At 70.7% G+C, this 387,099-nt stretch carries 333 protein-coding genes, 3 tRNA genes, 3 rRNA genes, 4 pseudogenes and 2 riboswitches (1 of these 345 only partly in view); of the genes and pseudogenes, 121 read left to right on the top strand and 222 right to left on the bottom strand.

Annotated features, from left to right (window positions below):
• The first annotated feature begins 111 nt into the window (after nt 1–111).
• Entirely contained in the window at nt 112–1,677 is a 1,566-nt protein-coding gene (locus tag BN1197_RS09800; RefSeq protein ID WP_040159086.1) for an IS1634 family transposase, read from the top strand.
• Nucleotides 1,678–1,810: 133 nt separating this feature from the next.
• Here BN1197_RS09800 and rrf read toward each other — a convergent pair.
• The 15 genes from rrf to pheS all read right to left on the bottom strand — a co-directional run bounded on the left by rrf (nt 1,811) and on the right by pheS (nt 21,017).
• A 5S ribosomal RNA gene (gene rrf, locus BN1197_RS09795) occupies nt 1,811–1,927 on the bottom strand.
• 97 nt (nt 1,928–2,024) lie between these two features.
• Nucleotides 2,025–5,136: ribosomal RNA gene (locus tag BN1197_RS09790) — 23S ribosomal RNA — on the bottom strand.
• Between the two features lie 350 nt (nt 5,137–5,486).
• Nucleotides 5,487–7,005 (bottom strand): 16S ribosomal RNA (locus BN1197_RS09785).
• Together the 16S, 23S and 5S rRNA genes form the textbook arrangement of a ribosomal RNA operon.
• 511 nt (nt 7,006–7,516) lie before the next feature.
• Nucleotides 7,517–8,776: a tyrosine--tRNA ligase gene (gene tyrS / locus BN1197_RS09780; protein ID WP_040158766.1), complete on the bottom strand. Its 1,260-nt coding sequence runs from the start codon at nt 8,774–8,776 to the stop codon at nt 7,517–7,519.
• Complete coding sequence (locus tag BN1197_RS09775; RefSeq protein ID WP_052466388.1) at nt 8,773–9,495, bottom strand: DNA-3-methyladenine glycosylase; 723 nt, start codon at nt 9,493–9,495, stop codon at nt 8,773–8,775. Before BN1197_RS09775 ends, tyrS begins: the two co-directional genes overlap by 4 nt.
• Nucleotides 9,496–9,497: 2 nt before the next feature.
• The gene (gene argH, locus BN1197_RS09770) at nt 9,498–10,934 is read right to left on the bottom strand and encodes an argininosuccinate lyase (protein WP_040158764.1); all 1,437 of its coding nucleotides are present in this window, start codon (nt 10,932–10,934) and stop codon (nt 9,498–9,500) included.
• On the bottom strand, nt 10,931–11,461 hold the full coding sequence (locus BN1197_RS09765; protein ID WP_040158762.1) for an arginine repressor: 531 nt from the start codon (nt 11,459–11,461) through the stop codon (nt 10,931–10,933). Before BN1197_RS09765 ends, argH begins: the two co-directional genes overlap by 4 nt.
• On the bottom strand, nt 11,461–12,735 hold the full coding sequence (locus BN1197_RS09760) for an acetylornithine transaminase (protein WP_082043765.1): 1,275 nt from the start codon (nt 12,733–12,735) through the stop codon (nt 11,461–11,463). The genes BN1197_RS09765 and BN1197_RS09760 overlap by 1 nt, the downstream gene beginning before the upstream one ends.
• Nucleotides 12,732–13,760: an acetylglutamate kinase gene (gene argB / locus BN1197_RS09755; RefSeq protein WP_052466386.1), complete on the bottom strand. Its 1,029-nt coding sequence runs from the start codon at nt 13,758–13,760 to the stop codon at nt 12,732–12,734. The genes BN1197_RS09760 and argB overlap by 4 nt, the downstream gene beginning before the upstream one ends.
• Nucleotides 13,757–14,911, bottom strand: coding sequence for a bifunctional glutamate N-acetyltransferase/amino-acid acetyltransferase ArgJ (argJ, locus tag BN1197_RS09750; RefSeq protein WP_040158759.1), 1,155 nt, complete (start codon nt 14,909–14,911; stop codon nt 13,757–13,759). The genes argB and argJ overlap by 4 nt, the downstream gene beginning before the upstream one ends.
• Nucleotides 14,908–15,357, bottom strand: coding sequence for an ACT domain-containing protein (locus BN1197_RS09745; protein ID WP_245851881.1), 450 nt, complete (start codon nt 15,355–15,357; stop codon nt 14,908–14,910). Before BN1197_RS09745 ends, argJ begins: the two co-directional genes overlap by 4 nt.
• A 2-nt stretch (nt 15,358–15,359) precedes the next feature.
• Complete coding sequence (argC, locus tag BN1197_RS09740) at nt 15,360–16,403, bottom strand: N-acetyl-gamma-glutamyl-phosphate reductase (protein ID WP_040159073.1); 1,044 nt, start codon at nt 16,401–16,403, stop codon at nt 15,360–15,362.
• A gap of 69 nt (nt 16,404–16,472) precedes the next feature.
• On the bottom strand, nt 16,473–17,285 hold the full coding sequence (locus BN1197_RS09735) for an SDR family oxidoreductase (RefSeq protein WP_040158756.1): 813 nt from the start codon (nt 17,283–17,285) through the stop codon (nt 16,473–16,475).
• 1 nt (nt 17,286) lies between these two features.
• Nucleotides 17,287–19,929, bottom strand: coding sequence for a phenylalanine--tRNA ligase subunit beta (pheT, locus tag BN1197_RS09730; RefSeq protein WP_040158753.1), 2,643 nt, complete (start codon nt 19,927–19,929; stop codon nt 17,287–17,289).
• On the bottom strand, nt 19,929–21,017 hold the full coding sequence (pheS, locus tag BN1197_RS09725) for a phenylalanine--tRNA ligase subunit alpha (RefSeq protein ID WP_040158750.1): 1,089 nt from the start codon (nt 21,015–21,017) through the stop codon (nt 19,929–19,931). The genes pheT and pheS overlap by 1 nt, the downstream gene beginning before the upstream one ends.
• A gap of 71 nt (nt 21,018–21,088) precedes the next feature.
• Here pheS and BN1197_RS09720 point away from each other — a divergent pair, with 71 nt between their 5' ends.
• The gene (locus tag BN1197_RS09720; protein ID WP_052466385.1) at nt 21,089–21,706 is read left to right on the top strand and encodes an ATP-binding protein; all 618 of its coding nucleotides are present in this window, start codon (nt 21,089–21,091) and stop codon (nt 21,704–21,706) included.
• A gap of 220 nt (nt 21,707–21,926) precedes the next feature.
• Here BN1197_RS09720 and BN1197_RS09715 read toward each other — a convergent pair whose 3' ends face one another.
• The 6 genes from BN1197_RS09715 to infC all read right to left on the bottom strand — a co-directional run bounded on the left by BN1197_RS09715 (nt 21,927) and on the right by infC (nt 27,453).
• Nucleotides 21,927–23,669 (bottom strand): HNH endonuclease signature motif containing protein, encoded by a 1,743-nt coding sequence (locus tag BN1197_RS09715; RefSeq protein WP_141397258.1) that lies wholly within the window; start codon nt 23,667–23,669, stop codon nt 21,927–21,929.
• A gap of 438 nt (nt 23,670–24,107) precedes the next feature.
• Nucleotides 24,108–25,211 carry a sensor histidine kinase gene (locus BN1197_RS09710; RefSeq protein ID WP_052466381.1) on the bottom strand — a complete coding sequence of 368 codons (1,104 nt, stop codon included), beginning with the start codon at nt 25,209–25,211 and terminating at the stop codon, nt 24,108–24,110.
• The gene (locus BN1197_RS09705) at nt 25,208–26,119 is read right to left on the bottom strand and encodes a TrmH family RNA methyltransferase (protein WP_052466379.1); all 912 of its coding nucleotides are present in this window, start codon (nt 26,117–26,119) and stop codon (nt 25,208–25,210) included. The genes BN1197_RS09710 and BN1197_RS09705 overlap by 4 nt, the downstream gene beginning before the upstream one ends.
• Before the next feature lie 14 nt (nt 26,120–26,133).
• On the bottom strand, nt 26,134–26,520 hold the full coding sequence (rplT, locus tag BN1197_RS09700; protein ID WP_040158748.1) for a 50S ribosomal protein L20: 387 nt from the start codon (nt 26,518–26,520) through the stop codon (nt 26,134–26,136).
• Between the two features lie 82 nt (nt 26,521–26,602).
• Nucleotides 26,603–26,797, bottom strand: coding sequence for a 50S ribosomal protein L35 (gene rpmI, locus BN1197_RS09695; protein WP_040158744.1), 195 nt, complete (start codon nt 26,795–26,797; stop codon nt 26,603–26,605).
• A gap of 92 nt (nt 26,798–26,889) precedes the next feature.
• Nucleotides 26,890–27,453, bottom strand: coding sequence for a translation initiation factor IF-3 (gene infC, locus BN1197_RS09690; RefSeq protein ID WP_245851880.1), 564 nt, complete (start codon nt 27,451–27,453; stop codon nt 26,890–26,892).
• 576 nt (nt 27,454–28,029) lie between these two features.
• On the opposite strand from infC, the gene BN1197_RS09685 reads away from it, so the two are divergent.
• On the top strand, nt 28,030–29,091 hold the full coding sequence (locus BN1197_RS09685) for a glycosyltransferase (RefSeq protein WP_040158739.1): 1,062 nt from the start codon (nt 28,030–28,032) through the stop codon (nt 29,089–29,091).
• Between the two features lie 19 nt (nt 29,092–29,110).
• Here BN1197_RS09685 and BN1197_RS09680 read toward each other — a convergent pair whose 3' ends face one another.
• The 7 genes from BN1197_RS09680 to hisD all read right to left on the bottom strand — a co-directional run bounded on the left by BN1197_RS09680 (nt 29,111) and on the right by hisD (nt 35,277).
• Nucleotides 29,111–29,950 (bottom strand): SseB family protein, encoded by an 840-nt coding sequence (locus BN1197_RS09680; protein ID WP_052466375.1) that lies wholly within the window; start codon nt 29,948–29,950, stop codon nt 29,111–29,113.
• Entirely contained in the window at nt 29,947–30,687 is a 741-nt protein-coding gene (gene priA, locus BN1197_RS09675) for a bifunctional 1-(5-phosphoribosyl)-5-((5-phosphoribosylamino)methylideneamino)imidazole-4-carboxamide isomerase/phosphoribosylanthranilate isomerase PriA (protein WP_040158736.1), read from the bottom strand. Before priA ends, BN1197_RS09680 begins: the two co-directional genes overlap by 4 nt.
• A gap of 47 nt (nt 30,688–30,734) precedes the next feature.
• On the bottom strand, nt 30,735–31,313 hold the full coding sequence (hisH, locus tag BN1197_RS09670) for an imidazole glycerol phosphate synthase subunit HisH (protein ID WP_052466435.1): 579 nt from the start codon (nt 31,311–31,313) through the stop codon (nt 30,735–30,737).
• A 128-nt stretch (nt 31,314–31,441) separates the two neighbouring features.
• Nucleotides 31,442–32,116, bottom strand: coding sequence for a hypothetical protein (locus tag BN1197_RS09665; RefSeq protein WP_040158732.1), 675 nt, complete (start codon nt 32,114–32,116; stop codon nt 31,442–31,444).
• The gene (gene hisB, locus BN1197_RS09660) at nt 32,097–32,711 is read right to left on the bottom strand and encodes an imidazoleglycerol-phosphate dehydratase HisB (protein WP_040158729.1); all 615 of its coding nucleotides are present in this window, start codon (nt 32,709–32,711) and stop codon (nt 32,097–32,099) included. Before hisB ends, BN1197_RS09665 begins: the two co-directional genes overlap by 20 nt.
• Nucleotides 32,708–33,895 (bottom strand): histidinol-phosphate transaminase, encoded by a 1,188-nt coding sequence (locus tag BN1197_RS09655; RefSeq protein ID WP_052466373.1) that lies wholly within the window; start codon nt 33,893–33,895, stop codon nt 32,708–32,710. Before BN1197_RS09655 ends, hisB begins: the two co-directional genes overlap by 4 nt.
• Complete coding sequence (hisD, locus tag BN1197_RS09650; RefSeq protein WP_052466371.1) at nt 33,892–35,277, bottom strand: histidinol dehydrogenase; 1,386 nt, start codon at nt 35,275–35,277, stop codon at nt 33,892–33,894. Before hisD ends, BN1197_RS09655 begins: the two co-directional genes overlap by 4 nt.
• A gap of 133 nt (nt 35,278–35,410) precedes the next feature.
• Between hisD and BN1197_RS09645 the strand changes: the two genes are divergently transcribed.
• Nucleotides 35,411–36,250: an ABC transporter permease gene (locus BN1197_RS09645; protein WP_245851874.1), complete on the top strand. Its 840-nt coding sequence runs from the start codon at nt 35,411–35,413 to the stop codon at nt 36,248–36,250.
• Between the two features lie 18 nt (nt 36,251–36,268).
• On the opposite strand, the gene BN1197_RS17335 is transcribed toward BN1197_RS09645, so the two are convergent.
• Both BN1197_RS17335 and BN1197_RS09640 read right to left on the bottom strand, forming a co-directional pair.
• Nucleotides 36,269–36,406 (bottom strand): hypothetical protein, encoded by a 138-nt coding sequence (locus tag BN1197_RS17335; protein ID WP_176489727.1) that lies wholly within the window; start codon nt 36,404–36,406, stop codon nt 36,269–36,271.
• Between the two features lie 15 nt (nt 36,407–36,421).
• Entirely contained in the window at nt 36,422–38,602 is a 2,181-nt protein-coding gene (locus BN1197_RS09640) for a S9 family peptidase (RefSeq protein ID WP_052466368.1), read from the bottom strand.
• Nucleotides 38,603–38,750: 148 nt separating this feature from the next.
• Here BN1197_RS09640 and BN1197_RS09635 point away from each other — a divergent pair, with 148 nt between their 5' ends.
• Entirely contained in the window at nt 38,751–40,280 is a 1,530-nt protein-coding gene (locus BN1197_RS09635; protein ID WP_052466366.1) for an SDR family oxidoreductase, read from the top strand.
• Between the two features lie 67 nt (nt 40,281–40,347).
• Here BN1197_RS09635 and dnaE read toward each other — a convergent pair whose 3' ends face one another.
• The 22 genes from dnaE to mraZ form a co-directional block, all read right to left on the bottom strand.
• Entirely contained in the window at nt 40,348–43,944 is a 3,597-nt protein-coding gene (dnaE, locus tag BN1197_RS09630) for a DNA polymerase III subunit alpha (protein WP_040158726.1), read from the bottom strand.
• Between the two features lie 292 nt (nt 43,945–44,236).
• On the bottom strand, nt 44,237–44,707 hold the full coding sequence (locus BN1197_RS09625) for a DUF309 domain-containing protein (protein WP_245851873.1): 471 nt from the start codon (nt 44,705–44,707) through the stop codon (nt 44,237–44,239).
• A 239-nt stretch (nt 44,708–44,946) separates the two neighbouring features.
• Entirely contained in the window at nt 44,947–45,879 is a 933-nt protein-coding gene (locus BN1197_RS09620) for an RluA family pseudouridine synthase (RefSeq protein WP_040158723.1), read from the bottom strand.
• Entirely contained in the window at nt 45,872–46,600 is a 729-nt protein-coding gene (lspA, locus tag BN1197_RS09615; RefSeq protein ID WP_245851872.1) for a signal peptidase II, read from the bottom strand. The genes BN1197_RS09620 and lspA overlap by 8 nt, the downstream gene beginning before the upstream one ends.
• Before the next feature lie 153 nt (nt 46,601–46,753).
• Complete coding sequence (locus BN1197_RS17965; RefSeq protein ID WP_040158721.1) at nt 46,754–47,806, bottom strand: DivIVA domain-containing protein; 1,053 nt, start codon at nt 47,804–47,806, stop codon at nt 46,754–46,756.
• 168 nt (nt 47,807–47,974) lie between these two features.
• A complete protein-coding gene (locus BN1197_RS09605; protein ID WP_040158718.1) occupies nt 47,975–48,274 on the bottom strand; it encodes a YggT family protein in 300 nt (99 codons plus the stop codon).
• A gap of 21 nt (nt 48,275–48,295) precedes the next feature.
• On the bottom strand, nt 48,296–48,976 hold the full coding sequence (locus BN1197_RS09600) for a cell division protein SepF (protein ID WP_040158716.1): 681 nt from the start codon (nt 48,974–48,976) through the stop codon (nt 48,296–48,298).
• A gap of 111 nt (nt 48,977–49,087) precedes the next feature.
• Complete coding sequence (locus tag BN1197_RS09595; RefSeq protein ID WP_040159042.1) at nt 49,088–49,789, bottom strand: YggS family pyridoxal phosphate-dependent enzyme; 702 nt, start codon at nt 49,787–49,789, stop codon at nt 49,088–49,090.
• Nucleotides 49,786–50,538 carry a purine nucleoside phosphorylase YfiH/LACC1 family protein gene (locus BN1197_RS09590; RefSeq protein ID WP_315969808.1) on the bottom strand — a complete coding sequence of 251 codons (753 nt, stop codon included), beginning with the start codon at nt 50,536–50,538 and terminating at the stop codon, nt 49,786–49,788. The genes BN1197_RS09595 and BN1197_RS09590 overlap by 4 nt, the downstream gene beginning before the upstream one ends.
• 32 nt (nt 50,539–50,570) lie before the next feature.
• Nucleotides 50,571–51,938: a cell division protein FtsZ gene (gene ftsZ, locus BN1197_RS09585; RefSeq protein ID WP_040158711.1), complete on the bottom strand. Its 1,368-nt coding sequence runs from the start codon at nt 51,936–51,938 to the stop codon at nt 50,571–50,573.
• Nucleotides 51,939–52,147: 209 nt separating this feature from the next.
• Nucleotides 52,148–53,101 (bottom strand): cell division protein FtsQ/DivIB, encoded by a 954-nt coding sequence (locus tag BN1197_RS09580; protein WP_040158709.1) that lies wholly within the window; start codon nt 53,099–53,101, stop codon nt 52,148–52,150.
• Entirely contained in the window at nt 53,098–54,534 is a 1,437-nt protein-coding gene (gene murC / locus BN1197_RS09575; RefSeq protein WP_245851879.1) for a UDP-N-acetylmuramate--L-alanine ligase, read from the bottom strand. Before murC ends, BN1197_RS09580 begins: the two co-directional genes overlap by 4 nt.
• Nucleotides 54,535–54,632: 98 nt before the next feature.
• Nucleotides 54,633–55,712, bottom strand: coding sequence for an undecaprenyldiphospho-muramoylpentapeptide beta-N-acetylglucosaminyltransferase (murG, locus tag BN1197_RS09570; protein WP_040158706.1), 1,080 nt, complete (start codon nt 55,710–55,712; stop codon nt 54,633–54,635).
• Nucleotides 55,712–57,055: a putative lipid II flippase FtsW gene (gene ftsW / locus BN1197_RS09565; RefSeq protein ID WP_082043760.1), complete on the bottom strand. Its 1,344-nt coding sequence runs from the start codon at nt 57,053–57,055 to the stop codon at nt 55,712–55,714. The genes murG and ftsW overlap by 1 nt, the downstream gene beginning before the upstream one ends.
• A gap of 115 nt (nt 57,056–57,170) precedes the next feature.
• Entirely contained in the window at nt 57,171–58,700 is a 1,530-nt protein-coding gene (murD, locus tag BN1197_RS09560) for a UDP-N-acetylmuramoyl-L-alanine--D-glutamate ligase (RefSeq protein ID WP_052466363.1), read from the bottom strand.
• The gene (mraY, locus tag BN1197_RS09555; RefSeq protein ID WP_040158703.1) at nt 58,697–59,791 is read right to left on the bottom strand and encodes a phospho-N-acetylmuramoyl-pentapeptide-transferase; all 1,095 of its coding nucleotides are present in this window, start codon (nt 59,789–59,791) and stop codon (nt 58,697–58,699) included. The genes murD and mraY overlap by 4 nt, the downstream gene beginning before the upstream one ends.
• Entirely contained in the window at nt 59,788–61,203 is a 1,416-nt protein-coding gene (locus BN1197_RS09550; RefSeq protein ID WP_040158700.1) for a UDP-N-acetylmuramoyl-tripeptide--D-alanyl-D-alanine ligase, read from the bottom strand. The genes mraY and BN1197_RS09550 overlap by 4 nt, the downstream gene beginning before the upstream one ends.
• Nucleotides 61,200–62,759 carry a UDP-N-acetylmuramoyl-L-alanyl-D-glutamate--2,6-diaminopimelate ligase gene (locus BN1197_RS09545; RefSeq protein WP_040159032.1) on the bottom strand — a complete coding sequence of 520 codons (1,560 nt, stop codon included), beginning with the start codon at nt 62,757–62,759 and terminating at the stop codon, nt 61,200–61,202. Before BN1197_RS09545 ends, BN1197_RS09550 begins: the two co-directional genes overlap by 4 nt.
• Before the next feature lie 11 nt (nt 62,760–62,770).
• Complete coding sequence (locus BN1197_RS09540; RefSeq protein WP_052466361.1) at nt 62,771–65,023, bottom strand: peptidoglycan D,D-transpeptidase FtsI family protein; 2,253 nt, start codon at nt 65,021–65,023, stop codon at nt 62,771–62,773.
• A 4-nt stretch (nt 65,024–65,027) separates the two neighbouring features.
• Nucleotides 65,028–65,510 carry a cell division protein FtsL gene (gene ftsL / locus BN1197_RS09535; protein ID WP_141397256.1) on the bottom strand — a complete coding sequence of 161 codons (483 nt, stop codon included), beginning with the start codon at nt 65,508–65,510 and terminating at the stop codon, nt 65,028–65,030.
• Nucleotides 65,507–66,511 (bottom strand): 16S rRNA (cytosine(1402)-N(4))-methyltransferase RsmH, encoded by a 1,005-nt coding sequence (gene rsmH, locus BN1197_RS09530; RefSeq protein ID WP_040158698.1) that lies wholly within the window; start codon nt 66,509–66,511, stop codon nt 65,507–65,509. Before rsmH ends, ftsL begins: the two co-directional genes overlap by 4 nt.
• Before the next feature lie 372 nt (nt 66,512–66,883).
• Nucleotides 66,884–67,315 (bottom strand): division/cell wall cluster transcriptional repressor MraZ, encoded by a 432-nt coding sequence (gene mraZ, locus BN1197_RS09525; protein ID WP_040158695.1) that lies wholly within the window; start codon nt 67,313–67,315, stop codon nt 66,884–66,886.
• A 482-nt stretch (nt 67,316–67,797) separates the two neighbouring features.
• Between mraZ and BN1197_RS09520 the strand changes: the two genes are divergently transcribed.
• The 7 genes from BN1197_RS09520 (at nt 67,798) to BN1197_RS09490 (ending at nt 75,707) form a co-directional block, all read left to right on the top strand.
• On the top strand, nt 67,798–68,739 hold the full coding sequence (locus BN1197_RS09520; RefSeq protein ID WP_040159025.1) for an AAA family ATPase: 942 nt from the start codon (nt 67,798–67,800) through the stop codon (nt 68,737–68,739).
• On the top strand, nt 68,739–69,950 hold the full coding sequence (locus BN1197_RS09515) for a DUF58 domain-containing protein (RefSeq protein WP_040158692.1): 1,212 nt from the start codon (nt 68,739–68,741) through the stop codon (nt 69,948–69,950). The genes BN1197_RS09520 and BN1197_RS09515 overlap by 1 nt, the downstream gene beginning before the upstream one ends.
• On the top strand, nt 69,947–72,223 hold the full coding sequence (locus BN1197_RS09510) for a transglutaminase TgpA family protein (RefSeq protein WP_040158691.1): 2,277 nt from the start codon (nt 69,947–69,949) through the stop codon (nt 72,221–72,223). The genes BN1197_RS09515 and BN1197_RS09510 overlap by 4 nt, the downstream gene beginning before the upstream one ends.
• 31 nt (nt 72,224–72,254) lie before the next feature.
• Entirely contained in the window at nt 72,255–73,301 is a 1,047-nt protein-coding gene (locus BN1197_RS09505; RefSeq protein WP_040158688.1) for a metal ABC transporter solute-binding protein, Zn/Mn family, read from the top strand.
• Nucleotides 73,298–74,017 (top strand): metal ABC transporter ATP-binding protein, encoded by a 720-nt coding sequence (locus tag BN1197_RS09500; protein ID WP_052466357.1) that lies wholly within the window; start codon nt 73,298–73,300, stop codon nt 74,015–74,017. Before BN1197_RS09505 ends, BN1197_RS09500 begins: the two co-directional genes overlap by 4 nt.
• A 1-nt stretch (nt 74,018) precedes the next feature.
• Complete coding sequence (locus tag BN1197_RS09495) at nt 74,019–75,110, top strand: metal ABC transporter permease (RefSeq protein WP_082043759.1); 1,092 nt, start codon at nt 74,019–74,021, stop codon at nt 75,108–75,110.
• 195 nt (nt 75,111–75,305) lie between these two features.
• Nucleotides 75,306–75,707: a Fur family transcriptional regulator gene (locus BN1197_RS09490; RefSeq protein WP_040158682.1), complete on the top strand. Its 402-nt coding sequence runs from the start codon at nt 75,306–75,308 to the stop codon at nt 75,705–75,707.
• 166 nt (nt 75,708–75,873) lie between these two features.
• Here the strand turns inward: BN1197_RS09490 and BN1197_RS09485 are convergent, their stop codons facing one another.
• Complete coding sequence (locus BN1197_RS09485) at nt 75,874–76,323, bottom strand: anthrone oxygenase family protein (protein WP_082043758.1); 450 nt, start codon at nt 76,321–76,323, stop codon at nt 75,874–75,876.
• A gap of 114 nt (nt 76,324–76,437) precedes the next feature.
• On the opposite strand from BN1197_RS09485, the gene BN1197_RS09480 reads away from it, so the two are divergent.
• A complete protein-coding gene (locus tag BN1197_RS09480) occupies nt 76,438–76,797 on the top strand; it encodes a winged helix-turn-helix transcriptional regulator (RefSeq protein WP_217991181.1) in 360 nt (119 codons plus the stop codon).
• A 205-nt stretch (nt 76,798–77,002) separates the two neighbouring features.
• Here the strand turns inward: BN1197_RS09480 and BN1197_RS09475 are convergent, their stop codons facing one another.
• The gene (locus tag BN1197_RS09475; RefSeq protein WP_040158679.1) at nt 77,003–77,965 is read right to left on the bottom strand and encodes a helix-turn-helix transcriptional regulator; all 963 of its coding nucleotides are present in this window, start codon (nt 77,963–77,965) and stop codon (nt 77,003–77,005) included.
• Between the two features lie 61 nt (nt 77,966–78,026).
• On the opposite strand from BN1197_RS09475, the gene BN1197_RS09470 reads away from it, so the two are divergent.
• The 5 genes from BN1197_RS09470 to BN1197_RS09450 all read left to right on the top strand — a co-directional run bounded on the left by BN1197_RS09470 (nt 78,027) and on the right by BN1197_RS09450 (nt 81,929).
• Entirely contained in the window at nt 78,027–79,019 is a 993-nt protein-coding gene (locus tag BN1197_RS09470) for an ATP-binding cassette domain-containing protein (RefSeq protein WP_176489731.1), read from the top strand.
• Nucleotides 79,016–79,780 carry an ABC transporter permease gene (locus BN1197_RS09465; RefSeq protein ID WP_040158673.1) on the top strand — a complete coding sequence of 255 codons (765 nt, stop codon included), beginning with the start codon at nt 79,016–79,018 and terminating at the stop codon, nt 79,778–79,780. The genes BN1197_RS09470 and BN1197_RS09465 overlap by 4 nt, the downstream gene beginning before the upstream one ends.
• Nucleotides 79,781–79,864: 84 nt before the next feature.
• The gene (locus BN1197_RS09460) at nt 79,865–80,413 is read left to right on the top strand and encodes a helix-turn-helix domain-containing protein (protein ID WP_040158670.1); all 549 of its coding nucleotides are present in this window, start codon (nt 79,865–79,867) and stop codon (nt 80,411–80,413) included.
• Nucleotides 80,410–81,120, top strand: a complete 711-nt coding sequence (locus BN1197_RS09455) for an ABC transporter ATP-binding protein (protein ID WP_052466353.1) — start codon at nt 80,410–80,412, stop codon at nt 81,118–81,120. The genes BN1197_RS09460 and BN1197_RS09455 overlap by 4 nt, the downstream gene beginning before the upstream one ends.
• Complete coding sequence (locus BN1197_RS09450) at nt 81,117–81,929, top strand: hypothetical protein (protein ID WP_040158667.1); 813 nt, start codon at nt 81,117–81,119, stop codon at nt 81,927–81,929. The genes BN1197_RS09455 and BN1197_RS09450 overlap by 4 nt, the downstream gene beginning before the upstream one ends.
• Nucleotides 81,930–82,288: 359 nt before the next feature.
• Here BN1197_RS09450 and BN1197_RS09445 read toward each other — a convergent pair.
• The 5 genes from BN1197_RS09445 to BN1197_RS09425 all read right to left on the bottom strand — a co-directional run bounded on the left by BN1197_RS09445 (nt 82,289) and on the right by BN1197_RS09425 (nt 84,418).
• Nucleotides 82,289–82,361: transfer RNA gene (locus tag BN1197_RS09445), tRNA-Ala, on the bottom strand.
• Between the two features lie 40 nt (nt 82,362–82,401).
• On the bottom strand, nt 82,402–83,067 hold the full coding sequence (locus BN1197_RS09440; protein WP_052466351.1) for a histidine phosphatase family protein: 666 nt from the start codon (nt 83,065–83,067) through the stop codon (nt 82,402–82,404).
• Nucleotides 83,064–83,483, bottom strand: a complete 420-nt coding sequence (gene rsfS / locus BN1197_RS09435) for a ribosome silencing factor (protein ID WP_040158665.1) — start codon at nt 83,481–83,483, stop codon at nt 83,064–83,066. The genes BN1197_RS09440 and rsfS overlap by 4 nt, the downstream gene beginning before the upstream one ends.
• Nucleotides 83,484–83,561: 78 nt before the next feature.
• A complete protein-coding gene (gene nadD, locus BN1197_RS09430) occupies nt 83,562–84,194 on the bottom strand; it encodes a nicotinate-nucleotide adenylyltransferase (RefSeq protein ID WP_261795915.1) in 633 nt (210 codons plus the stop codon).
• Complete coding sequence (locus tag BN1197_RS09425) at nt 84,191–84,418, bottom strand: hypothetical protein (RefSeq protein WP_040158659.1); 228 nt, start codon at nt 84,416–84,418, stop codon at nt 84,191–84,193. Before BN1197_RS09425 ends, nadD begins: the two co-directional genes overlap by 4 nt.
• A 76-nt stretch (nt 84,419–84,494) precedes the next feature.
• Between BN1197_RS09425 and BN1197_RS18025 the strand changes: the two genes are divergently transcribed.
• Complete coding sequence (locus BN1197_RS18025) at nt 84,495–85,919, top strand: glycosyltransferase family 2 protein (protein WP_082043777.1); 1,425 nt, start codon at nt 84,495–84,497, stop codon at nt 85,917–85,919.
• A 140-nt stretch (nt 85,920–86,059) separates the two neighbouring features.
• Here the strand turns inward: BN1197_RS18025 and BN1197_RS09415 are convergent, their stop codons facing one another.
• The 11 genes from BN1197_RS09415 to BN1197_RS09365 all read right to left on the bottom strand — a co-directional run bounded on the left by BN1197_RS09415 (nt 86,060) and on the right by BN1197_RS09365 (nt 100,567).
• Nucleotides 86,060–86,752, bottom strand: a complete 693-nt coding sequence (locus tag BN1197_RS09415; protein WP_040158656.1) for a class I SAM-dependent methyltransferase — start codon at nt 86,750–86,752, stop codon at nt 86,060–86,062.
• 178 nt (nt 86,753–86,930) lie between these two features.
• Nucleotides 86,931–88,244 carry a glutamate-5-semialdehyde dehydrogenase gene (locus BN1197_RS09410; RefSeq protein ID WP_040159008.1) on the bottom strand — a complete coding sequence of 438 codons (1,314 nt, stop codon included), beginning with the start codon at nt 88,242–88,244 and terminating at the stop codon, nt 86,931–86,933.
• Nucleotides 88,245–88,333: 89 nt separating this feature from the next.
• A complete protein-coding gene (locus BN1197_RS09405) occupies nt 88,334–88,852 on the bottom strand; it encodes a GNAT family N-acetyltransferase (protein WP_040158653.1) in 519 nt (172 codons plus the stop codon).
• Nucleotides 88,853–88,983: 131 nt separating this feature from the next.
• The gene (gene proB, locus BN1197_RS09400; protein WP_245851871.1) at nt 88,984–90,114 is read right to left on the bottom strand and encodes a glutamate 5-kinase; all 1,131 of its coding nucleotides are present in this window, start codon (nt 90,112–90,114) and stop codon (nt 88,984–88,986) included.
• Between the two features lie 278 nt (nt 90,115–90,392).
• Nucleotides 90,393–91,640, bottom strand: a complete 1,248-nt coding sequence (locus tag BN1197_RS09395; RefSeq protein WP_040155334.1) for an IS256 family transposase — start codon at nt 91,638–91,640, stop codon at nt 90,393–90,395.
• A gap of 638 nt (nt 91,641–92,278) precedes the next feature.
• On the bottom strand, nt 92,279–92,713 hold the full coding sequence (locus tag BN1197_RS09390; protein WP_040158651.1) for a hypothetical protein: 435 nt from the start codon (nt 92,711–92,713) through the stop codon (nt 92,279–92,281).
• 159 nt (nt 92,714–92,872) lie between these two features.
• Nucleotides 92,873–94,408 (bottom strand): GTPase ObgE, encoded by a 1,536-nt coding sequence (obgE, locus tag BN1197_RS09385; RefSeq protein WP_040158649.1) that lies wholly within the window; start codon nt 94,406–94,408, stop codon nt 92,873–92,875.
• A gap of 433 nt (nt 94,409–94,841) precedes the next feature.
• Entirely contained in the window at nt 94,842–95,096 is a 255-nt protein-coding gene (rpmA, locus tag BN1197_RS09380) for a 50S ribosomal protein L27 (protein ID WP_040158647.1), read from the bottom strand.
• Between the two features lie 34 nt (nt 95,097–95,130).
• On the bottom strand, nt 95,131–95,439 hold the full coding sequence (gene rplU / locus BN1197_RS09375) for a 50S ribosomal protein L21 (protein ID WP_040158645.1): 309 nt from the start codon (nt 95,437–95,439) through the stop codon (nt 95,131–95,133).
• 265 nt (nt 95,440–95,704) lie between these two features.
• A complete protein-coding gene (locus BN1197_RS09370) occupies nt 95,705–99,538 on the bottom strand; it encodes a ribonuclease E/G (protein ID WP_040158643.1) in 3,834 nt (1,277 codons plus the stop codon).
• Nucleotides 99,539–99,667: 129 nt separating this feature from the next.
• Nucleotides 99,668–100,567 (bottom strand): TIGR03936 family radical SAM-associated protein, encoded by a 900-nt coding sequence (locus BN1197_RS09365; protein ID WP_040158641.1) that lies wholly within the window; start codon nt 100,565–100,567, stop codon nt 99,668–99,670.
• A 543-nt stretch (nt 100,568–101,110) separates the two neighbouring features.
• Here BN1197_RS09365 and BN1197_RS09360 point away from each other — a divergent pair.
• Genes BN1197_RS09360 through BN1197_RS09350 form a run of 3 tightly spaced genes read left to right on the top strand, consistent with a single transcriptional unit; the run spans nt 101,111 to nt 102,963 of the window.
• On the top strand, nt 101,111–101,836 hold the full coding sequence (locus BN1197_RS09360; protein WP_052466350.1) for an ABC transporter ATP-binding protein: 726 nt from the start codon (nt 101,111–101,113) through the stop codon (nt 101,834–101,836).
• Entirely contained in the window at nt 101,833–102,384 is a 552-nt protein-coding gene (locus tag BN1197_RS09355; protein ID WP_040158638.1) for a hypothetical protein, read from the top strand. Before BN1197_RS09360 ends, BN1197_RS09355 begins: the two co-directional genes overlap by 4 nt.
• A 42-nt stretch (nt 102,385–102,426) precedes the next feature.
• Nucleotides 102,427–102,963: a YbaK/EbsC family protein gene (locus tag BN1197_RS09350; protein WP_040158636.1), complete on the top strand. Its 537-nt coding sequence runs from the start codon at nt 102,427–102,429 to the stop codon at nt 102,961–102,963.
• Nucleotides 102,964–103,073: 110 nt separating this feature from the next.
• Here the strand turns inward: BN1197_RS09350 and BN1197_RS09345 are convergent, their stop codons facing one another.
• Nucleotides 103,074–103,646 carry a hemerythrin domain-containing protein gene (locus BN1197_RS09345; protein ID WP_052466348.1) on the bottom strand — a complete coding sequence of 191 codons (573 nt, stop codon included), beginning with the start codon at nt 103,644–103,646 and terminating at the stop codon, nt 103,074–103,076.
• 197 nt (nt 103,647–103,843) lie between these two features.
• Between BN1197_RS09345 and BN1197_RS09340 the strand changes: the two genes are divergently transcribed.
• The 3 genes from BN1197_RS09340 (at nt 103,844) to BN1197_RS09330 (ending at nt 107,534) form a co-directional block, all read left to right on the top strand.
• Nucleotides 103,844–104,572, top strand: a complete 729-nt coding sequence (locus tag BN1197_RS09340; RefSeq protein ID WP_052466423.1) for an ABC transporter ATP-binding protein — start codon at nt 103,844–103,846, stop codon at nt 104,570–104,572.
• Complete coding sequence (locus BN1197_RS09335; protein ID WP_040158634.1) at nt 104,569–105,891, top strand: FtsX-like permease family protein; 1,323 nt, start codon at nt 104,569–104,571, stop codon at nt 105,889–105,891. The genes BN1197_RS09340 and BN1197_RS09335 overlap by 4 nt, the downstream gene beginning before the upstream one ends.
• Before the next feature lie 143 nt (nt 105,892–106,034).
• Nucleotides 106,035–107,534 carry an alanine/glycine:cation symporter family protein gene (locus BN1197_RS09330; RefSeq protein WP_082043756.1) on the top strand — a complete coding sequence of 500 codons (1,500 nt, stop codon included), beginning with the start codon at nt 106,035–106,037 and terminating at the stop codon, nt 107,532–107,534.
• A gap of 102 nt (nt 107,535–107,636) precedes the next feature.
• Here BN1197_RS09330 and BN1197_RS18020 read toward each other — a convergent pair whose 3' ends face one another.
• From BN1197_RS18020 to BN1197_RS09300, 7 genes are all read right to left on the bottom strand, one after another.
• Entirely contained in the window at nt 107,637–107,942 is a 306-nt protein-coding gene (locus tag BN1197_RS18020; protein ID WP_217991186.1) for an esterase-like activity of phytase family protein, read from the bottom strand.
• Entirely contained in the window at nt 107,932–109,989 is a 2,058-nt protein-coding gene (locus BN1197_RS18015; protein ID WP_217991180.1) for an esterase-like activity of phytase family protein, read from the bottom strand. The genes BN1197_RS18020 and BN1197_RS18015 overlap by 11 nt, the downstream gene beginning before the upstream one ends.
• 382 nt (nt 109,990–110,371) lie before the next feature.
• On the bottom strand, nt 110,372–112,372 hold the full coding sequence (locus tag BN1197_RS09320; RefSeq protein WP_040158632.1) for a TIGR03960 family B12-binding radical SAM protein: 2,001 nt from the start codon (nt 112,370–112,372) through the stop codon (nt 110,372–110,374).
• Between the two features lie 227 nt (nt 112,373–112,599).
• Entirely contained in the window at nt 112,600–113,145 is a 546-nt protein-coding gene (locus BN1197_RS09315; RefSeq protein ID WP_245851870.1) for a DUF4442 domain-containing protein, read from the bottom strand.
• Between the two features lie 72 nt (nt 113,146–113,217).
• Nucleotides 113,218–115,074 carry an AMP-dependent synthetase/ligase gene (locus tag BN1197_RS09310; RefSeq protein ID WP_040158988.1) on the bottom strand — a complete coding sequence of 619 codons (1,857 nt, stop codon included), beginning with the start codon at nt 115,072–115,074 and terminating at the stop codon, nt 113,218–113,220.
• A 219-nt stretch (nt 115,075–115,293) separates the two neighbouring features.
• Entirely contained in the window at nt 115,294–116,268 is a 975-nt protein-coding gene (locus tag BN1197_RS09305) for a bifunctional riboflavin kinase/FAD synthetase (RefSeq protein ID WP_040158630.1), read from the bottom strand.
• 46 nt (nt 116,269–116,314) lie between these two features.
• Nucleotides 116,315–116,818: an ASCH domain-containing protein gene (locus BN1197_RS09300; protein WP_052466345.1), complete on the bottom strand. Its 504-nt coding sequence runs from the start codon at nt 116,816–116,818 to the stop codon at nt 116,315–116,317.
• 119 nt (nt 116,819–116,937) lie between these two features.
• Between BN1197_RS09300 and BN1197_RS09295 the strand changes: the two genes are divergently transcribed.
• From BN1197_RS09295 to BN1197_RS09265, 7 genes are all read left to right on the top strand, one after another.
• Complete coding sequence (locus BN1197_RS09295; RefSeq protein ID WP_040158981.1) at nt 116,938–118,002, top strand: alpha/beta hydrolase; 1,065 nt, start codon at nt 116,938–116,940, stop codon at nt 118,000–118,002.
• Nucleotides 118,003–118,013: 11 nt separating this feature from the next.
• Nucleotides 118,014–118,760 (top strand): esterase family protein, encoded by a 747-nt coding sequence (locus BN1197_RS09290; RefSeq protein WP_040158628.1) that lies wholly within the window; start codon nt 118,014–118,016, stop codon nt 118,758–118,760.
• A 20-nt stretch (nt 118,761–118,780) separates the two neighbouring features.
• Entirely contained in the window at nt 118,781–120,034 is a 1,254-nt protein-coding gene (locus tag BN1197_RS09285) for an ATP-grasp domain-containing protein (RefSeq protein ID WP_040158626.1), read from the top strand.
• A gap of 206 nt (nt 120,035–120,240) precedes the next feature.
• Nucleotides 120,241–121,086: a DMT family transporter gene (locus tag BN1197_RS09280; RefSeq protein ID WP_052466340.1), complete on the top strand. Its 846-nt coding sequence runs from the start codon at nt 120,241–120,243 to the stop codon at nt 121,084–121,086.
• Between the two features lie 84 nt (nt 121,087–121,170).
• Nucleotides 121,171–121,836: a hypothetical protein gene (locus tag BN1197_RS09275; protein ID WP_040158976.1), complete on the top strand. Its 666-nt coding sequence runs from the start codon at nt 121,171–121,173 to the stop codon at nt 121,834–121,836.
• 138 nt (nt 121,837–121,974) lie between these two features.
• Nucleotides 121,975–122,391 (top strand): DUF4186 domain-containing protein, encoded by a 417-nt coding sequence (locus tag BN1197_RS09270; protein ID WP_245851869.1) that lies wholly within the window; start codon nt 121,975–121,977, stop codon nt 122,389–122,391.
• A gap of 9 nt (nt 122,392–122,400) precedes the next feature.
• Complete coding sequence (locus tag BN1197_RS09265) at nt 122,401–124,926, top strand: excinuclease ABC subunit UvrA (RefSeq protein WP_040158620.1); 2,526 nt, start codon at nt 122,401–122,403, stop codon at nt 124,924–124,926.
• A gap of 18 nt (nt 124,927–124,944) precedes the next feature.
• Here BN1197_RS09265 and BN1197_RS09260 read toward each other — a convergent pair whose 3' ends face one another.
• The 11 genes from BN1197_RS09260 to BN1197_RS09210 form a co-directional block, all read right to left on the bottom strand.
• Nucleotides 124,945–125,472 carry a PIN domain-containing protein gene (locus BN1197_RS09260; RefSeq protein ID WP_052466338.1) on the bottom strand — a complete coding sequence of 176 codons (528 nt, stop codon included), beginning with the start codon at nt 125,470–125,472 and terminating at the stop codon, nt 124,945–124,947.
• The gene (locus tag BN1197_RS09255) at nt 125,469–126,551 is read right to left on the bottom strand and encodes a helix-turn-helix domain-containing protein (protein ID WP_040158618.1); all 1,083 of its coding nucleotides are present in this window, start codon (nt 126,549–126,551) and stop codon (nt 125,469–125,471) included. The genes BN1197_RS09260 and BN1197_RS09255 overlap by 4 nt, the downstream gene beginning before the upstream one ends.
• 55 nt (nt 126,552–126,606) lie before the next feature.
• Nucleotides 126,607–127,761 (bottom strand): glycosyltransferase, encoded by a 1,155-nt coding sequence (locus BN1197_RS09250; RefSeq protein WP_040158616.1) that lies wholly within the window; start codon nt 127,759–127,761, stop codon nt 126,607–126,609.
• Between the two features lie 10 nt (nt 127,762–127,771).
• Nucleotides 127,772–129,982 carry a heavy metal translocating P-type ATPase gene (locus BN1197_RS09245; RefSeq protein WP_052466334.1) on the bottom strand — a complete coding sequence of 737 codons (2,211 nt, stop codon included), beginning with the start codon at nt 129,980–129,982 and terminating at the stop codon, nt 127,772–127,774.
• Nucleotides 129,983–130,143: 161 nt separating this feature from the next.
• Nucleotides 130,144–130,992 carry an alpha/beta fold hydrolase gene (locus BN1197_RS09240; RefSeq protein WP_040158614.1) on the bottom strand — a complete coding sequence of 283 codons (849 nt, stop codon included), beginning with the start codon at nt 130,990–130,992 and terminating at the stop codon, nt 130,144–130,146.
• A 476-nt stretch (nt 130,993–131,468) separates the two neighbouring features.
• Nucleotides 131,469–132,539, bottom strand: a complete 1,071-nt coding sequence (gene truB, locus BN1197_RS09235) for a tRNA pseudouridine(55) synthase TruB (RefSeq protein WP_040158612.1) — start codon at nt 132,537–132,539, stop codon at nt 131,469–131,471.
• Nucleotides 132,540–132,541: 2 nt separating this feature from the next.
• Complete coding sequence (gene rbfA / locus BN1197_RS09230) at nt 132,542–133,072, bottom strand: 30S ribosome-binding factor RbfA (RefSeq protein ID WP_040158969.1); 531 nt, start codon at nt 133,070–133,072, stop codon at nt 132,542–132,544.
• A 619-nt stretch (nt 133,073–133,691) separates the two neighbouring features.
• Nucleotides 133,692–136,685, bottom strand: a complete 2,994-nt coding sequence (gene infB, locus BN1197_RS09225; RefSeq protein ID WP_040158609.1) for a translation initiation factor IF-2 — start codon at nt 136,683–136,685, stop codon at nt 133,692–133,694.
• 63 nt (nt 136,686–136,748) lie between these two features.
• Complete coding sequence (locus BN1197_RS09220; protein WP_082043754.1) at nt 136,749–137,222, bottom strand: YlxR family protein; 474 nt, start codon at nt 137,220–137,222, stop codon at nt 136,749–136,751.
• 1 nt (nt 137,223) lies between these two features.
• Nucleotides 137,224–138,297 carry a transcription termination factor NusA gene (gene nusA / locus BN1197_RS09215; RefSeq protein WP_052466332.1) on the bottom strand — a complete coding sequence of 358 codons (1,074 nt, stop codon included), beginning with the start codon at nt 138,295–138,297 and terminating at the stop codon, nt 137,224–137,226.
• Nucleotides 138,297–138,899 carry a ribosome maturation factor RimP gene (locus BN1197_RS09210; RefSeq protein ID WP_040158607.1) on the bottom strand — a complete coding sequence of 201 codons (603 nt, stop codon included), beginning with the start codon at nt 138,897–138,899 and terminating at the stop codon, nt 138,297–138,299. The genes nusA and BN1197_RS09210 overlap by 1 nt, the downstream gene beginning before the upstream one ends.
• A 241-nt stretch (nt 138,900–139,140) precedes the next feature.
• Here BN1197_RS09210 and BN1197_RS09205 point away from each other — a divergent pair, with 241 nt between their 5' ends.
• From BN1197_RS09205 to BN1197_RS09180, 6 genes are all read left to right on the top strand, one after another.
• The gene (locus BN1197_RS09205; RefSeq protein WP_040158605.1) at nt 139,141–140,304 is read left to right on the top strand and encodes a hypothetical protein; all 1,164 of its coding nucleotides are present in this window, start codon (nt 139,141–139,143) and stop codon (nt 140,302–140,304) included.
• Between the two features lie 210 nt (nt 140,305–140,514).
• On the top strand, nt 140,515–141,105 hold the full coding sequence (locus BN1197_RS09200; protein WP_040158603.1) for a hypothetical protein: 591 nt from the start codon (nt 140,515–140,517) through the stop codon (nt 141,103–141,105).
• Nucleotides 141,106–141,135: 30 nt separating this feature from the next.
• Nucleotides 141,136–141,729 carry a copper chaperone PCu(A)C gene (locus tag BN1197_RS09195; protein ID WP_052466330.1) on the top strand — a complete coding sequence of 198 codons (594 nt, stop codon included), beginning with the start codon at nt 141,136–141,138 and terminating at the stop codon, nt 141,727–141,729.
• Nucleotides 141,726–143,018: a Dyp-type peroxidase gene (locus tag BN1197_RS09190; RefSeq protein WP_040158600.1), complete on the top strand. Its 1,293-nt coding sequence runs from the start codon at nt 141,726–141,728 to the stop codon at nt 143,016–143,018. The genes BN1197_RS09195 and BN1197_RS09190 overlap by 4 nt, the downstream gene beginning before the upstream one ends.
• 198 nt (nt 143,019–143,216) lie before the next feature.
• Nucleotides 143,217–144,755 carry a D-glucuronyl C5-epimerase family protein gene (locus tag BN1197_RS09185; RefSeq protein ID WP_040158598.1) on the top strand — a complete coding sequence of 513 codons (1,539 nt, stop codon included), beginning with the start codon at nt 143,217–143,219 and terminating at the stop codon, nt 144,753–144,755.
• A gap of 175 nt (nt 144,756–144,930) precedes the next feature.
• A complete protein-coding gene (locus BN1197_RS09180; protein ID WP_040158959.1) occupies nt 144,931–145,905 on the top strand; it encodes an aminoglycoside phosphotransferase family protein in 975 nt (324 codons plus the stop codon).
• 248 nt (nt 145,906–146,153) lie between these two features.
• Here BN1197_RS09180 and BN1197_RS09175 read toward each other — a convergent pair whose 3' ends face one another.
• On the bottom strand, nt 146,154–147,020 hold the full coding sequence (locus BN1197_RS09175; RefSeq protein WP_052466325.1) for an energy-coupling factor ABC transporter ATP-binding protein: 867 nt from the start codon (nt 147,018–147,020) through the stop codon (nt 146,154–146,156).
• Nucleotides 147,017–147,811 carry a cobalt ECF transporter T component CbiQ gene (cbiQ, locus tag BN1197_RS09170; protein ID WP_040158955.1) on the bottom strand — a complete coding sequence of 265 codons (795 nt, stop codon included), beginning with the start codon at nt 147,809–147,811 and terminating at the stop codon, nt 147,017–147,019. Before cbiQ ends, BN1197_RS09175 begins: the two co-directional genes overlap by 4 nt.
• 29 nt (nt 147,812–147,840) lie before the next feature.
• Here cbiQ and BN1197_RS09165 point away from each other — a divergent pair, with 29 nt between their 5' ends.
• Nucleotides 147,841–148,425: a GNAT family N-acetyltransferase gene (locus BN1197_RS09165; RefSeq protein ID WP_052466323.1), complete on the top strand. Its 585-nt coding sequence runs from the start codon at nt 147,841–147,843 to the stop codon at nt 148,423–148,425.
• A 155-nt stretch (nt 148,426–148,580) separates the two neighbouring features.
• Here the strand turns inward: BN1197_RS09165 and BN1197_RS09160 are convergent, their stop codons facing one another.
• Nucleotides 148,581–148,922 carry an energy-coupling factor ABC transporter substrate-binding protein gene (locus BN1197_RS09160; RefSeq protein WP_040158596.1) on the bottom strand — a complete coding sequence of 114 codons (342 nt, stop codon included), beginning with the start codon at nt 148,920–148,922 and terminating at the stop codon, nt 148,581–148,583.
• Nucleotides 148,919–149,632, bottom strand: coding sequence for an energy-coupling factor ABC transporter permease (locus BN1197_RS09155; protein ID WP_040158594.1), 714 nt, complete (start codon nt 149,630–149,632; stop codon nt 148,919–148,921). The genes BN1197_RS09160 and BN1197_RS09155 overlap by 4 nt, the downstream gene beginning before the upstream one ends.
• 25 nt (nt 149,633–149,657) lie before the next feature.
• Nucleotides 149,658–149,787, bottom strand: a riboswitch (cobalamin riboswitch).
• A 205-nt stretch (nt 149,788–149,992) separates the two neighbouring features.
• Here BN1197_RS09155 and tpx point away from each other — a divergent pair.
• Together tpx and BN1197_RS09145 are read left to right on the top strand one after the other, a co-directional pair.
• Nucleotides 149,993–150,490 (top strand): thiol peroxidase, encoded by a 498-nt coding sequence (tpx, locus tag BN1197_RS09150; RefSeq protein WP_040158592.1) that lies wholly within the window; start codon nt 149,993–149,995, stop codon nt 150,488–150,490.
• 269 nt (nt 150,491–150,759) lie between these two features.
• Nucleotides 150,760–151,236 carry a hypothetical protein gene (locus tag BN1197_RS09145; protein WP_052466321.1) on the top strand — a complete coding sequence of 159 codons (477 nt, stop codon included), beginning with the start codon at nt 150,760–150,762 and terminating at the stop codon, nt 151,234–151,236.
• A 2-nt stretch (nt 151,237–151,238) separates the two neighbouring features.
• On the opposite strand, the gene BN1197_RS09140 is transcribed toward BN1197_RS09145, so the two are convergent.
• From BN1197_RS09140 to BN1197_RS17090, 3 genes and pseudogenes are all read right to left on the bottom strand, one after another.
• A complete protein-coding gene (locus tag BN1197_RS09140) occupies nt 151,239–151,649 on the bottom strand; it encodes a helix-turn-helix domain-containing transcriptional regulator (RefSeq protein ID WP_040158946.1) in 411 nt (136 codons plus the stop codon).
• A 108-nt stretch (nt 151,650–151,757) separates the two neighbouring features.
• Nucleotides 151,758–152,612 (bottom strand): annotated as a pseudogene (locus tag BN1197_RS17785) (Nmad3 family putative nucleotide modification protein).
• On the bottom strand, nt 152,609–153,538 hold the full coding sequence (locus BN1197_RS17090; protein ID WP_141397255.1) for an Nmad2 family putative nucleotide modification protein: 930 nt from the start codon (nt 153,536–153,538) through the stop codon (nt 152,609–152,611). The pseudogene BN1197_RS17785 and the gene BN1197_RS17090 overlap by 4 nt, the downstream one beginning before the upstream one ends.
• 212 nt (nt 153,539–153,750) lie before the next feature.
• On the opposite strand from BN1197_RS17090, the gene BN1197_RS09125 reads away from it, so the two are divergent.
• On the top strand, nt 153,751–155,847 hold the full coding sequence (locus tag BN1197_RS09125) for a thioredoxin domain-containing protein (protein ID WP_040158590.1): 2,097 nt from the start codon (nt 153,751–153,753) through the stop codon (nt 155,845–155,847).
• An 11-nt stretch (nt 155,848–155,858) separates the two neighbouring features.
• On the opposite strand, the gene BN1197_RS09120 is transcribed toward BN1197_RS09125, so the two are convergent.
• Both BN1197_RS09120 and BN1197_RS09115 read right to left on the bottom strand, forming a co-directional pair.
• Nucleotides 155,859–156,329 (bottom strand): PaaI family thioesterase, encoded by a 471-nt coding sequence (locus BN1197_RS09120; protein WP_040158588.1) that lies wholly within the window; start codon nt 156,327–156,329, stop codon nt 155,859–155,861.
• Nucleotides 156,330–156,433: 104 nt separating this feature from the next.
• Nucleotides 156,434–157,780: a 6-phospho-beta-glucosidase gene (locus BN1197_RS09115; protein WP_040158586.1), complete on the bottom strand. Its 1,347-nt coding sequence runs from the start codon at nt 157,778–157,780 to the stop codon at nt 156,434–156,436.
• Nucleotides 157,781–158,193: 413 nt separating this feature from the next.
• Between BN1197_RS09115 and BN1197_RS09110 the strand changes: the two genes are divergently transcribed.
• The 5 genes from BN1197_RS09110 (at nt 158,194) to BN1197_RS09090 (ending at nt 165,187) form a co-directional block, all read left to right on the top strand.
• A complete protein-coding gene (locus BN1197_RS09110; protein WP_040158584.1) occupies nt 158,194–159,570 on the top strand; it encodes an ABC transporter substrate-binding protein in 1,377 nt (458 codons plus the stop codon).
• A 97-nt stretch (nt 159,571–159,667) separates the two neighbouring features.
• Complete coding sequence (locus BN1197_RS09105) at nt 159,668–160,486, top strand: carbohydrate ABC transporter permease (protein ID WP_040158940.1); 819 nt, start codon at nt 159,668–159,670, stop codon at nt 160,484–160,486.
• The gene (locus BN1197_RS09100) at nt 160,483–161,304 is read left to right on the top strand and encodes a carbohydrate ABC transporter permease (RefSeq protein WP_040158582.1); all 822 of its coding nucleotides are present in this window, start codon (nt 160,483–160,485) and stop codon (nt 161,302–161,304) included. The genes BN1197_RS09105 and BN1197_RS09100 overlap by 4 nt, the downstream gene beginning before the upstream one ends.
• A gap of 32 nt (nt 161,305–161,336) precedes the next feature.
• Nucleotides 161,337–164,132: a sugar-binding protein gene (locus tag BN1197_RS09095; RefSeq protein WP_040158580.1), complete on the top strand. Its 2,796-nt coding sequence runs from the start codon at nt 161,337–161,339 to the stop codon at nt 164,130–164,132.
• Between the two features lie 563 nt (nt 164,133–164,695).
• On the top strand, nt 164,696–165,187 hold the full coding sequence (locus tag BN1197_RS09090; protein ID WP_040158577.1) for a flavodoxin family protein: 492 nt from the start codon (nt 164,696–164,698) through the stop codon (nt 165,185–165,187).
• 27 nt (nt 165,188–165,214) lie between these two features.
• Here the strand turns inward: BN1197_RS09090 and BN1197_RS09085 are convergent, their stop codons facing one another.
• The 12 genes from BN1197_RS09085 to dxr all read right to left on the bottom strand — a co-directional run bounded on the left by BN1197_RS09085 (nt 165,215) and on the right by dxr (nt 181,059).
• The gene (locus BN1197_RS09085) at nt 165,215–165,661 is read right to left on the bottom strand and encodes a VOC family protein (protein ID WP_052466315.1); all 447 of its coding nucleotides are present in this window, start codon (nt 165,659–165,661) and stop codon (nt 165,215–165,217) included.
• A gap of 88 nt (nt 165,662–165,749) precedes the next feature.
• Complete coding sequence (locus BN1197_RS09080) at nt 165,750–166,532, bottom strand: sulfite exporter TauE/SafE family protein (RefSeq protein ID WP_040158935.1); 783 nt, start codon at nt 166,530–166,532, stop codon at nt 165,750–165,752.
• A 169-nt stretch (nt 166,533–166,701) separates the two neighbouring features.
• On the bottom strand, nt 166,702–168,480 hold the full coding sequence (locus BN1197_RS09075) for a proline--tRNA ligase (RefSeq protein WP_040158932.1): 1,779 nt from the start codon (nt 168,478–168,480) through the stop codon (nt 166,702–166,704).
• 134 nt (nt 168,481–168,614) lie between these two features.
• On the bottom strand, nt 168,615–169,460 hold the full coding sequence (locus tag BN1197_RS09070; RefSeq protein ID WP_052466313.1) for a GNAT family N-acetyltransferase: 846 nt from the start codon (nt 169,458–169,460) through the stop codon (nt 168,615–168,617).
• Nucleotides 169,461–169,562: 102 nt separating this feature from the next.
• Nucleotides 169,563–170,426, bottom strand: coding sequence for a carbohydrate ABC transporter permease (locus BN1197_RS09065; protein WP_082043752.1), 864 nt, complete (start codon nt 170,424–170,426; stop codon nt 169,563–169,565).
• On the bottom strand, nt 170,423–171,304 hold the full coding sequence (locus BN1197_RS09060; protein WP_040158575.1) for a carbohydrate ABC transporter permease: 882 nt from the start codon (nt 171,302–171,304) through the stop codon (nt 170,423–170,425). Before BN1197_RS09060 ends, BN1197_RS09065 begins: the two co-directional genes overlap by 4 nt.
• Complete coding sequence (locus tag BN1197_RS09055) at nt 171,301–172,689, bottom strand: ABC transporter substrate-binding protein (RefSeq protein ID WP_052466311.1); 1,389 nt, start codon at nt 172,687–172,689, stop codon at nt 171,301–171,303. Before BN1197_RS09055 ends, BN1197_RS09060 begins: the two co-directional genes overlap by 4 nt.
• Nucleotides 172,690–172,739: 50 nt before the next feature.
• On the bottom strand, nt 172,740–173,756 hold the full coding sequence (locus BN1197_RS09050; RefSeq protein ID WP_040158572.1) for a LacI family DNA-binding transcriptional regulator: 1,017 nt from the start codon (nt 173,754–173,756) through the stop codon (nt 172,740–172,742).
• Nucleotides 173,749–176,769, bottom strand: a complete 3,021-nt coding sequence (locus BN1197_RS09045; protein WP_052466308.1) for a glycoside hydrolase family 2 TIM barrel-domain containing protein — start codon at nt 176,767–176,769, stop codon at nt 173,749–173,751. The genes BN1197_RS09050 and BN1197_RS09045 overlap by 8 nt, the downstream gene beginning before the upstream one ends.
• 257 nt (nt 176,770–177,026) lie before the next feature.
• The gene (gene ispG / locus BN1197_RS09040; protein WP_040158570.1) at nt 177,027–178,196 is read right to left on the bottom strand and encodes a flavodoxin-dependent (E)-4-hydroxy-3-methylbut-2-enyl-diphosphate synthase; all 1,170 of its coding nucleotides are present in this window, start codon (nt 178,194–178,196) and stop codon (nt 177,027–177,029) included.
• A gap of 175 nt (nt 178,197–178,371) precedes the next feature.
• Complete coding sequence (locus BN1197_RS09035; protein WP_040158568.1) at nt 178,372–179,742, bottom strand: M50 family metallopeptidase; 1,371 nt, start codon at nt 179,740–179,742, stop codon at nt 178,372–178,374.
• Between the two features lie 60 nt (nt 179,743–179,802).
• Nucleotides 179,803–181,059, bottom strand: coding sequence for a 1-deoxy-D-xylulose-5-phosphate reductoisomerase (gene dxr, locus BN1197_RS09030; protein WP_082043751.1), 1,257 nt, complete (start codon nt 181,057–181,059; stop codon nt 179,803–179,805).
• A gap of 166 nt (nt 181,060–181,225) precedes the next feature.
• Between dxr and BN1197_RS09025 the strand changes: the two genes are divergently transcribed.
• Nucleotides 181,226–182,638, top strand: coding sequence for a DUF2252 domain-containing protein (locus BN1197_RS09025; protein WP_040158566.1), 1,413 nt, complete (start codon nt 181,226–181,228; stop codon nt 182,636–182,638).
• 150 nt (nt 182,639–182,788) lie between these two features.
• Here the strand turns inward: BN1197_RS09025 and BN1197_RS09020 are convergent, their stop codons facing one another.
• The 5 genes from BN1197_RS09020 to BN1197_RS09000 all read right to left on the bottom strand — a co-directional run bounded on the left by BN1197_RS09020 (nt 182,789) and on the right by BN1197_RS09000 (nt 189,656).
• Nucleotides 182,789–184,354: a succinic semialdehyde dehydrogenase gene (locus BN1197_RS09020; protein WP_040158916.1), complete on the bottom strand. Its 1,566-nt coding sequence runs from the start codon at nt 184,352–184,354 to the stop codon at nt 182,789–182,791.
• A gap of 233 nt (nt 184,355–184,587) precedes the next feature.
• Nucleotides 184,588–186,369: an FUSC family protein gene (locus BN1197_RS09015; protein ID WP_052466306.1), complete on the bottom strand. Its 1,782-nt coding sequence runs from the start codon at nt 186,367–186,369 to the stop codon at nt 184,588–184,590.
• A gap of 262 nt (nt 186,370–186,631) precedes the next feature.
• Nucleotides 186,632–188,119 (bottom strand): serine hydrolase domain-containing protein, encoded by a 1,488-nt coding sequence (locus tag BN1197_RS09010; RefSeq protein ID WP_052466418.1) that lies wholly within the window; start codon nt 188,117–188,119, stop codon nt 186,632–186,634.
• 172 nt (nt 188,120–188,291) lie between these two features.
• The gene (locus tag BN1197_RS09005) at nt 188,292–189,182 is read right to left on the bottom strand and encodes a fructose bisphosphate aldolase (protein WP_040158563.1); all 891 of its coding nucleotides are present in this window, start codon (nt 189,180–189,182) and stop codon (nt 188,292–188,294) included.
• Nucleotides 189,183–189,371: 189 nt separating this feature from the next.
• Entirely contained in the window at nt 189,372–189,656 is a 285-nt protein-coding gene (locus BN1197_RS09000) for a hypothetical protein (protein ID WP_040158560.1), read from the bottom strand.
• An 86-nt stretch (nt 189,657–189,742) separates the two neighbouring features.
• Here BN1197_RS09000 and BN1197_RS08995 point away from each other — a divergent pair, with 86 nt between their 5' ends.
• From BN1197_RS08995 to BN1197_RS08975, 5 genes are all read left to right on the top strand, one after another.
• Nucleotides 189,743–189,925: a hypothetical protein gene (locus BN1197_RS08995; RefSeq protein WP_040158558.1), complete on the top strand. Its 183-nt coding sequence runs from the start codon at nt 189,743–189,745 to the stop codon at nt 189,923–189,925.
• Nucleotides 189,926–190,047: 122 nt separating this feature from the next.
• Nucleotides 190,048–190,794: an amino acid ABC transporter ATP-binding protein gene (locus tag BN1197_RS08990; protein ID WP_040158555.1), complete on the top strand. Its 747-nt coding sequence runs from the start codon at nt 190,048–190,050 to the stop codon at nt 190,792–190,794.
• A 64-nt stretch (nt 190,795–190,858) separates the two neighbouring features.
• Nucleotides 190,859–191,686 carry a glutamate ABC transporter substrate-binding protein gene (locus BN1197_RS08985; RefSeq protein WP_040158551.1) on the top strand — a complete coding sequence of 276 codons (828 nt, stop codon included), beginning with the start codon at nt 190,859–190,861 and terminating at the stop codon, nt 191,684–191,686.
• Nucleotides 191,687–191,805: 119 nt separating this feature from the next.
• The gene (locus BN1197_RS08980; RefSeq protein WP_040158548.1) at nt 191,806–192,471 is read left to right on the top strand and encodes an amino acid ABC transporter permease; all 666 of its coding nucleotides are present in this window, start codon (nt 191,806–191,808) and stop codon (nt 192,469–192,471) included.
• On the top strand, nt 192,468–193,370 hold the full coding sequence (locus tag BN1197_RS08975) for an amino acid ABC transporter permease (RefSeq protein WP_040158545.1): 903 nt from the start codon (nt 192,468–192,470) through the stop codon (nt 193,368–193,370). The genes BN1197_RS08980 and BN1197_RS08975 overlap by 4 nt, the downstream gene beginning before the upstream one ends.
• Before the next feature lie 97 nt (nt 193,371–193,467).
• Here the strand turns inward: BN1197_RS08975 and BN1197_RS08970 are convergent, their stop codons facing one another.
• On the bottom strand, nt 193,468–194,913 hold the full coding sequence (locus tag BN1197_RS08970; RefSeq protein ID WP_040158542.1) for a gamma-aminobutyraldehyde dehydrogenase: 1,446 nt from the start codon (nt 194,911–194,913) through the stop codon (nt 193,468–193,470).
• Between the two features lie 240 nt (nt 194,914–195,153).
• On the opposite strand from BN1197_RS08970, the gene BN1197_RS08965 reads away from it, so the two are divergent.
• From BN1197_RS08965 to BN1197_RS08955, 3 genes are read left to right on the top strand one after another with little or no spacing between them, the layout of a single operon-like run.
• Nucleotides 195,154–196,245: an efflux RND transporter periplasmic adaptor subunit gene (locus BN1197_RS08965; RefSeq protein ID WP_040158540.1), complete on the top strand. Its 1,092-nt coding sequence runs from the start codon at nt 195,154–195,156 to the stop codon at nt 196,243–196,245.
• The gene (locus tag BN1197_RS08960; protein WP_315969807.1) at nt 196,242–197,126 is read left to right on the top strand and encodes an ABC transporter ATP-binding protein; all 885 of its coding nucleotides are present in this window, start codon (nt 196,242–196,244) and stop codon (nt 197,124–197,126) included. Before BN1197_RS08965 ends, BN1197_RS08960 begins: the two co-directional genes overlap by 4 nt.
• The gene (locus BN1197_RS08955; protein WP_040158537.1) at nt 197,123–198,394 is read left to right on the top strand and encodes an ABC transporter permease; all 1,272 of its coding nucleotides are present in this window, start codon (nt 197,123–197,125) and stop codon (nt 198,392–198,394) included. Before BN1197_RS08960 ends, BN1197_RS08955 begins: the two co-directional genes overlap by 4 nt.
• A 67-nt stretch (nt 198,395–198,461) precedes the next feature.
• On the opposite strand, the gene BN1197_RS08950 is transcribed toward BN1197_RS08955, so the two are convergent.
• Together BN1197_RS08950 and BN1197_RS08945 are read right to left on the bottom strand one after the other, a co-directional pair.
• The gene (locus BN1197_RS08950; protein ID WP_040158534.1) at nt 198,462–200,363 is read right to left on the bottom strand and encodes a propionyl-CoA synthetase; all 1,902 of its coding nucleotides are present in this window, start codon (nt 200,361–200,363) and stop codon (nt 198,462–198,464) included.
• A gap of 332 nt (nt 200,364–200,695) precedes the next feature.
• Nucleotides 200,696–201,175, bottom strand: coding sequence for a hypothetical protein (locus BN1197_RS08945; RefSeq protein ID WP_052466304.1), 480 nt, complete (start codon nt 201,173–201,175; stop codon nt 200,696–200,698).
• Nucleotides 201,176–201,531: 356 nt separating this feature from the next.
• Here BN1197_RS08945 and BN1197_RS08935 point away from each other — a divergent pair, with 356 nt between their 5' ends.
• Nucleotides 201,532–202,647, top strand: a complete 1,116-nt coding sequence (locus tag BN1197_RS08935; protein WP_040158531.1) for an LOG family protein — start codon at nt 201,532–201,534, stop codon at nt 202,645–202,647.
• Nucleotides 202,648–202,666: 19 nt separating this feature from the next.
• On the opposite strand, the gene rlmN is transcribed toward BN1197_RS08935, so the two are convergent.
• The 6 genes from rlmN to rpsB all read right to left on the bottom strand — a co-directional run bounded on the left by rlmN (nt 202,667) and on the right by rpsB (nt 208,594).
• Nucleotides 202,667–203,947 (bottom strand): 23S rRNA (adenine(2503)-C(2))-methyltransferase RlmN, encoded by a 1,281-nt coding sequence (rlmN, locus tag BN1197_RS08930; protein ID WP_040158527.1) that lies wholly within the window; start codon nt 203,945–203,947, stop codon nt 202,667–202,669.
• A gap of 62 nt (nt 203,948–204,009) precedes the next feature.
• Complete coding sequence (locus tag BN1197_RS08925) at nt 204,010–204,846, bottom strand: phosphatidate cytidylyltransferase (RefSeq protein WP_040158525.1); 837 nt, start codon at nt 204,844–204,846, stop codon at nt 204,010–204,012.
• A gap of 25 nt (nt 204,847–204,871) precedes the next feature.
• Nucleotides 204,872–205,429, bottom strand: a complete 558-nt coding sequence (gene frr, locus BN1197_RS08920) for a ribosome recycling factor (RefSeq protein WP_040158524.1) — start codon at nt 205,427–205,429, stop codon at nt 204,872–204,874.
• Between the two features lie 134 nt (nt 205,430–205,563).
• Entirely contained in the window at nt 205,564–206,322 is a 759-nt protein-coding gene (gene pyrH / locus BN1197_RS08915; RefSeq protein ID WP_040158521.1) for a UMP kinase, read from the bottom strand.
• Nucleotides 206,323–206,768: 446 nt separating this feature from the next.
• Nucleotides 206,769–207,596: a translation elongation factor Ts gene (gene tsf / locus BN1197_RS08910; RefSeq protein ID WP_040158518.1), complete on the bottom strand. Its 828-nt coding sequence runs from the start codon at nt 207,594–207,596 to the stop codon at nt 206,769–206,771.
• A gap of 56 nt (nt 207,597–207,652) precedes the next feature.
• Nucleotides 207,653–208,594 (bottom strand): 30S ribosomal protein S2, encoded by a 942-nt coding sequence (gene rpsB, locus BN1197_RS08905; RefSeq protein ID WP_040158517.1) that lies wholly within the window; start codon nt 208,592–208,594, stop codon nt 207,653–207,655.
• Nucleotides 208,595–208,896: 302 nt separating this feature from the next.
• On the opposite strand from rpsB, the gene BN1197_RS08900 reads away from it, so the two are divergent.
• Both BN1197_RS08900 and BN1197_RS08895 read left to right on the top strand, forming a co-directional pair.
• Nucleotides 208,897–210,108, top strand: coding sequence for an aminotransferase class I/II-fold pyridoxal phosphate-dependent enzyme (locus BN1197_RS08900; protein ID WP_082043748.1), 1,212 nt, complete (start codon nt 208,897–208,899; stop codon nt 210,106–210,108).
• 114 nt (nt 210,109–210,222) lie between these two features.
• Nucleotides 210,223–210,903, top strand: a complete 681-nt coding sequence (locus BN1197_RS08895) for a M23 family metallopeptidase (RefSeq protein WP_052466302.1) — start codon at nt 210,223–210,225, stop codon at nt 210,901–210,903.
• Here BN1197_RS08895 and BN1197_RS08890 read toward each other — a convergent pair.
• From BN1197_RS08890 to rpsP, 13 genes are all read right to left on the bottom strand, one after another.
• Nucleotides 210,879–211,664, bottom strand: coding sequence for a DUF3152 domain-containing protein (locus tag BN1197_RS08890; RefSeq protein WP_040158515.1), 786 nt, complete (start codon nt 211,662–211,664; stop codon nt 210,879–210,881). The two genes, BN1197_RS08895 and BN1197_RS08890, sit on opposite strands and share 25 nt — an antisense overlap.
• Nucleotides 211,665–211,721: 57 nt before the next feature.
• On the bottom strand, nt 211,722–212,810 hold the full coding sequence (locus BN1197_RS17960) for a tyrosine-type recombinase/integrase (RefSeq protein WP_040158513.1): 1,089 nt from the start codon (nt 212,808–212,810) through the stop codon (nt 211,722–211,724).
• 48 nt (nt 212,811–212,858) lie between these two features.
• Nucleotides 212,859–214,037, bottom strand: coding sequence for a DNA-processing protein DprA (gene dprA, locus BN1197_RS08880; RefSeq protein WP_095999886.1), 1,179 nt, complete (start codon nt 214,035–214,037; stop codon nt 212,859–212,861).
• Nucleotides 214,034–215,569 carry a YifB family Mg chelatase-like AAA ATPase gene (locus BN1197_RS08875; protein ID WP_040158511.1) on the bottom strand — a complete coding sequence of 512 codons (1,536 nt, stop codon included), beginning with the start codon at nt 215,567–215,569 and terminating at the stop codon, nt 214,034–214,036. Before BN1197_RS08875 ends, dprA begins: the two co-directional genes overlap by 4 nt.
• The gene (locus BN1197_RS08870; RefSeq protein ID WP_040158509.1) at nt 215,569–215,931 is read right to left on the bottom strand and encodes a YraN family protein; all 363 of its coding nucleotides are present in this window, start codon (nt 215,929–215,931) and stop codon (nt 215,569–215,571) included. Before BN1197_RS08870 ends, BN1197_RS08875 begins: the two co-directional genes overlap by 1 nt.
• Nucleotides 215,932–216,051: 120 nt before the next feature.
• Nucleotides 216,052–216,369 carry a DUF2469 domain-containing protein gene (locus BN1197_RS08865; RefSeq protein WP_040158507.1) on the bottom strand — a complete coding sequence of 106 codons (318 nt, stop codon included), beginning with the start codon at nt 216,367–216,369 and terminating at the stop codon, nt 216,052–216,054.
• A 13-nt stretch (nt 216,370–216,382) separates the two neighbouring features.
• Nucleotides 216,383–217,237: a ribonuclease HII gene (locus tag BN1197_RS08860; RefSeq protein ID WP_390622707.1), complete on the bottom strand. Its 855-nt coding sequence runs from the start codon at nt 217,235–217,237 to the stop codon at nt 216,383–216,385.
• Entirely contained in the window at nt 217,234–218,094 is an 861-nt protein-coding gene (gene lepB / locus BN1197_RS08855) for a signal peptidase I (RefSeq protein ID WP_040158505.1), read from the bottom strand. Before lepB ends, BN1197_RS08860 begins: the two co-directional genes overlap by 4 nt.
• 261 nt (nt 218,095–218,355) lie before the next feature.
• Entirely contained in the window at nt 218,356–218,697 is a 342-nt protein-coding gene (gene rplS, locus BN1197_RS08850) for a 50S ribosomal protein L19 (RefSeq protein ID WP_040158503.1), read from the bottom strand.
• Nucleotides 218,698–218,915: 218 nt separating this feature from the next.
• Nucleotides 218,916–220,178, bottom strand: a complete 1,263-nt coding sequence (gene trmD / locus BN1197_RS08845; RefSeq protein ID WP_040158501.1) for a tRNA (guanosine(37)-N1)-methyltransferase TrmD — start codon at nt 220,176–220,178, stop codon at nt 218,916–218,918.
• Nucleotides 220,179–220,187: 9 nt separating this feature from the next.
• Nucleotides 220,188–220,733, bottom strand: coding sequence for a ribosome maturation factor RimM (gene rimM, locus BN1197_RS08840; protein ID WP_040158499.1), 546 nt, complete (start codon nt 220,731–220,733; stop codon nt 220,188–220,190).
• Between the two features lie 105 nt (nt 220,734–220,838).
• Entirely contained in the window at nt 220,839–221,075 is a 237-nt protein-coding gene (locus BN1197_RS08835) for an RNA-binding protein (protein WP_040158497.1), read from the bottom strand.
• Nucleotides 221,076–221,083: 8 nt separating this feature from the next.
• Nucleotides 221,084–221,602 (bottom strand): 30S ribosomal protein S16, encoded by a 519-nt coding sequence (gene rpsP, locus BN1197_RS08830; RefSeq protein ID WP_040158891.1) that lies wholly within the window; start codon nt 221,600–221,602, stop codon nt 221,084–221,086.
• A 232-nt stretch (nt 221,603–221,834) separates the two neighbouring features.
• On the opposite strand from rpsP, the gene BN1197_RS08825 reads away from it, so the two are divergent.
• Nucleotides 221,835–223,289: an MFS transporter gene (locus BN1197_RS08825; RefSeq protein WP_245851867.1), complete on the top strand. Its 1,455-nt coding sequence runs from the start codon at nt 221,835–221,837 to the stop codon at nt 223,287–223,289.
• Between the two features lie 119 nt (nt 223,290–223,408).
• On the opposite strand, the gene BN1197_RS08820 is transcribed toward BN1197_RS08825, so the two are convergent.
• On the bottom strand, nt 223,409–224,269 hold the full coding sequence (locus tag BN1197_RS08820; RefSeq protein WP_245851866.1) for a GNAT family N-acetyltransferase: 861 nt from the start codon (nt 224,267–224,269) through the stop codon (nt 223,409–223,411).
• Between the two features lie 19 nt (nt 224,270–224,288).
• A complete protein-coding gene (locus tag BN1197_RS08815; protein ID WP_040158491.1) occupies nt 224,289–225,377 on the bottom strand; it encodes an amidohydrolase family protein in 1,089 nt (362 codons plus the stop codon).
• 216 nt (nt 225,378–225,593) lie between these two features.
• Here BN1197_RS08815 and BN1197_RS08810 point away from each other — a divergent pair, with 216 nt between their 5' ends.
• Entirely contained in the window at nt 225,594–226,079 is a 486-nt protein-coding gene (locus BN1197_RS08810; RefSeq protein ID WP_082043770.1) for an excalibur calcium-binding domain-containing protein, read from the top strand.
• A gap of 131 nt (nt 226,080–226,210) precedes the next feature.
• Here the strand turns inward: BN1197_RS08810 and ffh are convergent, their stop codons facing one another.
• Nucleotides 226,211–227,884: a signal recognition particle protein gene (gene ffh, locus BN1197_RS08805; RefSeq protein WP_040158488.1), complete on the bottom strand. Its 1,674-nt coding sequence runs from the start codon at nt 227,882–227,884 to the stop codon at nt 226,211–226,213.
• A gap of 227 nt (nt 227,885–228,111) precedes the next feature.
• Between ffh and codB the strand changes: the two genes are divergently transcribed.
• Both codB and codA read left to right on the top strand, forming a co-directional pair.
• Nucleotides 228,112–229,404 (top strand): cytosine permease, encoded by a 1,293-nt coding sequence (codB, locus tag BN1197_RS08800; RefSeq protein ID WP_052466295.1) that lies wholly within the window; start codon nt 228,112–228,114, stop codon nt 229,402–229,404.
• The gene (gene codA / locus BN1197_RS08795) at nt 229,401–230,630 is read left to right on the top strand and encodes a cytosine deaminase (protein WP_040158485.1); all 1,230 of its coding nucleotides are present in this window, start codon (nt 229,401–229,403) and stop codon (nt 230,628–230,630) included. Before codB ends, codA begins: the two co-directional genes overlap by 4 nt.
• A gap of 34 nt (nt 230,631–230,664) precedes the next feature.
• Here the strand turns inward: codA and BN1197_RS08790 are convergent, their stop codons facing one another.
• Nucleotides 230,665–231,021, bottom strand: coding sequence for a TraR/DksA family transcriptional regulator (locus tag BN1197_RS08790; RefSeq protein WP_040158483.1), 357 nt, complete (start codon nt 231,019–231,021; stop codon nt 230,665–230,667).
• Between the two features lie 105 nt (nt 231,022–231,126).
• Between BN1197_RS08790 and BN1197_RS18115 the strand changes: the two are divergent.
• Both BN1197_RS18115 and BN1197_RS17765 read left to right on the top strand, forming a co-directional pair.
• Nucleotides 231,127–231,564 (top strand): annotated as a pseudogene (locus BN1197_RS18115) (NYN domain-containing protein); the annotation flags it as partial.
• A 289-nt stretch (nt 231,565–231,853) separates the two neighbouring features.
• Nucleotides 231,854–232,348, top strand: coding sequence for a hypothetical protein (locus tag BN1197_RS17765; RefSeq protein WP_052466292.1), 495 nt, complete (start codon nt 231,854–231,856; stop codon nt 232,346–232,348).
• 33 nt (nt 232,349–232,381) lie between these two features.
• Here BN1197_RS17765 and BN1197_RS08780 read toward each other — a convergent pair whose 3' ends face one another.
• From BN1197_RS08780 to ligD, 3 genes are all read right to left on the bottom strand, one after another.
• Entirely contained in the window at nt 232,382–233,530 is a 1,149-nt protein-coding gene (locus BN1197_RS08780) for a DNA glycosylase AlkZ-like family protein (RefSeq protein WP_040158481.1), read from the bottom strand.
• Nucleotides 233,527–234,123, bottom strand: coding sequence for a HutD/Ves family protein (locus tag BN1197_RS08775; RefSeq protein WP_052466290.1), 597 nt, complete (start codon nt 234,121–234,123; stop codon nt 233,527–233,529). Before BN1197_RS08775 ends, BN1197_RS08780 begins: the two co-directional genes overlap by 4 nt.
• 104 nt (nt 234,124–234,227) lie before the next feature.
• Nucleotides 234,228–235,193 (bottom strand): non-homologous end-joining DNA ligase, encoded by a 966-nt coding sequence (gene ligD, locus BN1197_RS08770; protein ID WP_040158478.1) that lies wholly within the window; start codon nt 235,191–235,193, stop codon nt 234,228–234,230.
• 288 nt (nt 235,194–235,481) lie between these two features.
• On the opposite strand from ligD, the gene BN1197_RS08765 reads away from it, so the two are divergent.
• On the top strand, nt 235,482–236,207 hold the full coding sequence (locus BN1197_RS08765) for an AIM24 family protein (protein WP_040158477.1): 726 nt from the start codon (nt 235,482–235,484) through the stop codon (nt 236,205–236,207).
• Between the two features lie 65 nt (nt 236,208–236,272).
• On the opposite strand, the gene BN1197_RS08760 is transcribed toward BN1197_RS08765, so the two are convergent.
• Nucleotides 236,273–237,676 (bottom strand): chloride channel protein, encoded by a 1,404-nt coding sequence (locus tag BN1197_RS08760; RefSeq protein ID WP_141397253.1) that lies wholly within the window; start codon nt 237,674–237,676, stop codon nt 236,273–236,275.
• A 257-nt stretch (nt 237,677–237,933) separates the two neighbouring features.
• Between BN1197_RS08760 and BN1197_RS08755 the strand changes: the two genes are divergently transcribed.
• Complete coding sequence (locus BN1197_RS08755) at nt 237,934–239,415, top strand: purple acid phosphatase family protein (RefSeq protein ID WP_052466286.1); 1,482 nt, start codon at nt 237,934–237,936, stop codon at nt 239,413–239,415.
• 16 nt (nt 239,416–239,431) lie between these two features.
• Here BN1197_RS08755 and BN1197_RS17085 read toward each other — a convergent pair whose 3' ends face one another.
• A complete protein-coding gene (locus tag BN1197_RS17085) occupies nt 239,432–239,629 on the bottom strand; it encodes a hypothetical protein (RefSeq protein ID WP_141397252.1) in 198 nt (65 codons plus the stop codon).
• Nucleotides 239,630–239,728: 99 nt separating this feature from the next.
• Between BN1197_RS17085 and BN1197_RS08750 the strand changes: the two genes are divergently transcribed.
• Nucleotides 239,729–240,238 (top strand): DnaJ family domain-containing protein, encoded by a 510-nt coding sequence (locus tag BN1197_RS08750; protein WP_040158475.1) that lies wholly within the window; start codon nt 239,729–239,731, stop codon nt 240,236–240,238.
• 142 nt (nt 240,239–240,380) lie between these two features.
• Nucleotides 240,381–241,892 (top strand): alanine/glycine:cation symporter family protein, encoded by a 1,512-nt coding sequence (locus BN1197_RS08745; RefSeq protein WP_245851864.1) that lies wholly within the window; start codon nt 240,381–240,383, stop codon nt 241,890–241,892.
• A 176-nt stretch (nt 241,893–242,068) separates the two neighbouring features.
• Here BN1197_RS08745 and BN1197_RS08740 read toward each other — a convergent pair whose 3' ends face one another.
• A complete protein-coding gene (locus BN1197_RS08740; RefSeq protein WP_040158470.1) occupies nt 242,069–243,922 on the bottom strand; it encodes a calcineurin-like phosphoesterase C-terminal domain-containing protein in 1,854 nt (617 codons plus the stop codon).
• Nucleotides 243,923–244,182: 260 nt separating this feature from the next.
• Between BN1197_RS08740 and BN1197_RS17330 the strand changes: the two genes are divergently transcribed.
• Nucleotides 244,183–244,335 (top strand): hypothetical protein, encoded by a 153-nt coding sequence (locus BN1197_RS17330; protein ID WP_176489730.1) that lies wholly within the window; start codon nt 244,183–244,185, stop codon nt 244,333–244,335.
• A 524-nt stretch (nt 244,336–244,859) separates the two neighbouring features.
• Complete coding sequence (locus BN1197_RS08730) at nt 244,860–245,384, top strand: hypothetical protein (protein WP_040158465.1); 525 nt, start codon at nt 244,860–244,862, stop codon at nt 245,382–245,384.
• On the opposite strand, the gene BN1197_RS08725 is transcribed toward BN1197_RS08730, so the two are convergent.
• On the bottom strand, nt 245,385–245,687 hold the full coding sequence (locus BN1197_RS08725; RefSeq protein ID WP_052466283.1) for a hypothetical protein: 303 nt from the start codon (nt 245,685–245,687) through the stop codon (nt 245,385–245,387).
• Nucleotides 245,688–245,837: 150 nt separating this feature from the next.
• Here BN1197_RS08725 and BN1197_RS08720 point away from each other — a divergent pair, with 150 nt between their 5' ends.
• Complete coding sequence (locus tag BN1197_RS08720; RefSeq protein WP_040158461.1) at nt 245,838–247,085, top strand: IS256 family transposase; 1,248 nt, start codon at nt 245,838–245,840, stop codon at nt 247,083–247,085.
• Between the two features lie 4 nt (nt 247,086–247,089).
• On the opposite strand, the gene BN1197_RS08715 is transcribed toward BN1197_RS08720, so the two are convergent.
• Both BN1197_RS08715 and BN1197_RS08710 read right to left on the bottom strand, forming a co-directional pair.
• Complete coding sequence (locus tag BN1197_RS08715) at nt 247,090–247,596, bottom strand: hypothetical protein (protein ID WP_052466281.1); 507 nt, start codon at nt 247,594–247,596, stop codon at nt 247,090–247,092.
• A 216-nt stretch (nt 247,597–247,812) separates the two neighbouring features.
• Complete coding sequence (locus tag BN1197_RS08710) at nt 247,813–248,406, bottom strand: LysE/ArgO family amino acid transporter (protein ID WP_082043746.1); 594 nt, start codon at nt 248,404–248,406, stop codon at nt 247,813–247,815.
• A 69-nt stretch (nt 248,407–248,475) separates the two neighbouring features.
• On the opposite strand from BN1197_RS08710, the gene BN1197_RS08705 reads away from it, so the two are divergent.
• The 4 genes from BN1197_RS08705 (at nt 248,476) to BN1197_RS08690 (ending at nt 252,250) form a co-directional block, all read left to right on the top strand.
• On the top strand, nt 248,476–249,366 hold the full coding sequence (locus BN1197_RS08705; RefSeq protein ID WP_040158455.1) for a LysR family transcriptional regulator ArgP: 891 nt from the start codon (nt 248,476–248,478) through the stop codon (nt 249,364–249,366).
• Nucleotides 249,367–249,649: 283 nt separating this feature from the next.
• The gene (locus tag BN1197_RS08700) at nt 249,650–251,182 is read left to right on the top strand and encodes a hypothetical protein (protein ID WP_052466279.1); all 1,533 of its coding nucleotides are present in this window, start codon (nt 249,650–249,652) and stop codon (nt 251,180–251,182) included.
• A gap of 37 nt (nt 251,183–251,219) precedes the next feature.
• Complete coding sequence (locus BN1197_RS08695; protein WP_040158453.1) at nt 251,220–251,441, top strand: hypothetical protein; 222 nt, start codon at nt 251,220–251,222, stop codon at nt 251,439–251,441.
• A gap of 131 nt (nt 251,442–251,572) precedes the next feature.
• Nucleotides 251,573–252,250: a GOLPH3/VPS74 family protein gene (locus BN1197_RS08690; RefSeq protein WP_040158450.1), complete on the top strand. Its 678-nt coding sequence runs from the start codon at nt 251,573–251,575 to the stop codon at nt 252,248–252,250.
• 118 nt (nt 252,251–252,368) lie between these two features.
• Here the strand turns inward: BN1197_RS08690 and BN1197_RS08685 are convergent, their stop codons facing one another.
• The gene (locus tag BN1197_RS08685; protein ID WP_095999884.1) at nt 252,369–253,601 is read right to left on the bottom strand and encodes an MFS transporter; all 1,233 of its coding nucleotides are present in this window, start codon (nt 253,599–253,601) and stop codon (nt 252,369–252,371) included.
• A gap of 237 nt (nt 253,602–253,838) precedes the next feature.
• On the opposite strand from BN1197_RS08685, the gene BN1197_RS08680 reads away from it, so the two are divergent.
• On the top strand, nt 253,839–255,113 hold the full coding sequence (locus tag BN1197_RS08680; protein ID WP_052466410.1) for a D-serine ammonia-lyase: 1,275 nt from the start codon (nt 253,839–253,841) through the stop codon (nt 255,111–255,113).
• A 37-nt stretch (nt 255,114–255,150) separates the two neighbouring features.
• On the opposite strand, the gene erm is transcribed toward BN1197_RS08680, so the two are convergent.
• Entirely contained in the window at nt 255,151–255,966 is an 816-nt protein-coding gene (gene erm, locus BN1197_RS08675; RefSeq protein ID WP_040158446.1) for a 23S ribosomal RNA methyltransferase Erm, read from the bottom strand.
• A gap of 274 nt (nt 255,967–256,240) precedes the next feature.
• A complete protein-coding gene (locus BN1197_RS08670; protein WP_040158443.1) occupies nt 256,241–256,705 on the bottom strand; it encodes an SRPBCC family protein in 465 nt (154 codons plus the stop codon).
• Nucleotides 256,706–256,879: 174 nt separating this feature from the next.
• Here BN1197_RS08670 and BN1197_RS08665 point away from each other — a divergent pair, with 174 nt between their 5' ends.
• Nucleotides 256,880–257,440, top strand: a complete 561-nt coding sequence (locus BN1197_RS08665; RefSeq protein WP_052466277.1) for a Uma2 family endonuclease — start codon at nt 256,880–256,882, stop codon at nt 257,438–257,440.
• An 80-nt stretch (nt 257,441–257,520) separates the two neighbouring features.
• A complete protein-coding gene (locus BN1197_RS08660; RefSeq protein WP_052466275.1) occupies nt 257,521–258,093 on the top strand; it encodes a Uma2 family endonuclease in 573 nt (190 codons plus the stop codon).
• Between the two features lie 73 nt (nt 258,094–258,166).
• Here BN1197_RS08660 and BN1197_RS08655 read toward each other — a convergent pair whose 3' ends face one another.
• The 5 genes from BN1197_RS08655 to smc all read right to left on the bottom strand — a co-directional run bounded on the left by BN1197_RS08655 (nt 258,167) and on the right by smc (nt 265,194).
• On the bottom strand, nt 258,167–258,790 hold the full coding sequence (locus BN1197_RS08655; RefSeq protein WP_040158440.1) for a GyrI-like domain-containing protein: 624 nt from the start codon (nt 258,788–258,790) through the stop codon (nt 258,167–258,169).
• A gap of 81 nt (nt 258,791–258,871) precedes the next feature.
• Nucleotides 258,872–260,059 (bottom strand): signal recognition particle-docking protein FtsY, encoded by a 1,188-nt coding sequence (gene ftsY, locus BN1197_RS08650; protein WP_245851863.1) that lies wholly within the window; start codon nt 260,057–260,059, stop codon nt 258,872–258,874.
• A gap of 101 nt (nt 260,060–260,160) precedes the next feature.
• On the bottom strand, nt 260,161–260,433 hold the full coding sequence (locus tag BN1197_RS08645) for a hypothetical protein (RefSeq protein ID WP_040158437.1): 273 nt from the start codon (nt 260,431–260,433) through the stop codon (nt 260,161–260,163).
• Between the two features lie 260 nt (nt 260,434–260,693).
• Nucleotides 260,694–261,350, bottom strand: coding sequence for an isochorismatase family protein (locus BN1197_RS08640; RefSeq protein ID WP_217991175.1), 657 nt, complete (start codon nt 261,348–261,350; stop codon nt 260,694–260,696).
• Between the two features lie 10 nt (nt 261,351–261,360).
• Nucleotides 261,361–265,194, bottom strand: a complete 3,834-nt coding sequence (gene smc, locus BN1197_RS08635; protein WP_040158435.1) for a chromosome segregation protein SMC — start codon at nt 265,192–265,194, stop codon at nt 261,361–261,363.
• A 303-nt stretch (nt 265,195–265,497) separates the two neighbouring features.
• On the opposite strand from smc, the gene BN1197_RS08630 reads away from it, so the two are divergent.
• Nucleotides 265,498–266,358, top strand: coding sequence for an SCO4651 family lipoprotein (locus tag BN1197_RS08630; protein ID WP_040158433.1), 861 nt, complete (start codon nt 265,498–265,500; stop codon nt 266,356–266,358).
• Nucleotides 266,359–266,458: 100 nt separating this feature from the next.
• On the opposite strand, the gene BN1197_RS08625 is transcribed toward BN1197_RS08630, so the two are convergent.
• The 11 genes from BN1197_RS08625 to BN1197_RS08575 form a co-directional block, all read right to left on the bottom strand.
• Entirely contained in the window at nt 266,459–266,758 is a 300-nt protein-coding gene (locus BN1197_RS08625; RefSeq protein ID WP_040158431.1) for an acylphosphatase, read from the bottom strand.
• A 96-nt stretch (nt 266,759–266,854) separates the two neighbouring features.
• Nucleotides 266,855–267,463: a hypothetical protein gene (locus tag BN1197_RS08620; RefSeq protein WP_052466274.1), complete on the bottom strand. Its 609-nt coding sequence runs from the start codon at nt 267,461–267,463 to the stop codon at nt 266,855–266,857.
• Nucleotides 267,464–267,783: 320 nt separating this feature from the next.
• Entirely contained in the window at nt 267,784–268,665 is an 882-nt protein-coding gene (gene mutM / locus BN1197_RS08615; RefSeq protein WP_040158838.1) for a bifunctional DNA-formamidopyrimidine glycosylase/DNA-(apurinic or apyrimidinic site) lyase, read from the bottom strand.
• A gap of 60 nt (nt 268,666–268,725) precedes the next feature.
• Nucleotides 268,726–269,508 carry a ribonuclease III gene (gene rnc / locus BN1197_RS08610; RefSeq protein ID WP_052466271.1) on the bottom strand — a complete coding sequence of 261 codons (783 nt, stop codon included), beginning with the start codon at nt 269,506–269,508 and terminating at the stop codon, nt 268,726–268,728.
• 11 nt (nt 269,509–269,519) lie between these two features.
• Nucleotides 269,520–269,714 carry a 50S ribosomal protein L32 gene (rpmF, locus tag BN1197_RS08605; RefSeq protein WP_040158428.1) on the bottom strand — a complete coding sequence of 65 codons (195 nt, stop codon included), beginning with the start codon at nt 269,712–269,714 and terminating at the stop codon, nt 269,520–269,522.
• Nucleotide 269,715: 1 nt separating this feature from the next.
• Nucleotides 269,716–270,291, bottom strand: a complete 576-nt coding sequence (locus tag BN1197_RS08600) for a YceD family protein (protein WP_040158425.1) — start codon at nt 270,289–270,291, stop codon at nt 269,716–269,718.
• Between the two features lie 224 nt (nt 270,292–270,515).
• Nucleotides 270,516–271,001, bottom strand: a complete 486-nt coding sequence (gene coaD / locus BN1197_RS08595) for a pantetheine-phosphate adenylyltransferase (protein ID WP_040158833.1) — start codon at nt 270,999–271,001, stop codon at nt 270,516–270,518.
• Nucleotides 271,002–271,045: 44 nt separating this feature from the next.
• The gene (locus BN1197_RS17760; protein ID WP_245851862.1) at nt 271,046–271,507 is read right to left on the bottom strand and encodes a glutaredoxin domain-containing protein; all 462 of its coding nucleotides are present in this window, start codon (nt 271,505–271,507) and stop codon (nt 271,046–271,048) included.
• 139 nt (nt 271,508–271,646) lie between these two features.
• The gene (rsmD, locus tag BN1197_RS08585; RefSeq protein ID WP_052466269.1) at nt 271,647–272,342 is read right to left on the bottom strand and encodes a 16S rRNA (guanine(966)-N(2))-methyltransferase RsmD; all 696 of its coding nucleotides are present in this window, start codon (nt 272,340–272,342) and stop codon (nt 271,647–271,649) included.
• 8 nt (nt 272,343–272,350) lie between these two features.
• Nucleotides 272,351–274,726 (bottom strand): ATP-dependent DNA helicase RecG, encoded by a 2,376-nt coding sequence (locus BN1197_RS08580; protein ID WP_082043743.1) that lies wholly within the window; start codon nt 274,724–274,726, stop codon nt 272,351–272,353.
• The gene (locus tag BN1197_RS08575; protein WP_040158423.1) at nt 274,726–276,507 is read right to left on the bottom strand and encodes a DAK2 domain-containing protein; all 1,782 of its coding nucleotides are present in this window, start codon (nt 276,505–276,507) and stop codon (nt 274,726–274,728) included. Before BN1197_RS08575 ends, BN1197_RS08580 begins: the two co-directional genes overlap by 1 nt.
• A gap of 204 nt (nt 276,508–276,711) precedes the next feature.
• Between BN1197_RS08575 and rpmB the strand changes: the two genes are divergently transcribed.
• Complete coding sequence (rpmB, locus tag BN1197_RS08570) at nt 276,712–276,906, top strand: 50S ribosomal protein L28 (protein ID WP_040158419.1); 195 nt, start codon at nt 276,712–276,714, stop codon at nt 276,904–276,906.
• Nucleotides 276,907–277,042: 136 nt separating this feature from the next.
• Here rpmB and thiL read toward each other — a convergent pair whose 3' ends face one another.
• Entirely contained in the window at nt 277,043–278,029 is a 987-nt protein-coding gene (gene thiL / locus BN1197_RS08565) for a thiamine-phosphate kinase (protein WP_245851861.1), read from the bottom strand.
• Nucleotides 278,030–278,222: 193 nt separating this feature from the next.
• Between thiL and BN1197_RS08555 the strand changes: the two genes are divergently transcribed.
• Together BN1197_RS08555 and BN1197_RS08550 are read left to right on the top strand one after the other, a co-directional pair.
• On the top strand, nt 278,223–278,456 hold the full coding sequence (locus BN1197_RS08555; protein ID WP_040158414.1) for an Lrp/AsnC ligand binding domain-containing protein: 234 nt from the start codon (nt 278,223–278,225) through the stop codon (nt 278,454–278,456).
• Nucleotides 278,453–278,926 carry a DUF3515 family protein gene (locus tag BN1197_RS08550; protein WP_245851860.1) on the top strand — a complete coding sequence of 158 codons (474 nt, stop codon included), beginning with the start codon at nt 278,453–278,455 and terminating at the stop codon, nt 278,924–278,926. The genes BN1197_RS08555 and BN1197_RS08550 overlap by 4 nt, the downstream gene beginning before the upstream one ends.
• 7 nt (nt 278,927–278,933) lie before the next feature.
• Here the strand turns inward: BN1197_RS08550 and BN1197_RS08545 are convergent, their stop codons facing one another.
• Complete coding sequence (locus tag BN1197_RS08545; protein ID WP_040158409.1) at nt 278,934–280,049, bottom strand: D-alanine--D-alanine ligase family protein; 1,116 nt, start codon at nt 280,047–280,049, stop codon at nt 278,934–278,936.
• 308 nt (nt 280,050–280,357) lie between these two features.
• Between BN1197_RS08545 and BN1197_RS08540 the strand changes: the two genes are divergently transcribed.
• On the top strand, nt 280,358–281,563 hold the full coding sequence (locus BN1197_RS08540; protein WP_082043769.1) for an FUSC family protein: 1,206 nt from the start codon (nt 280,358–280,360) through the stop codon (nt 281,561–281,563).
• Here BN1197_RS08540 and BN1197_RS08535 read toward each other — a convergent pair.
• The 5 genes from BN1197_RS08535 to leuC all read right to left on the bottom strand — a co-directional run bounded on the left by BN1197_RS08535 (nt 281,560) and on the right by leuC (nt 286,418).
• Nucleotides 281,560–282,567 (bottom strand): NAD(P)H-dependent glycerol-3-phosphate dehydrogenase, encoded by a 1,008-nt coding sequence (locus tag BN1197_RS08535; protein ID WP_040158405.1) that lies wholly within the window; start codon nt 282,565–282,567, stop codon nt 281,560–281,562. The genes BN1197_RS08540 and BN1197_RS08535 overlap by 4 nt on opposite strands.
• Complete coding sequence (locus BN1197_RS08530; protein ID WP_052466402.1) at nt 282,564–283,364, bottom strand: lysophospholipid acyltransferase family protein; 801 nt, start codon at nt 283,362–283,364, stop codon at nt 282,564–282,566. Before BN1197_RS08530 ends, BN1197_RS08535 begins: the two co-directional genes overlap by 4 nt.
• 198 nt (nt 283,365–283,562) lie before the next feature.
• Entirely contained in the window at nt 283,563–283,970 is a 408-nt protein-coding gene (locus BN1197_RS08525; protein WP_040158402.1) for an HU family DNA-binding protein, read from the bottom strand.
• A 440-nt stretch (nt 283,971–284,410) separates the two neighbouring features.
• The gene (gene leuD / locus BN1197_RS08520; protein WP_040158819.1) at nt 284,411–284,998 is read right to left on the bottom strand and encodes a 3-isopropylmalate dehydratase small subunit; all 588 of its coding nucleotides are present in this window, start codon (nt 284,996–284,998) and stop codon (nt 284,411–284,413) included.
• A 28-nt stretch (nt 284,999–285,026) separates the two neighbouring features.
• Nucleotides 285,027–286,418 (bottom strand): 3-isopropylmalate dehydratase large subunit, encoded by a 1,392-nt coding sequence (gene leuC / locus BN1197_RS08515; RefSeq protein WP_040158400.1) that lies wholly within the window; start codon nt 286,416–286,418, stop codon nt 285,027–285,029.
• 112 nt (nt 286,419–286,530) lie between these two features.
• On the opposite strand from leuC, the gene BN1197_RS08510 reads away from it, so the two are divergent.
• On the top strand, nt 286,531–287,286 hold the full coding sequence (locus BN1197_RS08510) for an IclR family transcriptional regulator (RefSeq protein ID WP_040158397.1): 756 nt from the start codon (nt 286,531–286,533) through the stop codon (nt 287,284–287,286).
• Between the two features lie 146 nt (nt 287,287–287,432).
• Nucleotides 287,433–288,530: a GNAT family N-acetyltransferase gene (locus BN1197_RS08505; RefSeq protein ID WP_082043742.1), complete on the top strand. Its 1,098-nt coding sequence runs from the start codon at nt 287,433–287,435 to the stop codon at nt 288,528–288,530.
• A gap of 72 nt (nt 288,531–288,602) precedes the next feature.
• Here BN1197_RS08505 and BN1197_RS08500 read toward each other — a convergent pair.
• Together BN1197_RS08500 and BN1197_RS08495 are read right to left on the bottom strand one after the other, a co-directional pair.
• A tRNA-Glu gene (locus BN1197_RS08500) sits at nt 288,603–288,675 on the bottom strand.
• Between the two features lie 68 nt (nt 288,676–288,743).
• Nucleotides 288,744–288,815, bottom strand: a tRNA-Gln gene (locus BN1197_RS08495).
• Between the two features lie 636 nt (nt 288,816–289,451).
• Here BN1197_RS08495 and BN1197_RS08490 point away from each other — a divergent pair.
• Nucleotides 289,452–291,152, top strand: a complete 1,701-nt coding sequence (locus BN1197_RS08490; RefSeq protein WP_040158395.1) for a glutamine--tRNA ligase/YqeY domain fusion protein — start codon at nt 289,452–289,454, stop codon at nt 291,150–291,152.
• Nucleotides 291,153–291,241: 89 nt separating this feature from the next.
• Complete coding sequence (locus BN1197_RS08485; RefSeq protein WP_245851859.1) at nt 291,242–292,153, top strand: NAD-dependent protein deacetylase; 912 nt, start codon at nt 291,242–291,244, stop codon at nt 292,151–292,153.
• Between the two features lie 90 nt (nt 292,154–292,243).
• Here BN1197_RS08485 and BN1197_RS08480 read toward each other — a convergent pair whose 3' ends face one another.
• The 4 genes from BN1197_RS08480 to BN1197_RS08465 form a co-directional block, all read right to left on the bottom strand.
• The gene (locus BN1197_RS08480) at nt 292,244–292,960 is read right to left on the bottom strand and encodes an HAD family hydrolase (protein WP_040158389.1); all 717 of its coding nucleotides are present in this window, start codon (nt 292,958–292,960) and stop codon (nt 292,244–292,246) included.
• 107 nt (nt 292,961–293,067) lie between these two features.
• Nucleotides 293,068–294,618: a glutamate--tRNA ligase gene (gltX, locus tag BN1197_RS08475; protein WP_040158386.1), complete on the bottom strand. Its 1,551-nt coding sequence runs from the start codon at nt 294,616–294,618 to the stop codon at nt 293,068–293,070.
• A gap of 126 nt (nt 294,619–294,744) precedes the next feature.
• Complete coding sequence (locus BN1197_RS08470) at nt 294,745–295,521, bottom strand: fumarylacetoacetate hydrolase family protein (RefSeq protein WP_040158383.1); 777 nt, start codon at nt 295,519–295,521, stop codon at nt 294,745–294,747.
• A gap of 1 nt (nt 295,522) precedes the next feature.
• Nucleotides 295,523–296,389, bottom strand: a complete 867-nt coding sequence (locus BN1197_RS08465) for an SGNH/GDSL hydrolase family protein (protein ID WP_082043740.1) — start codon at nt 296,387–296,389, stop codon at nt 295,523–295,525.
• 301 nt (nt 296,390–296,690) lie between these two features.
• Between BN1197_RS08465 and BN1197_RS08460 the strand changes: the two genes are divergently transcribed.
• A complete protein-coding gene (locus BN1197_RS08460; RefSeq protein WP_040158378.1) occupies nt 296,691–297,551 on the top strand; it encodes a hypothetical protein in 861 nt (286 codons plus the stop codon).
• Nucleotides 297,552–297,820: 269 nt separating this feature from the next.
• Nucleotides 297,821–298,177 (top strand): hypothetical protein, encoded by a 357-nt coding sequence (locus BN1197_RS08455; RefSeq protein WP_040158376.1) that lies wholly within the window; start codon nt 297,821–297,823, stop codon nt 298,175–298,177.
• 111 nt (nt 298,178–298,288) lie between these two features.
• Here the strand turns inward: BN1197_RS08455 and BN1197_RS08450 are convergent, their stop codons facing one another.
• From BN1197_RS08450 to BN1197_RS08435, 4 genes are all read right to left on the bottom strand, one after another.
• Entirely contained in the window at nt 298,289–298,777 is a 489-nt protein-coding gene (locus BN1197_RS08450) for a DUF1707 domain-containing protein (RefSeq protein ID WP_040158374.1), read from the bottom strand.
• A 130-nt stretch (nt 298,778–298,907) separates the two neighbouring features.
• Nucleotides 298,908–299,993, bottom strand: coding sequence for a branched-chain amino acid aminotransferase (locus tag BN1197_RS08445; RefSeq protein WP_040158814.1), 1,086 nt, complete (start codon nt 299,991–299,993; stop codon nt 298,908–298,910).
• 248 nt (nt 299,994–300,241) lie between these two features.
• A complete protein-coding gene (locus tag BN1197_RS08440; protein WP_052466397.1) occupies nt 300,242–301,312 on the bottom strand; it encodes a 3-isopropylmalate dehydrogenase in 1,071 nt (356 codons plus the stop codon).
• Nucleotides 301,313–301,375: 63 nt separating this feature from the next.
• Nucleotides 301,376–302,614 carry a C40 family peptidase gene (locus BN1197_RS08435; protein ID WP_176489729.1) on the bottom strand — a complete coding sequence of 413 codons (1,239 nt, stop codon included), beginning with the start codon at nt 302,612–302,614 and terminating at the stop codon, nt 301,376–301,378.
• A gap of 291 nt (nt 302,615–302,905) precedes the next feature.
• Between BN1197_RS08435 and BN1197_RS08430 the strand changes: the two genes are divergently transcribed.
• Both BN1197_RS08430 and bfr read left to right on the top strand, forming a co-directional pair.
• Nucleotides 302,906–303,145 (top strand): (2Fe-2S)-binding protein, encoded by a 240-nt coding sequence (locus tag BN1197_RS08430; protein WP_082043738.1) that lies wholly within the window; start codon nt 302,906–302,908, stop codon nt 303,143–303,145.
• Nucleotides 303,108–303,596, top strand: coding sequence for a bacterioferritin (bfr, locus tag BN1197_RS08425; RefSeq protein WP_040158366.1), 489 nt, complete (start codon nt 303,108–303,110; stop codon nt 303,594–303,596). Before BN1197_RS08430 ends, bfr begins: the two co-directional genes overlap by 38 nt.
• Nucleotides 303,597–303,738: 142 nt before the next feature.
• On the opposite strand, the gene ilvC is transcribed toward bfr, so the two are convergent.
• From ilvC to gatC, 9 genes are all read right to left on the bottom strand, one after another.
• Nucleotides 303,739–304,767 (bottom strand): ketol-acid reductoisomerase, encoded by a 1,029-nt coding sequence (gene ilvC, locus BN1197_RS08420; RefSeq protein WP_040158364.1) that lies wholly within the window; start codon nt 304,765–304,767, stop codon nt 303,739–303,741.
• A gap of 93 nt (nt 304,768–304,860) precedes the next feature.
• On the bottom strand, nt 304,861–305,364 hold the full coding sequence (gene ilvN / locus BN1197_RS08415; protein WP_052466267.1) for an acetolactate synthase small subunit: 504 nt from the start codon (nt 305,362–305,364) through the stop codon (nt 304,861–304,863).
• Nucleotides 305,361–307,244, bottom strand: a complete 1,884-nt coding sequence (locus BN1197_RS08410; RefSeq protein WP_040158362.1) for an acetolactate synthase large subunit — start codon at nt 307,242–307,244, stop codon at nt 305,361–305,363. The genes ilvN and BN1197_RS08410 overlap by 4 nt, the downstream gene beginning before the upstream one ends.
• A 401-nt stretch (nt 307,245–307,645) precedes the next feature.
• On the bottom strand, nt 307,646–309,403 hold the full coding sequence (locus BN1197_RS08405) for a reprolysin-like metallopeptidase (RefSeq protein ID WP_217991174.1): 1,758 nt from the start codon (nt 309,401–309,403) through the stop codon (nt 307,646–307,648).
• Between the two features lie 299 nt (nt 309,404–309,702).
• Complete coding sequence (locus BN1197_RS08400; RefSeq protein ID WP_052466265.1) at nt 309,703–310,227, bottom strand: SixA phosphatase family protein; 525 nt, start codon at nt 310,225–310,227, stop codon at nt 309,703–309,705.
• A gap of 90 nt (nt 310,228–310,317) precedes the next feature.
• Nucleotides 310,318–311,175: a DMT family transporter gene (locus BN1197_RS08395; protein ID WP_040158356.1), complete on the bottom strand. Its 858-nt coding sequence runs from the start codon at nt 311,173–311,175 to the stop codon at nt 310,318–310,320.
• A 112-nt stretch (nt 311,176–311,287) separates the two neighbouring features.
• Nucleotides 311,288–312,850, bottom strand: coding sequence for an Asp-tRNA(Asn)/Glu-tRNA(Gln) amidotransferase subunit GatB (gene gatB, locus BN1197_RS08390; RefSeq protein WP_040158353.1), 1,563 nt, complete (start codon nt 312,848–312,850; stop codon nt 311,288–311,290).
• Entirely contained in the window at nt 312,847–314,376 is a 1,530-nt protein-coding gene (gatA, locus tag BN1197_RS08385; RefSeq protein ID WP_040158350.1) for an Asp-tRNA(Asn)/Glu-tRNA(Gln) amidotransferase subunit GatA, read from the bottom strand. The genes gatB and gatA overlap by 4 nt, the downstream gene beginning before the upstream one ends.
• Nucleotides 314,377–314,449: 73 nt before the next feature.
• A complete protein-coding gene (gatC, locus tag BN1197_RS08380) occupies nt 314,450–314,746 on the bottom strand; it encodes an Asp-tRNA(Asn)/Glu-tRNA(Gln) amidotransferase subunit GatC (protein ID WP_040158347.1) in 297 nt (98 codons plus the stop codon).
• On the opposite strand from gatC, the pseudogene BN1197_RS18010 reads away from it, so the two are divergent.
• Nucleotides 314,694–316,433 (top strand): annotated as a pseudogene (locus BN1197_RS18010) (glycoside hydrolase family 31 protein); the annotation flags it as partial. The gene gatC and the pseudogene BN1197_RS18010 sit on opposite strands and share 53 nt — an antisense overlap.
• Before the next feature lie 9 nt (nt 316,434–316,442).
• Nucleotides 316,443–317,321 (top strand): glycoside hydrolase family 31 protein, encoded by an 879-nt coding sequence (locus BN1197_RS18005; RefSeq protein ID WP_342743875.1) that lies wholly within the window; start codon nt 316,443–316,445, stop codon nt 317,319–317,321.
• A 128-nt stretch (nt 317,322–317,449) separates the two neighbouring features.
• Here the strand turns inward: BN1197_RS18005 and BN1197_RS08370 are convergent, their stop codons facing one another.
• Together BN1197_RS08370 and BN1197_RS17080 are read right to left on the bottom strand one after the other, a co-directional pair.
• Complete coding sequence (locus tag BN1197_RS08370) at nt 317,450–318,094, bottom strand: response regulator (protein ID WP_040158344.1); 645 nt, start codon at nt 318,092–318,094, stop codon at nt 317,450–317,452.
• Nucleotides 318,084–319,367, bottom strand: a complete 1,284-nt coding sequence (locus tag BN1197_RS17080) for a sensor histidine kinase (RefSeq protein ID WP_052466263.1) — start codon at nt 319,365–319,367, stop codon at nt 318,084–318,086. Before BN1197_RS17080 ends, BN1197_RS08370 begins: the two co-directional genes overlap by 11 nt.
• A 109-nt stretch (nt 319,368–319,476) precedes the next feature.
• On the opposite strand from BN1197_RS17080, the gene BN1197_RS08355 reads away from it, so the two are divergent.
• A complete protein-coding gene (locus BN1197_RS08355; protein ID WP_052466262.1) occupies nt 319,477–320,718 on the top strand; it encodes an acyltransferase family protein in 1,242 nt (413 codons plus the stop codon).
• Between the two features lie 102 nt (nt 320,719–320,820).
• Entirely contained in the window at nt 320,821–322,482 is a 1,662-nt protein-coding gene (locus BN1197_RS08350) for an ABC-F family ATP-binding cassette domain-containing protein (RefSeq protein WP_040158341.1), read from the top strand.
• A gap of 102 nt (nt 322,483–322,584) precedes the next feature.
• On the opposite strand, the gene BN1197_RS08345 is transcribed toward BN1197_RS08350, so the two are convergent.
• The 6 genes from BN1197_RS08345 to BN1197_RS08320 all read right to left on the bottom strand — a co-directional run bounded on the left by BN1197_RS08345 (nt 322,585) and on the right by BN1197_RS08320 (nt 329,941).
• Nucleotides 322,585–322,995, bottom strand: coding sequence for a secondary thiamine-phosphate synthase enzyme YjbQ (locus BN1197_RS08345; RefSeq protein WP_040158337.1), 411 nt, complete (start codon nt 322,993–322,995; stop codon nt 322,585–322,587).
• A gap of 23 nt (nt 322,996–323,018) precedes the next feature.
• Entirely contained in the window at nt 323,019–325,016 is a 1,998-nt protein-coding gene (locus tag BN1197_RS08340) for an alpha/beta hydrolase (protein WP_040158335.1), read from the bottom strand.
• Nucleotides 325,013–325,261: a hypothetical protein gene (locus tag BN1197_RS08335; protein WP_040158332.1), complete on the bottom strand. Its 249-nt coding sequence runs from the start codon at nt 325,259–325,261 to the stop codon at nt 325,013–325,015. Before BN1197_RS08335 ends, BN1197_RS08340 begins: the two co-directional genes overlap by 4 nt.
• Nucleotides 325,254–327,539 carry an NAD-dependent DNA ligase LigA gene (ligA, locus tag BN1197_RS08330; protein ID WP_040158804.1) on the bottom strand — a complete coding sequence of 762 codons (2,286 nt, stop codon included), beginning with the start codon at nt 327,537–327,539 and terminating at the stop codon, nt 325,254–325,256. The genes BN1197_RS08335 and ligA overlap by 8 nt, the downstream gene beginning before the upstream one ends.
• A 131-nt stretch (nt 327,540–327,670) precedes the next feature.
• Entirely contained in the window at nt 327,671–328,780 is a 1,110-nt protein-coding gene (locus BN1197_RS08325) for a carbohydrate kinase family protein (protein ID WP_040158802.1), read from the bottom strand.
• Nucleotides 328,781–328,900: 120 nt separating this feature from the next.
• The gene (locus BN1197_RS08320; protein WP_040158330.1) at nt 328,901–329,941 is read right to left on the bottom strand and encodes a uroporphyrinogen decarboxylase/cobalamine-independent methonine synthase family protein; all 1,041 of its coding nucleotides are present in this window, start codon (nt 329,939–329,941) and stop codon (nt 328,901–328,903) included.
• Between the two features lie 130 nt (nt 329,942–330,071).
• Here BN1197_RS08320 and BN1197_RS17075 point away from each other — a divergent pair, with 130 nt between their 5' ends.
• Both BN1197_RS17075 and BN1197_RS17070 read left to right on the top strand, forming a co-directional pair.
• Nucleotides 330,072–330,578: an SNARE-associated domain-containing protein gene (locus tag BN1197_RS17075; protein ID WP_052466259.1), complete on the top strand. Its 507-nt coding sequence runs from the start codon at nt 330,072–330,074 to the stop codon at nt 330,576–330,578.
• Between the two features lie 35 nt (nt 330,579–330,613).
• Nucleotides 330,614–331,549 (top strand): 1-aminocyclopropane-1-carboxylate deaminase/D-cysteine desulfhydrase, encoded by a 936-nt coding sequence (locus BN1197_RS17070; protein WP_052466257.1) that lies wholly within the window; start codon nt 330,614–330,616, stop codon nt 331,547–331,549.
• A 46-nt stretch (nt 331,550–331,595) separates the two neighbouring features.
• Here the strand turns inward: BN1197_RS17070 and BN1197_RS08310 are convergent, their stop codons facing one another.
• The 6 genes from BN1197_RS08310 to BN1197_RS08285 all read right to left on the bottom strand — a co-directional run bounded on the left by BN1197_RS08310 (nt 331,596) and on the right by BN1197_RS08285 (nt 338,447).
• Nucleotides 331,596–332,750 (bottom strand): acyl-CoA dehydrogenase family protein, encoded by a 1,155-nt coding sequence (locus BN1197_RS08310; protein WP_040158328.1) that lies wholly within the window; start codon nt 332,748–332,750, stop codon nt 331,596–331,598.
• A 160-nt stretch (nt 332,751–332,910) separates the two neighbouring features.
• A complete protein-coding gene (mnmA, locus tag BN1197_RS08305; RefSeq protein WP_040158326.1) occupies nt 332,911–334,011 on the bottom strand; it encodes a tRNA 2-thiouridine(34) synthase MnmA in 1,101 nt (366 codons plus the stop codon).
• The gene (locus BN1197_RS08300) at nt 334,011–335,228 is read right to left on the bottom strand and encodes a cysteine desulfurase family protein (protein ID WP_040158324.1); all 1,218 of its coding nucleotides are present in this window, start codon (nt 335,226–335,228) and stop codon (nt 334,011–334,013) included. The genes mnmA and BN1197_RS08300 overlap by 1 nt, the downstream gene beginning before the upstream one ends.
• Before the next feature lie 699 nt (nt 335,229–335,927).
• A complete protein-coding gene (locus BN1197_RS08295) occupies nt 335,928–336,884 on the bottom strand; it encodes an electron transfer flavoprotein subunit alpha/FixB family protein (RefSeq protein ID WP_040158322.1) in 957 nt (318 codons plus the stop codon).
• Between the two features lie 29 nt (nt 336,885–336,913).
• The gene (locus tag BN1197_RS08290; RefSeq protein WP_040158320.1) at nt 336,914–337,696 is read right to left on the bottom strand and encodes an electron transfer flavoprotein subunit beta/FixA family protein; all 783 of its coding nucleotides are present in this window, start codon (nt 337,694–337,696) and stop codon (nt 336,914–336,916) included.
• Nucleotides 337,697–337,976: 280 nt separating this feature from the next.
• Nucleotides 337,977–338,447, bottom strand: a complete 471-nt coding sequence (locus BN1197_RS08285) for a hypothetical protein (RefSeq protein ID WP_040158318.1) — start codon at nt 338,445–338,447, stop codon at nt 337,977–337,979.
• A gap of 112 nt (nt 338,448–338,559) precedes the next feature.
• Here BN1197_RS08285 and glgX point away from each other — a divergent pair, with 112 nt between their 5' ends.
• From glgX to metA (BN1197_RS08255), 6 genes are all read left to right on the top strand, one after another.
• Nucleotides 338,560–340,686 carry a glycogen debranching protein GlgX gene (gene glgX / locus BN1197_RS08280; protein ID WP_040158316.1) on the top strand — a complete coding sequence of 709 codons (2,127 nt, stop codon included), beginning with the start codon at nt 338,560–338,562 and terminating at the stop codon, nt 340,684–340,686.
• A gap of 131 nt (nt 340,687–340,817) precedes the next feature.
• Nucleotides 340,818–342,863 carry an alpha-1,4-glucan--maltose-1-phosphate maltosyltransferase gene (locus BN1197_RS08275; protein WP_052466392.1) on the top strand — a complete coding sequence of 682 codons (2,046 nt, stop codon included), beginning with the start codon at nt 340,818–340,820 and terminating at the stop codon, nt 342,861–342,863.
• Nucleotides 342,864–342,868: 5 nt separating this feature from the next.
• The gene (gene treS, locus BN1197_RS08270) at nt 342,869–344,560 is read left to right on the top strand and encodes a maltose alpha-D-glucosyltransferase (RefSeq protein WP_040158314.1); all 1,692 of its coding nucleotides are present in this window, start codon (nt 342,869–342,871) and stop codon (nt 344,558–344,560) included.
• Nucleotides 344,560–348,789, top strand: a complete 4,230-nt coding sequence (glgB, locus tag BN1197_RS08265) for a 1,4-alpha-glucan branching protein GlgB (protein ID WP_245851858.1) — start codon at nt 344,560–344,562, stop codon at nt 348,787–348,789. The genes treS and glgB overlap by 1 nt, the downstream gene beginning before the upstream one ends.
• Before the next feature lie 189 nt (nt 348,790–348,978).
• The gene (locus BN1197_RS08260; RefSeq protein WP_095999880.1) at nt 348,979–349,872 is read left to right on the top strand and encodes an SGNH/GDSL hydrolase family protein; all 894 of its coding nucleotides are present in this window, start codon (nt 348,979–348,981) and stop codon (nt 349,870–349,872) included.
• 208 nt (nt 349,873–350,080) lie between these two features.
• On the top strand, nt 350,081–351,025 hold the full coding sequence (gene metA, locus BN1197_RS08255) for a homoserine O-acetyltransferase MetA (RefSeq protein WP_040158307.1): 945 nt from the start codon (nt 350,081–350,083) through the stop codon (nt 351,023–351,025).
• A gap of 59 nt (nt 351,026–351,084) precedes the next feature.
• On the opposite strand, the pseudogene BN1197_RS08250 reads toward metA (BN1197_RS08255), so the two are convergent.
• A pseudogene (locus tag BN1197_RS08250) lies at nt 351,085–351,294 on the bottom strand (IS256 family transposase); the annotation flags it as partial.
• 481 nt (nt 351,295–351,775) lie between these two features.
• Between BN1197_RS08250 and metA (BN1197_RS08240) the strand changes: the two are divergent.
• Nucleotides 351,776–352,720, top strand: a complete 945-nt coding sequence (metA, locus tag BN1197_RS08240) for a homoserine O-acetyltransferase MetA (protein WP_040158307.1) — start codon at nt 351,776–351,778, stop codon at nt 352,718–352,720.
• A 59-nt stretch (nt 352,721–352,779) separates the two neighbouring features.
• Here the strand turns inward: metA (BN1197_RS08240) and BN1197_RS08235 are convergent, their stop codons facing one another.
• Together BN1197_RS08235 and BN1197_RS08230 are read right to left on the bottom strand one after the other, a co-directional pair.
• Nucleotides 352,780–354,057 carry an IS256 family transposase gene (locus BN1197_RS08235; RefSeq protein ID WP_040158305.1) on the bottom strand — a complete coding sequence of 426 codons (1,278 nt, stop codon included), beginning with the start codon at nt 354,055–354,057 and terminating at the stop codon, nt 352,780–352,782.
• Between the two features lie 297 nt (nt 354,058–354,354).
• Nucleotides 354,355–355,800, bottom strand: coding sequence for a hypothetical protein (locus BN1197_RS08230; protein ID WP_040158303.1), 1,446 nt, complete (start codon nt 355,798–355,800; stop codon nt 354,355–354,357).
• A gap of 78 nt (nt 355,801–355,878) precedes the next feature.
• Between BN1197_RS08230 and BN1197_RS08225 the strand changes: the two genes are divergently transcribed.
• The 5 genes from BN1197_RS08225 (at nt 355,879) to pgm (ending at nt 362,112) form a co-directional block, all read left to right on the top strand.
• Nucleotides 355,879–356,934, top strand: a complete 1,056-nt coding sequence (locus BN1197_RS08225; protein ID WP_040158301.1) for a CobW family GTP-binding protein — start codon at nt 355,879–355,881, stop codon at nt 356,932–356,934.
• Nucleotides 356,935–356,950: 16 nt separating this feature from the next.
• Nucleotides 356,951–357,062, top strand: a riboswitch (TPP riboswitch).
• 74 nt (nt 357,063–357,136) lie between these two features.
• Nucleotides 357,137–358,987 carry a phosphomethylpyrimidine synthase ThiC gene (gene thiC, locus BN1197_RS08220; protein WP_095999878.1) on the top strand — a complete coding sequence of 617 codons (1,851 nt, stop codon included), beginning with the start codon at nt 357,137–357,139 and terminating at the stop codon, nt 358,985–358,987.
• Between the two features lie 81 nt (nt 358,988–359,068).
• The gene (locus BN1197_RS08215; protein ID WP_040158299.1) at nt 359,069–360,160 is read left to right on the top strand and encodes a hypothetical protein; all 1,092 of its coding nucleotides are present in this window, start codon (nt 359,069–359,071) and stop codon (nt 360,158–360,160) included.
• Nucleotides 360,157–360,384 carry a hypothetical protein gene (locus BN1197_RS08210; RefSeq protein ID WP_040158297.1) on the top strand — a complete coding sequence of 76 codons (228 nt, stop codon included), beginning with the start codon at nt 360,157–360,159 and terminating at the stop codon, nt 360,382–360,384. The genes BN1197_RS08215 and BN1197_RS08210 overlap by 4 nt, the downstream gene beginning before the upstream one ends.
• Nucleotides 360,385–360,447: 63 nt before the next feature.
• A complete protein-coding gene (gene pgm / locus BN1197_RS08205; RefSeq protein WP_040158295.1) occupies nt 360,448–362,112 on the top strand; it encodes a phosphoglucomutase (alpha-D-glucose-1,6-bisphosphate-dependent) in 1,665 nt (554 codons plus the stop codon).
• A gap of 149 nt (nt 362,113–362,261) precedes the next feature.
• On the opposite strand, the gene BN1197_RS08200 is transcribed toward pgm, so the two are convergent.
• From BN1197_RS08200 to BN1197_RS08190, 3 genes are read right to left on the bottom strand one after another with little or no spacing between them, the layout of a single operon-like run.
• A complete protein-coding gene (locus BN1197_RS08200) occupies nt 362,262–363,092 on the bottom strand; it encodes an ABC transporter ATP-binding protein (protein ID WP_217991173.1) in 831 nt (276 codons plus the stop codon).
• The gene (locus BN1197_RS08195; protein WP_040158293.1) at nt 363,085–364,086 is read right to left on the bottom strand and encodes an ABC transporter substrate-binding protein; all 1,002 of its coding nucleotides are present in this window, start codon (nt 364,084–364,086) and stop codon (nt 363,085–363,087) included. Before BN1197_RS08195 ends, BN1197_RS08200 begins: the two co-directional genes overlap by 8 nt.
• 42 nt (nt 364,087–364,128) lie before the next feature.
• Complete coding sequence (locus tag BN1197_RS08190; protein WP_052466253.1) at nt 364,129–365,190, bottom strand: FecCD family ABC transporter permease; 1,062 nt, start codon at nt 365,188–365,190, stop codon at nt 364,129–364,131.
• A 27-nt stretch (nt 365,191–365,217) separates the two neighbouring features.
• Between BN1197_RS08190 and BN1197_RS08185 the strand changes: the two genes are divergently transcribed.
• The 5 genes from BN1197_RS08185 (at nt 365,218) to BN1197_RS08165 (ending at nt 373,342) form a co-directional block, all read left to right on the top strand.
• Nucleotides 365,218–367,008: an ATP-binding cassette domain-containing protein gene (locus tag BN1197_RS08185; protein ID WP_040158290.1), complete on the top strand. Its 1,791-nt coding sequence runs from the start codon at nt 365,218–365,220 to the stop codon at nt 367,006–367,008.
• Nucleotides 367,005–368,891: an amino acid ABC transporter ATP-binding/permease protein gene (locus tag BN1197_RS08180; RefSeq protein WP_040158288.1), complete on the top strand. Its 1,887-nt coding sequence runs from the start codon at nt 367,005–367,007 to the stop codon at nt 368,889–368,891. Before BN1197_RS08185 ends, BN1197_RS08180 begins: the two co-directional genes overlap by 4 nt.
• A gap of 166 nt (nt 368,892–369,057) precedes the next feature.
• Entirely contained in the window at nt 369,058–371,361 is a 2,304-nt protein-coding gene (locus BN1197_RS08175; RefSeq protein ID WP_052466250.1) for a YcaO-like family protein, read from the top strand.
• Nucleotides 371,354–372,757, top strand: coding sequence for a YcaO-like family protein (locus BN1197_RS08170; protein ID WP_141397246.1), 1,404 nt, complete (start codon nt 371,354–371,356; stop codon nt 372,755–372,757). The genes BN1197_RS08175 and BN1197_RS08170 overlap by 8 nt, the downstream gene beginning before the upstream one ends.
• A gap of 252 nt (nt 372,758–373,009) precedes the next feature.
• Nucleotides 373,010–373,342, top strand: coding sequence for an SH3 domain-containing protein (locus tag BN1197_RS08165; protein ID WP_040158220.1), 333 nt, complete (start codon nt 373,010–373,012; stop codon nt 373,340–373,342).
• 273 nt (nt 373,343–373,615) lie between these two features.
• Here the strand turns inward: BN1197_RS08165 and BN1197_RS08160 are convergent, their stop codons facing one another.
• Nucleotides 373,616–374,983: a D-arabinono-1,4-lactone oxidase gene (locus tag BN1197_RS08160; RefSeq protein WP_040158224.1), complete on the bottom strand. Its 1,368-nt coding sequence runs from the start codon at nt 374,981–374,983 to the stop codon at nt 373,616–373,618.
• Nucleotides 374,971–376,197, bottom strand: a complete 1,227-nt coding sequence (locus BN1197_RS08155) for an alanine racemase (RefSeq protein WP_176489728.1) — start codon at nt 376,195–376,197, stop codon at nt 374,971–374,973. The genes BN1197_RS08160 and BN1197_RS08155 overlap by 13 nt, the downstream gene beginning before the upstream one ends.
• Before the next feature lie 230 nt (nt 376,198–376,427).
• On the opposite strand from BN1197_RS08155, the gene BN1197_RS08150 reads away from it, so the two are divergent.
• The 3 genes from BN1197_RS08150 (at nt 376,428) to BN1197_RS08140 (ending at nt 378,969) form a co-directional block, all read left to right on the top strand.
• Nucleotides 376,428–377,456 carry a cation diffusion facilitator family transporter gene (locus tag BN1197_RS08150; RefSeq protein ID WP_082043767.1) on the top strand — a complete coding sequence of 343 codons (1,029 nt, stop codon included), beginning with the start codon at nt 376,428–376,430 and terminating at the stop codon, nt 377,454–377,456.
• Nucleotides 377,457–377,531: 75 nt separating this feature from the next.
• The gene (locus BN1197_RS08145) at nt 377,532–378,056 is read left to right on the top strand and encodes a hypothetical protein (protein ID WP_217991171.1); all 525 of its coding nucleotides are present in this window, start codon (nt 377,532–377,534) and stop codon (nt 378,054–378,056) included.
• Nucleotides 378,057–378,135: 79 nt separating this feature from the next.
• Nucleotides 378,136–378,969, top strand: coding sequence for a maleylpyruvate isomerase family mycothiol-dependent enzyme (locus tag BN1197_RS08140; protein WP_052466240.1), 834 nt, complete (start codon nt 378,136–378,138; stop codon nt 378,967–378,969).
• Nucleotides 378,970–379,010: 41 nt separating this feature from the next.
• Here the strand turns inward: BN1197_RS08140 and BN1197_RS08135 are convergent, their stop codons facing one another.
• Nucleotides 379,011–380,075: a YeiH family protein gene (locus tag BN1197_RS08135; protein ID WP_052466241.1), complete on the bottom strand. Its 1,065-nt coding sequence runs from the start codon at nt 380,073–380,075 to the stop codon at nt 379,011–379,013.
• 62 nt (nt 380,076–380,137) lie between these two features.
• On the opposite strand from BN1197_RS08135, the gene BN1197_RS08130 reads away from it, so the two are divergent.
• Entirely contained in the window at nt 380,138–381,028 is an 891-nt protein-coding gene (locus BN1197_RS08130) for a LysR family transcriptional regulator (RefSeq protein WP_040158229.1), read from the top strand.
• Between the two features lie 193 nt (nt 381,029–381,221).
• On the opposite strand, the gene BN1197_RS08125 is transcribed toward BN1197_RS08130, so the two are convergent.
• The 3 genes from BN1197_RS08125 to icmA all read right to left on the bottom strand — a co-directional run bounded on the left by BN1197_RS08125 (nt 381,222) and on the right by icmA (nt 384,969).
• Complete coding sequence (locus tag BN1197_RS08125; RefSeq protein WP_040158233.1) at nt 381,222–382,139, bottom strand: co-chaperone YbbN; 918 nt, start codon at nt 382,137–382,139, stop codon at nt 381,222–381,224.
• An 80-nt stretch (nt 382,140–382,219) separates the two neighbouring features.
• A complete protein-coding gene (locus BN1197_RS08120; protein WP_141397247.1) occupies nt 382,220–383,116 on the bottom strand; it encodes a M15 family metallopeptidase in 897 nt (298 codons plus the stop codon).
• 113 nt (nt 383,117–383,229) lie between these two features.
• A complete protein-coding gene (gene icmA / locus BN1197_RS08115) occupies nt 383,230–384,969 on the bottom strand; it encodes a coenzyme B12-dependent isobutyryl-CoA mutase large subunit (protein ID WP_040158235.1) in 1,740 nt (579 codons plus the stop codon).
• A gap of 231 nt (nt 384,970–385,200) precedes the next feature.
• Between icmA and BN1197_RS08110 the strand changes: the two genes are divergently transcribed.
• A complete protein-coding gene (locus BN1197_RS08110; protein ID WP_315969806.1) occupies nt 385,201–385,530 on the top strand; it encodes an ArsR/SmtB family transcription factor in 330 nt (109 codons plus the stop codon).
• A gap of 50 nt (nt 385,531–385,580) precedes the next feature.
• Nucleotides 385,581–386,522, top strand: a complete 942-nt coding sequence (locus tag BN1197_RS08105; RefSeq protein WP_040158242.1) for a cation diffusion facilitator family transporter — start codon at nt 385,581–385,583, stop codon at nt 386,520–386,522.
• 68 nt (nt 386,523–386,590) lie between these two features.
• On the opposite strand, the gene BN1197_RS08100 is transcribed toward BN1197_RS08105, so the two are convergent.
• A protein-coding gene (locus BN1197_RS08100) for a MarR family winged helix-turn-helix transcriptional regulator (RefSeq protein WP_040158245.1) crosses the window boundary here: on the bottom strand, nt 386,591–387,099 show its 3' portion. Its footprint extends 19 nt past the window's final position; the window shows 509 of its 528 coding nt (coding positions 20–528); its start codon lies off the right edge, out of view; its stop codon occupies nt 386,591–386,593.

Raw genomic sequence — 387,099 nt, 5'->3', positions numbered from 1 at the left:
CCTGACTCGTGCCACTCTTGCGGATTTTGGTGACGGGTTTGATGTTGTTGCTGGTCAGGGCGTTGCTGTGGAGTGAGGTGACGTACCCCGCTGCTGGGTAGGGTGGCGGGCGTGGTCTTCATCCGTCGTTCTGCCGGCCGTGCGGGGGCGACGAAGGTTCAGCTCGCGGAGCGGCGAGGCGGGCGCAATGTGATCGTGGAGCACATCGGGACTGCGCACGACGATGCCGAACTCGCGGTGCTGATGAAGGTCGCCCAGGAACGGCTGCACCCGGGCCAGGACACTCTCGATCTGGGGTTGGCGGGCGTTCCCGGCGCACCGGCACGGGCAGCGGGAGCGATCACGAGCAAGCGTTCGGCGTTGCTATGGGAGGTGCTGACCAGCGCGTATGCGCGCCTGGGGTTCGAGCTGCTGGGCGATGAGGCGTTCAAGCAACTCGTCCTGGCGCGGCTGGTGGAGCCGACGAGCAAGGCCGACAGCCTGCGCGTGCTGGATGAGATCGGCGTCCCACACGCCTCGTTGCGCACGATTTTCCGGGCCCTGGGCCGGGCGCAGGAGCGGGACTACCGCGGCCAGATCGCGACCGCCTGCTTCGCCCATGCGGCCGCGCACGGCGATCTGACGTTGGTGCTGTACGACGTGACGACCCTGTACTTCGAGGCCGAGCACGAGGACGACCTGCGCAAGGTCGGCTACTCCAAGGAACGCCGCGTCGACCCCCAGATCGTGGTCGGGCTCCTGGTGGACCGGGGCGGGTTCCCCCTGGAGATCACCTGCTGGGAAGGCAACAAGGCCGAGACGGCGACGATCCTGCCCACGGTGCGGGCCTTTCAGCAGCGGCACGGGGTCGCCGACATGGTCGTGGTCGCCGACGCGGGGATGCTGTCCGCGTCGAACCTGACAGCGTTGGATCAGGCCGGGCTGGGCTTCATCGTCGGGTCCCGGCAGTCCAAGGCCCCGGCCGATCTGGAGTCCCACTTCCGCTGGCACGGTGATGCGTTCACCGACGGGCAACTCATCGACACCCTCACACCCCGCCACGCGCGGGCGGCCAGCGAAAACGACCCGCGCCAGCGCAGCGAGCCGGTGTGGGACCCCCAACGGCACCCGAAATCGTGGCGGGCCGTGTGGGCCTACAGCGCGAAACGCGCCGCGCGGGACGGGCGGACCCTGACCGCGCAGGAGAACCGCGCGAAGGCCGTCGTGGCCGGTGAGAAAGCCGCCCGAACGCCACGATTCGTCAAGACCCACGCGGGCACCACCGTGCTGGACGAGGCCGCTTTGGCCCGAGCCCGACGCTTGGCCGGCTTGAAGGGCTACGTCACCAACATCCCCGGGTCGGTGATGCCCGCGGCCGAGGTCATCGGTTCGTATCACGACCTGTGGCAGGTCGAGGCATCGTTCCGGATGTCCAAGAGCGACCTACGGGCCCGGCCGATCTTCCACCACGACCACGACGCCATCGAAGCCCACCTGACCGTCGTCGTCACCGCCCTGGCCGTCGCCCGCCACCTACAGGCCGTCACCGGGCTGAGCATCAAGAAGATCGTGCGGACCCTGCGCCCCCTGCAAGAGATCACCGTGACCCTCGCCGGCCACGAACACCTCGCCGCAGACCCGATCACCCCACCCGCCCAACACATCCTCGACGCGACCAATCACCCCAGCCCGAAGTGACGTACCCCGGTGGCACGACTCGGGTCTCCCGGGATGACGCGTCTCAATCCGTCAGCGAGCTCGCGAATTGTCCCGGAAAGCAGGGAGAGCCCCCACGCGTGGTGCGTGGGGGCTCTCCCTGCTTTGAATGTTTGTCCGGCGGCGTCCTACTCTCCCACACCGTCACCAGTGCAGTACCATCGGCGCTGAAAGGCTTAGCTTCCGGGTTCGGAATGGGACCGGGCGTTTCCCTCTCGCTATGACCGCCGTAACACTATCGACTTATCACCAACCACACCCAACACACGAACAGGGGCGTGGGGGCTGGTGTGTCGAGAACCATACAGTGGACGCAGAACATCATCGTTGTAGTCAAGTCATCGGCCTATTAGTACCAGTCAGCTCCACCCATTACTGAGCTTCCACATCTGGCCTATCAACCCAGTCGTCTAGCTGGGAGCCTCTCACCCACAAGGGGCACGGAGACCTCATCTTGAAGCGTGCTTCCCGCTTAGATGCTTTCAGCGGTTATCACTCCCGAACGTAGCCAATCAGCCGTGCCCTTGGCAGAACAACTGACACACCAGAGGTTCGTCCATCCCGGTCCTCTCGTACTAGGGACAGGCCTTCTCAAGTCTCCAACGCGCACAGAGGATAGGGACCGAACTGTCTCACGACGTTCTAAACCCAGCTCGCGTACCGCTTTAATGGGCGAACAGCCCAACCCTTGGGACCAACTCCAGCCCCAGGATGCGACGAGCCGACATCGAGGTGCCAAACCATGCCGTCGATATGGACTCTTGGGCAAGATCAGCCTGTTATCCCCGGGGTACCTTTTATCCGTTGAGCGACCACGCTTCCACAAGCCATGGCCGGATCACTAGTCCCGACTTTCGTCCCTGCTCGACCCGTCGGTCTCACAGTCAAGCTCCCTTGTGCACTTACACTCAAAACCTGATTGCCAACCAGGCTGAGGGAACCTTTGGGCGCCTCCGTTACCCTTTAGGAGGCAACCGCCCCAGTTAAACTACCCACCAGGCACTGTCCCTGAACCAGATCATGGTTCGAAGTTAGACATCCAGAACGACCAGAGTGGTATTTCAACGTTGACTCCACCCATGCTGGCGCACGAGCTTCACAGTCTCCCACCTATCCTACACAAGCCGTACCGAACACCAATACCAAGCTATAGTAAAGGTCCCGGGGTCTTTCCGTCCTTCTGCGCGTAACGAGCATCTTTACTCGTAATGCAATTTCGCCGAGTTCGTGGTCGAGACAGTGGAGAAGTCGTTACGCCATTCGTGCAGGTCGGAACTTACCCGACAAGGAATTTCGCTACCTTAGGATGGTTATAGTTACCACCGCCGTTTACTGGCGCTTAAGTTCTCAGCTTCGCCCCAAAAGGAGCTAACCGGTCCCCTTAACGTTCCAGCACCGGGCAGGCGTCAGTCCGTATACATCGAATTACTTCTTCGCACGGACCTGTGTTTTTAGTAAACAGTCGCTTCTCCCTGGTCTCTGCGACCCTCACCCCTAACCCGTAAGGGTTTCAAGGCTCGGGCCCCCCTTCTCCCGAAGTTACGGGGGCATTTTGCCGAATTCCTTAACCACGATTCACTCGATCGCCTTAGTATTCTCTACCTGACCACCTGAGTCGGTTTAGGGTACGGGCGGCTCAAGCCCTCACTAGAAGTTTTTCTCGACAGCATAGGATCACCCTACTTCCCCCAAACGGGGTCACCATCACATCTCAGGATACACGCCACCCGGATTTACCTAGATGACTCCCTACGTGCTTGGACGTGGACAACCATCGCCACGCGGAGGCTACCTTCCTGCGTCACTCCATCGCTTACCTACTACAGGATCGGGTCACACGCTCCACCAACCCCCTCACACCAAAGGCGTGAGTAAAGGCCGGCTTCGGGTGCTTAGCATCCCCTGCCTCGATATGGGCGGTCTTGCGCCGGTACGGGAATATCAACCCGTTGTCCATCGACTACGCCTGTCGGCCTCGCCTTAGGTCCCGACTTACCCAGGGAAGATTAACTTGACCCTGGAACCCTTGGTCATTCGGCGGAGGAGTTTCGCACTCCTCTTTCGCTACTCATGCCTGCATTCTCACTCGCGTGGCGTCCACGACTCGATCACTCGGCCGCTTCACCCCCCACGCGACGCTCCCCTACCCAACCACACCCCTGAGGAAAACCTAGGAAAATGTGTGATTGCCACAGCTTCGGTGATGTGCTTGAGCCCCGCTACATTGTCGGCGCGGAATCACTTGACCAGTGAGCTATTACGCACTCTTTCAAGGATGGCTGCTTCTAAGCCAACCTCCTGGTTGTCATCGCAACTCCACATCCTTTTCCACTTAGCACACGCTTAGGGACCTTAGCTGATGATCTGGGCTGTTTCCCTCTCGACTACGAAGCTTATCCCCCGCAGTCTCACTGCCACGCTCTCACTTACCGGCATTCGGAGTTTGGCTGACGTCAGTAACCCGGTGGGGCCCATCAGCCATCCAGTAGCTCTACCTCCGGCAAGAAACACGCAACGCTGCACCTAAATGCATTTCGGGGAGAACCAGCTATCACGGAGTTTGATTGGCCTTTCACCCCTACCCACAGCTCATCCCCTCAGTTTTCAACCTAAGTGGGTTCGGTCCTCCACGACGTCTTACCGTCGCTTCAACCTGGCCATGGGTAGATCACTCCGCTTCGGGTCTAGACCCCGCGACTAAAACGCCCTATTCAGACTCGCTTTCGCTACGGCTACCCCACACGGGTTAACCTCGCCACGAAGCACTAACTCGCAGGCTCATTCTTCAAAAGGCACGCCGTCACCCCACAAAGGAGGCTCCGACGGATTGTAAGCACACGGTTTCAGGTTCTATTTCACTCCCCTCCCGGGGTACTTTTCACCTTTCCCTCACGGTACTTGTCCGCTATCGGTCACCAGGGAATATTTAGGCTTAGCGGGTGGTCCCGCCAGATTCACACAGGATTTCTCGGGCCCCGTGCTACTTGGGAAACATGCAAAGGAGTCCGCGACGTTTCGGCTACGGGGGTCACACCCTCTACGCCAGGCCATTCCAGACCCTTCGCCTACACCACGGATTTCTCACTCCTCGACCAGTCGGTAGCCTGATCAAGCACACTCCCACAACCCCGCACACACAACACCTACCAGCTTGACATGCATGCGGTTTAGCCTCATCCGCTTTCGCTCGCCACTACTCACGGAATCACAATTGTTTTCTCTTCCTGTGGGTACTGAGATGTTTCACTTCCCCACGTTCCCTCCACACACCCTATATATTCAGGTGCGAGTGACTGGACACAACTCCAGCCGGGTTTCCCCATTCGGAAATCCTCGGATCACAGTCCGGTTATCGACTACCCGAGGCTTATCGCAGATTCCCACGTCCTTCATCGGTTCCTGATGCCAAGGCATCCACCGTGTGCCCTTAAAAACTTGACCACAACAAAGATGCTCGCGTCCACTGTACAGTTCTCAAAACACCAACCCACCCCCTCGCCGCCCACACAAACCGCGCAGACAACAAAAGAGGAGGTCCAACCAACCAGAGAAACCACCACACCCCCACCACACAAACCGGGGGGGGTATGCAGCCGATCCCTCAGGACCCAACAACGTGCCAGACCACCCACCCGCGCCACCACACTTTCCACACCCCCAACACAGGAGGTCGTACTCGCGCCGGCAACACCAGCAGACAGCCAACTAATCGATGATCCACCCACGAGCAACACCCCAGCCCACACACTCGGTGAGCATCAGAGGTGCCTCACAAAGAGGAAGCTCCTTAGAAAGGAGGTGATCCAGCCGCACCTTCCGGTACGGCTACCTTGTTACGACTTAGTCCCAATCGCCGGTCCCACCTTCGACGGCTCCCCCCACAAGGGTTAGGCCACCGGCTTCGGGTGTTACCGACTTTCGTGACTTGACGGGCGGTGTGTACAAGGCCCGGGAACGTATTCACCGCAGCGTTGCTGATCTGCGATTACTAGCGACTCCGACTTCATGGGGTCGAGTTGCAGACCCCAATCCGAACTGAGACCGGCTTTTAGTGATTCGCTCCGCCTCACGGCATCGCAGCACTCTGTACCGGCCATTGTAGCATGCGTGAAGCCCAAGACATAAGGGGCATGATGATTTGACGTCATCCCCACCTTCCTCCGAGTTGACCCCGGCAGTCTCCCATGAGTCCCCACCATCACGTGCTGGCAACATGGAACGAGGGTTGCGCTCGTTGCGGGACTTAACCCAACATCTCACGACACGAGCTGACGACAACCATGCACCACCTGTACACCGACCTTACGGGGAGCACATCTCTGCACTTTTCCGGTGTATGTCAAGCCTTGGTAAGGTTCTTCGCGTTGCATCGAATTAATCCGCATGCTCCGCCGCTTGTGCGGGCCCCCGTCAATTCCTTTGAGTTTTAGCCTTGCGGCCGTACTCCCCAGGCGGGGCGCTTAATGCGTTAGCTGCGGCACGGAACTCGTGGAATGAGCCCCACACCTAGCGCCCAACGTTTACGGCATGGACTACCAGGGTATCTAATCCTGTTCGCTCCCCATGCTTTCGCTTCTCAGCGTCAGTTATGGCCCAGAGACCTGCCTTCGCCATCGGTGTTCCTCCTGATATCTGCGCATTTCACCGCTACACCAGGAATTCCAGTCTCCCCTACCACACTCTAGCCTGCCCGTACCCACTGCACGTCCGGAGTTAAGCCCCGAATTTTCACAGCAGACGCGACAAACCGCCTACAAGCTCTTTACGCCCAATAATTCCGGACAACGCTCGCACCCTACGTATTACCGCGGCTGCTGGCACGTAGTTAGCCGGTGCTTCTTCTCCAGGTACCGTCACTCTCGCTTCTTCCCTGGCGAAAGAGGTTTACAACCCGAAGGCCTTCATCCCTCACGCGGCGTCGCTGCATCAGGCTTTCGCCCATTGTGCAATATTCCCCACTGCTGCCTCCCGTAGGAGTCTGGGCCGTGTCTCAGTCCCAGTGTGGCCGGTCACCCTCTCAGGCCGGCTACCCGTCGTCGCCTTGGTAAGCCACTACCTCACCAACAAGCTGATAGGCCGCGAGTCCATCCCCCACCGAAAAACTTTCCACAACACCCCATGCGAGATGCTGTCATATCCAGTATTAGACCCAGTTTCCCAGGCTTATCCCAGAGTGAAGGGCAGGTTACTCACGTGTTACTCACCCGTTCGCCACTAATCCACGGTGCAAGCACCGCTTCATCGTTCGACTTGCATGTGTTAAGCACGCCGCCAGCGTTCGTCCTGAGCCAGGATCAAACTCTCCATAAAAGAAATTCAAACCCAGCTGATCAATCCATTGACGATCAACCAACAAACAATTGGCATCGATTTTTGGCACGCTGTTGAGTTCTCAAACATCGGACACACGTCATCACTTCGACCCTGATCAGGCCGTCACGATGAAGGTGGCGATTGTTACTTCGATGTTCGGCCCAGGAGCCCTGCCCGTGTGGGGCGTTCTCTCTGTGGCCGGGTGTCTACTCTACCAGACCGTTCAGCCCGGTGCAACTTCCCGTTTCAACCGAATCTCGAGTGGAACGGGGTCGTGCTTCGACTCCCTCCGGCGGGACCGGCCGCCCGGCCTCAGTGAGGCTTTCGCGTCCGTTCCTCCCTGCCGGGTGGACGTTGAGAACTCTAGGACGACATCGGCGTGAACACCAAATCGGGCGTCCAGCCGGCCGATCACGGCACGCTGACCTGCATCGACGCCGAGGGCCCCGCCGACATCCCGTCAGCGAGGCCCTCACGCGACCGCGCCGTTCGCGGCCTCGAGGCGGGGTCAGCTCGCGAGCTCGACCGCCGCCAGCGACTTGCGTCCGCGCTTGAGCAGTGCCAGACGCCCGTGAAGGAAGTCCTCCGGCGTGAGTCGTGCCTCGGGGCTCTCGACCTTGGCGTTGTTGAGCGAGACGCCGCCCTCCCCGATGGTGCGCCTGGCCGCCTTGCGCGACTCCGCGAGGCCGGTCTCGACCATCGCGTCGACGAGCTCACTGCCGGCCTCGACCCGTACCCTCGGCAACTCCGCGCACGCGTCCCGCAGGGTGTCGGCGTCGAGGGAACGCGGATCCTCCTTGCCGAACAACACCGCCGAGGCCTGCTCGACGGCCACCGTCGCCTCGGCCCCGTGCACGAGGGTGGTCACGTCCCGCGCCAGCGTGCGCTGGGCGGCGCGCTTGAACGGTTCCTCGGCCACCTGCCGTTCGAGCTCGGCGATCTCGGCCATCGTGCGGTCGGTGAAGACCTTGAGCAGCATGACGACCGAGGCGTCCTCGACGTTGAGCCAGTACTGGTAGAAGGCGTACGGGCTCGTCATCGACGGGTCGAGCCACACCGCATTGCCGGCGGACTTGCCGAACTTCTCCCCCGCCGAGTCGGTGAGCAACGGCGTCGTGAGGACGTGGGCCGGCTCGCCCTCGACCCGGCCGATGAGGTCGACACCCGCCACGAGGTTGCCCCACTGATCCGCGCCGCCCGTCTGCATCGTGCAGCCGTGCCGGCGGTAGAGCTCGAGGAAGTCGAGGGCCTGGAGGATCTGGTAGCTGAACTCGGTGTAGCTGATGCCCTGATCGGACTGCAGCCGAGCGGCGACCGCGTCCTTCTTGATCATCTGGTTGACGCGAAAGTGCTTGCCGTAGTCGCGCAGGAAGTCCAGCGCGCTGATCGGCTCCGTCCAGTCGAGGTTGTTGACGAAGATCGGCGGATTCGACTCGTCGGCGCCGAGGATGCGACGCACCTGCACGGCGATGCGCTCGACGTCCTCGGCCGTCTGCTCCTTGGTCTTGAGCGCCCGCTCGCTCGAGGGGCGCGGGTCGCCGATGAGACCCGTCGAGCCACCGACGAGGCCGATGACGCGGTGGCCCGCGCGCTGCAGATGACGGAGCACGATGAGCTGGACGAGGTTGCCGAAGTGCAGGCTCGGCGCGGTGGGGTCGAAGCCGCAATACACCGTGAGCCGCCCGTCGAGCGCGTCTCGCAGCGCGGCCTCGTCGGTGGTCTGCGCCACCAGGCCCCGCTCGCTCAGCTCGTCGAACACGTTGCTCACGCCGTCGTTCCCTTCGTCGTGCCCGCAGTCGGATCCTGCGCGGCTGTCGCGTCCAGCTTGCCAGCAGGCCGGCGCCGACGACGAACGGCTGCCCGGTAGGGCGACACGCTGGGGTGGTCGAGGTGATAACGCCACGGGTACTCCTCGCCACCGCCCGGGCCCGAGACGCCGACGCGTTTGCCGGTGAGGATGCGAGCCGGGTCCACGGCCTCCGCTCCGGCGCTGATCACCACCTCCGCGCCCGGTGCCGTCGTGTCGAGGCCGTCGTGCCTGCGGTCGAGGCCCAGCGCGACGGTGAGGCGGGCCGGTCCCCGGGCGAGGTCGCGATCGGCTGGAGCCGGTCGTCCCTCGCGGGTCCGGCGGCGCCGTGCCTCCTCGACGCCCTCCACGACCTCGCCGGCGCGCAGGAGGACCGCGCTCGCTTTGCCGTCGGGACCGCAGACGACGTTGACGCAGTGGTGCATGCCGTACGAGAAGTACACGTAGAGCCGCCCCGGCGGCCCGAACATCACCTGGGTGCGCGGGGTCGGGCCGCGGTAGGCGTGTGAGCCGGGGTCATCGGGACCGTCGTACGCCTCCACCTCGGTGAGCCGCACCGCGACGTCTCCGTGGCGGACGACGCATCCGAGCAGGTCGGCGGCCACCTCCTGCACGGGGCGGTCGTAGAACTCCTCGGGAAGGGCGGGCGCGAGGGCCTCACCGGGGGTGTTCTCCGCCACGATCAGTCGCGCGCCGTGAGGCGCTTGTCGGCCCAGCTGCGCTGCCACGCCGCGGTCTGGCGCACCTTGCCGAGTTGTTCGGCGACGCGCACCGGGGCCGTACCGCCCTTGCCGTCGCGAGAGGCGAGGGAGCCGGGCACGGTGAGGACCTCGCGCACGCCCGGCGTGAGGTGAGGGGAGATCTGCGCCAGGTCGTCGTCGGTGAGATCCCACAGCTCGATGCCGCGTTCCTCGCAGGCTCGCACGCACGCGCCGGCCACCTCGTGGGCCACGCGGAAGGGCACCCCCTCGCGGACGAGCCACTCCGCGACGTCGGTCGCGAGCGAGAAACCCTGCGGCGCGAGCTCTTCGAGCCGGTCGGGGTGGAACGTCAGGGTCGCCACCATGCCCGCGAACGCCGGCAACAGCACCTCCAGGGAGTCGATCGCGTCGAAGACCGGCTCCTTGTCCTCCTGCAGGTCGCGGTTGTACGCCAGGGGCAGCGCCTTGAGGGTCGTCATGAGCCCGGCGAGGTCGCCGACGAGGCGGCCGGCCTTGCCGCGGGCGAGCTCGGCGACGTCGGGGTTCTTCTTCTGCGGCATGATGCTCGACCCGGTCGAGTACGAGTCGTGCAGCGTGACGAACCCGAACTCCTTGGTCGCCCAGAGGATCACCTCTTCGGCCAGACGCGAGACGTCGACCGCGGTCATCGCGGCGACGAAGCAGAACTCGGCGACGAAGTCGCGGCTCGCGGTGCCGTCGATGGAGTTCTCGACCGCCCCGTCGAAGCCGAGGTCGACGGCGACGGCCTCGGGGTCGAGCCCCAGCGAGCTGCCGGCGAGCGCTCCGGAGCCGTAGGGCGAGACGGCGCACCGCTCGTCCCAGTCGCGCAGCCGTTCGACGTCGCGCAACAGCGGCCAGGCGTGGGCGAGCAGGTGGTGGGAGAGGAGGACGGGCTGAGCGTGCTGCAGGTGCGTGCGGCCGGGCATCGCGACCTCGGGATACGCATCGGCCTGGGCGACGAGGGCGTCGACGACGTCGAGGATCAGGCCCGCGACGACGCGGGCGTGATCACGCAGGTACATGCGGAACAGGGTCGCGACCTGGTCGTTGCGCGAGCGCCCCGCCCGGAGCCGGCCGCCGACGTCGGCCCCGGCGCGTTCCATGAGCCCGCGCTCGAGCGCGGTGTGCACGTCCTCGTCGTCCTCGGCGGGGGTGAACGCACCGCTCTCGACGTCGGCTCCGAGCTGCCGAAGCCCGGCGAGCATCGCCTCGAGGGTCTCGTCGTCGAGGATCCCGGCCGCGTGCAGCACTCGGGCGTGGGCGCGGGAGCCCGCGAGATCGTAGGGCGCGAGTCGCCAGTCGAAGTGCGTACTCTTGGAGAGCGCCGCCAGCGCCTCGTCGGGGCCGCCGCTGAACCGGCCTCCCCACAACGCCGAACCGGTCTTCGTCTCGCTCACGAGCGCGTGTCCTTCCTGTCGATGTCGCCCCCGGCCAGGGCGAGGAGCCGTTCTGCCACCAGCGCTCCCCCGTCGGGATCGGCTGCGATGACGAGCACCGTGTCGTCACCGGCGACGGTACCGATGATGCCGGCCCGTCGCTGCACCTCGGTCTTGTCGATGGCGCTGGCGAGGTAGTTCGCGGCGCCGGGCGGGGTGCGCAGCACTGTGAGGTTTCCCGAGGCCGTGGCCGAGACGAGCAGTTCCTCGCAGAGGCGGCGCAACCGCGCGTCGTGCTCGGCGGGGTCGACGGCCGGGCGTGGCGTCGGGTCGCCGCCCTCGGCCGGAACGGCGTAGACGAGGCTGCGTCCGAGACGCACCTTGACGGCGCCGAGTTCGACCAGATCGCGCGACAGGGTCGCCTGGGTGACGTCGTACCCGTCCTGCGCGAGCAGGTCGAGCAGCTCCGGCTGGGATTTGACGATGGTGTGTTCGAGAAGCTCGACGATGCGCTGCTGGCGGGCGGCGCGGGACTGCGCGACGACCATCACCCCTCCTTCCCGAGTGCGGCGGCGGCGTCCAACAGGCCGGGCAGGGCGCGGGCGAACCGCTGCAGCTGCGCGGAGGTGACGACGAGCGGGGGCGCGAGCCGGATCGTGTCGGGCCGCGCGGGGTTGACGATGAACCCCGCCTCGAGTGCGGCCTTCGCCACGTCGCCGGATGCGATGCCGTCGGCCAGGCCGATGCCGATGAGTAACCCCCGGCCACGGATCTCGGTGATCCGCTCGTCGCGCAGGTCCGTCACCGCGCGGCGCAGTTCGTCGCCCAGTTCGCGGGCCCGATCGACCAGCCCGTCGCGGGCGATGACGTCGAGCACCGTGAGCCCCGCCCGGCACGCGAGGGGGTTGCCGCCGAACGTTGTGCCGTGCTGCCCCGCGGTGAGCAGGGCGGTGGTCTCGGCCCCGAACGTCACGAGCGCCCCGATCGGCACCCCGCCGCCGAGGCCCTTGGCGAGGGTCATCGCGTCGGGCACGATCCCGGCCTGCTGGAACGCGAACCACGTGCCGGTGCGCGCCACCCCCGACTGGATCTCGTCGACGATGAGCAGCGCCCCGGCCTGGCGGGTGAGGTCCCGGGCGCGCCGCAGGTAGCCGACGTCGGCGGGGATGACCCCACCCTCGCCCTGGACCGGTTCGAGGATCAGCGCGCCCACCTGGGACGCCTCGCGGGAGAACGCCGCCTCGAGGGCGGCGACGTCGTTGAACGGGACCCGCCGCACTCCGGGCAGGAGCGGTTCGAAGGGAGCGCGGTAGGCCTCCTTGGCCGTGAGCGCGAGCGCGCCGGTGCTGCGGCCGTGGAAGGCGTCCTCGGCAGCGAGGAGGCCGGGCCGGCCGGTTCGGCGCGCGAGCTTGATCGCGGCCTCGACGGCCTCGGTGCCGGAGTTCGTGAAGAACGCCGCCGAGCCCGCGGGTGCCTCGGCGAGGGCGAGGATGCGCTCGGCGAGCTCGATCTGCGGAACGGAGGTGAAGAAGTTGGAGATGTGGACGAGCTCGGCCGCCTGCGCTCCGATCGCCGCGACGAGGTCGGGGTGACCGTGGCCGAGCGCGTTGACGCCGATGCCGCCGAGGAGGTCGAGGTAGACGTCGCCGTCGGCGTCCCAGACCTCGCAGCCCTCGCCACGCACGAGAACCCGCGCAGGAGAGCCGAAGACCCCGAGCAGCGACTCGTCGTACCGCTCCAGGAGACGCTTCTGCTCGCCCGCGTCGGTCGAGCGGTTCGTGGCGGCCGGGGTGGCGGTCGGGGTGGTGCTGGAAGTGGTCACGACAACCCCTCGAGGTGGGTGGGGAGGCCGTCGTCGTCGAGGTCGGTGCCGCTCTCGGGGAGGATCATCGTGCCGATGCCCTCGTCGGTGAAGACCTCGAGCAGCAGCGAGTGCGGGGTGCGTCCGTCGACGACGTGGGCCTGGCTCACGCCGCCGCGCACCGCCCGCACACAGGCCTCGAGCTTGGGGACCATGCCCGCGTCGACCCGGGTGAGAAGATCCTCGGCGTCGGCGACGCTCATCTCGGAGATCAGGGAGTCGGGGTCGGGCCAGTTCTCGTAGACGCCGGCGACGTCGGTGAGCACGACGAGCTTGTGCGCGCCCAACGCGACCGCGAGCGCCGCCGCGGCCGTGTCGGCGTTGACGTTGAGCACCTGACCGGGGGTCTCGAGGTCGGGGGCGATCGTCGAGACGACCGGGATGCGGCCGGCGTCGAGGATGTCGAGGACGGCCGACGGCGACACGGTGACGACGTCGCCGACGAGTCCGATGTCGACGTTCTCCCCGTCGACCCGCGCGTGCCGGCGGCGGGCGCCGAACAGGTGGGCGTCCTCCCCCGACAGACCGACGGCGATGGGGCCGTGCTGATTGAGCAGTCCGACGACCCCGCGGCCGACCTGCCCGACGAGCACCATGCGCACGACGTCCATGACCTCCGGCGTCGTCACCCGCAGGCCGCCCTTGAACTCGCTGGACAGACCGAGCCGGTCGAGCATCGCCGCGATCTGCGGGCCACCGCCGTGGACGACGACCGGCCGCAACCCGGCGTAGCGCAGGAACGCGACGTCCTCGGCGAAGGCGCGGGTGAGCGATTCGTCGGTCATCGCGTTGCCGCCGTACTTGACGACGACGAGGGCGCCCTTGAACTGCTCGAGCCACGGCAGCGCCTCGACGAGGGTGCGGGCCTTGGCCGTCGCGGCCGCGAGCCCCGTGCGATCGCGCAGGGTGCGCAGATGGCGGTGCGCGGCCGGGTCGAGGGGGGTGTCACGGGTGTCGCCGGACACGGGAGGGGTGATGGAGGTCATGTGCTGTAGGCCGAGTTCTCGTGGACGTAGTCGTGGGTGAGGTCGTTGGTCCAGACGGTGCCGCGCGCTCCGCTGCCCTCGTGGAGGTCGATGACGACGTGGACGTGTCGGTCGTCGAGATCGACGAGCGAGCGATCGTCGCCGACTCCGGTGGCACGGCACACCTGGACACCGTTGATCGTGACGTCGATCGCGCGGGGGTCGAAACGTGCCGTGGTCGTGCCGACCGCCGAGACGATGCGTCCCCAGTTGGGATCGCCGCCGAAGATCGCGCACTTGACGAGGTTGCTGCGGGCGACGGCGCGCGCGACCTCGACGGCGTCGGTCTCGTCGGCCGCGTCGACCACCTCGATCTCGACGTCGTGGCGCGCGCCCTCGGCGTCGGCAACGAGCCGGCGGGCGAGGTCGGCGCAGACCTCGTGGACGCGAGCGGTGAGTTCCTCGACGGTCACCTCGACGCCGGAGGCCCCCGAGGCGAGGAGCACCACGGTGTCGTTCGTCGACATGCACGCGTCGGAGTCGACCCGGTCGAACGTCGCCGCGCTCGCCGCGCGCACGGCGGCGTCGAGGTCGGCGGGGGTGGTCACCGCGTCGGTCGTGAGGACGACGAGCATCGTCGCGAGGGCCGGCGCGAGCATCCCCGCACCCTTGGCCATGCCGCCGACCGTCCAGCCGTCACCGGTGATCGCGACCTCCTTGGGGCGGGTGTCGGTCGTCATGATCGCGACCGCCGCGTCGCCGCCCCCGTCGTCCGTCAGGGCCGCCGCGGCCGAGTCCACGCCCGCGAGCAGGGTGTCCATGGGCAGGCGCTCACCGATCATGCCCGTCGAGCACACGACGACATCGCCGGGGTCGACGCCGAGCCGTGAGCCGGCGTGCTCTGCGGTGGTGCGGGTGTCGGCGAAGCCCTCGGGGCCGGTGCAGGCGTTCGCGCAGCCGGAATTGAGCACGATCACCCGTGCGCGGCCGTCGGCGACCACCTCGCGGCTCCAGGTGACCGGCGCCGCCTCGACGCGGTTCGTCGTGAAGACCGCCGCGGCGTGGGCCTCGGGGCCGTCGGCGACGACGAGCGCGACATCGGGCCGACCCGAGGGTTTGAGGCCCGCCGTCACCCCCGCCGCCCGGAATCCCGCCGCCGCGGTGACGCTCACGCGGTGCCCATCTCGGTCGCGACCTGGGGAACCGTCACCTGGTAGCCGTGGTAGCGCCACACGTTGACGGCCTGGTCGACCTGTTCGGCGGGCACGAGGATCCAGTCGGTGCGGTACGTCGAGACGGTCGTCACTGCGAGGTGGCTCGCGGCGAGCGGAGAGATGATGCCGTGAAGGACGCCGGTGAGGAGGAAGTCGACGTGCTCCTCCACCTCGAAGGCGCGCCACGGCCCGAACCGGTCGACGTCACCGGGCACGACGTCCACGGGCGCGAGGACCGAGGTCTCCGACTCGTTCCACGCGATCGACGACAGCGGTCGGGCGTCGCGCGCCCACTCGGGCAGATCACTGCCGGGCTCGAGCCGGGCGAAGACCAACTCCCCCGGATGCAGACGCAGGGTCCAGCCCTCCCGGGCCACGGCGGTCGGGATCTGGTCGTGGGTCATGCTCACGGTGCGACTCCTGTCAGAGGCAGCCCGCACGTCTCCGGCAGGCCGAGGGCGAGGTTGGCGCATTGCACGGCACCACCGGCGGTGCCCTTGGTGAGATTGTCGATCGCCGCGACGACGACGACCCGGCCGGCGGCCTCGTCGACGGCGACCTGCAGGTGGACGACATTGGAGCCGAGAACCGACCCGGTGGACGGCCACCGGCCCTCGGGGAGGAGCTGGACGAACGGCTCGTCGGCGTAGGCGCGCTCCCAGGCGCCGCGCACCTCGTCGGGCGACGCGCCTGGGCGCAGGCGCGCGGTGCACGTCGCGAGAATGCCGCGCGGCATCGGCGCGAGGGTGGGCGTGAACGAGAGCGTGATCGCCGATCCCGCTGCGGCGGTGAGATTCTGGACGATCTCGGGAACGTGCCGGTGCATCCCGCCCACGCCGTACGGGCTCATCGAACCCATGACCTCGGCGCCGAGCAGGTGCGGCTTGAGCGACCTGCCCGCCCCCGAGGTGCCGCTCGCGGCGACGACGACGAGGTCGTCCGGCTCGACGACCCTCGCGGCGAGTCCCGGTGCGAGAGCGAGGGACACGGCCGTCGGGTAGCAACCCGGGACGGCGATGCGGCGGGCGCCGGCCAGCGCCTCGCGGGACGCGAGCCCGTCGGTGCGCGGCAGTTCGGGCAGTCCGTACGGCCAACTTCCGGCGTGCGGGGTGCCGTAGAACCGCGCCCACGCCTCGGCATCGACGAGCCGGTGGTCGGCGCCGCAGTCGAGGACGACGACGGAATCCGGGAGCTGCGCGGCGATCTCGGCCGAGGCCCCGTGCGGCAACGCGAGGAAGACGACGTCGTGGCGTGCGAGGAGACCGGGCTCCGTCGGCTCGAGGACCCGGTCGGCGAGCGGCGTGAGGTTGGGGTGGTGATCGCCGAGCCGCGAGCCGGCGTTACCCGCGGCGCACACGGCGCCCACCTCGATCTCGGGGTGCGCGAGCAGCAACCGGAGGATCTCTCCCCCGGCGTACCCACTCGCACCGGCGACGGCCGCGTTCAGCATGTGCATGACTATACAGAGGCGTGCGAGGTCATGCAGTCGGCGGGTCCGTCATCTCATGCGGAGATCGACTCAGGCGAGTGGGTCGTCGTCCCCCCACGGCACGAGCATCACCCGACGGCCACGTTCGCCGAGCTGCGCGGACGCGGTGCGCAGGGTCTCCGGCGTGTCGGCCCCGGCGCGGACCATGCGCCCGGACCACGCGTCGAGTTCCCCCGCTGCCAGGGCGAGAGCGAGCTCGCACACCTCGGCCGGGGAGGTCCATTCCGTGCGGCCTTCGTGTGCCGTCATCGCGCCGGTCATGTCGGTGCGCACGACGCCCGGCGCGAGGTCGAACGCGTACACCCCGCGCCCGCGGCCGGACAGGTCGGTCGACCCCGTGATGCGACCGAGTGCGGACTTCGCGACGTTGTAGGCGCTCGCCACCTCCCCCGGACGCACGCCGGCTCCGGAGTTGAGGTTGATCACGCGGCCCGACCCGGCCGCGAGCATGCCGGGAAGGACCATCCGGGTGAGCAGGTAGGGCCCGCGCACGTCGACCTCGATCGTGCGCCACCACTGCTCGGGGTCGGACTCCTCGATCGGCACCTCGTCGTCGATGACGCCCGCGTTGTTGACGAGCACGTCGATGCGGCCGTGACGCTCGAGGACTCCGGCGATCCAGTCGTGGACGGCCTGCTCGTCGGTGACGTCGACGGCGGCGAGGTCGAGGGTGACGTCTCCCTCGTCGCTGCGCGCGGGCACCCGCGTCGGGCCTCCGGATCGGGAGCAGCCCTCGACGGCGTATCCGGCCTCGGCGAATGCCCCGGCGAGGTGGGAGCCGATGCCGCGGTTGGCTCCGGTGATCACGGCGACCCGGCGGTCGGACTGTTGCTGTTCGGACATGTCAGGCACTCCTCAGCTCCGCACCGGTGGCCTTGCGGGCCGCGGCGACGGCGTCGTCACGCAGGGCACTCACCTGCGTCGTCTTGAGCGTGCGATCGGGGGCGCGGAACGTCAGGCGGAACGCGAGCGACTTCTTGCCCTCGGCGAGCTGGTCGCCCGCGTAGACGTCGAACAGCGTGAGCGATTCGAGGGACTCCCCGGCGCCTCGACGCAGCGCGGCCTCCACGTCGCCGGCGGGTACGGCGGCGTCGACGACAAGGGCGACGTCCGTGCGTGCCACGGGGTAGGTGGAGAGCCCCGCGCTCTGCACGACGCGGCCTTCTCCGGAGCCGATGATCGCGGCGAGGTCGAGTTCGGCGGCGCAGGTGCGCTCGGGCAGTTCGAGGGCGGCGCAGACCTTGGGGCGCAGTTCCCCTGCGTAGCCGACGATCTCGTTCGACTCCCCGTTCGCGTCGACGAGGCGCAGAGCGGCGCAGCGACCGGGGTGCCACGGCGCCTGGGTCGCGGCCTCGGGACGCAGAGTGGCCCCGAGCACCCGACCGACCTCGATGGCGAGGCTGATCGCGTCGGAGGCCTGGACGGTTCGCGCGGCGCCCCACGGCCCGGCCGGTGTCGCGTGGCCGGCGAGGGCGAACGCGGCGTGACGCGGCTGGTTCGGCACTGCGGCCTCGATCTCGTCGAGCACATGCTCGGCCGGACGCGCCCCCACCGCCGGCACGGGCGCCGCGGGCGCCTCCGAGGAGGGGCGGAAGACGAGGCCGGTCTCGAACAACGCGATGTCGGTGGCGCCGCGGCCGACGTTGACGCGCAGCACGGGCAGGAGCGAGTCGAGCAGGCTCGTGCGCATGAGCGGGGATTCGTCGGAGAGCGGGTTGGCGAGGCGCAGCGCGGTGCGGCGCGTGTCGTCGGCCTCGTATCCGAGCGCGTCGAAGACCGATTCACCGACGAAGGGGTAGGACCACACCTCGGTCAGTCCGAGACCGGCGAGCGCGGTTCCGGCAAGCCGCTCGGCGCGCTGGCCGCGGGTGAGACCGCGGCCCCCGGGGGCGGTCGGCAGGATCGAGGGGATGCGGTCGTAGCCGCGCAGGCGGGCGACCTCCTCGACGAGGTCGGGGCCGGTCGTGAGGTCGGGGCGCCACGTCGGCGGGGTGACCTGCGTGGAACGGAAGCCATCGTCGTCGGGGTCTCCGTCGTCGCTGACCTCGCACCCGATCGCCTCCAGGTGCGCCACGACCGCGTCGTGATCGAGGCCGTCGGGGACGTCACCGCCGGTGTCCGCCCCCGGCTCGACGAGGCGCCACGCCTCGCGGGTGTGGAAGGCGATCGGCTCTCGCGGCACGGTGTGGTCGACGTCGGTGACGCCGTCGTCGGCCGTGCCGCCACCGAGCTCGACGAGGAGGTCGACGGCGAGCTGCGCCACGACGGGCGCGAGCTGCGGGTCGACGCCGCGCTCGAACCGGCGACTCGCCTCGGTCGACAGTCGGTGACGCCGCGAGCTGCGGGCGACGGTGACGGGGTCGAAGTGGGCCGCCTCGACGAGGATCGCCGAGGTGGTGTCGGTGACCTCCGAGGTCTCGCCGCCCATGACGCCGGCGATGGCCAGCGGAGTCGTGCCGCCGTCGGTGATGAGCAGGTCCTCGGGGTCGAGGGTGCGTTCGACATCGTCGAGGGTGGTGAGCTTCTCGCCCGGGCGGGCACGCCGCACCTCGATCGAGCCCGACAGCGTGTCGAGGTCGAACGCGTGCAGCGGTTGGCCGGTGAGCAGCATGAGGTAGTTCGTGACGTCGACCGACAGCGAGATGGGCCGCATGCCCGAGCGGGTCAGACGGTCGGCCATCCAGGCCGGGGTGGCGGCCGTGGGGTCGACATCGCGGACCACCCGGGCCACGTACCGGTCGCAGCCGGGGACTTCGTGGATGGGCGCGTCGTCGACGAGGCGCACGTCGTAGCCGGATTCGTTGGGTGCGGGCACGTCGACGGCGGCCGGCCCGGCGGGGTCGCGGAAGGTGTCGAGACGACGCGAGAGGGCGTACTCGCGGGCAATGCCGCGCATCGAGAAGCAGTATCCACGGTCGGGGGTGACGTTGACCTCGACCGTCTCGGCGTCGAGGCCGAGCAGTGGAATCGCGTCGTCGCCGGGGCGCAGCGAGTCGAGTACGTCGGGGCGATCGGCGAAGAGCTCCTCGAGCACGATGATGCCGTCGTGGTCCTCGCCGAGGCCGAGTTCGGCCTGCGAGCAGATCATGCCGTTGCTCATGTGGCCGTAGGTCTTGCGCGCCGAGATCGCGAAGTCTCCGGGCAGGACACCGCCGGGGATGATGACGACGACGTGGTCGCCGGCGGCGAAGTTGTGGGCGCCGCAGACGATCTCCTGGGTCACCGACGGGTCGCCACCGGCCTCCTTGCGTTGGCCGTGGTCACCGACGTCGACGTGGCAGAAGTGGATCGTCTTGCCGTTCTTCTGCGGCTCGTCGGTGACGTCGAGCACCTTGCCCACGACGAGGGGGCCGGTGATGTCGCCGCCGCGGATCGATTCCTCTTCCAGGCCCACGCGCACGAGGTCGGCGGCGACCTGCTCGCCGGTCGGGAGGGGGCGATCCTGCACGCCCGCCAACTCCACGAGCCATTCGACGGGTGCCAGCATCAGATCTCCATTCCGAACTGCGCGGAGAACCGCGCGTCGCCCTCGACGATGTCGTGCATGTCGGTCACGCCGTGGCGCAGCATGACGGCACGGTCGATGCCCATGCCGAACGCGAACCCGGTGATCTCGGGGTCGGTGATGCCGGCAGCGCGCAGGACGTTGCGGTTGACCATGCCGCAGCCGCCCCACTCGATCCAGCCGGCGCCGCCCTTCTTCTGCGGGAACCACAGGTCCATCTCGGCGCTGGGCTCGGTGAACGGGAAGTACGACGGACGCAGCCGCGTGGTCGCGTCGGGGCCGAACAGGGCCTTGGCGAAGTGGTCGAGGGTGCCCTTGAGGTGCGCCATCGTGAGGCCGCGGTCGACGGCGAGGCCCTCGACCTGGTGGAACACCGGCGTGTGCGTGGCGTCGAGCTCGTCGGTGCGGTAGACGCGCCCGGGCACGGCGACGTAGAGCGGCAGGTCACGCTGCAGGAGGGTCGTGTCGCGTCGCAGCAGCGTGCGCGCCTGCACCGGCGAGGTGTGGGTGCGCAACACCAGGCCGGAGGTGGGCGGGTCGACGAAGAACGTGTCCTGCATCTCGCGCGCCGGGTGGTCGGGGGCGAAGTTGAGGGCGTCGAAGTTGTACCACTCGCTCTCGACCTCGGGGCCTTCGGCGATCTCCCAACCCATGCCGACGAAGATGTCGGCGATCTTCTCGGTCATGAGGCTCACCGGGTGCCGCGCGCCGACGCGCCGGAACGGGGTGGTCACCGTGACGTCGATGGTCTCCTCGACGAGGATCGCCTCGTCGCGGGCCGCCTCGAGTTCGGCCTGGCGTTGCTTGAGCGCCGCGCCGACCCGCCCACGGGCCGCGCCGACCCGCTTGCCGGCCTCGGCCTTGGCGCTCGGCGGCAGGGCCCCGATCTCGCGATTCGCCAGCGCGAGAGGACTCTTCTCACCGGCATGGGCGAGACGAGCCTCCTTCAGCGCCGCGAGGTCCCCCGCGGCCGCGATCGCGTCGAGAGCGGCGGTGACATCGGCCTCGATCTGCTCGGGGTCGAGGGCACTGACCTCGACGGGGTCGTACGAAGTGTTGGGTCCGGACACGTCACCGATCCTAGGCGGGCGCGATGCCGAAGCGGAAAGGGGTTTCGCCCCGGCCTCTCTAGGCTGTCGCCATGGACGGGCCGAACGCGTGGGACACGACGACGCACGTCTGGGCCGAGGCCGTGGATCACGCCCACCTGACCGAGGTCCGTGCCCGGCTCGGCCGGGCGTCGGGCGGGCGTCGTCATCTCGTCCTCGAGATCCTCGCCTACGCCGCCGACGAGGCCCGGGCACAGGATCGAACGGGACGCGTCACCGTCGTCCACCACCCGGACGGACATATCAGCGTGCGTGACGACGGGCGAGGCACAGACACGCGCACCACCGGCAGCGGCCGCGTGATACGCAAGCCGGTCATGGCGACCCCGGACGTGCGGTTCAGGGATCCGTTGCGCGCTCCCCTCCTGCCCGACGGCCTACCGCGCAGCGGCATGTCCGCGGTCTCGGCGCTGAGCAGTGAGCTGGTACACGAGAACCATCGCGTCGACGGCTGTTGGACGCAGACGTACCGATACGGAGTGCCGGAGGGTGACCTCGTGGCCCTGCCCGGCTGTAAAGCGACGGGAACGGTCATCTCCTTCCGCACGGATATCGGTGGCCCGCTTCGCCTCACCACCGACGACATCCGCGCCTTCCCCGGCCTTCGGATCGAGTGCCACCCGGCGATGCCCGACGCGGGAGACACCTGATCGAGCAAGTGTTCATCCGCCCGCTCAGAAGGGCGGTGGGCCGGGGTCGCGCTCTGCCCACGGCGCCGGGCAGGCTTCGGGCTTCGGCTTTTTCGTGGGTCTAGGAGGCCGGATGAACAGTGACTGCGGGTCCTGGGCGTCCTCGATGAGCGCGGCGAGCCCGCGCTCGTAGTCGCTGTCGAGGTAGAGCCACTGCGCTGCCTCCGACCGGTCCTCGCTCTCAGAAGGGCGGGGGGCCTGGATCGGGCCTTTCCCACGGCGCCGGGCCGGCTTCGGGCTTCGGCTTCCGCGTGGGTTTCGGGCGCCGGATGAACAGCGGCTGCGGGTCCTGGGCGTCCTCGATGAGGGCGGCGAGCCCGCGCTCGTAGTCGCTGTCGAGGTAGAGCCACTGCGCTGCCTCCGACCGGTCTTCGCTCGCGGTGGCGCCGATGGCTTCACCTGCCCGACCGGCGTGCGTGTCGGCGGGTTCGGTGAGGTCGAGGTCGTGCAGCACCCACGCGTCCTCGCCCCAGTCCGCCGGGTCGATCACGTCATCGACGGGCGTCGTCGAGGGGGCCGGGTCGAGTGCGGACGAGGCCGGGTCGCCCTGGCACGAGGCCGGGTGCAGCGTGGACGGGGCCGGGTGGAGCGAGGGCGCTGCGGGCGCGCTCGTCTCGCCCCGGTCACTCTCGCCGTCGCGCGTGGCGTCGAACGACGTCGAATCGACCCGACCACCGGCAGCCGTGCCGCCCCAGGCCGAGCCGGCCCAGCCTGAGCCGGGCGGCCAGGTCTGTGAGCTGGGAGGACCGCTGCGTCTGGGGTCGCCGGCGTCTTCCTCGGCGAGCAGGTCCTCTTCGGTCCAGTAGCGCCGTCGTTCGCGTGCGAGGTCGGCCCGCATCTGCTCCACGGTCGGCGGGTCAGGGTCGCGGTAGTCCCACGGACTCGTCACATACACCCGGCCCGCGGGCGTGGTCCAGAAGATGTCCCCGCCCACCACCGGCTCGCGCCGCACCCGCCACGTACGGCGGGTCTTGTGGTTGTGCCCGCGACGATCCTTCGCCGACAGATTCGACTCACTCGATGCTCCCCCGAGGGCGTAGGCCACGTCGTGATCCAGGTCGCACGAACGCGCCGGCCGCATCGACCCCGGCACCCGCGACACCCGATCCCGCGCCAGGACACGTTCTCGCAGGTCACCGGCGACCTGATAGCCCTTCACGTGCAGATCCACCAGATGCCCGGTCACCGGATCACTCACCAAACGCCGCCACGTCGACCCGGCCGTGAACGCGACCTCCCGCACGAACCGCGCCGCCACCCACTCCTGCCGACCCCCACACGCCGCCGACCCCGGCTCCTCACTGGCCCCCATCAACGCCGCCAACGACACCACCACATCCACCCGCGCCGGCGGCAACGCACCCGAGAACGTCGCGTACGCCGCGAACGGGCCAGGGCCACGATCGCCGACCGCGCAGTCAGCGGCGCCATCTCCACCGACCTCGGCAGACATTCCTGCGGCCCCACCGCCAAGACGCCCGGCCCGCGCGCCGTTGGCATACAGCGCCATCCGGCCGGCGCCGAAAATCCCGGACTCGACAGCACCAGAAGCCAATGCCGCGCTCTGAGCCGCCAACTCGGCCCCCACGCCGGTCTTGCCCGTGTGCGGATCCCACTGCCCCGCCTGGGCCGGCAACTGCCCGAACAACATCAGATCCAAGGCGATGTCCGAGCGCAGTTGCGCCAACGTGCGCGCATCCCCCTCACGGCGCAGCCGGCGAGCGATCTCATCCACCCGCTCATGCGCCCCGATCACCCGAGCCGCATGACCGGACACCGTGAACTCACCCATACCGTTCTCGACCGTCAGCACCGCCGACGTGCACCGATTCGCCAGCCCCTGCTCCACCCGCTCGACCGGAGTGGTGACCCGCGCCATCGCATACCGCAACCGGGAAGTGAACACCTCCTGCGGCACCAACAACCCGCCCCTCCCGTCAGGGCCCCGCATCGGATACGGCGCCGTCACCCGACCCACGATCCCCGCGACCCACTCAGACCATGTGGGCTGCTCTATCCACAGCTTCTAGGAATTATGTACGGTTTTTGCCCCCGCCTGATCGGTCCACCACAGGCGGCCCCTCCCGCCACCCACAGCCGGCCTCGGGCGAGACGCCTCCCCGCCCTGGCATGCCATCGAGACTCGCGCAAGAAAGACCGGTCAGCAGGGCGGCCCTGGGGTGCCCATCTGCATCGACGCTGGTCACAGGATTGCCTCCCAGACGCAGCGTCGGACTGACCGGTCTTTCTTGCGCGGATTCGAGAGTGACCTCGGTGGTGAGCCGCCGCTAACGCCCGCTCATCGGCCAGCCGCCGTGCCGACGAGCCTCACCCGACGTCGGGGCAGACCCCTCTACCCCGCTCAGATCTCGGGCGCCATGGGCAGCGTGAAGCGGAACTCCGCGCCACCGGTCGAGGCCCGGTCGACGGTGATGACCCCGCCGTGCGCTTCGACGAGGCCGCGCACGAGGTACAGCCCGAGGCCGGTGCTGCCGCGGCGAGATCCGTGCCAGAACTTGCCGAACACGAGCGAGTGGTGCTCGGGACGGACCCCCTCCCCTTCGTCGCAGACGGCGACGGCCCAGAACGGCGCACCGGCCGGTTGCCGGCCGGCGGGATCGGGCGAGAGGTGCACGTACACCCGCCCGGCGCCGTGACGCACCGCGTTCTCGAGCAGGTTGGTGACGATCTGGTCGAGGCGGTCGGCGTCGGCCCAGGCCACGACGTCACCCTCCGGCCCGGTGGGCGTCTCGACGGTGACCTGGAAACGTTCGGCGTCCAGTCCGGAGGCGATCAGGCGATCGATGCCGTGCCGGATGGCGGCACGCAGGTCGACGCGGCGACGGTCGAGACGAAGACGGCTCGTGTCGAGACGAGACACGTCGAGCAGTTCGTGGATGAGACGAGCGAGCCGGTCGGCGTCGGCCTCGATGGTCTCGATCATGAGGTGCTTCTGGTCGTCGGTGAAGCGCTCCCACCGTCGCAACAGGGTGGTCGAGAAGCCTTTGACCGAGGCCAGCGGCGCCCGCAGTTCGTGGGCCACGAGGGAGATGAGCTCGGCGTTCTCGGCCTCGGCCCGCCGTCGGGCGTCGGTGTCGCGCAGGGAGACCAGCACGCGGGTCACCGGCCCGAGACGCTGATCGCGCACGTACCGCATCGTCACGAGCAGCTGACCGCGACCGGGTACGAGCAGCATTCGCTCCCGGTGTCCGGTGCGGGTCGCGAGCCCGCCCCACGGATCGATGCAGCGCCACCACGAGTGACCCGCGCCGTCGAGGAGGGGCAGAGCGTCGACGACGTCGCGTCCGACCAGGGCCTCGACGGGACAGTCGAGCAGGCGCGCAGCTCGCGCGTTGACGAACTCGATGCGGCCTTCGCCGTCGGCCACGACGAGGCCGTCGGGAAGAGCGTCGAGGATGCCGTCGACACGGCTCGGCAATCGAGTCACGACGTCGTCCTCGCTCACACCGGCACCGTACTCGGAGCCCCTCCGGCGTCGACCGGGCCGTGGGCACCCGAGCTCGAGCCCGGGCCACCACGACTGCTCGAGGCTCCCCGGTCACCAGGACGACGACGTGCCGACTCGTACAGGCACACCGTGGCCGCCATCGCGAGGTTGAGCGACTCGGCACGCCCGTGGATGGGCACGCGCACGACGTCGGTGCACGCGTCGCGGACCTCGGGCTCCAGCCCCCAGGCCTCGTTGCCGAACACCCACGCGTGCCGCGAGGTGAGGTCGGCCCCGCCGAGGAGGACCTCACCGGTGCCGTCGGCCGCGTGCGTGATCATCCCGGCGTCGTGAGCAGCGGAAATGACCTCGTCGACCGGTGGTCCGACGACGACCGGCACATGGAAGAGCGATCCCGCGGTGGAGCGCACCACCTTGGGGTTGTAGAGGTCGACGCTCGCCGCGGTGAGAACGACGGCGTCGGCACCCGAGGCGTCGGCGCAGCGCAGAACCGTGCCCGCGTTGCCCGGATCCCGCACGTGAGCGAGCACGGCCAGGGTGCCGGGAGACGTCGCGAGCACCTCCGACAGCGGGACGTCGAGCATCCGGCACACGGCGAGCACACCCTGTGACGTCGCGGCGTCCCCCATCGCCGCGAGCACCTGCGGTGACGCCGGGTGCACGAACAACCCGGCCGCCCGGGCGTCGTCGAGGATCTCGGGAAACCGCTCGGCGGCGTCGAGGTCGACGTACACGTCGCGCACCAGGTCGGGGCGGTGACGAACGGCCTCCCGCACCCCCTGCGGCCCCTCGACGAGGAACAACCCCTCACGGGCGCGAACAGCACGACGGGCCAGGGCCGCCACCTTGCGCACGCGCTCGGCGCGTGGGTTGGTGAGCGGGTCCCTGGCCCGATCGATCGACACTCCCGGAGAACGACTCAGGCGGCGTCGGATGCCTTGGCGTCGGTCGCCGGCACGTTGGCCTTGGCGACCTCGACGAGCGCGGCGAACGCGGCCTCGTCGTTGACGGCCATCTCGGCGAGCATGCGACGGTCGACCTCGATCTCGGCGGCCTTGAGGCCCTGGATGAAGCGGTTGTACGTCATGCCGTTGGCGCGGGCCGCAGCGTTGATGCGCTGGATCCACAGGCGACGGAAGTCACCCTTGCGGGCCTTGCGGTCGCGGTAGGCGTAGTTGAGCGAGTGGGTGACCTGCTCCTTGGCCTTGCGGTACAGGCGGGACCGCTGACCGCGGTAGCCGCTCGCGCGCTCGAGGGTAACCCGGCGCTTCTTGTGGGCGTTGACCGCCCGCTTCACGCGTGCCACGTGATGTCTCCTTGTGTGCTGTGGTTCGGGTGGGCTGCTGCGAGGGTGCGGCGGATGCGCGCGTCACCTCGCAGCGCAGGGGTCACTTGCCGAGGAGGCGCTTGATCTTCTTCGCGTCCTGCGGGGCGAGCTCGACGTCGTTCGCGATCGAACGCTTGAACTTGCTCGACTTGTGCTCGAGCAGGTGACGGCCGCCGGCCTGCTCACGCATGACCTTGCCCGTGCCCGTGATGCGGAAGCGCTTCTTGGCCCCGCTGTGCGTCTTGTTCTTCGGCATGGTGCCGTCTCTCCTTGCGAGTCTTTCGTGTGGTCGTGCCCCACCCACCCGAGGGCAGGCGTGACACGGCTGTCGGTGGCGACGGGGATCGGTCAGGATCCGGTCGGCGCCGCTTCTTCGGTGTTCTGCGCGGCGGCATCGCGTGCTCGTCGCTGCTGGGCCTTGGCGTCGGCCTTCTTCTTGGTCGGACCGAGCACCATGATCATGTTGCGGCCGTCCTGCTTGGGCGCGCTCTCGACGAAGCCGATGTCGGCGACGTCCTCGGCGAGACGCTGCAGCAGGCGGAACCCCAGCTCGGGCCGCGACTGCTCACGACCGCGGAACATGATCGTCACCTTGACCTTGTCGCCCGCGTTGAGGAACCGCTCGACGTGGCCCTTCTTGGTGCCGTAGTCGTGCGGGTCGATCTTCGGGCGGAGCTTGATCTCCTTGATGACGGTGTTGACCTGGTTCTTTCGGGCCTCACGGGCCTTCAGCGCGGCTTCGTACTTGTACTTGCCGTAGTCCATGAGCTTGCAGACCGGCGGGTTGGCCATGGGTGCCACCTCGACGAGGTCGAGGTCGACCTCACCGGCGAGCCGGAGGGCCTCTTCGATCTTGACGATCCCCACCTGCTCCCCGTTGGGGCCGACGAGGCGGACCTGCGGGACACGGATGCGGTCGTTGATACGGGCTTCGCTGATGTCGAGCTCCTTGTCTCAATGCTGTCGTTCGGGCGTGCCACCCGCGTGGGGGCCGGCCTCGCGCCGAGAAGCTCGGCAGATACGACGACGGCCCTTCGTGGGCTCCCCACGAAAGGCCGGAATCACCACCGCCGGCACCTGCACCGCGGCCGACGAGAGAGTCGGCACCTGCAGGCGGACATCCCGTGGACGGGAGCCTCGGCGACCCGGTGACCTGTTGGCGGCCAGAGGGTGGAAGCGTGGTGAGCGGCTTCACTTGGGGCGATCGTGCTGGTCGGCACAGCTCTTCGACACTCTGGCGGAGGAAGGGCGATGACGGCACGACACGACCGATCGGTAAGAGGATACCAAACTGGGTGGAGGCCGGCCAAGGCCGACCGCGATCGGACCTCGTCGCGCGGCGCGGATCCCCGGCGGCACGCCGGTGTCCCTCCCGAAGCCACGAGTCGTCCACAGGACCTTGGCCACGTGGTGGGCGGCGGCGACGCGCCTAGCCTGGCGGCACGGGCCGACGCCGAGGCCGGTTCGTAGCTCGAGGAGGCGCGCACAATGAAGGTCGCCGTCAAGTACGGATTCATCGATCACGAGACCCTCGTCGATGCCGACGGAAGGATCCTGGGCCAGGACGCGGGGGCGACGCTCGTGCGGCGCCTGCTCAAGATCTTTCCGGGCGCCGCGCTCATCGGTCACGATGCCCGGCGCTGCGACGGGTTCGACATGGTGCCGCTGGAGTTCGTCGACGCCGCCGACACGGTCGTCATCAACATGGACGTCCTCGACTCGGTGGCCGTCTGGCAGACGCTGCACTCCCGCGGCGACGAGCCGATGCTCATGAACTTCGCGTGGCGCAACCCGTCGATGTACCACCACCCCGTCAACTTCGCCGCTCTCGGGCTCTCGTTCGCCCTGTTCCCCACCTTCTGCAACTCCGAGCGCACCGCCGGTGAGGTGCGCGAGGTCGTCCAGCGTTGGGCGTTGCCGCACCTTGCCGAGCAGGCCAAGATCGCGTGGGTCAATCTCGGTGTCGCGACGTTCCGGGTGCAGGAGCGCAAGGAGCCCGAGACCCCGGTGGTGCTCTATCCCGCGATCTACCTCGACGCCCGCAAGAACCCCGGGCAGTTCATCGACGTCGTCGAACGCGTGCGCAAGCACACCCCACTGCGTGTCGAGGCGCGCCTGCACCAGCGCGATCTCGTCTCCGAAGGCGCGATGAGCCTGTCGACCCGACCCTGGGCGTGGGTGGGCCCGCTCACCGCGACCAAGGAGGGGTACTGGAAGGCCCTCTCCTCGTCGACCGCGTTCCTCGCGACGGCCGTCGAGGAGTCCTACGGGCTGGAGTACATCGAGGCCTTGCTCGCGGGCGTCATCGGCGTCTTACCCGACCGGCCGTGGGCGCGCGCACTGCTGCCCGAGCGGTACCCGTTCTTCTACACCGACGCGCACGAGGCCGAGAAGCTCCTCATGCGAGCCCTCACCGACACGGCGGCATGCCGGGCCGAGATGGAGAGCTGCGTCGAGGGCGGCCTCGACGCGTGGATCCGCCGCACGCACCACGACGACGACTTCGCCCGCGCCATCGCGCACGCCGTCGACAACTGGTTCGGGGGCTGAGCGCCCGGACCCGCGGGCCTCACCCCTCGAGGGTCTCGGGATCGGCGGAGTCGCCGCTGTGCAGGACGACGGCGAGGTCGTCGATGCGGATGCGCACCTCGGGGTCGGCGGCGAGGCGCTCGCCGACGAGGGTGACGACGGACTCGATCGTCTGCTGGTCGAGCCCCGGACGCAGCACGAGCACGAGACGCAACGCCCCCGATCCGTGCACGGCGGCGCCGTCCTCGACGCGCGCCCGCAGCAGGCCGTCGATGCCCTGCGCCGCCTCGGCGACCCCGAGCCGCACCACGGGATCCTCATGCGCCGGCTGCCAGGGACGTTCCTGCGCGAGTGCCCACAGGTGGGACAGGCGCAGGACGGCGGCGTGGGGCGAGCCGAGGTCGACGAGCAGCGTGTCGCAGCCCTCCTCGATCGCGGTGCGCGCCACCTCGGGCATGAGCTTGGGGGTGGGGCGGGCCTGCGGATCCCACGCCGCGACGGCACCGACGCCGGTGAACACCGGGAACGCGCGGCGGCCGTCGGGCGCCGTGAGCGTGACCGTCGCCATCTCCGCGGAGTCGTCGAACTCCTCACCCTCGGCCGGGGCGACCCCGTGACGGGCCGCCGCCGCAGCGGACGGGGTCGCGACGATGGGCACGAGCACGCGGGCGTGGGCGAGCCGTGCCATGGCGTCACGGACGTCGTCGGTCGTACCCGTCCGGGTCAGCGCCGCCAGCGCGGCGACGAGGCCCGGGTCGGACTCGCCGGTGTCCTGCGCGAACGCGGGGTCGCTGAGGTGGCGTCCCTCGAACGCGATGCCGCCGCTGTCGCTCGGCCGCAGATGATCCGGGTGCGGGGGCGGATCGGCGTCCCGGCTCACGGCCGCCCCGCGACGTCGAGGGCCTCGGGGAGCGTGAACGCGCCCTTGTACAGCGCGGATCCGACGATCGCTCCCTCGACGCCGACCGGCACGAGCTCGCGCAGCGCGGCGAGGTCGTCGAGCGTCGAGACGCCGCCGGAGGCGACCACGGGCCGATCGGTGCGGGCGCACACCTCGCGCAGCAGTTCGACGTTGGGCCCGGCGAGCATGCCGTCCTTGGCGACGTCGGTGACGACGTAGCGGCTGCAGCCCTCGGCGTCGAGCCGGGCCAGCGTCTCCCACAGGTCACCGCCCTCACGGGTCCAGCCGCGGGCCGCGAGCGTCGTGCCGCGCACGTCGAGGCCGATCGCGACGCGGTCGCCGTGCTCGGCGATGGCCGAGGCCGTCCACTCCGGGTTCTCCAGGGCGGCGGTGCCGATGTTGACGCGCCGGCACCCGGTGGCGAGGGCCAGCTCGAGGCTCTCGGCGTCGCGGATGCCGCCCGACATCTCGACGTCCATGTCGAGGCGACCGACGATCTCGGCGAGCAGCGCCGCGTTGCTGCCGCGGCCGAACGCGGCATCGAGATCGACGAGGTGCAGCCAGCGGGCGCCGGCCTCCTGCCAGGCGAGGGCCGCCTGCAGCGGGTCGCCGAACTCCCCACCGGTGCCGGCGACCCCTTGGACGAGTTGCACCGCGCGCCCGTCGACGACGTCGACGGCGGGCAGGAGTTCGAGGATCGGGCTGGTCTGAGTCATGGTTCTCCTTCGCCGCGGGGCGTGGCCGGCGGCATGCGGGGCGGGGGTCAGAGGGTCTCGAGCCAGTTGCGCAGGAGCCGGGCGCCGGCGTCGCCGGATTTCTCCGGGTGGAACTGGGTCGCCGAGAGCGGGCCGTTCTCGACGGCCGCGACGAACGGCCCGCCGTGATCGGCCCACGTGACCAGGGGCGCGACGACCTCGAACGGGCCGCGCGGATCGAGAGTCCACTCGCGCGCGGCGTAGGAGTGGACGAAGTAGAAGTTCTCGCGCTCGACCCCCGCGAACAGGCGGCTGCCGGCGGGCACGTCGACGGTGTTCCAGCCCATGTGCGGCACGACGTCGGCCTGGAGTCGCTCGATCACCCCGGGCCACTGGGTCAGCCCCTCCCGGCGGCGCTGCGCCGGCTCGGTCGAGGTCTCGAAGAGCACCTGCATGCCGACGCAGATGCCGAGCACGGGTCGGCCGCCCGCGAGGCGGGTGTCGACGATGCGGGATCCCTCGACGGCCTCGAGCCCGGCTATGCAGGCGTGGAAGTTGCCGACACCGGGAACGAGCAGTCCGTCGGCGCCGATGGCGGTGTCGCGATCGGCGGTGAGTTCGACCTGCGCGCCGAGGCGTTCGAGCATGCGGACCGCGGAGCGCAGGTTGCCGCTGCCGTAGTCGAGCACGGCGACGTGCGGCCGCCCCTCGACGGGGTCGACGCCGACGGCGACGTCGACGGCCGAGCGAGTCGAGTCCGGTGTCGGATCGGGGGTCATGCGTCCTCCTGGGCCGCGGCGTCCACGTCGTCCTCGTCGTCCTCGCGCCGCTCGCGGACGATGCGATCGAACGCCCGGGCGTACCGGTCGGCGGGCACGACGAGACGGGCCTCCGGTAGGTCCGCGGCCGAGGACTGCCCCGTGAGCACCTCCAGGCCGGGTAGGTCGAGCACCCCGAGCAGAGCGGCGATGATCTCGGGAGCCGTCGCGCCGGCGTCGCCGAGGATCTCCTCGACGAGACCGCAGGCCTCCGGGCGCCCGGCGGCCGCCGCGACGTCCTCCGGCCGGGCCGCGGGCAGGCCACGCGGGGCGACGACGCCGTCGCGCGGGGTCCAGATGAGCCAGCGGGTCTGGGCGAGGCGACGCCGCGGGTGCCAGGTGACGACGGCCTGACGCCCGACCCGGAAGAACCCGAGCGCGGGACGCATCCGACGCGAGACCGGACGCCCGGCCAGGGTGCGCACGGCGTCGTCGTACGGGTAACGCGCACGAGGACGGCCTCCGGGGCCCACGAGGGTCCACTCCCCCGCCGGAGCGACGACGAGCGGCCCGATGCCGCGCTTGGCCCAGGCCACGACCGCGTCGGGACGCGCCCGGGTGAGGACGATGCCCTCGCCGGTGACCGTCGTGCTCGCGGACCGGCGCGCGAGCCTAGAGCGCGCCCTTGGCACTGGGAATCCCCTCCACGCGCGGATCGCGCTCGACCGCGGCGCGCAGGGCCCGCGCGAGTGCCTTGAACTGTGCCTCGACGATGTGGTGCGGGTCGCGGCCACCGAGGACCCGCACGTGGATCGCGAGCCCGGCGTGGTGGGCGAGGGTCTCCATCACGTGGCGCGTGAGGCTGCCGACGAACTGCCCACCGATGACGACGTACTGCTGCCCCTCCGGCTCACCGGTGTGGACGCAGTACGGTCGGCCGGCGACGTCGACGACGACCTGCGCGAGCGCCTCGTCGAGCGGCACCGTCGCCTCGCCGAACCGGGAGATGCCGCGCTTGTCGCCCAGGGCCTGCGCGATCGCGTCACCCAGGCAGATCGCGACGTCCTCCACGGTGTGATGGGCGTCGACGTCGACGTCGCCGGTGGCCCGGACGTCGAGGTCGATGAGGCTGTGCTTGGCGAGGCTCGCGAGCATGTGGTCGTAGAACCGGACTCCGGTGTCGACCTCGCTGCGGCCGGTGCCGTCGAGGTCGACGGTGAGCTCGACACTGCTCTCCGAGGTCGATCGGCGGATCGTCGCCGTGCGGTGTGGGGCGGGTTGCCTCACGCGTGGTCCTCCTTGTCGCCGGGCTCGCCGCCGGCATCGGCGAGACGCGTGCCCGGGTACTGGGCGAGGGCCGACAGGAACGCGTCGACCTCGGCCGGGGTTCCGGCCGTCACCCGAAGGTACCCGGGAAGTCCCACGTCACGGACGAGGACGCCCTCCTCCAACAGCGCCCGCCAGAGGGCGGGGGCGTCGTCGATACCGCCGAAGAGAACGAAGTTGGCGTCGCTGGCCACGGGCTCGTAACCGAGAGAAGGGAGTTCGTCGACGATCCGGTCGCGCTGTGCCTTGATGGCCTCGACGGTGCCGAGCATGAGCTCCGCGAACGACAGCACGGTCGTCGCGACGGCCTGGGTCGTGCTCGACAGGTGGTAGGGCATGCGCACGAGCCGAAGGGCGTCGATGAGCGCCGGATCGGCCGCCAGATACCCCAGACGACCACCCGCGAGCGCGAACGCCTTGCTCAGGGTGCGGGTGACGACGAGCCGGGGCCGGCCGGCGAGCAGCGTGAGCGCGCTCGGCGTTCCCGGACGCGCGAACTCGGCGTAGGCCTCGTCGACGACGACGATCGCGTTCGGCGCCGCGTCGTAGACCGCGCGGACGACGTCGAGGTCGAGCGCCGTGCCCGTCGGGTTGTTCGGCGAGCAGAGGAACACGAGCGCCGGGTCGTGCTCGGCGGCCTGGGCCGCGGTGGTCTCGGCCGCGAGCTCGAAACGCGCGCCGACGTCCGGCTCGTCGCGTTCGACCCCGCGCAGCCCGTCGATCCACGTCGTGCCGGTCGTGCGGGTGATGATCGGGTGCATCGAGTACGAGGGCGTGAAGCCGAGCGCGACCCGGCCGGGGCCGCCGAACGCCTGCACGAGATGCAGCAGCACCTCGTTGCTGCCGTTGCCGGCCCACACCTCCTCGGGCGCGACCGCGATCCCCCCCGTCGCGGTGAGGTAGTCGGCCAGGGTCTCGCGCAGCGCGGTGAACTCGCGGTCGGGATAGCGGTTGAGCCGGGCCGCGTCGGCGGACACGACGTGCGTGATCGCCTCGACGACCTCCTCCGGCACCGGATACGAGTTCTCGTTGGTGTTGAGGGCCACCGGCACGTCGAGCTGCGGCGCGCCGTAGGCCGTGCGTCCGCGCAGGTCGGGGCGCAGGAGCCGATCGATCTCGTCGGTGGGGGTGATCTGCGTGCTCATCGGGGTGCTCCGGGTCGAGAAGCGCCGGCGGGGGCGCCGAGGTCGGATTCGCTTCGGGCGAGGATCGCGTCCCCGTGCCCCGGGAGGTCCTCGGCGTGGGAGAGCGCGACGACGCGCGGGCCGATCTCGGCGAGTGCGGCGGCGTCGTACTCGACAACCTGCACCGAGCGCAGGAACGCGTAGACCGACAGACCGCTGCTGAACGCGGCGCTGCCGCTCGTGGGCAGCACGTGGTTGGACCCGGCGGCGTAATCACCGAGGCTGACCGGCGAGTGGGAGCCGACGAAGATCGCTCCCGCGTTGCGGATGGTGCGGGCGCGGGTGGCGGCGTCGCGGGTCTGGATCTCCAGGTGCTCGGCACCGTAGGCGTCGACGACCCGCTGGCCGGCGTCGAGGTCGTCGACGAGGACGATGGCCGACTGGCGCCCGCCGAGAGCCGCGAGGACCCGCTCGTGGTGCTTGGTGCGAGCGACCTGGGCCTCGAGCGCCTCCTCGACCCGGGCGGCGAACTCCTCGGAGTCGGTGACGAGCACAGACGCGGCCAGGGTGTCGTGCTCGGCCTGGCTCACGAGGTCGGCGGCGACGTGCGCCGGGCCGGCCGAGTCGTCGGCGAGGATCGCGATCTCGGTGGGGCCCGCCTCGGCGTCGATGCCGATGACCCCGCGTAGCAGTCGCTTGGCCGAGGCGACGTAGACGTTGCCGGGCCCGGTGACGAGGTCGACCGGCTCGCAGACGGATTCGCCGTTCTCCTCACGGGCGCCGTAGGCGAACATCGCGACCGCCTGGGCGCCACCGACCGCGTAGACCTCGTCGACACCGAGGAGCGCGCAGGCCCCGAGGACGGTCGGGTGCGGGTAGCCGGCGAAGACACCGGTGTTGTCGCGCTGCGGCGGGCTCGCGACCGCGAGCGCGCTCACCCCGGCCTCCTGGGCGGGGACGACGTTCATGACGACGCTGCTCGGGTAGACCGCGAGACCGCCGGGAACGTAGAGCCCGACGCGCTCGACGGGGATCCACCGCTGCGCGACCGTGCCGCCTCGCGTGACCGTGGTCACGTGCTCACGCGGCATCTGGTCGGCGTGGACGAGCCGGGCGCGGCGGATCGACTCCTCCAGCGCCGCCCGCACCTCCGGATCCAGGGCCTCGAGCGCAGCGGCCAGCACCTCCGGCGGCACGCGTAGGCGGGTCGGGGCGACGCCGTCGAATCGCTCGCCGAACTCGCGCAGGGCGGTCGCACCGCGGTCGCGCACCGCCTCGCAGATGGGCCGAACGGCCTCCAGCGCGTCGGCGACGTCGTACTCGGCTCGGGGGAGAACGTCACGCAGGCCACGTGGGCCGAGATCGGACAGGGCACTGCCACGCAGGTCGAGACGGGAGATCACCGGATCAGTCTAGGTGGGACGTCCGGGTCGTTCGGCGACTGCACTCCGACCGTCGATGCTGCGGGAGGGGTCCGACGGTCTCGAGGACGACGGTCTCCTCGCACGGCGGCCGCGAGTTGGCGATACTCGCAGGGTGATCACGTCCACCCTGCTCGCCGCGATGGACGGCCTCAACGGTTCGACCGGCGCGAGCGGCCCGAACACCTCGGACGGTTCGGCCCTCATCGACGTGAGCGGCGTCGACGGCGTGGTCCGTCTCGTCGTCGTCGTGCTCGTCTTCGCGGGGTTCGCGGCCGGCCTGAGATACCTCGCGGGGCTGGGCAACGGGCGCGACGAGGTCGTGGCCATCGTGCGGGCGACGGTGCAACTCGGCGTCGTCGGGTTGCTCATCGCGGCGGTGCTCGGATCCTGGTGGCTCACGGCGGCGTTCGTCGGTCTGATGATCATCGTGGCCGCGCTCACCTCCGCGGGTCGCATGGGGTTGCGAGGACCGCATCGGGCGTGGCCGCTGCTACCCGTCGCCGCCGGTGCCCTGCCCGTGACCGTCGTCCTGCTCGTCGTCGGCCTCCTGCCGCTCGAGCCGATCTCGGTCATCCCCACCGGCGGCATCCTCATCGGCAACGCGATGACCGCGACGACGCTCGCGGGGCGACGCGCCCTCGACGCGTTGACCGAGCGCCGCGGTGAGTACGAGGCCGGCCTGTCGATCGGGCTCATGCCGCGCGACGCGGCCCTGCTCGTCACCCGGGAGGCGACCCGCCTGGCCCTCGTCCCCGCCCTCGACCAGACCCGCACCGTCGGGCTCGTCACGCTGCCAGGTGCTTTCGTCGGCACTCTGCTCGGTGGCGCGACTCCGCTGGAGGCGGCGGCGCTGCAACTCGTCGTGCTCGCCGGAATCCTCCTCGCGCAGTCGGTCGCCGTTCCGCTCACGCTCGAACTCGTCGTCCGCGACATCATCCACCGCCCTCGTTGATCAGGCGGCCCGCGACGTTCACCCAGCGCCGCGGCCGTGCTCCTCACCCTGGGCCCACCGGGCGAGTGCCTCGCGGACGGCGGGGTCGAGCCGCAGCAGCACCTGTTGACGCTCGCGCCGGGCGGCCCGTCGCCGCCCGGCCTGCTCCGCAGCCACGCGAGCCCTTCTCTCTCACTCCTCGGCCATGATCTCCGCGGCACCGATCTGATCGAGGAGGAACGCGAGCTCGAACGCCGCCTGACGCCAGGCGTCGTAGCGACCCGAGCGCCCACCGTGACCGGCCACCATCTCGGTGCGCATGACGACGGGCCGCTCACCCTGGTCGGAGGTGACCGTCTGCCGCAGCCGCGTCACCCACTTGAGCGGCTCCCCCACCTGCACGCGGGTGTCGTTGAGGCTCGAGGTCGCGAGGATCGCCGGGTACTGCGCGGCTCGGACGTTCTCGTACGGCGAGTAGGCCTTCATCACGGCGTAGATTTTGGGATCGGCGAGCGGGTTGCCCCACTCCTCCCACTCGACGACGGTGAGCGGCAGGCTCGGGTCGAGGATCGTCGTCAGCGCGTCGACGAAGGGCACGGCCGCGTGGACGGCGCGGAACAGCTCAGGGGCGAGGTTGACCGCGGCCCCCACGAGCAGCCCACCGGCCGACCCACCCTCCAGGGCGAGCCGGTCGCGCGCCACGATTCTCTCGTCGCGCAGGTATCGCGCGCACGAGACGAGGTCGGTGAACGAGTTCACCTTGTCGGCCAGTCGTCCCCGCAGCCACCATGACCGGCCCATCTCCCCGCCTCCGCGCACGTGGGCGACGGCCATGACGACACCCCGGTCGAGAGCCGAGAGCGTGGTGACGGAGAACGCCGGATCGCTGGAGATCTCGTAGGCGCCGTAGCCGCGCAGCAACCCCGGAGCCGTGCCGTCGAGTGGGACACCGGCGCGTCGCACGAGCGACATCGGCACACGGGTGCCGTCGTCGGCCGTCACCCACACCCGCTCCTCGACGTAGGCGTGCGGGTCGTAACCTCCCAGCACCTCACGCTGTTTGAGCACCTCGACGGTGCCTCCCTGCGGGTCGAACTCGCAGACCCGACGGGGCGTGAGGAACGACTCCTGGAGGATCTGCAGCCGCGAGGTGCGCCACTCCGGGTTCTCCCCCACCGACGTCGTTCCGAGTGCGGCGAAGGCCGGGATCTCGACGACACGGCCGTCGTCGACCGTGCTCTCGTCGGGACCTCCGCCGTCGCCACCACGGTGGACGACCCGCACCGTCGGCAACCCGCCGCTGCGCAGCGAGACGGCGACGAAACGCTCGAACGCGTCGACGGCGAGAACCCGCTCGTCACCCGACGGAGTCCACCAGGGCCGCCAGCGCGCGGCCTGGCCGGCCTCGAGGAACGCCGAGACCGGCACCGAGGAGACGGAGAAGTCGACCCGTTCGGCGTTGTGGACGACGAGCAGCTCGTCACCGGCGGGCTCCACGTCGTACTCGAGGCCGGGCGTGCGCGGCCGGACGCAGCGCAGCTCGCCCTCGGGATCGGTGAGATCGAGCAGGTGCACCTCGGAGGACGACCGCGACCCGGTGCTCACGACCAGCCAGCGCTCGTCGCGCGACTCGTCGATGCCCATCCAGAAGGTCTCGTCCTCCTCGAGGTAGATCCGCACGTCCTCATCGGCCGGCCGGCCCACCTCGTGCCTCCACACCTCGTGCGGGCGCCACGCGTCGTCGACCCGCGTGTAGAACAGGTAGCGGTCGTCGGCACTCCACACGAGCCCGTAACCGACCCCCCTCAGCGACTCGTCGACCACCTCACCGCCGTCGATCTCGCGCACCACGACGTCGAATCGCTCGTCGCCGCTGCGGTCGACCGAGAACGCCAACCGGGTACCCGACCTCGACACCTCCGACGCGCCGAGAGCGAAGTACTCCCCGCCCGCCGCCTCGACGTCGCCGTCGACGAGCACCTGCTCGTCCGCGGGCGCGGTCTCGGCGTCGACGATCGGACGTGTGCCCGAGGTCGCCGGCACCCGACACAGACGGCCGTACTGCTTGCCCTGCTCGGTGCGCGAGTAGTACCACCAGCCGTGGAACTCCACCGGCACCGAGAGGTCGGTCTCCTTCGTGCGCGTCCTGATCTCGGTGAAGATCTCGTCGACCAGAGGCGCGAGGTGGCCCGTGACCGCGTCGGCGTAGACGTTCTCCTCCTCCAGCAGCGACACGACCTCGGGATCGTCGGCCTGACGCAGCCACGCGTACGGATCGACCACGGTGTCACCATGGTGGGTACGCGAGAGCGGCCGCGCCTCCGGGTGGGGCGCCAGAGGCGCCGGGACAGATGACGACTTGGTCCGATCCATACCGGAACTGTAGGCGCCATCAGGGACGATGCCCTCAGGAAGCAGGTCGGTCGGCCGACAGGGAGGGCGGTGGCCGACCCCCTCGCTACCCCGCCGCATCGCGCGTGCCGGCAGTTGCCCCCGATCGAACAGGAGCCGACCTGTGTCCATGTCCGTCCACGAACTCCCCCAGCGTCCGAGAAGCGTTCTCCTCACGGGGGTGACGGGCTTCGTCGGGCAGGCCGTGCTAGAGCGGTTCGTTCGGGAGGACGTGGACGTCCACGTCGTGGTCCGCGCTCGCAAGGACGTCTCGGGTGAGGAACGCCTGGACGAGGTGCTGACCCGGAACGCGTTCGACCGTTGGCGCTCCGAGGTCGGCCCGGACGGGGTCGCCGCCGCCCGCGCTCGGCTGCACGTCATCGAGGCCGACCTCGCCGAGGGGTTGCCCCCGCTGCCTGCGGATCTCGACCTCGTCGTCCACAGCGCCTCGACGGTCTCGTTCGACGAGCCCTGGGACGCGGCCCTGCGCACGAACGTTCTCGGCCCGGCGCACCTGTACGACGCTCTCCATGCCGCCGGGGTCGACCCCCACGTCGTCCACGTCTCCACCTCCTACGTCGGCACCGACCGGGTCGACGTCGCGCTCGAGGAGCCCGTCGCCCACGACGTCGACTGGCGTGCCGAGGTCGAGGACTCGTTCGCCCTGCGTACCCGGTTGACGGAGGAGGCGGGGGGCGACCCGGCCGCCGCCCGCGACATCGAGACCGCGCTCCGCACTCACGGTCGTCGTCGGGCTCGCGAGCTCGGCTGGACCGACTCGTACACGATGAGCAAGGCGCTCGGCGAGCGCGTCGCCGAGGAGTGCTGGGCGGCGGGTGGACACCGGCTGACGATCCTGCGCCCGACGATCATCGAGAGCGCCGTCCAGCGACCGCACCCCGGATGGCTCGACGGCTTCAAGGTCGCCGACCCCCTCATCGCCGCGTACGCCCGTGACCGACTCTTCGCGTTCCCGGGGCACGCCGACGCCGTGGTCGACATCGTCCCCGTGGACGTCGTGGTCGACGCCGCCCTGGCCGCGGCCCGCATCCCCCACGACGCACCGGGCGCGCGGTACCTGCAGGTCGGCTCGAGTGTGAGCAACCCCATCACCCTGGACGAGTTCCGCGCCCACGTCGAGGAGCAGGTCGCGGCACACCCGTGGCCCGACCGTGCGGGCCGCCCGATCCGCCCGCGGCCGTGGCGCTTCCTCTCCCCCGACGAACTCGATTCGTGGGCCGAACGACGCGCCACCATGCTGGACCGTGCCGCCCGCGCCCTCGAACTCGTGCCGTTCTCGATGGGCGACGCCGGCCGCCGTCGTGTCGAGGCCGCCTCCCGCGGACTCACCCTCATGCGCGACTACGTCGCGATCTACCAGCCCTACACGTGCAGCCGAACGATCTACGACGACACCCAGACCCGTCGCCTGCTCGCCCGCGCCGAGCAGCTGGGCATCGCCGGGGCGCTCGACGTCACCCGCATCGACTGGCGCACCTACCTCGGCTCGGTGCACATGCCGAGTCTGGCGCGGCTCGCCCAAGAACGCCGGCGACGCTCGGCCTCGCGCCGACGCGCGGCCGAGGCTCGCACCGCCCCCGAACGGGTGCGACGACCTCACACGCGCCCCACGGCCGTGGCCATGGGCGCCGTCGTGTGAGGCATCGCCCGGGTGTGACGCGGGCCGCATCGGGACGCGCCGGCGCGGGTGCGTCCAGCAGAGGCCGTCAGGCCAGACAGGACGCCCCGAGCAGCGCCTTGAGGTCGCCGAACAGGGCCGGTGAGGCCGTGACCCGCAGGTTGTCGTCGAGCTTCATCACCACGCTGCGCCCAGGCTGGGTGAGTCGCAGATGCACCTCGGTGGCACCGGGGTGCTCGTGCAACACGCCCTTGAGTCGCGTCGCGAGCCCGTTGGTGGCCCGCGCGGCCGGCATCGACAGGACGACCGGGCCGCGAGGCCCCTCGGAGATGTCGGGCAGGGTGAGCTCCTGCGCGTAGATCGACACCTGGTCGTCGCGGCGGTTGATGCGTCCGCGCACGGCACAGACGACGTCGGTCGAGAGCATCGTGCTCACGGTCATGTAGGTGCTCGGGAAGAACAGGCACTCGACCGCGCCCTCGAGGTCCTCCACCGTGACGATGGCCCAGAGATCGCCCTTCTTCGTGCGCTTGAGCTGCAGTCCCGTGATGAGGCCGGCGATGGTCACCGTCGCCCCGTCGGCACGGCCCCCCTCCTCGAGGGTGGCCGAGACCGAGGCCACGGAGGTGTCGCTGTGCTGGGCGAGGATGTGCTCGATGCCGAACAGCGGGTGGTCGCTGACGTAGAGGCCGAGCATCTCGCGTTCGTAGGTGAGCAGCGTGTGCTTGTCCCACTCCTGGGTGGGGATCGGCGGCAGCCCGTCCAGCCCACCGGTGGCGTCGTCGTCGGCCTCGTCATCACCGAACCCGAAGGCCCCGAAGAGCGAGTCCTGCCCGATGGCCTCCTTGCGCTTGATGTCGACGAGCGCGTCGACGTAGCTCTCGTGGACCCGCACGAGACCACCGCGGGGGTGGCCGAGGGCGTCGAACGCACCGGCCTTGATGAGGGATTCGATCGTGCGCTTGTTGCAGACCACGGCCGGCACCTTGGAGAGGAAGTCGGAGAAGCTCGTGAACTCCCCCTTCTCCTCGCGCGCCGCGACGATGGCGTCGACGACGTTCTGACCGACGTTGCGGATCGCGGCCATACCGAACCGGATGTCCTCGCCCACCGCGGCGAAGCGACCGATCGAGGAGTTGACGTCGGGTGGCAGCACCTTGATGCGCATGTGACGGCACTCGTTGAGGTAGAGCGCCGACTTGTCCTTGTCGTCGGCCACGCTCGTGAGCAGCGCCGCCATGTACTCGGCCGGGTAGTTGGCCTTGAGATATCCCGTCCAGTACGAGACCAGGCCGTACGCGGCCGTGTGCGCCTTGTTGAACGCGTAGTCGGAGAACGGCACGAGCACGTCCCACAGCGCCTTGACGCTGGCCGGTGAGAACCCCGAGTCGAGCATGCCCTTCTCGAAGTTGACGAACTCGGCGTCGAGCACCTCGCGCTTCTTCTTGCCCATCGCGCGGCGGAGCAGGTCGGCGTTGCCCAGGCTGTAACCCGCGAGCTTCTGCGCGATCTCCATGACCTGTTCCTGGTAGATCACCAGGCCGTAGGTCGTGCCGAGGATGGGCTCGAGCGCGTCGATCATCTTCTGCTCGAGCTTGCCCGCGAGCCGCGGGTCGAGCGGGATGATCTCCTGACGGCCGTTCTTGCGCAGCGCGAAGTTGGTGTGGGCGTCGACGCCCATCGGGCCCGGGCGGTAGAGCGCGAGGGCGGCGGAGATGTCCTCGAAGTTGTCGGGGCGCATGAGCCGCAGCAGGGTGCGCATGCCGCCGCCGTCGAGCTGGAAGACGCCGAGGGTGTCGCCGCGGGCGAGCAGATCGTAGGTCTTGGCGTCGGTGAGGTCCTTGGAGAGCGCGTCGAGGTCGATCTCCTCGCCCCGGTTGAGGCGGATGTTGTCGATGGCGTCGTCGAGGATGGTGAGGTTGCGCAGCCCGAGGAAGTCCATCTTGACCAGCCCGAGCGTCTCGCACGTCGGGTAGTCGAACTGCGTGATGATCTGCCCGTCCTGCTCGCGGCGCATGATCGGGATCACGTCGATGAGCGGCTCGGAGCTCATGATGACGCCGGCGGCGTGCACTCCCCACTGCCGCTTGAGGCCCTCGAGACCGAGCGCGGTCTTGACGATCTCCTGCGCCTGCGGATCCTCGTCGTGCATGGCGCGGAACTCCGCCGCCTCGGCGTACCGCTTGTGCTCGGGGTCGAAGACGCCCGACAGCGGGATGCCCTTGCCCATGACGTCGGGCGGCATCGCCTTGGTGAGCTTCTCGCCCATGGCGAAGGGGAATCCCATGACGCGGGAGGCGTCCTTGAGGGCCTGCTTGGCCTTGATCGTGCCGTACGTGACGATCTGCGCGACGCGCTCCTCGCCGTACTTCTCGGTGACGTACTTGATGACCTCGCCGCGCCGACGCTCGTCGAAGTCGACGTCGAAGTCGGGCATCGACTTGCGCTCGGGGTTGAGGAACCGCTCGAAGATGAGGCCGTGCGGGATGGGGTCGAGGTCGGTGATGCGCATCGCGTACGCGCACATCGATCCCGCACCCGAGCCACGACCCGGCCCCACGCGGATGCCCTGGGACTTGGCCCAGTTGATGAAGTCCGCGACGACGAGGAAGTAGCCGGGGTAGCCCTTGCCGATGATGACCTCGGACTCGTACTCGGCCTGCTTGCGCGCGTAGTCGGGCACGCCGTCGGGGAACCGGTGGTGCAGGCCGGTCTCGACCTCCTTGAGGAACCAGCTCGTCTCGTCCTCCCCCGGCGGGCAGGGGAACCGCGGCATGTACCGGCCCTCGCCCTCGACGAACTCGACGTTGCACCGCTCGGCGATGAGCAGGGTGTTGTCGCAGGCCTCAGGCAGCTCACGCCAGAGGTGACGCATCTGCTGCGGGGTCTTGAGGTAGAAGTCGTCGGCGTCGAACTTGAACCGGCCCGGATCCATGAGGGTCGAGCCCGACTGCACGCACAGCAACGCGGCGTGGGCGGTCGCGTCCTCCGGCCTCGTGTAGTGGAGGTCGTTGGTGGCCACGAGCGGCAGCTTGAGCTCGCGAGCGAGACGCAGCAGGTCCTTCTGGATGCGGCGCTCGATGTCGAGGCCGTGGTCCATGAGTTCGCAGTAGAAGTTCTCGGGCCCGAAGATGTCGCGGAAGTCGCTCGCCGCCTGGATGGCCTTGTCGTACTGCCCGAGTCGGAGCCGGGTCTGGATCTCGCCCGAGGGGCAGCCCGTGGTCGCGATGATGCCCTTGCCGTAGGTCTCGAGCAGCTCGCGGTCCATACGCGGCTTGAAGTAGTAGCCCTCCAGCGAGGCGAGCGAACACAGCCGGAACAGGTTGTGCATGCCGGGGGTGTTCTCCGCCAGCAGCGTCATGTGCGTGTACGCACCCGAGCCGGAGACGTCGTCGCGGCCACCGTCGCCGTACTTGACCCGCGTCTTGTCGCTGCGGTGCGTGCCGGGCGTGAGGTAGCCCTCGATGCCGATGATGGGCTTGACCCCGTGCTTCTGCCCCTTCTTCCAGAACTCGTACGCCCCGAAGATCGACCCGTGGTCGGTGGTCGCGACCGCCGGCATGCCCATGCGCGCGGCCTCGCTGAAGAGGTCGTCGATACGCGCCGCACCGTCGAGCATCGAGTACTCGGTGTGGCAGTGAAGGTGGACGAAGCTGTCGGCTGCGGCGGGGCTGTTCTCACTCATCGTCCCGGCATCCTACGACCGCCCACCGACAAGCCTCCGGCGCCGCCTCGGAGGTCCTGGACCCCGGGCGTGGCGCGGACATGAGCGGGGTCTCAGAAGGCCGCGACGTCGGGCGAGGCGGGGGCGGTGGACTCCCGGTATCCGTGCACGTCATGCGTCAGGTGAGCACGCCTCACGTCATCCCGGCCCGGCTTGGGCGCTGTGTGCAGGCCGCATACGGCGTGTCTCGAGTACCGAGGCCCTGCACAGATGCGACGGCGTGATGAGGAGGCCGGAGCACGACGCGCGAGCGTCATGAGGACGGATGCTCGACGATGCCTCGCGCCCAGGCAGTCTCGGCCCCGAGGTCGAGACCGTAGGTGGGGCCGTCGCCCTCGGCATACCGGCCCAGGCGCCCGGAGCCGCGTTCGAGCAGCCGCAGACCTCCCCGCTGGTTGCCCCGCATCGCGTGGGTGACGGCGACGCACAGTTGCGCCATTCCCTGCCACAGCTCCCGCTCCGCGGCGGGGCAGGACTTCCATCGCGTCTCGTAGATCTCGTGCGCCGAGAACGGTCGCCCGGCCTCGATGAGCGCCTTCGCCGTGGCGATGGTCTCGGCCGGTGGTAGCGGTTCCTCCGACACCGGCTCCACGCCACGCGCACTGTACGGCAGCGGCCGTCCCAGCGCGTCCCGGGGCCGGGCCTGCCGTGCCCGGCCCTCGACGTCCCGATCGCGTGGATTCTGGGAACTCTGGCGGTCCTCTGCGCTCATGTCCTCGTTCATCGCGTCAGCCTCCTTCACCGCGATCGTCCGTGCCCCGAGTCTCTCTCAGGCACGACGTGCGCACACCTCACCAGCGCTCGGCTCATCTGTCAGGAGGCGCTCGACGTCACGGGGGGCGGGAAGGCGGGCGACCTCGCCACTCTCCTGCGCCCGCTTCTCGACCGAACGCCCTGAAATCACGCTCGGACAGGCGTTTCCACCGCCGCGAACCCGGTGGAAACGCCTGTTTGAGCGGGGGATCAGCCCTGGGAGAGGACGTCGAGGGCGTGCTGGAGGTCGTCGGGGTAGGTGCTCTCGAACGTCACGTACTCCCCCGAGCCGGGGTGGACGAGGCCGAGCCCGACCGCGTGGAGCCACTGCCGGTCGAGGCCGAGACGAGCGGCGAGCACGGGATCGCCGCCGTACTGCGGATCGCCGGCGCAGGGGTGTCGGAGCGCGGCCATGTGGACGCGGATCTGATGGGTCCGGCCGGTCTCGAGTTTGACCTCGAGCAGGCTCGCGCCTCGGAACGCCTCGATGACCTCGTAGTGCGTGATGCTCGGTTTGCCCGAGCTCATCACCGCGAACTTGAAGTCGTACCCCGGATGCCGGCCGATGGGGGCGTCGATCGTGCCCACCACCGGATCGGGCAGGCCCTGCACGAGCGTGTGGTACGTCTTGTCGACCTCACGGTTGCGAAAGGCGCGCTTGAGCATCATGTAGGCGTACTCGCTCTTGGCCACGACCATGAGCCCGCTCGTGCCGACGTCGAGCCTGCTGACGATGCCCTGCCGTTCGCTCGCCCCCGAGGTGGAGATGCGGTAGCCCGCGGCGGCGAGTCCCCCGACGACGGTCGGCCCGCTCCAGCCCACGCTCGGGTGGGCCGCGACCCCGACCGGCTTGTCGACGACCACGATGTCGTCGTCGTCGTGGACGATCCGCATGCCCGGGACGGGTTCGGCGACGACCTCGAGCCCGGTCGGCGCGTCGGGGTCGGGCAGGCTCACCTCGAGCACCGAGCCACTGCTGAGGCGGTCGGACTTGCCGACGACGCGCCCGTCGACCAGCACGTCACCTGCCGACGCGAGATCGGCCGCCTTCGTGCGCGACACCCCGAACAGCCGCGCGAGGGCCGCGTCGACGCGCTCCCCGGCCAGACCGTCGGGCACCGGCATCGTGCGCACGTCAGCCACGGGTCATCCCGTCGTCACTCACCCCGGAACGTGGCCGCTCGCGGCCGCCCTCACGCCCACCGGCGCCCACCTCGCCGACCGGCCCGGGGTCCTCCCCCGCCTCGGCGTCGTCCGCATCGACGGTGGCGCCGGCGCGGGGACCCGAGAGCGGGATGTCCCGCAGAGCCGCGACGAAGATGCAGACCGCCGCGGTGGTGATGAACGAGTCGGCGACGTTGAACACCGGAAAGTTCGGCAACATGAGGAAGTCGACGACGTGCCCGTGCGCGAAGCCCGGCGGCCGGGCGAGCCGGTCGGTGAGGTTTCCGAGCGCTCCGCCGAGGAGGAACCCGAGCGAGACGGCCCACCAGGCCGACCGGACTCGGGTTGCCGCGACGAGGATGGCGACCGCGATGCTCGCCATGATGACCGTGAGGACCGGGGTGAACGCCGTGCCCAGCGAAAACGCCGCACCCGGGTTGAAGACGAGCGTGAACTGCAACAGCCGCCCGATGAACGGCTCGGCCTCGCCCTGGACGAAACGGGCGAGCGCCCACTGCTTGGTGAGCTGGTCGGCAGCCCAGACGAGGGCCGCGATGAGGAGCAGGACGCCCGTCAGTCGCGGGGCTCGGGCGGTGGATGTGGCGGAAATCGGCGACGCTCCGTCTTCTGCTTGGACGTCACGCACGGCGTGGCGCGGGGAAGGGCCTGCGGGCGCGACGGGCAGGTGGGCTCGTCGCACCGTTCGCACACACCGTAGCTGCCGTCGGCGGGCCGGCCCAGCGCGCGCCGCGAGCGCTCGAGTGGCAGCCGTGGTGCCGGGCCGGCCAGAGGCGGGCCCGACACCCGCACGACGCAGGCGTGCTGGACCTGGACCGCGAACCCGGGCCGTGCGTCACGCGTGCGCGTGGGCCTCCCGGGACTCGCCCTCGGACTCTTCGTTCTCCGCGACGTTCTCGGCGGCGCGGTCATCGTCGTGTCCGTCGACCTCGAGCGCAGCGTCGGGCAGCTCGCCCGGCCGCACCTCGCCGTCCTCGCCGAGACGCCGCAGGTGGGTCTCGATGAACGACGTGAGCCGGGTGCGGTACTCACCTTCGTACTGCGAGAGCTCGGAGATCTTCGTGTCGTAGGCGCTGCGACGACGCTCGAGATCGGCGAGCACCTCCTTGCGGCGCGACTCGGCCTCGCCGACGAGCTGGGTCGAGGTCTGCTGCGCGGTGGTGACGAGCCGCTCGTGCTCGTCGCGCCCGGAGGTCACGAGGCGGTCGTGCTCGGCCTGGCCCGTGCGCACGAGTTCGTCATGCCGCGCCTGCCCGGTCTCGACGAGCTCGTCGTGGCGCGCCTGGCCCGTCTCGATGAGCTCGGTGTGCTTGACGCGGCCCTCCTCGAAGAGGCGGTCGCGCTCCTGGGTGCCCTCGTCGACGAGGCGGTCGTGCTCCTGGCGACCCTGGTCGACGTACTCGTCGTGCACCCGCTGCGCCAGCGCGATGACACCCGCGGCGTCCTGACCCTGCGCGGCCGCGGACGGCGCCTGCTCGGCGGTCGCCGCTGCACCTTCTGTCGACTCGGAGGATTCGGACGGCTCCGACGATTCGACCGATGCCGCCGCGGCCTTCTCCCTGGCCTCCTTCTCGGCCCGCTCGGCCTCGGCGATGCGAGCCTGCGCCTCCTGCTCGGCCTGCTGGGCGCGGGCGAGTGCGGCCTCGATGCGCTGCTGGGCCTCCTTCTCGGCCTTCTCCGCCTCGGCGACGGCCTGCGCGTCCACGACGCCGGCGGAGCCGCCCGCCGCGCCCGCCTTGCGGCGCAGGTCGCTGTTCTCACCCGCCAGACGACGCAGTTCGACGACGACCTCGTCGAGGAAGTCATCGACCTCCTGCTCGTCGTAACCACGCCTGAACTGAGTCGCGGTGAAGTGCTTGTTCAGGACGTCCTCAGGAGTGAGAGCCATGTCGAACCCTTTTGTCGCGCCGGTGTATCCGTTATCAGAGTAACGGAACCACGGCGATCCGCCGAGTCCGGTTCCACCAAGAATTCGCAGGTGGGAGGGCCATTCACGAACACGCGTCCAGGTCGGACGCCCGGCTGTGCGCCCGTCGGAACGCGGCGGGAGGCCGCCTCAGGCCATGGTGTAGGACAGCCGCGTCGCCAAGGAACCGAGGAACGACACCGCGAGGAAGAGCACGATGAACCCGAGGTCGAGGGCGATGTTGCCGAGCCGCAGCGGCGGGATGATGCGCCGCAACGCCTTCAACGGCGGGTCGGTGAGGGTGTAGATCGCCTCGACGAACACCAGGACGATGCCCCGCGGACGCCAGTCCCGGGCGAAGACCTGGATCCAGTCGATGACGAGGCGGATGATGAGCACGACGAGGTAGAAGTTGAGCAGGGTCGCCAGGAGTGAGAACAGCAGCTGCATGAGACGAGTATCGCCCGTGCGTCAGCTCTGGTTGAACAGCCCGCGGCGCGCGCGAGCGGCCTCACCGTCGCTGGAGGTGACCTCGAGGTTGACCGGCGAGAGCAGGAACACCTTGTTCGTGACCCGCTCGATGGTGCCCTGAAGCCCGAAGACGAGACCGGCGGCGAAGTCGACGAGGCGCTTGGCGTCGGCGTCGTCGAGGTCGCTGAGGTTCATGATCACCGGGGTGCCCTCACGGAAGGTCTCGCCGATCCGCTTGGCCTCGTTGTACGTCCTGGGGTGGATCGTGCAGATCCGGTGCACACCCGACACATCCACGTCCTTCACGACCTCACTGACCGGGGTTCGACGCGGGAACGGAGTGACCTCCGCCCCACGGCGCTCCTCGACCGGCGCGAGAGCCACGGTGGATCCGCGACGCTCGCGCGCCGAGGGCGCGGGGATCACGGTACCGGTCTCGGAGTCGTCGTCACGGCCTGCCGAACGGCGCTCCTCGCGCATCTCACGGACGGGCTCGTGGCGGTCGTGGTCGCGACGTTCGGAACGCTCGGCGCGCACCGGCTCCGCGTCGTACTCGTCGATGGGCTCGGAACGGCGGCGCGGGACCTCGCGCTCGTCGTACTCCTCCTCGTAGCGCACCTCGCGGTCGTCCTCGTCGGCCAGACCGAGGTAGACCCAGGCCTTGCGCAGTGCTCCCGCCATCAGTGTGCTCCCACCTACCGTGCTCTCGTGTGCTCTCGCGTTCTCGCTGTCGAGGACGCCCCACGACCGCAGTTGGACACACCGGCGAAGACGTGGACGTCTGAGGACACGCTAGCGGGCAAGTGGGCGGGCGCCCAGGATTGCCGAACCGACACGCACGTGAGTCGCGCCGTGGGCCAACGCCGTCTCGAGATCCCCACTCATGCCCGCCGAGCGCCACGACGCGTCCGGGTGGTCGCGCAGCAGGCGCTCGTGCAGGTCGGCCAAGCGCGCGAAGGCCGCTTCGGGGTCCTCCCCCAGGGGCGCGACCGCCATGACCCCGCGCAGATCGAGCACGTCACTGCCGGCGACGCGCTCGGCGAGGGCGGGCAGGTCGGCGGGCTGCACCCCACCGCGGCCGTGACTGTCGGCCTCGAGATCGATCTGCAGGAGCACGTCGAGACGACGATCGGCGGCGCGCGCCCCCTTCTCGAGCGCGGTGACGATCTTGACCCGGTCGACGGACTGGACGACGTCGGCGTACCTCGCGACCGAAGCGGCCTTGTTGCTCTGGAGCTGACCGATGAAGTGGACGCGTTCGGGGCGGTGTTCGCACTCCTCGAGCTCGGTCACCTTCGCGGCGGCCTCCTGGTCGCGGTTCTCGCCGATGTCGGTGACGCCGAGGTCGACGAGGGCGGCAGCGTCGGCGGCCGGGAAGAACTTGGTGACGACGACGAGCGTCGGGTGCGTGCCGGTGGCGGCGATGCGTTCGCGGGTTCGAGCGAGCGCCTCCGCCAGCTCGGCGCGGCGACCCTCCGATGCCGGCGCGCTCATCGCGACCACATCGAGACGACGCCCGCGAACCGCCCGGTGCGCGCCGAACGTCGGTAGCTGTAGAGCGCGGGGTCCTCGCGGGTGCATCCGGGGACCCACGTCACCGCGACATCGAGGGCGGCGAGGCGCGCGACGACCCCGGCCGCGACGTCGAGCGCGGGTGTCCCGGTCCACGAGACGGTGGCACTCACCGGGTGCGACGCGGAGACCTCGGTTCGCATCGCGTCGGGCACCTCGTAACACCGGCCGCAGACGCTCGGGCCCACGGCGGCGCGCAGCGTCCGAGCTCCGAGATCGCGGGCCGCCTCGACGGCGGCGTCGACGGCGCCCGCGGCGAGGCCGGGACGGCCGGCGTGCACCGCACCCACGACGCCGGCGTCGGGATCGGCGAGCAGCACCGGGGTGCAGTCGGCGACGAGCACTCCGAGGGCCAGCCCGGGGACGGCGGTGACGAGGGCGTCGACGCGCGGTGCGTCACCCTCCCACGGGCCGCAGGCCACGGCCACGTCGGCGCCGTGGCACTGCTCCATGAACAACAGACGAGATCGATCGACACCGACGCGCTCGGCCAACCGGACGCGGTTCGTCTCCACGGACCCCGGCGAATCACCCACGTGCCCGCCGAGATTGAGGCCCGCGAAGTCACCCGTCGACGTGCCCTCGGCACACGCACCCCGAGTGAAACCCCAGTCGACGAACGTACGAGTGGCGTGCGCAGAGGGATCGTCCGGCGAGGAGCCGGCGTCCACTTGCGCACGCCACGCGAACAATCCGGGGGGCCTTACTTGAGGAAGTCGGGCACGTCGAGGTCGTCGCCCTCGTCGAAGGTCACCGTGCGGGGCGGACGACCGCCCTGCGGCTGCTGCTGCGGCGGCCCGGCCTGCTGGGCCCGCTGGGGAGCCGGCTGCTGGCGCGGCTGTGCCTGACGCTGCGGCATGGGCTCGTGCGCGGGCGGCATGCCTGCCGGCTGCACGTGCTGCGGGGCGACGTGCTGCCGCTCCTGCTGGGGCTCGGGCTGGCGCGGCACCTGGCCCTGACGCGGCATGACCGGCTGCGAGAGCCCGCCCTCACGCTGCTGGTGTGACGGCGCCTGCTGCTGGGCGTACGCGGGCTGCTGGGCCGGCGGGGCCTGACGCGGCATCTGCGGCGGACGCTGCTGAGAGCCGGCCTGCTGGCGGCCTTCGTCGGTGCGCCGCTGGGGGCTGCCGCCGTCGAAGCCGGCCGCGATGACCGTGACGCGCACCTCGTCGCCGAGGGCGTCGTCGATGACGGCACCGAAGATGATGTTGGCCTCGGGGTGCGCGGCCTCCTGCACGAGGCGGGCCGCCTCGTTGATCTCGAAGAGACCGAGGTCGCTGCCACCCTGGATCGACAGCAGCACGCCGTGCGCACCGTCGATGCTCGCCTCGAGCAGCGGGCTGCTGATCGCGAGCTCCGCCGCCTGCACCGCGCGGTCCTCGCCGCGGGCGGAGCCGATGCCCATGAGCGCCGAGCCGGCACCCTGCATGACCGACTTGACGTCGGCGAAGTCGAGGTTGATGAGACCGGGCGTGGTGATGAGGTCGGTGATGCCCTGGACACCCGAGAGGAGCACCTGGTCGGCGCTGCGGAACGCGTCGAGCATCGAGACCGCGCGGTCGCTGATCGAGAGCAGCCGGTCGTTCGGGATGACGATGAGCGTGTCGACCTCTTCGCGCAGCGCGCCGATGCCGGACTCGGCCTGGTTGGCGCGGCGGCGACCCTCGAAGGTGAACGGACGCGTGACGACGCCGATGGTCAGTGCGCCGAGCGACTTGGCGATCTTGGCGACGACCGGCGCGCCACCGGTACCGGTGCCACCACCCTCGCCGGCGGTGACGAAGACCATGTCGGCGCCCTTGAGCGCCTCCTCGATCTCCTCCGCGTGGTCCTCGGCGGCCTTCTTGCCCACCTCGGGGTCGGCGCCGGCGCCGAGGCCGCGGGTGAGCTCGCGGCCCACGTCGAGCTTGAGGTCGGCGTCGCTCATGAGCAGCGCCTGCGCGTCGGTGTTGATGGCGATGAACTCGACGCCCTTGAGGCCCACCTCGATCATCCGATTGATGGCGTTGACACCGCCGCCGCCGATGCCGACGACCTTGATGACGGCCAAGTAGTTCTGCGGTGCTGCCACGGCGGGGCCTCTCCTGAAGACGATCTATCGGTCGCGCGGGACGGTGACACGGGCGTGCCGGGTCCACGATATGAGGTCGGACGCAGTCATCCCTTGACGCGCCGATTTGCGGCGAGTCGCAGCGGTATTACTGCGGTCCGCGCCCATCGTAATGGACGGTCGACAGAACACCCTGCCATCCCCACTCGACTTTCCCAACCCTTGACCTCTCATTGACGTCGAGCGGGGGTGACGGTCGAATCGGGCCCCTGGGTGGCAGACGCGGACGGTGTCCGACGGGCCGGCGCACCCGAGGAAGGCGACGACGTCCGATCCGGCTCCGCCGACGACGGGCTGCCGCTTCGGGCGTTCTGTCGCGGGCCCGGGGTCGGCGAATCGGCCGTGGAGGGCCCCGACGAGCCGGCCGATGCCGTCCCGCTCGGGGACGCGCTGCGCTCGGCGGACGTCACCGGTTCGGTGGGCACCGAGACGTCGATCCGGACGACGTTCGCGCGATCGACGAGATCGCGCACGACGGCGGTCTTGAGGCGGCTGTCGCTCGCATCGCCCCAGGTCACCTCCACCCCCGAGACGACCATGCGGATCGTGCCGAGGCGGTCGACGACGATGTCCCGCGCCTGCGTGCGCAGATCGGCGGGCAGGCTGGTGACGACGGTCGCGAGCGAGTGCAGGACGCTCGCGTCGGCCGGCCCCTCGCAGGAGGCGGCGACGACGTCGTCGGGGGCGGAGGGCACGCTCTCGTACGCCACCCCCTGGGCGTCGACGAGGCGGACGCCCGCGGTGCCCGGCGCCGTGACCGCGACGACGGGCGTGCGCGGCGTGGCGTCGACGACGAGGGTCGAGGGCCAGGACCGCGAGACCGAGACCGCGCTGAACAAACGGGTCGCGAGGACGTCGTCGCGGATGCCGGCCGTGTCGACCTGGACCAGAGGTTGACCCTTGGTCACCACGGCCGCGCTCTTCAGTGCGCCCAGTCGCGCCGGAGTCGTCCGGTACTCGACGTCGGTGACGCGCAGGAACGGGGCGAACCACAGGAGCGCCGCGAGGGCGACGGCGACGACGAGCACGGCCCCCACGCCGACGAGGAGGGCGCGCCTCCGCCCATGTCTCACCGTCCAGGTGAGGTCGAGGCGGCGGGCGGTGGATCCCGAACGCGTTCTCATCCGGCCGCCGACTCCTCGCGCGTCTCGGGGCGGCCCGTTCCGTGGACCCGCGCGTCCAGCATCGCGAGCAGGCGCGGACCGACCGAGGTGACCGACCCCGCCCCGACCGTGAGGACGAGGTCCCCGGGTACGGCGAGGTCGGCGAGCGTCTCGACCGCCGCGTCGAGCCCGACGACGTCGTGGACCGGCACATGCGGGGCGAGAGCGCGAAGCGCATCGGAGACGAGCAGCGAGCTCACGCCGGGGATCGGATCTTCTCGCGCGCCGTAGACGTCGAGCAGCACGACGACGTCCGCCCCGGCCAGCGCGGCGGCGAAGCGATCGGCGAAGTCGCGCGTCCGGCTGAACAGGTGGGGCTGGAAGCAGACGACGAGCCGTCCGGGCGCGCACACCTGGCGACCGGCCTCGACGACGGCCGCCACCTTGGCCGGGTTGTGGGCGTAGTCGTCGACGACGCGCACTCCCCCGGCCTCGCCCTTGGCCTCGAACCGGCGGCGGGTGCCGCGGTAGCCGGCGAGCCCGGCGAGGGCATGGTCGGGCTCGGCGCCGAGTCCGATGCACGCCGCGACGAGGGCCGCCGCGCCGTCGAGGAGGTTGTGCAGGCCGGGCAGCGAGACCTCGAGCTCCCGACCGTCGAGGGTGGCGAGCTCGGGGAACGCCTCCGTGTCGGCGACGAGCCGGGCCCGGCCGGTGAGGCCGTCACCGACGACGTCGACGAGGCGCACGTCGGCGCGCGCGTCGGTGCCGTACGTGAGCACCCGGGCGCCGGCGTCGCGTCGGGCGCAGGCCAGCCGCCAGGCACCGTCGTCGTCGGCGCAGGTGACGAGCAGCCCCTCGACCGACGAGCCCGGCTGCGAACTCGTGCCGACACTCTCGGTGAACAACGCGTAGGCCGCCTGCACGGCGTCGAACGAGCCGTAGAAGTCGAGGTGGTCGGGCTGGACGTTGGTGACGACCGCGACGTCGGGGCGATAGGCGAGGAACGTGCCGTCGCTCTCGTCCGCCTCGACGACGAACGCCTCCCCCGTGCCGAGACGCGCGTTGACTCCGAGCCCCATGAGCTCGCCGCCCACGGCGAAACCGGGGTCGAGGCTCGCCTCGAGCAGGGCCGAGGTGAGCATGGCCGTCGTCGTGGTCTTGCCGTTGGCGCCCGCCACGGCCACCCTGACGTGCCCGCTCATGAGACTGGCGAGGGCCTGGGATCGGTGGAGCACACGCAGGCCGGCCGCGCGAGCCGCTGCGAGCTCGACGTTGTCCTCCCGCACGGCCGAGGAGACGACGACCGTGTCGGCACCCGCGACGTGCGCCGGGTCGTGGCCGACGTGAATCGTCGCCCCCTGCGCGCGCAGCGACTCCAGTACGGGCACGTCGTTGGCGTCCGACCCGCTGACCTGCACCCCGGCGTCGAGCAGCAGGCGGACGATCGCCGACATCCCGGCACCGCCGGCGGCGAGGACGTGGACGCGGCCGAGCTCCGTCGCAGGCGGCACCTCCGCGGCGAGGTCGAACCGCGTGGTGAAGGGCAGGTCGCTCACGGGCGCCGACCTCCGGCGGTCTCGACGAGGTCGGCCAGCAACTCGTCGGCATCGCGTTGCCCGCACGAGGCCGATGCCGCCGCCATGGCCGAGAGGGTCTCCGGATCGGTGAGCAGCGGCACGACCTCCGAGAGGGCGCGCTCGGCGGTGAGCTCGGCGTCGTCGACGAGCTCGGCACCACCGGCGGCCACCACCTCGGCCGCGTTGACACGCTGTTCGCCGTTGCCGATCGGCAGCGGCACGAACACTGCCGGCAGTCCGACCGCCGTGAGCTCGCACACCGTGTTCGCACCCGAGCGGGCGACGACGAGGTCGGCGGCGGCGTAGGCGAGTTCCATGCGGTCGGCGTACTCGCGAACGACATAGGCGGGGCCGGGGCCCGTGGGCGCGTCGAACTCCTTGCCCCGGCCGCACAGGTGGATCGTCTGGATGCCCGCGGCGCGGATGCGTTGGGCCGCGGCTCCGAACGCGTCGTTGAGACGTTTGGCGCCGAGCGATCCGCCCGTCACGAGCAGCGTGGGCCTGTCGGCCTCGAGACCGTAGTGCGCGAGGGCCTCGGCGCGCAGCGCGGCGCGGTCGAGGTCGGCGATCTCTCGGCGCAGGGGCATGCCGACGACCGTGGCGTGCGGCAGCGGCGTGTGCGGAAAGGTCACGCCGACGTGCGAGGTGAGCCGACCGCCCAGCTTGTTGGCGAGCCCCGGGCGGGCGTTCTGCTCGTGGACGACGATCGGCACGCGGCGACGACGAGCGGCGAGGTAGGCGGGGCTCGCGACGTAGCCTCCGAACCCGACGACGACGTCGGTGTCGCGCACCACGCGGTCGGCGGCGCGCACGGCCTCCGCGAGGCGCCCGGGCAGGCGGAGCACGTCGGCTCCGGGGCGACGCGGGAAGACGACCTTGGGCAGGGTGGCCAGCGGGTATCCCCGGGCGGGAACCAGCCGGGACTCCAGGCCGGTGGCCGTTCCGAGTGCGGTGATCGCGACCTGAGGATGGCGGCGGCGCAGGCAGTCGGCGAGGGCGAGCAACGGCGAGACGTGGCCCGCCGATCCCCCTCCGGCGAGGACGACGGAACGCATCAGCGCCCCTTTCGCTTGTCGATCGAGGTGACGGCCCTGGCCGGCGAGCCCTGACGGCCGACTTTCTTCGCCTGCGGGTTCTTCGGTGCCGAGCGCCGCTTACGCAGCCCCTGCACGGCCCGACCCCACCGGCCCGGACGAGACGCGAGGGCCCGCCTGCATGCCGGCTCATGACGCGCGAACGCGATGACCATGCCGAGGGCCGCAAGGTTGGTGACGAGCGCCGACCCGCCTGCGGAGACGAGCGGCAGCGGAACGCCGATGACGGGCAGCAGTCCGATGACCGAGCCGATGTTGATCATCGCCTGGATGAGGATCCACACCATGACGCCGGTCGTCGCGAGGCGCACGAACTGGTCGTCGGCGCGCAGGACCACGCGGTAGCAGGCGACGGCCAGCAGGGCGTAGAGCACGAGGATGAGCAGGGTCCCGCCGAGCCCGAGCTCTTCGCCGATGATCGCGAAGATGAAGTCGTTGTGCGGTTCGGGCAGCCACAACCACTTCTCGACACTGGCCCCGAGGCCGCGACCGACGAGGCCGCCGTCGGCGAGGGCGAACTGGCCGTGCCGGGTCTGCCAACACTGGTGGACGTCGGTGCAGTTGAGCCACTGGTCGATGCGGTCCATGCGGTTGCCGCTGAGGAGCACCATGAGGGCGACGAGGCCGGCGCCCAGGCCACCGGCCGCGGCGAACAGCTTCCACGAGACCCCGGCCGCCCACAGCATGCCCGCGATGATCGCGAGCAGGATGAGCGAGGTGCCGAGATCGCGGCCGAGCAGCACGAGGCCGACGATGACGGCCCCGAACGGCACGAGCGCGGGCACGACGACGTGCTGCCACTGGTGCAGCCGCCGGCGTTTGGTGGCCAGGCCGAGGGCGCAGCAGAGCACGAGGGCGAACTTGCCGAGTTCGGAGGGCTGCAGGCGCACCCCTGCGAGGGAGACCCAGTTGCGGTTGCCGTTGACCGTGACGCCGAGGCCGGGCACGAAGACGAGGAGCTGGAGCAGCACGGCGATGACGAACGCGGGCAGGGCCAACCGCTTCCACAACGGCACCGGGATGCGGCTCGCGACGACGGCGCCGATCGTGCCGAGGACGGCGAACATCGCCTGCCGGCCGAACAGGCTGTACGGCGAGTCGTCCTGCACGAGCGAGGCGACCGACGACGCGGAGAGCACGACGACCAGCCCGATGAGCGTGAGACTCGAGACGACCGCGATGAGCAGGTAGTACGTGGACAGCGGGGATTCCAGCCGGGCCCAGAACGGGTGGGCCTCCGGAGGCGCTCCCCCCTCGTCGCCGGGGCGCGAGGCCGTCGACGGCCGGCGTGTGGCGGTGCTCATCGCTCGCCTCCTCTCCTCTCGTCGCGCGAGTTCGGGTCCTGGGTCGTGGGTTCCGTGTCGTGGGTTCTGGGTCGTGGTCGGCGTTCGTCGCTCGTCGTGGGGTGGGTGGTGTCGGTCAGCGTCCCAGCCGGGCGCGCACGGCCTCGGCGAATCGTTCGCCACGCACCTCGTAGTTGCGGAACATGTCCATCGAGGCCGCGGCCGGCGCGAGCAGCACGACATCACCGGGGCGGGCGAGCGTGGCGGCCGCGTCGACGACCTCGGCCATCGCCCCAGTGTCGGTGGTGGCGACGTCGATCGTCGGGACGTCCGGGGCGTGTCGGGCGAGCGCCTCGGCGATCCGCGCCCGGTCGCGCCCGAGGAGGACGACGCCGCGCAGCCGGCCGGCGTTCTCGGCGACGAGTTCGTCGACGTCGGCGCCCTTGAGCAGGCCGCCGGCGATCCAGACCACCGGATCGAACGCCCGCAGCGAGGCCGCCGCGGCGTGCGGATTGGTGGCCTTCGAATCGTCGATCCACGTGACGTCGCCCTCGACCGCCACCTCGGCGATGCGGTGGGCTTCGGGGGTGAAGGCCCGCAGTCCGTCGCGTACCGCGACGGGGCTCACTCCCGCGGCTCGGGCGAGAGCGGCCGCGGCGAGGGCGTTGGCGACGACGTGGGCCGGCGGGTCGACGGTGCCCCGCCGCAGGTCGGCGACGGTGCCGAGCTCGGCGGCCGAGGTCTGCCGGTTCTCGACGAAGGCGCGGTCGGCGAGGATGCCCTCGACCACACCCACCATCGACAGCCCCGGTGTGCCGAGTGTGAACCCGACCGCCCGGCAGCCCTCGACGACGTCGGCGTCGACGACGAGTTGCTCGGTCATCGGGTCCTGCACGTTGTAGACGCACGCGACGTGGGTGTTCTCGTAGACGCGCCCCTTGGCGGCCCGGTACTCCTCGAGGGAGCCGTGCCAGTCGACGTGGTCGGGTGCGACGTTGAGGCACGCCGAGGCCAGCGGGGAGACCGACCGCTGCCAGTGCAGTTGGAAGCTCGAGAGCTCGACGGCGAGCACGTCGTAGGGCTGCGGGTCGAGCACGGCCTCCATGATCGGGGTGCCGACGTTGCCGACGGCCCGGCTGCGCAGGCCGGCCGCGGTGAAGATGGCGTCGAGCATCTGCACGGTCGTCGTCTTGCCGTTGGTGCCGGTGATCGTCACCCACGGCGCGGCGCCCTCGGGTCGCATGCGCCACGCGAGCTCGACCTCGCCCCACACGGGGATGCCACGGGCGGCGGCGGCGACGAACACCGGCGAGCTCGGCCGCCAGCCCGGCGAGGTGACGACGAGCTCGACGCCGTCGAGCAGCCGATCCATCGCCTCGGAGGACTCCGACTCCTCGAGCGCGGCTCGGGCGTCGCCCGCGAGGACGAGCTCGGCGCCGAGGATCTCGAGGATCCGGCAGCGCTCGGTGAGCTGCTCGGACTCCCCGGAATCCACGGCCCGCACCACCGCGCCGCGCTCGAGCAGGGCGTCGGCGGCGGCGAACCCGCTCACCCCGAGACCGGTGACGAGGACGCGCAACCCCGCCCACTCGGCGCCGGCGTGGTCGAGGGGTCCGTGACCCGGCGGAGTCTCACCGCAGGCCACGTGCGTCACGTGCTCGGTCACAACGTGCCCCCGACGACGATCCACGGGGTGTAGAAGAGCGCGAGTGCGAACCCGACGCAGACTCCGGCGACGATCCAGAAGCGGATGACGATCGTCACCTCGTTCCAGCCCTTGAGCTCGAAGTGGTGCTGCAGCGGCGCCATACGGAAGACACGTTTGCCGGTCATCTTGAACGAGGCGACCTGGATGATCACCGACATCGTGATGATGACGAACAGGCCGCCGAGGATGATCATGAGCAGCTCGGTGCGGGTCGTGATCGCAAGACCCGCGAGCGCGCCGCCGAGGGCGAGTGAGCCGGTGTCACCCATGAAGATCTTGGCCGGCGAGGCGTTCCACCAGAGGAACCCGACACAGGCGCCCATGAGCGCGGCCGCGAAGATCGCGAGGTCGAGCGGGTGCGGGGTCTCGTAGCACAGGGCCGTGTTCGCCCCCAGCCGCGAGCACCGCTGGTTGAACTGCCAGATGCCGATGAGCACGTACGCGCCGCTGACCAGCACGGTCGCCCCGGTCGCGAGCCCGTCGAGGCCGTCGGTGAGGTTGACGCCGTTGCTCGTGCCCGCGATGAGCAGGTTGATCCACAGCACGAACAGGACGAACCCGACCACGGGCCCCCAGAGGAAGAGGTCGACCGGCAGGTCGTGCAGGAACGAGAGCCGGGTCGAGGCCGGGGTGATGCCCCGCTCGTTGCTCAGGGTGAGGGCGAGCACCGCGAACACCGTGCCGACGCTCACCTGCCCGACGAGCTTCTGCCACGAGCGCAGGCCGAGGCTGCGGGCCTTGCTGATCTTGATGAAGTCGTCGGCGAACCCCACGAACCCCATCCCGACCATGAGGAACATGACGAGCAGGGCGCTCGCCGACAGCGGGGTGACCGTGACGAGGTGGGCGAGGAAGTACCCGGCCATCGTGGCCCCGATGATGACCGCGCCACCCATCGTCGGCGTGCCGCGTTTGGTGTGGTGGGTCGTCGGGCCGTCGTCGCGGATGAACTGGCCGTAGCCGCGCCGCACGAGGAACTTGATGAACAGCGGCGTGCCGAACAGCGCGACGACGAGCGAGATCGCCGTGGCGGCGAGCACGGGCTTCATGAGGAGACCTCCTGGGCGGTCAGACGGTCGCCGAGGAGGCGGAGTCCCGCATCCCTGCTCGACTTGAGGAGGACGACGTCGCCGGGTCGCAGCTGGTCGTCGAGGAGTTCGTGAGCGGCGTCCAGGGTGTCGACGCGGCGCACGAGATCCACTCCGCCACGCTCGGCGCCGAGGGCGATCGCGGCCGCGTCCGGGGCGACGGCGACGACGGCGTCGAGGCCGAGTTCACCGGCGAGCCGGCCCATGCGCTCGTGCTCGGCCGCAGAATCGGGTCCGAGCTCGTACATCGCGCCGAGGACGGCGACGGCACGGCCCGTGCGGGTCATGCGCGCGAGGGTGCGCAGGGCGGCGGCCATCGAGTCGGGGTTGGCGTTGTACGCGTCGTTGACGACGACGACACCGTCGGGCCGCTCGGTGCGCTCCATGCGCCAGCGGCTGCCGGGGCGGGCGCTCTCGAGGCGTTCGACGACGGCGTCGAGGTCCATGCCGATCTCGAGCGCGGTCGCGACGACCGGCAGCGCGTTGTCGACCTGGTGCTCGCCGAGCATCGCGAGTGCGACGGGGACCGCACGATCGTCGACGTGGAGCGTGAACGAGGGGGCTCCGCTCGCATCGAGGCGCACGTCGGTCGCGCGCACGTGGGCGTCCTCGCTGCGTCCGGTGAGACAGACGCGGGCCGCCGTCTCGGTCGCCATGGCCCGCACGAGGGGGTCGTCCGCGTTGAGCACCGCGAGCCCGTCGGCGGGAAGGGCGGCGACGAGCTCGGTCTTGGCCCGCGCGATGACCTCGCGGGAGCCGAACTCCCCCAGATGCGCGGAGCCGACGTTGAGCTCGATGCCGATGCGTGGCGGGGCCATGCGCGTGAGGTAGTCGATGTGGCCCAGACCTCGGGCCCCCATCTCGACGATCAGCACCTGCGTCGTCGGGGTGACTCGGCACACGGTGAGGGGGACGCCCACCTCGGAGTTGAGCGAGCCGACATTGGCGACGGTCTCGCCGTGGCCCGAGAGCACGTGGGCGAGCAGGTCCTTGGTCGTCGTCTTGCCGGAGGACCCGGTGATGCCGACGACGACCATCCCCTGTTCGACGCGCCGCCGCACGACCTCCGCCGCGAGCGCGGCGAACGCCTCCTGCACGTCGGTGACCAGGACGTACGGCAGTTCCTCGACGGGTCGCGTCACGAGTGCCGCCACCGCGCCGGCGGACCTCGCGCCACCGGTGTAGACGTGCCCGTCGGCGTGCTCGCCGATGCGGGCGACGTACAAGGATCCCGGCCCCGCCTCGCGAGAGTCGGTGACGACCGGGCCGTCGAGGACGATGCGTCCGGTCTCGTCGGAGGCCGTGCCTCCGTTCGGACCGTGCACCGTGCCGCCGGTGATGCCGGCGACCTCGGCGAGGGTGAGGGGGATCATCGGGTCTCTCCTGCGATGCGTTGCCACGCCCGCCGCACGGCCTCGCGGTCGTCGTAGGGGTGGACGTGGTCGCCGATCTGCTGGCCGGTCTCGTGGCCCTTGCCGAGCACGGCGATCGTGCCGGCGGGACGCGCGAGCCGCAGGGCGGTCTCGATCGCGGCCTCGCGACCGTCGACCGCCTCGGCCGTGCTCGCCATCGCGGTTCCCGCCGATGCGGCGTCCTCCGCGAGCGCCTCGCGGGCGCCGGCGAGCACGGCGGCGCGGATGGCCGCCGGGTCCTCGTGCCGGGGGTTGTCGTCGGTGACGACGACGTGGTCGGCCCACGATGCGGCCGCCCGGCCCATGGCCGCGCGCTTGCCCGGGTCGCGGTCTCCGCCCGCACCGAGCACGGCGACGAGCGGCCCGTTCGTGCCGGGTCGCAGCGCCTCGAGCACGGAGGTCACGGCGTCGGGGGTGTGGGCGAAGTCGACGATCGCGCGGGGGGCGTCGGCGCCGAGGTCGACGTTCTCGGCGCGGCCCGGAACGGTCGTGTCGGTCGCCAGTGCGCGCTCGACCTCGTGCGGGTCGACGCCGAGGGTCAGCAGTGCGAGGGCGGCTACCGCGGTGTTCGTGCGGTTGAAGTCGCCGGGCAGCGGTGAGCGCAGCGCGAGGACGTCGTCGTCGTCGCGCGACGCGGCCGTGAGGGTGAACTCCTGCGCTCCGGGCTCGGCGTCGATGACCCAGTCGGCCCCTCGTTCACGCGAGTTCGACACCGTGACGACCGGGATCGTGGCTCCGTCGGCCACCGCGCGCCCCCAGTCGTCGTCGACGCACACGATCCCGCGTCGGGCCCGCTGGGGCGTGAACAGCGAGGCCTTGGCCCGCGCGTACTCGGCCATCGTGTGGTGGAAGTCGAGGTGGTCCTGGCTGAGGTTGGTGAAGCACGCGACGTCGTAGACGATCCCGTCGACCCGATGCAGCACGAGTGCGTGGCTCGAGACCTCCATCGTCAGGTCGGTGACGCCGCGCTCGACCATGACCGCGAGCAGCCCTTGCAGGTCACAGGACTCCGGCGTCGTGCGCACGCTCGCGATGTGCTCGTCGGCGATCCGGGTCTCGATCGTGCCGACCAGCCCGGTCGTACGTCCGAGCGCCCGCAGCGCACCGTCGAGGATGTAGGCCGTCGTGGTCTTGCCGTTCGTGCCGGTGATGCCGACGCTGCGCAACTCACCGGCCGGGTGGCCGTAGATCTCGGCCGACACCTCGCCCAGCACGGCACGCGGGTCGTCCGTGACGAGCGCCGGCACGACGGCGTCGAGCTCCTCGATCGTGCGCAGCCCGGCCTCGTCGGTGAGCACTGCCCGCGCCCCGGCCTCCAGTGCCGAGCCGGCGAATCGCGCGCCGTGGACGTGGGCGCCGGGCAGGGCGGCGTAGAGGTCGCCGGAGACCACGGTGCGGCTGTCGAGACCCGCGCCGGTGACGGTGACGTCGGGGTCGCCGACGAGGCGGATTCGAGGCGACGTCAGGCTGCCGACGGTGGTCGGCAGCACGTCGCGGGGGCGTCCAGGAGGTGTCATCACGGCCGAAACTACCGTCCCGTCGGGGCCGGTGCTTCATCGGTGGTGCGCCCGCTCGACGTGCTGCTCGGCCCGCGACCGGGGTCGGACGTTTCCGAGGTCGACCCGCTTGGAGTCTCGGTGCCGGAGGCCTCCGGCGTCCTCGTCGGCGTGGTCGTGGACGTGGGGGTGCGGTTGCCCTGCGGCGCGCCCGGCGGCGTGATCGACCCGGGGGTCGGGCCGTTCTCGGGCATCCCGTTCTCGAGCTCGTCCTTGTTCAGGGGGTAGTGCTGGGGCACGACCGGCCCCGGCCGCTCACCGGTCTCCTTGAGCGCGTAGGACATGATCTGTTGGAACACCGGCCCGGCCACCGTGCCGCCGTAGATCGGGTGTCCCTTGCCGGGTTTGTTGACGATGACGGCGACGACGTACTGCGGGTCCTCGGCCGGGGCGTACCCGATGAACGAGGAAACGTATCCGCCCTTGACCTGGTCGAGCGCGGTTCCGGTCTTACCGGCGATGCGCACTCCCGGGATCGCGGCGGCCTGGGCGGTGCCGCTCTCGCTGACGACGATCTCGAGCATGCGGCTCATCTCGTCGGCCGCCTTCTCGGGCAGCACGCGCACGGGGTCGGGCTGCGGGGCGGGATGGAAGCGTCCCTCGGCGTCGTACTCGCCCTCGACCAACGTGGGCGAGATGCGCTCCCCCTTGTTGGCGATGGCCTGGAACACCCCGGCGTCCTGCACCGCGGTCATCGCGACGCCCTGGCCGAACATGATCGTGTACCAACGCGTGTCGTTCCATTCCGACGACGGCGGGAAGATGCCGGCGCTCTCGCCGGGGAAGTGCACGGCCGTCTGCGAGCCCACCCCGAACTTGCGGTAATAGGACTCGAGGGTGGCCTTCGACATCTGCTCGGCGATGAGGATCGTGCCGATGTTGCTCGACTGCGCGACGATGCCCGCCGTCGTGAGGTCGAGGGTCTTGTGATCGTGGCTGTCTCGGAACGGGCGGGGGTCGGAACGCTGCAGCCGGTTGGGCACCTCGTAGAGGGTCGTCGGGGTGGTCTTGCCCTCGGCGAGCGCGGCGCCGATCGACATGACTTTGGCGGTCGAGCCCGGCTCGAAGGTGTCCTGGAACGGCAGGCTGCCGAACACCTGGCCCTTCTTGCTGCGGTCCGCCGGATCGAAGCCGGGGTACTGGGCCACGGCCCGCAGCCGGCTCTGCCGGTCGAGCACGACGGCGTAGCCCGACTCGGCCTCCATCTCCTGCACCTTGCGCGAGATGGCGTCGTAGGCGACGTACTGCAGGTCCTGGTCGATGGTGAGCCGCACGTTGCGGCCCGGCACCGCGGGCTTGATCGTCTGCTGACCGAGGGGGATGACGCGGCTGTCGCGGGAGATCTCGCGTACGGCCTCCCCCGGGGTGCCGGTGAGGGAGCCGTCGAGCAGGTGTTCCAGGCCACCGCCGGAGTGTCGGGCCGTGCCGTCCTGGCCGACCCACCCGACGAGCGGGGCCACCGGCTCGGCGCCGGGGTAGGTGCGCACGGAGTCCATCTGCGAGGCGACGCCCGGGATGCCGAGCTCGGCGATGCGGCGCCACAGCGAGGGCTCGATCTGCCGGGCGACGACCGCGCCGAGGCTCGTTCCGGTGAGGCGATCGCGCATCTCGTCCTGGGACACCCCGAGGATCGGGGCCATGGCCGCGGCTGCGCCGTCGACGCCGACGACCTCCTTTTTCTTCGTCACCGGGTTCTTGACCTCGTACTCCTTGACGAGGTTCTGGTCGACGAGCACCGTGCGACGTTCGACGCTCGAGGCGAGTGGCACGCCGTAACGGTCGAGGACCGCGCCGCGCTGGGCGGGCAGATCGGTACGCCACGAGCGCACCTCGAGCCCCTCCGCCGCGATCCGGCCGGCGTCGATGAGCTGGACGCGCACGAGCTGCGCGGCGAAGAGGGTGAAGGCGAAGAGCATCGCGACGAACAGGGCACGCACGCGCCGCCGCGCGGCAGGGTGCCGCCGGGTGCGCGACGCGCCTCGGGAGCCACGCCCGCGTCCGCCACCGCGGCGTCCGCCGCCGGAACCTCCCGATCCCCCGCCGTGGCCTCCCGAGCCGTGGCCCGAGCCGGCACTCGGAGCGTCCTCGACGAACTCGCCGCGACGGTCGCGCACGGCCTTGTCGTCGAGGGCGCGGGTGCGCTCGGGGACGCGTCGTCCCTGAGGGTCGCGGAGGCGACGGGACGACGCGTCGTGTTCGAGGGGGCGACGCGCCTGCAACGTCACGGTGTCAGTTCCCCCCGGACGTCCGGCCGCCGTCGGTGCCGGACGTGGCGCCCTTGGTGGGCCGGGCGGTCTCGGTGCTGCTCGGGGTGGGCGCCGGAGTCGGCTTGCCGGTGATCGACCGGTCGGAGACGTCGAGGAAGACCGGGACCGTGCCCGGCACCATGCCGATCTCCTCGGCGGCCTTGGACAGGTGCACCGGCGACTCGAGCGTGGCGAGCTGCTCACGCAGCTGCTGCTCGTCCTCCTGCAGGGCCACGGAGGTGACCCGCAGGTCATGCAGCCGGTACGCGCCCTGGGCGAGGGAGGTGTTGATGAACAGCAGGACCATGAGGCCGGCGGCGAGCAGGGCCGAGCAGAAGAGGACGAACGGCAGTCGGCGCGGCGGCGCCGACACGGCCGCCTGACCGGTGACCACGCGCAGCTCCGGACGGGCCGGCACCGGTCGCCGCGGCGCCCGTAGGGCGGTCGTGGCTGGCATCTGGCTCATCGTGTGCTCCCTCGTGGTCGAACTCGTGCGTCTCGCGGGAGGATTCGTTCCGCCGCCCGCAGCTTGGCCGAGGCGGCCCGCGGGTTGACGGCGATCTCCTCCGGTGAGGGTTCTTCGGCCCCCCTGGTCAGGAGTCGTAGGTACGCCCGATGCTCGGGCAGCTCGACCGGCAACCCGGGCGGGGCGGAACTACGACTTCCGGCGTTCAGAACTCTCTTGACCATCCTGTCCTCCAACGAGTGGTAAGCCAGGACAGCGACACGCCCACCGACCCCAAGAGCATCGACCGCGGCCGGGACGGCGCGCTCGAGTGCGCGCAGTTCCGCGTTGACCTCGATGCGTAGGGCCTGGAACGTGCGTTTGGCAGGGTGCCCGCCGGAGCGTTGCGACGCGGCGGGTACGACCGATCGTAGGAGATCGACGAGGCGTTCGGAACGCGCCCAGGGCTCGGTCTCGCGAGCGCGCACGACGGCTCCGGCGATCTTGCCCGCGAAGCGTTCCTCGCCGTACTCCCGCAGGACTCTGACCAGCTCGGATTTGTCATAGGTGTTGAGCACGTCGGCGGCCGTGAGCCCGTTCGACTGGTCCATCCGCATGTCGAGCGGGGCGTCGGCACGGTAGGCGAAGCCTCGATCGAGCGCGTCGAGCTGCAGCGAGGAGACGCCGAGATCCATGAGGACCGCCGCGACCTCGCGAACGCCGAGCTCGTCGAGCACGTCGGGGATCTCGTCGTAGACGGCGTGCACGCCGGTGAACCGGTCGCCGAAGGGAGCCAGTCGCCGGCCTGCGAGGTCGAGCGCCTCGGGGTCGCGGTCGATGCCGACGACCCGGGCCGTGGGGCACGCGGTGAGGATCGCCTCGGCGTGACCACCCATGCCCAGCGTCGCGTCGAGCAACACCGAGCCCTCCCGCTCGAGGGCGGGCGCGAGCAACTCGACGATGCGATCGCGCATCACGGGTACGTGCCGCTCGTGGGCGTCACCGCGCTCGAGTGCGGTCATCGCGGGCCTCCTCTCGGGTGCTGTGGGTGGTCTGGGTACTCGCCGTGCTCTGGGGCACGTGACGAACCGTGCGGATGGTCGTCGCGGTCGTGGTGGTCGGTCGTGGTGGTCGGTCGTGGTAGTCGGTCGTGTCGTGTAGTCGGTCGTGTCGTCGAGTGTGAGTGGCGGGCCCTGGGGTCGGGGCCCCACCCTGCCCGTCCACCCGAGGCCGGGGAAGTGACCTCGGGAGGTGGCCTTGCGCGACCCGGGAACGGGGAAGTGATCCCGGGGCGGGCGTGGCCCGAGTGGATGGAGACCCGGCGCCAGGGAGGCGCGCGGTGTTCTTTCGGTTCGATCTCGACTCGGCGTCCGTGTCGGCGTCGTGTTCCTGCGTCAGAGCAGTCCGGGGATCACCTCCTCGGCCTGGTCGGCGAAGGCCTGCTCGGTGGATTCGAGGTAGGCGTTCCACGCGGCGGTGTCCCAGACCTCGACGCGGGAGCCGGCACCGATGACCGTGCACTCGCGGTCGAGCCCGGCGTACTGCCGCAGCGCGGGCGGGATGGTGACGCGGCCCTGCTTGTCCGGGATCTCGTCGGAGGCGCCGGAGAGGAACACGCGCAGGTAGTCACGCACGGCCTTGCTCGTGACGGGCGCGGCGCGCAGGTCGTCGGCGACCCGCACGAATTCGTCCATGGGAAAGACGTAGAGGCACCGCTCCTGACCACGGGTGACGACGAGACCACCGGCGAGCCGCTCACGGAACTTCGCGGGCAGGATCAGCCGCCCCTTGTCGTCCAACCGTGGGGTGTGGGTGCCGAGAAACAACTGGCACCTCCCCTCCCGATCGGCCGCCAAGTCTCTCCCGTTCCCCCCACTTTACTCCACTTCGCGCCACACAGGAATGAGGTGACGCTCCGCGGCGTCCCGGATGAATACAACTACGCAGGTCAGAGGGGGTGGGTCGAAGTGGAGGACATGGGGAGGAGGCCGCACCCGGGCGTGTGCGAGGGCGAGCGAACCCGGGGTCGGCGCCACCTGACGCACTGCGCTGACCAGGGATGATGCGCTGACCCCGGCGGGAGTGGAGCGATGGGGAGCATCGTCGTGGAGGAATGTGGGGGGCCCCGGTGGAGCAGGGTGGAGGAGTCGCTCACCGCCGAGCGTCGACCTGGAATCGACCGCGTCCACCCGCGTGGGGCACCATCGAACGCAGATCGATCGACGAGGGAACGAGGGGCGGCCACGTGGACGACGCGATGGTGCAGGACGCGGGGGTGGACGCCGCGCGCGCCGACGGTGGCGAGGGGATGCAGACCGGCATCGCGGAGGTCGGCGAACTGGCGGCCCACCTCGCGGCGGCGATGCGCAGCGTCGTCGAGGGCAAGGACGACGTCGTCGACCTGGCGGTGACCGTGCTGCTCGCCGGCGGTCACCTTCTCGTCGAGGACGTACCCGGAGTCGGCAAGACCACCCTCGCCAAGACCCTCGCACGGGCGATCGGGGCACCGATGAGCCGCATCCAGTTCACCCCCGACCTCATGCCGAGCGATGTCACCGGCGTGAGCATCTTCGATCCCGAGGTGCGCGAGTTCCGGTTCCGGCCGGGCGCCGTGTTCGCCAACGTCGTCGTGTGCGACGAGATCAACCGCGCCACTCCCAAGGCCCAGTCGGCGGTGCTGGAGTGCATGGAGGAGGCCCAGGTCACGGTCGACGGGCGGACCTACGCGCTGGAGTCGCCGTTCTTCGTCGTCGCCACGCAGAACCCCATCGAGATGGAGGGCACCTATCCCCTACCCGAGGCGCAGCGTGACCGCTTCATGGCCCGGGTGTCGATGGGCTATCCGGGCGTGGAGGCCGAGGTGGCGATGCTCGATCACCACTCGGCGTCCGCTCCTCTCGCGACGCTCGAGCCGGTGACGGATCCGGCTGCGGTGACGCGCGCGGTCGAGGCGGCCGGGCGCGTGCACGCCTCGGAGCCGATTCGTCGGTACATCGTCGCCCTCCTCCAGGCGACGCGCAGCAGCCCGGACCTGCGCCTCGGCGCCTCTCCCCGGGCCGGCCTGCATCTGCTGCGGGCGGCTCGGGCCCGCGCGGCGATGTCGGGCCGCGCCCACGTGCTGCCCGACGACGTCCAGGCGCTCGCGGTCCCCATCCTCGACCATCGCCTGCTGCTCTCCTCACAAGGGCGACTCTCGCGGAACTCCACCACCGAGGCCCTGCGCACGCTGCTCGGCCGCGTGAGGCCCTGATGCGCCTCATCCTCACCGATCGCGGACGCGCCACGCTCGCCGCCGGAGCGACGCTGGTGGTGGCGGGTGCGGCGCTCGGCTTCGAGGAGCTCACGAGGGTCGGGATGGTCGCGGTCACCGTCGTCCTCCTCGCCGCTCTGCTTGTCGTCTTCTTTCGACCTCACGTAGAGGTCGAGGCCGAGGTCGGCGAAGGCGCACTGACGACGGGGCAGGTGACGACCCTCCCCCTTCGCCTGCGAGCGCGACGGCGGTGTCCGGCGGCGCGTCTTTCGCAGCCGCTGCCGAGCGGCCTGGGCGGCGGCTCGATTGAGGTTTTGACCCCCGCACTCCGGGCGGGGTCGACCTTCGAGGTCACGTTGACGGTGAGGCTGGCGGCGCGTGGCCGGCATGAGATCCCGCCCTGCACGATCACCCGTGAAGACCCGTTCGGGTTCGCCGAGCGAGTCCTCCCTGCGGGGTCGTCACGCACGATCACCGTCCTGCCCCTGGCCCACGACCTGGGGCTACCGTCCTCTCGATCCGCCGACCTGCACAGCGAAGGCGTCTCGGCCCGCACCTCTCCCCTGCCCGGGGAGGAGTACGGCTCGATCCGCAGTTACCAGGTCGGTGACGATCTGCGTCGCATCCACTGGCCCGCCACGGCCCATCGGGGCGAACTCATGACCCGGCACGACGAGCGCACGACCGCTCGACACGCGCTGCTGGTCCTCGACCCGCGGCTGGCCGACCGGAGCTTTCCGGACGTGCTCGAGTGGGGCGTCGAGATGCTCGCGTCGGCCGCCCTCACGCTCGACCGCGCGGGGATGTCGCTCGACCTGCTCACCGGTTCGGCCACGCTGCTCGGTGGCACCGATGAGCGCTCTCGGCGGGAGGAGATCATGCTCGCGCTGGCGACGACGCCGGTGGTGATGCGCCCGCCGCGGCTGCAGGTGGCGGTCGAGGATCCGTTCGTCGGGCTGGTCCGCGACGCCGCCGCGCGGGCCGGACTCGTCGTGCTCGTCACCGGCGTCCGCGATGCGGAGACGCGCGATCTCCTCCTCACGCTCCCGCCGGGGTCTCAGGGACTCGCATGCCTCGTGGCCCCGGGGCAGGTCGACCCAGCCCTCGTCGACGTCGCACGCCAGGCCGGCTGGGCCGCCACGCCCTGCACGCCCCGAACGGGGTACGTGGACGCCTGGCGCGCCATGACCGGGGACGCCGTTCCCGCATGACACCCCCCGCCCACCTCGGCCCCTCCCTGGTCGTCGCGCTGGCCGTGATGGTCTCGGCGTGGCCCCTGCGCACGCTGTTCGACGAGGCCACGTGGGCGGGTCCCCTGCTCCTGACCGTGCTCGCCGTCGCGGTCGCGGGTGCCGTCGCCCGTCGGCTCGCCCGCCCCCCGTGGTACGCCCGGGCGGTCGTGGTCCTCATCCAGATGGCCGTGTTCGTCGTCGCGCTGTGCCTCGTGTTCGCCGAAGGAACCGCGCTGCTGGGTGTCGTCCCGACCCCGGAGAGTGTCGGACTCGCCGCGGATCTCTACGCCGACGCCGTCGAGTCGATCACCGGCAATCCGCCCCCGGCCCCGGCGACACCGGGCGTCACCTTCGTCTTCACGGCCGGGTTCGGCGCCATTGCCGTCGTCGCCGATGCGGCGGGAGTGACGTTCGGCCGTCCACTGCTCGCAGCGGTACCGCTCCTCGTGCCCTACCTCGCCGCCGTCGCCAACGTCGGCGCGCCTCTGCCCTGGTACCACCTCGTCGCGTTGATCGCCGCCATCGCCCTGCTCCTGCTCCTCGATCGTCGCCGGACCCTGATGGACCGGGCCGGCGGCGCCACCCGGGGCGTCGACGACCGGGTACCCACGGCCTTCGTCCTCACGGCTGCCTCGGTCGGCCTCGCCCTCGTCACGGCGTCCTGGCTTCCTCATCTGCCCACGCGATTCGTCGCCGACGGGCTGGGGCGGTCGCACGGGGGCGCGGGCCAGGTCGGATTCTCTCCCGACCCCGACCTGCTCGCAGATCTGCGCAACGACGACCGGACTCCGGTGTTGGAGTACACGACCGACGACCCAGCTCCGCCCCCCGTTCGCGTCGGGGCGGCGGCGCGCTACGCCGACGGTCGCTGGCAGCCGACATCCCCGGCGGTGGCGCCGTCGCCGCGCCCCGTCTTCGCGGCCCCCGTCGGTCTCTCCCAGGACGTGCGCACCGAGACGCGCACGTTCTCCGTGGCCGACAGCCGCCTCCGTCCGCCGTACCTCGCCGCCCCGGCCCCGGTGATCGGCGGCAGCGTCACCGGCGCGCGCTGGAACCAGGACCCGACGACACAGATGCTCGTCACCGACGCGACCCCGAGCCGCTACACCATCACCTACCTCGCCATCGTCGATCGGCGCGGGGGTGCCAAGCCCGTACCGGCGGTGGAGGCGGTCACCTCGGGAGCGGTGAGCGCTGACGACCTCGACGTGAGCGCAGTGACCCCGGCTCTGCGCAGCGAGGTGCGTCGCGTGACGGCCGGGGCGAGCGCGCCGGCCGAACAGGCCGATGCGATCCAGCGATGGCTGCGCGAGGAGGGGCGCTTCACGTATTCCCTCGACCTGCCGCCGAGTTCAGAGCGCGATCCGGTGGACGCATTCCTGAGCACCCGCACCGGGTACTGCGTGCAGTTCGCGACGACGATGATCCTCATGGCGCGAGAGCAGGGCATTCCCGCCCGGCTCGCGACGGGGTTCCTCGCAGGCACGACCGAGGGCACGTCCAAGGTCGTCCGCGCCAATGACGCACACGCCTGGCCCGAGCTCTACCTCGACGAACTCGGGTGGGTGCGGTACGAGCCGACGCCGTCGGTCCGTTCCGGCCCGGCACCGCAGTACGGCGCGCTGCCCGAGGATGCAGACACCGGCGAGAGCGAGCCGACCGCGACCGCCCGGCCGTCCGTCGTTCCTGAGGTGACGGCGACCCCGACGGCGGCGCCACGCGACCGCGACCCGGGAGCCACGGAGCCCGGGGCTACCCGCGATGCTTCGGCGCCGGGCTCGCTACCGGGCGCGGTGGGCGCGATACTGCTCGGTCTGCTCACCCTCGGCGGACTTCTCGCGCTCTCTCCCGCCGTCGCGTGGTGGCGTCACCGACGACGGCTGCGCACGGGATCGTCCGCGCAGCGGATCGACGAACACTGGCGATGGCTGACCACGCGCCTGACCGATCTCGGCATCGATGTGCCGCCGTCGTCCACGGTGCGGGCCCGCGGCGACACGTACCGCCGGCGACTCGGCGACGACGTCGATCAGGCGACCGCTCGCATCGTGGAACAGGTCGAGACCGCGCGCTACGCCGCGGGAGGCGACGCCGAACCCTCCGACGAGGCGATTCGCCTGCTGCGCACCGACATCGGCACCCTCACCAGAGCCGCGTGGCACCAGGCCGACCTTCGATCCCGTCTACGAGCGACACTGCTCCCCTCGGACGGCCTCATTCCAGGGGCGAGGGAGCCATCGAGATTGATTTGACAATCATTCCTAATAAGACGAGGCTCATCGCATGTTCCGTCGCACTGCCACCCTCTCCCTGTCCGCCCTCCTCCTCGCCGCCTGCGGCACCGGTAACGGTGGTGCGACCGGTGGTTCGTCCGGCACCGCCGGTGGAGGCGAGGGCGAGAAGCTCTCCGTCGTCGTCGGGTTCTATCCGTTGCAGTACGCCACTTCGCGTATCGGCGGAGACCGCATCGAGGTCACCAACCTCACCAAGCCGGGCGCGGAGCCGCACGACACCGAACTCACCCCGGGCGACGTGGCGAAGATGCAGGACGCCGACCTCGCGGTCTACGAGAAGGGCATGCAGCCCGCTCTCGACGACGCCGTGGAGAGCGAGTCCCCCGAGCACGCCCTCGACGTCTCGACGTCGGCACAGCTCGACGCGGCCGTCGACCAGCCGATCATCGACCTCGGCGGCGAGGACGCGCACGACCACGGTCATGACGACCACGCGCACGAGAGCGAGGCACCCACGGCTGCGGGCTCCGCGGGCGCCGACGAACACGAAGGCCACGCCCACGAGCACGCCGAGGCCGGCTCGATCGACCCGCACTTCTGGCTCGACCCGGTGCGCTACGGCGCGGTCGCCAAGGCGATCGCCGACCAGTTGACGGCGATCGACCCCGAGGGCAAGAGCACGTACGAGGCCGGTCTCGCGGCCCTGAAGAAGGACCTCGACGCCCTCGACGCCGACTACAAGGCGGGCCTCAAGACGTGCGAGAGCAACACGCTCGTCACGAGTCACGCGGCGTTCGGCTACCTGGCGGCGCGGTACGGGTTCACGCAGGCGGCGATCAGCGGGCTCTCTCCCGAGTCGGAGCCCGACCCGCAGCGCCTCGCCAAGGTCGCCGACTACGCTAAGAAGAACCACGTGGAGACGATCTACGCGGAGACCCTCATCAGCCCTGCCGTGGCCGAGACCGTGGCCAAGGAGACCGGCGCGAACCTCGCGGTGCTCGACCCGATCGAGGGCATCACCAAGGACGGAACGGACTACCTGAGCATCATGCGCACCAACCTCGACACCCTGAAGAAGGGGCAGAGCTGCTCGTGACGACGCCGGTCATCGACCTCGTCGACGCGTCCTTCGGCTATCGGCAACGGCCGGTGGTCACCGGAGCGAGCCTGCGCATCGATCCCGGTGAACGCGTCGCCGTGGTGGGGCCCAACGGAAGCGGCAAGTCGACGCTGGTCAAGGGCATCCTCGGCCTCAACGACCACCTCGGCGGCGAGGTGCTGCTGTTCGGCACGCCGATGTCCCGTTTTCGGGAGCGCCACCTCATCGGTTACGTGCCGCAGCGGCACACGGTGTCCGCCGCGGTGCGAGCGACGGCGACCGAGATCGTCGCGAGTGGGCGGCTCCCCCGGCTGGGGCTGCTCGGACGCCCGGGCCGTGCCGACCGTGCGGTCATCGCCGAGTCACTCGCGCTCGTCGGTCTCGGTGATGTCGCCCGAAGTGGGGTCAACGATCTCTCCGGTGGCCAGCAGCGTCGGGTGCTCATCGCCCGGGCCCTCGCGTCGGAGCCGAGGGTGCTCGTCATGGACGAGCCGACCGCGGGCGTCGACGTCGGCAATCAGAAGGTGCTGGCGCAGGTGCTCGGCCGGCTCGTCGACCGCGGCGTCACGCTCGTCATCATCACTCACGACATCGAGCCCGTCGCTCCGCTGCTCACTCGGGTGGTGACGGTCGACACCGGGCGCATCACCGACGACGTTCCGATGGATCGCGCGCAGGCGGCCGGCGCGCCCCGTCCTGGCTGGGAGGCCTGAGGTGCTACACGTCCTCGAGTACGACTTCATGCAGCGGGCCCTCCTCGCGGCCCTGTTCATCGGCCTCGCCGCGCCGATGGTGGGCATCTTCCTCATGCAGCGGCGGCTCACGCTCATCGGCGACGGGATGGGGCACGTCGCGTTCGCCGGTGTGGCGCTCGGTGCGATCACCGGCACGCAGCCGGTGTGGACCGCGCTCGCCCTGGCCGTCGCGGCGGCGGTGGCGATCGAGCTCATGCGCGCCCACGGCAACACGAGCGGAGACACCGCGCTCGCGATCATCTTCTACGGCGGCATCGCGCTCGGTGTCGTGCTCATGAGTCGTGCCCCCTCGGGCGGCAAGAGCATCCCGGCGTACCTGTTCGGCGCGATCTCGACGACGCGGCAGTCCGACGTCATCGTGTTCGCGGTGCTCGCCGTGGCCGTCGCCCTCGTCACGTGGCTGCTCATGCCGCGGTTGTTCGCCGTGGCCAACGACCCGGAGTTCGCGCAGGCGTCGGGCCTGCACGTGCTCGCGCTCAACATCATGCTCGCGGTGCTCACCGCGGTGACGGTCGTCGTCTCCATGCGGGTGGTCGGTCTGCTGCTCATCGCGGCGCTGATGATCGTGCCCAACGCGGCGGCGCAGGTCGTGGCCCGCAGTTTCGCCTCGGCGATGGGCATCGCCATGGGTATCGGGCTCCTCTGCAGCACGGCCGGCGTGGTCGCGTCGTTCGAGCTCGACACGCCCTCGGGCGGCACGATCGTCGTGCTCGCCGTGCTGGTGTACCTCGTGCTCGCGCTCGGCGGCACGCTCGTCGGCGCTCTGCGGGGGCGGGCCCGACGCCACGCGAGCGGCCGCGACCGCAACGAGGTGCACCCCGATCATCCGCACGTGCATGGTGGTCACGATTGCGAGCACGAGCCCGTGGTTCACGACGACCACGTCGACTATCTCCACGACGGGCACCTGCACTCCCCCCACGACGACCATTACGACGAGCACGGGCCGGTCGATCAGACTGCGGGCCACGGTCACTGCCACGGGGCCACTGCCTCTGATGCGCAGGACCCCGCCGCGTCCCGTCCCGGCCTGCACGGCATCCGCCGCTGAACACGGCCGGTCTGCACTGATCACGACGGCACCCCGGCGGTCGGGACGGTTGCCACGATCGAGGTCGACGCCCGTGCCAGCGGACGGGTGGGCGCACGACGCGCATTATGGTGGGCTCATCCTCGGGGTGCTGCCTCGCGCGTGTGGGGCTCGTGTCCTGCGCTCCGACGGAGGTTCTCGAGAGGAGTCGTCGCCGTGACCGACACCGGACCGCGCAACACCCGCCAGCGTCGAGCGGTGGAATCCGCGTTGCGCCGGACCGACGACTTCGTCTCGGCCCAGGACCTGCACGGCAAACTGCGGGAGATCGGCGACAGCGTCGGGCTCGCCACGGTCTACCGCACGCTGGGGCTCATGGCGGAGTCGGGTGCCGTCGACATGATCCGCGCCGAGGACGGTGAGGCCCGCTACCGCCTCTGCGAGTCCGAGGACCACCACCATCACCTCGTGTGCCGCGTCTGCGGGCGCACCGTCGAGGTCGAGGAGCCACTCGCCGAGAAATGGGCCTCCGACATGGCCGCGGCCCACGGTTTCACCGACGTCTCCCACACCCTCGAGATCTTCGGCACCTGCCTCACCTGCGCCGAGTCACGCTGAGCCCGTCCCGTCGAGACAGCCGGCGTTTCCGGCCGGAATGACGCCCTCCGGCCCCCGTATCCACGCGATCTCCCCACCTCGGGCCCCACATATCCCCATCGCCCGCCTCATCTCCGGCGAGCGTCGCGGGGGTTTGGGGAGCCGAGAGCGCTGGCAGGGTGGCCCGTCACGCAGCCGCGGCCGAGATCTCGAGGGCCAGGGTGGTGACGAGCAGGACCGTCCGCGCGCCGTGCCACCGGTCCCACTGCCGGGTCACGCGTTCCCACTCCGCGGAATTCGAGGGGGCGCCTTTCGCGATCCGCGAGTTGAGGGGGACGAGGACGACCATCGTCCCGACGATCACCATCACGAGCACCGCAGCCGAGCCGATCCACCACGCCGCGACACCGCCCGGAACGGCCTTCCACACGGCGGCGGCTGCCGCACCGGCCGCGGCCAGGGCGTAGACGGGTGGCATCGCCGCCCCGAGAATCCGGGCCGTCCAGGCGCGTCCACGTCGCATCGCCTCGGGCTCCAGCCTGCGCAGACATGGGTGCAGCACGCACCCAACGGTGACCTCCACACCGACCAGTGCGGCCAGGACGGCGAGAGCCGAGGTCTCGATCAACGCTTCCATGCGCCCAGGCAAGCGCCCATAACCCCATTCTGGCCAGTACTGACTTCGACGTCAGTGCCCGTCGGGCCAGGGAATGCCCGATCCGATGTAAGCCCGTTGGGCTACCGTGCCGGCGTGACCACACGCCCCCGCACCTCGGTGGATCGAGCGTCGGCCGGTGAGTCGACGTGTCCTGTCGACACGGCCCTGGCCGTGCTCGGAGGTCGCTGGAAGGGTTCGATTCTCCAGCAGATCGCCGAGGCGGGTGAGCTGCGCCCCGGCGAACTGCGCCGGCGCATTCCGGAGGTCTCCGAAGCCGTCCTGCTGCGGCAGCTCGGCGAGCTGGTGGCCGATGGCATCCTGGAGCGAATCGCGGAGGACGGCTACCCCTTGCGAGTCACCTACCGGTTGACGCGGTACGGGGCGAGTCTCGGACCGGTCGTGGAGGCACTGTGCGCGTGGGGGCGCGAGCACCGCCGACAGCTGGCCGAGTGACCGATCGAACGACGTTGCCGGCCCTCCCCAGGCGGCCGGAGACAGCGGGAAGCCTGCATCGGCGCCGACGGCCTGGCCGAGGACGTAGAGAACACCGCCGCCGGGCTTCTGATACGTCGCCATCGCACCACCTGGGATCTCTGTGGGCTCCTCGAGAACGATCAGCGACCCACGCGCGGTGAGCCCGCAGCTCTGAACGCCGGCCTCAGTTAGACGCGGCGGCTTCGGTCAGCCGACTCCCCCATGCCGCGATATGGGCGACGGCTTCTTCGGGCCCATGAACGGCGAAGGGGGCGTGGAGGACGGCGAGGGCGAAGGCGGCCCAGTCGAGATCGCTTGCAGGAATGTGAACGGCGCATGAGTTCTCGTCCACGGGGGTGGCGGTGCCCCATTCTCCGAGGCTCCTCTGCACCTCGTCTGCGGGCGCCTCGACCGTTGCGGTCACGTCGTAGACCTTCCCCGCAGTCTTGATGTGCGTGCGGACGTACTCGGCGGGATCGGCCAGCGGTAACGCCCTCGGCGAGAAGGTCTTCCCGGTGCGTTCGGGTTTCGCGGCGCGGTCGATGCGGAAGCTGCGCCAGTCGCCTCGGACGAGGTCGTAGGCGACGAGGTACAGCCGCTGGTCGAGGGACACGACATGGCGCGGCTGCACGTGTCGGCAGGTCTCCGTACCTCGCGCGTCGGTGTAGTCGAAGGTGAGGGTCTCGTGGTCGCGGGTCGCGAGGGCGAACGTGGTGAGGACGGCCGCATCCACGGTGGCGGGCGCGCCGTAGGGGCCGGGAAGGGTCGCGAGCCGCTGCAGGGAGTCGACGCGGCGGCGGATCTTGCTCGGCAGAACCTGCACGATCTTGGCCAGTGCGGTGACCGCGGCCGCCGACTCGATGGGATGACTCCCTGTGGCCGCCTCCTTCAGAGCGACGACGACGGCCGCTGCCTCGTCTTCGTTGAGGACGAGAGGGGGCAGCGAACCGCCCGGCGCGAGTTGGTAGCCGCCACCGGTGCCGCGCGTCGAGGTGATCGGGTAGCCCAGATCCTGCAGGCTCTCGACGTCGCGGCGCAGCGTGCGCGGGCTGACCTCCAGGCGCCGCGCCAGCTCCTCGCCGCTCCAATGCCGACGGATCTGCAGGAGGGCGAGGAGCTCCAGGACGCGTGCGCTGATCGTGGACATGACTCCACGCTACGACTCCTTGCGGTCACATCCTGACCACAAGAGGACGTTTGGTGGAGTCATGGTTCCAGACACAGACACCATGATCTCGGTCGAGGCGTTACGGCGTGTCTTCCGCGGCCCCGACAGGCAGGACGTGGTCGCCGTCGACGACATCGTCATGAACGTCCCACGCGGGCAGACCCTCGCGATCCTCGGGGCGAACGGGGCGGGTAAGACCACGCTCATGCGGATGCTCACCACGCTCCTGCCGCCGACGTCCGGCACCGCGCGGGTCGCCGGGATGGACGTCACACGCGATGCCCGTCGGGTGCGGTCGTCGATCGGCTATGTCGGTCAGGGCAACAGCGCCGGACACACCCAACGCGCCCGTGACGAGGTGATCGGCCAGGCCCGCATCCACGGGGCGGATCGAGGGGCAGCGGCGCGTCGCGCCACCGAACTGTTCGCCGCCTTCGGCCTGGAGGGTCTCGAGCAGCGCCGCACCCAGCAGATGTCGGGCGGTCAGCGCCGCCGCCTCGATCTCGCCATGGGACTGATCCACCACCCGCTCGTGCTGTTCCTCGACGAGCCCACCACGGGCCTCGACCCGCAGAATCGCGCCAATCTGTGGGAGCACGTGCGTCGGATCCGCGAGAACACCGGCATGACCGTCGTCGTCACCACGCACTATCTCGACGAAGCCGACGCGATGGCCGAACGCATCCTGATCGTCGATCACGGCCGCATCCTCGCCGACGGAACGGCGCACGACCTCAAGCAGGCCCACGTGGGCAGCCATGTCACCCTCGATACCGCCGACGAAGCCGCCGCGTGTTCTCTCGCCGCGCAGCTGGGGCACGGGCGAGACGACGTCACGACCGATGCCTGCACCGTGCGGGTGCGGGTTCGCGACGCGCGATCCGCGTTGCCGACGCTCATCGATCACGCGGCACGGCACCGCATCACCATCACGGCGGCGAGCGCCCACGAACCCACCCTCGACGACGTCTTCCTCACGCTCACCGGCCGCAGCCTGCGGGACGCCGCCGACACCACTCAGGAGTCCGCATGAGCACCCCCACCCTCCGCCGCAACCTCGTCACCGACACCCTGCTGGTCACCGTGCGCGAGCTGAAACCGGTGATGACAGACCCGTTCTCACTCGTCTTCGGCCTCGTCCAACCGCTGTTCTTCCTGCTCCTGTTCGGACCCCTTCTGGAGGCGGAGGCAGGGTCGTCGTGGGCGTGGTTCGTTCCCGGCGTCCTCGTCATGATCTCCCTGTTCGGCACGGCGGCCGCAGGGTCGAACCTCCAGATGGATCTCATCAGCGGCACCCACGAACGGCTCCTCGTCACTCCCCTGGCCCGGCCGGCCCTCTTCCTGGGCAAGTCCGTGAAGGAGTTCGTCCCGCTGGTGGCCCAAGCGGCGGTGATCATCCTCGCGATGCTGCCCTTCGGGTTCCGCCCCCACCTGCTCGGCGCCCTCCTCGGCCTCGTCCTGCTCGGCGTCCTGGGTCTCGGGATCGGTTCCCTCAGCTACGCCCTCGCCCTGGCCGTCCGCAACCAGGACTGGCTGTTCTGGACCGTGCACCAGACGCTGCTGTTCCCGCTCATGATCCTGTCCGGAATGCTCCTGCCGCTCGACGCCGCACCCGCGTGGATGCGCGTCCTCTCAGCCGCGAACCCGCTCACCCACGTCGTGAACGCAGAACGTGACCTCTTCGCCGGCCGACTCGCCACGGCCGACGTCGGCTGGGGAGTCCTGGCCGCACTGATCACCGCGGCCGTCGGCATCCTCGTCGGCCTGCGCGCCCTGACCAGCAGCACCCGGTGACCACCGACCCCATGAGGACACCGGCCATGAGCGCTGTAGACAAACGGGCTTCTCTATCACTATTGATATTGATATCGTTCAGCCATGGACACCTCTTCGGCGTTGCTCCACCCCGTCCGACTCCGACTCGTCCAGATGCTGCTGGGCGAAGGCGACCTGACGACCCGTCAACTGCACGACCGGCTCCCCGACGTGCCGATCGCCACCCTGTACCGCCACGTCTCCCATCTCGCGAACCACGGCCTGATCGAGGTGGCCGACGAACAGCAGATCCGCGGGGCCAGCGAGCGGACGTATCGCCTGGCCGCCGGTTTCGCGAACCCGTCCGCCGACGAGTTGAAGGCGCTGAGCACGGAGGAGCTTCTCACCGCGTTCACCGTGTTCACCTCCGGGCTCATCCACGATTTCCGCGACTATCTGCGGGCCGGCGAGCCCGACCTGCACGCGGATCGCGTCAGCTTCGCCCAGGCGTCGTTCTGGGCGAGCGATGACGAGCTCGACGAGTTCAGCCGAGTTCTCATGGCCGCCCTGCAGGGGCTCGTGGACAACGGGCCGGGGCAGGGACGGCGTCGTCGCACGCTCACCACGGTCCTGATGCCGCGCGAGCAGGCAGAAGCGGGGGCAGCCGAATGATCGCGACCATCACGGCGACTGCCACCGACCTCGTGGCGGGCTACGGCACGAACGCAGTGCTCGGCCCGGTGAACGTCACGCTCCGGCCGGGTGTGACGGCCCTGTTGGGCCGCAACGGTTCGGGCAAGACGACGCTGATGCGGACGCTGTGCGGGATCATTCCGCCGCTTGGCGGGACGTGCGAGGTGCTCGGATCCGCCGTGGCGGACGGGGCCACCGTCCGCTCCCGCGTCGGCTACCTCGGGCACGAGTCGGCCCTCGCCACCGCGCTGACGGTCGCCCAGAACCTCCGTTTCTGGGGGGAGCTCACCAGCACCTACCCCGACGCCACCCTCATCCCCCACGACGAGCTCGTGGCGCGTTTCGATCTGTCCCCCCTTCTCGGCAAGAAGGTCTCGGCGCTCAGCCGCGGCCAACGCCAGCGCGTCGACCTGGCACGGCTGGCCATGACCGACCCCGAGTTCATCGTGCTCGACGAGCCCCTCTCCGGCCTGGATCCGGTCTACGCGGCGCAGACGCGGGCCCTGCTCAGCGAATGGGGCAGGACCCGGACCGTCCTCTACTCGACCCACAGCGTCCCGGAGGCGCTGCAGTTGGCGCGGCATCACCTCGTCGTCCGCGGCCGTGACCTCATCGAACTCGGCGACGACGACGCCGCCACCGTCACCGAATCCACCATCCTCGCGGTCCTGGAGGGCGCGTCATGACCACCACCACATCCCCCATGCAACGTCGCGTCCTCGCGTTCGCGCGCCGCGCCTGGCTGCAACAGGGCATGACCGCGGTCTGGTTGGCCGTGCTCGTCGGCGCCGCCCTCGGCGCGCTCGTCTTCCTCGGCAATGGGAGCGTCACCACCTTCGCGAACCTGCCCGAGATGGTTCTCCTGCAGACCGACGGGATCGTCACCGTGCGTGACGACGCCGGCCGACTCCTCCCGATGACCACCTACCTGCTGACCATGACGCCCGCGCTGCTCGGCACGCTGGTCGCGATCGTCGCCACGCTGACCCTCCCCGGAGTGGTCGCTGACGACATCAGCGGCGGCGGGATCGAGGTGCTGCTGGCCGGCCCGATCCCCCGGCGGCGCCTCTTCACCGCCTACCTCGGCGCCGCCCTCGCCATGACGGCCGTCGTCTGGCTGACCGCGATGGGCGTGTTCGGGGCCGTCGCTGTTGTCACGGCCGCGATCGTGCGCGCTTCGGTGACGCTGTCGCTGGGCTACGGCGTCGCGCTGGTGGTGCTGCCGCTCTCGATGGGCATCTGGTCGGGAACGGCGACGCTGTTCGGCGCGCTGCTCCACCCCCGAGGTCTCGACAGCAAGGCCGGCATGAACGGCGGGCCCATCCGCCTGGTGGCGCTCCTGCCCGCCCTCGTGGTCATTCCGTCCGTGCTGTTCCTGCGGGAATGGGTGCTGCCCGCGCTCGCCGCCGTGCTGGTCGTCACCCTGCTCGCCAGCCTTGCGCTGATGCAGTTCACCGCGCGCGGATTCCGCAGCACCCAGGTGCTCAGTAGCTGAGTGTCGGCTCAGGGGCCTCCAGCGCAGCCGTTGGTTTCTCGACCGTCTCGCGACGACCCGGTCGACCGCGCAGCTGTGTCCCGTCCTGGGAAACACCGTCCCAAGACATCGTCTGACCGACAGACACGACTACCCCGTCCTCGGACGGGCCGGATGCGTGTTCGTAGGTGGACCTGGATCGGGGATTCATCGCATGAGTAGCCCCGCAGCATCATCGACGACGAAGAGAAGAATCACCCATACACCCGACGAGCCCACCGTCAGCGTCCTCGCACACACCAGCATCGATGCCGACGCAAGTCCCCACAGAAAAAACTGCCCCGCCATCAGGCGGGGCAGTTTCGATTTCTCGACTTACGTGGAGCTGAGGGGATTCGAACCCCTGACCCCTTCCATGCCATGGAAGTGCGCTACCAACTGCGCCACAGCCCCGTTCTCGACGCGCCTTGCGGCCCGTGAGCACCCGATGAGTTTAGCCCCCGGGGGCGTCCTCACCAAATCGCGCGCGGAGGTTCCAGCCGACCAGGCGCCACCGATCCTCGTACTCCCCCAACTCCGCCCAGTGGCAGTTGCCGAGGCCGGCGAGGATGCCCCAGGACGTGGCGCGGTCGAGGCCGAGCAGGTCTCCGGTGAGCACGCGCGCGGAGACGCCGTGGGTGACGACGAGCAGGGTGCCGCCGTCGGGGATCTCTTCGAGCAACTCGCCGACCACCTCGCCCATGCGGTCGCCGAGTTCGCCGTATGTCTCGCCGTCGCCCCCACGACGGAAGTCCTCGCGCCCGGCGAGCAGGTCGCCGGCGTCGGGAAAACGCGTGAGCATGTCGGACTTCTCGAGTCCCTGCCACTGCCCGACGTGGATCTCGCGGAGCCGGCGGTCGATGCGCAACTCCTGATCCGGCAGCGCACGCAGCACGGCGAGCGCCGTATCCCGCGCTCGCTGCAGATCGCTCGAGGCGACGAGGTCGGGACGATACGAGGCGACCGCCTCGACCGCGGCCTCGGCCTGGGCGACGCCCTCCTCGGCAAGGGGGCTGTCGAGGTGGCCCTGCCACACCCCGCGGGCGTTGTGGTCGGTGAGACCGTGCCGGAGCACGACCAGTCGACGTCGGCGCCCCGGCCGGTCGATCGGCGGCGTCACGCCTCGTTCGCCTCCACACCCCCACCGGCGCCCTCGCCGGCACGCTCCTGCGGGGCCCCCAGACCCGTCAGCGGCACCGCCGGGCAGTCCTTCCACAGACGTTCGAGCTGGTAGAACACCCGGTCCTCGGCCTGCATCACGTGCACGACGATGTCACCGAAGTCGAGCAGCACCCAATGCCCTTCACGCTCGCCCTCGCGGCGCAGCACCTTGACGCCACTGTCGCGCATCGCCTTCTCGACGCCGTCGACGATGGCGTTGACCTGACGCTCGCTGGGTGCCGAGGCGATGACGAACACGTCGGTGAGCGCGAGATGTTCGCTCACGTCGATGGCGACGATGTCGGTCGCCAGCTTGTCGTCGGCCGCGGTCGCGGCGGTCTGTGCCTGGTCGAGTGCCTCGGGCGTAGCTGCCACGCGGTCTCTCCTCCTGTGGATGGGCGGGGGCTTGATCGGGCGGCGTCTGGCGTCGACCCCGGTCGTGCGCGTCCGACGCTACGTGAGAACCGAGCGCAGCGCAGGGGCCGACGACGCCGGGGTGTGGGGGCGCCGGTAGAGGCTGTACTTGTTGATGTACTGCACGACACCGTCGGGCACGAGGTACCACACGGGAGCGCCCTCGCCGACCCGGTCACGACAGTCGGTGGAGCTGATCGCCATGGCCGGCACCTCCTTGAGCGTGACGCCCTTCTTCGGCAAGCCCTCGTCGGAGAGCTCGTGCCCCGGCCGCGTCACCCCCACGAAGTGCGCGAGGTCGAACAGTTCGTCGGCGTCCTTCCACGACAGGATCTGCTCGAGAGCGTCGGCGCCGGTGATGAAGAAGAGTTCCGCATCGGGACTTTGGTCACGCAGGTCACGAAGGGTGTCGATGGTGTACGTGGGGCCGGGGCGGTCGATGTCGACCCGGCTCACGGAGAACCGCGGGTTGGAGGCGGTGGCGATCACCGTCATCAGGTAGCGATGCTCCGGCGCCGAGACCTTGCCCGCGTCCTTCTGCCACGGCCGACCGGTGGGAACGAAGATCACCTCGTCCAGCCCGAGGAGGTGCTGCACCTCGCTCGCCGCGACGAGGTGACCGTGGTGAATGGGATCGAACGTGCCGCCCATCACGCCCAAACGCCTGGTCAGTGCCGCCCCTCGTCCGCGTGCCGACCCGTGTGCTGGGAGACGCGGTGGCCGTGGCCCCGACCGTCGCCCTCGATCATGACCCGAGCCGTGTGCCGGAACATCCAGACGAAACCCAGCAGCAGCAGGAACACGACGAGCGCGGTGACTCCGTACGCCCACGCGGGCATCGGGAGATGGACTTCGACGGGCTCGGCAGCAGCCGCGAGCGTGAGGAACATCGACATGGAGGACACCCTACCGTGACCGACGCGCCCGAGACCGTGCCGGACTCGCCCGATCCCGGTCCCCTACCCTGTGCACATGCATCCTGAGCTGTCGGTCGTCGTGCCCGTCTACAACGAGGAGGAGGTCCTCCCGCTCCTCGTGCATCGCCTGCGCCCCGTGCTCGACGGGCTCGGCACGACGTACGAGGTCGTCACGGTCGACGACGGCAGCACCGACGACTCCGCGGTCATCCTCCAGCGCCTGCGTCGGGAGTGGCCCGAGATCCGGGTGATCCGGCTGCGCGCGAACGCCGGCCACCAGGCCGCGATCTCCGCCGGCCTCGCCCGCGCGCGCGGGGACTACACGGTGACGATCGACGCCGACCTGCAGGACCCGCCCGAGGTCATCGCCGAGATGCTCTCCCTCGCCAAGAGCGAGCGGGTCGACGTCGTCTACGGCGTCCGCAACGACCGCAGCACCGACACGGCCTTCAAGCGCGGCACGGCCCGCGCCTTCTACGCGACGATGCGCGCGGTCTCCGGCACCGATGCGCCCCCGGACGCGGGCGACTTCCGCCTCATGTCGCGGGCCACGGTCGACGCGGTCAACGCCCTCCCCGAGCACCACCGAGTCCTGCGCCTCGTCGTACCCGCCCTCGGATTCCCCTCGGCCCAGGTCACCTACCGCCGCGAGGAGCGCGCCGCCGGCCACAGCAAGTACCCGCTCACCAAGATGATCAAGCTGTCGATCGACTCGCTCACGAGCCACTCGATGGCGCCGCTGCGCCTCGCGACGTGGTGCGGTCTGTTCGGCGGCATCCTCGCGGTGCTCATCCTCGTGTACGCGCTGATCTCGGTGTGGAGCGGCCACGCCGTGGCGGGATGGGCCTCGACCGTGGTCACCGTCGCCGCCGTCGGCGCGATCCAGCTCCTGTGCCTCGGCCTGCTCGGCGAGTACGTCGGTCGGATGTACACGATGATGCAGGGCATCCCCACCTACTTCGTCGCGTACGACTCCGCCGAGATCCGCCGCGACTCCCGCGTGCGCCACGACCCCGCGGACTCCGGGCTCGTTCGCGTCGAACGCCGCGGAGGCACCGGCAGCAGCGCGGTCGTCGTCGAGGAGGTCGCCGACACTCCGACCGACGAACCGCATGACCAGGGCGCGAGCGCCGAGCACCAGGCCGCCGACGACACGAACACCCGAGCCACACGGGCCGACGACGCGCCCCAGGCCCCCGAGGCGGTCGTGCTGACCGCTCCCGCTGCGCCCCGGATCGCGGAGACGGCGGTGACGCTGCCTGCGGCCGACGCCGTTCCTGGAAACGGCGGTGCACACGTCGCCGGCGACACGATCCCCGAGGCGGACGGCACCGAGCCCGAGGAGCCCACGACCTCGGTGTTGCCCCAGATGGAGCCGTTCGCCCCGTCGGAGTACGACCGCCACACCGCGCCGCGCACGGAGCGCATCGTGACCCCCGCGCTCTCGGCCGAGGACCGGATGGCGCGCCGACACGGCTGACCTGCAACGCGAACCGAACGCACGAACACGGCAACGGGGCGGCCGCCCTCCGGAGATCCGGAAGGCGGCCGCCCCGTTTCGCGTGCGCCCGCTTCTCGCTCGCCCCGCTCGTCGCGTGGTTCGGCGGTCAGGCGTGCGCCTCAGACGCGGCGCAGATCGGCGAACAAGGTGACGCCGGGCAGGCTCGTGACCGGCAGGTAGCGCTCGGCGGTGATGATCGTGCGCAGACCGAGGTTGACGACGGGGTTGAGGTCGTCGAGGTCGCTGCCGCTGCTCGTCTTGCGGCGCATCGCGACGACCGGGCGCAGCAGCACGTTCCACGACGTCATGGAGCGCAGCTCGAGGCCGGGCCGGTCGAGGAGCGCGGTGAGCGTCTCGCGGGTGTAGCGGCGCAGGTGGTCGACGGCCACGTCGTGATCGCTCCACAGCTTGGGGTCGCACGGCACCGCGACGAGGAAACGCCCGTGCGGACGCAGGACGCGCATGACCTCCTCCACGCACCCCTCGTCGTCGGCGATGTGCTCGAGGACGTCGTAGGCGACGACGAGGTCGAGGGCTCCGTCGGCGATGGGCAGACGCGTCGCGTCGGCGCGGATCACCGCGAGCCCGCGCTCGGCGGCCACCTCGGCGCCCGGGGCTCCGTATTCGAGCGGGATCGCGTTCCACCCCAGGTCACGCAGCACCCGAGAGTTGCCACCACCGGCCGCGCCGATGTCGAGGGCCGTGCCCGGAGTCATCCCGCGCAGAGACCTGGCAAGAATGTGGCGCCGCTCCCGATACCACCAGTGATCGTCCTCGAGCGCCGCGAGCTTACGGACCTCGGTGGCTTCCATCGCTCAGATTTCCTGACTGCCGGTTGCGGGTGACGTCCGACTCTAACGCGTCCGACCGGGCGCCGAGACAGCCGCCGATTCCGGCTGGTGCGACCGGCGTGGCGCCCCTCGGCAGCGCAAGGCCGAAGCCGGCGATCGTCGCGGCGTCAGGGTCGCGGGGACGGGCCCGACGAGCGCGCTACCCGCGCACCTGCCCGTCACCCTCGACGATCCACGTCGTGGTGGTGAGCTCCGGCAGCGCCATCGGTCCGCGGGCGTGAAGCTTCTGGGTGCTGATGCCGATCTCGGCGCCGAACCCGAACTCGCCGCCGTCGGTGAACCGGGTCGAGGCGTTGACCATGACGACCGCCGCATCGATACCCGTCGTCCAACGCCGTGCCGCGGCACGGTCGTTCGTGACGATGGCCTCGGTGTGGCCGGTGGAGTAGCGCCGCACGTGCGCCATCGCGGCGTCGATCGAGTCGACGACGGCGACGGTCATCTCCAGGCCGTGGAACTCCGTGTCGTAGAGCTCGTCGGTGGCCTCGTCGACGGGCACGTCACCGGCGAGCGCGACCGTCGCCGTGTCGCCGTGCAGGACGACGCCCCGCTCGTGCAGGTCGGCGAGCATCGTCGGGAGCAGGACGTGGGCGACGTCACGATGCACGAGCAAGGTCTCGGCCGCGTTGCACACGCTCGGTCGGTGGGTCTTGGAGTTGACGACGATGCTCCGCGCCATCTCGTGATCGGCCGCCGCGTCGACATAGACATGGACGTTGCCGCTGCCGGTCTCGATGACCGGCACGATCGACTCCCGCACGACGGTGGCGATGAGCCCCGCCCCGCCGCGGGGGATGATGACGTCGACGAGGCCGTGCGCCCGCATGAGCGCCCGCGCGGCCTCCCGACCGCCGTCGTCGACGGAGGCGACCGCGTTCTCGTCCAACCCCTGCTCGCGCAGCACCCGCCGGATCACGGCCACGAGCGCCTCGTTGCTCCTGGCGGCCGCCGAACCCCCGCGCAGCAGAACCGCATTGCCGCTCTTGAGCGCAAGCGCGGCGGCGTCGACCGTGACGTTGGGACGGGCCTCGTAGATCATGCCGACGACGCCCATCGGCACCCGCACCTGCGTGACCTGCAGACCGTTCGGCAGCGTGGAACCGCGCACCACCTCACCGACCGGGTCGGGCAGGGAGGCCACCTGACGCACGGCGTCGGCGATGCCCGCGAGCCGGGCCTCGTCGAGCCGGAGCCGGTCGAGCAGCGACTCGGGCAGACCGTTCGCGCGACCGGCCTCGATGTCGGCCTCGTTCGCGGGCAGGACCTCGCCGGCGGCACCGTCGAGCGCGTCCGCGAGGGCGAGAAGCACGCCGTCCTTACGAGCCCGAGTGAGGCCGGCGAGCACTCGACCGGCCTCCTTGGCCAGCCGCGCGCGCCGCTCGACCTCGGAGGTCACGGCCGGGTCGACGGTCGACGAGACGTCGGCCGGTCGGGCCGCAGGGTCCGGTGTCATCGTGGTGCCCGTGCCCGCGGCCGGCATCGTCCCCACGCCGCCGCGCGTGTCGTCGCTCATCGAGGTCTCCTTCACGTCGTCGCCGATCGTCAGTCGTTGTCGATCCGGCGGATCAGGCGGGTCATGTACGGCCGAAAGCCGTTCTTCTGGATGAGGGCCATGGCCTCTTCGTTGCTCGACAGGGTCTCGATGCAGCAGAACGCGATCTCGCGCTTCTCGAGCTCCCGGCGACACTGGATGAGCAGCTGGTGACCGATGCCCTGTTCCCGGTGGTCGGGGTGGACGACGAGGGTCTCGATGACGCCCACGGCCTCACCGAGGTTCATGGCGGCGCCCGAGTCGACGAACCGCAGGGCCGCGTACCCGACCAGACCGTTACCGTCGGCCGACGCCTGCGCCGCCTCGTCGTCGATCGCGAGATAGATCACGCCCACCCCGTCGTTGATCCACCCGAGGTACTCCTGGTGACGGCGCTCCCACGCGTCCTTGGCGTCGCGCACGGGCCAGTCGTCGCCCGCGTAGTCGCGGTAGCGCGAGAGCAGGAGCTTCCACAACGGCTTGACGCGGTTCACGTCACGGACGTGGGCACGCTCGATTCGAACGGTCATGCACCGAAGGTAACCACTACCGTCCGGTCCACACGATTCGGTCCCCTTGCGTGACAGCTTGGCGAGCTCGCATGGGTGCGACGCGGCTCACCGGCGCGCAAGACGTGGCCGCAGACCTCGATCGGCCGGGATCAGACGAGGACGAGGTGATCGCGGTGGATGATCTCGCGGGCGTACTCCTCGCCGAAGACGTCGGCGATCCACGTGGTGCTGCGCCCGAGGAGGCGAGGCAACTCGTCGCTGCTGTAGGCGACGAGACCGCGCGCGACACCGGCCCCGCGCCGGTCGACGACCTCGACGGGCGCGCCCTCGTCGAACGAGCCCTCGATGCGCACGATGCCCGCCGGCAGCAGCGACGCGCCGCGGCCCAGCAGGGCACGAACCGCGCCGTCGTCGACGACGAGCCTCCCCGCGGGCTCACTCGCGTGCGCGAGCCACAACATGCGGGAGGCGGGCCGCGCCCCGGTGGGCAGGAACACCGTGCCGACGTCACGGCCGGTGAGCGCGTCGGTGAGCTGATCGGCGCTGGTGAGGATCGTCGTCACCCCCGCGCCGGTGGCGATGCGCGCGGCCTCGACCTTGGTGACCATGCCGCCGGTGCCGACCTTCGAACCGGTGCCCCCGAGCCGCACCGACACGAGGTCCTCCTGGCCGCGGACGAGCTCGAGACGGGCGGAGCCGGGCTCGCTGGGCGGGCCGTCGTAGAGCCCGTCAACGTCGGTGAGCAGCAGCAACGCGTCGGCGTGCGTGAGGTGGGCGACGAGCGCGGCGAGACGGTCGTTGTCGCCGAAACCGATCTCGTCGGTGGCGACGGCGTCGTTCTCGTTGACGACGGGCACGACGCCGAGGTGCAGCAGTCGACCGACGGCGCGGCGGGCGTTGCCGTAGTTCTGACGGCGGATGAGGTCCTCGACCGTGAGGAGAACCTGGCCGACGGTCAGACCGTGCGCGCCGAACGCCGAGGTGTACGCGGCGATGAGCGCGCCCTGACCGACGCTGGCCGCCGCCTGCTGCGTCGCCAGATCACGCGGCCGGGAGGTGTGCCCGAGCGGCACGATGCCGGCAGCGATGGCTCCGGAGGACACGAGCACGACGTTCGACCCCGCGAGGCGGCGGGTCGCGAGCGAGTCCGCGAGCGCAGCGAGTCGCCCGGTGTCGAGTACGCCCTCGGGTGTCGTCAGCGAACTCGACCCCACCTTGACGACGATCGTGCGGGCGTCGCGGATGCGCTCCCGCGCGGCGCTCAGGGCATCGGAACTCACTCGCCGAGCCTACCCACCCCACGCCCCCGCTCGAACAGGCACTTCCACCGCGCATCCTCGCCCGAACAGGCGCTTCTACCCCGCGCCCCCGCTCACACAGGCGTTTCGAACCCGCATCCGCGCTCAAACAGGCGTATCCAACCCGCATCCGCGCTCAGACAGGCGCTTTCACCGCACGGAATCCGACGAAACCGCCTGTCTCAGCGGTCAGAAGACAACGACCCCACCCGGTCAAGTCCCTGGTAGTGGTGTAGCGCTGCGTTCTCCTTCTTGATGGGTCAGGCGGTCAGGGCGGGCAGGTCATCAGCTCCGATCTCGGGTTCGGTGTTGGGGACGATGTTGACCCGGCAGCGGGCGAGGACCTCGAGTCCGAGGTAGCGGCGGCCTTCGGCCCATTCGTCGGTCTGCTCGGCCAGGACGGCTCCGACGAGCCGGACGATGGCGTCGCGGGTGGGGAAGATGCCCACGGCGTCGGTGCGGCGCCGGATCTCGCGGTTGAGGCGTTCGGCGGGATTGTTGGACCAGATCTGGGTCCACACGTCCTTGGGGAAGCCGGTGAAGGCCAGGATGTCGGCGCGGGCGCCGTCGAGGTGGTCGTGGACCTCGGGCAGCTTTCCCTCGACGTAGTCCAGGAGTCGGTCGAACTGGGCGTGGACCGCGGGACGGTCGGGCTGGTCGTACACGCTGTGCAGCATCGCCTTGACCGCGGGCCACATGCTCTTGGGTGTCACCGACATGAGGTTCGCGGCGTAGTGGGTGCGGCACCGCTGCCAGGACGCTCCGGGAAGGTTCGCCGCGATCGCCTCGACCAGACCCTGGTGCGCGTCGCTGGTGACCAGCCGGACACCGGTCAGACCGCGGGCAACCAGGTCGGCGAAGAACTCGTTCCACACCGAGCCGGTCTCAGCAGTGGCCACGCGCATACCGAGGACCTCGCGGTGCCCGTCGCCGTTCACGCCGGTGGCCAGCAGCACGACGGCGTTGACGACCCGCCCGCCTTCGCGGAGCTTCATGGTCAACGCGTCCGCGGCGACGAACGTGAACGGCCCAGCTGCGTCCACCGGCCGGTGGCGGAACTCCTCGACGTGCTCGTCGAGCTCGGCCGCCATCCTCGAGACCTGCGACTTGGACAGTGAGTCGATCCCGAGGGTCTTGACCAGCTTGTCCATCCGCCGCGTGGACACGCCGGCGAGGTAGCAGTCCGCCACGACCGTGATCAGGGCGGTTTCGGCGCGCTTGCGGCGCTCAAGCAGCCACTCGGGGAAGTAGGTGCCCTTGCGCAGCTTGGGGACTGCGATGTCGATGGTCCCGACCCGGGTGTCCAGGGGGCGGTGACGGTACCCGTTGCGCTGCGCGGTCCGGCCCGGGCTGGGGCGGCCGTACTCGGCACCGACCACCGCATCAGCATCAGCCGAGAGCAGGGCGTTGATCATCGTCTGCAACAGCGAGCGCATCAGATCGGGTGAGGCTTCGGCGAGTGCTTCGCCCAGCAGACGTGCAGGGTCGACAATGTGGGGAGCGGTCATCGTGATGACTCCATTCGAGAGATCTGTGAGAGGTGAACTCGAAGGATCACGCGGTGGCCGCGCCTGCGTCCGACGTCCACGCCGGTGACGATCTCGACGACCGCGCTACACCACTATCAGGGACTCAACTCCCCACCCCGGCCCCACTCACACAGGCGTTTCGAACCCGCGTCCGCGCTCAGACAGGCGCTTCCACCGCACGAAACCCGACGAAACCGCCTGTCTCAGCGGTCAGAGGACGACGACTTCACCCCGACCCCGCTCACACAGGCCTTTCGAACCCGCGTCCGCGCTCAAACAGGCGCCTCCACCGCACGAAACCGGACGAAACCGCCTGTCTCAGCGGTCAGAGGACGACGACTTCACCCCGACCCCGCTCACACAGGCGGTTCCAACCCGCGTCCGCGCTCAGACAGGCGCCTCCACCGCGCGAAATCCGACGAAACCGCCTGTCTCAGCGGTCAGAGGGCGACGACTTCACCCCGACCGCGCCCAGACAGGCGTTTCGAACCCGCGTCCGCGCTCAAACAGGCCTTTCCACCACGCGAAACCGGTGAAACCGCCTGTCCGAGCGTCTGAAGCTGGTGAAAGGGCCTGTCCGAGCGCGTGAGACCGGGCGAAACCGCCTGTTCGAGCGGTCAGAGGACGACGTCGACGCGGCCGCTCGCGCGGGACTGCACGAACTGGATCGCGCGGCGCAGGAGTGCGCCGGCGAAGGGGTTGTTCTCGCCGAGGCCGGAGAGCCGGCGGTGGGTGCGGGCGAGGTAGTCAAGGTCGACCTCGCGACCGGCGGGCAGGCGGCCGTTGTGGCGGTCGGTGAGGATCTGGAACGCGAACGCCGACAGGTCGCTCGGGTGGATCATCTCGGCGTCTTCGCCGGTCACGGCACGGATGAGCGCGCGGTCGAGCACGCTGAACCCGAGCCCCCCGGAGTACCCGGCGGCGCTCCCCCACGTGAGACGCGGATCCTTCTCGGCGCGATCGGTATTCGTCGTGGTCTTTCCAGGCGACGGCTGCTGCACCACGGGCACGGCCGGCGGCACCGGCATGCGGGCGTCGATGACGATCACCACGGGCCTCCCTTCGGTTCACACGAGTCACGGGCCTTCGCGAAGGGGGCGACAGCTCCGGCGTCTTCTCAGAGTAGAGAGGAGACGCCGACCTGGCCACGGGTCTTGCGCACAACCGGACGCCCGGGTCCGCGATACACGAAACCGTCGGCGAACGGACCGTCAGTCGTCGGAATCCGCCGACGTCCAGACCCCGGCCCTGCGTTCGGCGGCGAGCTCGTCGCGGGCGGCCTGTTTGGCGGCGCGGCGCAGGTCGTAGTCCTCGCGCTTCTCGGCACGGGTGGGGCGGTGCGACTCCTCGAGACGGATGTCGGTACCGCGGGGGCCGACGGTGCCGAGCAGTTCGGCGCCGGAGGAGAGAGTGGGCTCCCAGTCGAAGACGACCGCGTCGTCCTCGGCACCGATGATGACGGTGTCCCCGGCGACGGCGCCCACCTTGACGAGTTCGTCCTCGACGCCCAGGCGGTTGAGCCGGTCGGCGAGGTAGCCGACGGCCTCGTCGTTGGAGAAGTCGGTCTGCCGCACCCAACGGGTGGGCTTGTCGCCGGTCACGCGGAACGCAACGCCCTCGGGGGTGTTCTCGCGCCGGACGGCGAACGCACCGCCGTCGTCGACGGGCTGGGGCCGGATGACGACCCGACGCCGTTCCTCGACGTCGCCGAACTCCGCGCGGGCGGCTTCGACGTGCCGGGCGAGCGCGAAGGTGAGCTCCTTGAGTCCGGTGCGCGCGACGGCGGAGACGATATGCACCTCGAGACCGCGAGCCTCAAGGTCGGGTTTGACGAACTCGGCGAGCTCACGGGCCTCGGGCACGTCGGCCTTGTTGAGGACGACGACGCGGGTGCGCTCGGAGAGGGGGCGTCCGCCGAGGGACTCGTCGGGCACGTACTGACGCAGCTCGTTCTCGATGACGTCGAGGTCGGTCATGGGGTCGCGACCCGGTTCGAGGGTGGCGCAGTCGACGACGTGGACGAGCACCGAGCAACGTTCGACGTGGCGGAGGAACTCGAGGCCGAGACCGCGGCCCTCGTGGGCGCCGGGGATGAGGCCCGGGACGTCGGCGACGGTGTAGCGCACGTCGCCGGCGGTGACGACGCCGAGGTTGGGCACGAGGGTCGTGAAGGGGTAGTCGGCGATCTTGGGTTTGGCGGCGGAGATGACCGAGACGAGGCTGGATTTACCGGCGGAGGGGAAGCCGATGAGAGCGACGTCGGCGAGGGTCTTGAGTTCGAGGGTGAGGTCGGTGGTGTCACCGGGTTCGCCGAGGAGGGCGAAGCCGGGGGCCTTGCGTTTGGTGGAGGCGAGGGCCTTGTTGCCGAGGCCGCCGCGGCCGCCGTGGGCGGCGAGGTATTCGGAGCCTTCACCGACGAGGTCGGCGACGACCTCGCCTCGGGAGTTCTTGACGACGGTGCCATCGGGAACGGGCAGGATGAGCTCGTCGCCGTGACCGCCGTTGCGGTCGTCGCCTTCGCCGGGCCGCCCGTTGCCGGCGCGGCGGTGTGGGCTGCGGTGGTAGTCGAGGAGGGTGGTGACCTGGTGGTCGACGCGGAGGATGACGTCGCCGCCGTTTCCGCCGTTGCCACCGTCGGGTCCGCCGAGCGGTTTGAACTTCTCGCGTCGCACGGAGGCACACCCGTGCCCGCCGTTCCCCGCACCGATGTGCAGGGTGACGCGATCGACGAACGTCGGGGATGCCATTGGTCCTCCCGGAGGGATTTCGAAGGAAGGGGGTTACGGGTAAGAAACAACCAGTCAACCCTCGTTCACAATTCCCCACCACCGGAGAGTCGCTCAGGCAGTCAGGAACGCGTGCGTGGGCCGACGCCCGAAGAAACCAAGCACGACACGCAAAGCCATAGAAGAAGTGACGCACTTCCCACTCGCGACCAAGAAACCGCGGACAGTACTCGCCGCGCGACCACCGCTTCAACGAACGCCGCGCCGGCAATCACGGAAACCGTGGCCAGAACCCGCGCCCGAAATTCGAATCCCAGGACCACCACCAACGGTGAGCCCTGGGATTCGAATTTCGCCGATCGACCGCGAGCGAAGCGAGCCTCGTCGATCGGAACAGAAAGAACGCCGCAGCGAAGCCGCGTCCACGCCTTCCGACGTAGGCGCGAAGCGCCGGTCAGGCGCTGGCGGTCACGTTGACGGTACGCCGTCCGCGCTTGGTGCCGAAGGCGACTTCGCCGGCGGCGAGGGCGAACAGGGTGTCGTCCTTGCCGCGGCCGACGTTGTCACCGGGGTGGAAGTGGGTGCCGCGCTGACGGACGAGGATCTCGCCCGCGTTGACGAGCTGCCCGCCGAAGCGCTTGACGCCGAGGTACTGGGCGTTGGAGTCGCGTCCGTTCTTGGAGCTGGACGCACCCTTCTTGTGTGCCATGTCTGTGTCTGCCTCTCGCTTGTCGCGTGACGCCTCAGGCGTCGATCGCGGTGACCTTGATCTGCGTCGAGTGCTGACGGTGGCCCTGACGCTTCTTGTAGCCCGTCTTGTTCTTGTATCGCATGATGGTGATCTTGGGGCCCTTGGTGGGCTTGACGATCTCGGCCGAGACCTTGACCTTCGCGAGGGCGGAGGCGTCGGTCGTCACCTTGTCTCCGTCGACGAGGAGGATGGGGGCGAGTTCGAGGCTGTCGCCGGGCTCGCCTTTGACCTTGTCGACGATGAGGACGTCGCCGACGGCGACCTTTTCCTGACGGCCGCCTGCGCGGACGATCGCATACACGTGGATGACTCCTGTTTTCTCGTTCGTAGCACCTCTTGTGACCGGCCCGTCGCGACGGGTCGTGGACGCGGTGGAGCGTCTGGACTCTCGAAGCACGGATCTCGGTGGGCGCACCGACTCTCCAGGGTACGTGAGGGAGTCGGATCCGACCAAACCTGCCTGCCAGGACCGTCAAGACAGCCGTCCTTCCCGGCCCGGCTTTCGTCGGTGAGACGAGATCGGGTGGGTGAGGCAGGAAAGGACGGCTGTCTCGGCGACTCGCGGGTCAGTGCTCCCCGGCCGTGTGCGGCTCCCCGGTCGTGCGCGGCGGACCCGCAGGAGATCCGGCGGCGCGACGCGCGGCGCGGCGCCGTCTCGGGGCGGGCGTGGTGGCGTCCGAGGTGTCGTCGCCCGGGGCGGATGCGTCGTCGGACGCGGGTGCGGCGTCGGCGGCCGCCACCGTCAGGGGCGCGGCGGACATCGAGGGAGCCTCCTCGGCGGTGAACACGCCCCCCTCGGCACCGGCGGGTGCGGTCGACGGTGCGCTCGCCGCCCGTCTTCCGGCGCGGCGACGTGGTGTCCGAGGCGCCTCCGCGGGTTCATCGGGTTGAGCGGTTGCGGCGGGCACGGCCGGCTCTGCGGTCGCAGGGCCGCCGCCTCCCGTCGAATCGGCGCCGCTCGCTGCCTCCGGCGTCTCGCTCGCGACCGTCGGCGGATTCGCTCGTCCCGTGACCCTGCCGGTCACTCGCCCGCTGACCGCGGCCGGCGCCCCCGACGCCCCGTCGGTGGCCGCCGTCTCCGGCTCCACGACGGGCGCGGCCGGGGCCGACGTGGGCGAGGACGCGCGACGCGAACCACGCCGTCTGGCCGGGCGGTGCGATTCGCCATCCGAGACGTCCTCGGAGGTGGGGACGGGAACCTCGATGTCGGACAGGTGCTCCTCGACGATCGCCTCGACGGCGGCGGTCTCCATGGGCGCGTCGCCGTCGGTCGCCTTCGTCGCACCCGATTCGTGCGACTGGACCGCTGCCGCGTAGGCCGCCGCCGCGATCTGCGCAGGCGTCGGTCCCGATGGCGTGGGTGTGGTCTGCTCCGACCTCGTTCCCTCGGCGTGACCGGCCGAGCCACCCCTGCCACCGCTATGCCCTGTGTTGCCGTGTCCACTGCCGCCGTGTCCACTGCCGCCGTGCCCACTGCTGCCGTGCCCACTGCCGCCGTTGCCTCCGCGGCCACCACGACGGCTCCGGCTCCCCCGGCCGCGGTCGTCTCCGCGACCTGAGTCGTGGCCGTGATCGAGGGGCTCGCTGCTGATGTGGATGCCGCGGCCGCCACAGGCCTCGCACTCCTCGGAGAACACCTCGATGAGCCCGGCGCCCACGCGCTTGCGGGTCATCTGCACGAGGCCGAGGGAGGTGACCTCGGCGACCTGGTGCTTGGTGCGGTCGCGACCGAGGCATTCGACGAGGCGGCGCACGACCAGCTCGCGGTTGGACTCGAGCACCATGTCGATGAAGTCGATGACGATGATGCCGCCGATGTCACGCAGCCGGAGCTGACGCACGATCTCCTCGGCCGCCTCGATGTTGTTCCTGGTGACGGTCTCCTCGAGGTTGCCGCCGGAGCCGGTGAACTTGCCGGTGTTGACGTCGACGACGGTCATCGCCTCGGTGCGGTCGATGACGAGCGAGCCGCCCGAGGGCAGCCACACCTTGCGGTCCATCGCCTTGGCGATCTGTTCGTCGACGCGGTACTCGGCGAAGACGTCCTTCTCCCCCGTCCACCGCTGCAGTCGATCGGCGAGGTCCGGTGCGACCGACTCGACGTAGTCGCTGATCGACTCCCACGCACCTTCGCCGGAGACGACGAGCTTGGTGAAGTCCTCGTTGAACACGTCGCGGACCACGCGGGTGGTCAGATCGACCTCACCGTGCAGCAGCACCGGCGCGTTGCCGGTCTTGGCCTTCTTCTGGATCTTCTCCCAGGCACGCTGTAGCCGCTCGACATCGGCGGTGAGCTCGGCCTCGCTCGCCCCCTCGGCCGCGGTGCGCACGATGACACCCGCCTCATCGGGGACGATCGACTTGAGGATCTTCTTCAGCCGCGTGCGCTCGGTGTCGGGCAGCTTGCGCGAGATGCCGGTCATCGAACCGCCCGGCACGTAGACGAGGTACCGGCCCGGCAGTGAGATCTGCGAGGTGAGCCGGGCGCCCTTGTGCCCGATCGGGTCCTTGGTGACCTGCACGACCACCGACTGGCCGTTGCTCAGCGCGTTCTCGATCCGGCGCGCCTTGTGCTGCTCGAGCCCGGCCGCGTCCCAGTTGACCTCGCCGGCGTAGAGCACGGCGTTACGGCCCTTGCCGATGTCGACGAACGCCGCCTCCATGCTCGGGAGCACGTTCTGCACCCGGCCGAGGTAGACGTTGCCGGCCATCGAGGCTCCGGGAGCACCGGCCGCGCCCTGCGCGCTGCCGCCGCCGGAGATGTAGTGCTCGACGAGGATGCCGTCCTCGAGCACGCCGATCTGCGTGTGCTCACCGCGTTCACGCACGACCATGACCCGTTCGACGGCCTCACGGCGCGCGAGGAACTCCGCCTCGGTGATGATCGTGCGTCGACGCCCGGCCTCACGCCCTTCACGGCGGCGCTGACGCTTGGCCTCGAGACGCGTCGAGCCCTTGATGCCGGTCGCGGTGTCACGCGGTTCGCGCACCTTGGTGACGGTGCCGGGCGGATCGTCGGAGTCACCGGCGCTGCCGCTGCGGCGGCGACGACGGCGTCGGCGCCCGGATCCGGAGGAGTCGGCGTCGCCGTTGTCTCCGCCGTCGGTCTGACCACCCTCGCCCCGACCACCGGAGTCGCGAGACCCCTCGGAGCGGGAATCGTCCCGCCCCCCGTCACCGGTCTCGTCGTCGGAATCGTTGTCGCCGGCATCGTCGGTGTTCTCGCCGCCGCGGCCGCCCGAACGGCGGCGGCCGCGCCCCCCGCGGCGACGGCGGCGGCGACCGTTGTCGTCGCCCTCGTCACCGTCGTCGTCCGAACCGTCGTCGTCGCGGTCGCTCGGCTCGGCCTCACCGCCGGCGCGCTGGGGCTGCGCGTCGGTTCCATCCTGCTCGTCCGACCCGTCCCCGGCGTCCTGGCGACCGCCGCGGCGGCGGCCTCGACCACGACCCCGAGAGCGCCGCGAGCCCCGCTCGTCGGAGTCCTCACGGTTGTCGTGGTCACTGTCGTCGGAGACGTCGGACTCGGTATCGGTGTCCTCGCCCGTCGGCGTGGCCGGGGCGAGGAACTCGCTCGGATCGGGCGCCTGGAACAGCAGCCCGAAGCCGGGCGCGGGCGGCGGGGTCTGCGCGGCGGCCGTGCTGCGTCGGCCGCGACCGCGAGCGGCGACGACCACCGGGTCGCTCGACGGATCGGGCAGGGTGCCCGAGAGGTCGACGACCTCACCTTCGCCAGCGCCAGCGGTGGCCTGCGAAGCACTGTCGGATTCCGTCGCCTGAACGTCTTCTGCCCGCTCGCCGCCTTCGTCGGCGTCCTCGGCGGTCTCCGCGACGAGCGTGTCGCCGGGAGCGGCGGGAGCGAACGCCGCCTCACGATCCGGCAGAGGCGCCTCGAGCGTCTCGTCAGTCTCCTCCGTCTCGTCGGAGACGACAGCGGGCGCGGCGACATCGGGAGTGGGCTCCGGTGCGGGAGTCGTCGCCGCGGCAGTCGAACGGCGGCTGCGCCGGGCGGGCCGGGTGCCGGACGCCGGCTCCGCGTGGGTCGCGGGCTCGACGGGCGCGCCCTCGGCCGCGGAGGTCGAGTCGGAGGACCCCGCGGCGGTCGGGACGGCGGTCACAGACGCGTCATCGACCTGAGCAGCGGATTCCTGCGCGAGCCGGGCCGCGGCCTCGGCCTTCTTGCGGGCGCGGGTGGCAGCGGCCTTCTTGGCGGCCGCCTGCCGGGACTCGGCCGTGCGCGTCGAGCGTTTGCGCGGCGCCGGGGCCTGTTCGACGGCGATGTCGGCTCCGGGAGCCGCGGGGGTCGAGGCGGGGGTCGGCGCGTCGTCGGCCGCTCCGGTGGTCGTGCTGGGTGTGTTGGACGCGGTCGGTTCCAGCGACGCATCGTCGGTAGGGGAAGCCATGCGGCGTTCCTTCCGTCATCCGAGCGACGGTGACCACACCTCGGGCGTCCTCGCCCCCTCCGCCGCGCGGGTGCGCGGTTCGTGCGTCGTCGTGCCGGGTTCGGCACGACGGAAGTCGTGTCGTTACGTCTACCCGGCTCGCGTGTCGCGCGTCACCGGATGGACGCCGATGGCCTCCTGATGCGTGGCCAGTGGATCGGCCACCCGCGCCGGTGCATCGAGCAACGGGCCCTGTGCGAGTCGCGTCACCAGCGGGGGCGACGGCGGGCTCAAGGCGGCTGCGGTGCGCAACGCGGTCAGAACGTCATCGGGGCGTACGGCCGGTGTGGTGTGCCGTACGACCATGTGCAGTATCGCACAGGAGCCCCGATCCGCCGCCGAGACGCGGTCGACCTGCGAGCCGTCGAGCGCGTCGTCGTGCTCGTCATCCTGCTCGTCGATGCCGGCCGGAACAGCATCGACGGTCTCGGCGCCCCCGCCGGTCTCGTCGTCCCCGATCACCGCCATGTCGAGCACGGCCTCCCGCACGTCGAACGTGCGCGGCCCCTTCTTGAACGTGCGGGTGACGAGCACCTCGGGCAACGCGAGGAACGCCTCGATCGAGTCGCGCACCTGCTCCGCCGTCACCCCGCCCAGCTCGATCCGCCACAGGCTGCCCTCCAGGGCGTCGGCGAGCGCACCGGTCGTCGCCTCGGCCACGTGCAGCACGTCGTAGCCCGGTGGCAATGCCTCGTCGAGAGCAGCCCGGAGCCGCTCGGGGTCGAGCCGTTCGACGACGCCGATCTCGACGTACTCCGCCTCGCTCGCCGTTCCCGTCGGGGCCGCGTTGGCGTAACTGATCCTCGGGTGCGGGTGGAAGCCGGCCGAGTACGCCATCGGCACCCCCGCGCGGCGGACGGCCCGCTCGAGGGCGCGCTGAAAGTCTCGGGTCGAACTGAATCGCAACCGGCCACGCTTGGCGTACCGGATGCGCAGCTTCTGCACCGCCGGCACGGCGGGCGGACCTTCGGGAACACGCTGACGAGCCATCTGCCGAAGGCTACCGGCCCTCCCGACCCCGTTCGAACCCCTCGCTCGGCGGCGCACCGCGTCGGTGGCGAGCGCCGACGGACGCGTCGAGCCCCCTACTCGAACAGGCGACTCGACCACGCGAGGCCGGATTGAACCGCCTGTTCGAACGTCACACCACCGTGGATGACTCGACCGGAGGACTCGACCGGAAGGACCGCCCGATAGCCGGCCGCCGAAAACTCGCGCAAGAAAGACCGGTCAGTGCGAAGGGTGTAGGAGGGCGCAGCCCGCTGACCTGCAAAGACGCGAACGCGGTCTCACGGCAGTCCGCATCTCACCGGTCTTTGTTGCGCGAACGGTCGCACGGGTCCACGTCGCGTCCCCGTCCGGGGAGCCACACCCTGCTCCTGGTCGAGCGGTCAGGGGCTCCCGGAGCCCGAGGCTCGGGGTTCTCCCCGGTCGACCCCTACGCCCTGAGGCGGTGAGACACCTACCTCGGGATGAGTGCGAATGAGCCTCCGGGCTGATGTGCGCCGATTCCCCCACCGGGAGGATTGAGCCATGAGCATGTCGAGCCCGTCTCTCGCCCCCGCTGCCGTCGTCGCGCAGGATCTGCGTTGCATCCGCGACGGTCGTGAAGTCCTGCGCGGCGCCGATCTGACGATCGCGCCCGGTGAGAGCGTCGCGGTTCTCGGGCGCGACGACGACGCCGGAGCACCGCGCGTCCTCTGTCAGGTGCTCGCGGGCCTGGCGATGCCGACCACGGGCTGGGTGCACTGGGGCGGTCACGACCTCGTGCGTCTTTCCGACTCGGCGCGCAGTGCCCTTCGTCGTAGGGACGTCGGTGTCGTGCTCGATGACGCCGTGCTGCCGGAGCTTCCCGTCTCCGAGAACATCGCCCTTCCGCTACTGCTGGATGGTTGGTCGCACCGCGAGGCCGCGGGCCGAGCGGCCGATCTGCTCGACGTCGTCGGACTCACGGGGGCCGGAGCGCGGCGCATGTCGCAACTCTCCGAGCGCGACCGCGTGCTCGTGGCGTTCGGCCGCGCGCTGGTCACGGCGCCGCAGCTCGTCGTCGTCGACGACCCGACCGGCGCGCTCGACCCCGTCGACCGCGCCGAGGTGCTCGACATCCTTCTCACGCGCTGCACCGCGACCGGTGCCGCGCTGGTGCTCGGCACCGCCGACGAACGCGTCGCCGACCGCTGCGCGCGACGTCTCGAGATCGTGGACGGTCGCGTGCGGCGTCAGGGCGCCGTGCACTACGCGGGCCAGGCCCTGCTGTGAGGGCCGCGGTCCGGCTCTGGTGGCTGCTGCGCTCCACCTCCGAGCACCCCCGCGATCTCGCGATCGCGGCATCCTTCGGCCTCATGACCTGGGCGCTGCTCGCCGCGGGTGGGCTCATCGCCCTCGCCGCCCAGCAGGAGCGGCTCGACGGGACCCTCGTCGGTGCGGTCGTCGCCATCGTGGCCGCACTCGTTCTTACCGCGGTGCTCGCCTCCCGCAGTCTCCTGCGCCGCACGGAGAGTCGCCGGCTCGCCGTCCTGCGCACCACCGGGGCGTCACGCGCACAGACGACGGTCATCGGAGCCCTCGACGTGGCCGACTCGGCCGTGCCCGGCGTCGTCGCGGGCGTGGCCGCCGACGCTCTCCTCGTGTGGCTTCTGCGGTTCACGGGAGCCGACCTCACCCCCACCATGCCGGTCGCCCTGTTGCCCAGCGCGATTCTCGCGCTGGCCGCGGGCGTCATCGTCGTCCGGCGGGTCCGGGTGGCCTCCAGGTCGTGCGCGGACGCCCGGCCCCAGGAGGCCGGGGTCGGCACCGGCCGGGCGTGATCGCCTGCGTCGCTCGAACCGATCGCTCGGTACCGTCGGGACATGCCGAGCCCCGAAGGAACCCTCACCTGGACGTCGCTGGCCGAATCCGCGCACCTCGTCGCCCCCTCCGTCGCCGCCGCGGCCCCGCTCGTTCCCGGCGCGAGAGTCGCCGCGATCGATCCGACGCTCGCCGACACGGCGGCGTTCTGTGAGGCCTACGACGTCGCCCCGGAGGCGAGCGCCAACTGCGTCGTCGTCCACGGGCGTCGCGGTGAGCGCGAGACCCGGGCGGCGGTCGTCGTCCTCGCCACCGATCGGGCCGACATCAACAAGGTCGTGCGCAAGGAGCTCGACGTGCGCAAGGTGAGCTTCGCCGATCAGGCCGACACCGAGGAACGCACCGGGATGACCTCTGGTGGCATCACCCCCGTCGGGTTGCCCGAGGACTGGGTGGTCCTCGTCGACGAGGCCGTGGCGCATGCCGGGCCGGTCGTCATCGGCGGCGGCGTGCGCGACGCGAAGATCCTCCTCGACGGTGCCGTCCTCGCCGCCTTGCCCAACGCGCGCGTGCTGCCGCTCGCTCTCCCCCGGGGCTGAACCGGCGGGGCAGCCCCGGCCCCACGTTCACGGCCCCCGCTCACGGTGCGCGCGCGAGTGCGTGTGGTGGAAACGCCTGTTCGAGCGGGAGGAAGCGGGTGGGCGCGAGATCAGTGGGTGTGCGTGGTCCCGTCCGCGTGGGTGTGCGTGGTGGCGTGGGCGCGCTTGGCAGCGGATGACGCGTGAGTCTGCTCGCTCCACAGCGGGCGGTCGAGGCGTGCGACGGCCTCGTCGCGGAGGCGTTCGCAGCGGGCCCAGTCCTCGTCGTCGAGGGCGACCGCGGAGGCCGGGAACAGGCCGTTGTCCTCGTGGTTGATGTGCTCGAAGAGCACGACGAACTCCTTGAGCAGCGGCTCGAAGTCGATGTCGCCGATGCGCCCTGCGTCGGCGAGGGCGAGGGCGTCGTCGATGAGGGCGTCGAGAGCGTCGTGCTCGTCGTAGAGCGTGCCCGCCATGTCCTCGTACTCCTCGAACCGGGTCATGGAGAGGTACAGCCCGGCCTCCTCGACGACGTTGTGCACGCTGAAGAACCGTTTGAGTTCGCGCAGGTATTCGAGGGCCTCGGCCCGCTCACCGGCCTCGACGTGCCGGCGGATGTGACCACACAGGTTGCGGATCTCGAAATGGTCGTCCATGAGAGCACCGATCGGGCCGATCTGATCGCATCCGCAGTACTGACACATGTCGCTTCCTTCCCGTCTCTTCCAGTCTTCCACGCGATCCGTACGCGTCGTCTCTGGGGCCGAGGGTCGCCCGGCGCGGGTTGCCGAGGGTCCACGCGCAGGAGGATCCGCGCCTCGACAGAGCCACACCGTCGTCGGACCCCACGTCCGCCCGCGGCACGATGACCGACGACGGCCGGCCGCGGCAGGCTCGAGTCATGTTCACGCGCACATCGCGGCCCGCGCCGAAGCCTGTCGTCACCACGGGAGATCTCGTGGCCTCCGCTCTCGTCAAGACCTACCCCGGCGCCGGCATTCCCGCGCTCGACGGCGTCGGTCTCGCCATCGCCGGCGGGGAGACCGTCGCCATCATGGGGCCGTCCGGATCGGGCAAGACGACCCTTCTGCACCTGCTCGCGGGCGTGCTCACGCCCACCTCCGGGGCCGTTCTCTGGGGAGGTCGTGACCTCGCGACGCTCGGCGACGCCGACCGGACCCGCCTGCGGCGCACCGACTTCGGCTTCGTGTTCCAGTCCGGGCACCTGCTGCCCGAGCTCCCGGCCATCGAGAACGCCGCCCTACCCCTCATGCTCGCCGGCCTCCCCCGGGCCGAGGCGACCGCGCGGGCCGCGACGCTGTTCGCACCGCTCGGTCTCGAGACCCTGACGAACCGGCGTCCCGGCGAGCTGTCGGGAGGGCAGGCCCAGCGCGTCGCCATCGCCCGGGCCCTCGTCGGCGATCCCGGGGTCGTCTTCGCCGACGAGCCGACCGGTGCACTCGACCAGCAGACCGGCGCCGACGTCATGCACCACCTCGTCACCCGGTGTCGCGCCGCCGGCAGCTCGCTCGTCGTCGTGACCCACGACGAGAACGTCGCACGCTGGTGCGAGCGCACGGTGCGGCTGCGCGACGGTCGCGTTGTGGCCGACGAACGGCCCGTGCGATGAACGCGCTCGCCACCCCCGTCTCCCTCGCCTGGCGCCTGGCCCGGCACGAGCGGCGCGATACCGCGCTGCCGACGATGCTGTCGATCACCGCCTTCGCCGTGACCACGGCGGCGATCCTCGTCACCCTCGGCGGAGTCGGCGCGTTCGAGAGCCGCGCCGTCCACTCCTCCGCGGCCGGCCACCTGGGACAGGTCTACCTCGTTCTCGCCTACACCGCCGCCGTCCTTCTCGTCGTGCCGATCCTCACGCTCGGCTCGGTGGCGGTCAGGCTCACGGTCTCCCGCCGAGATGCGCGGCTGGCCACGTTGCGGCTCGTCGGGGCGACGAATGGCCAGGTCACGGTGATGACGCTCGCCGAACAGGCCGTGCAGGCCGCGGTGGGTGCCGTCGCCGGTGCCGCTCTGTACGGCGTGCTGCTCGTGCCTCTGTCGTCGCTGAGCTTCCAGGGTCGTCACCTCTCGGTGGCCGAACTCTGGGTGGGTCCCCTCGAGCTCCTCCTCGTGATGCTCGGGGTGATCGTGCTGGCCGTGCTCGCGGGCGTCAGCGGCCTCGCGAGAGTCGTCGTCGGTCCCCTCGGCGTCGTCGCTCGAACGACCCCGGCGCGGCTGAGCATCGTGCGCGTGCTCGTCGCCGCCGCCGTCGTGGCGGTCTGGGTGCTCGGCTTCACTGCGCTCGGCGAGCAGGGCATGGGCGTGGCGCTGGGGTTCCTCGCCCTCGTCGTCCTCATGGTCAACGTCGTCGGACCGTTCCTCGTCATGGTCGCCGGCCACATCGTCGCCTGGTTCGCCCGAACCCCGGCCACGCTTCTGGCCGCGCGCCGGATCGTCGACGATCCCAAGGCGACGTGGCGCAGCGTCAGCGCTCTCGCGCTCGGCATCCTCGTGGCGGCCCTGTCCAGCGTCGGCCCGATGATCGCGTCCGGTGACGCGTCCGAGGCGGAGATCCGTGTCCTCGGTGAGGACATCGGCACCGGATCCCTCGTCGCGCTCACCATCCTCACGGTCGTGGCGGCCACGTCGACCGGAGTCGTCCACGCCGCGCGCGTCTACGACCAGCGTCCTCAGTACCGGGCGTTGGCCTACGCGGGCGCTCCCCTGCCGTTGCTGCACCGGGCACGCCTGCGGGAGGTGACCATCCCCGTCCTCGTCACCGTGGCTCTGGGCGCGACGTTCCCCCTGCTCATCCTGCTGCCGTTGACGGCCCTCATCGGGATCGGCCTCGTCGTGCGGACCGTGGTGGCCGTCGCCGTCGCCTGCGCGCTTCTCGTCGCCGCGGTGCTCGCCTCACGGACCCTCGTCGACGCGGCCGCCCGGTTGTAGAGAGAACGTCGAGGGGGCCGGGCACCGATCGTGGTCGCGGCGCGAGAATCCGTGACGGGCCCCGGATGGCCCTATCCTGCTTTCCGGCCGCGACCGCGGTCGCATCAGCCGGCCCCTCGGCCCCGACAGGCGGGCACGTCCCCATGGTTTCTCTCACAACGTTCTCAGTCCTGGCCGCCGACAGCGTCGGCCCCGCGCAAGCCGCCATCGACTGGACCAACGACAAGCTCACGTGGGTCCTCATCGTGGCGCTGCTCCTCGCGGGCATCTACTTCTCCTTCGGCACCCGCTTCGTGCAGTTCCGCCGGTTCGGGGCGATGGTCAAGGTCATCGGATCCTCGCGGAAGACCGACGGGCAGGGCATCTCGCCGTTCCAGGCGTTCGCGATCAGCCTGGCCTCCCGTGTCGGCACCGGCAACATCGTCGGTGTGGCCATCGCGCTGACCCTCGGCGGCCCGGGCGCCATCTTCTGGATGTGGCTCATGGCGCTGCTCGGCATGGCGACCGCGTTCAGCGAGGCCACGCTCGCGCAGCTCTACAAGGTCCCCCACCACGACGGCACCTTTCGAGGCGGCCCGGCCTACTACATCCAGCGTGGCCTGGGCTCGCGCTTCTGGGGCATCGTCTTCGCGGTCTGCCTGATCTTCACGTTCGGCTTCTCGTTCAACGGCGTGCAGGCCAACACCATCGCGACGCAGCTCCACAACGCGTGGGGATGGGACCCGCTGACGATCGCCATCGGGCTCACGATCGTGACGGCGCTCATCATCTTCGGCGGCATCAGGCCCGTGGCGCGGGTGACCGAGTGGATGGCGCCGCTGATGGCGTTGGCCTACTTCCTGCTCGCCGTGTTCGTGCTGGTCACGCACATCACGCACGTGCCGGATGCCCTCATGTCGATCATCAAGGGCGCCTTCGGACTCGACCAGGCCCTCGCGGGTACCGCGGGCGGTGTCATCGCGGCCATGCTCAACGGGGTCAAGCGAGGCATGTTCTCCAACGAGGCCGGTATGGGTTCGGCACCCAACGCGGCCGCGACCGCGACGACGACCCACCCGGTCAACCAGGGCCTCATCCAGTCCGCCGGGGTGTTCGTCGACACGATCGTCGTCTGCACCGCCACCGCCGTGATGATCCTGCTCGCCGCACCAGAGATCTACACGCCGGGGGTCACGCAGAAGGCCGACGCGGGCACGCTGACGACCACGGCGATCTCCAGTGAACTCGGCGCGTGGGTCGTCCCGGTGATGACCGTGCTCATCTTCGTGTTCGCGTTCAGCTCCATCCTCGGCAACTTCACGTACGCCGAGGTCAACATGAACTTCATCGGCTTCGGCAGGGCGGGCGCCATCGCGATGCGCGTCCTCGTCGTCGTCGCGACGTTCTGGGGCGCCATGCAGGAGCTCGCCCTCGTGTGGTCGCTCGCCGACGTCGCGATGTCGGTGATGGCGATCGTCAACCTCGCGGCCCTGGCCCTGCTCGGCAAGTATGCCTTCGCGGCCCTGCGCGACTTCGACGCTCAGCCCGACCCGAACACGGCCGTGTTCGACCTCGACGGCAACTCCCACCTTCCCGGTGAGATCCCCGGGGAGGTGTGGCACTCCCGCCACGCCCGCGGCGTCTCCGGATCACCGCACGAGTGAGCGCGTCTCCTTACGCACGAACGTGATCGCTCCTACTCGCCTCGCGTCCACACCTGACCCCGCCGGCGCGGGTCGCCTCACGATCCGCGCCGGCAGTCGGTGTCAGCGGATCCGCTGCCTGAGGAAGACCGTCTCGCCGGTGGCGTCCTTGAGGGCGTCGTTGTCGGTGACGGCGTAGGCCGTCCGGCGACCGTCGAACGCCAGTCCCTCGAGTTTCTCCTGCGTCCATCCGTTGCTCGCGCGGAGCGCCGGCAACACGTCGGCCCCGAGACGCTTGCGCAGCACGGGTACCTGCTGACCGTGCGTGGCGCCCTTGGCGGGCAGGTCGACCAGGTGGACACGCTTGAGGGCGGCGGCCGGGCCCGCGAGCTTGTCCCGCTCGATGACGGCGTAGGTGTCACCCGCCACGTGGGAGATCTCCGACAGGCCGACCCAGTCGCCCCTGGGCGGACGTCTTCTCGAGCGGGTAGCCGTACCAGGTCCAGGTGCCCGAGGCCACGTGGTAACGCCCGATGCGGGCCAGGCCACCACCGGCGCCCTGCCCGTCGACGAGACCGGTGGCCTTGTCCGGGTCCGTGAACAGCGGACGCTGGAGCGCGACCGTGACGACCTCTTCGCCGCCCGCACCCCCGGATCCGGTGGCGCTCACACCCTCCAGGCCCCACTTGCCGATGTGCCGGGTCACCTCGACCGGCAGCGCGACCTCGCGCAACACCCGCCCGGAGCGATCGACGCGCACCAGTTTGTTGTCCGCACCCTTGGCCCCCTCGGAGGCCAGCCAGTAGCCACCACGAACGGCGGAGATGCCCTCGATGTCGAGACCCGCCACCGGCTTGGTCCCGTCGTTCACCTCGGTCACCGCGGTGATGCGCGCCGGGGAGCGGCGCGCGTCGACGTCGTAGATGCGCGCGGTCGCATACGCCGAGTCGCTCACTGCGGCAAGACGGCCCTTGCCCACCGAGGTGAGTCCCGACAGTGCGCCCCAGCCGATGGCCCGGCCGGAGCGGTCCGTGCCCGACACGATGCTCGGGAAGGCCGGACGGCCGCGCTCGAGGCGGTGCACGGCGACGGAGGCGCGCACCTGCGCGGAGGCGTCGTCGACCTCCGAGGACGTGACGAACAGGTTGCGCGACGGGATGGGCAGCAGCCCCTCCGGGCCGTTCGTCGTCGGCAGGAGCTGGAGGAAGCGCGGCGAGGTGGGGCGGGACAGGTCGTACACGGCGACCGCGTTGCCCCGCTCGGAGCCGACGAAGGCGTAGCGGCGCCCGTTCATCGTCGCCACGGCCAGGCCCTCCGGCTCGACCCCCTTCTTGCCCGCGCGGCCCTCGTCGTGCAGGCCGTGCGCGGTGAAGATCTCCTCCAGGCTGTTGCCCGCCTGCCAGACCGTCCTGCCGGTCCGGGAGTCGAAGATCGTCCAGCCGCGCGTGCCGCCCTTCCAGTCGCCCTCGTCGGCGGTGGCGAGGTACCGGTCGTCGACCCAGCCGATCGAGTCGGGCTCACGCGGCGCGCTGACGGTGCCGGTCGCGTCGAAGCGTCCGTCCTTCTCGACGTCGACGCCCGTGACGGTGGCCGTCCCGGCGGAGAAGACCTTGGTCAGCTTCTTCGTGCGCAGGTCGACGAGCGCGATGCCGTTGTTCTCCTGGAGGGTCACGGCGAGCTGGCCGCGAGAGTTGATCGAGACGTACTCGGGTTCGGGGTCGGCCGGGGTGTCGAGACCGGCGTCCTTCAACGCCGCGAGCGCGGATCCATCTGCCCCGGTCAGGGCCACCTTCGTCGCGCGCCAACGGCCGGGCGCCCCGGCGAGGTCGAGCACCTGGACGAATCCGGCGGGCATCTGGGGCAGGTCGCCCTTCTTGCCGCCGGCGGGAGCCGCGTCCTCGTCGCGCTCGTTCTCGATGGCGACCGCACCCAGATCGGCGTGCGCGCCGCTGCCGAGGGCGATGGAGTCGGGTTGGCCGCCGAGGTCGATGCTGCGCACCTTCCTGCGGTCGGACAGGCGGTACACGTCGAGGCGCCCGGACGGCTCCGTGAAGGACTCGCTCGTGTTCACCACGACGAGGACGTGATCGCCCTTGATGGCCACCGACGTCGGCTCGACCTCCTTCTCCCCACCCGCGCGCAGGTCGATGACGCCCGTGCCGACCGGGCGTGCCGGGTTGGAGACGTCGAGGAACCCGATCCGCCCGCCGGGCGCGTCGGTGTAGACCACGGTGCGACCGTCGGGACTCGCCGCCGAGATCTCGGCGACGGTCTCACTCGCGCGGTCGACGCCCGCGGGGAGGTTCTCGTACACCGGGTAGGTCGCGAGGCGGTGGAAGGACTCCCCCGCCCGGCCGTGGCCCCCGGGCCGGGTCTGGCCGTCGTGCCCGTTCGTGGCGTGCGCGGCGGGAACACCGGCGAGCGTCAGGGCTGCGGCGGTCAGGATGGTCAGGGGACGGCGCGGTCGCAAGGACATGAGGGGCCTTTCTCGGGTGGCAGACCCGGCAAGGTATCCCCGCCGAACGACAACCGAGTGACACGCCGGAGAACTCCGCCGCACGACGAGGTGTCGCACATCCGCTCAAACAGGCGGTTCCACCCGACCACGCGGCACCAAACCGCCTGTCCGAGCGTCCCCTCCAGACCTCCGAAGGACCCAAGGCGAGCCGGCCCGCCAGACCCACGCTCAAACAGGCGGTTTCACCGGCTTCGTAAGACCAAACCGCCTGTCCGAGCGTTCGAACCCCGGCGTTCAGAGGCGGACGTCCCGGGGAGTCAGGGGGCCAACCCGCCACCCCCAGCGCTCAGACAGGCGGTTTCACCCGACTCCGCGTGACCAAACCGCCTGTCCGAGCGGTCTACTTCTGCAGCATCGCCTCGCGGCCGGAGCCGAGGACGGTGAGTGGCAGGAGCTTCTTGCCCGTCGGACCGATCTCGATGTCGGTGCCCATCTGCGGGCAGACCCCGCAGTCGAAGCACGGATCCCACCGGCAGTCGGGCTGCTCCTCCTCGTCGAGCGAGGCCTGCCAGTCCTCCCAGAGCCACGCCTTGTCGAGTCCGGAGTCGATGTGGTCCCACGGCAGGGTCTCGAGCTCGCCGCGCTCGCGGGTGGTGAACCAGTCGACGTCGACCTGCCACCCGTGCTCGTCGTTCATCCGCGAGAAGACCTCGTCTGCGCAGCGCATCCACCGCTCGTACGAGAAGTGCTCGCTCCACCCGTCGAACCGGCCACCGTCGCGCCACACGGCCTCGATGACGTCGCCGACCCGTCGGTCACCGCGGGACAGCAGGCCCTCGACGATGCCGGGTTCGCCGTCGTGGTAACGGAATCCGATGCTCGAGCCGTAGCGCCGGTCGCTGCGGATCTCGTCGCGCAGCAGCTTGAGTCGCCGGTCGGTGTCGTCGGCCGAGAGCTGCCCGGCCCACTGGAACGGGGTGTGCGGCTTGGGCACGAACCCACCGATGGAGACCGTGCACCGGATGTCCTTGCGGCCGCTCACCTCACGGCCGGTCGCGATGACGGCCTTGGCGAGGTCGGCGATGCCGAGCACGTCCTCGTCGGTCTCGGTCGGCAGGCCGCACATGAAGTACAGCTTGACGTTGCGCCAGCCCGCCCCGAACGCGGCGGCGACGGTGTCGATGAGGTCCTGCTCGCTGACCTGCTTGTTGATGACCTTGCGCAGCCGCTCGCTGCCGCCCTCCGGCGCGAACGTGAGTCCGGACTTGCGGCCGTTGCGGGCCAGCTCGTTCGCGAGGTCGATGTTGAACGCGTCGACGCGGGTGCTCGGCAGCGAGAGACCCGTCTGGGTGCCCTCGTAGCGGTCGGCGAGTCCCTTGGTGATGTCGGCGATCTCGGAGTGGTCGGCGCTCGACAGCGACAGCAGCCCGACCTCTTCGTACCCGGTGGCCTGCAGACCGCGCTCGACCATCTCCCCGATGCCCGTGATCGACCGTTCCCGCACCGGCCGGGTGATCATGCCCGCCTGGCAGAACCGGCATCCACGCGTGCAGCCGCGGAAGATCTCGACGCTCATCCGTTCGTGGACCGACTCGGCGAGCGGCACGAGCGGCTGCTTGGGGTAGGGCCACGCGTCGAGGTCCATGACCGTGTGCTTGCTGATCTGCCACGGCACCCCCTCGATCCCGGGAACCGGCACCACGGCGTCGAGCTCACCGTCGTCGGTGTAGGTGACGTCGTAGAACGCCGGGACGTACACCCCGCCGGTGCCCGCGAGCCGGCGCAGCAACTCCTCGCGCGGGGTGAGCCCGTCGCCCGCCGGGCGGCCCTCGGCCTTCCATTCGCGGATGATCGCGGTGACCGTGAGAACGGCCTCCTCCCCGTCGCCGACGACGACGGCGTCGACGAACGGCGCGATCGGCTCGGGGTTGAAGCTCGCGTGACCGCCGATGAGCACGATCGGGTCGCCCTCACCGCGCTCGGCCGCACGGATCGGGATGCCGGCGAGGTCGAGGGCGGCCAGCATGTTCGTGTAGTTGAGCTCGGTGGGAAAGCTCAGGCCGAACACGTCGAAGTCGCGCACCGCGCGGTGACCGTCGACGGTGAGCAGCGGAACCTCGTTCTCGCGCATGAGCTCTTCGAGGTCGGGCCACACCGCGTACGTGCGCTCGGCGAGGGCCACGGGCTGCTCGTTGAGCACTTCGTAGAGGATCATGACGCCCTGATTGGGCAGCCCGACCTCGTAGGCGTCGGGGTACATCAGGGCCCAGCGAACGGTATGCTCGCCACCGCACTCCCAGTCCTTGACCTGCGAGTTCAGTTCACCGCCGACGTACTGCAGCGGCTTGCTCACCCGGGGCAGCAGGGCCTCCAGGTCGGCGAATCTCGACTCTCCGGACATGTGTTCCAGGGTAGGTGAGCCTCACCCGCAGCCCAAAGCGCCCGCCCTCGCGCCCATCGAACACGTCGCATCTCAGACACGACACCTCCGACACGTCGCGGCGCAGGCCGTCGTGGCAGATGGGGTGGCGGCGAAAGTGGGGTGCCCACCCCACCTGTGCCGCCATCCCGTCTTCCATCTCGGATCACCCGCGGCGGAACGCCCGTCCCGTCCGAGGTCCCGGGAGGTCAGTACCCGCGCGAATGATCCGTGTGGCGGACGTAGAGCTGCCGGCGCACCCTGGCGACGAGGGTGCCCGCGGTGTCGACGATGTCGTTCTCGAGCCACCGCAGCACCTTCTTGCCGCCCTCGGCCGCCGCGCGCAACTCCTCGACGAGCTCGTCGGTCACGGCGAACGTCGTGCGCACGTCGCCGCGCCCGGGGGCGACGAACTCGATCTCGGCACGCTTGTCCCACACGACGTAGTCGGGGCCGAGGCGGTGGCCGACGAGGATCATCCAGAACGGGTCGGTCATCGAGAACAGGGAGCCGCCGTACTGCGTGCCGACGTAGTTGCGCGACAACGGCGTGAGCTTGAGCTCCACCGTCGCGCCCCGGAATCCGCGTTCGATCTCCACGACGCGGATACCCGCGAACCGGAACGGCGGCCAGATGTTGAGGCCCCGACGCAGCATCACCGGGTCGTCGACGAGTTCGCGCCAGGTGGGGATGCGCGCGCCGATCGCGTCGGGGAGGTCGGCGATCACCGGTGGGATGGCGGGAAGCTTGGGCACGGGTGGCCTTTCGGTCGGCGGACGCGGGCGCGCGGCCGGCCACCGGGCACACCCGGCGGCAGGCCGCGCGGATCACCCCTCGTACAACGCGTCGACGGTGTCGGAGTACTTGCGGATCACCGAGCGGCGGCGCAGCTTGAGGCTGGGCGTGAGGTCGCCGGAGTCGACGGTGAGGTCGTGGTCGAGGATCGTGAACCGCTTGATCGTCTCCCACTGGTTGAGCCCGGCGTTGAGCTCGTCGACGTAGTGCTGGACGAGATCGCGGGCCTCCTGCGAGGTCGCGAGATCGGCATAGTCCCGTCCACCGTGACCGTGTTCGGCCGCCCACTGCTCCAGCGCCTGCGGGTCGAGGGTGACGAGCGCAGCGGCGTAGTTGCGCTCGTTGCCGACGACGACGAACTGCCCCACCACCGGGCAGATCCCCTTGAAACGCGACTCGATGGTCGCCGGCGAGATGTACTTACCGCCGGAGGTCTTGAACACGTCCTTCTTGCGGTCGGTGATGCGCACGAACCCGCGGTCGTCGACCTCGCCGACGTCGCCGGTGCGAAAGAACCCGTCGTCGGTGAAGACTTCGCTCGTCGCCTCCGGCTGCCCGTGGTAGCGCGCCATGACGCCCGGCCCCTTGACGAGCACCTCACCGTCGTCGGCGATGCGCACCTCGGTGCCCGGCAACGGCCAGCCCACGGAGCCGTGACGATGCCGACCGGCCGCGGGCCGGTTGACGCAGGTCGCCGCCGACGTCTCGGTGAGGCCGTAGCCCTCGATGATCGGCATGCCGACCGTGGCGAACCACCACGACAGTTCCGGATCGAGTCGCGCGGAGCCGGAGATGAAGAAGCGGACGCGCCCACCGAACCGCTCGCGGACCTTGGCGAGCACGAGCCGGTCGGCGAGCGCGTGCTGGGCCCGCAGCACGGGGCTCGGCATCGCGTCCTCCTCGCGGACCGCAGCCATCCGTCGTCCGACCGCGAAGGCCCACGCGGCGAGCGTCGCCTTGACCTTGCCGGAGCCGTCGAGGTTGGCCTCGACCGCGGCGTAGGCCTTCTCGAAGATGCGGGGTGCCGCGCCCATCCACGTGGGCCGGACGACGGCGAGGTTGGGCACGATCTGATCGATGCGGCCGTCGACGCAGGTCGGCGAGCCGGTGGCCACCGCGATCATCAGCAGCACGTTGCCGAAGACGTGGGCGAGCGGCAGCCACAGGTACTGCAGGTCGTCCGGTCGGATCAGGTCGACCGCCTCGACGGCGACACCCTCGTAGACCAGGGCGTCGTGGGTGAGCTCGGCGCCCTTGGGGTGACCGGTGGTGCCGGACGTGTAGATGATCGTCGAGAGTGACTCCGGCGTGAGCGCGTCGATGCGCGCGTCGATCACCCCGGCCTCCGCGGCCAGACGAGCCCGGCCCCGCGCGACGAAGTCGTCGAGGGAGATCACCCAGTCGTCGAACTCGACGCGGCGCCCGTCGGATTCGGAGTCGAAGACGACGACCGCGAGCACGTCGGGCATCTCGTGTCGGCGTACCCGCAGCTTCTCCACCTGGGCGACGTCCTCGGCGAACACGACGCGAGACCCGGAATCGGTGACGATGAACGAGACGGCCTCGGCGTTGCTCGACGCGTAGACCGTGGTCGTGGCCGCGCCGGCGAGCATGATGCCCCAGTTGGCCCACACCCACTCCTTGCGTGTGGCCGAGACGATCGCGACCCGATCTCCCATCTCGACACCGAGGTCGACCAGCCCTGCGGCCCACGCCTCGAACTCGCTCCAGGCCTCGCGCCACGTGACGTGCTCGAGCTGCTCGCCCCGAAAGTATTGATAGGCCTCGGCATTCGGGCTCGCCTCCACTCGACCGCGCAACAGGTGGGCACAGGAGGCGGGGCGGGACTCGAGAATCGCCCAGTCCACGTGCTCGTCCCTCGCGTTCATGACGGCCACGCGGCCTCCTCCCCGGCGCGGTCGGCGCCTCTCGGGTCCACGTCGTCGTGGACTGGCTCGATTGTGCCAACACTCGCGACCTGCGGGAAGACCGACGCGGCACAAACTTACCGACGAGTCACCGCGTGCTGACGGGATTCCGTCACGCGTGTCCGCTCGCGGACGAGATGCGCGGACGCGGCGGAATGCCGCGGCCATGGACACCGAACCTCAGCCGGCGGCGAGGATCTCTCGCGCGCGGGCGACGTCGTCGGCCATGCGGGCGACGAGCTCGTCGACGGAGTCGAAGCGCAGCGTGGGGCGCAGGTGCTCGACGAACTCGACGACGACCCGCTCGTCGTACAGGTCGAGATCGTCGCGGTCGAGCACGTAGGCCTCGACCGTGCGCTGAACACCGTCGAACGTGGGGTTCGTGCCCACCGAGATCGCCGCGGGGAGAACGCGATCGGGGTCGTCCTCCGCGAGCGTGGGCCGCACGAGCCGACCGGCGTAGACGCCGTCGGCGGGGACGAGCCCGTCGCTGTCCTGGGCGAGGTTGGCCGTGGGGTACCCGATCTCGCGGCCGCGGTGCTCACCGTGGACGACCACTCCGCCGACCGCGTGCGGACGCCCGAGCAGCTCGGCGGCGTGCGCCACCTCCCCCTCGGCGAGCAGCTTGCGCACCTGCGTGGACGACCACCGCGCCGTCCCCGCCTCGCGAGCGCGAGCGGCCTCGCCGACGTCCTCGACGGTGACGACGTCGAAACCGTGCTCCTTGCCCAGCTCACGCAGGGTCGTGGTGTCACCGGAGTTCTTGGCTCCGAACCGGGTGTCGGCGCCGACGACGACGCAACACGCGCGCAGCGCGTCGACGAACACCTCGGCGACGAACCGCTCAGGGCTCCACGACGCGAGCTCGGTGGTGAACTCCATGAGCAGCACGCCGTCGAGACGCGACTCCTCGAGCAGTTCGAGCCGTTGCGGCGTGGAGGTGATGAGCTCGGGCGCGGCCTCGGGCCGCAGCACGGCGAGCGGATGCGGATCGAACGTCACGGCCACCGCCCGCGCACCACGCTCGTGCGCCTGCTCGACGACCTCGTCGAGCACCGCCGCGTGACCACGGTGGACCCCGTCGAAATTGCCGAGGGTGACGACGGTGCGCCCGAAGTCGTCGGGGATCTCTTGCGGGCTTCTCCATCGCTGCACCCGGCCACTGTAACGGTGCCCCGGCCGGCCGCCGGAGCGTCTCGGATCAGGGCACGAGACGCTCGAAGTGTTCGAGAACGACCGGCATACGGGGGTCGAAACCGCCGGAGGAATGCTCGCGAAAGAAGCGTTCGTGCTCCCGCCGCCAGTAGGCGAGGGTGCGATCGCCCTCCCCCTCGGCGGCGGCATGGTCGGCGTCGACCTCGTCGAAGGGGACGACGCGCACATCGGTCGTCGCGAGGAGCGCACGGGGGTGGCCGGCGCCGTCGAGGACGATCGACAGTTCTCCGGGTTCGGGCAGTGGGTCGTCGTCCGTCTCGTAGTCGCACAACGCGCTCGCGGTCGCCGTCTTGACCCCGTCGAGCACGAGGTCGAGGAGCCGGTCGGCCTGCTGCGGGGTGGCGCCGAAGGACCAGGCGGGCGGAACGACGGAATCGGCCGGAGACGGGCCGGTCACGACGGCGATCCGGTTGACCCCGGCGCGGATTCGCGCATCGATCCAGAACGCCTCGATCTCGGCGTCCCTGCCCTGCATCGGTTCGTCGTTCATCCCTGCAGCGTAATGAGGCTTCGCAGACCGCGACCGCAGCGACGTCCCCGCGCCCGCGTCGCGATGTCCCCCGTGAGACCCGGCCCCGTGAGATGGGTCACGTGTTCTACGCTGCGCGAGTGCCCCCACGTCGACGGGCCGCGTTGCCCCACATCGAGAACGGCCGGCTCGTTCTGCGAGTCGCCGGGCTGGAGCACGCCGAGCGCGTGAGTCTGTGGACGCATCTCACGCTCCCGTTGGAGCGGGAGTTCGCGCGAGTCGACGATGGCTGGCTGCTCGAACAGCGCGTCCCCGATCTCGACCGGCTCGAGTACCTACTCGAGGTCACCGACGGTGACGGCCACACGGCGATGGGCCCGGACCCCTCGAACCCGCGCCGGGTCCCGACGGCGTTCGGCGATCACTCGTGGGTGCCGCTGCCCGGTTATCACCAGCCCTCCTGGCTGACCGTCCGCGGCGTCCCGCATCACCACGAGTGGTGGGGAATGTCGGACACACCGATCGGTGACGTCGAGGCGCAGGTGTGGTCGCCGGCGGATTCCGCCCCTGGCGACGATCTGCCGATGCTCGTCGCGCACGACGGCCCGGAGATGGCGGCACTGGCCGGGTTGACGCAGTACGCGGGGGCGCTCATCGCCCGTGGTCGTCTGCCCAGGCTGCGCGTGGTGCTCCTCGCTCCGGGTCACGAGCGGGACGGGCGGTACTCCGCGAACGACGCCTACGCCGACCAGCTCGTGCGCACGATCGAGATCCTCAGCCAGCGGTGGCACAGCAGCGCGCCCCCGATCGCGCTGGGCGCCAGCCTCGGTGGGCTCGCCGCCCTGCACGCCCAGTGGCGCCACCCCGGTCTGTTCGGCGGGATGTGGCTCGCGTCGGGGTCGTACTTCACGCCGGGCACCGACCCCCACATGCACGACTTCGCGCACTGGGACCGCATCACGGGATTCACGGCGGCCGTCACCGGCCGCCGAGACGAGACCGGCCCCGTCGGGCTCGGCGAGATCGCCGTCGTGTGCGGAACCGGTGAGGAGAACCTCGCGAACAACGCCCTCGTGCTCGAATCGCTACGGCGTCGCGGCGTGCCCGCCACGTGGGGCTGCGTGCGCGACGGTCACAACTACTCGTGCTGGCGTGACCTGCTCGACCCCCACCTCACCGAGCTCGTGCACCGCACCTGGGGCTGAAGGAGACCGCGATGGAGCGTGTCCACGTCGAGCTCGACAATCCCGGCCTCGGACGCCGCGGCGCGCTGATCCGCTACGGGCACTGGGGACGTCCTGTGCTCGTGTTCCCCAGCGAGCAGGGCCGGGCCTGGGACTACGAGAACAACGGGATGGTCGACGCGCTCGCTCCGCTCATCGACGCCGGCCGCATCAAGCTCTACTGCGTCGACTCCGCCGACGACGCGTCGTGGTCGAATCGCTCGCTGTCCCTGGAGGATCGTGCCCGCGCGCACCAGACCTATGAGGCATGGGTGCTCGGCGCGGTCGTGCCGTGGATCGGCGCCGACTCCCCCGGAGCGGCCGACATCGTCACGACCGGTTGCAGCCTCGGCGCCTACCACGCGCTGCAGTTCACGCTCCGCCGCGCCGACCTGTTCCCCCTCGCGATCTGCCTCTCCGGCAACTACGACCCCTCGACCTGGCACGCCTGGGGCGAACGCGGCGAGGCCGCCTACTTCACCAACCCGTGCGATTACGTGCCCCACCTGCACGGCGATCACCTGAACTGGCTGCGCTCGCGGATGTACGCCGTGATCAACGTCGGCCAAGGCGCGTGGGAGACCCACCCCACCCGCTCGATCGAGGCCGCGCACCGCATGGCGGGGATCCTCGCCGAACGCGGACTCCCCCACGAACTCGACGTCTGGGGCCACGACGTCGCCCACGACTGGGACTGGTGGCGGGTACAGATCGTCCACCACCTCTCCCGCTTCTGCTGACCTGCCACGAGGAGAACGCCATGCCGCTCGACCGCACCCACCTCATCGGGCTCCTACTCGGCGCCGAGACCGACTGGCCGCAGGCGTTCGAGGCGATCCTGCGCCGCGTCGGCCCGATCACCGACGCCGACGGCATCACCCACCGACTCCGGAGCGAACGACTGACGATCGAGCCGTTCGAGCTCACCGACCCCGTCGGCTCCGATCTCGTCATCGACCGGCTCGCCCACTGGTACTACCACCCGCGCGAATGGCTCAAGAAGGCCGCACTCACCGACGACACCTACCTGCTCAACAGCCCCTTCACGTTCCAGTCGATGGAGAAGCACAGCGCCTACTGCGCGATGGTGCGCCTCGGCCTCAAGGTGCCGCGCACCGTGCTCGTGCCCTACAAGAACCCCGTCGACAACGTCCGCTGGGCCTACACCTCCAAGCGGTACAACCAGCAGTTCGACCTCGGCGCCATCGCCGAGGACCTCGGCTACCCGCTGTACATGAAGCCGTTCGACGGCGGCGGCTGGCGCGGCGTCTCGCGCATCGACTCCCCCGCCGACCTGCACCGCGCCTACGACGAATCCGGGGAGATGCTCATGCATCTGCAGGCCACCGTCGACTACGAGCACTTCGCCCGCGCGCTGTCGATCGGGCCCGAGACGATGGTCATGGACTTCCATCCCGACCAGCCCATGCACAACCGGTACCAGGTCAATCACCGGTTCCTCTCCGACAAGGCGGGCTATGAGGTGGCGGCGATCAGCCGCATCGTCAACGCCTTCTTCGGGTGGGAGTTCAACTCGGCCGAGATGCTCGTCACCGGCAACGAGGTCTACCCCATCGACTACGCCAACGCCTGCCCCGACGTGGCGGTCACGAGCCTGCACTACTACTTCCCGTGGGCGATCACGGCGCTCGTGCGCTGGTCGGCGTACTGCGTCGTCACCGGCCGGCGCGGCGCCGTCGACCTCGAGACCCGTCGCTACTTCGACATCGCCGACGACCGGGAGCTCGACTACGACGCCAAGATCGCGGCCTACCTCAAGCTCGCCGACACCCACCTCGACTCGGCCCGCTACTGGGAGTGGTGCAACACGCACCTCAGCCACCTGCCCGAAGCCGTGCACGAGTGGGTCACCGGCCCCGAGTTCGCCAGACTCCTGCGCGAGACCGTCGTCGCCACCTACCCCGCCCACGAGCACGAACAGTTCCTCGCCCACTTCGGCGGGCTCGTCGACCTCTGGGCCGACGACCAGCACTCGGTGCTCGGACGGAGTTGAGTCGCTCTCGGCGGCCGGACGCGAGGGACGGCGCTCGCCACGACGGGTGACGTCCCGCCGCCCGGAGGCCGGCGAGGGGCACCGGCGGCTCCGGGCGGACGGGTGAGACGGGTGAGACGGGTCAGGGCGCCGTGGCTCCCGGCGCGTACGCTGCGGGCGCATCCGAGCGCGAGGAATCGTGAGCAGTCTGAGGAAGTGGTGAGCTCGTGGGTCCCCTGGTCCTGGCGTTGAGTTCGGCCGTCGCGTACGGCGTCAGCGACTTCTTCGGGGGCTTGGCCTCACGACGCGCGGCGGCGCTGCGGGTGCTCGTCGTCTCGTACCCGATCTCGGCTGTGCTGATGACCCTCGTCGCGCTCGGTGTGGGCGGGACGAGCCCGCTGGAACCGCTCTTGTGGGGCGCCGCGGCGGGCATCGCCATGGCCGTCGCGGCATGGACGTTCTTCCTGGCCCTGGCGGTCGGGCCGGTGAGCATCATCTCCCCGATCACGGCGTTGCTGGGCTCGGCGATTCCGCTCGTCGTGGGACTCGCCCTCGGGGAGAAGCCGCACGTGACGTCCCTCAGCGGCGTCGGGCTCGCGCTCGTCGCCGTCGTGCTCGTCAGCCTCTCGCCCCACGCCGACACGGCCGCGACCCGCCCGTTCACCCGCACCGTCGCGGCGTGGACGTTCACCGCCGGCCTCGCGTTCGCGCTGAGCTACGTGTTCACCAGCCGCATCCCGGAGAGCGCCGGGCTCATGCCGCTCGTGTCGGCCCGGTGGACGGCGACGCTGTTCATCCTCGCCATCGCCGCGTCCCGCAACGACCTGCACCTCCCCCCGCGCGGACGCGCCCTAAGCTTCGCCGTCACCGTCGGCGTCCTCGACGCCGTCGCACACTTCACGATGCTGCTCGCGCTGCAGCAGAGCCTGTTGTCGATCGGCAGCGTCGTCATCTCCCTGTTCCCGGCGGTGACCGTGCTCCTCGCCGTCCTCCTGCTCGGCGAGCGACTCACCCGGGTACAGACCCTCGGGATGGGCCTCGCGGGCGCAGCCATCGTGCTCATCGGGATGTGACGCGGCCCCACGCCGTCCTCGCCATGCCGGAACGGTTCGTCGTCGTTAGGCTCGCCGAAACGCCGATCCGTGAAGGAGGACGTCATGACCACCCGCCCGGAGAAGATCCGCGAACGCATCCTCGCCAGCCCGGCTCCTCGTGACATCGACTGGAACGAGTTCACCACCATGTGGGAGAGCTTCGCCGACGAGGTCGAGAACGAGTCGGGTGATCGGCTCGCGGTCGAGATGCACGGTCACCGCGTGGTCTTCCGTCGCCCGCGCGACGGCAGCGTCGACATCGAGGACGTCGAGCTCTCCCGGCGCCTGCTGCGTACCGGTCCCACGAAGAGCGAGGGCTCGGGTCACCTGCTCGTCGTCACCGTGACCACGGAGGACGCGCGCTTTCGCGACTTCGACCTGAACGCTCACGACGTCGAGGTCGACACCCACGAGCACGAGAAGAACCCGGATTCCCGCGGCCATCACCTGCGCACGGTCGAAAGAAAGACGGGCCGCGACGACGAGCACGACCTGAGGCGCTTCTTCGACGACCTCGCGGCGACGTTGAAGAAGGACTACTTCGAGCGACGCTTCGTCCTGCTCGGTCACGGCACCGGCAGCTCGAACGCGACCGCGCAGTTCAACCAGTACCTCCAGGAACACCACCCCGTGGTGGCCACGTACGTCATCGCCGAGGGCAAGATCGACCTGCCCTCGGCAACCGACGCCGACATCGAGAACGAGGCGAAGAAGCTCGCCGGGCAGTGATCGGAGGGCGGCGACCGCGCAGGCGTGCGCGTCGGATTCCGTTGCGGATCACGGGGGTTCGCGTCCTTTCCCTCGGGTCGCCCCGGCCTCGGGCGCGGACGCCGAGGGTTGTCGGACCCGGCGTCTAGTCTCCCGGGCATGAGCATGGAGGACGAGAGACTCGACGCCCGGCTGGCGGTGATCACGCGGCAACCGTTCCGCGCGAAGTTCCACCTGCGCCGGCCCGAACTCGAGTACGTGGCGCGCAAGGGGCTGCCGACCGTGCGCGAGCACGCGACCGGCTTCATCGACGCCCGGCTCGCCCCCGCCTCTCCGGCGAAGGACGGCAAGCAGACGCCGTGGGGCGGGCATCCGGTGTTCCGCGCGCAGCACGCCACGGGCACGTGCTGCCGCACCTGCCTGCACCGCAATCACGGCATCACCAAGGGCCACGAGCTCGGCGCGCGCGAGCGGGAGTACGTCGTCGACGTCATCTGCCGGTGGATCGAGCTCGAGTACGAACGGCGGGATTCCGCACCGATCGACGACGTGCCGCAGCCGCGGCGGTCTGGCTAGCGTGAGGCGATGACGAGGAAGAACGTGGCCGGCCCGACCGACATCGAGGTTCGTGGCGCCCGGGTTCACAACCTGGCGGACATCGACGTCGACGTGCCGCTCGGCAAGCTCGTCGCGATCGCGGGCGTCTCCGGGTCGGGCAAGTCGTCGCTCGCGCTCGGCGTGCTGTACGCGGAGGGGTCGCGCCGCTACGTCGAGGCACTCTCGACGTACACGCGGCGAAGGATGGCGCAGGCTCCGCGGGCCGACGTCGACAGCGTCACCCACGTGCCGTCGGCGCTCGCGCTGCGGCAGCGGCCCGGGGTGCCGGGCGTGCGCTCGACGTTCGGCACGTCGACCGAGCTGCTCAACGTCATCCGGTTGATGTTCTCGCGGCTCGCCTCGCACGTCTGCCCCAACGGACACCGCCTCGCCCCGACGATCGACGTCGCAGCGGAGGTGCCGATCTTCTGCCCCGAGTGCGGGGCCAGGGTGCACCCGCCCGAGGCGGAGGAGCTCGCGTTCAACTCCCAGGGGGCGTGCCCGACGTGTCAGGGCACGGGCATCGTCCGCGAGGTCGACGACGCGACGCTCGTGCCCGACCCGTCGAAGACCCTCGAGGAGGGCGCGGTCACGCCGTGGCAGATGTTCGGGTTCCGGGTGCAGCCCGACATCGCCCGCGAGTTCGGGGTGCGCACCGACGTGCCGTGGTCGGAGCTCACCGACGACGAGCGCGAGATCGTCCTCGCGGGCCCCGAGGAGAAGAAGCACATCAGCATCACGACGAGCAAGGGCGTGCACTGGATCGACTTCACGTTTCGCAACGCCCGCCTCACCGTGACCAAAGAGCTCGAGCGGGCCAAGGACGAGAAGCGGCTCGCGCGGGTGAGCCGGTTCCTCGTCGAGAAGGTCTGCCCCGACTGCGGCGGCACGCGCCTGAACGAGCGCGCGCGGACGCCGCGCATCGGGGAGCAGAATCTCGCCGACGTCACCGCGCTCACCCTCGACGAGGTCGTCGCGTGGGCGCCGACGGTGTTCGCGCACCTGCCCGACGACATGCATCCGATGGCGAAGTCGATGGTCGACCAGCTGCTCGGCATGGCGGCCCGACTCGTCGACCTGGGCCTCGGCTATCTCGCGCTCGACCGGGCAGGGTCGACGCTCTCGACCGGGGAGCGGCAGCGGGTCCAGCTCGCGCGGGCCGTCCGCAATCGGACGACGGGTGTGCTCTACGTGCTCGACGAGCCGAGCATCGGCATGCACCCGTCGAACATCGACGGACTCCTCGGGCTGCTCGACGACCTGCTCGCCGACGGCAACTCGGTCGTCGTCGTCGATCACGACGTGCAGGTGCTCCGCGAGGCCGACCACCTCATCGAGATCGGGCCCGGGTCGGGCCAGGACGGCGGGCGCATCATCGCCCAGGGCAGCGTCGAGGAGGTCGAACGCGACCCGAACTCAAGGCTGGCAGGCTTCCTCGACGGGAGCGAGGAGATCGTCGTCCGCGAGCGCGCCGAGGAGTCAGAGCTGTTCGACCACGGGCGGATTCGCCTGCGGACGACGCCGATCCACACGGTGAAGGCGCTCGACGTCGAGATCCCGCGCGAGCGGCTCACCGTCGTCACGGGCGCCTCGGGGTCGGGCAAGACGACCCTCGTGCTGGAGTCGCTGGTGCCGGCGCTGCGGGCGCGGATCGAGGGCGAGGCGCTGCCGGCTCACGTAGCGAAGCTCGAGGCGGAGGGGTTCCGCCGGGTGCACGAGATCGACGCCGCGCCGATCGGGGTCAACATCCGCTCGACGGTCGCGACGTACAGCGGGGTGATGGACGACCTGCGGCGCGCGTTCGCCGCGACGCCGCGGGCGAAGGAGCTGGGTCTCGGCATCGGCGACTTCTCGTACAACACCGGTTCTCTGCGGTGCCCGCGGTGCGACGGGACGGGGCGGGTCACGCTCGACGTCCAGTTCCTGCCCGACGTCGACATCGACTGCCCCGCGTGCGGTGGGACCCGGTTCGCGCCGCAGGCGCAGGCGATCCGACGCCCGGTGTCGTCGAACGACAAGGCCGACGTGTCGCTGCCCGACGTGCTGGCGATGACGGTGGCGGAGGCCGTCGACGTGGTCGGCGACCTGCGGCCGGTGCGCCGGCGGTTGCAGACCCTCGTCGACCTCGGCCTGGGGTATCTCACGCTCGGTGAGGACACGCCCGCTCTCTCGGGTGGGGAAGCGCAGCGGCTCAAGCTCGCCGGGCAGATGGATCGGAGTCAGAAGGACACGCTGTTCGTCTTCGACGAACCGAGCGTCGGGTTGCATCCGCTCGACGTGCGCACCCTCGTCGGGGTGCTCGACCGCCTCGTCGCCCACGGCGCGACCGTCGTCGTCATCGAGCACGACCTCGACCTCATCGCCAACGCCGACGACGTCATCGACATGGGTCCCGGCGGAGGCGACTCCGGCGGCGAGATCGTCCAGGCCGCCACGCCCGAACGCCTCGCCGCCGAACCCGCGGGATCCACCGGGCGCTACCTCGCCAGGCACCTCACGCACTCGCCTGTCTGAGACCGGAGCATCAACGCCTCACGACCCGCGATCGTCCGGCGTGAGGAGGCCGGGTTGCTCGTCGGCCCAATCCGGGAATCCGCCGCGGACGAACGGCCAGCGGATCCCGGTGTCGAGGAGCGCGTCGCAGAAATTCCCGGTGACGTGAGCGGGTGATCGGCCGGCGTTGATTCCCTGGGCCAGCGCCCAGAGAGAGCCATGTACCCGAGCGCCCCGTGTGCGCGCCGCGAACCGTGCGCTGCGGTCGTCGATGATCGCGACCGCGTCGTGCATCTCCGACCACGCAAGGACTGCCGCCTCACCGGCGTTCTTCCCTCCGGAGGTCCCGACGACTCCCTGCCACCGGACGAATGCCCGCAGTGTGTCCACGTCGTCCATGGCCACCTTTTCCAACCATTCGGGCAACGGCGTCCCGCAGAGTTCCGCGACGACGACATCACAGACGACGTGGCGAACAGCCGGCAGATACGTCCCGAGGGAATCGAGGCGCTCGGCACGTTCGGCATGGATGAGCAGCGTCGCATCCCAGCAGTAGGTCGACGTCACCAGGAGTGGTCCACCGGATCGGGGAGGTCGGCGACAGTCAGGCTGGGATCGCCGAGAAGCTCCACCGCACGATCTTTGCTGATGGCCCCGTCTCGCAGCGCCTGCATGACCGCCTTGGCCCACGCCTTGCTCGTGGAACCGGGAGTCAGGTCTTCGGGCACGATCGATCCTGTGACGGCCACGATCTCCCCCCGTACCGGGACGTCGGCCAGCAGCGATTGCGCCTCGTCGGCGTCGATGACACCGGAACGCTGCGCGGTGCGGACGACTGCACTCCACGAGACGCGATACCTGGCAGCGAGTTCGATGAGCACGGTGCGGGTGTCACCCGTGACAGTTGCGACGACCGCGGTGGGGATCAACAGCTCGTGGGCGAAGGCGTCGATGGCCGCTTCCCGCTCGTCTCGCGACGACGCGACACCGATGTCGGCGGAGTATTCGTCTCCGATGACGTGGTGGCCGATCTCATGAGCTGCCGTCATTCGGCGACGCCCGGGGTCGAGATGCGCACCGATGATCGCGACGCCCAGCCCCGGCTCGATCCGCAGGCTGGCTCCATCGACCTCCTCCGTAGTCACGGAGACGTGCAGGCCGAGATCCGCAGCGACATCGCACATGCCGGGCAACGGTTGCTTGCCCAAACCCAGGTGGGCACGGATGTCGAGTGCAGAGCGCTGCGCGTCGACGGCCTCGCGCACGTGGACCGGAGGAACGTTCCGCGCGGGGCTGAGTGCACCGGCTCGGCGGAGCAGTTCGGCGTCTCGGGCGGCCCGGTCCAGGGCGACCTCGGCGCTGAACGCCTGAGCCTCTGCCGCCGTTGCCTTCTCATCAAGAGCGGCACGATGCGACGCGACCGCCGGGGTGGGCTCTTCGACCAGCCACGCCATCGGAACAGCCAATGCCTCGGCGATCGCCAGCATCTCCAGGACGCTGATTTTGCGGCTACCCGCCTCGATGCGCACTACCGCAGAACGGTCGATCCCCAGCCGCTTGCCCAGCTCTTCCTGTGACAGCGAGCGGCCCAAGCGCGCCTGCTGGACGCGCGCGCCGAGCGGCGCCCACTCCGTCAACGTGGCCATGTGTGTGATTTTCACACAGAAGCCCCGCCAGCGTGAGACGAGTTGCGGACAACGTCTACCGGTCGGCGTCCGTGACGAGTTCCGCGGCGACGTCGTCGGGGTCGGGCATGGCGGCGATGTCGGCGGCGACCGTGCGGGCGGCGGCGCGATAGGTGTCGTCGTCGCGTAGTCGAGTGAGGGCGTCGACGACGGCGCCGGGTGGTCGTTCGCCGGGGAACGCGAGACCGATCCGGGTCGACGCGACGGCGGCCGCGTTGAGGAACTGGTCGGCCCCCTGCGGCACGACGATCTGCGGAACCCCGGCCGCGGCGGCGGCCAGCGTCGTGCCCGAACCGCCGTGGTGGACCACGAGATCGGCCTGCCGCAGCACCGTCGCCTGCGGGACCATGCGCGCCGCGTGGATGCCGCGCGACGGATCGTGCACGGTGTCTGGGTCGCCCGCGGGTCCGACGGCGACGAGGACGTCACCGACCTGCGCCGCCTCCCTGACGAGACCGACGATCGGGTTGTCCTCGGAGCCCCACCCACCGCCGGAGAACACCGTCCCGAGCGTGACGTAGATGCGCGGGCGGCGGCTGTCGCCCCACGGCGCGACGAAGTCGGGCCGGGGCTCCTCCCAGGCCACCGACCGCAGCGGCCGGCGGGTGCGAATGCTGCCGTCGTCGCCCTGCTGGAGCGCTGCCGGCATCGGGTCGAGATAGGTGTCGAGCGGCGGTGCGACGTCGAGGGGCGCCCACGGCGGGACGCTCGGGTCCTCGAGGTGGCGACGCGTCACCTCCGACAGGCTCGTCATCATCGGCAAGATGTGGCCGATCCCGCACATCACCGACGGGATACCGAGGTCGTCGGCGACGACCCGGGCGGCGGAATGGGTGGTCTCGTAGACGACGAGATCGGGCCGATCGTGGCTCCACAGGCGGCGCAGCGGCTCGAGCGACGCCTCCGCGTGGACGACGCCGAAGAACGCGGGCACCCAGCGGGTCGCCATGTCCTCCGTCGCAGCCGGGAAGCGGCTCATCGTCGCACCGACCAGATCACCGACCGACGCGGCGTCGGTGCCTCGTTCGGTCGGCACGGGCAGGCGGCCGAGCAGTTCGCCCCCGGTCGCGAACGTCACCCGTGCGCCACGCGCCTGGGTCGCGAGCGCGAGCGGCACGAGCGGGAAGACGTGGCCGTAGGCGGGCAGGGCGGCGAAGGCGACGTGCGGCACGCCCCCATCCTCACCCGACGGGCGCGCCGGCTCCAGTGGTCGCGCCCTCCCGCGGCGACGAGAGGAACGCCTCCGCGCTGTGCGCCGGCGAGAGGTCGAGGCGGCGCAGCAACTGGGCGTTGAGCGCGACGATGACGGTCGACAACGACATGAGGACGGCGCCGACGCTCATCGGCAGCACGAACCCGATCGGCGCGAGCACGCCTGCGGCGAGCGGCACGGCGATGAGGTTGTACCCCGCTGCCCACCAGAGGTTCTGGCGCATCTTGCGGTAGGTCGCGTGCGAGAGCTCGATGACCGACAGCACGGCACGCGGATCGTCGCCGGCGAGGATGACGCCCGCGGAGGCGATCGCGACGTCGGTGCCGGCGCCGATGGCGATGCCGACGTCGGCCCGCGCGAGAGCGGGCGCGTCATTGACGCCGTCGCCGACCATCGCGACCTTGCGGCCCTCCTGCTGCAGCTCGGCGACCTTGGCGGCCTTGTCCTCGGGCCGGACTCCGGCGTAGACGCGGTCGATGTCGAGCTCGGCGGCGACCGCGTCGGCGACGGCGCGGGCGTCTCCGGTGATCATGACGACCTCGACCCCGGCGGCGTGCAGCGCCGCGACGGCCTCCCGCGACTCCGGCCGCACCTCGTCGGCGAGGCGCAGGGCTCCGGCGACGCTGCCGTCGACGAGAACGTGGAGAACGATCGCCCCCTCGTCGTCCCAGCCCTGCGCGGCGTCCATCGCCTTCGCTCCGTTCTCCTGGAGCAGGTACGGACCACCGACCTCGACCGTCGCACCGTCGACCGTGGCGCGCACCCCGACCGCCGGCGAGGAGGAGAAGTCGACCGCGCGCGGCAGGGACAGGCCGCGCTCGCGGGCGGCGCCGACGATCGCGCGGGCCAGGGGGTGCTCGCTGTCGGATTCGGCCGCGGCCGCGAGCGCGAGCACGTCGTCCTCACCGCGGTCGCCGACGGGCTCGACCGCCGTGACGGTCGGCTCGCCCTTCGTCAGCGTTCCGGTCTTGTCGAAGAGGACCGACTGGACGGTGCGCATCGACTCCAGGGCGAGGCGGTCCTTGACGAGCACCCCGGCGCGGGCGGCGCGTTCGGTGGCGATGGCGACGACGAGCGGGATCGCGAGGCCGAGGGCGTGGGGGCAGGCGATGACGAGCACGGTGATGGCGCGCACGACGGCGGAGTCGGGACGGCCGAGCACGGCCCACACGACGGCCGTGACGAGCGCGGCGCCGAGGGCGTACCAGAAGAGCCAGGCGGCCGCGGTGTCGGCGAGGCGCTGCGCCCGCGATGACGAGCTCTGGGCGTCGGAGACGAGCTTCTGGATTCCCGCGAGGGTCGTGTCGTCGCCGATGGCGGTGATCTCGACGCGCAGGCCCGAGTCCGTCGCGACGGTGCCCGCGACGACCTGGTCGCCGACACCCCTTCGGACCGGCCGGGATTCGCCGGTGACCATCGACTCGTCGACGTCGGCCGACCCCTCGACGACCCGCCCGTCCGCCGGGACCGACCCGCCGGGGCGCACGACGACGACGTCGCCGACGACGAGCTCGGAGGGGGCCACGGTGACGGTGTCGTCGCCGACGACCTTCTCGGCCTCGTCGGGCAGCAGCGCCGCCAGCGAGTCGAGGGCGGAGGTCGTCTGCGCGAGCGCGCGCATCTCCAGCCAGTGGCCGAGCAGCATGATGACGACGAGGAGGGCGAGCTCCCACCAGAAGTCGAGCTGGTGGTCGAGCACGCCGAGCGACGCGCCCCACGACGCGACGAACGCGACGGTGATCGCGAGACCGATGAGGAGCATCATCCCCGGCCGGCGCGATCGGACCTCCGAGACCGCGCCCTCGAGGAACGGCCGCCCGCCCCAGACGTACATCACCGTGCCGAGCACCGGCGACACCCACGACACCCACGCCGCGGCGGGCAGGTCGTAGCCGATGAGCTCCGCGAACATCCCGTTGAACCCGACGACGGGGATCGCGAGCACGAGCATGATCCAGAACAGCCGCCGGTACTGCGCGACGTGCGAGCCGTGGTCATGGCTCGATTGGTCGTGGCCCGCGTGGTCGTGACCTGCGTCGTCGTGGTGTTCGTGGTCGTGGGCGTCGTCGTGGTGGCGCCGACCGTGATCCGCGCCGTGGCCATCGGGACGGTTGTCGAGTGGCCGGTCGGCGCCCTGTTCGCTGCTCGGAGCGGCGGCGTCGCGATGCCGGGCGTTCATCACACTCTCCCTGGGGGTCGGTTCTCCTGGGAGGCACCGGGTCTCGGAGCGTCGACGCGCAACCGCGGGGGCGCCTCTCTGGCATCAGCGTTACCCCCGGGGGGTATGTTCCGCGATTCGACCGCCTGCCGATCGAGCGGATGACCGAACTCGTAGGCCTGTCACTCGAAGTCGTCGAACACCCGGCGTCGGATCTCGTCGGCGACGAGAGCGCTCTGCTTCTCGGGGAGCCAGTGGTCGGCGTCGACCTCGACGAATCGGTAGTCGCCTCGGCAGTGCTCGACCGTACGTTCGGCCGCCGCCCGGCCGAGGAACGCGTCGCGATTCCCCCAGATGAATGTCGTCGGGAGGGTGATCGGCCTGGACTCGCGTACACGCGCATCATCGGTGCCCCTCGTGAACATGCCGCGGTAGGGCCCGAGCGCGCCGGTGAGCGCACGCGGTTGTGACAGCGCATGCACGTACGCAGCGGCCTGCTCGGGCGGCAGGGCGAGGGAGTCGAGGCCGTTGCGTTCGATCCCCCACGCCAGTACGCGCTCCGGCAGCACCGGAACCTGGAACGCGAGCATGTACCAGCTCTTCAATCCCTGGGTGGAGTGCCGCATCGCCCATCTCAGTGCCGCGGGGTGCGGCGTCGACAGCACGGTGAGGGTGCGCAGCCTCTCCGGATGCCGCCGGGCCACCTCCCACGCGATCGCGCCGCCCCAGTCGTGCCCGACGAGGTGTATCGATCCGAGACCGGCCGCGTCGAGGAGGGCGACGACATCACCGACGACGCGCTCGATGCGGTACATGCTGCGTGCTCGCGGTCGCGCCCCTGCCGAGACGCCGCGTGTGTCGGGCGCCAGCGTGCGCAGGCCGTCGGCGTGCAGGCGTTCGCTCACCGGACCCCAGGCCGCCGACGTCTCCGGAAAGCCATGCAGGAGAACCACGGTCCGCGCCTCAGGAGCGTCGCCCGGGCCGCCGTCGACGACCGAGAACGTCATCCCGTCGTTGGTGAAAGTGCGCATGCGAAGCTCCTTTGCCGAGGGGCCGGTTACCTGCGCGTCACCCTAAGCAGCCGGGAGCATCCGGCGTCCTTGAACATTCACGCAAATCCCCGGACTCGGCCTCGCCACGCGGCTGACATGCAGCGATGTGGCGCGACGTGTGGGTCGCGCGGTGGACTGGCCCCGCTCGGCCATGACACCGAGAGGCTCTCTCACGGAATCGGCCTCCTCCCGGCGACCGACGCCGAAGGTGCGCTCCGAACTCACGCAACAAAGACCGGTCACTGCACGCGCCCGCTGCCCGCGTAACCCTCTGATCAGGGAAGACGGGCCGCCGAAGGGCGAGCGCGGCGGTGCTGACCGGTCTTTGTTGCGCGACGCTGCGGGCGTCACCGCGCCTGGCAGCTCCGCATGCACTCGACGGCTAACGCGGGCGGAGCCTCCGCGGCCTCCACGGCCTCCGAGCGCGGTACGTCCGAGTAGCCCCGGGCGGGATCTCACGGCGCGGTGAAGACCACTTCCGGCATGACCCGCTCCCCCGACTCGTCGAGGATCGCCACGAGTGTGCCGTCGGGGGCGAAGGCCGCCACCGGCCCCGCGCGACCGGGCTCGGCCGAGGGGATGCGTACGCCGTGGGAGACGAGGCGCGTCTCCTCCTTGTCGAGTCGTCGCTCGGGCATGGAGGCGCGGGCGGCGTCCTCGAGGGAGACGAGCGGGAGCCCCGAAGTTCCGGGCAGCGCATCCGGGGTTTCTCGGGAAACACCTGCGGCGCGGGCCGATTCGAGCTCCTCCATCGTGTGGGCGACGTTGAGTCCGATGCCGCCGACACGGGTACGCCGCAACGACGTCAGGTGCCCACCGACACCGAGGGCCTCCCCGAGATCGCGCGCCAGGGCCCGCACGTACGTGCCCGACGACACCGTCACCTCGACGTCGAGGTCGAGCACGACAACCGGGTCTGCGGAGACGGACGACGTCGGAATCTCGACGCGCGCCTCACCGCGATCGCGCCGGTGCACCGCCGAGGGGTCATCGGCCTCCTCCTGCGGCGGAATCCCCATCCCGCGTCGGCGCTCCAGGACGTCGAACTGCGACACGCGCGCCGGGCGTCCCGCGAGCGCGACGTCCTCCCCCGCCCTGGCCCGCGCGTAGGCGCGCCGACCGTCGATCTTGATCGCGCTCACCGTGCTCGGCACCTGCGAGATCTCCCCGGTCAGCGCCGCCACAGCGGCATCGACCGCGGAGTCCGTCAGCGCCTCGACCGCGCCGGCCGGGGCGACCGCCGTCGCGACCCCCTCGGCGTCGTCGGTCATCGTCGAGACACCGAGACGAATCGTCGCCGTATACGACTTGTCCGCACCGACGATGTACGTGAGCAGCCGGGTCGCCTTGTTGACGCCGACGACGAGCACGCCCGTCGCCATCGGATCGAGCGTGCCCGCGTGACCGACCTTGCGGGTGCCCGCCAGGCGCCGGCAGGCGCCGACGACCTGGTGAGAGGTCCACCCTGCGGGCTTGTCGACGACGAGCAGCCCGTCACCGACGGTCGGGTCGATCGCGCGGGCCACGTTCAGCGGCCCTCGCCGCGAGACACATCCTCGTCGCCGTCGATCTCGCTCGCCCGCTCGCCGATGAGGTCGTCGATGGCGGCCTCCTCGTCGAGCACTTCCTGATCGACCTCGTCGTCGGTCTTGCGGTACGGATCAGCGCCACCCGCATACGTCGCACCCGCCGCGGCCTGGGCGAGCTCGGCGTCCCGCTTGCGGGTCTCGGCGAGGACCTCCTCGAGGTGCGCCGCCCCCTCGGGAATCGCGTCGGCGACGAACTCGATCGACGGCGTGAGCCGGATTCCCAAGCCCTTGCCCACCGCCGACCGGATACGGCCGCGGTTCTCCTCGAGCACCTCCGCCGTCGCGGCGCGTTCGTCGTCGGAGCCGAACACCGTGTAGAACACCGACGCGTGCTGCAGGTCACCGGTGACCCGCACGTCGGTGACGGTGATGAAGCCGAGGCGCTCGTCCTTGATCCGGTTCTCGAGGTACTCCGCGACGATCACCTTGATGCGGTCGGCCACCTTACGGGCCCGTGCCGGATCTGCCATGGTCTTCTCCACCTTTCACGAGGCCGTCTCGCGGATCTGTCGATTCCCGCGTCGCGACTCTCGACTCGTGCCCGAAGGCGTGACAGCACGCGCCACCCGGGACCGGGCAGAACGCAGGGTCACAAGCCTAGAGCGAGCGGACGACACGCTCGAATCGGCACACGATGCAGCCCCGCGAGAGAGCGGACATCGGACCGAGCGAGCACGGTGCGAACACGGCAAAGCACGGCACGAGCACGGCGCGAGCACGGCGCGAACCTCCCCCAACCCTCGCTCGAACAGGCCTTTTCACCCACGACCGGCTCTCCCCCGCGCTCGGACAGGCGCTTTCACCAGCCAGCCGACGGTAGAACCGCCTGTTTGAGCGTGAAGAAGAGCAGGCGCCGGTTGGAAGCGCCTGTCCGAACGTGCGAGCGAACCGGCACCTGGGGTGAAAGAGCCTGTTCGAGCGGACACTTGGGATGAAAGAGCCTGTTCGAGCGGACGCCCGGGGTGAAGGCGCCTGCTCGAGCGGGCACCTGGGGTGAAACCGCCTGTCCGAGCGGACGACGAACAGCGGCGCCCCCGTCCGTGAATCCCGGACGGGGGCGCCGCTGCCGTATTGACCTGCGGACGTCGATCAGACGCGAGGCTTCTCGCGCATCTCGTACGTCGTGATGAGGTCCTCCACCTGGAGGTCGTTGAACGAGCCGAGGTTGATACCGCACTCGTAGCCCTCGCGGACCTCGGTGACGTCGTCCTTGAACCGGCGCAGACCGGCGACCTCGACGTTCTCGGCCACCACCACGCCGTTGCGGGTGATGCGGGCCTTCGAACCGCGGCGGATCTCGCCCGAGCGCACGATCGAACCGGCGATGTTGCCGAACTTGGAGCTGCGGAAGATCTCGCGGATCTCCGCCGAACCGAGCTCGTGCTCCTCGTACTCCGGCTTGAGCATGCCCTTGAGCGCGGCCTCGATCTCCTCGATGGCCTGGTAGATCACCGAGTAGTACCGGATCTCGACGCCCTCACGCTCGGCCACCTCGGCGTTCTGCCCCTCGGCGCGCACGTTGAAGCCGATGATCACGGCGTTCGACGCGGCGGCGAGGTTGATGTTGTTGAGCGTGATGGCACCGACGCCGCGATCGATGATGCGCAGGTCGACCTCGTCGCCGACGTCGATCTGGAGCAGCGCGTCCTCGAGCGCCTCGACCGAACCCGACACGTCACCCTTGAGGATGAGGTTGAGGGTGTCGACCTTGCCGGCTGCGAGGGCCTCGTTGAGGTCCTCGAGGCTGATGCGCTTGCGCGCCTTGGCCAGGGACGCCTGACGATCGGCGGCCTCGCGCTTCTCGGCGATCTGACGGGCCGTGCGGTCGTCGGGAGCCACGATGAACGTGTCACCCGCGCGCGGCACCGAGCTCAGACCGAGCACCTGCACCGGACGCGACGGCAGCGCGACATCGAGGTTGTTGCCGTGCTCGTCGAGCATGGCCCGCACGCGACCGTGCGCCGAGCCGGCGACGATCGAGTCTCCGACGCACAGCGTTCCCGAGGTGACCAGCACCGTCGCGGTCGCACCACGGCCACGGTCGAGGTTGGCCTCGATCGCGACACCGCGTGCGTCCTTGTCGGGGTTGGCCCGCAGGTCGAGCGCCGCGTCGGCCGTGAGCAGCACCGCCGACAGCAGCTCGTCGATGTTCTGGCCCTGCTTGGCCGAGACGTCGACGAACATCGTGTCGCCGCCGTACTCCTCGGCGATGAGGCCGTACTCGGTGAGCTGACCGCGCACCTTGGCCGGGTCGGCTCCCTCGACGTCGATCTTGTTGACCGCGACGACGATCGGGACGTCCGCCGCCTGGGCGTGGTTGAGCGCCTCGATGGTCTGCGGCATGACGCCGTCGTTGGCGGCGACGACGAGGATCGCGATGTCGGTCACCTTGGCACCACGGGCACGCATGGCGGTGAACGCCTCGTGACCCGGGGTGTCGATGAACGTGATCGGACGCTCCTCGCCCTCGTGCTCCTTGACGATCTGGTAGGCACCGATGTGCTGCGTGATGCCGCCGGCCTCGCCCTCGATGACGTTGGCGTTGCGGATGGCGTCGAGCAGTCGCGTCTTACCGTGGTCGACGTGACCCATGACGGTCACGACCGGCGGACGCGGCTCGAGCATGCTGTCGTCCTCGGCCTCGGCCTCCGCCTCGGCCTCGAGGTCGATGTTGAACTGCTCGAACAGCTCACGCTCCTCGTCCTCGGGCGAGACGACCTGGATGTCGTAACCCAGCTCCTCACCGAGAACCTTGAACGTGTCCTCGTCGAGGGACTGCGTGGCCGTGGCCATCTCACCGAGGTGGAACAGCACGGTCACGAGGCTCGCCGGGTTGGCGTTGATCTTGTCGGCGAGGTCGGTGAGCGAGGCACCACGACGGATGCGCACGACCGTCGACCCGTCACCACGGGGAACGATCACGCCGCCGACGCTGGGCGCCTGCATCTCCTCGAACTCGCGACGCTTCGCGCGCTTGCTCTTGCGACCGCGGACGGGACGACCGCCGCCACGACCGAACGCACCCTGGGTGCCGCCGCGCGGACCGCCGCGGAAACCACCGCCGCCACCGGGACGACCGCCGCCGGGACCACCGCGGTACCCGCCGCCACCGCCACCGGGACGACCGCCGCCACCGGGACGCTGGCCGGGACGGCCGACCGACGTGCGGTCGGGCATCATGCCCGGGTTCGGGCGCGGACCGGCACCGGGGCCGGGACGCGGACCGCCACCGGGACGCGGACCGGCCGCACCGGTGCCGCCGGGACGAGGCCCGGGGCGTGCGCCGGCGCCGGCACCGGCAGCGCCACCGGGGCGCGGGCCGGGACGGGGGCCGCCGGAGCCGCCGGGACGCGGCATGCCCTGGCTGGACGCGAACGGGTTGTTGCCCGGGCGCGGGGCACCGCCGTCGCGGTCACGACCGCCACGACCCATGCCCTGGCTGGGCGCGAACGGGTTGTTGCCCGGGCGCGGACCCGGACGAGGAGCGCCACCCGGACGCGGCGCACCGCCGGAGGGACGGGGCCCCGGACGCTCCGAGGTCGGACGCGGGCCCGGCTTCTCGGCCGCCGGACGCTGCGGCGCCGGACGCGGACCGGGCTTGGCACCCGGCTTGGGCGCACCGCCCGACGACGCCGCAGGAGCGCTGGGCGCAGCGGGTGCAGTGGGCTCGGTGGGCTGCTCCGCAGGCTTCTGCGGGGCAGGACGCTCGGACGCGGCGGGAGCCGACGTCGCGGATCCGGGCTTCGGCGCAGCACCCGGCTTGGGCGCGGCACCCGGCTTGGGCGCGGCACCCGGCTTGGGCGTGGTGCCCGGCTTGGGGGTCGCCCCAGGCTTGGGCGCACCGCTCGGCTTGGCCCCGCCTGCGGCGGGCTTGGGCGCGCCGGGCTTGGGTGCGGCCGTCTTCTTGGCGTCGCCGCCACCCTGCTCGGCGACGAACGACTCGCGGACACGGCGCACGACCGGCGCCTCGATGGTGGAACTGGCGGAGCGGACGAACTCGCCCTTCTCCTTCAAGTGGTTCAGAAGTGTCTTGCTCTCGACTCCGAGCTCTTTCGCGAGCTCGTAGACCCGGACCTTGGCCACGTTTCTCCTCTATCTGCCGGCCCGGGGTGGAGTCCTCGGACCGACGTCAGTGCTGGGCGGACCTCATTGCTGAGTACTCATCGGTGACTCATCAGCGTCTAACCCGCTTTCGGTTCTCTTCAGTGCCCCACCGACACCGCGTCGGTGGTCGTGCCGCGAACCGGATCGGTCGTCCCGGCTCGCGTCGCGTTCGTGCTCGACCTCCAGCGCCTCGACGTAGGCGCGAACCTGTTCGAGGTCCACGCCCTGGGTGAGGCGGAGGGCCCGCCCGAAGGCGCGCCGTCGCGCCGCCTGCTGCAGACACGCACGCGTGGGATGGATCCACGCACCGCGCCCGGGCAGACGCCCCGCCGCATCCGGCACGAGAACCACGACCGAGGTGGGTGTGGGAGGCCGCGTGCCGGCGACGAGTCGCAACAAGGACGACCGTGGCTCCCGTCGTCGGCAGCCGAGGCACGTGCGCAACGGAACATGGGCTCCGTCGCGCGAGTCGTTCGTGCTCGGTCCGGCCTTCGCCGGAGTCACGGCATCGCTCATCTTACCCCGCCGCGGGCGGGCCGGACGAGCGGCCGGGTCGTGCTCCCTGCTGCGGGGCTGCTCCCGCGGCCTGCCGAGGGGCCGGACCCGACTCGGACTCCTGATCGGAGTGGATGTCGATGCGCCAGCCGGTGAGCTTGGCGGCGAGGCGGGCGTTCTGGCCCTCCTTGCCGATGGCGAGCGAGAGCTGGTAGTCGGGCACGACCACGCGCGCCGCGCGCATCGCCGGGTCCACGATCTCGACGGAGGACACTCGCGCGGGCGACAGCGCCGCGGCGACGAACTCGGCCGGGTCGTCGGAGTAGTCGACGATGTCGATCTTCTCCCCGCGCAGTTCGGTGGTGATCGACCGGGCCCGCTGACCCATCGGACCGATGCAGGCGCCCTTGGCGTTGACGCCCGGGACCGTGGAGTGCACGGCGATCTTCGTGCGGTGCCCCGCCTCGCGCGCCAGCGCCTCGATCTTCACCGTGCCGTCGGCGATCTCGGGCACCTCGAGCGCGAAGAGCTGCCGGACGAGGTTGGGGTGGGTGCGCGACAGTCCGATCTGCGGGCCCTTGAAACCACGCTTGACGCTGACGACGTAGCACCGGATGCGCTCACCGTGCACGTACTTCTCGCCCGGCACCTGCTCGGCCTGGGGCAGGATGCCCTCGACCGTGCCGAGGTCGACGAGCACGTTGCGACCCTGGCTCTGCTGGATGACGCCGGTGACGATGTCGCCTTCCTTGTCGCGGAAGTCGCCGAGCACCGCGTCGTCCTCGAGGTCGCGCATCCGCTGCACGATCACCTGGCGCGCCGTCGACGCCGCCACGCGTCCGAAACCCTCTGGAGTGTCGTCGAACTCGGGGCCGGGCTCGCCGCGCGTACCGTCCTCCAGCAGCGGCGGGTCCTCCTGCGCCCAGACGATGACGTGCCCCGTCTTGCGATCGAGGTCGACCCTGGCCCGCTTGTACGCACCCTCGGTGCGGCCGTAGGCGAGCAGCAGGGCCTGCTCGATGGCGGGGATGATCACCTCCATCGGGATGTCGCGTTCGCGCTCCAGCAACCGCAGTGCGGCCATGTCGATGTCCATCAGTCCTCCTGCTCGTCGCTGTCGTCGCCGTCGGTCGGCGCGTCCACCCGGCCGAACTCGACCTGCACGTCGCCTCGCCGCACCTCGGACAAGGGGAAGGTCATGATCTGCGGGGCCTTCTTCGCGTCCTCGACCCGCAGCCGGAGGGCATCGCTGCCGGCGGCGAGAAGGCGGCCGGTCACCGGCGCCCCGTCGGCGAGGGCGAGCGTGACGAGGCGGCCGACATTGCGCCGGAAATGGCGGGGCAACGTCAGCGGACGGCTCACGCCGGGCGAGGTGACCTCGAGGGTGTACGGCGCGTTGCCGAGCGCGTCGGATTCGTCGAGCGCGGCACTGATCGCCCTCGTGGCGTCGGCCACGGCGTCGAGATCGAGGGGCGGGATCTGCTGCTGCGTCGTCCCACCTCGCGTCGCGTCGTCGCTCGCATCCTGGCCGGCGACGTCGAGCACCGGGACATCGCCGAGATCGCGATCGACGGCGATCCGCACGACGCGACGCTTGCCCGCCGGGGTGACGGTGACGTCCTCGATGAGGAGCCCCGACTCCCTGACGGCGCCGGAGACCGCGTCCTCGACGCGGCGTGCGACGGGTGAATCCCCCATGCCACACCTCCCGATGTTCTCGAATCCTGCCGACTGCGCGCGAAGGTCGACCTTCGCAAGCGCCCACTCTAGGCGACGGTGACGAAGACCGGCGCATGTCCGCGGGGCCGCGCGCCGGAGTGATGCCGCGGCAAGCGGAACGCTCGGCCTCGCGACCTGCGATGATGACGGGGTGGGGTGGAGTTCGCACAGGGACCGGGGGACGGTGGGTGGCGCCGCGCACGTGAGCAGGCGAGCGCTGATGCTGGGGGCTCTGGCGGTGCCGCTCGCCGGATGCCGGATCCGCCTGGAGTCCGACGCGCCCGCCTTCCTACCCGAGCCCTCCCCCGACCCGGCAGGCCCGGCGATTCTCACCGAACGGCGTCGGGTCGCGGGGCTCGTCGCGGCCTGCGTCGGAGTCGACGACCCGGTCGTGGCGCGGTGGCGGCCGGTCCAGGTGGCCCAGCTCGCCGCGCTGGACGGGGCCTTGGCGGCCCTGGACCCGCCGCTTTCCCCCGCACCGGCCCCGCGCACGTCGGCGCCGGCGCGTCGGGCCGACCTCGGTGACCTCGCCGATCTCGAGTTCGCCGACCTCGACGGGCCGGGACTGGTGGCCCTCGACGGACTCGCGCCGCGGGCGGCGGGAGTCGTCGTCGCGAGCCACGCGCAACGAGCCGTCGTCCTCGACGCCCTGCGTGCCGCCGGAGCACCAGGTGGAGCCGCGCTGCCGCCGCTGCCGTGGCGAGCGGCCTCCGAGGAACTGGCCGCCCACCTCATCGGCGCGATCCGGTCGGCGGCCTACGGGTTGGAGGTCGCCGCCGCCCAGTCCGACGCCGCGCGACGCACACCGATGCTCGACGGGTTGCGGTCGCTACGCCTCGCCGAGGCCGGGCTCGCCGCGGGGGTGCACGACCTGCCGCCGCGCCCCCTCGGCTACCCACTGCCGGGCCCGGTGACCTCGCCGTCTCAGGCGGCGCGTCTCGCGAACACCGTGCTCGACCGGCTCGTCGCGGTCGTTCTCGATGCCGTCGTGCCGACGGCCACCGCGCTGCACGACGCCGATGACGCAGGCGACGAGTCCGGTGGAGATCCCCCGCCGCCTGGGGCTGACGCGCAACCCACCGTCGCCCCGGAGGCGATCATCCCCTCCGGCGGACCGTACTCCGGGGCATCCGCGAGCCTCCTCCGGTTGACGTCGCTCGCCGAGACGACCCGGCTGCGCTGCGGCGGGGCCGTGCGTCCGCTCCCGGGGCTGCGTCCGGCGGCGGCCCCGGCCGCACCACCCACCACGTCCCCGACGGCAGACGCGGCGCGTCCGTCCCCTCGCTCGGCCTCACCGAAGACGGCGAACCCGCCGGCCACGACCTCGCCGCCCACGACGCCACGGGCGCGGACCCGTGCCTCGACACCGCCGCCCCGCGGGTGACGCCCAGCGGAGGGATGCGCGCGCCGCGCCCGGCGAAGAAGGAAGACGTGATGGCAGCCATCCCGGGGTCCTCACCCCCGCTCGGCCGCCATCCCATCTGCCACCTCGCAGGTCGGGCCGCTGCCAGGGTCGGTGCGCTCGGGCACCGGGTCCGGAGACGTCGTCGCGGGAGCGGACCGCTCGTCGGTGGGGAGCAGTAGGCTCGCGAGCGTGACCGACCTGCGACGCTGCACCCTCACCGCCCTGGCGGTGGTGGGGCTGTCGGTCTCCGGACATCTGCTCGGCGGAGGCCGCTCGCCCTCTCCCGTGGCGTTGCTGCTCGTCGCGGTGCTGGCCCTCGTGCTCGCTGCGCTCATCGAGGTGGCGTCGCCGGCCCGCCGAGCACGTCGGCTCGCGGTGTTCTTCGGCGCCTTCCAGGTCATCGCGCACGGGGTGTTGCACACGGTCGCGACCTCGGGAGCCGTGATCACGACCCCGACGCCCGGCCACGCCCATCACGGCGGACACCTCGGGCTTCCCGTCGGCCAGGCCGTGGCGATGGTCCCACCGGCACCGCACGCGCACGGCGTCTCACCGCTCATGCTCACGACGCACCTGCTCGCCACGGTGCTGCTCGCGTGGCTTCTCGGCCCCGCCAGGCAGCAGGTGCGTCGAGCGATTCGCCGCGTGTTGCGCGTTGCCGTGCCGGTGTCGAGAGCGACCCCGCGAGTGCGCGCCACCTCACCCGTCGTCGCATCCGCGGCCCGCGATGTCGTCGTCGCCGTCGGGCTTCGCGGCCCACCTCGGTTCGTTCGCGCCTGATCCACGCACGAACCGACCCGAAGGACTCCCATGTCACGCACGACCCTCGCCTCGATCCTCGCTGCCCTCACACTCGTGACGGCAGCCGGCTGCAGCAGCGGCCAGAACACCCCTGGCGCCGACACGCCCACCGCCTCGCCCACGACGCCCACCGCACCGATCCGCGTCACCGACGCGTGGGCGCGCGCCGTTCCCGAACTCGGCGACATGCCGATGACCGGCGTCTTCGCCACCCTGCAGAACACGACCGGCTCCCCCGTGACGATCGTCTCGGCGACCAACTCCCTCTCGCCGCTCACCGAGATCCACGAGACCGTCACCGCCAACGGCCGGGCCACGATGCAGAAGGTCGACGGCGGCCTCACCATCGAGCCGGGTGCCACTCGCGAACTGCGCCCCGGCGGCGACCACGTGATGGTCATGAAGATGACGCAGCCCCTCACACCGGGCCGGACCGTCACCGTGACCCTCACCACGCAGGACGGGCACCAGATCGCGTTCGACGCGGTGGCCAAGACCTTCACCGGCGGCGACGAGAAGTACCACTCCGGCTCGACGGGGACGACGTCACCGTCACCGGCCTCGCCCGCCGCCACGCCGAACGCGACCCCCACGTCCTCATGAGTGCCGGCACGTCGGGACTCTCGCGGCGTGCTCTCCTCGGTGGCGGTGCCGTGCTCGCGGGCACCGCGCTGGGTGGCGGCGTGATCGGACACGCCGTCGGCGCGCGTCCCGGTGATCCCGAGGGAACCGGCGCCGGCGGAGCCGAAGGGGCGATGCCGGCACGCGAACCGGTGGCCGGGCCGGGCGCGGCCGGGCGCCCCGGAACGCAGTCGGTGCACGGAGCAGTGACCGAACCGTTCTGGGGCGCGCACCAACCCGGCATCGCGACCCCGCACCAGGCACACGGAGTGTTCCTCGGATTCGATCTCGCGAGGGGTTCCGACGCGGCCGCCGTCGAGTCGCTCCTCCGACTGCTGAGCGACGACGCCGCACGGCTGATGGCCGGGCGGGCACCGCTCGGCGCCGTCGACGGGCAGCTCGCGACCACCCCGGCGCGGCTCACCGTGACGTTCGGGTTCGGCCCGGGGTTGTTCGACGCCGTCGGCCGACCCGAGGCGTGCCCGCCGGTCGTGCGGCAGATGCCCGCGTTCTCCACCGACCGGCTCGACCCACGCTGGGGGCCCACCGACCTGCTGCTGCAGGTGTGCAGCGAGGATCCGATGACCCTCACCTACGCCCAACGACGCCTCGTGCGCGATGCCGCGGACTTCGCCTCGCTGCGGTGGGCGCAGCGCGGGTTCCTGCCCGCGCGCGGAAGCGAGCCGGACGGCACGACGCCGCGCAACCTCATGGGCATGCGTGACGGCTCGGCCAACGAGTCCGATCCGGCGCAGGTCGCGAGCGTGCTGTGGAACGACGGGCGGGCTCTGCCGTGGCTCGCGGGCGGCTCGCAGTTCGTTCTGCGGCGGATGCGGATCGACATGGCCACCTGGGACGACCTGTCCACCGAGGCCAAGGAGATCGGTTTCGGCCGCCGCGTCCACGACGGTTCGCCGCTCACCGGCACCCAGGAGTCCGATGTCGTCGATCGCACGAAGGTCGACGACCAGGGTTTCCCCGTCATCGCACCGAACGCGCACGCGGCCCGGGCCCAGGCGCGGTCGGCGGCCGAACGGATGATCCGGCGTCCGTACAACTACACGGTCGAGACCGAGAAGGGCCTCGAGGAGGGCCTGTTGTTCGCCGCGTACCAGGCCGACCTGGCCACGGCGTTCGTCCCGGTGCAGCGGCGCCTGGCCGAGGCCGACGCCCTCAACGCCTGGGCCACGCACATCGGCTCGGCCGCCTACGCCATCCCTCCGGGTGCGAAGGAGGGATCGTTCGTCGGCGCCACACTCCTGCGCGCCTGACCTCACCACGGCGGTGAGTCCGCCCCGACGCTCACACAGGCGGTTTCCGCCACGTTCCCAGGCGAAAGCGCCTGTGTGGGCGTTCGACCCGGGGCCTGGCTTCGTGCGGCGGACTCCTCGACGCGCCAGGCGAATTGGCTCATGAATCTCTCGGCCGGGTCGATCGGGTGACCACACCCCCGATGTGAGGTCCGGTCGATGAACAAGCCGTTGCGCTTCGCCGTGGTGGCGTCGCTGCTGGTCGCAGCACCGGTCGCGGCGTCGGTCGCGGCACCGGTGTCCGCGCGTCTCGTCCCGCCGCAGACCGTCGCCGCGCGTCCCGACGTCACCGCCGGCTCCGATGCCGGAGGCGCCGTCGCCGTCGACCCGCCTCGTGCCCCGCAGGCCGAGCCGGCCCGCTCGACGGTCTCGGTCGAGGGTCTTCCGCCGTTCGTGGCCGAGGACATCCCGCTTCGGGTCGTTCCCGACGCGCAACTGCCCCAGCGGGTGGGCCGGATCGGCCTCACCCCGACCGCCGTGGCGACGACGAACGGCATCGTCGGCTACCGGCACCGCAAGACCGGCGTCGTCCACGACCACCCCGTCATCCAGGCGACGCACATCATGGGCTGGCTCGAGAGCTACCGCGCCACCGGTGACTCCCGGTACCTGCGGCTCGCCGTCAAGAACGCCGACCATCTGCTCGGATACGCGGACCGTTCTCACGGTGCCCTGTTCTTCGGGTATCACTTCGACTTCGCCCTCCACGGCGAGGACCGGTGGACCCTTCGAGCCCCCTGGTACTCGGGCATGGCTCAGGGGCAGGCGCTCTCGGCGCTGCTCCGGCTCCACGACGCGACCGGCGACCCGCGCTGGGCCGAGGCTGCGGATGCGACGTTCGCCTCCTTCACCCGGCCGCGGACCCCGGACGAGCCGTGGGTCACCGACGTGCTGCCCGGCGGCAGTCTCTGGCTCGAGGAGTACGCCGGAACTTTGCACGACCGCGCGTACAACGGCCACAACTTCGGGCTCTTCGGCATCTACGAGTACTGGCGCGAGACGCAGAACCCCGAGGCGGCCACGATCCTTCGCGGTGCGATGACGGCAACGCTCGACCGCGCCGAGGAGATTCGCGTCCCCGGCGAGGTGTCGCGCTACTGCCTCGAGCACGACGAACGCAGTGAGAAGTACCACGCCATCCACGTGCGACAACTCAACGCCATCGCCGGCTTCTCCGGTGATCGCCGCTTCGCCCACCTCGCCGACGCCCTCCTCGAGGACGCCCCGGCCGCATTCCAGGGCGGCCCCGGGGAGCTCGCGCGGGGCGCCCACGTCCTGCTCAGGAAGTCACCCAGCGGAAAGGTCGCCGAGGTGCGTCGCATCACGCGCGCCGATGCCCGCCACGTCCGCTACGACGCCCGTGAACGGATCGACGGACGAACCGGCGTCTGGCTGCGCATGGCCGACGGCCCGTATCGGGGCGAGTGGGTGCGCGAACGGCCCCGGCGGGCCTTCGTCACGGGAGTGTCCGAGGTCGTCGAGTTCCCCGGGACGCGACCGGCGATCCTCGCCGCCGGCGCGCACACCGGGCGATCTGCCGAGGCGCACGGGCCGACCCGCACCGTCGTCCTGGAACGCCCGTCCCGCGCGCCGGCACTGCGGCGGGTGCTCATCGACGGTCGGCCCCACGTCCAACTCGGGGCGGGCGCCTTCGCGGGGATGTACGTGCCGCTCGACGACCGGGTCTCGCTCGACTGACGAGGCGTCGGCGTCAGGCCGGGTCCCCGCCGAAACAGCCGTCGTTTCCACGGCAGCGTGGACGACCGCACTCATGGATCTGTTCGGCCTCGGCCACGCTGCCGGGTGACACCGCGGCGGTCGGTCCGGACGCCCGAGCACGGTCGGGCCCGAGCGGCGTGTCACAGTGTCGGACATGTCGGGCGTCGACGTCGCAGCACTGATTCCGGCGGAGTTCCGCGCACTGCTTGCGGGACGTCCGCCGGAGCCCGATGTCTCCGGCGACGACTGGCTGCGGTCCCTTCCGAAGCTCCTGCGCGGAGCGTTGGCGCGGTGGGAGCTCGCGGTCGACGGGCCCGCCCGACACGGGGTCTGCGCCCTCGTCGTCCCCGTCCGCTGCACCGACGGCACGCCGGCCGCGCTCAAGGTGGCCTGGCCGCACGCCGAGTCGCGCGACGAGCACCTCGCGCTACGTGCCTGGGACGGTGACGGCGCCGTGCCGCTCCTCGCCGCGGATCCGTCGCGCGCCACGCTGCTGCTCGCCCGGCTCGACGCCGACCGCGACCTGTCGAGGCTGCCCGTCGACGAGGCCTGCGAGATCTTGGGAGGACTACTGCGACGCCTCGACCGCCCCGCCCTGCCTCGGCTCGCGCGACTGTCCGGATGGGCTCAGCGGGTCGCGTCCTTCGATTCTCCGGCCGTGACGCAGGTCCCGCGCCGGCTGGTGCAGCAGGCGCGGTCGACGATCACCGGACTTCTCGAGGACGACGTCGACGGCCGGCTCGTCCACACCGACCTCCACTACGAGAACGTCCTCGCCGTGCTGCCGAACTCGCCTGCCGCCGAAGGGGACTCGCGGGCCGACGACGCACCCGATCCGTCCGGCGGCGAATGGCTCGCCATCGATCCCAAGCCCATGGCCGCGGAGCCCGCGTTCGCCGTGTGGCCGGCGCTGCACAATCGATGGACCGAGATGGGCACCGAGATCGCCTGGGGTGTGCATTTACGGCTGGGATGGATCTGTGACGCGGCAGGGATCGATGAGGATCGCGCCCGAGCCTGGGCACTCGTGCGCACCGTCGACGACGCGCTCGAGGCCGCCGAGCGCGGCGACGCAGCGACCCTCACGGCACGCATCGCTCTCGCCAAGGCCCTCTCCCAGCGTTGGTGATCGCTCGAACAGGCACCTTCACCCCGACGGCCCACGCCACCCCACGCCCCCCGCACCCACCACCCGCTCGAACAGGCTCTTTCACCGCGTCTCGTGGACGAAAGCGCCTGTCCGAGCGTGAATCGGCGGTCGGCGTGTGACGAAAGCGCCTGTCCGAGCACGAAACGACGGCCGACGTGTGACGAAAGCGCCTGTCCGAGCGTGATCAGTCAGAGCGCCCAGGGTGAAGCGGCCTGTTCGAGGGTGCGCTACCGGGTGGGCGGCAGGTCGGTCGTCGCGCGGGATCGGGTCGGGTCGGTGCGCAGACGGTCGGCGATGCCGTCGAGGTCACGTAGAGGTGCGGCATCGGCGTCGTGCCCGAGCCCCAGGCGGGCGGCGAGTTCGAGCACCCACGGCCGTCGCAGCCGGGCGGCGTCGAGCAGATCGGTGCGATCGAGCACGTCCGCGGGATCGCCCTGCACGACCCGGCCGTCGAGGACGACGGCGCAGTCGTGCGCCCACGCGAGCGCGAGGTCGACGTCGTGGGTCGCGAGGACCACCGTCGTCCGATGCGCCTCGAGTCGGCGCAGAGCCGCCAGCACCTCCTCGACGCCGACCGGGTCGAGGCCCGCCGTCGGCTCGTCGAGCAGCAGCAGGCACGGTCGCATGGCGACGGCGCCGGCGATCGCGGCGCGTTTGCGCTGGCCGTAGGAGAGCTGGTGCACGGGCCGCTCGGCAAGATCGGTGATACCGAGCAGGTTCAGGGCCTCGTCGACGCGCTCACGGGTCTCGGCCTCGCTCAGCCCGAGGTTGAGCGGTCCGAAGCTCACGTCTCGACGCACGTCGGCGGAGAAGAGCTGATCATCGGGGTCCTGGAGGACGAGTTGCACGTTCTGGCGGTGGTGCCGCATACCGGCGCGGTCGTAGCGCACCGGCTCACCGTCGAGGAGCACGCGTCCCGACCTCGGCTGCAGTGCACCCGAGAGGCAGCGGAGCAGCGTCGTCTTGCCCGAGCCGTTGGCACCGAGCAGCGCGATCCGGGTGCCCCCGTCGATCGCGAGGTCGGCGCCGGTCAGCACGGGCAGTCCGTCGTAGTCGAAGGCCACGCCCTGGGCGTGCAGCGACTGGTGACTCATGCCATCCCCTTCCAGGCCGGCCAGACGTTCGGGTCTGCCAGCGAGACGACGACCGAGGTCGTGACGATCGAGGCGACGAGCAGGATCGACGCGACGAGGAACCGTGACGAGGCGTGTCGGGGCGGGTCGAGCGTACGCAGCGAGTCGGTGTAACCACGCCCCGCGAGCCCGTCCTCCAACCGGCGGGCCCGCGTCCAGGCACGCACGAGCACGGCCGCGACGAGCGCCGACATCGACCGGTAGGCCGCGGACCGGGAGGAGTATCCGAGCCGGGACTCCTGCGCCTCCCGAATCGCGCCCGCCGACTCCAAAAGAACGAACACGAGCCGGTACACGAGGCTCGCGACCTCGATGAGCGGATCGGGGATGCGCGCCCGGCGCATCGCGGCGAAGAGATCGACCATCGGGGTGGTCGTCGCGAGCAGGAACATCGCGAGAGCGCCCGCGGTGCCACGGACGAGCAGCGTGCCGACGGTCGGGAGCATTTGCGGAGCCAGCCCGATGCGGGGGCCGCCGTCCCAGGAGACCGTGACGAGCACGGTGACGGCACCGACGACGATGAAGACGAGTGGCGCGAGCAGACAGCGGACGAGCAGGCCGGGGCGCACGCAGGCGGGTCCGAGCATGATCGCCAACGCCGCGACGCCGGCCAGCACTCCCCCGGGAACGGGTGGGAGTGCGACGGCGCAGGCAAGAAGCCCGAGCGCGAGAACGGCCTTGTCGAGCACCCGTCGGGTGCGCCACGGGCTCGACCACGCCGCGTCGTCCAGAGCGAGTCCGCGAGCGGTCACCGTGGCCACTCCTCTGACAGACTCCCGCCATGAGCACCGGCATCGAGTCCACCGAGGACGCAGCCGTGCCCATGAGCGCACGGGCCCGTGCGGCCCTCGCGTCCGGCTACACGATCCGCGTCGCGCAGATCGCCGACGCCGCGCGCCTTGCGAGCGTGCACGCGCAGGTGTGGCGAGAGACGTACACGGGGCTCATGCCGCCGGAGGTTCTCGACGGCCTCGACGCCCGCGCGGGTGAGGAGCGGTGGGAGCAGATCCTCACTGCCGACCCGAAGACACGACCACAGACCCTCGTCGGGGTCGACCCGGGCGGACGGATCGTTGCCCTCGGGTCCGCGGGGCGCGCCCGCGACGAGGACGCGCCCGTCGGCCTGGAGCTGTGGGCGATCAACGTTCTCGCCTCCGACCACGGCACCGGGCTGGGCGACCTGCTGCTCGCGCACCTCGTCGGCGAGGCACCCGCGTACCTGTGGGTCGTCGACGGCAACGCCCGCGCGATCGCCTTCTACACCCGCCACGGCTTCGTCGTCGACGACGGCAGACCGGACGCGCGCTTCGGGGTTCGAGAGCTGCGGATGAGCCGGGGTTCGCACGAGTGGCGCGACACCCACTGACAGGATCGAGACGGCCAGCCGGACATCGGCCCCTCCCCCGCAGTGGCGGGGGAGGGACCGGGAGCGGTCACTGCAGACGAGAGTACCGAGCGAGCAGGGGTTTTCGTGTTCGGAGCGTCGACAACGGTCCCCGGCCACAGCGGCTGGGTGACGCGTCACCTGGCGGGCGACTCGGCCGGCTCGGCGGTCGCGCTCGACGCCTCGACGCGGCGGCGCCCCTGCAGACGTCCGACGCAGTAGCCGAGGACGATGCCACCAAGACCTGCCTGGGCCGCGAACAGGCCCGACTCGAGTTCGCTCGAGCCCAGTTCGACCACCGGTCCGAACCACGGCCGGGCGCCGCCCTCGTCGAGCATCTCGGTGACCTGGGCGTCGGTGCCGCCGAACGCCTCGTCGCCGGCACCGGGATCCTGACGCAGGCCTCCGACGAAGAACGAGGCCCCGAGCACGGCGATGATGCCGACGAGCAGCAGCAGCGTGACGACGTGCTTGTTCATCGAGTCACCTCCGTGGCCTCCGAACGGTCGCGATCCTGCCCTGCGGGCCGAGCGGGGCGCCCGAGGACACCGAGCCGGACGAGTTCGGGCTTCGCGATGTCGGTGAGCAACCGGAACACGAGTACCGAGAGCAGGCCCTCGACGACGGCGAGCGGGATCTGGGTGAGCGCGAAGACCGAGAGGAACTTCGCGGCGGCACCGGCGAACCCGGACGTGGCGTCGGGATAGGCCAGCGCGAGTTGCAGGGAGGTCATGCAGTAGGTCGACAGATCGGCGAGCGCGGCGGCGAAGAACATCGCCACACCCGTGTTGGCGCCCTTGAGCAGACGCCACGTCGCATACCCGACCCAGGGGCCGACGACGCCCATGGAGAAGACGTTCGCCCCCAGCGTCGTGATGCCTCCGTGGGCGAGCAACAACGCCTGGAACAGAAGGACGATGGTGCAGAGGAACGCCATGACCGGCGGCCGGAACAACACCGCCCCCAGCCCGGTGCCCGTGGGGTGGCTCGAACTGCCGCTGGCCGACGGGAGCTTGATGGCCGAGAGGACGAACGTGAAGGCCCCGGCGGCGCCGAGCAGCAGCCGACTCTCCGGGTTCTCACGTACCTGGCGGACGACGGCGCGCGCGCCGTGGACGACGAAGGGTGCGGAGGCAGCGGCCCAAGCCGCGGCGTGTATGGGGGGCAGATACCCCTCGGTGATGTGCATGGAGTTCTCCTTCGGGGATGACGCGTCCCCCTCGATGCGGCGGGTGAGTGTCTGACTCGGCCCCTCGGGCCTCACAGTGGCGCGACCGTGCCGGATTCACACCGGCTTCCTCGCCTCGACCGCGGAGTGTCGTGACCCGCCGAGTATGGCATCACCGTTCGAGGGGGTCGAGGTGTGGCGGTGCGCCGGGGGCTCCGCATCGCTACGCGGTGGGCGGCCCGCCTCAAGCATGCCGGAGGCGATCGGCCGCGGGCCTCGAGCGAGCCCAGCGAATCGAGTGATCACGCGGTGCGCGACAGAGGGCGTCGCCGCGGCGGCGGTCCTCTGGCCGCGCCGGGCGGCACGTGTTAGACAGAACCCATGGCTACGACAGCTCTCAAGGGTTCCCCCGTCCAGACCTCCGGCGACCTGCCCTCCAAGGGCGGCAAGGCGCCCGGATTCCGGCTCACCGGAACCGATCTCGCCGAGATCACCAACGACGACTTCGAGGGTCGCCGTATCGTCCTCAACATCTTCCCCAGTGTCGACACCGGTGTCTGCGCCCAGAGCGTGCGCACCTTCAACGAGCGGGCCGCCGGCCTCGACAACGCGACCGTCGTCTGCGCGTCGGCCGACCTGCCGTTCGCGCTCGCGCGCTTCTGCGGTGCCGAGGGCATCGACAACGTCACCGTCGCCAGCAGCTTCCGCACGGACTTCGGCGACGAGTACGGCGTGACGATGATCGACGGCCCGATGCGCGGCCTGCTCGCTCGCGCCGTGGTCGTGCTCGACACCGACGGCACCGTGCTCCACACCGAACTCGTGCCCGAGATCGGCCAGGAGCCCGACTACGACGCCGCGATCGCCGCGCTCTCCTGAGCCGAGCACCACGGGAGTGACGAACGCTCGAACAGGCGGTTCGCCCCAGATTCGGGGTCCGAACCGCCTGTTCGAGCATCAGGAGGCCACGGTTAGACCGCCTCATCGCCGGCCCGCCCGGCGTCCCGCGCTCGGACAGGCGGTTCCGCACCCGGGACCCCGCACCCCGAACGCTCGGACAGGCGGTTTCACCCCGCGAAGCCTGGTGAAACCGCCTGTCCGAGCGTTATCCCGGCTGATGTCGGTCGTCGCCGATAGCGTTGCGGGCGATGACGAGCTCGAAGAAGCGGAAGAGCGCCCCGGCGACTGTACGCACGGGGCCATCTCCCGACGACCCGCACGACATCGTCTACTTCAGGCGGCACGTCAACGACGACCCTGCGCAGGCAGAGCCAGGTCGCGAGGCCTTGCGGTCGTGGCCGAGGTCGGTTCGCGCGAAGGCCAACGCCGTTCTCATCGCTGTGGCGACGGCCCCGCCAAAGCGGTTTGCCGGTGGTGGCTACTGGGAGGCGATGAAGGGCGACATGCGCGGGTGGTTCGAGGTCCGCGTCGATGGTCCGAAGCGTCACCACTACCGCTTGTTCTGCCTGCTCGACTACGAGGCCAAGGGACAGGAGAAGCCGCTGCTGGTCATCATCGACGGCCGCGACAAGCCGTTCCGCTCCACGTTGAGCGATGCGGATTACGCCGAGGTGCGCTCGATGGGTGAGGAGTACCTGGCCCACAACCCGCGCTCGATCGACTGATGCTACGCAGGGACCTTGCTGCGGGTCCGCAGTTCGCGAAGGTGGCGGGCAAGCGCGTCGGGGTCAGCGGCCCGCCCGGCCAGGAGAGGCTCGGTGACCTTGGTCCGCTCGTCGTCGTTGAGCGGCTCGACGGTGATCCTCATCCCGAGAGCGGCAGCGACCTCGGCCAGCGTGCCGAGCGTCGGGTTCGACTTGTCGGAGGCGAAGAGGCGACGGATGGTCGCGGGCTCCGCCTGAATCGCGCGAGCAAGCTCGGCCTTGGACATCCCGGCGGCCTCGCGAGCGTCATCGAGCGCATTGACGACCTCGTCAATGGTGGCGATGCGCATGGACTCCACGACGAACTCCCGAAGGAACTCGGCGTCCTCGAGGTCGCGCGCAAGGTCATCCCAGAAAGCGCTGGTACCGGTCATGGTGGTCACCCCTCTCGATGAGAGAGCGTATCATAAATGTTACGGCCTGGAGACGGTCGCGCTTTGATCCGCGCCCGCAACCGCCGCCCGGCTACAGACCGAGGGGCGTCATGCTGCTGAGGGACGCGATCCTTGCAGAAGTTCCGCGACCCACGGGATCGCCTCTGGATACCAGGTGGTGTCGAGGACGAACTCTTGGCCGCGCGCGGCACTTTGGAGGTCAACTCGGTCGCCATCAGGTCGCCAGCGGCTCAGATCGCAGTGGTAGCCCAGCGGAGGTCGAGATCCACCCGGAGCAAGCCAGCCTGGGAGACTCCACAGCGAGCGGTTGCTGCCTTCCTTTGTGAGCCGCAGGCGGTCGTCGTAGCGGGTGAAGTGGCCGGCACCGGCCAGCCCGAGTTCGATCCCGTCTAGGACGAGCTTCTCTCGCGCGACATAGATCGTGTTGCCGCGTCCGCGGGTGTTCGCGACGTGTGGGTGGTAGGCCATCCACACGGGATGCGCACTGCCGTCGACGGGGACGACTTCGTCAATCTGCATCCATCACATCACATGTAAGTCAGGCGCGCCCGGAACGTAGCGGAACCGCCCGGCTGCGGCCGTCACCCGTCGGAACCATCCGAAGAAGAGGAACAGATCTCCAGGCCCAACCCCTTCGCGTGCCAAGACCGACTGAGCAGCGTCGACCTGCCCGAAGATCGGTCGCCAACCGGGTGCGCGTGGATAGGCGGACTCGATCAGGTCCGGGTCAAGATGGGCGAAGTGGCTGGCTCGCGACCTTCCGTTCGTCAGTTCCGATGCGAGCTTGCCGAGGTTCTGACCGGCGATGGTGATGTCCTGGTAGCGGATGGGCGACTGCTTGTCCGGGATGGGCAGGGGCACCAGCGTGCCGTCATCGAGGATGGGGTTGGCGACCTTGCCTGCGCTCGACTCGAACGCCTTGCGGCTCAGGATCAGTTTCATGACTCACGCCAACTCTGGTCGCCAGCTTTCCACTGAGCGGGCGGGCCAAGAACGCCGCCCGGGAGACCAGCAAACCATCCGGTGACGACGTCGACCTGGTCACGGGTGAAGTTGGAGCGGTGGCCGCGCCCAACGGAGAGGAACGCCAGACCCTCCGGCAGGGTCGGCCCGCTGCGCCCCCAGTGGGTGAAGCGCTCGCAGACGAGAACGTGCTCGCCGCCGAGGTCTGTGCGTTTCAGTGTGGCGGCCTCCGACCCGTCGCGGTTGGAGTGGAACGAGTGCAGTTGCCGGAATCCGGCATCGCTGGGCTCGTAGATGTTGTCGCCGACGCGATAGACGATCTGCGGAGAGTCCATGACTGGCCTTCGCACCTGGTACCTCGGGTCGGCCCAGTACTCCTCGAATCCGATCACCTCGGCGACCTGCGTCGCGTAGACGATCCGCTCGCTCCGGCTCGATAGGCCGACGATGATGTCGCCGACGCTGGCAGTCCGACGGATCCGCGGCTTGCAGCAGGCGAGCGTCAGGAGCCCGTGGAACGGGTTCGGCGAGAAGCCGGTGTCGTGAACCACGATGTAGGAGAAGACGCGACTCGCCCGAACCGAATCACCACCCTGCCAGAACGGCTCGTGCTTCGGGGTGAGCGACAGCGGTACGCCATCGCGGCCATTTTCCTTGAGCGCTGGCGCTTCACGATTCAGCGTCGAGAGAACCGGCTCGTCATCCCACCGAGGCCCGCAGTCTGCCGGACGACGACGATCGCTCGGCCGAACGGAAGCAGATGGGGTGGCCAGCCGTGTCGCGGTGTCACGTATCCACGAGCGGCCGCACCCGTCACAGGTGATCTCCCTGCGACCGTCATCGAACGGGCGACCGCCGAGTTCTTCGTCTTCACCGCACTCGGCGCACCGAATCATGGTGGTCATCTCCTCCCGTTCTGTCTGTGACCAAGCCTAGATTGACGGTGCGACATTGTGAGTTCCAACTCGACCCACACCCTCATCTGGGCAGAGGCAGATAACCTGATAGCCGCTGCCGCGCGACACCTCGGCAGAGGGCCTTCACGAGAACGTTTGCATCATTTGTTTACATCGTTCAAGGATTCCCGATGCACACATCTCTGACGGGAGGACAGGCCATGGCGAACCGACTGGCCGAGGCGACGAGTCCGTATCTGCTTCAGCACGCCGAGAACCCCGTCGACTGGTGGCCGTGGTGTGACGACGCGCTGGCCGAGGCGAAACGTCGTGACGTGCCGATCCTTCTGTCGGTGGGCTACGCGGCGTGCCACTGGTGCCACGTCATGGCGCACGAGGTGTTCGAGGACGACGAGGTCGCCGACGCGCTGAACCGCGGGTTCGTCGCGATCAAGGTCGATCGTGAAGAACGTCCCGACATCGACGCCGTCTACATGGCCGCCACCGTGGCGCTCACCGGCCGCGGCGGCTGGCCGATGACGTGTCTGCTCACGCCCGACGGCCAGCCGTTCTTCGCCGCGACGTACATCCCCAAACCCCAGTTCCTCCACCTGCTGGCCAGCGCTGCGGAGGCGTGGAGCGATCGCCGCGCCGAGGTCGAGGAGTCAGCCGACCGGATCGCCGAGGCCCTCCGCGCGCAGGCGTCGGTGCAGACCACTCCCCCGCTCGCCATCGACGATCCGAACGCCGGCACCGCCGGGCCCGCGGCCGAGCTCGTCTCCATGCTCGACTCGGCCGAGGAGCGAGCGGCCTCCGTCTTCGATTGGGAGCGTGGCGGATTCGGCACCGCGCCCAAGTTCCCGCCGTCCATGGTGCTCGCGTGGCTGTTGCGCCACCACGACCGCACGGGCACACGACGCGCGCTCCAGATGGTCGAGTCGACGTGCGAGGCCATGGCCCGCGGGGGCATGTACGACCAGCTCGCCGGCGGCTTCGCGCGCTATTCCACCGATGCCGACTGGGTCGTTCCGCACTTCGAGAAGATGCTGTACGACAACGCGCTGCTGCTCTCGGTCTACGTCGACTGGTTCCGCGCCTCGGGCTCGCCGTTCGCGCGGCGCATCGCGCGCGAGACCGCCGACTTCCTCCTCACCGACCTGCGCACGGCACAAGGCGCGTTCGCGTCCGCTCTCGACGCCGACACGGTGATCGGCGGTCGTAGCGTCGAGGGCGCCACCTACGTGTGGACGCCCGACGAGCTGGCCGAGGTCCTCGGCGAGGAGGACGGTGCCACGGCGGCGCTCCTGCTCGAGGTGACCGCCGCCGGCACGTTCGAGCACGGCTCGTCGGTGCTGCAGCGACGTGTCGACCCGGAGGAGAGCTGGTGGGCATCGGTGCGCCCGCGCCTCCTCGCCGCCCGCGCGAAACGCCCACAGCCCGCGCGCGACGACAAGGTCGTCACCGCGTGGAACGGCCTCGCGATCGCGGCCCTGGCCGACGCAGGCGCGTTCCTCGCCGAGCCGTCATATGTGGCGGCCGCCGCGCGCTGCGCCCACTTCGTCCTCGAGGAACACCTCGTCGACGGCCGTCTGCGCCGCACCTCACGAGACGGGATCGTCGGAGACGCTCTCGCGGTGGCCGAGGATCACGGCGACCTCGCGTTCGGGCTCGTCCGGTTGCACCTCGCCACCGGCGACACGTCGTGGCTGGAGATGGCCGAGGCGATCCTCGACGTCGCCCTCCCCCTCTTTCGCGCCGAGGACGGCGGGTTCTACGACACCGGCAGCGACGCCGAAGAACTCATGCTGCGCCCGCGCAACGACGCCGACACGGCCGAGCCCTGCGGCACCTCCGCGCTGGCCAGAGCGCTCCTCGAGTTCGGTGCGGTGGCCGGGTCCGCTCGTCATCTCGCGGCGGCGAAGGAGGCACTCGACGTCTCGTGCGGCGCCGCGCTGCGCACCCCGGTCTTCGGCGGCTGGTCACTGGCCGCGGCCGAGTGCGCGGTCGACGGTCCGGTGACCGTCGCGATCGTCCACGCCGAGAGCCTGACCGACGCGGGCCACCTCGCGAGAGGCGTGCCGGCCGAAGCGAACACGCTGGTGGAGGTCGCCGCGCGCCACCCACGGACTCTGCTCGCGCACGGCGCCCCGGGCAGCATGCCCCTGCTCGCCGACCGGCCGCTGCGCGACGGGCTCCCGACGGCCTACGTCTGTCGCGGCACGGTCTGCGGACCGCCACTCACCGATCCGAGCGCCCTCGAAGCCGCGCTCGACGCCCAAGCGGACGATCACCCCGCGGGGGCTGATCCGAGGCGCTGACCCTCTGGTCGTCAGCCCTTCGGACGCATCCCGTCCGGCATCCTCACGGCGACCACCCGCCCGGTCGCGACCTCGACGCCGTCGACGGTCACCGAGACGTCGGTGACGACCTTGCGGTCGGTCTGCTCGGCGATCCGCCCGCGGGCGACGAGCGGAGAGCCCTGTGGGGTCGGCTTGCGGAAGTCGACCTGCAGTGAAGCGGTGACGAAACGCGGCGGCGTGCCATCGCCGATCTCGTGCCCGTTCGCCCGGTGCGCCGCGGCCGCGGCCGAACCCGTGCCGTGGCAGTCGACGAGCGAGGCGAGGATCCCGCCGTGGACGTAACCGGGGATCGCCGTGTGCTCCGGCCTCGGCAGGTACTCGGTGACGGTCTCGTCGCCGTCCCAGCGTGTCTTGAGCTGCATGCCGTCGGGGTTGTTCGCCCCGCAGCCGTAGCAGTGGCTGAGCTCCTCGGCGTAGGAGTCCTGGATCGCGGCGCTCATGCGGACCTCTTCTCGGGCTCGATGCGTTCCTCCGGAGGGTAGCCCGGTGGACGAGGCACGAGCCCTCGAACGACGTGACCGCCCGCGGGGTCACGCGCCCCGCGTCACCTCCCCCGCGTGAACACCTCATCGACGGCGGGGATACGGGCGCGGTAGTCGGCGAGGAGTTCGCGTGCGACGGACACGGAGTCGACGAGCGGGTGCAGGGCGAACGCCTCGACCGCCCGATCGACCGACCCCGTGATCGCGGCCTCGATGACGAGCCGGTCGACGGCCTTCATCTGTTGCACGAGCCCGAGCGGGTGACCGGTCAACGGCGGTGTCGGGTGCGGGTGCGGCCCGGTCGCGTCGACGCGACACGGCACCTCGACGACGGCGTCCTGCGGCAGGCACGGGATCGTCGTGCCGTTGCGCACGTTGAGGATGAGTTCAGCGGGCTCGTCGCGGGCGATGGCCGCCATGAGCGCGAGCGCGACCCCCTCGTAGCCTCCGCCCTCGATGTCGTCGTCGTCGCGTTCGTCGTCGGCCCCGCGCGCCTCCTTCATGTACGTCGCGTTGCGTTCGAGGCGCACCCGGTCCCACTCGGCGAGCGCATCGACCGTCTCGTCATTCAACGTCGCGTAGAACGAGGACTGCTGCGCGTCGAGGTACTCCCCTCGCGTCTGCCCGGCGGCGAGGATGCCGGTGACCGCGTCGCGGGTGAAGTAGTAGTAGTACAGGTACTCGTTGGGCAGCATGCCGATCGTCCGCAGCCACTCCGACCCGAACAGTCGGCCCTCCTCCGTGGCGAGCAGCAGTCGGTCGTCGCCGAGCAACTGCGGCAGCCGGTCGACCCCGTCCACCTCGAGCGCCCGCAACCAGCCCAGGTGGTTGAGCCCCACGTAATCGACGCGCGTCCGCTGGGGGTCGAGGCCGAGCAGGCGAACCGCCCGGCGCGCCATGGCGATCGGACTGTCGCAGATACCGACGACCCGTTCCCCGAGCACCCCCGCCATCGCCTCGGTGATCATGCCGGCGGGGTTGGTGAAGTTGATGACCCACGCCCCCGGCGCCACCGCAGCGACCCGCCGAGCGACGTGAAGCGCGACCGGAACGGTACGCAGCCCGAACGAGATTCCACCCGGTCCTACCGTCTCCTGCCCGAGCAATCCGTGGGCGAGCGCCACTCGCTCGTCGGCCGTGCGCGCCTCGAGGCCGCCGGTGCGAATGGCCGAGAACACGAAGTCGACCCCGTCGAGCGCCTCGTCGAGATCGGTCGTCGCCCGGACGACCGGGGCCTGCGCATCGCCGTCGGCCATCGCGTCGAGCACGCGCGTGATCGCGGCCAACCGCGCCTCGTCGACGTCGTGGAGCCGCACTTCGGTGACCCGCCGCTCGGCGGTGTCACCCAGGAGCGCCCGGTAGACCAGTGGCGTGCGAAACCCGCCGCCGCCCAGCATCGCCAGCTTCATCGATCCGTCCCTTTCGTCTCACGCGTCTCGGTAGGAGTCGTGCCGTCTCGACCTGCTCGGTGACCGTCCTGACCGGCACGCTACTGCCCCTCACCGACAACCCCTCGACGGCTCGTCTGGGGCGGGCACGGGATGCGACATCCGTGCACCCCTGATCGCGCTGAGGCACGCGATCTGGGGCGTACAGGCACGACCTCAAGCGTGTCTCGACTCCACCACGTGTCCGAAGGCCGCCCGTGCCGACTGCTCGCCTCGACGGACCGGCGGTCTCGGAAACACCCCGCCGACCACGCCTCGTCTCGCCCCCGGCGTGCGTAGTATCCAGTCACGCCGACGACGAAGGACGCCACCGGGCGCTTCGCGCAGCCACGTCCCGTTCGCCGCCGAGGTCCGTCCGATGTGCAGGAGTCACCATGAGTCGCCCGATCGTTCGTCTCGTCGCCCTCGCCGGGATCAGTGCTCTCGCCGTCGCCGGATGCGCGGCGCCGGGTTCGACATCCGCCCCGCCCAAGGATGCGGCGACCCCGAGCGGTGAGGTGAAGACCGACCCGGCGGCTCTCGGCAACGTGACGCTCACGGTGTGGGACCAGGAGGTGCGCGGCGGTCAGGCGCAGCAGATCACCAAGCTCAACGACGAGTTCCAGAAGAAGTACCCCAACATCAAGATCAAGCGGGTCTCGCGCTCGTTCGACGACCTCAACAAGACGCTCAAGCTCGCGCTCTCCGGCGACACCCCGCCCGACGTCTTCCAGAGCAACAACGGCCGCTCCGACATGGGCACGTTCGTCAAGGGCAACCTCCTGCTCTCTCTCGACCCCTACGCCAAGGCGTACGGCTGGGACCAGCGCTACCCCGAGTCGGTGCGGCAGTACTCGAGCTACACCCCCGACGGCAAGACGTTCGGCAAGGGCAGCCTCTACGGTCTGCCGCAGGTCGGTGAGGTCGTCGGTCTCTACGTCAACACCGCGCACCTGAAGGAGGCCGGTCTCCAGCCCCCGACGACGTGGGCCGAGTTGGAGTCGAGCATGGCCACGCTCAAGACCAAGCGCCCGAACGAGGCACCGCTCGTGCTCGGCAACCTCGACAAGTGGCCAGCCGTCCACGTCTTCGGGCCGATTCAGGCCCAGTACGTCGCCCCCGACACGATCCGTCAGCTCGGCTTCGGCCAGCCCGGCGGCAACTGGGTCACCCCCGAGAACACCAAGGCTGCGCAGACGCTCGTCGACTGGGTCGACAAGGGCTTCCTCGACAACAAGGCCAACGGGCTCGGCTACGACCCGGCCTGGCAGTCGTTCGGTAAGGGCACCGGCACCTACCTCATGGCGGGCACGTGGCTCGCGCCCGACCTGTCCAAGGCGATGAAGGGCGACGTGACCTTCATGCTGCCGCCTCCCTCGTCCGCCGCAGGGGGCAAGCCGGTCTCCACCGGCGGCACCGGCATCCCGTGGGCAATCTCGTCGAAGTCGAAGAACCCCGACGCGGCTGCTGCCTACATCGACTTCATCACGAACAAGGACGCGATGAAGACCCTCGCCGAGACGGGCAACCTGCCGGTCGTCGACACCGCCGCGCAGAAGGCCCCCGACGCTCTCACTCAGGACGTCTTCACCGCGTTCGGCACGATCGTCCAGCAGAACGGTCTCGTCCCCTATCTCGACTACGCCACCCCGACCATGGGCGACACGATCGGCGCGGCGTTGCAGGATCTCATCGCGAAGAAGAACACCCCCGAGCAGTTCTTGCAGACGGTGCAGAAGGACTACGGCGATTACGTCGAGAAGAACGGCTGACATGAGCGAGGCCGCGGACACCGCCGGCACGTCGCGATCGGAGCCCGCCGCGTCACCACGCCGGCGTCGCGGCGGGCCTCCCGGTGAGCCACGAGCCGTGGGTTGGCTGTACGTCTTGCCCGGTCTGCTCGTCTACGGACTGTTCCTGCTCTACCCGCTCGGGCGGGCCGTGCAGATCTCGTTGTACGACTGGGACGGCCTCACCGTCGGCACGTGGGCCGGCCTGCAGAACTACGTCGACCTCGTCGCCGACGCCGAGTTGCGCGGCGCGTTCGTCCACGCGCTCATCCTCATGGTGTTCTTCGCGGCGATCCCGGTCGTGCTCGGGCTCGGCCTCGCCTCGATCCTCAACCGGGCCAAGGTGCGCGGTCTCGGGTTCTTTCGCACGGTGATCTTTCTGCCGCAGGTCGTCGCCATGGTCGTCATCGCCGTCGCGTGGCGGCGCATCTACGACCCGGTGAGCGGGCTGGGGCCGCTTCGGGGATGGCTCGGCAGCTACGACCTCGCGCTGCCGGCGATCGGGCTCATCGGCACGTGGTTCGAGATCGGCCTGGTCACGGTGTTGCTGCTCGCGGGCATGGGACGCATCCCCGGTGAGCTCTACGAGGCCGCCCGCCTCGACGGCGCCGGCGCGTTCCGGGAGTTCTTCGCCGTGACCCTGCCCTCGGTGCGCGGCGAGATCGCGGTCGCACTCACCCTGACCGTCATCGCCGCGCTCAAGACCTTCGACCTCATCTACATGACGACCCAGGGTGGCCCGGGCACCTCGACGCTCGTGCCCTCCTACGCGGTGTACGACCGCGCGTTCCAGATCGGCGAGGTCGGCTCGGCGGCAGCGATCGGCGTGGCCCTCACCGTGCTCATCTTCGCGATCACGTTCGTCATCAACCGGATCGGCGATCGGAGCACGGCATGAGGGTCTCCCCCGCCGAGAAGATCGCCAACTACGTCGTTCTCATCGCGTTCGCGATCTTCGCCCTCTACCCGATCCTCACCGTCGTCGCCGCGGCGCTCGGCACCCCCGACACCGGTGAGCAGACGACGAGCATCCTCGGCGTGCATCCCGGCAACTTCGCCGAGGCCTGGCGCATCGGGCACTTCGGCACGTACCTGCGCACGAGCCTGCTCGTCTCGGTCATCGTCGTCGCGGTCAGCGTCGTGCTGTCGGTCCTCGCCGGCTACGCCCTCGGCTCGATCCGCTTTCCCGGCTCCGAACTCGTGCTCTACCTCTTCCTGCTCGGGATGATGATGCCGAACGAGGCCGTCGTCGTGCCGCTCTACTTCGACCTGCGCGACCTGCACCTCACCGACACCCTGTGGGCCGTCGTCCTCCCGCAGATCGCCCAGTCGGTGGCGTTCGGCAGCTACTGGATGCGCACGTACTTCCGCTCCTCCTCCCGCGCCGTCGTCGAGGCCGCCCGTCTCGACGGGGCCGGTCACTGGCGCACGTTGTGGCTCATTCTCGTGCCGCTCGCCCGGCCCGCGATCGTCACGCTCACCGTGCTCACGTTCATGTGGACGTGGAACGAGTTCCTCATCCCGCTCGTCATGGTCACCGCCGAGGGGCTGCGCACCGCCCCGCTCGGGCTCGCGTTCTTCCAGGGCCAGTACACGCAGGGCTTCACCCTCCTCGCCGCGGGCGCGTGCATCGTCGCCACGCCGGTCGTCGTGCTCTACGTGTTCCTCCAGCGTCACTTCATCGCCGGCATGCTCGAAGGAGCCGTGCGTGAGTAGGTGACGATCCCCCTTCGCGAAAGGACACCGCCATGCCACGACGCACGTTGCTGCGCGCGGGCACCACGCTCGCCGCGGCCGCCGCGCTCGGTCTCGCCCCCGCCCTCGCCCACACGACCGGTGCCGCCAGTGCCGACGGTGCCGCGGGACGCCGCCCGACCGCTGCCCCACCGGACGCGACGACTTCGTCGGGCAGACCCGTCGACCTCGGTGCGCTCTACATCGGCGCCCACCCCGACGACGAGGCCTGGACGCTGTCGACCATCGGCCAGTGGGGACAGCGCAACGGGCTCGAGACCGGCGTCGTCACGGTCACCCGTGGGGAGGGCGGCGGCAACGCCGTCGGCCCGGAGGAGGGTCCGGCGCTCGGGCTGCTGCGTGAGAGGGAGGAACGTGCCGCGGTGGGCCGGGCCGGCATCACGAACATCTACAACCTCGACGAGGTCGACTTCTTCTACACGGTCTCCGAGCCGCTGACGCGCCAGACCTGGGGCCACGACAGAACCCTCGCCAAGATCGTGCGGGTCATCCGTGAGACGCGTCCCGAGATCCTCGTGACGATGAACCCGGCCCCCTCGCCGGGCAACCACGGCAATCACCAGGAGGCGGCACGCCTCGCGATCGAGGCGTACGAGGCCGCGGGCGACCCGAAGCGATTCCCCGAGCAGATCACCAAGGAGGGGCTGCGGCCCTGGGCACCGGCCAAGGTGTTCCGCAGCGGCTACGACGGCACGTCGGTGAACGGCCCGGAGTGCGCCGCGAAGATCACCCCGAAGGACCCGTCGAGCACCGTCTACGGCGTGTGGTCGGGGGCGAAGGCGCCCGACGGAAAGACGTGGGCGGAGATCGAGCGCGCGGCCCAGCGGCAGTACGCCTCGCAGGGCTGGGCGGGGTTCCCCGACGTGCCGGCCGACCCGAACCAGCTCGGCTGCGACTTCTTCACCCAGGTCGCCTCGCGGGTGCCGTTCGCGGCGATGGGCACCAAGGAGGCCGCCGACCCCGCGGCGGCGCTGCAGGGTGCGACCGTGCGTGCGTCGGGCGGGCTGCCGCTCGGCACGCGACTCGAGGCCTCGACGGCGAGCATCGACGTCCTCCCCGGCAAGGCGTTCACGACGACCGTGCGTCTCACGGCTCCGCCACGCGCCACGCTGCGACGCGCCCGGGCCTCCCTCACCGTGCCGTCGGGGTGGAAGGCCGGACGGATCGACTTCGGCACAGTGCGTCCCGGACGGACGGTCACCCGCACGGTCACCGTCACTCCGGACGTGTCGGCCAAGGCCGGCACCCGCGTCAAGGTGGGGGTCGACGTCGCCGCCGCCGAGGGTCGTGGACACACGGAGACGGTGGTCGCGGTCACCGCTCCCGTCACGGCCCACCAGCAATTCCTGCCGCAGGTCGCGCAGTTCGAGAACTGGGTGCGCGAGGCCGGCCTTCCCGAGCTCAGCGGCATCGTCACCCCCGTGACCGTCGTCCCGTCCGGGCGGTCCGCAAGCGTGCCGGTCGTCGTCACCAATCACTCGGCCTCGACGCAGTCCGGCACGGTGACGCCCGCCGCGCCGGCCGGGTTCACTGTCGAACCGGCGAGCCGGTCGTACACCGCGCTCGCCCCCGGGGCCTCGACGACCCTGCAGTTCACCGTCGAGAACACCGACACGAGCCTCAAGACGTCGAACCAGGGCGGCACCCCCGGCGGCGCACCGGGCGACTATCGGTGGACGATCGCGACGACGAGCGGCGGAGCCACGTCCCAGGACACCGGCGCGCTCGAACTCGTCCCCTCGACGACGATTCCGCGAGCGGCCACGGCACCCGCCGTCGACGGAAAGGTGAGCAACGGGGAGTATCCGGCTGCCACCCTCGACCTGTCCCGCGTGTGGGAGGGCGAGCCCTGCACCTCGGCCGCGGACTGCTCGGCCACCGCGAACGTCACCTGGCGCGACGACACCCTCTATGTCGCCGTCACCGTCAAGGACGACGTGCTCGGAACCAAGCTCGACTCGAACGACTGCAAGCGTCACTGGCGCACCGACGCCGTCGAGCTCGCGTTCGACCCCCGCGGCACCTCGGAGAACACCTCGACGACGTTCAAGGCGTTCATCCTCCCGGTCACGGCTCAGGGCGGGGCGTGCTTCGGCCGCGACGCCGACAACCGCCAGGGCGGTGCGGAGACCGCGCCGGGAATGAAGGTCGCCTCGACCGTGACGAACGGCGGCTACACCGTCGAGACGTCGATCCCCATGGCCGACCTGCCCGGCGCGATCGACCCGGCGCACCTCGGCATGAACCTGTTCGTCTACGACTCCGACACCCAGGACAAGACGGGCCAGACCCGCATCGGCTGGTCCACCTGGGGCGGCGTCCAGGGCGACCCGTACCGCTGGGGTGTGGCCACGGTCCAGGGGTACACGCCTCCGGCCGGACGCCCGACGACGCCGCCGAAGCCGGTCATGCCGCTCACGGCGCTGAAGTCGGTGGACTCCCCGCCGAGCATCGAGCAATCGGTGCGCGACAACGTCCCGCTGGCGGGTGGGCCCGCCTCCGATCGCCGTTCGTCGGGCTGGCTCACGCGGGCGCAGGTCGCCCGGGGCAGCGGACAGGGCGTCGTCCGGGTGACCGGAACGACGACCGGTCGCGCACGCACCGGCGCCGCTCACGTGTTCGTCGTCGACGCCTCGGGGATCGCCGGCCGGGCGGTCGTGCCCGCTCCGCGCCTCCGGGGATCGGTGAACATTCCGCTCACCCGTGCGCTCGAGGGTGAGGCACGAGCCGTCGCCGCCTGGGACGACGGCCGAGGCACCCTCTCCTCCGCCGTCCCGATCCGCCGCTGATCCCGATCCCCACCCCACGCCGAGACAGCCGTCGATTCCACCCTCCGGGGCCTGACCCTCGCTCGAACAGGCACTTTCACCCCACGCACGCAGAAAAAGCCGCTCGAACAGGCACTTTCACCCGCCCCCATGGCGCACACCGAGGTGAAAGCGCCTGTCTGAGCGCATCATGGCGGAGTGGAATCGACGGCTGCCTCGGCGCGAACTCCCGGGCGGCCCCGAGCACCCCAGGGACCTCCGCGCTCGCACGAACAGGCACTTTCACTCGCTGCCACATGCAAGAAGGCGCTCGAACAGGCACTTTCATCCGCCTCCATGGCTCGCACGAGGGTGAAAGCGCCTGTCCGAGCGCGCGTCACGACGGAGAGGCCGGAATCGACGGCTGCCTCGGCGCGAACTCCCAGACGGCCCCGAGCACCCGAGGGACCTCCGTCCCCGCTCGAACAGGCACTTTCACTCGCTGCCACATGCAAGAAAGCCGCTCGAACAGGCACTTTCATCCGCGCACGGGGGTGAAAGTGCCTGTTCGAGCGCATCACGGTGTGAGTGCCTAGGGTGTGGGCATGGCTCGTCTGCTCGTCGTGCATCACTCCCCGTCGCGGTCGATGACCGCCCTCACCGAGGCCGTCCTCGCGGGCGCGAGCGACGACGCGATCGAGGGCGTCGAGGTCGTCGACCGCCCCGCGCTCGAGACGACGGCCGACGACGTGCTCGCCGCGGATGGGGTGCTGCTCGGAACGCCCGCGAACTTCGGTTACATGTCGGGTGCGCTCAAGCACTTCTTCGATTCGACGTTCCTGCAGGTCGGCGGTTCACTGGCCGACGACGGCGGCGCGGCGGAGGGCGGCAGCGCCGAGCGCACGATCCCCTTCGGGCTCTACGTGCACGGCCGGTACGACACGACGGGAGCCGTGCGGGCCGTCATGTCGATCACCGGTGCGTTGCCGTGGCGGCAGGCCGCCGAGGTGCTCGACGTGCTCGGCGACATCTCCGACGACGACCGGGAAGGCGCCTACGAACTCGGGGGCACTCTCGCTGCCCTGCTCATGGACTGAGACAACGAGGACCGAGGCTGCGAGCCGTCACATCTCGGAGTCGTCGACGCCCTCGTGAGCGCTGGCGGCATCGTCGTGGATGTCGACGACCCAGACGACTCCGAAGCGGTCGATGACCTGCCCGAACTCGTCTCCCCAGAGCTGCTTCTCGAGGGGAACGGCGACCTGCCCACCGTCGGCGAGCGCCTCGAACCAGGCGCGCAGTTGCTCGGGCTCGTTCCCGCTGAGGCTGATCGCCATGTTGCGACCGGGCTCGTAGGCCATCCCGGTGGGCGTGTCACCGCACATGAGCGTGAATCCCGTAGGCGTCTCGAGCTGTCCGTGCATGACCTTGTCGGCGTCCGGAGTGTCGGCGAGCCCGTACTGCGAGAAGTGCGTGATCGTCACCGTGCCGCCGAAGACGCGCTGATACAGCTGGAGGGCGTCTTCGGCGGAGTGCGGAAAGATGATGTACGGGTTGAGTCGCGTGGTCATGGCAGCCCTTCGCTCGCCGGGGTCTCGGTGGCGACGCTACCGGCGCCGCGGGGGCCGGTGGGGCGCGATTGCCCATCCGCGCCCCGACTCACCAGAGGCCGAGCACCTCTCCGCCGAGGCGCACGACGAACGCGCCGACGACGACGAGGAGCACCGCGCGCACGAACTTGGGTCCGAGTGCGACCGCGCTGCGGGCGCCGATGTACCCACCGAGGATGTTGGCGGCCCCCATGACGAGCCCCAGCTTCCACATCACGGCCCCCTGCGGGATGAACACGACGAGAGCGGCGAGGTTGGTGGCGACGTTGGCGATCTTGGCCAGGCCGCTGGCCTGCACGAACGCGTATCCGCAGATCGCCACGAGGCCGACGACGAGGAACGAGCCGGTACCGGGCCCGAGCGCCCCGTCGTAGAAGCCGATGACGGCACCGATGAACGCCGCCGCTCCGACGTGGCGGCGACCGGTGAACCGCATCCGCTGGACCTGGCCGATGCTCGGTTTGAACAGCGTCCACGCACCGACGACGACGAGCACCACGAGGATGATCGGCGTGAAGACCTCCTTGTGGAGGAACGTCGCGACGAACGCTCCACCGCACGAGCCGGCGAACGCGGCGACCGCGAGCGGTACCGCCGTGCGCGCGTCGGGTGTGATCCGCCGCGCGTATGTCACGGCGCTCGTGGTCGTGCCGCAGATCGACGCGAGCTTGTTCGTCGCGAGGAGTTGCACGGGCGCCGCACCCGGCATGAGCAGCAGCAACGCCGGCAGCTGGATGAGGCCCCCGCCGCCGACGACGGCGTCCACCCACCCTGCCGCGAGCGCTGCGACGGCGAGCGCGAGCAGCACTCCGGGTTCGACCGGAGGCGTCACCGCGGCGGGGAACGCGGTGGACAGCGATCCGGCGAGCAGGGTGCCGGAGGTCAGAAGTGGCAGCACGGGCCGATTCTGCCGGGTCGGCACTCATGCCCGGCCGACGGGCTCGAGCGACGAGGCACCCCGGTCACCGGAGCGACGACGGCACCTCGTCGATCCCCGACCGTCAGCCGCGACCGATCTCGGTGAGGATCTCGTCGACGAGGGCGTCGGCCTGCACCTCACGGCGCGTGCCGCTGCGGCGGTCCTTGATCTCGACGACCCCGTCGGCGAGTCCGCGGCCCACGACGACGATCGTGGGCACACCGATGATCTCGGCGTCCTTGAACTTCACGCCCGGGCTCACCTTGGCCCGGTCGTCGTAGATGACGTCGAGCCCGCGAGCCGAGAGCGCCTCGGCGAAGCCGGTGGCCGCCTCGAAGATCGCCGCCTCCTTGCCGGTGGCGACGACGTGGACGTCGGCGGGTGCGACGTGACGCGGCCACACGAGCCCGGCCTCGTCGTGGTTGCTCTCGGCGATGGCCGCGACGGCCCGACTCACACCGATGCCGTAGCTGCCCATGGTCACCGTGACGAGCTTGCCGTTCTCGTCGAGCACCTTGAGGCCGAGCGCCTCGGCGTACTTGCGGCCGAGTTGGAAGATGTGGCCCATCTCGATGCCTCGCTCGCTGCGCAGCGGCCCCGCGCCGTCGGGGCTGGGGTCGCCGTCGCGTACCTCGGCGGCCTGAATGGTGCCGTCGGCGGAGAAGTCACGTCCGTACACGAGGTCGACGACGTGGTACCCGGCGCGGTCGGCGCCCGTGGCCCAGGCGCTGCCCTCGGCGATGCGGGGGTCGAGGAGGTAGCGCACGCCGGTGCGGTTCTCGCCGACGCCGCGCAGGCCGAGGGCGGCCGGCCCGATGTAGCCGCGGACGAGTTCGGGGTGAGCGGCGAAGTCGGCCTCGGTGGCCTCGTCGACCTCGGCGGGAACGACCTGGGCCTCGAGACGCTTCATGTCGACCTGGCGGTCACCGGGAAGGCCGATGGCGAGCAGCTCACGGCTGCCGTCGGGGTGGCGCAGGGTGACGATGACGTTCTTGAGCGTGTCGGCCGCCGTCCACGCCCGGCCGTCGGCCCGCGGGTGCTTCTCGTTGAGCGCCGTGACGAGGGCGTCGATCGTCGGAGTGTCGGGGGTGTCGACCTCTCGCGCGGCGGGGATGCGCGCGACCTCCTCGGCAGGAAGCGCCGGTGCCTGCGGAACCTCGACGGCCTCGACGTTGGCGGCGTATCCGGACTCCTCGCAGCGCACGAAGGTGTCCTCACCGTCGGGGCTGACGGCGAGGAACTCCTCGCTGGCCGAGCCGCCCATCGCCCCCGAGGTGGCCTTGACGATGACGTAGTCGAACCCGAGCCGGTCGAAGATCTTGATGTACGCCCCGCGGTGCCGCTGGTAGGCGGCTTCGAGCCCGGCGTCGTCGACGTCGAAGCTGTAGGAGTCCTTCATGATGAACTCGCGCCCGCGCAGCAGCCCCGCCCGCGGACGTGCCTCGTCGCGGTACTTGGTCTGGATCTGGTAGAGCGCGAGCGGCAGATCCTTGTAGCTGGAGTACATGTCCTTGACCGCGAGGGTGAACATCTCCTCGTGGGTGGGGCCGAGCAGCATGTCGGTGCCCTTGCGGTCCTTGACGCGGAACAGGTTGTCGCCGTACTCGGTCCAGCGCCCGGTGGCCTCGTACGGCTCGCGCGGCAGCAGCGCGGGGAAGCTCAGCTCCTGCGCGCCGATGGCGTCCATCTCCTCGCGCACGACCGCCTCGACGTTGCGCAGGACCCGCAGCCCGAGCGGCAGCCACGAGTACACACCCGGCGCCGCCCGGCGGATGTACCCGGCACGCACGAGGAGCTTGTGGCCGGGCAGCTCGGCGTCGGCCGGGTCCTCTCGGAGCGTGCGCAGGAACAGGCTGGACATGCGGGTGACGGACACGGGGGCTCCTTGGATCTTGAGGACACCGGCAAGCGTAACGGGCCCCACCGACGAGCCCCCACCGCGTTTTGCGAGGCGCGACCGGCCGCGTCGTGACGGGCCGGACCTCTCGGCCGCGGTCAGAACAGGATGGTGGCGAACCGGCCGATCTCGTCGAACCCCACCCGCCGGTACGTGGCGAGCGCGGCGGCGTTGTAGTGGTTGACGTAGAGGGTGACGAGCGGCGCGACCCGACGCGCACGTTGGACGACCGCGGCCATCGCGGCGGCGGCGATGCCCTGCCCGCGGAAGGCGGGGTCGATCCACACGCCCTGGATCTGGCAGGCCCCCACCCCGACGGAGCCGATGTCGGCCTTGAACACGACCGTGTCGCCCTCGGTGATGACGAAGGCGTGCCCACGGCCGACGAGAGCGCGCACGGCCCCCCGGTAGGCGCGCAGACCGCGCTGGTCGCGGTAGGGCGGGTAGCCGATCTCCTCGGTGAACATCGCGGCCGCCGCGGGGGTGAGGACGTCGAGGTCGGCGGGGGTCGCCGGTCGGAGCCGGGGATCGGGTGCGACCCGCAACGTGCGGTCCACCGGAATCGCCATGAGCGGTTGCGGCACCCGCAGCTCGATCGGCTCACGCCAGCGAGACGAGAGGGTGTCCCACATCCAGGCGACCTCCATGGCCGGCCCGAAGATCGACGAGCACTGGGACTGCTGCCGCCGCAGGCGGTGGGCGAACGCCGACGCCGCCGCCTCGTCGCAACCGACCGGGACGAAGTTCGCCGACGCCCAGCAGACCGCCTCGACCGGGCCGTGCGGGGCGTAGCCGAGCAGAACTCCTCGGGCGCGGTCGAGATCGGTCTCGCCGATGCGGGCCGCCACGTACACCCCGGCGGCCGGTTCGCGGGCACACACCGCGAGCGCCTGCTCCCGGTCGGCGTTGCGCAACGCCCTCACCTCACGCTGCGCCCACACCATGAGCCCATTGTGCCTGGTGGCACCGGGTCCGACGGAGTCGTCGTCCGCGATGCCGCCCGACGGGCGCCTGAGAGCCCGCCACGGCGACCGCGGCGATGAAGGTCATTCCTTGACGGCTCCCTCGGTGAGCCCGCCGCGCCAGAACCGCTGGAGCACGAGGATGAGGATCGCGAGCGGGATGACGCTGAGCATCGCTCCGGTGATCGTCAGCTCGAAGAACTGCGGTGAACGTTCGGTGATTCCGCGCCAGCCGGCGAGGCCGAGGGTGACGGGGTAGAGCCGTTCGTCGGCGAGCATGACCAGCGGCAGGAAGTAGTTGTTCCAGATCGCGACGAACTGGAACAGGAAGATCGTCACGAGCGCAGGCGTGAGCTGGCGCAGCACGATGCGATGGAAGATGCGCCACTCCCCCGCACCGTCGATGCGTCCCGCCTCCAGCAGCGAGGTCGGGACCGCCGCTTCGGCGTACGTGCGGGCGAGGAACAGTCCGAACGGGCTGACGAGCGAGGGGATGAGCACCGCCCAGTACGTGTTCGTCAGGCCGATGCCGCTGAAGACGAAGAACAGCGGCAGCGCGGTCGCGGTTCCCGGCACGAGCACTCCGGAGAGCACGAACAGCAGGATGAGGTTGCGCCCGGCGAACTCGAACTTGGCGAGCGCGTAGCCGGCCGCTGCCGCGAGGTAGGTCGCCACGAGCGCGCCGACCCCCGCGTAGAGCAGCGAGTTCAGCGCCCACCGCAGGTAGATGCCGCCGGAGGCGGAGAACACGTGCCGGATGTTGTCGACGAGGTGGAAGGAGTCGGCGAACCAGAACCCGTTCGAGGAGAACAGGCTCTCGTGGTCCTTGGTCGAGCTGACGAACAGCCAGTAGACCGGGAGGAGGAAGTAGACGGCGACGACGACGAGGACGCCGGTGACGAGGATCGTGCGGGCCGCGCCGCTGCGCGAGACGGGCTGGGTGCTCATCGGGAGCCTCCCCTCGAGGTGACGGCGAGCGCCACGACGCTGAGCACGAACGCGGTGACGGCGATGACGACGGCCTGCGCCGAGGCCATGCCGATGTCGTTGTAGACGAACGCGTACGTGTAGGCGGACATGTTGGGGGTGTACTGGGGGTCGATCGAGGGCGCGACCCGCGAGAGCACGAGCGGCTCGGCGAACAGCTGCAGCGTGCCGATGATCGAGAACACGACGGTGAGCAGCACCGCGGGTCGGATGAGCGGGAGCTGGATCTGCGTCATGACCCGCCAGGCGTTCGCCCCGTCGATCTTCGCGGCCTCGTAGACGTCACCGGGGATCGCCTTGAGTTGGGCGATGATGATGAGCATGTTGTAGCCCGTGTACGTCCACGTGACGATGTTCGCGATCGACCACAGCACCATGCCGGGCGCGAGCGGGTCCACGTCGAGGCCGACCCACGAGGCCACGTCGATGATCGGGCTGAGGCCGGGCACGTACAGGAACGACCAGAGGATCGTCGCGATGACGCCCGGGATGCCGTACGGCAGGAAGTAGGCCGCGCGGAACAGCCACGGCCACCGCGCGGAGGCGCTCTCGAGGAGCATCGCGAGGAGGACGGCCGCGACGATCATCACGGTCACCTGCACGACGCCGAAGAGCAGCATCCGCCCGATGGAGGCGACGAAGTTCGCGTCGCGAAAGGTCTCGACGTAGTTGTCGAGCCCGGCGAACGTGGCCTGTGCACCGAGCTCGCCGAGCAGGCCTCGGCGTTCGACGCGCTGGAAGCTGTAGCCGATGGTGATGACGATCGGCACGACCATCGTCAGGACGAAGAGCGCGAGGAACGGCGTGAGGAACATCCACGGCGTCAACTTCTTCTTCACGGTGCGACCTCCACGTCGAGTCCGATGTTGCGCATGATCGCGACGAGCCGGTCCTCGACCTCGGGCATCGACTCGCGCAGGGGTTTGCCCTCGAGGGCACGTCTTCGCAGCGCGTCGGCGAGCACGGCCTCGGAGCGCTGGGTGATCGGGGAGAACACCCAGTCGAAGTTCTGTTCCTTGGCCGCGGGCGCGACGACCTGCTGGTTGTACCGCTGGCCGCTGTAGAACTCCGAGGGCTGCATGCGGGATCGGCCGATGTAGTCGCGAGCCGGTGACCAGCCGATGCCGGTGTGCTCGATGAGCCCGTCGATGCCCTCGTGGGAGGTGTGCAGCCACGTGAGGAACTCGAGTGCCTCGTGGGGGTGCGCGCAGTTGGACGTGACGGCGCCCGCGCTGCCGCCGTGCTGGCCGGAGCCCACCCCGATGTCGGTCCAGCGGGGCATCGGCGCGACGGCCCACTTGCCCGATCCGCCCGGAACCCCCTCGATGAGCGCGTCACCCCACGAGCCGCCGATGAAGCCGAGCATGTCCCCGCTCGCGGCGGCGGTCATCCAGGGGGTCGAGAACGGGTTGACGCTCGTGTCGACGAGACCCTTGTCGAACAGCGAGTCCCAGAACTCGGCGACGCGCATCGTGCCCTCGTCGTGCAACGAGACGACCCAGGACTCCCCCTCGGGCCTGAACCAGCGCGCGCCGGACTGCTGCATCCACATGACCATCGGGCCGGTGTCGGCCGGCGAGATCGACATGAGCGAGCGCTTGGCGGTCGAGACCTCGCCCATGAGGTCGGCGAACTCCGGCCACGTGCGCGGGGGTTTCAGGCCGAGCTCGTCCTCGAGCACGGCCCGGTTGTAGAACATCACCGACGGCCCCGTGTCCTGCGGAACGGCGTAGACGTTGTCGCCCACGACGGCCTGCGTCCAGGCGGAGGGGTCGAACCGGTCGGCCACCTCGTGAGCGCCGTAGCGGCCGAGCTCGGTGAGGGCTCCGGCGAACGCGAACTCCGGCACGATCTTGAGCTCGACCTGCGCGATGTCGGGCCCGCCACCGGCAGCGATGGCCGAGAGGATCTTGGCGTACCCGCCCTGGTTGCCCGAGGCGATACTCGAAGCGACGACCCGGATGCGGTCCTGGGAGGCGTTGTAGACGTCGAGGACCTTCTGCAGATCCTTGATCCACGCCCAGTAGGTGAGCGTGACCCGGCCGGTCGCGGGAGGAATGGTCGGGCCGGGGGCGGCACCCGAGGCGGCCGGCATCGCGCAGCCGGCGAGCCCGAGACCCGCGATCCCGGCCAGGCCGCCGAGCAACGCCCGCCGGGAGAGGCCGAGGCGGGGTGGGGAAGCGCCTTCGGGTGGACCGCCGGAGAGTCGCTGGGTGTCTGACATGACGTCCTCCTCGTTGAGAACAGTGGGCAGGGTCGATGAGTGAGGCGGTGCTAACGGCGCACCGAGCTGTCGCGGACGACGAGGTGGGTGGGAAAGACCTGGTCGGTCGGGTTCTCGCCGCCAAGGGCGGCGGTGAGCATCTGGACCGCGGTCGTGCCGATGCGCCGAATGGGCTGGTGGACCGTGGTCAGGGCCGGTGTCGCGGCCGCGCCGATCTCGTGATCGTCGAACCCTACGACGAGGACGTCGCCGGGAACGTCGATGTGGGCCAGGCGCATTCGTTCGAGCGCACCGAGAGCCATGCGGTCGGAGGCGCAGAACACGCCGTCGAGGTCGGGACACCGGTCGAGCAGACGCCCCATCGCCCGAAACCCCGACTCCCGGCCGTAGTCACCGTGCTCGACGAGGTCGGGATCGAAGGCGCCGCCGAGTGCGTCGCGCACGCCGAGGAGGCGGTCGCGGCTGCCCGCGGCCCGCTCGGGACCGGCGATCACGGCCACGCGGGTCGCCCCCTGCTCCCGCAGGTGGCACCCGGCCTCGTAACCGCCGAGGCGATCCGTCGTGCCCACGGTCCACGTGCGAGACGAGGCCCGGCCGTTCCCGGCGTCACCGCAGACGACGACCGGAACGCCGCTCGCGGCGCAGACCGGCATCATCGGGTCGTCGATCAGGGGGCTGATGTGGATGACGCCGTCGACGTGGCGCGGATCGATGAACCTCGCCGCACGACGTTGCTCGTCGTCCGTGCCGGCAAGCAGCAGGACGAGCCCGAGGTCGGTGGCCGCGAGGCCGTCGGAGATGCCCTGCAACAGCAGGCTGAACGTCGGATCCTCGAAAAGTTCGGGGTGCGGCCGGGTGAGCAACACCCCGATCGTGTCGTTGCGGCCCGAGGCGAGCGAGCGGGCGTGCGGGTTGGCGCGGTACCCGGTCTCGCCGATGGCCCGCTGCACAGCCGCACGGGCGGCCTCGCTCACCCGCGGGCTGTCGTTGAGCACGCGCGAGACGGTGCCCCGAGACACGCCTGCGACCCGGGCGACGTCCTCGATCGTCGCCCGTCGCTCAGTCATGGGCGATCCTCACGCACAGCTGCTGCGAGCTCGGCCAGAGCTGGTACTCCGGCAGCACGTCGGGCCCGCAGCTGCGCGACCCGATGCCGTGTTGGGCGGCGTCGAGGTACACGTGGGTCGCGGTCGACGGTCCCAGCGCGTGCTGGTGCGTGGCGGCGGTGATCGCGTGGACGTCGTGCCGCAGCACCGTGAGACCGGGCAGGCGGCCACGGGAGCCGGGAGCCTCGAGCGCATCGATGCGCAGGGGCGGCAGGCCGGGGCCGGTGATCCGGGCCCGACGCAGGCCGGGGCGGTGGCCGCTCTCCTCCGGAACGGCGTAGCGAATGGCGAAATCGTCGATGTCACAGGCGAACCGCCCGACGACGTTGCCGTTCCCGGTGTCGGCGTACCCCTCGTCGGGCCCGACGCCGAACCACTCGACCCGCATGTAACCGGGTGGCAACGCGAGGTGGTAGCCGACGCGAGGCCACGTCGACTCCCCCAGCGGACCGATCGGGGTGACGTCGAGCGTGAGGACGACCCCGTTCCCGTCGGCGGTCCACGCCACGCGGCTCTCGGCGCCGGTGACGGCCTGGGCCCCCATGAGGCGCTGAACGGCGACGACGGCGTCGTTCTCGACCCGGACCGAGCGCGTCGTCGTGACGAGCCGATCGAGGCCCGCGAGCCGCCACCGCTGCGCCGACGACGGACCGGGGGCGCCCTCGCTCAGTGCCGGGTCGGCGAGCTCGTAGGAGGGGAAGTCGCCGAGGAGGTCGTTCTCGGTGGGGGCGCGCCACAGCTCGACTCCGGCGTCGTGCACCTCGAGGTCGCCGAGGCGTCGAAGGCGGCCGGAGTGCGGCTCGAGGACCGCCGGGCCGACGAGGACCTCTCGCTCGTGGACGACCGGGGCGGCGCTCGGTGCGGGCCGGGCCGGGCCGGGCTCGGCGTCGAGACGCACCTGGCTGCGGGACAGGACGTGCCCGGCGCTCGCCCATGGCATGTCCTCGGCGAGCTCGGCGACGACCGTGAGGTGGGTGTCACGACCCGGGCACTCCAGTGCCGCCGCGGGCAGCTCGACCACGCCACGCTCTCCGGCGGCCACGCGAGGGGAGGCGAGGACCCCGGCATCGACGCGTTCGCCGTCGGTCTCGAGCGTCCACCGGAAGCAGAGGTGCTCGAGGGTGCGGGCGTGGTAGCGGTTGTGGAGGCGCAGCTCACCGGTCCCCTCCTCCTCGAGGTGGATCGTCATGACGACCGGCGTGAACACCGCCGCGACGTCGCGCAAGGCCGGTGACGGAGTGCCGTCGGCGAGAACGAGACCGTCGCGGACGAAGCTGCCGTCGTGCACGACCTCACCGAAGTCGCCGCCGTAACCGTGGAACTCGACGCCGCCCTCGGTGCGGGTCAGCAGACCGTGATCGCGCCACTCCCACACGAACCCGCCGTGCCACTGCTCGAGCGTCTCGAACAGCTCCTCGTACTCGGCGAGCGCGCCCGGCCCGTTGCCCATCGCGTGCGCGTACTCGCAGAGCACCATGGGCCGCTGCGCCAGTGCTCGTGACTGCCCCGGCGTCGGGCCCAGACCGTCGCCGAGACCGGCGCTGAGCTCGCGCATCTGCCGCAGCGAGCTGTACATGCGGCTGACGACGTCGGTGTACGCACCCTCGTGATCGCTCTCGTAGTGCACCGGCCGGCCGGGGTCGCGCCGGTGGATCCACTCCGCCATCGCGGCGAGGTTGGCTCCGGTCCCGGACTCGTTGCCGAGCGACCACGCGACGATGCACGGATGGTTCTTGTCGCGCTCGACCATGCGCTCGACGCGATCGAGGTAGTTCGCGCGCCAGGCCGGGTCGTCCGAGGGATTGCCGCGCCAGCCGGCGAGCTGGAAGCCGTGGGTCTCGATGTCGCACTCGTCGATGACCCAGAACCCCAGCTCGTCGCACCATTCGAGCAGCTGCGGGTGCGGCGGGTAGTGCGCGGTGCGGATGGCGTTGACGTTGTGCCGCTTCATCAGCAGCAGCCCCGCGTACGCGTCGTCGGGGTCGAAGACCCGGCCCTTCTCGGGGTGGAACTCGTGCCGGTTGACCCCTCGCAGGCGCAGGGGCACGCCGTTGACGAGCCACTGGTGTGCGCGAATCTCGATGCGCCGAAAGCCGACCCGCGTCGCGACCTGGTCGAGGGCGTTGCTCAGGGTCGCGTCGTAGAGCCGAGGCCGGTCCGCCGACCACGGGACGACGCGACCGACGACCACCGGCTCCACCTCGCCTCGGGCCTGCCACGTGCGCTCGATCCCGAGCTCCGGCACTCGCAGCGTGACGGGGAAGGCCTCCTCGCTCGCCCGCACCTCGACATCGAGGATGCCCTCGCCGGTGGCCGGGTCGAAGTCGGCGCGCAGCCAGTGGTCATCGATCCCGTGCCTCGGGCGGCGCACCAGCGTGACCTCGCGAAAGATGCCGGGCAGCCACCACTGGTCCTGGTCCTCGACGTAGGTCTGTGCCGACCACTGGTGCACCCGCACGTGCAGCAGGTTGCGGCCGGGGCGCACGTGCGCGGTGACGTCGAGTTCGGTCGGCAGGCGCGACCCGGCGACGTCGCCGACATGCGTGCCGTTGACGTGGACGCGGGCCACCGACTCGACCCCGTCGAAGCGGATGAGGACACGCTCGTCCTCACCGGCGTCGAGATCGAACCACCGCCGGTAGTCACCCGTCGGGTTGTCGTCGGGGACGCGCGGCGGGTCGAGCGGGATGGGAAAGACGACGTTCGTGTAGATCGGCGGGCTGTGATCGGCCCCGGGGTACTCGCCCAGCAGACTCCAGTGCGACGGCACGCGGATGCGGGCCCAGTCCGCGTCGTCGACATCGGGCCGGTGCGCGTCCTGGGGAGCGTCCACGGGCCGGGGGCTGAACCGGAACGCCCAGGCACCGTCGAGCCGCGTCGCGCGGGGGTCGTCTCGCCGCCACGATCGGGCGGGTTCGCGACCGGTCACGTCGATCGCCTCGATCAGATCTGTGTGAACGCTCCCACACGCCATCGTGTGTTCGCCCCTTTCGCGGTTCGAAAAGAGAGCTCCCTCAGTTCGACTCACTGTGGGATCGCTCCCACCCTACTGCGAGCCCCGCCGCTTGGCCAGAGTGACGACGGCCCCGATGCGGTCGGCATCGGAGAGATGGGCAGACGCAGAAGCCGCCGTCTCGTGGCCGGATCCCCTCCAGCGAGGGTGATCCGGGGACGGGACGGCGGCTCGGTCTGCGAGCGGATGTGCGGGCGCGTCGGCGAGCGGAGACTCTCTCAGCCCACGCTGACCGTGGGAGCGCCACCCTCGGCGTCGACCGGCTCGCCCATCTCCTCGGCGATGCGCATGGCCTCCTCGATGAGGGTCTCGACGATCGCGTCCTCCGGGACGGTCTTGATGACCTCGCCCTTGACGAAGATCTGCCCCTTGCCGTTGCCGGAGGCGACGCCGAGGTCGGCCTCGCGGGCCTCACCGGGGCCGTTGACGACGCAGCCCATGACCGCGACCCGCAGCGGCACGGTCATGCCTTCGAGACCGGCGGTGACCCGGTCGGCGAGGGTGTAGACGTCGACCTGCGCGCGCCCGCAGCTCGGGCACGAGACGATCTCGAGCTTGCGAGGCTTGAGGCCGAGGCTCTGCAGGATCTGGTTGCCGACCTTGACCTCCTCGACGGGCGGGGCCGACAGCGAGACGCGGATCGTGTCGCCGATGCCGCGCGAGAGCAGCGCGCCGAACGCGACGGAGGACTTGATCGTGCCCTGGAACGCGGGCCCCGCCTCGGTGACGCCGAGGTGCAGCGGCCAGTCACCGCGCTCGCTGAGCATCTCGTAGGCCCGCACCATGACGACCGGGTCGTTGTGCTTGACCGAGATCTTGAAGTCGTGGAAGTCGTGCTCCTCGAACAGGCTCGCCTCCCACACCGCGGACTCGACGAGCGCCTCGGGGGTCGGGCCGCCGTACTTCTGGTACAGCCGCTTGTCGAGCGAGCCGGCGTTGACGCCGATGCGCAGGCTGACCCCGGCGTCCTTGGCGGCCCGCGCGATCTCCTTGACCTGGTCGTCGAACTTGCGGATGTTGCCCGGGTTCACCCGCACCGCGGCGCAGCCGGCCTCGATCGCGGCGAAGACGTACTTGGGCTGGAAGTGGATGTCGGCGATGACCGGGATCTGGCTCTTGGCCGCGATGGCCGGGAGCGCGTCGGCGTCGTCCTGGCTCGGGCACGCGACGCGCACGATGTCGCAGCCGGCGGCGGTGAGCTCGGCGATCTGCTGGAGGGTGGCGTTGATGTCGGTCGTCGGCGTCGTGGTCATCGACTGCACCGAGACCGGCGCGTCACCCCCGACGTAGACCGACCCGACCTTGATCTTGCGAGTGGGGCGACGCGGGGCGATGACGGCCCCGCCGTCAGGGCCGGAGACCCGAGGCATACCGAGGTTCACGCTCATACGTCCAAGTATGGAGCACGCCCTCCCGCGCCGCCTGAACGGACCCTGCGCTCCACCTGAGCCCGCGATGTCGGCATCATCCGCCGAGACAGCCGTCGTTTCCGACTCGATCCGACCACGATGCGATCGCCGCGTGGTCGGATCGACGACGCGCGATGGCTGCGCGAGGGAGCCGTCAGAGTCGGACCGGCTTGACGAGGTCGGCGTAGATGAGCAGGACCGACATGCCGATGAGCACGATCGACATGGCGTAGGTGAGCGGCAGCGCCTTGGCGACGTCGACGTAACCCGGGTCGGGGCGGTGCGCGAGTCTCGCGACGCCGCGCTTGATCGCCTCCCACAAGGCGCCCGCGACGTGGCCGCCGTCGAGCGGCAGCAGTGGGATGAGGTTGAAGACGAACAGGGCGATGTTGAGACCCGCGATGAGAGTCCACAGGGACGCGACCTTCTCGCCCAGCGACAAGGTGATCGGCGAGCCGGTGCGGTCGACCATCTGGTCGGAGCTCATCTCACCGGCGACCCGTCCGACCCCGACGACGCTCATCGGCCCCTCGGCATCACGCTCCTCGGTGCCGAACGCGGCCTGCCACACGTCGACGAGCCGCTGCGGCAGGGTGAGGACGACGCGGCCGGTGCGTTCGGTGACGTACCAGACGAACGCGGGCACGTCGGCGAGCGAGTCGTACTCGCGCATCGGTGATCCGGTGCTCGTGCCGATGAACCCCGCGGTGACCGTCTTCGCCGCACCCGAGGCGTCGGTGACCGGACGCCCCTTCGCGTCGACCTGCGGCATCTCGTTGGCGATCGGGGTGAGCGTGAGGTCGACCCGTTGCCCGTCGCGCTCGACGACGACCGGCAGCGCCTGGTCGGCGCGGGTGCGCACGATGCGGCCGACGTCGGCGGGGCTCGTGACCTTCTCCCCCGCGATCGTGACGAACTCGTCCCCCGGCCTCAGCCCGGCCACGGCCGCGGGACTCGGGGTGTCGGCGGCGGTGCACGGCTTCTGCCCGGCGGTGGGCTCGGCCGAGACCGGCCGTACGCACTGCGAGACGGATCCGACCACGGCGCCGTCGACGGGGGCAGCCGCGCCGTTCATCGGGACGAGGAACGCGAAGATCAGTGTGGCGAGCAGCAGGTTCATCACCGGTCCGCCGAGCATGACGACGATCTTCTTGGGGGTACTGAGCCGGTAGAACGCGCGGTGCTCGTCGCCCGGCTCGATCTCGGCGAGCGACTCGGCGCGGGCGTCCTCGATCATCGTCGCGAAGCGCCCCGAACGGGCCTTGGGCTCCAGCTCGCCCCGGATCCGGGGCGGGAACATGCCGAGCATGCGCACGTACCCACCCAGCGGAACGGCCTTGAACCCGTACTCGGTCTCACCGCGGCGGGTCGACCACAGGGTGGGGCCGAACCCGATCATGTACTGGCTGCACTTGACCCCGAACCGCTTGGCGGGCACGAGGTGGCCGATCTCGTGCAACGCGATCGAGACGCTGATGCCGACCACCATCGCCAGCACCCCCAGCAGGTACCACACCGCCGTCACCGGTCACGTCCCTTCGTCGTTCCGCGCTCCGTGCCGGAGCGCCGCTGCGTCACGAGCCTCTCAACCGAGCCCGAGAACGGCCTGAGCCCGCCGACGCGCCCACGCGTCGGCGGCGAGCACCGTCTCAACGTTCTCGGCGTGCGTTTTGTTCGGCGTCACCTCCGGCGATGCGTCCCAGTCGTCGACGACGCGCTCGAGGGTGTCGACGATGTCGAGGAACCCGATGCGCCCGTCGTGGAACGCATCGACGCACACCTCGTTGGCGGCGTTGTAGACGGCCGGGTACGTGCCGCCGGCCTCGCCGACGCGCCGGGCGAGCCGCACCGCGGGGAACGCCTCGTCGTCGAGCGGGAAGAACTCCCAGGTGGCGGCCGTGGACCAGTCGCAGCCCGGCGCCGCGTGGGGCACCCGGTCGGGCCACGCCAGGCCGAGCGCGATGGGCAGGCGCATGTCGGGCGGCGAGGCCTGCGCGAGCGTCGAGCCGTCGACGAACTCGACCATCGAGTGCACGACCGACTGCGGGTGCACGACGACGTCGATGCGCTCGAAGGGCACGTCGAAGAGCAGATGCGCCTCGATGACCTCCAGGCCCTTGTTGACCAGGGTCGCGGAGTTGGTGGTGACGACCCGGCCCATGTTCCACGTGGGGTGGGCGAGCGCCTGCTCGGGCGTGACCTCGGCGAGCTCGGCGCGGCTGCGCCCGCGGAACGGGCCCCCGCTCGCGGTGACGACGAGCCGCGCGACCTCGGTGTGCGTGCCGCTGCGCAACGCCTGGGCGAGGGCGCTGTGCTCGGAGTCGACCGGCACGATCTGCCCCGGCCCCGCCTTGGCCCTGACGAGGTCGCCGCCGACGATGAGCGACTCCTTGTTCGCCAGAGCGAGGGTGGCGCCCGCCTCGAGCGCCGCGAGCGTGGGCATGAGGCCGATCGAGCCGGTGATGCCGTTGAGGACCACATCGGTGGGCTGCATGGCCGCGAGGGTGCTCGCCTGCGGCCCGACCGCGATCTCGGGCTCCCCCATGCGTCCGCTCGGCCGCTCGGCGACGCGGATCGCAGCCCGGAGCTCGTCACGCTCCCCCGACGCGACCGCGACGAACGGCACCTCGAACTCGACGGCCTGACGCGCGAGAAGACCGAGATCGCTGCCGCCGGAGGACAACCCGACGACGCGGAACCGATCGGGATTGCGCCGGACGATGTCGAGCGCCTGCGTACCGATCGAGCCGGTCGAGCCCAGGACGACGACATCGCGGCGCCGAGGCGACCCGTCGACGAGATCGGCCTCGGTGGCAGGAGACGCAGCGGCAGGAGACGGCATGCGCCCATCGTGACAGAGCCCACCGACAACGCTCACCGGGCGGCGGGTCGAACGCAGACGACACCGGAGCACCGATTAGCGTCCGATCCAGACCGCACTCCACAGCGCCCCCGCAGCACCCGCACAGCACCCGCAACACGCCGCAGCACCCCGCAGGAGGATCCCGATGCCCGAATGCCGTTCCGCCGACCCGGCGCTGCACCTCGCGGACGCGTTCACCTCGTTCCAGGTGCCGGCGACCGACCGCAGCGAGCGGGTGAATCACGGCAAGGCGCTCCGCGAGGCCACGCCCCACGCAGCCCTTGCGGAGTGGACGCCGACGAAGGACCGGCCGGGCGTCGTCGACATCATCAGGTCCTCCCACGTCGACCGGTTGTCCTGGCTCTTCGGTCTGCGGGTGGCGCGGATGGCCGCCTCGCCGTTCGGGTTCCTGCGCGGTACCGCCAATCTCATGGCGCACGACGTCGCGCACCTGCCCGCCACCGGTGTCCAGACCACGGTCTGCGGCGACGCCCACGTCGGCAACATCGGGTTCTACCGCTCGCCCGAGGGCAACCAGGTCATCGACCTCAACGACTTCGACGAGGCCCACACCGGCAGTTGGGAGTGGGATCTGCGGCGGCTCACGGCGTCGATCTGGGTGCTGGGCCGCGGCAACGGCACCTCGGAGGAACAGTGCGAGGCCGCGATCCACGCGTGCGTCACCGCCTACCGCGACGAGGTGAGCTTCCTCTCCAAACAGCCTCTGCTGTGGCGCGCCTTCGACCACCTCGACGTCGACCGGCTGCACGAGACCGCCTCGGAGAAGAGCCTGCGCTCGGAGATCAAGCGCGCCGCCGAGGCCGCTCGCAAACGCACCTCCGACCGCAAGCTGCCCAAGATCGCCGGCGGGTCGTCGCACGCCGAGCGCATCGTCGACGACCCGCCGCTCATCACCCACCCCGACGACGAGCAGGCCGAGGCCCTCGCCGCCGGACTCGACGCCTACCTGCCGACACTCACCCCGCAGTGGCGGCGCATCGTCGGCGGCTACACCCTGGTCGACATCGCCCACAAGGTCGTCGGGGTCGGGTCGGTCGGCATGCGCGCCTGGATCGCGCTGCTCGTGGGCTCCCGCCCCGACGACGTGCTGTTCCTGCAGCTCAAACAGGCCCAACGCTCGGTGCTCGCGCCGTTCGTCCACGGCGAGCAGGCCTGGCACGCCCACCAGGGGCAACGGGTCGTCGAGTACCAGCAACAGCTGCAGACGGTCTCCGACCCGCTGCTCGGCTGGACGACCGTGGGAGAGCACCAGTACTACGTGCGGCAGTGGCGCAACATGAAGGGCGGAGTCCCGCTCGACGCGATGACCCCGCGCGCGCTCGTCGACTACGCCGGCATCGTGGGCACGCTGCTCGCCAAGGGGCACGCTCGCACCTCCGGCGCGTCGGTCATCTCCGGTTACCTCGGCAAGAAGGACTCCGCCGTCGAGGCGTTCTGTGCCTGGGCCCGCGCGTACGCCGATCAGACCGAACGCGACCACGCCGAACTCACCAAGGCCGTCAAGGCCGGTCGTCTGCCCTCCGAACCGGGGATCTGAAGGCGGCGTCCGAACACCCCCGCCCGCTCGAACAGGCGTCTTCACCGCGGCGGGACCGCCGAGACAGGCGTTTTCGTGCGGGGGCGCGCACGACCGCCCGGTCTGGACCCGGGGAAAACTACTGTCTCGGCGCTGGGGTGTGGGCGCGCGTCACCGCTTGAGGTACTTGAGCAGGTTCGTGCTGCGGGCGAGAGCCGGGCCCCACACCCGCTGGGGGAGCGATCCGGGGCCGCCGAAGTTCAACGCGCGACTCTGGGTCGCGATGGTGTGGGCCTGGGTGTACTTGAGCAGGCCTTCGCTGCCGTGGCGGTAGCCCACACCGGAGATCCCCGTGCCACCGGACGGGCCTGCGAGGCTCGACCACGCGGCGGGGTATCCCTCGTCGACGTTGACCATGCCGGCGTCGATACGGGTGCCGACCTCGTACCCCTGCTCCGGAGTCGCGCAGAACACGGCCGCCGTGAGTCCGTATTCGGAGTCGTTGGCGCGCGCGACGGCCTCGTCGAGATCCGCGACCGGGTAGACGGAGACGACCGGGCCGAAGGTCTCCTCCGCGTGGCAGGTCGCGTCGGCGGGGACGTCGACGAGCACGGTCGGCTCGTGGAAGAGCGGGCCCAGGTCGGGGCGGCGGTGACCACCCGCGAGGACGGTGGCGCCCTTGGCGACGGCGTCGGCCACGTGCTCGGTGACGACCGTCATCTGGTCCTCGGAGACGAGCGAGCCCATCTCAGGCCCCCACCCGTACCCCGCACCGAGCCGCATGGCCTGCACCCGGCGGGCGAACACGTCGCAGAACTCGTCGTAGACCTCCTGCTCGACGTAGATGCGCTCGATCGACATGCAGAGCTGGCCGGCGCTCGCGAAGCACGCGCGCACCGCGATGTCGGCGACCTGCTCGAGGTCGGCCCCGGCACCGACGACCATCGGGTTCTTGCCGCCGAGCTCGGCGGAGAACGGCACGAGTCGCCGGCCGATCTGCGCGCCGAGTCGTGCGCCGGTGGCCGAGGAGCCGGTGAACATGAGGAAGTCGCAGCGGTCGACGACGGCCCCGCCCACCTCACGGCCGCTGCCGGGCACGACCTGCCACACATCGTGCGGCAGGCCCGCCTCCTCCCACAGCTCGACGCCGAGGAGGGTGCTGAAGGGTGTGAGCGACGCGGGCTTGTGGACGATGGCGTTGCCGGCGAACAGCGCGGCGAGGCCGTCGCCCATGGGCAGACTGAACGGGTAGTTCCACGGCGAGATCATGCCGACGACTCCGCGCGGCCGCCGGACGACCGTCGCCGACGAGAACAGCGGGATCGCGCCGGGGATCCGGCGGTCGGCGAGCAGCCCCGGCCCCTTGTCGGCGTAGAAGCGCGCAGTGAGCATCGCGTCGAGCACCTCGTCCAGTGCCGACATGCGGTTCTTGCCGCTCTCGGCCTGGACGACGTCGAGGATCTCCTCGCGGCGGGCGTGCACGCGGTCGGCGAAACGTCGCAGCACCGCGGCCCGCCGACGCACCGGGGTCTCCGCCCATTCGGCCTGGGCGCGGCGGGCCCGGACGAACGCGTGCTCCACGTCGTCGACGGTGCCGACGGGAACGTCGCCGAGCACCTCACCGGTGAAGGGCTCGTGGACGGTCATGGTGGGTCGCGCCGTCGAATCTCGTTGCCACACAGGGATGTCGACCCTGCGGGCCAGAGCGGCGAGTCGGTCGTTCCTCGGCCTCCCCATGAGGACCTCCCTCTGATCGCACCTCGACGAGGCGTCCGTGCCGGTCACGGGCGGCGTCGGGATCACACTACCGCCGGGTAGTGGCCGCCACACCAGCCTCGGACCGGGTACCCGGTGCCTCGACCGACGTGGCAGATGGGATGGCAGCGAGAACGGGGTGATCACCCCACCGGAGCTGCCATCCCATCTGCCTCCTCGTTCTGTGACGGGCGCCACGGGGTCGGGTGGACGGATCAGTCCCCTGCCGCCCGCAGCACGAGTTCGGCACGGCGGATGTCGGCGCGGATCTCGTCGGCGGGGCGAGCGGAGCGGACGGGGTGAGTGAGGATGTCGCGCAGCGGCGCCCGCGCCTCGGCGGCGCGCGTGGAGAGCTCGCGAGCCTCCGGGTGCCAGGCGAGGCCGAGGACGAGGTAGCCGAGATCGGAGAGCCCGCGTTCCATCTCGCGATAGGGCTCGACCTGAGCGCGGTCATCGGCCGCGGCCCGGCGCGCGATTCGATCGGATTCGAGCAGGTCGTGGTACAGCAGTCGGCGGTGCTCGCGGGCGTCTCGGTTCTCGATGCGACCGGAGGCGAGGTCGGCGAGCACCGCGTCGACGCCGAGCACGACGTTGCGGGCGTAGGCGCGCAACACCGTCACCGACGTGCCGCGCCCCACGAACTGCAGGACGACGAGGGCGACGACGACCCCGATGAGCGTGTCGAGACCGCGCTCGAGCAGCAGGGAGACCGGGTCGGCGCGACCGGAGGCGTGCATGCCGATCGTCAGCGCGAGCGGGGTGATGACGATGACCGCCAGCCCGTAGTTGCGCACGACGAGCATCTCGATCGAGAACTGCAGGGCGGTGATGACGAGCACGAGCGCCCAGCCCGACGGTCCCGCCCACTGCAGGAGCGCGAACACACCCAGACCGATGAGGGTGCCGCCGAGACGCTGCACCCCTCGGACGGTCTGCGCGTCGCGTGTGCCGCCTTGGTGGAGGACCAGCGTCGCGAACGCCACGGCCCAGTACACGTGGGGCACACCGAGCGTGCCGGCGATCGCCCCGGCGATCAGCGCGGCGGTGGTGACCCGGGCGACGACGAGGAGCACCTCGGACGGCCACCGGGCGGCGCCGCGCACGAGCGGCCACGCCGGCGGCCGGCCGAGCGAGGTGTCGCGGATCTGCTCGGCATCGACCCGCTGCTCCTCATGGCGGGATCGGGCCGGGCGGGTGGTCAGCTCGTCGGCCAGACCCTCCCCACCGGCCGGCTGACCCCACGGCGACGGATCGAACCCGAGCTGCCCGCCGGTGACCCGGGCCGTCGCCGCGATGTACCGGCCCTGCACCTCCCACAGCCGGTCCGTCCACCGCGCGGCGGAGCCGGCGTCGGTGACGACGGTCCAGGCGCTGTGCAACGCGGTCGACGCCGCCTGCCGCACGTCGGCGAGCCGCTCGAGGTCGGTCGCGGCTTCGAACCGGTCCATCGCCGCCTCGGCCGCCTCCACGGCGCGGCGTTCCGGCCCGCTGGGGTCGAACGCGAGGTCGCTCATCCCGGCGATGATCGCGACGACGACACCGCCCGCGACGGCCCCGATGATCGTCACGGCCGGGGTCCCGTGCGCGGCGGCGAGACCACCGACCCCGTGGACGAGGACGAAGAAGAACGCCCCCGGCGGCCCGATCCGCAACGCCAGGCAGAAGAACGTCGCGACGGCGGCCGTCATCGTCAGGGTGAGGACCTCGACGACGAGCGTGCGCGATGTCAGCGCGCCTGCCGCCGCGGAGGCGACGAGCAGGGTTCCGACCGCCGTCATGAGCCGGATCCGTAACCGGGCCGGCGACGCCGGGCCGTAGAGCACCGTGAACGCCCCGAGGCTCGCGAGCACCCCCAGCGACAGGTGTCCCGCGACCTGAGCCGCGGCGAGGATGACGAACATGGTCGCCGCGGCCTTCGTCGCGATGACCCAGGTGCCCCGTGCCGGGGCGAACGCGAGTGAGGCGCGCGCGTGCCGCCGCCAGGAGTTCGATGCCATCGCGCACATCCTCTCCCGGAACGTCGCGCTCGCGCAGCAGCCGCCCGCCGGCCCTGTCGGGGCGGCGGCCACCCCGTTCGGAGCCCCTCACCACGTCCTCATCGAGCCCTGCCCGACTCTGCCGCGCAAGAAAGACCGGTCACGCGGACGCCGGTCAGCTGCCACAGCACGCTGACCAGCGGCTATCCCGATCGATCACCGACGACACCCCGGCGTGACCGGTCTTTCTTGCGCGACACTCGGCGGGGAACCGTCTGCCGAGTCAGCGACGGGCCCGCGTGTCGTCGCGGTACCGCGCGAAGAAGGTCGCCTCCGGCCACTGCGTGACCCCGCCGGAACGCATCGCGGTGGCGGCCCCGGTGTCGTCGCGGGTGAACCGCCACAACTCCCCCGGCGCACCGAACCCGTCCTGCGGGCGCGCGGTGAGGGTGTCGGCGTCGACGACCCGCAGATCCTGGTACTCGTCGACCGGGGTGGGCGAATCGGGAGAGAACGCGACGAGGCGATCACCGAGCATCCGGACGTCGGTGTAGCCCCAGGCCGAGACGAACCGCCCGGTGAACGAGGCCGGGTCGATCCCGCGCTCGGCCGCGACCTGCGGGGCGAGGCCGACCGGCGCCCCGAGCGGCAGCGACCGGGCCGCGACCTCGTCGTCCTCCGGCATCGGGTCCCGTTGCGCGACGTCGATGAGCTTGACCAAGCCGGTGACGAGCTCCGTCGCCGGTCCGCCCGTCTGGTTGGTGAGGACGCAGACGACCAGACCCGTGTGCGGATCGACCATCGTGCGCGTGATGAACCCCGGAAACCCGCCCGAGTGCCCGACGAGCCGTCGCCCGCCGATCTCGTCGACGATGAGCCCGAGACCGTACCGCCCCTGCTCACGGCCGTCGACCGTGAGCACGGTCTCGTCGCGTTGCATGAGCCGTTTGCTCGCGTCCGAGAGCAGCCGCTCGTCGCCGAACGCATGTGCCGCCGCGTAGGCCGACAGGTCCTCCGCGCACGCGACGAAGCCCGTGGCCGGCGCCATCGCGCCCGTGGACGGACTGCCGAGCACGAAGGTCTCCAGCTCGACGCCGAAGTGCCCCGAGTGTCCCCACGCACACTCCTGCCGCGGCACCCCGTCGATGTCGGGGTGCACCCGCGCCAGCCCGAGCGGGTCGAGGATGCGTTCGCGCACGACGTCGGCGTACGTCCGCCCCGTGGCGCGCTCGATGACGAGGCCGAGCAGGGAGTACCCGAAGTTCGTGTACTTGAAGTGCGTGTTGGGTTCGAGCACGACGCCGTCGCGGCGGACCTCGGCCAGCAGGGCGTCGACGCCGGGAAAGTCCCCGAGGAGCTGCCAGAAGTCGGCGTCCTCGCCGTCGCGCACGATCCCGCCCTGATGACCGAGCAGTTCACGCACGGTGACCGCCCCCACCGGGTGATCCTCGAGCTCGCTCACCCACCGGCCGAGCCGGTCGTCGAGCCCGAGGACTCCGGCCTCGCGCAGTTGGAGCACGGCCGTGGCCGTGAACGTCTTGGAGTGCGACGCGATCCGGAACAGGTGCGAGGTCGTGAGGTCGGTGCCGCGCTCGACGTCGGCGGTGCCGAGCGCAGCGGAGACGAGCACCTCGTCACCGACCCGGATGCACACCTGCACGCCGGCACACCGCAGGAGCCGTCGTCGTAGATCGACCCACGCCACGAGCGCGTCGGAGGACTCCCGCACCACGCGGGCGAGTCGGTCGCGGGACGAGCCGGGAGCAGTCATGTCGCTCATCGTGCCCGTTCGAGGGTCGCCGCCGAACCGCTTTCCGAACGACACGCCCAGGTGGTCTCGCAGCACGCTCGGGCCGACGATTCTCGACCGTCGCGCACCCGCCGACACGACGAACGGCGCGCTCCCCAGAGGGAACGCGCCGTTCGTTCGGCGTGACACGTGATCAGGCCGCGGACGCCTCGCGGATCTTCGTCGCGGCGTCCTTGAGCATCGCGTCGAACTCCTCCTGGCTCTGCTGGGCCGAGAGACCCTCGGAGAGGGCGCGACTGAAGCTCGCGATGAGGCCGGGGTTGCGGGCGAGCCGCTCGTTGGCGTCGTCGCGGGAGAAGCCGCCGGAGAGCGCGACGACCCGCAGGACCTTGGGGTGCTCGATGAGCTCGGTGTACGCGCCGTCGGTCTCCGGGATGGTGAGCTTGAGCATGATCTGCTCGCCCTCGGGGATCTGCGAGTCGAGGTGGGCGAGGATCTCGTCCTTGAGGGTCTGCTCGATGGCGGAGCGATCCTCGGCGTGGATGTCGACCTCGGGCTCGAGGATCGGCATGAGGCCGGCGTCGAGCACCTGGCGGCCGATCTCGAACTGCTGCTCCACGATGCGCTTGATGCCGGCCGGGTTGTTCTCCTTGATGACGGAGCGCTCCTTGGTGCCGAACATGTTCTTCTCGACGCCACGCTTGAGCAGCTCGGCCAGGCCGGGGATCGGCTTCATGAGCTGCACGCCCTCGTCGAGGTCGGCGAGACCCTTGTCGATCTTGAGGAAGGGGACGATGCCCTTCTTCTGCCACAGGTAGTCACCCGTCGGCATGCCCTCGACGTCACGATCCATCGTCTGCTCGAAGAGGATGGCGCCGATGATGTCGTCGCTGGTGAAGCTCGGGCTCGTGATGATGCGGGTCCGCATCTGGTGCACGAGGTCGAACATCTCGTCGTCACCGGAGTACTCGGACTCCTCGATGCCGTACAGCTTGAGCGCCTTGGGGGTGCTGCCACCGCTCTGGTCGAGCGCGGCGATGAAGCCCTCGCCGTTCCGGATCTTCTCGGTCATCTCGGTGTTCACCAGACTGCTCCTTCCGTCGCGGGATCTCGCACGTCGTCGTGCGCCTCACTGCCCACCCTATGAAGGATCGGCGGGCGTTGCGAGGTGGGGTCGCGGACATCCGATCGAACCACGCGCCCGAACGGCCGGGGATATGACGAGGGGCCGGTGTCCTGGCGGACACCGGCCCCTCGATCGATCGGGAGGATCTCAGGCGCGACCCTGGTCGCGCAGATCCATCGACTCCTGCATGGCGCGCTGGAAGTCGCGCTGCTCGTCGCTCATATCGTGCTCCTTGCCTCGTGCATGTTCAGGGGGCACCACGGACGTCCGGCCGGTGCCAGGACGGAGTACGAGTCGGTCGCGGGATCTCCGCACCGACGACTTCGAGTGGTGAGTCGGGGCGTCGTCGCCCACGCCCTCCAGGATGAAACCGCGATGGCCGCCCGCGCAGATCGGTCCGTATTTCGAGACGCCCATCTCACGCACCGGCATCGGTCCATGCCTGGGGCCCGTTCGCGCGACCCGCGAGCGCGTCCGGCGTAGCCTCGAAGACGACCGACCGCGCGAGAGAGGACGTCATGGCCAAGGACGAGGGACTCAGCCTGGGGTACCGCCTCTGGTGGAACATCCGCAAGGCCGTGCTCACGGTGTTCGGCCCGGCACAACTGGGTGATGCCGACCCGCTGGAGCGGCTCCGCCGCGAGCGCGAGGAGAAAGCGGCTCGGGCTCGCGCCCGCAGGGGTGGCAGCGACCGCCGCTGAGGCGAGCGCCACCGCACGCCGCATCACCGCCCGGCGAACGAGGCGACCGTTCGGCGCCCCCGCCACCCGTGGACGAGGGCGGCGCTGTCACGACACGGCCAGAATGCCCTACTGTTCGCGCCATGAGTTCTGGCACCCCGCTGGTCGTCCTCGACCACGTCAACAAGCACTTCGGCGACCTCCATGTGCTCAAGGACATCGACCTGACCGTCGACTCCGGCGAGGTGCTCGTCGTCATCGGCCCCTCGGGGTCGGGCAAGTCCACGCTCTGCCGCACGATCAACCGGCTCGAGACGTTCGAGTCGGGCTCGATCACGATCGACGGCAGGCCGCTGCCTGAGGAGGGCAAGGAGCTGGCCCGTCTGCGCGCCGACGTAGGCATGGTGTTCCAGAGCTTCAACCTCTTCGCGCACAAGACGATCCTCGAGAACGTCACCCTCGGCCCGATCAAGGTGCGCGGGCAGAAGAAGGAGGCCGCCGAGAAGCGCGCCCTCGAACTGCTCGAGCGCGTCGGGGTCGCCCACCAGCGCGACAAGTACCCCGCCCAGCTCTCCGGCGGTCAGCAACAGCGCGTCGCGATCGCCCGGTCCCTCGCGATGGACCCCAAGGTCATGCTCTTCGACGAGCCCACCTCGGCCCTGGACCCCGAGATGATCACCGAGGTCCTCGACGTGATGACCGATCTGGCGAAGTCGGGCATGACGATGATCGTCGTCACCCACGAGATGGGCTTCGCCCGTAAGGCCGCCGACCGCGTCGTGTTCATGTCCGACGGGCAGATCGTCGAACAGGCCGAGCCCGAGAAGTTCTTCACCGACCCGCAGTCGAGCCGAGCCAAGGACTTCCTCGGCAAGATCCTCACCCACTGAGTCCCGCACATCACGCGGGACGATCCGCCGTCCCGCCAGGCACCACCGTCAAGGGAGACGACACATGAAGCACACTCGAATCGGGCTCCTCGCCCTCGTCAGCGCCGCCGGCCTGGCCCTGTCCGCCTGCGGCGCCGGCACCACCGGCGCGGGAGGTGGAGGCGGTGACGCCAACACGGTCAAGGTCGGCATCAAGTTCGACCAGCCCGGCATGGGCCTGAAGAAGGGCGAGGAGTACTCCGGACTCGACGTCGACGTGGCCAAGTACATCGCCAAGGAGCTCGGCAAGACCCCGCAGTTCAGCGAGGCCCCCACGCCGCAGCGCGAGACCCTGCTCAAGACCGGCCAGCTCGACTACATCGTCGGCACCTACTCGATCACCGACAAGCGCAAGCAGGAGATCAGCTTCGCCGGCCCGTACTTCATCGCCGGCCAGGACCTGCTCGTGCGCGCCGACGAGAAGGCGATCACCGGCCCCGACACCCTCGCCGGCAAGAAGCTGTGCTCGGTCAAGGGCTCGACCCCCGCGCAGAAGGTCAAGGAGAAGTACCCCGACGTGCAGCTGCAGGAGTACGACACCTACTCCAAGTGCGTCGAGGAGCTCGTCAACGGCACGGTGGACGCGCTCACCACCGACGACACGATCCTCGCCGGCTACGCCGCGCAGGAGCAGTACAAGGGCAAGCTCAAACTCGTCGGCAAGCCGTTCTCCGAGGAGAAGTACGGCGTCGGCCTCAAGAAGGACGACACGCAGATGTGCCAGAAGGTCACCGACGCCCTCAAGAAGATGATCGACTCCGGTGAGTGGCAGAAGATCGTCGACGCCAACCTGGGCCCGGCCGGCTTCAAGCCCGGCCCCGGCAACCCGCCCACCCCCGCTGCCTGCGGCTGAGTCCGCTCGCTGCCCTGCCGGTGACCAGGGCGGGCGGGTCACGACGACCCGCCCGCCCGGTCTCGTGACCGTCGCTTCCCGCCGTCTCGGCGCCGCCATACACCTCGAAAGGCACCCGCATGGGTGAGATCCTCACCAACTACGACGTCCTCGGCGCGTTCTGGATGACGATCAAGCTCGCCGTCCTCTCCACGCTCGGCTCGCTGGTCATCGGCACCGTGCTCGCGATCTTCCGCCTCTCCCCTGTCGGGCTGCTGCGCGGGCTGGGCGCGTTCTACGTCAACACCGTGCGCAACACGCCCCTCACGCTCATCGTCGTGTTCACGATGCTCGGAGCGCACTCCAACCTGGGGATCCGGGTGGGTGACACGATCCTGCAGACCGTGTTCCGGTGGGCCGTCATCGCGTTGTCGGTGTACCACGCGGCGTTCGTGTGCGAGGCGCTGCGCAGCGGTGTCAACACGATCCCGGTGGGCCAGGCGGAGGCGGCTCGTTCGATCGGCCTGTCGTTCGGCCAGTCCCTGCGTCATGTCGTCCTGCCGCAGGCCTTCCGCGGCGCGATCGTCCCCCTCGGCAACACGATCATCGCGTTGGTGAAGAACACGACGGTCGTCGCGGTCATCGGCGTCGCCGAGATCGCCTACCTCACCGCGACGGTGATGGAGAACGACCCCGGGCTCATCCTGCCGCTGTTCCTCGTCGTCGCCCTCGGCTTCATCGTCCTCACGGTGCCGATCGGCCTCGCCACCACCCACTTCGGACGCCGGTTGGCGGTGCAGCGATGAGCGCGACCGCGACTCTCTTCGACGTTCCCGGTCCTCGTGGCCGGATGCGGCAGCGCATCGCCGCGGGCGTCCTCCTCGTTCTCGCCCTCGCGCTCGGCGCCGCCGTGCTGTGGAAGCTCGGCGAGAAGGGCAACCTCTCCCCCGACAAGTGGGCGCCGTTCGCCGGCGGTGTGGTGTGGCGCTCCTACATCCTGCCGGGCATCATCAACACGCTCTACGCGGCGGCGATCTCGATCGCGCTCGCGGCCGTCCTCGGGCTCGTCCTCGCGTTCGCACGCATGTCGTCGATCGCCCCCGTGCGGTGGGTGGCCACGGCGTTCGTCGAGTTCTTCCGCGCGGTGCCGGTGCTCGTCATGATGCTGCTGTCGTTCTGGGGGTACCTCGCCTCCGGTCTCGTGCCCTCGGCCTACCTCTCGCTGGCCGGAGTGATCACCGGCCTCACGCTCTACAACTCCTGCATCCTCGCCGAGCTGCTGCGCTCGGGTGTGCACTCCCTGCCCCGCGGGCAGGCCGAGGCCGGGCTCTCGATCGGCCTCACGCCCGGTCAGACGCTCCGCGCGATCCAGCTTCCGCAGGCGCTGCGCGCGATGCTGCCGGCGCTCGTCGGTCAGCTCGTCGTCATCCTCAAGGACACCGCCCTGGGGTATCAGATCCTCTACCCCGAGTTGTTGCGTCAGGCCGAACGCATCGGCAGCGCCTACTACAACATCGTGCCGGCGCTCATCGTCATCGCCGCCATCTTCATCGCGATCAACTACGGCCTCACGAGCTTCGCCCACTGGCTCGAACGGCGTCTCACCCATCGGGGTCGGGTCGCCGGTGGGGCGATGACCGCCGACCCGGGCGCCGAGGACGCGATGGTGCCGGCCGCGGTCGATGCCGGTGGCGCCCACCGCTGATCCGCGTCCTTCCCGTACGACGACGAACGCCGAGGCCGCAGGGCCTCGGCGTTCGGTCGTCTCGGTTCGGTCGGGCTCGTGCCGTCGGGCTCGTGCCTCAGAGTTCGATGTTGGCCATGACGTGCTTGATGCGGGTGTAGTCGTCGAAGCCGTACATCGACAGGTCCTTGCCGTAGCCGGAGTGCTTGAACCCGCCGTGGGGCATCTCGGCGACGAGCGGGATGTGGGTGTTGATCCACACGCAGCCGAAGTCGAGCTTGCGGGACAGGCGCAGAGCGCGGCCGACGTTCGAGGTCCACACGCTGCTCGCGAGGCCGTACTGCACGCCGTTCGCGTGGCTCAGTGCCTCGGCCTCGTCGGCGAAGCTCTGCACGGTGATGACCGGCCCGAAGATCTCCTTCTGCACGGCCTCGTCCTGCTGAGCCAGCCCCGAGACCACGGCGGGCCGCAGGTAGTAGCCGCCCGCGAACTCTCCGCTCATGCGGTCGCCGCCGCTGAGTGAGGCGTGGTCGGGCAGGCGGTCGAGGAAGCCGGTGACGTGCTCGATCTGGTTCGCGTTGTTGACCGGGCCGAGCAGCGCGTCGTCGTTGTCGGGCAGGCCGACCACGGAGTTCTTCGCGAACTCGGTGAGGGCGGCGACGAACTCGTCGTGGATGCCCTGCTGCACGAGCACCCGGGTGGCGGCCGTGCAGTCCTGGCCCGCGTTGAAGTAGCCGGCGGTGCCGATGCCCTCGATCGCGGCCTCGATGTCGGCGTCGTCGAAGACCACGACGGGGGCCTTGCCACCGAGTTCGAGGTGGACGCGCTTGACGTCCTTGGCGGCGGTCTCGGCGACCTGCATGCCGGCGCGCACGGAGCCGGTGATCGAGACCATCTGCGGGGTCGGATGCTCGATGAGGGCCTGACCCGTGCTGCGGTCTCCGGCGATGACGTTGAACACGCCGGCCGGGAGGAACTCCGAGGCGATCTCGGCCATCCGGATCGTCGTCTCGGGGGTCGTGTCGCTCGGCTTGAGGACGACCGTGTTGCCCGCGGCGAGTGCCGGCGCGAACTTCCAGACCGCCATCATCATCGGGTAGTTCCAGGGCGTGACCTGGCCGATGACCCCGATCGGCTCCCGCCGGATCCACGAGGTGTGGCCCTTCATGTACTCCGCGCTCGCGAGGCCCTCGAGCACGCGGGCGGCGCCGGCGAAGAAGCGGATCTGGTCGGCCATGACCGGCACCTCCTCCGAGGCGGTCAGGGCGTACGGCTTGCCGGTGTTCTCGGCCTCGAGCCGGATGAGTTCGTCGCCGTGCTCCTCGATGGCGTCGGCGATCGCGAGCAGCGCGGCCTGACGCTCCGACGGCGTGGTGTCGGCCCACCCCTCGAAGGCGGAATCCGCCGCCGCGTAGGCACGGTCGACGTCGGCTTTCGATGAGACCGGTGACGTCGCGACCACCTCACCCGTCACGGGACTGCGGATCTCGAGCCGCTCGTCGGTCTCGGCGTCGACGTACTCACCGCCGACGAAGTTCCTGATCTGGCGCGGGTCCTGCGTCATGCCGACTCCTTCGTCGCTTCGTCTCGCGGCCCGGGGTTGGGCCACCGGTTACCGGCACTGTACCGACCGGACGGTTCTGCCGACAGAGGCTCGACCCGCAGCGCGGGTGGACGTGATCGGATGACACGTCATACCAGGGACGCCCGCGTGTCAACCCCAGGACCGATGTGCCGGTGGCGTTTTCGGTGCAGACTCTGGCCGACGGCGCGAACGACGCGTCTCGGGGCGAAGGGGAACTGGGTGGAAACCGTCCGGCGGTACGTCTTTCCGATCATCTGGATGGTCATCCTGGCCGTCATCGCGGCGTCACTGGCCAAGATCGCGTTCTTTCCGAGCGGCGCCCAGGCCGCGGGCGGCGACGAGACGGCGCCCACCGCCTCTCTCGCGGCCGACGAGACGGTGCCGGTGACCAAGGCCGACATCTCCTCGTCCCTCGACCTCAACGGAACGGTGCAGCCCGACCCCGGCACGACGGTGGCGGCCACCACGACCGGCGAGATCAACAAGATCTGGGTGAAGAACGGCGACACCGTGAACAAGGGCACGTGGCTGCTGCAGGTCAAGGTGCCCAAGGACGTCGAGCCCGTCGCGCCACCGGCCGCCCCCTCCGGCGTGCCTGGGGCGCCCGCGGCACCCGCCGCACCGGTGGCTCCGGCCGCGCCGGCGCCGGCGCAGCAGTTCACCTACCACACGCTCATCTCGACCGGTTCGGGAACGGTTCGTGACCTCAAGGCCGCGGTCGGCCGGCAACTCAACGCCGGGGACACGGTCGCGACGCTCTCCCCCGGCACCTACGCCGTCGTCGCGGATCTCACCCCAGAACAGCAGCTCGACCTGCTCGACCGCAAGGTCGAGGCCACGGCGACGCTACCCACGACCGCGGCACCGGTGAAATGCGACTCGACCCGCATCGAGGAGGACGAGGCCGGTGAGGACTCCGAGAACGCCCAACCCGCGGCGCCACAGATCGACCCCATGACGGGTATGCCGGCCGAGACGTCGACCTCCGTCGCGAGCCTGCGCTGCGCCGTCCCGCCCAAGGCCAAGGTCGTCCCCGGCCTCGCCGTCAAGGTCAAGGTCGCCCTCGGCTCGGCCAAGGGCGTGCTCACCGTGCCGACGACCGCGGTGGAGGGAAGCCTGTCGAAGGGCGCCGTGTACCTGGTCGACGAGAACGGCGGCGAGCCCGCCCGCCACGAGGTCGGGCTGGGGCTGCGCGGCGAGGACGTCGTCGAGATCAAGAGCGGGCTCAAGGAGAACCAGCAGGTCCTGCGGTTCGTGCCGGGCGTGGACAACCCCGACGCCGGTGGAATGCCCGCGGGGCCGGGCTGGTGAGCATCGACCACTCGGCCACGACCACACCGCCGCTTCTGCGCATGCGCGCGGTGACGCGCTCGGTGCCGCTGCCCAACCGCGAGACCCTGCACATCCTGCGCGGCATCGACCTCGACGTCTGGCCCGGCGATCACGTCGCGGTCGTCGGCAGGTCGGGGTCCGGCAAGACGACGCTCATGAACCTTCTCGGCCTCATCGACCGCCAGAGCACGGGCGAGCTCGAACTCGACGGTCAGGACGTCGCCCGGATGAGCGACGGCCGCCGAGCGCGGTTGCGCGGACGCAGCGTCGGCTTCGTCTTCCAACAGTTCAACCTCCTGCCGGGGCGCACGGCGCTCGAGAACGTCATGATGCCGATGCTCTACGGCAACGCCCGCCAGTTCCTGGGCCGCGAGCGCGCGGCGATGGAGATGCTCGATCGGGTCGGTCTCGGCGACCGTGCCCAGCAGAAGCCCAACCGGCTCTCCGGTGGCGAGCAGCAGCGCGTCGCCGTGGCCCGCGCGCTCGTGCGGCGACCGCGGCTCATCCTGGCCGACGAGCCCACCGGCGCCCTCGACGTCACGACAGGCGAGGCCGTCATGGCCCTGCTCGACGAGATCGCCCGCGATTCCGACGCCGCCCTCGTGACGATCACCCACGACCTGCAGGTCGCCGCGCTCTCGCAACGCACCTACCTGCTCGACGAGGGCGTGTTGCACGACGTCGACGTCGAGGAGGCAGGAGCCGCGCTCGCCACGACCAGCGGCATCAGAGCGCGACGCGGTGCCGTCGCCTCGGCGGCCACCGCTCCCCTTCCCCGCACGGAGCCGCCGCCCCCGACCGAGACGATCGACGACCCGTTCGGTGAGACGTTCGGCGACTGGACGGAGGACGGGCGGTGACCGGCTTCCTCGCCTCGATCGTCGAGGCCTACGGCGAGCTGCGGGTCAATAAGGGGCGGGTGCTGCTGTCACTCATCGGAGTGGCGTTCTCGGTGTTCGCGATGACCGGCGTGCTCGGTGCCGGAGGGATGCTGAGCAGCGCGCTGCAGCAGTCGATCGAACGCGAAATGGGTCGGCCGACGGTGCTCATGCTGCAGCCGACCGGATCGGTGGAGAACGCGAGCGCCGCGACCCGTCGCGACGACGCCGTGCTCGCGGCGCTCGACCGCATGGGCATCACCCAGCGCTCCCGTACGGTCCAGGTCCCGCTACGCGTCCAGACCCGCCAGGGCGTCCTCACCGCCCAGGTCAACGCCGTCGACCCCTCCTGGGCGGATATGTACCGCATCAAACCCTCCGCCGGACGCTGGCTCGCGTCCAGCGACGCCGAACGACTCGCCCCCGCAATCGTCGTCGACGACGAGTTCTATGAACGTCTCGGGCGCCCACCGCTCGGCACGGCCACGGTGACGGCCTACGGCGTCGGATCGTTCGGTGGACCGCCCGGTGCCGATTCCGGCGGCGCGTCGTCCGGGTCGACGGCGTCGACCGGCGGCGCCGTCGACCTCGTGATCGTCGGCGTCCTGCCCCCGCGCCCGGGCGAGGAGCCGGACGGCATGATCTCGGCCTTCGTCACCTCGGATGCGCTATCTCGTCTCCCGGACGCGGAGTCGCTCGCCACCCAGCGCAGCTACGTCGCCTGGGTTCCCCCCGATGTGGCCGACGAGGTGTCCTCCCACCTTCGGCAGCAACTGAGCGGCGTTCCCGGTGGCCCGGTCGAGCCGCAGAACATGGGCATCGACCTCGAGGAGACCGGCTTCAAACAGGTGCGGTGGGGCGTGCTCGGGGTCGCTGCGGTCATCCTGTTGCTGGGCGCGCTGGGGCTCGTCAACATCTCGCTGGTGACCGTGCGCTACCGGATGCGAGAGATCGGCATCCGCCGTTCCTACGGCGCGACGGGGTGGCGGATCTTCGTGGGCGTGCTCATGGAGTCGGTGGTCGCCACCGCGATCGCCGGTTTCGTCGGCGTCGCGTGCGCCGTCGCCCTCGTGCGAGCGCCGTTCGTACAGAGAGCTTTTACGCAGATGGGCCTCGTCGACATGCCCCCGTTCCCCGTCTCGGCCGTCGTCATCGGCCTGACCGCCGCGATCGGCGTGGGGGCCCTGGCCGGTATCGTCCCCGCCCTCATCGCCACCCGGGTCAAGGTCATCGACGCGATCCGTGCCTGACACACCGCCGCCCCCGTGCTCGGAGGTGGTCGAGGACGGGGGCGGCAGGTCGGTCATGCCGAGGGCGTCACTCCTTGCGCAGGACCGGACGCAGGGTGTCGAGGACGCTCGGGTCCTCGATGGTGCTGGGCACCATGGCCTCCTGGCCGTCGGCGATCTGACGCATGGTCTTGCGCAGGATCTTGCCCGAGCGGGTCTTGGGCAACGCGACGACGACGTCGACGAGCTTGAGCGCCGCGACCGCGCCGACCTCCTGGCGAACACGCTGGACGAGCTCGCTGCGCAGTTGCTCGATCTGCTCGTCGCTCTCGATGCCCGCGCCGGACTTGAGCACGACGAACGCGCGCGGGATCTGGCCCTTCATCTGGTCGGCCACGCCGATGACCGCGCACTCGGCGACGGCCGGGTGCCCGGCCAGGGCCGCCTCGATCGACCCGGTCGACAGGCGGTGTCCGGCGACGTTGAGCACGTCGTCGGTGCGGCCCATGACGTAGACGTAGCCGTCCTCGTCGATGTAACCGCCGTCGCCGGTGAGGTAGTAGCCGTCGTAGGCCGAGAGGTAGGACGACACGTAGCGGTCGTCGTCGTTCCACAGCGTCGGCAGGGTGCCGGGCGGCATGGGCAGCTTGATCGCGATCGAGCCCTCGGTTCCGGGCGGCACCTGCTGACCCTGCTCGTCGAGCACCTGCACGTCGTAACCGGGGGTGGGAACGGTGGGCGAGCCCGGCTTGACCGGCAACTCCTCGATGCCGACCGGGTTGGTGGCGATCGGCCAGCCCGTCTCGGTCTGCCACCAGTTGTCGATGACCGGGATGCCCAGGGTCTCCGAGGCCCACTTGTAGGTCTCCGGGTCGAGGCGCTCACCGGCGAGGAAGAGGCGTCGCAGGCTGGAGACGTCGTACTTCTTCAGCTCCTCGCCGTTCGGGTCCTCCTTCTTGATGGCCCGGATGGCGGTGGGTGCCGTGAAGAGCGAGGCGACCTCGTACTTCTCGATGACCCGCCAGAACGCGCCGGCGTCGGGGGTGCCGACCGGTTTGCCCTCGTAGACGATCGTCGTCGCCCCGGCGAGCAGCGGCGCGTACACGATGTAGGAGTGGCCGACGACCCAACCCACGTCGCTCGCCGCCCAGAAGACCTCGCCCGGCTGGATGCCGTACAGGTTGGGCATCGACCAGGTCAGCGCGACGGCGTGGCCGCCGTTGTCGCGCACGATGCCCTTGGGCTTGCCCGTGGTGCCGGAGGTGTAGAGCACGTAGAGCGGGTCGGTGGCCTGCACCTCGACGCACTCGGCGGGCTCGACGACGCCCGGTTTCATGACCTCGTCCCAGTCGAGGTCGCGCTCCCCCATCTCGGCCGTGACCTGCTCGCGCTGGAGGATCACGCACCGGTCGGGCTTGTGGCTCGAGCGGTCGATGGCCTGGTCGAGGAACGGCTTGTACGGGATCGTGCGGGTGGGCTCGATACCGCACGAGGCCGCGACGACGACCTTGGGCTGCGCGTCCTCGATGCGGGCGGCGAGCTCGGCCGGGGCGAAGCCACCGAACACGACCGAGTGGATCGCGCCGAGTCGCGCGCAGGCCAGCATCGCGATGAGGGCCTCCGGCACCATCGGCATGTAGATGACGACGCGGTCACCCTTCTCGACACCGAGGCTGCGCAGGACGCCCGCGAACCGTGCGACCTGTTCGACCATCTCGGCGTAGGTGTAGGTGCGGGAGGTGCCGGTCACGGGGCTCTCGTAGATGAGCGCCGCCTGGTCACCGCGCCCGTTGACGACGTGCCGGTCGAGGGCGTTGTAGCAGGTGTTCATCGTTCCGTCGCTGAACCAGCGGTAGAACGGCGGGCGGGAGTCGTCCAGGCCGGTCTTGGGCCGGCGGATCCAGTCGACGCCCTGGGCGGCCTCGGCCCAGAACGCGGCGGGATCCGAGCTGCTTCTGTCGTGAAGGGTTCGGTAGGCGCCGTTGCTCATGGGGTCATCCTCTCCCCCGCGAGGGCCTCGCGGGGGCTGTGGCGCCCGACGGATCGACCGATGTGCGCCGCCTCATCGCCGAGCGGTGGACGTGAGCATCCGAACGTCGATCGCGACGGAAGGGTCAACCGATCCGAACCCCGGCCGATCACGGTTGCCAGACGCCCGGTCCAGCAGCACGGTCGTCGCCCGCCGGGGTGATTCGGCGAGACGAGAAAGCGGTCGGCGTGGGCCCCTGTTCCCACGCCGACCGCTTGGGCCCATCGCGCGGTGCGCGTGAGCTCCATCCGGGACGAGCCGCCGTCAGGTCGCCGCCCCGGACATCGAGGGGGTCACCCGCAGCTCAGGCGCAGCGCCTTGAGCGTGGAGTTCGGTGCGACGTCGCAGCCCACCTCGGCCGTGCCGAGGTCGACGACCTTCCAACCGGCGCGGGACTTCTGCAGCAGGACCGTGGCGGGGTCGAGCTCGGCCGTCTTCTTGGGCTGCAGCGTGACGCGCGCCCACGAGCCGCTCGTGCGCAGGTTGCGCACCGTGTAGGCCGAGGCCGGCACGCCGTCGGTGAACTCGCTGGCGCGAACGGCCTTGGTGACGGCCGCGAGGGTGACCGAGCGGGCCGGAGTCGCGGCGCGACGGCGGAGGTCGGAGGCGCGCACGACGCGGTAGTGCGCGGCGGCGGTGCCGGACACGGAGGCGGCGGCCAGTCCGCTGCGCCCGCCGGAGGCGGCCTCGGCCTGGGGCGCGGTGGCGACGGTGGCCCCGCACAGCACGGCGGCGGCGGTGGCGGCGCCGAGGAGTCGGCGGTGTGCACGCATGATTCTGTATCCCTCCTGGGTGAGGCTCCCCTGGCCTCGAACACCCCTATCTTCGCGTGTGCGACGACCTGCGGAAAGCGGAAATCCGGCCCCGGGCATCACAAGTCGATGACGTTCGGATCACCGCATGGACTCAGCCTGTGACCAGCGTCTTCGCAGGTCACGGACGGGTTACGCCGGGTGCGGTGAGGGGTGCGTCAAACCCGTTCTGCCTTGCCGGCCGGCACCATCTGGCGGGGATGTCCGTGCCGTCTCCCCCGCGGTTCGCCGGCGCTGTGCCGCCACCCGTCCTGCGCGCGTGACGCCGCGTCGGACCTGCGTTCGGCCTCCGCCACGATGCGCGGCATGATCGAGACATGGACATCGAGTCGATCGAGGCACTCGAGCGGGCCCTCGCCGACGGCATCCCCCTCGGCACGTTGCGGCTGCAGAGCCTCGACCTCACCGAGCACGCCTACCTGCTCACCGGCAGGGACGACATCGAGGGGCTCGTCGTCCTCGGTGGGCGCATGCCCATGGCGCTCGCCCGCCACCTGACCCGCCACGGGGCCGTCGTCCTGCCGCCGGCCCCACACGCACCGGTCGATCCGTATCGCGCGCACGTCTACACCCCCCAGGAGCTCTACGACGGGCTCGACGACGGCGGGTACGACACGACACCGGACGCACGCGCCTACGCGTGGAGCCGCTCGGCGCACCTGCGGCACGACGCGTACGTCGCCGTGCTGCGCGCGACCCACGACGTCGCGATGGAGGACGCCCTCGACGAGGTGCTCGACCGGCGGCCCGTGGCCGGGGTCATGGGCGGGCACGCGCTGCGTCGTGACGAGGCGTCGTATGCCGACGCGGCACATCTGGCGCATGCTCTCGCCGATCGGGGCCTGGCCGTCGTCACGGGCGGTGGGCCGGGAGCGATGGAGGCCGCGAATCTCGGCGCGTTCGCCCCCGACTCGGCGTCCCTGGAGGCCGGCCTCGCCCGGCTGGCCCAGGTGCCGTCGTTCGCCTCCGACGTCGGGGCGTGGGCCGCCCTCGGCCTGAGCGTCCGCGCCGACCTCGTCGCGCACGGTAGGGCGACAGAACCGCACGGCAGGGCGGCAGAACCCCGCAGCGTCGGCATCCCGACGTGGTTCTACGGTCACGAACCGCCCAACGTCTTCTGCGACGGCATCGCGAAGTTCTTCTCCAACGCGGTGCGGGAGGAGGAACTGCTCGCGCGCTGCACGGCGGGGATCATCGTCCTGCGGGGGGCGGCCGGCACCGTGCAGGAGATCTTCCAGGCGGTGACCCCCCGCTACTACGCGGACGACGAGATCCCGCTCTCCCCGCTCGTGCTCGTCGGGGTCGAGCACTGGACGTGCACCGTGCCCGTCTGGCCGGCCCTGCAAGGCCTGGCCGCCTCGCGCCCGATGGCGAGCGCCGTCCACCTCGTGGACGACCTCGAGGAGGCCGCGGCCATCGTCACCGGCCGCTGAACCTCGGAGCCTTCTCGGGTCAGGCCGTCGCGGCCGCGAGCTGCCCGCAGGCGCCGTCGATGTCGCTGCCACGGGTGTCGCGCACCGTCGTCGGGATGCCGTGGGCGCGCAGGCGTTCGACGAACTGCTGCATGACGCCGGGTCGCGAGGCGGTCCACTTGCTGCCCGGGGTCGGGTTGAGCGGAATGGGGTTGACGTGCACCCACCCCTTGCCGCGGGCGGCCAACTTCTCACCGAGCAGGTCGGCGCGCCACGCCTGGTCGTTCATGTCGCGGATGAGTGCGTACTCGATGGAGACCCGCCGCCCGGTGGCGTCGAAGTAGCGCCGCGCGGAGTCGAGGGCCTCGTCGACGCTGTAGCGGTTGTTGATGGGTACGAGCTCGTCGCGCAGTGCGTCGTCGGGTGCGTGCAGGCTGAGCGCGAGGGTGACGGGGATGCCCTCGGCGGCCAGCCGGTCGATGCCGGGCACGAGACCGACGGACGACATCGTGATGCCGCGGGCCGACATCCCCAACCCCTCGGGGGCGGGTGCGACCATGCGGCGGATCGCGGCGACCGCACGCTTGTAGTTGACGAGGGCCTCCCCCATGCCCATGAAGACGACGTTGGTCACCCGGTCGGGACCGGCCGAACCCTTGGCGTCGGTGGCCGATACGTCGCCGTCCTCGAGCGCGTCGGGGGCGTCGAAGGCGCCGACCTCGGAGTCTGAGTCCTGGGTCGAGCCCGAGTCACCGGCGGCACCGGCGACACCGACGTCGCCTTCGGCGAGCATGCGGGAGGCCTCGACGACCTGCTGGACGATCTCGGCGGTCGAGAGGTTGCGGGTGAACCCCTCCTGGCCGGTGGCGCAGAAGGGGCAGTTCATACCGCATCCGGCCTGGCTGGAGATGCACACCGTGGCGCGGCGGGGATAGCGCATGAGGACGGACTCGACGAGCGCGCCGTCGTGCAGCCGCCACACCGACTTGATCGTCGCGCCCTCGTCGGCGGTCAGGTGCCGCACCGGTGTCATGAGGGTCGGCAGCATCGCCGAGACGAGGTCGGCGCGACCCGCGGCAGGCAGGTCGGTCATCTCGGCCGGATCGCTCGTGTGGTGGACGAAGTAGTGGCGGGAGATCTGCTTGGCGCGAAAACCGGGATGGCCGAGTGCTTCGACCGCCTCGACGCGGCCTGCCATGTCGAGGTCGGCGAGGTGCGTGGGCGGCATGGGGTTGCCGGGCGGAGAGAAGGTCACCTGCCCACGGGCGGGGCGACGCCGCTCGAGGCGGACCGGGACGGGGGACGATGTCGGGTCGGTCACGACACTCCTGACGATGGTCGGATGGGGTCGGGGGCGGCGATCGCTCGGGGGTGGGCGGCCGCTCAGACGAGCAGGCTGAAGACGAACCAGGCGACCGGGGCCGTGACGAGCAGCGAATCGATGCGGTCCATGAGTCCACCGTGGCCGGGCAGGAGGTGGCCGAGGTCCTTGACGCCGAGGTCGCGCTTGAGCATGGATTCGGTCAGGTCGCCGAGGGTGGCCATGAGGACGGTGAGCAATCCCAGCAGCGCCCCGGCCCACAGTGAGCCGCCGAGGATGAGCGGCACCGAGATCATGCCCGCCACCAGACAGCCGACCAGCGATCCGAGGGCGCCCTCCCAGGACTTCTTGGGGCTCACCGAGGGTGCCATGGGGTGGCGGCCGGCGACGACGCCCACGGCGTAACCGCCGATGTCGCTGCAGATCGTCACGAGGATGAACACGGCGACCCGGCGGGGGCCGTCGGGTTGGGCGAGCATGAGCGAGGTGAAGGCCGACAGGAACGGCGCGTAGGCGGCGACGAAGACGCCGGCGGTCACGTCTCGTGCGGCTCCGTCGATGCCTTGGACGCTGCGCCAGGCGACGACGGCGAGCAGGGTCATGCCGAACGCCATCATCAGCCCGGGGCCGCCGCTGAGGTAGGCCGCGAGGTGCATGGCCACGGTTCCCACCATGACGGGCACGACGGGGACGTGGAAGCGGCCGGCGGCGAACGCCCGGGCGAGCTCCCACACTCCGAGGGAGATGGCCGGGACGACGAGGACGAGCCAGCCCCACCGCACGATGAACAGGCTGGCGAGGACGAGAGCCCCGAGACCTAGCCCGACGCCGATGGCGACGGGAAGGTTGCGTCCGGCCTTGCCGGGGGGCCGCTTGGCGGGGGCGACGGGAATCGTCATGGGGGGAGCCGGAGGACCTCGCTGCTCAGACGCTGAGGAGCTCGGCTTCCTTGCCCTTGAGCAGCTCGTCGACCTGGTCGACGTGCTTCTTGGTCATGGCCTCGAGCTCCTTCTCGGTGCGGGCGCCCTCGTCCTCGCCGATGTCGCCGTCCTTGACCGACCGGTCGATCTGGTCCTTGGCGGTGCGGCGGATGTTGCGGATCGCGATCTTGGCGTCCTCGCCCTTGCGGTGCGCCATTTTGATGTAGTCCTTGCGGCGCTCCTGCGTGAGTTCGGGCAGGATGCAGCGGATCGCGTTGCCGTCGTTGCTCGGGTTGACGCCGAGGTCGGACTCACGGATGGCCTTCTCGATGTTGGCCATGGCGCCCTTGTCGAAGGGGGTGATGAGCATGGTGCGCGCCTCGGGCGTCTGGAACGAGGCGAGCTGTTGCAACGGCGTGGGGGCTCCGTAGTAGTCGACGAGCAGGCCGCTGAACATCGCCGCGTTCGCACGACCGGTGCGGATGGAGGCGAAGTCCTCCTTGGCCACCTCGATGGCCTTGCCCATCTTCTCCTCGGCCTCGAACATCGTCTCGTCCAACATGGTGGGTGCCTTTCACGCTCTTCGGATCGCGTCGCAGGTCAACGCGAGTGGGTCCCATGCTGTCAGACGTGCACCGATCTCGCCCCGCATGGGTGGGCGACGATGTGAAGACGGACCGGCGCGGCCCGTGACGGTCAGTCCGCGTAGACCTCCGTACCCAGCGGCTCACCGCGCAGCACCCGCGAGATCGTCGAGTCGCCCTGCATGGCGAAGACGACCATCGGCAGCTTGTTCTCCATGCACAGGCTGAACGCGGCGGCGTCGACGACCTTGAGACTCTGCGCGAGGGCCTCGACGTAGGAGACCCGGTCGAGCTTCTTGGCCTCGGGGTTGGTGCGGGGGTCGGCGTCGTACACCCCGTCGACGCCGTTCTTGCTCATGAGCACGGCGTCGCACCCGATCTCCAACGCCCGCTGGGCCGAGACCGTGTCGGTGGAGAAGTACGGCATGCCGGCGCCGGCTCCGAAGATGACGACCCGCCCCTTCTCCAGATGCCGGATCGCGCGCCGCGGAATATAGGGCTCGGCCACCTGCCCCATCGTGATGGCGGTCTGCACCCGCGTGTCGATGCCTTCCTTCTCGAGGAAGTCCTGCAGCGCGAGGCAGTTCATGACGGTGCCGAGCATGCCCATGTAGTCGGCCCGCGACCGCTCCATGCCCTTCTCCTGCATCTGGGCGCCGCGGAAGAAGTTGCCACCGCCGACGACGACACCGACCTCTACCCCGTCGCGCACGGCCTCGGCGATCTGCGCCGCGATGCCGCGCACGACGTCGGGGTCGACGCCCATGCCGCCACCTCCGAACGCCTCACCGGAGAGCTTGAGCAGGACACGCTTGTACTTGCGCGAGGAGTCGGTCACGGGGGTCTCCCTGTCAGTCGAGGTCGGGCTCATCTTTCCATCGGCCCAGGCACCGACCAAACGGGGCCGGGCCCGAGCGTGTGCGCCGCTGCTGCGGAACGCGGCGTAACGAACCACCGAAGTCTCGGCCCTTCAGCCGGGCTCTCGGCCTGACCGGAACCGAACAGACAAGGCTGGGGCGGGGGTGTGTGTCGCGACGACTGGCTGGGCCTGGCGGGAGCACTCCGAGCCGCTAGGCGAGGACGAGCCGCTAGGGAGGAGTGCGGATGGTAGGCGTCGCGACACACACCCCCGCCCCGGCCGACCGCAACGTCAACACGGCCCCCTCGCCCGACCGGAACCCCGGCCCGGCCGCAACGTCAACACGACCCCCCTCGCTCCACCGGAACCCGGCCCGACCGCAACCGGCATCGGCGCCGGCACACGACGAAGCCCGCCGCCCCAGGGGGGCGGCGGGCTTGCGATCGGTCGCGGCCGGCTCAGGAACCGACGCGAACGCGGGCGTAGCCCTTGGGCTCGATGCCGGCCTCCTTGAGGATCGCCTGGACCTGCTTCTTCTGGTCCTTGGCGAACTTCTGCTCGAGGAGGACGTTCTCGGCGAAGAAGCCGTTGACGCGGCCCTCGACGATCTTGGGGAGGGCGGCCTCGGGCTTGCCCTCCTCGCGGGCGGTCTCCTCGGCGATGCGGCGCTCGTTGGCGACCATGTCCTCGGAGACCTCGTCGCGGGTCATGACGGTCGGGCTGAACGCAGCGATGTGCATCGCGATGTCGCGGGCCACGGCGTCGTCGTCGCCGGCGTAGCCGAACAGCACGCCGATCTGCGCGGGCAGGTCGGGGCTGGTCTTGTGCAGGTAGGAGATGACCTTGGGGGCCTCGACGCGGGCGACGCGGCGGACCTCGATCTTCTCGCCGATGCCGGCGTTGGCCTCGTCGAGCAGCTCCTTGACGGTCTTGCCGTCGACCTCGGTGGCCAGGAGGGCGTCGGCGTCGGCGGAGCCGGAGGCGACCGCGGCGTCGAGGACCTTCTGGGCCAGCTCGCCGAACTTCTCGCCCTTGGCGACGAAGTCGGTCTCGCAGTTGATCTCGACGAGCGTGCCGACGCCGCCGTCGACGTGGGCGGTGACGAGGCCGTTGGAGGCGCTGCGGCCTTCGCGCTTGGTGACGCCCTTGAGGCCCTTGACCCGGAGGATCTCGGTGGCCTTGGACTTGTCGCCCTCGGCCTCGTCGAGGGCCTTCTTGACGTCCATCATCCCGGCGCCGGTGGCCTCGCGGAGCGCCTTGATGTCAGCAGCGGTGTGGTTCGCCATGCGATATCCCTGTCTGTTCGATATCTGGTCGGTGGGTGTCGATCCGGCGGTGCCGATCAGGCCTGCTCGGTACCGGCGACCTCGGCGGCGGTGGGCTCGAGGGCCTCGGTGAGGGCCTCCTGCTCGGCGGGGTCGGTGGTGTCGGCGGCTGCGGTGTCGTCGGCGGCCTGGGCCACGGAGGTGGGGCCGGTCTCGACGTCGGTCGCGTCGGCGGCCTTCTCGCCCGGGGTCTGCTCGCCGGCGAGGAGCTCGCGCTCCCACTCGGCCATGGGCTCGGCGGCGGAGGCCTCTTCGGCGGATCCGCCCTGGTGGCGGGTCATGAGGCCGTCGGCGACGGCGTCGGCGACGACGCGGGTGAGCAGCGTGACGGAGCGGATGGCGTCGTCGTTGCCGGGGATCTTGTAGTCGACCTCGTCGGGGTCGCAGTTGGTGTCGAGGATCGCGATGACGGGGAGCTTGAGCTTGCGCGCCTCGGTGACGGCGAGGTGCTCCTTCTTGGTGTCGACGATCCACACGGCCGAGGGGACCTTCGACATGTCGCGGATGCCGCCGAGGGTCTTCTCGAGCTTCTCCTTCTCGCGGCGGAGGACGAGGAGTTCCTTCTTCGTGCGGCCGGAGCCGGCCACGTCGTCGAAGTCGATCTCCTCGAGCTCCTTGAGGCGCGTGAGGCGCTTGGAGACGGTCTGGAAGTTGGTGAGCATGCCACCGAGCCAGCGGTGGTTGACGTACGGCATGCCGACGCGGGTCGCCTGCTCGGCGATGGGCTCCTGGGCCTGCTTCTTCGTGCCGACGAAGAGCACGGTGCCGCCGTGGGCCACGGTCTGCTTGACGAACTCGTACGCGTCGTTGATGTACGTCAGCGTCTGCTGCAGATCGATGATGTAGATGCCGTTGCGCTCCGTCATGATGAAGCGCTTCATCTTGGGGTTCCAGCGACGGGTCTGGTGCCCGAAGTGGACGCCGCTCTCGAGGAGCTGGCGCGTGGTGACGACGGCCATGCCGTGTCTCCTTCCTCTCGTAACCGGTTCATCGCCGCGTCCGCGGGAGTGCGGCCGAGGCGCCTGGCGTTCCGGCCGTCGTCACCGACCTGCGAGAGCAGGGTTCGGACCATGACGACGCGCCCCGGTGCCGCACATGGCGGGTCGACCGGTCTGGAACGCGCGAATTCCACTGCTGCACGCCGACGGGAGTCGGGACACGGCAGTGGTATCCCCCATCGTAGTCGCAGACCCGGCCACCGAGCCAATCGCCCGCCTCGTGGCGGGGGCCGGGGGCGAGGGTCGGGGCATACTCTCGCGTCATGGCGAATCCGCTCGTTGAGTCCATGGTCCCGTACGCGTCGACGATCTTCTCCGAGATGAGTGCTCTCGCGGTGCAGACGGGGGCGACGATCTTCTCCGAGATGAGTGCTCTCGCGGTGCAGACGGGGGCGGTCAACCTGGGGCAGGGGTTTCCGGATGCGGAGGGGCCGGGGTTCCTCGTCGAGGCGGCCTGTCGGGCGGTGCGCGAGGGTCACAACCAGTACGCGCCGCGCGCCGGGATTCCGGAGTTGCGGCGGGCGATCGCCGATCACCAGCGTCGGTACTACGACCTCGAGGTGGATCCGGATTCGCAGGTGGTGGTCACGGTGGGGGCGACGGAGGCGATCGCGGCGGCGATCCTCGCGCTCGTCGCGCCGGGTGACGAGGTGGTGACGTTCGAGCCGTTCTACGACTCCTACCCGGCGATGGTGGCGCGGGCCGGCGGGGTGCTGCGTACGGTGCGGCTGCGCTTTCCCGATCACGCCCTCGACGAGTCGGCGCTGGCGGCGGCGTTCTCCGATCGCACGCGGGTCGTGCTGCTCAACACTCCCCACAACCCGACGGGCAAGGTGTTCACGGCCGACGAGTTGGCCGTCGTCGCCGACCTCGCGCGGCGGCACGATGCGTGGATCGTCACCGACGAGGTGTACGAGCACCTCGTGCTCGATGGGCCGGGGCATGTGCCGATGGCGACCCTGCCAGAGGCGGCCGACCGCACGTTGACGGTCTCCTCGGCGGGCAAGACGTTCTCGATGACGGGCTGGAAGGTGGGTTGGGCCACCGGACCGGCCGAGCTCGTCGCGGCGACGCTCGCGGTCAAGCAGTGGTTGACGTTCACCGCGTCCGGCCCCTTCCAGTACGCCGTCGCCGACGGACTCACCCATGGCGACGAGTGGTACGACACGCTCGTCGCAGAGCTGCGGGCGCGCCGCGACCAGCTTCTCGACGGACTCGCGGCAGCCGGGATCCCGACGAATCATCCCGCGGCGACGTACTTCGCCATCGCCGACCTGTCGGGGCTCGGGGTGCGCCGAGCACTGGCGCAGTTGCCGGAGTTCGCCCGGGAGCGCGGAGTCGTCGGTGTCCCCGTCTCGGCGTTCCACACCGGTGAGGCGGTCGAGGAGACGGGGTCGCTGGTGCGTCTGGCGTTCTGCAAGTCGCCGGAACTGCTGGCCGAGGGGCTCGAACGGCTCGCCCGGCCCGGGGCCTGAGCCTGCGGCGGCCTCACCGCGCCGTCGTCCACAGCCGGCGTCGGCGGCCACTGTTGTCCACCGACCGGACCAACGGTCGCCGCACGGTGCTCCCTGAGCGGTGAGGCTGGCGGCATGGACCCCGTCGTCGTCGCCCCCTTCGTCGTCTCGATGGCGCTGTTCGCGCCGGCCGCGGTGGTGCCGCCGGTCGCCGCCACGGTCGCCACCCCACGTGGGCCCGTCGCCACTCCCCCGGCGCCGGCAGCCGACACTGCTGCCGCCGATCGCCGTCCCAGTCGGTCCACGAGCGACCACGCGGCGAGCGGTGAGGCGGGGTCGTCGTCACGAACCGCCGCGCGGGTGAGCCGCTGGATCTCACCCGTCACGCCGCTGCGGGTGGCCCGCTCCTTCGACGCCCCGGCGCAGAACTGGCTGCCCGGTCATCGCGGTGTCGATCTCCCCGCGCCGCCGGGCACGCCGGTACGGGCCCCCGCCGACGGGCGGGTGGCGTTCGTCGGCATGGTCGCGGGGCGGCCGGTGGTGTCGATCGACCACGACGACCCGGCGGGGACGGGGACCCTGCGCACCACCTACGAGCCGGTCGTGACCCGGGTGTCGACCGGCGACCTCGTCACCGGCGGCGACGTGCTCGGGAAGGTGGTGTCAGACGCCGGGTCACACTGCACGGGCGGGTGTCTGCACTGGGGTGCGCGTCGTGGCGAGACCTACGTCGACCCGCTCTCGTTCCTGCGTACCGGCGTCAGGCTGTGGCCGCCGTCCGGGTCGGCCGCTCAGCGGCCCTCGCGCACGGGATAGGGGTTGGGCCGGCAGCCCTCGAGTCGGAGCGTCTGCTGCAGCATGATCGGTGCGAGCGCGCCGCTGCTGGGGCACGCGAGGTGGTTGTGCCCGAGGGAGTGCCCCACCTCGTGGTTGACGAGGTAGACTCGGTATCTCTCGAGGTCGTCGCCGTAGGTCTTCGAGCCGTGCACCCACCGCCACGCGTTGATCATGACCTTGCCTCGGTGGTGGCACGACAGACGGCCGTTGGTGCGCAGTGGGGCGCAGACCCGGTCCACCAGGCGTGGGCTGGCGAACTGGATGCGGATGTCGGTCTCGGCCCCGCGACGGCGCTCCTTCGGTGAGACGTTGACGAAGCGCACGCCGTCCGCGGTCTGCCAGCCGCGAGGGTGCGTGAGGTCGCGGCGCACGGCCTCGGGAAAGCCTGCGGCGACCTTCTCCAGACCCTTCTCGACCTCGACGGTGTAGCGCACCGTGCGTCCGGGAGCGGCAGATTCCTCGGAGTCCTGGCCGGGCACGTCGACGACGTCGGTCTCGCCGGAGGCCGACTCGGGCACGGTCAGCGTCGAGGGGTCGGGGGTCTGCTCGGTCGGGCCATCGGCCTCACCTGCCGGAGTGGTGGGCATCGAAGGGGCGCCGGCGGGCGCGGTCTCGCCGGAGGTCGTCGCAGCTGGGCTGGAGGGCATCTGTCCGCCGCCTGCCGTGGAACACGCCGCCAGGAGGAACGCCGACAGAGCGATCGCGACTGCCGAACGGCGCCGGCGTGCTGCCGTGGTCATGGCCTTCTCGCCTCGTTCCTCTTCGATGGGCCGGCCACCACCCCTCCGAGGAACCACCTAGGCACGGGGGTGCGCACGAGTGTAGGAGCGGATCAGCCGGTCGGTGGACACGTGGGTGTAGATCTGGGTCGTGGAGAGAGTCGCATGCCCGAGCAGTTCTTGCACAGCGCGCAGGTCGGCACCCCCCTCGAGCAGGTGGGTCGCGGCGGAGTGACGCAGACCGTGGGGGGAGAGATCGGGGAGCCCACGGTCGGCGGCGGCGCCGTGCACGACCTCGCGGACCCGGCGCGCGTCGAGCCGGCCTCCACGGACACCGAGGAAGAGGGCCGCGCCACTGCGCCTGGTGACCAGTCGGCTCCGGCCGTCGGCGAGCCACGTGCGGACGGCGTCGCGTGCGGGGATGCCGAACGGCACCACTCGCTCCTTGTCGCCCTTGCCGACGACCCGCGCCGTTCGCTCGTCGAGGTCGACGTCGTCGATGTCGAGCGCGACGAGCTCGCCGACGCGGCAGCCCGTGGCGTAGAGGAGTTCGAGCAAGGCCGCGTCCCGAAACGCGGCGGCGCGAGCGGTCGGGTCGTCACCGGGCGTGGATGGGGCGTCCGAGCCCGAGCCCGACGTCGTCGACTCCGGGCTCACCTCAATCGCATCCGCGCCGATCGAATCCGCGTCACCACTCACTCCGGCGGCGCCGGGCTCGCCGACCACGCTCGTCCGCGACGCGCCCGCCTCGCGGCGCTCATCCGCGCTCGCCGTTGCGGCCGGGTCGAGCAGCGTCTCGACCTGGTCGGCGCGCAACACCCCGGGGAGCGTTCGTCCTCGTTTGGGCGACATGAGCCGGGCGGCGACGTCGGTCTCGAGGTGTCCCTCGCGCGCGGCCCACCGTGAGAAGGCTCGGGCCGCGGCGGATCGCCGTGCCGTCGTCGCACGCGCGGCCCCGCGGTGGGCTCCCTCGGCGAGCCATGCCCGCAGCACCGGCAGCGTGAGTGCCGACATGCCGTCGTCGGTGGCGGACGCGGAGCGGGCGAAGTCGAGCAGCGCAGTGACGTCTTGCCGGTATCCACGCACGGTGTGTGGGGATCGCCCCCGTTCGGCGTCCAGGTGGCGGACGAACAGGTCGACGACCCGCGCGTCGGAAGTGTCCGGCATGCCTCCACGGTATCGACTGCACACGAACGGGCCGCCTTCTGCGCGTGCTCAGCCACCGTCGCCGACTCTCCAGCCGGAATCGGTGCGGCGAGCGTGCCCGTGCAGCTCCAGCCGCGCGAGCGCGGCGCGAACCGTGGCCTCGGACTCCCCCGCGGCGACGCTCAGGGTCTCGACGTCGCAAGCTCGGCGCCGCGGCAACGCCTCGAAGACCCGACGATCGGCGCCCTCGAGCCCGTCGCCCGCGCGGGTGGGGACGGGCGTCTCGGGGGCCAGGTCCTCACCCATGACGCCGATGAGCTCGACGATCTCGGCCGCGTCGGTGACGAGCTGCGCCATGCCGCTGCGGATCATCTCGTGGCATCCCACCGAGGCGATCGACGTGATCGGGCCCGGCATGGCGAGTACGACCCGGTGGTGGGCGGCCGCGGTGCCCGCGGTGTTGCGCGACCCGGACCTGCGCCCCGCCTCCACGACGACCGTGCCCAGTGTCATCGTCGCGATGAGACGGTTGCGCAGGAGGAACCGCGAGCGCAGCGAGGTCGAGCCCGGCGGCATCTCGCTCACGAGCGCTCCCGTGTCGGCGACGTGCCCGAGGAGCCGGTGGTGGGCGGCCGGGTAGGGCCGGTCGACGCCGCCGGCGAGCACCGCGACGGTCGTGCCGTCGACCGCGAGCACCCCGCGGTGCGCCGCCGCGTCGATGCCGAACGCACCGCCGCTGACGACCGTCACGTCGCGCTCGGCGAGCCCCGCTCCGAGGTCGGCCGCGACGGACTCTCCGTACGCGGTGGCGGCGCGGGCACCGACGACGGCGACGCTGCGCCGGGCCGTCGACGCGAGGTCGGCGGGCCCACGCACCCACAGGCAGTGCGGCGGCGCCTGCAGATCGTCCAACCCGCGCGGCCACTCGCGGTCGTCGGGGGTGACGACGCGTGCGCCGCAGGCCCCCGTCTCGTCGAGGATCCGTGCGAGGTCGAGACGCCCCAGGCGAGGCCGAAAGCGTTCGAGGGCGGTCTCGCTGCGTGAGGCGAGGGCGGCCAACGCCTCGACGGGCCCGAGTTCGGCGACGAGGCGACTCGCGACCGGATCCCCGGGTTCGGCGAGGGCCGACCACGCCACCCGCGCGAGCAACTCGGGCGACAGGCCGTCGAGTCCGGCGCGCACGAGGTCGAGGACCCGCCGTCCGCTCGGGATGGTCGCCGGCTCGAGGTCGAGCAGTGCGTCGCTCATGCCGCCAACCCAGCCTGCGTGCGCAGCCCGAGAGCCAGGCCCACGTCGTCTCGATCGGGTGATGCCGCGCCGCGCAGGTCGGCCGCGGTCCACGCGATGCGCAGAACCCGGTCGTACCCGCGCAGGGTCAGCATCCCCCGGTCGAGAGCGCGGTCGATGTCGGCGGTCGTGGACCGTGGCAGCCGCATCGCGCGATCGCGCAGCACCGGGCCGGGAACGTGGGCGTTGAGGTGCCACCCGAGCGGCGCGAGTCGGTCGCGTTGCGCACCACGCGCGAGGGCGACGCGCGCGGCGACCGTGGCGCTGTCCTCCCCCGCCGTGTCGGTGAAGGCGGGCCGGGTGACGGCCGCGACTCTCAGCTGCAGGTCCACCCGGTCGAGCAGCGGGCCCGCGAGCTTGCCCAGGTAGTCGCGGCGGGCCTTGGGTGAGCACGAACAGTCCATTCCCTTGCCGTGCCCCTTGCCGCACGGGCAGGGGTTGGCGGCGAGGACGAGTTGGAAGCGGGCGGGGAACCGCGCCGACGACCGTTGTCGCGCGATGACCACCTCTCCCGACTCCAGCGGTTGACGCAACGACTGCAGCACCGCTGTCTGCGCCTCCGGAGCCTCGTCGATGAACAGCACCCCGGCGTGGGCCTGGGAGATGAGGCCTGGGCGCACCATGCCGCTGCCCCCGCCGATGACGGCCGCCGGAGAGGCACCGTGGTGCGGGGCCACGAAGGGTGGGCGACGCACGAGGTGGCCGCCGGCGAGCAGCCCCAGAATCGAGTGGACGGCGCTGACCTCGAGCGCGACGTCGTCCGGCAGATCCGGCAGGAGGCCCGGAAGACACTCGGCGAGCATCGTCTTGCCCGCTCCCGGGGGTCCCACCAGAAAAAGGTGATGACCGCCCGCGGCCGCGACCTCGAGCGCGGAGCGCGCCTCGGACTGTCCGACGACCTCCCGCAGGTCGCGGCGCCGGGGCACGAGCTCGGCGACCTCGCCGGGCAGCGCCTCGTCCTCGCACGCCTCACCCTTGTGCGCCGCTCGATGACGGGCGACCACACGCGCGAGTGTGGAAGCGCCGACGACCTGCACGCCCGTGACCAACGCCGCCTCCCGCACGTTGTCCAACGGCACGACGACCTTCGTGTATCCGGCGTCCCGTGCGGACAGCACGAGCGGAAGCACGCCCGTGACCGGCCGCAGCGAGCCGTCGAGGCCCAACTCCCCCAGGTGCACGATCTCGTCGACCACCGCGGCCGGCACCTTGCCCGCGGCGACGAGCACCGCGATCGCGATGCCGAGGTCGAAGTGCGAACCGGACTTGGGCAACGACGCCGGCGACAGATTGACGGTGATGCGGCGGTTGGGAATCTCGAGGTCGCTGTTGCCTCCGGCCGCCTTGATGCGGTCACCCGACTGTCGGCAGGCCGTGTCGGGCAGGCCGCCGATGACGAAGGCCGGCAATCCCTGCACGATGTCGGCCTCGATGTCGACGACCGCACCCGACAGGCCGACGAGCGTCACGCTGCGCGTGCGTCCGAGCGCCATCACGCCACCGCCACGAGGTGCTCGACCCGGGCCGGGCCCTCGATCGGACGCATCACCGCGATGACGTCGATGCGCACGTCATGGGTCCCGGTGTCGGGGTGCTCCTCGATCCAGCACCCGGCGAGTCGGCGCAACCGGGCGGCCTTGACCGGGGTCACAGCAGCCGCCGGGCCGCCGAAGTCGAGCCGCCGCCGGGTCTTGACCTCGCACACCACGAGGCAGTCGTCCTGCCGCGCGACGAGATCGATCTCGCCGACCTCACATCTCCAGTTGTGGTCGAGGACCACCAGTCCCGCCTCGCGCAGGTATCGCGCTGCGAGGCGCTCGCCGTACTCTCCGAGCGCCCGTCGTCCGTCCGTCATCGTGGGTCACCTCCACCGCCAGCCTGGCGGAGGAACGGGACCCTGAGAGGCCGCGAACCCGGGAGTGTGGACAACCGGTGACGCCGCAGCGCCCTGTGGACGACCGGCAGCCCTCCCGCGTCAGAACTTGCCGTCCTCCGGCACCTCGAGGTCGCTCTTGGCCAGCTCCTCGATGTTGACGTCCTTGAAGGTGACCACCCGCACGTTCTTCACGAACCGGGCCGGACGATAGACGTCCCACACCCACGCGTCGGACATGCTCACGTCGAAGTACACCTCGCCCGCGTCCGAACGCACCTTCACGTCGACGGCGTTGCACAGGTAGAACCGTCGTTCGGTCTCGACGACGTGCGTGAACAGGCCCACGACGTCGCGATACTCGCGATAGAGCTGCAGCTCCATCTCGGTCTCGTACTTCTCGAGGTCCTCGGAACTCATGTCAGCCTCACCTTCACCGACCCATCATGACCCATGCCGGGTCCGCTCCCGCCGCCATGCCGTCGTCGGCGTCGTCTGCGACCCGCCCCGTACCCGCCGGCATGGACGGCTCCTCACCGAGCAGGCGCCACGACCTGCGGTGCTGGTCGCACGGCCCGTGCTCCAGCAGGGCCGCGCGGTGCTCGGGCGCGGCGTACCCCTTGTTGATCGCCCAACCGTAGTGCGGATGCGAGTCCGACAGCGTCACCATGTGCGCATCGCGCTCGACCTTGGCGATGATGCTCGCGCTCGCCACGCTCGAACACGTCATGTCGGCCTTGATACGAGTGCGCACCCGCGGCACGACCACGTCGGGCCAGGTCGGCGTCGGACGCACGTCCACCTCGAACAACGCCTCCTGCGGGCTCTCCTGGGAGCGCGCTCTCAGGCTCAACCAGTCGTGCTTGCCGTCGAGGAGCACGATGTCCGGCACGACCCCGCACGCGGCGAGGGCCCGCATCCCGGCGAGCCGGAGCGCGGCGAGGATGCCGTAGGTGTCGATCTCGTCGGGCCCGGCGTGGCCGACGCCGTGCGCGTGCGCCCACCGACGCACTCTCGGCGCCAAGGTCTCACGCAGCGGCGGAGCCACGAGCTTGGAATCCTTGACCCCCGCCGGGGCGCTACGGGTCTCGGCGGTGACCACGACGACCCCGACCGAGACGGGTCCGGCGAGCGCACCGCGACCGACCTCGTCCATGCCCGCGACGAGCGCGAATCCCTCACGCGACAGTTCCCGTTCGGCCCGCAGGGACGGGCGACCGGAGCCGTGCGGCGCCGCTCGCCGCGTCGCTCGGGTGCCGCGCGGGGAGGCGGTGGACGTCGGGCTCACGGCGATCCTGCCGAGGTCGGGGACCCACCCGAAGGCCTGCTCGACACCGGCGAGGGTGGAGCGCTCGGCGCCGGCACACCGGCGAAGGTCTCTTGCTGCTGCCCGAGCCAGGCGAGCCGGTTGAGCGGCCACACGACCGCGAACGCACGCCCGACGATGTGGTCGATCGGCACCGACCCCACGCTGCCGGGGTCCGCGTCGCCCTCCTGGTAGCGAGAATCGCGGGAGTCGGAGCGGTGATCGCCCATGACCCACACGCGGTCTGCCGGCACGGTGGCGTCGAACTCGATGTCGCTGGGCGTGTCTCCGGGGTGCAGATACGGCTCGTCGATCGCGGTTCCGTTGACGGTGAGCCGGCCGTCCTCCGAACAACACGCCACGCGGTCGCCGGGCATGCCGATGACGCGTTTGATCAGGTGGTTGCCCTCGTCCTCCGGCAGCAACCCCACCCAGGTCAACGCCGAGTTGATCGACTCCCCCAGGCCCTCTCGGGGCGGGGTCTGCACCGTCGGGTCCAGCCACCCGCCCGGGTCGGCGAACACCACGACGTCGCCGCGATGCAGCGCGAACGGCGAGGGAGTGAGCTTGCTGACGAGCACCCGGTCGTCGCGCACGAGTGTGTTCATCATCGATGCCGACGGAATCCAGAACGTCTGCACCAGCCACGTCTTCGCGATGAGCGAGAGCACGACGGCCAGCGCGACGACGATGACGATCTCGCGCCCGAACACGAGCAGCGAGCGCAGGATCGACGAACCCCCGAGGTCCTCGCCCCGCCGACCACCCGCGGCCGTGCTCCCGGCACCGCCGTTCGCCGATGGGTGCGTGCTGTCGCCGCTCTCGTGCGCTCGGCTCATCCTCGTCCTGTCGTCGTGCTACGGATGTCGGTGCTCGCTCTCGCGATCCGACGACGGGCCCGCCGGCTTCGGCCCGATCGTGTCTGCGGACTCATCGGCGCGAGACGCGCGCCACGCCCACGGGGAACCGTACCGCGTGAGCTCGAGGCCTCCGGGCACCCGGCCCGGCCATTTCGCCGTCGCGGGCGGGCGAACCGGACGCACGTCCGCCCCGGCACGAATCGGACGGGCCGGGGCGGACGATGCGGATCGGGAGACGCGTCAGCGCTTCTCGCGGATCTTCGCGGCCTTGCCGCGCAGGTTGCGCAGGTAGTACAGCTTGGCGCGACGCACGTCACCGCGGGTGACGACCTCGATCTTCTCGACGACCGGGGTGTGCAGCGGGAAGGTGCGCTCGACGCCGACGCCGAAGCTCATCTTGCGGACGGTGTAGGTCTCGCCGATGCCGCCGCCGTGACGGCGGATGACGACGCCCTGGAACACCTGGACACGGGTGCGGTTGCCTTCGATGACTCGCACGTGGACCTTGACGGTGTCGCCCGCGCGAAAGTCGGGGATGTCGGTGCGCAGGTTGGGCTGGTCGACCAGGTCGAGCTTCTTCATGACTCGTTCGCTTTCTCGGCGGTGCCACGGGTCACCCCGGATGAAAAACCGATGGTGTGAAACGGTGCGTCGCGGGCCGCATGCGCCAGGAGGCTGCACGTCCCCCCGTGGTGGGGGCCGGATGAGTTGGACGCGAAGGTCCATCTTGCCAGAGAGGGCGCCCGTGCCGGAAATCGTCGAGGTGAGCCCGGCCGGCAAGCGCGATCCCAGCCCGGCCGTCACCGACGCAGTCGCTTCTCCATGACGAGGGCGCCGTGGCCGGGATCCGGGTCGGGGTCGCGGACGACGCGGAATCCCGCCTTCTTGTAGAGCCGCTGGTTGCGCAGACTGTGCCCACCCGTGACGAGCCGGGCGCGTTCGGCCTCCGGCGGGGCTGCGGCGAGCGCGAACTCGAGCAGAGCTCGGCCGAGGCCGCGGCCGGTGAGATCGGGCATCACCATGAGGCGCCCGATCTCCCAGACCCGCCCCTCCTCGTGCAACCCGCCGCGCACGGAGGCCAACAGTCGACCCGAGTCGGCGTCGCGCACCACCCAGGTGCGCCACGGCGATTCCGCGCCGAGGGAGGCCCGGATGTCGTCGAGGCTCTCCGTGACGGGCGGGATCGTGAGATCGCCGTTGAGCTGCACCTCGAGCAGCCAGCACGCCCGGGTGGCGGTGTAGAGCTCGCCGGCGTCGGCCGGCACGGCGGCCACGACGGTGAGGTCGCCCTCCCCCGAGCCGAGGCTCGTTCCGGACGTGAGCGCGGCAGGTCGGAGCAGGTCGGGGCGGCGTGCCGCCGTGCGCGCGAGACGCTGCTCGTGACGCCAGCGGGCGATCGCGCCGTGATCGCCACCGAGGAGCACCGACGGCACCTCGCGCCCACGCCAGATCGCGGGCTTGGTGTAGAGCGCGTATTCGAGCAGGCCGTCCTCGTGCGACTCCTCGACGAGCGATGCGGCGTTCCCGACGACCCCCGGCAGCAGCCGAACGACGGCCTCGACCATGGCGAGAACGGCGACCTCACCGCCGTTGAGCACGTAGTCGCCGAGCGAGACGATCTCGACGCGCCCCTCGAACGCCTCCCGGGCGTGCTCGTAGACGCGTTCGTCGATGCCCTCGTAGCGGCCGCACGCGAAGACGAGGTGATCCTCACCCGAGAGGCGGTGCGCGGTGGCCTGGGTGAACGGCGTGCCACCCGGCCCGGGAACGATGAGGCGCGGTGGGCGGGCAGCGGACCTCGATGGCACCTCGGCCCCAGCCGCCACGGCTCCGGCCTCGGCGAGCACGGCGTCGAGCGCCTCCCCCCACGGCTCGGGCTTCATCACCATGCCCGCTCCCCCGCCGTACGGGGTGTCGTCGACGGTGCGGTGCCGGTCGTGGGTGAACTCCCGCAGATCGCGCACGCGCAGGTCGACGATCCCCTCTCTTTGGGCGCGGCCGATGAGCGAGAGGTCGAGCGGCGCGAGGTACTCGGGAAAGATCGTCAGGACGTCGAGACGCACCGGCCCTCCTCAGGACTCGAGGTCGAACAGGCCTGGCGGAGCGTCGACGACGACGTACTGCCCGCCCTCGGCCTCCTCCGGCTCGGCCTCGTCGCCCTCGGCACCCCCGAGCACGACCTCCGGCACGATCTCCTCGACGAACGGCACGAGTCCGGTCCGCCCGTCGAGCAGCCGCACCTCGAGCAGGTCCTGGGCGGGGCGCACGTGGAGGGCGACGATCTCTCCGATGGCCGTCCCGGCCGGGTCACGCACCTCGACGCCCACGAGCTCCTCTGCGTACCAGGCGTCCTCGTCGTCGTCCTCGTCTTCGTCGACGACGAGGCGGGTGCCACGCAGCGCCTCGGCCGCCGTGCGATCGGGCACCTCGTCGAACTGCAGCAGCCACACTCCCTGGTGCACCCGGGTGCCCACGATCGTCAACACGCCACGATCGGGCTCGGTCGCGAACTGCGCACCTGTGGCGAAGCGCTCGTCGGGATTGTCGGTGTGCACCTGCACGGTGACCTCACCGCGCAGCCCGTGCGGTTTGCCGATGCGTGCGACGACGGCGCTCATCACTCTGCCCTCCTGCGGGACGACGAACTGGTCACGACAGACGGATCCCCGCCCACCGGGCTCGAAGCCACAGTAGGCGGGGATCGGTGATGTCGGAGTCGGGGTTCAGCGATCGAGGTCGACGATGTCGATGCGGACCTGACGCCCTCCGGCGAGAGCGCCGACGACGGTGCGCAGCGCACCGGCCGTGCGGCCCGAGCGACCGATGACCCGGCCGAGGTCGTCGGGGTGGACCCGAACCTCGAGGAGCTCGCCTCGGCGCAGCTCACGGTGGCGGATCTCGACGTCGTCCTCGTGATCGACGATGCCCTTGACGAGGTGCTCGAGAGCTTCCTCCAGCATGACCGGACTCAGGCTTCGGGCTTCTCGTCGGTCGCGGCCTCGGCGGCCTCGGTCGCCGGAGCGTCCTCGACCGGGGCCTCGACAGTGGTCTCCTCCGCCTCGGGCTCGGCCTTGGGCTCCTCGGCCTTGGCGGCCTTGGGCTCCTTCTTCTTCGGCGGGTTCTTCTCGTAGTCCTCGTCGGCCTTGCCGGCGGCGGCCATCGCGGCCTCGTAGAGGTCCTTCTTCGACGGCTTCTCGGGCTGGGCCTGCAGCGTGCCCTCGGCACCGGCCTCACCCTTGAACTTCTGCCAGTCGCCGGTGACCTTGAGCAGCGCCGCGACCTGCTCGGTCGGCTGCGCGCCCACACCGAGCCAGTACTGCGCACGCTCGGAGTCGATCTCGATGACCGAGGGCTGGCGGGTGGGGTGGTAGAGGCCGATCTCCTCGATCGCACGGCCGTCACGCTTGGTGCGCGAGTCCATGACGACGACACGGTAGAACGGGCTGCGGATCTTGCCCATCCGCTTCAGGCGAATCTTGACGGCCACGTCGGTGGTCTCCTCGTGTTTCGTGAGCACGGCAAGACCGGCAACGGAATCTGCCGGGGAACCGATACTCGGGGTGTAGGCGCCCGAGATCCCGGCGGAACGACGCGATGCCGGGCGGGTACAGCCGTCCATTATGCCAGAGGATCCACGGCCGGCGGGACGCTCACCGAAGCGCGGCCTGCGCGACCCGCCCGGGATGCGGCCGTCGCGCAGACGGTGCCAGAGTGAGCCGGTGACCCCACCGCCCTCCGCTACCACCGCCGCCGACGCACAGGCACGCAACAGTTCTCGCCGGATGCTCGCCGTGCTCATCGCGCCACTGTTCATGGCACTCGTCGCGGTCTCGGTGATCAACGTCGCGCTGCCGTCGATCCAGAGCAGCCTCGAATCCGACAGCACCCACCTGCAATGGGTGATCTCGGGCTACGCGCTCTCGTTCGGCGTGCTGCTCATCCCGGCCGGGCGGCTCGGCGACGCGACCGGGCGCCGCCGGCTGTTCATGATCGGTCTGTCGATCTTCACGGTCGGCTCGGTGATCTCGGCGCTCGCGCCCTCGATCCTCGTGCTCAACGTGGCGCGAGTGCTCCAGGGCATCGGTTCCGGCCTGCTCAACCCCCAGACGATCGGCATCATGCAGCGCACCTTCACCGGTCAGGCGCGGGCCATGGCGTTCGCGCTCATGGGAACGACGGTCGGGCTCTCGACGGCGATCGGGCCGGTCATGGGAGGCATGCTCATCGGCATGCTCGGCCCCGACCTGGGGTGGCGGTGGATCTTCGGCATGAACGTGCCGGTCGGGATCCTCGCCCTGATCGGGGCGGCCCGATGGCTGCCGTGCGACGAACGCCCCCGGGACGCCCGACGACCCGACCTCGACCCCGTGGGCACCGTCCTGCTGGCGATCTCGGTTCTCGGCGTGATGCTGCCCTTTCTCGAGCGCAAGGCACACGGCCTCGCGTTGGCGACCCCGGTTCTCGCGCTCGGAGTCCTCGGCGTGTGGGTGTGGTGGGAGCGCCGTTACTCACGCCTGGGCCGGCAGCCGATGGTGCGGGTCGACATCTTCACCCAACCCGCCTTCCGCAACGGCATCGCGCTCATCACCGTGCACTTCATCGGCATCACGTCGGTGTGGATCTCGGTCGCGCTCTTCGTCCAGCTCTCCCTCGGCGCCTCCGCGCTCGAAGCGGGGCTCGTCGGTTTGCCGGCCTCGATCCTCAACGCCATCGCGGCGCAGGTCGCCGGACGACACGTCCTGCGCATGCGCCGCCTCGTCGTCATCCTCGGGTTCGGGTTCGCGATCGCGGGCCTGCTCGGCGCCATGGCCGTCATCCCGTTCGTCAACTCCGGCGCCTGGCCACTGTGGGCGCTCTCGATCCCGCTCTCGCTGCTCGGCCCCGCACAGGGATGCATCGTCAGCCCCAACCAGACCCTCACCCTCGAGCAGGTCGACGCGCGGTTCGGTGGGGTGGCCGGCGGCATCCTGCAGACCGGGCAGCGGCTCGGCGCGGCCATGGGCACCGCGCTCATCCCCGGCATCCTCTTCCAACTCGTCGAGACGGGGAACTCGTGGGCCGTGGCGATGAACGCCGCCCTCGCCCTCATCGTCGCGCTCGCGGCGATCGCCCTGCTCATCGCGGTCCTCGACCGTCGCCGGGAGGCCCGCATCTCTAGCGACTCCTCGGCCTGACACGCCCTCTCGCACGCTCGAACAGGCCCTTCCACCCACCCCATCCGCTCAAACAGGCTCTTCCACCCACCCCGGGCCGGAGCCGGAAGCCGGAGCCGAATCCGGAGCCGGGATCCGAGTCAGCCGTGGGCGCGAAAGCGGGCCTCGAGGGCAACGCGGGTGATCGAGGCGGGGTCGGCGAGGTCCGTGGCCGAGACGACGTCGTGCGCCCTGACTCCCTCCTGCCTTGCCTCGTCGAGGTCGGCCAACACCACCGCACCGGTGACGGCGTCGTCGAGGCATCGCGCCCATGATCCCGAACGCTCACGCAGCAGGGGCACTCCCAGCTCGATGGCGAGGGCGCGCGCGGCCGCGACGTCGGCGTCGACGGGCGGACGACCGGTGGGCGTGACGACGACGACCGGCCTGTCGTGATCGTGGGTCGCGTACCGCTCGGGCGGCCACTCGGCGCGGTCGACGCCGTGGACGACGTGGTCACGCCATTCCTCCCTGCCGGAGGCGTCGCCGAGCCAGAGGTAGCGGGGATAGTCACCGCGGCGGCGAAAACCGAGCGAGCGCAACAGCCCGGCCGAGCGCACGTTGCCCGGCTGCACGGCGGCCTCGACGCGGTTGAGGCCGAGACCGTGCGGCTGCGCACGGAACGCGAGGTCGACGACGAGACGCAGCCCGTCCGCGAAGAGTCCGCGACCGGCGTAGGGGTCGTAGGCGTCGTAGCCGAGGACGCCGTTGAACGCCCGGCCGCGGGTGATGCCCGTGACGTTGACCTTGCCGACGACCGTGTGCTCGCGGGCACGAAACTCCGGCAGGGCCCGGATGAGGAACGTGCGGTGCTCGTCGGACTGTCGGCCCAGGTGATAGGCGAGATCGCCGGCGTTGACCGGATTCCACGGCCGGATGCGCTCGCTCGACATCTCGACCGCGCGGCGGTACTCGGGCACGTCGGTCTCGGAGATCGTGTCGACGCGAACCCGCTCCCCCACCGCCGAGAGAGGGGCGGGTTCAGCGGACAACGACGCCGCGCAGGACGATGTGACGGGGGTCGGCCAGGGTGCGCAGGTCCTCGCGCGGGTCGTCGCGGTAGACGACGAAGTCGGCGACGGCGCCCTCGACGAGGCCGTCACGGCCGAGCCACGCGCGGGCCCGCCAGGTCGCGGCGTCGATGGCCTCGGTGGCGCTCATGCCCGTGCGCGTGAGTTCGGAGATCTCCTGGGCGACGAGCCCGTGCGGCAGGCTGCCGCCGGCGTCGGTGCCCACGAAGATCGGCACCCCGGCCTCACGTGCGGCGCCGATCGTCTCGTAGCGGCGTTCGTGCAGGTCACGCATGTGCGCGGCGTAACCGGGGTACTTGCGCTCCCCCGCCGCGGCGATGTCGGGGAACGTGCCGATGTTGATCAACGTCGGCACGATGGCGATGCCCTGGCGTGCGAACGTGTCGATCGTCTCGGGTGCGAGCCCCGTGGCGTGCTCGATGCAGTCGACCCCGGCCTCGGCGAAGTCGACGAGCGACTGCTCACCGAAGCAGTGCGCGGTGACCCGCGCCCCCTCCTCGTGCGCGGCATCCACCGCGAGCTTGAGGGCCGACACCGGCCAACACGGTCCGAGGTCTCCGACCTCGCGGTCGATCCAATCGCCGACGAGCTTGACCCAGCCGTCGCCGCGGCGGGCCTCCTGGCGCACGTACGTGACGAGGTCGTGGGGCTCGATCTCGTGGGCGAAGTTGGGGATGTAACGACGGGTGCGCGCGATGTGCCGCCCGGCGCGGATGAGCTGGGGAAGGTCCTCACGCTCTTGGACGAACCGGGTGTCCAGTGGCGAGCCCGCGTCCCGGATGAGCAGCGTGCCGGCGTCTCGGTCGGTGAGGGCCTGTTCGACCGCGGTGTCGTGTTCGACCGGCCCGTGCGCGTCGAGCCCCACGTGACAGTGGGCGTCGACGAGGCCGGGGAGCACCCAGCCCTGCACGCTCTGCACCTCCGCCGCGGCCGGCGGGCGCTCGAAGGTGATGCGCCCGTCCACGACCCACATCTCGTCGACGATCTCCGCCGGTCCGATGAGGACCCGACCACGTACGTGCAACACCGGAGCACCCATGGCCCGACCTTACTGGGCCGAGGTGTCCTGGGCGGCGTGGAGGCGGGCGATCACCCCCCGAGTCCCGGCACTCGTCGCGACGACCGGTCCGCACCCAACCCGAGGATCAACGTCCCGTAGCGACAAGGCCGACGTGCCCGATATGCCAAGTAGGAGAAGAACCCGGGGCGCGCGTGGCCGAATCTCGTGGCCCCTCAACCGAAGACGGTGAAGAACATGAACAGGCGGATCCCACGGCCGTTGGCGCTCGGAGCAGGCGGGCTGCTCCTCTTCCTCACGGGTCTGACCGTGGGCAGCAGTGGGAACGACGCCGATGTCGACGCCCTTGCCGCGCAGCGGCTGGCGGAGATGCCGACGCCGACCGTCACGACCACCCTGCCGGCCGAGCCCGCGCCGACGGTCACCGTGACGAGTACCCCACCGCCCGCGCCGACCGTCACCGTCACCGCCGAACCGCTGGTCCGCACCGTCACGAAGACGGCCGAGGCACCACCCCAGGCCGCCGCAGAACCCTCGGCGGACTCCCGTGACGCATGGGCGGACTACAGCGACGAGGCCCAGGATCCGCCCGTCGACGAGCCCGGCGCGTCCTACGGCAACTGCTCCGAGGCTCGTGCGGCAGGAGTCACCCCCTTGCACCGCGGCGACCCCGGCTACGCACCCCACCTCGACCGTGACGACGACGGCGTGGCCTGCGAGTAACGGCGATCGAGCGCGACGGTGACCCCGAAACGCACCGACGCCGAGACAGCCGTCGTTTCCGGTCCGAGCCCGTCGCCAGGTGAGCCTTCGACGTGCGCGGGCCGGAAACGACGGCTGTCTCGACGCTTGTTCTACTTGAGGAACCTGTCGAAGCCCTTGGGGAGCTTGTTGGGGTCGAAGTCCTGCATGGCCTTGGCGAGGTCGGCCTGACTGGGCTGACCTCCCTGGCCGCCCTGACCACCCTGGGCCGGAGCGCCGAACCCACTCCCAGGTGCCGGCTTCTCCTCGCCACCACCGAGGGCGCCGGCGATGGCGTTCTCGCGGGCCTGCTTGGCCTTGAGTTCGGCGTCGCGCTCCTGCTGGGCGCGCTTGGCGGGGTTGCCGCTCTTGCCCTTCTTCTTCGGCGGCGCCTTCTTCTTGCCGCCACCCGGTGAGCCGGGCATCCCGGGCATGCCGCCGCCGCGCTTGAGCTGGCGGATCATCTTCTGCGCCTCGCCGAAGCGTTCGAGAAGCCCGTTGACCTCGCTGACGTGCACACCGGAACCGCGGGCGATGCGGGCGCGCCGGGAGCCGTTGATCTGCTTGGGGTGCGTGCGTTCGAACGGGGTCATCGAGCGGACCATCGCCTCGACCCGGTCGAACTCCTTGTCGTCGAGCGCGTTGAGCTGGTCCCGCATCTGGTTCATCCCCGGCATCATGCCGAGCAGCTGCTTGAGGTTGCCCATCTTGCGCACCGCGGCGAGCTGGGAGAGGAAGTCGTCGAACGTGAAGTCCTCGTCGGCGAGGAACTTGCGCGCCATCTCGTCCTGCTGGCGCTGGTCGAACGCGCGCTGCGCCTGCTCGATGAGGGTGAGCACGTCACCCATGTCGAGGATCCGCGACGCCATGCGGTCGGGGTGGAAGACCTCGAAGTCCTTGGTGTTCTCACCCGTCGAGGCGAACATGATCGGCTTGCCCGTGACGTGCGCGACCGACAGCGCCGCACCACCGCGGGCGTCGCCGTCGAGCTTGGAGAGCACGACACCGGTGAAGTCGACGCCGTCGGCGAACGCCTGCGCCGTTTCGACGGCGACCTGGCCGATCATCGCGTCGATGACGAAGAGCACCTCGTCGGGCCGGATCGCGTCGCGGATGTCGCGCGCCTGCTGCATCAGCTCCATGTCGATCGCGAGCCGACCGGCGGTGTCGACGATGACGACGTCGCGCTGCTGGCGGCCCGCCTCCGCGACCCCCGCGCGGGCAACCCCGACCGGATCGCCGTACCCGCGTGTGCCCGTACCGAACTCGACCGCCGCGTCGTAGCCGGCGACGTTGCCTCGCTCGGGGGCGAACACCGGCACCCCGGCGCGCTCACCGACGATCTCGAGCTGCGTCACCGCGTTCGGACGCTGGAGGTCGGCGGCGACGAGCATCGGGGTGTGCCCCTGCTGCTTGAGCCAGTAGGCGAGCTTGCCCGCGAGCGTCGTCTTACCCGAACCCTGCAGACCGGCGAGCATGATGACCGTCGGCGGGTTCTTGGCGAACTGCAGCGTGCGCGTCTGCCCACCGAGGATGCCGACGAGTTCGTCGTTGACGATCTTGACGACCTGCTGCCCGGGGTTGAGCGCCTCGTGCACCTCGCTGCCGAGCGCGCGCTCACGCACGGCAGAGGTGAACGCACGCACGACCGGCAGGGCGACGTCGGCGTCGAGAAGGGCGACGCGGATGTCGCGGATCGTCTGGTTGACGTCCTTCTCGGTGATACGACCCTTGCCCCGCAGGTGCTTGAAGGTCAGCGTGAGGCGATCGGACAGGTTGTTGAACACGCCCCCCAGGCTAACGGACGGCGAGCAGCGGCCCGTGCGTCGCGATCCGGGCCGGCACGGGGGTGCGCGCGGCCACCGCGGCACCGGGTTCCGCGCTCGGGGGGCCGACCGCCGACTCCCGGACGCGCGCCTTGGGCCGTCTCATCACTCGTGTCTTCGCCGCTCTGGGCGGCCCGGTGGGTGCAGGATGTCCCGGGCCTGCTGCCGGGAACGAAAGACGAGAGACCATGAGCACCCCCGTGAACACCCTGGACACCGAACCACGCGACGACGCCCCCGACGAGGACTACGCCTTCGAGGCCGTGCCCCGCAGTGGACGCCGCGGGTTCTGGGCCGTCGGCTTCGTCATGCTCGGGTTCACCTTCTTCTCGGCGAGCATGAGCGTGGGCGCGAAGCTCGGCAACGGTCTCGACCTGCGCGGCTTCGTCCTCGCGACGACGATCGGTGGCGCACTCCTCGCGGTCTACACCGGAGCGCTCGCCTACATCGGCGCGAAGAGCGGGCTGTCGATGGACCTCATCGCCCAGCGTGCGTTCGGCGTCCGCGGCAGCTACCTGCCCTCGGCGCTCATCTCCCTCACCCAGATGGGGTGGTTCGGCGTCGGGGTCGCGATGTTCGCCCTGCCGACCGCGGAGCTGCTCGGCGTCCCGGCGTGGCTCGTCGTGCTCGTCGCGGGCGGACTCATGACCGCCTCGGCCTACTTCGGCATCCGCGCCATCGAGATCGTGAGCTTCGTCTCGGTGCCGCTCATCGCCCTGCTCGGCACGTGGTCGATGATCTCGGCGGCCGAACAGGGCGGCGGCCTGTCGCAGGTCCTCGGCACCTCGGACGGGATGCCGCTGCTCACCGGCATCGGCCTCGTCATCGGGTCGTTCGTCTCCGGCGGCACGGCGACCCCCAACTTCACCCGGTTCGCCGCGACCCCACGCAGCGCCGTGCTCACCACCGTCATCGCGTTCTTCGTCGGCAACACGCTGATGTTCGGCTTCGGCGCCGTCGGTGGCGCGTTCACCGGCCGCGACGACATCTTCTACGTGATGATCGCCCAGGGCCTCGCGGTTCCCGCGATCGTCGTCCTCGGCGCGAACATCTGGACCACGAACAACAACGCGCTCTACACCTCGGGGCTGGGCTTCTCGAACATCACCAAGGCCCCGCGACGCCCGCTCGTGCTCGTGGCCGGCGTCCTCGGCACGGTGGGCGCGATCTGGCTCTACGACAACTTCGTCGGCTGGCTGACCTTTCTGTCGGCCGCGCTGCCGCCGGTGGGCGCCGTGTTCATCGCCGACTTCCTGCGCCGCCCCGCCTCGTACGAACAGGGGGCGAGGCCGCGCGAGGGAATCGTCGTCGGAGCGGTCGTCGGCATCGTCGCCGGTGGCCTCGTGGGCTCGTTCCTGCCGGTCGGGGTGGGCTCACTCGTCGCGATGCTCATCGCGCTCGTCTGCTACCTCGCCGGTGAGCGCGTGCGCCACGCCGCCACGCCGGTGTCCGCCCACGCGGGTGAGGAGGTCGGGCGATGATCGTCCGCGACGTCCGTCTCGAGGGTGCCGCCACCGACCTGCGCGTCGCGGACGGCGTGTTCACCGAGATCGGCCCCGATCTTGTCGCCACGCCCGGTGAGGAGATCGTCGAGGGCCATGGCCGGCTCGTCCTCCCGCCGTTCATCGAGTCGCACATCCACCTCGATTCCGTTCTCACCGCGGGCGATCCGGAGCCCAACCGCTCCGGGACGCTGTTCGAGGGGATCGAACGCTGGGCACAGCGCAAGGAGAAGCTCACCGTCGCCGACGTCAAGGAGCGCGTCAACCGGGTCGTGCGCCAACAGGCCTCGTTCGGAGTCCAGTTCGTGCGCACCCACGTCGATGTCACCGACCCGTCGCTCACCGCGCTGCGCGCCCTGCTCGAACTGCGCGACGAGCTGTCCGACGTCATGACGATCCAGATCGTCGCCTTTCCGCAGGAGGGCATCTGCTCGTTCCCGGGCGGCAAGGACCTCATGCGCGAGGCCGTCGGCCTGGGGGTGGACGCGCTCGGAGCGATCCCCCACTTCGAGTTCACCCGCGAGTACGCCGTCGACTCGCTGAACTTCGTCGCCGAACTCGCCGCCGAGTCGGGCCTGCTCATCGACGTGCACTGCGACGAGATCGACGACGAGGCCTCCCGCGGGCTGGAGACCCTCGCCACCCGCGCCTACGAACTCGGCCTCGGCGGCCGGGTCACCGCCTCGCACACGACCGCGATGCACAGCTACAACAACGCCTACTTCACCCGGCTGCTGCGCCTGTTGACGATGAGCGGCATCAACTTCGTCTCCAACCCCGTGGTCAACACCCACCTGCAGGGACGCACCGACACCTACCCCAAACGTCGCGGCGTCACCCGCGTCAAGGAGCTCACCGAGGCCGGCATCAACGTCTCGTTCGGTCAGGACGACATCTGCGACCCGTGGAACCCCCTCGGAACGGGCAACCTGCGCGACGTCGTCTTCACCGGCCTCTACGTCACCCAGATGCTCGGGCACGACCAGATCGCCGACTCCCACCGGTTCGTCACCACCAACGCCGCCCGCACCCTGAACCTCGGGGAGGCGTACGGCATCGAGGTCGGGCGGCCCGCGAACTTCGTCGTCCTCGACGCCGGCAGCTGGTACGACGCACTCAACTGGAACGCGGTGGTCGTCGGCTCCTACCGGGCCGGCCGGCTCATCACCCGCACCGAACCGGTCCGGCGCGAGGTGTTGTTCTGAGCCGCAGCGCGCCGCTGCGCCGCCGACGGGTCGGTCAACGCCTGCTCGTCGCGCACCGGACGCACCGATCGGCCTGAGGTCGCACCTCGAGACGCTCGACGGGGATCGGCTCTCCGCACACCGCGCACCGACCGTCCCAACCCGCCTCGACGCGCGCGATCGCGGCGTCGATGTCGGCGAGCTGCCGTCGCGCCGAGTCGGCGGTCGCTGCACTCACGGCCCGGTCCCAGGCGACGGTCGAGCCCTCGGGGTCGTGCTCGTCGTCGGTGTCGGAGTCGCCTCGCGCCTCGGCGAGGTCGCGCGTCGTCGCGTCGAACTCCTCCAGGCGCCGGGCGGCCACGCGGCGCGATTCCTGCAGCGTGGCGAGCAGCTCGGCGGAACGATCGGTCATCACCGCAGGTTACGCGGGCGGCGCGGCGTGCGACTCGTTCCGGTCGGATGCGTGGGGTCTTCCAGGGCGTGTCCGGCGGCGTCCGGTCTCTGAGAGGGTGGAGGCATGAGGTCCTGCTGCGCGGTCTACGTCGATGTCGGTTATCTCCTGGCGGCTGCGGCCACCCGGGTGACCGGCAGTTCGCTACGCCGCGGCATCCAGGCCGACTACGAGTCGCTCATCGCCTGGCTCGTCGAGCACGCCGAGACCGACTCGGGGCTGCCGCTCCTGCGGGTCAACTGGTACGACGCCGGCGGCCGTCCGGGCGGAATGCCCGACGCCTCCCAGGACGAGATCGGGCAGCTCGCCCGAGTCAAGCTCCGCCTCGGCCGCCTCTCCTACTCCGGCGAGCAGAAGGGCGTCGACGTCCGCATCGGACTCGACCTCGCCATCCAGGCCCGGCAGCGCGTCGCCGACGTCGTCTACCTCGTCTCCGGCGACGACGACCTCACCGAGGCCGTCGAGGACGCACAGAGCCACGGCGTCCAGGTCGTCCTCCTCGCGGTGCCCCGGCACGACGAGAAGCCACTCGCGGTCTCCAAACACCTCCTGCGGGAGGTCGATCGCACGCAGGTCATCTCGCAGGAGGCCATTGACCACGCGTTCAAGCCGACCGCGATCCCCGAGGCCCTCATCCCCTCGCCCGACGACGAGGAGGGTGCCGGGGAGACCGTCGAGACGACCACCGGCACCTCGCCCGGTGAGGCTGCCGGCGAGCTCACGATCGAGACGGCGACCCCCGTACCCGGCCCGCCCCGGCAGCGCCGACGCCCCGCGCCGACGCACCATCCGCGTGCACGAGGAACCGGCCTCCGAGGCGCCGCCCGAGACCGCACCCCAGCCCTCGCCCGAGCATCCCAAGCCGCAGCCTCCCGGCACGGCCCCGGCGTCCCCGGCACCCGCCGCGCCTACGACCGAACCACCCGCGCAGGGCGCCTCGGAGGCGCCGGCTCCGACCCCCGCGATGTTCGCCCAGCGCAAGGCCGGCGGAGTCACGCTGCCGGGCGCGAGCAGCGGCGTCCCGGTCCCCCCGGCCGACGAGCCCGGGATCACCCTCGCGGTCGTCGACGCCGTGGCCCGGCAGGTCGTCGCCGCGTGGTGCTGGTCGGCCACGCCCGACGCACTCGCCGCGCTCAAGGCAGCCGCACCGGTCATCCCCTCCGAACTCGACCGGGCGCTGCTCGTCGACCTCTCCAGTCGGGCCGACGACGGCGACCTCGACGACGAGACCCGTCACCAGGTGCGCGCGCGCTTCTGGTACCACATCGGGCGCGTTCGCCCCGTCTGATCGGCTCCGTTCGCGCGGCGGGCGGTGGCGGCGTCACAGACCGGTGACGTCGGCGAGAGTGCGTTCGCGCACGGCGGCGAGGATCTCGGCGCGCTCTTCGATGGCCTCCGTCGTCGTCGCGTCGAGCGAGACCCACGGTTCGATGCGCACCGTGAGCTTCGTGCCCTTCGACGACGGTCGCCAGGTACCGACGATCTCGCCGTCGACGGCGACGAGGCCGGGACGCCCGAGAACGGGCCAGGCCTCCTTGTGACGGGCCTTCTCCACGAGCAGCGTCCGGTCCTTCGCCGCCGTGAACAGGTCGAAGGGCGACAGCAGACGTACGGTTCCGGGACCGGGCCGCGCGGCGTCTTCGAGAGCGTCGACGTCCTCGGGCAGGATCCACGCCCTCGTCCCCGCGCGGTCGACCTCGACCGCGTCGGTCGGCCAGGTGCGTTTGACGATGGTCGCAGTGGTGTCGAGGTAGGCCGCGACGTCGCCGGGGGTGGCCGGACCGAGGAAATGCAGGTAGGCACGGGTCACGTCGAGATGACGGGGCACACCGTCGTGATCGGCGGCGGGTCCGACCGGCCGGGCCGTCGGCCACCCGGGGACCCTGCGCAGCACCGGCGGGCTCGTGCCGGGCTCGAGTTCGACACCGGCGAACAGCGGCGCCAAGCGAAACGCCATCTCGGCCGGGTGGGTCGCGTTGCACGGGCGGCAGTCGGTCTCGTACTCGGCAGGGACGTTGCCGTGTAGTTCGGTCGACAGGACACCCTTGGCGGTGGGCCGTTCGAGCCGGTCGCGCATCGCCTCTCCGAGGTTCGCGAGAGCGAGGAACGGATCGACGTCCGCCTTCTTCCACACGCCGCCGGTGCCGGCGAGACGCTTGTAGGCGTCGGCCGCATCGAGCGGCGACAGGGCGGTGGCGACATCCGGCAGCTCTCTGCGCCGGTAGTGGTGCGGGGCACCGCGGACACCCCACACGAGAGCGACGTCGTCGTGGAATCCGCTTGTGACGTCGATCGATTCGCCGACCGGCACGCCTCGGTCGACGAACGAGCATCGGGCCGCGTCCTGCGCCCCGTTCTGCACGCCGAGATCGAGGATGGCGAGGTCGGCCAGTGTGGTGGTGTCCACGTCGCGATCGAGCTGTTGCACGTGCCAGCGGTAGCGCAGCACCTGCTCACGGGTGACGTTCACGAGCGAAGCTCTCCGGTTCCCGGCGTCTCGATCGTCACGATCGCGACGACACCCTCACCGTCCACGTTGACGATGTCGGACGCATCGTCGGTGAGCACGACGTCGAAGGGCTCCAAGGTGGCCGACCGCTCCCCCACTCGCACCTCGGGACGCCCGGTGAGAGCGGCCACGATGAGGGTTCCGCCATCGGGGGCGACGACGTCGAGCCGTCCCGTGGCGGGGTTCTGGCACCGGACGACGGCCGCTGCCGCCCCGCGCCTGGTCATGACGTTGAGGTCCCACGTGGGGGCGGGCACCTCGCACGTCACCTCGCTCTCTCCGGCGAACGCGAACGCCTCGCAGGACCGCAGCGTGTGCTCTTCGTCGTCGTGCAGTTTGAGACGCATCTCCTCGCCCTCGACGAGGACGAGAACCCGGTCGACACCCGGGAACACCGAGAACGGCCCGTTCCCCTCGACATGGGCGAAGCTCAGCCTCCAGTCGAACTCGTCGTCGGAGCCCTCGGGTGAGCGCGCCACCTCGAGCGTGGTGCCACCGCCGTTACGCCAGGGCATCTCTGCGTGATCGTCGCGTCGGCGGATCGTCATCGGCATGGGCCGTCCTCCTCCAGCAGCGTCGACGACCGCGGTCGCCGGCTCGATGCGGTGACCCTACCGAGGGCACGGACGCCGAGGAAGACCAGCGAGAACTCCCGATCTCAGTCGTCGGCGTCGGGCTGGTCGAGACCGGACCTCTCGTCGCGGTCGGCCCATTCCAGCAGCGGGGCGAAGTCGAAGACCGCGTCGTCGATGCCGGCGTGAAGGTCGCCCAGGCGGGCGAAGCGTTCGGGCATCGTGCGCACGGTGAAGTCGTCGGGCTCGCACTCGGCGATCTCGTCCCAGGTGATCGGCGCGGAGACCGTGGCACGCGCGTTGCCGCGCACCGAGTACGCCGCGGCGATCGTGTGGTCGCGGGCGTTCTGGTTGTAGTCGACGAACACCTTGGCCGGGTCGCGGTCGCGTCGCCACCAGGACGTCTCGACGAGCTCGGGCGCTCGACGCTCGACCTCGCGGGCGAACGCGAGCGCGCCGCGACGCACGTCGCCGAACCCGTGCTCGGGAGCGATGCGCACGTAGACGTGCAGGCCGTGGCCGCCGGAGGTCTTGGGCCATCCCGTCGCGCCCAGCTCGTCGAGAATCTCGGCGACCACCGGCGCCACCTGCTGCGCCTGCACCCACCCCGCCTCGTCCCCCGGGTCGAGGTCGATGCGCCACTCGTCGGGACACTCGACGTGCCCGCGACGGCTGTTCCAGGGGTGGAACTCGACGGTCGACATCTGCACGGCCCAGGCCACCTGGGCGAGTTCGGTGACGCAGAGTTCGTCCACGTCGCGGTCGAACCGGGGGAAGTGGACGCTCACCGTCTCCACCCAGTCGGGCGCGCCGGCGGGCAGCTTCTTCTGGTGGATCTTCTTCTCGCCCGTGCCCTTCGGAAACCGGTGCAGCATGCAGGGCCGCTCGTAGAGCGCCCGCACGATCCCGTCGCCGACGGCGAGGTAGTAGTCGAGCACGTCACGCTTGGTCAGGCCGAGGTCGGGAAAGTAGACCCGGTCAGGGCTGCTCAGCCGCACCGTGCGGTCCCCGACCTCGATCTCGACGGCCTCGCCCGCGTTCTCCCTCGCCATGCAGGCAGCGTAGGGCCGTCGGCTGCGGTCATCGCCGAAGCTCGCGCAACAAAGACCGGTCACCCACCACCGCCTTGGCTCCCCACGCAACATCACTGCAGGTCATCGCGTTGTGCGCGGTTCGACCGCGAGTGGTGACCGGTCTTTGTTGCGCGACATCGGCCGGCACCTCTTGCGGCAGCCACCCTGAACCCCCTCCGGGACCTCCCTGAAAAGACGCCGGATGCACCGGAACTGCCCCACGACGCCCCTACGCTGGCGGCATCCGACCACTCCAGGGGGTAGCGAATGACGATCTACGGTCCGCTGTTCGAGCAGTACGCCGAGCAGGACGCGCGGGAGCCGTTCTCCAAGCAGAACTCCAAGATGCTCAAGGTCCGCATCGACGGCGGAACGGTGTGGGCGCGTGCCGGGGCGATGGTGGCCTACCAGGGCGAGATCGGTTTTCAGAACACCGGCTCGGGCGGCCTGGGCAAGCTGCTCAAGAAGGCCGCCACGGGCGAAGGCCTGAGCATGATGAAGTGCACGGGCCGCGGTGAGATGTTCCTCGCGAACATGGCCGCCGACGTCCAGGTCCTCTACCTCGAGAACGACACGATCTCGGTCAACGGCCGTAACGTCCTCGCCTTCTCCGACGGCATCGAGTGGGACATCCACCGCGTCCAGGCCCGGGGTGCGGTGATGACCGGCGACCTGTACAACGTCTCGCTGCGCGGCACCGGCTTCGTCGCGGTGACGACGAAGGGCGAACCGGTCGCGCTCGACGTGGGCAGCGCGCCGACGTTCGGCGACCCCGACGCCGTCGTGCTCTGGACGCAGGGCGTGACGATGGACGTCCGCGTCGACGCCGGCGGCCTCGGCTCATTGTTGCGCGGTGGCTCGGGCGAGACGTTCCAGATGGCCTTCGGCGGTCGCGGGCACGTCGTCGTCCAGCCTGCCGAGAACGTCCATCCCGCGGGCGGTTCGTCCGGCGGCAGCGGCGGTGGGTTCCTCGGGGAGCTCTTCGACGGCTGATCGACCCCGACGCCGATGCAGGCGGGTCACCCCCCAGGTTCACCGGGGGTGACCCGCCTGCGGCGTCAGGCGACCGGTGGTTCCTCGGTCGAGCGGAGTCGGGCGGAGAGTGCGCGTCGCCCGAGCGCGGCGGCACGGGCGAGGTGGCGCGCGCCGAACGCGGTGAGGAGCACGAAGGGTGCGGTCCACAGCGGGGCATGGGCGAGTTCCCACGCCATCACCGCACCGAACAGCGGCGCGCGCTGGGTGACGGCGAGTACGCCTGCGGCTCCGAGCAGAGCGAACACCGGCAGCACGACGCCACCGGAGTACGCGCCGAGCGGGCTCGCCACCACCGCCCCGAGCGCGCCGCCGGTGGCCAGGGCCGGGGTGAGCAGACCGCCGACGGCGCCGGAGCGCAGACACAACGCGGTTGCCACCGGCTTGACGATGAGGAGTACGGCGAACAACGACAGTCCCGCGTGTGTCGAATATGCGAGCTGGAGGATGTCCTTCCCGTTGCCCGGCAGTGCCGGCAGGGCGATCGACGCCACTCCGACCAGCGCCGACGCGCCGCCGACGAACAACGGAAGGCGCCATCCCGGCGCAGGAGGATGACCGCGCGCCCAGCGGGCCAGACGGTGGAACGCCGCGCCGACGAGCGCTGCTGCCGGCACACACGCCCCCGTCCACGCGAGCGTGACGAGCACGACCTCCGGCGTCGGAGTCACCACCGGGAACCGGTAGGTCGGATCGCTCGTCACCACGGGCCAGGCGACGACCGTCGCGATCCCCGACATGGCTGCCGCGATGAGCACCGCGCGCACGTCGCGCCGCACGGGCAGGGTCTCCAGGGCGAAGACCGCCCCCGCGAGGGGCACGTTGTAGACGGCGGCGAGCCCTGCCCCGGCCGCGGCGGCCATGACGGCGCGACGCGATGCGGCCGAGACCTCGAACCGGGACGACAGCGCGTCGGCCAGCGCGGCCGAGGCCTGGCGAGGCGCGCCCTCGCGGCCGATCGACGCGCCGGAGCCCACGACGAGGATCTGCAACAGGGCGTCGAGCACGGTGCGGCGCAACGGGAGTCGTGGGGCCTCATCGGTGAGGGCGTCCTCGACCGTATGAACGTCGACCCGGCGACGCAGCCACCACCACCCACCCCCGGCGAGAGCCCCGCCGACGAGAGGACCGATCACCCGGCGCAGATCGGAGGCCGATTCGACCTCCTCGAGCAACGAACCGCTCGCCTGCCCGTACGTCACGGCCTCGACGAGCAGCAGGAGAGCGGCCATGGCCGCCCCGACGAGCCCCGCACCCACCCCGGCGAGCACGACGAGCACCGCCATCCGCAGCCCACGCCGCGCGGCAGGCACGACAGCCCGGAGAGCGGCCATGGCCGCCCCGACGAGCCCCGCACCCACCCCGGCGAGCACGACGAGCACCGCCATCCGCAGCCCACGCCGCGCGGCAGGCACGACAGCCCGTTCCACGCCCATCCGCTCCCCAGGTCGACCCGCACGCGCCACGTGAGTCGTGGCCCCGCCCACTGTCTCAGCTCTCAGGCGACCGGGTGCGGGCCCGGCCCGGTCTCCGCCCACCGCCCGGCGCCACGTGCAGGAGGCGTCGTCGTGAGAACCGGCAGGTCAAGCGCCTGGTCGCCGCGATCGTCCGCACCGCTCGTCCACGGTTCACCTGCCCGTCACCACCCCGCCGACGGGCGCGAGCCGCCACGCGGGATGCTCGAACCATGACGGCATCGACCCCCCCGGTGCGGGGGCTCCACCTGCAGTTCGGCGCGGACGCGGCTCGTGAGGTCGTCGTGAGCTGGTGGACTCCCGACCCGGTGACCGCGCCGCGATGCACGATCCGTACGCGCGACGGGGCAGCGACGACGCACGCGGCCTCGACCCGCTCGTACGCCGACGCGCGATCGGGCCGCACCGTGCACGCGCACCACGTCTCGTTCACCGGTCTCGAGCCCGCCACCCGTTACGAGTTCGTCGCCGAACACGACGGAGCGGCACCGGAACACGGCGACTGGCTGACCGGCCCGGCGGGCAGGGCGGCGCTGTCGTTCACCGCGTTCGGCGACCAGGGTGTGCCGATGGATCCGGTCGAGGCCGAGCGGCTCGGGCTGCCAGGCGTGGGCGGTGGGCTCGGGGCGCCCGAAGCGGCCGGAGCCACGGCCGGGGTCGAGTCGCTGCGGCCGTTGTTCCACGTCCCCGCGGGTGATCTGGCCTACGCCAACCTCGCCCCCGACCGCGTCGAGACGTGGGCGCGCTACTTCGACCACACGTCGACCTCGGCCCGGCACCGGCCCTGGATGCCCGTCCCCGGCAATCACGAGAACGAGCACGGCAACGGCCGCTTCGGCTACGACGCGTATCGCACGTTCTACGCACTCCCACACGCGAGCGGACACACCGACGACACCCGCGGACTCTGGTACGCCTTCACGGCCGGATCCGTGCGCATCGTCGGCATCCACACCGACGACTTCGCGATCCAGCACGCGGGCGACGACGTCATCCACGACTACTCACGCGGCGCGCAACTCGCCTGGCTGCGCGAAGAACTCGGCACCACCCGCGCCGACCCCGACATCGACTGGGTCATCGTCGTCGGCCACCAGTTGTGCATCAGCACCGCCGACCGCGCCAACGGCGCCGACCTCGGGCTACGTCGCGTACTGCTCCCGCTGTGCGCGGAGTTCGACGTCGACCTCGTCATCGGCGGCCACGACCACCACTACGAACGCTCGCACCCCGTGCTCGGCGGCGCCGACAACGAGACGTGCACCCCGGTCGTCGCGGCGACACGCCTCGACGAGATCGACGCGACCGCCGGCACCGTCCATCTCCTCGTGGGCAGCGGAGGCACCTCGGCACCCACTCACGAACGCATGACGACGCCGCCGCGCTGCCGAGTCATCACCGACGTCACCCTGACCGACGACCGCTGGGGGCGCCGACTCCCCGTGCACGTGTGGGAGGACGCGCCGTGGTCGGCGAGTCGCAACCTCGCGCACCCCTTCGGCTTCGTGCAGGTCACGGTGGATCCCGGTGACCGGCCCGGCGGCCTCACACGACTCACGGTGACGTTCCACGAGGTGCACGACGCGGCCGGCACCCTGCGGGAGTTCGAGACCTTCACCCTCGTCCGGCCCCGCTCCGACGCTCCCACCTCCGGCAGCGCCGCGCGTCGACTGCCGGCACGCGCCCCGGCCTGAGGCCGGCGACGGCCCCTCACGGCTCCGTGTCGTTCGAGCCCGGCGTGCGCGATTCGCCGTCCGTCTCGCAAGAGACCTCGGCATCGGCCACGCCCGCCACGTCAGGCGTCGTCTCGCCCAGGGTCGGCGTGTGAGCCACCCGGGCCCGCGCGACGGCGAGCCCGACGGCGCCGGCCACCGCCGCGGCGGCGCGAAGCGCAGAACGTCGAATCACACCGTCGAGCCTACGACCGGCCCCGGGCCACGCACGCTCGGAGTCCTCCGCGGCCGACCGTCTGCCCGGGTGGGCGAGCCACGCGCGACACTGGGCCGCATGACCTTCCACGAGAGCTGGGTGGAGCGGCAGATCCGCGAGGCGACCGAGCGTGGCGAGTTCGACAACCTGCCCGGCCGTGGCAAGCCGCTCGACCTGCACGATCTCGACGATCCGGAGTGGTGGACCAAGCGGTTCCTCGAACGCGAGGGTTTCGACGCGTCGGCGACGATGCCCCCGGTGATGCAGCTGCGCGCCGAGCATGCGACGTTCCCCGAGTCCCTGGCCGAGGTGGGCCGCGAGGAGAACGTGCGGGAGATCCTGCGCGACTACAACCGTCGTGTCGTCGAAGACCGTCTGCGTCCCGTGGTCGGCAAGGCGATGCCCGCCGTCGCGCCTCGCGTGGACGTCGAGGAGATGGTCGGCCGGTGGCGTGAGCTGCGCATCGCCCGGGAGAGCGTCGGACACGAGAACGACACGGCCCCCGACGGCCCGCCTTCGCGCTGGCGTCGCGCCTGGTGGCGTCGGGTCCTGGGCGTGGGCCCGGGCACGGACACGCCGCCACGCTGAACCTCACGGCGGACGACATCGACGCAGTTCCCGGCGGGCGATTCCCCCGATCACCGCGAGCAGACGCAAGACTGGGCGACTCCGGGAGACCCCGGCACACCGGCGCTCGCGTCGGCACGACGAACGGGAAGCGAGACAGACGATGATGCGCACCGCCGACGACCCGGATCCCACCGCCAGTTGGGGCCAGGCGATCCAACCGGTCAGCGACCTGCTGTGGAGCACCCCGATGGTGGTGCTCATCCTCGGCATCGGCCTGGTGTTCACGCTCGCGATGGGCTTTCCGCAGATCCGGCGGATCCCCGACATGCTGCGTCAACTCGTCGGCGGTGGCGGCTCCGAGCGTGGGGTCTCCTCCTTCGAGGCGCTGGCCATGGCGCTCGGGGGACGCATCGGCACCGGCAACATCGCCGGCGTCGCCACGGCGATCGGCCTCGGCGGCCCGGGGGCGATGTTCTGGATGTGGGTGACGGCGATCGTGGGCTCGGCGGTCGCCGTCGTCGAGTCCTCGCTCGCGCAGGTGTGGAAGGAGGAGATCAACGGCGAGTACCGCGGTGGCCCCGCCTATTACATCGAGAAGGGCATCGGCTGGAAGTGGCTCGCACTCGGCTACGCCGCCGCGACCGTGTTCGCGACGACGATCACCGGCCCGTCGGTGCAGGCGTACAACATCGCCGAGTCGGCGAACACGGCGTTCCAGATCGACGTGCGCCTCACCGGCGTCGTCGTCGCCGTGCTGTTCTGCGCGGTCGTCTTCGGAGGCATGAAGCGCATCGGAAGGGTGTGCGGATTGGTCGTGCCATTCATGGCGATCGGGTACATCGTCATGGGCATCGTCGTCCTCTCCCTCAACGCCGCCTATGTGCCGGAGATGTTCCGTCTGATCTTCTCCAGCGCCTTCGGCGGCGAGGCCGTCTTCGGCGGGATGTTCGGCGCCATCGTCATGTGGGGCGTGCGGCGCGCGGTCTACTCCTCCGAGGCCGGCACGGGTTCTGGCGCCCAGGCGTCCGCCGCCGCCGAGGTGAGCCACCCCGTCAAACAGGGCCTGGCCCAGGGCTTCTCGGTGTACATCGACACGCTCTTCGTGTGCACGGTCACCGGCCTGATGATCCTCGTGACGAACTCCTACAACGTCATCGACGAGAACGGGCGCAAGGTGCTCGAGTACCTGCCCGACGTCAAGGCGGGCCCGGCGTTCACGCAGAACGCCATCGAGTCGGTGCTTCCCGGATTCGGCGCTCCGTTCGTCGCGATCGCGATGTTCTTCTTCGCGTTCACCACCCTGCTGTCGTTCGGGTTCTACGCCGACACCAACATCGCCTACCTGTTGCGGGGCAAGAGCTACGAGCGTCGGACGAACACGGTCTTTCAGATCGTTCTCGCGATCTCCATCCTGCTCGGCTCCTGGCGTTCTTCGGAGTTCGCCTGGGGCCTGGCCGACATCGGCCTCGGGCTCTACACGTGGATCAACCTCATCGGCCTCGTGTTCCTCGTGCCCGTCGCGATGCGGGTGTTCAAGGATTACGAGCGACAGCGCAAGGCGGGCCACGATCCGGTGTTCCGCCCAGAGGCCGTCGGCATCACGAACGCGCCGCTCTGGAACACGATCGCCGATCGGTACCAGAGGGAGGCCGACTCCCCGGTCATGCGCTGACCCGCGCGGACGCCCTGGCCCCGCGGCGGGACGGGTGAAGTCCCGATCCTGGATCCCGCGCGCGACGCGATGCGACGCCGTCCTTCGCCGCGGGCTGCCACAGGGTGCAGACATCGACGGCCGAGCGCCGGACCGCGGGTGCGGTCCGGCGCTCGGCCGTCTCGGTCAGGCGGGGGTCACTTGGCGGCGGCGCGCTCGTCGACGACGGTGAAGCGGATGGTGTCGGTGTAGACGCGGCCGTGGCGGTCGGTGCCCTTGACCGTGGCGGTGTGGACGCCGCGGTTCAGGGACTCGGGGAGCTGGGCGCGCCAGATGGACGTGCCGTCCTGAGGGACGTTGCCGTTCTTCGAGAGCAGGTTCGCGTTGGCGCCCTCGACGTCGGCGAACTCCCAACCGGTGTTGAGCTTCTCGCCCTTGGCAGGCTGCATGAGCTCGGCGACCTTGGGGGCGCGGCCGTCGACGGAGACCTCGACGGTGGCCTTCGTGGAGGCGGCGAAGAAGTTGGCGGAGATCCAGGTGCCGCCCTTGAGGTCCTCGTCGGTGATGACGTTGAGGTCACCGAACTCGGGCGCGGCGCCCTCGTTCTCGTTCTTGTCGGTGCGCCAGGCCAGACGCTTCGGGGCCCACTCACGCCAGGACGGGGAGTTGACGCCGAGGGAGAAGCGGTGGCTGTAGGGCTTGTTGCGCACCTTGTAGGACTCGACGAACTCGTTGCCCTTGAGGCCGATGGTGAGGGTGCCGGGGCGGACGCCGCCCTTGCCGATGGCGTAGGGCAGGCCGTACTCGTCGAGGTTGCCGGAGTGCCAGTCGCCGGAGACGGTGCCGGTCACGATCTGGTGGAACGGCAGGCCGTCGATGCCCTTCTTGGCCCACTCCTCACGCTTGTCGCCGGGCAGGAGGTTCTCCATCGTGTGCGTGTGTCCACCGATGAGCAGGGTGTTCTCGGCGGTGCGGCCGGCGGCCTTGAGGGCGTCGAAGACCTCCTTGGCGTCCTGCGTGCCGGTGTTCCGGTAGTGCACGAACGGGGCGTGGGCCTGGATGACGACGAGCTTGTGCGCGGGGACGCGAGCCAGGTCCTTCTTCAGCCATTCGAGCTGCTGGGCGTCGAGGCCGGTCTTGTAACCGCCGGACTTGGCGTTGGGGACGGCACCGTTGTAGAGGATGTTGTCGAGGCCGATGAGGTGGGTCTGGCCGACCTCGTAGGAGTAGTACTCGGGGCCGAACTGGGCGCGGTAGGTGTCGAGGCTGCCCTCGTCGTCCTTGGCGTCGAAGTCCATGTCGTGGTTGCCGGCGACGAGGCGGATCGGGCCGCGGAGGTCGCGGTAGATGTCGCGCATGGGGGCGTTGAGCGAGAGGTCGTCCCACACGTTGTCGCCGAGGAGCATGACGCCACAGCCGCCGAGGTCGGTGCGCTTCATGAGGTCGCGCACGGGCCCCTGCTTGGCGTAGTTGAGCTCGGTGAGGTTGCGGGGCTGCGTGTCGGAGGCGACGGCGCAGTTCTGGACGTTCTTGGCGGTGGCCTTGGACTTCACCATCGGGAAGTTGACGGCCTTGGGCAGGGCGCCGGTGGGGGCGATGCCGCCGAACTTGAGCTTGGGCGAACCGTTGGGGAAGTGGTTGTAGGAGAACTGCGCGATGTTGTCCTCGTTGACCGGGACGGCGTAACCGGCCGGCTGCGTGACGAAGACGGTCATGCGGTCGTACACCGGCAGCGAGTACTGACCCGCCGCGTTGGTGGTGACGATGTCGCGGCCGTTGGAGACGGCGACTCCCGCGATGCCGTTCTCGTTCTTGTCCTTGCGGCTGTTGCGGTTCTTGTCGACGAACACCGATCCGGTGAGCTTGTTCTCGTCGGCGGCCTTGCCGCGGACGACGTCGACGTGGCCGCTGTAGTCGTCGCGCACGACCTCGGCCTTGCGCTCGGGGTCGACCCGCGGGGTCGAGTCCGCCTGGGCGATACCCGCCGGGACGAGGGCGAGCCCGACGAGCGGAAGGATGGCGGTGGCGACGCGACGCTGGACTGTAGACATGGAGTTCTCCTGACCGAGAAGGGTTGGGAATCACCGAAAACGGGACGACTGTCACGTTTCTCCGTTCAGGAGACGTCCGGGTTGCCCCCGGCCGATCTTTGGGCGGCGATCTCGGTGGAGAGGTTGCATTCGCTTGAACGCCAGGCCAATTCGCCGGCTCGAACCGACGAGAGGCCTGGTCGAGCGTCGCCGGGTCGTCCCCGCGCGCATCGGCGCCGACGCCCTTACTCTGGCGGTACCCGACCGAGGAGGCAGCAACCATGAGTCAGAGCAACGACGACATCGAGACCGAGAACGCGCCGCAGACCCAGGTCGACGACAGCCACACCGAGCCCGACGAGACGACCGCCGGTCCCGCCGAGCGCCACGACCCGGGCAACGACAACCCGGCCACCAACGCGCCCGTCGAATGACATGCCGAACGACATGAGGATGACGCCCGAGCGCTGAGTCCCACGTGCCGTCGAGGCCTTCGCACCCACCGTGTGCGGGGGCCTCGACGAGTTCCCGGGCCCGGGGGACGTGATCGACGTCGCCTTTCACCGGCGTCGTCTGTCCACTGGCCGGGCCACGACGGTCACCACGCCGATCGGCCGCGTTCATACCGTCCCTCGCACGACACGCCGAACCATCGCCCTCCTCGCCTGCCTCCTGATCTCGGGATGTGCGCTGCCCTCACTCGCCGTACCTCGGCCGGCGGCGCCGACGACCGATGCGGTCACGCAGGCTCCGGCCGGCGACCCAGCCCCCACGGCGCCTCCGTCGGCCACGGCGCCCGCCGACGCTGCCCCCACCGACACGGCCCCCGCGGAGGCCCACCCCGACGACTCCGGTGTGGTCACGTCGCGGACCTCCACGGTTCTCCCGTTCGATCAGCGCACGACGATCGACGGGCACCGACACGGCCCCCGCGGAGGCCCACCCCGACGACTCCGGTGTGGTCACGTCGCGGACCTCCACGGTTCTCCCGTTCGATCAGCGCACGACGATCGACGGGCTCACGGTCATCGTCCACCGCCCGGTCGCGGCCGACGACGCCTTCCGTCGGAAGAACGACCTCCCGACCGTCCGGACGCTGTTCACCGTCGAGATCCTCAACGATCCCCGACGGCCGGTCGACCTCGACGCCTACACGTTCATGCTGTTCCGCGGCAACACGCAGGTCAGGCTCGACGAGGCACCGTTCTCTCGCCGAAGTGGCCCGATCGATCGCCAGGGTCACATCCTCCCCGGCGGGACCCACACGCTCCTCGTGGCACTCGAGACCGATCCCGCCGATTCCTACACGGCCGGATTGGTCAAGTCGGAGGCCGGGCAGGCCCCTCGACTCCTGGCCGTCTTCACCCACCGTCTCCGTGCCGCCGACACGCATCTGGTCGACCCCAGTCGAAGCCGCGGCCTGACGTTCCACATCCGGGGTGGGGCGTCGTTCACGGCGGGTCAGACGCCGGGCAGCCGCTGATCAGGGCAGCAGCGCGATCTTCTGCCAGATCTTGGTCTGCAACCCGGTGGTCAACGACTCGATCCCCTCGATCGAGGTGAGCACCACGTCGTCCGAGGTCGACTGGGCGTACAACGCGGCGGACTTGCCGACGAGCGAGAGCATCTCGCTGCAGTAGTCGAGGTAGTGGAACAACTCCTCCGCCGTCATCGTGTCGCGCACCGATTCGGCCGTCCTCGAATACCGCGCGCGGATGCGTTCCGGGTCCTTGGTGAGCTGGTGCATGTCGATGACGTGCGCGAGCGAGCGCAGCCGATGGAGCACACCGAGAACGCGGCGACGTTAGTTGAGTCCCTGATAGTGGTGTAGCGCGGTCGTCGAGATCGTCACCGGCGTGGACGTCGGACGCAGGCGCGGCCACCGCGTGATCCTTCGAGTTCACCTCTCACAGATCTCTCGAATGGAGTCATCACGATGACCGCTCCCCACATTGTCGACCCTGCACGTCTGCTGGGCGAAGCACTCGCCGAAGCCTCACCCGATCTGATGCGCTCGCTGTTGCAGACGATGATCAACGCCCTGCTCTCGGCTGATGCTGATGCGGTGGTCGGTGCCGAGTACGGCCGCCCCAGCCCGGGCCGGACCGCGCAGCGCAACGGGTACCGTCACCGCCCCCTGGACACCCGGGTCGGGACCATCGACATCGCAGTCCCCAAGCTGCGCAAGGGCACCTACTTCCCCGAGTGGCTGCTTGAGCGCCGCAAGCGCGCCGAAACCGCCCTGATCACGGTCGTGGCGGACTGCTACCTCGCCGGCGTGTCCACGCGGCGGATGGACAAGCTGGTCAAGACCCTCGGGATCGACTCACTGTCCAAGTCGCAGGTCTCGAGGATGGCGGCCGAGCTCGACGAGCACGTCGAGGAGTTCCGCCACCGGCCGTTGGACGCAGCTGGGCCGTTCACGTTCGTCGCCGCGGACGCGTTGACCATGAAGCTCCGCGAAGGCGGGCGGGTCGTCAACGCCGTCGTGCTGCTGGCCACCGGCGTGAACGGCGACGGGCACCGCGAGGTCCTCGGTATGCGCGTGGCCACTGCTGAGACCGGCTCGGTGTGGAACGAGTTCTTCGCCGACCTGGTTGCCCGCGGTCTGACCGGTGTCCGGCTGGTCACCAGCGACGCGCACCAGGGTCTGGTCGAGGCGATCGCGGCGAACCTTCCCGGAGCGTCCTGGCAGCGGTGCCGCACCCACTACGCCGCGAACCTCATGTCGGTGACACCCAAGAGCATGTGGCCCGCGGTCAAGGCGATGCTGCACAGCGTGTACGACCAGCCCGACCGTCCCGCGGTCCACGCCCAGTTCGACCGACTCCTGGACTACGTCGAGGGAAAGCTGCCCGAGGTCCACGACCACCTCGACGGCGCCCGCGCCGACATCCTGGCCTTCACCGGCTTCCCCAAGGACGTGTGGACCCAGATCTGGTCCAACAATCCCGCCGAACGCCTCAACCGCGAGATCCGGCGCCGCACCGACGCCGTGGGCATCTTCCCCACCCGCGACGCCATCGTCCGGCTCGTCGGAGCCGTCCTGGCCGAGCAGACCGACGAATGGGCCGAAGGCCGCCGCTACCTCGGACTCGAGGTCCTCGCCCGCTGCCGGGTCAACATCGTCCCCAACACCGAACCCGAGATCGGAGCTGATGACCCGCCCGCCCTGACCGCCTGACCCATCAAGAAGGAGAACGCAGCGCTACACCACTACCAGGGACTTGACCGCGACGTTCGAGGCGCTCGGGCAGGGCGTGGAGAAAGAACACGGCCACACCGGCGAACACGATGTCGTTGATCGTGCTCTCCACGAGCGGCGGCCAGTCGATCGCCGAGAGTCGATGTGCCTCACCGAACGCCGCCCCGGCGCCGACGACGACCGTGGCGGTCACGGCGACGACGATCACCGCGATGAGTACTCGGCAGCCGTTGCGGATGAGCACGAACGCGGGTGAACGGTCGCGCTCTCGCCCGATGGTCTCGACGAGGTCGCAGAGCTGGTCGGCGAGCTCTGCCAGGTGACGCTCCGGAAACCGGGCGCGGACACGGCGCTCGAGACGCCGTGCGGTGCCGTAGACCGGGCCCGCGTCCAGACGATGAGCGCTTTCGCCGCCCGTGCCGGGCCGCGCCGACCCCTCGAGACGCCTTCGGGGGTTCGTGCGGGCCGGCCCAGAGGAATCGCTCTCCACGGCACCGAACCTAGCCGTCCGAATCGCCGTCGGAGGCCCCGTGGCCCGACCGCGCCCGAGTTCCACGCAACACGGGCGGGCGACACGGACACGCAACAGAGACCGATCAGTCCCGCCCCTGCGGCGAGCCTCGTTCGCATTCGTCCTGGTCATCGCCCGACCATGTCGCGGCGTCGTCGAGCTGGCCGGTCTTTGTTGCGCGAACTGGGGGCGGCCTCACGAGACGAGGAGCATGGCGGCGATCGACAGCATCGTGATTCCGACGACGACGTCGATCGCCTGCCAGAGGCGCGGGCTGGCCAAGCGGGGCGCGAGGGCGCGGGCGCCGAGGCCGAGGCCGGTGAACCAGACGAGACTGGCCGTGACGGCACCGGTCGCGAACTGCCAGCGCCCGACCGGCCCGTGCTGGTTGGCGACCGACCCGAGCATGAGCACGGTGTCGAGATAGACGTGCGGGTTGAGCCAGGTGAGCGCGACCGCGGTGAGCGCGACCGAGCCGGCGCCCCGGGGAATCGAGGCGACGAGCCCGCTCGCCTTTCGCGCCGACCAGAGGCTGCGCACTCCGAACCAGGCGAGGTAGGCAGCGCCGCCGAAGCGGAGCAGTTCGAGCACTGCGGGGTGCAACCGGCTCACCGCTCCGATGCCCGCGACCCCCGCGAGGATGAGGACGAGGTCGCTCAGCGCGCAGATCGCGACGACGATGCCGATGTGCTCGCGTCGGAGGCCCTGGCGCAGAACGTAGGCGTTCTGCGCGCCGATCGCGATGATGAGCGCGGCGCCGGTGGCGAATCCGAGGAGAGCGGTCGTCATGCCGGAAACGGTAGGGATCGGCGTCGATTCAATCCAGCGAAACATTCTTCGCGACCCTAAGGTCAGCTTATGCACGCTGATCAGCTCGCTGCCCTCGTCGCCGTGGTCGACGAGGGCTCGTTCGAGGCCGCCGCGAGGGCCCTACACGTCACGCCGCCGGCGATCAGCCAACGCATCAAGGCCCTCGAACGGCACCACGGCCGGGTCCTCGTCGTGCGTTCCTCGCCGTGTCGGGCGACCGCCGACGGCGAGGTGCTGCTGCGCCTGGCCCGCCAGGTCGCCGAGCTCGAGGCCGACGCGGTGTCGGCACTCACCCCCGACACCGTGCACCGGCGCCGATTGCCCCTCGTCGTCAACGCGGACTCGCTCGCGACGTGGTTCGTCCCCGTGCTGGCCGAGGCCGCCACCTGGCCGGACGTCACGCTCGAACTGCTCATCGAGGTCGAGGACCACGGCACCCAACACCTGCGCACCGGCGCCGCGGTCGGAGCCATCACCTCCGACCCCGTGGTCGTGTCCGGATGCACGATCGAGCCGCTCGGAGTCCTCCGTTACGTCCCGGTGTGCACCCCGCAGTTGCGCGAGCGCCACGCGTCGACGCAGGTGGACTGGGCCCGGTTGCCGATGGTCCGATTCAGCGACGAGGACGAACTGCAGCATCGGCTGCTGCGTAGACACGGCGTCGAGGGTGCCGAGATCCAACACCTCATCCCCGAGAACCACGCGTTCCTCGCCGCGGTGCGAGCGGGTCTGGGGTGGGGACTCATCTCCGAGCCTCAGCTCGGGGACCTGCTCGACACCGGGGAGCTCGTGCGCATCGGTCGGAACGACGATCACGTCGACGTCCACCTCGCCTGGCAGAGTTGGCGTCTGCCGTCCCGAGCGACCACGCGCCTCGGCGAGGCGATTCATCGCGCAGCGCGAAACGGGCTGCGGCCACCCCCGCGCCCGTCCTCCTGACCGGCACGCACACGAGAACGCCCTCGGCACTCGCAGTGCCGCAGTCCGAGGCGCCGGTGTCGCCTCATGTCACACCCGTGCACGTCCTATGCCCGGTGAGCAGGGGATGGATGACGTGCCCGGTGCCCACAACCCGGGCGTGCATGGCCTCAGGCGTGCACGGAGTCTCGAATCCGTACCGCAACGTCGTGTCACTCCTTCGGCCGCGACGACCGCACGGTTGCGGTCGTCACGCGGGGGTGCCAGCATCCGACCCACCCCGTCCTCCCCGAAGGGAATCCCCATGACTCACCGTCGAGTTGCCGTTCTGCTGTCGACGGCCGCGGCCGTCGCTCTCGCCGCGCCGGCGAGCGCCGCCCACGCCTCCTCCCCCACACCGACGACGACGCCCGGCAGCGGAGTGTTGCGCGCCGCCTGTCTCGACGCCTCCGCTCCGCTCTCGGTCGAGGAGAAGCGTCTGGACGCGCGGCTGCCCGACCCGGCGGACCCCTCCCGGCTCACCGCCACGAGTTTCGCGCAGGACATGATCGTCGGCGGCGGGTTCGAGGACGTCGCACCGCGGCTCGTCGGCATGATGTGCGGCGCCCACGACTCCCGGCGTGCACGGGTGGTCGCCGAACGGGAGGGACGCCGGTTGTGGAAGGCGGCCGTGGCCCGTGTGCAGTCGACCGGCTGGGTGCGAGGCACGCTTCCTCGCAGTGACGATCGACCGCTCTATTGGACCCGCCTGCAGGTGACCGCCGCGCTGCGACAGTGGCAGCCGCGGCACGGCCTCACCGCTCCGGAGCGTGAGCGCATCATCGAGACCTTCGAGAAGGCCTCGCGAGGCATGACCGACATCTCCTACCCGGCGGGCGAGCGGTACGCCCGGGTCATGGTGAGCGGCTTCGACCCGTACACGCTCGACGGCGGCGACGCCGGTACGGCCACGGGCGCGGCGGGGAACAACATCCGGCACGGCAATCCCTCGGGCGCCACGGCTCTGGCCGTCGACGGCACGACGCACGTCGGCAAGGACGGCCGCCGTCAGGTGATCAACGCCTACCTGCTCCCGGTGAACTACACGGAGTTCACGGCGGGGTGGATCGAGGACACCGTCGGCCCGCACATGCGCGGCGGCCGCAAGGCGCTGACGGCGTCGATCACCGTGAGCCAGGGCCGCGAGGGGCGCTTCGACCTCGAGGTGTGGAACGGCCGGTACCACGGGGTGTCGGCCGGCAACGACGGCAGTCGGCCGTGCCGCCCCATCGACGGCGTGCCCCAGATCGCGAAGAACAACCCGGGCTGCAACACGACGGTCGTGCCACGCTGGGGCGGTCCGCGGGTGTTCGACCTGCACAACCCGCCGCAGTGGACGACCTCGACGTTGCCCTTCGCGCCGATGGCCGAGGCGGGCACCGGAGCCGACCTCGCGCCCCCGCCCGGTGCGCAGTGGGCCGAGGGCGAAGGGTTCCCGGTCATCCGCAACACCGAGTACACGGAGTTCCCGAACTGCGACTCACCCGAGCGGGTGACCCGCAACGCTGCTCTCACGGGCACGACGACGCCCGTGCAACCCGGCACGCCCCCGTCGAAGGACTCCTGTGCGTATGCCGGAAGTGGTGGGACGTACCTGTCCAACGAGAGCGGCTACCGCAACACGCTGCTGCGAGACCGACTCGGCCGCGACATTCCCGCCGGGCACATCCACACGCCGATCATGCAGCACTTCGAGAAGACGAATCTGTACGCACCCAGTGACGCGAGCTTCGATGCGTGGCGGCAGGTCATCGTGCGACAGACGGTCGCGCTCGTTCACGCCGCCGCGGAGCACTGAGTCGTTTGGCGTACGGGTCGTCCGGGTAGATGGGGCCATGAGCAACCGAGAGAGCAACGGAGAAGACGCAGCCAAGGCCGAAGCCGTCGAGAACGTCGAGAGCGGAGCCCGGTCGCAGGTTCCCGGGGCCGAGCCCGAGACCGTCGAGGAACACCTCGAGAAGGGTTTCGATGACGCCGGTGTCGATGTCCCGCAGGACAAGGTGAGCGAGATGGCCGACGAGATCCACCGGGACAAGGACGCCCAGATCGAGGAGTGAGCCGCACTCCAGCGAGACAGCCGCCGACCGCGGTCGACCCGAGATCCGCACCGACCTCGGATAGGCCGCGGAATCGGCGGCTGTTTCGGCGTTCGACCTCGTGCCCGTGATGACGCTTCTAGCCTGGGCACATGACGATCTCCGAGGACCTCTTCCTGCTGCTCACCCGAGACGACGGCAAGCCCGAGAGCGCGTTCACACAGGCGAGCTACGGCTACGCGGCGGCCAACGTCGTCGACCTGGTTCTCGCCGAGCGCGTGCGGCTGAGTGAGGACAAGGATCCGCGTGTCAGCGTGGTCGACGCCTCCCCCACGGGGCATCCCGCGCTCGATGCCGCGCTCGCGCGGCTCGGTGAGAAGGACGGCAAGAAGGCCTCCCAGCTCATCAGCGACGGCCGGGTGGCCGCGGAGGACCAGATCGTCGACTCGCTCGCGCAGGCCGGCATCATCCGCGTCGAGGAGAAGCGGATGCTCGGGCTTGTTCCCGAGAAACGTCCGGTGCTCGACCCGTCGCCGGAGCGCGCGTTGCGGGGCCGACTGCGGGCCGTGCTCCACGGCGGCTCCGCCACGCCGCAGGAGGCGACGGTGCTCTCGATCCTCCAGGGTCTCGACCTCGCGGCCAAGGTGTTGGCCGACGAATGGGCCGGGCTGAGCAAGCGGGAGGTCAAGACGCGGATCAAGGAGCTGGCCGCCGACATCCGCATGAGCGAGGCGATGAGCAAGGCGGTGGCGAACGCCGTGGCCTCGATGAACGCGGCGATCATCTCCGCCGTCGTCGTCTCTACCGCGGTTTCCGGAAGCGGTTCCTGACGCTCACCCCCACTGCGCGACGACACCGCGTCAGCGGTGATGCGAACGCGTCAGGCCCTGCCCTGCCCGGGGGACGACCGCATCGATGATCGTGTGCGGTCGCCCGGTGCCCTCGACGTCAGCGACGCGACGGCCGCGGCGACGCCGGCATGAGCGCGACGGCGCCGGCGGCGAGGACCGCGACGACCGCGAACACGTAGAAGCCCCAGGGGTGCCCGAGACCTGCGGTGACGAGCATGCCGGTGACGAACGGACCGACGATCGCACCGATGCGACCCACGCCGGAGGCCAGACCCATCGCGGCGCCGCGCACCTCGGGCTCGAAGAGGTGCGCGACGAGCGCGTAGACGAGCCCCTGTGCGCTGAAGACGAACAGCCCCGTGACGAACACGACCGCGTGCAGCAGGACCTGGTCGTTCATGCGCAGGCTGAGCAACGCGAGGAACACCGCGGACGCCCCGAACCACACGAGCGTCGAGCGTTTGATGCCCCGACGGTCGGCGACGATGCCGCCGAGCGCGAGCCCGGCGATCGCGCCCGCGTTCATGATGAGCAGCAGGCTCAGCGACGAGGCGAGCGAGTAGCCCGCCGACCGCATGATCTGCGGCAGCCACGTGTTGAGCCCGTAGACGAGCAGCAGGCCCATGAACGAGGCGAGCCACGAACCGAGCAGCGCCCGCGGGTGCGCGGCGAGGAGTTCGAGGATTCCACGTCGCGGCGAGGTGCCGGGACGGTCGTCCGTGCGGACCATCGGCGCGGTCTCGGGGACGTGGATCCAGACCAGCGGCAACAGCAGCAGACCGGCGACGCCGCCCGCGTAGAAGAGGACGTGCCAGTCGGGCAGGACGACGATGGCGAGCAGCGACATCGCGACCGCGCCCACGTGGTAGCCGGTCATCGTCGCCGTCGTCGAGGTGGCCTTGCGGTCCGAGCGGGAGGTCTCGGTCATGATCGTGATGGCGGTCGGCATGCAGGCACCGAGTCCGAGCCCGGCGACGAGGCGGGTCGCCGCGAGCAACGTGATACTCGGCGCGAGCGGCACGAGGATCGTGAAGACCGAGAACACCGCGACCGAGACGAACAGCCCCACGCGGCGTCCGAACCGGTCGTTGACGGGCCCACCCGCTGCCGCACCGATCCCCACGCCGACCAGCGACAACGTCGCGACGAGCGTCGCATCCGGGCCGGTCATGCCGAGGTGGCCGGTCTCGAGAAGGGTCGGGATGACCGCGCCGAACGCGACGAGGTCGAAGCCTTCGAGGGCGACCGTGAGCCAGCACAGGAGCGCGATCAGAAACGACGCGCGTCCCACGTCGGCTCCGCTCCGAGCGGTCGAGATGGTGGAGCTCACGGTGCCTCCTCGCGGTTCCGGGCGCCTCGCGCTCGGCGGGAGCGACGGTGCAGAACCCCAGGACTCCCCCGGGCGTCGACGCCGCCCTCTCGCCCCCGAAACCGGGCGTCGTCGTCGACGCAGCCTAGTCCGATCTGGACACTGGTCCAGGTCGGTTGTCGACATGGATCGAACCGCAGGCACGTGTGTACCGACGTCGAACTCGTGCCTGGTGAGGCGGCCGACGAGAATGGCGTCATGAACAGCGCTCCCCTGGACGACGTGCGTGCCGGCATCCCGACGACGTGGGTGAACCCGCGCCGTTCGCAGGACGTGCCGGGGGTGGTCACGCTCGACGACGTTCGGGACGCCGACGCCCGCCTGCGCCGGTTCGCCCCCTTCCTCGCCGAGGCGTTCGACGGCCCCTGGCACCTCGGACCCGAGGGGATCGAGGCGGGGATCATCGACTCTCCGATCGTCGAGGTTCCCCGGATGCGCGCCGCGCTCGGCCTCCGCGGTTCCCTGTGGCTGAAGCGCGACGACGAGCTGCCGATCTCGGGGTCGATCAAGGCCCGCGGCGGGATCTACGAGGTGCTCACCGTCGCCGAACGACTCGCGCTCGACGCGGGGTGGGCGGGCGGAGACCCGTCGGCCGGTGATCACCGCGACTTCGCGGGACCCGACCTGCGCGAGCACCTGAGTCGGTACACGATCGCGGTGGGTTCGACCGGCAATCTCGGTCTGTCGATCGGCATCATGGCCCGTGCGCTCGGGTTCCGGGCCGTCATCCACATGAGCGCCGACGCGCGGCAGTGGAAGAAGGAGCTGCTGCGCAGCCTCGGTGCCGAGGTGATCGAGTACGAGGGCGACTACGGCATCGCCGTCGAGACGGGTCGCGCGCAGGCCGCCGCCGACCCGCACACCCACTTCGTCGACGACGAGAGCTCACGCGAACTCTTCCTCGGGTACGCCGTCGCGGGGCTGCGCCTCGTCGATCAGCTCGAGACCGCGGGTCTGACTCCCACTGCGGAGCATCCGCTGCACGTCCACCTGCCCTGCGGGGTCGGCGGCGGCCCGGGCGGCATCGTCGCCGGGCTGCACCTCGCATTGCGCGATCGCGGCGTCGATACGGCGCACCTGCACTGCTGGTACGCCGAGCCGGTGCAGGCTCCCTGCATGCTCCTCGCGCTCGCGACCGGGCGGGGCGACGCGATCGCCGTCCAGGATCTCGGCCTCCACGGTCGTACCGTCGCCGACGGGCTCGCCGTCGGCCGCGCCTCGCAGCTCGCCTGGTCGGCGACGAAGGATCTCGTCGCCGGTGCGTACACCGTCCGCGACGACGAGCTGTTCCGACTGCTGCGCCTCCTCGACGAGACCGAGGGCATCCGCCTCGAACCCTCCGCCCTCGCCGGAGCCGCGGGCCCGACCGCGCTACGCGACCTCGAGAACCCGTCCGGCGCTTGCCATCTCGCCTGGGCGACCGGCGGCTCGATGGTCCCCGACAGCGAGATGGCGACCTACCTCGCCTCCTGACCTCGCCTCACCTGCCCCCACGACGGAAGGTCGCCTCCTATCTACCGGTTCCTTCGGCGCCCCTGGTCCGCGACCGCGGAGGAGACGTCCCCGTGGCGCGGTACAAGTCGATCCACGCCGACGTGGTCATCGACTTCGGCAGGTCGGAGCCGGCGAGTCCTCGGCTGCGCAACCACCGGGCAGCGCTCGTCGTCGTCCCGAGGCCGGTGTTGCGGGCGAGGATCTGCGCGAGCCCACGGCCAGGGCCGGTGTAGATCCGATGGACGAACGCGTGAAAGCGTCGGCGTTCGCGCACAGGGACGAGCGGATCCGGGCGGCGACGGATCGCCATCAGGCCGCCGTCGACTCCGGGGCTCGGCGTGAACGCTCGCGCGGGCACCCGGCCGTGGAGGGTGAAGTCGAACCAGGGCGACCATTGGGCGGTCATCATGCTGGCCCCGCCCACGCCCGCCCGCCGCCGCGCGACCTCCCACTGAACCAGGAGCACCGCATCGGTCCACCCCGGCGCGTGCAGGATGCGGCGCAGGATGGCGGTGGTCCGATCGAAGGGCAGATTGCCGACGATGACGTGCGGATGATCGGGGATCGTGTGTGCGAGGAAGTCACCTTCGGTGATGAGCGCCTTGCCGTTGAGCTCCTTCGCGAGCTTTCGTGCGAGTCGCCCGTCGATCTCGACGGCGTGGACGGGCCTGCCCAGGGCGAGGAGGGGTCGGGTCAGTGCCCCCTCGCCCGGTCCGATCTCGAGGATCGGGCCGCTGGTCTCCCGGACGAGGTCGATGACGCGACGGATCGTCCGAGGATCGGTGAGAAAGTTCTGGCCGTGTTCGTGCCGGCCATGGTGGTACGTGGACACTGCATCGCTCCGTGGTTCGTGGCGGAGCCGGGCATGACAAAGCGGCCGCCCGGCATGACTACGGGGGCGGGAGCGTCACGAAGTGGTGCTGCTCGCCGCCGTCAGCGCCTGCGCAGGCGCACTGAAGCGATGCCACGAACCAACATGCTCGTCAGCCTAGAGGACGGCAGCGTCGAACCCCACCGAATTCATGGCCGAGCGGTCGTCCCCCGGGGCTGTGTCACGTCGTGACGGGCTGCCCGTCACGAGTTCCTCGAGTGGGCCCGAGGGCCGGTCAGCCCGAAGCCCCTTCGGCGATCGCGGCGAGCCGCTCGATCGAGGCGGTCAGTGCCTCGGAGGTCGTGCGACGAGCACGGTTCATGCGCCTCTCGTGGGTGAGGTCCGTCCAGTCGTAGGTGTGTCGCACGAGAGTGGTGCCGTCGGCCTGCGGCTTCAACTCCCACCGCCACAGGTGGCCAGGCGGGGGCGAGCCGATCTCCGAGGGAAGCCACGCGATGAGCCGCCCCTCCTCGAACTCGACGATGTGGTTGCGGCGCACCGCGCCGTCCTTGGTCAGGGTCATGTCGAACGTGTCGCCGACGGCGTGCACGCGCTGTCCGGTGGCGGCCGAGGCGAGGTTGTCGTTGCCGTCCCACCGCGGCTGCTGTGCAGGGTCGGCGATGAGCTCGAAGATCGTCGCCGGCGTGGCCCGGACGACGCGTTCGGCGGAGGCCACCCGTGATTCGGTTTCGGAGGTCATGCCTCACCCAACCATGCGGGAACCCACCTGGGTATGCCTCGCGCCGGGCTCTCTGCCGACGCGGCCTCCGCGCGGACGACCTCGTGCGACGGCACACGCCGCGAGCGTCGCCTGTGGACGAGCGCCGTGCGGGCGAGCGACGATGGTCGAGGATGACCGGCGAAAGGAGGCCCGATGACCACCCTGCTCTCCAGCCCGCTCCCACCCTGTCTCGACCTCGACGAATGGGACGCTCTGGGCGAGACCGACGAGCGCCTCGAACTGGTCGACGGGTACGTCATCGTGGTTCCGAGCGAACAGTGGCGCAACGTCGAGGCGCAGGCCCTCTTCATCGAGCGAGTCCGCGATGCGACCGGCCGGACGCTGCGGTGCGGGTCGCAGATGAGTGTCGTGCTGCAGGACGTGCCGGCGACGGTGCGACAACCCGACATCGTCGTCCTCCGGCGCGACATCGCCTCCGGGTCGACGCGGCTGCGCGCCGACGACGTGCTGCTCGCGGCCGAGATCGTCTCCCCCAGTTCGGTCGAGACCGACTGGCTCACCAAACGCCGCGAGTACGCCGCCGCCGGAATCCCCCACTACGTCGTCGTCGACCTCCGCGACGGCCACCGCCGCATCACCCTCTTTCGCAGCCCCGGCCCCGACGGCTACACCGACATCACCGGCGGAACCCACATCACCCTTACCCTCGGCGAGCACCAGTTGACCATCGGCCTCGCCGACCTCACGGGCTGAGCCCGGCCTCGGGCGACCTGTGGACGAGCGCCGTGTGGGCGAGCGACGATGGTCGAGGATGACCGGCGAAAGGAGGCCCGATGACCACCCTGCTCTCCAGCCCGCTCCCACCCCGTCTCGACCTCGACGACTGGGACGCCCTGGGCGAGACCGACGAGCGCCTCGAACTGGTCGACGGGTACGTCATCGTGGTTCCAAGCGAGACCCCGCTCAATGCGCGCGCCGCCGTCAGGTTGTCCTCCCTCCTGGAGCGACACGTCGGATCGAGCCTGCTCACGTTCACCCACCTCGACGTCTCGCTGGCTCCCGCGCCCGCGACCATCCGCTGCCCCGACGTGCTCGTCGCGACACCGCAGGTCCTCGCCTCCGAGGCGAGACGGGCTCCGAGCAACCAGGTCGTCCTCGCGGCCGAGATCGTCTCCCCCAGCTCGGTCGAGACCGACTGGCTCACCAAACGCCGCGAGTACGCCGCCGCCGGAATCCCCCACTACGTCGTCGTCGACCTCCGCGACGGCCACCGCCGCATCACCCTCTTTCGCAGCCCCGGCCCCGACGGCTACACCGACATCACCGGCGGAACCCACGTCACCCTCACCCTCGGCGAGCACCCGTTCACCATCGGCCTCGCCGACCTCGTCGACGCCCCACGCTGAGCCGCCTCGGATCATGTTGCGCGCATCGGCAGGACGGACCGAGCCCGCCCGGTCCGCCGATGACTCGCGCTCGTCAGTCGACCGGTCGCACGGGTTGACGCAGGATCGTCCGCATCCCCTCGGGTGCGCACCGGCGCGGGTCGCTGAGGTAGATCTCGTGATGGGGGCCGGCGAACGTGAGGCCGGCATCGGGCATGACCTGCTCGTGCAGACGGGCGAGCGTCGGTGCCTCGTCGGAGAACGGCCCGGCGTGCATGATCTGCAGGCACCGCCCCTCGTGGATGCGGCGGATCTCGGCGCGCGGCAGGTGCGGCTTCTTCGCTGCGGACCGGGTCAGGCCGTCGCGCACGTCGCCGAGCGACACCTCGGCGGGTAGCGGGATGAGCATCGTCCACCGCCAGTCCGAACGGTCATCGCCGGTGAACGCCGACGTCTGATCGCTGGGATTGGCGCTCCACCACAACCCTTCGAGCGGGCCGACGACGAAGTCCGAGCCCGTGCGCGCCTTGAACACCGCGCGGATCGCGTAGCCCGTCGTGTACAGGGCCTCGACCGCGGCCGCGTACCCCGCGGTCGTGTTCGGATCCCCTGCTCCGTCGACCGCCAGGTACTCGTACGCCGGGACGTCGACCTCGACGAACTCCGACGACGGCGGTCGATAGAGGTCGCGGCGATCCTTCTTCAGGTCGATGCGCACACCGGCTCCCTCCCGAACGAGCGTGGGCCCGTCGGATCGGGTGACGATCCCACGGGCCCACCGTATCGGCGACGGGGCGCCTCACTCCCCCAGCAGCGCCTCGGCGAAGGCCTTGGGGTCGAAGGGGGCGAGATCGTCCGGGCCTTCGCCCAGGCCGACGAGCTTCACCGGAACGCCGAGCGCCTTCTGAACGGCCACGACGATGCCGCCCTTCGCCGTGCCGTCGAGCTTGGTGAGCACGATGCCGGTGACGTCGACGACGTCGGAGAACACCTCGGCCTGCCGCATGCCGTTCTGTCCGGTGGTCGCGTCGAGGACGAGCAGCACCTCGTCGATCGGCGTCTTCTTCTCGACGACGCGCTTGACCTTGGCGAGCTCGTTCATGAGGTCGGCCTTGTTGTGCAGACGACCGGCCGTGTCGAGGATGACGACGTCGGCCTCAGCCTCGATTCCCTCGGCGACGGCCTCGTAGGCGACGGACGCCGGGTCGGCGCCCTCCTTCTCGGAGCGCACCGTGGGCACCCCCACCCGGGCGCCCCACGTCTCGAGCTGGTCGGCGGCCGCGGCGCGGAACGTGTCGGCCGCGCCGAGCAGCACGTCACGGTTCTCGGCGACGAGCACCCGCGCGAGCTTGCCGATGGTGGTCGTCTTTCCCGTGCCGTTGACGCCGACGACCATGATGACGGCCGGACGACCTTCGACGCGGGTCGAGGCGATGCGGCGATCGAGCTGCGGCTGGAGCTGGGTGAACAGGTCCTCCTTGAGCCAGCCGCGCATCGTCGCCTCGTCACGTACGCCCTCGGCGGCGACGCGGTTCTTGAGGGCGGCCACGAGCTCGGTGCTCGCCTCGACCCCGAGGTCGGCGGCGAGCAGCGTGCTCTCCACGTCGTCCCAGGTGTCCTCGTCGAGCTGGCCGCCTTGGAGCAGCGCGAGCAGTCCGCGACTCAGCGCCGAGTCGGAGCGCGCGAGGCGCGAGCGCAGTCGCTGCAGCCGGCTGCGGGTCGACTCCGGTGTCTCGACCGACGGCGGCGCGACGGGCTCGTCGACGACGACGCCGGGTCGTTCCTCGGTGAGGACCCCGCCGGGCGCGCCCTCGCTCGGCTCACCCGGTTCACTCGGTGCGCCCCGCAGGTCGGGCCGCGTCTTCGTGTCGATGCTGCGGCGGCGGCCGCCGCCCCTGACGAGGCCGATGATCGCCCCGACGCCCGCCACGAGGAGGACGCCGACGACGGTGAGAAGTGCCCAGAGGTCGTGAAAGATCCAGTCCACGCGCCAAGTCTCGCAGACCACGACGACGGGGCGAGGGCGGTCGAGGCGGCTCGTGTGTCGTCGCCGGGCGGGCGATCTCGGGCGTTGGTGTCAGGCGGCCTTCACGACACGCGCGTCAGTGCGCCCCGTCGGTTGCGCGGGGGCGAGTCCACGCCCTGCGACAACAACGGCGTGAGGTCGAGCGGCTGCTTCTGCCGCGCGAGGAAGAGGTTGTTGCGGCGGCGGCGCGTGGGCCTGGCCGGGCGGGTACCGCGAACGAACAGGCGGCGATTGACGATCGTCGCACCGCGGCGACGGGCGGGGATGATGACCACCGCCGCGAAGAGCGCGCCGAGTACGGTGACCATCGCGATGGAGAGGAGCACGACGTCCATGCCTCTCCAGTCGGCAGCCGGGCGCGCGTCTGCACCACCGTGATGGCCGATTTCGGTCACGGAGTCATCACGATCCTCCCTCAATCTCCCGCTCCGGCATCGGAATTCGGCGTCATCGCTGGTGGGACGGAGTGGCGGGACGGGTGCGCGGGACGCCGCTCGACGCGAATCGCGCCGAGCTCGTCCTCGGCGACGAGCCACCGCGCACCCGACCCGGGCCGGACGCGCGCCCTCGGCGGCGAACACCGGCCCAACACGACTCAACTGTCGATGCTCGGGAACCGGGGCTCCTTGATCTGGCGGGACATGGACCGGAAGTTCGGGTGTTCGCACGTGCGCAGCCATTCGAAGATCGCCATCTCGGCGCTCACCACGCACGCGCCGGCCTGGGCGAGGCGGGCGAAGGCCGCGTGCGCGTCGCGTGGATCCCGCGAGCCGCACGCGTCGGCGACGACCCACGCCTCGCGGCCCGACTCGATGATCCCGAGCGCGGTCTGGAGCAGACACACGTGCGCCTCGCAGCCCGCGAGAACGATCTGCGAACGGCCCGGGGCGACGTCGTCGAGCAGATCGGGTAGGCCGTCGTCGCAGGCGCCGAACGACATCTTCGGCAGGATGCGTCGGCACAGGTCGGGGAGGTGGTCGACGAGCGGCCCGAGCTTGTCGGGGTTCTGCTCGGTCCCGACGATCGGCACCGCGGTCTGCTGTGCCCCGTATCCGAGCAGTCGCGCACGCTGGCGTACGGCGGCGTCGTCGTGGATCACGGGCATGAGGCGTTCCTGCAGATCGACGTAGACGACGACCGAGTCCTCGGCGGCCAGGCGCAGGCTGCGTCCCGCACTCCCCCGGGCGTGGGAGGAGGCGCCCGTCGTGGTCGCCTCGAGTGCGGAGTCGCGGGCGTCGGGCGTGGTGGTCACATCGGCCTCCTCAGGCGGATTGGGCCACGCGTTGCGAGACGACGGTCGTGATGCCGTCGCCGCGCATCGTGACCCCGTACAGCGCGTCTGCTACCTCCATCGTCCGTTTCTGGTGCGTGATGACGATGAGTTGGCTGGAATCGCGCAGCTCTTCGAAGATCGTGAGGAGGCGGCCGAGGTTGGTGTCGTCGAGCGCCGCCTCGACCTCGTCCATGATGTAGAAGGGGCTCGGGCGCGCCTTGAAGATCGCGACGAGCAGCGCCACGGCCGTGAGCGACCGTTCGCCACCCGACAGCAGCGACAGCCGCTTGATCTTCTTGCCAGGGGGACGCGCCTCGACCTCGATGCCGGTCGTGAGCATGTTCGTGGGGTCGGTGAGGGTCAGACGTCCTTCACCCCCGGGGAACAGCCGCGAGAACACGCCCTCGAACTCGGCTGCCGTGTCGGCGAACGCCTCGGCGAACGCCTGCTCGACGCGGGCGTCGACCTCCTTGACGATGTCGAGCAGGTCGTCGCGACTCTTGCGCAGGTCGTCGGTCTGCTCGGTGAGGAACGTGTGGCGTTCCTCGAGGGCGGCGAACTCCTCCAACGCGAGAGGGTTGACCCGGCCGAGGCGGGCCAGGTCACGCTCGGCCTTGCGCAGCCGCTTCTCCTGCTCCTCGCGCACGAAGTGCGCGCCCTCCTCCTCGACCGGAGCCATCGGGGGCAGGGACCACGGCGACCGGGTCGCGGGGGCCTCGGGCCCGTGCTCCGGGCGCGTCTGCTGTTCGGAGGTCGACACGGCCTCGTCCGGCGCGTCGACGTCGCCCGACTGCAACGATGCGAGGTCTGCGGTCTCGTCCTGTGCGCTGAGCTCGTCGGACTCACCGGACTCCCCCGACTCCCCGGGCACTCCGGACTCCTCGGCGGCCTCGGCCGCGGCGCGTGCAGCCGCGCGTGCCCGGGCCTCCTCCTCCATGCGGCGCGTGATGGATTCCGGAGTGATCTCGGGGATGCGGCGATGCGGGCCGAACTCCTCGACGAGTACGTCGGGATCGATACCGAGCTCCTCGATCGACCGGGCCCGTAGTGCGTCGATGCGCAGGCGCTGCTCGGCCCGGGCGATCTCGTCGCGGTGGACCGAGTCGGTGAGCTCGCGCACCCGCGTCGTCAACGACTCGACGGCCGACCGTGCCTCGGTGAGCTCCTCGTCGAGTGCGGATCGGCCTGCCGCGGCCTCGTCTCGGCGGGCGAGGGCGATGTCGACGGCCGCGCCGACGGCGGCCACGGCCCGCTCCGCGCCGCGTTGCACCTCGCGGGCGACCTCGACCTGCGCGGCACGGCGGCGGCGACGCTCCTCGGCCGCGGCGCGCGCCGCTCGTTCCTGGCGGGCGGCGTTCTCGAGACCCTCGGCTCGACCGGCCAGCGAGCGGACCCGTTCCTCGCGGCTGCGCAGCCGCAACCGCGCCTCGGTCTCGGCGGCCCGGCAGGTCGCGGCCGCGTCGGCCAGCCGGTCCCGTTCGTCGGTCGTCGGCTCGGCGTCGCCCTGATCGTCGCCGGCGAGGGCCTCGGCGTGGCGCCGTTCGAGGTCGACGTGCTGGGCGCGGTTCTCCTCGAGGCCGGCTCGTACGGCCTCGGCGGATTTGGTGATGCGTTCGGCCTCGGCCTTGGCGCTGCGCACCTGCGATGCGAGGCGTCCGAGCTGCTCCGCGACGCCGGCGAGGCGCGCGTCCGAGGCGTGGAGGTCGGCGAGTGCGGCCTGCTCGGCCTCCTCGAGGGCCTCGAGCGTGGAGCGCCCCGAGGCGAGGGCGAAACGCGCCTGGTCGCGGCGGGCCTCGGCGTCACGCTGGGCAGCGGCGGCCTCGACGACGGCGGCCTCGACCTCGATGAGGCTCGGTTGCGCCTGCCCGCCACCGTGCAGGAGGCCGGGCGCCACGACGTCTCCGGCCGTGGTGACGGCGGTGAGCTCGGGATGTTCGGCGTGCACGGCGAGCGCCGTTTCGAGGTCGGCGACGATGAGGACTCCGGCGAGCAGGTGCTGGACCGCCGGCCGCAGGTCGGCCTCGCAGGAGACGACGTCGAGCGCCCACACCGCTCCGGCAGCAAGCGATTCCGCGTCGGCGGCGGCGCCACGGGGCGGGGGCGCAGGAATGCCTGCGACGAGCAGACTCACCGCTCCGGCGTCGCTGTCGGCGAGCGACTCGAGGGCGGCACCACCGGTGGCGAGGGAGGAGACCGCCAGACCGTCGGCGGCGCGTCCGAGAGCCGCGGCCACGGCCGCCTCCTGTCCGGCCGCGACGGTGACGAGTTGGGCGATGCGTCCGATCACCCCGTCGGTTCCGCGGTCGAGCAACACCTCGGCGCCGTCCGTCCGCTGCAGGCCGATGGCGAGCGCCTCACGGCGGGCGGCGGCGTGGGCCCGGTCGGCCTCGGCGGTGCGTTCGGCCTCCTGCGCCCGCTCGACGACGGCGCGGGCGACCTCGACGGCCTCGGCGGCCTCTTCGTACGCGGCGTCGAGACCCTCCTCGCCCTCCTCCTCGTCGGCGACACCGGCCTCGAGCACCGCGAACTCACGCTGCGCCTCCTCGGCTCCGGCGCGGGCACGCGCGGCGGACGATTCGAGGCGCCCCAACTCGGCCTCCCCGGCCTCGATGCGGCTCCGCGCGGCCGCGACCTTGCCCGCGAGCTTGGCTAGGCCCTCACGCTGGTCGGCGGCCGCCCGGGCGAGGCGCGCGAGCCGATCCTGTTCGTCCTTGTGTGCACGCTCGGCCTGCTCACGCGCCGCGACCGCCTCGGTGAGCGCGGTCTCGGCACGCGCGATCTCCTCCCGCAGCGCGGACTCGTCGGCGCGAGCGGCCTTCGCCTGCTCGAGCAGGGTCTCGGGGTCGCGACCGCGCGTCGTGTCCTCCGGCTCGGTACCCGACAGCAACCGCACGCGCTCGGCGGCGAGCGATCCCGTCGAGCCCAGCCGGTCGCGCAGCGAGGAGAGCGTGAACCACCGCTCTTGCGCCGCGGAATGCGCGGCCCGCAGCGTCTCGGCCCGCTGTTCGGCGTCGGCGAGCCGCGACCGGGTCGCCGCGAGTTCGGCCTCGGCCGCCTCCCGCGCCGCGACCTGCGCACGCTCGTCGGCGACGTCGGCCTCGAAGCTCGTCGTCAGTTGCACGAGGTCGTCGGCGAGCAGACGCAGGCGTGCATCGCGCACCTCGGCCTGGATGACCCCGGCCCGCCGGGCGGTCTCCGCCTGCCGGCCGAGCGGCCCGAGCTGACGCCGGATCTCGGAGGTCAGATCCTGCACCCGGCGCAGGTTGCTCTCCATCGTCTCGAGCTTGCGCAGCGCACGTTCCTTGCGCTTGCGGTGCTTGAGAACGCCGGCGGCCTCCTCGATGAACCCCCGCCGCTCCTCGGGCGTCGCCCGCAACACCGCGTCGAGCTGCCCCTGACCGACGATGACGTGCATCTCACGACCGATACCGGAATCGGAGAGCAGCTCCTGGATGTCGAGCAGCCGGCAGTTCGTCCCGTTGATCGCGTACTCGCTGCCGCCGGTGCGAAACATCGTGCGGCTGATCGTCACCTCGGAATAATCGATCGGCAGCGCCCCGTCGGAGTTGTCGATCGTCATCGTCACCTCGGCCCGTCCGAGCGGCGGACGCCCGGAGGTGCCCGCGAAGATGACGTCCTCCATCTTTCCGCCGCGCAGGCTCTTGGCGCCCTGCTCCCCCATGACCCAGGCGAGCGCGTCGACGACGTTGCTCTTGCCGGAGCCGTTCGGGCCGACGATGCACGTGATGCCCGGCTCGAGCCTCAGCTGGGTCGCCGACGCGAACGACTTGAAGCCCTTGAGGGTCAGGCTCTTGACGTACACGGCGGGCGGAGCTCCTCGAGGCGACGATCGGTGCCTGCACACCCTAGCCCGACAGGGCCTCCATGCCCCGGAGGCCGAGCCCGACGACCAGGCCCGGCCGAGGGCGCGAACCGGCCGGATACGACCGCGTTCGAACGCATGCGATCTCGGACGCCCAGCTCAGAAGCGACCGGTATCGTGGCCCTCGCGCACCGGCGAGGCATCGCCCGCCCGTCCCGCCGGCGTCGGGGTCACGAACTCGCGCCGGTTGCGTACCACCGGCCTCCGTGCTCGGCGGCCACGTCACACCAGGAGAGGCCGACCATGCTTCGCACCCGCATCGCAGCCGTGATCGTCGCCGCCCCGCTCGCCCTCGCCGGGTGCAGTGGAGACGCCACCCCGCCGCCGGCCGCCCCCGCCTCGACGGCCGCGTCGGCCGGCGCGTCGGCGTCCTCGCCCCAGCCCGGCGACCAGGTCGACGAGACCGCGTTCTTCGAGAACGTGCAGAAGGCCATGCTCTCGGCCAAGACCTACTCGATGACGATGCGTATGGGCTCCGGCGGCGAGGCCATGACGATGACCGGCACCGGCGATGTGGGCGACCAGCGACGTCCCAAGGCCGACATGTCGATCTCCGTCCCCGGCGGCAGCGGGCCGATGCGCATGATCATGGACGGAGACGCGGTCTACATGCAGATGCCCGGCGGGGCCGGAGGCGGCAAGTTCGTCAAGATGCCGATGGAGTCGCTCAGCCAGGCCAGCGGGCAGGACCTCGGCAAGCTCATGAACCCGGCCGAGAACCTGCAGCTCACCCGTGACGCGGTGGAGAAGGTCGTCTACCAGGGCACCGAGGATCAGGCCGGGGAGCAGCTCGCGCACTACTCGGTGACGATGAACCCGCAGAAGCTGCAGCAGCAGCTCATGACCTCCCATCCCGCGCCCAGCCCCTCGGCGATGCCCTCGGAGTTGCCGTACGAGGTGTGGCTCGACAGCGCCAACCGGGTTCGCAAGATGACGATGACCGTCGAGGGCACCCAGATGACGATGACCGTCGACAAGTACGGCCAGCCGGTCTCGATCGCCGCCCCGCCGCAGGCCTCGGTCACGCAGCCCCACCCCCTCACGCTCGAACAGGCAGTTCGCCCCACGCGAGTTCGCCCCCTCACGCTCAGACAGGCCTTTTGAGCCACCCGGCCCACGCTCTCGAGCTCGGACAGGCGGTTCTCACTCGCGAACCCGGTGAGAACTGCCTGTCCGAGCTCGGTAAAGGGCGTGAGGCCGGCGGTCAGCCCTCGCTGAATCCCGTGACCCCGTCGCGAGGCTGCGACCACTGAGTCGTGCACGAGGAGACACGGCCGGGGCGACCGGCCGAGCTCGGGGATTCCCGCAGCAATTCGTCGAGACGTTCCACGGCTGCTCGCGGTCCCTGGGCGACGACCTCGACGCGCCCGTCGAGGAGGTTGCGGGCCGTTCCGACGAGCCCGAGCTCGAGTGCGGTCGCGCGGGTCCACCAGCGGAATCCCACGCCCTGCACCTGGCCGGAGACGAAGATCGTGGCTCGTACCGTCTCGTCTGCGCCGCTCATCCGCTCGCTCCTTCGATGCTCGTGGTGCGACCAGCCTAAACGGCGGAGCCGGGTGGCTCCTCGCTCAGCTCACGTTCGTACCGGGTGGCTCCTCGCTCAGCTCACGTTCGTCAGAGGCAGCGGGCGGGCCACTTCGAACGGCAGATGCAGGCCTTGGCCTTCGTGCTGGACATGGAGGGTGAGTGCCCCGAACTCCCAACGGGGACGTACGTGTCCGCCGGTGACGATCTCGGCGTCGGGCTCGAGCACGGTGCCGCCGACCTCGACGACGACGTCGATGGCGGACTCGGCGATGATCTGCCCGGCCGTCATCGTGCCGATGAGCGACTCGACACCGGGAAAGTGGACGCAGCGTCCGGCGATGCGGGTCGTTCGTTCGGCGACGGCCGAGCGCGCGGCCTCGAGGTCCTCGCCGCTACCGACGCTGTGGCGTCCCACGCTGATCGCGCACGCCGACCGGCGGCGCATGACGGTCGCGCAGAGTCGCCACAACTGCCAGTCGTGCGCGCCGGCGGCCGAGACGGCGAGAACGTTGTGCAGATCTCCGGAGCGGGTGACGATGCGGTGGGTGTCGATGAACATCCCCGAGGGGTCGATGCCCGCCGTGTGCGCCGCGTCGACGATCAGGTCGGCAGCCCCGTCCGCAGCATCGAGGGGCACGGTGCCCAGGTCGACACCGGCGATCACGACACTGCCTCGGGTCATGTCCCCTCCTGACCTGCTCCGACGGAACCCTCACTGTGAGGGCCGTGAACGACCACATCGGTTCAGTCGCGTGAACGTTGTGTGAACGCCGCCGCAGGGGTTGGGTCGCGAATCCGCAGGTCGAGAACTCGCGGCCAGGAATGCCCACCCATCCCAACGCCGACGCAGCCGCCGACTCCTCCACCCGGCACCGCCGCCCACTCCCCCTCCCGAGGTGGCAGATGGGATGGAAGCAGAACTGGGGTGATCACCCCGTTCTCGCTGCCATCCCATCTTCCACGTCGGGTGGTCGGCTCACGGGCCGGCTCGCGTCACAGGGATCAGAGCCGGCGGATCCGTGGGCGTGGCTGGCAGACGGGGCAAGAGAAGGAGCTGCGGTTCATGAACGTCTCGCGGCGGATCGGTGCGCCGCAGCGCGAGCACGGACGCCCCTCCCGCCCGTAGGCGTCGAGGGAGCGGTCGAAGTAGCCGCTCTCGCCGTTGACGTTGACGTAGAGGGCGTCGAAGCTCGTTCCGCCGACCTCCAGGGCGGATCGCATCACGTCCTCGGTGTGTCCGAGGAGCCGGACGATCGCCGGTTTCGTCAGTTGCGCCGCCGCCCGTTCGCCGTGGATGCCCGCGCGCCAGAGCGATTCGTCGGCGTAGATGTTGCCGATTCCGGAGACCACCCGCTGGTCGAGCAGCAGCCGTTTGATCCCACTTCGAGTGCTCTTCATCCGGCGGGCCACGGCGAGCGGATCGAACGCCGGCTCGAGCGGATCGAGGGCGATGTGCGTGACGACGCTCGGCACTCCGAGTGGGTGCTCTCCGCCGCGCTCGTCCGGGACGAGGTCGGTCAGCGCGAGACCGCCGAACGTGCGCTGGTCGACAAACCGCAGCTGTGGGCCGTCGTCGGCGAACGAGAACGTCGCGTGTTGATGCGCCCGCACGGGCGCGGAGACGTCCTCGACGAGCAACTGCCCGCTCATGCCCAGATGGACGACGAGCCCCTCCCCGCCGTCGAGGGCGAGCCACAGGTACTTGCCACGACGGTCGGCGGCGAGAACGGTGCGTCCGGCGAGACGCGCCGCGAGATCCTCCGGCCCGGGAACATGGCGGCGCGCCACCCGTGCCCCGCGCAGCGCGACCTCGTCCAGGGTCCGGCCGACGACGTGGTCGGCGACGCCGCGTCGGACGACCTCGACCTCGGGCAGCTCAGGCACGACGCTCACTCTCGCCGGCGACCATCGGCCGGCACGAGCGACGAACAGCCGGCACAGGCGTCACGAGTCCGAATCGTCCTCGGGCGCGACCTCGGTCTGGAGCACGGCCGCCGCGCGTCGGGTCAGCTCGGTCCATGCCGTGTGGGCGGCCTGTTGTTCGGCCTCCTTCTTGCTGCGGCCGACGCCACGGCCCAGCTCCTCCTCGCCGACGACGGCGCGAGCGGTGAAGACCTTCTCGTGGTCGGGCCCCTCCTCCGTCACCCGGTACTCCGGGATGCCGTGGGAGCCGGAGGCGGCCAGTTCTTGCAGGCTCGTCTTCCAGTCCAGACCCGCGCCCAGACGCGTGGAACTCGCGAGCAACGGGTCGATGAGGTGGTGCACGAACACCCGTGCCTTGTCGAGGCCCTCGGCGAGGTACACCGTGCCGAACAGGGCCTCCATCGTGTCGGCGAGGATCGACGCCTTGTCACGGCCGCCGGTGGTCTCTTCACCGCGCCCGAGCAGCAGGTAGTCGCCGACGTCGAGCGTGCGCGCGACCTCGGCCAGGGCACGCATGTTGACCACCGCGGCTCGCAGCTTGGCGAGCTGGCCCTCGGCCATGTCGGGGTGGTCGGCGTACAGCGACTCGGTGACGACGAGGCCCAACACCGAGTCACCGAGAAACTCCAGGCGCTCGTTGTTGGGCACTCCGCCGTTCTCGTACGCGTACGAGCGGTGCGTCAGGGCATGACGAAGCAGCGCCTCGTCGAGACGCACGCCGATGATTCCCTCGATGTCGGCGGCGAGGTCGGCCAGCGGTCGCACCGCCTTGTGGCCGGCCTTCGCCCCCGTCTTGACACCCATGAGGGCCCGGCTCAGTTCTGGAGCTCGGTGCGCTCTGCCTCGGGGTAGTGGCGGCCGTTGTACGTGCCGCAGGAGGGGCACGCCACGTGCGGCTGCTTCGGGGCGGCGCAACGCGGGCACGAGGCGAGCGTGGTCGCCGTCGTCTTCCACTGCGCGCGACGCGAACGGGTGTTGGAGCGCGACATCTTCCGCTTCGGGACGGCCACGTCAGTTCCTCTTCTCTTCGGTCTCGTCACCCGTCAGGGACCGCAGCGCGGCCCAGCGGGGATCGAGGATCTCGTGCTGATGGGTCGGGTCGTCGGCCAGGCGGGCACCACATTCGGAGCAGAGCCCCGGGCAGTCCTCGTCGCAGACCGGCTGGAACGGCAGGGTGGGCACGACCGCGTCCCGCAACACGGGTTCGAGGTCGAGGGTGTCACCCTCCCCGAGGACGTACTCGTCGTCGTCCTCCTCGTCGCCGACCTCACGATGGTGCGCCGCACGATCGGGGTAGGCGAACAGCTCCTGGAACTCGACGTCGATCGGATCCTCGACGTTCTCCAGGCACCGCACGCACGCCCCGGTCGCGGTGGCGCGCACCGTTCCGCTGGCGAGCACCCCCTCCATCACCGATTCGAGCCGCAACTCGATGTCCAGCGGGTCTCCGGCGGGAACCGCGAGGACGTCGGTGCCGAAGTCCGCAGGTGCGGGAGCGGTGAACTGCTCCTCGACCATGGTGCCCGGGCGACGCACGAGTCGCCTGGTGTCGATCACCAGGGAGTTGTCGTGCAGAGGGCTGGTCATGGCTGCGGCTTTCGTACGGAGGGCAACTTGTGCGTCGCGTTCGCTCGTGCGGGTCCGTGCCCGGGCGGGGCCCGCGGTGCATCACGGATGCACGATCGCGGGGCTGACGGGTGCGCCGGCAGCCACGGCCACGCGACGACGAACGGGACCGACCGTCAACTTTAGCCGAGCGCACCACCAGACGCACATTCCGTGCGTGTTCCGGCAGCCGCCGGCCGCGCGCGTCAGCCGCTCGTGGTGAATCGCGCGGTCAGCGCCTCGTCGACGGCGGGCGGGACGAACCGGGAGACGTCGCCGCCGTAGCGCGCGACCTCCTTGATGAGAGAACTCGAGACCTGGGCGAACTCCGGATCGCTGGGCAGGAAGAGGGTCTCGATGCCCGCGAGATGGCGGTTCATCACGGCCATCGGCAGTTCGTAGGAGTAGTCGGTCTCGCCGCGGAGTCCCTTGACGATCGCGCCCGCCGCCGTGCTGCGGCACACGTCGACGAGCAGCTGGGCCTCGAACGTGAGCACGCTGACGCCGTCGAGGTCGCCGACCTCGCCCTCGATGAGCGCGACCCGCTCGGCGGGGGTGAACAGGCCGGACTTGTTGGGGTTGACCAGCACGGCGACGACGACCTCGTCGTAGAGGCTTCTCGCGCGCCTGACGATGTCGAGGTGGCCGAGCGTGACGGGATCGAACGACCCGGGGCAGACACAACGCGTGATGCTCACACGGCGAACCTAACAGTGGCCCGGTGGAGGGTGGCGGTTCAGGCCGCCTTGTCCATCGTCACCAGGTGTCGGCGCACGAGCGCCGGATCGGGGTTGGTGCAGGCCTCCCCGTCGGGGAGGATCACGGTGGGCACGGTCTCGGCGCCTCCGTTGACGTCGCGCACGAAGGCGGCCGCCTCCGGATCCGACCAGATGTCGACCCACGTGGCCTGGTCGCGCAGCGCGCCGAGCCGCAGCCGTAGCCGGGTGCAGAAGAAGCAGCCGGGCCGCCAGTAGACGATGACCCGCCCGTCGCGCACGAGGCGTTGCTGGGCATCCCAGTGCTGGGGAGTGGTCACCCGCTTGCGCGGCGCGGCGAGCCAGGCAAGAACGAGCGCGAGGACGAGCGCCAGGGCCGCCGCGAGGTGCCATCTGAGCAGCGACAGGACCGATGACAGCAGGACACCGCCGACGATGACGACGGCGGTGTTCCACCACTGGGCACGTTGGGACCTGCTCACGTCACCCGAGTCTAGGGGGCTCTGACGTGACGTCAGGGACGGATCCGGGGTCCATGCCGGGTTAGTGATCGACCTGTGACCTCACCGTTGACGCTCCGAAACACGTGTGTCGACACGATTGCGACCCCGCTGACGTGGGTCATTCGTCCGTATCGGCCGGTTTGTCCAGGGCCGGATCGGGCGCCGATTCCGGGTCCGACTCATGGGCCGGCTCGGAGGCCGACCCCGAGTTCGGCTCGGCGTACCAGAGCGCCGTCTCCCCGTGGCTCTTCGAGGCGAACCTTCGCAGCCCCGCCGGCCATTCCGGTTCGTCCGATCGTGTGGAGCGTTCGACGACGACCACGGCCTCCGGTGCGAGCAGCGGCACGAGAAGACCGAGCGTGCGCGCCAGTGCGGGCTGCGTGAGGTCGTAGGGAGGATCGAGGAAGGCGACGTCGAACTGCCTCGCCACCTCGACCTCACCGAGGGCGGCGTCGAGGGCGGCGCCGTCGGCCTGATCGATCCGCGAGCCCACCCGACGTAGGTACCGATCGGCGTCGGCGACCACCACCTCGGCCGGAGCCTTCAGCTCGCGCACGTTGCGGCTCGCCACCCGCGCGGCCCCCGCCGCGATCTCGACGAGGACGGCCTCGGCCGCGCCTCGGCTCAGGGCCTCCAGACCGAGTGCCCCCGAGCCGGCGTAGAGATCGAGCACCCTCGCGCGGTCGAGCACGCCGAGGTGATCCAGACGGGAGAACAGGGACTCACGCGCACGGTCGGTGGTCGGCCGGGTGTCACGGCCGGTGGGTGCGAGGAGCCGGCGGCCTCCGTAGGTTCCGGCGATGATGCGGGTCACGGCAACTCCTAACCGCGGGTGAGGAACTCGGCCGCCTCGTCGTCGACCGCCCGCATCACGGCCTCTCGCAGGGCGGGCCACTGCGCCAGCGTGGGGTCACCCTCGAGGAGCCGGGTGGCGTCGTCGCGCGCGGCCTCGATGATCTTCTCGTCGCGACTGAGCCTCAGCCACCGCAGCCTGGACCGGCCGCCGCTCTGGCGCGCGCCGAGGATGTCGCCCTCGCGGCGTTCGTGCAGGTCGACGTCGGCGAGCTCGAAGCCGTCGGTGAGCTCGGCGACGGCATGGATCCGGCGCAACGACGCCTCGTTGCGGGTCTGGGTGACGAGCAGGCAGAGTCCGGGTGCACTGCCGCGACCGACCCGGCCACGGAGCTGGTGGAGCTGAGAGACCCCGAACCGGTCGGCGTTCATGACGACCATGACCGTGGCGGCGGGCACGTCGACACCGACCTCGATGACGGTGGTCGAGACGAGGACGTCGAGGTCTCCGGCAGCGAACGCGGTCATCACCGCGTCCTTCTCCTCCGAGGAGAGCCGGCCGTGCATGATGCCGACCCGCACACCCGCGAAGTCGGGACGGGCGGCGATCTCGGCGGCCACCTCCCCCACCGTCGACAGCTCGCTGATGGGCAGCTCCTCGGGCTCACCCCCGACCCGGCCAGCCTCGCCGTGGTCGAACAGCGCGTCGTCGTCGCTCTGATCGTCGGCGTCAGCGCTCGAGTCGCCCTCGAAGGAGACGAGATCGGCGTCGTCGGTGTCGTCGCCGTCGATGCGCGGGCAGACGACGTACGCCTGGTGGCCGGCGGCGACCTCCTCGGCCACCCGCGCCCAGGTGCGGTCGTACCAGCGGGGGTTGTCGACGACGTGGGTCGCGATGGGTGACCGCCCCGGCGGCAGGTCGGTCATCGTCGAGACGTCCATGTCACCGAACACCGTCATCGCGACCGTACGCGGGATGGGGGTGGCGGTCATGACGAGCAGGTGAGGGATGCCGTTACCGTTCTGAGCCGCTTTCTCGTTGAGCACGTCGCGTTGTTCGACCCCGAACCGGTGCTGCTCGTCGACGACGACGAGGCCGAGCGAGGCGAACTCGACCTTGTCCTGCAGCAGGGCGTGGGTGCCGACGACGATGCCGGCCTCTCCGGTGACGATGTCGAGCAGCGCCTTCTTGCGTGCCGCCGTCGACATGCCACCGGTGAGCAGTGTCACGCGGGTGCCGTCGGCACTCCCGCCGAGCAGGCCCGCCTCGGCGAGGTCACCGAGCAGGGCCGTGATGGAACGGTGGTGCTGTACGGCGAGCACCTCGGTGGGAGCGAGCAGCGCGCACTGCCCCCCGGCGTCGACGACCGACAGCATCGCCCGCAGTGCGACGAGCGTCTTGCCCGAGCCCACCTCCCCCTGCAGCAGCCGGTTCATCGGCTGCTCGCGCGCGAGATCGGCCGCGATGCGCTCCCCGGCCTCGCGCTGGCCGGGGGTGAGCTCGAACGGGAGCCGCTCGTCGAACCGGGCGAGCAGCCCTTCGGCCGGTGCCACCCGGGGCACGGCGAGGCCGGTGCGTGCCTCGCGGCGGCGCTGCGCGAGAACGATCTGCACCGCGAGGGCCTCGTCGTAGGCGAACCGCCGACGCGCGAGCTGAAGGTCTGTCTTCGACGTGGGCAGATGCCGCATCCGCATCGCGTCGAGAAACGTGGGCAGCCCGTGAACGGCCCGGATCTCCTCGGGCAGCGGCTCGTCGACGTCGAGAGCATCGAGACACAGGCGGGCGCAATGCCCGACGGCCCAGGAGGTCATGCCCTTGACCTCGCGGTACATCGCGACGATCCCGCGATCGAGTTGCACCGGCGCAGAGGGGGCCACGTCGTCGGGGAGGATGTCGTAGAAGGGGTGGGAGATCTGCCACTTGCCGTTGAACTCCGTGACCGGTCCCTGGAACAGGCCCGTGGCCCCGGGCGTGATCTTGTCCTCGTGCCCGTACGCGGTGAAGAAGACGATGTTCAGCGGCCCCGAATCGGTCTCGACGGTCGCCGACAGCATCTTCTTGCCCGCGCGACGCCCGGCCCGCATGTACTTCGCGTCGACCCGGGAGATCGTGCCCAGGGTGACGAGGTAGCGACCGGGCCACAGCGGCTCCCGCAGCGAGGTGGCCACCTCGCTGAACCGGGTGGGCACGAACCACAGCAGGTCCTCGACGGTCTCGATGCCGCGCTTGCCGCCCAGGTGCTCACACGTCTTGGCGTCGAAGACCCTGGTCAGCCGCGTGTCCAGCCGGACCCGTTCGACGAGGGGGAACGACGCACCCAAGGTCGTCCCGGCCACGTGCACCGCGCCCGCCAGTGGACCGTTGACGGCGGTGTTCCCCGCCTTGCTCGGTTTGCGCCCGGCCATCACTCCACCCCGATCAACAGGTCGTAGACGTTCTGCCCTCCGTCGAGGACGGTCACGTCGAGCCGCGGGTCGAGCGCCTCGGCGACGGTGGCGCCCAGACCGGCGGCGCGTTCGCCCTCGACGAGCGTGACGATCTCGGCGTCGTCACCTCCCAGGGCACGCACCACGTCGACCGCGACCCGACCGGCCTCATCACCGACGTGCGTCACCCGGCCACCGGTGAACCCGATGACGTCACCGGGCTCGCACGGTCCCGCGTCGGTCATCGCGGCCGCCGTGGCAGTGGCGACGACGCCGCAGCGCACCGCGGCCGCGGCCTCGCTCATGCGCTCGACCGAGCACGGGTCGGTGGGATCGGCGACGGCGAGCGCAGCCAGACCCTGCAGGACGTAGCGACTGCCGAGGATCTCGAGCTCGATACCCTCCTCCGCTGCGACGTCGCGGGCGGCGTACGCGGCGAGGATGGCGTCGGCGTCGTCGGGCAGCACGACGACCCGACGTGATCCGGTGGCCTGCGCCGCCGCGACGATCTGGGCGGGGGTGACGCGGCGCCCGGGCGCGTCGGCGAGCGCGACCGCGCCGCCCTGCTCGAACAGCGGGATGAGCCGGGGCGCCTGCACACAGGCGACGATGCCGAGCACGGCCGACCGGTCACCGCCCGACTCGTCACGGCTGGACGTCGAGGATCGGCCCGCCTCCACGGCTGCGACCGGGAACGTCTCGTCGGCCGCAGGGCCCGAGGCGCGCGCGCCGGCTTCGGAGCCGACCGGCGTGTCGGCCGGGGCAACGTCGACGGGCGAGGCCAACGACGAGATCCGCACCCCGTACGGCCGGCCGGCCGCCATGCCCGCCTCGACGGCGGCTCCCGGGTCGTCGGTGTGCACGTGCACGGTGCGCAGCCTCGCGTCACCGGCGACGAGGACGCTGTCACCCAGGATGTCGAGGTCGGCACGCAGAGCTGTTGCCTCGTCGTCGGTCAGGCCGTCGAGCAGGAACATCACCTCGTAGGCCGGGGACACCGGCGGCCGCGAGACGTGCGGTGTTCCCGCTTCGAGGGCCCACGGCGCGACGTCCACCGATCCCTCGGCCCCACCACGAACGACGCCGTCGAGCACGTCGAGCATGAGCACGAGACCGGCGCCCCCGGCGTCGACGACGCCCGCCCGCGCGAGCGCGCCCAACTGCGTGGGCGTGGCCTCGAGAGCGGCTCGCCCTGCCTCACGCGCCGCGTGCACCACCGCCGACAACTCGGCACGACCCGCGTCGACCTCCTGCCGCGCCGCCTGCGCCGCCGCCCTCATCACCGTGAGGATCGTGCCCTCGACCGGCTCGGCGACGGCTCGTCGAGCCCGCTGGTCGGCCAGATCGAAGGCGTCGGCGAGGACGGCGCCGTCGATGCCCACCTCGTCGGCTCGCGGGTGGGCGGCCAGCGCCGCCGACAGCCCTGCGACGAGTTGGCTGAGGATGACCCCGGAGTTGCCTCGGGCGGCGAAGAGCGTGGACCGTGCCAGCGCGGACACCCCGGCCGCGATACCGAGAGGCTCGTCACCCTGTCGCGCCTGGGTGACGAGGGCGTCGAGAAGCCCCTGGAGACCCGCGTCGAGGGTGAGGTGGAGGTTGGTGCCGGTGTCACCGTCGGGCACCGGGTACACGTTGAGCGCATCGATGCTGCCGCGGTGCCGGCCCAGGGCGTCGCGGGCGCCGAACAGCCACCGACGCAGCGCGGCGTCGTCGAGGACCTCGAGGACGCCGTCGGCAGGGGCGGCTGAAGACCGGTTCACGGGATCATCCTCACATCCCCCACCGACAAGACCCCCGACGACGCGTCACCGACCGCGGTCGCCCCCGCCACCGGCGCATTTGGGACCGCCGCCGCCGGTGACGTACGCTTGGCCGGTTACCTTCGACCGACGGGCTCTCGTCCCTCGCACGTTCGCACCGGTCGGAGTCATCTCTCGACCATCGTGAATCATCAGGAGTGACCAGTGGCTGCCACCTGCGACGTCTGCGGCAAGGGACCGACCTTCGGTCACAACATCTCGCACTCGCACCGGCGCACCAACCGTCGTTGGACGCCGAACATCCAGAAGGTTCGCGCCTTCGTCGGCGCCGAGGGCAAGACCCCCAAGCGCCTCAACGTGTGCACCTCGTGCATCAAGGCCGGCAAGGTCGCCCGCTGACGCACGTGCGCTGACCCCCGGGTCACGCCGCATCTCGACTCTCGGCGCCGCAACCACCCATACCGGTGGGCTGCGGCGCCCTTTGTCGTGCCCGAGCGTCCGCACCGGTCGAACCGGCGAACTCGACAGGCCGCCGTCACCGGTCGGCGTCGAAGTGATCCCACCCGCCGCCGGTGCGAGGGACGCCGTCGACCCGTACTCCTGGGGTCGGGTCGTCGAGACCTGCGGGATCGCGGACGACCCCCACGACCCGCCAGCCCGGCGGTGGCTCCTCGGCGAACGTCGCGAGCAGGGAGTGCTCCTCGCCGCCGGTGAGGACGCAACGTTGCGCCTCCTCCTCCCCCACCGCGGGCGCGAGCGCCTCGATGTCGGGCCGCAGGGCCGACAGCGACAGGTCGACGACGACGTCGCTGCTCAGGGCCACGCGGCCGGCGTCGCGCACCAGCCCGTCGGAGAGGTCGATCATCGCGTGCGCGCCCGCGATCGCCGCCAGCGGCCCCTGCTCGAGCGGTGGGGCGGGCCGCAGATGAGCCCGGACGAGATCGGGCCAGGCCGACGCCCCGCCGTCGCGCAGCAGCGCCCAGCCCGCGCCCGAGCGTCCGAGCGACCCGGCGACCGCGACGACGTCCGCAGGCCGTGCTCCGTTGCGTAGTACCGGCCGCCGCCCCTGGGTGGTGCCGAACGCGGTGACGCTCACCATCACGGTGCCGGGATCGGCGCCCGACAGGTCTCCCCCGACGACCACCGCTCCTGCGGCCGCCGCCGCCTCCCCGAGCCCCCGCGCGAGATCCTCGAACCACGCCACCGGCGACGACGGATCCGCGGCGATCGTGACGAGCAGCCCCGTCGTCACCCCGCCCATCGCCGCGATGTCGGCCGTGTTCTGGGCGACGGTCTTGTGGCCCACGTCGGCGCCCGTCGACCATTCGTCGAGCCAGTCGTGGCCTCGCACCATCGCGTCGGTCGTCGCGAGGTAGCGACCGTCGGGGGCGTTCATCCACGCCGTGTCGTCGCCCGGCCCGACGAGGACGACCGGGTTCTCACGGCGCAGCAGCGGAAAGATGCGGGCGAGCACCTCCTCCTCGGTGATGTCGGCCAGGCGCAGCACACGGGCGTCGTTCACGGGCAGGGCTCCTCGGGGATGTCGGTACTCGGTGTCGCGAGAGGGCAGAACGGGTGCAGATCACGGGTGCCCACGTCGAACGCGCGCCCGCGGCACCCGAGCACGGTACCGTCGAGACAGGCGCTCGCGCCGCTCCAGATCCGCCGCAGCCGTGTCGCACCACGGCTGCCGTGTCGCATTGCAGGAGGCACCGATGGTCCAGGCGTACGTCCTCATCCAGACCGAGGTGGGCAAGTCCAGCTCGGTGGCCCAGAACATCCGCGACATCGACGGCGTCGCGGCCACCGACGAGGTCACGGGCCCCTACGACATCATCGCCAAGCTCGAGGCCGATAGCGTCGAGGAGCTCGGCACCCTCGTGCTGGCCAAGGTGCAGGACGTCTCGGGTATCACCCGTACGCTCACCTGCACCGTCGTCCACGCTTGAGAACCGCCGGCCCGCGCCGGAGACCGGCGCCGGTCGTCCTCGCCGGCGCCGCGGTCACGGCGATGACCCTCGCGGGGTGCGCCACCACGGTCGAGGTCGCTCCCGCGCCGGCGGCGGACTCGCCCGGTTGCGCGCAGATCGGTTGGCCCGAGAAGGTCGCGGAGGCCGGGCGTGCCGACACCCGTCCGGCCTCTCCGGCCACAGCGGCCTGGGCCACCGGAGGCGACCCGGCGATCGTCGCCCGGTGCGGGGTCACCGTGCCGGGGCCGACGGCTCACGAGTGCATCGCCGTCGACGATGTCGACTGGGTCGCCGAGCGTCTCGACGACGGCATGCGGTTCACCACGTACGGCCGGGATCCGGCGGTCGAGGTGCTCGTCCCCGACCGGTACGCTCCCGAACCTCTCGTGCTGTCCGCCTTCGCGGCGTCGGCGAAGGCGGGAGCCCCCACCGGACGCCGCTGCCGGTGACCGTGCCTCAGCGCAGGCCGACCCGCCGAGCCAGCGCGAGTTCGATGAGCTCGGTGATGAGTTCGCGGTAGCTGAGCCCGGCGGCGAGCCACATCTGCGGGTACATCGAGTGCGGGGTGAACCCGGGCATGGTGTTGATCTCGTTGACGAAGATCTCACCCTCGGGGGTGTAGAAGAAGTCGACCCTGGCGAGCCCCTCGCAGCCGGCACCCTCGAACGCCTGGGCCGCCATGTCGCGGATCCGTTCGGTGACGTCCGACGGCAGGTCGGCCGGGCAGGAGAGCACGACCTCCTCGTCGGCGAGGTACTTGGCGTCGAAGTCGTAGAACGTGTGCCCGCTCTCGACGACGATCTCGCCGAGCGGGCTCGTGCGCGGTGCGTCGTTGCCGCGACCCTGCAGCACTCCGCACTCGATCTCGCGCCCGGCGATGCCCTGCTCGACGACGACCTTGGGATCGTGGGCGCGCGCGGCCTCGATCGCCGCCGGGAGCTCGTCGGGGCTCTCGACCCGGCTGATCCCGACGCTCGACCCGGCGCGTGCGGGCTTGACGAACAGGGGGAACGTGAGCGCGCACGCGGCGTCGATCGCTGCCTGCGGATCGGTCTGCCACTGGCGGTCGGTGATCGTGACGAACGGCCCGACCGGCAGGCCGTGGCCAGCGAGCACGCCCTTCATGTAGTGCTTGTCCATCATCGTCGCCGAGGCGAGCACACCGCAGCCGACGTAGGGGATGTCGGCGAGCTCGAGCATGCCCTGGATCGTGCCGTCCTCCCCGAACGGCCCGTGCAGCAGCGGGAAGACGACGTCGACCTCGCCGAGGACCGCAGTCCCACTCCCGCCCGCGATGTCGACGACCTCGCGGTCGCTCACCGACAGCGGCAGACGCACGTCCCCGTCACCGAGGACCTCAGGGGTGCGGCCCGGCGTGAGGGCGAGGGCGGCCGGGTCGTCGATGCCGGGGATCCACCGCCCGTCCTTGGCGATGCCGATGGAGACGACGTCGTAGCGATCGGTGTCGATGGCCGCGAGGACGCCCGCCGCCGTGGCGCAGGAGACGGCATGCTCGGAGGAACGGCCGCCGTACACGAGTGCGACACGGGTCTTGCGCTGGGAGGTGCTCATCGCAGCAGACAGTACCGGCCGCTCCCGCCCGGCCGTGGCATCGGCAGGCGTGACCCGCGGGGGTGGCAGGGCCGAATCCGGTCCCGGGGCGCCGGCGAGTATCCGGAAGTCCCGTACACCGCCCCACACCACCAGGGCAGTCGCGCGGACGTCCGACCTGGCCACGGGTCGACATCGCCCCTGCTCGCGCCGCCTCGTCCTGGTTCAATGGAGAGGTGCCTGTGAGATCCATCGCGCGGTGGCTCGTCCCGGCGCGACGGGCCGGGGCCCGGGTGTTGGCGCGTCTGTGGCCCTCCCACCCCAGCCGCATGAGCGACGCGATGCGCCGGGTGCGGGCGGCCCTCGTCGAGATCGGCCGCCTCACGGTGGCGGCGGTCATCGCCTTCCTCCTCGTCCTCTGGTTCACCGGGCAGCAGAGCGACCTCACCGGCGCCCTCACGGCGCTGCTCGTCGTCCAGGCCACGACGTACTCGACGCTGAAGATGGGCGTCGTGCGGGTCGGCGCCGTGCTCACCGGGGTGCTCGTCGCGGTCCTGCTCACCAACTGGTTCGGGCTGAGCTGGTGGTCACTGGGCGCGGCGGTGTTCCTCGCCCTGCTGCTCGCGCGCATGTTGCGCCTCGGCGATCAGATGCTCGAGGCCCCGATCTCGGCGATGCTCATCCTCGCCGTCCACGGATCGGGTGTGGCCGTGCAGACGCGGGTGGTCTCCACCCTGATCGGCGCGGCCGTCGGCATGGCCTTCGGCCTGTTGTTCGCTCCGGCCGTGCCCGCGCGCAAGGCGGCCGTCGAGTTGCGCCGGGTGGCCGACGACGTGGCGGCGGTGCTCCGCAGTTCGGGAGCGTCGATGCGTGAGCAGCGGGTTCGGCGTCGAGACGTCGAGGAATGGCTGGACGCGACGCGGCAGGTCGGTGGGCAGATCGCGGCCGCCTCGACCCGGGTCTCGGAGGTCGGCGACAGTCGGCGCCTCAACGTGTGGGCGATCGGCTCCTACAGCGGCGAGACGAGTCTGCGTGCGAGTCTCGACACGCTCGAGGGAGCCCAACGGGCGGTCGTCGCCCTCTACACCGTGCTCGCGCGTGAGCTCCCGGCCAGGGACGCCGAGGAGGATCCGTTCGACGAGCCGATCCGCGAGGCGTTCTCGGTCGTCCTCGACACGATGGCCGAGGCGATGATCGCGTTCGGCGGGCTGCTCGAGGCCCAGTTCGGAGGTTTCGAGGACGAGGTGCAGCAACACTTCGAGGACACGCTGGAGAACCTGCGCGAGAGCCGCGCCATCCTCACCGAACTCATGTTCGTCGACCCTGCCTCGGGCACCGTCCAGTGGTTGCTCCGGGGCTCGGTGCTCTCCGCGGTGGAACAGACGCTGAGCACCCTCGACGTGCTCGAGCGGGTTCGCGACGACCGCGAGAGTCAGCAGCGTCGCAAGGTGGCCTCGATGGTCGTGGATCGCTCCGCGCTCTCCGCGACCTTCACCCGGCGCCGGCGCTGTGAGCAGACCGCCTGCGACGACTAGAGCTTCTCGGGCTTGCGCTGCCGCGACATGAGGGCGTCGGCGATGAGTTCGGGCCGCTGCCCGTCGGCGACCATCGCGACGACCGACTCGACGATCGGCACGTCGACCCCGGCGTCACCGGCAAGGGCGAGGATCGACTCGCACGAGGTGACCCCCTCGGCCGTCTGGCCGATCTCGGCGACGACATCGGCCAGAGTGCCGCCGCGCCCGAGGCCCACCCCCACCCGGTGGTTGCGTGAGAGCGGCGACATGCACGTGGCGATGAGGTCGCCGACACCGGCCAGGCCCGAGAACGTCGCCGGATCGGCCCCCAGCGCCGACCCGAGACGCACGGTCTCGGCGAGGCCACGCGTGATGACGCTGGCCTTGGAGTTGTCGCCCAACCCGAGCCCTTCAGCCGCGCCGACGGCGAGCGCGATGACGTTCTTCGTCGCGCCCGCGATCTCGCACCCGACGACGTCGGTGGACGTGTACGGACGAAACCACGGGCAGGCACAGGCCGCGGCCACGGTGTCGGCGGTGCGCGGATCGATCGAGGCGACGACCGCGGCCGCGGGCTGCCGCTCGGCGATCTCGCGGGCGAGGTTGGGTCCGGAGACGACGGCGAGCCGATCGGCGGGAAAGCCGGTGGCCTCGAGGATGACCTCGCTCATGCGGGCGCCGGTGTGCATCTCGATGCCCTTGGCGAGCGAGACGAGGATCGCGTTCTCGGGCAGGTGGGGAGCCCACTCCGCGAGGCCGGCGCGCAGCTTCTGGGCCGGCATCGCGAGCACGACGATGTCGGTGCCCTCCAGCGCCGTAGGGATGTCGGAGGTCGCCGTGATGTTCTCGGGCAGGTCGATGCCGGGCAGGTAGTCGGGGTTGCGCCCGGTCTCCTCGATGGCACGGGCGAGTTCGGGCCGGCGAGCCCAGAGGCGCACGTCGAGGCCGGCACCGGCGAGGACGAGCGCGAAGGCCGTGCCCCACGATCCGGCGCCGACGACGGTGGCGCGTTCGGCGTTCACGGGTGCTCCTGGGGCTCGTCGCGACGGTCGGGGTGTTCGGGGTGATCGGGGTGATCAGTGTGGACGGGAACCCGGCGCCCGAGCGCGCGATCCCAGCGCTCCTCGGGAGGCTCCTCGCCGCGTAGGTCCGCCACGAGACCGGTGATGGCCTGCATGAGACGGTCGCTCGCCGCAACGAGGTCGTCGCGATCGACGGTGCCACCGGCGAGGTCGGAGAGGTCGACCGGTGCGCCCACCTTGATCCGCATCGTCTTGCGGGGCCACGGCCGCGGGCGTCGAGAACCGGGCGCGATCAGGTCCTGGGCGCCCCACTGGCCGAGCGGTACGAGCGGACACCCCGTCGCGAGCGCGATCCGCACGGCGCCGGTCTTGGCGCGCATGGGCCACAGGTCGGGATCGCGGGTGATCGTGCTCTCGGGCATCACGACGATCATCTTGCCCGCGCGAATCGCCGCGACGGCATCGGTGTACGCGCTGATCGCGCGGCCGGTGCCGCGGTACACCGGCACCTGCCCGGTGGCGCCGAGCCAGCGGCCGAGCAACGGGAGACGAAAGAGGCTGTCCTTGGCGAGGAAGAACGGCGATCGACCGGTGTCGTAGAGCATCTGGGCCACGGCGAACGGATCGGCGTAGGAGATGTGGTTGGCGGCGACGAGGCAGCCACCCTCGGGCAGGTTCTCCAGGCCCTGCCAGTCGGTCTCGGTGGCCAACCGGATCGGTGTCAGCGCGGCGACGGCGGCCGAACGGTAGGCGAAGGACCGTTCGATGCCCGGCTCCAGCACCCTCGAACAGGACACGCCGATCCTCTCGTCCCCACGGCCACGGTCGCAGGCCATCTTCGCCCGACCGGCCGGTCATGTCGAGACGGTTCCACCCTGCGGGGGGCGTCGCGACCCGACGCGGGCAGGCGGCGGTGATCCGTCGAGGAAGCGTCCGGGCACGCGACACCCCCGCTCACCGGTTGAGGGGCCCCGGTGAGCGGGGGTGTCCATTCGTCAGGCGCTGCGGCGCCCGCCCTTGGTCCTCTTGGCCTTGGACTGGGCGATGGCAGCCTCGGCCTTGGCGCGAACCTCCGAGGCGGTACCCGCAGCAGCACGCGCGGCGGCCGGTCCCGTCTTGGGCAGGGTTGCGGGCTCGGCCACGTACAGCTTGAACGCCGTCCCGGGGCGGAACTTCGGAACCGCGGTCGATTCGATGCGCACGGACTCACCCGTGCGCGGGTTGCGACCCGTGCGGGCCGCGCGGTCGACGCGCTCGAAGGTGCCGAAGCCGGTGATTCCGACCTTTCCACCTCGTGCGACCTCGCGGATGATGACGTCGAAGATCGCCTCGATGGCGTCCGAGGCAGCCTTGCGGCCACCGAGACGCGACTCGAGAGCGTCGACCAGATCAGCCTTGTTCACTACTCTCTCCCTCCAGAGATGTGTGGCTCGCGATGCGGGCCGTCGAGCCGTGGCAAGAGCTCAAGACCCCTCCACGTCCGTGTGCAGACCCAAGGATCGGGTCATCTCACCTATGCTCGTGAACGCGTCCTGGCAGGAGGCGATCACGGTGAGGCATGTGTACCCCACGATTCACCTATCGGCATGAAGTCGCTACACCCACAGAGGAACCGGCTCCGGGGGCGACCAGCCCCATCGCGAGAACCCGGTGATGACCGGCGAATTGCCTGCTCAGAGGGGGTCCGACCAGAGATACGAGCGGGCGGCGCGCACCGCGTGCGGAGCCGAAACGACCGGGTGGACAGGACAACACGCGGCCCGGCGACGTGGCGAAGCGACCCCGTCACCCCCCGCCTCGTCTCGGAATTCGAGCGAAGCGGGCGTTCGGCACGAGACGATTCTCAGGCCGTGGTCGGCAGGAACGACGGTCGTTCGGCCTCGAAGGCGGCGATGTCTGCCTCGTGGGCGAGGGTGATGTCGATGTCGTCGAGGCCGTTGAGCAGCCGGTAGCGCTGGTAGTCGTCGACGTCGAAGGGAACGACGACCCCACGACACTCGATGGTGCGTGCCTCGAGGTCGACGGTGACCTCGGCGCCGGGTTCCTCCTCGAGCAGCTTCTGCAGCAGCTCGGCGTCACCGGGCTCGACGAGGGCCGTGAGCAGCCCCGCCTTACCCGAGTTGCCGCGGAAGATGTCGGCGAATCGCGAGGAGACGACGGCCTTGAAGCCGTAGTCCTGCAACGCCCACACGGCGTGCTCGCGGGAGGAGCCGGTGCCGAAGTCGGGTCCCGCGACGAGCACGCTTCCGCCGCGGTAGGCGTCCCGATTGAGGACGAACTCCGGGTCGGCACGCCAGCCGGCGAACAGGCCGTCCTCGAATCCCGTGCGGGTCACCCGCTTGAGGTAGACGGCGGGGATGATCTGGTCGGTGTCGACGTTGCTGCGGCGCAGGGGGACGCCGACGCCGGTGTGCGTCGTGAACTTCTCCATGGCGGTGTGCTCCTGGGGGCGTCGCGGATCAGAGGTCGGCAGGCGCGGCGAGACGGCCACGCACGGCGGTCGCGGCGGCCACGGCGGGGCTGACGAGGTGGGTGCGTCCGCCCTTGCCCTGGCGACCCTCGAAGTTGCGGTTGCTCGTCGAGGCGCACCGCTCCCCCGGCGCGAGCTTGTCGGGGTTCATCGCGAGGCACATCGAGCAACCCGGCAGTCGCCATTCGGCGCCGGCCGCGGTGACGACGGCATCGAGTCCCTCGGCCTCCGCCTGTGCGGCGACCTGCGCCGAGCCGGGCACGACGAGCATCCGGACACCGTCGGCGACCCGGCGTCCGTCGAGCACCCCGGCCACCGCCCGCAGGTCCTCGATGCGCCCGTTCGTGCACGACCCGACGAACACGGTGTCGACGGCGACCTCGCGCAACGGGGTGCCGGCCGTCAGGCCCATGTAGGCGAGCGCGCTCTCGGTGGCCCGCCGCTGCTCCTCGTCGTTGATCTGCGCCGGATCGGGCACGCGGGCGCCGAGGGGGGCTCCCTGACCGGGGTTCGTTCCCCACGTGACGAACGGCGTGAGCTCGGTCGCGTCGAGACGCACCTCGGTGTCGAACACGGCGTCGTCGTCGGTGCGCAGCGTCTTCCAGTACTCGACCGCCGCGTCCCAGTCCTTTCCCTGCGGCGCGTGCGGGCGCCCCTCGAGGTAGGCGAACGTCGTCTCGTCCGGTGCGATCATGCCGGCGCGGGCCCCGGCCTCGATCGACATGTTGCACATCGTCATGCGGGCCTCCATCGACAGGCCCTCGATCGCGCTGCCGCGGTACTCGATGACGTGGCCCTGCCCACCGCCGGTGCCGATCTGTGCGATCACCGCGAGGATGACGTCCTTGCTCGTCACACCCTCCGGCAGCTCGCCGTCGATCGTCACCGACATCGTCTTGAACGGCTTGAGCGGCAGCGTCTGGGTGGCCATGACGTGCTCGACCTCGCTCGTGCCGATGCCGAACGCGAGTGCGCCGAAGGCACCGTGCGTGGAGGTGTGGGAATCGCCGCACACGACGGTCATGCCGGGCTGGGTGAGCCCCAGCTCGGGGCCGATGATGTGGACGATGCCCTGGTGGACGTCGCCCATGGGGTGCAGACGGACGCCGAACTCCTCGCAGTTGCGGCGCAGCGTCTCGACCTGGGTGCGACTCGTCGGGTCCTCGATCGGGCCCGGCAGCGTGGGGACGTTGTGGTCCTCGGTGGCGATCGTGAGGTCGGGACGGCGGAGCCGGCGACCGGCCAGACGCAGGCCGTCGAACGCCTGCGGGCTCGTCACCTCGTGCACGAGATGGAGGTCGATGTAGAGCAGATCGGGCTCGTCGTCGGCGGAACGCACGACGTGGTCGCGCCAGACCTTCTCGGCCAGAGTGCCGCTCATGGTGCTCCTTCGCGATCGCTGCCAGGCGGTCTGCCCAGGCTAGGGTGACGGTCCGACAAGTTCAGGATGTGAAGCGCTTGCGTCTCATGAGACGAGACGGCAAGATGCGCTCATGGAGAAGAGCAGCGGTGTAGGAGTCCTCGACAAGGCCGCGACCGTGCTCGGCGCACTCGAGGCCGGGCCCGCGACGTTGGCACAGCTCGTCGCGAGTACCGGATTGGCACGTCCGACGGCCCATCGCCTGGCCGTGGCGCTCGAACATCACCGGCTCGTCTCCCGGGACATGCAGGGCCGGTTCATCCTCGGCCCGCGCCTCGGCGAACTCGCCTCCGCCGCCGGTGAGGACCGCCTGCTCGCCGCCGCCGGCGCCGTGCTCGGCGCGCTGCGCGACCACACCCACGAGAGCGCGCAGCTCTTCCGCCGCCAGGGCGACATGCGCATCTGCGTCGCCGCGGCCGAGCGGCCGATGGGCCTGCGCGACTCGATCCCCGTCGGGGCCACCCTGTCGATGCTCGCCGGCTCGGCCGCCCAGGTGCTCCTCGCCTGGGAGGAGCCCGACCGTCTCCACCGCGGTCTGCAGGGCGCGGAGTTCACCGCGACCACCCTGTCGGGCGTCCGGCGCCGTGGCTGGGCGCAGAGTGTCGGCGAACGCGAGCCCGGAGTCGCCTCCGTCTCCGCCCCGGTGCGCAACCCGGCCGGCAGGGTCATCGCTGCGGTGTCGATCTCGGGCCCCATCGAACGCGTCTCCCGCCAGCCCGGCCGCCTCCACGCGGCCACCGTCGTGGCCGGTGCCAACAAGCTCACCGAGGTCCTCGCCCGCGCCCACGCCGCACAGCAGCAGAACTCGCAGGCGGACAAGTCTTCCTGAACCGGGGCGTCCGGCCGTACCATCACCGGCCGTCCCGCCCGGTGATGGCAGATGGGATGGGAGTGGCGCGGGGGTGAGCACCCCACCGGAGCCGCCATCCCAGCTGCCGTCACGCTCCGGGTCGGGGCCTGAGCGAGGAGAAGGGCATGGGTCTGAGCATCACCGCGGTCAGGCGTGCGCTTCCGGAGGACCTGGCGCACGTCCGGGTCGTGGAGCTCGCAACCGAGGGTCGGTCGGGCGAGACCGAGGTCGATGCGAGCGCACCAACCGCCGAAGACACCCGGGAGGGAACGCTGCTCGTCATCGGGCAGCCGCCCGCCGGTTTCGCCCGTGTCGTGCAGCGTGACGGCGTCCACCACCTCGAAGCGCTCGCCGTACACCCGCGAGCCGCCGGCCGGGGCCTCGGCACGAGCTTGGTGCGCGCCGCCTACGGGCTCGTGCTCGATGCGGGAGCGGACTCACTCACCGCGTCACCCACGAGCGGAGCGTCGTGGTTGCTCGAGCGCGGCTTCCAGCCTGGGCCCGGCAAGACGCCGGACGCCTTGTACCGGTACATCGAGGACTCCCCCGCACCGACACCGGCGGTGAGCGTCGTCCCCGTCCGCGACGGCGACGGCGGCCTCGAGGTGTTCGTCCAGCATCGCGTGGGCTCGATGGACTTCGTCCCCAACGCGGTCGTCTTTCCGGGCGGCCGCGTCGACCCGGGCGACGCCGAACTGGGCGCCGAGCTCGATCTGCCCGATGATCTCGTGGCCGAGCACCAGGCCGCGTGGGCGTGCGGCCATCACGAGCGGTGGGGTGAGGAGCACCAGGCCGTGCGAACGGCGCTCGCGACCGGTGTACGCGAGGTCGCCGAGGAGACCGGTGCGCGCATCGACCCCGCCGCCCTCGTGCCGTGGGACGAATGGATCACGCCCGTCGGCAGCGCCAAGCGGTTCGACGTGCGGTTCTTCCTGCTCCCCGTGCGAGATCGCGGCCTCGCCAACGCGATGCAGCACACGACGACCGAGGCGCATCTGTCGGAGTGGACGCCAGTTTCCGAACTGGCCGCCGGCGCAGAGGCCGGCTCACTCCTGCTCGTCGCGCCGACCCGGGTGCTGGTGGAGGAACTGCTCACGCTCGGGTCGGTCGCTGCGGCGATGCGCCTGCGTCCGCGCATCGTCCCGGTGCGGCACGACCTCTGCCCGCTCCCTGCCCAGCGCGGACGCCTGAACCGGCTCGACGCACCCGTCGCCACCGACTGATCGCTCGAACCGTCGAACAGTCCGAGAACGACGAAGACCCGCCCCCTGCAGGGAGCGGGTCTTCGTATCGTGTAGCCCCGACCGGATTCGAACCGGCGCTACCGCCTTGAGAGGGCGGCGTGCTAGGCCACTACACAACGGGGCCAGGAACAGCGTCGAAAGACTAGCTGAACACTCGTCCTTCTCCTAATCGGGTGAAACACCTGATCAGAGCTGGGGTACCAGGACTCGAACCTAGACTAACTGAACCAGAATCAGTCGTGCTGCCAATTACACCATACCCCATGGGGTATCCCGAGCGATGTCCTCGACAGGCGAGAGCGATCGGCTCGCGATCACGAGGACTCACTCTAGCCGCCCGAGCGTGTCGCGCCCAAATCCGGATCTCTACGTGAGGGACGACGACTCACGTCACGGGAACGGCCGGGCAGCGTCGCGTTGTCCCGGTGTCGACCGGTCGCCTTCACGCCCCTGCCGTCGAGCGTGCGCGACTCGCCCACCGAAGCGCGATGTGCGGCCCGGACGCGCCCTCGAACGAGTGGCTGCGAGGAGATCTCGCGCAACAAAGACCGGTCAGCGTCCGACGCCGCGATGACCCCTAGCCCGCTGACCTGGGCAGATTCGAGAACCCGCCGTCCAAGCGAGGGGATTGACCGGTCTTTGTTGCGCGAGATCTGCGTCGCCCTGCCGACTCAGCCCGCCTGCGCGCCCGGTCGAGGCCACTCCGCGATGGCCCCGCGCCGACGCCGTGCCACCCCCGCCCTGATCGCCCTGGGAGCACCCCCGAGTCACCCGCGCTTCACGCGACCACGGCCTGGGTCGGGCGATGCGCCGCGAGGTGCCAGCGTCGAGGCCCGGGAGGGGGTCGTCACCCGTGGACCGTGCCGGGCCGCGGGGCGGTCGCACGGTAGGATTCCACCCATGACCGAGGCCGTGAACCCCGCCCCCACCAGCGACTTCGTGCGTGACGAGATCCGTGCGGACAACGAGGCCGGCACCTACGGCGGTCGTGTGCAGACCCGGTTCCCTCCCGAGCCCAACGGTTATCTGCACATCGGTCACGCAAAAGCGATCTGCGTCGACTTCGGTATCGCGAAGGACTTCGGCGGCGTCTGCAACCTGCGCCTCGACGACACCAACCCCGACACCGAGGACGTCGAGTACGTCGACTCCATCCGCGAGGACATCGCGTGGCTCGGCTACGAGCCGCAGTCGGTGCTCTTCGCCTCCGACTACTTCGAGCAGCTGTACACCTGGGCCGAGCTGCTCATCGGCCAGGGTCTCGCCTACGTCGACGAGCAGGACGGCGAGACGATCTCTGCCCAGCGTGGCGGTTACGGCAAGCCCGGAGTCGAGTCGCCGTTCCGCGACCGGCCGGTCGAGGAGAGCCTCACCGAGTTGCGCAAGATGCGCGCCGGGGAGTACCCGGACGGGTCGCGGGTGCTGCGGGCGAAGATCGACATGCAGCACGAGAACATGCAACTGCGCGACCCGGTCATGTACCGCATCCGCCGCAGCAACCATCACCGCACGGGTGACACGTGGTGCATCTACCCGACCTACGACTGGGCGCACGGGCAGTCCGACGCCATCGAGGGCGTGACGCATTCGCTGTGCACGTTGGAGTTCGGCAGCAACCGCGCCCTCTACGACTGGTACCTCGCGCACCTGCCACTCGAGCAGGCGCCCCCGAAGCAGCGGGAGTTCGCGCGCCTCGAGCTCACGCACACGGTGACGAGCAAGCGGCGTCTGCGTCAGCTCATCGAGAACGGTGTCGTCGACGGCTGGGACGACCCGCGCATGCCCACGATCTCGGCGCTGCGTCGCCGTGGCTACCCGCCTGCCGCGATCCGGGAGTTCTGCGCCTACATTGGTCTGACCCGCACCAACAGCCGGCACGACATCGAGCTGCTCGAGAGCTTCGTCCGCAAGCACCTCAACCTCACCTCGCAGCGACGTATGGCAGTGCTTCGCCCGCTCAAGGTGGTCATCGACAACTGGCCCACCGACGCCTCCGGCGCGCCGGTCGTCGAGTACTTCGACGTCGTCAACAACCCGGAGAACCCCGACGACGGCATTCGCAGCGTTCCGTTCTCCGGTGAGCTGTGGATCGAGCAGGACGACTTCGCCGAGGTGCCGCCGCCGAAGTTCTTCCGCCTCTCCCCCGGTCGGGAGGTTCGGTTGCGTGGCGCTTACCTCGTGACGTGCACCGATGTCGTCAAGAACGACGCGGGCGAGGTCGTCGAGGTGCACGTGACGATGGACCCGGAGTCCCGCGGGGGCACCGCCCCCGACGGCCGCAAGGTCAAGTCGACGATGCACTGGGTCTCCGCCGCCCACGCTGTCAACGCCCAGGTCGCGCTCTACGAACGGCTCTTCTCCGCACCTGCCCCCGGCGAACGCACCGGTGACGTCATGGACGACCTCGATCCGCACTCCCGTGAGCTGCTCACGAACGCCAAGGTCGAACCGGCCCTCGCCGACACCGCCCCCGGCGAGGTCGTGCAGTTCGAGCGCCTCGGCTACTTCGCCCACGACCCCCGCACGCCCATGCTCTTCCACCGCACCGTGGGCCTGCGCGACGAGTGGGCCAACATCCAGAAGCGTCAGAACAAGGGCTGAAAGCCGGCGCTCCTCGCGGGAGTTCGTGCCGGGGCGCGGCGGAGCCGGGTGTCGCGCGACGCATGCGGTCCACCCCCGATAATGGCGGCGTGACCGCACCTCACCCCGACGCCGCCATGCTCGAGGCGATCGCCGACCTCGTCTCCGGCGGCGACGTGTGCGTCCTCACCGGCGCGGGCATGAGCACCGAGTCGGGGATCCCCGACTACCGCGGCCCGGACGGGCAGCGACGCGTGCAGCCGATGCAGTACTCGGAGTTCGTCTCCGGGCCGCAGTCGCGTCGCCGGTATTGGTCGCGGGCGCACGTGGGGTGGGCTCGGTTCGCCTCGTCGCGCCCGAACGCCGGCCACCGTGTCGTCGCGGCGCTCCAGCGTGAGGGGTTCGTGTCGTCGCTCATCACGCAGAACGTCGACGGACTCCACCAGGAGGCGGGCGCGACCGATGTCCTCGAGCTCCACGGCACTCTCTCGCTCGTACGGTGCCTGACCTGCGACGACCGACTCCCCCGCGACCTCATGGAGCAGCGCCTCGCCCAGCTCAACCCCGGCTTCGCCGAGCGGGTCCGCACCGGCGAGATCCGCCCCGACGGCGACGTCACGCTGCCCGACGCCGACGTCGAGCGGTTCGTTCTCGCCGACTGCGGCCGGTGCGGCGCCGACACCCTCAAACCCCACGTCGTGTACTTCGGCGAGCAGGTGCCCAAGGATCGCGTCGCCCGCGCCTACGACGCGGTCGACGCCTCGCGATCGCTGCTCGTGCTCGGTTCGAGCCTGCAGGTGATGAGCGGATACCGGTTCGTCCGGCACTCCCACAAGGCCGGGCGCCCGGTCGCGATCATCACCCGTGGCCGGACCAGGGGCGACGGGGAGGCCACGTACCGCATCGACGCGGGACTCGGCGAGTCTCTCGTCGGCCTCGCCCGGCTCCTGGGCGTGCACGACGACTTCGGCCCGGTCGTCGACGGCGAGTACGCCACGGGGCTGCCGCTCGGTCTCACCTGAGCGGGGATCGCGAACGGCGCCGGAAGCACGCGTCTTCGTCGACGCCGGTGACGCCCGCCTCGGCCCCGGACGGGACCGCGCCAGCGCCCGTCAGGACGTCAGCAGAGGCAGCAGGTCGGTGAGCGTCGTGACGATGCGCACGCGCGGGTCGTCGACCTCGATCGCCCATCCGGCGTTGCGCGGTTCGGGCTTGTCCACGCGCTGCAGCCACGCGACGCGCATCCCGGCGGCGAGCCCTCCCTGAACGTCGGTCGGCAGCGTGTCGCCGACGATGATCGTCTCGGCCCGCGGCGTGCCGATCAACTCCATCGCGCGGGTGAAGACGGCCGGGTCGGGCTTGCCGACGCCCAGGGTGTCGGTGGTGACCACCGGTCCACGTCCGCGCAGGCCGACGGCGTCGAGCTTGACCTCGGTCTGTTCGGCGCCGGAGTTGGTGACGAACGCGATGCGCACCCCCGCCCGGGCGGCGGTGTCGAGCAGCTCGAGCGCGTCGTCGAACAACTCCTGGGAGCCGGCGAAGGCGACGCGGTAGGTGCTCTCGAAGGTCTCGAAGCCCTGCAGCGACAATCCCAGGCGTCGGCACGCCTCGTGGTAGCGGGCCGCCCGCATCTCGGCGAACGGAAACTCGCCCCGGGTGTAGCGGTCGAAGAAGTCACCGGGATCGTCGTAGAAGATCGCCGAGATCGCCTCGTGCACCTCGGCGGGCTCCCCCGGCCACGCCGTCGCCGCACCTCGCGCACACGAACTGCGCATCGCCGCCTGCGTGTCGACGAGCGTGTCGTCGATGTCGAGCAGCAGCCCACGCACCGGGGCGTCCCAACCGCCCCCTTTTCGCGCGGTCGTCGAGGAGACCGGGGTGCTGTCCGGTGCCGCGGTCCGACCGTGGCTCGTCCCACGTTCCGTCGAGGACGTCATCACAGCGAGGCGCGGAACGTCTTCAGCCGGGTCAGGGTGGCGTCGCGGCCGAGGATCTGCATCGACTCGAACAGCGGGGGCGAGACCTTCTTGCCCGAGATCGCCGTGCGCACCGGCCCGAACGCGAACTTGGGCTTGAGACCCTTGCCCTCGACGAGCGCGGATCGTAGCGCCGCCTCGATGTTCTCGTGAGTCCAGCCGCGGCCCTCACCGAAGACGTCACCCGGGGCGGTGGAGACGCCCTCCAGCGCCTCGATCGCCGCGTCGACGACCTGCGGCGCGTCGTCCTTGAGCTGTGCGCGGGCGTCCTCGTCGACGGGCACCGCGTCGTCGGGCACGTAGAACGGAGCGACGAGCGCACCGGCCTTGGTGAGGTGCGTCAGCCTCGGCTGGATGAGCGCGGTGACCGACTCGAGTCGTGCCAGCTCGGCCATCGTCGGGTTGGGCGGCACCGCGCCCTCGTCGATGAGGTGCGGCAGCAGGCGCGCGGCCAGCTCGTTCACGGGCAGCTCACGGATGTACACGCCGTTGAGCCAGTCGAGCTTGGTCAGGTCGAAGATCGGCCCGACGGGATTGATCTTGCTCCATTCGAACCCCTCGCTGAACTCGCGGAACGAGAACACCTCGCGCTCGGTGCGCTCCCCGTTCTCGTCGGTCTCGACGATCGGCGGGTAGCCCAGCAGCGCGAGGAAGTTGACGAGCGCCTCGGGCAGATACCCCTGCTCCCGGAACCACGTGAGTCGCGCCTCGGGATTCTTGCGCTTGCTGATCTTGGACTTGTTCGCGTTGCGCAGCAGCGGCATGTGGGCGAACTTCGGCTCCGGCAGGCCGAGCCAGCGGTAGAGCAGCAGGTGCTTGGGCGTGGAGGAGATCCACTCCTCGCCGCGCACGACGTGGGTGATGCCCATCTCGTGATCGTCGACGACGACGGCCATGTGGTAGGTCGGGAACCCGTCGGCCTTGCGGATGACCTGGTCGTCCGGGCGGGGCGCCTTGAGCCGGCCGCGGATGAGGTCGTCGAACTCCAGCGGGACGTCGTCGGGGATGAGCATGCGCACCACCGGCGTCTCGGAGAATCCCGGCAGCTCGGCCCGCTGCTCCTTGGTCATGCCGTGGCAGAGCCGGTCGTACCCCGTGACCGGCGACTTCGACCTCTCCTGCTCGGCCCGCAGCTCCCTGAGTCGCTCCGAGGAGCACCAGCAGTAGTAGGCGTGGCCGCTCTCGATGAGGCGCTCGATGTACGGCGCGTACGTGTCGAGTCGCTCCGACTGCCGGTACGGCGCGTACGGTCCTCCGACATCGGGCCCCTCGTCCCAGTTGAGCCCCAGCCAGTCGAGGGTGTCGAAGAGTTGCGCCTCGCTGTCCTCACGGAACCGCGCGCGGTCGGTGTCCTCGACCCGCAACACGAACCTCCCCCCGTGCTTGCGCACGAAGGCCAGGTTGAACAGGGCCATGTACGCGGTGCCGACGTGCGGATCGCCGGTGGGCGACGGCGCGACGCGAAGACGCGGCGTGATCGCGGAGGGCTCGGAGGCAGGTGTCGTCGTCATGATGGGCCCAGCCTACCGAGCACGACGGACAGGCCTTCGCCGCTCGGCCGGCCCCTGGACCCCGCGCGGCGCCGCCGCCGCGGCCTCGTGGGAAGGCCGGGTAGCGGCGGATCCGGACCAGGCGACTCAGCGCCGGACGAACGGGTTGGACAGGGTGCCGATCCCCTCGATCTCGACCTCGACGCGCTGACCGTCGGTGACCGGCCCGACCCCGGCCGGCGTGCCGGTGAGGATGATGTCGCCGGGCAGCAGCGTGAACGCCCGCGAGCACGCCTCGACGAGGGTGGGCACGTCGAACACCATGTCGGAGGTCCGGCCGTCCTGCACGACCTCGCCGTCGCGGCGCGTGACGAGACGAAGGTCCTCGGGGTCGAGGTCGGTCTCGATCCACGGTCCGAGCGGGCAGAAGGTGTCGAGGCCCTTGGCCCGCGCCCACTGTCCGTCTCCGCGCTGCAGGTCCCGGGCCGTGACGTCGTTGGCGCAGGTGTAGCCGAAGATCACGCTCTTGACCTGGTCGGCCGGCACGTCCTTGCACATGCGCCCGATGATCACCGCGAGTTCACCCTCGTAGCTCACCTCGTTCGTGAGGTCGGGCATGGCCACCGGATCGCCCGGTCCGACGACCGCAGTGTTGGGGACGAGGAACATCAGCGGCTTGGTGGGCAGGTCGTTGCCCATCTCCTTGGCGTGGTCGGCGTAGTTGCGGCCGATGCCGATGATCTTGCTGCGCGGGATGACCGGGGCGAGCAGCCGGGCGTCCGCCATGTCGACGCGCTGCCCGGTCCCGGAGACGGGCGTGTACAGCGGATCCCCGCCGACCTCGGCGATCCACTGCTCGTCGCCCTCGCCCTGCACGATGCCGTAGCGCGGGTCCTCCCCGGTGGTGAAACGTGCGATCCGCATGTCATCTCCTTCGCGTCAGCGACGTCAGGACGGCGTCTCCGATGACGCGATAGCCCTGGTCGTTCGGGTGGATGTCGCCGCGGCTGCACATCCACGTCCACGTGCAGATCCGCGCGACCCTGACCGGAACCCTGCCATGCCCGGGCAGGTCGACGCGACGCAGCCACCCGTCGTCGAACGGCTCGGTGACGTAGGCGACCCGCACGCCCGCGTCCCGGGCCGCTCCCCGGACGGCGGCGTTGACCCGGGTACGAACGATTCCCGAAAGGCTCGCGGCCACCCGGGTCGAGGTGCCGCGCAGGTAGGCGGCCTGGAAGGGGTCGTAGTAGTCGAGAACGAGGATCCGCGCGTTCGGGGCCGCGCGACGGAGCTCGGTGAGGAGCGAGGTCAGCCGAGGTCGAAGCCTGCCGACCGAGCGCTGGGTACAGCGCACGTCGACGCGGTACGTCCGCCCGCGTTCGGAGAGGCACCGCAGCAGATCGTTGGCGCCGAGCGAGACCGTCACCAGCGTCGTGTCGGGGTGGGCGCGCAGGAACGCCAGAGCCGCCGCGCGTTGGCTGCCCTCGCGATAGGCGCATCGCCCGCCGGTACGCATGGTCGAGGTGCTCTCCCCCGTGCAGGCGAGGTTCGTGATGCGCACCGGGGTGCCTCGCCGTGCCATGCCCGACGCCACCCGGGCGGCGTAACCGCCGCGCTTCTCATCCCCCTGCCCAGGCTGGTAGCCCGCCGAGAGCGAATCACCGAGCACCAGGTACGGCCGCACCGTCGCCGTCGTCTCGGCAGGGGAGGCGGCCGCGGTCGGCAGGCCCGCGGCGAACAGTCCCAGAACGAGCGAAAGAACGACGACACCCACACGCAGACAACGCATTTCGCCTCCTGAGAAGAGCGCGGTCCCGACCAGAGTACGGTCCGGCCACCAGCGACACCGGCCGCACGACGCGCAGGGATCTCGCGGCGGCGTGTCGCCGCCGGTCGGAGGCAGGGCGGCGGTGACGACCTACGCATCTCGCGCAACAAAGACCGGTCACTGGTGATGCCTCCAACAGGCACAACGGCGTGACCAGCGGAATCGCGCTTCCTCCCTGCCGCGGGTCGTCCCGTGACCGGTCTTTGTTGCGCGAGATCCGCCGGCACCTCGTCGCTCGCGGGCCTCGACTACCCTCGTCGCCGTGGAGCGACGGGCGGAACAGCAGTGGCAGGCGCAGGAACGAGCCCATACCGACGCGATCGACCACCTCACCGACGCCCACCTCGTCCGGCGGCGCGCCGGAGCCGGCCACCCCGTCGAGGACTTCCTCTTCGTCTACTACCGGCATCGGCCCGGGCAGATGCGGCGCTGGCATCCCGGAGCCGGGGTGAAACTCCTCGGTGACGATCCCCGCGGCCGTGGCGCCTGGGCGTTCTACTCCCACGACGAGGAGGGCGTCTTCCTCGACGTGGGCGCCTACCTCGCCAAACGGGGTGACACGGTGCGGTTCGTCCACGACCTGCTCGCGGCCACCGCCGCCCGGCCCCCTCACCTCGGGTGTTTCGGCCTGCACGAGTGGGCGATGGTGTACGCCCTCCGCCCGGGCGAGCAACGACACGAGAACTGGCCGTTGCGGCTCGGTCAGGCCGACACCGACGCGGTCACCGAGTCACTGCCGATCCGGTGCAGCCACTTCGACGCCTACCGCTTCTTCACCCCGGCCGCGCGTCCCCTCAACCTGCTCGCCCCCACCCGCGAGTCCCAGACCGACCACGAACAGCCCGGCTGTCTGCACGCGACGATGGACCTCTACAAGTGGGCGACGAAACTCGGTCCACTCGTCCCGGGTGCGCTGCTCGTCGACACGTTCCGGCTCGCCCGCTCGGCCCGCGAACTCGACATGCGGGCATCGCCCTACGACCTGCGCGAACTCGGCTTCGACCCCGTCCGCATCGAGACCACCGAGGGCCGGGCGATCTACGTCGCCGCCCAACGCGATCTCGCGACCCGGGCCGAGCCGATCCGTCGGCGTCTCATCGAGGTCTGCGCCGCCGTCCTCTGATGGGGCCCGTACCCTCGTGACGCCCTCCTGCGTCCGCGATGACGGCGCGGACGCCGCGCGGCAGACGACCGGTGCGTCCGCGCTTGGGGTCGGAGCGCACGCGTGAACAGCGGTCCCCGCCTGACGGTCGCCCCACCCGGCCGCACCTGTCGAAGATCCCACGACGTCCCGCGCCGCCCTATGCTGGAGTCCGGAGCAATCCAAGGCCGGTGTTCCTGCACGGGGTTGCCCACCGAGCGAGGAGCCCCGACCGACGAGGGGAGTCGAGGGTGGGTCGCACCACCGACCTCACCCGTCACCGCTGTCAGAGTGCCCGGTTCTCGCCGACCTTCGTCGCCACGGTCGCCGTCGTGGTGAGCTGCGGAGCAGTCGCCTGCATCCTGGGTCTCGCCTCCATGAACACGCACGACGTACTCGGGTACGACTTCGGCCAGACACCGGGTGCCTATCTCGCCTACGGGTTCCTGTTTTTCGGCGCGATGTGCGCCCTGGCCTGCGGCGTCGTCGCACTTGCGACGTATGCGTGGCAACGCCGGAGGGCGCGTCCTCGGACCGTCCGCAGCGACGTCATGGCTCTGGCGGCCCTCGTCGTCCTGCTGTCGACGGTCTGGCTTCTGACGCCATAGCCGAACCATCGGGTTCGCAGTCCGATCATGGCTGTCATGAGGGTGTTCACCCCTCAGTACGGGTGGCCGGCCCTCCCCGCGGTGCCGCGTGCGGTGCGCCAGAGTCGACGGTTACTCGTCAGCGGAGTCGTCGGCGGCGGAACCGCCTCGAGTCAGGGCAGGCAGCACGGTCCACACGATGGGGATGAGCAGGAACCACAGCCACGCCTGGTCCATCGAGTCGTTGGTGAGGAAGAACAACGCCACCGCGACGAGCGGGACGACGCCCTGGATCGCTCCGGCGATCTTGGGGTCGAGCCCGCGCCTGGAGCTCTGCGACACCTCTCCCGACGGATCGGGAACGGCCACCGCTGCGCCCGTGGGGCGCTCCTCGACGGGCGAGATCGGCGGGATGGGCGAGAGCCCACCACCGGTGTGAACGCCGCCGTCGACGTCCCGGAGGTCACCGCGTTCGATCGCCTCGACCTGCTCGATCGACTCCGCGCGTCGCAGAGCGGTGGTGCGACGCTCGTGCTCGCCGGCCTCCATGTAGCCGCGGCGCCACGCCTCGCCGAGCCTCTCGGCAGCTGCCTGCCGGGCCTGCTCGATGCTCTCGTCCATCGTCTCCCCGATCGTGGATGGTGACGTCGACTCTACGGGCCGCCCTCGGCGAACACGCATGAAGCACGGCGTCCGGCCGCGGCGGGGCGCGGCCGGATGCCGTCGCTCGAGTCGAGCTCCGTTACCCGGCTCAGACGAGCCGCTGCATCCACCCGCGGGTGTCGGCGGTCTTGCCGTACTGGAGGTCGAGCAGGGTCTCGCGGATCTTCATCGTGGTCTCACCCGGCTCGGTCGAGACCGTGCACTCGCCGCCATCCCACTTGAGGGTGCCGACGGGGGTGACGACGGCGGCGGTGCCGCACGCGAAGACCTCGGTGATCTCACCGCTCGCGACCCCGTCCTTCCACTCGTCGATGGGGATACGACGCTCGACGACCTGCAGGCCGAGCTCCGAACCGAGCTGGAGGATCGAGCTGCGCGTAATGCCCTCGAGAATGGTGCCGGTGAGCTCGGGGGTGACGAGGGTGCCGTCGCGGTGCACGAAGAAGATGTTCATGCCGCCGAGCTCCTCGATGTAGGTGTGGGTCGAGGAGTCGAGGAAGACGACCTGGTCGCAGCCGTGGGCGACGGCCTCCACCTGACCGGCCAGGCTCGACGCGTAGTTGCCGCCGCACTTGGCGGCGCCCGTGCCGCCCTCGCCCGCACGGGCGTACTCGGTGGAGAGCCACAGGGAGACGGGCTTGATGCCCCCCGAGAAGTACGCCCCCGCCGGCGAGGCGATGACGTAGAAGGTGGCCTCGTGAGAGGGCCGCACGCCGAGGAACGCCTCGGAGGCGATCATGAACGGGCGCAGGTACAGGCTGGTCTCACCGGTGCCGTACTCGGGCACCCAGTTCTTGTCGGCCTCGACGAGCACCTTGATCGACTCCACGAAGTCCTCGACCGCGAGCTCGGGAAGCGCGAGGCGGCGAGCACTGCGCTGCAGGCGCTCGGCGTTCGCCTCGGGCCGGAAGGCCCAGATCGAGTCGTCCTCGTGCCGGTAGGCCTTGAGGCCCTCGAAGATCTCCTGCCCGTAGTGCAGCACCCCGGCGGCCGGGTCGAGGGAGATGGGCCCGTACGGCAGGAGTTCGCCGTTCTCCCACCCGCCGTCACGAGTCCACTTGATGCGCACCATGTGGTCGGTCATCGTCTTGCCGAAGCCCGGGTCGGCGAGGATCGCGGTGCGCTCCTCGTCGGGCATGGGATCGGTGCGGCTGTTCGTGGTGAACGTGAGCATGGGCGGGATCCTCTCCACGGCGTCGGGGACGGGCACCCGAACGGTGGCGCCCATGGGTGGCGGGCGGCATCGGCGGGCGATCGTTCCCCCGCAGGGTAACGGACCCCGCCGACACCCCTTCGCCGAACGTGCGGGTCTCGTCCGGTGCGGGAGAGACTGCGGAAGAGGGCGTGGCTGGATACCCCCGCACCGACCTGCGGTTCGACCGACGACCGGCACCCAGCTCGTGAGGAGGACGCCAGGTCGCGTCAGGCGAGACGGGCGACGATGGCGTCGCCGACCTCGCTCGTGCTGCGGACGGCGCCTCCCCGCGCGGCGAGATCGGCGGTGACGGCCTCGTCGATGCGCGCGGCCTCGCCGGCGCGGCCGAGATGCGCCAGCAACATCCCCGCGGAGAGGATCGCCGCGGTCGGGTCGGCCTTGCCCTGCCCCGCGATGTCGGGTGCCGAGCCGTGCACCGGCTCGAACATGCTCGGCACCGACCGGTCGGAGTTGATGTTGGCGCTGGCCGCGAGGCCGATTCCGCCGCCGACGGCCGCCGCGAGGTCGGTGATGATGTCGCCGAAGAGATTGTCGGTGACGATGACGTCGAACCGGCCCGGGTCGGTGACCATGAAGATCGTCGCCGCGTCGATGTGCAGGTAATCGGTGGCGACGTCGGGGAACTCGGCCCCGACCTCCTCCACCGTGCGTCGCCACAGGTGACCGGCGTAGGAGAGCACGTTGTGCTTGTGCACGAGCGTGAGCCTGCGACGCGGGCGTGCCTGCGCCCGGGCGAACGCGTCCCGGACGAGCCGCTCGACGCCGAACCGGGTGTTGACGCTGACCTCGGTCGCGACTTCGGCGGGTGTCCCGACGCGCAGCGCGCCGCCGTTGCCCGTGTACGGCCCCTCGGTGCCTTCGCGCACGACGACGAAGTCGATGCCCTCGCCGGCCACCGCGTCGACGTCGAGAGGGCTGCGCGCTCCCGGGTAGAGCTTGGTGGGCCGCAGGTTGACGTAGTGGTCGAGTTCGAAGCGCAGGCGCAGCAACAGGCCGCGTTCGAGCACGCCGCTGGGCACGCTCGGGTCGCCGATCGCCCCCAGCAGGATCGCGTCGTGCCGGCGCAGGTCGGCCAGCGTCCCGTCGGGCAACGCCTCACCGGTCTCGTGCCAGACGCGGGCGCCGAGGGCGTAGTCCGTCGTCGTCAGCCCGTCGTCGCCGAGAACCGCACGCAAGACCTTGACCGCCTCGGCGGTGACCTCCGGGCCGATGCCGTCGCCGCCGATGACGGCGATGTCGAGGGGGTCGGCGGAGGAAGCGTCGGTGTGCGTCGGCATGGCCCACATCGTAGCCCGCGACGTCTCGGCAGGCGATACGCCCACCTCACGATGCGAGACGCGTCAGCGCACCCGCCCACCCGAGGGCAGCAGCGAGGATCGGTAGATCGAGGAGTACCGGATGTCGAGACCGGTGCGAGGCGCCTCGATCATCCGGCCGCCTCCGACGTAGAGGCCGACGTGGTGGATGGAACGCTCGGAGGACCCGAAGAACACGAGGTCGCCCGGCCTGAGTTCGGAGATCGGCACCCGCGACGTCCCGGCGTACTGCCACTGGGCCGTACGCGGCAGGCCTCGACCCGCCGAGTTCCATGACCCGACGGTGAGGCCGGAGCAGTCGAACGCCCCCGGCCCGTTGCCACCCCAGAGATAGGGCTTGCCGAGCTGCGCCGTGGCGAACGAGATGGCGGCCGCCGCTGCCGTGGAATCCGGAGCCGGCAGATCTGTCGGCGCAGGCTGCTCCGCCCCCGACGTGATCGGCCGCGCGGCACGAGCCTGTGCCTCCTGGGCCAGGCGGGCGCGCACGCGAGCCTGCTCGGCCGCCTGGGCCTCGGCCAGGAGCTGGGCCTGACGGCGCTGCTCCACCTCGACGCTGGTGCGTCGCAGCCGGGCCAGGCGAGCGACGAGCACCTTCTCTTCGGCTGCGAGGTCGGTCGCCTGCCGGTCGGCGCGGGCCGCGGACTTCTGGGCCGCGGAGAGCGCGCTCGCGGCCGCGGTGGCGGCGGACTTCTGACGGGCCTCGGCCTGCACGGCGGCCCGCTCGGCCTTCTGCGCCTCGGACTGCGCATCCCGCGAGCGGCGCAGGTGATCGGAGCGGTACTCCTGAGCCGCGCGCACGTCGGCCCGTGCCCGGGCCGGGTCGTCTCCACCGCCGAGCACGGTCGCGAGCCAGGCGAGATCGGGCAGGGCGGCATCGCCACGCATGTACAGCTGCGCGGCCATGTCCTCCTTGACGGCCTGGGACTGCTCGGCGCGCGCCGTGGCGGCCCGCGCCGCTGCCCGCGCCTCGACTGCCGCGGCCGTGGCCTTGCGAAGCTCTTCCCGGGCGCCGTTCGCGGCTTCGGCGGCGATCTCGGCGTCGACGTGCGCCTGCTCCACGGCTGCTCGCGCCCGCTCGAGACGAGCCTGGGCAGCTTCGACCGCGGACTCGCCACGCGTCACGGCGCGCTGCGCCGCATCGACCTCCGCCTGGGTCGTGCCGGGGCGGCCGTCGGGATCGGGCGTGGCCGACGCGCCGGCCGGGACACCGAACGTGAACGCGAGCGCGACGCAGAGGCCGGCACGGACGCGGGAGAGGGACATCGTCGAGAGCCTTTCGGATCGGCCGAACATCGGCAGGATCACCCTTGTCCGCATCGGCAGTTCACCGCCGCGATGAAGCGGAGGCGACGAGGAGATGACGCCGTGTCCTCTCCAGTGCAGCACGTGGCTCGCGACCCTGCTCGCCACGACGCGTCGATGTATACCGAATCCGGGTGCGTCGCAGAGATCGTCAGCGCGCGACGGGGATGACCGGAGGCGTTCTCGTCGCCGCGCCCACGAAGTCGTGCCGGTACTCCCCCGACGCGACCGAATAAGGCTAGGCTTACCTGCATGATCGTGTGCCACTGTGAGGTCGTCAGCGACCGCGACATCCGCAAGGCCGTCGACGACGGAGCATGCACCCTCGCTCAGACCTGCCGCGCCACCCGAGCGGGAACCGGGTGCGGCGCCTGCGTCTTCGGAGTTCGTGCCGTGCTGGAGACCTATACTCGCCAGGACCACATCACCTTGCACGAGCCCTTCGAGGAGACCGATGCAGCCACGCAGCCCCCGCGTCGTCGAGTTGCTTAACGACGCCCTGACGTTCGAACTCACGGTCGTCAACGCCTACTTCCTGCACGCCCGCATGCTCGACAACTGGGGCCTGCCCAAGCTCGGCAAGGTGTTCTACGACCTGTCGATCGGCGAGATGAAGGACGCGGACGAGCTCATCAACCGCATCCTCATGTTCGACGGGCACCCCAACGTGCAGCGCCTCAACCCCATCTCGGTGGGTGAGTCGGTCGAGGAGATGCTGCGCCTCGGTCTCGACAGCGAACTCACCGCGGTGCGGCAGTTCAACGACTCGGCGCAGGAGTGCCACGACCTCGGTGACCACGCCACGGCCAGCATCTTCGAGGAGATGGCCCGCGACGAGGAGATCCACGCCGACTGGTTCGAAGGCCAGCTCGACGCCGTGGCCCGCGCCGGCATCGAGAACTACACGGCCATGCAGGTCGCTCCCGGCGAGGCTCCCGCCTGAGCCACCTCACGCGGCCACGACATCGCGCGAATCACGCGCAATGACGTCGCGCGATGAGGCGCAATCACGAGGGCGGGGCCGGAGGATCATCCTCCGGCCCCGCCCTCGTGCGTGTTCGAGTTCGCGCGTGTTCGAGAACGTCTCAGCGCGCGGCCGAACCCTCGGTGTAGTCGGCGTCGCTGTCCTTGACCCAGGCCATGAGCTTGCGCAGCTCCTTGCCGGTGGCCTCGATCGGGTGCTTCGCGCCCTGCTCACGCAGCTTCGTGAACTCCGGCGCACCGGCGTCCTGGTCGTCGATGAACCGCTGGGCGAACGTGCCGTCCTGGACGTCCTTGAGCACGGCCTGCATGTTCTCCTTGACGTGCGGGTCGATGACACGCGGTCCGGAGACGTAGTCGCCGTACTCGGCCGTGTCGGAGATCGACCAGCGCTGCTTGGCGATGCCGCCCTCGATCATGAGGTCGACGATGAGCTTGAGCTCGTGCAGGCACTCGAAGTACGCGATCTCGGGCTGGTAGCCGGCCTCGACGAGCGTCTCGAAGCCGTACATGACGAGCTGGCTCGCACCGCCGCAGAGCACGGACTGCTCGCCGAACAGGTCGGTCTCGGTCTCCTCGGCGAAGGTCGTGCCGATGCCGCCGGCGCGCAGGCCGCCGATGGCCTTGGCGTAGGCCTTGGCGATGTCCCAGGCGTGACCGGACTCGTCCTTCTCGACGGCGAGCAGCACCGGAACGCCACGACCGTTGCTGTACTCGCGGCGCACGAGGTGCCCGGGCCCCTTGGGCGCGACCATGAACACGTCGACCCCGGCGGGCGGCTCGATGTAGCCGAACCGGATGTTGAAGCCGTGCGCGAACATCAGCGCGGCGTCGCTCTTGAGGTTGGGCTCGATCTGCTCGGCGTACACCTTGCGGGCGTGCTGGTCGGGCACGAGGATGACGACGATGTCGGCCTCCTTGGTCGCGTCCGCGACGGAGAGCACACGCAGGCCCTCCGCCTCCGCCTTCTCCCGGCTCTTGCTGCCCTCGGCGAGACCGATGCGCACGTCGACGCCGGAGTCGCGCAGGTTGAGGGCATGGGCGTGACCCTGGCTGCCGTAACCGATGACGGCGACCTTCTTGTCGGCGATGACCGACATGTCTGCATCGTCGTCGTAGAACATCTGTGCCACGAGGGAGCTCCTTCTCTTGGGTGGATCGGGGCGCCGCCGAGGCGGCTCGAGTTCGGGTGAACCTGGGTTGTGATGAGACGTGCGGCTCGGGTCTCAGTGCCGCGCGCCGCGATCGGTGATCGAGCGAGGGCCGCGACCGATCGCGACCATGCCCGACTGCACGAGCTCGCGAACCCCGTAGGGCTCGAGCAACGCGAGCAGCGCCTCGAGCTTCTCGACCTTGCCGGTCGCCTCGATCGTCACGGTGTCAGGCGTGACGTCGACGACGCGGGCGCGGAACAGGTCGACGGTCTCGAGCACGTGAGTGCGGGTCGCGGCGTCGGTGCGCACCTTGATGAGGATGATGCGGCGCTCGACGTACTGCTCCAACTCGACGACCTTGATGACCTCGATGAGCTTGTTGAGCTGCTTGGTCACCTGCTCGACCGGCAGTTCGTCGGCGTCGAAGACCACGGTCATCCGCGAGATGGCGGAGTCCTCGGTCTCACCCACCGCGAGGCTGCTGATGTTGAAGCCGCGCCGGGAGAACAGGGCCGCGATGCGCGTGAGCACACCGGGATGGTTCTGCACGAGCACCGAGAGCACGTGGCGGGTCATCGGGCACCTCCAGCCTTGTTGCCGGCGTTGTTCATGGCCTCGATCGCCTGGGTCTCGTCCTCGTCGGCACGGTCCCACACCGGCGAGACGCCGCGCGCGTACATGATCTCGTCGTTGCTCACGCCGGCGGGAACCATCGGCCACACCATCGCGTCACGGCACACGACGAAGTCGATGATCACCGGCACGTCGTTGATCTCCAGGGCCTTGCGGATCGTGTCGTCGACGTCCTCGACCCGCTCGCAGCGCAGTCCGACGCAGCCGTAGGCGTCGGCCATCTTGACGAAGTCGGGGATACGCGAGGAGTCGTGGCTCGTGTGCAGGTCGGTGTTGGAGTAACGCTCGTTGTAGAACAGCGTCTGCCACTGCCGCACCATGCCCAGGGAGCTGTTGTTGATGACCGCCATCTTGATGGGGATCTTGTTGATGACGCAGGTGGCGAGCTCCTGGTTGGTCATCTGGAAGCAGCCGTCGCCGTCGATGCCCCAGACGACGCGGTCGGGTTCGCCCACCTTGGCGCCCATCGCCGCCGGCACGCAGTAACCCATCGTGCCGAGGCCGCCGGAGTTGAGCCAGGCGTTGGGACGCTGGTACTCGATGAACTGTGCCGCCCACATCTGGTGCTGACCGACGCCGGAGGCGTAGATCGCCTCCGGGCCCGAGAGAGCACCGATGCGCTCGATGACGTACTGCGGGGAGAGCAGCCCACTCTCGGGCTCCGTCCATCCGAGCGGGTAGGTCTCCTTCCACGACTGGGCCTCGCTCTGCCAGGCCGCGTAGTCGGGGGTGAAGCCGGAGTCGGTGAGCTCGGTGATGAGGTCGGAGACGACCTCCTTGCAGTCTCCGACGATCGGCACGTCGGCGACGCGGTTCTTGCCCACCTCGGCCGGGTCGATGTCGGCGTGGATGACCTTGGCGAGCGGCGCGAACGTCGCGAGCTTGCCGGTGACACGGTCGTCGAAACGCACACCGAGAGCGATGATGAGGTCGGCCTTCTGGAGCGCCGTCACGGCCGAGACCGAGCCGTGCATGCCCGGCATGCCGAGGTGCAGCGGGTGGGAGTCCGGCACGACACCGCGCCCCATGAGCGTGGTGACGAGCGGGATCTGGGTGAGGTCCACGAGCTTGCGCAGTTCTTCACTCGCCCCCGAGCGCACGACGCCGCCGCCGAGGTAGAACACCGGGCGCCGCGAGGACACGATGAGCTTGGCGGCCTCGCGGATCTGCTTGCCGTGCGGCTTGGTCACGGGGCGGTAGCCCGGCAGGTCCATCTTCGGCGGCCACGAGAAGTTCGTGCGCGCCTGCAGGGCGTCCTTGGTGACGTCGACGAGCACGGGGCCGGGGCGGCCGGTCGAGGCGATGTGGAACGCCTCGGCGATCGCGCGCGGGATGTCGTCGGGGTCGGTGACGAGGTAGTTGTGCTTGGTGATCGGCATCGTGATCCCGCGGATGTCGGCCTCCTGGAACGCGTCCGTGCCGATCGCGGCGCTGCCGACCTGGCCGGTGATCGCGACGATGGGCACCGAGTCCATGTGCGCGTCGGCGAGCGCGGTGACGAGGTTCGTCGCACCGGGGCCGGAGGTGGCCATGCAGACCCCGACCTTGCCGGTGGCGGCGGCGTACCCCTCGGCCGCGTGTCCGGCCCCCTGCTCGTGGCGCACGAGAACGTGCCGGACCTTGGTCGAGTCCATGAGCGGGTCGTAGGCCGGAAGGATCGCACCGCCGGGCATCCCGAAGACGACCTCGACACCGACCTCCTCGAGAGACCGGACGAGGCTCTCGGCTCCGGTGAGGTCGACCACGGCCGGCTGGGCGGCCGTGGAGTCGTCGCGCTGGGGCCGCGGGGGCGGCGCAGGACGCGGGGCGCGTGGATCGGTCACGGTGGGTCACCGCTTTCGTGAGATCGATTCGTGTGGGACGAGATCGAGGACGGGACGAGTCGAGAGGCACGGTCGTGCACTCGATTCTGCCGCTTCACCCGCCGGAGCCGGTGAGGTGGTCCTCCCGGATCGGTCGATCCGGGTCTGCTCATGAAAAAACCCCGCCGTCCGCCGTGGGGACGATGGGGTTGCGCATCGACGGGATCTCGTCGATGCGCTCAGGTAATTACGAGGCTCAGGAGCATGGAGCCACCATGCCCGCGCCACGCGCCGGGGTCAAAGATTCGAGACGCGCTTCTCACCATGTGAACCGGGCGGTCGCCTGGGTCCCCTCGCGCCGCACCCGTCGACCGTTCCCTCGGTCCGCCGCGTTCACCGGGTCGGTGAGCCCTCCTCGGCGGTCAGCGGAAGGTCGCGGCTCGCCACGGCGACCAGGAACCCACCGAGGACCCCGACCGCGCACGCACCCTGACCTGGACGGTCACGCCGCGGGCGGCCCTGAGGGGTGCCGACGTGCGAGTCGTCCTCGCGTACCAGGTCTGCTCCCGGCCGGTCGATCGACCGACGACCCGGCGGACGACCGCGTCGTAGCGCACCGGCCCCCTTGCCGTCGACCTCCACGACACGATGCCCCGGGTCGAGATCGTCACCGACGGGGTCGCCGGACGCACGGCCGCGGTTCGCGGAGCCGCGGCACGAATCGGGGTGACGAGTCCCGCCCTGGCGCCCGCGAGGCCGCGACCGGCGCCGGTGAGGGTGATCGTCACCGACGCGCGCTCACCGCGGAGGGCGAGCACCGAGACCCCCACTCCTCCCCCGTAGGAGGTGAAGCGGGTACCCGCGGGCAGCGTCCAGGCCACGTCGTCGTCCCGGCCGGTCGGTGAGGCGTCGAGGGCGATCGATGCGGCCCACGGCTCTGCCCTGGTGGCGGCCTCCTCACGGAGGACGCGGACGCCGGCGGTCATCGGCAGGTAGAGGCGGGCGTCGCGACCGGTGCGGGTGCGGTACTCGACCCAGTAGATCGCCCCGTTACGGGGGTCGCGCACGCGGGCGCCGCGCACGCCGGTCAGGCTCGACACGGAGTCCAACGTCACGGTGCGCGAGCCGGTCACGTCGACGTAGTCACCGGCCGCGGCGAAGCCCAGACGGGCGGCCTGCGGAAGCGAGAGCGAGCCCGCCGCGTCCTGAGCCGAGGCCGACATGACGTCGAAGGGGTCGCCGTACTCCTCGATCCGGCATCCGGAACCCGGCCGCGCGAGGTTCGTGTCGGTCACCGAGCGACAACGCAAGGCCTTGGCGTGGGCGAGACCGAAGTTGTGACCGATCTCGTGGGCGAGCACCGGCCAGGCGGTGTCGGCCACGTAGGCGAGGCCGCCGCTGGAAACGCCCTCCCCCATCGACGCGAGGCCGTAGGAACAGCCGGCATCGCCGGCGGATCGGGGCAGGACCATGACGAGGTGCTTGCTCGGGCCCTCGACGAAGCCGGTGGCGCGGGCCGCCTCGGTCCACATCGAGAAGGCGTTGTCGTCGCACGAGAACGCCGAGGCGTAGGGCGTGGTGACCGACGCGAGCCGGAGGCCGAGCGTGCCGCGGCTCTGCTGGCGCCAGTACGCGTCCGCGCCGCGCAGCTGCGCGGTGACCTGCGCCATCGTGGGGACCGCCCCCTTGACGCCCTTGGGGACGACGATCGCGACCGTGACGTCGTGCGTCGCGGCGGTGGCGGCCGGCGCGACCTTCTGCGCATGAGCGAGCATCGTGACGCCCGTGGGCGCGACCGACGCCCCCTCGGCAACGGCGTGCTCCACCGTCGCGTCGGCCAGCTCGGAGCGGGCGGGCGCGGGGGTGGTCGTCGCGCGCCGCAGTTCCCGTCGGGAGATCTCGACCGGGCCGTCGCCGCCGGAGACGGCCTCACCGGCCATGACGTCGTCGACGACCTCGTCGGGCACGGGAACGGTGACCCGGACGCGGTCGCCCCTGGTGATGCCGACGGCGTCGCGAAGGGGCAGACGGCGTCCGTCGGACAGGCGGACGGCGCTGCCTTCGTCGGTCGGGGCGTCGGCGAGTTGCTCGACGATGCCCTCGATCACGACCTGCGCGTCGCCACCGGCTTGGGGTCCGGTGGCGAGCGCGGGGATCGGTGTTGCCAGGATCGCCGTCACGGCGACAGCGGTGAGAGAGACGATCCGTCGTCGATTCACACGCATCCTGCGTACCTCTCGTCCAGGCGCCGTCTCCATCCGTGGAGGCGGGCCGCCCGCGTGGCAGTCGGGCGGCAACCGGGATATCGGCCGCGCGGGGGTCATCCTGAACGCTGGAGGCCGCTAACTTGGACGCGCGTCGGTGATAGAACGTTCAACTACGGTGGAGTAACGACGAATTCGCGTCATCGTGGCTCGCGTGTGGCGTACGTCACTGCCACTCGGCGGCTATGTCGAGTTCGTCCCGGTCTACCCGCGGGTCAGGACGCGCGACCCTCACCCCACGTGACCAGCACCGTGCCGTCACCGGGGAAGTCGCTCCACTGGCCGGGATGAGAGATCACACCGAACGTCGCGGGTGGCCACGTCGACGGCCGCTCGCAGTGGGCCTCGACCTCCGACGCGAGATCGGGCACCGACGGGGAATGGCCGACGAGGACGACGACGCGTGCCTGCTCGGGAGCCGCCCGCACCGCCTCGACGAGATCCGCCACCTCGCCGTTGTAGAGCGCACGATCGATCCACACGTCGCCTGCCGCGAGACCGCCGCCGGCCATCGCCTCCCAGGTCTGACGGGTTCGCGTCGCCGAGCTGACGATCGCGACGTCGGCGCGCACCCCCTCCTCGACCAGCCGACGACCTGCGGCCTCGGCGTCCGCGCGCCCCCGAGCGGTGAGCTCGCGCCCCTCGTCACCGGTGTCGGAGGAGGACTGCGCCTCACCGTGCCGCATGACGACGACGAGCCGCAGATCGGAGTCGAGATCGGGTGTCTGCTGTGTGGTCATGGGCCCAGCATGCCCCGACCCCGAGCGGCCGTGCGACACAGCCCGGCCGGCATCCGGCGAGTCGATGACGAGCCGGGCGGAGGGTTCCCCTCAGGCTCGCCGGGGCGTCAACGCGAGCCCCACGGCCGCGGCGAGCACGACGACACCGCCGAGCACCGCCAGCGCCGCGGGGCGTTCGGCGAGCAGCAGCGAGGCGAGGACACCGGCGACGACCGGCTCGATCGTCGCGATGACCGAGGCGCGGGTGGCGGCGAGTCGCTGGAGCCCGGCACTGTGGCAGAGGTAGGCGACGTAGGTGCTCAACACCCCGACGCCCGCGACCGCCGGCCACGCCCGAGCGAGGGCGTCGGGCGAGTACACCGCGGGGCTTGCGAGGGGCGTGAGCGCGACGACGGCCACTCCGAGCGCGACGGCGAGGCACGCCGAAGGGTGATACCGCTGGTAGAACGCGCGACCGTAGAGGTAGTACAGCGAGTACGTGAAGCCCGCGAGCAGCCCGGCCCCGACGGAGAGGACCGAGACGGTCACCCCTGCGCCGCCACCGAGGGCGACGAGCCCCACGCCGACCACCGAGGCGACGACCGCGACGACCTCCACCGGGCCGAGCCGTTCGCGCAACACCGGCACGCTGAGCATGGCGACGAACGCCGGTGCCGTGTAGAGCAGCACGCTCGCGAGGCTCGCTCCCCCGGCCGCGACGGCCACCTGATACGCGCCGTAGAACACCGCTCCCGAGACCAGACCGAACAGGGCGGTGACGGCGAGATCTCGGCCCCGGGGGAACCGGGCCGAGACGACGAAGGCGTGAACCCCGAAGAGGACGGCCCCGGAGGCGGCCCGCCACCAGGCGACGTCGTACGGGCTCAGGCCGGCGCGCTGGGCGTAGGTGCCGAAGATGCCGAGGAGCCCCCACAACGCCGCCGCGACCAGCACCAACACGGCACCCACCAGTGGTGCTCGGGGCGGAGCCGCCGTCGGCACTGTCTCGGACCCCGAGGACGACCGCGACGACCGCCGGCCGCGCGGGCTCCCGGCCGCCCGGGGGTCGCGGGCCACGCCGTCAGCCGTCGACGCCGAGGGTGGCGAGGATGAGCTGACGCACCTTGGCCGCGTCGGCCTGGCCCTTCATCTCCTTCATCACCTGACCGATGAGGGCGCCCGCGGCCTGGACCTTGCCGCCGCGCACCTTCTCGGCGATCGCGTCGTTGCGGGCGATGACGGCGTCGACGGCCTGCTGGAGGGCGCCGTCGTCGGAGACCACCGCGAGACCTCGGGCGTCGGCGACCTGCGTCGGAGTTCCCTCTCCGGCGAGGACACCGTCGAGCGCTTGGCGGGCCATCGCGTCGGTGAGCCGGCCACTACGGACGAGCTCATCGAGCTCGGCGATGTGCGCAGGCTCGACGTCGAGCTCGGTGAGCTCGAGCCCGTCGGACCTGGCGCGGCGGGCGAGTTCACCGAGCCACCACTTCTTCGCCGCGGCCGGCGTGGCCCCGGCCTCGACGGTGGCGGCGATGAGCTCGAGCGCGCCGGAGCCGAGGACGTCGCGCATCTCGAGGTCGGAGTACCCCCACTCGCCCTGGAGCCGGCGCCGCCGCGCCGAGGGCGGCTCGGGCAGGGTGGCCCGCAGCTCCTCGATGCGCTCGGAGCTCGGGGCGACGGGGACGAGGTCGGGCTCGGGGAAGTAGCGGTAGTCGTCCGCGTCGGACTTGGGACGGCCCGACGTCGTCTCACCGGAGTCCTCGTGCCAGTGACGGGTCTCCTGGAGCACCGCGCCGCCCGCGTCGAGGATCGCGGCCTGGCGGCGGATCTCGTACGTGGCGGCCGCCTCGACGCTGCGCAGGGAGTTGACGTTCTTGGTCTCGGTGCGGGTGCCGAGCGGGACAGCGAGCTGCTCGGCACTCGTCGGCTCGCCCTGACGGGCGCGAAGGGAGAGGTTGACGTCGCACCGCAGCGAACCCTGCTCCATCCGGGCGTCGCTCACGTCGAGGGCGCGCATGATCTCGCGGAGCGCGGCGACGTAGGCGCGGGCCACCTCCGGCGCTCGCTCCCCCGCGCCGACGATGGGCTTGGTGACGATCTCGATGAGCGGGATGCCCGCCCGGTTGTAGTCGATGAGAGAGTGCGCCGCACCCGAGATGCGACTGCTGCCGCCGCCGCTCGCCACGTGCGTGAGCTTGCCGGCGTCCTCCTCCATGTGCGCGCGCTCGATCTCGACCCGAAAGGTGGTGCCGTCCTCGAGCTCGACGTCGAGGTGACCGTCGTGCACGATCGGCTCGTCGTACTGGGAGGTCTGGAAGTTCTTCGTCATGTCGGGATAGAAGTAGTTCTTGCGCGCGAACCGCGAGTACGGCGCCACCTCGCAGTCGAGCGCCAGCCCGATGCGGATCGCCGAGTCGACCGCCGCGGAGTTGACCACGGGCAGCGCGCCGGGCAGGCCGAGGCACACCGGGCAGACGTGGGTGTTGGGCGGCGCGCCGAACTCCGTGGAGCAGCCGCAGAACATCTTCGAGGCCGTCGACAGCTCGACGTGCACCTCCAGCCCCATGACGGGGTCGTACGCCGCGAGGGCCTCGTCGAGGTCGAGGGGCTCGATGTCGTCGTACGTGCGATCGGTCGCGGTCATCGGCCGGCCTCCGTGGTCGTCGCGTCGCCCGCGAGGGCAGGGATTCGGTCGAGCAGGCTGCCGCCCCACTGCTCGTGAAGGCGTCGCTCGAGTGCGGCACCCACGGCGTAGAGACGGTCGTCGGCCATTGCCGGCGCGTAGATCTGAAAGCCGCTCGGCAGGTCGTCCTCGGCGAGACCGTCGGGCACCGAGAGCCCCGGCAGACCGGCGAGGTTGGCCGGGATCGTCGTGATGTCGGCGAGATACATCGCCAGCGGGTCGTCGGACTTCTCCCCCAGCGGGAACGCCGTGGTGGGCGCGGTGGGCGAGACGAGGACGTCCGCCTGCTCGAACGCGCGCTCGAAGTCGCGTGCGATGAGGGTACGCACCTTCTGGGCCTGGCCGTACCAGGCGTCGTAGTAGCCGGAGGACAGCGCGTAGGTGCCGAGGATGATGCGGCGTTTGACCTCGTCACCGAACCCGGCGGCGCGGCTCGCGGCCATCGTGCGTTCGGTGCTGGGCGCCTCGACCCGCTGCCCGTACCGCATCGCGTCGTACCGGGCGAGGTTGCTGCTTGCCTCGGCCGGGAGGATGAGGTAGTAGGCGGCGACGGCGTGGGCGAAGCTCGGGCAGTCGACCTCGACGATCTCGGCACCGGCTGCCCGCAGGTGGTCGAGGGACTCGGTGAACCGGGCCCGCACGCCGGGGGCGAGGCCCTCGCCGAGCAGGTCACGGACGACACCGATCCTCATGCCCGAGACGTCGGCGCGGCGGGCGGCATCGACCACCGGAGGAACCGGGACGTCGAGCGAGGTCGAGTCCTTGGGGTCGTAGCCCGCGAGGACCTCGTGGAGCAGGGCGGTGTCGAGCACCGTGCGGCCGCACGGACCGATCTGGTCGAGGCTGCTCGCGAGCGCGATGACCCCGGAGCGCGACACTGCGCCGTAGGTGGGCTTGCACCCGACGGTGCCGGTGAAGGCCGCGGGCTGCCGGATCGAGCCACCGGTGTCGGAGCCCACCGCCAACGGCGCCGAGAACGCGGCGAGCGCCGCCGACGACCCGCCGCCGGATCCACCGGGAGTGCGGTCGAGGTTCCAGGGATTGTGGGTGCTGCCGTAGGCGGAGTGCTCGGTGGAGGAGCCCATCGCGAACTCGTCCATGTTGGTCTTGCCGAGGATGGGCATGCGTGCCGCGCGCAGCCGTTCGACGATCGTGGCGTCGTAGGGCGGCACCCACCCGTCGAGCATCTTCGACCCCGCGGTCGTGACGAGTCCCTTCGTACAGGCGACGTCCTTGACCGCGATCGGCACCCCGGCCAGGGGCGGGAGGTTCTCTCCGGCCGCACGGGCGGCGTCGACCTCGGCGGCGGTCGCGAGGGCTCCCTCGGCGTCGACGGCGAGGTAGGCGTGCACCACCGGATCGGTCGCCTCGATGCGGTCGAGGTGCGCGCGGGTGAGGTCGACCGAGGTGATGCGCCCGTCGGCGAGCGCGGTGGCGAGGTCGGCGGCGTTCGCCCGGGTGAGGTCGGTGTCGAGTGAGTCGGGCACGGGAGTCCTTGTCGACGGATGGGGCAGCGGGGCGGGCACGGGGTGGAGCGACGGATCGGGCGGGAAGAGTGCGTCAGTCGTCGGAGAGGATGCGCGGCACGAGGAACCGCTGATCCTCGATCGCGGGCGCCCCGGCGAGGGCCTGCTCGGCGGTGAGACCGGGGCGCACCTCGTCGGCCCGCATGACGTTGACCAGCGGCTGCGGATGCGACATCGGCGGCACGTCCTCGGCCGCGGCCTCGCGCACCTGCGCCAACGAATCGAGGATCACCGACAGGTCGCCCGCGAGGCGCTCGCTCTCCTCGTCGGTGAGGTCGATGCGGGCGAGCATCGCGAGATGGTCCACCTGGTCACGGGAGATCATCGACATGCCGACCAGTCTAGGTGCGGCCTCCGACAACCCGGACGAGGCGGCCGCGCCGACCCCGCCACGGCCACGACTCCGCTCGAACAGGCGCTTTCACCGCGTGTCCGACGACGAAAGCGCCTGTTTCGCCGGGTCGTCGGGTCGTCGGGTGCCGGTGTGCTTCGCCCGGACTCGGGGTAGACAGGATGGCGTGAGTCTTCCCGCACACCTCCGCCTGCCGACAGCCCCGATCGCCGCCTCCGAGAACGTCGTGGTCGGCGCCCACCACCGCTTCTCGGTGCTGACCGACGGCCTCGTGCGTCTGGAGTACAGCCCGAGCGGGGCGTTCGAGGACCGGGCCTCGCAGACCGTGCTGCGCCGTGCCACTCCCCCGGTGGAGATGACCGTGCGCGAGAACGAGCGGCAGCTCGACCTGAGCACGGCTCGCTTCCACCTCACCTACGACCTCGGCACCGCGGATGCGCCGTTCACCCCCGAGGGGCTGTCGGTACAGTGCGCGGGGAACGTGAGTTCCTACCACTCGGTATGGCGCTACGGCGAGCCGGTCGAGGGCAACCTCGGCGGAACGGCCCGCACCCTCGACATGGTCGACGGACGCTGCGCGCTCGAGCCGGGCATCTGCTCGATCAACGGCGTCACCGCAGTCGACGACTCGATGACCCTCGTCTTCGCCGACGACGGCACCCTGGTCTCTCGTGAGCCCGGCTCGATCGACGTCTACGTCTTCGCCTACGGCCGCGACTACGCCGACGCGCTTCGGGCGTTCCACGAGCTCACCGGCCCCGTGCCGGTCCTGCCCCGCTATGCGCTGGGCAACTGGTGGAGCCGCTACCACCGCTACTCGGCCGAGAGCTACGAGCGCCTGCTCGATCGTTTCGACGCCGAGGCCGTACCGCTGTCGGTCGCGGTGCTCGACATGGACTGGCACCTCGTCGACGAGGTCGATCCTCGTCACGGCAGCGGGTGGACCGGCTAGACGTGGAACCGCGAGCTGTTTCCCGACCCCGCCGCGTTCGCGAAGCGGTTGCACGAGCGCGGCCTGGCGCTCACGCTCAACGACCACCCCGCCGACGGGGTCCGCGCCTTCGAGGACGGTTACGAACGGCTCGCCCGGCGGCTCGACATCGACCCGGCCACGCAGGCCCCCGTGCGGTTCGACGCGGCCGACCCCGAGTTCCTCGGCGCGTTCCTGGAGGAGATCGCGCACCCTCTCGAGGAGGGCGGTGTCGACTTCTGGTGGATCGACTGGCAGAGCGGGCCGTTCTCACGGGTCCGCGGACTCGACCCGCTGTGGATGCTCAACCATCTGCACTATCTCGACTCGAGCCGCGACGGTCGGCGGGGCCTCGTCCTGTCGCGGTACGCGGGACTGGGCAGCCATCGCTACCCCGTGGGGTTCTCAGGGGACACGGTGATCTCGTGGGAGTCACTGGACTTCCAGCCGGAGTTCACCGCCACCGCGGCGAACGTCGGGTACGGCTGGTGGAGTCACGACATCGGCGGCCACATGTTCGGTGGCCGCGACGACGAGCTGACGACGCGCTGGGTGCAGTTCGGGGTGTTCTCACCGATCCTGCGGCTGCATTCGATGAACGACGAGTTCGCGAGCAAGGAGCCGTGGCGCTTCGGCGAGGTCGAGCGGCGGATCATGGAACGCGAACTGCGTCGCCGCCACCGCCTCGTCCCCTACCTGCACACGATGAACCGGCTCGCGAACGTCTCGGGACAAGCACTGGCGCGCCCGATGTACCACGACAATCCGTGGGAGCCCGAGGCCTATTCGGTGCCGAACGAGTACGCCTTCGGCACGCAGCTCGTCGTCGCCCCGGTGACGGCGCCGACCGATCGAGCGACCGGCCTCGCCTCGGTGAACGTGTGGCTCCCGCAAGGCGATTGGGTCGATCTCGACACCGGGCTGCGTTACCGCGGCGGACGCCGGTTCGTCGCACACCGCCGCCTCGACGCCGTCCCGGTGTTCGCGCCCGCCGGTGCGATCCTGCCGTTGGCCGGCCACGGTGACGTCGCGGTGGGCGTCGAGAACCCCACCGATCTCGACGTCCTCGTGGTGGCCGGCGCGGACGGCACCTTCGACCTGCACGAGGATCGGGACGACGACGCCTGGGCGAGCACCCCGATCCGCTTCGACGCAGGCACGGGGCGGGTGACGATCGGGCCGGTGAGCGGCGCGCGCGAGTCCGTACCCGACGTCCGCGACATCGACGTCGTCCTCGTCGGATTCGATCGGGCCGACGAGGTCGCCGTCGAGGTGGCCGGGGAGCGCCGCGGGTGCGATTCCCGACCGGACACGCAGGGGGTGCGCGTTCACGTCGGCGAGGTGCGCCCCGAGGAGGAGGTCGTGCTCACGATCGTCGGTGGCGGCGAGCTCGCACCCAATGACGTTCGCGCCCGCGTGCGCGACCTCGTCGACCGCGCCCGCATCACGTACGTGGCCAAGAACGACGTCATGCGCGCGTTCGACACGGCCGCCGAGCCGGCCCACGCCCTGCTCGCCGTGGATGCCCTCGAACTGCCGGACGTCCTGCGCTCGGCGATCACCGAGGTCGTCCTCGCGACGTGAGCCGGGACCGCCCGTAGACCACGCGACCTACCGCGTCGAGACGGCCCGATCCACGTGACGACGGGTCGGGCACGGATCACGAACCGGGGACAGCGACGCCGGTCATCGGTCTCACGCTCGCGGGCGTCTCACCGCCCCGGCAGAAGCCCGCGCTCGAAGGCCACGCGCACCGCTGCGGCGCGGTCGCTCACGCCGAGCTTGGCGTAGGCGCGGCGAAGGTGGGTCTTGACCGTGGCCTCGCTGACGAACAATCGGTCGGCGGCGGCCTTGTTCGTGCCGCCGCCGGCGATGACGCGCAGCACCTCGAGCTCCCGCGGGGACACCAACGGCTCCTCGGCGGTCGGACGACGCGCGAGACTGCGCACGACGTCCGGCGAGAACACCGCGACCCCCGAGGCGAGGTCGCGGACGGCGCGCACCAGCTCGGCGCCCCGAGCGTCCTTGAGCAGGTAACCGTCGGCGCCCGCCTCGAGTGCGGTGCGGATGTCGTCGTCCGTGTCGTATGTCGTGAGCACGAGGACTCGGGGTTCCGGGCCGCCCGCCCGGAGTCGACGGATCGCCTCCACGCCGCCGCCACCGGGCATCCGCAGGTCCATGAGGACGACGTCGATCCCTTCCCTCAGACGCCGGCAGAGCGCGAGCGCCTCCGGGCCACTGGCCGCCTCGCCGACGACCTCCACTCCCGGTTCGGCCTCGAACATGCCTCGTAGCCCGTCGCGGACGACGGGGTGATCGTCGACGAGGACGACTCGCACGCGGCGCTCACCGGTCATCGCCGACACCCACGCGATCGTGCTCCGGCGAGGTGAGCAGGCGCGCCCGTGCCGCGTCGGGCGCTGCGCGTGCCTCGGTCATCGGGACCATCGGGACCTCGACCGATACCGTGCACCCTTCTCCAGGCGCGGCCTCGATCACACAGGTTCCGCCGGCTGCCTCCACGCGGTGCCGCATGCCGGCGAGCCCACACCCGTCGGCCGGGTGGCCGGGGTCGAAGCCGCGCCCGTCGTCGCGAACGTCGAGGCGCACGACGTCGTCCGGAGCGTCGAGGTAGGTGAGCGTGACCCCCACCCGGGTCGCGGCGGCGTGACGAGACACGTTCGCGAGCGCCTCCTGGGCGACCCGCAGCAGGACGGCGTCGCAGGCTCCCGGCCGGGCGACACCGTCCACGACGACCTGCGTCGCGACGTCGTTCTGACCCGCCCAGGACTCCGACAGTCGCTCGAGAGCCGCCGGCAGGTCGTCACGGTCGAGGCGTGGTGAGGCGAGGGCCCGAACCGCGCGTCGGGCCTCGGCGAGGCACTCGACGGCCGACTCCCGCGCGCGCTCGACGCGGACTCCTCGCTCGCCGTCCGCTGCCTCGATCGCGTCGAGCTGGCGGATGATGCCGACCAGCCCCTGGGCGACGGTGTCGTGGATCTCGCGCGACAGCCGAGCCCGTTCGTCGAGGATGCCGGCCTCTCGAGCGCGGTCGGCGAGACTCGCCTGCAGGCGCGCGTTCTCGCGTTCGATGCGAAGAAGATCCTCGGCGGCCGCGAGTCGCTCGCGTGACTCGCGCTCCCTCGCCCGTTCGACGGCCGCCATGACGAGCGCGATGGCGACGTTGATGACGACGAAGACCAGGTAGACGGGCCACGTCGCCCACCGGCCCGCCAGTCCACCCACCTGCGAGAACGCGAGAATCCCCGCCATCGCGAGCGTTCCGAGCATCTGCCGCCACCCGGACGACACTCGCGCCGCGTCGATGTACCCGGTGAAGGCGTAGACCCCGTAGAGCGGATGCAGCGCGACGAGAGCGAAGCAGACGACCACGTGGGCGGCGAACAGCAGCCCGGGCACGGGTCGACCGGCGCGAACGACGCGCTCGAACATGTACCGGTACATCACGAGGGCGCCCGCGATGGCGGCGAACCACACGGGCGCCACCCCGGGACTCATCACCGGCGTGGCCGCGCAGACCAGCGAGGCGACGACCGCGAGCACGGCCGCCAACGCACCCTCGCGGGTGACGAACACCCTCTCCAGAGGGGTTCGCAGCGATGGCACCATGTCCGCAGTCTCTCGTGAGAAGCCCGGTCCCGTGTCCTCCGATCGGTGGACACCACGTGTGACCGGTCGGCGGACGCGACGCCGACCTGCGGGTTTCTACGGTCGAGACATGACCTCGAGCGCACCCCGATTCCACGGACTCGACGCCTTGCGCGCCGGCGCCCTTCTGCTGGGCATCGTCCTGCACGCACTCATGCCGTTCGTGCCCGGGATGGGCTGGATGATCACCGATACCTCGCCCGCCGCCTGGGCCATGCCGACGATCTCGGTCATCCATCTCTTTCGGATGGTGCTGTTCCTCCTACTGGCCGGATTCTTCGGCCGGCTGGTGACGACCCGGCGCGGAATGCCACGGTTCCTACGCGAGCGGACGGTGCGAATCGCGCTGCCGGTGTTCGCGTTCTGGCCGATCGCGGTGCTGCCACTCGCGATCGTCACCGCGTTGTGGGCCGCCGCGCACGGCATCGTCACCGCTCCCCCACCGCCCGAGCCCGGCGTCCCCGTGATCCTGCAGTTGTTCACTCCCGGACAACTGTGGTTCCTGTGGGTGCTCTACCAGTGCTGTCTGTTGCTCGCCGCCGCGCGCTGGGCGGCGCGCCGCCTCGCGCCCGTACCGGCCACGCGCGTCCTCGACGTGGCCACCGCGCTTCTCACCGGCCCGTGGGCCGTGGCGATCCTCGCCGCCCCCTACGCCTGGACCGTCGTGACGCAGGGAACGACGTACGCCGGGGTCGACGAGCCCCGCACGCTCCTGCCCGACCTCGTCGGCCTCATCACCTACCTGTCGGCGTTCACGGCGGGATGGCTGATCCACCGCCGGGGTGACGCCCTGGACGACATCGCCCGGCGCCGGCGCGCGCACCTCGTCGTCGCCGTCGCCGGCTCGATCGGAGTGCTCGTCCTCACCGGTCAGCTCGGTCCGGCGGTGCCATGGAGCACGGTGACGGCCGCCGAACGGCACACGGTGACGGCGATCGTCTCGGCCGTCACGGCATGGTCGTGGGTGTACGGGCTCCTCGGTGCGTGCACCGTCCATCTGCGGGCCGAACGGAGGTGGGTGCGGTACCTCGCGGACGCCTCGTACTGGATGTACCTGCTGCACCTGCCGCTGCTCATCACCATCGGAGCGCTGTTCACGGATCTCCCGTGGCCGGCGACGCCGAAGCTCCTCCTCACGATGGCCGCGACCACGGCGATCCTCGTGCTGACGTACGACGGGTTCGTCCGCTCGACGTGGATCGGCGCCTGGCTCAACGGGCACCGACGGCCGCGGGAGATCTTCACCAGGCGCGAGGGGCGCCGCGGCCGGTCACGGACCCGTACCGCATCACCTGCCGTATCCGTGCGGTGAACTGCGGCTTCATGACCTTGCGCGGCCACGGCGACGCGACGTTCACGACCCCTCATCACGCACGTCGTCGAGCGCCAGAGCCGCGTCGGTGAGAATGGTCGGGTGAGTGCGACGATCCAGACCCGCGGCCTCGCCGCCGGTCACGGTGACCGAATCCTCTTCTCGGATCTCGACCTCGTCGCCGCCCCCGGAGATGTCGTCGGTCTCGTCGGGCCCAACGGGTCGGGCAAGTCGACCCTCTTGCGGCTGCTCGCCGGCCTCGACGCGCCGGTCGCGGGCACGGTCGAGGTGACTCCCCCCGACGCGCGCCTGGGGTTCCTCGCCCAGCAGGTGGAGCGCATCCCCGGCGAGACGATCACCGATCTCGTCCTTCGGCGGACGGGCGTCACCGCCGCACAGGCGGCGATGGACGCGGGCGCGCACGATCTCGCCGATGGCCGCCCGGGCGCCGATGACGCCTATGCGACGGCCCTGGAGGCGTGGTTGGCCCTGGGCGGGGCCGATGTCGAGGAGCGGCTCGCCGCCGCGGCCGACGACCTCGGGCTCGGCGTTGGCCTCGACGCGCACGTGGCTTCGCTCTCCGGCGGGCAGGCTGCGCGCGTGGGCCTCGCGGCGCTGCTCGTCTCCCGCTACGACGCCTATCTGCTCGACGAGCCGACGAACGACCTCGACGTCGACGGCCTCGATCACCTCGAGGAGTTCGTCGACGGCCTCGACGCGCCCGTGGTCCTCGTCAGCCACGACCGTGAATTCCTCTCGCGCACCGTGACGTCCGTCGTCGAGATCGACCGCAGCCTGCAGAAGGTCGCCGTGTACGGCGGCAGCTACGACGACTACCTGAACGAGCGCTCGATCGCCCGCCGGCACGCCCGCGAGGCCTACGAGGAGTACGCCGCTCGCAGAGCCGAACTCGAGGAACGCGGGCGACGGCAACGGGCGTGGATGGACAAGGGCACCAAGGCCGCCATGCGCAAGGGCCGGGCGGGGCGCGGCAAGGAGAAGGACAGGTTCATCCGTCATCACGCCCGTGCGACGAGCGAGAAGCAGGCCGCCAAGGCGCGTCAGACCGACCGGATGATCGAGCGGCTCACCGAGGTCGTCGAGCCGCGCAAGGAGTGGCGCCTGCAGTTCTCGATCGCCTCCGCGGAACGTTCGGGCGACGTCGTCGCCACCGCCCGCGGGGCTCGGGTGAGGCGCGGCGACTTCGAGCTCGGCCCCGTCGATCTGCAGATCGACGTGCGCGATCGCGTCGCCATCACCGGCCCGAACGGCGCGGGCAAGACGACGCTGCTCGCGTTGCTCCTCGGCCGGCTGCGTCCCGACTCCGGCGATGTCGCGCTGGGGTCGCGGGTGCTCGTCGGCGAGATCGACCAGGCGAGAGCGGCGTTCACCGGCGACGTCTCGCTCGCAGCCGCGTTCGCCCGCGAGATGCCTCGGTGGCCGGACGCAGAGGTACGCACCCTACTCGCCAAGTTCGGTCTCAAGGGAGAAGGAGTCGAAAGGCCGGCCGTCTCGCTCAGCCCCGGCGAGCGCACCCGCGCCGCCCTCGCGCTGCTCCAGGCCCGGGGAGTCAACCTGCTCGTGCTCGACGAGCCGACCAACCACCTCGACCTCCCCGCGATCGAGCAGCTCGAGCAGGCGCTCGACGCGTTCGACGGCACGATCCTGCTCGTCACCCACGACCGTCGGATGCTCGAGACCGTCCGCCTCACCCGCCGACTCCACGTCGAGAACGGCACGGTCACCGAGATCGACCCCGAATGAACCCGCGGCCGGCGACCGTGCCGGCCGGGCTCTGGGCCGCTTGCGCTGAGTCTGCGTCGAACGGTAAGCGGACAGGCTCGGATCGTCAGCCTCCGAGCATCGTCAGCCTTCGACCACGGAGATCCGCACCTGCCGCTCCGGGTTGTCGACGTTGAGGTCGACGAGGCAGATGCTCTGCCACGTGCCGAGCGCGATGCGCCCACCGACCACCGGAACGGTCGCGTGCGGAGGGACGATCGCGGGCATCACGTGCGTGCGGCCGTGACCCCGGCTGCCGTGGGCGTGCTTCCACCGGTCGTCGGCGGGAAGCAGGTCGCCGAGCGCGGTGAGCAGGTCGTCGTCGCTGCCCGCACCGGTCTCGATGATCGCGATGCCGGCGGTGGCGTGCGGCACGAACACGTTGAGCAGCCCCTCCCCGACGCCAGAGTCGCGCAGGACCCGCTCGCACTCGGAGGTGAGGTCGAGCACGACCTCGTCGGAGCCGGAGGTGATGTCGAGGGTCTCGGTGTGCATGGGAACTCCTGGATGTCTCGGGGCTAGGGGCGCCGCGGCCTGCCCGGGCGCCAGGTGAAGCGGTTCAGGCCGGGCGGCGGTTCGACGAGGCGGGGGTCCTCCCCGCGGATGATCGCGCAGATGCGTCGGAACGAGGTCGTGCCCGGCTCGACCGTGTCGGCGTGACCGCGAGGTCCGAAGAGGATCTCGCCGGCCTGACGGTCGTCACGATCGACCTCCCAGATACCCGGATCGAGCTCGATGATGCCCGGCAGAGTCATGGGATCGGCGCCGAGGACCCGTTCATCCATCCACGCGGCCGCGGTGCGCACGGGCGCGAACCGGAACGAGGTCAGCGACGACAGCGCCGCGTCTCCCTTGCGCCAGACCCGGATGAGGTCTCCGGGCGCCGTCAGGGCGTAGCGCGTGACGCGGCGGGCGCGCCCCAGCGCGTCGGTGTCGGGATAGTCGGCCACCGAACGAACGCCCGGTCCGACACCCGGCACACCGGCGAGGACGACCCGGTCGGCCCGCAGCCCGAGCGCCTCCGCGGCGCCGACGATCGTGCCACCGTAGGAATGCCCCACGACCGTGATCGGGACGTCGTCGGGCACGTCGAGGCCCTCGACGCAGTCACGCAACGGCGCGGCCGCCGCCCTCGCAAAGCGTCCGAACGGTGACTGGGTACCGATCGCCGAGGGGAACTTCGCCCCCATCCACGTGACCACCGCGGTATGACCCGTCGGGTCGGAGCGCATGAGCGCGCGGACGATGTTGGTCGGCCACCCGAACTGGCGCACGGTCGTGCCGGTGCCGCCGACGTACACGACGACCTGCTCGGTCTCGTCGTCGAGCCGCCCCCACAACTCCACGATGAGCCCGGCGGGGCTGAACGCGACGACCTGCCGATGTCCCCACTCGCCACGTCCCTGGTCGACCCGATCGTGCAGGAGCTGCTGGGTCACGGTGACGAGAGCCCGCAGGTCGGCCCGCCGAGCGGCCGGTCGATCGGCCTCGACCGTCGCGATCGCCGTGATCTCGTCGTTGGCCAGCCACGCGTCGAGCACCGCCGCCTTGAGCACGCCGATCGAGGACGACGCGTCGCGCGCCCGTTGTTCGGCGAAGACGCGCTCGAACGCGCGGTCCCGGTCACGCATCCGGCGCAGATCGGCCCGCATGACGAGGCGGTTCGCGGCGATGCGCAACGACACCGGCGCGCCGTCGAGCTCGCCGATGGCGCGCGGGTACAGCAGCATCGCCCGGGTCAGCGCCTCCGGGGTCTGCGCGGCGCACGCCGCACGCACCCGCGCCACCCGGAGCAACGAGTTCGCGTGGCCGGGCAGAGCGTCGCTGCCAGGCGCGTCCTCGAAGGCGGGGGCGAGCCAGCCCGGAGGGCTCGGATCGTCGGGGTCGGTGAGGCGCGCGAGCAGCTCGGGGTCGCGAGCGATGACGCCGGGGAGGTCACCGGTCGTCACGCGGGCGAGCGCCTCCCGCGACGCGGCGGGCCCAGCGGCCGTAGCGGGATCACCCGCCGTGACCTGCGGCGTCTCCGCCGTGCCTCCGGCCTCGCCGGGCGCCGAACGTGCTCCGTTCGACGTCGGCTCCCACGGCGATCCCCTGAGCAGATCAGCCAACGAGGGCAGGTCGCGGGTCGCGCACTCGATGCCGTGACGGCAGGCCGCGTCGGCCTCACCGAGAGCGTCGGTACAGGCGCGGATCTCGGCGAGTGCGAACGGCCGCTCGCGCAGGACTCGTCGCAGCTCGCCGCCGTGGTGCTCGAGGGCGTCGGCGAGGCCCGCGAGGCCCTGCCGCGCCGTACGGATCGCACCGGCGACCCGCTCCGCCCCGGCCTCGTCGACCTGCGCGCGAGCCAGCACGGACTCCAGCCTGGGCAGGTGGTCGTCGAGCTGCCCGACGGCGTGTCTCACCGACGCCGGATCGGCGAGCATCCACGGGTGCACGAACGGCCGCCACACCGCGGAGGCGAGGACCGCCACCGCCGACCCCACCGAGTCGGCGTGGTCTTTGGCCCGACGGGTCATGACCCGTCTCCCCCGAGGCCATCACCCGGGACGCCGCCTCGAGGATCCTGCCCCGGGCCGGTCGTCTCGATCACCGTGGCGAGGTCTGCCAGGAGGAGCCCGAGGGAGATCGAGAAGTCGTATCCGACGTTCGACGTCGAAGAGCCCGGCAGGTGGTCGATCGAGTACTGCACGGCGGCCGGAGTGCCCCAACCGCCGGCCAGGTCGTTCAACTCCCCGATCAGCGCGTCACGATCCTCACTCATCGGGTTCCCCGTCGTCCGTGGCCGCCTCGCCGGTCTCGACGTCGGCACCCAGCCCCACCCCGGCCAGCCCCCCGGACAACAACCGGCCGAACCCGGCCTCGTCGAGGATCGGCACGCCGAGCTGTTCGGCCTTGTCGGCCTTGCTGCCGGCGTTCTCACCGACGACGACGACATCGGTCTTCTTGCTCACCGAGCCCGACGCCTTGCCACCGCGCGCGATGATCGCCTCCTTGGACTCGTCACGCGAATAGCCGTGCAGCGAGCCGGTGACGACGACCGTCACGCCTTCGAGCGTGCGTTCCAGCCCCTGCTCGCGCTCATCGGCCATGCGCACCCCGGCGGCCGCCCACCGATCGACGATGGCGCGATGCCAGTCGACCCCGAACCACTCCCGCACCGACTCGGCGATGATGCCGCCGACTCCCTCCACCGCCGCGAGCTGCTCGACCGACGCCTCCCGAATCGCCTCCATCGACGCGAAGTGCATCGCGAGCGCTCGGGCCGCGGTGGGGCCGACGTGCCGGATCGACAACGCGACGAGCACCCGCCACAGCGGCTGCGTCTTGGCCTTCTCGAGGTTCTCGACGAGCTTCTGCCCCGTGGCCGAGAGCACCCGCCCGTCGACGACTCCCGGGGCCGGCACCGACGTGGAATCGTCGAGTTCCTTCTTCTTCGCGGCCCGCGTGTAGAGCGGCACCCGCACGACGTCGGCGGCAGTGAGGTCGAACAGGCCGCCCTCGTCCTCGATGACCCCCGTGTCGAGCAACGCGGCCGCCCCCTCCCAGCCGAGTGCCTCGATGTCGAGGGCACCGCGGGAGGCGAGCCCGAACAACCGCTCGCGCAGTTGGGCCGGACACGTGCGGGAGTTGGGGCACCGGATGTCCTTGTCGCCCTCCTTCTGCGGCGCGAGCTCGGTGCCGCACGACGGGCAGTGCGTGGGCATGACGAACGGACGCTCGCTGCCGTCGCGCAGGTCGACCACCGGAGCGAGGATCTCGGGGATGACGTCGCCCGCCTTGCGCAGGACGATCGTGTCGCCGATGAGCACGCCCTTGCGTTCGACCTCGTGCGCGTTGTGCAGGGTGGCCATCTCGACCGTCGAGCCCGCCACCTGTACCGGCTCCATGACCCCGTACGGCGTGACCCGGCCCGTGCGCCCGACGTTGACCCGGATGTCGAGGAGCTTGGTGGTCACCTCCTCGGGCGGGTACTTGTAGGCGATCGCCCACCGCGGTGCGCGTGAGGTCGAACCGAGCCGGCGCTGCACCGCGATCTGGTCGATCTTGACGACGAGCCCGTCGAGCTCGTGCTCGAGGTCGTGGCGGTGCTCGCCGAAGTAGTCGACGCGACTCTCGATTCCCGCGAGGTCGGTGACGATCGCGTTGTGCGTCGAGACCGGCAGACCCCAACCGCGCAGGATGTCGTAGGCCTGGCTCTGCAGCTGGATGTCGAAGCCGGTGCGCGCCCCGATGCCGTGGACGAGCATGCGCAGCGGCCGTGAGGCGGTGACGGCCGGATCCTTCTGCCGCAGCGATCCCGCCGCGCAGTTGCGGGGATTGGCGAACGGCGCCAGCCCCTGTTCGACGCGGGCGGCGTTGAACTCCTCGAACTCGGTGACCGGAAAGAACACCTCGCCGCGCACCTCGACGAGCTCGGGGATGGGCACCGTGCCGGAGGACTCGTCGTGGGCGTCATGGGGCTGGGTGAGCTCGGTCGGGATGTCGGCGATGGTGCGCACGTTGAGCGTGACGTCCTCGCCCGTTCGGCCGTCGCCCCGCGTCAGCGCTCGGGTGAGCCGCCCGTTCTCGTACAGCAGGTTGACCGCGAGCCCGTCGATCTTGGGCTCGGTGAGAAAGCTCAGCTCCGCGCCTCCCGCGTCGGCCGTGACCCGCGCGTACCACTCCGCCAGCTCCTCGCGGGAGAACACGTTGTCGAGGCTGAGCATGCGTTCGCGGTGGTCGATGGGCGCGAAGGGGACGAAGACGTCGCCCTCCTCGTCGACGACCGGCTCGGCGCCCGCCGTGTCGCCCTCGGCGGCCGCGGCCACGTCGAACCCGCCCACGGTCTGCGTCGGGCTCTCGGGCACGCGCAGGGCCGGGTACTCGTCTTCGAGCTCGGTGAGCTGCCGCAACAGCGCGTCGTACTCGCCGTCGCTGATCGTGGGTGCGTCCTTGGCGTAGTACGCGAACTGATGCTCACGCAGTTCCTCGGCCAGCTCGTCCCAGCGCCGGCGCACGTCGTCGGGCGGAGGCGGCGCCGGCTGCGACGGCGTCTCGATCGGCGACTCCACCGACGGCTCGGACTCGGCGTTCGTGCTGCTCTTGGTCACGAGCGCCATCTTGCCTCAGCCCACCGACAACCGTTCCGACCCCGCCCCCAACGACGAGGACCGCGCCGAGGCGCGCGGCCTCAGGCGTCGGAGCGTCGGGCGATGGTGGCGGCCGCGCGGCGCACGGCGTGGACCGAGGAGTCCGGCACGATGCCCTCGAGGAAGTCGTAGCGCCGGCGGATCGACGCCTCGTAGGCCGACGTGGGTGTCGTGTCGCGCACGTGGTGCCACCAGTCGGCGATGTCGCCCCAGCCCGGCGCGGCGAGCGAGCCGCCCACCTGCTGCACGGCGAGCGACGAACACAGCGCCGCGAAGGCGAGACGGTCGGAAAGGGGCCACTGCGCGAGCGTCCCGAGCGCCATCGCCGCGCCGAACACGTCGCCCGCACCCGTGGGGTCGACGACGGGCACGCGCAGTGTCGGCACCGATGCCTCCTCACCCGTCGTCGAGTCGATGCCGAGCGCTCCGTAGGGGCCGTTGGTGACGACGGCGAGCGGCACGTGGTCGGCCAGGGCGTACAGCGCGTCCTGCGGGGTCGTCGTGCGGGTGTAGGCCATCGCCTCGCCCGCGTTCGGCATGAACGCGTGGCAGTTCTTCAGCTCGTCGAGCAGGTGCGCCGGCCACTCCCCCGTCGGATCCCAGCCCACGTCGGCGAAGAGCAACGCGCCGTCCTCGCGGGCCATGTCGATCCAGGTCGGGTCGTCGGTGCACCCCGGCGGGCGCGCCTCGACGAGGTCGAGCAGCACCGCCCGAGCACGCGGTGGCCGGCCGATCATCCGGGTCGGACACTCCGGCGCGTCGTGGCCGTGGGTCACCATGTTGCGGTCGCCGTCGACGGCCATCGAGACGGTCACCGGGGAGTGCCACTCGGGATAGCGCTTCGACGTGCGCAGGTCGATGCCCTCCTCCGCCAGGGTGCGGTGACAGAACTCGCCGTAGTCGTCGTCGCCGAACGCCGCGCCGAGCGAGGTGCGCAGGCCGAGGCGGGCGGTGGCGACCGCGAGGTTGGCGATGCCGCCGGGACAGCTGCCCATCCCCTCGGCCCACAGCTCGCGCCCGGCCGAGGGCATCTCCGACAGCCCCGAGAAGACGATGTCGAGGAACACCATGCCCTGCAGGTAGACGTCGAACTCGGGTGCGTCGTCCTCGGTGCGCAGGGCGGCGAGCGGATCGAAACCCTCGTTCGTCATGGTCACCTCTCCCGGTCGGGTCGTGTGCGCGTCGTTGTGCGGCCCTGCCATCGTGCCGGACGAGGAGGCACGTGGGCCACCCGCCTGCCGCAGCCCACCGTCGAGAGGTGTTCGCGAACCTCAGGACTCGGCGATGCGCCAATGCAGTTCGCGGGCGGAGTCGAGCAGGACGCGGTGAACGTCGACGGCGGTCTCCGGGGTGACTCCGGCGAGTCCGCACGGCGGGGTCAGCGTGGTCGCGTCGAGCAGCGAGGCGTCGAGTCCCAGTTCACGCCACCGTCGCAGCAGGGGGTCGACGACGCGATGGTGCGCGCCCTCGCGACCGGCGGCCCGTTGCGCTGCGGCCTCGGCGACGTCGAGGCCGGCCCAGAGCGCCACCCCCGCGTCGACGCTCTCGCCGAGCTCCTCCCAGCCGGCTCGGGTGAGCAGGCTCGTGTCCAGGGCGACCCCGTCGATGCCGGTGCCTCGCAGCAGCGGCAGGGGTGGTTGCGGGGCGCAGCAGTGCACGACGACGCGGGCCGCCCCGGCCAGCCGCGCCGCGTCCACGACCTCGGCGAGCATCCGGCGCACCTCCTCGGGATCGACGGCGCGCAGCCGCCCGAACCCCGACGACGTGGGGAGCGCTCCGGCGAGCACCGCGGACAGCGAGGGTTCGTCGAGCTGCAGCGTGAGGTCGGACCCCGGCAGAACGCGCGCAATCCGTCCGAGGTGGACCCGGATCCCCTCGGCGAGGGATTGAGCCACGTCGCGCCGAGCCCCCTCGTCGACGGCCACCCGCTCGCCGCGCGCGACCCGCAGGTGCGCGGCCAGGGTCCACGGCCCGGTGACCGACACCTTGAACGGTCCGGCGTAGCCGTCGAACGCCTCGGCGAGATCGTCGAGGTCGGAGCGCATGAACTGCCGGGCGCGCTCGAGGTCGCGGCCCGGGTGGTCGACGAGCCGCCAGCCCGACGGCTGGAGGTCGACGGGCATCTCCACGAGCAGCCCCGCCGCCCGGCCGATCATGTCGGCGCCCGGACCGCGAGCCGGCAGCTCGGGCAGGTAGGGCAACCCGAATCGCGTGCCGTCGGAGTCGGGCTCGGCGAGCAGGTCGCGCACCCACCGCAGAGCCGTGCGCATGTCTTCCCCCGGCCACGAACCGATACCGGTGGTCACGCTCATGCCGTCTGCCTCCCGCGTCGGATGTCCCGCCGACTCTAGCCCTCGCGCGAGCACACCGAGCGTCGCATTAGGCTGGTCGACGGCACCGACTCAGGTATGCCTTACCGACCGCGATCATCGAGGAGACCCCGTGCCGGAGATGTTCGCGGGCTGGCCGCTCTGGGCCTTCTTCGCGTTCCTCTTCGCACTCGCGATGCTGCGAGGCCAGGCCATCTACTGGCTCGCGCGCTACCTCACCAGCGCCGGCCTGCGCAACGCCCCGGAGCACGGGTGGCGGCACCGGTTCGCCACCTGGCTCGACGGCTCCGGCGTGAACCAGGGCGCGGCGATGCTGCGCCGGCTCGGACTCGTCGCCGTCCCCCTGTGCTACGTCACGGTCGGTCTGCAGAGCGCCGTGCTCGCGGCCGCAGGCGTCCTGCGCATCGGCGCGCCGCGGTTCGCCCTCGCCCAAGTGCCGGGGGCCCTCGCCTGGGCGACGATCTACTCGACGATCGGGTGGGCGTTGTGGGAGGCGACGATCATGGCCGTCGCCGGATCCCCCTGGGGCATCGCCGGTTTCGCCGCGATCGTGGTCGCCGTCGTGGTGGCCACTCTTCTGCGACGCCGCGCCCGACGCCGGTTCGACGGCACCGACTGACGCCGGTCGCGGACGCGCGTCGGCAGGATGGGTCCATGACGACGTTCGGCCTCTTTCCCACCCCGCTCCAGACGTTCGAGCTCGGCGCAGATCGCCCTCCGCTGCTCGTCAAGCGTGAGGACCTGTGCGGAGTCGGGTTCGGCGGCAACAAGGTTCGTAAACTCCGGGCCCTGCTCACCGACGCCCGTGCCCGCGGCGCGAGCACCGTGCTGACGTGGGGCGGCCCGCAGTCGAACCACTGCGCGCTCACCGCCGTGGCCGGCCGCATGGCGGGGTTCGACGTCGAGTTGTTCTTCATCGGCGATCGCCCGCCGCACGTCGTGGGCAACCAACGCGTCGACCACCTGCTCGGGGCGCGTCTGCACTTTCCGGGCGTACGCGGCGAGGACGAGATGTGGCTCGCGATGCAGGCGCGGGCCGATGAGCTGCGAGCGCGCGGAGAGATCCCGTACCTCGTCCCGCTGGGCGGGTCGAGCGCCATCGGGGCCCTCACGTACATCGACGCCGTCGGCGAGGTGGTGACGCAGGTGGGCCGGGCGCGGTTGCCTCATCGCATGGTCGTGGCAGCCGGATCGCTCGGCACCCTGGCCGGCATCATCGCCGGGACGTGGGTTCACGACGTGCCGACGCAGGTCGTCGGAGTCTCGGTGCTCCACGGCGCGGACGAGGCCCGAAAGCGCGTCGACGCGCTGCTCGAGGAGATGCTGCCCCACGTCGGGGTCTCCCGACGGGACAACTACGTTCTCGACGACGGCCGGCTCGGCGGGGGTTACGGCGTTCCCACCGAGGCCGGTCGGGCCGCGGCCGCCCTTGCGGCGTCGCGGTTCGGCCTCATGCTGGAGCAGACCTACACCGCCAAGGCCTTCGCGGGCCTCCTCGCCGGGATCGACGACGGAGCGAACACCGAGGCGCCGATCTTGTACTGGCACACCGGAGGCACCGGCGGGTTCTTCGCCGAGAACCCGACCTAGGACTCGTACTTGTATCAGTACATCACTGGCGCAGCCGACCAGAGGGTCACAGACCGAGCTCGCGCCCGATGAGCTCCTTCATGATCTCGTTCGACCCCGCCCAGATGCGGGTGACGCGGGCGTCGCGCCAGGCTCGCGCGACCCGGTACTCGTTCATGAATCCGTAGCCGCCGTGGAGTTGCACGCACGCGTCGAGCACCTCGCCCTGCACGTCGGAACTCCACCACTTGGCCTTGGCCGCGTCGGTGGGGCTGAGCCTGCCCTCGGCGTGGAGGGCGACGCACGCGTCGACGAACGCCTGGGTGACCTCGATCTTGGTGACGAGCTCGGCCACGAGGAACTTGTTGTGCTGGAACGAGCCGATCGGCTGACCGAAGGCCTTGCGCTCCTTGGTGTAGGCGATGGTCTCGCGCAGGATCTGTGCGGCGTGAGCGGTGTTCGAGACCGCGGCCCCGATGCGCTCCTGCGGCAGGTGCTGCATCATCGCGATGAAGCCCATGCCCTCGGGGCCGAGGCGGAACTCGTCGGAGACCCGCACGTCGTCGAAGAACAGCTCGGCAGTGTCGGACTCGACCTGCCCGACCTTGTCGAGCTTCGTGCCCTTGGTGAAGCCCGCCATGCCGGCCTCGAGGACGAACAGGGTGATGCCCTTGGCGCCCTTCGTCGGATCCGTGCGCACGGCGACGATCGCGAGGTCGCACTGATGGCCATTGGTGATGAAGGTCTTACTGCCGTTGATGATCCAGTCACCGGAGCCGTCGTCGGCGCGCACCGCGGTGGACTTGAGAGCGGCCAGGTCGGAGCCACCGGAGGGCTCGGTCATGCCGATCGAGATGATCTTCTCCCCCGACGCGATCGCCGGCAGCCACCGCTGTTTCTGCTCCTCGGTGCCGAGGTCGACGATGTACGGCGCGCAGATGTCGGAGTGGATGCCGAAGCACGACGACGTCGCCGCGTTGAAGTGTGAGAACTCCTCGGCGAGGACCGCGTTGAAGCGGTAGTCGTCGGCGCCCGCACCGCCGTACTGCTCGGGGATCGAGAGGCCGAAGAATCCCTGACGACCGGCTTCGAGCCAGATGTCGCGGGGGATCGTCTTCTCGCGGATCATCTCCTCGGCCCGCGGGGCGAGGACGCGCTCGACGAACTCCCTCGCGGACCCCCGGAACGCCTCGTGGTCCTCGGTGTACGTGGTGCGCAACATGATCGGCTCCCTGACATTGGCTCGAACACCGGAACTCGCCGGCCTCGGTGAGCGACCTCGGTCGGCCGCGACTCGCATCAATACTCATCGGTAACCACGAGGGCCGTCAAGGACTCCCGGGGATGGCGCGACGCAGGTCACGTCGAGGATCGGCCGAACCTCAGGAGAGCCGGCGAGTGTGCGTGATCGTCGCGGACCCGACGACGCGGGTGCCGTCGTAGAGCACGACGGACTGACCGGCGGCGACGCCCCGCTCCCGGTGCTGCAGGTGGACGACGACCTCCCCGTCGGGCCCGGCCTCGGCGGTGGCGGGGAGTTCCCGGCCGTGAGCGCGCACCTGCGCACCTACGGTGACGCGGCCCTGCGGCGGCGGTCCGCACCAGCGGGCCCGGTCGCCGACGATGACGTCGATGCCGAGCAGCGCCTCGGGACCGACGACCACGGTGTTCATGGCGACATCGGTGTCGACGACGTACCGCGGGCGGCCGTCGGCGGACGGACGCTGCAACGCCAGTCCCTTCCGCTGGCCCACCGTGTAGCCGTAGGCCCCGCCGTGCGTGCCGACGACCTCGCCGTCGACGTCGACGATGTCCCCGGGGCGTTCGCCCAGGTGGCTGGCGAGAAAGCCGCGGGTGTCGCCGTCGGCGATGAAGCAGATGTCGTAGCTGTCGGGCTTCTTGGCGACCGCGAAGCCCCGAGCGGCCGCCTCTTCGCGGATCTCCGGCTTGGTCGTATCGCCGAGCGGAAAGTGCGCGGCGGCGAGCTGAGCCTCGTCCATGACTCCGAGCACGTAGGACTGGTCCTTGGCGTCGTCGACGGCGCGGTGCAGCTCGCGGCGGCCCGTCGTATTCTGCGGGTCGTCGGGCTCGACGATGCGCGCGTAGTGGCCGGTGGCGACGCCGTCGAAACCGAGAGCGACGGCCTTGTCGGCGAGCGCGGCGAACTTGATGCGTTCGTTGCAGCGCAGACACGGGTTGGGGGTGCGGCCGGCGGCGTACTCCTCGACGAAGTCGTCGACGACGTCGCGTTGGAAGGCGTCGGCGAGATCCCATACGTAGAACGGGATTCCGAGCTTGTCGGCGACCCGCCGCGCGTCTCCGGAGTCCTCGATCGTGCAGCACCCGCGGGCCGATTCACGCAGCGTCGCGGCGCTGCGCGAGAGCGCGAGGTGGACGCCGACGACGTCGTGCCCGGCATCCAGCATGCGCGCCGCGGCCACGGCCGAGTCGACGCCCCCGCTCATCGCGGCGACGATGCGCATCAGCCCGCCCGCCTCGCCTGCCCGGCCCGCCAGGCCCGTTGGGCACGCTCGACACAGTCGCCGATGACGTCGAGCACGGCCTGGACGTCGTCCTCGGTCGTGTCGTGTCCGAGGGTGAGGCGGATGGCTCCCGACGCCATGTCCTCCGGGTGGCCGAGGGCGAGCACGACGTGACTCGGGCGGGGCACGCCGGCGTGACAGGCCGACCCCGTGGAGCAGGCGATGCCGGCGGCGTCGAGCAGGAACAGCAGCGAGTCGCCCTCGCATTCGGGCACGAGCACGTGGGCGTTGGTCGGGCTGCGTCGCAACCGGTCTCCCGGCTCCCACGCACCGGTGACGACGGTGCCGGGGACCCGCTCGAGGATTCCGGTGATGAGCGCGTCGCGCAGGTGCATGAGCCGCTCTCCCTCGGCCTCGCACTCGGCCGTCGCGAGCGCGATGGCTGCGGCCAGGCCGGCCACCAGATGCGTGGCGAGGGTGCCGCTGCGGATCTTGCGTTCCTGCCCTCCGCCGTACGAGGTGGCATCGATGGGTGCGTCGCGCCGCGCGAGCAGGAGTCCGATGCCGGGCGGGCCTCCGAGCTTGTGCCCGGTGACGGTCATGAGGTCGACGCCGGAGTCGGCGAAGTGCATCGGCACGTGGCCGACGGCCTGGACGGCGTCGCTGTGGAACGGGATGCCGTGCGCGTGCGCGGTCGCGGCGAGGGCGGGAACGTCCTGGACGACCCCGATCTCGTTGTTGACCCACATGATCGTCACGAGGGCGACGGTGTCGGGCCCGCCGTCGGCGTCGATCGCCGCGGCCAGAGCGGTGGGGCTGACGATGCCGTCGGAGTCGCACTCGACCCACGTCGCCAGGGCTCCCTCGTGCTCGACGAGGTGTTCGACGGCGTCGATGACGGCGGGGTGCTCGAGGGCGCTGACGAGCACGCGGGTTCGTGCCGGGTTCTCGCGGTGGCGGCGGCGGTAGGTGCCGACCACGGCGAGGTTGTCGGATTCGGTGCCGCCGGAGGTGAAGATCACCTCAGAGGGGGTCGCGCCGAGAGCGTCGGCGATGGCCTCGCGGTGCTCCTCGAGCCGGGTGCGGGCGGCGCGGCCGGGGCCGTGCAGGGAGGACGGGTTGCCGGTGTGGGCGAGTTCGCGCGTCATGGCGTCGACGGCTTCGGGCCGCACCGTGGTGGTGGCTCCGTGGTCGAGGTAGGTCGGTCGTCGCGTCACCCGAGGAGTCTACGGCCGTCTCCTGGGCACAACCTCGGCCTGGGTGGATCGCCGAGACAGCCGCCGTTTCCGGCCCACGCTCCCCCGACGCGAGCACCGTGTCCCGGAAGGGCCGGAAACGGCGGCTGTCTCGGCGCGCCGGCGGACACGGATTTCGGGAGTCGGCGTGCGAGCGTCGAGGGAGTTGATGTACTTTTCATTTACCTGCCGAGAGGTGAACCCGGCAGTCCCCTGATCCACTGAGCCCCGACGACGACCCCCGACTCCGTCGGGGCTCAGTGCTGCCAACACCGGCCTCTCGCGGCATCGCACTCGAACGCTCAGACAGGCGGTTCGGTCCCGCAGGTCCGGGTGAAAGCGCCTGTCTGAGCGTTGTGGGAGGCACAGCGGGCGCGCCGACCCCCGCCTCCCCGGGACGCCCACCTCCGAACGCCCGGACTCGAACGCCCGGACTCGAACGCACCCGCCCGCGCGAAGCCCGCCGAATCACAGCCCCCGAAGCGCGCCGAAACACAGGCACACCGGAACCGCGAGAGACCCGCGACCCGGCGCCCCGAAAACACGAAACCCCTGCACCCGATGAGCGAGTGACAGGGGTTTCGTGTTTTCGCCGCCGATTCGACGAGCGAAGCGAGTCTTGAATCGGCGGAACAACAAGGACGCCGCGGCGAAGCCGCGTCCCCGCGGCCAGCGCGTGAGTCAGCCGCGGTTTGCCTTGACCGCCTCGGTGGCCTGGGGGAGGACCGTGAAGAGGTCGCCGACGACGCCGAAGTCGACGAGTTCGAAGATGGGGGCTTCTTCGTCCTTGTTGATGGCGATGATCGTCTTGGAGGTCTGCATGCCGGCGCGGTGTTGGATGGCGCCGGAGATGCCGCAGGCGACGTAGAGTTGGGGTGAGACCTGCTTGCCGGTCTGGCCGACCTGGCTGGTGTGGGGGTACCAGCCGGCGTCGACGGCGGCGCGGGAGGCGCCGACGGCGGCGCCGAGGGTGTCGGCGAACGCTTCGACGGGGCTGAAGTCGCCGGCCGTGCCGCGGCCGCCGGAGACGACGATGGCGGCTTCGGTGAGTTCGGGGCGGCCGGTGGTCTCCTTTTCGCGGCGCTCCGTGATCTTGGCGGCCTTGGCGGCGTCGGAGATGGTGACGTCGACGGTCTCGTCGGCGGCTGCGCCGGTGGCTTGCTCGGGGCTGCAGGAGTTGGGCTTGACGGTGATGATCGGCGTGCCGGTGGTGACGGTCGCGTCGACGGTCCAGCCGCCGGCGAAGACGGACTGCGTGGTCTCGATGCCGTCGCCTCCGGCGCGGATGTCGACGGCGTCGGTGATGAGTCCGGAGTCGAGCTTGATGGAGAGGCGGGCGGCGATCTCCTTGCCGTGCGGTGAGCTGGAGAGCAGGATCGCGGCCGGCGTGGCCTTCTCGGCGATCTGGGCGAGGACTTCGGCGACGGGGGCGACGAGGTAGTCGCTGATGTCGGCGCTCTCGACGCGGTAGATCTTCTCGGCGCCGTAGGAGGCGAGGTATTCCTTGGCGGAGTCGAACCCGTCGCCGATGAACACCGCGGAGGGCTCGCCGATGCGCTTGGCGAGGGTGAGCAGTTCGGCGGTGGTCTTGCGGACGTCTCCGTCGACGTGGTCGACCAGGACGAGAACTTCGGACATGTCTTTCTCCTTCTACCGGTCGAGGCTGCTCAGACGAACTTCTGCATGGCGAGGAACTGGGCGAGCACGGCGCCGCCGCTGCCGTCGTCGGTGACGATGAGGCCCTGTTCGCGCGGGGGGCGCTTCTTGGTGTCGAGCACCTTGGTCCAGGCGTTGTCGAGGCCGACCTGGCCGGCGTCGACGCCGATGTCGGAGAGCGACCACGTCTCGACCGGCTTCTTCTTCGCGGCCATGATGCCCTTGAACGAGGGGTACCGCGGTTCGTTGATCTGGTCGGTGACCGAGATGACGGCGGGCAGGCTGGAGCTGATGATCTCGGTGGCGACGTCACCGTCGCGGCGGATGGTGACGGCGGAGCCGTCGAGAGTGACCTCGGAGGCGAAGGTCACCTGCGGGAGGCCGAGGCGCTCGGCGAGCATGGCGGGGACGACCGACATGGTGCCGTCGGTGGAGGCCATGCCGGTGATGACGAGGTCGACGTCTCCGCACTTCTTGATGGCCTCGGCCAGCACAAGCGACGTGGCGGCGGCGTCGGAGCCGGCGATCGCGTCGTCGGTGACGTGGACGCCCTTGTCGGCTCCCATCTGCAGGGACTTCTTGACGGCGTCGGCGGCGCCAGCCGGGCCCACGGTGAGCACGGTGACCTCGCCCTCGCCGGATTCCTTGATCTTCAGGGCCTCTTCGACGGCGTACTCGTCGAGCTCGGACAGCAGACCGTCGACGCTGTCGCGGTCGACGGTGTGGTCGGAGTCCTCGAACGTGCGGTCACCCTGTGCGTCCGGTACGTACTTGACGCAGACGACGATGTTCATGTGGCGCCCTCTCCTTCGGTGCTGCTGGTCTGGTCGGCGCGTCGCGCCTCCCCCGAGACCCGGGATGGGCATCGCGTGAATCGCGCGCCGGGACCCGCAGATCGTCGAGGGAACTCCGGTCCGACTCTACTGAGCCTCACCTCACGGCCCAAGCGTGGGCCCGGGTGGCGCAGCCCACATGGCGGCCCTGGCAGCGGGCGCGGCGGGTCTCGCCGACGGGCGTTCGTGGACGACGAAGGGCCGGCCCGCGCGTCGCGGACCGGCCCACTCGAGGTGTGGATCAGGCCTGCTCGGGCGGCATCTCGTCGCCGAACACGTCCTGGCCCAGCATCATCTGGTGCCAGAACTGCACGGCGGTGAGCACGAGCTGCGTGCTGATCTGCAGCAGGCTGCGGATGTCGGCACCGGGGCCGACGATGTGCTCGGCGGTGACGACGAGCGTGCCGTTGTTGACGCCGACCTTGACGATGTTGAGGCGCAGCGAGAGGTCGTTGGCGTTGCGGAGCCGCAGCATCTCGTCGACCGGGAGGTCCTCGCCGATCTGCCACTGGCCGAAGACCCGCATCACGGGCACCTCGCCCTCGGCGCAGTGGACGAAGAGCTGCTGGCCCTCGACCTTGAAGCTGACATCGCCGTCGCCGTCGATGTCGGGACGGAAGCCCTCGTCCTGGAGCGCGTCGAGCACGCGCCCACGCAGCGGGTGGTCGTCGGCCGGCGGGGGGAAGTTGGGCAGAGAAGTCGGGTCGGTCATGGGTCAACGGTAGCGAGGATCGGCCCGGTCTCTGAAGTGCCACGGCGAAATACCCGGGTGAGCCGGTCGAAGTCCGTCTCGGCGAGGGTGGGCAGCGCCGTAGCCTGGAACAATGCGACCCCACCGCGACATCGCCCCTCCCCTCGGCGCCACGGCCGACGACGAGGGCACGACGTTCGCGCTGTTCGCCGCACACGCCGACGCCGTGGAGCTGTGCCTCTTCGACGAGGGCGACGTCGACGGCAGCACCGAGCGGCGTGTCCCGATGCGTGACCGCGTGCATCACGTGTGGTCGACCCATCTGCCGGACGTCGGACCCGGTCAGCGGTACGGCTACCGGGTGCACGGGCCGTGGCGCCCGTCGCACGGGCTGCGACACAATCCGGCGAAGCTGCTGCTCGACCCGTACGCCCGCGCGATCGACGGCGTGCCCCGCTGGAGCCCGGAGCTGTTCGCGCACGAGGTCGACGATCGGTTCGCCGGCAGCTCCGACGTGCGCGATCATCGCGACAGTGCCGGGGTCATGGCCCGCTCGGTGGTCGTCGCACCGTCGAAGGCCGCGCTCGTGCAGCGCCGGCGGGTCCCGTGGACCCACACCGTGATCTACGAGGCGCACGTACGCGGCGCCACACTGCGGCACCCCGGCATCCCCGAGGAGTTGCGCGGCACCTACGCCGGCCTCGCCCACCCGGAGTTCCTGCGGCATCTGCGGGAGCTGGGCGTGACCACCCTCGAGTTGCTGCCCGTCCACGCGTTCATGGACGAGCGGCACCTCGCCGAGAAGGGCATGCACAACTACTGGGGTTACAACACCCTGAGCTTCTTCGCCCCGCACGCCGCGTACGCGGTGGCCGACGATCCGGCCGGGGTGGTCGAGGAGTTCCGGGCGATGGTGCGCACGATGCACGAGCACGGCATCGAGGTCATCCTCGACGTCGTCTTCAACCACACGTGCGAGCAGGGCCACGACGGGCCCACGGTGTGCTGGCGCGGCATCGACTCGGCGTCGTACTACCGCCTGGACGACTGGGGCCACAACGTCGACGTGACGGGCTGCGGCAACACCGTCGACCTGCGCAATCCCTACGTCTGCGGCATGGTGCTCGACTCGTTGCGGTACTGGGCGGGCGAGTGCGGCGTCGACGGGTTCCGCTACGACCTCGCGGTCGCCCTCGCGCGGGGGCCGCAGGACGACTTCAACGCCGACCACGCGTTCTTCGTGGCCCTGCGCACCGACCCGGTGCTGGCACGGCTCAAGCACATCGCCGAACCGTGGGACATCGGCATGCAAGGGTGGCGCACGGGCCAGTTCCCGCCGCCGTTCTGCGAGTGGAACGACCGGTTCCGCGACACGGTGCGCACCTTCTGGCTGCCCGACGTGGCCACGACCTCGGAGAACGGGCACGGGGTGGACGAGCTCGCGACCCGCCTCTCGGGCAGTCAGGATCTCTTCCACTCCGGCGACCGCGGCCCGTCGGCCTCCATCAATTACGTCGCCTCCCACGACGGGTACACCCTCGCCGACACGACGGCCTACGAACGCAAGCACAACGAGCCCAACGGCGAACTCAACCGCGACGGGCACGGCGACAACCGCTCGTGGAACCACGGCGTCGAGGGCCTCACCTCCGACCAGACGGTGCTCGCCCGGCGCCGGCGTTCGGTGCGCAACCTGCTCGCGACGACGCTGCTCGCCACCGGCACCCCGATGATCTGCGCCGGCGACGAGTTCGGCCGCACTCAGCGTGGCAACAACAACGCGTACTGCCAGGACAACGAGACCTCGTGGCTCGACTGGGATCTGGGGCCCTCCCGCCGCGATCTGCTCGCGACCACGCAGTTCCTGCTCGGGTTGCGACGAGAGCACCGCGTGCTGCGGCAACCGTCGTTCTTCGTGCCCACCCCCGAATCCGGCGACGGCATCGTCGACGTGCTCTGGTACGGCCGTTACGGCGAGAAGATGACGGCGGCGGCGTGGCAGGACCCACGGTGCCGCGTGCTGCAGATGTTCCTCATCGGCGACGACGTCGACGCCCGCACGCTGCTGCTCGTGTTCCAGGGCAAGGCCAGCGACGAGGAGGTCCGTCTCCCGCCGCTGACCGGTGGCGGGTTCCGGCTGGTGTGGGACAGCGTGTGGGAACGCCCCGACTCCGGTGAGGAGATCGTCCACGCACCGGGTGAGGTCGTGCCGATCACGGCCGACTCGATGCGGGTCTACGTCGCCGACCGACAGGGCTGAGCGTCGCCGCGCCGCGCGGGGGCGTTCGGCCACGGTGCCCGAGTGCTCGGCGGGTGCCCGACGGGCCACGGCACATGCCACGCAGCGAACCTCCGCTGCACGCGGGCGCCGAACCCGATAGTTTCGGGCTCGTGAGAACCACGACCTCGATTCCCACGTCCTCCGTCCTCGACGCAGCCGGGCAGCGGCCCCTCGGCCGCATCCCCGTGATGAACGTGCAACCCGTCGTCGACGGCGGTGCCTATCCCACCGCCGCGGTGGTGGACGAGGACATCGTCGTCTCGGCCGAGGTGTTCCGCGAGGGGCACGACGCCGTCAACGCCTCCGTCGTCCTCACCGATCCCGACGGGGAGGAGCACGTCGTGCCGATGACGTGCCGCAACGTCGGCCTGAGTCTGTGGGACGCCTCGATCCGCGCCGGCCGCACCGGCATGTGGACGTTCCGGGTCGAGGGCTGGTCCGACCCGTACGCCACGTGGGAGCACGACGCGACGATCAAGATCGAGGCCGGGGTCGACGTCGAGGTCATGCTCGAGGAGGGCGCGCGCATGATCGAGCGCGCGATCGACGAGGTCGACCGCTCCGAGGACGCCCGCCGCATGCTCGCCCGCGCCGTCGAGACGCTGCGCGACACCGGCCTGAGCGTGAGCGAGCGCCTGGGTGCGGGCATCGCGAGCGACGTCGAGCACGAGCTCGTCACCACCCCCCTGCGCGACTTCGTCTCCCCCAGCACGGACTATCACCTGCTCGTCGAGCGCGAGCGCGCCCTCTACGGCGCGTGGTACGAGTTCTTCCCGCGTTCCGAGGGCTGCTACTACGACGAGGCCGCCGGTCGGTGGGTCACCGGCACCCTGCGCACGGCCGCGGAGCGTCTGCCGGCCGTCGCCGACATGGGGTTCGACGTCATCTACCTCACCCCGATCCACCCCATCGGCACGATCAACCGCAAGGGCCCGAACAACACCCTGAACGCCGGCCCGGAGGATCCGGGCAGCCCGTACGCGATCGGCAGCAAGGACGGTGGGCACGACGCGATCGAGCCCAGCCTCGGCACGTTCGAGGACTTCGATGCGTTCGTCGCGCGCGCCGGCGAACTCGGTCTCGAGGTCGCCCTCGACCTCGCCCTGCAGTGCGCGCCCGACCACCCGTGGGTCACCGAGCACCCGGAGTGGTTCACCACGAGGGCCGACGGCACGATCGCCTACGCCGAGAACCCGCCCAAGAAGTACCAGGACATCTACCCCCTGAACTTCGACAACGACCCGGCCGGCATCTACGCCGAGATGCGCCGCGTGGTGCAGGTGTGGATCGACCACGGCGTCAAGATCTTCCGGGTCGACAACCCCCACACCAAGCCCGTGCAGTTCTGGCAGTGGCTCATCGCCGACGTCGCGAAGCAGCACCCCGACGTCATCTGGCTCGCCGAGGCGTTCACCAAGCCCGCGATGATGGCGACGCTCGCCAAGACCGGGTTCCAGCAGAGCTACACGTACTACGCCTGGCGCAACGAGAAGGCCGAGCTGCTCGAGTACATGGAGGAGCTCTCCGGGCCGGCGGCGGCGTACATGCGGCCGAGCTTCTGGCCGACGACCCACGACATCCTCACGCCGTTCATGCAGTTCGGCGGCCCGACGGGCTGGAAGCTGCGCGCCGCGCTCGCCGCGACGCTCGTGCCCACCTACGGCATCTACGCCGGCTACGAGCTCATGGAGGCCGTGCCGCGACCGGGTGCCGAGGAGCAGATCGACAACGAGAAGTACCAGTTCAAGAACCGGGAATGGGAGCGGTACGCCCCGGGCGGCGACCGCGAGGGTCAGCTCTGGATGGCCGACTACCTGCGCACGCTCAACGACATCCGCCGCGCCCACCCGGCACTGCACCACCTGCGCAACTTCCACGCGCACACCGCCGACGACGACGCGACGATCTGCTTCTCCAAGCGCCGCGTCATGGGCGGCGCCGAGGACACGATCATCGTCGTGGCCAACCTCGACCCGCACAGCACCCGCGAGACCTTCGTGCACCTCGACATGGAGGCCCTGGGCCTCGAACCCGGCTCGGGATTCATCGCGAAGGACCTCATCACCGGGGCGTCCTGGCACTGGGGTGAGCACGACTACGTGCGCCTCGGCGTCGACGGCGAGCCGGTGCACATCATCCACGTCCGGAGGTTCTGAACCCGATGACCACCAGCCTCACCTCGAGCCAAGGGGTCGGTTACGACCCGGAATGGTTCCGCACCGCCGTGTTCTACGAGGCGCTCGTGCGCGGCTTCGCCGATTCCAAGGGCTCCGGCAGCGGCGATTTCGCGGGTCTCATCGGCAAGCTCGACTACCTCCAATGGCTCGGTATCGACTGCCTGTGGATCCCGCCGTTCTACGCCTCCCCGCTGCGCGACGGCGGGTACGACATCAGCGACTACACCGCCGTGCTGCCGGAGTTCGGCACCCTGCCGGAGTTCTCCGAGCTCATCACCCAGGCGCACGCACGCGGCATCCGCATCCTCATCGACTTCCCCGTCAACCACACCAGCGACCAGCACCCGTGGTTCCAGGCGAGCCGTTCGGATCCCGACGGCCCGTACGGCGACTTCTACGTGTGGAGCGACGACGACACCAAGTACGGTGACGCCCGCATCATCTTCGTCGACACCGAGGTCTCGAACTGGACCTTCGACCCGGTGCGGCGCCAGTTCTTCTGGCACCGGTTCTTCAGCCACCAGCCCGACCTCAACTTCGAGAACCCCAAGGTGCGCCAGGCGATCCTCGACGTCATCCGGTTCTGGATGGACCTCGGGGTCGACGGCGCCCGGCTCGACGCCATCCCCTACCTCTTCGAGGAGGAGGGCCACAACGGCGAGAACCACCCCCGGACGCACGAGTACGTCGCGGAGATCCGCCGCATGGTCGACGAGGAGTACCCCGGGCGCATCCTGTTGGCCGAGGCCAACCAGATGCCGAACGAGGTCGTCGACTACTTCGGCACCGAGGAGGCCCCGGAATGCCACATGTGCTTCCACTTCCCCGTGATGCCGCGGCTGTTCCGCGCGGTGCGTGAGGAGAAGGCGACGCCGATCATCGACGTGCTCGCCGAGACCCCGCCGATCCCCAAGGGCACGCAGTGGGGCACGTTCCTGCGCAACCACGACGAGCTCACGCTCGAGATGGTCACGCCCGAGGAGCGTTCGGCGATGTACGCCTGGTACGCCCCCGACCCGCGCATGCGCGCCAACGTCGGCATCCGCCGCCGGCTCGCGCCGTTGCTCGACAACAGCCGCGCCGAGATCGAGCTCATGCACGCGCTGCTGCTCTCGCTGCCGGGCTCGCCGTACCTCTACTACGGCGACGAGATCGGCATGGGCGAGAACATCTGGCTCGAGGACCGCGACGCGGTGCGCACGCCCATGCAGTGGACGCCGGATCGCAACGCCGGCTTCTCCACCGCCGACCCCGGCAAGCTCTACCTGCCGGTGATCCAGTCGCTCGTCTACCACCACAACAACGTCAACGTCGAGGCACAGATGGCGCACTCGAGTTCGTTGCTGCACTGGGTGCGGGCCATGTTGCACATGCGCAAGCAGCACCCGGTGTTCGGCCTCGGCAGCTTCGAGGTGCAGGAGGTCGACAACGAGGCGATCCTCGCGTTCGTCCGCGAGACCACCGATCGCGGCGAGGACGACGAGGTCGTGCTCTGCGTCAACAACGTCGCCTCCCGCCCCCAGTCCGGGGTGGTGCAGCTGCCCGAGCGGTTCGCGGGAGCGACCCTCAAGGACCTCTTCGGCGGATCGGGATTCCCCCGCGTCGGCGACGACGGTCGCGTGCACCTCACCCTCGGCTCGCGGGACTTCTTCTGGCTCGCGGTGGAGGTGCAGTGATGTCGAAGATCTACGACGCGGCCCTGTTTCCGACCAAGCTCGAGCTGCTCGCGGCGTGGATGCCGTTCCAACGCTGGTACGGCAGCTCGACGCCTCCCGAGTTGCGGCGCCTCGGCGGGTACCGCCTCGACGACCCGGCCGGCGAGGTCGGGGTCGAGACCCTGATCGTCTCCGACGACTCCGGGCCGCACCCGGTCGTCTACCAGGTGCCGGTGACCTACCGTCCCGAGCCGCTGACCGGGGCCGAGCGTGCGCTCATCGGCACGATGGAGCACAGCGTGCTCGGCCTGCGGTACGTCTACGACGCCCCGCACGACCCGGTGTACGCCGCGCTGCTGCTCGGCCTCCTCACCGGCCGGGAGCAGCCGCAACACGCGACGATCTCGCACGAACCCGACCCCTCGATCGTCGGTCGTCCCCTCGACCCGGCCGACACCCGCGAGGTGCTCTCCTCCCGCGTGCTCAGCGGCGAGCAGTCGAACACCTCGATCATCATCGACACCCGCACCGGCGACGGCCGCGAGGCGCCGGTGATCTGCAAGGTCTTCCGAGTGCTGCAGCACGGCCAGAACCCCGACGTCGTCCTGCAAACGGCGCTCGCCCGGGCCGGCAGCACCCTCGTGCCGGCACCGCTCGGGTCGATCGACGGCGTCTGGCTCGACGCGGAGGTCGAGGGCGCACAGGCCACGGGCCCGTTCGCGTTCGCCAGCGAGTTTCTGCCGGGCACGCAGGACGCCTGGCGGGTCGCGCTCGCCGCCGCCCGCCGGGGCGAGGACTTCACCGAGCGCGCCCGGGCCCTCGGCGAGGCCACCGCGCGCATCCACGTCGCGCTCGCCGAGGTCATGCCCACGCGGCCGGCCGAGGAGAGCGACCGCGTGGCGCTGGCCCGCAGCTTCCGCGAGCGCGCGCAGACCGCGTTCGCCGAGTACCCCCAGCCCGCCGGTCTCGCCGAGAGCGTCGACCGGGTCGAGGCCGCCGGCATCCGTGCGCAGTGGCCCGACCTGCAACGGGTCCACGGCGATTACCACCTCGGTCAGGTGCTCGACGTGCCGGATCGGGGTTGGGTCGTCCTCGACTTCGAGGGCGAGCCGCTGCGCCCCATGGCCGAGCGCCTCGAGCCCGACCTCGCCCTACGCGACGTCGCGGGCATGTTGCGCTCGTTCGACTACGTCGCGGGCACGCTCGCCAAGGAGGCCGCCGAGCCCGCCGAGGCGACCGGCGGCGAGGAGGTCCCCGCTCGACCGACCGCCGCCGAGGGGCGGGCCTGGGCCGACGCCGCTCGCGAGGCCTTCCTCGACGGTTACGCCGCCCACGGCTCGGACCCCCGCGACCCGCAGTCCGCGGCGCTCCTGCGTGCCCTCGAGCTCGACAAGGCGCTCTACGAGGTGACGTACGAGGCCCGCAACCGCCCGGCGTGGGTGACGATCCCGGCCGAGGCGGTCGCCACCCTCTGCGAGGCCTATGAAGCCGAACACGAGGGCGAGTCGCACGCGTCGGCCACTGAAGACACACACGTGGAGACGCAGACGACCCATCCCCACGACACGCACGAAACGAACGACACGACCGACCCGCACGACACAATCGTCCGAAGGAGCGTGACGCCGGTGTCCGAATCCACCGACCCCACCCGCCAGACCAGCCCTGCCGAGACTGCCGGAGGCGACGGCATCACCGGTGGCGGCACGTCAGGCCAGGCCGAGCCCACCGTCGCCCCGGCTCAGGCGCCCGCCGAGGGAACGGCCGTGCGCGTCGCCTCGTCGTCGGCGACCGGTGACACCCTGAGCGGCGCCCAGGTGGCAGGCGGGGCGGAGACCGCCGGCGCGGCCGTCACGGAGACGACCGAGGATCCCGTGCCGCGGGCGATCGTCCCCGAGGCCCTCCACGTACACCTGCCCGAGCTCGACCTCCTCGTGCGTGGCGGACACGGCAGCCCGCACAGCGTGCTCGGTGCGCACCCGCACGGCGACGGAACGACGATCCGCGCCCTGCGCCCGCTCGCCAAGAGCGTCGTCGTCGAACTCGCCGACGGCCCGCGGCACGAGATGGTGCACGAGCACGAGGGCATCTGGCTGGCGCACATCGACGGCCGCGTCGACGACTACCGCCTCCTCGTCACCTATGAGGGCGGCGACGAGCTGCGCCAGGACGACCCCTACCGCTTCTGGCCCACGCTCGGCGACATCGACCTGCACCTCATCGGCGAGGGCCGCCACGAGGAGCTGTGGAAGGTGCTCGGCTCCCACGTGCGCGAGTATCCCGGCGGTCAGCTCGGGCCGGTCAGGGGCACCTCGTTCGCGGTGTGGGCGCCCAACGCCCGCGCGATCCGCGTCGTCGGAGAGTTCAACAACTGGAACGGCCAGGCGTACCCGATGCGTGCCCTCGGCAGCACGGGTGTGTGGGAGCTGTTCATCCCCGGCGTCGGCGAGAACACGACGTACAAGTACGAGATCCTCGGCCGCGACGGCTACTGGCGCACCAAGGCCGATCCTCTCGCCCGGGCCACCGAGTGCCCGCCCGCCACGGCCTCGGTCGTCACCGAGTCGCACTACGAGTGGAACGACTCCGACTGGCTGGCGCAGCGTTCGAGTCACGCCGAGCCGCAGAACCGCCCGATGAGCACCTACGAGGTGCATCTGGGCTCCTGGCGTCAGGGGCTGAGCTACCGCGAGCTCGCCGAACAGCTGGTCGACTACGTCAAGGACCTGGGGTTCACCCACGTCGAGTTCCTGCCCGTGGCCGAGCACCCTTACGGCCCGAGCTGGGGGTACCAGGTCACCGGGTACTACGCACCGACCTCCCGGTTCGGCTCTCCCGACGAGTTCCGTCACCTCGTCGACCGCCTCCACCAGGAGGGCATCGGCGTCATCCTCGACTGGGTCCCGGCGCACTTCCCCAAGGACGGGTTCGCGCTCGGTCGCTTCGACGGCGAGCCGCTCTACGAGCACCCGGACCCGCGGCGCGGCGAGCACAAGGACTGGGGCACCTACATCTTCGACTTCGGTCGCCCGCAGGTACGCAACTTCCTCGTGGCCAACGCCTCCTACTGGATCGAGGAGTTCCACATCGACGGCCTGCGCGTCGACGCCGTGGCCTCCATGCTCTACCTCGACTACTCGCGCAACGACGGCGAGTGGTACCCCAACCAGTTCGGTGGCCGCGAGAACCTCGAGGCCGTGCAGCTGCTGCAGGAGACCAACGCGACGCTCTACCGCCGCTACCCCGGCGCCGTGACCATCGCCGAGGAGTCGACGAGCTGGGCGGGCGTCACCAAGCCCACCTACATGGGCGGCCTGGGCTTCGGCCTCAAGTGGAACATGGGCTGGATGCACGACACGCTCGGCTACGTCGAGCTCGCGCCGATCTACCGGCAGTACCACCACCACCAGATCACCTTCTCGATGGTGTACGCGTACAGCGAGAACTTCGTCCTGCCGATCAGCCACGACGAGGTCGTCTACGGCAAGGGCTCGATGCTGCGCAAGATGCCGGGCGACCGGTGGGAGCAGTTGTCCAACCTGCGCGCCTACTACGCGTTCATGTGGAGCCACCCCGGCAAGCAGTTGCTGTTCATGGGCAGCGAGTTCGCGCAGGAGAGCGAGTGGGCCGACTCCCGCAGCCTCGACTGGTGGCTGCTCGACCACGCGCCGCACCAGGGCATGCAGTCGCTCGTCCGCGACCTCAACGAGCTGTACTCGTCGCATCCGGCGTTGTGGGAACTCGACAACGACTGGGAGGGCTTCTCCTGGATCGACGCCAACGACGCGAGCGGCAACACCTACTCCTACCTGCGGTTCGGCAAGCCCGACGAGCGCGGTGACCGGCCGACGCTCGCCGCCGTCGTCAACTTCAGCGGCATGGAGCACCACCAGTACCGCATCGGTCTGCCGCGGCCGGGCGTGTGGCGCGAGGTGCTCAACACCGACGCGGAGCAGTACGGCGGCGCGGGCGTGGGCAACCTCGGCGAGATCGTCGCGGAGGACGTGCCGTGGCACGGCCAGCCGTACTCGGCGCTCGTGACGATGCAGAAGCTGTCGGCCGTCTGGTTCGAGCCGGTCGTCGACGGTGAGGGCGAGGCGCCGCAGGCCCAGACTCCGGGTGTTCCACGTCCGGAGCTGAGCCGCACCCCGGTCGTCGAGGAGGACGCCGTGCGCAGTCGTCTGTCGCAGGCCGAGCTCCGCGACACTCCGACGGCTGACATGCCGTCGAGCAGTGAGGGCCTGAGCTGATCGGCGGTTGATCCGGCCCGGACGCGCCTCACGCGTTCCGTGACACGGAAGATGGGATGGCGGCGACGCCGGGGTGATCACCCCACGTCGGCTGCCATCCCATCTTCCGTGTCGGGGCCGCGGCGGTCGTGCTGTGGCGGCGGTCGCGCTCTGGTGGCGACCGTTGTACCCGCTGGTAGCCTGTGCCTCGTGGAGACACGGACCTGGGAACGTTTTGTCGCCGTGGGTGATTCGTTCACCGAGGGACTCATGGATCCCTCCCCCGACCAGCCGGGCGCCTTCGCCGGCTGGGCCGACCGCCTCGCCGCGTACCTCGCGGCCCACAACGCGCAGGCAGGCGCCGAGTTCGGCTACGCCAACCTCGCGATCCGCGGCCGGCTCATCGCCGATGTCGCCGGGCCGCAGGTCGACGCCGCACTGGAGCTCACTCCCGACCTCGTGAGCTTCTGCGCGGGCGGCAACGACTGCCTGCGGGCCAAGGTGAGCATCGACGACGTCGTCGACCAGCTCGAGGACGCGGTCATCCGTATCAAGGAGACGGGGGCCGACGTGCTGCTCGTCACCTCCCCCAACGTGAGCGAGTCCCCGATCGTGGGTCGCGTCAACCCGCGCATGGCGGAGTTCACGGCGGGGCTGTGGGGCGTCGCGAGTCGGCACGAGTGCTACGTGCTCGACCTGTGGAACCTGCGGCCGCTGCGCGATCCGCGCATGTGGGCCGAGGACCGCATCCACTTCTCCCCCGAGGGGCACGCCCGCATCGCCGCGCAGGCCGCCTACACGCTCGGCGTGAGTGAGGACGCGGAGTCGTGGCGGGAGCCGTTGCCCGCCGCCTCGCCGTTGTCGCGGTGGGAATCGCTCGCCGCCGACCGGGAGTGGGCCCGGACCCACCTGCGCCCGTGGATCGTTCGGCGCATCCGCGGACAGAGCTCGGGAGACGGCATCGCACCCAAGCGACCGCGCATCGCGCCGCTCACGCTCGAACCCGAGCAGGGTGGCGAGCGCGAGCGGGGTGGTGAGCGCGAGCAGGGTGACGGGCACGAGCCAGGCGGATCGACGCGCCCTGGCCCGTCGGCCCCCGCCTGAGTCGCCCGACCCCGCCGAGACAGCCGTCGTTTCCGGCACCCCTCGACCCTGCGCGGAGTCGGAGGCGCGACGAGGTGAGGACCGGTCCTTTGCGCCTTCCCCCGGCCCACCAGGCGAACTCCCCGGAGGGCGACGAGCCGCGCCCACTATCGTGGCGACGGCTTCACGGCCACGAGGCCACACCGACCGCTCGATCCGGAGACACCACGTGCCCGTCAACATTCCGCACTCTCTGCCCGCCCGGCGCACCCTGGCGGAGGAGAACATCTTCGTCATGTCGCGCGAGCGCGCGGATCATCAGGACATCCGGCCGCTGTCCATCGCGATCCTCAACCTCATGCCCACGAAGATCGCGACCGAGACCCAGTTGTTGCGGCTGCTCGGCAACACGGCGATGCAGGTCGAGATCACTCTGCTGACGATGCGCACCCACGAGTCACGCAACACGGCCCCCGAGCACCTCGACGCGTTCTACCGCAGCTTCGACGACGTGCGCGACGAGACGTTCGACGGGCTCATCATCACCGGCGCACCGGTCGAGAAGCTCCGGTTCGAAGAGGTCGACTACTGGCCCGAGCTGTGTGAGCTGCTCGACTGGAGCCGGACGAACGTGTGGTCGACGATGCACGTCTGCTGGGGCGCGCAGGCCGCGTTGTACCGGTACTTCGGCATCGACAAGGTCGAGCTCGACGCCAAGATGTTCGGGGTGTTCGAGCACGACGTCCTCGCCCCGAGGGCCCGGATCGTCAGCGGGTTCGACGAGACGTTCTTCGCCCCCCACTCCCGGCACACCGGCACGCGTATCGCCGACGTCGAGGCCGAGCCGGCTCTCGAGGTCATCGCCACCTCCGACGAGGCCGGGCTCTACCTCGCCGCGAGCCGCGACGGCCGACAGATCTACGTCACCGGTCACCCCGAGTACGACGCCGACACACTGGCCGGCGAGTACGAACGCGACATCGCCCAGGGCAGGCAGATCGAGGTGCCGCGCCGCTACTTCCCCCACGACGACCCCACGCAGCGGCCGCGGCAGTCGTGGCGCTCCCACGGCTTCCTGCTCTACGCCAACTGGCTCAACTACAGCGTCTACCAGCGCACCCCGTTCGACCGCACGACGATCACGGCCGGCAGCCTCTCCGACGACGAGGACTGACGAGGAGCGCCTAGGAGCACCCAGGAGGGAGTAATTGTCAAGACCTGTGGATCGGTGGGTTACGCGGCGTGAGCGTCGGGGCTTGATTCGTCGGGTCGTTCGACGAGGACGCCTTTGTCGAACTTCGCGCCGGCGCGGACGAGGGCGACGAGGTGGGGCGCGTTCACGGCCCGCCACCGGGATTGTGCGGACTGGATGAGCTTGAACGCCATCGCGACTCCGGCGGCGCGGGAGCCGGGGCCCTTGGTGACCCGCTGCCGCAGCCGGACNGGGAGCCGTTGCCCGCCGCCTCGCCGTTGTCGCGGTGGGAATCGCTCGCCGCCGACCGGGAGTGGGCCCGGACCCACCTGCGCCCGTGGATCGTTCGGCGCATCCGCGGACAGAGCTCGGGAGACGGCATCGCACCCAAGCGACCGCGCATCGCGCCGCTCACGCTCGAACCCGAGCAGGGTGGCGAGCGCGAGCGGGGTGGTGAGCGCGAGCAGGGTGACGGGCACGAGCCAGGCGGATCGACGCGCCCTGGCCCGTCGGCCCCCGCCTGAGTCGCCCGACCCCGCCGAGACAGCCGTCGTTTCCGGCACCCCTCGACCCTGCGCGGAGTCGGAGGCGCGACGAGGTGAGGACCGGTCCTTTGCGCCTTCCCCCGGCCCACCAGGCGAACTCCCCGGAGGGCGACGAGCCGCGCCCACTATCGTGGCGACGGCTTCACGGCCACGAGGCCACACCGACCGCTCGATCCGGAGACACCACGTGCCCGTCAACATTCCGCACTCTCTGCCCGCCCGGCGCACCCTGGCGGAGGAGAACATCTTCGTCATGTCGCGCGAGCGCGCGGATCATCAGGACATCCGGCCGCTGTCCATCGCGATCCTCAACCTCATGCCCACGAAGATCGCGACCGAGACCCAGTTGTTGCGGCTGCTCGGCAACACGGCGATGCAGGTCGAGATCACTCTGCTGACGATGCGCACCCACGAGTCACGCAACACGGCCCCCGAGCACCTCGACGCGTTCTACCGCAGCTTCGACGACGTGCGCGACGAGACGTTCGACGGGCTCATCATCACCGGCGCACCGGTCGAGAAGCTCCGGTTCGAAGAGGTCGACTACTGGCCCGAGCTGTGTGAGCTGCTCGACTGGAGCCGGACGAACGTGTGGTCGACGATGCACGTCTGCTGGGGCGCGCAGGCCGCGTTGTACCGGTACTTCGGCATCGACAAGGTCGAGCTCGACGCCAAGATGTTCGGGGTGTTCGAGCACGACGTCCTCGCCCCGAGGGCCCGGATCGTCAGCGGGTTCGACGAGACGTTCTTCGCCCCCCACTCCCGGCACACCGGCACGCGTATCGCCGACGTCGAGGCCGAGCCGGCTCTCGAGGTCATCGCCACCTCCGACGAGGCCGGGCTCTACCTCGCCGCGAGCCGCGACGGCCGACAGATCTACGTCACCGGTCACCCCGAGTACGACGCCGACACACTGGCCGGCGAGTACGAACGCGACATCGCCCAGGGCAGGCAGATCGAGGTGCCGCGCCGCTACTTCCCCCACGACGACCCCACGCAGCGGCCGCGGCAGTCGTGGCGCTCCCACGGCTTCCTGCTCTACGCCAACTGGCTCAACTACAGCGTCTACCAGCGCACCCCGTTCGACCGCACGACGATCACGGCCGGCAGCCTCTCCGACGACGAGGACTGACGAGGAGCGCCTAGGAGCACCCAGGAGGGAGTAATTGTCAAGACCTGTGGATCGGTGGGTTACGCGGCGTGAGCGTCGGGGCTTGATTCGTCGGGTCGTTCGACGAGGACGCCTTTGTCGAACTTCGCGCCGGCGCGGACGAGGGCGACGAGGTGGGGCGCGTTCACGGCCCGCCACCGGGATTGTGCGGACTGGATGAGCTTGAACGCCATCGCGACTCCGGCGGCGCGGGAGCCGGGGCCCTTGGTGACCCGCTGCCGCAGCCGGACGGTGGCGAACGTGCTCTCGATCGGGTTCGTGGTCCGTAGGTGGATCCAGTGTTCGGCCGGATAGTCGTAGAACGCCAGGAGCTCCTCGAGGTCCTGGGTGATCTTCGCGGCGGCCTTGGGCCACTTGGCCCCGTAGTCCGCGGCGAACCGTCGGGCCGCCTTCTCGGCATGGGCGCGGTCTTCGGCGTTCCAGATCTCACCGAGTGCGGCCTTCGCGCCCGCCTGGGCCGACTTCGGCAACGTGTTCAACACGTTGCCGATCTTGTGGAACCAGCACCTCTGCTCACGCGTTTCGGGCCACACCTGGCCTAGCGCGGCCCAGAACCCCAGCGCGCCGTCCCCGATGGCCAGCACCGGCGCCCTCATGCCGCGGTCATGGACCGAGCGCAGCAGGTCCAGCCATGACTCTGTCGACTCCCGATGGCCGTCGTCGAGGGCGATGAGCTCCTTGGTGCCATCGGCACGCACCCCGATCATCACCAACAGACACACCCGGTCGGCCTCGAGGCGAACCTTGAGATGGATGCCGTCGACCCACACGTACACGAAGTCGGTCCCGGTCAAGGACCTTTGGGTGAACGCGGCGGCCTCGGCCTGCCAGTCCTTGACCAGCCGGGTGATCGTCGCTGCCGACAGGCCATGGCTGGTGCCGAGGAACTGCTCCAACGCCGGCACGAAATCCGACGTGGACAGTCCATGCAGGTACAGCAGCGGCAACACCTCGGCGACCTGCGGGGACTTACGGCACCAGGCCGGCAGGATCGCCGAGGAGAACCGGCGACGTTCCCCAGTGGCAGGATCGACGCGCTTGTCGTTCACCCGCGGTTGCCGGACCGCCACAGCGCCCGCGGCCGTGGTCACCTCCCGCGGCTCGTGGTAGCCGTTGCGGACCACCAAACGGCGCCCGTTCTCGTCCACGTCTTCGGCGTGAGCTTCGATGTAGGCGGCGACCTCGGCCTGCAACGCTGTCGCCAGCATCTTCCTTGCGCCTTCGCGGGCGAGTTCATCCAACAGCGACCCGCCACCGGCGGCGTTGGTCGTCGTCTCGTCCTGGACTACGGTGAGCATGAGCGCACCTTTCTGAACCAGCGCGCCAACGCCGGTCCTGATCAGAGTTCTGTTACGACAAGATCATCCTCGGGAAGGTGCGCTCCACCACGCCCACCCGCCGAGAGCCATCCACAGGTTCTGATCATTGCTCCCCAGGAGGACCGAGGAGGACCGAGGCGTGCCGAGGAACGCCGAGGAGGACGACGACGCGATCGGCCCCCCTCACGCTCGAACAGGCGGTTTCACCCTCTCGAACCGAATGAAAGTGCCTGTTCGAGCGGTCGGTGGCCGTGGTCCTCGTGGCGCGGCCGGCTCTCAGTGTTCGTGACCGGCGTGATCGTGGCCCTCAGTGTGGTCGTGACCTTCAGTGTGGTCGTGACCCTCAGTGTGGTCGTGACCCTCGGTGTGGTCGTGGCCCTCGTGCGCGTCGGCGGGCACCTCGGCCTTTCCGGTGGTGACGGCGATCTCGACGGGCGCGGCCGGCAGGTCGTAGGTCGTGACGACCTTTCGGGTCGCGAGGTCAACGACCGACATCTTCTTGTTCTCCGCGTCGGTGACGTAGGCCTTGGAACCGGCGACTTCGACGGCCGGTCCCGGCTCCTGCCAGTCCTCCTTCTCCTGCCAGGGCTCGATGACATCGATCGCGGCGGTCTGCTTTCCGGAGTCGACGTCGATCACGTGCAGCTTGCCGTCGTAGGTGAGCACGAGCCCCTCCCCCTGCGGGCCGCGCGCGAACGAGCGGAACCAGTACGGCGACTTCAGGTCGACGAGCCGGAGGGTGTCGGTGCGGGTGTCGATGAGCGAGATGCGCGTCGGCCGCTCGACCGGCTTCGCGTCCTTGTCGATCTTGTAGTCGCCGAGGACGATCGGGCTCTCCTCGTGCCCGAAGAGGTTGCCGCTGCGTGAGTACGCGTCCTTGACCGGCACCTTGTGGAACGCGCCGTCGCGGTAGACGACCGGGCCGTTCTCGCAGCCGAAGGCCAGCACGTCGCCCTTGGCCGTGGGCTCGGCGACGGCCTCGCCGTGCACGCCGGGGCAGTCGGTCGTCTCGGCGGTGGTCTTGCCGTCCTTGATGGCCTTGATCGTGTGGCGTTCGTCCTCGGTCCCCTCGGTGCGCACGAGGGTGTCGTCGGCGAGCTCAACCGCGACGCCGTGGTGCGGGGTGTCGGTCTTGTACTCGGTGATCTGGGGCTTGGCGCCCGCGATCTTCGTCGAGTCGAGGGCCTTGATCTCGCCGGTGCCGTCGGCGAAGAGCACCGTGCGGCCGTGATGAAGGACGACGTGCCCGGCGTGGGGCATCGCGTACGTCTTGGCGGTGAGACCCGGGATGTATTCGTAGTTGTGGTAGTGGTCGCCGTGCTTCTGGGCCTGGATGCCGGTGTCGTACACCCGGAACGTGTCGCCGTCGGCCACCATGACGTGCCGGCCGTCGCCGGCGTTGGCGAGGCGCAGGAACGCAGGGTGCTTCTTGTTCGCGACGACGACTCCGGAGTCCGCATCGAGCAGCGTGAGGCCTTCGGCGTGGGACATGAGCAGCCGCGGCTTCACGGTTGCCACCTCCTTCTCGTTCCCACCCGCATCCGAGTCGGCCACCGGACCCTGTTCGGCCGCCGAGCCCGTGGAGGCCGGCACGGCGGTGGGCGCCTGGCGCGCGGGTGCCGTGGGGGAACCGCCGCAGGCGGCGGTCGACGTGAGCGCGAGGACCGAGAGGGCCGCGAGCGTGCGGGAGCGAGACTTCTTGTCGAGAATCATTCCAATCATGGTCGCGATCGTACGTGATAATCCTTCTCATCTAGACGCCCGCCCGGTCGCGCCCTCCGTCATGGCACCGTGGGGCCCATGTCTTCTTCCCGCGTGCCGGTCATCGTCCTCTCCGGGAGCCTCGGCTCGGGCAAGACGACGCTGCTCAACCATCTGTTGCGACAGGGAGTCGGGCGCGTCGGCGTCGTCATCAACGACTTCGGCGACGTCAACGTCGACGCGTTCCTCGTCGAGGGCCACGTCGACGCGACGGCGACGATCTCGGGTGGATGCCTGTGCTGCCTCTCGGATCCGAGCGAGCTCGACGACACGCTCGCGTCACTCTCGGCACCGGCTCTCGACCTCGACGTCATCATCGTCGAGGCCTCCGGACTCGCCGAGCCGCGCGAGCTCGCGCGGATGATCCTCGCGAGCTCGGTTCGGCGAATCCGGTTCGGTGGCGTCGTCGAGCTGCTCGACGCCACGCTGTGGCTCGACGAGCCCTCAGCCGGCAGCACGCGTGACGCGCTGCCGATCGCGCTCGACCACCTGCAGGTCGCCTCCCTGCTCGTCGTCAACAAGACCGACAGTCTCGACGAGGCCTCCGGCGCGCTTCGCCGGCTCGACGAGACGCTCGCACGCCACGCCCCCGGCACACCGGTCGTGCGGACGACCTTCGGGCGAGTCGACCCGGCGATGCTCTTCGACGCCGCGGACCGCGAGGAGCCCACCGGGCAGCTCTCGTTCACCGACCTGCTTCGAGAGTCGGTCGCAGGGCACGACCATCACGCCCACGACCATCACGACCACGCCCACCACGCCTTTACCTCGGTCAGCGTGGAGTCCCCCCTCCCGGTGTCCCCGCGCGACCTCGTGGCGTTCCTCGAGAACCGGCCGGCCGGAGTGTTCCGCGTCAAGGGCCGCACGTGGATCGACCTGCCGGGTCACCGGCGGCAGTACCTCGTGCAGGGCGTGGGCGGATGGCTCGCGTTCGAGCGGCGTCCCTGGCCGGACGGGCAGGACCCTTGCACGCAACTCGTCGCGATCGGGACGGGGATGGACGACGCCGAGGTCGAGTCCGCGATCCGCGCCTGCCTCACCGCCGAGCGCGTTCCGGCCGATCACGTGCACGCGATGAGCCGCTACACGCGCTGAGCGCCGCTACGATGGGCGGACCGACCACGGGTGCCTGCGGCAGCGGGCTGAGATGGGGCTGAGGCCGCCCCGGACCGTCACACCTGATCCGGGTCATGCCGGCGGAGGGACTGTCGTGGTGGGCGTTCGATCGTGTCACCGATCGCCGTATCCATCTCGCCGCACCCGGCCCGCGCGGCCCGGCCGAGCGGAAGCGAGAGTCATGACGACCACGCCCACGAGCACGAACACCACGAGCACCACCGGCATCACCGGCGAGAGCGCTCCCGAGCACTCCCCGATCCACGCCGAGCACCTGACCACGGTGCATCCGGCGCACACCCGTGTCGAGACCGAGGTGACGGCGCCCGGCGGGGAGCGCCTGCGGGTTCCGGTCACGCGGGTCGCACTGACGAACGGCGAGTCGTTCGACCGGTACTCGACCTCCGGCCCCGGCTCCGTGCCCGAGCAGGGCCTCGCCCCGATGCGCCAGGCGTGGATCGAGGCGCGGGAGGACGTCGAGGCGTACTCCGGACGTGAGCGCGACCTGCTGGACGACGGCCGCTCCGCGATGCGCCGCGGTGCGGCATCTCAGGAATGGCGCGGCGAACGACGCCGACCGTTGCGCGCGAAGGACGGCCGGCGCGTCACCCAGATGCACTACGCACGCCGGGGCGTCGTCACGCCCGAGATGGCGTTCGTCGCCGCGCGCGAGGGCTGCGACCCCGAGCAGGTGCGCGAGGCCGTCGCTTCGGGCCGGGCGATCATCCCCGCCAACGTCAACCACCCCGAGAGCGAGCCGATGATCATCGGCCGCGACTTCCTCGTCAAGGTCAACGCCAACATCGGCAACTCGGCGGTGACGAGCTCGATCGCCGAGGAGGTCGACAAGCTCACGTGGGCCGTCACGTGGGGCGCCGACACGCTCATGGATCTGTCGACCGGCGACGACATCCACACGACGCGCGAGTGGATCATCCGCAACTCCCCCGTGCCCATCGGCACCGTGCCGATCTACCAGGCGCTCGAGAAGGTCGACGGCCGGTCCGAGGCGCTGACGTGGGAGATCTTCAGGGACACCGTGATCGAGCAATGTGAGCAGGGCGTCGACTACATGACGATCCACGCCGGGGTGCTGCTGCGGTACGTGCCGCTCACCGCCGACCGGGTGACGGGCATCGTCAGCCGAGGCGGCTCGATCATGGCGGGCTGGTGCCTGGCGCATCACCGAGAGAGCTTTCTCTACGAGCACTTCGACGAGCTGTGCGAGATCTTCGCGCGCTACGACGTCGCGTTCAGCCTCGGCGACGGGCTGCGGCCGGGATCGGTGGCCGACGCCAACGACGAGGCCCAACTCGCGGAGCTGCGCACCCTCGCCGAGCTCACGCAGCGCGCGTGGGAGTACGACGTGCAGGTCATGGTCGAAGGGCCGGGTCACGTGCCGCTCGACCTCGTCGCCGAGAACGTCGAGCTGCAGCAGGACTGGTGCCACGGCGCCCCGTTCTACACGCTCGGTCCGCTGGTCACCGACATCGCACCCGGCTACGACCACATCACCTCGGCCATCGGTGCGACGAACATCGCGTGGAAGGGCACGGCGATGCTCTGCTACGTCACTCCCAAGGAGCACCTCGGGCTGCCCGACCGCGACGATGTCAAGACCGGTGTCATCACGTACAAGATCGCGGCGCACGCCGCCGACGTCGCCAAGGCGCATCCCCACGCGCGCGCCTGGGACGACGCGATGAGTCGCGCCCGGTTCGAGTTCCGCTGGCACGACCAGTTCGCGCTGTCGCTCGACCCCGTGACCGCGCAGGCGTACCACGACGAGACCCTGCCGGCCGAGCCGGCGAAGACCGCGCACTTCTGCTCGATGTGCGGACCCAAGTTCTGCTCGATGCGTATCAGCGCCGACATCCGGCAGAAGTACGGCGCGGCCCGTGGTGAGACAGAAGAGACCGGCGATCTCACCGACGACTCCGTCATCGAGGAGGGCATGCGGGAGAAGTCGAAGGAATTCGTCGAACTCGGCGCGAGCGTCTACCTCACGCCGGAGGAGGCCACGCGAGCGTGACGCAGCCGTGGTGACCGTGCGACGATCTCGTTCAACGGGCAGAACCGCCAGTCGTGTCTGCGTGACGATGCGGAGGGCGACATGACCATCCGCACGCTGCGCCCGGTCGAGCCGGGCGACCTGGCGTGGATCGAGGAGTCGTGGCCTGCCGATGCCCGCGGCGCGCCGCGACGTCCCGCAACCTTCGCGGCGGGGGTCGCCATCCCACACGGCCACTCACCCGACGGTGGGCCCACCACGGTGCAGGCCGGCCATCTCCGACGCGCTCTGCTGGCGCGGTCGGGACCGACCGCGAACGGCGTCCGCGGCTTCTACGGAGGTGGGTTCGACGAACCGTGGGACCCCCCACTGGATGTCGCGGTGGCCGTGGACAGGGATGTGCGCTACCGCTTCGTCGCCGGCACCCTCGCCGACCTGACGGCGCCGTGGTGGGACGAAGCCCTCGCCGGGGAGTTCCGGTGCTTCCTCTGGCCTGCAGACCGGTCCTGGCTGCTGTACGCGAGCCCCGATCTGCCGACCGGTTTCGTGTTCGGCGACGACGCCCTCGCCGCGAGCCTGCTCGCGACGCCGGGCTTGGCTGCGCGCCCCTTGGCTGCATCGAACGGAGAGGGCTTCTCCCCTCCCGTGGTACGTCCTCCCACTGATGGCGAGTGGTTCGCGCCCGACCGCGCCGAACTGGCGTGGGTCGTCGACGCCCACCCGAGCACCTGGATCTACACAGAGGCCGGAGTGCGGCACGGTGCCTTCGGTCGCGCCGTCGCGATCCCCCATCACGATCGACCGGGCGACCGGCCCACGTCGCGACAACGGGAGGCCGTGCGGCGCTGCCTGCTGGAGCGAACCCCGGCGTCGGCGGCAGCGACCCGGGGGTTCGGTGACGCCACCGGCGCCGTCTGGCAGCCTCCCGTCACGACTCACGTCGAGCCCATCGCCACGCGGTTCGTCGGTGGCCGGCTCGGTGACCTCCTCACCCCTTGGTGGGATCAGGAGATGGACTGGGAGTGGATTCGGTTCCTGTGGCCCGCCGACCGATCCTGGCTCGTCGAGCGTGGGGTCACCGATCGAGCCACCCTCATCGGGGGCGACGATCCCCTGATCGCGGCTCTGCTCGCCGACCCGCATACCCATGCCACCCTCACCCGGGACGAGCCGGCCCGACGCAACCACCCGTGACGCCCTCACCCGTCCCACGGTTCGTGGGCGCGGACGACGGCGATGCCATCGACGCGGGGCTCTCCCTGGCCCGGGTCCGCCTCTTCATCGCCTCCGACGAGGCGGGTCGGGCCGCGCTGCTGCATCGGCATCGCGAGGATCTCGCCCGGCGAATGGCCCTCGCGGACGCCACCGTGGATGGGCCCGCAACCCTCTCCCGACGGGAGTTGCCCTCCTGCCTGTGACTTCTCGGGCGGCGATCGGGCTTCACCTCACCGCGCCGGTCCGGGGACTGCCAGGATGGGGGCATGAACGACTCACGCGCCGGTAAGCCCGCCCAGCCGTCCGATCTCGTGGACGTCCCCCACCTCGTCACCGCGTACTACGCGTTCACGCCCGACCCCGAGAACGTCGACCAACAGGTCAGTTTCGGCACCTCGGGCCACCGCGGTTCGAGCCTGAAGACGGCGTTCAACGAGCATCACATCCTCGCGACGACGCAGGCGATCGTCGACTACCGCACCGAGCAGGGTTTCGACGGGCCGCTGTTCATCGGGCGCGACACCCACGGACTCTCCGAGCCGGCGTGGGTCAGCGCGATCGAGGTGCTCGTCGCGAACGGGGTGCGGGTGCTCGTCGACGCCGAGGACCGCTACACGCCGACCCCCGCGGTGAGCCACGCGATCCTGCGGGCGAACAAGGGCAAGATCGGTGGGGTCGACGACCTGCCGGCGCACTCCGGGCTCGCCGACGGCATCGTCGTCACCCCGAGCCACAACCCGCCGACCGACGGCGGGTTCAAGTACAACCCGCCCCACGGCGGCCCGGCCGACACCGACGCGACGACGTGGATCGCCGACAAGGCCAACGAGTACCTGCGGGCGGGGCTCGAGGGCGTGCAGCGGCTCCCGTTCGCGCAGGCCAAGGAGAAGTGCGAGCCGTACGAGTTCAAGCGCATCTACGTCGAGGACCTCGAGAACGTCATCGACATGGCTGCGATCAAGAAGGCGGGCGTGAAGGTCGGCGCCGACCCGCTCGGCGGCGCGTCGGTCGACTACTGGCAGGCCATCGCCGACCACTACGGACTCGACCTCACGGTCGTCAACCCGCTCGTCGACCCGACCTGGAGGTTCATGACGCTGGACTGGGACGAGAAGATCCGCATGGACTGCTCGTCGCCGTGGGCGATGGCGAGCCTCATCGCGCAGAAGGACACCTACGACATCGCGACGGGCAACGACGCCGACGCCGACCGGCACGGCATCGTCACTCCCGACGGCGGTTTGCTGAACCCCAACCACTACCTCTCGGTCGCGATCGAGTACCTGTTCGGCGGGGCACGTCCGCAGTGGCCGGCCGACGGGTTCGTCGGCAAGACCCTCGTGTCGAGCTCGATGATCGACCGCGTCGCCGGTGATCTCGGGCGCCGGCTCGTCGAGGTGCCTGTCGGGTTCAAGTGGTTCGTGCCCGGGCTGCTCGACGGCTCTGGCCCGTTCGGTGGCGAGGAGTCGGCGGGCGCGTCGTTCCTGCGCATGGACGGCACGGTGTGGACCACCGACAAGGACGGCATCATCCTCGCCCTGCTCGCGAGCGAGATCCAGGCCACGACCGGCAAGAGCCCTTCGCAGCACTACGCCGAGCTGGTCGCCAAGCACGGCGAGCCCGCGTACGCCCGGGTCGACGCCCCGGCGAACCGCGAGCAGAAGGCGCGACTCAAGAAGCTGTCGGCCGCCGATGTATCGGCACAAGAACTCGCGGGCGAGCCGATCACGGCGATCCTCACCGAGGCCCCGGGCAACGGAGCCCCGATCGGCGGGGTCAAGGTCGTCACCGAGTCGGCGTGGTTCGCGGCCCGCCCGAGCGGCACCGAGGACGTCTACAAGATCTACGCGGAGTCGTTCAAGGGTCGCGAGCACCTCGCGCAGGTGCAGCAGGAGGCGAAGGAGGTCGTCTTGGCGGCGCTGGGGGGCTGATCGTCGAGCGACGCGGGGGTCCTCCCCGGTCGGGGGCGCCTCCGCATGATGGAAGACGGGATGGCAGCAGACGTGGGGTGATCACCCCAGCCTCGCTGCCATCCCGTCTTCCACGTCAGGTGACCCGCCGCCGCGTCGGGAGGCCGGCGTCATCGGCCGAGGACGAGATGCGGCCGGTCCGCGAGATCGAGGCGGCGCGCCCGCACGCCGTAGACCTGCTCGACCCGCGCGGGGTCGAGCACCTCCCCCGGCGTCCCTGCGGCCACGATCCGACCGGCATCGAGCATGACGACGCGGTCGCAGAAGGCTGCCGCCAGATCGAGGTCATGGAGGACGACGAGCACCGTCTCGGGGCCGTCGTGCAACAGACCGAGCACGTGCTGCTGGTGCGCGACGTCGAGATGATTGGTCGGCTCGTCGAGCACGAGCGTGTCGGCCCCCTGCGCGAGCGCCCGCGCGATGAGCACCCGTTGACGTTCTCCGCCCGACATCGCATCGAGGCGGCGGTCGGCGAGCCCGGTCAACCCCATCCGTTCGAGGACGACCTCGACGGCGTGCGCGTCCCCGCGGGTCGTGCGCTCCCAGTCGCGCCGCAGACAGGCACGGCCGAGGGTGAGGATCTGCCGGGCGGTGAACGGTGCGTCGCCGTTCTCGACCTGGCCCACGTAGGCGACGCGGCGCGCGCGGTCGCGATCGCGGACCTCGCCCAGGTCGATCCCATCGAGCCTGGCCACGCCCTCGTCGGGTCGCGCGAGCCCGGCGAGAACTCGCAGCAGGCTCGTCTTGCCGCTGCCGTTGGGACCGACGAGCCCCGTGGTCGCCCCGGCCACGACGCGCAGATCGGCGCGCTGCACGGCAGTCGTCGTGCCGTGACGCACGGTGACGCCGATCGCCTCAAGACGGGCGCTCGGCGCACGGGTTCGCGTCGTCGCGGCGGCCACGGCCGTGCCGGATTTGCCGGACTCATCGGGCTCAGGCACCGGTCACCGCATCCGCCACGGCCTTCAGCGCCTCGACGACCCGCGGGGACGGCGCACTGGAGTCACTGGGAACGAGGATGATCCGGTCGTTCTTCACCGCCGAGAGGGTGGCGGCGCCCTTCTCGGCGCGGAACTTGGCCTCGGCCGCCTCCTTGCTCTCGCCGTAGCCCCCATAGCTGAGGACGATCCAGTCCGGGTCCTGCGCGAGCAGGGCCTCGGGGCTCGTCTCGACGTAGGTCTTCTTCTGCGAGGCGAAGACGTTGGTCAGGCCGGTGCGGGCGAGGACGTCATGGGCGATGCCCGTCCCCCCGTACGCCGAGAGGGGATCGGTTGCGCCGAAGTAGTAGACCCAGGCGGCCGTGCCCGAGCCCTTGCGGGTGGTGAGTCGCTCGATCTCCGCCTCGAGCCCGGCCGCGGACTTCTCCGCGACCTCCGAGGTGCCGAACACCGTGCCGAGACGGCGGACGTCGGCGGGGACGACGTCGATCCCCAGCCCAGGTCCGGAGTCGCCGGTGTCGTGGCCACATTCCCCCTGGACGGTGAGCAGGGTGATCCCCGCCTTCGACAGGTCGGACGGCTCGGCCTCGAACAGCCCGTAGCCGACGACCGTGTCCGCGCCGGAGTCGAGGATCGCCTCCGCCTTGGGGTCCGCGGGGTCGAGGATCGTCGACGACGTGGGAGGCGTGCGTAGTCCGGGCGGCAGTTCCGCGCCGAACTCGCCGGAGCGGGCGACGATCCGGTCGGAGGCGCCCGCGGCGTCGAGCAGCCCGACGGCCGCCTGACCGATCGTCAGCACCTTACGGGGAGCCTCCTCGACCGTCACCGTCGTGCCGCAGTCGTCGACCGTCATCGGATAGTTGCCGGAGGCGGGGGTACTCGTGCCGCCGCTCGCATTCTCGGTGGCGACGGGCGTGGCGCCGCACGCACACAGCGAGCCGGTCAGGGCAAGGGTCGCGGCGAGTGCGCCGATCCGGGCGTAGGTGGTGGGGGCCATCGGGGTCTCCTTGGGTGGTTGAAGCGACGACATGGGCGACGGTCAGGGACGCTCGCCCTGGCGGCGGACGAGGACCATGAGCAGGGGCGTGCCGAGGAGCGCGGTGAGCACGCCCAGTGGCAGTTCGCGAGGGGCGAGGACCGTGCGGGCCAGGGTGTCGCCGACGACGATGACGAGAGCCCCCAGCAGGGCGCACGTCGGCAGCAGCACCCGGTGGGAGGCACCGACGAGGCTCCGGGTGAGGTGGGGCACGACGAGCCCGACGAACCCGACGGCGCCGCTCACGGCGACAGCGGCCGCGACCCCGATCGCGGTGATCGCGGTGGCCTGGACGCGCAGACGCCCGGGGTCCGTGCCGAGGCTACGGGCGACGTCGTCGCCGAGGGAGATCGCGTCGAGCCGGCGCGCGATGAGCGTGAGCGCGGCAAGCATCCCGAGCACGACGAGCGCAAGCACGGGCAGGTGGGTCCAGTCGGCGCGGGCCAGCGAGCCGAGGGTCCAGAACATGATCGCCCGCACGGTGTCGCGGTCGCCGGCGACGGAGACGACGAGGTTCGTCACGGCCGAGAGGAAGAACGAGACGACGAGCCCGGCGAGCACGAGGTGATGGACGGCGACGGCGCCCCTTCGCCCGGTGAGCAGGAGCAGGAGCACGACCGCGAGGCAGGCGCCGAGGAACGCACCGCCGACGAGGGTCACCCCGCCGAGCGCGGCGCCGAGACCGAGGGCGATGACACCGGCCGCGCCGAGGCCGGCGCCCGAGGAGACACCGAGCAGGTAGGGATCGGCGAGCACGTTGCGCACGAGCGCCTGCAGGGTGGCGCCCCCCACCGACAGCGCCGCTCCCACGAGCGCGCCGACGAGCACGCGTGGCATCCGCAGCTCCCAGACGATCGCCTGCTGCCGCGCGGTGAGGGGGTCGGATCCGACGCCCATCCGAGCAGCCACGGACGCCCAGATCTCGCCCGCGCCGAGGTCGGCGGCCCCGGAGGCGATCGCATACAGGCAGGCCAGGACGAGAGCAATCGGCAGGACGATCATCGTCGCCGCCGCCCGGACCCCGGTGTTGACCCTGCCCGCGACACCGCTTAGCGTCTGCTGCACTTGATAATCAATATCACCTAGGACGCGATGATTCACCTCCGACTCTTCCGGCTCCTGGGCTCCCGCCCGCGGGCGATCGTCGTGACCGCGACGCTCGCGGCGATCGGTGTGCTGCTCGGCGCGACGTTCGTCGCCCAGGCCCTGCTGATGGCGCAGGTCTTCGGCGGGATCGTCGGCGCGTGGGGCCGCGACCCCGCCGACCTCGGCGCCCGCGTCGCCCCCTGGCTCGCCGGTCTCCTCGCGGTGCTCGTTGCCCGGCCCACCCTCGTCGCGCTGCGCGAGCTCGCCGCCGCCCGACTCATGACGCGGGTCAAGCTCACGCTGCGGGCCGACCTCGCCGAGGCCCTCGTGCGACGCTCCGCCGCCGACGTCCGCGGGCGGACGGGCGCCGACCACGCGCTCGTCGTCGACGGGGTCGAGAATCTCGATCCGTACCTCTCCCGCTACCTTCCTCAGCAGGTCACCGTGCTCGTCACCTGCCTCGTCGTCGGCGCGGTGCTCATCGCCGTCGACCCCCTCGTTGGTGTGGTCACCGTGGCCGCCGTACTCGTCCTCCCCCTCCTGCCCCGGCTCTGGGATCGCGCGCTCGCCGCTCGCGGGGCGGACCACTGGGACGCCTACGGGCGCATGCACGCCGAGTTCCTCGACTCGATGACGGGGATGACGACGCTCGTCCTCGCCGGCGCCGACGCGCGGCGACAGGAGACCCTCGAGGGCGCCTCCCGCTCACTGCTCGACCGCACGCTCGGGCAACTGCGCCTCTCGCTCGTCGAGTCCGGCCTCTCGGCCTTCGCCCTGTCGGCGGTCCCGGTCGTCGCGCTCGCCGCGGCGCTGGGCCGCGGGCTCGCGCCGACGGTCGTCTTCGCCCTCGTCATGCTCTCGACCGAGCTCGTCCGCCCCCTGCGCGACCTCGCGAACCACTGGCACGCCGGCTACGCGGGCACCTACTCCGGCCGGCAGATCCTCGACGTGCTCGATGCCGCGTCGCCGCACGGCTGCTGGACACCCGGGGCCGCGCGACTCGACACGCTGTCCCGGCCCCCGCGCGCCTGCGCGAGGATCGACGGCGTCGGGCTCACCCTCACCTACCCGGGGGGCGACGCCGCCGCCCTCTCCGAGGTCGACCTGCGCCTGACGTCCGGTATGAACGCCGTCGTCGGGATCAGCGGATCGGGCAAGTCGACGCTGGCCGCGATCCTCTCCGGCCTGCTCGTGCCGCAGGAGGGGACCGTGCTCGTCGACGGCGCCCCCGTCTCCGCAGCCGATCTGCTCTCCCTCGTCGCCACCGTTCCCCAGGACCCGGCGCTGTTCGCCGGCACGGTCGCCGACAACATCGCACTCGGCGACGCGTCGTCGGACTCGCAGGCCCACCTCGCATCGGGCGACGTCTCGGCGGATGACGCCGCCGGGGACGACGACGTCTCGGTGTGCGCCCGGCTCGCCGGGATCGGCACCGACGACCCGACCTTCGACCTGCACACGCAGGCCGGGGAGCGCGGCGGCCTGCTCTCCGGCGGCCAGCGCCAGCGCGTCGCCATCGCACGCGCCCTGCGCCAGGACCGGCCCGTCCTCGTCCTCGACGAGGCGACCTCGGCGCTCGACCTGCGCAGCGAGGCCGCTCTCGTCGCCCGCCTCGCCACGCACCGCTCCGACCGGATCGTCCTCGTCGTCACCCACCGGCTCGGCTCACTGGGGGGCTCCGACCGGGTGCACGTCCTCGCCGACGGGCGGCTCGTCGAGTCCGGCCTCGCCGCCGACCTGCGCCGCGCCGACGGCGGCTTCGCCCGGCTCGCCGGTGTGACGGAGGTGCCCGCGTGAGCCTCGTCGCGCCGCCCCGGTCGGTCGGCGCCCTCGTGCGCCCGCTCGTCGATCTGGGTGTCCACCTGCGGGCTGACCGCGCACTGTTCGTGCAGGTCATCGTAGTGGAGGTCGCGTCCGGGCTCGCGGTCGTCACCGCCGCCGTGCTCGGGGCCCGCGGTGCGACCGCCGTGGCGACGGGCGATCCCCGTGCCGTCGCGGTCATCGTCGCGCTCACCGTGGCCGTCATGCTCGTCGGCGTGTTCGGCTGGGCCGACATGTGGCTTGCGCACGTGCTCGCCTACCGCGTCATCGACTCCGTGCGCGCCGAGCTGCACCGGGCCCTGCGCCGCCTCGTCCCCTTCGGACTCCGACGGCGCCGCTCGGGTGAGGTCGCCGCGGCCGCGATGTCGGACGCCGAGGCCCTCGAGTGGTTCTACGCCCACACGGTCGCGCAATGGGTCGCCTCGTCGATCGTCGCGGTCGTCGTGTCGGCCGTCGCCGTCGGGTGGCTCGGTCCCGTCGGGCTGCTCGTCCCTGCCGGACAGCTCCTGCTCGTCGCCGTCCCGGTGCTCACCGCGGTGCCGGCGGCGCGGCAGGGGGCACGCCTGCGGCACACCGTCTCCGAACTGTCGGCCGTGGCCGTCGAGGCGCGCCACAGCGCCCGCGAGATCGTTCTTCTCGGGCTGCTCGGGCGACATCACGAGCAGATCCGCCGGGGCACGTCCGACGTGCAGTCCGCGCGGCGCGCCATCGCGCTGCGGCTCGCCGGGGAGCAGGCCGCGACCGAGTTCGTCGCTGCGCTCGTCACCATCGGTGTGCTCGTCGGGTGCACCGCACGCGTGGCCACCGGAGACCTCGCCCCGCAGGATCTCCCACCGGCGACCGCCCTCGCCGGTGCGGGACTCGTCTGCATCGTCATCGCCACGGCCGGAATCCAGCGCCTCGGCGAGATGTCGGCTGCCGCCTCCCGGATCGTCGGGATCGTCACGGCCTCTCCTGCGAGCCGTGACGACGCCACCGCCGAGGGTGTCGGACGCGACGTCGTCCCCCACGCAACAGGACGCGACGGCGGACGCGACGCCGCCCTCGCCGATCTCGTCGGACCGGGGCGCCTCGAGGTCGACCGCATCACCGTGCGCTATCCGGACACCGAACGCGACGTGCTGCACGATCTCTCGGCCGTCGTCGGCGCCGGCGAGCACGTGGCCGTCGTCGGCGCGAGCGGGGCCGGCAAGACGACGCTCGTCCACACACTGACGCGGCTCATCGACCCGGCAACCGGGTGCGTCCGGCTCGACGGACGCGATCTGGCGACCGTGTCCCGCGAGGCGACGCGCTCGGCGGTCGTCCTCGTCGAGCAGCGGCCGTACGTCTTTCGCACCACCGTGCGCGAGAACCTCGATCTCGCGGGCGTCGGTCACGGCGACGAGGCGATGTGGGCGGCGCTGCGCGACGTCGGCCTCGCCGGTCACGTGCGAGCACTGCCCGACGGGCTCGACACCGTCGTCGCCGAGGCGGGCCGATCCTGGTCGGGCGGGCAACGCCAACGCCTCGGGCTGGCCCGCGGGCTGCTCGCCGACCCCGTCGTCCTCGTCCTCGACGAGCCGACCGCCGACGTCGACGCGCTCACCGAGGCCGACCTGCTCGCCGCCCTCGACCGGCGACGCCGCGGTCGCACGACGGTCGTCGTCAGCCACCGCCCGACGACGATCGCCGGGTGCGAACGCGCCCTCTTCCTCGCCGGTGGGCGCATCGCCGCCACCGGCGCCCACGACGACCTGATGCGTACGGAGCCGCGGTACGCCGCGGTCCTCCACGACGGCGCGTCGGGGACACCCACGACCGACGAGCAGGAAGGAGGTGAACACGATGCCCACGATCCAGATGGTCGAGGTGCGTGAGGAGCGGTCCGAGCAGGCCGTCCTCGCCCCGAACTCGAACCACCACGGACACGTCGCGACCAGCTTCTCCTGGAGCTGAGCGTGATCGTCGACCCGGTGGGCTCCCGGCCGGCGCAATCGGCCGGGAGCCCACCGCCCATTCTCCCGCTCGTGGAAGGCCCCACCGATGACCACGTCCGCCGCCCCCACCGGCGTCCCTGCCCCCGCCGTCGCGCCGCCGCGCGCCCGCGTCGACGTCCGCGCCCTCGACGCGCACGCGAGCGTCCTGTCCACCCCCGACGGGCGCCACCATGTCCTGCCGTTGCGGGCCGACGACGTGCTGCGCCTCCTCGACCTATGGACGAGCGGGACGACCGAGGCACCGCCGGCGGGCGCGCTCGATCCCGACCTCGCGCGGGCCGCCGCCGGAGGGCGCGAGACCGAGGCACCGCCGGCGGGCGCGCTCGATCCCGACCTCGCGCGGGCCGCTGCCGGAGTGCGCGAGAAGCTCGTCGGCTGCGGGGCGTTCGAACCGGGCACGCTCGCCGTCGGAGTGCAGGACGTGGCCGCGCGCCTGGCGCCGCCCGCGACGCCGCTGCTCGTCGCCGGAGACACGGCCGTGGCCGAGGCGATCCGGCCGGAGGTCGAGGCGCTCGGATGGGACGTGCGCTTCTCCGCGGCGACCGGCCGCGCGGCGGTCAACGAGGCGTTCGGCACGAGGCGGCTGCTCGTCGTCCTCACCCACGGACCGAGCGACCCCGACCTCGTCGACGTCGACCGCTGGTGCCACGACATGCGGGTGGACTGGCTGCCGGTCGAGCTCGGGCGAGGTGTCGTCCTCGCCGGACCGCGGGTCACCCCGGGCGAGGGTGCCTCCTACGAGGACCTCGTCGGCCGTCGCTGCGCCGCCGCCTACGATCGGCGCGTCCACCGCGCGCTGCGCACCCCTTCCCTGACCGGCGACTGCGGCCCGGCGCCCGCCGACGTCCCGGGTCTGCTCCTGCTCGCTCTCATGCTCGGCGCGAGGAGTGCCGGCGACGTCCTCCTCCGCGTCCGCTGGGAGTCCGGGGATCCGGTCGTCACCGAGCACCCGGTGCTGCCGATGCCCGGATCCGTGACCCGCCACCGCGTGCACCGGCCGGAGGATCTCGTCGACGAGCTCACGGGCCTCGTCGTGCGGACCCGCACGATCACCCACGATGCGTCGGTGCCCGCGTCACTCGTCACGCGGCAGTGCGACGTCGCCGACATCCGGGCCGTGAGCAGGTGGGCCAACAACACGCTGTGCCAGGGGTCCGTCTTCGGCGACGCCGACCTCGCGGGCCGTTCTCCGCTCGGGGAGTCGATCGAGCGCTACTGCGCGAACATCCTCGACACCCTGCCCGTCCGCCACGCCTCGTGGGACGAGCTGCGACGACGCGGCATCCCCGCGCTCGATCCGGACACGCTCGTGCTGTACTCGGACCGTCAGTACGCGGCACGCGGTTTTCCCTTCGTCCCCCTGACCCGGCAGACCCGGGTGCACTGGGTTCCGGGGCGCTCGCTGAGCCGTGACACCGAGGTGCTCGTGCCGGCCTCGCTCGTCTACGTCAACTGGTACGCGGCGGGCTACGCCGGCTCGCCGTTGACGAACTTCTGCGCGTTCGCCGGCATCGCCGCAGGACCGGACCTCGACTTCGCCGTGATGAGCGGGCTCGAGGAGGTCGTCGAGCGCCACGCGACGATGCTCTGGTGGCTGAGCGGTCACGTGCTGCCGGGTCTCGTGGCGACCGACGAGTTGGAGCAGCTCTGGGACGGAACCGATCCGCGTCGGCAGCGGCACGGACTGATCCACATCGACTGCGACATCCCCGTACCGGTCGTCGGGGCCACGGTGCACGACGACGTCGACCGGCTCGTCAACATCGGGTTCTCCGCGCGGCACGACGCGCAGGTCGCGGCGGCGAAGGCGTGGACCGAGGCGCTCACCCTGCAGGAGGGGTCGCGTGACCTGCTTCGCATGGACGGCCTGCACTGGGGCGTCATGGCGAGCGGAGAGCTCAACGGCCGGGCGTTCAAGCCGTGGCGCGCCGACCGCGCGTACCTCGACGACTTCCGCGCCGACATGCACGACTGCGACGACCTCATGGTCCAGCAGCAGGTGTACCTCGACCCGCGGGCCGCGGAGCGGATGCGGCATCTGCTGGAGCCGCCCGCGAGTCGGCCGATGTCGGCGACGTCGGCCCTGTCGGAGCGCTCGCTGGGCGCCTACCGGGCCGCCGTCGAATCGGCCGGCTACGAGGTCGTTGTGGTCGATCTCACGACCCCCGACGTGGCGAGTACGGGGATGGCCGTCGTGCGCGTGCTCGTGCCCGGCACGATCGGCAACGCGCCCGCGGCCTTCCCGTTCCTCGGTCGCGGCCGGGTCCCCGAGCTGGCCCACCGGCTCGGATGGACCGACCGGCTTCTCGACGAGGACGAGCTCAATCACTTTCCGATGCCCCATGCCTGAGGTGTCGTTGTTCGCGACCCCGCTCGAGGTGCACCGCGTCCCGGGCCGTTTCGGGCTGCCCGAGGCGTTCGTGCACGACCAGGTGCGGATGCCGCCCCGGGAAGGCGTCGACGCGTGGGCGCCGGCGCCGCAGCTCGTCGGCGGCGGCGGGCCGGATCCGGCGGTGCGCGTGGCAGCGGCCGTGCGCACGTGGTGCGGTGAGGACGGCGGTCAGCTCGAGGTCCGCTCCGCCTCGTGGGACGCGTTGCGGGCAGAGGGTGCGCCGGTGTTGCGGGTCGAGGAGCTCGACGGGCCCGCCGCGGAGGTCGTCGACGATCCGGCGTCACCGTTCGTGCGGGCCGGGCCCGCCGACGTGATGCGGTGGTGCCGCGGGTGGCGGCACGGCGACAGCGGCGGGCCGGTGGCGGGGTGGGTTCCGTACGCACAGGTGCCGGTGCGCTTTCTCGACGCCCACCCCGACGAGCCGCCCATCGGTCCGATGAACATGAGCGGCCTCGGTGCGGGAATCGGCCTCGACGCCGCGATCGACGCGGCGTGGGCCGCACTGATCTGCGAGGACGCGCTCGTGACCTGGTGGGAGGGCCGGGTGCCGGCGGCCATCGAGACGGCCCCTGTCCCGGAGGGTCCCGGCGTCACGGTCGATGTCCGCTCGCTGCCCGCCTCCGGAGGCCGCCGGGTCGCCCTCGCGGTGGCCTGTTCGTTGCCTGGGTCCTCGGTGCGGGAGGCTTCGGTGCCGGAGTCGTCGGTGCGGGAGGCCTCGGTGGCAGGGTCTTCGATGGAGAGGTCTTCGATGCCGAAGTTCTCGACGCGGGAGTCGCCGGTCGTCACACTCGGGGCCGCACCGACGCCGGCGGAGGCCTCGGTGGCAGGGTCTTCGATGGAGGGGTCTTCGATGCCGAAGTTCTCGACGCGGGAGTCGCCGGTCGTCACCCTCGGGGCCGCACCGACGCCGGCGGAGGCCTCGGCCCGTGCGCTCTGGCAGCACTCGCTCGCTCGCACCCTCCTCGACGATCCGGGGCGCTTCTCGGGTGGGCCACCGCCCGGCGTCCTGCCCCATCGCGCCGATCGGGCCTACCTCGGTGACGCCCCGACCCCCGATTCCGCGGCGCTGCGTGCCGGCACCGATCCGCTGGCCTCGCTCCAGGTCGGTCTCGACCCCCGTAGCGTCGCAAGGACTCTCGAGTTCGTCTCCGGGCTGCGGCGGTGGGAGGAACCGCTCCCCGACTCGGCCCCGGCCCGGGGAGACCGCCCCTGGTGGGTCGTCGACCTGACGACGCCCGATGTCGCCCCGACCGGGTGGCGCTGCGTCCGAGTTCTCGCGCCCGGGCTGAGTCGGGTGGCCGCGCCGGCCTTCCCGCGACGCACCGATGGCGTCCCACCGTTTCCCGGCTGGTAAGCGGGCCACCAGGACCGCTCGACCCCTCCGACGGCGTCTCCGCTGCCAGGATGTGGCCATGACGGGATCCCGCGCCCGGCATGCTCGGAGCTTCGTGAAGCGCGCACCAGGCGCCGGTGCCGAACGAGCGCCGGGAAGGTCGTCTCCGCGACTGGGATCTCGGGTCAGCGCACGTCTCCGACCCCGAGCCGTCACCGGCCTCGTCGAACGGATGGACGTGATCGCAGTGTTGCCCACCCGAGAGGCACGATCGTGAGTATCCGCGTGCTGCACGACCACGACATCCCGAGTCGTCGGGCGATCCGCGTTCGGCCGGGCGAATGCGTGCGTGTCGGTGAGCGCTCGCCCGAGTGGCCGGCGTTCGTCTTCGTCGTCACCACGAACGGTGAGGGTTGGGTGCCGGAGCGACACCTCGACGCGTCGCGGCCCGAGGCGATCGTCTGCGACGACTACGACACACAGGAGCTTCCCGTAGGGACCGGCGATCTCGTCGAGGTCCTGCGCTCCGACGATCCGAGTGCCTGGTCGTGGTGTCGCGACCGCGACGGCCGGGAGGGCTGGGTGCCGCATTCGGCGCTGACGTGAGTCCCGCCCTGACGGGACAGCCGCCGCCCCAGACCGCCCTGTCGGCGTGAATCCACAAGGTGGCAGATGGGATGGAATCAGATCTGGGGTGTTCACCCCACTTTCGCTGCCATCCCATCTTCCATGTCGGGCTCTGCGCGCGTGCGCCGGCGCTCGGGGCCCCACCGGCCCACACCACCGCCGAGACAGCCGTCGTTTCCGGAATCGACGAGACTCGTGACCGAATCCCGAGACGTGAGGCGGAAACGACGGCTGTCTCGGCGCGTTGGGTGCTCAGGCGTCGATGGGGCCCAGGACGCGGTCGAGGTAGGGGTTGCGTAGGAGTCCGTCGGGGTCGACCTGGGCCCGGACGCGGCAGGCGTCGGCGAATCGTGGGTAGAGCTCACCGAGTCGAGCGGCGTCGAGGCGGTGCATCTTGCCCCAGTGCGGCCGTCCCTCGTACGCGGCGAAGACGTCCTCGACGACCTCGAAGTACGCCCGGTGGTCGGCACGCACGTACTGGTGGGCGGCGACGTAGACGTTGCGACGTTCGAAGCCGGTCGACAGCCATGCGTCGTCGGCGCCGGCGAAGCGCACCTCGAGCGGGAACGTCACCGGCATCCGACGACGATCGAGCTCACGGCGGAGCTCGCGAACGACCTCGCCGGCGGCCTCGATGGGCAGGGCGTATTCGGTCTCCCGGAACCGCACGCGTCGCGGCGAGACGAAGACGTCGGCCGAAGCGGCCGTGTACGTGCGGGCCGAGAGCGACCTCGCGCTGATCGCGTTGAGGGCCGGGACGAGCCGCGGCATCGTGGCTCCGAGCCGGTTGACGCCCTCGTACAGGTCGTTCGACAACAGCTCGTCCTCGAGGCGACGCCGCCACGCCGGCAGCGGTCGGCCGCTGTCGTCGTCGGCGGCCAGACGGGTGTTGAACTTGGCCGCGACGCGATCGGTGCCGGGGAACCAGAAGAACTCGACGTGGTCGGCCTCCGTGGGGAACGTCTCGATGCGATCGAGCACGGCGTCGAGGCTCTCCGGCCGCTCCTCGGCTCGCATGCGAAACGCGGGCACGCAGTCGACCCGCAACGCGACGACGACGCCGAACGCACCCAGCCCCACGAGCGCGGCGTGGAACAGGTCGGACTGCTCCTCCCGGGAGCACTCGACCAGCGAACCGTCCGCAAGAACGAGGCGCAGCGCCGAGACGAAGCCGGCCAGCCCGGTGAAGTGCAGACCGGTGCCGTGCGTGCCGGTGGAGACCGCCCCGGCGAGCGTCTGCCCGTCGACGTCGCCGAGGTTGGGCATCGCCAGCCCGAGACTGGCGAGCACGCTGTTGAGCGCGCCCAGCGTCGTGCCGGCCCGCACCCATACGCGGGCGCACGTCTCGGGTCGGGCTCCGGGCGGGGCCGCCTCCAGGTGCTCGACCCCGTCGAGGCCGGTCATGGCGGCGACGTCGAGCATGACGTCGTCCGTCTCGGCGCAGGGGGTGAACGAGTGCCCCGATCCGACCGGACGCACCCGCCGCCCTGCATCACGTGCGCGCCGCAGCACGTCGGCCACCTCGATCGCCGTCGTCGCGTACTCGACGCGGCCAGGGCGGCACGTGACGTTGCCGGCCCAGTTGGACCACGAACCGGGTGCGTCGTTCATCCGAAGCATCGTCCTTCTCCTCGGTAGGTGGGGGTGGTGCCTGCCAGGTCTCCGGCGGCGACGAGGTGCAGATGATCGAAGCGTTCGCAGAGTTCGCCCGCCTTGGCGTGGCGGAACCACACGCGATCACCGACGTCGAGACCCGTCTCATGTGGCGTGACGAGCGGGGTCTGCACCTCGCCCGCACCCTCGGCGCCGATGAGGCGCAGCCCCTCGGGCCACCACGGCTTGGGCAACCGCGACCTGCCGGCCGCACCGGAGGCGACCAACCCACCACCGAGCACGGTGACGATGCGCGGTGCGGGCCGCCGAACCACGGGAGCGACGAAGAACGCGGCGGGCTCGGGGGCGAAGGAGCTGTAGCCGTCGAAGAGGTGCGGTGCGAACAGCCCTGATCCGGCGGCGAGTTCGGTGACCACGGTGTCGATGCCCATGACGTGCAGGCTGCCGGTGCCGCCGGCGTTGACGAGGAGAGCGGAGCCGGCGACAGCCCTGGCGGCGTCGACGATGCGCCTGCGCCGCCCGGCCAACTCGGCCGCCGAGCGTCGTTGGACCTCGCGGATGAGGCGATTCGAATCCGCGATCCCCGCGATCTGCGCGTCGTAGAACATCAGCCCCGCCGGGGCGAGGACGTCGGAGTCCACCAGGCGTCGCAGCAGCGGCACGACGTCGCTCTCGGTGCGCAGCGGAGAACGCCGGGCGCCGACGTGGACGCGACCGATGCGGTAGGAGGCGTCGACGTCGAGACACACCCGCAGCGGCGCGTCACCGCGGCCGTGCTCGCGCATCGCGGCGCTCGCCAGATCGAGGTGGGTGTGACAGTCGGCCATGACGGTGACCCGGCGGCGCGCTTCCTCGTCCGCGGCGAGGCGGGCGAGCGCCGAGCGGTCGACGCTCGGGTAGGCGACGAGGACGTCGTGGCCGGCGGCAAGAGTCTCCCCCTCGCCAGCCACGAGCCACAGCGCCTCGGGCAGGGAGAACGCGAGGACTCCGCGGAACCCCTCGTGCCGCAACGCGCGAATCATCAGAGAACGGCACCGCACCGACTTGCTCGCCACCCGGATCGGCGTGCCGGCCGCGCGTTCGACCAGTCGGGCGGCGTTGCGGTCGAACGCGTCGAGATCGACGACGGCGAACGGCGGCTCGAGCGCCGAGGTCAGCGCGTCGAGGGCGGCCATGGCATGCCCGACCCGACCCGACGCGGCGATGCGCCTGCCGACCATACGGACCTCCCCGGTGCGAACTCACCGCGCGGTGACGTGCCGGTAACAACGACCAGTGGACCACGCCGTGTCAAGCCCCGCACGGACTTCGCACGAACGCGGCCGAGCCGCCCCCGCGGTGCGCCTGGATGCGCCTCACGCCCCAGCCCGAACGAACCGAGAGCCCCCGGCCGGTCCGCGCCCACGCCGCGAAGCGCCGGTCACGCGGAGTCGCGGTAGCGTCGTCGTCCGTGACGAACTCGAAGGAACGAGGCGGGCACGCGGCGGCCTCCGACACGGCTTCCACGACGACCGGCGGGAGCGGGGGCAAGGGCGAGTCCTCCGGCAGCCTGCTCACCGTCCTCATCGCGCTGGGGGCGAACGCGCTCATCGCGATCGCGAAGACGGTGGCGGCCGTGGTGTCGGGCTCGGCGTCCATGGTGGCGGAGGCCTCGCACAGTTGGGCCGACACCGGCAACGAGATCTTCCTCTTCATCGCCGAACGCCGCGCGACCAAGCCGGCCGACGAGTCCCACCCCTTCGGCTACGGACGCGCCGCGTACGTGTGGTCGATGATCGCGGCGTTCGGCCTCTTCGTCGCGGGTTCGATCCTGTCGATCACGCACGGCATCTCGGAGCTGCACGCCGAGGGCGAGGGTGCGGACTACCTGCTGAGCTACATCGTGCTCGCCATCTCGTTCGTTCTCGAGGGGGTCTCGTTCTCGCAGGCGCTGAGGCAGACGCGGTCTTCGGCTCATAAGGCGGGGCTGCACCCGATGCGGTACATCCTCGACACGTCGCAGACGACGCTGCGGGCCGTGTTCTTCGAGGACGCGGCCGCGTTGATCGGCATCCTGCTCGCCGCGGGCGGACTCGCTCTCCACGAGATCACCGGCGACGCGATCTACGACGCGATCGGGTCGATCCTCGTCGGCGTCCTGCTCGGTGTCGTCGCCTTCGTTCTCATCCAGCGCAACGTCGCGTTCCTCGTCGGCCAACAGGTCAGCGCGGCCACGCGAGAGAAGGTCCTCGCGGCCCTCTACGACAACCCCGAGATCGACGTGGTGACGTTCCTCCACATGGAGTACGTCGGACCGTCGAAGGTGCTGATCATCGCGGCGGTCGACCTCTCCCTCGACGACACCGAATCCGTGCTGCAGACCCGCATCCAGGCCATCGAGGACCGCCTGGAAGCGACTCCGCTTGTCGCCCGCGCCTTCCTCACCCTCTCGGCTCCCGGCTGGAAGCCGCTGGCCGACCCCGATCCGCAGGCCGGCTGACGGCGGCTTGTCGGTGGCTCGTGGCAGGGTGAAGTCCCCGACGAAAGGCGCGTTGTGAGCAGCGATCCCGACTCCGTGAACCCCTCCGATGACAACACAGCCAACACCGACAGCACCGACAGCACCGAGGGCCGGTTCTTCCTCATCACCGGCCCCGGCGCCGACGACGTGGCCCGCGCGCTGTCGGCGGCGCTTCCTCGCGCCGCCTCCGTCGACGGTGCCGTGGTCGCGGCGATGTTCTCGAGCTCCGACGCCGGGGCGAGCGGTCGTGACGAGATGGAACGGCGCTTCCTGCGCTACACCGCGGGCATCGCGCTCGCCGACAGTTTTCGCCTGGCCGGGTACGACGCGGTCGTCGCCGAGGACGTGCCGCTGGAGCATCTCGAGGCGTATCTCGACTTCGCCTCCCCCACGCCCGTACACCTCGTCCGACTCGGCGACGAGTTCGACACCGACGCCGTCGGTCTGGGCGTCTCCGACGACGACGCCGAGGCCATCGCGGCGCAGATCGTGCGTCGTGCCGACGAGGCGGTGGTCGAGGCGCCCGACGAGCGATCCGGCGATGCCGACGGCACGGTGACGCGACCCGACGCACCGTGAGGCGGCGGCGAGCCCGACGTCGAGCACCGAGCGCGCGAAGAGGGTGCACGACGACACCGCGGGTGGAAGGGTGGTCCACATGAGCGAGCACACCTCGACGGGACTGACCCCGGACCGGTATCTCGAGGCGATCGAGTCGAACTCTGCCCGATTCGCCGAGGCGCTCACCGACATCCCCGGCGATGCCCGCGTGCCGACCTGCCCCGCCTGGAACACCGACGAGCTCATCCATCACCTTGCGGTCGTCCAGCACTTCTGGGGAGGGGTCGTGCGGGAGGGCCTGACCGAGAAGGCCCAGGTCGACGCGCTGCGAGAGCATGATCCGCTGCCGGGTGCCGAGAGCCACGAAGCCCTGCTCGAGCTGCTGCGTGACGCCACGGCCCGGCTCGTCGACGCGCTGCGGGACCGCTCGCCGGACGAACCGGCGTGGTCATGGTCTCCGGAGCAGACGGTGGGCTTCGTCCTCCGCCGTCAGGCGCACGAGGCCTGTATCCATCGCATGGACGCCGAACTCACCGCGGCGCCCGACGGCAGCGCCCGCACCCTCGTCGATCCGATGCTCGCAGCAGATGGTGTCGACGAGGTGCTGCGTCTGATCGCGACGTTCTGCCCGGCCGCGTCGGGTACGCGCGACAACGGTCGGGATGAGGACACCCGCCGCCTGCGGGTCGTCGCCTCCGACACCGGAACGACGTGGCTCGTCACGGTCGGTCCCAACGCCTCGGGCATCGACGTCGCCGACCATGACCCGGCCGACGGCACCGTGCGTCCCTCGGCGATCGTCACGGGCACGGCCGAGGATCTCGTGTGCACCTTCTGGGGACGCCCCCCGATCGGGGCGATCCACCGCACCGGCGACCTCGTGCTGGTCGCCGAACTCGAGCGCGTTCTGGCCTCCCGGCCGGGTGGCTGAGCGGGCGGGCGCGACCGGCACCGTGCCGCGACCGGTGCGCCTCACGAGACGAGGAGCACCCCGCCGAGCGCGATGAGGGCGACGGCGACGGTGGTCGCGGTCGCGAGCACGAACGGCCGCCCGCCCACGGTCTTGAGCGTCGCGAAGCGCACACCGCAGCCGAGCGCGAACATCGCCGCGGCGAGCAGAAGGGTCTGCGCGACCTTGAGCACGTCGAGCACTTCGGCCGGCACGACCCCCGTCGTGCGCACGACGACGGCGACGAGGAACCCCACGACGAACAGTGGCACGAGCGGGGGCAGGTGGCGCTCGCCGTCCGCGTCGGCGGTGACCGCGCCGGCACGCCGCCGCGTCTGCCACCCGAACCACACGGCGACCGGCGCGAGCATGAGCACTCGTGCGAGCTTGACGACGACGGCCGTCTTGAGCGCCGGGCCACCGATGATCCCGGCGGCGGCGACGACCTGGGCCACCTCGTGGATCGATCCGCCGGCCCACAGCCCGGCGGTCTGCTGGTCGAGGCCGAGGAGCGTCACCAGCAGCGGCACGAGCGGGATCATCAGGGTGCCGAAGAGGACGACGAGGGCGAGCGCGGTGACGACGTCCTCCTCACGCTTGTCGTCGATGACGCCCTCGACGCCCGCGACGGCCGCGGCGCCGCAGATGGAGAACCCGGCCCCGATGAGGCTGCGCTGCGCGGGGACGATCCCGAGCCGGCGCCCGACCACCTCGGCGACGACGAGACCGCCCACGACGACCGCGAGGACGACACCGACGATCCCGGCCCCGAGCCCCGCGATGTCGAGCAACGAGACCTGAAGGCCGAGCAGGACGATGCCGACGCGCAGCACTCGCTTCGAGGCGATCGCGAGGCCCGGCGCGGTGGCCTCGGGTAGACGCACGAGGTTGGTGAGCGCGACGCCGATGAGGATCGCGACGAGCAGCGCGCTGACCGTCGGCAGCAGGAGGTTCACCCCATACGCGACGAGCGCCGCTGCGGTGGCGAGCGCGAGCCCCGGGGCGAGACGGCGCGTCGGCGTCGTCGCGCGTGGTGTCGGACCCGACGTGGCGGGGCGGTCTCTGCGTACGGATGTCACCCCGTCCACGCTGCTCCTGCGCCTCCGGCGGCGCTAGCACCCTCTTTCGAATGAGCCCATATCATTCGTGCATGACCTCGCGCCGCCCGGACATCGCCGGTCTCGCCCTGCTCGCCGCGGTGGCCGAGACCGGCAGCGTCGGGGCGGGCGCACGATCGCTCGGTCTCGCCCAGCCCAACGCCAGCCGCCTTCTCGCGCGGCTCGAACGCGATCTCGGGCTGTCTCTCATCGACCGCAGTCCCACCGGATCGCGGTTGACGGCACACGGCCGGCTCGTCGTCGACTGGGCCGAGCCGGTGCTCGCGGCCCTCGACCTTCTCGCCGCGGGCGCCGACTCCCTGCGCGAGGATCTCGACTCACACCTGCTCGTCGGCGCGAGCCTGACGATCGGCGAACACCTGGTCCCCCGCTGGCTGACCTCGTTTCGCGAGGTCCATCCGCACGTGCAGGTACGTGTTCGGGTGATGAACTCGACCGACGTCGTCGCCGCGGTGGAATCCGGCGAGCTCGACGTCGGCTTCATCGAGTCGCCGGGCCGCCCGCCGACGCTGCACGGAACGGTGGTGGACCGCGACGAGCTCGTCGTCATCGTCGCCCCGGGACATTCGTGGACGCACCGGGCGCAGGTGACACTCGACGAACTCGCCGTCACACCGCTGGTGGTCCGTGAGCCCGGCTCCGGCACCCGGCAGACCATCGACGACCTTCTCGCCGGTCGCGAGGTCGCGGCGCCGGTCATGGAGTTGTCGAGTACGGCGGCGATCGTGCAGAGCGTCGCCGCCGGCATCGGCCCGGCCGTCGTGTCGACGCACGCGATCGAGGCGGCCCGGCGCGAGGGCCTCGTGCGAGTCGTGCCCCTGGCCGGGGCGTCACTGCGGCGCGAGCTGCGCGCGATCTGGCGCCCGACCCGCCGATTCACCGGAGTGGCGTGGGACTTCGTACTCCACGCCCGCGGCGTCTGACGAGCGAGCCGGTCTACGCGCCTCGCCCGTCCCACCCGGTGGTGTCTCCTACCGTGACGGCAGATGGGATGGAAGACGTGATGGCAGCCGGATGGGGGTGATCACCCCGTTCCCGCTGCCATCCCATCTTCCACGTCCTCCGCGCTCCACTCGGCCCGAGTGGACCCGGGTGGCCGGCGGAACGTCCGGAGGCTCAGAACAGTGCGCTCATGAGCGCGCGACGAGCCTTGACGACCCGCTCGTCCTGCGCACCGACGACCTCGAAGAGCTCGACCAGACGGGTGCGGACCTTCTCGCGGTCCTCGTCGGCGGTACGGCGCACGAGGTCGACGAGCCGCGAGAACGCGTCCTCGACATGCCCGCCGAGCACGTCGAGGTCGGCGACGAGGAGTTGGGCGTCGATGTCGTCGGGCCGAGACGCCGCGTCATCGCGCGCGGAGGCGAGATCGGCGCCCTCGGTGCGCTGCATGAGCGAGACCTGAGCGAGACCGGCCGCCGCGTCGGCGTCCTTGGGGTTCTTCTTGAGCGCGGCCTCGTAAGCCGCCGCCGCAGCGCCGTAGTCACCGGCCTCGATCGCGTCGTACGCGGCCTGGTGCTCGGGTGAGAGCGGCTCGGGCTCGGGCTCCTGCTCCCCCTCGCCGGCGACGACGCGACCGGTCACACCGTTCTGGGCCGCGACCTCGAGAAGCTGCTCGAGCGCCGGGAGGAGCTGGTCGACGGGGATGACGCCCGGCGACAGCGGCACCGGCTGGGCGGCGATGACACCCAGGGTGAACGGCAACTGCTGCACCTGGAACGCCTGCGCGAGCCGGGGCTGCGCGTCGGCGTCGACCGCGACGACGCGCAGGCGCCCCTGCAGCCGCTCCGCCGCCGTGACCGCGTTGCGCACGGCGGCCTCGGTCTCCGGGTGCGACGCCGACCAGACGACGACGAGCGCGGGAACCTCGCGGGTGCCGAGCATGAGCTCCTCGAACGACGCCTCGTCGGCGTCCACCCGGATCGAGCCGGGCTGCGACGACCCGGGCGCGTCGTTCTTCGGACCCTTACCCAGTGAGGAGAGGTCGACGGCACCACGAAGAGCGGAGGAACGGATCGGAGGCTGTTCGGTCATGTCTGCATTCTTGCCGAACCACCGTCGCCGGGCACAGTCGGGCAGCGCTCCGACCGAGCGATCACGAGCGAGAACGCGCCCTACTTCTCCACGTGCTGGTAGTCGTAGCTCGACAGCCACGTCCAGCCACGACTCGTGAAGGCCCTCGTCAACGGGTTGGACGCGACCATCATCCCGGGCCGCACGTCGGCCCGGTTCCGGTAGGCCCGACCCGCGGCGGGCGAGACGGTGCCCTTGTAGATGTACGGGTTCTGCACGGGGTTGACGTCGATCGCGCGGCCGAAGGAGTGCTTCGACCACCCCTTGCCGTTCGTGATGGCCCGGCAGTTGAACGCAGAGGTGTTGTTCGCGGCCATGGACCGCTCGTCGCTGCCGCCGTACGCCGACACCTCGCGCATCGCGGCGATGGGGAACTTCGAGGAGATGCCGACCTGGAACGCCTGCAGCGCACTCGTCGTCGCCGTCGAGGCGAGGACGATGCGGCCACGATGCATGCGGCCGTCGAAGCCCCAGTGGTTCATCTCGACGGTGGAGAGCCTGGAGTAGTGCACGGGGCATCCCGGACGCCACGTCTTCGCCACGTCCGCGCGGGTGGTCCGGCGCACCGCAGGCGCGAGCACCGCGGTGCGCCTCAGCGTGACCAGCGGGCTCACCGCCCCCTGGGCGGAGACGACGCGGTGCGAGAAGGTCGCGACTGCTCCCCGGCCGTACGACAGGGGCACCGAGTACCTCCCGTCCCGTCCGGCGGTGAGGTGGCGGTTGGCGCGCCAACGACCACCGAGTCGGACCTGCACCGTGAGGCGGCTGCCGGCGGGGGCGGTGCCGCGCAACACCGGATCGCGCAGGGTGTCCTGGGAGACACGGGTGGTCGAGACCGTGACCCGGCCCGCGCCGGAGGCGGCGGCCGGCGTCGGGGCCGTCGCGACCACGGGGGCGGGAATCAGCACGAGGCCGAGGACGAGGGGAAGGCGTCGCATGTCGTTCCCTTCGGCGACGGGCCGGCCCACATGAAGCCGACACACTTGAACAACGTGGCCCGGATCGACGACATCTCCTCGATCCGGGCCACGATCCGTGTGCGCGACCTCGCTCAGAAGCGGGCCGGCTCGCGGTAGATGCCCCACTCGTCGCGCAGGGCGTTGCAGATCTCACCCAGGGTGCACTCGGCACGCACGGCGTCGAGCATGGCCGGGATCATGTTCTCCTTGGTGCGGGAGACCTCGACCATCCGGGCCAGGGCGTCGGCCGCGATGTCCTCGTTGCGGGCGGCGCGCCGCGTGTCGAGCTCACGCACCTGCTCCTTCTCGACCTCGTGGCTGACGCGCAGGATCTCGAGCTCGTTCGCGACGGAGTCGGTGTGGCAGTTGACGCCGACGACCTTCTTGTCGCCCTTCTCCAGCGCGATCTGGTGCTGGAAGGCCGCGTCGGCGATCTCGGAGGAGAACCAGCCCTCCTCGATGCCGCGCAGGATGCCCGAGGTCATCGGCCACACCGCGTCGTCGCCCTTGTTGCCGGCGTTGGCGCGCACGACCTCGGCGAGCGCCTCCTTGTCGGCCGAGCCCAGACCGCTGGTGCCCATGCGCAGGATCGAGTCGAAGATGCGCTCGGCCTCGGCCTCGATCTTGTCGGTGAGCGCCTCGACGTACCACGAGCCGCCGAGCGGGTCGGCGACGTTGACGACGCCGGTCTCCTCCATGATGACCTGCTGGGTGCGCAGCGCGACCTCGGCGGACTGCTCGGTGGGCAGCGCGAGGGTCTCGTCGAGCGCGTTGGTGTGCAGGGAGTTCGTGCCGCCGAGCACTGCGGCGAGCGCCTCGGTGGCGGTACGCACGACGTTGTTGAGCGGCTGCTGCGCGGTGAGCGAGACGCCCGCGGTCTGGGTGTGGAAGCGCAGCCACTGCGCCTTCTCGCTGGTCGCGCCGTAGACGTCGCGCAGCCACTTCGCCCAGATGCGACGCGCCGCGCGGAACTTGGCGATCTCCTCGAAGAAGTCGACGTGGGAGTCGAAGAAGAAGCTCAGGCCGGGCGCGAACGAGTTGACGTCGAGACCGCGGGAGAGGCCGAGCTCGACGTAGCCGAAGCCGTCGGCGAGCGTGAACGCGAGCTCCTGCGCGGCCGTCGCGCCCGCCTCACGGATGTGGTAGCCGGAGACCGACAGCGGCTTGTACGCGGGGATCTCGGCGTTGCAGTACTCCATGAGGTCGCCGATGAGGCGCAGGTGGGGCTCCGGAGAGAACAGCCACTCCTTCTGCGCGATGTACTCCTTGAAGATGTCGGTCTGCAGCGTGCCGTTGAGCACGCCGGGGTCGACGCCCTGACGCTCGGCGGCGACGAGGTACATGCAGAACACCGGCACGGCCGGGCCCGAGATCGTCATCGAGGTGGTGACGTCGCCGAGCGGGATGTCGGAGAACAGGATGTCCATGTCGTTGGCCGAGTCGATGGCCACGCCGCAGTGACCAACCTCGCCGAGGCTCATCGCGTCGTCGGAGTCACGTCCCATGAGGGTGGGCATGTCGAACGCCACCGAGAGACCGCCGCCGCCGCGGCCGAGGATCATCTTGTAGCGCTCGTTGGTCTGCTTGGCGTTGCCGAAGCCCGCGAACTGGCGGATGGTCCACGTGCGTCCGCGGTAGCCGGTGGGGTACAGGCCTCGGGTGAACGGGAACTCGCCCGGCCAGCCGATGCGCTCGAAGTCGGGGTCGGCGGCCTCCTGCTCGGGGGTCGGGCCGTAGACCGGGTCGACCTCCATACCCGAGAGCGTCGTGAAGTCCGCCTGACGGACCCGGGAGTTGTCGAAACGCTGCTGCCAGCGCTCGCGACCGGACATGGCTTGCTGCTGCGTCTGCTGTGGCTCCGTCATCGTCATGCCCCCAAAGTACTAGGAAGTCCTAGTACTTATCCAGACCCGATCTCCGATTTCTCGAATCGATCCACGCGATCGGAGGGGCGCGGAGCGTCGTGGGACGCGAGAATCACGGCCACGACAGCTCGGGTGGGCCTCGCTTTCATCGCCACACAGCGATATGATCGTCTAATGGCGATACGAGAAGAGCCCCCCGTGCTCGACGACACGGCGACCGCCGCCTACGCGCACCTGTTCGACACCCTCGGCGAGCCCACGCGGCTGGCCATCCTGCAGCACCTCGCCTCCGGCGAGCACCGGGTGCGCGATCTCGTCGAGCATCTCGGACTCGCGCAGTCGACCGTGAGCAAGCACATCGCGTTCCTGCACGAGTGCGGCCTGGTGACGCAGCGACCCGAGGGCCGAGCGACCTGGTACGCGCTCGAGAACCCGGCGCGGCTGCGCACGCTCATCGCCGCGGCCCGGGACATCCTGCGCGCCACCGGCTCCGAGGCGGTGCTGTGCCCGCACCTGCACACCCCCTGACCGACGACACCCACCCGCACATCGCTCACGACACCCGGAGGAGGATCCACATGGGCGCAGGACACGACCACCGGCCCACTGTCCCCGAGGCCGGCCGCCCCGGGGATCACCGCCGCAGGCTCTGGATCGCCTTCGGCCTCACGGCGACGATCGTCGTCGCTCAGGGGATCGGAGCGGTGGTCACGGGCAGCCTCGCCCTGCTCACCGACACGGTCCACGCGCTGACCGACGCCTCGGGCCTGCTCGTGGCGCTCGTCGCCGCCACGCTCATGCTTCGGCCGGCCGATGCCAGGCGCACCTGGGGCTTTCGTCGTATCGAGGTCATCGCGGCGCTCGGTCAGGCGGCTCTGCTCACCGCCGTGGGCGTCTACGCCGCGGTCGAGGGGGTCCGGCGCCTCCTCGAGCCACCCGAGATCCCCGCCGGCGAACTGCTGTTCTTCGGTGCCGTGGGGCTCGCGGCCAACGTCGTCGCGATCACGGTCCTCGCCTCGAGTCGCGGCGCGAACTTCAACATGCGCGCGGCGTTCCTCGAGGTGCTCAACGACGCGCTCGGTTCGCTCGGCGTCATCGTCGCGGCCATCGTCATCTCGACGACCGGCTTCCAGCAGGCCGACGCCGTCGCGGGCCTCTTCATCGCCGCCCTCATCCTCCCTCGCGCGTTCGTCCTCCTGCGCGAGACGACGAGCGTGCTCATGGAGTTCGCGCCCGCAGGGCTCGACCTCGAGGAGGTCCGCCGCCACATCCTCGCCCTCGATCACGTGAAGGACGTCCACGACCTGCACGCCTCGACCGTGGCCACCGGTCTGCCGACACTCACCGCCCACGTCGTCGTCGACGACACCTGCTTCACCGACGGCCACGCCGCGGAGATGCTGGAGGACATCAGGGCGTGTGTCGCGGAGCACTTCGAGGTGTCGATCCACCACTCGACGTTCCAGATGGAGACCGAGCGCATCGCCGCGCACGAACCCGAGGCGTGCCGGTACCCGTGACCCGCGAGCATGACCCGTGAGCTCTGATCCACCGGCGCGCGTGGCCGGTCAGGGCCGCAGGCCGCGACCTACGCACCTTCCAGCGCGTCGAAGTCGCCGTGGTGGCGGCGGATCTTCTCGAGCAGCCGGAACAACTCGACCCGTTCGGGGCCCGTGAGCGCGGCGACCCCGAACCCGGAGTCGACGAGCTTGGCCATACCCCGCTCGGCGACGGCGCGGCCCGCCGGGGTGATGACCGCGAGCGTGCCGCGCCCGTCCAGCGGGTTGGGCACGCGCTCGACGAAGCCCTGCGACGCGAGTCGCTGGATCACGCTCGTCGCCGAGGTCGGATGCACCATGAGCCGCTCCCCCACCTTGCTCATGGGCAGCCGCCCCTCCCGGCTGAAGGTCAACAGCACCAGCGCCTCGAACCGAGGGAAGGTGAGGTCGAACTCGGCCAGTTCGGCGTCGAAGTCGGCGAGCAGCAACTGCTGCACCCGCATGACCGAGGTGGCCGTCGCCATCGACTGCGGCGCCGAGGCTCGCCCCCACGTGCGCTCCCACAGCACGGCCGCCCGGCGGATCGGGTCGAACGCGA

Origin of the sequence: Mobilicoccus massiliensis (assembly GCF_000826525.2) — a bacterium.
Taxonomy (GTDB): Bacteria; Actinomycetota; Actinomycetes; order Actinomycetales; family Dermatophilaceae; genus Mobilicoccus; species Mobilicoccus massiliensis.
This window is presented reverse-complemented; position numbering and strand designations above follow the sequence as displayed.

What these genes read in the sequence shown, in the direction of transcription:
- BN1197_RS08600 (WP_040158425.1), bottom strand. Translation starts at nt 270,291, where the DNA reads ATGACCAGCCCTCTGCACGACAACTCCCTGGTGATCGACACCAGGCGA.
- BN1197_RS08470 (WP_040158383.1), bottom strand. Translation starts at nt 295,521, where the DNA reads ATGCGGATCGCACGTTTCACCACCGGGGAGGACCCGCGCTACGGCATC.
- BN1197_RS09640 (WP_052466368.1), bottom strand. Translation starts at nt 38,602, where the DNA reads ATGGATCGGACCAAGTCGTCATCTGTCCCGGCGCCTCTGGCGCCCCAC.
- BN1197_RS08540 (WP_082043769.1), top strand. Translation starts at nt 280,358, where the DNA reads ATGAGCGACGCGATGCGCCGGGTGCGGGCGGCCCTCGTCGAGATCGGC.
- BN1197_RS09095 (WP_040158580.1), top strand. Translation starts at nt 161,337, where the DNA reads ATGCCACGACGCACGTTGCTGCGCGCGGGCACCACGCTCGCCGCGGCC.
- BN1197_RS08225 (WP_040158301.1), top strand. Translation starts at nt 355,879, where the DNA reads ATGTCTTCTTCCCGCGTGCCGGTCATCGTCCTCTCCGGGAGCCTCGGC.
- BN1197_RS09545 (WP_040159032.1), bottom strand. Translation starts at nt 62,759, where the DNA reads ATGACACCTCCTGGACGCCCCCGCGACGTGCTGCCGACCACCGTCGGC.
- BN1197_RS08970 (WP_040158542.1), bottom strand. Translation starts at nt 194,913, where the DNA reads ATGACGCAGGACCCGCGCCAGATCAGGAACTTCGTCGGCGGTGAGTAC.
- BN1197_RS09455 (WP_052466353.1), top strand. Translation starts at nt 80,410, where the DNA reads ATGATCGCGACCATCACGGCGACTGCCACCGACCTCGTGGCGGGCTAC.
- gatB (WP_040158353.1), bottom strand. Translation starts at nt 312,850, where the DNA reads ATGACCGCGACCGATCGCACGTACGACGACATCGAGCCCCTCGACCTC.
- BN1197_RS09100 (WP_040158582.1), top strand. Translation starts at nt 160,483, where the DNA reads ATGAGGGTCTCCCCCGCCGAGAAGATCGCCAACTACGTCGTTCTCATC.
- BN1197_RS09090 (WP_040158577.1), top strand. Translation starts at nt 164,696, where the DNA reads ATGGCTCGTCTGCTCGTCGTGCATCACTCCCCGTCGCGGTCGATGACC.
- pheT (WP_040158753.1), bottom strand. Translation starts at nt 19,929, where the DNA reads ATGCTGGCACCCGTCGAATGGCTCGTGGAGTTGGCGGGCGTGCAGGAT.
- BN1197_RS17070 (WP_052466257.1), top strand. Translation starts at nt 330,614, where the DNA reads ATGACGACGTTCGGCCTCTTTCCCACCCCGCTCCAGACGTTCGAGCTC.
- BN1197_RS09195 (WP_052466330.1), top strand. Translation starts at nt 141,136, where the DNA reads ATGTCACGCACGACCCTCGCCTCGATCCTCGCTGCCCTCACACTCGTG.
- leuC (WP_040158400.1), bottom strand. Translation starts at nt 286,418, where the DNA reads ATGAGCGGCACTCTGGCCGAGAAGGTCTGGCGCGACCACGTCGTGCGT.
- BN1197_RS09160 (WP_040158596.1), bottom strand. Translation starts at nt 148,922, where the DNA reads ATGAACAAGCACGTCGTCACGCTGCTGCTGCTCGTCGGCATCATCGCC.
- rnc (WP_052466271.1), bottom strand. Translation starts at nt 269,508, where the DNA reads ATGGGTGTCAAGACGGGGGCGAAGGCCGGCCACAAGGCGGTGCGACCG.
- BN1197_RS09515 (WP_040158692.1), top strand. Translation starts at nt 68,739, where the DNA reads ATGCGCCTCATCCTCACCGATCGCGGACGCGCCACGCTCGCCGCCGGA.
- BN1197_RS09110 (WP_040158584.1), top strand. Translation starts at nt 158,194, where the DNA reads ATGAGTCGCCCGATCGTTCGTCTCGTCGCCCTCGCCGGGATCAGTGCT.
- BN1197_RS09735 (WP_040158756.1), bottom strand. Translation starts at nt 17,285, where the DNA reads ATGTCCGAACAGCAACAGTCCGACCGCCGGGTCGCCGTGATCACCGGA.
- BN1197_RS08775 (WP_052466290.1), bottom strand. Translation starts at nt 234,123, where the DNA reads ATGCCGATGACGATCCGCCGACGCGACGATCACGCAGAGATGCCCTGG.
- BN1197_RS08935 (WP_040158531.1), top strand. Translation starts at nt 201,532, where the DNA reads ATGGACATCGAGTCGATCGAGGCACTCGAGCGGGCCCTCGCCGACGGC.
- BN1197_RS09625 (WP_245851873.1), bottom strand. Translation starts at nt 44,707, where the DNA reads ATGAACGAGGACATGAGCGCAGAGGACCGCCAGAGTTCCCAGAATCCA.
- BN1197_RS09410 (WP_040159008.1), bottom strand. Translation starts at nt 88,244, where the DNA reads ATGACACCGGACCCTGCGGCCCGACCGGCCGACGTCTCGTCGACCGTC.
- BN1197_RS08765 (WP_040158477.1), top strand. Translation starts at nt 235,482, where the DNA reads ATGACGATCTACGGTCCGCTGTTCGAGCAGTACGCCGAGCAGGACGCG.
- BN1197_RS08690 (WP_040158450.1), top strand. Translation starts at nt 251,573, where the DNA reads ATGACGATCTCCGAGGACCTCTTCCTGCTGCTCACCCGAGACGACGGC.
- ftsL (WP_141397256.1), bottom strand. Translation starts at nt 65,510, where the DNA reads ATGAGCCAGATGCCAGCCACGACCGCCCTACGGGCGCCGCGGCGACCG.
- BN1197_RS09245 (WP_052466334.1), bottom strand. Translation starts at nt 129,982, where the DNA reads ATGAACGCCCGGCATCGCGACGCCGCCGCTCCGAGCAGCGAACAGGGC.
- BN1197_RS17090 (WP_141397255.1), bottom strand. Translation starts at nt 153,538, where the DNA reads ATGACCACCATGATTCGGTGCGCCGAGTGCGGTGAAGACGAAGAACTC.
- tpx (WP_040158592.1), top strand. Translation starts at nt 149,993, where the DNA reads ATGGCTACGACAGCTCTCAAGGGTTCCCCCGTCCAGACCTCCGGCGAC.
- dnaE (WP_040158726.1), bottom strand. Translation starts at nt 43,944, where the DNA reads ATGAGTGAGAACAGCCCCGCCGCAGCCGACAGCTTCGTCCACCTTCAC.
- BN1197_RS09300 (WP_052466345.1), bottom strand. Translation starts at nt 116,818, where the DNA reads ATGAACGACGAACCGATGCAGGGCAGGGACGCCGAGATCGAGGCGTTC.
- rplS (WP_040158503.1), bottom strand. Translation starts at nt 218,697, where the DNA reads ATGAAGAAGCTCGACCTGGTCGACCAGCCCAACCTGCGCACCGACATC.
- BN1197_RS09475 (WP_040158679.1), bottom strand. Translation starts at nt 77,965, where the DNA reads ATGTCCACGATCAGCGCACGCGTCCTGGAGCTCCTCGCCCTCCTGCAG.
- BN1197_RS08620 (WP_052466274.1), bottom strand. Translation starts at nt 267,463, where the DNA reads ATGACCCGAGGCAGTGTCGTGATCGCCGGTGTCGACCTGGGCACCGTG.
- BN1197_RS08335 (WP_040158332.1), bottom strand. Translation starts at nt 325,261, where the DNA reads ATGAGTGAGGATCGTGACGCGCTGATCGGGGAGTTGAACGACCTGGCC.
- BN1197_RS09450 (WP_040158667.1), top strand. Translation starts at nt 81,117, where the DNA reads ATGACCACCACCACATCCCCCATGCAACGTCGCGTCCTCGCGTTCGCG.
- BN1197_RS08290 (WP_040158320.1), bottom strand. Translation starts at nt 337,696, where the DNA reads ATGAACATCGTCGTCTGCGTCAAGTACGTACCGGACGCACAGGGTGAC.
- BN1197_RS09340 (WP_052466423.1), top strand. Translation starts at nt 103,844, where the DNA reads ATGTTCACGCGCACATCGCGGCCCGCGCCGAAGCCTGTCGTCACCACG.
- BN1197_RS09520 (WP_040159025.1), top strand. Translation starts at nt 67,798, where the DNA reads ATGCAGACCGGCATCGCGGAGGTCGGCGAACTGGCGGCCCACCTCGCG.
- rpsB (WP_040158517.1), bottom strand. Translation starts at nt 208,594, where the DNA reads ATGGCCGTCGTCACCACGCGCCAGCTCCTCGAGAGCGGCGTCCACTTC.
- BN1197_RS08370 (WP_040158344.1), bottom strand. Translation starts at nt 318,094, where the DNA reads ATGACCGGTGAGCGCCGCGTGCGAGTCGTCCTCGTCGACGATCACCCC.
- priA (WP_040158736.1), bottom strand. Translation starts at nt 30,687, where the DNA reads ATGACTCAGACCAGCCCGATCCTCGAACTCCTGCCCGCCGTCGACGTC.
- BN1197_RS08340 (WP_040158335.1), bottom strand. Translation starts at nt 325,016, where the DNA reads ATGACCCGTCGGGCCAAAGACCACGCCGACTCGGTGGGGTCGGCGGTG.
- treS (WP_040158314.1), top strand. Translation starts at nt 342,869, where the DNA reads ATGACCACCAGCCTCACCTCGAGCCAAGGGGTCGGTTACGACCCGGAA.
- BN1197_RS09070 (WP_052466313.1), bottom strand. Translation starts at nt 169,460, where the DNA reads ATGGTGTGGGCGCAGCGTGAGGTGAGGGCGTTGCGCAACGCCGACCGG.
- rbfA (WP_040158969.1), bottom strand. Translation starts at nt 133,072, where the DNA reads ATGGCAGATCCGGCACGGGCCCGTAAGGTGGCCGACCGCATCAAGGTG.
- BN1197_RS17330 (WP_176489730.1), top strand. Translation starts at nt 244,183, where the DNA reads ATGAGTCAGAGCAACGACGACATCGAGACCGAGAACGCGCCGCAGACC.
- BN1197_RS09550 (WP_040158700.1), bottom strand. Translation starts at nt 61,203, where the DNA reads ATGATCCCCCTCACCCTCGCCGAGGTCGCCGGCATCACCGGCGGCACG.
- BN1197_RS09015 (WP_052466306.1), bottom strand. Translation starts at nt 186,369, where the DNA reads ATGGCATCGAACTCCTGGCGGCGGCACGCGCGCGCCTCACTCGCGTTC.
- tsf (WP_040158518.1), bottom strand. Translation starts at nt 207,596, where the DNA reads ATGGCGAACCACACCGCTGCTGACATCAAGGCGCTCCGCGAGGCCACC.
- BN1197_RS08310 (WP_040158328.1), bottom strand. Translation starts at nt 332,750, where the DNA reads ATGTTGCGCACCACGTACACCGAGGACCACGAGGCGTTCCGGGGGTCC.
- BN1197_RS08745 (WP_245851864.1), top strand. Translation starts at nt 240,381, where the DNA reads ATGATGCGCACCGCCGACGACCCGGATCCCACCGCCAGTTGGGGCCAG.
- glgB (WP_245851858.1), top strand. Translation starts at nt 344,560, where the DNA reads ATGTCGAAGATCTACGACGCGGCCCTGTTTCCGACCAAGCTCGAGCTG.
- BN1197_RS08120 (WP_141397247.1), bottom strand. Translation starts at nt 383,116, where the DNA reads ATGCGACGCCTTCCCCTCGTCCTCGGCCTCGTGCTGATTCCCGCCCCC.
- BN1197_RS08680 (WP_052466410.1), top strand. Translation starts at nt 253,839, where the DNA reads ATGAACAGCGCTCCCCTGGACGACGTGCGTGCCGGCATCCCGACGACG.
- BN1197_RS17960 (WP_040158513.1), bottom strand. Translation starts at nt 212,810, where the DNA reads ATGCCGGACACTTCCGACGCGCGGGTCGTCGACCTGTTCGTCCGCCAC.
- BN1197_RS08490 (WP_040158395.1), top strand. Translation starts at nt 289,452, where the DNA reads ATGACCGAGGCCGTGAACCCCGCCCCCACCAGCGACTTCGTGCGTGAC.
- BN1197_RS09720 (WP_052466385.1), top strand. Translation starts at nt 21,089, where the DNA reads ATGGACGGGCCGAACGCGTGGGACACGACGACGCACGTCTGGGCCGAG.
- BN1197_RS08285 (WP_040158318.1), bottom strand. Translation starts at nt 338,447, where the DNA reads ATGACCGACCCGACTTCTCTGCCCAACTTCCCCCCGCCGGCCGACGAC.
- BN1197_RS09505 (WP_040158688.1), top strand. Translation starts at nt 72,255, where the DNA reads ATGTTCCGTCGCACTGCCACCCTCTCCCTGTCCGCCCTCCTCCTCGCC.
- BN1197_RS08160 (WP_040158224.1), bottom strand. Translation starts at nt 374,983, where the DNA reads ATGCTTCGGATGAACGACGCACCCGGTTCGTGGTCCAACTGGGCCGGC.
- BN1197_RS09330 (WP_082043756.1), top strand. Translation starts at nt 106,035, where the DNA reads ATGGTTTCTCTCACAACGTTCTCAGTCCTGGCCGCCGACAGCGTCGGC.
- BN1197_RS09075 (WP_040158932.1), bottom strand. Translation starts at nt 168,480, where the DNA reads ATGTCCAGCCTGTTCCTGCGCACGCTCCGAGAGGACCCGGCCGACGCC.
- BN1197_RS08230 (WP_040158303.1), bottom strand. Translation starts at nt 355,800, where the DNA reads ATGATTGGAATGATTCTCGACAAGAAGTCTCGCTCCCGCACGCTCGCG.
- BN1197_RS09050 (WP_040158572.1), bottom strand. Translation starts at nt 173,756, where the DNA reads ATGACTGAGCGACGGGCGACGATCGAGGACGTCGCCCGGGTCGCAGGC.
- BN1197_RS09425 (WP_040158659.1), bottom strand. Translation starts at nt 84,418, where the DNA reads ATGTCGATGTTCCTCACGCTCGCGGCTGCTGCCGAGCCCGTCGAAGTC.
- BN1197_RS08440 (WP_052466397.1), bottom strand. Translation starts at nt 301,312, where the DNA reads ATGCCGACGCACACCGACGCTTCCTCCGCCGACCCCCTCGACATCGCC.
- BN1197_RS08400 (WP_052466265.1), bottom strand. Translation starts at nt 310,227, where the DNA reads ATGACCACACAGCAGACACCCGATCTCGACTCCGATCTGCGGCTCGTC.
- BN1197_RS18025 (WP_082043777.1), top strand. Translation starts at nt 84,495, where the DNA reads ATGCATCCTGAGCTGTCGGTCGTCGTGCCCGTCTACAACGAGGAGGAG.
- BN1197_RS08125 (WP_040158233.1), bottom strand. Translation starts at nt 382,139, where the DNA reads ATGACCGAACAGCCTCCGATCCGTTCCTCCGCTCTTCGTGGTGCCGTC.
- BN1197_RS08295 (WP_040158322.1), bottom strand. Translation starts at nt 336,884, where the DNA reads ATGTCCGAAGTTCTCGTCCTGGTCGACCACGTCGACGGAGACGTCCGC.
- BN1197_RS08875 (WP_040158511.1), bottom strand. Translation starts at nt 215,569, where the DNA reads ATGGCGCTCGGACGCACGCGCAGCGTGACGCTCGTCGGCCTGTCGGGT.
- rsmH (WP_040158698.1), bottom strand. Translation starts at nt 66,511, where the DNA reads ATGACCGCACTCGAGCGCGGTGACGCCCACGAGCGGCACGTACCCGTG.
- BN1197_RS18015 (WP_217991180.1), bottom strand. Translation starts at nt 109,989, where the DNA reads ATGTCCTTGCGACCGCGCCGTCCCCTGACCATCCTGACCGCCGCAGCC.
- BN1197_RS08995 (WP_040158558.1), top strand. Translation starts at nt 189,743, where the DNA reads ATGGCCAAGGACGAGGGACTCAGCCTGGGGTACCGCCTCTGGTGGAAC.
- BN1197_RS08695 (WP_040158453.1), top strand. Translation starts at nt 251,220, where the DNA reads ATGAGCAACCGAGAGAGCAACGGAGAAGACGCAGCCAAGGCCGAAGCC.
- BN1197_RS08980 (WP_040158548.1), top strand. Translation starts at nt 191,806, where the DNA reads ATGGGTGAGATCCTCACCAACTACGACGTCCTCGGCGCGTTCTGGATG.
- BN1197_RS08975 (WP_040158545.1), top strand. Translation starts at nt 192,468, where the DNA reads ATGAGCGCGACCGCGACTCTCTTCGACGTTCCCGGTCCTCGTGGCCGG.
- BN1197_RS09405 (WP_040158653.1), bottom strand. Translation starts at nt 88,852, where the DNA reads ATGACCGTTCGAATCGAGCGTGCCCACGTCCGTGACGTGAACCGCGTC.
- BN1197_RS08445 (WP_040158814.1), bottom strand. Translation starts at nt 299,993, where the DNA reads ATGCTCACGTTCACCACGAACAGCCGCACCGATCCCATGCCCGACGAG.
- BN1197_RS08890 (WP_040158515.1), bottom strand. Translation starts at nt 211,664, where the DNA reads ATGACCACGGCAGCACGCCGGCGCCGTTCGGCAGTCGCGATCGCTCTG.
- ilvN (WP_052466267.1), bottom strand. Translation starts at nt 305,364, where the DNA reads ATGACCCGCCACGTGCTCTCGGTGCTCGTGCAGAACCATCCCGGTGTG.
- BN1197_RS09335 (WP_040158634.1), top strand. Translation starts at nt 104,569, where the DNA reads ATGAACGCGCTCGCCACCCCCGTCTCCCTCGCCTGGCGCCTGGCCCGG.
- BN1197_RS17080 (WP_052466263.1), bottom strand. Translation starts at nt 319,367, where the DNA reads ATGGTGCCATCGCTGCGAACCCCTCTGGAGAGGGTGTTCGTCACCCGC.
- BN1197_RS09265 (WP_040158620.1), top strand. Translation starts at nt 122,401, where the DNA reads ATGACGAGGAAGAACGTGGCCGGCCCGACCGACATCGAGGTTCGTGGC.
- BN1197_RS08790 (WP_040158483.1), bottom strand. Translation starts at nt 231,021, where the DNA reads ATGACCGATCGTTCCGCCGAGCTGCTCGCCACGCTGCAGGAATCGCGC.
- dxr (WP_082043751.1), bottom strand. Translation starts at nt 181,059, where the DNA reads ATGCCGTCTCCTGCCGCTGCGTCTCCTGCCACCGAGGCCGATCTCGTC.
- ftsW (WP_082043760.1), bottom strand. Translation starts at nt 57,055, where the DNA reads ATGAGCACCGCCACACGCCGGCCGTCGACGGCCTCGCGCCCCGGCGAC.
- BN1197_RS08665 (WP_052466277.1), top strand. Translation starts at nt 256,880, where the DNA reads ATGACCACCCTGCTCTCCAGCCCGCTCCCACCCTGTCTCGACCTCGAC.
- rimM (WP_040158499.1), bottom strand. Translation starts at nt 220,733, where the DNA reads ATGAGCGCCGTCGTCGCACGCATCGGCAAACCGCACGGGCTGCGCGGT.
- BN1197_RS18005 (WP_342743875.1), top strand. Translation starts at nt 316,443, where the DNA reads ATGAACCGGCTCGCGAACGTCTCGGGACAAGCACTGGCGCGCCCGATG.
- BN1197_RS08705 (WP_040158455.1), top strand. Translation starts at nt 248,476, where the DNA reads ATGCACGCTGATCAGCTCGCTGCCCTCGTCGCCGTGGTCGACGAGGGC.
- leuD (WP_040158819.1), bottom strand. Translation starts at nt 284,998, where the DNA reads ATGGAGAAGTTCACGACGCACACCGGCGTCGGCGTCCCCCTGCGCCGC.
- BN1197_RS08990 (WP_040158555.1), top strand. Translation starts at nt 190,048, where the DNA reads ATGAGTTCTGGCACCCCGCTGGTCGTCCTCGACCACGTCAACAAGCAC.
- BN1197_RS09765 (WP_040158762.1), bottom strand. Translation starts at nt 11,461, where the DNA reads ATGGTCGTCGCGCAGTCCCGCGCCGCCCGCCAGCAGCGCATCGTCGAG.
- BN1197_RS09165 (WP_052466323.1), top strand. Translation starts at nt 147,841, where the DNA reads ATGAGCACCGGCATCGAGTCCACCGAGGACGCAGCCGTGCCCATGAGC.
- BN1197_RS08710 (WP_082043746.1), bottom strand. Translation starts at nt 248,406, where the DNA reads ATGACGACCGCTCTCCTCGGATTCGCCACCGGCGCCGCGCTCATCATC.
- BN1197_RS09025 (WP_040158566.1), top strand. Translation starts at nt 181,226, where the DNA reads ATGCCCGAATGCCGTTCCGCCGACCCGGCGCTGCACCTCGCGGACGCG.
- BN1197_RS09605 (WP_040158718.1), bottom strand. Translation starts at nt 48,274, where the DNA reads ATGCAGCTGCTGTTCTCACTCCTGGCGACCCTGCTCAACTTCTACCTC.
- BN1197_RS09120 (WP_040158588.1), bottom strand. Translation starts at nt 156,329, where the DNA reads ATGAGCGCCGCGATCCAGGACTCCTACGCCGAGGAGCTCAGCCACTGC.
- BN1197_RS09370 (WP_040158643.1), bottom strand. Translation starts at nt 99,538, where the DNA reads ATGGCTTCCCCTACCGACGATGCGTCGCTGGAACCGACCGCGTCCAAC.
- BN1197_RS09600 (WP_040158716.1), bottom strand. Translation starts at nt 48,976, where the DNA reads ATGGCGGGAGCACTGCGCAAGGCCTGGGTCTACCTCGGTCTGGCCGAC.
- BN1197_RS09085 (WP_052466315.1), bottom strand. Translation starts at nt 165,661, where the DNA reads ATGACCACGCGACTCAACCCGTACATCATCTTTCCGCACTCCGCCGAA.
- BN1197_RS09145 (WP_052466321.1), top strand. Translation starts at nt 150,760, where the DNA reads ATGACGAGCTCGAAGAAGCGGAAGAGCGCCCCGGCGACTGTACGCACG.
- BN1197_RS08155 (WP_176489728.1), bottom strand. Translation starts at nt 376,197, where the DNA reads ATGGTCGGCAGGCGCATCGCCGCGTCGGGTCGGGTCGGGCATGCCATG.
- BN1197_RS09115 (WP_040158586.1), bottom strand. Translation starts at nt 157,780, where the DNA reads ATGAAGCTGGCGATGCTGGGCGGCGGCGGGTTTCGCACGCCACTGGTC.
- BN1197_RS08660 (WP_052466275.1), top strand. Translation starts at nt 257,521, where the DNA reads ATGACCACCCTGCTCTCCAGCCCGCTCCCACCCCGTCTCGACCTCGAC.
- BN1197_RS08325 (WP_040158802.1), bottom strand. Translation starts at nt 328,780, where the DNA reads ATGACGAACGAGGGTTTCGATCCGCTCGCCGCCCTGCGCACCGAGGAC.
- BN1197_RS08950 (WP_040158534.1), bottom strand. Translation starts at nt 200,363, where the DNA reads ATGAGCAACGGCGCCTACCGAACCCTTCACGACAGAAGCAGCTCGGAT.
- thiC (WP_095999878.1), top strand. Translation starts at nt 357,137, where the DNA reads ATGACGACCACGCCCACGAGCACGAACACCACGAGCACCACCGGCATC.
- BN1197_RS09190 (WP_040158600.1), top strand. Translation starts at nt 141,726, where the DNA reads ATGAGTGCCGGCACGTCGGGACTCTCGCGGCGTGCTCTCCTCGGTGGC.
- BN1197_RS09175 (WP_052466325.1), bottom strand. Translation starts at nt 147,020, where the DNA reads ATGAGTCACCAGTCGCTGCACGCCCAGGGCGTGGCCTTCGACTACGAC.
- BN1197_RS08345 (WP_040158337.1), bottom strand. Translation starts at nt 322,995, where the DNA reads ATGCACACCGAGACCCTCGACATCACCTCCGGCTCCGACGAGGTCGTG.
- BN1197_RS09460 (WP_040158670.1), top strand. Translation starts at nt 79,865, where the DNA reads ATGGACACCTCTTCGGCGTTGCTCCACCCCGTCCGACTCCGACTCGTC.
- BN1197_RS09580 (WP_040158709.1), bottom strand. Translation starts at nt 53,101, where the DNA reads ATGAGAACGCGTTCGGGATCCACCGCCCGCCGCCTCGACCTCACCTGG.
- BN1197_RS09685 (WP_040158739.1), top strand. Translation starts at nt 28,030, where the DNA reads ATGAAGGTCGCCGTCAAGTACGGATTCATCGATCACGAGACCCTCGTC.
- obgE (WP_040158649.1), bottom strand. Translation starts at nt 94,408, where the DNA reads ATGGCATCCCCGACGTTCGTCGATCGCGTCACCCTGCACATCGGTGCG.
- BN1197_RS08720 (WP_040158461.1), top strand. Translation starts at nt 245,838, where the DNA reads ATGACCGCTCCCCACATTGTCGACCCTGCACGTCTGCTGGGCGAAGCA.
- gatC (WP_040158347.1), bottom strand. Translation starts at nt 314,746, where the DNA reads ATGTCGATGATCTCCCGTGACCAGGTGGACCATCTCGCGATGCTCGCC.
- nusA (WP_052466332.1), bottom strand. Translation starts at nt 138,297, where the DNA reads ATGGACATCGACATGGCCGCACTGCGGTTGCTGGAGCGCGAACGCGAC.
- BN1197_RS08985 (WP_040158551.1), top strand. Translation starts at nt 190,859, where the DNA reads ATGAAGCACACTCGAATCGGGCTCCTCGCCCTCGTCAGCGCCGCCGGC.
- BN1197_RS08700 (WP_052466279.1), top strand. Translation starts at nt 249,650, where the DNA reads ATGACTCACCGTCGAGTTGCCGTTCTGCTGTCGACGGCCGCGGCCGTC.
- BN1197_RS09310 (WP_040158988.1), bottom strand. Translation starts at nt 115,074, where the DNA reads ATGAACGCGAGGGACGAGCACGTGGACTGGGCGATTCTCGAGTCCCGC.
- BN1197_RS09240 (WP_040158614.1), bottom strand. Translation starts at nt 130,992, where the DNA reads ATGCGCACTTTCACCAACGACGGGATGACGTTCTCGGTCGTCGACGGC.
- BN1197_RS09275 (WP_040158976.1), top strand. Translation starts at nt 121,171, where the DNA reads ATGACCACCCGCCCGGAGAAGATCCGCGAACGCATCCTCGCCAGCCCG.
- bfr (WP_040158366.1), top strand. Translation starts at nt 303,108, where the DNA reads ATGCAGCCACGCAGCCCCCGCGTCGTCGAGTTGCTTAACGACGCCCTG.
- BN1197_RS09065 (WP_082043752.1), bottom strand. Translation starts at nt 170,426, where the DNA reads ATGAGCACCCAGCCCGTCTCGCGCAGCGGCGCGGCCCGCACGATCCTC.
- BN1197_RS08835 (WP_040158497.1), bottom strand. Translation starts at nt 221,075, where the DNA reads ATGCTGGAGGAAGCTCTCGAGCACCTCGTCAAGGGCATCGTCGATCAC.
- BN1197_RS08810 (WP_082043770.1), top strand. Translation starts at nt 225,594, where the DNA reads ATGAACAGGCGGATCCCACGGCCGTTGGCGCTCGGAGCAGGCGGGCTG.
- icmA (WP_040158235.1), bottom strand. Translation starts at nt 384,969, where the DNA reads ATGTCCGGTCGCGAGCGCTGGCAGCAGCGTTTCGACAACTCCCGGGTC.
- BN1197_RS08170 (WP_141397246.1), top strand. Translation starts at nt 371,354, where the DNA reads ATGCCTGAGGTGTCGTTGTTCGCGACCCCGCTCGAGGTGCACCGCGTC.
- BN1197_RS08355 (WP_052466262.1), top strand. Translation starts at nt 319,477, where the DNA reads ATGACCTCGAGCGCACCCCGATTCCACGGACTCGACGCCTTGCGCGCC.
- pgm (WP_040158295.1), top strand. Translation starts at nt 360,448, where the DNA reads ATGAACGACTCACGCGCCGGTAAGCCCGCCCAGCCGTCCGATCTCGTG.
- BN1197_RS08870 (WP_040158509.1), bottom strand. Translation starts at nt 215,931, where the DNA reads ATGACGGACGGACGACGGGCGCTCGGAGAGTACGGCGAGCGCCTCGCA.
- argC (WP_040159073.1), bottom strand. Translation starts at nt 16,403, where the DNA reads ATGCTGAACGCGGCCGTCGCCGGTGCGAGTGGGTACGCCGGGGGAGAG.
- BN1197_RS08545 (WP_040158409.1), bottom strand. Translation starts at nt 280,049, where the DNA reads ATGAGCACCTCCCAGCGCAAGACCCGTGTCGCACTCGTGTACGGCGGC.
- rpmI (WP_040158744.1), bottom strand. Translation starts at nt 26,797, where the DNA reads ATGCCGAAGAACAAGACGCACAGCGGGGCCAAGAAGCGCTTCCGCATC.
- BN1197_RS09655 (WP_052466373.1), bottom strand. Translation starts at nt 33,895, where the DNA reads ATGAGCACGCAGATCACCCCCACCGACGAGATCGATCGGCTCCTGCGC.
- murC (WP_245851879.1), bottom strand. Translation starts at nt 54,534, where the DNA reads ATGTCGGCGATCGTCCGCCTGCTGCTCGACGCCGGGGTGCAGGTCAGC.
- BN1197_RS17965 (WP_040158721.1), bottom strand. Translation starts at nt 47,806, where the DNA reads ATGGCTCTCACTCCTGAGGACGTCCTGAACAAGCACTTCACCGCGACT.
- BN1197_RS09345 (WP_052466348.1), bottom strand. Translation starts at nt 103,646, where the DNA reads ATGTGTCAGTACTGCGGATGCGATCAGATCGGCCCGATCGGTGCTCTC.
- BN1197_RS08195 (WP_040158293.1), bottom strand. Translation starts at nt 364,086, where the DNA reads ATGGCCCCCACCACCTACGCCCGGATCGGCGCACTCGCCGCGACCCTT.
- codB (WP_052466295.1), top strand. Translation starts at nt 228,112, where the DNA reads ATGAGCACCCCCGTGAACACCCTGGACACCGAACCACGCGACGACGCC.
- BN1197_RS08185 (WP_040158290.1), top strand. Translation starts at nt 365,218, where the DNA reads ATGATTCACCTCCGACTCTTCCGGCTCCTGGGCTCCCGCCCGCGGGCG.
- BN1197_RS08815 (WP_040158491.1), bottom strand. Translation starts at nt 225,377, where the DNA reads ATGGGTGCTCCGGTGTTGCACGTACGTGGTCGGGTCCTCATCGGACCG.
- hisH (WP_052466435.1), bottom strand. Translation starts at nt 31,313, where the DNA reads ATGCTCGAACGCCTCGGCGCGCAGGTCGAACTCACCGCCGATCGCGAC.
- BN1197_RS09255 (WP_040158618.1), bottom strand. Translation starts at nt 126,551, where the DNA reads ATGGCCACGTTGACGGAGTGGGCGCCGCTCGGCGCGCGCGTCCAGCAG.
- codA (WP_040158485.1), top strand. Translation starts at nt 229,401, where the DNA reads ATGATCGTCCGCGACGTCCGTCTCGAGGGTGCCGCCACCGACCTGCGC.
- gltX (WP_040158386.1), bottom strand. Translation starts at nt 294,618, where the DNA reads ATGACGACGACACCTGCCTCCGAGCCCTCCGCGATCACGCCGCGTCTT.
- BN1197_RS08625 (WP_040158431.1), bottom strand. Translation starts at nt 266,758, where the DNA reads ATGAGCGGCGCAGACGAGACGGTACGAGCCACGATCTTCGTCTCCGGC.
- BN1197_RS09270 (WP_245851869.1), top strand. Translation starts at nt 121,975, where the DNA reads ATGAGCATGGAGGACGAGAGACTCGACGCCCGGCTGGCGGTGATCACG.
- BN1197_RS09350 (WP_040158636.1), top strand. Translation starts at nt 102,427, where the DNA reads ATGCCGAGCCCCGAAGGAACCCTCACCTGGACGTCGCTGGCCGAATCC.
- BN1197_RS08175 (WP_052466250.1), top strand. Translation starts at nt 369,058, where the DNA reads ATGACCACGTCCGCCGCCCCCACCGGCGTCCCTGCCCCCGCCGTCGCG.
- BN1197_RS08750 (WP_040158475.1), top strand. Translation starts at nt 239,729, where the DNA reads ATGACCTTCCACGAGAGCTGGGTGGAGCGGCAGATCCGCGAGGCGACC.
- BN1197_RS09415 (WP_040158656.1), bottom strand. Translation starts at nt 86,752, where the DNA reads ATGGAAGCCACCGAGGTCCGTAAGCTCGCGGCGCTCGAGGACGATCAC.
- BN1197_RS09185 (WP_040158598.1), top strand. Translation starts at nt 143,217, where the DNA reads ATGAACAAGCCGTTGCGCTTCGCCGTGGTGGCGTCGCTGCTGGTCGCA.
- BN1197_RS08430 (WP_082043738.1), top strand. Translation starts at nt 302,906, where the DNA reads ATGATCGTGTGCCACTGTGAGGTCGTCAGCGACCGCGACATCCGCAAG.
- BN1197_RS09055 (WP_052466311.1), bottom strand. Translation starts at nt 172,689, where the DNA reads ATGTCAGACACCCAGCGACTCTCCGGCGGTCCACCCGAAGGCGCTTCC.
- BN1197_RS08450 (WP_040158374.1), bottom strand. Translation starts at nt 298,777, where the DNA reads ATGGACGAGAGCATCGAGCAGGCCCGGCAGGCAGCTGCCGAGAGGCTC.
- BN1197_RS09595 (WP_040159042.1), bottom strand. Translation starts at nt 49,789, where the DNA reads ATGAGCGCGCCGGCATCGGAGGGTCGCCGCGCCGAGCTGGCGGAGGCG.
- BN1197_RS09140 (WP_040158946.1), bottom strand. Translation starts at nt 151,649, where the DNA reads ATGACCGGTACCAGCGCTTTCTGGGATGACCTTGCGCGCGACCTCGAG.
- BN1197_RS09210 (WP_040158607.1), bottom strand. Translation starts at nt 138,899, where the DNA reads ATGGGGGATTCACCCGTCGCACGCCGCGTCGAGGACGCGGTCTCCGGC.
- BN1197_RS08555 (WP_040158414.1), top strand. Translation starts at nt 278,223, where the DNA reads ATGGTCCAGGCGTACGTCCTCATCCAGACCGAGGTGGGCAAGTCCAGC.
- BN1197_RS09010 (WP_052466418.1), bottom strand. Translation starts at nt 188,119, where the DNA reads ATGACTGCTCCCGGCTCGTCCCGCGACCGACTCGCCCGCGTGGTGCGG.
- BN1197_RS09155 (WP_040158594.1), bottom strand. Translation starts at nt 149,632, where the DNA reads ATGCACATCACCGAGGGGTATCTGCCCCCCATACACGCCGCGGCTTGG.
- BN1197_RS08130 (WP_040158229.1), top strand. Translation starts at nt 380,138, where the DNA reads ATGACCTCGCGCCGCCCGGACATCGCCGGTCTCGCCCTGCTCGCCGCG.
- murG (WP_040158706.1), bottom strand. Translation starts at nt 55,712, where the DNA reads ATGCGTTCCGTCGTCCTCGCCGGAGGGGGATCGGCGGGCCACGTCTCG.
- BN1197_RS09045 (WP_052466308.1), bottom strand. Translation starts at nt 176,769, where the DNA reads ATGGCGTGTGGGAGCGTTCACACAGATCTGATCGAGGCGATCGACGTG.
- BN1197_RS08580 (WP_082043743.1), bottom strand. Translation starts at nt 274,726, where the DNA reads ATGGCCGGGCGCAAACCGAGCAAGGCGGGGAACACCGCCGTCAACGGT.
- rpmA (WP_040158647.1), bottom strand. Translation starts at nt 95,096, where the DNA reads ATGGCACACAAGAAGGGTGCGTCCAGCTCCAAGAACGGACGCGACTCC.
- BN1197_RS09745 (WP_245851881.1), bottom strand. Translation starts at nt 15,357, where the DNA reads ATGACCCACGACCAGATCCCGACCGCCGTGGCCCGGGAGGGCTGGACC.
- BN1197_RS09635 (WP_052466366.1), top strand. Translation starts at nt 38,751, where the DNA reads ATGTCCGTCCACGAACTCCCCCAGCGTCCGAGAAGCGTTCTCCTCACG.
- BN1197_RS08435 (WP_176489729.1), bottom strand. Translation starts at nt 302,614, where the DNA reads ATGTCCCTCTCCCGCGTCCGTGCCGGCCTCTGCGTCGCGCTCGCGTTC.
- argB (WP_052466386.1), bottom strand. Translation starts at nt 13,760, where the DNA reads ATGACCTCCATCACCCCTCCCGTGTCCGGCGACACCCGTGACACCCCC.
- BN1197_RS09205 (WP_040158605.1), top strand. Translation starts at nt 139,141, where the DNA reads ATGCTGGGGGCTCTGGCGGTGCCGCTCGCCGGATGCCGGATCCGCCTG.
- BN1197_RS09510 (WP_040158691.1), top strand. Translation starts at nt 69,947, where the DNA reads ATGACACCCCCCGCCCACCTCGGCCCCTCCCTGGTCGTCGCGCTGGCC.
- BN1197_RS09180 (WP_040158959.1), top strand. Translation starts at nt 144,931, where the DNA reads ATGTCGGGCGTCGACGTCGCAGCACTGATTCCGGCGGAGTTCCGCGCA.
- BN1197_RS09360 (WP_052466350.1), top strand. Translation starts at nt 101,111, where the DNA reads ATGAGCATGTCGAGCCCGTCTCTCGCCCCCGCTGCCGTCGTCGCGCAG.
- BN1197_RS09365 (WP_040158641.1), bottom strand. Translation starts at nt 100,567, where the DNA reads ATGGCTCGTCAGCGTGTTCCCGAAGGTCCGCCCGCCGTGCCGGCGGTG.
- BN1197_RS08215 (WP_040158299.1), top strand. Translation starts at nt 359,069, where the DNA reads ATGACCATCCGCACGCTGCGCCCGGTCGAGCCGGGCGACCTGGCGTGG.
- frr (WP_040158524.1), bottom strand. Translation starts at nt 205,429, where the DNA reads ATGTTGGACGAGACGATGTTCGAGGCCGAGGAGAAGATGGGCAAGGCC.
- pyrH (WP_040158521.1), bottom strand. Translation starts at nt 206,322, where the DNA reads ATGAGCCCGACCTCGACTGACAGGGAGACCCCCGTGACCGACTCCTCG.
- BN1197_RS08895 (WP_052466302.1), top strand. Translation starts at nt 210,223, where the DNA reads ATGGACCCCGTCGTCGTCGCCCCCTTCGTCGTCTCGATGGCGCTGTTC.
- BN1197_RS08925 (WP_040158525.1), bottom strand. Translation starts at nt 204,846, where the DNA reads ATGACGATTCCCGTCGCCCCCGCCAAGCGGCCCCCCGGCAAGGCCGGA.
- ispG (WP_040158570.1), bottom strand. Translation starts at nt 178,196, where the DNA reads ATGAGCGTGAACCTCGGTATGCCTCGGGTCTCCGGCCCTGACGGCGGG.
- BN1197_RS09465 (WP_040158673.1), top strand. Translation starts at nt 79,016, where the DNA reads ATGAGCACCCCCACCCTCCGCCGCAACCTCGTCACCGACACCCTGCTG.
- BN1197_RS09020 (WP_040158916.1), bottom strand. Translation starts at nt 184,354, where the DNA reads ATGGGGAGGCCGAGGAACGACCGACTCGCCGCTCTGGCCCGCAGGGTC.
- BN1197_RS08740 (WP_040158470.1), bottom strand. Translation starts at nt 243,922, where the DNA reads ATGTCTACAGTCCAGCGTCGCGTCGCCACCGCCATCCTTCCGCTCGTC.
- BN1197_RS08140 (WP_052466240.1), top strand. Translation starts at nt 378,136, where the DNA reads ATGAGCGAGCACACCTCGACGGGACTGACCCCGGACCGGTATCTCGAG.
- BN1197_RS08465 (WP_082043740.1), bottom strand. Translation starts at nt 296,389, where the DNA reads ATGCGTTGTCTGCGTGTGGGTGTCGTCGTTCTTTCGCTCGTTCTGGGA.
- BN1197_RS08510 (WP_040158397.1), top strand. Translation starts at nt 286,531, where the DNA reads ATGGAGAAGAGCAGCGGTGTAGGAGTCCTCGACAAGGCCGCGACCGTG.
- BN1197_RS09220 (WP_082043754.1), bottom strand. Translation starts at nt 137,222, where the DNA reads ATGAGCGATGCCGTGACTCCGGCGAAGGCCGGACCGAGCACGAACGAC.
- ligD (WP_040158478.1), bottom strand. Translation starts at nt 235,193, where the DNA reads ATGGCGAGGGAGAACGCGGGCGAGGCCGTCGAGATCGAGGTCGGGGAC.
- BN1197_RS08755 (WP_052466286.1), top strand. Translation starts at nt 237,934, where the DNA reads ATGACGGCATCGACCCCCCCGGTGCGGGGGCTCCACCTGCAGTTCGGC.
- mnmA (WP_040158326.1), bottom strand. Translation starts at nt 334,011, where the DNA reads ATGCGCATCGTCGCCGCGATGAGCGGGGGCGTCGACTCGGCCGTGGCC.
- BN1197_RS09000 (WP_040158560.1), bottom strand. Translation starts at nt 189,656, where the DNA reads ATGCCGGTGCGTGAGATGGGCGTCTCGAAATACGGACCGATCTGCGCG.
- BN1197_RS08235 (WP_040158305.1), bottom strand. Translation starts at nt 354,057, where the DNA reads ATGCTCACCGTAGTCCAGGACGAGACGACGACCAACGCCGCCGGTGGC.
- BN1197_RS08630 (WP_040158433.1), top strand. Translation starts at nt 265,498, where the DNA reads ATGCTTCGCACCCGCATCGCAGCCGTGATCGTCGCCGCCCCGCTCGCC.
- BN1197_RS09470 (WP_176489731.1), top strand. Translation starts at nt 78,027, where the DNA reads ATGGTTCCAGACACAGACACCATGATCTCGGTCGAGGCGTTACGGCGT.
- BN1197_RS09125 (WP_040158590.1), top strand. Translation starts at nt 153,751, where the DNA reads ATGGCGAACCGACTGGCCGAGGCGACGAGTCCGTATCTGCTTCAGCAC.
- dprA (WP_095999886.1), bottom strand. Translation starts at nt 214,037, where the DNA reads ATGAGCGACGCACTGCTCGACCTCGAGCCGGCGACCATCCCGAGCGGA.
- BN1197_RS08645 (WP_040158437.1), bottom strand. Translation starts at nt 260,433, where the DNA reads ATGGACGTCGTGCTCCTCTCCATCGCGATGGTCACCGTACTCGGCGCG.
- BN1197_RS08945 (WP_052466304.1), bottom strand. Translation starts at nt 201,175, where the DNA reads ATGCGTGCACACCGCCGACTCCTCGGCGCCGCCACCGCCGCCGCCGTG.
- lepB (WP_040158505.1), bottom strand. Translation starts at nt 218,094, where the DNA reads ATGAGCCGAGCGCACGAGAGCGGCGACAGCACGCACCCATCGGCGAAC.
- BN1197_RS09285 (WP_040158626.1), top strand. Translation starts at nt 118,781, where the DNA reads ATGCCGCTCGACCGCACCCACCTCATCGGGCTCCTACTCGGCGCCGAG.
- BN1197_RS08105 (WP_040158242.1), top strand. Translation starts at nt 385,581, where the DNA reads ATGGGCGCAGGACACGACCACCGGCCCACTGTCCCCGAGGCCGGCCGC.
- BN1197_RS08670 (WP_040158443.1), bottom strand. Translation starts at nt 256,705, where the DNA reads ATGACCTCCGAAACCGAATCACGGGTGGCCTCCGCCGAACGCGTCGTC.
- BN1197_RS08320 (WP_040158330.1), bottom strand. Translation starts at nt 329,941, where the DNA reads ATGAGCGTGACCACCGGTATCGGTTCGTGGCCGGGGGAAGACATGCGC.
- BN1197_RS08505 (WP_082043742.1), top strand. Translation starts at nt 287,433, where the DNA reads ATGGGTCTGAGCATCACCGCGGTCAGGCGTGCGCTTCCGGAGGACCTG.
- BN1197_RS09395 (WP_040155334.1), bottom strand. Translation starts at nt 91,640, where the DNA reads ATGACCGCTCCCCACATTGTCGACCCTGCACGTCTGCTGGGCGAAGCA.
- BN1197_RS09485 (WP_082043758.1), bottom strand. Translation starts at nt 76,323, where the DNA reads ATGGAAGCGTTGATCGAGACCTCGGCTCTCGCCGTCCTGGCCGCACTG.
- BN1197_RS08900 (WP_082043748.1), top strand. Translation starts at nt 208,897, where the DNA reads ATGGCGAATCCGCTCGTTGAGTCCATGGTCCCGTACGCGTCGACGATC.
- BN1197_RS09320 (WP_040158632.1), bottom strand. Translation starts at nt 112,372, where the DNA reads ATGTCCGGAGAGTCGAGATTCGCCGACCTGGAGGCCCTGCTGCCCCGG.
- BN1197_RS08865 (WP_040158507.1), bottom strand. Translation starts at nt 216,369, where the DNA reads ATGAGTTCCGAGGACCTCGAGAAGTACGAGACCGAGATGGAGCTGCAG.
- mraY (WP_040158703.1), bottom strand. Translation starts at nt 59,791, where the DNA reads ATGAAGCCCGTGCTCGCCGCCACGGCGATCTCGCTCGTCGTCGCGCTG.
- glgX (WP_040158316.1), top strand. Translation starts at nt 338,560, where the DNA reads ATGCGACCCCACCGCGACATCGCCCCTCCCCTCGGCGCCACGGCCGAC.
- BN1197_RS09290 (WP_040158628.1), top strand. Translation starts at nt 118,014, where the DNA reads ATGGAGCGTGTCCACGTCGAGCTCGACAATCCCGGCCTCGGACGCCGC.